The organism is Stenotrophomonas sp. YJH_SMC_16 (assembly GCF_059367875.1).
Genome location: NZ_JCAFRH010000004.1, coordinates 54,792 through 476,435, shown reverse-complemented (window position 1 = coordinate 476,435; position 421,644 = coordinate 54,792). Strand labels below are relative to the sequence as shown.

Sequence of the window (421,644 nt, the reverse complement as noted above, 5' to 3'; positions counted from 1 at the left end):
TGTGGAACCACCCGATCCCATCCCGAACTCGGAAGTGAAACGCAGCTGCGCCGATGGTAGTGTGGCTCAAGCCATGCGAGAGTAGGTCATCGCCAGGGTTTACACCCAAAACCCCGCTGCTCACGCAGCGGGGTTTTTCTTTGACCGCCGCGAGCGGCGGGGCCAACCACGGTTGGCGACTACCGATAGCAGAGGGATCAGCGGTAGATCCACGCCATGCGTGGATGCTCCCTGCAAGGAACCAAGGCGCCAACCAAGGTTGGCCGCTACACACAGCAGGCCAAGGTTGGCACCCACCAAGGGCGCAGCGCACAAAAAAAACGGCGCCCCGTGGGGCGCCGCTCTGCGCTCAACGATGTTCAGTCGAGCATGGCCCGACTTACTTGGCCGGGGCCTTGTCCTTCATCATCGCGTCGCGGGCCGCCTTGAACGGGTTGCCCTCGTACCAGTTCGGCCAACGATCGCCGCCGGCCAGTTCCTTGCCGACGCCGTACATCAGCTGCAGGTCCTCGACGGTGCCGTCCAGCTTCCAGGTGGCTGCATCGAACTCATCCTTCGGGCCGTGGTAGCGGTTGGCACCGTAGTCCGCCGCAGCCTTGCGGCCGGCGTCCACGCCACCCTCTCGCAGATCCTCGCCACCATCGGCGTACAGGGCCGGCACGCCGGCCTTGGCGAAGTTGAAGTGGTCCGAACGGAAGTAGAAGCCGCTCTGCACCGAGGTTTCACCATGCAGCGTGCGGTCCTGGGCCGCAGCCAGCGGCTTGAGGATGTCTTCCAGCTCCGAGCTGCCGAAGCCGGTGACGGTCACGTCCTTCGCGCGGCCGGCCACCGACATCGCGTCGATGTTGATCACACCGGCGATCTTGTCCAGCGGGAAGGTCGGATGGGCAACGTAGTACTTCGAGCCCAGCAGGCCGGATTCTTCCAGGGTCACCGCCAGGAACACCACCGAACGCTCCGGCTTCGGCTCCTGGTGGGCCATCGCTTCAGCCACCTCCAGGATGCCGGCCACGCCGGTCGCGTTGTCGACCGCCCCGTTGTAGATGTTGTCGCCGGTCTCACCCTCATGCTTGCCCAGGTGATCCCAGTGCGCCAGGTACAGCACGGCCTCGTCGGCACGCTTGCTGCCCGGCAGCACGCCCACCACGTTGCGCGACTGCTTCTGCGCGATCTGGCTCTTCAGGTCGACCGCGGCGGTGGCCTTCAGCGGTACCGGCTTGAAGCCGCGCTTGCTCGCATCCTTGTAAGCCTGCGCCAGGTCCAGGCCGGCACCGGCAAACAGCGCCTTGGCGGCGTCGGCGCTCAGCCAGCCCTGCACCGGAATACGGGCTTCCGGGTCATCCTTCGCCGGCAGGTCGTACTGCGGCCCGGCCCAGGAGTTCTTCACCACGTCCCAGCCATAGGAGGCACCGGCGGTGTCATGCACGATCAGCGCGGCAGCGGCGCCCTTGCGAGCGGCCTCCTCGAACTTGTACGTCCAGCGGCCGTAGTAGGTCATGCGCTTGCCGTCGAACAGCTTCGCGTCATCGACATGGAAGCCCGGGTCGTTGACGAACATGACGACCGTCTTGCCCTTCCAGTCCTGGCCGGCGTAGTCGTTCCACTTCTGCTCCGGCGCATCGACGCCGTAGCCGACGAACACCAGGTCGCTGGCATCGACCTTCACCTCGGCCTGGCCGGTACGGGTGCCGACCACCATGTCGGTACCGAACTTCAGCTCGGTGGTCTTGCCACCTTGGGTGATCTTCAACACGGTCGATGAGTCGGCCGTGGTCTCGGTCATCGGCACATCCTGGAACCAGCTGTCGCCGTTGCCGGGCTGCAGGCCGATGCGCTGCATCTGGTCGCGGATGTAGTTGACCGTCAGTTCCTCGCCCTTGCTGCCCGGGGCGCGGCCTTCGAATTCATCCGAAGCCAGCGTCTTGACCATCTCGGCGAAGTCGCCGGCGTTGATCTCCGGCGAGAACGCATGGGCCGCCGGCTTGGCAGCGGCGGTGTCGGTGGCCGGCGCGGGCGCCGGAGTGTCTTCGCCTTTGCAGGCACTGAGCGCGGCCGCAGCGGCCAGGCACAGGAGGAGTTTGCGGGGCATCGTCGATTCCTGGAAAACAAAGGGCGGCCGTACCTCGTGTACGACCGGTAACAGCGAGTATCACCGAACCGATGGGCGCGGTGTGCTCAGTCCGCCGGAGCGGTTTCGGTGTCGAACGGGATCGGCTCGGCGCCGGTGACCGGGCCGATGCGGGCCGTGCGGTGCACGTACAGCACCACCTCGCGCTCGAACTGCAACGGGCCGTCGACCACGGCATTCGGGCCGATGATGACGCGTGGCTTGCGGCTGGCGGTCAGCGAGACGCTGAAGTTCGGCTTGCGCACGTGCACACCGCCCTTGACCTGCGAACCGATGCCCACGGTGATGTCACCGTTGACGGTTTCCACGTCGTTGCCGACGCGGCTTTCGACCAGCCCGATGCCACCGTTCACGGTTTCAACGCCGCCTTCGATCTGGCTGCCGCGATCGCTGAAGATGCTGCCGTTGACGGTGCTGACGTTGCCATGGGCGATCACGTCGCGGCCCAGGCGCACACCGCCGTTGACCGTTTCGATCTTGCCGGTGCGCGCGCGATCGGCGACCTTCACCCCGCCGTTGACGGTGTCGATGCTGCCGGTCTCGACGCCTTCGCCGACGCGGATGCCGCCGTTGACGGTGTCCAGCTTGCCGTAGCGCTGGCCGGGTTCGGCGCTGATGCTGCCGTTGACCTTGCTGATGTTCTCCTGGGCGCAGACCGGTCCGGTGGCCAGCAGTACGCCCAACAGCAGCGGAATGGAGAGAGCTTTCATGGGGACCTCGATGGATGTGCGGCTGGCAGGCCGCGTGCGGAGATGTCACCATTCCCCGGTATCCCCCGCAACTGCCTGAAGTCACTGGAAAGCCCTTGCGCAACAACGTCTTCCCATCACGCCGACATCACATCGCCGCTGCCCGCGGCGGGCGCTGCCTGCTGTTGGGGCTGGCCTTGGCACTGGCGTTGCCGTTGCCGGGTGCCGCGCAGACCACGCGCGAGACCGAGCGCAAGCTGCAGAAACTGCGCAGTGAGCTGAAGGGCGTGGCGCAGGAGCGCCGGCAGATCGAAGGCCAGCGTGGCCAGGCCTCGCAGCAGCTGCGCGAGGCAGATGAGAAGGTGGCCCGCACCGGCCGTGCGCTTGCGCAGACGGAAACCGCGCTGCGCGAGCAGGGAAGGGCCCTGGCCGAGGCCGAACAACGCCGCAGCACGCTGCAGGCCAACCTCGCCCAGCAGCATCGCGAGCTGGCCGGCCTGCTGCGTGCAGCCTACCAGCTGGGCAACCACGCACCACTGAAGCTGCTGTTGTCGCAGGACACGGTAGCCGATGCCAATCGCGCCCTGGCCTACCATCGTTACCTGCAACGCGAGCGTGCGCAGCGGATCACCACGCTGACCGCCGACCTGAAGGAACTGGAAGCGCTGCAGGCGCAGATCGCCGAGCGCAAGCAGAAGCTGCAGGGTGCACAACAGGACCAGAAGCAGCAGGCGGCGGCGCTGGAAGCCGACCGTCGCGATCGCGCCAAGACCGTGGCCTCGCTGGACGAACGCTTCAAGGACCAGCGCGAGAAGGAACAGGCGCTGGGCCAGGACGCCAAGGCGCTGGAAACACTGCTGGCCAATCTGCGCGCGGCCGCCGCCCGCGCCGAGGCCGAGCGTCGCGCGGCTGCACGCCGAGCCGCCGCCGAAAAGGCCGCTGCCGAGCGGGCCGCACGCCAGGCCGCTGCGCAGGGCCGCCCGCCGCCGCCGACCAAGGTTCCGCCGGCGGTGGCGTCGGCACCGGCGCCGAAGGTCGGTGGCCTGGGCTGGCCCTTGTCCGGCAACCTGCTGGCCCGCTATGGCGGCAAGCTGCCTGATGGCCGCACCAGCAGCGGCGTGCTGATCGGTGCACCGGCCGGCAGCACCGTCACCGCGGTGGCCGATGGCACTGTGGTGTTCTCCGACTGGATGACCGGTTACGGCATGATCCTGATCGTCGACCACGGCAACGGCTACATGAGCCTGTACGCCCACAACGACACCCTGCTCAAGGACGCCGGTGCACGGGTCAGTCGTGGCGATGCGGTGGCCAAGGTCGGCAATTCCGGCGGCCAGGGTGTCACCGCGCTGTACTTCGAGCTGCGTCGTGGCGGGCAACCGGTGAATCCTGACAGCTGGCTGCAGCGGCGCTGAATCCAGCGCTTCCGCGTGCAGGGCGGATTCAACGGGAATTTAGCTGTGCTTCGCGCATAATCGGTGCATGTGCCTTGGGCACCATGCCACCGTCGACAGGAGTGATCCATGCGCGCAGCCCGTACCGCCACCCTCTTGCTGGCCCTGTTGCCAGCGCTGTCCTGGGCGCAGCAGACCGCGCCCGCCCCGAGCCAGGAAACCGGCGGGCAGGCAGCGAGCAGCGAGGAGGCGGTGACCTCGAAGGTGCCGCTGGAGGACATCCGCCGCTTCGTGGCCGTCTACAACGCAGTGCGGGCCGCCTACGTCGATCCGGTCGATGACAAGAAGCTGATGCAGGCCGCGGTGCGTGGCCTGCTGCTCGACCTCGACCCGCACAGCACCTACTTCAACAAGGAAGACGCGCAGGCGTTCGACGAACAGGCCAGCGGCGCCTACGAAGGCATCGGCGTGGAGCTGCAGCAGCAGCCCGACAATGCCAGCATGAAGGTGATTTCGCCGATCGACGACACGCCGGCGGCGAAGGCCGGCATCCTCGCCGGTGACCTGATCATCGCCATCGACGGCAAGCCGATCAGCGCGATCGATGCCAGCGAACCGCTGCGCGGCCCGGCCGGCAGCAAGGTCGTGCTGACCATCGTGCGCGAAGGCAAGCCCAAACCCTTCGATGTCAGCCTCACCCGGCAGACCATCCGCGTGACAAGTGTGCGCAGCCGCCTGCTGGAACCCGGCTATGGCTACATCCGCCTGAGCACGTTCCAGGCCGACACCGGTTCGGACTTCCAGAAGCACGTGCAGCAGCTGCAGAAGCAGTCCGGTGGCCAGCTCAAGGGCCTGGTGCTGGATCTGCGCAGCAACCCGGGTGGCCTGCTGACCGCTGCCGTGCAGGTGGCCGACGACCTGCTCGACAAGGGCAACATCGTCAGCACCCGCGGCCGCATCAGCATCAGCGATGCACGCTTCGATGCGACCCCGGGCGATCTGTTGAAGGGGGCACCGGTGGTGGTGCTGGTCGATGCGGGTTCGGCCAGTGCCTCGGAAGTGCTGGCCGGCGCACTGCGCGACAACAAGCGCGCCCGCGTGGTCGGCAGCCGCACCTTCGGCAAGGGCTCGGTGCAGACCGTGCTGCCGCTGGACAACGGTGATTCGGTGAAGCTGACCACCGCGCGTTATTACACGCCCAGCGGCAAGTCGATCCAGGCCACCGGCATCGTGCCGGAGGTCGAACTGAAGCCTGCGGCGCGCCCGGAAGACGAGGCGCTGCCGGCCAGCCTGAGCGATTACAGCGAAGCGACCCTGCCGGGCCATCTGCGCGGTGACGACGAAGGCACCGAGGGCTACCACGCCGGCGCCGTACTGCCGGGCGATGGCCCGATCAACGACGCGCTGGCCGAACTGAAGAATCCGGGTTCGGTGGCTGCACGCTTGAAGGCCGAAGCGGCGAAGGCAGATGCGGCGAAGGCCGTGAAGGCCGCAACTGCGAAGCCGGAAGCGAAGGCCGAACCGAAGCCGGAAGCAAAGCCGGAAGCAAAGCCGGAAGCAAAGCCGGAAGCAAAGCCGGAAGCAAAGCCGGAAGCAAAGCCCGCACCGGCTCCGGCCAAGCCCTGATTCTGTAGCGTCGAGCCGTGCTCGACTGATCTACGAACGAGCGGGTGAGCGTGACGCCGGCCAGCGGCCGGCACCCCAGGGGGTCAGAAGCCGTGCCGCTTGCGCAGGCGGCGTGCGATCGCGGCGCGCACGTACACGCCGTACAGCAGGCCGAACAAGAAGCCACCGATGTGCGCCCACCAAGCCACCATGCCGAAGCTGGGGCCGATATGGGCGAACACCACTTGCAGGGCGGCCCATACGCCGATCAGCAGGTAGGCCGGGGCGCGCACGAACTCCAGGAACAGGCCCAGCGGGATCACCACGCCCAGCCGGGCGCCCGGGAACAGGGCCAGATAGGCGCCGATCAGCGCTGACACCGCACCGCTGGCACCGATGATGATCTGGTCCGGGCTGCCCATGGTGTAGATGGCCACCAGATTGGACACCGCACCGCCGACCAGGAACAGCAGCAGCAGGCGCCACGGGCCCAGCACCCGTTCGGCGGGCAGGCCGAAGATCAGCAGGAACACCAGATTGCCCAGCAGGTGTGACCAGTCCGCGTGCAGGAACAGGGCGGTGAACAGGCGCAGCACGCTGCCGTCCTGCAGGGTCGCCCACCAGTCCAGCGGGTGGGTCAGGCCGGTGGACAGGGCGCCCCAGTCCAGCCAGAGGCTGCCCCGGGCGTCATCCGGACGCGAGATCGACCACAGGAACGCCAGCCACAGTGCCGCAAACAGCACGGGCGTGGCCCAGCGCAGGGCTGCCTTCTTGCGCGACGGGAGGGAGACGAACATGGGCACTAGCCTAGCGTGAGGGCGCTTACGGCGGGGATTGTCCTGTTCAGCTTTTGAGACGAAAAAAGCGCCTGCGCTGTTATTGTTTCATTAACAGGTCTGGGTAATACTCGCATACGGCGTCGTATGTCGGGAGGGGAATCCGGCGCGCTCCGAAGGGCCCCAAGGCCCGCCGGGCGCAGGCGCACTCAGAGCACCATCACCGCTTACCGGAGAGAGAGAACTACGATGCAAACCGCTTCCACCATTGCCCGATTGACCCTGCTGGCCGTCGGCGTTGCCGGTGCGCTGGCTGCTGCCGACGCCAATGCCGCTGCCTTCCAGCTGAAGGAAAACAGCGCCAAGGGCCTGGGCCGCGCGTTCGCCGGCTCCGGCAGCGCCGAAGGCGACGCCTCCATCATCGCCGTCAACCCGGCCGGCATGCGCCAGCTCGATGGCACCCTGGTCCAGGGCGACCTGAGCGCCATCAGCTTCAAGGCCGAGTTCAAGGGCCAGGGCCGCAATGCAGCAGGCCGTCCGCAGACCGGTGGTGACGGCGGCGACGCCGGCATGATCGCTCCGGTTCCGGCCGCGTACTTCCACATGCCGATCGGCGAGAAGGCCCACTTCGGTGTGTCGCTGACCGCACCGTTCGGCTTCAAGACCGAATACGACAACGGCTGGGTCGGTCGTTACAGCGGCCTGAAGACCGATCTGAAGGCCATCGACCTCGGCTTCGCCGCGTCGTATGACGTCAACCCGTACGTGTCCTTCGGCGCGTCGGTGTTCGTCGAACACCTGACCATCGAGCTGAGCAACGCCGTCGACTACGGCAGCATCCTGGCCGGTGCCGGCGCTCCGGGCTTCGCCCCGGGCAGCGCCGATGGCACCCTGAAGATCGAGGGTGACAACAATGCCGTGGGCTGGACCGTCGGTGGCCTGTTCTCGATCGACGAGAACACCCACATCGGCCTGAGCTACCGTTCGAAGGTCGAGCACAAGATCACCGGTGGTGATGCGACCTTCAGCGGCGCCGACCGCGCCCGTTCCCTGCTGACCAACTCGCCGCGTACCCGCGGTTGGTTCATGGACACCAGCGGCAAGGCCACGGTGACCATGCCGGCCTCGGCCACCCTGAGCGTGACCCACAAGGTCAACGACCGCTGGACCGTGATGGGCGACGTGACCCGCACCGCCTGGTCGACCGCCTTTGACAGCGTCACCGTCGACTACGCTTCGCCGCAGGCGGATTCGGTCCTGGAGTTCGGCTACCGTGACACCACCTTCGTGTCGCTGGGCGCCGACTACAAGCTGAGCGACACCGTCACCCTGCGCGGTGGTGTTGCGCTGGACCAGACCCCGACCACCGACGCCCACCGCGACGTCCGCGTGCCGGATACCAGCCGCAAGTGGCTGTCGCTGGGCGTGGGCTGGACCCCGTCGCAGAACACCGAGTGGAACTTTGGCTACACCCACCTGTTCACCAGCGATCCGAACGTGAACGTGCGTGCGACCACTGCCAACCAGGGCAACTCGCTGTCGGGCAAGTACAAGGTCCGTGGCGACGTGCTGGCTGCTTCGTTCCAGTACAAGTTCTGATCCAGGCCTCGGCCTGACGCAGTACACGGAAGGCCCCGCGCAAGCGGGGCCTTCTTTTTTGTGGAACGCTTTGGGGCATCCACGCAGGGTGTGGATCCAGCCGACTGCCTACGCAGCGCGTGGATCCACGACAATAGCGCGATGAACCTGTCCGATCCGAATTTCCAGCTGGAGCTGGCCGCCAACATCGCCGTCGCCGGCTCGATCCTGCTGGCGGGCCGCAACAACGTGCACACCTGGTGGCTGGGCATCGTCGGCTGCGCGCTGTTCGCGGCGGTGTTCGAGCGCTCTCACCTGTATGCAGACATGGTGCTGCAGTTCTTCTTCATCGCCATCAGCGTGCTGGGCTGGTGGCAGTGGCTGCGCGGCGACCACGGTGCACCCCTGCCGATCACCTCATTGCGACCGCGTGCCTGGGCGTGGCTGGCACCACTGGCGGTGGTGGCGACCTTCGGCTACGGCTGGATGCTGACCCGCCTGACCAACGCCTACGCGCCCTACATCGATTCGGCGGTGCTGGTGCTGAGCGTGATCGCCCAGATCCTGATGATGCGGCGCAAGCTGGAATCGTGGTGGGTGTGGCTGCTGGTGAATACCGTCGCGGTGCCGCTGTACTACAGCCGTGGCCTGCATCTGACCTCGATCCTGTACGTGGGCTTCTGGATCAACGCACTGGTGGCGTTGCGCCACTGGCGCAATCTGATGCGGGTGTAGAGCCGAGAACGGGCTCGGCTCTACAGGAAAAAAAGCACAAAAAACCCCGCTTTCGCGGGGTTTCTCGTTTGCCGCATCAACCGGGCGATCAGTCGCCCAGGGTCAGCAGCGAAGCGTTGCCGCCTGCGGCGGTGGTGTTCACCGTCACCGTCTTCTCGGTGGCGAAACGCAGCAGGTAGTGCGGGCCGCCGGCCTTCGGACCGGTGCCGGACAGGCCCTGGCCGCCGAACGGCTGCACGCCGACCACCGCACCGATCTGGTTGCGGTTGACGTAGACGTTGCCGACGTGGACGCCGTTGCTGATGCGATCAACGGTTTCGTCGATGCGCGAATGCACGCCCAGGGTCAGGCCGTAGCCGGTGGCGTTGATCTGGTCGATCACCGCGTCGAGCTGGTCGCCCTTCCAGCGGATGACGTGCAGCACCGGACCGAACACTTCCTTCTGCAGCTGGCCCAGGTCCTTCAGTTCGTACGCGCGCGGTGCGAAGAAGGTGCCATTGGCGGCTTCGGCGGACAGCTCGGCGGCAGCGATCAGGCGCGCTTCGCGGTCCATGCGTTCGGCGTGGTCCTGCAGGATCTTCAGTGCATCGGCGTCGATCACCGGGCCGACGTCGGTGGACAGCAGGCCGGGGTTGCCGACCTTCAGCTCCTTCATCGCACCGGCCAGCATGGTCATCACCTTGTCGGCGATGTCGTCCTGCACGAACAGCACGCGCGCGGCCGAGCAGCGCTGGCCGGCGGAGGTGAAGGCCGAACCGATCGCGTCCTTGACCAGCTGTTCCGGCAGCGCCGAGGAATCGGCGATGAAGGCATTCTGGCCGCCGGTCTCGGCAATCAGCACACCGATGGCGGCGTCACGTGCGGCCATCGCGCGGTTGATCGCACGGGCGGTGTCGGTGGAACCGGTGAAGGCCACGCCGGCCACGCGCGGGTCGGCGGTCAGCGCGGCACCGACGGTGGCACCGTCGCCCGGCAGGAACTGCACCACCTCGGCCGGCACGCCGGCGTCGTGCAGCAGCTTCACCGCGTAGTAGCCGATCAGGTTGGTCTGCTCGGCCGGCTTGGCGATCACGCTGTTGCCAGCGGCGAGTGCAGCGGCCACCTGGCCCAGGAAGATCGCCAGCGGGAAGTTCCACGGGCTGATGCAGACGAACACGCCGCGGCCGTGCAGCTGCAGCTCGTTGGATTCACCGGTCGGGCTCGGCAGCTTCTCGGCGTGGCTGAACTGCTCGCGTGCCTGCTTGGCGTAGTAGCGCAGGAAATCCACCGCTTCGCGCACTTCGGCGATGCTGTCGGGCAGGCTCTTGCCGGCTTCCTTCACGCACAGCGCCATGAACTCCGGCATGCGCGCTTCCAGCTGGTCGGCGGCGTGCTCGAGGATGGCGGCGCGGCTGGCGGCCGGGGTGCGGTTCCAGGCCGGCTGCGCGGCCACGGCATTGGCCAGGGCCTTCTGCACGGTGGCAGCGTCGGCGGCCAGCCACTGGCCGACCACTTCGCGGGTGTCGGCCGGGTTGGTCACCGGCAGCGCGGCGCCGGCCGGGTTCGCACCCGGTACCAGCGGCGCGGCCTGCCAGGGCTTCACAGCCGCGTTGATCTGCTCGGCCAGGGCGCGCAGTTCGTTGTCGTTGGCGAGATTGGCGCCCATGGAGTTCTTCCTGTCGTGGTTCTGGCTGCGCAGCAGGTCAACCGGCAGCGGGATCTTGGGATGCGGAATCGATTCGAACGAGGACACCATCTCGACCGGATCGCGGATCAGGTCGGCGATCGGCACGCGCTCGTCGGTGATGCGGTTGACGAAGCTGGAGTTGGCGCCGTTTTCCAGCAGGCGGCGCACCAGGTACGGCAGCAGGTCTTCATGTGAACCGACCGGGGCGTACACGCGGCAGGGCAGGTTCAAGCGATCGGCCGGCACCACTTCGGCGTACAGATCGTCACCCATGCCGTGCAGCTTCTGGTGCTCGTACACGCCGCCATTGGCGATGCTGCGCACTGCGGCGATGGTGTGCGCGTTGTGCGTGGCGAACATCGGGTAGATCGCATCGGCATGCGTGAACAGGCGCTTTGCGCAGGCCAGGTAGGACACGTCGGTGTTCTGCTTGCGGGTGAACACCGGGTAGCCCGGATAGCCTTCGATCTGCGCGCGCTTGATCTCGGCGTCCCAGTAGGCGCCCTTGACCAGGCGTACCTGCAGGCGGCGACCGGCGCGGCGTGCCATGTCGGCCAGGTGGTCGATCGTGTACGGCGTGCGCTTCTGGTAGGCCTGCACGACCACGCCGAAACCATCCCAGCCGGACAGCGAGGCATCGGAGAAGACCTGCTCGATGATGTCCAGCGACAGTTCCAGGCGGTCGGACTCTTCGGCGTCGACGGTGCAGCCGATGCCGTAGCTCTTGGCCAGCTGTGCCAGTTCCAGCACGCCCGGCACCAGGTCCTTCAGTACGCGCTCGCGCTTGGCGTGCTCGTAGCGCGGGTACAGCGCCGACAGTTTGATCGAGATGCCCGGGGCGTTGTTGACGTCGCCGTCCGGACGGCCGCCGCGTGCCTTGTGATCGCCGCCGATGGCGTGGATCGCACGACGGTAGTCTTCCAGGTAGCGCAGCGCGTCCTTCATGGTCAGCGCGCCTTCGCCCAGCATGTCGAAGGAGTAGCGGTAGTTCGCGTTGTCGCCCTTGTGCGAGCGCGACAGCGCTTCGCTGATGGTACGGCCCATGACGAACTGGTGGCCCATGATCTTCATCGCCTGGCGCACGGCCAGGCGCACCACCGGCTCACCCACGCGGCCGACCAGGCGCTTGAACGCGCTGGGCGCATCGGCGCGGGTGGCATCGTTCATCTGCACCAGCTTGCCGGTCAGCATCAGGCCCCAGGTGGAGGCGTTGACCAGCACCGAGTCGCTGCCGCCCAGGTGCTTTTCCCAGTCGGCATCGGCCAGCTTGTCGCGGATCAGCTTGTCGGCGGTGTCCTGGTCCGGAATGCGCAGCAGCGCCTCGGCCACGCACATCAGCAGCACGCCTTCCTCGCTGCCCAGGTCGTACTGGCGCATGAAGGCTTCGATGGCGCCCTGGTCCTTGGCACGCACGCGCACGCGGCCGACCAGGTCGGCGGCCAGCGCCTGCACCCTGGCCTGTTCCTCGGCGGGCAGGCGGGCCTGCGCCAGCAGCTCGCGCACATGGCTGGCCTCGTCCTTCAACCAGGCATCGGTGATGGCCTGGCGGAACGGGTTGGGGGGCGCCGGCAGTTCCGGCGACAGCAGCGCGCCGGGACGCGGAGCGTCGTGGGCGGCAGGGGAGGAGGAAGGTGCGTTCATGCCGGTCCGGCCAGTGGAAAACTTGGCGATTTTAATCATTTTTGCGGGTTCCGGAAGTGCCCCGCAGCCACCTTGATGAAGTGCTGATAGCCCCTAGCTGCGGTGGATTCAGCGTGTTCAGCAAGCTCGGAAGAATTTGTGCTGAATTCGTCATTTGTGTCGCCGACCTCATGCTGTGTTGCAGCATGGGAAAAAGTGTGAATGCACCCTTGCTACCGGCGAGAGGGCGGGGCTACCATCGAGACGTTTCCCGCGGCAGGAACGCGGTTGCGACATGATCGAGGTGCTTCCAGCTCCGGATGGGTCAGGTACGCAGCTGCGGCTGCGTCCCCCACGGGCGCTCGATGCCCGGCAGTTCGTCCTGTTGTTCACCGTGTTGTCGGGTGCGATGTGGCTGGTGTCCGCCCTCGGGTGGTTGGCCGGCAATGCATTCGCCCCCCTGTTCGCGCTGCTGTACAGCCTGGTGCTGGCGGCCGCGCTGCGTGCCTTGTGGCGCAGCGGTGAACGGCAGGAGGAGATCCGGGTAGTGCCGGCGTACGTGGAGGTCATTCCCGTACCCGGTGGATCGCCGGTGTTCCGGGCCCACCCCCACTGGGTGCGCCTGCTCACCGACGATGAGAGGGTCCGGCTGGCATCCAGCGGCCGGCAGGTGGAGGTGGGGAGTTTCCTCGCGCCGGCCGAACGTCAGACGCTTGCAGAGACACTTGAAAGCTTGCTCGCCGCCAGCGATGGCGGCAACCGACGACGCTAAGGGTCTAGGCAATGAAGCAAAGCAGCAGGTGGGGCACGAAGTGCGTGAACGCGGTTGCCGCAGTGCTGGCGACCGGGGGACTGATGCCGGCGTTGGCCTGGGCCCAGGCGGCCGATCCCAAGCCGTGGCAGCTGAACATGGGCAAGGGGGTGACCCAGACCTCGCGCCTGGCCTGGGAATCGAACAACCTGTCGTTGATCATCTGCACGGTGATCGGCGTCATCGTGTTCGGGGCGATGGCCTACGCCATGTTCAAGTTCCGCAAATCCAAGGGCGCGGTCGCCGCCACCTTCAGCCACAACACCAAGGCCGAGGTGATCTGGACGGTGATCCCGGTGATCATCCTGATCGTGATGGCCTGGCCGGCCACGGCCAACCTGATCAAGATGTACGACACCCGCGATGCCGAGATGACGGTGAAGGTCACCGGCTACCAGTGGATGTGGAAGTACGAATACCTCGGCGAGAACGTCACCTTCACCAGCCGCCTGGACCGCGAGTCCGACCGTGTGCGGCAGAGCGGCGTCGTGCCGACCCGCGAGAGCCATCCGCACTACCTGCTGGATGTCGACAACCGCCTGGTGCTGCCGGTCGATACCAAGGTGCGTTTCGTCATCACCTCCGACGACGTGATCCACGCCTGGTGGGTACCGGCGCTGGGCTGGAAGCAGGACGCCATCCCCGGCTTCATCAACGAAGCCTGGACCAGCATCGAGCAGCCCGGCGTGTACCGCGGGCAGTGCGCAGAGCTGTGCGGCAAGGACCACGGCTTCATGCCGATCGTGGTCGAGGCGGTGTCCAAGGAAGACTTCAAGCAGTGGCTGGCGCAGCGCAAGCCGGCGCCGCCAGCCGCGCCGGCGGCACCTGCGGCACCGGCCGAACCGACTGCACCGGCGGGCGAAGCACCGGCTGCGCCTGCTGCTGCAGAAGCGGGCAGCGCACCTGCCACCGCAGCCAGCGGCGCGTGATGTAAAGCCCGCGGCCGCTCGCGGCCGTGGTGACAACCGATTCTGAGAGGTGTTTTGCAATGGCGCACTCGGCAGTTGGGCACGACGATCACCATCACCACCAGAGCTTCTTCGAGCGTTGGTTCTTCTCGACCAACCACAAGGACATCGGCACGCTGTACCTCGGTTTCAGCTTCATCATGTTCATCATCGGTGCGGCGATGAGCGTGGTGATCCGCGCCGAGCTGGCGCAGCCGGGCCTGCAGTTCGTCAAGCCCGAGTTCTTCAACCAGATGACCACCGTGCATGCGCTGGTGATGATCTTCGGTGGCGTGATGCCGGCCTTCGTGGGCCTGGCCAACTGGATGATCCCGCTGCAGATCGGCGCGCCGGACATGGCGCTGCCGCGCATGAACAACTGGTCGTTCTGGTTGCTGCCGGTGGCCTTCAGCCTGCTGCTGCTGACCCTGTTCCTGCCCGGTGGTGCGCCGGCTGGTGGCTGGACGCTGTATCCGCCGCTGTCGCTGCAGGGCGGCTACAACGTGGCCTTCAGCGTGTTCGCGATCCACGTGGCCGGCATCAGTTCGATCATGGGTGCGATCAACATCATCGCCACCGTGCTGAACATGCGTGCGCCGGGCATCGACCTGCTGAAGATGCCGATCTTCTGCTGGGCCTGGCTGATCACCGCCTTCCTGCTGATTGCGGTAATGCCGGTGCTGGCCGGCGCGGTGACCATGCTGCTGACCGACAAGTTCTTCGGCACCAGCTTCTTCAATGCCGCCGGTGGCGGTGACCCGGTGATGTACCAGCACATCTTCTGGTTCTTCGGGCACCCCGAGGTCTACATCATGATCCTGCCCGCCTTCGGCGTGGTCAGCGAGATCATCCCGACCTTCAGCCGCAAGCCGCTGTTCGGCTACCAGGCGATGGTGTACGCCACCGCCGCCATCGCATTCCTGTCGTTCATCGTATGGGCCCACCACATGTTCACCGTGGGCATGCCGCTGGGTGGCGAGATCTACTTCATGTTCGCCACCATGCTGATCTCGATCCCGACCGGCGTGAAGGTGTTCAACTGGGTCAGCACCATGTGGCGCGGCTCGCTGACGTTCGAGGCGCCGATGCTGTGGTCGGTGGCCTTCGTCATCCTGTTCACCATCGGCGGCTTCTCCGGCCTGATGCTGGCGATCGTCGCCGCCGACTTCCAGTACCACGACACCTACTTCGTGGTCGCCCACTTCCACTACGTGCTGGTGACCGGCGCGGTGTTCGCGCTGATTGCCGCGGTGTACTACTGGTGGCCGAAGTGGACCGGGCGCATGTACAGCGAGAAGTGGGCCAAGGTGCACTTCTGGTGGTCGATCGTGTTCGTCAACCTGCTGTTCTTCCCGCAGCACTTCCTCGGCCTGGCCGGCATGCCGCGCCGCATTCCCGATTACAGCGTGGCCTTCGCCGACTGGAACCTGATCAGCTCGATCGGTGCGTTCGGCATGTTCGTCACGCCGTTCATGATGGCCGCGATCCTGCTGTCCTCGCTGCGCAACGGCGAGAAGGCCGAGGCCCGTTCCTGGGAAGGCGCACGTGGGCTGGAGTGGACGTTGCCGTCGCCGGCACCGGCGCACACCTTCACCACGCCGCCGACCATCCGCCCGGGGGATCTGGCGCATGACGACATCACGCACTGAGGTGGGGCATGCATAACGAGAGCCCGCTGCAGATCTGTAGAGTCGAGCCATGCTCGGCTGACGAAAAGCAGCCGAGCATGGCTCGGCTCTACAACAGCCCGGGCGAGGCCCCGGAAAACGGCATCGAACAGCAACGCCAGCGCGCCAAACGCACGGCGATGTGGGTCGGCGCCATCGCGGTGCTGGTCTACGTCGGCTTCATCCTCAGTGGGGTGATCGGCCGATGAGCGACGCACCGGCCACCGGGACCTCACGCAGTGCCGGGCTGCCGCGCCTGATCGGCGTGGCGGTGGCGGTGTTCCTGCTGACGTTCTCGCTGGTGCCGCTGTACCGCATCGCCTGCGAGAAGGTGTTCGGTGTGCGCCTGGAGCGCGGCCCCGGCAGCGAAGCCAGTGCGGGTGCGGCGTCCGGCAAGCGCACCGTACGCGTGGAATTCGATGGCGGCGTCAACTCGCGCCTGCCGTGGTCGTTCCACCCCGAGCAGCTGACCATGGACGTGGTGCCCGGCGAGCTCAACGAAGCGTTGTACTTCGCCCGCAACGACAGCCAGCAGGCGGTGGTGGGCAGTGCGGTGCCCTCGGTGGCACCGGCGCGTGCGTCGGGTTTCTTCAGCAAGACCGAATGTTTCTGTTTCACCGCGCAGACGCTGCAGGCCGGCGAGAAGCGCGACATGCCGGTGCGCTTCATCGTCGATCCGGATCTGCCGCCGGAAATCAGGACGATCACCTTGTCCTACACCTTCTACCGCAACGACGCACTCTCGGACCGGTTGGCCCCTGCGGCCACCTCCGAAGGCGCGCACGCCGCACCCTGACCCGGATACCGACATGGCCCAGACACCGACCGACGCCAACGTGTACTTCGTCCCGGCCCAGAGCAAATGGCCGTTCGTGGGTTCCATCGCGATGATGGTGACCATGGTCGGCGTGGCCAGCTGGCTCAACGATGCCAGCTGGGGACGCTGGACGTTCTACATCGGCATCGCGATGCTGGTGCTGACCCTGTTCTGGTGGTTCAGCGACGTGGTGCGTGAATCGCAGGCCGGCAACTACAACCACCAGGTCGATGGTTCGTTCCGGATGGGGATGATCTGGTTCATCTTCTCCGAGGTGATGTTCTTCGGCGCCTTCTTCGGCGCACTGTTCTATACCCGCAACCTGGGCCTGTCGTGGCTCAGTGGCGAAGGTCGCGGGGTGATGACCAACGAACTGCTCTGGCAGGGCTATTCGGCAGGATGGCCGACCAATGGCCCGGCGGCGATCGGCGGCGCGTTCCAGACCATCCCGGCCTGGGGCCTGCCGCTGATCAACACGCTGATCCTGCTCACCTCCGGCGTGACCCTGACCATCGCCCACCATGCACTGAAGGCCGGCAACCGCCGCCAGCTGCTGATCTGGCTGGGCCTGACCGTGGTGCTCGGCCTCGGCTTCCTGACCCTGCAGGCGGAGGAGTACATCCACGCCTACAAGGAACTGAACCTGACGCTCGGCTCGGGAATCTATGGTTCGACGTTCTTCATGCTGACCGGCTTCCACGGCGCGCACGTGCTGCTGGGCACGATCATGCTGATCGTGATGTGGCTGCGTTCGGCCAAGGGCCACTTCACCCGCGACAACCATTTCGGTTTCGAAGCCGCCGCGTGGTACTGGCACTTCGTCGACGTGGTGTGGCTGATGCTCTTCATGTTCGTCTACGTGCTTTGACCGCGCACGCATCGGTGGCCTCAGCCGCCGATGCCGTGCGGTTTGATCCAGCCCATGTAGATGCTCACGATCACCAGTACGATCAAGGCCACCGACACCCCGATGCGGCGTGTCAGTGCGTTGACCGTGCGCTTGGTCTGGCCGCGGTCGACCAGCAGGTAATACAGGCCGGCGCCCAGATTCCAGACAATGACGATCAGAAACGCGATTACCAGCAGGGTCTTCAGCGAATCACTCATGCGCGGCTCGAGGGCAGGGTGGATGGGCCTATCTGACCGCGTTTGCGCGGACTTGTCATGATGCGCCAGCACACGCGCGTTTTCGGATGGCTGCTGGCCGTGCTGGCAATGGCCGGTTTCACCGCATTGGGGCTGTGGCAGCTGCAGCGCATGCATGCCAAACAGGCAATGTTGGATGCACAAGGTCCAGCCGCAGCGCAGGTACTGTCGTTGGCGCAGGCGCTCGCAGCGCCCGGTGCGTTGCATGGCGTGGCCGACCACGGCCGCTTCCTTCCCGGCGTGGTGCTGCTGGACAATCAGACCCGGCACGGCCGCGCGGGCGTGAAGATCTACCGCCCGTTCCGCAGTGACGAGGGCAGCGTGCTGCTGGTCGATCTGGGATGGCGCGCGCTGCCGCCGGATCGCACCCTGCCGGATGTGCCGGCACCCCCTTCGCCGGTGGCCGTACGTGGGTTGCTGGCGCCGCCGCCGTCGGCCGGATTGGCACTCGGTCCCGCATTCTCCGCCACGGGGGAAGCGGGCCGCTGGCTGGCCAGCCGATTGCCGGCCGAAGGCCTGGCCCGCGCGCTGGGGGTGCAGTCACTTCCCGATCGTGTACTGCGCCTGGACCCGGCGCTGCCCTTCGGCGACGAACGTGATCTGGACCTGTTGCCGAACACGCTGCCACCGCAGCGTCACCTGGGCTACGCCGTGCAGTGGTTCGGCCTGGCCCTGACCGTGCTGGTGGTGGCGCTGGTGCTGGAATGGCGCAGGAGGCGCGCCGTGGCCCGACCGGCATCCCGTACCCAACCATGAGAAAATGCCCCGCATGAACACTGCTACGTCCCCGCAGGCGCGCGGCTCCGGCCGCCGGACCCTGGTGCTGCTGTTTGCCGTGTTCTTCGGGGCGATGGCACTGGCTGCCGTACTGCGCTTCTCCGGCTGGCAGCCCACCGGGCACCGCAATGCAGGCCAGCTGCTGAAGCCGCCGGTGGACCTGCGCCAGCAGGCGCCGACCCTGGCCAGCGGCCAGCCTTATCCGTGGAATCCCGAGGCCCGTACCTGGCGCCTGCTGGTGGCGCCGGCCGGAGTCTGCGACGCGCAGTGCGTCACTTTGTCGCAGGGACTGGGCAAGGTGTGGCAGCTGTTCGGCCATAACGCCGATAATGTCGAAATCCTGTGGCTGGGAACGCCACCGGCGTCGATCGCCTCGCTGCCCGCGCTGCGGCCGCTGGCACCGTCGCCAGCACTGCGCGCGGCCCTGCCCGGCGTCGACGATCCGGCTGGCCTGCCGGTCTACGTGATCGATCCGAACGGCTTCGTGATCATGCGCCATGCCCCCGGCAGTGACCTGGGTGGCCTGCGCAAGGACATGGCCACGTTGCTGAAACTGAAGTGAGTCCCGTTTGATGAGCCTTTCCGCGCGTCCGGCGCTGCACCGCAATTTCCACCGCCTGGCGTGGTTCGCCATGATCATGACCGCGAGCACGATCATGTTCGGCGCCTTCGTGCGCCTGTCCGATGCCGGCCTGAGCTGCCCGGACTGGCCGACCTGCTATGGACAGGCCACCTGGCCGCAGCACGTGGAAGAGACCATCGGCCATCCGGCGGCGGAGATCCGCCCGCTGGAAACCCACAAGGCCTGGCGTGAGCAGGTGCATCGCTTCCTGGCCGGCGCGCTGGGCATCGAGATCCTGACCCTGGCGCTGCTGGCCACGCGCAAGCGGCGATTCGGAAGCACGGCGGTGGTGACCGCCTGCGTACTGGTGGCCGCCGGCATACCGCTGTACATGATGGGCTGGCATGGCACCGCCAGCGCCTTGGCCCTGATAGGCGAGGCGATCCTGCTGATCGCGGCGCTGCGCTGGAGCAACATCGACCTGGCGCGCGCTGCCCTGCTGACCCTGGCGGTGGTGATCTTCCAGGCCCTGCTGGGCATGTGGACGGTGACCCTGCTGCTGAAACCCATCGTAGTGATGGGCCACCTGCTGGGCGGCATGCTGATGTTCGCGCTGCTGGTGTGGATGGCCTGGCGCGCAACGCACATGCCGATCACCCTGGCCGAAGCACCGAAGCTGAAGTGGATGCTGCGCATCGGCGTGGCGGTGCTGGTCACCCAGATCGCACTGGGGGGCTGGGTCAGTGCCAACTACGCGGCGCTGGCCTGCGGCGGCGGCAGCGCCTCGCTGGACAACTTCCCGCGTTGCGCCAACCAGTGGTGGCCGCAGCACAACTTCGTCGAAGGCTTCACCCTGTGGCGCGGCATCGGCGTGGACTACGAAGGCGGCGTGCTGGATGGCGCCTCGCGTATCGCCATCCAGATGGCGCACCGCCTGTTCGCGGTGGTGGTGGCCGTCTACCTGTTGTGGCTGGGCGTGCGCCTGTTCCGCCTGCCGAGCATGCGTGGCTGGGCCAGTGCGCTGATCGCGCTGCTGGTGCTGCAGGTCACCCTCGGCATCCTCAATGTGAAGCTGGCGCTGCCGCTGGAAGTGGCGGTGGCCCACAACGGCGTGGCCGTTGCCCTGTTGTTCGTGCTGGTCAGCCTGCTGGCCCGCCTGCGTGCCCCGGACTGATTCCATGTTTTCCAATTACCGCCAGTACTGGGACCTGACCAAACCCAAGGTCGTCGCCCTCATTGTCTTCACTGCCCTGGTCGGCATGGTCCTGGCCATCCCCGGCGTGCCCAGCTGGGGGCAGGTGCGCGCCGGCGTGCTCGGTTTCCTCGGCATCTGGCTGGCGGCCTCGGCCGCGGCCGCGATCAACCAGCTGCTGGATGCGCACATCGATGCGCAGATGGCGCGCACTTCGTGGCGTCCGCTGGTGGTGGGCAAGGTCAAGCCGTGGCAGGTGCTGGTGTTCGCCGGCGTGCTGATCGTGCTGTCGATGGTGATCCTGGTGCTGTGGGTGAACCTGATCACCGCGGTGCTGACCTTCGCCTCGCTGATCGGTTATGCGGTGATCTACACCGTGTACCTCAAGCGTGCGACCTCGCAGAACATCGTCATCGGTGGCCTGGCCGGCGCGATGCCACCGATGCTGGGCTGGGCCGCAGTGACCGGCATGCAGGGCTCGTCGGACTGGGCGTACTCGTCGCTGCTGGTGCTGATCATCTTCATCTGGACACCGCCGCACTTCTGGGCGCTGGCGATCTTCCGCCGCGAGGACTACGCCAAGGCGGAAATTCCGATGCTGCCGGTGACCCATGGCGTGGTGCACACCCGCAAGCAGATCATGGTCTATTCGGTGGTGCTGGCACTGGTCTGCCTGCTGCCGTACCTGGTGGGCATGAGCGGCGCGTTCTACCTGGGCGGCGCGATCGTGCTCAACGCCGTATTCCTCTGGTACGCCTGGCGCATGCTGAACCCGCCGGACGAACTGTTCTCGATGAAGATGTTCTATTACTCCATCGTCTACCTGATGGCGCTGTTCGCCTTCCTGCTGGTGGACCACTGGATCCTGCCCTGGTTGTGACCGGCTGCCCTTTGTAGAGTCGAGCCATGCTCGACTCAGGGTCAGATCCCCAGCGGGGCTCTGACCCGGTCTGATGGCAGGAGCATCCACGCATGGCGTGGATCCACTCCGGATCACAGGCATCAGCCGAGCATGGGCTCGGCTCTACAGTAGATCCACGCCATGCGTGGATGTCTCCCGGTCGGGTCAGGGCTTGCGCCGCGCATACCGTTGCGCGATCACACCGCAGACGATCAGCTGGATCTGGTGATAGATCATCACCGGCAGCACGATGGCACCGAGGCTGCCACCAGCGAACAGCACCTTGGCGATCGGCACACCCGTGGCCAGGCTCTTCTTCGAGCCGCAGAACACGATGGCGATCTCGTCCTCGCGGTTGAAGCGCAGGCGGCGGGCGATGAAGGTGATCAGCGGCATGGCGATACCCAGCAGCACCGCGGCCACCACTGCCACGGCCAGCAACGAGAGCAGCGGCGTCTTGCTCCACAGCCCTTCGGTCACTGCCTCGCCGAAGGCCGAGTACACCACCAGCAGGATGGTGGCCTGGTCGGTGTAGCGCAGCAGTGCACGCTGCTTCTCCACCCAGCCGGCAATCCACGGCCGCAGCAGGTGGCCGGCCACGAACGGCACCAGCAACTGCAGCATGATGCCGCCGATCGCATGCAGCGGATCGTGCACGCCGCCGGAGGTGCCGGCCAGCGCGGTCAGCAGCAGCGGGGTCAGGAACACGCCGAGGATGCTCGACAGCGAGGCACTGCACACCGCTGCCGGTACGTTGCCATGCGCCATCGAGGTGAACGCGATGGACGACTGCACGGTGGAGGGCAGGGTGCACAGGAACAGCACGCCCAGGTACAGCTCCGGGGTCAGCAGCCAGCCCGACAGCGGCTTGAACATCAGCCCCAGCAGCGGGAACAGGATGAAGGTGCAGGCCAGGATGGTCAGGTGCAGCCGCCAGTGCAGCATGCCGCCGATGATCGACTCGCGCGGCAGGCGCGCGCCGTGCAGGAAGAACAGCGCGGCGATGGCGACCGTGGTGACATCATCGAGGACGATGGCGGCGGCGCCCTTCATCGGCAGCAGGGAGGCCAGGCCGACGGTGCACAGCAGGGCGAGGGTGAAGTTGTCCGGTCGCAGGCGCGACCACCAGCGGGTCATGGTGGGCAGAGTCCTTGGTGCGGTGGAGTCAGGGCGAAATGGATGGCGTGGCCAGGCGCTGGCGGGTGGCGGCTTCCAGCGACTTCAGGCCGGCACGCTGGCCGAGCTGCAGGGCCTGTTCCGGGCTGGCGTGTTCGTAACGTGCATTGACCAAGCCGAGCACGGCCCCGGCACGGTTGCCGGACGCGCAGTGCAGCAGCACCGGTCCCTGGCTTTGCCGCAGGGCCTGATGCACGGCGCGCACATTGGCCGCATCCAACCCCTCTGCGCCGGCCACCGGAATGCGCACATAGCGCAGGCCCAGCGATTCGGCCACGTGGGTTTCATCGAAACCGCGGTCTTCGTCGGGCTGGCGCAGGTCGATCACCGTGCGCACACCCTGTGCAGCCAGTTCGCGCAGTTGTGCGGCACTGGGCTGGCCGCCGGCATACAGGCCGGGGCGGACTTCATTGAGCGGGGTATCCGCGGCCAGAACGGCCAGCGGCAGGCAGAGCGACAACAACAGCAGGCAGGTCAGGCGCAGCAGCATGGTCCTCTCCGTGAAAGCGTCTGCCCCTCTACAGGCGCAGCCCGGCGCGGGCCTTCAGCAGCTCGCGCAGTTCGTATTTGTCAGTATCGTCCAGACCCTGCTGGCGCTGTTTTGCCAACAACTCCTCCAGACGTTGCACCAGCAGCTGTTTTTCCAGCTGGGCCACCGCGTCATGCAGTTCCTGGGTCCAGCTGGCCTCGGTGCCGGGCAGCGTCTGTGCCGCCAGCGTATGCAACGAGGCCTGTTCCTCGCGGCCGTCGAAGTGTTCCAACAGGGCGCCGGTGCTGATGTCCGGGCGCTGTTCGACCAGCCCCAGCAGCTCCAGCAGCAGCTCCACGCCCGGCAGGCGCAGGCCCTGGAAGTGGTGCTTGCCGCCCAGGGTCAGCGCCAGCGACGGCTGCTGCAGCAGCACGGCGATCGCGCCGCGCACCAGGCTGCGCTTGGCCACCGGCTGGATCGTGCGCGAGGGCTGGCGCTGTGGCATCGGCGCGCGCGTGGCGGCAGCATTGCCACCACCCAGACCGGTCAGCTGGCCCAGCTGCTGCTTCATCAGGTCGCCGAAGGCACCGTCGGGAATCTGCGCCAGCATCGGCCTGGCCCGCTCGGCCAGGCGCGCCTTGCCGTCCAGCGTGCCCAGGTTGATCTCGCGGGTGAGCTCGTCGAAGAAGAACTGGGACAGCGGCGTGGCCTGCTTCAGGCGTTCGTTGAAGGCCTCGGCTCCTTCCTTGCGCACGATGGTGTCCGGGTCCTCGCCATCGGGCAGGAACAGGAAGAAGGCCTGGCGGCCATCCTTCATGCGCGGCAGCACCGACTCCAGCGCCTTCCAGCCAGCACGGCGGCCGGCGGCGTCGCCGTCGAAGCAGAAGAACACGTCCGGCGCGTTGCGGAACAACAGCTCGGCATGGTCCGGCGTGGTGGCCGTGCCCAGCGTGGCCACTGCCTGGGTGACGCCGAACTGGAACAGCGAGACCACGTCCATGTAGCCCTCGACCACGATCAGCCGCTCGATCTTCTGGTTGGCCTGGCGCACCTGCCACAGGCCGTACAGCTCGCGGCCCTTGTGGAACAGCGCGGTCTCGGGCGAGTTGAGGTACTTGGGGCCGTCGTCCTTCTCGAACACGCGGCCGCCGAAGGCGATCACCCGGCCACGACGGTCGAAGATCGGGAACATCACCCGGTCGCGGAACTTGTCGTAGACGTGGCCGCGGTCGTTCTTGGAGAACAGGCCGGCGCGGTCGAGCAGCTTCATGCGCCGCTCGTCCTTGCCGAGCGCATCGCGCAGGCCGCTGTAGCCATCCGGCGCGTAGCCGATCTGGAAGCGTGCGCGGTTCTCTTCGTCCACGCCACGCCCATCCAGGTAGCTGCGTGCCTTTTCGCTGCCCTGCAGGTTGCTCTGGAAGAACTTCGTGGCCGCCTCAAGCGCCGAATACAGCTCGCGGCTGTCGTCCTGCTGCTGGGGGCTGCGTGGGTTCTCGCTGCGCGGCACTTCCATGCCTGCGCGCTTGGCCAGTTCATCCACCGCGTCGAGGAACTCGAGGCGGTCGTAGTTCATCAGGAAGCTGATCGCGGTGCCGTGTGCGCCGCAACCGAAGCAGTGATAGAACTGCTTGGTGGGCGAGACCGTGAACGACGCCGAGCGCTCGTCATGGAACGGGCAGCGCGCTGCATATTCCTTGCCCTGTCGCTTCAACGGCACGCGGCTGCCCACCACCTCGACGATGTCGGAGCGGGCGAGCAGATCGTCGATGAAAGCGTCGGGGATACGGGCCATGGGCAACAGAACGGGGCGCGGCCGCCAGGGCGCGCAGCAGGGGCGGCAGGTTCCCCTAGTTTACTCGCTGGCGACGCCGGGACTGGCCTGTTCGGCCTCGACCCCGGCCTTGGCCAGCTGAGCCCGTGCATGCAGGCGCTCGTCGATCACCGCGGTCATCAGCGCGCCGACGAAGAACACGGCGGTGGCGTAGTAGATCCACACCAGTGCGATCACCAGCGCACCCATCGAGCCGTAAGCGCTGCCCGGGGCCACGGTGGCGATGTAGACGCCGATGCCATACCGGCCCAGGGTGAACAGCACCGAGGTGATGGCGCCGCCGATGAAGGCCTGGCGCCAGGCCACGCGGCGGTCCGGCAGGTAGTGGTAGAGGAAGGCGAAGGCCAGCGTGTAGAGCAGCAGCGAGGTCAGGTAGCCGATCGCCGGCAGCACCGAGGGCAGCTGCGCGAACACCACCTGCAGTGCAGTGGTGGCGGTCATCGAGAGGATCAGCAGGAAGCCCAGTGCCAGCACCACGCCGAACGAGAACACGCGCTTGCGCAGCCAGGCCTTGACGCCTTCCAGGCGCTGGCCGCTGGTGTGGAAGATCCGGTTCAGCGCGTTCTGCAGTTGGGCGAACACGGCGGTGGCGCCGATGAACAGCAGCAGTGTGCTCCACAGCCCGGCCAGCGAACCCACGCTGGGCTGGCTGTTGGCGTTGTGCAGCACGGTGTCGGCGACGCTGGCCACGCTGCTGCCGGCGACCGAGCCGATCTGGCTGATCAACGTCTGTTGTGCAGGCGGGTACAGCGAGGCGGTCAGCCACAACAGCAGCACCAGCAGCGGTGCCATCGACAGCAGGGCGTAGAAGGAGACCGAAGCGGCCTGGGTCAGCACATCGATTTCGACGAAGCGCTTGGCGACCGCCATCGGAAAGCTGTCCTGCAGGCGGTCAGCGTAGTGGCGAAGCCGTGCGGGGAAGCCGTGGGGACGCGAGCCGGTGGGGGCGTTGGATTGCTCGACCATGGGGATGTTGTAGCAGCCGGGGGTCGAAGGTGCGGTGAAGCGGATGCATCAATGGGGTCAGAGCCCTTCCGCGATGCGAAAGGGATCCGACCCCGGCAATGGCTTATGCCAGCAGTTGCTTGACCAGCTTGGACACCAGGCCCATGTCGGCCTGGCCGGCGAGCTTGGGCTTCAGTGCGCTCATCAGCTTGCCCATGTCGGCCGGGCCGGAGGCGCCGGTCTCGGCAATGGCGGCCTGGATGGCGGCCACGATCTCGGCCTCGCCCATCTTCGCCGGCAGGTAGGCTTCGATGACCACGATCTCGGCGCGCTCGATCTCGGCCAGGTCCTCGCGGTTGGCGGCCTCGTACTGGTTGACCGAGTCCTTGCGCTGCTTGACCATCTTGTCGAGCACGGCGATCACGGCGGTGTCATCCAGTTCAATGCGCTCGTCCACTTCGCGCTGCTTGATGGCGGCATTGATCAGGCGGATCACGCCCAGCTTGTGCTTCTCGCCCGCCTTCATGGCGGCCTTCATGTCTTCGGTGAGCTGCTGCTTCATGCTCATGAGGAACCTCGTGGTGGTAGGTGGGGCGGGGCGGATGCCCGAACCCGGAAACGCAAAAAGCCGGCGACGCTCGCGCGTGCCGGCTTCGGCTCCATCGCGACAGGCAAGCCCGCCGCAATGAAGATGCGTCCGATCAGTACAGGCGCTGACGCTTGGTGACGTCGCGCGACGAGCGGCGCAGCTGACGCTTCACAGCAGCGGCGGCCTTGCGCTTGCGCTCCTGGGTCGGCTTTTCGTAGAACTCGCGCTTGCGGGTTTCGGCCAGCACACCGGCCTTTTCGCAAGTGCGCTTGAAGCGGCGAAGAGCAAACTCGAAGGGCTCGTTCTCGCGGACTTTGACGCTGGGCATGGAATCTCCGGGACACAGTAGAACCGGGTCACGCCCGGCGAGCCGCACATTATAGCGGCGAATAGACAAACTGCAAGCGGCCAACCCTGAATACGGGCCGGAAGTTCGAAAGCAGTGAGATCTGCACATCCCCCGAGGGGGCGGCAGGGGCGTCATAATAGCAGGCATGCGAGTCCTTGGCATCGAATCTTCCTGTGATGAGACCGGCGTGGCGGTGTATGACACCGACCTGGCCGGCAGCGCGGCCCTGCGCGCCCACGCGGTCTACAGCCAGATCGCCCTGCATGCCGAGTACGGCGGTGTAGTGCCCGAGCTGGCCAGCCGCGACCACGTCCGCAAGCTGCTGCCGCTGGTGCGCCAGACCCTGGCCGACGCCGGTCTGGGCGTAGACGACATCGACGGGGTGGCCTATACGGCGGGTCCGGGCCTGGTCGGCGCGCTGCTGGTGGGCGCCGGCGTGGCCCGCTCGCTGGCCTGGGCGCTGGAGGTGCCGGCGGTAGGCGTACACCATATGGAAGGCCACCTGCTGGCCCCGCTGATGGAAGACGATCCGCCGGAGGCGCCGTTCGTGGCGCTGCTGGTGTCCGGCGGCCATACCCAGCTGGTGGCCGTGGACGCCATCGGCCAGTACCGCCTGCTGGGCGAGACCCTGGACGATGCGGCCGGCGAGGCCTTCGACAAGACCGCCAAGCTGATGGGCCTGCCGTACCCGGGTGGTCCCCAGCTGGCCAGGCTGGCCGAGCAGGGGACGCCGGGCGCGTACCGCTTCGCGCGGCCGATGACCGACCGCCCCGGGCTGGATTTCAGTTTCTCCGGCCTGAAGACCCAGGTGCTGATGGCCTGGCGTGACAGCGACCAGAGCGAACAGACCCGCGCCGACATCGCCCGTGGCTTTGAAGACGCGGTGGTCGAGACCCTGTCGATCAAGTGCGAGCGCGCGCTGGAAGCGGCCGGGACCAACGTGATCGTGGTGGCTGGCGGCGTGGGCGCCAACAAGCGCCTGCGCGCGCGCCTGCAGCAGATGGCCGAGCGCCTGGGCGGCCGCGCCTGTTTCCCGCGGCCTGCGCTGTGCACCGACAACGGCGCGATGATCGCCTTCGCTGGCGCGCTGCGCCTGCAGGCCGGCCAGCACAGCCCGCCGAAGGTGGACGTGACCCCGCGCTGGGACATGGCGACCCTGCCGGCGGTCTGATCCGGCAGCGCCGGGCCACGCCGGGCGGACGTATTACCGACGCCCTGCCAACGGCGACGCCGCCAACACGGTCGTCGCCCGCTCATGGCGCTGCAGCCAGCCCAGGGTGTGCGGGCAGCGGGCGTGGATCAGCCGCCCGATCGCGGCCAGGTCGGCACCGAGGTCGCGTTCCAGGATGGGTTCGTGGTGCGCGATCCGGTTGCGCAGGTGGCGGATGCGTCCAATGTCTGCGTGGATGGCTTTCCTGATGACACTGGGATGGGCCGAAGGCGCATGACGTAGAACCCCACCAAGCGCGGGTATCCACAGGGTGGAGTCGAAGCGACATGTAAAGAGCTGCTGCCAGAACACCATTGGCAGGTTGGCGACGATCTCAGGTGTATCGGTTGCGCGGCTGGCAAGTTGTTTCAGTGCCGTGCGTGGAGAAGTACTGGATGAAGTTGGCAGTCTGCGTCGGAAGGCATCATTCCACGGCCAACGCGGGCCGTGCTGTCGGGTAAGCACAGCTGCTGAGGCGTTGCGAATGACCACCTCGCACAGATGGACCGGCATCATCAGCGCACCGCACATCCGCATGTTCCAGAGATACAGGGAATCGGCAGTGACGTCAGGGCTGCAGGTCGATGCGATTCTCTCGTAAGTCGACAGGCGCTCCGCTGACAACGCGCGCCGCAGTACATCGTATGGAGCCATGGTCATGTGCGGTGGTGAAGGAAGGCTCAATGTTCGCGAGAGTGGGCGGCGACCACCATCAGGGAACGTAGTTGTCCGCGCGGCTGATTTCCTGCGTTTCGCCTCGGGCGAATACCTGACCTGCCCTGTCGGAATTGGCCTTGACCGGCGATCTGGTCCTTGCCTAATCTGCGTGCCTGCGCCACCGGGACTCGCGGCTGGATTCCAGCTCCCCCTGGGGACAAACGGTAGTATCAAAGGGCCCTGCTAGCGGGGCCCTTTGTCTTTTTCCGGGCCCGCCCCGTGCCGGCCACCCATCGCCCGTTCCGGGCAGCGTCACCGCCGTGCCGTTACCATGGTCCCCTGTATTCGGGCGGGTAAGCGCAATGGACAAGGTTTTCATCGAGGGGCTGACGATCGACGCCCTGATCGGTATCTACGATTGGGAGCGACGGATCCGCCAGGACCTGGTGTTCGACCTGGAAATGGGCTTCGACAACCGTCGCCCTGCGGCTACCGATGACATCGCCCACACCCTGAACTACAAGGCGGTGAGCAAGCGCCTGGAGCAGTTCGTGCGCGAGTCGGAATTCGGCCTGGTCGAGACCCTGGCCGAGCGCTGCGCGCAGATCGTACTGGACGAATTCGACGTGAAGTGGCTGCGCCTGAAGCTGAGCAAGCCGGGCGCGGTGCGCGGTGCGCGCGCGGTGGGCGTGATCATCGAGCGCACGCGGGACTGACCCGGTCATGCCGGCCACTGGCCGGAAACCTCAACAGCAATGAAGAAAGGAGACAACTGATGGTGGACGCGGTGGTGGCGGTACAGTGGCTGGAAAAGCTGCAGAACACACTGGAACCCTATCCCGGCGCCTACCTGGCGTTGATGATCTCGGCGCTGCTGATCGCAGCGGGCCTGGCCAACTGGGTGACCAAGCGCATCCTGGTGCGTGGCCTGCGGCGCCTGCTGCAGCGCCTGCCGGGTGCCGAGTCCGGGCGTGGCAGCCATTTGATGCGGGTCATTTCGCGCCTGTCCAACGTGGTGCCCAGCCAGGTGATCGCCTCGGGCATCACTCTGATCCCAGATCTGCCGCCCGGCCTGGTCAACGTCATCATCAAGCTGTGCATCGTGTGGGCGGTACTGACCGTGTCGATGGCGTTCTCGCATGCGCTGGACGCGGCCAACAGCCTGTACGAGCGCAAGCCCGACGCGCGCAACAAGCCGATCAAGGGCTACCTGCAGGTAGTCAAGATCGTGGTGTTCGTGGCCGCCGGCCTGTCGATCATCGCCACCCTGCTGGGGGTGAAGCTGGGGCCGCTGGTCACCGGCCTGGGCGCGGCCACGGCGGTGCTGATGCTGATCTTCCAGGACACCATCCTGTCGCTGGTGGCCAGCGTGCAGATCAGCGGCGATGGCCGCGTGCGCATCGGCGACTGGATCGAGATGCCCAGCCAGAACGCCGATGGTGATGTGATCGACATCGCCCTGCACACCATCACCGTGCAGAACTTCGACAAGACCATCACCACCATCCCGACCAAGAAGCTGGTGACCGAGTCGTTCAAGAACTGGCGCGGCATGCAGGAGGCCGGTGGCCGCCGCATCAAGCGCGCGCTGTACCTGGACCAGCACAGCGTCGGATTCCTGGACGAGGGCGACCTGGCCTTCCTCGGCCAGTTCGCGCTGCTGCGCGACTACCTGCAGGACAAGGAACAGGAGCTGGGGCAGTGGAACGGGCGCCTGCGCGAGCAGGGCGTGGCCGAGGTCAACAGCCGCCGGGTGACCAACCTGGGCACCTTCCGTGCCTATGTGGAGCGCTACCTGCGCAGCCATCCGGGCATCCACACCGACATGACCCTGCTGGTGCGGCAGCTGCAGCCGACCACCGAAGGCCTGCCGCTGGAGCTGTACTGCTTCACCCGCAGCACCGCCTGGGGCGAGTACGAGGCGGTGCAGTCGGACATCTTCGACCACCTGCTGGCGATCCTGCCGGCCTTCGGCCTGCGCGTGTTCCAAGCCTCCAGCGACGCCATGTTGATGGCCGGGCAGCGCCAGTTGGCCGGCTCGGAGTAAGCTGCGGTGCCCCCGGCGGGTCCATACGGTCCCCGCTGGTGGCTGAAACTGAATGAAGAAACCTCTCGCCAAACGGCTCGGGATCGCTAGAATGCCGGGCTTGTAAACGTTTTCATCAAGGACTGCCGGTGGCCTCCGATCGCATCGAATCCCTCATTGCCCAGATGACCGTCGAGGAAAAGGTCGGCCAGCTGGGTGTCTTCGCAGACATGGTCCGCCCATTCGCCCCGGACGTGAACCCGGAAGCCAACGTGCGCAATGCCGACCAGGTGCTGCAGCAGGTGCGCGAGGGCAAGGTCGGCTCGCTGTTCAATGGTGTCGGCGCCGAGCTGGGCCGCCGCATCCAGCAGGTCGCCACCGAGGAAAGCCGCCTGGGCATCCCGGTGATCCTGGCCGCCGACGTCATCCACGGCATGCGCACCGTGTTCCCGATTCCGCTGGGCGAGGCCGCCAGCTTCGAGCCGGACCTGGCCGAGCGCACCGCGCGTGCCACTGCCATCGAGGCCACCGCCGCCGGCCTGCACTGGACCTACGCACCGGCCGTGGATATCGCCCGCGACCAGCGCTGGGGCCGTGGCGCCGAAGGTGCCGGTGAGGACGTGGTGCTGGGCTGTGCGTTCGCCGCCGCCCGCGTGCGCGGCTTCCAGGGCGGCGATCTGCGTGCCGCCGATTCGCTGCTGGCCACGCCGAAGCACTTCGCCGCCTATGGCGCGGTGATGGCCGGCATGGAATACAACATGGTGGACATCTCGCCGCAGACCCTGCGCGACGTGCACCTGCCGCCGTTCAAGGCCGCCTTCGACGCCGGCGCGATCACCGTGATGTCTTCGTTCAACGACATCAACGGCGTGCCGGCCAGCGCCAATGCCGAACTGCTGACCGACATCCTGCGCGGCGAATGGAAGTTCCCGGGCGTGGTGATCTCCGATTACACCGCCGACATGGAACTGGTCGCGCACGGCTATGCCGCCGACGATCGCGATGCCACCGCCAAGGCATTCACCGCCGGCCTGGACCTGAGCATGCAGAGCGGCTTCTACGCCGAGCACCTGCCGGGCCTGGTCGAGAGCGGCGAGGTGCCAATGGCGGTGCTGGATGAGGGCGTGCGCCGCATCCTGTGGCTGAAGGAAACCATCGGCCTGTTCGACGACCCGTACCGTTCGCTGGACCCGGCGCGCGAAGCGGATACCTCGCACCTCGCCGCGCATGACGAACTGTCGCGCGACGCCGCGCGCCGTTCGATCGTGCTGCTGAACAACCGCGACAACGTGCTGCCGCTGCAGAAGACCGGGCAGAAGATCGCGCTTATCGGCCCGTTCGTGCAGGACCGCGAGAACATTGAAGGCTGCTGGACGCTGTTCGGTGACAAGCAGCGCTACGTGGATCTGGAAACCGGCGTCCGTGCCGCCATCGGCGACGAAGCGCTGCTGGAGATCGTGCCGGGCTGCGAACTGGAAACTGCCATTCCGGGCGGCACCGAAGCAGCCGTGGCTGCCGCTCTGCGCGCCGACGTGGTGGTGCTGGCGCTGGGCGAACCGCAGCGCTACAGCGGTGAAGCGCAGTCGCGCGTGGAGATCACCCTGCCGCCGGCCCAGCAGGCGCTGGCCGAGGCCGTGGCGATGACCGGCAAGCCGCTGGTGGTGCTGCTGCGCAATGGCCGCGCGCTGGCGCTGCAGGGCGCGGTGCGCAATGCACAGGCGGTGGCGGTGACCTGGTACCTGGGTACGCAGACCGGCCATGCCGTGGCCGATGTGCTGTTCGGCGACTACAGTCCGTCCGGCCGCCTGCCGGTCAGCTTCCCGCAGGTATCCGGCCAGCAGCCGTACTTCTACAACCACCCGCGCACCGGTCGCCCGGAACTGCCGACCATGTCGGAGTTCAAGGCCCGTTGGCGCGAGATTCCGAACGAACCGCTGTACCCGTTCGGCCATGGCATCGGCTACACCAGCTTCGCCTACGGCGTGCCGCAGCTCAGCGCGGCGCAGTTGGGCTGGGACGACACCCTGACCATCACCACCACGCTGACCAACAACGGTGATGTGGCCGGCGAGGAAGTGGTGCAGTTGTACATCCATGACCGCGTGGCCAGCCGCGTGCGTCCTGTGCGTGAGTTGAAGGACTTCCGCAAGGTGGCACTGCAGCCGGGCGAGTCGACCGAGGTGGTGTTCACCCTCACCCGCGAGCAGCTGTCGTTCACCGGCCGCGACGGCGTGCTGCGCGCCGAGCCGGGCGTGTTCGACGTGTGGGTATGCGCCTCGTCGGCGGCCGGTGAAGCGGTGCAGTTCGAGCTGCTGAAGGGCTGATTGCGCCCTCATCCACGCATGGCGTGGATCTACGGCAAGCGGTAGCGCCGGGCCACGCCCGGTGTTGCTGTGCTCACATTGCACGAACACGCCGGGCGTGGCCCGGCGCTACCATCGGGTTCCCTGTTTCGATGGAGCGCGCGCATGCGCCGGATGGCCTGTCTGATTCCCGCCCTGATGCTGGCCGCCTGTTCGCAGCCGGCGCCGCCGGCCGAGCCTGCGGCGGATGCTCCGCCGCCGATGGAGGCCAGTGCTGCAGCGACGCCTGCGGCACCCCCCGCTGAGCCCACCGCCGCCGCACCGGCCGCGTCCGAAGCGGAAGCGTCCGCCGAAGACGCACGCGCGCGCATCGAGTCGCTGCTTGGCGATGCGGCGCAGTACGAAAAGGTGTTCAACGCGTTCAAGACCGCGGTGGTCGGCGGTGATCGTGCTGCCGTGGTCGAGGAAGTGCACTTCCCGTTGAACATCAGCGGCGGAAAGAAGATCACCGGCCCCGGTGAGTTCCAGCGCAACTACGAGAAGATCATCACCCCGGCGGTGGTCAAGGCGGTGTCCGAACAGGACTTCGGCAAGGTCTTCGTCAACCAGCAGGGCGTGATGATTGGCGATGGACAGGTGTGGTTGAACGGGCAGTGCCTGGACCAGGCCTGCACGAAGACCGAGGTGAAGGTCATCACCATCCAGTAAACGGAAACGGCCCCGCATGCGGGGCCGTTCCGGGAAAAGGTGCCGATCAGGCCTTCGGCGTCAGCTTCAACAGGCGCGCCTTGCTGCCATCTTCCAGCAGCCACAGCGCGCCATCCGGACCCTGTTCCACTTCGCGGATGCGCTCGCCCATGTTGAAGCGTTCGGCCTCGCGCGCGCTGTCGCCGTCGAACGCCACACGCACCAGCGAGGTCGACGACAGCCCACCGATGAAGCCGCTGCCCTTCCACTGCGGGAACAGGCTGCCGCTGTAGATCACGAAGCCGGCCGGCGAGATCACCGGCGTCCAGGTCACCTTCGGGGCGGCGAATTCCGGACGCGTGTCGTGGTCAGGAATCGGTCGGCCGTCGTAATGGTCGCCGTTGGAGACGATCGGGTAACCGTAGTTGGCGCCGCGCACGATCAGGTTCAGTTCGTCGCCGCCGGCCGGGCCCATCTCGTGTGCCCACAGCTTGCCGTTGGCGTCGAAGGCCATGCCGAGGATGTTGCGGTGGCCCAGCGACCACACCTGCGCGGCCACGCCGCCCTGCGAGGCGAACGGGTTGTCGGCCGGCAGGCTGCCGTCATCGTTGAGGCGGATGATCTTGCCGAGGTTGCCGCCCATGTCCTGCGCCGGATCGAACTTCTGCCGCTCGCTGGAGCTGATCCACAGCTTGCCGTCCGGGCCGAAAGCGAGGCGGTGGCCGTAGTGGCCCTCACCGCTGACCTTGGGGCTCTGCCGCCAGATCACCTTCAGGTCCTTGAGCTGGCCGGCGCCGTTGGCGTCCAGCGCCAGCGTGGCACGGGCCACGGCAGCACCGCGGGTGTCCAGCGTGCCTTCCTCGGCGTAGCTGAGGTACACAACGTGATTACGGGCGAAATCGGGATGCAGGATGATGTCGCCGAAACCGCCCTGGCCACCGTAGGCGACCTTCGGAACGCCGGTGATCTCGTGCTTCTGGCCGCTGGCCAGATCCAGGTGCTGCAGCTTGCCGCGCTTCTCGGTGACCAGCAGGCTGCCGTCGGGCAGGAAGGTCATCGCCCACGGCTGGTCAAAACGGCTGACTTCGGTGGCGGTGAACGGGCGCTGGTCGGCGGCGGAGGAGGCTGCGGGCGCGCTGGTCTGGGCGCCGTTGGCGCCGGGGTCGGCGGCATTGCAGGCGGAGGTGGCGAGGATCGGCACCAGGCCGAGGGCGAGCAGCAGGGGCATGCGGGTCATGGGTATCTCCAGGGCGGGGATGCGGATGGCCGGGCTGTCCCTTGTATACCACTGGAGCGGTGACCGTCGTGGCCCGAAGGTCCTGCGCCCCCCCTGTGCGACGGCGGCGGGATCGTCTAGGGTGGGCACGCCCGGGCAACGCGTGCCCGACTGCCTGCCAAGGATCTGCAATGAACACTGCCATGCCCCACAAGCCGTCCACCGCCTTCATCGCCGCCTCGTGGGTGGCCCTGTTGCTGGGCGCGGCGGCCTACCTGATCGGCCTGTTCAACGCCGCCACGATGGCGCTCAACGAGAAGGGCTACTACCTGACCCTGCTGCTGTTCGGCCTGTTCGCGGCGGTGTCGCTGCAGAAGAGTGTGCGTGACCGCGTCGAGGGTATTCCGGTGAGTGGTTTGTACTACGCGCTGTGCTGGTTCGCGCTGCTGTCGGCGCTGATGCTGCTGCTGGTCGGCCTGTGGAATGCCACCCTGGCATCGAGCGAGAAGGGCTTCTATGGCATGGCCTACGCGCTGTCGCTGTTCGGTGCGGTGGCGGTGCAGAAGAACACCCGCGACCTGATCGCCGCCGGTGGCGGTGAGAGCAAGCGCAGCGCAGGCGTGCCGCCGCTGCCGGAACAGGAGTGATCGATCCGGTGTAGAGCCGAGCCATGCTCGGCTCAGTCGAGCATGGTTCGACTCTACAGACGTGGTGCGAGAGCCGAGCGTGGGCTCGGCTCTACAAAAGCATGGCGTTATCGCTTCAACCGCGGATCCGCCAGCTGTGCATCCTCCCAGCCACGACGCACCGCACCGCGCGCCTGCGCCCATTCCAGCCGGCTGCGGCCACGCTCGCTGGCCCAGCGTGATTCCAGTTCGCGCTCCACTTCCTCGTAGGCGCGGATCATGTCCTGTGCGCGAGCCGCATGTCCGATACGGTAGGCAGGCTCGTAGTCCTCGAAGAACAACTGGTCGTCGTAGTACGGCTCGGCCGTGTAGCGCTCGCGCCAGTAGTTGCTGACCGCATCGCGCGGGGTGCTGTCGTCCGGTACGCGGCCGGGGATCTGGTACTCGGTCATGGAAGGCTCCGTTGTGGACGAAGCCCGATCGTGCCTGCGTGGCGGTTAACGGCCCGGTCCGGCAGCGTGATAACCAGATCAATCCGCCGGGCATGCCGCGGCGTTACCGATCACCCGGCGTCGGCATCCTTGCGCGGCAGCTTGTAGATCACCGCGCCGATGGCAAACGCCACCAGTGCCGCGGCGATGTTCTGCCAGCTGGCACTGGCGAACAGCGCCAGGCACAGCAGCAGCGCCAGCACCGGAATAAGCGGGCCACCCGGCAGCTTCAGCGCACCTGGCCGGTCGGCGTAGCGCTTGGCCAGCACCAGCACCGCAGCGGCCGTTCCGATGTAGGCGAACAAGCGCGTGGTCATCGACAGCAGGGCCAGCTGCACGAACGAACCGGACAGGGCCAGGCCGAGCGCGATCAGGCCCTGGCAGAGGATCGAGGCGGCCGGGGTGTGGAAGCGTGGGTGTACCTGCGCCAGGATCTTCGGCCCGTAGCCATCGCGGGCCAGCGCGAACAGGAAGCGCGGGCCCATCATCATCGTGTTGCTGTTGGTGCCGAGGATGGAGATGGTGGCGCCGACCGTCAGGATCAGCGCAAGCGCTTCGCCACCGAAGCCGGCGGCGGCATCGGCCAGCGGCGTGGCCGAGCTGGACAGGCCGGCCAGCGTGCCCTGCGCCACCACCTGCACCGCGCCGTAGATGACGGTGACGGTGATGATCATGGTGATCAGCGCGAAAGGAATGTCGCGGCGCGGATTGCGGTACTCGCCGGCCGCGGCCGGGATGTTCTCGAAGCCCGCGTAGGCGTACAGCAACAGGAGCGCGGCTTCGCCCATGCGCTGCAGGTCATGCGGGTCCGGGCGCTGGCCGGAGAACGCAAGTTGCGGATCGATGTAGAACGCGCCGATGGCCACGAACAACAGCAGCGGCAGCATCTTGCCGATCACCAGCACCACGCCGGTACGCGCGGCCGAGCGCACGCCGATGATGTTGACGCCGGTGAGGAAGCCCAGCGACACCACGATCACCGCGATGCGACCCATGCCGGCGCCCGCCCACGGCCAGAAGCGCGCGACCGCATCGGCCAGTGCATTACTCAGTGCGGCCGCCGAACTGATGCGGGTCAACCAGATCATCCAGCCGATCTCGAACCCGGCGAATCGCCCGAACGCCTCGCGTGCATACAGGTAGCTGCCACCGGGTTCATCGAAGTAGCTGGCGGCCTGCGCGTAGCACAGCACCAGCAGCGCGACCACGATGCCGGCGGCGACCACGCCCCACAGGCTGAAGGGACCGAGCAGGGCGACGGTGGCGGCCGGCAGCAGGTAGATGCCGCTGCCGATCACATCGTTGATCGACAGGCCGACGATCTGCCAGCGGCTGACCGCGCGCTGCAGCTGCGGTTCGTCCTGCGCGCTCAACGGGCGTCTCCACTCAGTGCGGGCAGTTGCCACTGGGCCTGCAGGCGCGTGTACTCGGCACGCGGCAGCAGGACGAAGCGCGGCGCATCCTGCGGCCGTAGCCAGTTCAGCAGGGCCTGCATGCGCACCTGCGGCATGGCGGTGCAGCCGGCTGTGGCCTCGCCGGGCTGGCGCCACAGGTGGGCGAAGATGCAGCTGCCTTTGCCGGGCTGGTTGTCCGGGTTGTGGGCGATCACGAAGCCTTCCTGGTAACGCACGTCGCCCTTGTTGTGCAGGTCCAGCCGCATGGGCTCGGTGGAGCCCTTGACCGCTGCACTGCCGACCTTCTTCTCATCGACGATGCGGTTGTAGAACGGTGAACCGGGTACGTCCATGCAGTAGCTGCTGTCCAGCATCGGCTGGTAGGGCATTGCGGTACCCGGGCGGGTGACGGCATAGCCGAACGCACTGCCGAGCGCGAACACGCCCGCAGGGCTGCGGCCATCGCCTTCCTGTTTCTGCGGGCCGTCGGCCTGCGCCGGGTGCAGGCCCAGGCCCCAGGCACTGCCAGTGCGGCCGAGCGCCACCGGGAACGCCTGTCCATGCGCGTGCCAGCCCTTGCCATCGCGCACATAGGCCTGCAGCTGGCCCTGGGTGCTGTCCCAGCCATCGCTGGTGACCACGATCAGCTGGCGCGCACCCTCCAGCGGCGCGGCGTGGACGGACACCGCCGCAGCAAGCAGCAGCGCAGCGGTAGCGAGGCGAACCAGCGATTTCATCAACAGGTGCTCCGGTCAGGAATCCAGCAGGTGGTCGATCCGCTCCAGGTTCACCGCCAGCTGCTGCTGGCGATCCGGATTGGTGTGGCAGAGCAGCACGAACAGGAAATCGAGCAGGGCGTGCATGGCGCTACGGTACAGCAGCTGCGCGACCTGCGGCGTGCGATCGTGCGCACACACCACCAGCGCAGCATCAGCATGCGCGCGCAGCGGGTTGGCGGTGTGGCGGGTGATGGAAATCACCTTGCCACCCATGTCCTGGAACTGCCGTGACAGCTGCGAAAGCTGGGGCAGGTTGCCGAACTCGGAGAACATCAGCAGCGCATCGCCCGGGCGTGCGGCCGACAGATTGGCCAGCATCAGGATCGGGTCGGTATGCGGCACTACCAGCAGGCCGAGCAGTGACAGCCGCATGGCGAACTCGCGGGCGAACAGGCCATCGTCACCCAGGCCATGGACGAACAGCTTCGGTGCGCCGTCGAGCAGCTGCACGATGCGCTCGATTTCCTCGCGTGGGTTGGCCTGGCGGGTTTCCTCTTCGGCCTGCGCCTTGCTGCGGCGCAGGGCGTCGCCCAGGCGCAGGTAGTCATCGCCGCTGTCGGGTTCGCTGGGGGCCTGTTGTGGATTGGCACCGGCGCGAGCCACATCCTGGCCGATCGAGTACTTCAGGTCCGGGTAGCCCTTGAAGCCGAGCTTCTGGCTGAACTTCACCACGCTGGACTGGCTGATGCCCAACGCGCTGGCCAGCTGCTGGGACGAGTAGTCGCGCAGCAGGTGGGCGTTGTCGAGGATGAAGTCGGCGATACGGCGCTCGATGGCCGACATCTGCCCGCGCTCGGAACGGATCTTCAGCAGGGGCGGCATGCGGGGTGTCCGGGTGTCTGCAAAGGCGTTGCGGTTGACCGCGTAAAGCGAATTATGGGGTGGGTCGGGCGGGTGGGGATTGCGGGGGACGCCGCAAGTACGTCCGTGTAGGCTTGGCCGCCGCATCCATGCGGCGGACACCCCCGCAAGCCCCACCCGCCCGACCCCGGACACATCGCGCGCGCGCCAGCCGCGAAGGGGTTACGGGGTAGGGCAAAAACAAGCGCTTCCACGCGTGGTGTGGATCTAATAGGTGCAGCTGTTGCATTGGACGTTGAGTCCGCCTTCAAGCGAGCCGAGCACCGCAGGTCCGGCGAGGGCGAAGAGGCGCGGGTGTCTGAGCGTAGCGAGTTCCCGCGCCGTCCCTCGACGGGCCGAGGAGCGCAGGGAACCGGTGCATAGCACCGGCTCGCAGCCGGCGGAGCGTGTCTTCTGGTTGCTTTTCTTTTCGCGAAAAGAAAAGTAACGCCCGACCCAACGTCAGTGGCACGCCAGGCCAGCCGCAAGGCAGAAGTCACCCCAGCATCTCCAGCCCACGCACTTCGGTGATGCCCAACCCCGGCACGTCGCTGATGCTGATCTCCGATTCGTTGAAATGCACGCCGCCGCTGACCGGGTCGAACTGGCCCAGCGAGGGGCCGTCGAGGTCGACCTTGGTGATCACATCGCTCTTGGCCACCGCCAGGTGCACGGCGGCGGCGACGCTGATGCTGGATTCAATCATGCAGCCGATCATGCACGGCACGCCGTAGATGCCGGCGATGTCGGCAATGCGGATCGCGTTGGACAGGCCGCCGGTCTTCATCAGCTTGATGTTGATGATGTCGGCGGCGCGCTGCTGGATCAGATCCATCACCTGGCTGGGGCTGAACACGCTTTCGTCGGCCATCACCGGGGTGTTGACCCGGTCGGTGACGTACTTCAGGCCGCTGATGTCGGCGGCCTTGACCGGTTGCTCCAGCAGCTCCAGCACCACGCCGGCTTCTTCCAGCGTGCGCATCGCATGCACCGCCTGCTTGGCGGTCCAGCCCTGGTTGGCGTCCAGGCGCAGCAGGGCGCGGCCTTCCACCGCCGCATGGATCGCCTTGACCCGTTCGATGTCCAGGCCGATGTCCTTGCCGACTTTGATTTTCAGCGACTCGAAGCCGCGCTCGATCGCCGACAGCGAATCGGCCACCATCTTGTCGATGTAGTCCACGCTGATGGTGATGTCGGTGGTAATCACCGGGTCGCCGCCACCGAGCATCTGATATAGCGGCGCACCGTGCAGCTGCGCCCACAGGTCGTACAGCGCGATTTCCACCGCGGCCTTGGCGCTGGTGTTGCGCTCCATCGCGGTCTGCACCAGCGTGCACAGATGGTTGAGGTTGACCACGTCCTGGCCGATCAGACGCGGGGCGATGAAGTGGCGGATCGCTTCGATGATCGAGCCGTGCGTGTCACCGGTGATCACTGCGGTGGCGGGGGCTTCGCCGTAGCCGGTGTGGCCGGTGTCGGTGCGGATCAGCACCACCACGTCTTCCACGGTTTCCACCGTGCGCAGGGCAGTCTTGAACGGCGTCTTCAGCGGCACGCGCAGCATGCCCAGTTCGATGGCAGTGATCTTCATTCAGGAGTCTTGGCCCGCAGGCGCTGGATGTTGGTGATGCGGTCGATGTAGCGGACGGTATCGCTGGCCATCATCGGCTCCAGCGGCGTGACCGAAACACCATTGAGGTGGGCCTGCACGCGCGTGCCGTCGGTACCGAACCAGCTGCCGCCCGCCGTATCGTGGATCACCCAGGTGCGGCCGTCGACATGGCCGATGGCCATCATCACGTGCCCGGGAATGTAGACGAGGTCGCCCACCTGCAGGTCGGTGACGGCGCGGTCGCGTACCGCTTTGCCGTCCTTGCCGGTGAAGGGCAGGCGATCCAGCGCGGGGCTGACCGCCTGTGCACTGGTATTGCGCGGCAGCAGCACGCCGAAGCTGCGGTAGATCTCGGAAACGAACCCGCTGCAGTCGCGGGTGTCGTAGTCGTGGCCCCATCCGTAGCGTTCGCCCAGGAACTTGAAAGCCTGCTGCAGCAGCAGGCGCGGGGTCAGCGGCAGGTAGTCGGCGGCGGTGTCCTGCGAGCGCGGCAGCAGCGCCGGCACCAGCTTCAGGCGCCCGTTGGCCTCGCGCACCGGCAGCTGCACCACCCACGACGCGTGCGCCTGCTGGCCGTTCACGGGTTCTGAAGCGGGCCAGTCGGCCAGCACCGGCAGGCGCACGCCCATGTCCAGCTGCAGGCGCGAGACGCGCGGTTCCTCCGGGGTGTAGGCGGTCTGCGCGGTGGCGCCGGTGACGATGCGGTACGGGCCCTTCGTGCCATAGCCGAGCACCGTGGCCTTGTCGCCGCTGGCGATGGCATCGGCCTCGATCCATGCGCTGTAGCGCTCGCAGTGCACGAACAGCCAACGGCCATCGGTACTGCGATGGACCACCGCGACCTTGTCGCCGGGGAACAGTGCCGATTCCTGGAAGCGGTCGATGTCGGTGTCACCGGCAGTGCTGAAGACCCGCTCGCGGGTGGGGAAGGTACGCAGTGCCGCGCGCTTCACCACCAGCCCGTAGGCCGGTGCCACCTGGGCAGGAATCGCATCGAGGCCGAGGTTGGCTTCGATCGCGCTGCGCAGTGCGGTCGCGATCGCCTGGCCCTTGTCGTTGTAGAGGGCGCGGGTGGGCCAACTCGACAGCGCGGTGATGCTGGCACGCACCGTCGCTGCATCAAGCTGGGCGGGCAGTGCGGCGATGTCCTGGATGTGGCTGTCCTGTGCCCGCATCCGCGCGTTCTGTGCCTCGATCTGCGCGCGGTCCAGAATCGGCGCATCGGCGTTGCCCAGGCGCGCGGCCCAGTACTGCGGGGTCAGGTAGGCCTCGTGCAGGCCGATCACATAGGGCAGCGGTGCGCCGGGATCGGGTGCCACGGCAGGCTGTGCAAAGGCCGGGGCGGCCAGCAGGCACAGGGCCAGGGTCAACCGGCGCGGCCAACGCCGGCGCGGTTCGCGGGAAGCCAGGCTCATGCGGTGCACACCCTCCTCGAATGCCTGTTGGAATATTTATTCCTTTTGGCTTCGAAATCAAGAATAAATTATTGACCGGCATCCCGGCCCGTGTTACACAGCCGTTACCACCCGCGCTGGGGAAGTGTCGCTGTGGAGTCTGCCGTTCGCAAACCGTGTCTGCCTGCCGCCGCCGGTCTCTGTGCCGCGCTGCTGCTGTGGGCGTGGTCGGCGGGAGCGGAGCCGCCGCCCTCAGCCATCCAGTTTGCGCGCGTCGTGCAGATGATCGACGCGGGACGGTTCTTTGAAGCTCACAGCGAACTGAACACCTGGTCGGCTGCCGACGCGGCGGAGCCTGGCGTCAGTTTCGACGACATCGCGTTCCAGGAAGAACGCATGCGCCGCATCCGCCTGGATTTTTCCCTCGACGAAACCGCCGCCAAGTCCGCCGTGCGCCGCTGGATTCCCGACCTCACCGACGAGGAATTCGCGCGCTGGGACCAGCTCGGCCTGATTGAACACCTCGATATCGATGGCGCGCGCTGGTACTTCAAGCGCGCACCGTCGAACCTGTTCCTGCTCAGCGATGAGGCACGCGCACGCCGCCGCGCGGATGCACCGATGCCGGCGCCGGGCCCGAACGAGGTGCTCAATGCACACCACGCGCGCGTGCTTGCCGCGGCCGAACAGAGTGGCCAGGCGTCGGTACTGCCGCAGCGCATTGAATTCACCCAGTCGCTCACGGTGAAGGCCGACGCCGTACCGGCCGGCGAAACCGTGCGCGCCTGGATTCCGTACCCGCGCGAGATTCCGGGCCAGCAGGAGCAGGTGCAGTGGCTGGGCAGCACCCCGGGCAAGGCGCGGGTGGCGCCAGCCAGCACCCTGCAGCGCACGGCCTACCTGGAAGCCAAGGCCGTGGCCGGGCAGCCGACCCGCTTCGAGATCCGCTATGCGGTGACGATCTTCGCGCGGCATACCGCGATCGATCCCGCCAAGGTGCAGGCCACACCGAACGATCCCGCATTGAAGCCCTACCTGGCCGAACAGCTGCCGCATGTGCGCTTCACCCCCTCGCTGAAGCTGTTCTCCGACCAGGTGCTGCAGGGTGAGACGCGACCGTATGAAGTGGTGCGCAAGCTGTTCGCGGCGGTCGATCGCATTCCATGGGCGGGCGCGCGCGAATACTCCACGCTCAGCAACATCAGCGATTACGCCCTGCGCGCTGGCCATGCCGACTGCGGCCAGCAGACCCTGCTGCTGATCGCATTGCTACGCATGAACGGCATTCCCGCGCGCTGGCAGTCGGGGATGGTGTTCTCCGACGATGGCAGCGGCTACAACAACCTGCATGATTGGGGGCAGGTCTACCTGGCGCCGTACGGCTGGCTGCCGATGGACGTGACCACCGGCGCGCTGGCCAGCGATGTGCCTGCACTGCGCAATTTCTATCTGGGTGGCCTCGACGGCTACCGCATCGCCTTCAACGACGATTTCGGCCAGCCCTTTGTGCCGGCCAAGCAGCACTTCCGCTCGGAAACGGTCGACTCGCAGCGCGGCGAGGCCGAGTGGGCAGGCGGCAACCTGTACTTCGACCAATGGAGCTACGACTTCCAGTGGCGGGTACTGCCAGCCGGGCAACGCTAGCGCGACACATCGCAACTCACACCATTCAATTCTTGCAGGAGAGAGCAGGGGATGAAGGCTTACAGCATCAAGCGGGCGGCGTTGTGCGTCGCCCTCGGGGCGTGTCTGGGCGTGATCGCGCCCAGCGCATTCGCACAGGATGGTTCGGTGGTCGGCCGGTTGGTCAGCGATGCCGGCCAGGTGCCGGCCGGTGCCACGGTTACCGTACGCAACCCCGCCACGGGCTTTGTCCGATCGGTGCAGGCCGACGCCAATGGCAGCTACCGCATCCCGTTGCTGCCGGTCGGCACCTACGAGATGGACGTGAGCCTGCCGGGTGGAGCGGCCAGCCGTGTTGGCCAGGTCACCGTCAGCCTTGGCAGTGCGACGACGGTGAACGTGCCGCTGGGTGCGGTCAGCACGCTGGGTACGGTCGAGGTACGTGCACCGCAGGTGGTGTCGATGGTGGATGTCAAGTCCACCGAATCGGCCACGAACATCACCCGCGAAGAGCTTTCGCGCCTGCCGGTGGACCGTGACATCACCGCCGTGGCACTGCTCGCGCCCGGCGCGGTGAAGGGCAAGGGCTCGTTGGGCGGCCAGGGCATTTCCTTCGGAGGTTCGTCGGTGGCCGAGAACACCGTCTACATCAACGGCCTGAACGTTACCGACTTCTACAACCGGGTCGGCTTCTCGTCGGTGCCGTTCTCGTTCTACCAGGAATTCCAGGTCAAGACTGGCGGCTATTCGGTAGAGTTCGGGCGCAGTACCGGCGGTGTCATCAACGCAGTCACCCGGTCGGGCAGCAACGACTTCAAGGCCGGTGCCGAACTGGTGTTCGAACCGCGTGCCTGGCAGTCGCAGGCGCGCGACCGCTACGACGGCAGCGGCAGCCGCTACATCACAGCGAGCCGCGATGACTACAGTCGCAGTGCGCTGAACGTATTCGCGTCCGGTGCGCTGGTGAAGGACCGCTTGTTCTTCTTCGGCATGTATGAAGCTCGCGACTACCGCCCGACATCGACCAACGACGCTGGCACCCGCCTGAGCCAGGGCAAGGCCGATGATCCGTTCTGGGGCGGCAAGATCGACTGGCAGATCACCGACAACCAGATGCTGTCGCTGTTCGGATTCTCGGACAAGAGCAAGACGCTCACCGATGTCTACGATTACGACTACGCCACGGGACAGACTGTGGGTGAGCGCAGCAACCAGATCTACAACACGGTGGGCGGCAAGAACTGGTCCGGCACCTATAGCTGGCAGGTCAACAGCGACCTGACCATGAAGCTGATGTATGGCGAGAACAAGCGCAACCGCATGCAGAGCTCGTTGATGGACGAGAACTGCAACCGTGTGTTCGACAACCGAACGGCCAGCCAGGGCGTGCCACCCTCGCTGCAGGGTGACCGCAGCTGCACCAGCAGCTCGCAGCTGGAATCAGCATTGGATACCCGCAAGGCCGCCCGCGCCGATTTCGAATGGACACTGGGCAATCACCTGCTGCGCTTCGGCATGGACCGCGAGGAAAATACCTCCGACTACAGCCGTGCCTACCCCGGTCCGGGCGGCCTGCGCTACGACATCTATGCGCGTACTCCGGGAAGTTCACTCAACGGCGGCGTGGTGCCGGCCAGTGGCCTGGTGGCGCGTACGCGCCGCTATGAGGTGGAGGGTGCGTTTGAGACCATCAACTCGGCCTGGTACCTGGAAGACAACTGGCAGGTGACGCCGAACCTGCTGCTGAACATGGGCGTGCGCCTGGAAGCCTTCGACAACAAGGGCGGCGATGGCAGCAGCTACATCAAGATCGATGACATGGTGGCGCCACGTCTCGGCTTCTCGTGGGACGTGCGTGGCGATGGCACCACCAAGGTGTTTGGCAACCTGGGGCGCTACTTCCTGCCGGTGGCCAACGTCATCAACATCAAGCAGGCCGGTGGCTTCCTCGACGAACGCACCTGGTATGAGTTCCTGGGCTACAGCGGCGCGGCCAACAATGTGCCGGTGCTGGGCGCGCAGATCGGACCGGTGGACAATTCGCAGGGCGATGGCAGCGTGCCGGACCTGCGCGCTGAAGTGAACCGGGACATGGATCCGGTCTACCAGGATGAAGCGATCCTGGGCTTCCAGCAGATGATCAACGAGGCTTGGTCGGTTGGCGCCAGCGTGACTTACCGCCGCCTGCACAACGCCATCGATGACATGAACATCACCGCCACCGGCCAATGCGGTGCCATCGACGGGGTGTGGATCATGGGCAACCCGGGACGCACCAACACTGTCTGGGGCGACACCAACTGTGATGGCACCAATGATGGCTGGATCAACATCGACACATCCAGGGAAGGCTGGGCGCTGTACGACGATGATGGCAACTACGTGGGCCAGCGCGGCTGGGTAAAGCCCAAGCGCGACTACAAGGCGCTGGAACTGCAGGTCGACCGTGCGTGGGATGGCAAGTGGGGCTTCAACGCGTCCTATACCCTGGCCTATGGGCGCGGCAACGCCGAAGGCCCGGTCAACTCCGATACCGACTTCGCCGATGCCGGCCGCACCGAGAACTTCGACAACCCGTGGGTCAACTATCGCGGCTACGGCTACCTGGCCAACGATCGCCGCCACCAGTTCAAGTTCCGCGGCAGCTACGCGTTGACCGAGAACCTGAGCGTGGCCGCCACCCTGGGCGTACAGTCGGGCAGCCCGATCACGCGCTTCGGTGCCGGCAATCCTTTCGACGACACCGACTTCCACAGCTACTACGTGTGCGTGTCCAACTGCCAGGCGACCGTACCGTCCGAACGTGTGTTCGTGCATTCCCCGCGCGGTGGCGATGGGCGCACGCCGTGGACCTACGACCTGGACGTGAGTGTTTCGTACAAAGTGCCGATCCCCACCGACCTGCGCCTGAAGTTGGCGGTGTACAACGTTCTTAACCAGCAGCGCGTGGTGACCGTGGACCAGGATTACGAGCCGCAGGACAGCATCGGAACGCCGAACCCGATGTATGGTTATGGCACTGGATTCCAGTCACCGCGCTACGCACAGCTGACGGTGACCTGGAGCTATTGAGGACGCATCCATGCGCCGCCTTGCCGGGCGGCGCGGGTCTGTGATCGCCGGATATGATCCGGCACCGCCTGACGGAGACTGCCTTGCATCGTCTGTTGCTACTGGTCGCTGTACTGGCGAGCCCCGCTGCCCAAGCAGTGGATGGCGCACGACTGGATGCCGCCATCGCCTTTGTGGACCAGCACGAGCACCTGCCGGGGCTGGCGATGGCGGTGGTCGAGGATGGCCAGGTGGTCTATCGCCACACTGAAGGCGCGCGTGGTGACGGTGGCCGCATCGACGAGGACACGCTGTTCAAGATCGCCTCCAACAGCAAGGCGATGACCGCCGCGCTGCTGGCCACGCTGGTGCAGCAGGGCAAGCTGGGTTGGGCTGACCCGGTGCAGCGCCACCTGCCAGCGTTCCGCATGCATGACCCGTGGGTGGGCGAGCATCTGCAGGTACGCGATCTGCTGATCCACAACAGCGGCCTCGGCCTGGGTGCCGGCGACCTGATGCTGTGGCCTGAGCCCAATGCCTTCACCCGCAGCGACGTCATCGCCGGGCTGGCACACCTGAAACCGGTCACCAGTTTCCGCAGCGGCTATGCCTACGACAACCTGATGTACGTCGTTGCCGGTGAGGTGGCTGCGGCCGCCGGTGGCAAGCCCTATGACCAGCTGATGCGCGAGCGGGTGTTTGAGCCGCTGGGGATGACCCGCTGCCAGGTGGGCGCATGGTCGGTGAAGCAGATCGGCAATGTCGCCCAACCGCATGTGCGGCGCGATGGCCGCAACGTGGTGGTCGCTGGTGATGGAGCGCTCAGCCCCGATCTGACGTCGATGGCGGCCGGTGGCATCCGCTGTTCGCTGCGCGACATGACCCGCTGGATGCAGGTGCTGCTGGACCCGGCGCTGGTACCGGCGTGGTTGGGCGCCGAGCAGCGCCGCATGCTGTGGACGCTGCACATGCCAATGCCGCTGGGCGAGCGCCAACGCGACTGGGACAACACCCGTTTCTACGGCTATGGGTTGGGCTGGCGGGTGTCGGACATGGACGGGCACTGGAAAGTCGCCCATACCGGTACCCTGACAGGCATGTATTCCTCGCTGGCGCTGCTGCCGGACCGCAAGGTCGGTGTGGTGATACTGATCAACGGCGAGGCCGAAGACGCGCGTACCGCGCTGATGCAGTCGACGCTGAAACAGTTCACCGCGCCGGAAGACGCGCAGCATGTGGGGTACTACCTAGCGGAACTGGCGGCTGATCGGGCCGTGCGCGCCGCCACGGGGAGTCCTGTGCCCTCCACCAGGGGCGCACAACCGGCCGCCGTCACCGATCTGCAGCGCTGGCAGGGCCGCTACGCCGATCCCTGGCTGGGCCCGGCCTCGCTGTGCCCGGGCAAGGACGGCCTGCGCTTCAGCGTCGACAAGTCGCCAGAGCTGCAGGCGGCCGTGCTGAAGTTGCAGGGGCGCTGGCTGCTGCGCTGGGATACGCTTGGCGACGAAGCGCAGGCGTGGTTGCAGCCAGGCGAGGGCCCGGTACCGACGCTGGACCTGCGCGCCATCGATCCGGACATCGACTTCAGCTATGACTTCCAGGACCTGCATTTCACTCGTACTGGCGACTGCACTGGCGGCGACCACCAGCGCCGCTGAGCCACCGCGTGTTTCACCGGCCACCGACGCGGCCAGCGCTGGTTTGGTGGAGATCCGCACGTTGTCGTCAGGCATCGACATGGACATCCGCTACGCCGGCGCTAACAACTTCACCGGCGCGCGCGTGCCCGGCTACGAGGCGTCGTCCTGCTACCTGCTGGCGCCGGTGGCGAAAGCGCTGGCGCAGGTGGAACAGGATCTGCGCGCTCAGGGTTTCGGCCTGCGGCTCTACGATTGCTATCGGCCGGTGCGTTCGGTGCAGGCCTTCATGGCCTGGGTGAACGATCCGCGCGAGCTCTCGCGCAAGGCACAGCAGTATCCGGACCTGGACAAGCCGCGCCTGCTGGCCGACGGCTACATCGCCGAACGCTCCGGCCACAGCCGCGGTGCCACGGTGGATCTGGGCCTGCTGGATTGCCGCAGCAGAGCATGTACGCCGCTGGACATGGGCACCGACTTCGATTTCTTCGGGCCACGCGCGCATACGCAGACGAGCGGGCTGAGTGAGACGCAGCAGGCGAACCGGCGGCAACTGGTGCAGGCAATGGCACGGCGTGGTTTCGTGAACTATCCGCAGGAGTGGTGGCACTACACGTTCCAGCCCGAACCGGATCCCGGCACCGCGTACGACGTCCCAGTGCGGTAGGGGTATCGGCAGGGCTGCGCCCTGCACCTGCAGAGGCAACTGCAACGGCCGAAGCAACAGCTGGCATTCCGTGGGATGGCTGGGTGGGTCCGGTTGCGTGGGACGCTGCAAGTCCCCCTCCGGGGTCCGGCCCAGCCGCCGGCGGCTGTGCGTTCGGGCGCTTGCGAAGCAGTGCTTCGCAAGCAAAGCGCCCTCACCCATGTAAGCTCGGTCGCCGCTTGCTCGTGCGCGCAGTCCTGCACGCACGGCAAGGCCAGGGTTGGGCGTCCTGCCCAACCCGCCCGAGGCATGCCTCCGGCCCATGCGGCTCACGCCCCCGCAACCGGACCCACCCAGCCTTCGACAATTCCCCGCGCGGTCCGTTGTAGAGCCGAGCCCATGCTCGGCTGTTCTTTGTTCAATCGTCGAGATATTCGATTTCGAGAGATTCATCCACGCATGGCGTGGATCTACCGTGGCTGCCGGATTGGGTCCGGGGCAGATCCCTTACACTGGCCGCCTCTTCATCCCTGCCCACCCGATGAACCTTCCCCTGCACTTCGGCCTGCTCGGTACCCTGGAAGCGGGCGCCATCGCCCTGCTGGTCGGGCTGCTGGTGTACTTCCTGTGGTCGCAGCTGTGCCGGCTCCTGCACTGGACAGTCGGCCACGCGATCGGCTGGTCCTGCGTCATCGCCGTGATCATCTCCGCCGGCATCGATGCATGGAAGCTGTTCTACATGGGCATCGTGCGGCTGGAATCCCCACTGTACGCGCGCCTGTTCCTCGCCACCATCCATGATCCGAACGAACTCGGCAGCCGCGTGGTGCTGGAAATCGCCGGCGCGCTCGCCGGTGTTGCCCTCGGCTGGGTGTTGTTCAGTTCGCGGTCATTGGCACAGAACGTCGACTGACGCAGGTTTTTCGTTGGTTGCCGGTTAAATCCGGCAGCGCTGAATGCGCATCTTATGAGCTGCTCACTTGCTGCTAACCACCGCGCTAAAGCATGCGTGGAGGCGAGTGGTTAATCGTGCGTGTTGACGCCGGTCGCGGGGCAAAATCGATTCAGAAACGCGGTGGCAGGGTAGGTGCCGTGCGGAGACAACACGCCGCGCAACACCACCCAATCGGTAGGAGACACCCCTGATGACTATTCGCAACCGCAAGCCCCTGATCGCCCTGATCGTCGCCGCCGGCAGCGTGCTGGCCATTCCGGCGATGGCCCAGTCGGCCAAGCAGCAGGCCGCGCAGGCACAGAACGAAGCCGCGCAGGCGCAGCAGTCGGCGGCACAGGCAGGGCAGGCGGCTGACCAGGCGACCAATGCGGCCGCCGCGGCATCGGCGCAGGCCAATGGCGGTGGCCAGACCTGGGCCAGCATCGATACCGATGGCAACGGCACCATCAGCAAGACCGAGGCACAGGTGAACGCCGGCCTGGCCCAGGTGTTCGACCAGGCCGATACCAACAAGGACGGTGAACTGAGCGCCGATGAGTACAAGGCCTACGTGGCCGCGCAGCAGGCCGGTGCGGGTGCCGGCGCGGCCCAGGGCCGCTGATCCACACCTGATTCGGGAAGACCGGTGCATGGGGACCCGGGCGGCTGCGGCCGCCCGGGTTTTTCTCGTCATCGCCACCCCTGTATCCTTGGCCGATGAACACCTCCACGCCTGCGCCGTCGCGCGCCATCGGCCTGGTCGGTTTTGACGGTGACGATACGCTGTGGAAGAGCGAGGACTACTACCGCAAGGCCGAGCAGGATTACCTTGACCTGCTGTCGCGCTACGTCGACGTGCATGACACCCAGACCGCGCGCCACCTGCTGGAAGTGCAGCAGCGCCACCTGGGCACCTTCGGCTACGGCGTGAAGAGCATGACCCTGTCGATGATCGAAGCGGCCATCGACATCACCGGTCAGCGTATCGGGGCCAAGGACATCCAGCGCATTCTGGACATCGGTCACGACACCCTGCGCCATCCGGTCGAGCTGATCGACGGTGTGCGCGAAGCCGTGGCGGCCATCGCCGAGCACTACCCGGTGGTGCTGATCACCAAGGGCGACCTGTTCCACCAGGAAGCCAAGATCAAGGTCGCCAACCTGGGCGAGCTGTTCCCGCGCATCGAGATCGTCTCGGAGAAGGACCCGGAAACCTACGCCCGCGTGCTGGCCGAATTCGATCTGCCGATGCAGCGCTTCGTAATGGTCGGCAACTCGCTGCGTTCGGACATCGAGCCGGTGGTCACCCTCGGTGGCTGGGGCGTGCATACCCCGTATGCAGTGACCTGGGCACACGAGACCCAGCACGGCGTGGCCGACGATGAACCGCGCATGGTCACCGCCGATACCGCCCACGACTGGCCGGCCGCACTGGCGGCGATCGAAGCCAAGGCCGCTGCGGCCGCCTGACAGGGCCCGGCGGCTGCGGCAGAATCGGGGCATGAATTACCGACTGCGCGTGTTGCTGTTGTCCCTGCTGCTGGTGCCGGCCACCGTGCTGGCCCAGCAGACCGCCGAGCGTTCGGCAGCCTACGAGGTGGAGACCGGTGACAGCTGGGTCGATGCCCAGCTGCAGGACATCAACCATTACGCCGAACGCTACCCGGATGCCTTTCTCGATGAGGTCTCGCGCTATGCCGGCGTGCCGCGCGGCTATATCAGCGCGCTGTTCACCACCCATGGCTGGCAGGCCGGGGACATCTACTTCGCCTGTTTCTGGGCCAAGGCCAGTGGCCAGACCTGCCGCGACAGCGTGCGCGCCTTCAGCCAGGACCCGGAGGGCGGCTGGGAGGCGGTGGTGAAGCGCATGCCCACCACGCCGGACAACCTGCATTACCGCGCCGTGCGCCATGCCATCGTGGCCAGCTACCAGCACTGGGACCGGCCGATCACCCTGGATGCCACCCTGAAGCGCCAGCTCAAGCGGTAGTGCCGGCCGCTGGCCGGCAACTGCACCCTTCCAGGCATCCGGAGGTTGCCGGCCAGCGGCCGGCACTACCGATTTCTTTCATGTTGCTCTGCATATCGCCGCCGCCGCGCGCTCCGGCGACAATACGGGTTCGAGCTGTTCCCCGTTCCCGTAATCGAGTGACTGATGAGCGCCTCTTTCGTTTCGCCTGATGTGATCCGCCGCCTGTTCGCACAGGCCATGTCCCGCATGTACCGCACCGAAGTGCCGTTGTACGGCACGCTGGTGGAACTGGTGGAGCGGATCAACGCGCAGGTGCTTGCCCAGGACCCGGCGCTGGCTGCGCAGCTGCAGCGCAACGACGAGCGTGCGCGCCTGGACGAAGAGCGTCATGGCGCGATCCGGGTGGGCACCGTGCAGGAACTGGCCACGCTGCGCCGCCTGTTCGCGGTGATGGGCATGTATCCGGTCGGCTACTACGATTTGTCGGTGGCCGGCGTGCCGGTGCATTCCACCGCGTTCCGCCCGCTCACTGGCGCCGCGCTGGCGCAGAACCCGTTCCGCGTGTTCACCTCGCTGCTGCGCCTGGAGCTGATTGAAGACGAAGCGCTGCGTGCCGAATCGGCGAAGATCCTTGCGCGCCGCCGCATCTTCACCGACGGCGCGCTGGCCCTGATCGACCAGGCCGAGCGTGACGGTGGCCTGTCGCAGGCCGATGCCGAGCGCTTTGTCGACGAGGCACTGGAAACCTTCCGCTGGCATGGTGATGCCACCGTTGACCTGCCGACCTACCACGCGCTGCACAACGCGCATCGGCTGGTGGCCGACGTGGTCAGTTTCCGCGGCCCGCACATCAATCACCTGACCCCGCGCACGCTGGACATCGACGCTGCGCAGGCGGCGATGATCGAACACGGCATGGCGGCCAAGGCGGTGATCGAAGGCCCGCCGCGCCGCGCCTGCCCGATCCTGCTGCGCCAGACCAGCTTCAAGGCGCTGGAAGAGGCAGTGCATTTCCCGGACGCGGAAGGTGGCGATGCCGGCACCCATACCGCGCGCTTCGGCGAGATCGAACAGCGCGGCCTTGCGCTGACTCCGAAGGGCCGCGCGCTGTACGACCAGCTGTTGTCGCAGGCACGCGATGCCGGTGGCGAAGGCAGCACCGGCGGCGACTACGGCCAGCGCCTGCAGGCGGTGTTCGCCAGCTTCCCGGATGACCATGACACGCTGCGCCAGGAAGGACTGGGCTATTACCGCTACCAGCTGACCGACGCCGGCCGTGCCGCGCCCGAGCGCGTGGCGGATCTGCCGGCCGAAGTGCTGGTGGCCGCGGGCCTGGCGACAGCCGACCCGATCGTCTACGAGGATTTCCTGCCGGTCAGCGCCGCGGGCATCTTCCAGTCGAACCTGGGCGGTGAAGAGCAGCGCGCCTATGCCGCACACGCCAATCGCGAGGCCTTCGAGCAGGCGCTGGGCGTGGCGGTGAATGACGAGTTCGAGATCTACGAGCGGCTGCAGGCCGAGTCGCTGGCGGCGCTGCGCGGGTAAACGGCTTGCCGTGGAGCCGAGCGTGGGCTCGGCTCTACAGGGATTCTGTGGAGCGGGCCCTTGTAGAGCCGAGCCATGCTCGGCTGCACAGGGATGGGGAGTCGAGCATGGCTCGACTCTACAGACGCAGGCGTCAGCCCTTCATCGTGCCGGTATCCAGCCAACGCTGGTGCCACGACAGCGCTTCCGGCAGCAGGTGCGGGGTGTGCTTGCCGTAGCTCTCGCGGCTGGCACGGTCGAAGTAATCCTGCAGCTGCGGGCGGAAATCCGGATGCGCGCAGTTGTCGATCAGCACCTGCGCGCGCTTGCGCGGGGTCAGCCCGCGCAGATCGGCCAGGCCCTGTTCGGTCACGATCACCGACACATCGTGCTCGGTGTGGTCGACATGGCTGGCCATCGGCACGATCGCCGAGATGGTGCCGTTCTTGGCGGTGGACGGGCTCAGGAACGCCGACAGGAAACCGTTGCGGGCAAAGTCGCCGGAACCACCAATGCCATTCATGATCCGCGTGCCCATCACGTGCGTCGAATTGACGTTGCCGTAGATGTCCACCTCGATCATGCCGTTCATGCCGATGCAGCCGAGGCGACGCACCAGTTCCGGGTGGTTGGAGATTTCCTGCGTGCGCATGATGATGCGCTCGCGGTAGAAATCGATGTTTTCCTTGAACGTCTCGTTGGCCTGCGGGCTCAGCGCAAAACCCGTGCACGAGGCATAGCTCAGCACGCCGTCGCGCAGCAGGTCGAGCATGCCGTCCTGGATCACCTCGGTGAACGCAGCCAGGTCGCGGAAACCGCTCTTGGCCAGGCCGGCCAGCACCGCGTTGGGGATGTTGCCCACGCCCGACTGCAGCGGCAGCAGGTTGGCCGGCAGGCGGCCGCGCTTCACTTCGTGCTGGAGGAACTCGATCAGGTGCGAGGCGATCTGCTCGCTGGTCGCATCGATCGGGCTGAACGGGCTGTTGCGGTCCGGGCCGTTGGTACGCACCACGGCCACGATCTTGTCCGGGTCGCAGCGCAGCGCGGTATCGCCGATGCGGTCGTTGGCGTTCACCAGCGGAATCGGCTTGCGGTGCGGCGGCAGCGCAGTGCCGTAGTAGATGTCATGCATGCCGTCGACGCCGGCCGGCTGCCACTCGTTGACCTCGACGATCACTTTCTTGGCCAGGTCCAGCCAGGTCTTGTTGTTGCCGACCGAGGTGGAGGGCACCAGCGAACCGTCTTCACGGATGGCCGAGACTTCGATCACGGCGGTATCGATCTCGCCGTAGAAACCGAACCACACGTGCTGGGCCACGTGGCTGAGGTGGATGTCGATGTAATCCAGCTTGCCCTCGTTGATGCGGTTGCGTGCATCCGGGTCGCTCTGGAAGGGCATGCGCATGGCGATGCCATCGGCCTTGGCCAGCGCGCCATCGAGTTCCGGCGCGGTGGAGGCGCCGGTCATCAGCTTGATCTGGAAGGGATTGCCCTGGGCATGCACCGCTTCGATGCGGCGGGCCAGTTCGACGGGAACGGCCTTGGGATACCCGGAGCCGGTAAAGCCGCTCATGGCCACGGTTTCACCGGGCTGGATCAGCGCGGCTGCGGCCTCTGCGGAGACCACGCGGTCACGGAGACGCGCGTTGGCGATGCGATCAACAGACATGACGACACGTGTTGCTGGGGGGAATTCCGATTATCGGCCATCCTCATCCGTACGGGGGGTTCTACCTTCGTGGAATGGCTTTTCCCCGGGGGCTCACCCAAACCCACCGGTTTTGTTTTGCAGTGCAGCGTGCAAAGTGCTTTCGCAGCCCGCACGATGGCCCTGCATCCCGACGTGGGGGAGGGAGCAGAGCCCGCTGGCAGTTCGCTGCAAGCGGGCTTTTTTATTGCCTGTTGCCCAGTATGAATACGCGGTTCCCATTATTGGTAGTGCCGGCCGCTGGCCGGCAACCTGAGCAACCTTCGGCAGGATCATCGGATCTACCGGCCAGCGGTCGGCTCTACGGGGTCGATACAATCCGCTCATGACTCTCGCCCCCGCTGACCTGCCCGCCTCCCTGCAGCCTCTTGTCGACCGCGCCCTGGCGCGCCTGGCCCAGGTCCTGCCCGAGCCCGTCCCGGCCGACCTGCTGCCGTTGCTGACCCGGTTGGCGGTCACCAGCGACTTCGCCCTGGACACCCTGGTGCGGCAACCGGCGCTGCTGGCGCAGCTGGCCGCGCCCGGTTGCCCGCCGATCCCGGCGCCGGTGCTCGATCCGCTACAGCCCAGCGACTGGCCGGCGCAGATACGGCGCTGGCGCACCGCCATGTCCACGCGGCTGATCTGGCGCGACCTGGCCGGCCTCGACGACGTGCCGCAGACCCTCGCCGGCGCCACCGCTTTGGCCGAAGACTGCCTGCGGCTGGCGCTGGATGCCCTGCAGCAGGAGTTCGCCCAGCGCCACGGCGTGGTTCGCGATGGCGAAGGCGCTCCGCAGCAGCTGGTGGTGTTTGGCCTCGGCAAGCTGGGCGGCGGCGAGCTGAACTTCAGTTCCGATGTGGACCTGGTCTACGCCTACCCGCACGGCGGCGAATCCGATGGCCCGCGCGCGCTGGCCGCCGAAGAGTATTTCGCCCGCCTCGGCCAGCGCCTGGCCAAGCTGCTGGACGAAACCACGGTCGATGGCTTCAGCCACCGCGTCGACCTGCGCCTGCGCCCGTTCGGCAGCGCCGGCCGCGTGGCGCTGTCGTTCGCGGCGATGGACCAGTATTTCCAGCGCGAGGGCCGCGACTGGGAACGCTACGCATGGCTGAAGGCGCGCGCGGTGGCCGGTGATATCGAGGCTGGTGAAGCGTGGCTGCAGACCCTGCGCCCGTTCGTGTACCGCCGCTACCTGGATTTCACCGCGCTCGATGGCCTGCGCGAGATGAAGGCGGCCATCACCGCCGAAGTCGCGCGCCGCGAGCTGCACGAAGACATCAAGCGCGGCGCCGGTGGCATCCGCGAAATCGAGTTCCTGTGCCAGGCGCTGCAGCTGATCCGGGGTGGCCGTGAGCCGGCACTGCGCGAGCGCCGCCTGCTGGTGGCGCTGGACGCGCTGGTCGCCGCCGGACAGATCGCCCCCGAAGATGGGAGTGCGCTGCGCGAGGCCTACCTGTTCCTGCGCCGCCTGGAAAACCGCCTGCAGATGCTGCGTGATGCGCAGACGCATGTGCTGCCCAGCGATGCGCTGGACCGCGAGCGCATTGCCGTCGGCCTCGGCTACCTGGACTGGGACGTGCTGCGCGCGGCGTTGGCCGAACAGCAGCAGCGCGTCAGTACTGAATTCGCCGCGTTGCTGGCACCGCGCAAGGGCCAGGCCGCGCCCGATGCACTGGCCAACTATTGGCGCAGCCTGCCCGAAGGCAGCAATGCACCGCTGCTGGCCGAAGCCGGTTTCCTTGACGCCAACGGCGCCGACCAGTCGCTGCGTGATTTCGCCCAGGGCACTGGCGTGAAGTCGTTGTCTGATGCCGCACGTGCGCGACTGGACCGTGTGCTGCCCGCGTTGTTGCATGCCGCCACGCGTTCGCCGCAGCCGGATGCCGCGCTCAAGCGCGTGCTTGGCCTGCTGCAGGCGGTGCTGCGCCGGACCAGCTATCTCGCGCTGCTGGACGAACAACCGAGTGCGCTGGCGCGGCTGGTCGATGTGCTGGCGCGCAGCGCACTGCTGGCCGAGCGCCTGGCCGCGTATCCGCTGCTGCTGGATGAACTGCTGGACGTACGCGTGTCCGGACCGATGCCCGATGCCGCCGGGATGCTGGCCGAGTGCCAGCAGGTGCTGGCGGTGGAGGATCCCGAATCCGCACTGCGCTGGCTCAACGAGACGCGGTTGGCGCTGAGCTTCCGCATGGCGATGGCCACGCTGGACGGCCGCCAGGGCGCGGTGGACAGCACCCGGCAACTGGCCGAACTGGCGCAGGCGGTGGTGGTCACCGTGCTGGCAATGGCCGAGGCGGACATGCGCGCCGCACACGGTGAGATTCCCGGTGGCCGCTTCGCGATCATCGGCTACGGCAGCCTGGGTGGCCTGGAACTGGGCTTCGGCTCCGATCTGGACCTGGTGTTCCTGCACGACAATCCGGCCGGCGTGGACGCCAGCGACGGCGCGCGTCCGCTGGAGCCGGGGCGCTGGTATGCGCGCCTGGCGCAGAAGGTGATGGCGCTGCTCGGTGCGGTCACTGCTGCGGGCCGCCTGTACGACATCGACGTGCGCCTGCGCCCGGATGGCGGCAAGGGTTCGCTGGTGTCTTCGCTGGCCAGTTACACCGAGTACCAGCGCGAACGCGCATGGACCTGGGAACACCAGGCCCTGGTGCGCGCGCGTGGTGTGGCCGGCGATGCCAGCCTGCTGGCCGACTTCGAACAGGTGCGTGCGCAGACGCTGGGCCGCGAACGCGATCCGGCCACGCTGTATGCCGATGTGTTGAAGATGCGTGGCCGCATGCGCACCGAACTGGACCGTAGCGATGCCGCGCGGTTGGACCTGAAGCAGGGCGCGGGTGGTGTGGTGGACCTGGAGTTCCTGCTGCAGACCGGCGTGCTGGCGCGCAGTGCGCAGCATGCGGCGCTGCTGCAACCACGCGATACGCCGTCGTTGATCGATGCGTTGGCGGTTGCCGGTTTCCTGCCGGAAGACACCGCACAAGCGCTGCATGGAGCGCATGCCACGTTGCTGGAGGTGGGCCTGGTCTGCACGCTGGATCGACGTCCGCGACTGGCACCGACCACGCCCGCGATTGAAGAGGCGTGTGCGGCGATTACGGCGGCGTGCAGAGCTGCAGCGTTGCCGTTCGCCTGAATGGTTGCATCCGCCAGAGCAATGGCCCTGCGATGACCCGCTGTTGGTAGGTGCCGACCGTTGGTCGGCACAATCTGTCAGCAGCGATGAATTCTGATGGAGCGTGCCGACCAACGGTCGGCACCCACCGGATCAATGGCTCGGCGATGACCTGCCGGACCGATGATCTGGCCGTTGGCCTGCAGTTGGTAGGTGCCGACCGTTGGTCGGCACAATCTGTCAGCGGTGATGAACTCTGATGGAGCGTGCCGACCAACGGTCGGTACCTACCAGAGCATGTGCGTTCAGCTGGTGGCGCGCAGCGGCGCCATCTTCCACAACAGCGCGCGGAACGGCGCCAGCAGGCAGACGCCGATCGCCAGCTTCACCGCCAGGTCGCCCGCCGCCCAGCTCACCCACGGCAGGGCGGAACCGGCAAACGCGATCGACCAGAAAATGGTGGTATCCACCGTCGCGCTGCAGGTGGTGGCCACCATCGGCGCACGCCACCAGCTGCCACGACGCAGGCGGTCGAACACGGTGATGTCCAGCAGCTGCGCCACGATGAACGCCGAGCACGAGGCAATGGCGATGCGCGGCGTGGCCACCCAGATCGACAACAGCACCGCCACCGCGAAACCGATCCACGCCACGCGGCGGGCGGGGCCCGGGCCGAAACGGCGGTTGATCAGGTTGCTGACCAGAAACGCCACCGGATAACTGAAGGCACCCCAGGTCAGCCAGTCATTGATCGGGTACTGCACCAGTACATTGGACAGCAGCACCACTGCGCCCATCGCCAGCACCGCCAGCACCAGGGCGCGCGGGGTCAGCGGGGCAAACACAGGGGCAGGACGCACGGACATGGCGAGCCGGGAGGACAAAGGGGATCGCCCATTATCCGCCCGGCCCGCGGCAAAGCCAAAACCGATCGTTCAGCTTTACAGCGCTTCGCTCATCACATCGCCAGCGGCGTAGGCGGTTGGCACATAGGCCAGCGCCTGGCCCTGCGCGCTCTTCACGGTCCAGCCGGCACCGGCGTCGGTCGGGTCGAAGCGCACCTGCTGGCCAACCACGAAGCCGGCGACCGGGTCATCGCCTGCAGCCGCCGGCCATTGCAGCGTTGCGGTCTGGTCGGCCTTGCCAGGTACCTGCAGGTGCACCTGGCGATCACCGGCTGGCGTGGTGGCGACCTGCTTCACCTCCATCGGCGGTAGCGGAACCGCCGGTGTGCGTGCGGCGACCTTGCCGTTGCGCTCGCTGGCCTTGAACGGGGCCTTGGACAGTTCGGCCAATCCCATCGACGTGGCCAACGGAATCGACAGCACGATCAGCGACGTGACCAGCACGCTGGTCTGGCCGCTGTTCAACTGCGGCGCGGCGCCAGCATGGACGTTGGGCACCAGCAGTGCGGAGAGCAGCAGGGCGGAAGCAGGAACGCGCAGGCAACGGAACATGGAGACCTCCTGGTCAGGGTGGGGACGGCGGCTCAGCGCCGGGTATCGAAGATGTCGCGCGGGCCGGTGGCCTCGGGCAGGTATTCCAGCGGGCGGCCCTGGTTGTCCTTCAGCTGCCAGCCCTGGTCGTTGCCAGTGGGCTCGAAGTTCACGGTCTGGCCCACGGTGAACTGCACGGCCGGATCGCCGATGCCGCGCGGGTACTGCATCGACGCGGTGTTCTGCGGGTCGTTGGCATCACGCAGCAGCACTTCGCGGCGGCCGTCGACGGTGGTGGCGATGGCGCTCACCTGCATCTGCGGCAGCTTGATCTGCTGCGGGCGCGCCAGCGGCTGGCCAGCATCGGCGGCATCCTGGGCTTCCTTCGCCGCCGCCGCACGGGCCGAGGTCACCATCTGCGAGGACATCTCCAGGCTCGGCCCCTGCGGACCCGGGTCATGGATGATCACGATGCGGCGCTCTGCATGAGCGGCCGTGGACCAGGCCAGGCTCGCGACGATCAGCATCGGCATCAGGAAGGCAGGCAGGGTGCGCATGTCGTTCTCCTTGCTGGATTCAGGGCGTGGCGGCGGCAGCACCGGCCACCGGTACATGGGGGATCACCAGTTCCTGCTTCAGCTGGCTGCGCTGGTGCAGGAAATCGAACACCGATTCCACCGTCACCACCGAATAGTTGCCGGAGATGCGTTCGCCGGCGGGATGGTCGGTGGTGGTGGCATTGGCCACGAACAGGCGCGCACCCACGCGCTTGCCGAGGCCGATATGCAGCACGCTGGGCTGGTACTTCTGCTGGCGCAGCCACTGCTGTGCCTGTTCGCGCTTGACGATGGCCGGCGCGCCTTCGGTCTGCGCCATCGCTGCGGCCAGCACTTCCAGCACCCACTGGTTGGAGTTCTGGTAGTCGGTGGCGAACGGGTAGGCGACCACGTTGTACCTGGTTTCGTGCAGCGCCTTGGGCTGGATCGAGGGCGACACCAGCATCGCCTTCAACGCGGCACGCAGCGGCGCCGCCGGCACGCCGATGCGCAGGTCGGTATGGCCGCCGCTCTCGCCGACGAAGTTGCCCAGCCCTTCGTGGTACAGCTGCGAGCTGTCGGTCTTGCAGCGGTTGAGCAGGTGCATCGCCCGCCAGCGGCCATCGTCCTCGCGCAGCAGGAAGGCCAGGTGGCTGTGTCGCAGGCCGTATCGGCTCAGGTCCTGGCCACCGCGCGCGGCGACCACCACGTCCACATCGGGCAGCGCATCCAGGCGCTCGGCGGTAGTCCAGGCCACGTCCAGCATCGCTGCCTGTGAGGCGACGCTGGGGTAGCGTTCGCGGCATTCGGTGCTGTTGGCCCATGCGGGCGCGGTCGCCAGCAGGCTGGCGATCAGCAGGGCGGCGCGGGGCAGGCGGGAGAAACGATCCATGTCGATACCTTCAACGGCGGGCAGGCCCGCGCGCCGATCATACGCCGCTCAGCGCAGCGGGCGGTCCACGCCCTTGCGCTTGAGCTCGCGGTCGCAGGCCTCGCTGATCGGCGCGATCGGTAGCGGCAGGGGTTCATAACGCCCGTTCTCGTCGCGTGGATTGCGCAGGGTCGGCTGTTCGCGGTACGCGTCCAGCTGCTGCTGGCACTGGTAGGAAATCGGGTCCAGTTCGGTGGGTGCGGTGGAGCAGGCAGCGAGCAGGGCCAGCGGCAGCAGGAGCAGGGTGCGCATGAAGACGTTCAGCGTGATGGGGGAAGCTGGACTCTAACCGTGCAGCCGGATCGAAATGTTCAGAAATCGCTGCGTAATCGGGTCGTGCCGGGCGATGGCCGGGTCTTCGGCAATGCGTACAGCGTTGCCGGCCAGCGGCCGGCACTACCCCAGCGCGAGGCGCTGCTTCACTTCCGCCGCCACCCGCGCGGTCTCGCGCAGTGGCTCGATGCGGTCGTACTGCCAGTCCAGCCAGTGCGCCTGCAACCGCCCGCGCTCGCGCAGCTGCTGCTGGAAGCGCGCCAGGCGGCCCTGCGCGGTATCGGCCAGCGCCACCATCACCGGCATGCGCGTGGCACAGGCTTCAGAGAGCAGGTTCACCGAATCGGGCGAGACCACCACGCGGTTGGCCCAGCCGAGCAGGCCGCCATAGGGATTGGTGCCGTCGCCGCCGTCGCCCCAGATCACGTGCGGCAGGTCCGCGAAGGTCGCGCGCAGGATCTCGGCCAAGGCGGGCGGCGTGCGTCGCGAGGTGGTGGCCAGCAGGCTGCCGCCCTCGCTGTGGATCTGGTCGGCCAGCGCGCGGAACACACCGACCATCGACGTTTCATCCCACGGCGCCAGCGGCGTCGGTCCACCCACCAGCAGCGCGGTGCGCGGGCCGGGCAGGGTGCTGAAGCCGGCGAACGCGGCGCGGCCCCAGGCCAGCCAGTCATCGTCCACCGGGTTGAGGCTGCCGAGCAGGGTCAGCACGTTGCTGCCGCGCAGGGCGTCGTGTTCGGGCACCACCACCACATCCCAATGGCGAGCGTTGATGCGCGGGTCGAGGATCTGCACCACCTGGCTGCCACGGACACGCAGCACGCGCAGGGCACCCGCAGCCTGGCGGCCACAACCGATTGCCAGCGCCGGGGCATCGGCAGCCAGCGTCGCGAAGGCCTCGCCGTAGCCATTCACATCGCCGGGTAGGCGACGCGGCGACAGCCAGCGCCATGGCGCGCGGGGCTGCAGGACCAGCGGCCGATGGGTGCCCTGGCGCAGCGCCGAGGCCAGCGCAACCGCCTGGCGGACATTGCCTGCGCGGCCGTCCGTGACCGTCCAGGGCGCGCTCGATCGTTTCACCATTGGCATTAATTCGTTTCAGCCCTGCTGGGTGTTGCAACAGTCGCGACACTCTACACTGCGGCTCGTCGATTCGCCCCGCGCCGCCCGCGGGCACTGACTTCCTTTCGCCGCCCTGGAGATCCACCGATGTCCCACGCGCTCGACGCTGCTGCCCTCGATCAGCTGTTCCGTACTGCCCGTACCCAGAACGCCTTCCTCGACAAGCCGGTTCCTGAGAGCCTGTTGAAGGAACTGTACGACCTGGTGAAGTGGGGCCCGACCGCCGCCAACACCACGCCGGCCCGCTTCGTCTTCGTCACCTCGAAGGAAGCCAAGGACAAGCTGGCCCCGGCCCTGTCCGAAGGCAACCTGGCCAAGACCATGGCCGCCCCGGTCACCGTCATCATCGGCTTCGACCTGGACTTCCACGAGAAGCTGCCCTACCTGTTCCCGCACACCGATGCCAAGGCCTGGTTCGACGGCCCGCAGGAAGGCCGCCACGAAGCCGCCATCCGCAACGGCAGCCTGCAGGGTGCCTACCTGATCCTGGCCGCTCGCGCGCTGGGCCTGGATGCCGGCCCGATGTCGGGCTTCGATCCGGCCAAGGTGGACGAAGCGTTCTTCGCCGGCACCTCCATCAAGTCGAATTTCCTGGTCAACCTGGGTTACGGTGACTCGGCGGGCTTGTTCCCGCGTCTGCCGCGCCTGTCGTTCGACGAAGCGGCGCGCATCGCGTAAGTCGTTGTATCGGTTTCGGGCCCGCCGTCCCGCGGCGGGCTCTTGCTGCACCGTGTACCCACCCTACGATCCGGAGAGTTCCTGAGATGAGCGCCACCCGTAAACTGCTGCTGCCGCTGGCCCTGACCCTGGCCATCGCCGCCTGCTCCAAGCCGGCCGACACCGCTGCCCCGGCCGCCGATGCCGCCGCCCCGGCCACCACCGAGCAGGCTGCCACCCCGGCTGCCGATGCCGCTGCTGCCGCCCCGGCCGCCGAAGCGATCCAGATCGCCTCGGGCACCTACAAGCTGGACCCGACCCACACCGACGTGCTGGCCCAGTGGAGCCACTTCGGCTTCTCCAACCCGAGCGCGCACTTTGGCAATGTTGAAGGCACCCTGGTGTACAACGCCGAAGACGTGACCAAGTCCACCGTGGAAGTGAAGCTGCCGCTGAGCGGCCTGAACAGCTTCACCGCCAAGTTCGACGAGCACCTGAAGAGCGCCGACTTCTTCGACGCCGCCAAGTTCGCCGATGCCACCTTCAAGAGCACCAAGGTGGAAGCGGCCGGCACCAACAAGCTGACCGTCACCGGCGACCTGACCATCAAGGGCATCACCAAGCCGGTCACCCTGGACGTCACCGTGAACGGCGGCGGCGAGCACCCGATGGCCAAGGTTCCGGCCGCCGGCTTCGATGCCACCACCACCTTGAAGCGCAGCGATTTTGGCGTCGGCGCGTATGCCCCGAACGTCAGCGATGAAGTGAAGATCCGCATCACCACCGAAGCCACCGGCGAAAAGCCGGCGGCTTGATGCCCCCAACTCACTCGTCGTGAGAAGGCAGAAGGCCCGCTGAAAAGCGGGCCTTCTTTTTTGGAGCGCGGGTAGAGCCGGCCGCTGGCCGGCTGCATGCGAGGTGCCCGATGCCGATGGGGTTGCCGGCCAGCGGCCGGCACTACCCGGTAGACGCCAACCTGCATCTGGTGGGTGCGGACCTAGATCTGGTGGGTGCGGACCGTTGGTCCGCACGATCCCTCAGCGCAGCGCGCCCAACCATGCCACGCACGCTTCGCTCGGGCTCTGCTTGGCTTTCACCGCCAGCCCGCTCACGCGCACGAAGGTCTGCGCGGCCTGTGCCACCACCTGGCGTGCGATCAACGCGGCCTGCTTGGTCGCAGCCTGCTGCTTGCGCAACTGCACGATATGCACCGACGGGCGGCCCACCGGCGCGTACTTCTGGTCGCGGCGCAGCACGTCGGCCACCTGCGCCACTTCGAACTCGGCCTGCAGGTAGCGGTGCTGTGCCTCCACCAGCTCACGCAACGGCGTGCGCAGGGCGGCGGTGTCGGCGAAGGCGGCCAGTGCCGCATCGCAGGCGGCGTCATCGGTGAAGCGGGTACGCAGCGCATCCACGCTGGCCAGGGTCAGTTTGGCCATGTGGGCCTCGTTGCTGCAGGAAAGGAGTGCGATTGTCGCATTGCTTGGCGGCTGATGCGTTGAACCGGGCGGCGGAATACCTGTAGAGCCGAGCCTACGCTCGGCTCATCGCGCGCAGCGCGAGGGTTCGCCGATCGCGGAACGAAGAGCAGCCGAGCATGGGCTCGGCTCTACAATGGCCCGCTGTATCACCCACGGAAGGAAGACCCATGCAGGACGCGCAGTACTGGTTGAACGAATTCTGGTCGGGCCTGAGCCTGCTCGACCTGGTGGGCGGCAGCGTGCTTGGCACGCTGCTTGGCCTGGTGCTGGGCATCCTCGGCTGGCGCTGGCTGCACCGCCGCGGTTGGTTGCAGCGGCGCAAGCGCTGGCATCACTGGCTGCTGGCCAGCTACGTGGTGCTGCTGCCGCTGGTGACCGCCTTCTTCGGGCTGCAGCTGGGCTTCACTGCTGGTGCGCACCGCGCGCTGTTCAAGCAGCTCGATCACTTCCAGCCGCACCTGCAGACCCTGGTGGAAGGCTGGAGCGAAGGCTTCACCGATTCGCTGGACGACCCGCGCATGCGCGAGGCACTGCACAGCCAGGGCACGGTGGGCGATGTGGCCGACTCGATTGCTTCGGCCTATCTGAGCGAACACCCGCTGCCCGGCCTCGACCGTCTTGGCAACGGCCCGTTGGCACGCGGCACCGGCTGGGTGATCGGCAAGGTGCGCGAAGGCCTGCTGCGCGGCATGGTGGAAGACACGCTGGTGGACAAGGCCGGCACCCTCGGCCTGGAACCCAAGATGGTGCGCGAGGCGCTGACCATGCACGTGGATGAGCTGCTGCACACCCGTGGCGTGCTGCGGCTGGTGAAGGCGCAGATCAACGGCATGATGCCGGGCGTGTATTTCGGGCTGTTGTTGCCGTTGTTGATCATCGCGCTGCTGGTAGCGCTGGAGATCTGGGCCGCGCAGCGGTTCGGGTGGACGCGGCAGGTGGCCAAGCCGCCGGTCGCGGTCCCTCCTGTAGAGCCGAGCCCATGCTCGGCTCATCGCGCGTAGCGCGAGGGTGAATCGAAAAGCAGCCGAGCGTGGGCTCGGCTCTACATGGTCAAGGGCGTGCGGACCAACGGTCCGCACCCACCCAGGAAGGTGCGTCAAAGGCGTGCGGACCAACGGTCCGCACCCACCAAGCAGGGTCCGCACCCACCGGCTGCCCGGTCAATCGCCGTCGGTTTCGTCCGGGTGGGCCTTCCAGTAGCCGGTCGAGCGGATCCAGTCGCGTGGCACGCCCAGGTGGCCTTCGATGAACTTGCGCATCATCCGCGCGCGACGCGATTCGGTGGCGATCCAGTAGAAGACATCACCTTCCGGCGCCTCGAAGTCGGTCAGCATGTCTTCCAGCAGGGTGCTGGTCGCCGCCGGGAAGCCATTGCGCTCCAGCCAGTGGATGCGCACGTTCTCGTACTGCGGCAGGTCCTGGCGTTCAGCCTCATCGCGCACTTCGATGTACGCCTGCACCTCGGCACCTTCCGGCAGCACGTCCAGCCAGCGGGCGATGGCCGGCAGCGCGGTTTCATCGCCGATCAGCACATAGGCGTCGTAGGTGTCGGCCACCACGAACGAACCGCGCGGGCCACCGATTACCAGCACGTCGCCGGCCTGCGCCTGCTCGGCCCACGGCCCGGCCACGCCCTGGTCGTGCAGCACGAAGTCGATGGCCAGCTCGCCGGCTTCGTGGTCCCACCAGCGTGGGGTGTAGTCGCGGGCGGGCGAGGGCTCCTTGCCGTCCGGGTAGCTGCGGCCTTCGGCGGTCAGCACCGGCAGCACCATCTCGCCCGCAGCGTTGGGGAAGAACAGCTTGATGTGGTCGTCGGCGCCGGGCGAATCGAAGCCGGCCAGCGCGTCGCCACCCAGCACGATGCGGCGCATGTGCGGGGTGACCTCTTCAGTGCGCAGCACGGTCAATTCACGGAAGCGCACATCCAGGCGCAGGCGCGTGTTGTTATGTTCGGTCATGGGGTTACCTGTAAAGGTGTCGCGCGGGGGCGCGCGGCGTAGGGGAGACCTGGCTGGATTCAGTCTGGCTGGGTCGTTGAAAGCGGTGATGCCTCGCTACCGGCGGTACCGTTGAGCAGGGCAGACGCCCGCGTCAGCAGCGCCGCCACTTCGTCCGCCTCGCCCTCGGCCCAGCGGCCGTGGTGATGCACCAGCGCCCGCTTGAACTCGCGCAGGGCGCAGGCCAGCGGCGCCGGCAGCGAGGCCTTGGTGATCTCGCGGGCGCGGTCGAAGGCACGCCGCTGCGCCAGGCGCACCTGGGTGCGCTGCACCTTCAGCTCGAACTCGCCGGCGGCGGTGATGCGGAAGATCCGCTTGCCGTCCACTTCCTCGGCCTCGATCCAGCCGGCCTGCTCGAAGCTGGCCAGCAGCGGGTACATGGTGCCGGCGCTGGGCGTATAGGCCTGCATGAACTGGTTGCTGATCAGCTGCATCAGCTCGTAGCCATGGCGCGGCTGCTCGCCGATCAGGGCCAGCACCAGCAGGCGCAGGTCGCCGCGGCTCAGCACACGTGGCTGGCCGTTGCGGCGGGGCACCGCCGAATCGATGGAGCGGGCTCTGGGAGAGGGGCTTCGGCTCATTTCGATATATCGGTAAACGAGTGTGCAAACGATATATCGATATGTCGAAAGCGACAACACCCGATCCGGCCACAAGCAGGTGCGATTTGGGCCACGGCCAGCCCCACCCACACCAAAAGGGGCGCCCCTTGCGAGGCGCCCCGGCGATGCTGTGGAAGGGAGCAGGGCCACCGGGCCCATCACTCACGGGCCACCTTGGGCCCACGGCCAGCGGCAATCCAGAGGCAGGTGCGACACGTTGTCGCTGGCTCAGTGGCGAAGCCCGAACGGCGCTCGCCGTGGCCCCGGCGCTGCCCCACAACCGTCATCGGCAGCAGTAACACTGCGTCCTGCACATGGGCGCAGCGGCCCGCAAGCGACAGCCCGCGCAGCCGCCAAGGCCCGCCGCAGGGCCGTCAAGGGCGCTTGCAAGCCCCTTGCGGACACTGGCCGGTTGCATCCATACGCCTGCGTAGCCAAGTGACGAAAGCCCTTGGTGCGCTACACTTTGCGGTCTAGAAATCTATACAACAGTCGCGCGCGTGCGTGCGGTTATGGGAGCGCTAATGAACTGGTTGAACGAGGTGCTGAACAACGACCCGAATCCTGTGGAAACCCAGGAGTGGATCGAGTCGTTGAAGGCCGTTATTGATGTCGAGGGCTCCGAGCGCGCGCATCAGCTGCTGGAAGGCATGGTGGAACTGACCCGTCGTTCGGGCGCCTACCTGCCGTTCTCTCCCACCACCGAGTACGTCAACACCATCGAGCCGCAGCTCGAGGCCAAGAGCCCGGGCAATGCCGAGCTGGAATGGCGCATCCGTTCGATCATCCGCTGGAACGCGATGGCCACCGTGGTGCGCGCCAACCGCAAGCCGGGTGACCTGGGCGGCCACATCGCCTCGTTCGCCTCCGGCGCCACCCTGTACGACGTGGGCTTCAACCACTTCTGGCGCGCCCCGAGCGAAAACCACCCGGGCGACCTGCTGTTCATCCAGGGCCACAGCGCCCCGGGCATCTACGCGCGTTCCTTCCTGGAAGGCCGCATCAGCGAAGAGCAGCTGGACAAATTCCGCATGGAAGTGGACGGCGGTGGCCTGTCCTCGTACCCGCACCCGTGGCTGATGCCGGACTACTGGCAGACCCCGACCGTGTCGATGGGCCTGGGCCCGCTGGCCGCCATCTACCAGGCGCAGTTCATGCGCTACCTGGAAAACCGTGGCCTGATCGAGAAGTCCGACCGCAAGGTGTGGTGCTTCATCGGCGACGGCGAGAGCGACGAGCCGGAAACCCTGGGTGCCATCGCCCTGGCCGGCCGTGAAGGCCTGGACAACCTGATCTTCGTGGTGAACTGCAACCTGCAGCGCCTGGACGGTCCGGTGCGCGGCAACGGCAAGATCATCCAGGAACTGGAAGGCGTGTTCCGTGGCGGCGGCTGGAACGTGATCAAGCTGCTGTGGGGCGGTTACTGGGATGCCCTGCTGGCCAAGGACACCAACGGCGTCCTGAAGAAGCTGATGATGGAAACCGTCGACGGCGAATACCAGAACTGCAAGGCCTTCGGCGGCGCGTATACCCGCGAGCATTTCTTCGGCAAGTACCCGGAAACCGCTGCGATGGTTGCCGGGCTGAGCGACGACGACATCTGGCGCCTGAACCGTGGTGGCCACGACCCGCACAAGGTGTACGCCGCCTACCACCAGGCCGTGAACACCAAGGGCATGCCGACCGTCATCCTGGCCAAGACCGTGAAGGGTTACGGCATGGGCAGCGCCGGTGAGGCGCTGAACCCGACCCACCAGACCAAGAAGCTGGACGACGAAGCGGTGCGCCACTTCCGCGACCGTTTCAACATTCCGGTGACCGATGCGCAGCTGGCCGACGGCCAGGTGCCGTTCTACCACCCGGGCCCGGATTCGCCGGAAGTGCAGTACCTGCAGGAACGCCGTGCCGCGCTGGGCGGTTACCTGCCGCAGCGCCGCCGCAAGGCCGACAAGACCTTCGTGGCGCCGAAGCTGGAAGCGTACGAACGCCTGCTGAAGAGCAGCGGCGAGCGCAGCTACTCCACCACCATGGCCTTCGTGCAGAGCCTGAACATCACCCTGCGTGACAAGGAACTGGGCCCGCACATCGTGCCGATCGTGGCTGACGAAGCCCGTACCTTCGGTATGGAAGGCTTGTTCCGCCAGATCGGCATCTACGCGCCGTTCGGCCAGAAGTACAAGCCGGTCGACGCCGACCAGCTGATGTTCTACCGCGAAGACCAGAGCGGCCAGGTGCTGCAGCAGGGCATCAGCGAGCCGGGCGCGATCAGCTCGTGGATGGCCGCCGGTACCAGCTACTCGGTCAGCAACGTGCCGATGCTGCCGTTCTACATCTACTACTCGATGTTCGGCTTCCAGCGCGTGGGCGACATCGCCTGGCAGGCCGCCGACATGCGTACCCGCGGCTTCCTGCTGGGTGGCACCGCCGGCCGCACCACGCTGAACGGTGAAGGCCTGCAGCACGAAGATGGCTTCAGCCATCTGGTGGCCGGTGGCATCCCGAACGTGCGCAGCTACGACCCGACCTTCGGCTTCGAAGTGACGGTGATCCTGCAGCACGGCACCAAGCGCATGATGGAAGACCAGGTGGACGAGTATTACTACGTCACCCTGATGAACGAGAACTACACCCACCCGGAAATGCCGGAAGGCGCGGCCGAAGGTATCGTCAAGGGCATGTACCTGCTGACCGACGCCGGCAAGCCGAAGAAGGGCGAACTGCGCGTGCAGCTGCTGGGTTCGGGCACCATCCTGCGCGAAGCCATTGCCGCCGCCGAGCTGCTGGACAAGGACTTCGGCGTGACCGCCGACATCTGGAGCTGCCCGAGCTTCAACGAACTGCGTCGCGATGGTTTCGACGTGGAACGTGCCAACCGCCTGCATCCGGAAAGTGAGCAGCGCAAGGCCTACGTGACCGAGCTGCTGGAAGGCCGCCAGGGCCCGGCGATTGCCGCCACCGACTACGTGCGTGCGTATGCGGACCAGATCCGCGCGTTCGTGCCGATGTCTTACACGGTGCTGGGTACCGATGGGTTTGGTCGTTCGGATACGCGTGCGAACCTGCGCCGGTTCTTTGAGGTTGACCGGTACTACATCGCGCATGCCGCGATTGCGGCGCTGGCGAAGGAAGGGAAGATGACCGCGAAGGATGTGGCCCGGGCGATCAAGCAGTACAAGATTGATCCGGAGAAGGCTAATCCTGTTGGGGTTTGATTGAACTAAACGGGGCCGATCGGCCCCGTTTTTTTACACGATTGCTTGGCAGAGTTGAGCTTCTCAACCATCAGAAAATGATGCCGAGAATGGCCGTGGCAGTATTTTTGGTAAACATGAGGGAGGGCTGCCAAGCGGAATACTGGTCGCTTGGCAGCCGCACTCTTAGTGCTCACACTCTAAGGCTTAGCCATCGGCTAAATGCCTTGGAAAGTATCTCATACCTAATCTCGTGGCTGGATTTGTCGTTCACAGATCTGCTGGCGAGTTTGTATGCATTGATGGATTCGGTTGAAACAATCTGTTCCTTTGCTTTTCCCTTCGCGCTCCCTGCCTTTATGGCTTCCTGGAATTCCTCCAAGAAGTCTCGAATGTAAGGAATGCTCTCTTCGGACGCATTTCTGGTCAGCCAGTAGTAAACCGGAAGTGGTCCTTCTGATTGTAGGAGCGGGTCTCTGAATTGGAATGTCTCTGACATGAGATCTAGCGTTTCAAAGACAAGCGGAGCGGCAGCATCGGCCATCTTATGGCTTTCATTGGCCTGAGCAAAAAATTTATCAAGGCTGCTCTTCTTTGTTTCCTGTAGACCAGAAACTTCAAACATCAGAACTTTTGCGGCGGCATTCAGATTCTGACCCTTGTTCGTATTGAATCGAACAGTTGTTGAGAAGAATTGATGGTTGCCAATTCGCCTTATCATCTCGGTGATGGGGCTGGTTACAGCATTTCGTAGCTCCGCGCCGCTGAGCGGTTTGCTTCTATTCAATCGGACAAAAAGTTCTTCAATGAACTTCGTATCGTCACTAATGACGCCAACAACGTCTGGGTTGAAATTGTCAAACTCCTCGGCGATTGATGGGAACTCTCGCTTCAGTTCTGAATATCGCTTTCCTGAAATTTCTAGCTTTGGATCAGCTAGGAGCTTGAAATTGTTTGACAGGCCGAATCGGTCATCGAAAAAGTCGAATATCGCTTCCAGCCTCTGCTTGCCATCAATTACAGCATAGGATTTCTTCTTTTCGTTTAGCTTTGAGATGCTATAGGTAAAGTCAGCAAAGTAGAATTTTGGGACGTCGAATCCATTGATTATCGAGTCCACAAGATACTGCTTGTCGCTTGTTGACCACCTCCGCCCCTTACGCTGGTATGTTGGGTCGAAGTCAATTTTGTCCCTTCTGGAGCGCCACCAGCTTAGCGTCCTCTGGTCGAGCCGGTGAATCTTGAATAGGTTATGGTCGGTCATATATCAGAATCCATAGTTTCTTTTAAGTTCCGCCGCGAGGCCTTCCAGATCAGGATATATGGTGGACTCGGATATTCCTAGGGAGAAAATCTCGTTTCGTATGCTCTCTATCTTAAGTTTCGGTATTACGAACTTTCGAAGGCATTCGGTAGGGAAAACTCTCTTTGAATCCTTTTTCCAAAGATAGGTTGATTCAAGAGCTTCCGCTTGGGGGCCGAACACGGTGAAGTATCCCTGCTGAGCGACGATACGCGCGCTGTTGTGCACGCCGCGAATTGCCACTGGCGGCAACGCACCATTCACGGTATAGACCTCGGAGGGGCTGTATCTTTTGAGCCAGCTATCTTTCGCGGACAGAACGCCCCCGGAGAAGCCAGTGTCTGCATATGCCGCCTGATTCCAAGCATGAGGATCCAGCACCCACACTGCTGCGTCTGTCGTGGCCTTTCCATGTTTATCGGTTGCAACCGATGTTGCGGCGAAATGAAGTGACACCAGCGGACTGCCGGACCAATCTAGGAGTCGCGTGGGAATTCGAAAATGCTGCATGAAGAATAATTGCTCCCACTCATCCTTCGCCCAAGTTCTGGACTCTGTATAGGGGAGGCTGCGCATCTCAAAAGTTTCATTCAAATCAAGCTCGAGAGCCTTGAATCCCGCTTGACTTTTTATTGTCTTATGTCGGAATAGGGATGGTATCAGTTTGTGACTTGAGTCCCCGGTTCCGCGGTACCATAATTTCTTGGTTACATAATCAAGTTTGTTTAATTCAGATAGGAAGTCGGCAGCTGACTCGATAGCGGTTTCTACTACGGCGTCCTTAGCTTCCCCTAGGCCATCTCTTCTCTTCACCGGAATTTTTGCGGGTCTGTTGCCTACTTTCTTTTCGGCAGGTGTTGCCATGTCGTTCATGAAATCAGCTTCCGTTTGATTTTATATGAATGCTCAAGATTGTTCCGATTCGCATGGATTTATGAAGCGATGCTCACAGCCTCCTTGAGGCTAAGCTCTAAATCACCTCGCCATGGCTGTAATCTGATTTTTCTTTGTAAACTATTACATACCCTGGCAGCGCTGTTATCTGCCATTCAATAGGCAGTGAGCGAGATATGCATTTAAGAATTGAGCGTGCAGTATGTGCTGAGCCTTCAACGCGAACGTCGATGGACATGAGATCAGGATGAGGCTTTTTGGATCGAGTAGATGCGGTCAAAAATCGGACCGTGAAAGGAAGCTGCTCTTTAAGTAGGACCAGAAGTGACGCTGCTGTCAATTCTTCATTTGAATGAATCGTGACAGGATAATTAAGGTCGATTGGATAGAGGGCGTCAAAATGCCCGCTTTTAAGCGCGGAATGATCTCTATTTCGACCTGGGTCGTTTGAACCAAATCCGCTGTTGTTCCACGAAATTCCTGCCACAGCTTTGTAGTGCCGGATCAATGCGCTCTCTAAATCCATGGCAGTGAATACATATATTCTTACGGCCTTAAACGAGACCTCGTCCGCAATTAAGTTGAGTCGGGACCGTATCTTTTCGCAGTGGCGCAAGAGTCGTTTTCGCAGTCCGGCTTCGTTGTCTGTCTTCCCAATGTAAACCAACTTGTCGCGGTGAAAGAGTTGGTAGACACCTTGCCCATCGGCAAGCGGTAGTACGTTCTGCTCACTAAGAACTGCCGGTGCCATTTCCTCGAAGAGGACAATCAGTTCCCGTAGTAGGGCAGAAGGCAGATCAAATTCGAGGTCTCTGAAATGTGACATGTTCGAAGCTACGTGTATTGAAGACGCAGCATATCGTGTCTTGCGTGTCACTTACGACAAGTCAAATTTTTGGCGGAGAGCGTCTAGTCGCTCGACGCGTCGATAAACTTGTCCGAAAGGCAGCTCGGCAAAACACGAAGATAAGTCGCCGCATCCTCAGCCACTCTTTGCTGAGTCTCAGGTCGATCTGCCAAGCGATGCGCCCATTCCCGTCCCGGGTGGAGCACATCCCAACGAGGCCTCATGCCCGCATGTCGCCCCTTCCCCGGGTTGTGGTTTCCGAATCCGTCAATCAGCGAATTCCACACAGGTGTGAAACGGGAGATGATGAGCGACTCGCCGAGCGGGATCCAGATGTCATCGACAACCAGGAATCGGCAGAAAAAATCCTCAACGTTTAGGTTCGTCGCAGCCTTGATGCTGTCTGCGTGCTCCTTAAGCCTCTTAAAGAGAACCTTGCCAGGTGGAACATCGGTGCCCGCACCCATACGAGCGCCGGCGGGGACGGCCTTCCCGACATAGATGGGTAACATGAACTTGCCGTCGTTGTTGAGCCGAGTAATCCGTTCGTAAGCCTCGAAGTCGCCCGTGTAGTAGATGGCATAAATGCCCGCGCCATCGAACGGCGATAGCTCGCCGAGGGGGTGCACTTCCTTAGTCAGCAATGCCTCGGCGACGCTCGCACCAAGGTTCTTCTTATCCAGAGGATTGAACGGAATTACTTTGGCCGTCATGCGCGCTTTCTTTTGGTGTTTGCTTCATTCTTGGCGATTTGCGACAGTCCCGCAATTGCGAGCTGCTCCGCAACACTTGCCGCGACCCGCTGCCCCAGCAGTACGGGGACTGCATTCCCAAGCTGCCGCATGGTTTCCGACCAACTGCCATGGAACTGGAATCCATCGGGGAACGTCTGGATTCGAGCGCTCTCTCGAATGGTGAAGTAGCGTACCGAGCCGTCATCCTTCACTAGCATGTTCTCGCCGCCCGGCACGCCGTGGCCACCAGCCTTAAGCGTCTTCGCCGGCAAATCGAGTGGACTGCCAGTGTGACCCGGGTAAGAGCGTGCACCGGCCTGATAGACGTGATTTGCGAACTTCTTGGCTTCGCGGCTTTCGGGATCTGGCAGCCCCTGCAGCGCATCCCGAACCGTCCGCCATGCCTGCGTCGGCAGCATCGTACGGAACTGCTGCAACTTGGCGACCCGAGCTGCCAGTTTTGCAGGCATCTTGGGCTGACGTATGCCGTGACGCTTCCAGTAGACCCCGGTCACCCATTGATCATGCAGAAGAGCATCGTAGCTATGGGTTTCATGCGGGAACGACCATTCCACGCCCAGATCGTCTCTGAAGCCCACCAGGAACACGCGCTCACGCTTCTGGGGAACGCCGAAGTTCGCAGCGTTCACCAGCGTAGGAATGACGTTGTAGGTGTGACCCTTGCCCTTCCGCTTTCCCGAAGTCTTCTCTACTTGAAGGCGCGCAAGGTGATCTGACCAGTCCTCATCCTTTCGGGGAGGGACATCCGGGAACTCCAACTGCAGTTGAATGTAATGGAAGTAATTCGCGAACTTGGCGCGAGTCAGTCCCTTCACGTTCTCAACAATGAAGGCCTTCGGTCGCAGTTGCCTGATGATCTCGACAGTCGCCGGGAACATGTCCCGTCCGTCTTCATGCGCCTTGTGTTTGCCGCCAATGGAGAATGGCTGGCAGGGGGGGCCTCCAGCCAAAAGCTCAATGTCCTGCGGGATGGAGGACCAGTCGAATGATCGGACATCACCTTCATGAAGGGTCCAGCCACGAACAAGGGGATAGTCGCGCCGTTGATTCTCGCGGACCGTGTCACACGCCCACTTGTCCCATTCGACCACGGCCAAGTGCTCGAAACCGGCAATTTCGCATCCCATGGCCAAACCGCCGGCTCCTGCGAAAAGCTCAACCGATCTCATTCCAGTACTCCAGTGAATTTTGCTTGATTGGACCAACGGTCCACATAGATTTGGACGCGATCATCCTTCTTCCGAAATGAAGGATGGCGTCGTGCTGAGTGAGATTTCCATGCCCAAAGCCGACAACACTGCAATCAGCTTTCTGCTGCCGAGCTCAGAAAGGCGACCCCTTTCGAATCGTGAAAGCAGTTCAGCAGTTACGCCGCTGGTCTTCGCTACGTCGATCTGCTTCAAGCCCAGCTGCTTACGCCTAGCCGCTACCTGACAGCCTAGTTCTTGGAGGGTTGTCACGCCCGGCTTCCGTATTCGATACGCCCCAATTATTGATCTATACGTCAAGTGAGGCAAGTGAAATCCGGACGGGAAGGATCTCCCTCTGCTGTCTCAGGAGCTGAGACAACCAGGCGGGGGAGCCCTACGCCCAGGCACATTGTGATCGGTGCCAGGCTAGCGAGTCAGGGCTGGCCGAAAGTGTCGCTGATGCTGGAGACGCCAGTTCCTTGCCGACAAGGTCGCTATAGCTTGATTGGCGCAATGCAGGGGCCAAAGACACCTGCAGGGACACCGGGTCCACGGCGATAAGGTAGAGGTCAAAAAGGGTATGAACGTCTGCGCGCAACAGAAGACCGTTGCTGACCACGCTACTCGACTGGCCGGAATAGGGGCGGATGTGGGCCGCCTCAAGCGCATCGACCACATCGCACCCAGTCATCGCACACCGACCGCCGTATGCGTCCAGCAGTGCCTTGCGGAAGGCAGGCTGCCCGCGGCGCCGAACGATAGCTGCCAGCACACGCCGCCTCTCGTCCACCTCGTCTGTTGGGGAGAAACTGCCAGATGCCTCTGCCGCTTTGGCCTCCTGCTGCAACAGTCCTCTTGTAGGACCAGAGACCGACGTGAGCGTCTCACCGGAAAGCCCGAGGAGCTTGGCAAGTTTCGGCTCAACCTTTGCACCCACGTTCGATGCTGGAAGAAGCCCGGGTAGCCAGGGCTTGCCTGCCTGATCCAGAACGTGGGAGATGTTCTGCATGCGGTACTCCCAGGCCTTGGACGTACGCCCGTGGCGGGCGGCCAGTTCCCGATAGACCCTTGCCTTCTCAAGGGCTGATCCATTGGCAAGACGGGCCTCCATTTGGCGATACGCCTCAACGGCAGCAGCCAATTCGTCTTCAGTCCACCTACTCACAGCCTTCCCCTATCCGCGACCGCACGTGGCGTTCTGGGGAAAGTATGCCGTAAACGACACAATGAGCCGCTAATGGCTTGGCGCGGAAGAGCGTGGCGTGTCAGCGCAAACCGCAGACTGTTCAGGCCCGTCGGTAAGCCTCGCACGTGGAGTTCAGTTGCAGAGCCCTAGTTGGCCGGAGGTAGTCGGTTACTCCAGCGCTGGCGTAGAGGTTGAACGCAAGGCGTCTCACTGGCTCGGCCTATGAAGCCTAGGATGAGCAACTGTGATGAGGAGTTGTCCACCAGCAGAGCGGGCTCACCTCGGCAAGTGAGTTCGAAGTACCTTGCTTCAAAGCGTCCGGCGCCGAGCGTTGCATCTTCAGCCGCTAGGCTTAGGGCTTCCTCGCGCATGACTGCAAATTTGGTAGCCGAGACCTTGGGGTAAGTCTTCAGCTCCAAATCGCCTTTTGGCAAGTGGAAGTGGGCGAGCGCTGAACCAATCAGCGCTGCTAAGCACAGTACTGCGTACGTCAGAGACTTCATTGGAAGTCCTGCAGATCAGAGGCGAACGGATAATGGGGCCGCGACGATAGCCTGCAGCCCATTGCTTAAGGCTCAAGCCTTGGGCGCTACTCCCGCACGTGCAGCCGCTCTGCCACTTGCGCCGTCAACGCCACACACGCCATCTTCAACCCTTCCATCACCCGATCCCCCAGGTACTCCTCGGGCGCACCGTTCTGCCGAGTGCGCTCCGCAGCCAACATCAGCTCCGCCACCACGCGCAGCCCCGCCAACGCGCAATCCGCATCTGCCAACTGAAGGCACCGCCCAGGCAGTTGATGCCGCTCCGGCCACGGCTGGCCGTCCGCAGCCGCACCGGTTCCGATGCGGTGCAGCGTGGCGACGAAGGAGTTTGGATCGGGGGAGGGTTCGCGCTCGGTCTCGGCTGTATCCGGATTGTACTGCGCGTGCAGGGAACGGAAGTCCGATGTGTTCATGGCAATGCTCCGTACAGGACAGATAGCAGCGCCACCAATTAAAGGTGGCGGACGGTGCGGGCTCGAAAACCGGTATGTACCAGACCGGCGGATCCGAAGATCCCCACGCACCGTCCGCCATGGAACGCGAACGGATTGCCAGCCGGCGCCACACAAAAGGTGGCGCCGGCCGGCAAGCGCATACATCTGGTACATAGACGGGTTTTCGAGTCCCGCGCCACCCTTTTCCGGTGGCACGCCAAGAGATACCCGTACAGCTACCAAATGCCAAGAAACTGCAGAACCGGCGATTGCCAGTCCTGACGCTTTCGGCATTGTCGCACACGGTGTTAAGCCGGCAAGCGATTGCGCCGCAACGGTCTTGAAGGGCTTGGCGTTATTGGCCCCAAGTGCAGGAATGCCCGCAGTCAGGGCCATGGAGTAGGGTCAATCGCGACAGATTGGGCCGGCGGTTCAGCCGGGCGGCGCCTCGGCCGGAGGCACGAAGCTCAGACGCACCCGAACCCGCGCATGCCGTGCGACGCCCTCAACCACGACCGGATCAAAGCGCCACTGGTCCACTGCGGTAAAGGCCGCACGATCGATCTCCCGCAGTCCACTGGACCGCACCACCATCACGTTGGAAACGTGGCCCAGCTCATCCAGCTGAGCAACTAGCAGCACCTGCATGGGACCCTGCAGCAAGGTATCGGGCGGCGTGGCAGGGGTCGTTGAATAAACAACGGCAGGCGCCTGCTGCAGCTCGAAGGTGGGGTTGTCACCACGCTCTACGAACACTTCAGTGGAAACCTGCGGGTCTGCCGCCATGGCCATGGCAGGTGTAGTGCCCAGCAGCATCAGAACGAGGTTCAGTGCCAGGGCGGTGTTCAGGCGGGGCATACGTGGCTTCCATTCCGGTGCGCTGCCAGCATAGCGGTCATCCCCTGGCATCGCTTGCCTTGAATGCCGGCGTGCCGGACTGCTGCACCGCTCACACAGGTACGCCCGGCCGTGGCCACAGTGCATCGTCGCGCTCCAGGTCGTAGTCGCTGCCGAACGCCAGGGCAGCCTCGCGCGGTGGGAGGTCTGCGTAGCAGCCCAGCAGGTACTCGTCCATACCGGCGTCGCGGTGGTCGATGGCGAACAGGTGGAGGAGCTCGTTGTCGAAGGCTTCCAGCCATGTGGGGTCGATCTTGGTCATGGTCGTCCTCCAGAGGGGAGGGGAAGATGGCCTAGAGCTGTCTCAGCGGCTGTGTCGGTGCGGCCCCGCCCAACTTTGGCGGGGCCGCAACCGCCTCGCCTTCGGCCGTTGATCAACTCGTATGGCAAGCTGCAGCGCAAGTGGCACAGCCATTCGACTGCCGGTACCACCTCCGGGCTTCAGCCACAGCCGTCCTGCAGCTGGTGTGCAAGCCGAGGTCCTGTGTGGACTGGGCGCGAGCAAGCCAATAGCATCCCTGTCTATGCACCTCATGGTCTCCATTGGCCTGCGGCGTTCTGTTCACAAAGTAGCGGTCCATTTACTACCCCCTATGCGTGTACGTAAGCGCACCATTGCGCGTGGTCGACTTTGATCACTCCCAGTCGCAGGAGCCGCGACGCAGCGAACTTCGTCGCAGAATCATCTGCGGCCGGGGTGTATAAGTACGGGCGAAGGCGCCTTCAACGGCTTCGATGAGCCTTGGAAGAGGAAAAGCGATGTTTCGACAAGGAAGATGGTTGGTCTGCCTGGCCTTGATACTGTCAGGTTCCCTGCTGGGCGGCTGCCGAGCCAGCTCGGAGGCGGTACCCGGGCCGCGTGCTCCGGCAGAGAACGAGACCCTGGTGCCCTTCATCAGGCCGCTGCCGCTGGTAGCGATGACCACACCCATGGTGGTCGAGTTCACCCTACCGCCCCCAGGGAAAAGTTCCTCGCCAACCTTGTTTCTAGGAATCCGGGTGAGTGGAGAAGACGGGCTTAAATCACTGAATGCGGGCCGTGAGGTCCGCAGTATGGGCCTACCCGCCGAGGTGAAACTGGAGCGGCTGGAGGCGCAAAAGCGCATTCCTGTTCCGTTGGTGAGGGTGGAGTCGGTGGCAGGCACGCCCGCGCGTATTGAGCCCATCGGACCCACGGGCCGGGTGGAAGGCGGGTGGTTGGATGACGTCGATCATCAGTCTCTGCAGTCAGCAGGATTGGAGGCGCCTGACAGTCACCACACACAACTTGCCCTCGCTTGGGCTCAGGAACTGCAGCCTGGCCACTACAGGCTGAGTATGCAGATACTGAAGCCTGATGATCGATTGGCGGCCACGCAAGCCGAGTTGCTGGTGGCCTACGTAAACAAGTCGAAGTAGGAGTGCGTCATGGACGACAAGTACACAGTCACAATCTTCGTTGCCGCTCCCGGCACGCCGCTGCTGGCTGGAGGGACATCCAGCGCCGGCCACGTCTACTACAAAGTGGCGCATGGCAAGGACGAGGTGAGCTTTGGCTTTGCACCTATCGAGCATGGCGTCGTGACTGGGCCTGGAATGGTCTACAACAATGACGCCGAGCAGTACAAAGACCCGTACTACACGCGGACGATGGAAATCAGCCAGCGGCAGTACGACAAGCTGGTGGAATTTGGCACAAAGCCCGGCGAGCATGGATTCAATACCGAGTATCACGGGGTGGAAAACAGCTGTATCGACTACACGTGGGGCGCACTGAATCACGCCGGCCTTCATCGAACCAACCTTCTCTTCATGCAGGACAAGAGCTTCGAAGGTGGCCTGAAACCGCTCAGCAATGTGGAGTACATCCGCAGCATCCGCGCGCCCTTTCCAGATAGCGCGCTGAATAGCGAGCACTACAACAAAATGCCGGAGAGAACGTTGATGCAGCGAATCATCAGCGATGAGCAACTGCCGCGGGGCGATCGCGATATGCTCGATTCCATCCGCAAGGGAATAGCGGGCATTGATGAGGCGCATGGCCGCTCCTACGATGGGACCAGCGAGCGGATCTCAGTGGGCTTGTTGGCCACGGCCAAGGAGAGCGGGCTGGAGCATGTCGACCATGTGGTATTGGGCAATGCTCCAAGCGATGGTTCGCCGCAGCGACTGTTCGTCGTGCAGGGGGAGCTCAACGATCCTGCCCATGTGCGAGCTTCGATGACGGCGGAGGAGGCTGCGCGAACACCGGTGGAGCAGTCATTCGCCAAGGTCGAGCAGATTGCGCAGGCCCAGCAGGAGCGCGCCTCGTTGGCGCCGCAGGAGCCGGCCCTGGAACAAACCCGGGCGCCGCTGCAGATGGGCTGACTTCCAGCGACTGCACGGAAGATCACAGTTTCGAGCGCCTCGGCCTCGAAACTGCCTCCATCTCTACCTGTCCCCCATCCCACCTATGCCATCATCCGCCCAGGACCGCAGTACCCAACAAGGCTGAGCAGGCATGGAGCAGGCAACACGCTACACCGCAACGCTGTACCTGGCCGCCCCCGGCACACCACTTAAGAGCGGGGGTATCTCGCCGCGCGGCCACATGTACCTGCAGGTGGCAGCAGGCGACGAGGCCCACAGCTACGGCTTCGCACCGCCGCGCTACGCGCCGGGCGAAGCCCCCACGGGTGCGCAGTACGCGCAGGTGCGCCACGACGATGCCGACGAGCATCTGGACCCGTATTACAGCCGCACCCTGGAAATCACCGAGGAGCACTACGGCTGCCTGCGTGATTTCGCCGAGGAACCGGCCGAGTTCGAGTTCGATGTGGATCGCCCGGCCACCATCAACCGTTGCAGCGATTTCGTCTGGGCGGCGCTGCACTATGCGGGCCTGCATCCGCTGCCGGCGCCGCTGGATGGCGGCAGCAACCTGGGCGAGTTCGCGGTGCTGTTCAACCTGCCGGAAATCCAGTGCATTGCTGCGCCGTTCCCGGGCAGCGATCTGAATGCCGAAACCCACCACGCGATGCCCGAGCGCGAGGCCGAGCATCATCGCCAGGGCGACCGTGCCAGCGATGAGCCGCCGCCGACGCCGATTGAAGTGGCCGGCACGCTGCTGGACCCTTCGCATCCGGACCATCGCCTGTTCTCGCAGCTGATCCAGAAAGTGGCCGAGCTGGACGCTGCGCATGGCCGCCCGTTCGATGCGGCCAGCCAGCGCATCAGCGCCAGCCTCCTGGTCCTGGCCAAGCAGAACAATCTCTCGCGCGTGGACCACGTGCTGCTCAGCCAGCCAACGAAGAGCAGCCATGCGGCAGAGAGCATCTTCATCGTGCAGGGCGATCGTAATGACCCGGGGCACCGCCGCGCCAGCATCGCCACCGAAGTGGCGGCCAAGACCGATGTGGCCGATTCGCTGCGGTTGAAGGAGCAGTAACCCGCGCGCCTGCCATACGCGCGTCGGCGCACGCCACGCCCCCCCACCTGCTACCATTCCCCCGCAACCCCAGCCAGCCCACCCGCGCAGACAGATGCAGGTCGGGCCGTCGCAGTACGGCCCAGCGAGCCAGGACACCCTCCCGTGCCCATTCAAGGACGCTCGCATGTTCCGTAATCCTCTCTTCCGCTCGGCCGCCTTGGCCGTTGCCGTTTCGCTCAGCCTCGGCGCGCCCTCGGCGTTCGCCGACAACGCTCCCGCCGCCAGTGCCACCGCCGCTGTGCAGCGCCAGGCCGTGGCCAAGGGCCTGTACGAGCTGGCCTACAGCCCGAAGCAGAACGCCGTGTTCGTGGCCTCGTCCGGCGGCTTCGGCGATGACGCCGGCCCTGCCCAGGTTCTGCGCCTGAACCCGGCCACGCTGGCCGTGGAAACCCGCATCCCGCTGGAGCGCAAGGCGTTCGGCGTGGTGCTGGATGACGCCCACAACCGCCTCTACGTGGGCAACACCGTGGACCTGTCGGTGACGGTGGTCGACACCGCGCAGAACAAGGCCGTGGGCACCATCCAGTTGATGGAGAAGAAGACCGGCAAGGATGGCAAGGCCGCCTACACCCATGACCTGCGCGAGCTGGTGGTCGACAGCGCGGCCAACCGCCTGTACGTGACCGGCCACAGCAGCCAGCCGGACGTGAGCAGCGTGCTGTTCGTGATCGATACCACCACGCTGAAGGTGATCAACACCATTGATGGCCTGGGCAATGCCAAGGCACCGGGCCTGGCGCTGGATGCGGCCAACAAGCGCGTCTACACCAGCAACCTGCTGGCCAACCTTGTGGTGGTGGGCACCGATTCGAACAAGGTAGTGGCGCAGCACAGGATCGCCGCCGAGCAGCCGATGAACATCGCGCTGGATCCGGCCGGCAAGCGCCTGTTCGTGACCGACCAGGGCTCGGAATTCCTGCGTGGTTACCAGGCCAAGAGCAGCGGCCTGGTCAGCAAGCACCCGGGCCAGCGCGTGCTGGTGCTCGACCGCAGCACCGGCAAGGAACTGGCCAGCATTCCGACCGACGCCGGCCCGCTGGGCATCCTGCTGGATGCACCGCGCAAGCGCCTGTACGTGACCAACCGCGAAGCCGGTACGGTGACCGCGTACAACAGTGACAGCTACCAGAAGGTGGCCACCTACACCGTGCCGACCCACCCGAACAGCCTGGCGCTGGATGCGAAGAACAACGTGCTGTTCGTGAGCATCAAGAACGGCGAGAAGGATGACAAGGGCGCTGACGAGAGTGTGGCGCGGATTCAGTTGTAACCGGCTACGGGGCCGCCCGTGCGTCTGGCACGGGCGGCCCTGCTCGGATCAGGGCATCAGCTTCCTTATGTCCCGGGTGACTTCTCGGTGTCTGTTTCCCGCGGGCACGGGTTGAACTCGGTAACCTGGTCCATGGGGATACGATGGATGGTCCTGCTGTCGTCATCCTTCAAGCGTACAAGCAGCACGGAACTGGTCGAGTAGACAACGTTGACCGGATGGGTAGCGGTACCATCACCGATCAGGAGCTTGCGGGATGCGCTGTCACGCGATCGCAGATCCAGCGTCATGCAGCCGCGGGATTTTCCGCTTGGCGGGTTGACAACCTGCGAGGCCAGGTATGCACCGGTCGGAGGGAAGAGCATGGCCACGGTGACCATGATCGAGGCGAACGAGAGTGCAAGTACACCAACGCCGTATCGTCCACTCAGTTCATCGACCACTCTGATGACGATGGACTGGAATATGCCCAATGCTACTGCGGCCGTGAGCAGGCACATGCCAATCACCAGATCACTTTCCCTGGAGACCAGGCCGAGCATGAGCCGCATGATCGTGTTGATGGACAGCAGTTGCATGAGCCCCATGCCCAGCAGGAAGTAGCTATCCAAGGAAAGCCATTTCTGCTTCCTGTCATCGGGCTTCGCCCAGCGGGAAAGGAGAACGAAGATCAGCAGGCAGCCAATCGTACTGAACCACAGTGCTGCATCTGAAATCTCGGTGTAGAAGGATGCGACATAGATTCCGCTGAAATGCAGTACGCCCGGAGTGATCAGCGCAAGGCTCCAGCGCCAGAGCGTCCTGTTCCGGCTCGCCGGAGCGTCCGGCAGCAGTTTGATTCCCTGGCCTGGGATATACGAGAACCGATTGGGGGACAGTACGATGGGGGAAAGGAACATGACGGCCAGGGCAAGGACGCGCAGCCCGGTCACCGCAAGCATCATGGGGAGTGCGGAAACGGCATCGGACGAAAGCAGGCTGAGAGGCAGCTCTTCCCTGACGGCGTAGTAGAGGATGCCTGCGCTGGGCAGAAGTACGGCAATCGACGCAATAAGGACCGGATGGCGCTCGATCCAGGCCAGCACCGGGCGAAGTTCTGCGACGACATTGTCAATGAAGATCACGAGCTCGGAATGACGCTTGTTCATCAATCTCTCTTTTGGGGGTTCCATCATCCTGATCTGTGTTCCCTCGCTGTCCGGTGAGGGGATTGCCTGCTGTCGACCGCTGAGGTCGTCCGGGTCTCGACAGGAGTAAAGGTCTACCTCGTGTCACGTACTTCGTGGCTGTCACGTACCCAGCATCCCAGGCCATACAGCGCGAGCCCGTACACCACGGTTGCACCGATGATTCTGAACATGGCGTTCCTCGTCAGGTGATGGAAGGAAGGGAGGCCCAGCACCTGCGTGGCCTCCCCGGAGAGGAATATGCGGATTCCTCCGACAATCTGTGTCGCAGTGCGATGTGTCGTCGCAATCGGCCACGAAAAGTTCGCAATAGGCCTAAAGTTTTCGGAAGTGCTGTCGATGATCCGGGGGATCAGGCGTTACGACATGGTTTGTCGCTATGCACGCCGAAGATGGATCTCCCAGCCAAACCCGCCGGCGAAGCATGCCTGGGTATTGGCCCACAGCTGGATGCTTTGCGTCACGGAGGAAAACGCAATGGAACCCAATGCAAATGCAGATGACAGTGCCCGCGAAACGTCGGGCAGGCAGATCCTGGACGCAGCGACGACGATGTCAGCGCTGGAGACTGTCCAACGCTATGGCAATGCTAATGCCGAATACATCAAAGGGTATACCGGAAGAGACGAACTGACCGGTCAGACATTTACCCATGGCCTGAAGAAGATCTCCGGGTACAAGCTTGATCCGGTACGTCCGGAAAACAAAATTGCCCAGCAGGCCGGCTATGCGGCTGAGGTCGCAGCGACCAGTCGTGACAATTCCGAGGCCATCATCAGTGGGTCACCCGTTCGCACGGTGCGCAGTGATGACCATCCCCAGTACCGGCGGAACGATGATCGCGTTGACCGGGTAAGGGTGCTGGATGGCCAGATCATTGAAGGCAGCCAGTCACAGATGAAGTTCGTGGGCAACCGTGACCGGCTCCTTGAGAAGATCGCTGCGCCCGATGGAGAGTTCTCGCGCTATCGTGGGCTGAAGTTGGAGCTGCCCTCGGAGCAGTACGTCGATGCCGAGGCATATTGCCGGGCGCAGGCAGCAGATCTGCGCCGTCAGGCGGACGTGGTCGACGCGAGGGGCAAGCCTGAGGTCGCACTGCATCTTCGTGCGAAGGCAGACAACTATGAGCAGCTGGCCGGCAACCTTCTGGATACGGGGCTGACCAGTGACGATGCGAAGTTCTATCGTACCCATCCGCGGATGGCGACGGTGCGCGATATCGCGCATACCAGCCACAGGGCAGGTCTTGAAGGCGCGCGCGGGGCGTTCATGGTTGGCGCGGCGATCAGCATGGCGACCAATGCCTATGCGGTGGCAACCGAGCGCAGGGGGATGATTGATGCGGGCCGCGCAGTCCTGGTGGATGGTGCCGTCTCTGCCGGCATGGGCTACGCAACGGCTGCGTCCGGGGCCGCATTGACCGCAGTGATGCAGCAGTCAGGCCGACAGAGCCTGCAGGTCCTTTCCCGTACAGCCGCTCCGGCCATGGTGGTCGACGTCTGCGTGACCATGACCGGCTGCATACGCCGCTACGCCAGGGGTGAGATCGACGGCGTCCAGTTCCTGGATGAGATCGGTGAGAAGGGTTCCGGCATGATGGCTTCGGCCATGATGGCGGCATTGGGCCAGATCGCGATTCCGGTCCCGGTGGTTGGCGCCGCCATCGGCGGGATGATTGGCTGCACGCTTTCATCGATCTTCTATCGGGAAACGTTGGAGGCGGCCCGGAGTGCAGATCTGGCTGCCGAGAGGCTGGCCTTGGCAATCGAGCTCAATAAAGCTGCCCGTGAAGAAATTCTGGCGCAGCGCTTGGCGCTGGCGCAGTTCATTGCGGCCGAGCTTCCAGTGCTGAATGACGAGACGGCCCAGTTGCTGTGTGCACTCGATACCACCCAGCCGGAGATTGACGCCGATGGATTCGCGGCTGCAATCAACCGCTTTGCCCTTCTGCTGGGCAGCCGCCTGCAGTTTGCTTCGCTGCAGGAGTTTGATCTGTTCATGACGGGTGACGAGCCGCTTCGGCTTTGATCAATCGAACCCATTTCTGGTCGTGGCCTTCCGGGCAGGTTGGCCACGCCGGCTTCCGTGTGTGATCCCAGGACCTTGGAGATACGATGTTCCTTTATCTGCTTCCAGACACCGAGCAGGCAACCTTCCTGAAGGTTGCGCGCCTGCTGAGCGTGAGTGACAACCCGATGCTGTGGGACGGAAAGACCCACGAAGAAGTGACTGGCGATACCAACCTGAGCAAGGTTTCGCTGGATGAATCCGAACACGAACGTGCGATCTTCGACAGCTTTTCCCGTGAGTGCGGCAAGGTATATCGGTCCGACGGGGTGACGAAGGAACTGTTGACGCGCCTGCAGACGATGCCGCTGGTGCGCCAGAGCGACCCGGTGGAGCGGGCGCGGGTGGCGTGCGAGGTGCTCGACTCGCTGATCGACAAGGCCATGGTCGAAGCCGCGCAGCCGGCCGTACCGAAGGTGATGCTGTATGAGTTGATGCTGCTTGCACTGGCCGACGGTGAAGTGTCGAGTGTCGAGGAAGCACAGCTGCGTCGCCTGGCCGATATCTTCGGTATTGACGACTACATCTACAACGACCTGCTTGAGCGCGCGGAAAGTATCAATCGCGAGGCCAGCCGTACCGTTGCCATCATTCTTGAGTAAAAGGAGTTACCCATGATTCCAATCGTAGTCGGGGCCGCGATGGCGGCCAGCGCGCTGTATGGCATCTACAAGGGCGGCAAGGCCGTGGTCGATCACAAGGATGCCGGCATCGCCAACGCCGATGCAAAAGGGCTGATCGAGAAGGGCTCGTCGTTGCTGGAGACGCAGCGCAAGCGTACCAACACGGTGCTTGAGGACTATGGTGCACGCAAACTGCGTGCTTTCAATGGGGGGATCGCAGACTTCATCGATGCATTTGGCCAGCTCAAGAACGTTGAGGGGATCGGCTCACCCGAACTGGACAAGCTGGTGCAGGGCGATTTCACCACGGCGTCGCTGGAAGGCCTGAAGCGGGACTACCAGTTGCTGATGGACTCGGGCCTGGGCCTGGGCGCCGGGCTGGGAAGTGGCGCCGCGTTGGCATTTGGTGCGTACAACGGGACGATGCTGCTGGCCAGTGCCAGCACCGGCACTGCCATTTCGACCCTCAGCGGTGTTGCAGCAACCAACGCAACGCTGGCGTGGCTGGGCGGCGGTTCGTTGGCTGCGGGCGGATTCGGAATGGCTGGCGGCACCCTGGTGCTGGGTGGCCTAGTTGCCGGTCCGGCGCTGGCGATCTTTGGCTACGTGGTGGGCAGCAAGGCTGAAGCCGCGCTGGCCGATGCACGCCGTAACAAAGAGGTTGCTCGAACCCATTACGACGAGGCCGTGTTGGCCGCCGAACAGTTGGCAGCGGTCGAGACCGTTACAACGCTCGCCAACAGGACGTTCTCCAAGCTGTGCATGTCGCTGCGTCGTGGTGTAGCCGATATCCGTGATGTCATCCGGGAGCACGGCTGCGATTTCAGTAGTTTCCCCCAGCAGGCGCGGGAGCGGGTTTTCCGTGCCGTGAAGATTGCCCAGCTGATCAAGGTGATGATCGATACCCCGATCCTGGATGACGCAGGAGCGCTGGTGCTTTCGACCGAGAAGACCGTGGCCGATGTGGATGCGGCGATGGTGGTGATGAAGGGCGAGGAGCCCGCCAAGGCGGCTTGACGATGGGCAGAGCCCCACGCCGTTCTGGTGGGGCTCTTGTTGCCTGTCGGCTCTGGAAGGGAAGATTGATATGAAGATCCGTTCGAACGACACGTTGATGCGGCAGTGGGAGATGCTGCGCATGATCCCGCGCGCTCCGCGCAGGATATCCGTCAGGCAGATACTGGAGAATCTGGAGCCGCTGGGCTTCAGGACCAGCAGTCGCACCATTGAACGGGACCTCCAGAACCTGTCCACGCGGTTCCAGCTCATTGCCGACGACAGTGAAAAGCCCTTTGGCTGGAGTTGGTCCAGGGAAGCGAACTTCGCCTTCACGCCCAGGCTGTCGATTTCGCAGAGCGTTGCACTGCTGCTTTCGCATGCACATCTGCGTCAGCTGCTCCCGGCAACGGCCATGAATGAGCTGATGCCCGTGTTCGACATGGCGCGGGCGGAAGTCTCGACGTCGGGCTGGGGGGAGTGGGCCAGCAGGACCGCGATCCTGCCCATGGGCCCGAACCTGCTCGCCCCCGAGGTGGAAACGGCCGTACAGGTGGATGTCCACAGGGCATTGGCATCCCGACGCTGCCTGTCAGGCTGGTACCGCAGCAAAGGCAAGGACGAGCCGAAGGAGATGATCATGCATCCTCTGGGGCTGCTGATGCGCGGTTCTGCGCAGTACCTTGTCTGCATGCTGCGGGACTATACGGACATCCGCCACCTGGCGTTGCATCGCCTGAGTGGAACCCGGGTGCTGGAGATGGAGGCAAGGAGCCTGCCGGACTTCGACTTCCAGCGCTATGCGACGACCACCGCCACCGCGTTCCAGGGGCAAGGACGCATCGTGCTGGAGGCGCGCTTCCGGGCGCAGGCTGCGGAGCATCTCAGGGAGACGCCCCTGTCCGAAGATCAGACGATCAGTGATCTGGGTGATGGATGGATCCGGCTGCGCGCTACGGTGGAGGACGACCAGACCTTGCGTTGGTGGCTGATGGGCTTCGGGAGCAACGTACGGGTCGATTCCCCAACGCACCTGTGCGACGCCATCGGCGCGGGGTTGGCTCAGGCAGCAAGCTACTACGCCCGCGATCTGGAGGAGACCGTGGGCTGAATGGTCTTGGTCAGGGCGAGTGAACAGTCGCCGACGGGTTCATTTCGTTGCCGGCCGATGGTCATAGCTGATCACCCGTTCGGCCATCCAGCGCCCGTCCACGCGACGCCAGACCTGGATGAAGCGGGCCTGGCCCACCCAGCGCTCCACGCCGTCCTTGCCGCGTTCATGGAAGCGGTGGTCGCCGATCTCCAGCGCCCGCTCGTCGTGTAGCGGGAACACCTGCAACGAAGGCTCCACCCGTTCGCGGCGCAGGCTCCAGCCGCCCTTGCGCGCATTGCTGCACATGTGGGCCACGCTGCGGCGGAAGTCTTCGCGGCTGCTGGCCGACTTGCCGTCCTTGTCATGGAAGAACTCCATGTCCTCGGTGGTCATCGCGGCGGCCTTGTCGGCATCGCAGGCCTCGAAGGCGACGGCGAACAGCTGGGTGTCGGCCTGGCGGATCTGCTCGCGCAGGTCATCGGAGGGCGCGGGTGCGGCGGCAAGGCCGGCGGCCAGCAGGGGCAGGGTGAGCAGCAGCATGGCGAGTCTCCAGGGAGGGTTCACGCAGGCTCGCATGGCGTTTGGGGCGCTGCAGCCGGCGTCCGACGAAACGGCCCTTCCACGGAGTGAATGCCCGCATTGACGGCCCGGCTCCAGCGGCGTCGCCTGTGCAGGGGATGTCATGGCGGCCGGCAATTCCATCACGGTCGCGATAGGGGCCGGCCCATAGCCTGAAAGCCTCCCCTTCCACAGGAGCTCCCATGCCTGCTTCCCGCGTCCGCCTGCACGTTGAAGACACCGGTGGCGACGGCCGCCCGGTCATTCTGATTCACGGTTGGCCGCTGTCCGCCGATGCCTGGAAGACGCAGGTGTCGATCCTGCGCGACGCGCAGCACCGGGTGATCAGCTACGACCGCCGTGGCTTCGGGCGTTCTGACAAGCCGGCCGAGGGCTATGACTACGACACGCTGGCAGCGGACCTGGCCAGGTTGATCGAGGAGCGTGACCTGCGCGACGTCACCCTGGTCGGCTTCTCGATGGGCGGCGGTGAGGTGGCGCGCTATGTGGCCAATCACGGGCAGGAGCGCCTGCACAGCGTGGTGTTTGCAGCCGCCGTGCCGCCGTATCTGCTGCGCGGCGAGGACAATCCGGAAGGTCCGCTCACCCAGGAGAAGGCCGATGAAATGCGCAGCGGTCTGGATAAGGACCGCGAAGCCTTCTTCGATGGCTTCACCCGCGATTTCTTCAGTGCCAACGGCCAGCTGATGGTGACTGAAGAGACGCGTCAGGCGGCCATCGCGCTGTGCCACCAATCCGACCAGAACGCAGCGCTGGGGTGCATGAAGGCGTTCGCCACCACCGACTTCCGCGAAGACCTTAAGAAGATCACGGTACCAACCTTGATCCTGCACGGTGACAGCGATGCCATCGTGCCGTTTGAAGGCTCGGGCCAGCGCACGCACCAGGCCATTCCGGGCAGCGAAGTGGTGATCCTTGAAGGCGCGCCGCACGGCTGCAACACCAGCCATGCGGACCACTTCAATCTGGCGCTGCTGAACTTCCTGAAGCGGTAAGCTGCGGCCATGCGCCAGACCAAGACACCCCCGTGGAAGAAGCCCAACCCCAAGGGCCAGACCTCGCAGCCGTTGTCGCCTGCGCAGAAAGAGGCGGCGCGGCAGCGTGCGGAAGAGAACGGACGGCGTTATCCGAATCTGGTGGACAACATGTGGGCGGCGAAGCTGCCGCGCGGATCGTGATCTGTAGAGTTGAGCCATGCTCGACTCCGCTCTGCATCCATCCACGCATGGCGTGGATCTACTGCAAAAGCAGCCGAGCGTGGGCTCGGCTCTACAGGTTGGCCAGCGGCTTCCAGCCGGGTTCCAGCCAGGGCGCGATCTTGTTCTGGCGGACGGTGATGGCCTCAACCGGCAGCCCCGCCAAGCGCGCAAGCTCTGCACGCAACACATTGGTATCCACCGGCAAGGCCGCAGCCACCTGCAGCCGATCACCCTGATGCCTCACCTGTACCGGTAGCGTGGCGCGTGCCTCATGCTCGCCGCCGGTGCGCCCGATCGGGTAGCGCATCGCTACCGGCCGCGACAGCTGCGCCAGTGAGGGCTGCCACGCCTGCAGCACGAGAGGCTGCCCGGCAGCGGGAACATGTACTTCTGCAATCGTGGCCGGGTAGCCAGTGAGGCTCTCGACCATCACCTGGAAGCGCGCGCCATCCGGCATGACCAGCACGGTGGCGATCAACGCAGAGAACGAAACGAACACCGCCGCGAGGCTCCAGCTGCGCGGCGCGGTGGCCGGGCGCGTTGCGGTGCGCAGGCCCGGTCTGCGCCGCAGCTTGCGCGCGTAGATCCGCCGGTCCTTCCGGCGCGGGCTGCTGCTGTGCTCGGGCAGGTTCAAGGGAACCCGTGGAAGGCGCGCCACGCGGGCCTTGATCAGGCGTGACAGCAGCACCCACGCGATCACGAACGCCAGCAGCGGGAGCAGCGTTCGCACCCACAGATACAGCGTGACCATCCACAACACCTCTACATACGCCCATCCATGCTCATCCACATCCTACCGGGACCACGCGACGGTTGTCGTATCCGACAGCCGACAAGCACAGGGTGCTTGGTTAGGATGGTCCTTTGTTGTCATGGATGAACCGATGGCCTCTGCTGCTACCCGCTTCTGCCGTATCTGTGGCCCGGGCCCGATCCTGCTGGTTCTGCAGGTGGTGGCATTGCTGGCGGTAGCGCTTGCAGCCGGCTTCTTCCACTACCGCGTGGGACTGCTGCTGGAGCCGGTGGATGATGCATGCGGCGGGCCCGACCCGGTCGCGCGCATGCAGGTGGCCGAACAGCTGCTGGCGCGGTCCACTGCGCTTGCACCATGGCAACCGTTGCAGTGGATTCCGATGGCAGGCGTGGCACTGGCGCTGCTGGGCGCGATGTCGATCAGCGTCTACCGCCTGGGCCGCGTGTCGGAACGCCTGCGACGCGCCAACTGGGGATTGATGGCGCTGCACGCAGCGATCCTGGCACTGGCCGCCAGGGTATTGCACCTGTACGACATGGCATGGATCAGCGTGGCCAAACTGTCCCCAGCGGCGTGCCTGGTGGAACTGGGCGAGCAGGGCCGGCTGCCGCTGGCACAGGCGCAACAGGTGGTGTTTGGCATCCTCACCCGCGAGCACGCGCCGCTGCTGCGTAATCCCGATGACCTTGCCTTCGTGCTGGTCGCGTTGTTGCTGATGGCCATGGCCGCAGGATTCATGCTGTGGCGGGCGATCGTGCGCGAGCGTCAGGTGCAGTCGCGCAGCCCATAGCGGGTGCGTGGCCGACCATGCATCCACAATCGCGCTAAAGTCAGCACTTCGCTCCTGCAAGGATGTGCTGATGCGTTGGTTGCTGCGTGCTGTGCCATTGCTGCTGTGTTCGTTGGCGGTGCACGCCGCCGAAGTGGATCGCCGGATTGCGGTGACCATCGACGACCTGCCCTGGGCGCGGGTGGACCAGATCGTTCCGCCGGACCTGCAGTCGCGGCATGAAGCGCTGATGGCGCAGCTGCATCAGGCGGGTGTGCCGGTAGTCGGCTTCGTCAACGGGAACAAGCTTGAGATCGACGGGCAGGTGCAGCCGGCGCGGGCGCAGATGCTGCGCGACTGGCTGGACGCCGGTTATGTGCTCGGCAACCACACCTACTCGCACATGGACCTGAATGCCAAGGGCGTGCCTGCGTTCCAGCAGGATTTCCTGCGTGGCGAGACGGTGCTGCGGCCGCTGCTGGCCGAGCGTGGGCTGAAGCCGCAGTGGATGCGACACCCCTATCTGCGTGCAGGGCGCACGCCGGAAGAACGCGCGCAGATGGACGCGTTCTTCAGGCAGCATGGCTACCGCGTGGCACCGGTGACGGTCGACAACGGCGAGTGGGTGTGGGCGTTCGCCTATGCCAACGTGATGAACGAGCAGCCCGATTCCCCGGCGCGTGAGGCCACGCTCGCGCAGCTGCGCAAGGGCTACGTGCCGTACATGCTGAACAAGCTGGACTACTACGAGAAGCAGTCGCAGGCACTGCTGGGCTACGCGCTGCCACAGGTCTGGCTGATGCACGCCAACGAACTCAATGCGGCCACGTTCGCCGAACTGGTGGCGGCGACGAAGCGCCGCGGCTATCGCTTCATCTCACTGGATGAGGCGATGCGTGACCCGGCCTATGCACGCGGTGCCGAAGGCTACAGTGGCCGTTACGGCCCGAGCTGGCTGCACCGCTGGGCGATGGCGGAGAAGAAACCGAAGGACTTCTACGCCGGAGAACCGGAAGTGCCGACGTGGGTGATGAAGCTGGCCAAGGTGGATTCGGAGTGAGGCTCAGCGCTTGACGGCCAGCACACCGTCAAGCGCCAGCTCGGCCTTGAAGCCGGCCTTTTCCAGACGTTTGGCCACTTCACGTGGCACGTCGCGGCCGCTGGTCAGCTTGTTCGGCGCGCCGGTGTAATGGAACAGCCGGCCGCCCTTGCGGATGACGCGGGCGAGGTGGTCGTAGAACACCTGTGAATACAGTTCGCCGGCGATGCCAAAGCGCGGCGGGTCGTGCAGGATCGCGTCGACGCTGTTGCTGGCCACCTGTTCGATCTGCTGCGAGACATCGCCGTGGCTGAACTGCAGGCGGCCACCGGCCGCAGCCGAGTCCGGATCCGGCGACCACGGGTTGAGCGTGCGCAGCCACATCACGTCGGCATTCTTCTCGAATGAGCGGATCTGGCCGACGCCGGCCTCCAGCGCGCAGGCGGCGAAGTAGCCCAGGCCACCACAGGTATCGAGGATCACCTTGCCGGCCGGGGCGACCAGCTCGACCTTGCGGCGCGCATCCTCGAAGGGTGACAGCTTGGAGGTCGGCAGCATCTTGATGCCGTCGATCTCGAAGGTCGGTGCGCCCCATTCGGTCGGCACCAGCTTGATCAGCGAACCGCTGTAACGCGAGATCGGCGCGAATTCCTCGCCGTCCCAGTAGTACAGCGTGCGGCCCTTCAGCTTGCCCGACCACGGGTAGGGCTGGCCACGGAAGCGGAAGCCGTCGGCATCCAGCGCCACGCTGTCCTCGCTGCGGCCGAGGTCGAGCGAACCCTGCCAGTCGGCAGCGCCCTTGTCATGGGCACGGCGCAGGGTGTCAGCGCTGTCGCGGGTCAGCAGGGGGCCGGTGTAATGGGGCACGGCGGGTACCGGGGCGGTTCGGGGGAGGGCATGGTACCGCAGCTGTTGTAGAGCCAAGCCGATGTCAAAGTAGGTCCACGCCATGCGTGGATGCAGGCAGGGAGAAGTCGGGCGTGGGCCCGACGCTAGCGCTGGTGCAGCTGTAACCGTGTGTGGTCCCTTCCCCCGCGATCATGCCGACGCCACGCGACGGCTGCATGCCCTGCCGCGCGCACGATCGACGATGGGCCTCCTGGGTTTGCGGTGGCTGCCGATCGAAGTCGTAGCGCATGCGGCCGTCCTCCTGCAGCAGCCAGTGCACGATGACGCGCTCCTTCGTGCCATCGCCGAGGTCCCAATCCAGAGTGCGCATTATCAGGATCTGGCCATCGGGCAGCTGCCGGACTTCGTCATAGGCACCCTGGGTCTTCGGCGCGCTTACCGCAAGCAGCAGAAACAGCAGCATTGGCATCGCTCCTCAAAGAAGACAGGATGCGCCCATAGTGCCCTGAGCCGCCATCAGAATCATTGCGTCTTACGGGCACTTCACCGCATACACCGGCCCAGCACCGATCAGCATCAGCGCCATGTAGTCACTATCACTGGCCTTGCCCTTCAGCGTCGCGCCCTTGTTGAGGTGGAAGATGCCGAAGCCACCGGCCATGCGGATCAATGCGCTGTCGATCTGTTCGGCGTCATCGCGGAAGTAGCGGCTGATCTCGCTGCGGGTGGCCTTGTGCAGGGCATTCGGCTCGCGCTGCCACTGGTCGCCGCGGCTGAAGGAGACGAAGTACTGGCCGCCTTCCTTGTCGACGCGGAAGTCGGCCGGTTTGCGCGCGCCGGTGGCGAAGCAGCCCTGCAACGGGTCGGCGCTGAAAGGAAGCCCGGCATCACCACCGCAGGCGGTGAGCAGCAGGAGGGCACCGGGCAGCAGCAGGCGGAGCGTGCGCATGGGATGTCCCTACGGGGCAGGTGCGGCTAGTGTAGGCAGCATGCGGGCACGGCCCGTACAGAAATTCGGCAAGAACAAAGGGGTTTTCGGATGGCGCAGGGCAAGGCACCGTGGTGCGGCATGGCCAGTTGGCTGGGGATCGCTGTGGGTTGGGGCGCGGGCACGTTGGCTGCGCAGGCGGCGGTGGCCGCAGGCGGCAATGGCATAGCCGCCGGACTGGGCGTGGGCGTGCTGGGTGCGGCACTGGTGGGCGGCGGTCTGGCGGTGGCTTCGCGCGTGCGCGGTGAGCGTTGGCCGTGGATCGGCATCGGTGGTGCGGTGCTGAGTGCGCTGCCGCTGCTGATGTACCTGCTGCGGATGATGCTGAAGTTCTGACTGTAGAGCCGAGCCCGTGCTCGGCTGATGGCCTGCGACAGCCGAGCATGGCTCGGCGCTGCAAAGGCAACGGCAAGCCGAGCATGGGTTCGGCTCTACAGATTCGACCGCAGTCGCGCAGGATCAGCTGCGGTGGATCTCCACCGTTACATGCACCAGCTCCTCATGGATCGCCAGCGCGTTGCGCACGGTATCGGCATCCAGACCTGCGTCGCTGGTAACCACGCTGGCGCTGACCGCGTACTTGCCGCGACCGACCTGCCAGACGTGCAGGTCGGCCAGGCGCGCCGGCCAGGGACCCTGTTCGATCACTTCGCGAACTTCGGCCACCACCGGTGCGTCCATCTGCGCGTCGAGCAGGATGCGGCCGCTGTCGCGTAGCAGGCCTACAGCCCACACCGTGACCAGCGCGGCGCCGACCAGCCCCATCACCGGGTCCAGCCAGGTCAGGCCCAGCAGTTTGCCGCCGAGCAGGGCGACGATGGCCAGCACCGAGGTGGCGGCGTCGGCCAGCACGTGCACGTAGGCCGAGCGCAGATTGAGGTCGTGACCGTGCGCATGGCCGTGATCGTGGTGTTCGTGGTCATGCCCGTGATGATGGCCATGGTCATGCCCGTGGTGGTGATGCGCGTGGCCCGGGCTGTCGTGCAGCCACCATGCGCAGAGCAGGTTCACGCCCAGGCCTACCGCAGCGATGGCGATGGCTTCGTTGTAGTGGATCGGCGCCGGTACCCACAGCCGCTGCAGTGACTGCACGGCCATCAGCGCGGCGACGCCGAGCAGGGCGATGGCGCTGGTGTAGCCGGCCAGGATCTCGATCTTCCAGGTGCCGAAGGCGAAGCGCGGGTCGTGCGCGTAGCGGCGCGCGCAGCGGTAGGCGAACACCGAGAGGCCCAGCGCCAGCGCGTGCGAACTCATGTGCCAGCCATCGGCGAGCACGGCCATGGAGTTGAACCACCAGCCTCCTACGATCTCCACCAGCATCATGCCGACGGTGAGCCACAGGGCGCGGCGGGTATTGCGTTCGGCCAGCGGGTTGCCGTCGTCGAAGCGGTGTTCGTGGCGGCGGGCGGCGGCGAGGGCGTCCAGGTGCATGGGGGGACCAAGGGGGTGGAGTGGATACCCCCATAGGGTATATGATCCAGTCATGGCCCATGTACACAAGAATCGAAAGCAGCTGCTGACCCGGGTGCGCCGTATCGCGGGTCAGGTGGCGGCGTTGGAGCAGGCGCTGGACAAGCCCGAGGGCGAGGCGGGCGACTGCGCGGACGTGCTGGTGCAGGTCGCCGCCGTGCGCGGTGCAGCCCACAGCCTGTTGATGGAGCTGCTGCACGAGCACCTGCAGGAACATGTGGTGGCTGCCGACGACCCGCAGCAGCGGGCGGACGAGGCCGCGGTGCTGGTCGAGCTGCTGCGCCGCTACGGCAAATAGGCCGAGGGGCGGTAGAGTCGACTGTTAGTCGACTGCTCTTCGCCCAGGCGGCATGAGATCCCGCGCTTCGCGCGAGAGTCGACTAACAGTCGACTCTACCCCGCGTGCCGGTGCCGTGCGTTCCAGATGTGCGTGGCGGCCAGCAGCAGGCTGCCGGTGACGGTCATCGGCGTTTCCCAGTCATGCGAGGGCAGCGCCAGCGCGCCGGCCAGCAACAGGCCCAGACCGGCGCCGGCGGTGGCCCAGGCCAGCACCGGCAGCGGGTGACGGCGCTCGGCCCGCCACAGCGCGTAGCCGGTCAGCGGCAGGGCGATGGCCACGAACAGCAGATGCACCCATTCCGCTTCGGCCCAGGTGCCGAACAGGGGGAGCGCGGCGGCCAGCAGGGGCAGCGCCAGGCAGTGCAGCAGGCACAGGCTGGACAGGGCGACCGCGCCGGCATCGAGCAGGGCGGCAGAAGGCGACTTCATCGGGGGAGGCTCCTTGCGCAACAATTGTTATACAGTAACATTTCCGTTCCGCAGCCAACCCGCTCCGACATGAACACTGTTTCCCGCGCCGACCGTCGCCTTCCGGTCACCGTGCTGTCCGGCTTCCTGGGGGCCGGCAAGACCACCCTGCTCAACCAGATCCTGCGCAACCGCGAGGGTCTGCGCGTGGCGGTCATCGTCAACGACATGAGCGAGGTCAACATCGATGCGCAGCTGGTGCGCGAAGGTGGGGCCGAACTGCGCCGCACCGAAGAGACGCTGGTGGAGTTCAGCAACGGCTGCATCTGCTGCACGCTGCGCGATGACCTGCTGCAGGAAGTGCGGCGCCTGGCCGATGCGGGCCGCTATGACTATCTGCTGATCGAATCGACGGGCATCGGCGAACCGATGCCGGTGGCGGCCACCTTCGCGGTGCGCGACGAGCACGGCTTCAGCCTGAGTGACATCGCGCGGCTGGACACGATGGTGACGGTGGTCGACGGCAGCGCGTTCCTTGCCGACTTCGGCTCGACGTCGCGACTGGCCGAGCGCGGCCAGCAGGCCGGCCCGGAGGACGATCGCGGCGTGGTTGACCTGCTGTGCGAGCAGGTGGAGTTTGCCGACGTGATCGTGGTCAGCAAGGTGGACCAGGTGGATGACGAAGTGCTGCAGGACACGCTGGCCGTGCTGCGTGGCCTGAACCGCGACGCGAAGCTGCTGCTGTCCAGCTTCGGCAATGTGCCGCTGGCCGAGCTGCTGGATACCGGGCGCTTCGACATGGAGCGTGCGCAACGTGCGCCGGGCTGGGTGAAGGAACTGCGGGGCGAGCACACACCGGAAACCGAGGAGTACGGCATCGGCAGCTTCGTCTACCGCTCGCGACGTCCGTTCCATCCCGCGCGATTCGCACGCGCGCTGCAGTCGGGGATGCCTGGTGTGATCCGCAGCAAGGGCTGGTTCTGGCTGGCCAACCGCATGGACTGGGTGGGCGAGCTGAACACCGTGGGTGCCGCGACGCGGACGCAGGCGGCGGGCTTCTGGTACGCCGCGCGCGATCGCGTGCGTGCGGGCATCGAGGACACCACACCGCTGTTGCCGCCGACACCGCTGCCGTACAGCGACCTAGGATGGGCGCGCCAGCAGGCCGACTGCTGGAGCGCACCGTTGCCGGGACCGGAGGAGTTTCCGGACGCGGCCGCGCATTCGGCAATGCAGCGCCTGTGGCACCCGTTGTGGGGCGATCGGCGCCAGGAACTGGTGGTGATTGGCGTGCACATGGACGAGCGCGCCGTGCGCGCAGAGCTGGATGCCTGCCTGCTCAACGAACAGGAGCTGCGTGCGGGACCGCTGCTGTGGCAGCAGATGCCGCAGGCATTCCCGGTGTGGAAGCGCTGAGCTAACGGCTCCTGTAGATCCACGCCATGCGTGGATGGCGGTTCAACCGGTCTTTGCCCGCCTTGTAGAGCCGAGCCCACGCTCGGCTGGCGGATCATTCCATCCGCGCAGGGCGTGGATCTACAAGGCATCTCGCCACTGCCAACCCTCGGGGTTCACCTGCAGCACGTGGGTCGGTCGCAATGCCTGCAGCAGGTGCCGGTCGTGGCTGACCATCACCAGCGCGCCCGGCCACGCCGCAAGCAGTTCCTCCAGCGCCTGCAATGCGCTCAGATCCAGCGCATTACCGGGTTCGTCCAGCAGCAACAGTTGGGGCGCGGGATCGGCATACAGCACGCTGGCCAGCGCACCCTTCACCCGCTCGCCATCACTGAGGCTGTGGGCCGCCCGCTGGATGCGCTGTGCATCCAGCCCGAGCAGGGCCAGCCGCGTGCGCAGCTCGCCTGGGTCCGCGCGCGGGTTGGCGGCCTGCACGGTGTCAAGGATGCTGCGCGCGCCGGACAGCCCCAGCAACTGCTGGTCGAGCAGGGCCAGTGGTGCATGCCGTTGCACGGTGCCACTGCATGCAGGCAGCTGGCCGGCCAACACACGCAGCAGGGTCGATTTGCCGCTGCCGTTGTCACCGACCACGGCGATGCGCTGCCCCCGGCGGATCTCCAGCTGCAGCGGGGCGCTGCAGCCATGTGGCAGCACCAGCGCCTCGGCCTCCAGCAGACGCGCGCTGCCACGCTCGCCCGCACCGGCAAACAGCGCCAGTTCCGGCGCCGCATGCACCGCGGATGCCGCTGCGCGCAGCTGCTCTGCGCTGGCCTGCAGGCGCTCGGCCTGCACCTGCTGTGCGCGGCCGTGGCTGGCCTCGGCGCGCTGCTTCTGCCGGCCGAGCAGGATCGGGGCCTGGTTGGCCTGCTTCGCATCACGGTTGCCACGTGCCTGGCGCTGCTGCTGGCGTTCGTGTTGTTCGCGCGCGCTGCGTTGCTGCTGCCGGTGCTGTGCACGTGCATGGTCAAGCTGGGCGGCGGCGGCTTCACGTTCGGCGGCGCGCGCGTCGGCGTAGTGCTGCCACGGTCCGCCATAGCGATGCAGCCCGCGCGCGTCGAGCTCGACGATCTGCTGCATGTGCGCCAGCAGTTCGCGATCATGGCTGATCGCCAGCAGGCCGCCGCGCCACTGCTGCAACTGTTCATACAACTGTTGGCGATGGCGTGCGTCGAGGTGGTTGCTGGGTTCGTCCAGGATCAGCCAGTCGGCCCCGCTGGCCCAGGCACCGGACAGCGCCACCTGCATGGCCTGGCCACCACTGAGGCGCGCGGCCGGCTGGGCCGGATCGAGGTCGTCGGGTAGCTGCAGCGTACGCCATTGCTGCTGCAGGCGTTCGCGCAGATCCCAGCGGTCGCCGACGCGGGCGAAGTCGGCCTCGTCCACGCTGCCGGCTTCGATGCGTTGCAGTGCGGCCAGTTCCGCGCCGACACCGGCCAGTTCACCGACCGTGCCGGCGGGTGGATAGCCGGGCGTCGGCAACAGGAACACGCGGGCACTGCCGCGAACCTGGCCGTTGTCGGGCAGCAGCCGGCCGGCCAGCAGGCGTGCGAGCACGCTCTTGCCGGCGCCATTGGCACCGACGAGGCCGGTGGCGACCGGTTCGAAGGAAAACGTCAGATCGGAAAACAGCGGGCGGCCGTCGGCCAGCCGATACGACACGCGATCGAGCGTGAGGGAATGTGTGGTCATGCGACCTCCATGGATGCCGGGTTCTCCCCTGCGCGCAGGGGCGGGAAGAGTCAGGCCGTCTAGTGGGAAGACGGCGGCATCAATGGCGCATTGGTCGCGAGCCTCTGGGAGGAATGAGCGGCCAGTATAGCGGCAGTGGCTGAATGGTCAGGTGTGCGGCCGCCGGGCATGGCCCGGCGCTACCGATGGTCGGGCGGTTCTGTAGAGCCGAGCCGATGCTCGGCTTCCTTTCGCCGCGAGACGCATCCACGCATGACGTGGATCTACGGCACGGTACCCAGGCGGGCGCCGACGAAGTCGATGAACACCCGCAGCTTCGGCAGTACGTGTCGGCCCGACGGCCACAGCAGATGGAAGGTGCCGCAGGAATGCACGTGTTCGTCCAGCACCGTGACCAGGCGGCCGTCGGCCAGCGCATCGCGCACCGAGTGCACCGGCACGAAGGCCAGGCCGATATCGCGCAGTGCGAGCGCTACCCGCGCTTCGATGGTGTTGGCCACCATGTGCACCGGAAGCTCCTGCGGCGTTTCATCGTCGGGCCAGTGGATCGGCCACGGTTCCAGCTTGCCGGTGGTGGGGAAGCGATAGTGCAGCAGCGTGTGCTGCATCAAGCCTGCCGGCGTGCGCGGAACGCCGCAGCGCTGCAGGTAGCCCGGCGAGGCAACGACACGCCGCGGGAATACCCCCAGCCGGCGTGCGTTCATCCGCGAGTCGCTGGGTTCGCCGACGCGCAGCACCGCATCGAAGCCCTCCTCGATGACATCAACCAGGCGGTCACTGAAGTCCAGGTCCAGGCGGATATCCGGATACGCGGCCATGAACTCGGCCATCAACGGCAGGGTGAGGTCGCCCACCAGCGGCAGGCTGATGCGCAGCGTACCGCGGGGTGTGGCGTGCGGCTGTGCCAGCTCGGTGCGGGCGGCATCGCGCTCGTCGAGGATGCGCCGGCAACGCGCCAGGAACAGCTGACCCTCGGCGGTGAGCGTGATGCTGCGCGTGCTGCGGTGGAACAGGCGCACGCCCAGTGCGTGCTCCAGCCGCGCCACGCACTTGCCCGCTGCCGAGGCGGATATGCCCTGCAGGCGCCCGGTCTCGACGAAGCTGCGGGTATCGGCGGCATGCACGAAGGTCTGCAGGTTGGCGAGGTTGTCCAGGACTGACATGGGCGTGCGGGCAATGAAAGCGGCAGGGTAGGCCGGCGCGGCTGTAGCGGGCGGCTCCGCCATCGCAACACTGTGGTGCGGGGTGACGTGGGGACCGTTGCGGCCTTGCAGTTCCGGCCATCATGCCGATTGCGGACTGCACGGTCCATGATGCCCGGAGCGGCAACCGGCTTTTTGCGCTGCGCCGTGCTGCCTAACGTGGCGGGCCTCTCCCCACGGATTCCCGCGATGAATGCCGCTCCTTCCCTTGAACCCGCGCCGACGCTGCCTTCGGTGCAGCGGCTGCTGCAGCAGGTGCACCCGCAGCGCCTGGTCGGTGCGGTGGTGCTGGTGCGCGAGCACGGTGTGCTGCGCCACGCCAGCGCGACCGGGCTGGCCGATCGCGAGTCGGCCATGCCGATGCAACGCGATCAGCTGTTCCGGCTGGCCTCGGTGAGCAAGCCGCTGTTGACCACGGTGATCCTGCGCCTGGTGGCCGAGGGCGTGCTCGACCTGGATGCACCGGTGCAGCGCTGGCTGCCGGACTTCCGCCCGGCGCTGGCCGATGGCAGCACGCCGCCCATCAGCCTGCGCCAGCTGCTCAGCCACAGCAGTGGGCTGGGCTACCGCTTCCTCGAAGCCGATGCGAAGGGTCCCTACGCACGCGCTGGCGTCAGCGATGGCATGGACGCGAACCCGCTGACGCTGACCGAGAACGTGCGCCGCATCGGGCAAGCGCCACTGCTGTTCGCGCCGGGCAGCCAGTGGCTGTACTCGCTGGGCGTGGACGTTGCCGGTGCCGTGGCTGAAAAAGCGACCGGTGAATCCCTGCAGGCACTGTTCGAGCGCTTGCTGGCCGCACCCCTGGGCCTGCGGGACACCGCCTTCGCTGCGCGCAACGCGGCACGGCTGGCCACGCCCTATGTGAGCGACACACCGCAGCCGCACCGCCTGCGCGAAGGCGAGGTGGTCGCTCCGTTCGAGGGTACCGTCGGTATCGAGTACAGCCTCGCGCGTGCCACCGATGCCAGCCGTTTCCCCTCGGCCGGGGCAGGCCTGGTCGGTAGCGCCGATGAAGTGATGGCGGTGCTGGAAGCCTTGCGTGATGTGCAGCGTTCAGGCCTGTTGCCGCCCGCACTGGCAGCGGAGATGGCCAGCCCGCAGATGGGCGAACAGGGGCCGCCGGAACCGGCCGGCTGGGGCTTTGGCCTTGGCTTTGCGGTGCTGCGCGATGCGGCCGCCAGCGGTACGCCGCAGAGCGCAGGTACATGGCGTTGGGGCGGTGCCTACGGGCACAGCTGGTTTGTCGATCCTGCGCGCGGGCTGAGCGTGGTGGCGCTGACCAACACCCTGTACGAAGGCATGGACGGTGCCTTCGTCAATGAGCTGCGCGATGCGGTCTATGCCGATCTGGAGACCGCGCGATGAGCGGCCATGCCATCGATGCGGCTGGCCCGGCCGGTGAAGCCACGCGCCTGCCGTGGGCGGGACTGCTGGCGCTGGCCGGTGGCGGCTTCATCACTCTGCTGACCGAGACCCTGCCGGCCGGCGTCCTGCGGCCGATGGGCGAAAGCCTCGGTGTGAGCGACGCGGCGGTTGGCCAGCTGGTCAGCGTGTACGCGCTCGGCTCGGTGATGGCCGCACTGCCGATGACCGCACTGACCCAGCGCCTGCCGCGACGTCCCTTGCTGCTCGCCGCGATTGCCGGCTTCGTGGTGGTCAATACGCTGACCGCATTGAGCAGCAGCTACCCGCTGATCCTGGCCGCGCGCTTCCTGGCCGGCGTGTGTGGTGGCCTGCTGTGGTCGCTGGTGGCCGGCTACGCCGCGCGCATGGTGGTGCCCTCGCTGCAGGGCCGGGCAATCGCGGTGGCGATGGTCGGATCGCCGCTGGCACTGTCGCTGGGCGTACCGGCCGGCACGTTGCTGGGCCAGCAGATCGGCTGGCGCTGGGCATTCGCGCTGATGAGCGTGCTGGCAGTCGTGCTGCTGGCCTACGCGCGCTGGGCATTGCCCGCGTTGCCGGCGGCGGCGGCCGGTCAGCGTACGTCGTTGGCTACGGTGTGGCGCATGCCGGGCGTGCGCAGTGCGTTGGCGGTGATGGTGCTGTACGTGCTGGCGCACAACGTGCTCTACACCTACATCGAACCGCTGGCGGTGGAGGCCGGTGCCGGCCCGTGGCTGGACCGCCTGCTGCTGGCCTTCGGCCTGGCCGCCATCGCCGGCATCGTCATTGCCGGCTGGGGTGTGGACCGTCATCTGCGCACGCTGGTGTGGGCCGCGGTGATCGGCTTCATCGTGCCGGTGCTGACCCTGCTGTTGTGGCCGGGCGACGCGATCGCGCTGCTGCTGGCGACGATCCTGTGGGGCGTTGCCTTTGGCGCGGTACCTACGTTGTTCCAGACCGCATTGGCGCGGCGTGCCGGTGCCGCCGCGGATCTGGCGCAGTCGATGCTGGTGACCGGCTGGAACCTGGCCATTGCTGCCGGTGGCGTAGCAGGGGGTGTGCTGCTGCAGGCGGGCGGCCCGAACCAGTTGGGATGGCTGCCGTTGCTGCTGCTGTCGGTGAGCGTGGCGTGGTTGCTGGCACGGCCGAAGGCCTGGGCGTAGGCGGCGATCAGTGATGGCGCGGTGCCGGCCAGCGGCCGGCACTACCGTGGTCCACGCCATCCACGCATGGCGTGGATCCACCGAGCACAGCGACCCGCGTTTGCCTTTGCTTTTGCTTTCTTCTGTTGATTCCGTGGTGGGACGCCGCCGGAACCTGTCAGAGGCCGGGGCGGTCGGGTTCGCGGGGGTGTCCGCGGCATGGATGCCGCGGCCAAGCCCCCATGGACGGCTTTACGGCGTCCCCCGCGAACCCGACCGTCCCGGCCACCCCGGGGATAGCAGTACGCGACCCACCACGAGGGGCTCCGCCGTTCGCCGTCCTACTCCACTCCCTCACGCTCGATCGGCACGCTGCGCGGATTCTGCATGTGCTCCCGCGCCGCGCCATAGCGCTGCTGCCGCTTGTGATGGAACACCACGAACTCATCCCGTGGCAGCGGCCGCGAGAACAGCCAGCCCTGCGCGAACTCGACCTTGCGGGTATGCAGATACGCCAGCTGTGCCTCGGTTTCAACGCCCTCGGCCACCACCCACAGGCCCAGCTCCTTGGCCATGTCGATGATGTGCGGCGTCACCGGGCTGGTCGCACTCTCGGTGCCGATCGCATCGATGAACGACTTGTCGATCTTCAGCGCGTCCAGCGGCAGCTGTTCCAGGTACTGCAGGCTGGAGAAGCCGACGCCGAAATCGTCAATGGCCACGCTGTGCCCGGCCCGACGTGCCTGTGCCAGCATCGTGCGGGCGCGGTCCAGGTCGAGGAAGCCGCGCTCGGTGGCCTCCATCCAGATCTGCTGCGGCAGGATGCCGCTGCCGGCCATGTGCTTGGAGATCATCTTCAGCGCACGGCCGCTGCTGATGTCTTCGGCGGCCAGGTTGATCGCAATGTGCGCGCTGCGGTCGGCCACCAGCAGTTCGCGCATGTCGCGCACCACGTTCTCGATCACCAGATCGGTGACCGCGCCGATCATGCCGGCCTCTTCGGCCAGCGGAATGAACAGGTCCGGCCGCACCTGGGTGCCATCCGGGCGCTGCCAGCGCACCAGCGCTTCGGCGCCGACGCAGATGCCGGTATCCAGTTCGATGATGGGCTGGTAGTGCAGGTACAGCTCGCGGCGGCGGATCGCCGTGGCCAGCTCGCCGCGCAGCGACAGGCGGCGACGCGACAGCCAGATCACCAGGCCGGCACCGACAGCGGCCAGCAGAACGCCGATCGGCACGAACAGCCACGCCTGCTGGCGGAAGGTCGCGGCGAGCGCGGTACGCGGCGTGGTCGCGATCGCCAGCCACTCTTCGTTGCGGGCGGTGGCGTACAGGGTGTTGTGGTCCAGGCCTTCACCAGGCGCGCGCAGCAGGGTCTCCAGCAATGCCGGATCCATGCCGTCCTGCCTGGCCAGGAGGCGGCCGTCCGGGCTGGCCAGGGCAAGGCGCACGTTCGGGTCGGCGATGACATCGACGAAGCGGCGCGGATCGACCAGCACGTCGTAGTTGCCATACAGGATCGACAGGACCTGGCGCCGTCCGCTTGCCTCGGGGCGCACATCCACGGCGATGCCGGCACCATCACTGGTGACGTGGTCGGACTTGGGCTGGTTGACGTCGGACAGGAACGGCCCCCACGACGTACAGCGTAGCTTGCCACCCTCGAAGTAGCCCATCTGGTCGACCGACGGCGAGGTCATCACCAGCGTCTGCATGCGCCGGATATGGTCGGGCCCGCAGGCGTTGTGGGCGCCGACCTCGGCCGACTGCAGTGCCGCCAGTGCTTCCTGGTAGGACTGGTCGGCGCGGCGCAGGGCACGGCCGGCAATGTCGCGCAGGCGTTGCTGCTCGACGCTGACCGCACGGTCCCAGGTGGCATAGGCCATCACCGCGATCGGCACGGCCGCGGCCAGCAGCGCCAGTGCGGTGCCACCAATGATGACGCGCAGCCGGCTCATGGCCGGGGCTCCAGCGGGGCGGGCAGGGCAGGGCGCATGGTCGGGCCGATCCTTGGGCAGGTGCGGCTATCTGAGCATGGCGCCGGGCCGGGCGGAATGGGATGAATCCGGTATTTGGTCACATTGTGATGAAAGCGGCCAAGTTTGACGGGATTGGCTCATCCGGCGCTGGCGCTCCTGCCTGAGGAGGACTACCGTCGAACGCTTCGCCCGCCCTTTTGCCCGCGCCCATGACCGAGCCCGCAACGCCCCCCGAGCACCTGCGCCGCAGCCTGTCCAACCGCCACCTGCAGTTGATCGCCATTGGCGGTGCCATCGGCACCGGCCTGTTCATGGGGTCGGGCAAGACCATCAGCCTGGCCGGCCCGTCCATCGTCTTCGTCTACCTGATCATCGGCGCGATGCTGTTCTTCGTGATGCGCGCGATGGGCGAACTGTTGCTGTCCAACCTGCAGTACAAATCCTTCATCGATTTTTCCACCGATCTGCTCGGCCCCTGGGCCGGCTTCTTCTGTGGATGGACGTACTGGTTCTGCTGGATCGTCACCGCCATCGCCGATGTGATCGCGATCGCTGCCTACGCAAAATTCTGGTTCCCCGGGCTTGAAGCCTGGAAGCCGGCGCTGGCCTGCGTGATGCTGCTGCTGTCGTTGAACCTGGTGACGGTGAAGCTGTTTGGCGAGATGGAATTCTGGTTCGCGCTGATCAAGATCGTGGCGATCTGCGCGCTGATCATCACCGGTGCCGGATTGGTGGCGTGGGGCTTCACCTCGCCCAGTGGCCACACCGCCTCGCTGTCGAACCTGTGGAATGACGGCGGCATGTTCCCTATGGGCCTGGTCGGCTTCTTCGCCGGTTTCCAGATTGCGGTGTTCGCCTTCGTCGGCATCGAGCTGGTCGGCACCACGGCCGCCGAAACCGCCGACCCCGAGCGCAACCTGCCCAAGGCGATCAATTCGATTCCGGTGCGCATCATCATCTTCTACGTACTGGCGCTGATCGCGATCATGGCCGTCACCCCGTGGCGCCAGGTGGTCCCGGACAAGAGCCCGTTCGTGCAGCTGTTCGTGCTGGCCGGTATTCCGGCCGCGGCCAGCCTGATCAACTTCGTGGTGCTGACCTCTGCCACGTCCTCGGCCAACAGCGGCATCTTCTCCACCAGCCGCATGCTGTACGGCCTGGCTGAGGAAGGCCACGCACCGCGCGGGCTGTCGAAGTTGTCGCGCGCTGCAGTGCCGGCCCGCGGCCTGCTGTTCTCGTGCCTGTGCCTGCTCGGCGGCACGCTGCTGATCTACCTGATTCCGAACTTGGTGACCGCCTTCACCCTGGTAACGACGCTGGCCACGGTGCTGTTCATCTTCGTCTGGTCGCTGATCCTGGTGGCCTACATGGCCTATCGCCGTCGCTACCCGGAACGCCATGCTGCCTCGATCTTCAAGATGCCCGGCGGCGTCGCCATGTGCTGGGCCTGCCTTGTGTTCTTCGCCGCCGTGCTGGTGCTGCTGAGCCTGCAGGGCGACACCCGCCAGGCGCTGATCGCCAGCCCGGTGTGGTTCGTGCTGCTGGGCGTGGGGTATTGGGTGCGCCGCAGGACCGCGAAGTGATCCAGGTGTTCCGTCACATCGATTGATCCATCGTCTCCAGGCAGCTTCATCCACGCATGGCGTGGATCTACTGTCAGCCGCAGGAAACTGTCGAGGGCGGGTGGGTGTGGCCCGGCAGGACCGTTGGCGCCATGGATGGCGCCATCGAGCCCCCATGGATGGGTTTACGGCGTGTCCTGCCGGGCCACACCTATCCGACCAGCCCTCAACAGCCCAGCGCTGGCTGTTGACGTTGCCTCTGCAGGTGCAGGCCGCAGCCCTGCCGGCCCCCATTCACCCAACATTAGCGGGCGCGGCCGGATGATCCGGCCGCCATGTCCCGTCGCCCTCTCCTGCTCGCGCTGTTGCTGCTGCCCAGCCTGTGGCCCGGGCTGGCTGCCGCGCGCACCGTCTACCGCTGCGTGCAGGGCAACACCGTCAGCCTGGCCACCGCGCCGGAACCTGGTTCACGCTGCACCCCGAAGGAAATCGACGACAACGCCATCCAGACCCCGAACCTGTGGGGCAACATGGGCGTGTTCAGTGGCGTGCTGTACGAGCGCGAGCAGGATGGCGCGCTGGTCTACTCCACCCGCAACCTGCCCGGCTCGCGGGTGTTCCTGAAGTTCACAGTGGCCACGCCGCCAGGTGAACCTGCCCACGAAGGCCTGGGCAAGGTCGGCAAGCCGCAGTTGGCGCAGCACGCCAAGCAGTTCAAGGCTGCGGCCAAGGCTACGGGCGTCGATGACGCGTGGCTGCGCGCGATTGCCCATGCTGAAAGCAACTTCGATGCGCTGGCGGTGTCCAGCAAGGGCGCACAGGGCGTGATGCAGCTGATGCCGGACACCGCGCAGGAGTACGGCGTGAATGATCCGTTCTCGCCCCAGCAGTCGATCGATGGCGGCGCCCGCTACATGCGCGCGCTGCTGCGTCGCTACAACGGTGATCGGCCGCTGGCGGCGGCTGCGTACAACGCCGGCATCGGCGCGGTCACCCGCTACAAGGGCGTGCCGCCCTATGCCGAAACCCTGGCCTATGTGGACAAGGTGATGGCGCTGTACGCGCGCTATCGCGAGGCGATGGGCATCCGTACCGAGGTGCCGGCGCGCTAGGCCAGTGGCGCTGTACGCGCGGTGTAGAGCCGAGCCCATGCTCGGCTGCGCCAATTGCAGCCGAGCATGGGCTCGGCTCTACACAAAAGCTCCTCAGCGCGAGGTGGAGGTGCTGACCAGTTCGTAGCGTTCGATGCGGCCCAGGCGGGCAACCTCGGCCTGCACGTCGGCGCGTTGCTTCAGCGCACGCCAGGCCGCATCGATCTTCACGTCACCGGGCAGCGACGGATAGGTGCGCATGTCCTGCAGGGAGGCCAGTGTCTCGCCGCGCTCGACGGGTGAGCGCAGCTGTTCGATCAGCACGGCAGCGGCGCCGTCGAGATTGCCCTCGTCCAGCAGCATCTCGCGCTGGAACAGGCGCGCGTCATCGCCCTGGGCCAGGATCGCTGCACGCGCGGCCTGTTCGGCCTTCGCATCGCCACGTTCACGGGCGGCAACGAACTGCAGCAGTGCCTGGGCCGCCTTGCCGTAACCGGCCAGGCCCGGCATGTCATTCACCGCGGTGGCGGCATCCTGCATGCGGCCCAGCGAACTGAACACGAATCCGACGTTGAACTGGTGCTCGGCACCATCCGGGCCCAGTGCGCCGATGCGTGCGGCCAGTTTGGCTGCCGCCAGCGCATCATCGGTACGGCCCAACCGGCGCAGCGCCGTAAGCCGGCTGTTGAGCAGCCACGCCACCCATTCGGCTTCCGCCGCCGAGGGCGACTCGCCTTCGGCCGCCGCACTGGCCATGCCATCGGTCAGTGCCAGCACTTCCTCGTTGCGGTCCAGCATCAGCAGCGTGCTGCTGAACTCGGCCATGCGTGCATCCAGCGCCCGGTCGAGCAGGCCGGAAACCCGCAGTTCGTCGAGGTGCTTCTGTGCAGCCTGCACCGGATCGAAGCGGGCATCGGCGCGGTCGACATAGCGGTCAAACCGTTTGTCACTGCGCAGGCGGATGATTTCGGCGGGACCGGTGATGCGCGCCAGCGTGGCGGGAATATCGTCGCCACGGCCGTTGTCGGCCTGCAGCGTGGCCAGTGCCAGCCACATTCCGGTGGGTTCCAGGCCGCCGCTCTTCCAGCCGTTGTCGAACAGCGCCTGCAGCAGTTCCATGCGCTGCTGCGGCTGGTCCCGCAGGCGGAACTGCAGGTAGTTGATCGCGTGGCGGTCCACCGGCAACGGCGCGTCGGCATGCTTCAGTGCCTGCACCAGGTGCTTCGTGGCGGGCGCTGGTTGGTTCTCGGACAGTTCCACCGAGACCAGGGTCAGCAGGATCTGCGCATCGTCCGGCAGTGCTTCCTGAGCGCGCTGCAGGTAGCGGCGGGCCTGATCCGGCTTCTTCTGCACCATCGCGGTCCAGCCGGCCACCTGCGCGGCGCGGCCGCGATGTTCGGCATCGAAGTCATCCAGCATCGGATCTTCCATCAGCCGTTCCATCGCGATCAGCGCGCCCAGCGTGTTGCCACTGCGCGACTGCTGGATGGCCTCATCCCATCGCGTGGCATAGGCCTGGTGCATTGCATCGGCGGTGACGGACGGCTTCTGTGGCACCACCGTGATCGAGGCGGTGGCGGATGAACTGGCCAATGCGGCAATCAGCAGGGCGGCGAGGGGGAGGATGCGGGGCATGGAGGATCTCCATCCGTGGGAACCGCATTGAACCCGCTGCAGCCAGCGAGAACAAGCGCGATGGATGGAACTCTGGCGTTTGGCCGTACGATTGGCCATGGCGGATCGTGCGTTCAGCGTCTATTGTCGGTGCCTCTTCAGGCAGCAGGCAGGCAGCGCAGCACGATGGCACGGTGGCAATGGATGGCGGCAGGCGTAGCGTTGGCGACGGTAGTGGCATTGGCTGCGACCTGGTGGGAGACACCGCTGCATACGCTGGCTGAACCGGTGGGTCCGGTTCCAACGCCGCTGGCGTGGACCGCGCAGATCGAACCGCTGGCCGGCGATGGCCACCCGGGTAACCGCGACGGCGCCGCCGCGCAGGCACGTTTCGCCGATCCCTACGCGTTGCTGCGCAGTGCCGATGGCAGCGTCTATTTCACCGATGCCGGCGACAACAACCGGATCCGTCGCCGCCTTCCCGATGGCCGTGTTGAAACGGTGGCCGGGCAGGGCGAGGGGCGCGTCGATGGCCCGGCACTGCAGGCCAGTTTCAATACGCCCTCGGGCATTGCCGCCGACGCGCAGGGCAACCTGTATGTGGCCGACACCGGCAACCATGCGATCCGCCGGATCGGCACCGATGGGCAGGTGACCACGCTGGCGGGTGGTGAACAGGGCTATGCCGATGGGCCGGCCGCGCAGGCGCGCTTTGATGCGCCGATGGGCATCGCGGTGGACGCGCAGGGCCAGGTCTACGTGGCCGATACCTACAACGACCGCATCCGGGTGATCGGTACTGATGGCAACGTGCGCACCCTTGCCGGCGGTGAGCGCCCGGGAATGGCCGATGGCGTGGGCGCTGCGGCGCGCTTCGATACGCCGGTGGCACTGGCCTTCGATGCGCAGGGCGCGCTGCTGGTGGCCGATCTGTTCAACAACGCGGTACGCCGCATAGGCGCTGATGGCACGGTCAGCACCGTGGTCGCCGCCGGTGGCGTGATCAATGGGCCGCTGTCGCTGGCCACCACCCACGATGGCGTGCTGTACGTGGGCGACATGGATGGCCGCATCGTGCAGGTGACGCCGCAGGGCCACCAGATCGCGCTGGTCGGCAATGGTCGCCTGCCGCGCCTGGCCCGCCCCAGTGGCCTGGCGATGGATGCCGATGGCAGCGTGCTGGTGGCCGACGCCGCCAGCTACCGTCTGCATCGCCTGCGCCCACTGCCGGTAGGCGAGCTGCCCGCGCCGGCACTGGTCGGCCCGGCCGCCGATGCCGCCTTGCCCGATACCGGCGGGCGCTGGCCGTTGGCGCCGCAGGATGGCTGGCACGAAGTGGTCGGCACACTGGGTGAAGTGCGCGGCAACTTCACCGGCGAGAGTCGCCATCACCTGCACGGTGGATTCGACGTGCGCGGTGATGTGGGCCAGACCGTGCTGGCGATCGCCGATGGCAAGATCAGCAGCCCGATGGCGGCCTGGAGCCTGGGCGAGCAGGCCGAAGGCCTGGCGGTGGACCGCCTCAAGTACATCCACATGCGGGTGGGCCGCACCCCACGCAATGAACCGTTCGATGCGCGCTGGCAGGCGCTGTACGACGAGCAGGGCAGGCTGGAGCGGATGCGCGTGCGCCGCGGCATGCGTATCCACGTCGGCGATCGCCTGGGCAGCATCAACAACCAGGCGCATGTGCACCTGGCCGTGGGTACCGGTGGTTTCGAGACCAACGCCGTGGCGCTGGGCTTCAAGAACTACGCCGACCACTTCGCACCGCGCATCACCGATGTGGCGCTGCTGGACGACACCGACCAGCCCATGGCCGCCGGCAGCGACGGCGTGGTGATGGTGGCGCGGCAGGGGCGTGGCGTGCAGATCGTGATCGAGGCCTGGGACCAGGTTGACAACAATTTGCCGCGTCGACGCCTGGGCATGTACCAGGTGGGCTACCAGATCCTCGATGCGGCTGGGCAGCCGCTGCAGGGTTACGAGCAGCCGCGCTGGAACATCGTGTTCAACCGCATGCCGCCGCAGAAGGAAGCGGTGCGCGTGGCCTACGCCCCCGACAGTGGGATCACCGTGCATGGCAGCGCGGTGACCCGTTTCCGTTATCTGGCCACCAACACCGTGCGTGACGGCCTGATGGAAACCGGGCGTTGGCAGCCGTCGGCGCTGCCGCCGGGTGAGTACATCGTGCGCGCCAGCGTGCGCGACTACAGCGGCAACGAAGGCATCGGCCCGCGCGAGATCAGGGTACGGCTGCTGCCATAGCGGCAGCCGGGGCGCCGCAGCGTTCGCGCTCGGCGTCCATGTCTTCCAGCGGCCGCACTTCGATGCTGCCGAAGCGTGCCCACGGGAAGTCGCGGGCGATGCGCATGGCTTCGTCGCGGTCGCGGGCGACGATCAGGTTGAAGCCGGCCAGCAGTTCACGGGTTTCGGCGAACGGACCATCCAGTACGCGACTGTGGCCATCACGCACGCGCAGGGTCTGCGCGGTGTCGACCGGCTGCAGCTTCTGTGCGGCCAGCAGCGTGCCCTCGGCCTGCAGCTTGTCGGCGTGGGCGAGGCAGTCGCGCATCAGCGCGTTGAATTCTTCGATGGGCAGGGCCTGCAGCAGGGCAGGCTCGATGTAGATCAGAAGCAGGTACTGCTGCATGGCACGATCCTGGCGGGGGCGGGGTGCCCATGATGGCGCAGGTTTGCCTGCCGGCATGCTGCAGCGCGAAAAGCCGCCTGCGGCGGGCGATCGGCGAACGGCGGAGCCCCTCCGTGGTGGGGTGGGTTGGTCGCTGAAAGCGGGTTTCCTGAGGGTGGGCCGGGCGGGTGGGATTGGCGGGGACGCCGTGAACCCGTCCATGGGGGCTTAGCCGCGCCATCCATGGCGCGGATACCCCGCCAACCCCACCCGCCCGGCCCCAGACAGATTCCGGCGGCCGATCCACCACGGGAAATCAACAACAAGAGCAAAAGCGGGTCGCTTCGCTCGCAAAGCAGAGGCCGCCAGCCAACCGCCGTTGCTTTTGCTGTTGCTGTTGCTGTTGCTGTTGCTTTTGCTTTTGCCTTTTCTCTTGATCTTCCCGTGGTGGGTACCGGAGGCAAGAAACTGTCCAAGGCCGGGTGGGTAGGCGGGGCGGGGGTGTCCGCGGCATGGATGCCGCGGCCAAGCCCCCATGGATGGGTTTACGGCGTCCCCCGACCCGCCTACCCACCCGGCCAAACCCATGAACCCGAGCTTTCAGCGACCAACCCAAACCCGCCACGGAGGGGCTCCGCCGTTCGCCGCCTCCCGCCGAAGGCGTGCTTTCCACGCAGAAAAAAAATTTCCGGAAACGTGTCGATTCCGATGACCCTGGTTCGTTGTACCCAGTGAAGGGCACGCACCACGCGTCCCCACGGGAGACTGCAATGAAAGTGATGGTGATCGTGAAGGCCAACGCCGACTCTGAAGCCGGCCGCATGCCCAGCGAACAGGAACTGTCCGAAATGGGCGCCTTCAACGAACAACTGGTGGCCGCCGGCATCATGCTCGCCGGTGAAGGCCTGCACGCCACCCAGCGCGGTCGCCGCATTCACTTCGGCAGTGGCGCACCCAGGGTCGAGGCCGGTCCGTTCGGTCCCGCCAGCGAACAGATCGCCGGTTTCTGGCTGTGGGACGTGCGGTCGCTGGAGGAAGCTGTCGAGTGGGCCAGCCGCGCGCCGTTCGGCAGTGGCGGCACGCTGGAACTGCGCCCGCTGATCACCGCCGAAGACTTCGGTGAAGCCTTCACCCCCGACTTACAGCAGCAGGAACAGCGTCTGCGTGCACAGCTGGAAGGTTGACCCGATTCATCTCCCTGCCGGGCAGGACCCGGCACTACTGCCCTGAACCGCACAACGGAGTATTGCCATGAAACTGATTCCCTTCCTCGGCTTCAGCGGCCAGGCCCATGAGGCGATGGCGTTCTACGCCAAGGCACTCGGTGGCCAGGTCACGTCGGAAATGAAATACCGCGACATGCCGCCCTCCGATGGCTCGCCAGGCTGCAACGAGATGCCGCCGGAAACCCTCGACCACGTTGCGCACAGCCAGCTGGAAATCGGCAGCGCCATCGTGATGGCGGCCGATGGTCCCGGCGGTGGCGAGGGCGGCTCGACCACCATCAATGTCGACGTCGACAGCATCGAAGAAGCCGAACGCGTGTTCGCTGCGCTGGCCGAAGGTGGCCAGGTGCAGATGCCGATCGCCGAAACGTTCTGGGCGCACCGCTGGGGCATGCTGATTGATCGCTACGGCAAGCCGTGGATGGTCAATTGCATGAAGCAGCCCTGATCCCTCCCTCTTTCCTCTTCATCCACAAGGAGCGTTACCAATGAGTGCACCACAACCGCAGATGATCTTCGTCAACCTGCCCGTGCAGGATCTGGAGAAGTCCAAAGCGTTCTTCACCGCGCTGGGCTACAGCTTCAATCCAACCTATACCAATGACGATGCGGCTGGCATGGTCATCAGCGAGAGCATCTACGTGATGCTGCTGACCCAACCTTTTTTCCAGCAGTTCACCAACAAGCCGATTGCCGATGCGCGCACCCACACGGAAGTGATCAATGCGCTCTCGGCACCCAGTCGCGAGGCCGTTGATGTGCTGGTGGACAAGGCACTGGCCGCCGGCGCCAGCGAGCCGCAGCCGGCGCGCGACCTGGGCTTCATGTACCAGCGTGGCTTCCAGGACCTGGATGGCCATCTCTGGGAAATCGCACACATGGACGGCGAGCCGGGCTGACGGCCGCCGCAAGGGAGAACCCTCATGGCTTACGTGGATGCTTACGTGCTGCCGTGCCCGCAGGACAAGGTGGCGGCCTACCGCCGCCTTGCCCGCAAGGCCGGCGCGGTGTGGAAGGACCATGGCGCGCTGCAGTACATGGAGTGCGTGGCCGACGACGTGGAACCGGGCAAAAGCACGTCATTCCCGCGCGCGGTGAAAGCCAGGCCCGGTGAAACGGTGATCGTCGCCTTCGTGGTGTTCCGCTCGCGTGCGGCACGCGACCGCATCAACGCCAGGGTGATGGCCGACCCGCGGCTGGCGTCGCTGGGCCCGAAGGACATGCCGTTCGATACCAAGCGCATGTTCTGGGGCGGCTTCAAGCCCATCGTCGAAGCGTGAGCCATGGCGCTTGTGCGGGCCGGGCGTGCGTGCTGTGATCGGCGCATGCTCGATCCCGCACTGACGCAGCGTCTGGAAACCCTCTGGCGGATGGAGTCGCCGGTGTTGATCGCGCGCCTGGCGCGGCTGCTCGGGGGCGATGTCGGCCGCGCCGAGGAGCTGGCCCAGGACACCTGGCTGGCCGCGCTGGAGCGCTGGCCGGAGCAGGGCATCCCGGACAATCCCGGAGCCTGGCTGATGACCACTGCGCGCAACCGTGCCATCGATGTGCTGCGCCAGCACCAGCGCGTGGCGCAGCAGCATGCGCAATGGGGTGAGGAACTGCATCCGGCACCCCTGCCAGCGCCGGATGACAGCCAGGCGCTGGAAGATGACCTGGGGGACGACCTGCTGCGGCTGATGTTCGTGGCCTGCCATCCGGTGCTGCCGGCCGACGCGCGGGTGGCACTGACCCTGCGCCTGCTCGGTGGCCTGACCACGACCGAGATCGCCCGCGCCTTCCTGCAGCCCGAGCCGACCATCGCCCAACGCATCGTGCGCGCCAAACGCACCCTGGCGCAGAAGCAGGTGCCCTATGAAGTGCCGCGCGCGGAGGCGATGCCCGAGCGGCTGGCTTCAGTGCTGGAGGCGATCTACCTGGTCTTCAACGAAGGCTATGCGGCCAGTGCCGGTGACGACTGGATGCGTCCGGCGCTGTGCGACGAGGCACTGCGACTCGCGCGCATTCTGGCGCACCGGCTGCCGGTGCCGCCGGTGCTGGGCCTGCTGGCGCTGATGGAGCTGCAGGCCTCGCGTGCCGCAGCACGGACCGATGCGCAGGGCGTGCCGGTGCTGCTGGACCAACAGAACCGCGCTCGCTGGGACTGGCTGCAGATTGAACGCGGGCAGCAGGTGCTGGCGCGCGCGCTGGCCGCCGGTGGCGGCGACGATCCCTATGTGCTGCAGGCGCGCATCGCAGCGTGCCATGCGGCGGCGCGGCGTCCCGAAGATACCGACTGGCCGCGCATCGCAACGCTCTATACGCAGCTGTTGCAGGTGCAGCCCTCGCCAGTTGTCGCATTGAACCGCGTGGTGGCGATACTGCGCAGCGACGGTGCCTTCGTGGCCTGGGCGCAGCTGCAGCCGTTGCTGGTGGACGCGCGACTGCGCGAGTACGCGCCGCTGCAGGTGGTGCACGGGGAGCTACTACAGGCGTTGGGACGCGACTTGGACGCACGTCACGCTTTTGCGGAAGCCGCCAGACTCAGCCAGAACCAGGCAGAGCGCGGCCTGCTGCGGCAACGGGCTGGTCTGCCTCCCGCGGAGTGACCCCGACGAAGGCAGCACTTGTCGGCAGCCCCGTGAGCCGTTATGTTTCGCGCCCAGCGGACGCGTCAGCGTCCACTTTCCATGCGTATTGACCGAGGAGCGGTTGGATGTATTCAAGGACGAAGAGCGCATCGCGCGCTTTTGCGCGCCTGCTTGCCTGTGCCCTGTGCCTGGCCGTATGGCCGATGGCCGTGCAGGCGGCAGACAAATCACAGCAGGCCTATTGGGCCGGTTTTGCCTACACCGCTGATGCCGCCGCCGTGCAGGCGACCACGCCGCATGCGCATGCGGTGCTGGAACAGCGCGGCCTGATTCCGTTGAACCAGGCGCTGGCACAGTCGCTCAAGCGCCGCACCCCGGCCCACCTGCAGCTGATCGACCAGCCGGTGGCGATGCTCGACGGCACCACCAGCGCGACCGTGCTGGCCGCGGCACTGGACCGCGAACTGGTCTCGGTCGAGCCGATCGGTGACCAGTACAAGGTGCTGGTGGAAGTGGCGCTGCAGGCGCTGTTCTTCGACTTCCGCGAGCGCCAGGTGATCGCGTCCTATCCGCTGACCCTGCAGCGCATCGACGTGCAGGATTACCGGCCGGACAACGACGATATCGACGCGATCGTTGCCGATCTCCTGTACGGCAGTGCCGATACCAGCCTGTCGCAGGTGCTGGCCGCCAGCCTCGCCCAGGCCAAGCTGCCCGATGCCGCCGTGCGTCGCCTGCAGGTCGGTGGCGTAACCCTGTCCGACGCGGTCCGCGCCAAGCTGCCCGACCCGAGGTGGGACGCCCCGCTGCGTGCCACGCTGGCCCACGAACTGTCCAAGACGCTGTCGTCCAATACCGGCGTCGGCCTGTTGCCGCCGGCCTCGGGCCAGGCGATCGGTGGTGCGATGGCGGCGCGCTTTGCCGACGGCAAGGTCTACCAGCTGAAGATTCCCGAGCCGGACTACGTCATCAACCTGCAGGTGGATGCGTTGAAGAACGGCGTGATCGAAGAAACCCCGGCGATGAAGACGATGCTGTTCGGCGCGTTCTTCACCGCCAAGGTGACCGAGCCGTTCTCCGGCAAGGTCTATTTCGAACAGCCGCTGCGCAAGGGGGCCACCAAGGTGGTGCCGGTCACGCAGTGGCAGGTCGACCAGTGGTCGGCCAGCTACGAAACCCTGCTGGCGGGCCTCGATGCCTTCGCCGGCGCCGCCGCCAAGCGCGCCGATTCGCGCGGCTGGCTGGACGAACAGAAGCCGGGCGGCCGCCCGTTGCAGCAGCAGACCCAAGCCCTCCAGGAGTTGATCAAGTCATGTCGTTGATGCGTACCATCCTGCTCATCCTCATCGCCCTGGTGGTGGCCTCGCCGGTCGCTGCGCAGACCGCCAGTTCGCGCGGTACTGGTTCGGCCAGCTACGGCCTGCGCCTGAGTGCCGACACCCGTGCCCAGGCCCTGAACAAGGCCAAGGTCAATGCACTGGAGGCGTACATTGCCGAAACCGGTGCGGCCAAGCTGCGCCTGTTCGAAGCGCGCCGCGCCGAGTTCATCGGCGAGATCGACCGCTACGTGCTCAGTGCCGTGCAGCTGTCGGACACCGAAGACAAGAAGGCCAAGACCTACACCGTCACCGTCCGCGCCGAGATCAACACCACCCTGCTGCAGACCAAGCTGGATGCAGGTTCGGCCGTGGCCGGTGCCACCGCCGCCCAGCGCTCGCTGCTGACCTTCCTGTTCATGGCGCGCTCGCAGGACACCGTGCAGTCGTTCCAGGACAAGGAATACCGCCGCGTCGACGCCAGCAGCAGCTACAGCGAGAACACCCGTGAAGGCGACAGCTTCCGCGGCAACTCGGTCAGCACCAACGGCAGCATCAACCAGAACGGTTCGATGTCGGTCACCAGCGGTGGCAGCACCACCCAGCGCAGCGACAACATCAGCTGGAAGGTGGCCAACGCGGCCGAAGTGAACACCGCGATGACCGGTGCCTTCAGCGCCGCCGGCTACGAAGTGGTCGAAGCCGAATACGTGGAAGGCGAGTCGCGCGGCCTGCTCAGCATCGAGCGCATCCGCAAGGACTTCAGCACCGGCAACGACCTGGCTCCGGCCACCCTGCGTGATACCGCCAACGGCATTCGTGCGGCCAACATTCCGTACATCGCCGTCGGCACCCTCGACGTCGGCATGCGCGACCGCGATCCGGCCAGCGGCAACACCCGCGTGTTCGTCACCGTTACCGGCAAGGTGCTGGACGTGACCGGTCGTTTCCCGCGCACCGTGTCGTCGGTGGGCCCGGTGCAGTTCTCCGGTACCGGTCCGAACGAAACCGTCGCCCGTACCAACGCGCTGCAGCTGGCGGCTGAAAAGGCTGCCCAGCAGATGATCAACGAACTGAACGTCAAGGCGGTCCGCTGACGTTACCGCTGCGCTCGCCGGGCATGGCCCGGCGCTACCGGCTCTGGTGGGTGCCGAGCTTGCTCGGCACTGACTCGCTGCCATCCCCGATCTCGCGTGCCGCGCTGCGGCCGTCTCTCTCATAAAGGAAATCCCATGATCCGCACTACCGCTCTTGTCGTGGCCATCGCTGCCGCCACCCTGTCGATGCCGGCCCACGCTGGCCTGGGCAAGCTGAAGGACCTGGCCGGTGCCGCCACCGGCACCTCCAGCAGCAGCGCCTCCAGCGCCGCCGCTCCGGACGAAGCCGCGCAGGAAGCGCTGGTGCGTCGTTTCGTTACCTCGCAGTCGCACTCGCTGCAGGCCCAGACCTCGTTCGCCCGCGCCTTCGGCCTGGCCGAGCAGGTGCAGCTGCTGGAAGCCGAGCGTCAGGCGCTGTCGTCGGGTTCGGTCAGCGTCGATGCGATGAAGAAGTCGGTGTCGGTCAGCGAAGCGGCGCAGGCGGCGATCAACGAGCGCCAGGCCGCACAGCCGGAACTGAACGCTGAATCCAAGCAGCACTACGCCGAAGGCCTGGTCTCGCTGCTGTCCTCGGCGGCCGAAGCACAGAAGCTGGGCGGCGAAGCCAGCAACTTCACCGCCGGCATGAAGAACCTGGGCGCGACCCAGCTGGCCACCGTCGGCCGCAAGCTGGCGGCAGGTGCATGGGTGGCCAAGGAATCGCCGGGCTTCATCCAGGGCCTGTACGGCTCGACCAAGTCGGCCGTGACCTTCGCCAAGAAGAGCAAGGTGAAGGTGCCGTCCAACGCCGATTCGATGCTCGACAAGCTCTGATCCGAGGCGAATCTCCATGCGTATGACCTACCGTTTGATCGGCCTGGGCCTGGCTGCCACGCTGCTTGCAGCCTGTGGCAAGCAGGACACCCCGGCCGCCGCGCCCGCCAAGGACAAGGCAACCAGTGCACTGGCCAGCAATGCGCCCGTGGAAGCAGCGCCCCTGCGTGGCACGCCGGATTTCGGCGGCACCACCCAGGTCGCGCGCGAAGCCGACGGCATCGGCAGCACCCCGGAACTGGCGGTGCTGGCGGCATTGCAGTCGGCGGTGGCGCAGGTCAACGGCGTACGCGTGGCCAGCCAGATGCAGAGCCTGCGTGCAGGCCTGCATGTGGATGTGGATGACGAACACGTCGGCGATATCCGCGCCGACGCGTTCACCCAGCAGATGATCGCCGGCTCGCAGGGCGCGGTGCTGGGCTATGAAATCCTGTCGCAGGAAGAAGTGCGGCAGCTGGACGAGGAAACCATCGCCCGCGTGCGCGCCAGCGACGAAGGCTGGAGCTTCAAGGGCTCGGCGTCGGCCAGTGCGTCCGGCGAAGCCTCGGCCAAGGGCGGTTCGGCCTCGGCCAGTGTCAAGCAAAGCTACGACGAGAAGGTGAGTGTTGATGCCAAGCGTGGCGCCAGCTCCTACGATTCCGATGTGACCCATCGCAGCATGCGCAGCTACTGGAAGGTGCGCGTGCGCGCACAGATCGCCCAGTACCGTGCACCGGACGAGCAGGGCAAGCCGAAGATCGTGGTTGCACTGCCGCGCACCAAGGCCGGCAGCTACGCCGTGGGCGACGGCCGCGTGGACGCGGACGAAGTGGCCGACGCGATCCGCGCACGCCTGTCCGACACGCTGACCCAGACCCAGCGCTTTATCGTGCTGGACCGCGAGTTTGGTGACGAGCTGCAGGCCGAGATCGACCACATCAACAGCGGCAACGTGCGCCTGCAGGACACCGCACGCGTGGGCCAGCAGCTGGCGACCGACCTGATCCTGATCCCGACCATCGAACGTTTCGAATACCCGCGCAGCGTGCGCAACCTGCGCATGTCCGACCGCCAGGTGACCTCGTACTCCGGTGGCGGGCGCATCACTCTGCGCCTGATCAACGCCACCACCGGCCAGGTGGTGATGTCCGACAGCTTCGACCACCAGCTGGCCTCGACCGGCCCCAGCACCCTGCCGCGCGTGGTCAACGGTCGCAACATGGCGGCGGCGATGATGGAGTCGCTGTCCGGCCAGATCGGCACCACCATCGTCACCACGCTGTTCCCGGTGTCGGTGGTCTCGGTGGACGGCGACCAGGTGGTACTGAGCCAGGGCGGCGAAACGCTGCAGGCTGGCCAGCGCTGGCAGGCCGTGCGCCTGGGCGAAGAACTGAAGGACCCGCAGACCGGCCGCTCGCTGGGCCGCAGCGAACACCCGTGCTGCACCATCCGCATCGATCGCGTGGCTGCACAGACGTCCTACGGCACCATCGAAGACGGCGTCGACGCGATGCGCGGCGGCTTCCGCCCGGGCCAGATCGAACTGCGCCAGAAGCTGGGCAGCAAGCCGGCAACGGCCGCCGCAGGCGCGACCGCCTCGGCCGCTCCCGCCGCCGCCGCACGCCCGGCCGCCAAGCCGAAGCCCAAGGCCGCGGCGGCCCCGGCCGAAGACCCGAACTGGTAACAGGCTCAAGCAACACACAGATGGGGTCAGAGCCCTTTCCCGACGGGAAAGGGATCTGACCCCTTCGTGTTTCCGAGCGTGTCGACCAAGGTCGACACCTACCAACAGCAGCGGGAATCTGTCGAAGGCGGGGTGGGTCCGGTTGCGGGGGCGTGAGCCGCATGGATGCGGCGACCGAGCTTACATGGACGTACTTGCAGCGACCCCCGCAACCGGACCCACCCCGCCATCCCACGGAATGCCGCTGTTGCTTCGGCTGTTGCTGTTGCCCTGGCCTCTGCAGGTGCAGGGCGCAGCCCTGCCGAATCCCATTACACTCCAGAAGGATTTCCCTGCTGGAGAGAGCAATGAAGCGAGTAGCACTGGGCCTGCTGGCCCTGTCAGTGTCGAGCGCACTGATGGCCGCCACCCCGAAATTCGACGGCGCGCGGATCTCCGCCGACGTCAAGGAACTGGCCTCCGACGCCTACGAAGGCCGCTCCCCGGCCACCGCCGGCGAAGAGAAGACCATCGCCTTCCTCAGCAAGCAGTTCGCCGATGCCGGCCTGCAGCCGGGCGGTGCCCTCAAGGATGGCAAGCGCCTGTGGACCCAGGCCGTGCCGCTGCGCAAGGGCGACATCGTCGGCACACCGCAGCTGGCGCTGCATCAGGGCGGCAAGACCGTTGCGCTGGAGCAGGGCAAGCAGATCGCCGTGCGCGCCGCCATGAACGGCGCCAGCAACGTCGATATCAGCAAGGCGCCGCTGGTGTTCCTCGGCTACGGCGTGAAGGCCCCGGAGCGCAACTGGGACGACTTCAAGGGCGTGGACCTGAAGGGCAAGATCGCCGTCGTGCTGATCAACGACCCGGACTTCGAGACCGGCCAGGGCGACTTCGACGGCAAGGGCATGACCTACTACGGCCGTTGGACCTACAAGTACGAAGAAGGTGCCCGCCAGGGCGCGCTGGGCGTGCTGATCGTGCACGAGACCGCACCGGCGTCGTACGGCTGGGCCACCGTGGCCGGCTCCAACACCAACACCATGTTCGACGTGGTGCGTGACAACCCGGCCGACAGCCACCCGCTGCTGGAAGGCTGGATCCAGCGCGACCTGGCCGTGGAGCTGTTCCGCTCGGCCGGGCAGGACTTCGAAGCGCTGAAGAAGAAGGCGCAGCAGCGCGACTTCACCCCGGTGCCGCTGACCGGCGCCAGCCTGGACGCGAAGTACGCGGTGAAGACCGAAGTGATCACCTCGCACAACGTGGCCGCGCGCCTGGAAGGCAGCCGCCACCCGGACGAGACCATCGTCTACAGCGCGCACTGGGACCACATCGGCGTGGGCGAGCCGGACGCGCGTGGCGACCGGATCTTCAATGGCGCACTGGACAACGCCAGTGGCACCGCATCGCTGATCGAACTGGCGCGCGGCTTCGCCAAGGCCAAGCGCCCCGAGCGCTCGGTGCTGTTCCTGGCGGTCACCGCCGAGGAAAAGGGCTTGCTGGGTTCGGAGTACTACGCCACCCATCCGCTGTACCCGCTGGAAAAGACCGTGGCGGTGATCAACATGGATGGCATGGCACCGTTCGGGCCGTCGCGTGATTTCGGCATCTACGGCGCCGCGCGCTTCGAGCTGCTGGACCAGCTGAAGGACGTGGCCAAGGGCTGGGACATCCGCTACACGCCGGACCCGAAGCCGGAAGCCGGCCTGTTCTTCCGCTCCGATCACTTCCCGTTCGCCAAGCGTGGCGTGCCGGCGCTGTCCTGGTCGGCCGGCCAGGACTGGGTGGATGGCGGCGTGGCCGCGGGCAAGAAGGCCTCCGAGGACTACACCGCCAAGCGTTACCACCAGCAGGGCGACGAATGGCAACCGGACTGGGTGTTCGCCGGTGCCGCCCGCGACCTGGAAGTGCTGTACACGCTGGGTAACCAGCTGGCCAATTCGCGCAGCTGGCCGAACTGGAGCAGGGACGAGTCGTTCCGCGCCGTGCGTGACGCCAGCGCCGACCAGCGCAAATAACGGCGTTCGGTAGTGCCGGCCGCTGGCCGGCATTGCCCCCGCCCGGAAACGCCGGGCCATGCCCGGCGTTTCCGTAACGGCTTCCATCCCCGCTTTCGGGCCCTTCGTCGCAGCCCGCTTGTTTGCCCGGCGGGCCGCCCTATGCTCGGCTCACCCCCTTCCTCCAAGGCGCCGCCGTGTTTGCCAGCCTCTCTCTCCTGCTTCGTCACCTGCTGGCCTGGGCTGCGGCGCTGTTTGTCGCCGGCATGGTCTGGAGCGGCATCTTCAGCGGCATGAACGATGGCCCGGGCTGGATCTTCGGCCTGCTGGCGATGTTCCTGATGATTTCCGCGCTGGGCAGCGCGATTACCCATGTACGCCGCGTCTGGCTGGTCGCCGGCCGGCTGGATTCGACCACGCTCTCGGGCCGCCAGCGCCGCCAGGTGGAACTGCCGATGGACGCCGGCCAGGCATTCTCGGTGGTGGAAGCGGCCATCGCCGAACTGCCGCGCGTTGAAGACGTGGAAAGTTCGGCCGGCAGCCTGCAGGTACGGGCCTACGTGCGCCGCGTGGATGCCTGGAACGGCCGCCAGCCGTCGCGCTGGAATCTGCCGGCTCGGCTGGCGATCAAGCGCAACAGCGTGCTGGCGACGGTCACGCCGGGGCAGGGCACCAGTACCGTCACTCTGCTGTTTGAACCGGATGCCGGCTGGTGGGCCGACCTGCTGGCGCTGGATGAGGGCAGCAACTTCGAGAACGCCGAAGCGGTCACCCGCGCGATCAGCCGCCGTGTTGCCGACCAACGTCGCGACGAGCAGGCCGCAGCCGAGCAGACCCAGGTGGAAAAGGAACTGTCGGTGGCCCGGTTGAATCTGCTGCATGCGCAGGTGGAACCGCACTTCCTCTACAACACGCTGGCCAACGCGCAGGTGCTGACCCGCACCGACCCGGCACGTGCCGACCAGATGCTGGGCCACCTGATCCAGTACCTGCGCAGCTCGTTGCCACAGGTGGACGAATCGCTGTCCACGCTGGGCGTGGAGCTGGAGCGCACCCGTGCCTACCTGGAGATCCTGCGTATCCGCATGGGCGCACGGCTGGGGGTGGAGGTGCAGGTGCCGAACGAGCTGCACGGCGTGCAGCTGCCGGCGATGGCGCTGCAGACGCTGGTGGAGAACGCGATCAAGCATGGCCTGGAACCCAAGCCCGGCGGTGGCACGATCTGGATCCTGGCGCGTGGCTTCGATGACCATGTGACGGTGACGGTGGCCGATGATGGCCTCGGCTTCGGCCAGGGCACCAGCGGTACCGGCATCGGCCTGAAGAACCTGCGCGAGCGCCTGCGCCTGACCTGCGGTGAGCAGGCCGGCGTGGCGATCGTCGCCAACTTCCCCAGCGGCGTGGCCGCAACCATGACCCTGCCGCAGTCGAGCAAGGAGCGCAGCCATGCCGCTTGAGGCGCTCATTGCCGAAGACGAGGAACTGCTGCGGCAGTCGCTGGTCGAGCAGCTGGGCCGGTTGTGGCCGGACCTGAAGCTGGTGGCCGAGTGCGAGGATGGCGCCAGTGCACTGGAGCAGCTGGCCGAGAAGCAGCCGGACATCGCCTTCCTCGATATTCGCATGCCCGGCATCAGTGGCATTGAAGTAGCCCGTTCGCTGTCCGAGCTGAGCCCGCGCACCCAGGTGGTGTTCGTCACCGCCTACGACCAGTACGCCATCGACGCGTTCGAGCAGGGCGCGATGGATTACCTGCTGAAGCCGGTCAGCGACGAGCGCCTGCTGGCCACCCGCGAACGCATTCTGTCGCGGCTGCCATCAACGCGCCAGGACGATGCCGTACTCGAGCGCCTGCTGCGGCGCCTGGGGCCATCGCAGGGTGCGGCAGAGCGCCCGCCATTGGCCTGGATCACCGCCAGCAACGGCCGCGAGACGCAGCTGATCATGCTGGAAGACGTGGCCTACTTCCGTGCCGACAACAAGTACACCACCGTGGTGACCGCTGCCGGCGAGAGCCTGTTGCGCACGCCGCTGCGCGAACTGCTGGAAGTGCTCGACCCGCAGCATTTCCGCCAGATCCATCGCTCGACCATCGTCAACATGAAGGCGGTGGCGGCGGTCAGCCGCGACGATACCGGGCGCGGCGTGCTGCGCCTGCGTGGGCGCACGGAGACGCTGGTGGTCAGCCAACCTTTCATGAGCCTGTTCCGCGGCATGTAGCCGCATCCTGGAGGCACCATGCGCCTGTTCCTGTTTGCCTGCATCGCTGCGTTGTCGTTGGCCGGCTGCGAAAAATCCCGCAACACCTCGATCACCCGCACCCATGCCAACGGCGTGGACACGCTTTACAGCAAGGGCAGCGTGGTCGACGGCGAGGCACGGTTCCAGTGCATCGCCAGCAGTAGTGGCCAATGCCACTACCTGGTGCTGGACCCAGCGTGCAGTACCGACGCCGCGTGTGCGACGCCACCATTGCGCCGGTTTGCCGTGGCGGTGGGGAAGACCGAGGCGATGCGTGACCTGCCCAGCGGCTTCCACCAGTGCGTCAGCCAGGACCGGATAGAACACTGCCACCGTGAGTGATCACGGTGGCAGTGTGGGTCCCCCCGCTTCCCTGAAGGGTCAGTAGGCAGGCTGCAGTGTCAGGTCGTGGTGGTGCTCGTTCTCGCCCACATGGTTCAGGCGGCCGACCAGTTCGGAGTGCTGCTTCATGCGCCCGATCTCGGTCATGATGCGGATGTCCTCGTGGCGCAGCTCGCGCTTGGCGGTGACCGCCTGCTTGTAGTCCAGCACTTCCGGATAGTGCTCGGCCAGGTCAAGCGCCTCGGCCACGTGCTCGACGCTGTCGGCTTTGGAGCTGATGCGGGCGCGGCTGTTGAACGCCTTCATCCAGCGCTCGAAGCCGGCCTGCTGATCGAACATGTTGGCCATGAACCAGATCACGAACAGGATCGACACCCACGAGCCGAACACGATCACCACGCGGGTGAAGGTGATATGGAAGTCGTCGCGCCACAGGTAGTTGGCGATCAGGCCCAGGATCAGCAGCGAGGCCGCCTGCCAGCCGACGATCGAGGCGATCAGCCACTGGCACTTGGCCTGGGCCAGCACAGCCACTTCATCGCGGATCTGCTGCTCGCTGAGGTTGCGCCAGTGCGCCACCTGTTTGTCGAACGGGCTGCTGTAGAGCTCGTTGTCGCGAAGCAGAATTCCCAAACCCTTGAACAAGGCAATCATGGCTGGCTCCTTGTGGAACGTGCGTCGATCAGCATTGGACGGTGTGGCGGATCCAGTTCTAGCACTTCCAGCGAGCCGTGCAATGGGGGCAATGCCAAGCGGCGCAAGGGTTTGACCGGTGGGAGTGAAAATTGATGCGATGCATCATCGCAGTCACGGCCTGCGACAGGATGTCGCAGGGTGAAACGTGCTGCGACCGCACATGAAACCGTCGCTGAGCGGGGAGGCTCGCCGCCGGAGGCGTGATCGCCGAGAATCGGAGCCAACCGCGCAAGACGCGACTGTTCTTCCGCCTCTCCTGGACCTGTGATGCCGGCTTTGCTGCAGCGACTCTCCCGCCCCGTCACGGCGCCGATCCGACGCTGGGTACTGGACGCCTTCCCGCGCGGCCAGAGTGGTATCGACTACGACCATCCGCAGGGCGATCCGGGCTGGTTCGGCCCGGACAGCGTCACCTGGCGGCTGCACGCCGAATTTCCCTCGATGCTCGCCGGTGGCCTGTGCGCGCTGATGCTGCAGACCCTGCACCCACGCGCGCTGGCCGGGGTCTATGACCACTCCAATTTCCGCCAGGACCTGGTGGGTCGGCTGCGCCGCACCACGGCCTTCGTTGCCGGCACCAGCTATGCGCCCAGCGGCGAGGTGGAGGCGCTGGTGGCCAGGGTGCGCCGCATCCATGCGCAGATCCGCGGCCAGACCGCGCAGGGCGAGCCCTACGCCGCCGACGATCCGCAGTTGCTGACCTGGGTGCACGTGACCGAAGCCTTCGGTTTCCTGCAGGGGTTCCGACGCTACGGGCGCGAGGTGCCGGCGCACATCGCCGATCGCTATTACGACGAGTACCGTTGCGTGGCCGAGGCACTGGGCGCGGTGGATGTGCCGCGCAGCGAAGCGGAAGTGGCGGCGTACTTCTGTGCACGTCAGCCGGAGCTGCGTGTGGATGAGCGCTCGCGCGAGGTGCTGGAGGTGCTGTCCGGCGTGCGCCTGCCGGTACCGGTGCCGGGGCTGTCGCGCGAGGTGTTCCTCGGTGCGGGCGCGGCGCTGCTGCCGGACTGGGCCGAGGGCATGCTGGAACGCAGTGGCCGTCAGCGCGCCCAGGCTGCGGCGTCTGCGAAGCTGATGCAGGGTATGGCGCCGCTGTTCCGCCGTGCGCTGCCCGACGGCCTCGCCAGCCGCGCCTGTGCACGCATGGGCGCGCCGGTGGAGATCCTGCGCGAGTGGCCCGCGGTTGCCTGGTAGGTGCCAACCTTGGTTGGCACGCTTTTCGCGGTGCCGCGGAAGCGCCAACCAAGGTTGGCAGCTACCCGCAAGTGAAACGGGCGCCTTGTGGCGCCCGTTCCGGTCACATCACCACACCTTGACCCGCTTGTCCGGGGCCAGGTACAGCTTCTGGCCTTCCTTCACTTCAAACGCCGGGTACCAGGCGTCGATGTTGCGCACGGTCAGTGCGCGGAACTGGCCCGGTGCATGCACATCGGTCAGCAGCGAGTTGCGCAGCGCCTGCTCGCGGCTCTTGCTGCGCCACGCCTGGGCGAAGCCGAGGAAGAAGCGCTGGTCCGGGGTGAAGCCCTCCAGGGTCTGGCCCGGCTTGCCCTGCAGCGACAGCTGGTAGGCGTCGTAGGCGGTACCCAGGCCAGCCACGTCGGCGATGTTTTCGCCCAGGGTCAGCTTGCCGTTCACATGCACGCCCGGGAACGGCTCGTAGCTGCTGAACTGCGCGGCCAGCGCATCACCGGCGGCGTTGAACTGCTTCAGGTCCTCGGCGGTCCACCAGTTGTGCAGCTTGCCGTTTTCGTCGAACAGCGCGCCGGCGTTGTCGAAGCCGTGGCTGATCTCGTGGCCGATCACTGCGCCGATCGCACCGTAGTTCACCGCGTCGTCGGCGGCACCGTCGAAGAACGGCGGCTGCAGGATCGCGGCCGGGAACACCAGGCGGTTCTCCAGCGGCACGTTCATCGCGTTGATGGTCTGCGGCAGCATCGCCCACTCGCTGTGGTCGACTGCCTTGCCCAGCTTGGCGATGTTGCGCTGGTACTCGAACAGTTCGGCGCGCTGCGCATTGCCCAGCGCGTCATCACGGCGGATCTCCAGGCCAGTGTAATCACGCCACTTTTCCGGGTAGCCCATGCCCACGGTCAGGCCGGCCACCTTGGCCTTGGCGCTGGCCTTGGTCTGCGGCGACATCCACGCGAGCGCATCGATGCGCTTGGCGAAGGCGGCGATGATGTTCTTCGCCATCTCGTCCGCGCGTTCCTTGGTCCTGGCGTCGAAGTGCTTCTCGACGTAACGCTTGCCGATCGCTTCGCCGACGGCATGGTTGGCGTCGTCCACCGCACGCTTCCAGCGGTCGCTCTGCTGCGGCGTGCCGCTCAGCGCGGTGCCGTGGAAGGCGAAGCGGGCATCGGCGAACTTCTTCGGCAGGTAGGCAGCGGCGCGGTCCAGCGCGTGGAAGGCCAGGTAGTCCTTCCAGGCATCCAGCGGCTCGGTGGCGACCAGCTTGGACAGGCCGGCCACGGCCTTGGGCTGCCAGACGATGAAGTCCTGCTGCTTGCCCAGTGCGGCCGCGTCGAGGAAGGCGCTCCAGTCCATGCCCGGCGCCTTCGCATTGAAGTCGGCCTGGGTCCACGGATTGGCACCCTTGGTCACGTCATTGGTTTCTTCCTGGGTGGCGTGCGCCTGCGCGATCTTCGTTTCCAGCGCGAGAATGCGCTGTGCCTTGCCCGCCGGATCGGCGACGCCGGCCAGCTGCAGCATCTGTGCGATGTAGGCCTGGTACTGCTTGCGCAGCTCGGCCATGCGGCCACCGCCCAGGTAGAAGTCGCGGTCGGGCATGCCCAGGCCGCCCTGCACCAGGTACGGCGCGGTGCGGTCCGGCTGCAGCAGGTCCACCGACACCCACAGGCCGAACAGGCGGTCGGTGTAGAAGTTGGTGGCATTGAGCAGGTCGACGTCGGCGCGCAGGTCGCCGCCCAGGGCACGGGCCAGGCCGGCCTTGTCGGCGATCGCGTCGATCGCCTTCAGCTGCGGCTGTACCGGCGCAATGCCGTGCTGCTCGATGCCGGCCTCGTCCATGTAAGCAGCGTAGTAGTCGCCGATCAGCTTGTCGTCACCGCTGGCCTGGGTGTTGCCGGCGGCGCCCTCAAGAATGGCGCGGGTGTCGGCCAGGGTCTTCTCGGCGATGACGTTGAAGCTGCCGAAGCGCGAGCGGTCGGCCGGGATCTCGGTGTTCTTCACCCAGGTGCCGTTGGCGAAGCCGAAGAAGTCATCACCGGGGGCAATGCTGCGGTCCATGCCGCTGGCATCGAAGCCGAAGCTGCCCAGCATCGGCTTGGCCGCAGCGGGTGCAGCTTCGGCGGGCTTGGCGTTGCCAGCGGCCGGATCGGCCGGGCGGTCGCAGGCGGCCAGGGTCAGGCTGGCAACAATGGCCAGTGCCAGGGTGGGACGGCGCAGCTTGGACATGGACTTCTCTTGCAGCGGAAAACCCCAAGTCTAATCCGCTCCGCCCCGGCTGGCCCTCCCGTTGTGGCACCTGCCCTGTGCGGGATCTGGCTGAACGCGCGGAAGCGATCTTCACGCCGTCACCGGGGTGGTGCATGCTGGGCCCGGGAACCCTGCGCGGGCACGGGGAGGTGGCCATGCGGGGTGGGGTCAGGCGTCAAGAATGGCGTCCGCCGGCCGTTGAGGTCGGGGACGTGGAGGATTCGTTCGCGCATGAAGCCAGCCGACTGCACAAGGAACACCCGCCGATGCCCGCGCTGAAACGCGCGTTGGCCCGCCCGCTGCGCGCCATTACCTGGGGCGGAGTGCTGCTGGGCGTGCTGCTGGTAACCGGCCTGACCCTCATGCTGGTCAATGACTACCACCGCCGCCTGGAAGCGGCACAGCGGCAGAGCCGGGCGCTGGCGGTGGGCAGCGAGCGCCTGCTGGCGCTGGAACTGCGCAACCTGGAGCGGGCCATGTCCGGCATCGCCGCCGACGCCGCCGAGCTGTTCCGCAGCGTGCCCGCGCAGGCGCCGGCCTTGATGGATGCCTCCATCGGCGGGGTGCTGGGCCGGCATGCCGAACTGCACAGCATCGCCGTGCTCGACCGCCATGGCCGACCGTTGACGGCCGGCGAGGGCGACCTGCAGCTGCCGCTGTGGACCGACCCGCAGCGTCGTGGCCAGGGCAGCGCCCTGTACATCGGCCCGCCGCAGCGGGCCAGCGACGGCGGCTGGGTGGTGCCGCTGGCGCTGCCGATGGCCGGCGAACGCTGGCTGCTGGCACGGCTGCGCTGTGGCGAACTGCAGCGCATCGTCGGCGGCCTCGATGTCGGCCCCAACGGACTGGTCTCGATCAGCGATGCCGAGGGTTACATGCTGGCCCGCGTGCCTGATCCGCACGGCACGGTGGGTCGCCGCTACGGCCTGCCGCGCCGTGACCTGCTCGGCACGCAGGCGGTGGTCGAGCTGGGCAGCGTGCCGGGTGTGGTCGACGGCGTACCGCGCATCATGACCATCAGCACGCTGGAACACAGCCCGCTGGCGGTGCAGGTCGGCCTGGCCGACGAAGACGTACTGGCGCCGTGGTGGCCGTACCTGCAGGCGTCGGTGGCGATCGTACTGGCTTACATCGCGGTGTTGCTGGTGCTGCTGTACGCCGTGCGGCGCAGCACCCGCAGCCAGCAGGCGATGGCCGAGGAGCTGAAAACAGGCCACGCCGAGCTGCGTCTTGCGCACCAGGTCGGTCGTGTCTGTACCTGGTACGTGGATGAGGACGCCGCATTGCTGCGCTGGTCGCCGCTGGCGCGCGAGATCTTTGGCGTGCAGACCGATGCGCTGCCGGTGGCCGATTTCTTCGCACGCGTGCACCGCGACGATGCCGCGCGCCTGCAGCATGCCTTTGACCAGGCATTCGCCGGCGGCGCCGTGCTCGACCAGGTGTTCCGCCTGGTATTGCCCGGGGGCGAGGTGCGCTGGGTGGGCGCGCGTGGGCAGCGGGTGGAAGTGGCCGACAGCGAGCGGCGCATGATCGGCGCGCTGACCGACCTGAGCGAGCGTTACCAGGCGCGCGAGCAGGTGAGCGAAGTGGAACGGCGCTTCCGGCTGCTGTTCGACCGCAATCCTGCACCGTTCTGGGTGTTCGACCCGGATACGCTGCGCTTCATCGAGGTCAACGACGCTGCGGTGCGCCAGTACGGCTACAGCCGCGACGAGTTCCTGGCGATGAGCATCCTCGACATCCGCCCGCGCGAAGGCTGGGACGAAGTGCGTGGTGCCATCCAGCGCGCACAGGTGGGCGATCCTCCGGACGCGACCGTGCGCCTGCACCGGCGCAAGGATGGCAGCGTGTTCGAGGTGCGCGCACACCTGTCCAAACTCGATTTCGACGGACAGCCGGCGTGCCTCGTGCTGGCCGAGGATGTCAGCGAACGGCTGGCCTACGAGCGTGACCTGGCCTATCGGGCACGGCACAACCCGGCCACTGGCCTGCTGAACGTGCGCGCCCTGACCGAACAGCTGGATGAGCAGGAACAGAGTTACACCATCGCCTTCGTGCAGTTGCGTGGCCTGCAGCTGGTGGCCGATACGCTGGGCCGTGAGATCGGCGATGCGGTGCTGCAGTCGATGGCGACCCGGCTCGGTGGACTGGGCGCGCGTTGCGGCACGCTGGCATTCCAGCCGGCGGAAGACTTCGTGTTCGCGATCGGGGCCGAGCACGATACCCCGCGCGTGCTGGACGACCTGCTGCAGATCGTGTCGGCGCCGATGCGTGGCAAGGATTCGCTGCACCAGTTCGAACCGCGCATCGGTGTGGCCGTGCACACTGCCGGTGACGGCCACAGTGCCGAGCAGGTGATCGGCATGGCCGCGCAGGCCGCGCACGCGGCACGCGCCGAGGGCAACGTGGTGGTCTGGTTCGATGCGGCGGTGACCACACGGCTGGCCGACCGGCTGCGCCTGGCCGGGCGCATCCATGCCGCCATCGACAACGAATTCCAGCTCTATTTCCAGCCGATCCGGCATGCCAGCGATGGCACCCCGGCCGCCTTGGAGGCGCTGCTGCGCTGGCCGCAGGCCGACGGCAGCTTCATCCCGCCCAACGAGTTCATCCAGCTGTGCGAGGAGACCGGGCTGATCCTGGCGCTGGGCCGCTGGGTGATCCGCGCGGCGGCGAAAGCGCAGCGCCGGCTGGTCGAGGCCGGTTGGGGCGAGCTGCCGATCGCGGTCAATGTATCGGCGGTGCAGTTCTTCAACAGCGACCTGGTGGCCGAGTTCACCCGTGCGCAGCAGGACTTCGGCCTGGCCCGCGGTGCCCTGCACGTGGAGCTGACCGAGAGCAGCCTGATGCGCAAGCCGGCGCAGGCGATGCAGACCATGCAGCGCCTGCACGAGCAGGGCATCAGCGTGTCGCTGGATGATTTCGGCACCGGCTATTCCAGCATGTCCTACCTGCAGCACCTGCCGCTGGACATCCTGAAGATCGACCGCAGCTTCGTCGCCGACGTGGAAACCAATCCGCGCAATGCCTCGATCTGCCGCGCGCTGTTGTCGCTGGGCCACAGCATGGGCCTGACCATCATCGCCGAGGGCGTGGAAACGCCGGGGCAGCTGGACTGGCTGGCCGCGCACGGCTGCGACCAGGTGCAGGGTTACCTGCTGGGGCGGCCGGCACCGCTGGAACGGATCATCGATGCGCTGGACGAAGTCGCTGCCTGAGCGGATCTCGGATTTGCCGGTCGCTGGCCGGCAAACACCAGACTCGTCTACACCCCGCTTTCCACCAGATGATCGATGAAACTGCGCACCTTCGGTGCCAGGTGGCTGCGGCTGGTGTAGACCGCGAAGATGCCGATCGGCGAGGCCTCCCACTCCGGCAGGATGCGCACCAGGCGACCATCGGCCAGCGCGTCTTCCAGCAGGAAATCCGGCTGCAGGATCACGCCCATGCCAGCAATCGCGGCTTCGCGCAGCACGTCGCCGTTGTTGGCGTGCAGCAGGCTGTTCACCGCCACCTTCACCTCACCACCGGGCCCCTGCAGCGGCCAGTTGTTGCCGGCGGCCCAGTAGCTGTAGCCCAGGCACGCGTGTGCCTGCAGGTCCTGCGGGGTCTGCGGGGTGCCGCGTGCGGCCAGGTAGGCCGGCGCGGCGCACAGGCTCACCCGCGATTCGCCCAGGCGGCGGGCGATCAGGGTAGGGCCCGGCTCGCGGGTGATGCGGATGGCCACGTCGTAGCCTTCCTCGACCATGTCCACGAGGCGGTCGGACAGGGCCAGGTCCAGTTCCACCTGCGGGAAGCGTTCGCGGTAGCTGGCCAGCAGCGGGCCGAGACGGGCGATGCCCCAGCTGACCGGTGCGTTGATGCGCAGCGTGCCCGAGGGCTCCAGCGCCTGCGCACCGATGCTGGCCTCCAGTGCGTCGAACTCGGCCAGCAGGCGCACGCACTGGGCGTAGTAGGCGGCGCCGGCACTGGTCGGGCTGACCCGGCGCGTGGTGCGGTGGAGCAGGCGGGTCGACAGGCGCTTTTCCAGTGCCGCGACCTGGCGGGTGACGCCGGCGGTGGACATGTCCAGGGCCTGGGCGGCGGCACTGAAGCCGTTGCGCTCGACCACCGCCACGAACACGCGCATCGCCTCGAGGGTGTCCATTGTTGCGCCTTCTGAAATAAATACGGTCAAACGATCGTATTTATCGGCCCGTGAAGGCGCAATAACCTGTGCCCATTCCCTTCAAGGTGCTTTCCGATGCACGCCACGACCCCTCCTGTTTCGCCGCTGGCGCCGTATGGCGCCACCCTGCTGCGCCTGGCCTTGGGCGTGCTGTTCCTGGTCCATGCGCTGATCAAGTTGCTGGTGTTCACCCCGGCTGGCACGGCGGCATTCTTCGAGTCGCTGGGGCTGCCGGGCGTACTGGGCTACCTCACCATCGGTGTCGAGCTGGTGATCACCGTCGCGCTGCTGCTGGGCATCTACGCGCGCTGGGTGGGCCTGGTCGGCGTGCCGCTGCTGCTGGGCACCATCGTCACCGTGCACGGCGCCAACGGTTTCGGTTTCGCCAATGCCGGCGGCGGCTGGGAATACCCGGCGTTCTGGGCACTGGCGCTGGTGGTGCTGTTCCTGGTCGGCGATGGCAAGTGGACACTGCGTTCGCGCTGATCGCCGCCTGATCCTGCAACTGGAGCATTCCATGTCCCGCCTGCCTTCGCTGTACATCTCCCATGGTTCGCCGATGACTGCCCTGCATCCGGGCCAGGTCGGTGTGCGCCTGGCCGAGCTGGCGCGCGACCTGCCGACGCCGCGTGCCATCGTGATGGCCTCGGCGCACTGGCTGGGCCGGCAGCCGCTGGTCGGCGCGCATTCGCAGCCGCCGACGATCCATGACTTCGGCGGCTTCCCGCGCGCGCTGTTCGAACTGCAGTACCCGGCGCCGGGCGATCCGGCGCTGGCCGAAGAAGTGGCCGGCCGCATCGCCGCCGCCGGCCTGCCGGTGGCGCTCGACCCGCAGCGCGGCCTCGACCATGGCGCGTGGGTGCCGCTGCGGTTGCTGCGCCCGCAGGCCGACATTCCCGTGGTGCCGCTGTCGATCCAGCCGCTGCTCGGCCCCGAGCATCAGTTCGCGCTGGGCCGCGCGCTGGCGCCGCTGCGCGAACAGGGCGTGCTGCTGGTCGGCTCCGGCAGCATCACCCACAATCTGCACGACTGGGGCGACTACCAGGACGGCAAGGAAGCGCCTTACGTGCGGCCCTTCATCGAGTGGGTGGAGCAGCGCCTGGCCGCCGATGACCGCCAGGCCCTGCTCGATTACCGCCGGCAGGCGCCGTTCGCCGAACGCGCGCACCCGACCGACGAGCACCTGCTGCCGCTGTTCTTCGCGATGGGCGCGGCCGGCGAGGGCGGCTTCGGTGCACGCCGCATCGACGCCGGCATCGATGCCGGCTTCCTCGCCATGGATCTGTACCGCTTCGACGGGGCATGAGCCGGGGCTGACGCGCGGCGGCCCCGGCCATCGCGGTCGTGGCCGCATGTGGTAGTTTTTTCCGGGTTTCCGGCGCTGGCCTTCGAGCCTCCCCGCGCGCCGCTTCCTGGAAGAAGCATGCATACCATTGAAGTCGTCCTGGCGATGCTGGTGGCCGTTGTCGCCAGCGGCTACCTGGTTCGCGTCCTCCCGTTCTCGTTGCCGCTGCCGCTGGTGCAGATCGGCCTGGGCGCGGTGATCGCCGGGGTGTTCAACCGCGGCCACGCGCTGGAGCCGGAAGTGTTCTTCCTGCTGTTCCTGCCGCCGCTGCTGTTCCTGGATGGCTGGCGCATTCCCAAGCAGGGCCTGTTCCGCGACAAGGGCGCGATCCTCGAGCTGGCGTTCGGCCTGGTGGTGTTCACCGTCATCGGCGCAGGCTTCCTGATCCACTGGCTGATTCCGGTGATGCCGCTGGCGGTGTGCTTCGCGCTGGCGGCGATCGTGTCGCCGACCGATCCTGTGGCAGTGGGTGCGATCGCCTCCAAGGCGCCGATTCCCAAGCGCCTGATGCACATCCTGGAAGGCGAGTCGCTGCTCAACGATGCATCGGGCCTGGTCTGCTTCCGGTTCGCGGTGGCTGCGGTGATGACCGGCACGTTCTCGCTGGCCACGGCCTCGCTGACCTTCGTGTGGGTGGCCGTGGCCGGCCTTGCGGTGGGCGTGGCGGTCACCCTTGGTGTGTCGACCTTCCAGCGCTGGCTGTGGCGCCGCTTCGGCGAAGAGCCGGGCGCGGCGATGCTGGTCAACCTGCTCATTCCGTTCGCGGCCTACCTGCTGGCCGAAGAGATCCACGCCTCCGGCATCCTCGCCGCGGTCGCCGCAGGTATCGCGATGAGCTATGTCGAGCTGACCGGCCGCGTCTCCGGCAGCATGCGCGTGCAGCGTGCCGGGGTCTGGAACATGCTGCAGTTCAGCTTCAACGGCATCATGTTCGTGCTGCTGGGCGAGCAGCTGCCAGGCATCGTCGAACGCGCCACCACCACCATGAACGAGACCGGCCACCAGAGTGCGTGGTGGCTGCTGGTGTATGTGGTGGTGATCAATCTGGCGCTGGTCGTGCTGCGCCTGTTGTGGGTGTGGCTGTCGCTGCGCTGGAACCTGCTGCGCGCGCGCCGTCGCGGCCTGGAGCGGGGCGAGGCACCGAACTGGCGCATCGTGGTGGCGACCTCGGTGGCCGGTGTGCGCGGTGCGATCACCCTGGCCGGCGTGTTGACCCTGCCGCTGTTCCTGCCTGATGGCAGTGCGTTCCCGGCACGTGACCTGGTGATCTTCCTGGCCGCCTCGGTGATCCTGTTCTCGCTGCTCGGCGCCAGCATCGCGCTGCCGCAGCTGCTGAAGGGCCTGCAGCTGCCGGCCGATTCGGGTGAACGCAAGGAAGAGGACCTGGCGCGCCGGCTGTCGTCGAAGGCGGCGCTGGCCGGGGTCGAGCGCATGCGCCAGCAGCTGGTGATGAACCAGAACACCGAGAACGTGCAGCTGTACAACGACGCCGCGTCGCGGGTGAGCCTGCTGTACCAGCGCCACCTGGAGCGCGACAGCGAGGGGCCCGACGTGGACCCGGAGAAGGTGCGGCGCATGGAAATGGGCTACCGCCAGCTGCGCAGCGCCGGCCTCAATGCCGAACGCGAGGAGCTGTTCCGGCTGACCCGGCGCGGGGTGATCTCCGATGAGATCTCGCGGCGCCTGATCCGCAACCTGGACCTGCTGGAATCGCGCAAGCGCGAGTGACGCCTGGGACCGGGCGTTGCTGACGCTGACGCGGATTCCGCCCTGGCATGTAGAGCCGAGCCCATGCTCGGCTACGCTTGCTTCAGGCGTCATGAACCCGGAACGAAAAGCAGCCGAGCACAGGCTCGGCTCTACATGCCGGTGCCGGTTATTCCGGTTTCTGGTCCAGGAAATACACCTCGACCTTGCCCTTGACCTTGATCGTCATCGGGTTGCCGCGGCGGTCGCGGGCCTTGCCGGCCTGCACGCGGATCCAGCCTTCGCTGACCGAGTATTCCTCGACGTTGTCGCGCTCGACGTCGTTGAAACGCACGCCGACGCCGCGCTCCAGCGCCTGCGCATCATGGAAGGGGCTGGCCGGGTTGATCGCCAGGTGGTCGGGAGGGGTATCGCTCATCGCTTCATTCACAGTGACGGCCACCAAGGCCGGCTTCAGCGGCACAGGATAAACCGTAGAATGCCGGCCTGCCCCAGAGGAAGTTCCGCCATGCCCGACAACAGCGACTATTTCGACTTCGAGGAAGACATCCACGACTTCGACGAAGACGGCTTCGAGGCCCGGGTCTGGAACCTGCTGGTGCTGATCAACCCGGGCGACGAAGAGCTGGCCCTGCAGCAGTTCAACCGCTGGCGCGAGCACCTGGCCGAGGACGGGCAGCCGCTGGAAGCGGACAGTGACTGGGTGCCGGCACTGTTCACGGCCATCGCCTGGCAGTCCGGCTTCGAGGTCGAGCGCGATGACCTGGAATCGCTGCAGTCGGCGGTGAACGAGCTGTCGGCGCGCTTCAACCTGCAGCTGGACTGGGGCGGCGACCTGGATGACGAGGACTTCGCCGAAGGCCTGGACGGCGTGCAGCTGATGTCCACCGCCTTCGACCGCCTGCGCGAGCACAACTACACGCTGTGGAGCGTGGATGCCGGCAGCGACGGTTTCACCGGCGTGATGGCGCTGACCCGCGACGACGACGCGATGCTGGCGCTGTGCTCGCTGTTGAACGTCGAAATCCGCCTGGGCAGCGACCCGTTCTGATCGATGATCCGACCCGCCGGGCATGGCCCGGCGCTACCTGTTCCGCCAGCCCGTGGTAGCGCCGGGCCATGCCCGGCGAGCACACCACGCACTACGGCCGGTACTGCGCCCTGGCGTTGGCAATCACCGCTTTGACCAGGTCACGGTCGGCGTGCCGGGAAATCGCCCGCGCACCGAGCGCGATGGCCTGCGCGCGCAGCTCGGAAGTGACATCGTAGTGCGCACCGCTGGCCTTGTTCTGGAAGGCCCGCGGTGGAATGCCGAGCTGCGCCGCCATCGCGTGCAGCTCGGCCAGGGTGTCGGCCATCAGGTGCGCCCAGCGCTGTCCGCGCCAGGGATGCACCGCGTCATCGACGTAGACCGTCACCGCCGCGGCCGGTTCAGGCCTGCGGCTTGCTGTCGCTGTCAGCGGCCGGGGTGGCCTCGGCAGCAGCTTCAACCACTTCGCCTTCGGCGGCCTCAGCGGCTTCTTCGCCTTCTTCGGCTTCCACGGTCTCGAACTCGGCGACCAGCTTGTCCAGGTACTCGTCAGCGGTCTGCTCGGATTCGGCTGCCAGGGTGTCCAGCAGCTTCTGCAGCAGCTCGGAGTACTCCAGGTTGACCTTGCGGCCTTCCTTTTCCTGCACGTTGGACAGGTGCTTGAGCATGGCCAGCATCGGCACCGGGTTTTCGGCGTTGCCCATGGTCTGGCCGCCGATGGCCAGCAGCCACTCACGGCCCTGCAGGCCGATGGCCGCGACCACCTGGCCGTCTTCGTTGGTCAGCACGGCATGGTTCTGCACCTGCTGCTGGGCGTTCAGGCGCAGGAACGGACGCTTGGCCTGCTGCTTCTTGCGCTTGTCGCGCTTGGCCTTGGAGTTCTGGGACATGGGGTGGGATCACCTGGAAACGGAAAGACCGCCATTGTAGCGGCCGCACGCAGGTGGGGTCAGATCCCTTTCCAGGGGAAAGGGATCTGACCCCGGTTCAGTGCGCCTCACCCTGCGCGGCCTGCACATCCGGGTCGGCGGTCGGCGCCGACAGCCCCACCTGCGGGCCGGCACCGGCCAGGGCGGCCGCTTCGGCAGCCTGGGTCATCACCACGATGCTGATGCGGCGGTTGATCGGGTTCTGCGGGTCGGCCTTGTCGAACAGTACCGAGGAGGACAGGCCGACCACGCGGGTGATCTTGCCGTCGTCCAGGCCACCATCGATCAGCGCGCGGCGTGCGGCATTGGCACGGTCGGCGCTCAGTTCCCAGTTGCCATAGCCGCGAGCGGCGGAATAGGCGGTGATGTCGGTGTGACCGGTCAGGCTGATCCGGTTCGGCACATGGTTCAGGTACTCGGCCAGCTCGTGCAGGATCTGCTGCGTGTACGGCTTCAGCGTGGCGCTGCCAAGGTCGAACATCGGCCGGTTCTGCTTGTCCACGATCTGGATGCGCAGGCCCTCCGGGGTCAGGTCCAGCAGCAGCTGGTCCTTGAACGGTTCCAGCGCCTGGCTCCTGCTGATCGCTTCCTGCAGCTCCTTCATCAGCTGTTCCAGCTGCTGCTTGTCGCGCTGCTGCTGGTCAACCGGCTGCGGTACTGCTTCCTTCTGGTTCTGGAAGGGATCGTTGCTGTTGCCACGCGAAACGTCGGTGGCACCGCCCAGCTTGATCATCGAGGTGCTGGCGCCGCCCGGGCCGGCCATGCCGGGCGCAGGCGTGGCGTTCTGCCCGCTCAGCGGGCTGGGGTTGCGGAAGTACTCGGAAATGGCCGCACGATCGTTCTTGTTGGTGGTGGCCATCAGCCACAGCACCAGGAAGAAGGCCATCATCGCGGTCACGAAGTCGGCATAGGCCACCTTCCACGAACCGCCATGATGGGCGGCGTGGCCGGCCTTCTTGACCCGGCGGACGATGACGGTGGGCTTGGTCTCGGCCATGGCTTACTTGACCGTCTTCAGGTGCTGCTCGAAATCGGAGAAGGCCGGGCGCACGTTCGACGGCAGCGTCTTGCGGGCGAATTCCAGCGCGATCTTCGGGTTGTAGCCGCGCAGGCAGGCCAGCAGGGCGGTCTTGACCGATTCGTAGATGCGGCTGTCCTGCTCGGCGCGGGCCTCCATCGCGGCTGCCATCGGGCCGACGAAACCGTAGCCCAGCAGGATGCCGAGGAAGGTGCCGACCAGCGCACCGGCGACGTGGCCGCCGACCTCGACGATGTCGCCGCCGATCGAGCCCATGGTGATGACGATGCCCAGCACCGCCGCCACGATGCCGAAACCGGGCAGTCCGTCGGCCACCTTGGTCAGTACCTGCGACGGTGCCATCGCCTCGGCATGGTGCTTTTCCAGCTCCAGTTCCAGCAGCGGTTCCAGCTCGTGCGGCTCGATGTTGCTGCCGATCATCAGGCGCAGGCAGTCGGTGATGAAGTCGATCAGGTGGTGGTCGGCCTGCACCTTGGGGTAGTTGCCGAACAGCGCGCTCTCGGCCGGCCGCTCGACATGGTCTTCCAGCGCCATGAAGCCTTCGCGGCGGGCCTTGTTGAGCAGTTCATAGAGCAGGCTGAGGACATCGATGTAGTCCTGCTGCTTGTAGCGCGGGCCCTTGAACACGCCGACCATGGCCTGCAGGGTCTGCTTGACCGTCTTGGCCGGGGTACCGACCAGGAAGGCGCCGAGCGCGGCGCCGCCGATGATGACCAGCTCGTAGGGCTGCCAGAGGGCACCCAGGCGGCCGTGGGCACCGAGATAGCCCCCGATCACGCTGATGATGACGACCAGGAATCCAACGATGATGAGCATGGGGCGACGCAAGGAGAGGGGATATCTCCTTGTCGGCCCGTCGCCCGGTTTTCTGAAGAGGGAATTCTGTGAAACCGGTCAGCGGGGTGTTTCAGCCCGCCACGCCGCTTTCCGCGCCGCCACGCTGCAACGGGTCGGGCCAGGGCTCGCCATTGCCGGTGAACGAAAGTGAGACGGAGTTCAGGCAGTGGCGCTCGTAGGTGGGCGGCGGACCGTCCGGGAACACGTGGCCCAGATGGCTGCCGCAGCGCGCGCAGGTGATCTCGGTGCGCACCATGCCGTGGCTGGTATCGCGGATCTCGCGCACGTGCGCCGGGTCGAACGGGGCAAAGAAGCTGGGCCAGCCGGTGCCGGAATCGAACTTGGTGCTGGAGCGGAACAGCGGCAGTGCGCACAGACGGCAGCAGTAGACGCCCTCGCGCTTGTTGTCGAGGAATACGCCGCAGAACGGCGCCTCGGTGCCGTGCTGCAGCAGTACGCGGCGTTCTTCGCCGCTGAGGCCGGCGACCAGCGCCTCGGTCTGGGTGGCGGTGGGGGGCGTCAGGTCGAAGGCGGTCATGGCGGCGCTCCGTGGGGTCGATGGCCTGGGGATGCCGGAAAACGTGGGGGTGCCGGCGCGCGCTTGCAAGTGTGATGGCCGTTCATGGGCGGCACACAGGTGCAGGCGCAAGGTGAATGCGATCCACGCCGGAGCGTGACATGAAACCGAGCCTTCCCCTGCTGTTGATGGGCCTGCTGCCCCTGGTTGCGCAGGCCCAGGTACCGACGTCGTCGAGCCCGACCGCCACCCGCAGTGCCACCACCGTGGCACCGCAACCGGTGGCACCTCCGCCACAGGCTGCCCGCCCGCAGCCGCAGGTGCTGCCGTCGCCGCAGCCGGCACAGCCGATCAAGTCCACCGGCCCCGCCCGGATCGCGCCGGCGCCGGTACCGAAGCCGGCCGACAAGGTCTATGACCGCAATGGCCGCATCGTGCCTGGCGTGCGCCCGGCCGGCCCGAACCGCGTGTTCGACTCGCGTACAGGCCGCTATTACGACAGCGTGCCTGCCGGTGATGGCCAGCAGATCAAGCGCTGACCTATGGGCCAAGCAAGGTTGGCAGCTCCTGCGCGTCGTGCGGGCTGAACGCACGAAAACAGCCTCTTGGCGATCACTGCTTTTTCGCTTGCGATTAACCGTTTCGGGACCACCGTGGCCCTGCGCTGGCATTCCGCCGCCGCATGTCCTTCGTCCACTGGATCGCGATCATGAAAAAAGCAGCAGAACCGTCATCCCGGCAAGGAACCGCAGGGCCGCAACCCGCAGCAGCAACAGCAGCAACAGATGGACCCACAGCAGCCGCACAAGGGCGGCAAGCAGCAGGAACAGCGCTCGCAGAAGCATCCGCAGCAGCGCTGAGGGACTCCGGGGGTCGGATCCCGCACCGCGGGCTCTGACCCCATCCTGCGAGCGCCTCAATCCGGAATCGGCAGGCTCAGCGTTTCCTTCACTTCTTCCATCACGATGTAGCTCTTCGACTCACGTACATGCGGCAGCGTCAGCAACGTGCTGCCGAGCAGCTTGCGGTAGGAGGCCATTTCGCTGATCCGCGCCTTCAGCAGGTAATCGAAGTCGCCCGATACCAGGTGGCACTCCAGCACGTTGGGCAGCTTCAGCGCCGCGCGCCGGAACTCCTCGAAGATGTCGCCGGACTTGTAGGCCAGGCTGATCTCCACGAACACCAGCAGGCTGGCCTTCACCGCGGCCGGGTCGAGGTGGGCGTGGTAGCCGGTGATCACCCCTTCGCGCTCCAATCGACGCACGCGCTCAGTACAGGGCGTGGTCGACAGGCCGACCCGCTCGCCCAGTTCGGTGAAGGAGATACGGCCCTCGGCCTGCAGGATGCGCAGGATCTTGCGGTCGATCTTGTCCAGTTCGCGGGTACGGGTGGCCATGGCCGTCAACCTTGGGGAATGAATTGCAGGAGAACATCCTGCCGGTTGATTTCAAAACAGGCAAATCAACTGGGAATGGCTGTCTATACTTCCCCAATTATGGTCCCGGCACGCTCCAGTGTAGGGAATGATCGGGTTGGAGAAGTCCCATGCGAGTCCTAGTTCTCGGCAGCGGCGTGATCGGCACCACCAGTGCCTGGTACCTGCGACAGGCCGGGTTTGAAGTCACGGTCATCGACCGTCAGCCCGGCCCGGCGCTGGAAACCAGCTTCGCCAATGCCGGCCAGCTGTCGTTCGGCTACACCTCGCCGTGGGCGGCCCCGGGCGTGCCGAAGAAGGCCATCGGCTGGCTGTTCGAGAAGCACGCGCCGCTGGCGATCAAGCCGGGCATGGACCTGGCCCAGTACCGTTGGCTGTGGCAGATGCTGCGCAACTGCACCCATGAGCGCTACGCGATCAACAAGGCGCGCATGGTGCGCATGTCCGAGTACAGCCGCGACTGCCTGAACGAGCTGCGCGCGCAGATCGGCATCGAATTCGAAGGCCGCGACCTGGGCACCACCCAGTTGTTCCGCACCCAGCAGCAGCTGGATGCCTCGGCGCAGGACATCGAGATCCTGGCCCAGTACGGCGTGCCGTACGAGGTGCTGGACCGCGCCGGCATCATCCAGGCCGAACCGGCCCTGGCCCACGTCGATGGCCTGGTCGGCGCGCTGCGCCTGCCGCGTGACCAGACCGGCGACTGCCAGCTGTTCACCCGCCGCCTGGCGCAGATGTGCGTGGATGCCGGTGTCGAGTTCCGCTTCGACCAGGACATCACCGGCCTGGAGTTCGATGGCGACCGCATCACCGGCGTGCGCATCGACGGCAAGCTGGAAACCGCCGACCGCTTCGTGGTCGCGCTCGGCAGCTATTCGCCGGCGCTGGTCGCATCGCTGGGCATGCGCCTGCCGGTGTACCCGCTGAAGGGCTACTCACTGACCCTGCCGATCACCGACCCGGCGATGGCGCCGACCTCGACCATTCTCGACGAGAGCTACAAGGTGGCGGTGACCCGCTTCGACGACCGTATCCGCGTCGGTGGCATGGCCGAAGTGGCCGGCTTCGACCTGTCGCTGTCGCAGCGCCGCCGCGAAACCCTGGAGCTGGTGGTCAGCGATCTCTACCCGAAGGGCGGCGACCTGTCGCGTGCGCAGTTCTGGACCGGCCTGCGCCCGGCCACGCCGGACGGTACGCCGGTGATCGGCGCCACGCCGTTCCGCAACCTGTACCTCAACACCGGCCACGGCACGCTGGGCTGGACCATGGCCTGCGGCTCGGGTCGCTACCTGGCCGACCTGATGAGCGCGCGCCAGCCGCAGATCAGCACCGAAGGCCTGGATATTTTCCGCTACGGCCAGTACGGTCACGCGCCGCAACACGAGAACCGCACATGCGTCCTGCCCGCGCGTTGATCGATCTGGGCGCCCTGCGCAGCAACTACCGGCTCGCCCGTGAACTGGGCGGTGGCAAGGCCCTGGCGATCATCAAGGCCGATGCCTATGGGCATGGCGCGGTGCGCTGTGCGCAGGCGCTGGAAGACGAGGCCGATGGCTTCGGCGTGGCTACCATCGAAGAGGCACTGGAGCTGCGCCAGGCCGGCATCCGTGCGCCAATCCTGCTGCTGGAAGGCATCTTCGAGCCCAGCGACATGGCGCTGGTGGCCGAGCATGACTTCTGGTTCGCTGTCGGTTCGCCGTGGCAACTGGAGGCCGTTGCTGCCTTCGACAGCCCGCGCCCGTTGACGGTGTGGCTGAAGCTGGACAGTGGCATGCATCGCCTCGGCCTGGACGTGGACAGCTTCCGTGCCGCGCATGCACGCCTGTCGGCGCTGCCGCAGGTCGAGCGCATCGTGCTGATGACCCACCTGGCGCGCGCCGATGAGCTGGACAGCGAACGCACCCACGAACAGGCCGCGACCTTCGCGCGGGCCATCGACGGCCTGGGTGGCGAGACCAGCGTGTGCAACTCGCCGGCGCTGCTGGGCTGGCCGGATGTACGCAGCGACTGGGTGCGCCCGGGCCTGATGCTGTACGGCGCCAATCCGCTGCCGGACAACACGGCACTGACCGAGCGCCTGCGCCCGGTGATGACGATGCAGTCGAAGGTGATCGCCGAGCGCTGGATCGAGGCGGGTGAGCCGGTGGGCTATGGCGCACGCTTCGTGGCCAAGGCGCGCACCCGCGTGGGTGTGGTCGCGCTCGGCTATGCCGACGGTTATCCGCAGTTCGCCCCGAATGGCACCCCGGTGCTGATCGACGGCCAGCCCGGTGCGCTGATCGGGCGCGTGTCGATGGACATGCTGACGGTGGACCTGACCGCACATGCGCAGGCCGGCATCGGCAGCGTGGTGGAACTGTGGGGCAGCGCACCGACGCTGTCCGAACTGGCGCCGCGTTGCGGCGTGAGCGCGTACCAGCTGCCGTGCGCGGTCAAGCGCGTGGCCAAGGTATACGTGTAGAGCCGAGCCCACGCTCGGCTTCGGTAGCGGCCGACCTTGGTCGGCGCCGTCTAATGCGTGTCGACCAAGGTCGACACCTACCGGTGGGTCGCGTTGCCGGGCATTGCCGCGCAGCCCGGTGGGTCGCGTCGCCCGGCATTACCGCGCGGCGGTGGCCTGGCTGGCCAGCTGGCGCTTCACCCAGTCATCGATCAGGCGCTTCTCGTAGCGCAGCGGATCACTGTCGCTCTTCAGCCCCAGGTTGTGCAGGTAGCCGGTATCGCTGAGGCGCGCATCGCCCTCGCTGACGATACGGCCGCTGGCGTCCTTCAACGTGTACTGCAGGCTGATCCGCGGCGGGTAGATGTCGCGCATGATCCGGATGTCGCGGCCACGCGGGCCGTGCCACGGCTCGTAGTCACCGGCACGCTTGATGTCCACCAGGGTCACATCGAGGGTCTGCCCAGGCTGCAGCGGCTTGGCAGCGGTGGTCTGCAGGTAGCGGGCCAGCTGCTGTACCCAGTCACCGCGTTCGGCCTCGAAGCGGTTGGTGCTCTGGCGGATCTCGGTGAATTTGGCCGGATCCTCCCATTTCACGCTGACCGGGCCATCGGCCTGCAACGCGCGCGGCGCGTCCGCATCGGTCACGGTGCGCGGTGCAGCGTTGGCGCCGCCCGCCACCAGGGCGCCTGCCAGCAGGGCAATCGCGAGTGAGCGTTTCATGACGGTCTCCTGCGTCCCCGCGCTGGGGACGATGTTGATCACAGATCGAGTGTGATCCTGTGGCCGGGCCACCGCAATGGCCGATTGCGTCGTGCGCAAGGGTGGTTGCCGCCAATTCATCGACGTCAACCATGACTGACGGCGCTTGACGCTGTGAATACGCGCTTTGGAAGATGCTGTGCTTCCAATCCGGCCTGCACAGACGCCCCTTGTCCACACTGCCGCCCCTCGTGGAGCGCCCACCGATGATGGTGCCAGCGCCCGAACCCGACCTGCATCATGGCGTGCTTGAGCGCATCAACGCCGGTTTCTGCGTGATCCAGGTGCTGTTCGAGGGCGATCGCGCGGTGGACTACCGTTTCATCGAGGTCAACGATGCGTTCGAGCGCCACACCGGCCTGAAGGACGCGCGTGGCCAGCGCATGACGGCGCTGGAACCGGGCCACGAGCAGGACTGGTTCCGCATCTACGGCGAGGTCGCGCGCAGTGGCCGCCCCGCCCAGTTCGAGATGGAAGCGCGTGCGCTGGGCCGCTCGTTCGCGGTTGATGCGGTGCGCGTGGGCCGTCCGGGCGAAGACAAGGTCGGCATCCTGTTCTTCGACATCACCGCACGCAAGCAGATGGAAGTGGAGCTGGGCGAAAGCGAAGCCCGCTTCAGCGCACTGGCCGACGGCCTGCCGATGCCGGTGTGGGTGCTCGACGAGCGCGGCCATGCCCGTTTCGTCAACAGCGCTTTCAGTGAGTTCTTTGGCGGTGACGAAACACGCGTGCCGGAAGATGTCTGGCGCGGCCTGGTGCATCCGGACGATGCATCGGTGTTCGAGTACGAACTGCAGGAAGCACTGAAGGCGCAGCGGTCGATGCATGCGCTGGTGCGGGCCCGACGCGCCGATGGCGAGTGGCGTTGGCTGGAGATGAACGCACGCCCGCGTTTCTCACGGATGGGCCGCTTCATCGGCCTGGCCGGCAGCAGCCCGGACGTGACCGAACGCCGCGAGATCGAACTGGCCCGCGAGGAGCTGCTGCAGTCCGAGCGTGCCGCGCGCAGCGCCGCCGAGAACATGGCGCGGCTGAAGGACGAGTTCCTGGCCACGCTGTCGCACGAGCTGCGCACGCCGCTGACCACCATCCTCGGTTGGAGCGAGCTGCTGCTGCAGCGCGTGGACAACACCAGCCCGCTGTACAAGGGCCTGAATGTGATCGCCAACAGCGCCGGTGCGCAGAAGCGGCTGATCTCGGACATGCTCGACCTCAGCAGCATGCTGCTGGGCAAGGTGCAGCTGGAGGTGGAGATACTGGACCTGCGCGACCTGCTGGGCGAAGCCATCGGTGCGCAGGAACTGGTCGCCGAAGGCAAGGCGCTGGACGTGAGTCTGCTGCTGCCGGAGCAGCCCAGCCTGGTGCTGGGCGATGCCACCCGCCTGCAGCAGGTGTTCTGGAACCTGCTGTCGAACGCAATCAAGTTCACCCCGGCCGAAGGCCGCATCGACGTGCAGCTGCAGGCCGACGGCAACCACTGGGTGATCACGGTGCGCGATACCGGTGATGGCATCGCACCGGAGTTCCTCAACCATCTGTTCAGCCGCTTCCGCCAGGCCGATGGCACCACCACCCGACGCCATGGCGGCCTCGGCCTGGGCCTGGCGATCGTGCAGCAGCTGGTCGAACTGCATGGCGGTACCGTCACCGCCGCCAGCGAAGGCCATGGCCACGGCGCCACCTTCACCGTGCGACTGCCGCAGCACATTCCCGATGCCGAGCGACGCCCGCTGCGCGAAGTGATCAGCGGGCCGATCCTGGAGCCGGTGATCGTCGAACCGTACCCGCTGCGTGGCATGCATGTGCTGGCGGTGGAAGACCAGCCGGAAGTGCTGGAGTACCTGCGGCGCATGCTGGAAGAGCAGGGCGCGAGTGTGTCGGCCGCCAGCTCGGCCGGTGAAGCGCTGGCGTTGCTGGCCGATACCGGGCACCTGCAGTACCACGTGATGCTGACCGACATCGGCATGCCGGGCATGGATGGCTATGGTCTGGTGCGCACGCTGCGCGAGGACATGGGCGTGGATGCGATGACCCTGCCGGCGGTTGCCGTGACCGCGCTGGCACGCGCCGATGACCGGCGCCGAGCGCTGGCGTCAGGCTTCCAGGAACATGTCGCCAAACCGTACTCGGTGGCACAGCTGGTGGCTGCGGTACGCAAGGTGCAGGTGCCACGCGCGGACAGCGCGCTGCACTGAGCATTCACGGCCGATCGGCGACCCTGCACGCAGGAGGTCGCCGATGTCCCGTATAGCTCCCCGCATCCATACCGATCCGGCGCAGATCGCGCGCCTGGAAGCCCTGTTGCCGCAGCTGGAAGGCGAAACGCAGGTGCAACTGACCCTGCACGATGGTCGCCGCCTGCTCGGCACCGTGGCGGTGAAACCGACCGTGCAGCAGTACCGCAACGACGCCGGCGACGAAGGCAGCAACGGCCAGTTGCGCCTGGATGACTACGACACGCCGGTGCAGCAGCACCATGTGTGGCTGGACGAGATCGCCAGCGTCAACCGTCTGCCACCCAGGGCGCCTTGATCGGATGTAGAGCCGATCCCACGCTCGGCTGCGCCGTCGCCCGAGCGTGGGCTCGGGCGCTACCGGTGTGTCAGTGCTCGAACAAGGTCGGTGTCGCCTCGAACCGGCGCGCATAGGCGCGTTCTTCCGCCACCCGGGCCACCTCGTCATCGGCCAGGTCCGGTGCGCCGTACACCGCATAGGCCACGCTGCCGTCGGCGCCATGACCGACCTGGTGCAGCCGATAGCGCGAGTGGCCGCCGCCGGTGTCCTCGGGGTAATGCACGGGCGGATGGCTGCCTTCCAGGTCCATTTCACTGTTGTCGACCACGCCACCGACGAACAAGGCTCGCATGCAGGTTCTCCTGGGTTTCCGGGGGAGCCTCTACCCTGAACGTTTCAATGTTGCTGGCAGATCAAGGCCCCGTTCGGGTTTCGCAAAGCGGCATACCGGGGCCGGTCCGGCCAAGCCGGTACAATGGACGGCCCTCACGCTTGAAGTACCCGCGCCGATGGCCTCCAGCGACGACGCCCCCCTGCAGACCCTGTTCCTGCCGTTCTCCCAAGGCGCCCTGCGCTGGCCGGAGGGCCCGGTGGCCTTCCTGCGTGCCCGCGACGGCTGGCCGCTGCGTGAAGCGGCCGGCAGCCGCGAGGTCCACTGCGAGCAGAGCTTCGCCCCGTTCGCGCAGCCGCTGCAGCAGGCCGCCGGCTGGACCGTCAGTGGCCAGCTGGATGATGTGGCCGGCAAGGGCCGTTACCCGCTGGTGCTGGTGCTGCCGCCGCGCCAGCGTGAAGAAGCCCGCGCGCTGTTTGCCCGTGCGCTGGCGCTGGTCGCCGACGGCGGCCGCATCGTTGCCTGCCAGTCCAACAACGAAGGTGCACGCTCGGGCGAGGGCGACCTCAAGCAACTGACCGGCCTCGGCGGCAGCCTGACCAAGAACCACTGCCGCGTGTACTGGACCGCCCCGATGCAGGGCCAGCACGACGCCGACCTGGCCAAGCGCTGGTCGGCACTGGATGCGGTGCGGCCGATCGTCGGCGGCCGTTTCCTCAGCCGCCCGGGCGTGTTCGCCTGGGATCGCATCGATCCGGCCTCGGCGCTGTTGGCCGAGCACCTGCCGGCCGACCTGGCCGGCCGCGCCGCCGACCTCGGTGCCGGCTACGGCTACCTGTCGCGCGAGCTGCTGGAGCGCTGCCCGAAGATCACCGCGCTGGACCTGTACGAAGCGGAGCAGCGCGCGTTGGCACTGGCCGAGCTGAACCTGGCACCGCCGCCGCGTCCGCTGCCGCTGCGCTTCCTGTGGCAGGACGTCACCGCCGGCATCGAGCCGGGCTATGACGTCATCATCAGCAATCCGCCATTCCACACGCCCTCGCGCGCCGATCGCCCGGACATCGGCCAGCGCTTCATCGCCGTGGCCGCGCAGGCGCTGCGCCCGGGCGGACGCCTGTACGTGGTGGCCAACCGCCACCTGCCGTACGAGTACACGCTCAACGAGAGCTTTGGCGCGGTGCGCGTGATCGCCGAGCGTGATGGCTTCAAGCTGGTGGAAGCGGTGAAGGGGAAGGGCAAGTGAAGCTGGTCAAGCTCATCGCCAACCTGGGCTACGGCAGCCGCAAGCAGGTGCAGTGGATGTTCCGCGAAGGCCGCGTCACCGACGCCGACGGCGAGGTGCTGTATGCCGACGACCAGGTGCCGCACGAGGCGATCCGCGTCGACGGCGAGCCGCTGGACCCGCCGGTGGGCCTGTCGATCGCGCTGCACAAGCCGGCCGGCTACACCTGCTCGACCAAGGACACCGGCCGCCTGATCTACGACCTGCTGCCGCCGCGCTTCCGCGACCGCGATCCGGTGCTGTCTACAGTGGGCCGCCTCGACCGCGAGACCAGTGGCCTGCTGCTGCTGACCGACGACGGTGGCCTGCTGCACCGGATCATCTCGCCGAAGTCGAAGCTGCCGAAAGTCTATGAGGTCGAGTTGAGCGAGGACCTGCGCGGCGACGAGGTGGCGCTGTTCGCCAGCGGCACGCTGATGCTGGAGTCCGAGAAGACGCCCCTGCTGCCGGCTGAACTGGAAGTGGTGGATGCGCGTCGCGCGCGCCTGGTGCTGCATGAAGGCCGCTACCATCAGGTACGCCGCATGTTCGCCGCCACCGGCAACCACGTGCAGGCCCTGCACCGCAGCCGCGTCGGCGGGCTGGACCTGCAGGGGCTGGACGAAGGGCAATGGCGGCAGCTCACTTCCACCGACCTGGATACGCTGTTCGCTCCATGACCACCATCGCTGCGCTGCCGTTCCTCCCCGACGCCGTCATCTTCGACATGGACGGCCTGATGATCGACAGCGAGCGGGTCTCGCTGGCCTGTTGGAGCGAGGCCGCCGACGAATTCGGGCTGGGCCTGGACGAGGCGGTGTTCCTGCGCATGGTCGGCCTCGGTGACCGCGATACGCACGCGCTGCTGCGTGCGCAGGGCATCGAGGACAGCGTGATCGACGCCGTGGCGGCACGTTGCCATGAGCTGTACGAAGCACGCACGCAGACCGGTCTGCCGCTGCGGCCGGGCATCCTGGAGCTGCTGGAGCTGCTGAAGGCACATGCGATCCCGCGTGCGGTGGCAACCACCACGCGGCAGCCGCGGGCCAACCGCAAGCTGGCCGCTGCTGGCCTGCTGCCGTACTTCGATGCGGTGATCACCAGCGGCGACGTGGCGCGGCCGAAGCCGGCGCCGGATATCTACCTGCTGGCCGCGCAGCGGCTGGGCCAGGCGCCGGAGCGTTGCCTGGCGCTGGAAGACTCACCGGCCGGTACGCGCGCGGCGCTGGCGGCCGGCATGACCGTGATCCAGGTGCCGGACCTGGTGCATCCTGATGAAGAGCTGCGCGCACTGGGCCACCGCATCGTAGGGTCGCTGGTGGACGCGCGCGCATTGCTGGTGCCGTTGTTGCCGAGGTAACCGGTAGGTGCCGACCGTGGGTCGGCACGCCCCAATGCCCCCGGTGGGTGCCAACCTTGGTTGGCACTGAGCCGAGCATGGCTCGGCTCTACATCTATTTGGTGGGTGCCGACCGTTGGTCGGCACGCCTTCCCCATCACACCCGCCCGAACACCAGCGCGGCGTTGGTGCCACCGAAGCCGAAGCTGTTGGACATCACCGTATCCAGCTTCTGCTCGCGGCTTTCGCGCAGGATCGGGAAGCTCTCCACCTTCGGGTCCAGTTCGCCGATGTTGGCCGAACCGGCGACGAAGCCATCGCGCATCATCAGCAGGCAGTAGATCGCCTCGTGCACGCTGGCCGCACCCAGCGAATGGCCGGACAGCGCCTTGGTCGAGGACAGCGGCGGCACCGCATCGCCGAACACTTCGCGGATCGCATTGAGCTCGGTGACGTCGCCCAGCGGCGTGGAGGTGCCGTGGGTGTTGAGGTAGTCCAGCGGGCGATCGACGCCCTGCAGCGCCATCTTCATGCAGCGCACCGCGCCTTCGCCGGACGGGGCGACCATGTCGGCGCCGTCGGAGGTCACGCCATAGCCGATCAGCTCGGCATGGATGTGCGCGCCGCGCGCAACGGCGTGGTCGTAGTCCTCCAGCACCAGCATGCCGCCGCCGCCGGCGATGACGAAGCCGTCGCGGTCCTTGTCGTACGGACGCGAGGCGCTGGCCGGGGTCTCGTTGAAGCTGGTCGACAGCGCGCCCATCGCGTCGAACATCACGCTCATCGACCAGTGCAGATCTTCGCCGCCACCGGCGAACATGATGTCCTGCGCGCCATGGCGGATCATGTCCGCGGCAGCGCCGATGCAGTGCGCCGAGGTGGCGCAGGCGGCCGACAGCGAGTAGCTGACGCCCTTGATCTGGTAGGCCGTGGCCAGGCAGGCCGAGACGGTCGAGCACATCGTGCGCGGCACCATGTACGGGCCGACCTTGCGCACGCCACGTTCGCGCAGCAAGTCGACCGCGCCGATCTGCCACTCGCTGGAGCCGCCACCGGAACCGGCGATCAGGCCGGTACGCAGATTGCTGACCTGATCGGCGCTGAGCCCGGCATCGGCGATGGCATCGCGCATGGCCAGATAGGCGAAGGCCGCTGCATCGCTCATGAAGCGCTTCTGCTTGCGGTCGATCAGCGCGTCCAGGTCGAGGTCGACGCGGCCGCCGACCTGGCTGCGCAGGCCCGCTTCGGCGTGGTCGGCCAAGGCGGTGATGCCCGAGCGCCCTTCGCGCAGCGCAGCCGAAACGGTATCCAGATCATTGCCGAGGCAGGACGTGATGCCCATGCCGGTGATGACGACGCGACGCATCAGAAGCTCCCGGTTTCAGTGAACAGGCCGACGCGCAGGTCGCGCGCGCTGTAGATTTCGCGGTCATCCACGTACATGCGCGCGTCCGACTGGGCCATCACCAGCTTGCGGTTGATGACACGGCTGATATCGATCTCGTAGCGCACCAGCTTGGCCTCCGGCAGCACCTGGCCGGTGAACTTCACTTCGCCACAGCCCAGCGCGCGGCCCTTGCCGGGGGCGCCCAGCCAGGTCAGGAAGAAGCCGGTCAGCTGCCACATGGCGTCCAGGCCCAGGCAGCCGGGCATCACCGGGTCGCCGATGAAGTGGCAGCCGAAGAACCACAGGTCCGGGCGGATATCCAGTTCGGCGCGTACCATGCCTTTGCCATGCGGTCCGCCGTCCTCGCGGATGTCGGTGATGCGGTCGAACATCAGCATCGGATCGTTGGGCAAACGGCCGGCGGCGGTGCCGAACAGTTCACCGCGTGCGCTGGCCAGCAGCTGTTCGCGGTTGAACGCGTGGAGACGGGTCATGAAGCACAATCCTGGAAGCGGGGAAACAGGGAAACAAGCAAACAAGCGCTCGAGGATGCCCGTGGAAACTGCGCCGATCAAACATTTCAACCGTACGCAACCGTAGTGTTTTCAATGGAATACGCGCATCCTGTTGATGTGCAACGACCATACTTCGGCGTGTGGCCCGTCCGGCACGCCCCCGCCCTTTCCGCCTGACATGACCCGACTGCGCAAGATCATCCACGTCGACATGGACGCGTTCTACGCGTCGGTGGAGCAGCGCGACGATCTGTCACTGCGCGGCAAGCCGGTGGTTGTGGCATGGCGTGGCGCGCGTTCGGTGGTGTGCGCGGCCTCGTACGAGGCACGCGTGTTCGGCGTGCGTTCGGCGATGCCCGCCGTGCGTGCCGAGCGCCTGTGCCCGGATGCGATCTTCGTGCCGCCGGACTTCGCACGTTACAAGGCGGTGTCACAGCAGGTGCGCGCGATCTTCCTGCGGCATACCGACCTGGTCGAGCCGTTGTCGCTGGACGAGGCCTACCTCGATGTGACCGAGCCGAAGAGCGGCATCGAACTGGCCACCGACATCGCCCGCACCATCCGCGCGCAGATCCGCGAGGAAACGAACCTGACTGCTTCAGCTGGCATCGCGCCAAACAAGTTCCTGGCCAAGATCGCCTCGGACTGGCGCAAACCTGATGGCCAGTTCGTGATCCCCCCGCAGCGGGTGGACGCGTTCCTGCAGCCGTTGCCAGTGAACCGGGTGCCCGGCGTCGGCAAGGTGATGGAAGGAAAACTTGCCGCGCGCGGCATCGTCACCTGCGGCGATCTGCGGCAGTGGGCGTTGATCGACCTGGAAGAAGCATTCGGCAGCTTCGGCCGCAGCCTGTACAACCGTGCACGCGGCATCGACGAGCGGCCGGTGGAACCGGACCAGCAGGTGCAGTCGATTTCCTCGGAGGACACCTTCGCCGAAGACCTGCCGCTGGAAGACCTGGGCGAAGCGATCGTGCAGCTGGCGGAGAAGACCTGGAAGGCCACGCGCAAGACCGAACGCGTCGGCCACACCGTGGTGCTGAAACTGAAGACCGCGCAGTTCCGCATCCTCACCCGCAGCTTCACCCCGGAGCGCCCACCGGAATCGATGGAAGAACTGCGCGACATCGCACTGGCCCTGCGCGCCCGCGTCGACCTGCCGGCGGAGACCCGTTACCGTTTGGTCGGCGTCGGGCTCGGCGGCTTCCGCGAGAAGGAGCCGGTGGTGCAGGGGGAATTGTTCGAGCACGACATGAACAAACCCACAGATACCTAATCATCAAACAGTGGGGTCAGAGCCCGTTGCGCAGCAACGGGCTCTGACCCCGTGCCGACCAACGGTCGGCACCCACCATCAGCAGCAGGTTCCGACAGATAGCGGGAAACTGTCGAAGGCGGGGTGGGTCCGGTTGCGGGGGCGTGAGCCGCATGGATGCGGCGACCGAGCTTACATGGACGTACTTGCAGCGTCCCCCGCAACCGGACCCACCCCGCCAACCCTCAGGAGACCAGCTTTTGCTGTTGCTTCGGCTGTTGCCGTTGCATTGAGCAGGTGCAGGGCGCAGCCCTGCAAAAGAAAACTCCCTACCTCATGGCCACTGCATCTCGCCCTTGGCCACCTTCGCACTCAGCTCCAGCGATGCGACGCCATCCAGCTTCGGGTAGCGCGACTGCATTGCTTTCACCAGTGCCGCACTGTCCTTGGCCTTCGCCGCCTCGGCATCGAACGCGCGGATGTAATCTGCGGTGAAGCGCAGCGCACTCGAATCCAGTGCGGCACCCGGTGCGTAATGCCCCGGTACCACTACTTTCGGCTTCAACGCCTGCAACCGCTGCAGGGTCTGCAGCCAGTCGGTGTGCGACTTCGGCGTCTGCGTGTCGGCCATCCACACGTGCTCACCGGCCACCACCGGAATGCCACCGACGATCGCGCGCAGCGACGGCACCCACAGCACCGTGCGGTCCGGGGTCGGTCCGTCCAGGCCGATCAGCGGCAGGCGCTGGCCTTCCAGTTGCAGGGCATCGCCATCCAGCACCTGCGGTACCACAATGCGCGCGGGCACGTCGGCACCCATCTTCGGTCCCCAGTAGGCCAGCTTGCCGGCCTGGGTCTGCTGGATATGGGCGACGGTCTGCGCGGTGGCGACGATGCGTGCCTGCGGGAACGCGTCCTGCAGGGTGGCCAGGCCGAAGTAGTAATCCGGATCGCCGTGGCTGATGTAGATCGTGGTCAGCTGCCTGCCGCTGGCGCGGATCAGCTCGACCAGCTTGCGCGCGTCGCTGGCACCGAACTGCGCATTGACCAGGATCGCGTCGTGGCGGCCTTCGATCAGCACCGAGGACACCGAGAACATTGCCTGCGGGCCGGGATGGAAGGTCTGCAGGTGCAGCTGGGATTTCGTTGCCGCCGTCGGCGCCGTGGTGGCCGGGGCGGCCAGCAGCGGCGCACTGGTGAAGCTGGCGGCCAGGGCGAGGGGAAGCAGCAGGGCAGCGGTACGCATGGGAATTCCTTGTGTAGAGCCGGGCCAATGCCCGGCTGCATGTTCGCGTAGAGCCGAGCGCGGGCTTGGCTCTACATGGGACGTGCGTGGATCAATACGCTGCGGTGATGATCTGCTTCGGGTACTGGTGCGCTTCCAGCTCGGCGACGAACGCTGCACCGTAGTCGGCGTAGCTGATGCGGCTGTGGCCGCTGGTATCGGCCAGGAACGCTTTGGGCTGCACGCGGTACTGGCCGCGCTCTTCGCCCGGGCCGATTTCTGCGGCCGGCGAGAAGAAGGTCCAGTCCAGGTCGTCCACTGCCTGCAGGCGGTTGAACGCCTCGCGATGGGCCAGCGCGTACGGCTTGTAGGCCTCCGGGAAGTCGGGGGTATCGACCAGCTGCACGCCGGGCGCGACTTCCAGGCTGCCGGCACCACCGACCACCACCAGGCGCGGTACACCGGCCTTGCGTGCGGCGGCGGCCAGCTGCGCGGCGACCTCGCCCACACGGCCGATGTCATCGCCGGGGCGCGGGCCGTAGGCACTGGCCAGCACGTCGTGGCCGGCAATGGCGGCGACCAGCGCATCCAGGTCGTCCAGCGAGGCGACCACCGGATGCGCACCGGCCAGTTCAGCCGGAAGGTCCTGCGCGCTGCGCACGATGACAGTGAGTTCGTGGCCGCGGGCCAGCGCGTGGCGGGCGATCTGGCGGCCGATGTTGCCGGTGGAACCAACGAGGGCGATCTTCATGGCAGGACTCCGTGGGGCGGTGTGGGGTGGGAATGGGGTCACTCTAGGCTGCTGCAGTTGATCGAAAAACAGCGTATAACGCGTTTGTTTGTTGCAGGAATCGAGCAGATGGACCGACTGACCGCCATGACCGTGTTCGTCGAGGTGGCCGAGCGCGGCAGCCTCACCGCCGCCGCCGAGGTGCTGGACATGTCGCGGGCGATGGTCTCCCGCTACCTGGCCGAGGTTGAAGGGTGGCTGGGTGCGCGCCTGCTGCACCGGACCACGCGCCGGATCAGCCTGACCGGCCCCGGCGAGGCGGCGCTGGCGCGCTTCCGGCAGATGCTGGCGATCGGCGAAGAACTGCAGGGCGAGCTGGCCAGTGATGATCCCGAGCCGCACGGCACGCTGCGGGTGACCGCCAGCGTGTCGTTCGGGCAGAGCCACCTGGCACGGGCCGTGGCCGGCTTCGTTGCGCGCCATCCGGCGGCACGCATCGAGCTGCTGCTGGTCGACCGCACGGTGAACCTGGTGGAAGAGCGGGTGGACCTGGCCGTGCGCATCGCGCGCCAGATCGACCCCAGCCTGATCGCACGGCGCCTGGCCACCTGCCGCTCGGTGTTGTGCGCGACGCCGTCCTACCTGCAGGCGCGTGGCACGCCGACCGCCCCCGAGCACCTGGCCGCGCACAACTGCCTGACCCACCATTACGTCGGTAAAAGCCTGTGGCAGCTGCACCGCGATGGACGTTCGCTGTCGGTGGCGGTGGGCGGCAACATCAGCGCGAACGAGGCCTCGCTGCTGCTGGAGGCGGTGCGGGCCGGTGCCGGTATCGCCATGCTGCCGACCTACCAGGTGGCGCCGCTGCTGCGCAGTGGCGAGCTGATCGAACTGCTGCCCGAATTCAGCCTGGACGAACTCGGCATTCATGCGGTGTACGCGTCACGGCGCCAGCAGCCCGCTATCATGCGGCGATTCCTGGATTTCCTGGGCGAGTGTTTCGCCAGCCCGGCCTTCCAGGATCTGGATTGGCGCCCACCGGGCAAGGAGAACACATGAACCATGGACAGGCCTTGATCGACCACAACCGTGCTGCCTGGGACCGCCAGGCCAGCGAAGTGCGCGAATGGTCGCGCCCGGTGGAAAGTTCAACGATCGCCGCCGCGCGCGAAGGCCGCTGGCAGGTGCACCTGACGCCCCGCGCGCTGCCGCTGGACTGGATGGGTGATGTGCGCGGCCGTCGCATCCTGTGCCTGGCCTCGGGCGGTGGCCAGCAGGCACCGGTGCTGGCCGCTGCGGGCGCTGACGTCACCGTGTTCGACCTGTCCGACGGGCAGCTGGAACAGGACCGCAGGGTCGCTGCGCGCGATGGCCTGCAGCTGCGCACCGTGCAGGGTGACATGCGCGATCTGCACGTGTTCGCCAACGACAGTTTCGACGTGGTGTTCCACCCGATCTCGAACCTGTACGTGCCTGACGTGCGCCCGGTGTGGACCGAATGCCGCCGTGTGCTGGCACGCGATGGCATGCTGATGGCCAGCTTCTACAACCCGGTGCTGTTCGTCGGTGCGCGCGATCCGCAGCTGGATGCACAGGGCCTGATCCGGCCGCAGTACGCCATTCCCTATTCGGACCTGGAAGACCTGCCGCCAGCCGAGCGCGAGGCGAAGCTGGCACGGGGCGATGCACTGACCTTCGGCCACAGCCTGACCGAACTGATCGGTGGCCAGCTGGATGCCGGCTTCATCATCGATCGCTTCATGGAGGACTGGCAGCCGCAGCCGCGTTTCCTGATCGACCGTTACTTGCCCACGTTCCTGGCTACCCGCGCGCGCCGGATCGGCTGAGGCGGATCGGTGCAAAAACCAGCGGCGTACAATGGACGGCCCCACGTCATGCAGGTGCCGTCCCTTGTCGTATCCCTATCCACTGGTCGTGTTCGACCTTGATGGCACGCTGGTCGACAGCGCAGCTGATATCGCCGAAGCGCTGAACCGCACGCTGGAGGACATCGGTGTGGCACGCGTACCGGAAGCCACGGTGCTGGGCTGGATCGGCGACGGTGTGCGCCGCCTGGTCGAGCAGGCCGTGCATGCCGCGGGTCGTGAGGTCGACCTGGCCGAGGTCATGCCGGTGTTCATGGTGCACTACCGCGAATGCCTGCTGCGTAGCCCGCGCCTGTTCGATGGCGTGGGTGAAGCGCTGGCGCAACTGCGTGCACGCAACGTGCCGCTGGCGATCTGCACCAACAAGCCCGAAGCGCTGGTGCCACCGCTGCTGCAGCACCTGGGCATCGGTGATGCGTTCGCGCTGATACTGGGCGGCGATTCGCTGCCGCAGCGCAAGCCCAGTGGCGAACCGCTGCGGCACATCGCTGCGCACTTCGGGCTGCCGGTGGATGCCTGCCTGATGGTGGGTGATTCGTTGACCGACTACCGCGCCGCCGAAGATGCAGGCATGCCGATCGCGCTGGTGCGTTACGGCTACCCGCGCGGCCTGGACATGGCCACCGCGCATGCCGTGGCGGTGATCGACGATCTGCGTGAATTGCCGGGGTTGGCCGCCGGCGTCCCGGTGTAGAGCCGAGCCCATGCTCGGCTGCTTTGCTGCCTGAGCCGAGCATGGGCTCGGCTCTACAGAGAAAGCGCCGGGAATGCCCGGCGCGTTTCCTCATTTCGGCTGGTAACGCACGCTCAACTGGTACTCACGGCCCGGCTGGTTGAACCACGCCACCGTCTCATACCTGCGGTCGAAAACGTTGGCGGCACGCGCCAGCAGCGACCACTCCGGTGTCAGCGCGTACTCGGTGCGCAGGTCCAGCGTGCCGTAGCCGCCAACCTTCACCGAGTTGCTGGCGTTGTCAAAGCGCTTGCCCGCGCCCTGTACGGTCAGGCCGGCGCGGAAATCGCCGAAGCGACGGTCAATGTCCAGGCGCGCAGTCTGCTGTGCACGGCGCGGCAGCCAGTTGTCAAACTGGGTGCTGCCGTGGGTGCGGTTGCGCGGGTCGGTGTAGCTCAGCTGCGCGTTGATGTCGAAGCCGGCCAGCAGCACGCCACCGGTCAGCTCGGCACCACGGATGCGCGCCTTCTCCACCTGCTGCATTTTCATCGTGGACGCATCGTAGGTGATCAGGTCATCGATGCGGGTTTCGTACACATCCATGCCCCAGTGCCAGCCCTGGCCCTGCTGCGAAACGCCGAGGTTGGCGCTCTTGGACTTCTCCGGATTCAACGTCGGCACGCCGCTCCACGGGTCGTACAGGTCGCTGAAGGTCGGTGCCTTGAACGCGGTGCCGTAGCTGGCGTTGACGCGCAGGCCGTGGCCCAGTTCCATCGCCCAGCCAACGCTGCCGGTGGCGTGGTTGCCGAACTGCTGGTTGTCGTCGTTGCGGGCGCTGGCCTGCAGTTGGTGGCGGCCGAAGCGGCCCTGGTACTGCACGAACACGCCGGTGTTGCGGCGGCTGTCGACGAGATACCCGGCGCTGCTGCCGTCCAGATTGTCTTCGCTCCAGTCCACGCCGGCACTCAGCAGCTGGCCCTCGGCCACACCGAAGTCACCCTGCAGCGAGGCGCTGTCACGATGAGTCTGCGCGCTGCCAAACACCCCCGGTGCGCCGAAGTTGTCGGACTCATTGTCGCTGCGGCCGACGTTGGCGGTGAACGCCAGGCGCTCCGACGGGGTGTAGCGCACCTTGCCGGCCAGCACCTGCTGGCGGGTCTCGGAGTAGTTGTAGTAGCCGTCGTAATGGTTCTTGCCATCGGCGCGCAGTGCGCTGCCTTCCACGTTCCACTGGTCGTTGAAGCTGTAACCGCCGTGCAGGCTCTTGGACAGGTTGCGGTAGCCGTCGCGGTCGTGCTCGTCGGCAAAGCAGCCCGCGGTGAACACCGAGGAAGAACCGCGGCAGGCATCGATGCCGTCGGAATGCTGGTAGGCGATGTCGGCACCGAACCAGCCGCGCTCGGTGCCGCCACCAATGCCGCCGCTGGCTTCGCGCAGCCCGTTGCTGCCGCCACCGAGCTGGAAGTGCGGAGCGAAATCGCCCTGGTTGCGACGGGTGAAGATCTGGATCACGCCACCGATGGCGTCGGCACCGTACAGACTGGACTGCGGGCCGCGAACGATTTCGACGCGCTCGATCTGCGCCAGCGGCAGGTCCTGGTACATGGCCAGGCCGAGGTCGGCACTGTTGATGCGCACGCCGTCGACCAGCACCACGGTGTGGCCCGAGTTGGTGCCGCGCAGGAACAGCGAGCTCTGCTTGCCGAGGCCGCCGGCATTGGTCAGGTTGATGCCGGCGCGGCCGCGCAGCAGCTCCTGCAGCGAGGTGGCCTGGCTGGATTCGATCTGCGCGCGGTCGATCACCTGCGCCGGCGCGATACTGTCCTGCAGCGCGATCGGGGTGCGGGTGGCGGTGACCAGGATCTGGTCGAGCGCAGTGGTGTCATCGGCGGCCTGGGCCAGCGCGGGCAGGGTGGCCAGCACGGCCAGGGACAGCATTCGGGACTGCAGCTTCATGGGGGACTCCAGGTGCCACGCACGCCCGCGTGGCGAAGGGGAGGAGCCGCGAAGGCAGGCATGCGCCGACGCCGCAGCGCAGGCTGCGGTCATCCAGCGCCATGCCCACCGCATCGCGACCTGAGGCTTCCGGGCCGGTCTCCGGGCTTGCCGCCGGGTGGCCTGGGGCCACCGTCCAGGCGCCTTCCCATGCCTGCGGCACAGTGGCGGTGTTGCCTGGAACTGACGTGCTTACCGTTGCGGGGGCAGCGCCGGCCTGGCGTGGAATCACGCGTCACCGGCTTCCCGTTTCAACCTGCCGGCCACGGCCGCAGGTCACCTGGAAGTGCGCGCAGTCTACGGCATCGCAGGCGGCCCGTAGCGCCGCGCGTGCTCGACTGCCTTTGCCGTGCCTTTAGAATGGCCCCTTGATCCCGTGGTGCCGTTGCCGATGTCCGCCTGTTTTCCGCTGTTCCCGCGTCGCCTGTACAGGACGCGCGCATGATCCTCGACCTGGTCCGCCATGCCGGCAACGGTCGCGATGAGTTCCTCGATGGCCGCAACGATCCGCCGCAGCTGGCCCGCCTGCCGCAGGAACTGGTCGACGCCTACGCCGCGCAGCCCTGGGAGCGGGTGATCAGTTCGCCACGGCTGCGCTCGCTGCACACGGCGATGGCCCTGGCCACCCCGCGTGGGCTGGACGTGGAAGCGGACGAGGAATGGGAAGAGCTGGATTTCGGCGATTGGGACGGGCAGTCGCTGTTCGACCTGCCGGAGGATGCACTGGCGGCCTTCCACGCCGATCCGCATGCATTCCCGCCGCCCAACGGCGAAAGCTGGGGCCACTTTGAACGGCGCATCGCGCGCGCGCTCGATCGCCTGCTTGATGAGGACGATCCGGTGCCGACGCTGGTGGTCAGCCATGGTGGCCCGCTGCGCATGGTGCTGTCGCAGGTCTGCGGCCTGCCAATGTCGTTGTGCTGGGCCCTGCGCATCGACCACGGCACGCGGCTGCGGGTGTGGCTGGAACGCGGTGAGGTCGGGCTGGTGGGCGAGCTGCTGGAGCTGCAGCAGCCCTGATCTGCTCTTGTAGAGCCGAGCCATGCTCGGCTGCACTTCGATCAGAAAAGCCAGCCGAGCGTGGGCTCGGCGCTACAGAAGGGCGCGGCTCAATCCTCGTCCGCGCCCTCGGCAACGCTGTCTTCAGCGTCATCGTCGGCATCGAAGCGCTGCTCATGTACCGGGCCCGACGCCGGGCCGGCCGCCTTCAGCGGATGCGCGGCGATGCGTGCTTCGTAATCCTGCACCAGCGCCTCACGCTGCGGCTCGCTCAGTTCCTGCCAGTGGCAGTCCAGCAGCGCGCCTTCCAGCGAGTACAGCAGGTTCAGGCTGGGCTTGAAGCCCGCGCGCTTGACCTTGACGAAGGCGCCGACTGCGCCGGTCGCAACCAGGTCCTCGCGGCTGCGCAGGCCGACCTGGCGCAGCCACGCCGCACTTTTCGGGCCGATGTTGCGCAGCTTCGGTGCGCTCATCCCAGCGCCTCGACGAACACGCGGGCGATGGCTTCCAGGCCGGCCTGGTCGTCGGCATCGAAGCGTCCGACCTTCGGGCTGTCGATATCGAACACGCCGATCAGTTCATCACCGCGCAGCAGCGGCACCACCAGCTCCGAACGCGAGGCAGAATCGCAGGCGATGTGGCCGGGGAAGGCATCGACGTCGTCCACGCGCTGGGTCACGCGCTGGCTGGCGGCGGCACCACACACGCCCTTGTCCAGCGGAATGCGCACGCAGGCCGGCAGGCCCTGGAACGGGCCGACCACCAGCTCCTTGCCGTCGTACAGGTAGAAGCCCACCCAGTTCAGGTCGGGCAGGGCGTGGTAGACCAGTGCCGAGAGGTTGGCCGCGTTGGCGATGCGGTCGGACTCGGCGTAGACCAGGCCACGGGCCTGTTCCAGCAGCTGGGCGTATTGTTCCGGCTTGCTGCCGGTGAGCGAGGCATTGGCGAACATGCCTGCAGTCTAGCAAGCGCGCCGGGCCGGCGATAATGCACGCACTGTTGCCCTGTTGGAGCCCATCGATGCCGTTGCCCGCTACGCTGCCGCCCGCCCTGTTCGTTACCGGCACCGACACCGAAATCGGCAAGACCGCGGCCAGCACCGCGCTGCTGCATGCACTGCGCCAGCGTGGCCTGCGCGCGGTGGGCATGAAGCCCGTGGCCAGCGGCAGCGAGGATCTGGGGCAGGGCCTGCGCAACGAAGACGCATTGGCGCTGCAGGCGGCCAGCTGGCCGGTACCGGACTACGCGGATCTGAACCCGTACGCGCTGCGGCAGCCGCTGGCACCGGAGCTGGCTGCTGCCGAGGATGGTGTGCAGGTTGAACTGGCGCCGATCTTGGCTGCGTTCGAACGACTGCGTGCGCAGGCCGATGTGGTGGTGGTGGAGGGCGTGGGCGGTTGGCTGGCGCCGGTTTCGGCCACGCTGGATCAGCTCGATCTGGTGCGCGCACTGAAGTTGCCGGTGCTGCTGGTGGTGGGCATGCGGCTGGGCTGCGTGAACCACGCGCGGCTGACTGCGCAATCACTGCAGGCCAGCGGCGTGGACTGTCTGGGCTGGATCGGCAACCACATCGACCCGGCGATGCAGCGCCAGGTCGAGAACGTGGCCACGCTGCAGCAGCGCCTGCCGATGCCGTGCTGGGGGCGGCTGCCCAATCTTCCGGGGGCGGATGGCCAGATCCTGAGCACGCACCTGCTCGATTGACCTGCCTACTGTAGAGCCGAGCCCATGCTCGGCTCAGTGGGGGACCATTGGCGAAGGGCAGCCGAGCGTAGGCTCGGCTCTACAGGAGCTGGCGCGCCGCCAGCTCCCGCGCAATCGCACCCAGCCGCTCCACCGCGCCGATGAAGCGCGCATCCAGCGTCTGGCAGCACGACAGCCGCAGGCAATGCCGGTAGCGCGCGCCGCGCGAATACACCTGGCCGGGCATGAACGCGATATCCTCCTGCAGTGCACGCTCGAACAGCTCGCGCGTATCCACGCCCGGCAGTTCCAGCCACAGCAGGAATCCGCCCTGTGGTTCGGTGGCGCGGGTACCGGGCGGGAAATGTTCGGCCACCAGCTGGCGCAGCCGCCCCACCTGTTCGCGATACAGACGACGCATGCGATGCAGGTGGTGCTCGTAGCTGCCCGCTTCCAGATAGGCCGCCACCGCGTCGCCAAGCAGCTGCGGCTCGCCACCGGTGGACTGGAATTTCAGCAGCGCGATGCGCTCGGCGAAGCGGCCGCCATCCAGCCAGCCGATGCGGTAATCCGGCGCCAGCGTCTTGGAGAAACCACCGACCACCATCACCCAGCCGTCGCGATCAAAGGCCTTCAGCAAGGGTGCCGGCGGTTCGCAGAACTGCAGCTCGGCATACACCGCATCTTCGATCAGTGGCAGCTGGCGCGCGTTGACCAGTTCTGCCAGGCGTTGCTTGGCCACTGTCGGCATGGTGCAGCCCAGCGGGTTGTGCACGGTCGGCATCACCACCAGTGCGGCCAGCGGCGTGTGCTCGAGCAGCGCATCCAGCGCATCCACGTCGAGCCCGTGCTGCGGGTGTGTGGGCAGTTCGATGGCCTGCAGGCCCAGGTTGGCCAACAACGGGTAGAGGTTGAAGTAGGACGGCGCCTCGATGCCCACCGCATCACCTGGCTGGGTGACTGCACGCAACGCCAGCTGCAGCGCTTCCATTGCACCGTGGGTCAGCAGCAGGCGCTCGGCGTGGGTGTGCAGGCCCATGCGCGGACCACGGCGCACGATCTGCGCCAGCAGCCGCGGCGAACCATTCGGGCGCGCGTAGGTCTCCACCGTCTGCTGGCCATGGCGCAGTACCTGCGCGGTGTGCCTGGCCAACTGCGCGCCGGGGTAGAACTGGCGACCGCGCGGGCCGGCGAAGGCCAGGTCGATCACGCCCGGGCGGCGCTGTGCTTCCAGCACGCGGGCCATCAGTACCTGCTGCAGTGGTGCAGTGGGCGCGGACGGGGTATCGCGCAGCGAACGCTCCGGCACCGACAGTCGCGGCGCCACCTCGAAACCGGCCTTGGGCCGCGGAATCACCAGGCCGGCGTCCTCCAGCTGGCGATAGGCGGCAATAACCGTGTTCAGGCTGAGCCTGCGCTGCAGGGCCATCTGTCGCAGCGAGGGCAGGCGGCTGCCTACTGGAAGCCGGCCGCCGTGGATGGCCTCGGCCAGTTCGTCGGACAGCCGTTGGTAGCGGGGTGGGATCATCGCGCTCTGGTCATCTGTATCCATCGAATTTCCCGCCATCTGGTGCTGTACCCATGATGATGGCGAGACTAGCATGTCGTTGTCGGCCGGGCTTGATCGGGGCGCGGCCGATACTTCCCAAGCGCACGGCTGGATGGCCGTGCGTCTTTTTTTTTGTGTGTAGAGCCGAGCATCGATCAGCCCTAGGGGAAATGCCGTCAGCGCATCGGCACCAGCGCCGCATCGCGCCGGTACAACGCCGGGAACTGCTTGCCCAGCGCGGCCAGCTTCGGTGCGTCGTAGTAGCGGATGTAGGCCGCCTGCGGGTAGTTCGTCATGTAGTTCTGGTGGTAGCTCTCGGCCGGGTAGAAGTGCTGGCCGCTGACCAGCTGGGTGACGATCGGCGCACGGTAGCTGCCGGTCTGGCCGAGCTGGGCAATGTAGGCGCGGCTGGCAGCCTGCTGGCGTGCGTCGTCAGTGAAAATCGCCGATCGGTACTGGCTGCCGTGGTCCGGCCCCTGGCGGTTGAGCTGGGTCGGGTCGTGCACTACCGAGAAGAACACCTGCATCAGCTGCCCGTAGCTGACCTGGCGCGGGTCGTAGTCGATTTTCACCGCTTCTGCGTGACCGGTACGTCCGCTACTGACGCGCTCGTAGCGTGCATCGGCGCCGCTGCCACCGATGTAGCCGGACACCGCATTGCTCACGCCTTTGACGTGCTGGAACACACCCTGCACGCCCCAGAAGCAACCACCGGCGAACACCACGCTGGCGTGGGGGGCGTCATCGCGGAACGCGGCGTCGCCCGTGGGTGCCGGTAGCGCCTGGGTCTGCGCGCTGGCTTCGAGCGGTGCCGCGATGGCGCCGTGGTCAACGAGTAGCACACCGGCGATCAATGCCGTGGCCACCAGACCTGCAACACCGGCGGCGATGCCCTGTTCAAAGGAGAGTTTCATCGTGTCCTCCCGGTTCAACCGAAGGTGAAGGCATAGGCCTGCACGCCCGCGTCGAGGAACTCGATCTCGAAGCGGTGCGGGCCGACCGTGCCGCGTTGGCGCACCAGCTGGTACAGACGGTGCTCGTTGACCACACCGCTGCCATCGGCACCGACATCGCTGCCGGCATCGGCGGCAGGCAGTGGCTTGCCGTCCAACAACACGCGGAAGCGCACCGGCTTTCCTTCCTGGGTCGGCGCCAGCACCAGGTGCAGGTCGCGCGCATGGAACTGGAAGGCGATGCGGCCACCGGCCTGCTGCAACTGCGCAGCCTCGTCGGTGACGGTCCAGCGCCCCGACAGTCCCCACTGGTTCAACGCCAGGGTGGCCGGCAAGGTGTAGTCGAATGCCGCATCGTTGCGCTGCCCGCCGGGCGAGGCGAACTGCTCGGCGCGGGCGTGGCCCAGATAGGTTTCCGGTGAGCGCAGATTGCCCATGTCGGCCTGCGCGGCCACGCCCTTCAGGTCGGCGGCAGCGGGATCGGCCGGTGGTGGCAGATTCGTCTGTCCGGCTTCGGTCAGCAGTCGACGGATCATCTGTTCCGAGCGCGCGTAGTTGCCTTCGCCGAACTGGTGGCCGCGGATGTTGCCCTGCGCGTCGACGAAGTACTGCGCCGGCCAGTAGCGGTTGTTGAACGCACGCCAGATCGTGTACTGGTTGTCGAGCGCTACCGGGTACTCGACCTTGAGTTGCTGCACGGCCTTCATCACATTGCGCGGGTCACGTTCGAAGGCGAACTCCGGCGTGTGCACGCCGACCACCACCAGGCCGTGGTCACGGTAGCGGCGTTCCCATTCGTGCACGAACGGCATCGCGCGCAGGCAGTTGATGCAGGAGTACGTCCAGAAATCGACCAGTACCACCTTGCCGCGCAGCTGCTGGGCCGCCAGCGGTGGGCTGTTGAGCCAGCCGGTGGCGCCGTCCAGCGCGGGCAGGGTGCCTTCCACCGGCAGCGGTGCATCGGCTGCGGCGTTGGCACCGGCCATCATCATCATCGGCGGTGCCGCCGGCTGCGCGCCGGGTACCGCATCCAGCAGGCCCTGCTCGATGCGTGCGGTGCTGACCGTCGAAAGACGGGTGAGCAGGCCGGTATCCCAGCCCATGCCGATCGCCACCACCGCCAGCAGCGCGGCTACGCCCAGCACCTTGCGTAGTGCGTCGCCGAGGCCAAGCCGCGCCTGCAGCGCACGGAACACACGACCGCCCACCCACACCGCCAGTGCCAGCGCGGTGATCGCGCCCAGAGCATACGCCAGCAGCAGGGTGCTGGTGCCGACGCTGGCACCGTGCAGGGCGGCGCCGGTCAGCACCAGACCGAGGATCGGTCCGGCGCACGGTGCCCACAGCAGGCCAGTGGCGATGCCGATCAGCAGCGAGGTCCACGCGCCGCCACGCCCTGCGGCATCAGCCGCGTCGGCACGTGCGCTCAGGCGGGCACCCACGCGTTGGAATGGCGCCAGCAGATGGTCGGCCAGTCGTGGCCACAGCAGGGCGACTGCGAACAACGCCATCAGCAGCAGGGCGATCCAGCGTCCAACCTGGTTGGCCTGCGCCACCCATTGGCTGCCCACCGCGGCCAGGCTGGCGACCACGGTGAACGTGATTGCCATGCCCAGCAGCAGCGGCAGCGTGCTGCGCAGGAAGGGGCGGTCGGCACGTGCGAACACGAACGGCAGTACCGGCAGGATGCACGGGCTGAGCAGGGTCAGCGCGCCCCCCAGGTAGGCAAGCAGCAACAGCAGCATGGTCAGGCTCCGGAAGTGGTGGAAGAACCGACCGGCACGCGCCAGCCGTCAGCGGTGCCATCTCCGGCACCGGGAACGAACACCATGGCTGCACCGTTCATGCAGTAGCGCAGCCCGGTCGGGCGCGGGCCGTCGTTGAACACGTGGCCGAGATGGCCGCCGCAGCGGCGGCAGTGCACTTCCACCCGCAGCATCCCGAAGGTGACGTCGCGGTCTTCGCCGATGGCGTTGTGCAGCGGCGCCCAGAAGCTGGGCCAGCCGGTGCCGCTCTCGAACTTGGTGGAGGAGGAGAACAGGGGCAGCGCACAGCCGGCGCAGGCAAACGTGCCCTGGCGGTGTTCCTTGTTGAGCGGGCTGCTGTACGGGCGCTCGGTGGCTTGCTGGCGCAGCACCGCGTACTGCGCCGGGGTCAGGCGCTGGCGCCATTCGGCATCGCTGTGCATGACCTCGAACTGTCGTGCCGGACGTGCTTCAGCGGCGGCCGGGGCGGCACGGCTGCAGGCCCCCAGGCCGAGCAGGCCGGCGGCGGTGGCAACACCGCCCAGGCCCAGCAGGTGGCGGCGGGTGAGGGACATGGCGGACTCCGGGATGGGGCGACGGGGCCATGCTGCGCCCGCCCGGGTCAACGAATCCTCACGCAGGATTCAATTTTTCGTGAGGTATCGACGGCCGTCCCGCGCCACAATGCGGGCAGCCTCCCCACTGGCCCCGAGCTGCCGATGTCCACCAAACGCGTGCTGATCGTTGAAGACGACGCCCACATCGCCGACCTGCTGCGCATGCACCTGGGCGATGAGGGCTACGACGTCGCCCACGCCGCCAGCGGCGATGCCGGCCTGCGCCTGCTTGAGCAGGAAGGGCCATGGGATGCGCTGGTGCTGGACGTGATGCTGCCCGGCGTGGACGGCCTGCAGGTCTGCCAGCGTGCACGCGCGATGGCGCGTTATGTGCCGATCATCATCATCAGTGCGCGTGGCAGCGAAACGCAGCGCATCGTTGGCCTGGAACTGGGTGCGGATGACTACCTGGCGAAGCCCTTCTCGATGCCGGAACTGGTGGCCCGCGTGCGTGCGCTGCTGCGCCGGGCCGAGGCGATGGCGCAGAGCGCGCGCATCGATGCCGGTGCGATCGAGCTGGGCGGGCTGCAGCTGGACCCGGTCGCGCGCACCGCTTCGGTGGATGGCAACGCGCTGGAACTGACCCCGCGTGAGTTCGACCTGCTGTTGTTCTTTGCCCGTCATCCGGACCAGGTGTTCGCGCGCATGGAGCTGCTCAACCAGGTATGGGGCTACCAGCACGACGGTTACGAGCACACGGTCAATACCCACATCAATCGGCTGCGCAGCAAGATCGAGCCGGACCCGGCCAACCCGCGGCGGCTGCTGACGGTGTGGGGGCGCGGCTACAAGCTGGTCGATCCGGCCGGGGCGGCGGCATGATCAAGCCGAACCTGTGGCAGAAGCTGGCAGCGGTGATCGCCGCGCTGATGCTGATGTGCTGCATGGCGCTGCTGGCACTGCAGATGCGTGCCAACACCCGCCACGAGCAGGAGGTGGTGCAGCGGCTGTCGCTGGGCCTGGCCGAGCACATCGCCCAGCGCAGCGAGCTGATGGATACCAGCGGCATGCGCGATGCCGCGGTGCGCGCGCTGTTCGGCCAGTTGATGGCGGTCAACCCCAGCGTCGAGGTCTACCTGCTGGACGACCAGGGCCGCATCCTCGGCCACGATGCGCCCAGTGGGCACCTGGTGCGCAACCGGGTGGACGTGGCGCCACTGCGCCGCCTGCTGGCCGGTGCGCCGTTGCCGATCCTGGGCGATGACCCGCGCAGTGCGGATGGGCGCAAGGTGTTCAGTGCAGCACCGCTGATCGTGCAGGGCCGGCAGGCCGGCTATGTGTACGTGGTGCTGGTCGGCGAGCACCGGCAGATGCTGGCCGACGATCTTGCCGCCGGCAGCCAGTGGAACACCACCTGGTGGTCGGTGGTGCTGGTCGGCAGCCTGGGCCTGCTGGCCGGGCTGGTGGCGTTCTACTGGGTGACCCGCCCGCTGCGACGGCTGACCCGGCGCATCCAGGCGTTCGACATCGACGCACCCACGCCATTGCCGCCGCCGGAGCCGCTGCGCCCCGGCGAGCGCGACGAACTGGTGATCCTCGAACACGCGCACGCACAGATGGCGCAGCGGCTGGGAGAGCAATGGCAGCAGCTGCGCCAGCAGGACCTGCAGCGCCGCGAGCTGGTCGCCAACATCTCCCATGACCTGCGTACGCCGTTGTCGTCACTGCACGGCTATCTGGAAACGCTGGCATTGAAGGACGCCACGCTGTCGCCGGATGAGCGCCGCCGCTACCTCGGTATCGCGCTGGCGCAGAGTGCCAAGGTAGGTCGGCTTGCGCGTGCACTGTTCGAGCTGGCGCGGCTGGAACATGGCGAAGTGCGCCTGGAGTGGGAAGTGTTCGCGCTGCCGGAACTGCTGCAGGACGTACTGCAGAAGTTCGAGCTGGCCGCGCAGGCGCGCAACCAGCGCCTGCACGCCGGGTTCCCGCCGGGCCTGCCGCTGGTGCGTGCCGATCTGGGCCTGGTCGAGCGGGTGCTGACCAACCTGCTCGACAACGCGTTGCGGCATGCGCCGGAGGGTGGCCGGATCGAGGTGTGCCTGCGCGCGACGCCGGACAGCGTTGAGGTGAGTGTTGCCGACGACGGCCCCGGCGTAGCCCCCGCGCTGCGTGCGCAGCTGTTCCAGGCGCCGGCCGCGCTGGGCGCACGACGCGGTGACAACGGTGGCCTCGGCTTGCTGATCGTGCAGCGCATCGTGCAGCTGCATGGGCGCCGCATCGAACTGCGCGACAGCGAGCGGGGTGCGCTGTTCGTGTTTGCCTTGCCGCGCGCGGAACCGGCGGTCTAGCAGGTCGTCTCGCTCTCCACGGCACCGCCGCTTTCCAGTGGCAGGTGCAGGCGGATGCAGGCACCGCCCAGTTCGGAGTCGATCACTTCAACGTGGCCGCCATGCTTGTCGGCCACCACCTGCACCAGCGCCAGGCCGAGGCCGAAACCGGGGCTGCCCGGATCCAACCGCACATAGGGTTGCAGCACCTGGCCGCGCAGTTCGGGCGCGATGCCGGGGCCGTCGTCCTCCACCTGCAGGCACAGCCAGCCATCGTTGACGGTGCTGGCGATGCGGATCTGCCGCCGCGCGTAGCGCAGGGCATTGCCGAGCAGGTTGCGCAACGCCAGTTCCAGCATGTGCCGGTTGACGTTGACCAGCCCTGCCGGCGACAGCGCCTGCTGCACGGGCATCGGCAGCGGCGCGAACTGGGCCACCACGCCGCGCACCAGTGCCGCCAACTGCAGGCGCTGGCGGGTCAGCTGGTGACAGCGACCGAGTGCGGCGTACTCGACGCCGGCGTCGGTGAGGTGCTGCAGCCGATCGACATCGGTGCGCAGGCCGCCCAGCGCATCGCGCTGTATCTCGTCCAGCGCAGTGTCCTCCAGGTCGGCCAGGCCGAAGCGCATCCGTGCCAGCGGCGTGCGGACCTCGTGTGCCACCGCCTGGGCCAGCACGCGCTGGCTTTCCAGCAGCTGCTGCAGCTGCTCGGCCATGTGATTGAAGGCATTGGCCAGCGGCCGCACCAGCGCGGTGCCGGCGCGTGGCGCGCGCGTGTCCAGCTGGCCGTCGCGCATCTGCCGGGCGGCCTGGGCCAGCTGCGAGACGTCGCGCCACAGGCGGTAGACCATCACGTACATCGGCAGCGCCACGGCCACCATCAGGATCAGCAGCAGGATCGCCACGCCGGACACTTCGCTGTCCTGCCACCCCTCATCGGGCAGTGCTTCGTCCAGTGGCCCCAGCATCACGGCATAGTCGCTGTCACCGATCCGCTGCAGGCTGCGCATGTGTTCGAGGTCGATCTGCACCCGGCCGTTGTTGAGCGGCGGTCGCTGGCTGGCCGACAGCTCCTTTTCCGCCTCGGCCAGCGGCACCATCCGCAGGGCATAGGCGAAGTCGGCGTCGAGCCCGCGTGCCAGCGCCGGCCATTGCTCGCGCGGTGTTTCCGCGAAGCGTTGCTGCAGCAGCGCATGGGTGCCACGCATCTCGGCCAGCAGGCTGGCTTCGGTGCGGTCTTCCAGCAGCGCATCCCAGGCCCACAGGCCCAGCACGATCAGCAGCAGGTGGGCGACCAGGAAGCCGATGCCGTAGCGCAGGAAGTGGAAGGCGTGGCCGCGCATCGCCGAAGGCGTGCGCTTCATCCCCATGCCGAGCGGCTGAACAGGTAGCCGCGTCCACGCACGGTCTTGATCCGCTCCGGTTGTTCAGGGTTGTCGCCCAGCTTGCGGCGCAGGCGCGAGATGCGTGCATCGATCGAACGGTCCAGGCCATCAAAGGCGATGCCACGCAGGCCGCGCAGCAGTGCATCGCGGTCCAGGATCTGGCCGGCGTTGCTGGCCAGCAGGAACAGCAGGTCGAACTCGGCCGTGGTCAGCTCCAGCAGGCCGCCCTGCAGGTGCACATTGCGGGTGGACGGGTCGATGTTCAGCTCGCCGAAGCGCAGGCTGCCGTCGCGCGGTTCGACCCGGCGATGGCGGCGCAGGTGCGCACGCAGGCGGGCCAGCAGCACCCGCGGTTCGATGGGTTTGCCGATGTAGTCGTCGGCCCCCAGCTCCAGTCCCAGCACCTGGTCGATGTTATCGGTGCGGGCGGTCAGCACACAGATGATGCCGTCATAGTGGGGCCGGATCTGCCGACACACTTCGAAACCATCCTGGTCGGGCAGGCCGACATCGAGCAGGACCAGGGCCGGCTTCTCGGCCAGGATCCGGGCCACCGCGCGCTCACCACTGCGCTCATGGGCCACCTGGTAGCCATGCCGCTGCAGATAGTCGCTGACCATCGTACCCAGGCGGGCATCGTCTTCGACCAGTACGATATCCAGCATTTTCAAGGCCTCCGTGGGGCATACGTACCGCCACGGCACGAGCGCGGCGATGCTATCCCAGCCTTCGGGCCACCCGGGTCCAGGGGGCGGGCGCCATTCAGCCGGGGTTGCTGGCGCGCGGGCCGGGCCTCAGGCCTGGCAACAACTTGGCGTCCAGCATAGCTTGTTGCCGTTACAAAACGTTACCTTCGTGATACGTCTGGTGACCATCGCTGACAGCAAAGCGACTGACGCGGGGCAGGTGCGGCGCCGAGCATGGAGTCTCCTCCGCTCCGCGTGCCGTTCCCATGTCGCCCGCCGCCCCCTGCCTGCTGAACCCGTCCCGCCGCTGCCGCTGCGGAGGTGCCCGATGAGCGGCGTGGTCGGCGCCTGGCTGCCTGCCGCCGAGGACGAACAGCTGCTGCAGCAGCTGGCGCCGATGCTGCGCGCCCTGCAGCAGCGCGGCCGGGGCCGCATCGGCTACTGGACCGACGCCGAGGCCGGCCTCGCGCTGGGCCACTGCCGGGCACCCACCGATACGCCGTTGCAGCCGCTGAGCTCGGACTGCGGCCGTTACGTGCTGTGCCTGGACGGCCGGCTGTACAACCGTGGCGACCTGCAGGCGCAGCTGCGCGATCTGCCGCGCAGCTGCAGTGATGCCCGGCTGCTGCTGCAGGCGATCGTTGAATGGGGCGTGGAGCGCGCGCTGTCGCGTGTCGAAGGCGCCTTCGGTTTCAGCGTATGGGACCGTGAGTCGCGCGCGCTGTGGCTGGCACGTGACCCGGTCGGTGAGCGGCCGCTGTACTACGGCTGGTTCCAGGGCCAGTTCCTGTTCGCCTCGGAAATGAAGGCGCTGCAGGCCTTCGCCGGCTTCGCGCCGAGCATCGACCAGGATGCGCTGAGCCTGCTGCTGCGCCACGACTATGTGCCGGCGCCGCACACCATCTACCGGGGCATCCACAAGCTGGTGGCCGGCGCGGTGCTGCGCGTCGACCTCAGCGATCACGCGGCGGGTGGTTCCAGCCAGGCGGCGCAGGGTGGTTCGCGCTACTGGTGCGCGCGCGACGCGATGCAGAGCGCACTGCAGGAGCCGCTGCAGCCGACGCCGAGCCTGGAACAGGCCACCGACCAGCTGGAAGCCGTACTGCAAAAGGCCATTGCCGCACGCATGCATTCGCCATTGGCGTGTGGCGCGTTCCTGTCCGGCGGCACCGACTCGTCGCTGGTGACCGCGATGATGCAGGCCCAATCGACCTTGCCGATCGAGGCGTGGACGGTCGGTTTCGACGATCCCGGCCACGACGAAAGCGATTGGGCCTCGCAGGTCGCGCGCCATCTGGGCGTGCAGCATCATCTGCACCGGATGGATGCGCGGCAGGGCCTGGACCTGCTGCAGCGGCTGCCGCAGGTCTGGTGCGAGCCGTTCGCTGATGCCTCGCAGCTGCCGACCCTGCTGGCCAGTGAACTGCTGGGTGCGCGCAAGCCGGTGGCGCTGACCGGTGACGGCGGCGATGAGCTGTTCTTCGGTCACCCGAGCTATGGCCGCGCGCTGCGCAATGCACGCCTGTGCGGTGGCCTGCCGGACTGGGTGCGCGACCTGGCACGGCGCAGCGGCAACCGCATGAACGTGGAGCGTGGCCGCCTCGGCGGTTGGCGTGCGCTGGTGGCCGAGGTCGCTGCCAACGATGTGGAAGGGCATTACCTGCAGCGGGTCACCCGCTGGCGCCAGCCGGCGCAGGTGGTGCTGGGCGCGCGCGAACCGATCACGATCTTCCAGCAGCAGGACACTGCGCTGCCGGCCGAGGCGCGTATCCAGCTGCTGGATTTCCGCATGGACCTGGCCGAGGGCATTCTCGCCAAGGTCGATCGTGCCGGCATGGCAGCGGGCGTTGAAACGCGTGCGCCGCTGCTGGACATGGAGGTGGTGCGCTTGGCCTGGCGCCTGCCGCAGCATCTGAAGTACCACGACGGCGAGCACAAGCGGATTCTCAAGCACCTGCTGGCACGCTACCTGCCCGAGCCGCTGGTGTACCGCCCCAAGCGCGGTTTCGGTCCGCCGATGGCACGTTGGTTGGCAGGCCCGCTGCGCGATTGGGCGGAGGCGCTGCTGGATCCGCAGCTGCTGCGCAACCAGGGCTGCTTCGATGCGGCGCGCGTGCGCGGTATCTGGGAAGCGTTCCTGCGCGGCGAGCGCAAGTGGCACACGCACCTGTGGAACGTGCTGATGTTCCAGGCGTGGCACCAGCACTGGCACGGTGGTCGCGGGCGCTGAGGTTCCTTTGCGGTGTGTTCTGCGTGGCGTGTGGCGGATTCGTTCTGCGTGGCGCAGGGCGGAGACCCTTGCGTACGAATGTCCTCCGGCGCCGGCCGTTGGCCGTCACCTCCCCCTTTACTTCGTACGCAAGGGCCTCCGCCCTGCGTTCGGAGTTCGTCGGCGCCTCCTTGAAAGGCTGCCGCGCGCGCTGCGCTCTCCTCACCGCACGCCGAGCCTCGTCGGGGCGGGCAGGGGTTTGGGCAAAGTAAAGGAGGAGGTGACGGCCAACGGCCGGCGCCGGGGACATTTGCCCAGGCCCCTGCCTGTCCCGGCGGGGCCAATCAGTTCGCAGAAAAGTGAGACGAAGAAGTGCTCTGCAATCCGGACGCCAGGCAAAAAAAAGACCCGGCAGAGGGAGGGATCTGCCGGGTCCGGATTGCGTGGGGGGAGGGACCCACGCAATGAGCGTTGCGTCGCGTCAGTGGTTGTTCGCGTCCGCCGTTGATTCGTTGTAGCCCTGTGCCAGTTCGGACCAGGCCTTGCTGGCCTGCAGGCCGAGCCCGACCATGTCCTGCTGGGCCTGACCCAGCCGCTGCAGGTTGTCCTGCCACAGTTGCGCGCCCTTGGAGAGCGTACCGGCCGCGTCTTCACTGCGGGCCAGTTCGCCCAGCCAACCGCTGGTCGCGGTCAGGTTGCGCTCCATCACCTTCAGCTGCACGCCGAACATGCTTTCCGCGTTCTCCAACGCCAACCGGTTCGCGCGCGTTGCCGCGGCGGCGAGCTGGCGGGTGGCATCACTGAAGCGATCGCTGAAGGCGGCGGCCATGGGGCATCAGGAAGTGGCTTGATGCATTGCAGCATACGCCCTTGATGCCGCATTGCAACAAAAATAACAAAGGCGCCCAAGGCGCCTTTGAAAAACCTTTCAGATCAATGGGTTGATCAGATCTCGGGGCCGCGGTAGCGGCAGCCCGACGTGCAGGTTTCGTGCACGGTGATCTCGCTCAGCGCTGGCAGGCTGGGCTTGAGCTCGTTCCAGATCCACACCGCCAGGTTCTCGCTGGTCGGATTCTCCAGGCCGGGGATGTCATTGAGGTAGTGATGGTCCAGGCGGTCGTAGATCGGCTGGAAGGCCGCCTTCACGTCGCCGAAGTCCATGATCCAGCCGGTCTGCGCACCCGGCTCGCCCTCGACCTTCAGTTCCACCCGGAACGAGTGGCCGTGCAGGCGCGCGCACTTGTGCCCCGGCGGCACGTTGGGGAGGCGGTGCGCCGCCTCGAGCATGAAGACTTTGAAGATTTCCATGGCGCGATTGTACGCCGCAGGTGGCCGGCCATCCTGAGCGGATGTTGGCCTTTCGTGAAGTAACTCTTTCCATCCGGATGAAGAGATGATAGTTTCTCTTATATCCGTATGAAGAGATGTTATTGGCCGGACCCCGGCCAGGCATGGACTACTGCGGAACTTCGTCGTCCTTACCACCTCCCCACATCGTCATGCCCAAGCACACCCTGCTCGTGGCGGCCCTGGCCGTCGCTCTGGCCGCGCCTTTGCCTGCCGCCGCCGAAACCTCCGCCGACGCCAGTGGCGAAGCCAGCACCCTGGCCGCCGTGCGCGTCACCGGTTCCAACATCAAGCGTACCGATACCGAAGCCTCCAACCCGGTGCAGGTGATCGGCCGGCAGCAGCTGGAACAGACCGGCAAGGCCACCGTGGCCGATGTGCTGCGTTCGATCTCGGCCAACACCGGCAACGCCAGCAACGAAACCACCAACAACGGCTGGGCCTCCGGCTCGGCCGGCATCGGCCTGCGCGGCCTGTCGCAGAAGAACACGCTGGTGCTGCTCAACGGCCGCCGCCTGGCCAACTATGGCTTCCCGGCCGGCGGCCTGTCCGACACCTTCGTCGATCTCAACGCGCTGCCGCTGGTGGCCGTCGAGCGCATCGAAGTGCTCAAGGACGGCGCCTCGGCGGTGTACGGCTCCGATGCCGTGGCCGGCGTGGTCAACATCATCACCCGGCAGAACTTCGAAGGCGCCGAGATCGGCGGCAGCTTCGGCGGTGCCGACCAGGGCGGCCTGCACGAGCAGAACCTGAAGTTCGTCGGCGGCCTGGGTGATCTCGACACCGATGGCTACAACATCCTCTTCAGCCTGCAGGGGTACAACCGTGAGCGCCTGGACCAGGACGAACGCAACCTGACCAGGAGCGGCATCTACACCGACAAGCCGGGTGGCCGCTGGAACGGCTGGTCGGCCAAGGGTGCGCGCTACCTGGTCAACGGCGTGTCGGTACCGATGCTCGACGCCAACGGCAACTGCCCGGCCGGCACCACCCGCGTTGCCAGCGCGCCGATTGATGGCCTGTCCGGTGACACCTGCGGCTTCAACCAGGCGCCGTTCACCACGCTGATCCCCTCGACCAAGCGTTACCAGGCCTATGCCAACGGCACCTTCCGCCTGAACGACAACGTCGAAGCCTTCGGCGAAGTGCTGTACAGCCAGATCAAGAGCGCCGCGTGGTTCGGCAGTAGCCCGTTCTTCACCCTGGAGAGCGGCCGCTTCGCACTGAACGCCAACAGCGGCCTGGCCGAGCCGGTGTCGTCGCTGCTGCCGGCCAACAATCCGTACAACCCGTACGGCCGTGCGATCCCGATCGAGTACACGTTCTTCGACCTTGGCGGCACCATCAAGACCAACCGATCCACGGCCTATCGCGGCGTGTTCGGCCTGCGCGGCACCACCGCCAACTGGGACTGGGAAGTGGCTGCATTCGGTGCGCGCAGCAGCGAACGCGAGAGCGTGTCCGGCGGCTTCGCCAACCGCTGGGCGCTGGCCGATGCGCTGGCCACGGGCAGCTACAACCTGCTCAACCCGGCGGCGACGCCGCAGTCGGTGCGCGACTCGATCAACATCGCCACGCTGCGTCCGGCCGAATCCAAGCTGCAGGGCATCGATGCGAAGATTTCCGGCAGCCTGGGCCACACCTGGGCCGGCGAGATCGGCTTCGCTGCCGGTGCCGAGTGGCGCCGCGAGAAGCTTGATTCCAACAACCCATGGCAGATCGATGCCGGCCTGCAGGTGCGCCCGGCCATCGCCGAAGTGCACGGCAAGCGTCAGGTCAGTGCGGCCTATGCCGAAGTGAACGTGCCGCTGGCCTCGACGCTGGAGCTGTCCGCCGCCGCGCGTGCCGACCATTACGATGATTTCGGCGATGCCTTCTCGCCGAAGATTGGCCTGCGCTGGCAGCCGCTGGACTTCCTGCTGGTACGTGCATCGGCCTCGAAGGGCTTCCGTGCGCCGTCGCTGTCGGAGAACTCCAACAGCACCAGCATCGCCTACGGCAGCGTGGTCGACCCGCGTGATCCGGACGTGCCGGGCTCGCGGCAGAACCCGACCTTCTTCACCGTTGGCAACAACGCGCTGAAGCCCGAGCGCACCAGGAGCGTGAACTTCGGCGTGGTGCTGTCGCCGTGGGCCAACACCAACCTGAGCGTGGACTACTACCGCATCCAGCTGGACAACCTGGTCGGCACCAACAACACCCAGACCCTGGTCAACGACAACGTGGCCGGCGCGGTGCAGCGCGATGAGCGTGGCAAGCTGCAGGCGGTCTACAACCGCTACCAGAACCTGAGCGAGCTGAAGACCTCGGGCATCGACGTCGAGCTGCGCCAGCGCATCCCGACCGCAGCACTGGGTGACTTCACCGTGTCCTCGGCCTACACCCACGTGCGCGACTACCGCCGCCCGACCGTGGTCGGCGGCCCGCTGGTGGATTACGCCGGCAGCAACCTGGGCGCGACCCTGCCCAAGGACAAGGCCACCACCACGCTGGACTGGAAGTACGGTGATTTCAACGCCGCCGTGACCTGGTACTACACCAGCAGCTACCGCCAGGAAGCCAGCACCGCCGCCAAGGCCGTGCAGCAGCGCGTCGGCAGCTACAGCCAGTACGACCTGTACCTGGCCTACACCGGCATCGACAAGCTGACCGTGTACGCAAAAGTCCAGAACCTGGCCGACAAGACGCCGCCGTACGACGCCTCGTTCCCGGGCATCCGCGCGCCGTACGACTTCAGCCAGTACGACCTGCGTGGCCGCTACTTCACGCTGGGCTTCGATTACCGCTTCTGATCCATCCGCCGCGGCCGGTCACCTGAAGGGACCGGCCGCGCGACTGTCTGCCGTTGTGTTCCAGGGGAGTCACCGTGTCCTTGCATCGCCGTGCCGTTCTTCCGTTGCTGCTTGCCGCCGCCACCGCACTGTCCTCGCCGCAGCCGGTGCAGGCACAGAGCGCGTACTTCTTTCCGCAGGTCACCGACGCAGCGGCGTTCGATGCAGCGGTGCCCACGCCGGAGCAGTTCCTCGGCTACCCGATCGGCAGCCGTTACACCCGGCACGACCAGCTGGTGGCGTACTTCCAGGAACTGGCGAAGCGTTCCGACAAAATCAGCGTGCGCGAGATCGGTCGCAGCTATGAGGGCCGCCCGCTGCTGATCGCCACCGTCACTGCTGCAGGCAATCATGCGCGGCTGGAGCAGATCCGCCAGCAGCACGCGACCCTGGCCGATCCGGCGCAGCCGCGCAGCGCCGCCGGTGACAGCCCGGTGGTGGTGTGGCTGGGCTACAGCGTGCACGGCAATGAGACCTCCAGTGCCGAAGCGGCGATGCTGACCGCTTACTACCTGGTGGCCAACCGCAGCGCGGAAACCCAGCAGTGGCTGCAGCAGGCGGTGGTGCTGTTCGACCCGGCGCAGAACCCGGACGGCCGTGATCGTGCCGCCAACTGGCACAACGCCTGGGCCTCCGACCCGGCCTCGGCCGACCCGGCCGACAAGGAGCACGTCGAGCCGTTCCCGCAGGGCCGCACCAATCACTACTTCACCGATCTCAACCGCGACTGGCTGGCCCTGACCCAGCAGGACTCGCGGCCGAAGGTGGAGGTGTTCCACCAGTGGTACCCGAACGTGCAGATCGACTTCCACGAAATGGGCAAGGACAGCACCTACTACTTCGAGCCTTCGCCGAAGAGCATGCACAGCCCGCTGATTCCGGCGGCATCGTATGAATTCAACAAGACCCTGGCCAAGTACCACGCTCAGGCGCTGGATGCCTTGGGTTCGCTGTACTACACCGGCGAGAATTTCGACAATTTCTCGCCGGTGTACGGCTCCACCTACCCGGACTTCCATGGCGCTGTCGGCGTTACCGTCGAGCAGGCCAGCTCGCGCGGTCGCGTGCAGGAATCGGTGAATGGCCTGCTGACCTTCCCGTTCACCATCCGCAACCAGGTCGCCACCGGTCTGGGCACGGTGCGCGGCGCGGTGACCGAACGCAACGGCCTGTTCGACCTGCAGAAGCAGTTCTTCCAGAGCGCGTTGAAGCAGGCTGCGCAGCAGCCGGTGAAGAGCTTCGTGTTCGGCGACGCGCATGACCCGGCACTGACCCGTCGCCTGCTGGAGCTGTTGCTGTTGCATCGCATCGAGGTGCGCGCGCTGGATCGTGCAGTTACTGTCGATGGGCAGCGCTTCGATGCCGGCAGCGCCTACGTGGTGCCGGTGCAGCAGGCGCAGTTCCGCCTGGTGCATTCGATCTTTGCCGAAACGCCGCCGATCAAGGGGGATGTGTTCTACGGCAGCACCAGCTATGCGATCGCACCGGCCTACGGTGTGGCCTTCGCCGGCAGCCGCAGTCGTATCGAAGGTGGCGCCCGCGTGGCCGCGCTGCCGGAGGAGCAGGGCGCGGTCTTGGGTGGCCAGGCCGGCTTCGCCTATGTCATCGACTGGCGCGACTACAACGCCGGGCGTGCGCTGGCGGTGCTGCAGGCCAAAGGTTTGAGCACACGCGCAACGTTCCAGCCATTTACCGCTTCGACTGCACAGGGCGAGGCCGATTTCGCCGCTGGCAGCATCGTTGTTCCGGTGGCCGGGCAACCGCTGCAGGGCGCGGCGCTGCTGGATGCGGTGAGTGCTGCTGCACGCGATGCCGGCGTACGCGTACATGCGTTGTCCAGCGGCCGCAGCCGCGAAGGCATCGACCTCGGCAGTGATGGCGTCAAGGCGCTGCGCAAGCCAGCGGTGGCACTGGTGATGGGCGAGGGCGTGGCCGCCACCGAGATCGGCTCGGCCTGGTTCCTGCTCGACCAGCAGCTGCACCTGCCGGCCAGCAAGCTGGATCCGCAGCAGCTGGGCAAGGTGCCGCTGGACCGCTACACCACGATTGTGTTGTCCGGCGGTACCTATACGGGCGTCGATGCCACGGCAGTGGCTGCACTGAAGCGCTGGGTGCAGGCCGGTGGTTCGCTGGTGACCTACGGCAGTGCCTCGAAGTGGGCGATCGAACAGAAGCTGGCCGACGGCGAGAAGCTCGGCAAGGAAGAAGACGCTGCTGACGAAAGCCGCCGCGCGTTCGGCGACCAGCGCGACATCGCCGCGATCGAGCGGGTGAGCGGCAACATCCTCAGTGCCGATGTTGATACCAGCCATCCGCTGGCATTCGGCGTGCCGCGCCGGCAGCTGGCGATCAACAAGGAGAACACGGTGACGCTGCAGCCGAGCACGAATCCGTTCTCGACGGTGGTGCGCATTGATACGCCACCGCGGGTGAATGGTTACCTGTCCGAGCGCAACCGTACGCGGGTGGCGGGCAGTGCATGGTTGCTGGTGTCGGCGCAGGGGCAGGGTAACGTTGTGCTGTTTGCCGATGATCCGGCGCACCGCAAGTACTGGCACGGGACGGACCGGCTGCTGATCAACGCGATCTTCTTCGGGAATCTGGTGAATCCGAGTAAAGCGCGGGGTTGAGGCGTTTGGCGCCGAGTCGTTGTTGTGCTTGGGAGGCAGGGGGCCTCAGCCAGGACACGCCGTGAACCCATCCATGGGGGCTCGATGGCGCCATCCTTGGCGCCAACGGTCCTGGCTGAGGCCCCCTGCCTCCCATGACAGTTTCCTGCGGGCGCGGACGCATCAGACCCCAAGGCGGGAGCAAGGGCAAAAGCAAAGGCAAAGGCAAAGGCAAAGCTAGGAATTGCGGCTTCGGCTTTTGACTTTGAATTTGAATTTGAATTTGAATTTGATCTTTCTTCTCCCGGCTACCCGGCGGGAGAAGAAGGCGCGGGCAATGCTTGAAGCGGATGGGCGTGGGGCCAGCGCAAAACCGTGAGGCGCATGGATGCGCCGACCGAGCCCCCATGGATGGGTTTACGGCGTGTTTTGCGCTGGCCCCACGCCCATCCGCCCTCAGCGCAGCACACCGCCGGCTTCTACTCACGGTAGCCAGCAACAAAAAAGGACGGCGCGTCAGCGCCGTCCCTCGATAGCCCCCCGCGCAGCGGGAAGCACCCTCCATGTCAGCTGGGATCAGCCAGCGCGACCACCGCCGCCACCCTGGCCACGACCACGGCCACCACCATTGCCACCACCGCCACGGCGCTGGCCCTGGCCGGCACCGGCACGCTGCTGGCCATTGCCACCGCCCTCGCGACGGCCGCCTCCGGCCTTCTTCGGGCCGGCATGCGCATGGCGCGGCGCATCGCCGTGCGGACGGCGCGCGTGGCTCTTGCGCGGTGCGCGCTCGCCCGTATCGTGCTCGGCCTTGCCCGGTGCGCTGTTGCCCCAGCGGATCGGCGTCTGCAGCTCGAAGCCCGGCACGTCGCGGATGTCCATGTCGCGGCCCAGCAGGCGAGTGATCGCACGCAGCAGCTTCACTTCGTCCTGCGCCACCAGCGAGATCGCCTGGCCGGTGGCACCGTTACGGCCGGTACGGCCGATGCGGTGCACGTAGTCCTCGGCCACCATCGGCAGATCGAAGTTGATCACCTTCGGCAGCTCGTTGATGTCGATGCCGCGCGCGGCGATGTCGGTGGCCACCAGCACGGTCACGCGACCGGCCTTGAAGTCACCCAGTGCACGCAGGCGCTGGCCCTGGCTCTTGTTGCCGTGGATCGCCGCGGTCTTGATGCCGGACTTTTCCAGGAACGTGGCCAGCTTGTCGCTGCCGTGCTTGGTACGGGCGAAGACCAGGGTCTGCTCGCGGCTGTCCTGCGCCAGCAGGTGCAGCAGCAGGTCACGCTTGCGGCTGCCGTCGACCGGGTGCACGCGGTGGGTGATGGTCTCGGCCACGGTGTTCTTCGGCGTCACCTGGATCTGTTCCGGGTTGCGCATGAACTCCAGCGCCAGCTGGCGGATGTTGTCCTCGAAGGTGGCCGAGAACAGCAGGGTCTGGCGGTTCTGCTTCGGCAGCTTGGCCAGGATGCGCTTGATCGACGGCAGGAAGCCCATGTCGAGCATGCGGTCGGCTTCGTCCAGCACCAGCAGTTCAATGCCGGACAGGTCGATGCTGCGACGCTCCAGGTGGTCGATCAGGCGGCCCGGGCAGGCCACCAGCAGGTCCACGCCACGGCGCAGGATGTCCAGCTGGTTGCCCATGCCGACGCCGCCGTAGATGCAGGCGCTGGGGATGCGCAGGTACTTGCTGTAGCCGCGCAGGCTGTCGTGCACCTGGGTGGCCAGCTCGCGGGTCGGGGCCAGGATCAGCGCGCGCGGCTTGCGCGGGCCACTGCGCACTTCCTGCGAGGCGGTGCCCAGGTGCTGCAGCAGCGGCAGGCCGAAGGCGGCAGTCTTGCCGGTGCCGGTCTGTGCGCCGGCCAGCAGGTCGCGACCGGCCAGCGCCAGCGGGATCGCCTGCTGCTGGATCGGGGTCGGGTTTTCGTAGCCCTGCTCGGCAAGCGCACGCAGCAGGAAGGGCGCCAGGCCCAGCGATTCAAAAGACATTGAGATTGCTCCAAGTACAAGAAACGCCTGTCCAAACGGACAGACGGGGGCAGATCAAACTGATCGGCTGACTCGGAGCGTTCCCGTGAACCGCGCTGCGAGAATTGGGTGCAGCCGGCACGAAGCGCAGGCTGGAATGCGTGACGAACGGCGTCGGAGTGGGGGCGGGCGAAGAGGGCGGACCCTGGTCGCCGGCGATCCCGGAGGGAAACGGACGGCCGCTGCAGACCCCGCAAGTCTAAACGATGTTTGAGACTTCACGCAAAAAGGCCTGTTCAGGTAAGGGGCTCTCTGCAGGGCTGCGCCCTGCACCCGCAGACGCCCGAGCCAAGGCCAGAGCAACGTCAGAAGCCGGGTTCCTGCGGGTAGGCGGGGTGGGTCCGGTGGCAGGGGACGCTGCAAGTACGTCCATGTAAGCTCGGTCGCCGCATCCATGCGGCTCACGCCCCTGCAGCCGGACCCACCCCGCCTTCGACGGTTTTCCGCGATCTGTCGGATCTCATTCGATCAATTTCGATGTCTGAAGGATCTCGACGGTGAATGATGTGGATGTTCGATCCGTCATCGGGAAATTGTCGGGGGTGGGGCGGTGTGGGTGGGCAGGACCGTTGGCGCCATGGATGGCGCCATCGAGCCCCCAGGGACGGGTTTACGGCGTGTCCTGCCCACCCACACCGCCCCACCCAACTCACAGGAAACCAGAGCCGCTTTGGCATTTGACGTAGCCCTGGCTTGACGCAGGTGCAGGGCTGCAAGCCCTGCCGACCCCCCACTACGGTAGGGTGGACCGATGCCGCGCTGCAGCTTGGCGCCGCCGCAGATTTGATTACACTTGAAACTTGTTTGCCCACGACTCCGGACACCCACCCATGAAGCTTGGTTCTTTGAAGGAAGGCGGCCGCGACGGCACCCTGATCGTCGTCTCGCGCGACCTGCGCCACGGCGTGCGCGCCACCGGCATTGCCGCCACCCTGCAGCAGGCCCTGGAAGACTGGAGCCACATCGCGCCGCGCCTGAACGCCCTGTACGAATCGCTCAACGCCGGCGACGCCGATGGCGTGTTCGACCTTGACCCGCAGGCGCTGGCCGCGCCGATGCCGCGCGCCTATGAGTTCGTCGATGGCAGCGCGTACCTGCCGCACGTCGAACGCGTGCGCCGTGCCCGTGGCGCCGAGGTGCCGGAGAGCTTCTACACCGATCCGCTGATGTACCAGGCCACCAGTGCCGGCTTCCACGGCCCGCGCGATGCGGTCAAGGTGGTCAGCGAGGACTACGGCATCGACCTGGAAGCGGAGATCGTGGTGATCACCGACGACGTGCCGATGGCCGCCACCCCGGAGCAGGCGGCGGGCCATATCCAGCTGGTCGGCCTGGTCAACGATGTCTCGCTGCGCAACCTGATCCCGGGCGAGCTGGCCAAGGGCTTCGGCTTCCTGCAGTCCAAGCCGCGTTCGGCGCTGTCGCCGGTGTTCGTCACCCCGGATGAGCTGGGTGCGGCCTGGCAGGACAGCAAGGTGCACCTGCCGCTGCTGACCCACATCAACGGTAAGTGGTTCGGTGCGCCGGAAGCGGGCGTGGACATGCAGTTCAACTTCGCCGAGCTGGTCGCGCATGCGGCCAAGACCCGTCCGCTGGGCGCCGGCACCATCGTCGGCTCGGGCACCATCGCCAACGAAGACACCAGCAAGGGTGCATCGTGCTTCGCCGAGCAGCGCGTGGTGGAAACCCTGCGCGACGGCAAGCCGAGCACACCGTTCATGTCCTTCGGCGACGTGGTCCGCATCGAGATGCTTGATGCCGCGGGCAACAGCATCTTCGGCGCGATCGAGCAGCGCATCGAACAGGCGGCCAAGCCCTGAGCATGGAGGCGGCGATGGAGATCCTGGTTGACGACGGCCCGGTCGACGACGGCATCGTGCTGTACACCTACTGGCGATCCAGCGCCGCCTACCGCGTGCGCATCGGCCTGGAGCTGAAGGGCCTGGCCTGGGAGGCGCGGCCGGTGCACCTGGTGCGCGAGGGTGGCGAGCAGCACCTGGACGCCTATCGCACGCTCAATCCGCAGCAGCTGGTGCCGACGCTGCTGCATGACGGTCAAGTGCTGACCCAGTCACTGGCGATCGTGGAATATCTGGATGAGCGCTTCCCGCAGGTACCGCTGCTGCCGGCCGACGCCGCCGGCCGCGCGCGGGTGCGGGCGCTGGCCCAGCTGGTGGCCTGCGATATCCATCCGATCAACAACCTGCGGGTGATGCAGTACCTGGAGCGCGACCTGCAGCTGCCGGCCGACGCCCGCGCGCAGTGGACCCTGCACTGGATGGCCGAAGGCTTCCAGGCCATGGAAACGCTGCTGGCCAACAGCGGTGACACAGGCACGTTCTGCCACGGTGATCGTCCGGGCCTGGCCGACCTCTGCCTGCTGCCGCAGCTCTACAACGCACACCGCTTCGGCCTGGACCTGACGCCGTACCCGACCCTGCGCCGCATCGAAGCGGCCTGCCAGGCGCTGGACGCCTTCGACCGCGCCCGCCCGGAAAACCAGCCCGACGCCGCCTGAACCCAAAAAAGGGGCGGAGTGGATTACGTCGTAAATGCATATACGACTTAATCCCCTCCGTCCCCTTCTTGCAGAAGTTGCGCGAGATCATCGCGGAACAGCGCATAGGCCTGTTCGCGGCGGGCGCCATCGCCCTGCCGCAGCACCCACGCCGGATGCACGGTGGCGTAGCCGCGGGTGCCGTCCTCCAGCGTGTGCCAGCGTCCACGGTCGCGTGACAGATTGACATCACGGCCAAATACCGAGGCTGCCGCGGTTGCGCCGAGGCAGACGATGACCTGCGGCCGCACCCGCGCGATCTCGCCCATCAGCCATGGCCGGCAGGCCTGGATGTGGCGGCTTTCCGGACGCTTGTGCAGCCGGATCTTGCCGCGGCGCTCATGGTGGAAGTGCTTCACCGCATTGGTCAGGTACAGTGCCGCGCGATCGATTCCCAGTTCAGCCAGCGCACGGTCCAGCAACTGGCCGGCCGGGCCGGCGAATGGCTGGCCGCGCAGATCCTCGACGTCGCCCGGCTGCTCGCCGACCACCATGATCGGGGCATCGGCCGGGCCTTCACCGAACACCCCCTGCGTGGCCGCTTCCCACAGCGGGCACTGGCGGCAGGCCAGCGCCTGTTGGCGCAGTGTCTGCAATCCCTTGGCGTCGGCGGCGGGCATTGGCGCCAGCGCCCGCGCAGGTATCTTCCGTTGCGGTGCCTGCGCGGGCCGGTCATGCATTTCCTGCACGCGATCGCCCGCATCGCGCACCAGGCGCGGCAGCAGCTGCGCCTCGGGCAGGTGGCGCCAGTACTTGGCCGGCATCTCCTGCATCATCATCCGGGTATTGAGCCGCGCCGGATTGAAGATGCTGGCGTAATAGGTCTGCCACAGCGCCTCCCGTGCATCCTCTGCCGGGGCGTCCTCGCGCCGTGCGCCGGGGCCGAAGGCCAGCGCTTGTCCATCCCATGCCACGCTGCGTGACGGCGTCAGGATGGCCCAGTGCATGCCGGTGAAGCGGCGCGCGGAAAACGGCGCCACCCGATCGACGATGTGGTGCTGTGGCTCGAACCACGCGATGAACGCCTCGGGCTGGCCGGGCACCTCGCGGAAGCGCACGAACGCCTTCATCTTGTGGGTATCGCGGCGAACGGCCTGGGCGAGCGCGGTTGCGCGCAGCACGTCGGCATCGGCGGGATTCGACAGCACCGAGCGCTCGCCATGGGTGATGCGCCACAGCAGCCGGTACAACAGGGCCATGCGCTGCATATCGCGGTGGCACAGGCAGGTGGCCGCCAGTTCAAGGAAGTCGCGCGGTACGTTCGGCACGCCGGCATCGGCCAGCACGGGCGCGGAGCTGACCGCTGGCGCATCCAGCAGTGATGCGTCGCTGCCCTCCAGCCAGTCCAGCTGTTCCGGTGCGATGCCGCGCAACAGGGCATCGCGCGCACCGTTGCGCCAGGCCTCCAGCGACCACGGCGGCTCCACCCGCAGCGACCAGCGCTGTGCGTCAGGCTGGCGGTGGGGCATCGAACAGCGATCCCTGACGGGGCGGTGGGGCCAATTGGGCGCGCAGCGCCGCCGGATCGTCCAGCGCCCTGCGCGGGTGGTGGTCGGCCAGCAGCACGAATGGCAGCAGTTTGCTCATCGGCGCCTTCAGGCGTGCCACATCGGCAACCCGCAGGCGACCGTGGCGGCGCGCCATCAGCACCCGCTTCACATTGCGCACGCCCAGCCCGGGTACGCGCAGCAGCATTTCCTTCGGCGCTCGGTTGAGATCCACGGGGAAGCGTTCGGGGTGGCGGATCGCCCAGGCCATCTTCGGGTCGATGTCCAGATCGAGCATGCCGGCCTGGGTGGTATCGGTGATTTCATCCACGCCATAGCCGTAGAAGCGCAGCAGCCAGTCGGCCTGGTAGAGGCGGTGCTCGCGCTGCAGGGGCGGCGGCTGCAGCGGCAGCTGGCGGCTGGCATCCGGAATCGGGCTGAAGGCGGAGTAGTACACCCGGCGCATCCGGTAGTTGCCGTACAACGCATCGGCGCTGGCGAGGATCTGCCGGTCGTTGGCGCCGTCGGCGCCGACGATCATCTGCGTGCTCTGCCCGGCCGGTGCGAAACGGGGAGGGCGTGGGCGTGCGCTGCGGGTGGACACCGGCGCGACCACCGCTGGCGCCTTGCGCGCTTCCTTGGCTTCCTCGATGCGCCAGCGCAGCTCGCCCATCGCACCGCGGATGGACTGTACGGTCTTCTCCGGTGCCAGCGCGCTCAGCCCGGCTTCGGTGGGCAGCTCCACGTTGATCGACAGCCGGTCGGCGTAACGCCCGGCGCTGGCCAGCAGTTCCGGCGACGCTTCGGGAATGGTCTTGAGGTGGATGTAACCGGCGTAGCGGTGTTCCTCGCGCAGTTGCCGCGCTACTTCCACCATCTGCTCCATGGTGTAGTCCGCATTGCGGATGATGCCGCTGGAAAGGAACAGGCCCTCGATGTAGTTGCGCTTGTAGAAGTCCAGCGTTAGCGCGACCACCTCGTCCACGCTGAAGCGCGCGCGGGGCACATTGCTGGACACGCGGTTCACGCAGTACGCGCAGTCGTAGACGCAGAAGTTGGTCAGCAGGATCTTCAGCAACGAAACGCAACGGCCATCCGGCGTATAGCTGTGGCAGATGCCCATGCCTTCGGTGCTGCCGATGCCGCCGCTGGCGCGTGAGTCGCGCTTGCCCGAGCCGCTGGAGGCGCAGGAGGCATCGTATTTGGCGGCGTCAGCCAGGATGGCAAGCTTGCGGATGGTTTCCATTGCGGAAACCTACGGATCGGCGGTCTCATTGGATGAGACCGCCCCTGAACCCTTCAGGTCAGAACCCGTGGGTGATGCTCGGCGCGCCGGCCGAGAAATCCGCGTACGGGTCGTGTTCGCCGCTGCTGCCTTCGGACAGGCGGAACTTCAGCGCCAGGCCATCGCGCGAGTCGGCCGCGCGCAGGGCTTCCTCCTGCTCGATGGTGCCAGCCTTGGCCAACCGGAACAGGCACTGGTCGAAACTCTCCATGCCTTCCTCCAGCGAGCCTTCCATTGCCGCCTTGATCTCGTGCACCTGGCCGCGGCGCAGCAGGTCGCGGATCATCGGCGTGTTGATCAGCACCTCGGTGGCCGGCAGGCGACGGCCTTCCTTGTTCTTCACCAGGCGCTGGCTGATCACTGCACGCAGGTTCAGCGCCAAGTTCATCAGCACGTTCTTGTGCGCGCTTTCCGGGAAGAAGTTGAGGATGCGCTCGATGGTCTGGTCGGCGTTGTTGGAGTGCAGGGTGGCCAGGCACAGGTGGCCGGTCTCGGCGAAGGCGATGGCGGCCTCCATCGTTTCCGCGTCCAGGATCTCGCCGATCAGGATCACGTCCGGCGCTTCACGCATCGCGTTCTTCAGCGCGTTGTGGAAGGCATGGGTGTCCAGCCCGACCTCGCGCTGGTTGACGATCGACATCTTGTGCTTGTGCAGGTACTCGATCGGGTCCTCGATGGTGAGGATGTGACCGGTGGTGGTGCTGTTGCGGTGGTCGATCATCGACGCCAGCGAGGTGGACTTGCCGGAGCCGGTGGACCCCACCACCAGCACCAGCCCGCGCGGGGTCATGATGACGTCCTTCAGGACCTGCGGCAGGTTCAGCTCCTCGATGCTCGGGATGCGGCTGCGGATGGCGCGGATGACCATGCCGACCTCGCCCCGCTGCTTGAACACGTTGACGCGGAAGCGCCCGGCATCGGGCAGGGCGATGGCCATGTTGAGCTCCAGCTCGCGCTCGAACTGCGGCACCTGGCCTTCGTCCATCAGCGAGTAGGCGATCTTCTTGACCATGCCCGGCGGCAGGCCGGTGTTGCCCAGCGGATAAAGCTTCCCCTCGATCTTGATGTAGACCGGTGCTCCGGTGGTCAGGAACATGTCCGAAGCGTTCTTTTCGGTCATCAGCTTCAGGAAGTAGCCGATATCCATTGCGAATTTTCCCCAACGAAACGGCCGACGCCCGTTGCCAGCACGGTGTCGGCTTGACGACAATGGCCGTGAACCGACAACCGGTACGGCCTCCCCAATGAAACGACTTAGCTTCGCACGAATGCGCCATGGCCTGTATGTGATGGCGTTTGCATTCGCACTGTCTGCCCCCGCCTGGGCGCAGGACGGCGCACTGGAACTGGCCCAGGCCCGGCAGGCGGTCGACAAGGCCACCCAGGCCGACGCCGACCAGTACGCCCCGGACCTGATCGGGCTGGCCCGGCAGGGGCTGGAGCAGGCCCAGCGTGCTGCCGGCGACCGCCGCGAGCGCAAGAACGCCCCGGCGATCGCCCTGCGCGCCGCCGCCGATGCCGACCTGGCCCGCGTCCGCAGCGAGGAAGCCACCGTGACTGCCCAGCTGCAGCTGCGCCGCAACGAGGTCAACCAGCTGCAACGCCAGCTGTCGACCGGGGAGGACCGCCGGTGAAGCCGATGACTGCCGCAACCCTGGCCGCGCTGCTGGCGCTGCCGCCCCTGGCCGTGGCCGCCGACAACCCGATGGTGGCGCAGCTGAGCCAGCGCCTGATGGCCATCCAGGCCAATCCCGACACCGCTGAGCTGGGCGCCTTCGAGCGCATGCAGGCCCAGCAGGCCATCGCCACCTTGGACAAGGCCAAGCGCCGCGACCAGGAGCTGGCCACCTACCTGGCCGAGCGCCGGGTGGAGATTGCCGAGACCGCCGTGCGTACCGCACTGGCCGCGCGTGAGGTCGATCGCCTTGATCGCACCCGCAGTGACCTGCTGATCGAGGCCAGCCGCCGCGATGCCGCCCGTGCCCGCCAGGAGGCCGAGCAGCTGCGCATGCAGGCACAGATGCAGGCCGAGGAGGCCGAGCGCCTGCGCCAGGCCGCCGAGGCCGAAACCCTGGCCCGCCAGGACGCCGAGAACGCCTTGACCAGCGTGGCTGGCAAGCAGCAGCAGCGCCTCAGCGCCGCCCAGCAGAACGCCGCCAAGCTGGCCCGCGAGGAAGCCGAGCTGGTGTCCGGTCAGAAACTGCCGGCCTCGAAGTTCGATGGTCGCGGCGAGGTCTTCACCTTCCGTGGTGACGCGTTCACCGCCGGCGCCTCCAGCCTGTCCGGCGGGGCCCGCAACCAGGCCAAGGCGTTGGCCGAATACCTGAACATCGGCAAGAAGGGCCGCCTGCGCATCGAGGCCTACGACAACGCGAACGGCGTAGGCCAGAAGCGTGCCGAAGCGCTGCGCGATGCCCTGGTCGCGGCCGGTGTCGCCAGCAACCGGATCCAGCTCGCCGGCAAGAAGGCGGCCTCCACCCAGGCGCGCTCGGCCGAGGTCATTATTGCCCCGTAATTGATTGATATTGTTTGTTTTTCGTTGTGATGAGCATTCAGCCTGAACCCCGCCCCGGCGGGGTTCGGTCTTTTTGCCGCAGGGGTCTTGTACCCCGCCTTGAGCAGGCGTAGGGTCAATCGTCCGGGACGCAATGCCGCGGACCGGACGATGGGAGGGCCGGGCCGATGCAAACAGGGCGCGAACCGCAGCGAATCGACGTGCGCAGGCCAGTGCCGCAGGTCGTTGCAGGCGTCCAGGTGGCCATCGACCGGCGCTCCTCCATGAACAACGCCCCGTGCCTTGCGGCCGGGGCGTTCGTGTATCTGTCGAAGGAGGTCCATCATGTTTGAAGATCAGCCCCAGAGCGAGATCGACGCCCGCCGCGCGCGTGATCCGGAGTTCAGGGCACTCCATGACCAGCACCGCAAGTTGAACAAGAAGTGCATGGACGCGGAGTTGGGTGTACTCCCGATCGATGATGTCACCCTGGGTCGCATGAAGCGCGAGAAGCTGCTGGCCAAGCAACGACTTCTGCGAATGTACGAAACACCGCTCCCAACGACGTCCCCCACGCTTTGACGCACCCCGTCACGCCCGGAACGGCGTGACCCGGCCATCGATGGCCCCGCCGGGCGCTTCTGCCCCGGCATCGCGGCACCGCCGATGAGGCGGCCGCGCCAAGGCACCACAAGCGGTGGTGCCTTGGCCTGCAGGCACAACTCACCGGTGCGGGCGGTACCGGTCTCCTCGTCGATCCGGGGCCGTCCGCATCTCTTTTTTACGGCGGGCACGCCGCTGCCGCAGCGACCTGACTTTCATCGCCATCCGTCGGATAATCATCGGTCCGGCCCTGCGTGGCGCGAACCGAAAGTCCTCCGAATGCCCATCCATTCTTCCGTCCTCGAACTCATCGGCCAGACCCCGATCGTCAAGGCCCAGCGCCTGGACACCGGCGTCTGCGAGCTCTACCTGAAGCTGGAGAGCGCCAACCCGGGCGGATCGATCAAGGATCGCATCGGCCTGTCGATGATCGAAGCGGCGGAGAAGCGCGGCGACCTGAAGCCTGGCGCGACCCTGGTCGAGGGCACCGCTGGCAACACCGGCCTGGGCCTGGCCCTGGTGGCCCAGCAGAAGGGCTATAAGCTCATTCTGGTCGTTCCCGACAAGATGAGCCGGGAAAAGATCTTCAACCTGAAGGCGATGGGCGCTGAAGTGCGTCTGACCCGCTCGGACGTGGCCAAGGGCCACCCCGAGTACTACCAGGATCTGGCCAAGACCATCGCCGAGCAGACCCCGGGCGCGTACTTCATCAACCAGTTCGGCAACCCGGACAACCCGGCCGCGCATGAATTCGGTACCGGCCCGGAGATCCTGGAGCAGATGGGCGGCGACCTCGATGCCATCGTGTTCGGCTGTGGCAGCTCCGGCACCATGACCGGCCTGTCGCGCGCCTTCGCCAAGCTGTCGCCGAAGACCGAGCTGGTGCTGGCCGATCCGGTCGGCTCGATCCTGGCCGAGTACATCAACGACGGCAATCTGAACGACAAGTCGGGCAGCTGGCTGGTGGAGGGCATCGGCGAGGACTTCCTGCCGTCGATCTCCGACTTCAGCCGCGTCAAGAAGGCCTATGCCATCAGCGACGCCGAGAGCTTCCACACCGCGCGCGAGCTGCTGGGCAAGGAAGGCATCCTGGGCGGTTCGTCCACCGGCACCCTGCTGGCGGCGGCCCTGAAGTACTGCAAGGAACAGACCACGCCGAAGAAGGTGCTGGTGCTGGTGTGCGACACCGGCAACAAGTACCTGTCGAAGATGTACAACGACTACTGGATGCTGGACAACGGCTTCCTGGAACGCCCGCAGCACGGCGACCTGCGCGACCTGATCCTGCGCCCGTACGGCCAGCGCGACACTGTCGTGATCGGCCCGAACGACCTGCTGACCACCGCGTACCAGCGCATGAAGCTGTATGACGTGTCGCAGCTGCCGGTGATGGACGGCGACCAGCTGGTCGGCATCGTCGACGAAAGCGACGTGCTGCTGCATGTGTATGGCGATGAGGCACGTTTCCGCGACACCGTCGCCACCGCCATGGTCAGCAAGCTGGACCGGCTGGACGTGAAGTCGCCGATCGAGGCCCTGCTGCCGGTGTTCGACCGCGGGCAGGTGGCGATCGTGATGGACGGTGATGCCTTCCTGGGCCTGATCACCCGTATCGACCTGCTGAACTATCTGCGCCGTCGCGTGCAGTAAGCCGCTGATCGCTGCAGATCACCACTGAATTCCGGTTTATTTGCGTCAAAGCTCGTTAAGGCTGCGCTGATAGACTCCCGATCCTTTGACGGCGCCGCACGTCGGCGCCATTCAGGAAACGACATGTCCAACTCCTCTTCGCCCGACCGCGCGCTGGCCCTGGCTACCCTGGCCATTCACGGCGGTCAGTCGCCCGACCCCAGCACCGGCGCGGTGATGCCACCGATCTACGCCACCTCGACCTATGCGCAGTCCAGCCCGGGCGAGCACCAGGGCTTCGAGTACTCGCGTACCCACAACCCGACCCGCTTTGCCTATGAGCGGTGCGTGGCGTCGCTGGAATGCGGTACCCGTGGCTTCGCCTTCGCTTCGGGCATGGCGGCCAGCTCGACCGTGATCGAACTGCTGGACGCCGGCAGCCACGTGGTGGCGATGGACGACATCTACGGCGGCAGCTTCCGCCTGTTCGAGCGTGTGCGTCGCCGCACCGCCGGGCTGGACTTCAGCTTCGTCGACCTGACCGACTTGGCCGCGTTCGAGGGAGCCATCACGCCAAAGACGAAGATGGTCTGGATCGAGACCCCGACCAATCCGATGCTGAAGATCGTGGACATCGCTGCGGTGGCCGCCATCGCCAAGCGCCACGGCCTGATCGTGGTGGTCGACAACACCTTCGCCTCGCCGATGCTGCAGCGCCCGCTGGAGCTGGGCGCGGACCTGGTGCTGCACTCGGCCACCAAGTACCTCAATGGCCACTCGGACATGGTCGGTGGCATGGTCGTGGTCGGCGACAACGCCGAACTGGCCGAGCAGATGGCCTTCCTGCAGAACTCGGTGGGGGGCGTGCAGGGCCCGTTCGACAGCTTCCTGGCCCTGCGTGGCCTGAAGACCCTGCCGCTGCGCATGAAGGCGCACTGCGCCAACGCGCTGGCCCTGGCCCAGTGGCTGGAAAAGCATCCGGCGGTGGAAAAGGTGATCTACCCGGGCCTGCCGTCGCACCCGCAGCATGAGCTGGCGACCCGCCAGATGGGCGGCTACGGCGGCATCGTCTCGATCGTCCTCAAGGGCGGTTTCGAGGCGGCCAAGCGCTTCTGCGAGAAGACCGAGCTGTTCACCCTGGCCGAGTCGCTGGGTGGCGTGGAAAGCCTGGTCAACCACCCGGCGGTGATGACGCATGCCTCGATTCCGGTCGCGCGGCGGGAACAGCTGGGCATCAGCGATGCGCTGGTGCGGCTGAGCGTGGGCGTGGAGGATCTGGGGGATCTGCAGGTGGATCTGGAACGGGCGCTGGGTTGACTCGATGAGCACTGTCGACGGACGTGGTCCGCTGCGCGATCTCTGGAATCATCGTGCGCTGTTGGGACGGATGGTCAAGCGAGATGTCCGGGGCCGATACCAGGGATCGATCTTCGGCACGCTGTGGTCATTCGCTACCCCCCTGCTGCTGCTGTGTGCCTACTGGTTTTTCCTCGGTGTCGTGCTGCAGGCGCGTTTTGGCGCAACGCCGCAGGTCGCCTTTCCCGTTGTCCTGTTCTCTGGATTGATCACTCATCTGTTTTTTGCTGAAGTTCTGGGGCGGGCCTCGGGGTTGATCTTTGAACATGCTACTTATGTGAAAAAGGTGGTCTTCCCGCTCACGGTACTGCCGTGGATGACACTGGCAACCGCTTCGTTCCATCTATGCGTGAACCTGTCCATTCTGCTGATCGGCCAGTTCCTCATTGTAGGTAGCATCCCTCCGACCTGGCCGTTGATCTTCCTGGTGATGTTGCCGGCGCTGCCCCTGCTGCTGGGGCTGTCCTGGATGCTCTCCGCATTCGCAGTATTCCTGCGTGATATCCAGCAGGTCGTGCCGTTGATTCTTACCCTGATGATGTTTGCCAGTCCCATTTTCTTCCCCATGGAGATGGTTCCTGAGCAGTATCGACCGTTCCTGGTCCTCAATCCCACGACCGTGATCATCGAGCAGGTGCGTGCGGTTGCCATTCACGGCGAGCTCCCTGATTTCCGGGTGCTGGGCATTTATTCGATCGTGGCTTTGGTGGTGATGAGTCTCGGCTACGGGGCATTTGTGCGCACACGCAAGGGGTTTGCCGATGTGCTCTGACCAATTGATTGTCGATGTCGATCATGTCGACAAGAGCTTCCTGCTGTACGACAAACCTTCGCATCGTCTTTGGCAGATGCTGCTGGGGAGTCGGCGTACCTTCTACCGGGAGCATCGTGTCCTCAAAGACATTGATTTCAAGGTGCCGCGAGGGCAGACGCTTGGCCTGGTAGGTCGCAACGGTGCAGGCAAGTCTACTCTGCTCAGCATACTGTGCGGAACGCTGGCGCCGAGTGCCGGTTTTGCGCGAGTGTATGGCCGGGTGGCGGCGCTACTCGAGCTGGGCGCAGGCTTCAATCCGGAGTTGACGGGTCGCGAGAACATCGACCTCTGTGCACAGATCTATGGCCTCTCCGAGGAGCAGATTCGTGAGCGGCGAGATTCGATCATTGAGTTCGCCGACATTGGTGATTACATTGATCGTCCGGTGAAAACCTACTCAAGCGGCATGTTCACCCGCTTGGGGTTCTCGGTGGTCGCGCACGTCGACGCGGACGTGCTTATCGTGGATGAGGCTCTGGCGGTAGGAGATGCCTTCTTCGTGCAGAAGTGCATGCGCTTCCTCCACGCATTCCGCGACAAGGGCGGTACGTTGGTGTTCGTCAGTCATGATATGGGTGCAGTGACCGCGCTGTGTGACCGGGTCATCTGGTTGAAGGATGGCTGCGTGTTCATGGATGCACCGCCGAAGCAGGTGGCGGCCGCCTATCTGGCAGATCTATACGAGGTAGAGCCTGTAGCAGACCTCCCTGGCCTGGATCAGTTTGTCCTAGACGATTCTGAGGAAAAGGAGGAAGAGGTGGATGGTCGCCTTTCCTGGTTGAATCACACCCAGTTTCGCAATGACATCCGGCTCGGAGCATTCAATGCCTCGCACGACTTCGGGGTGCGGGGCGCCGAGTTCATCAATGGCGGGTTCTATGATCGCCAGGGACGCCGGCTTACCTGGGTAGTCGGCGGGGAGTGGGTCGAGCTCCGGTTGCGCGTGCGTGCCATGGCGCCGATTCGGTCATTGATCGTTGGTTTTGTTGTAAAGGATCGACAGGGGCAGCCTCTATTTGGAGACAACAGCTATCTGACCCATCGTGATGATCCAGTCAGTATCAAGGCAGGCGATGCGGTCGAGTTTTACTTCCGGTTCCGGATGCCGGTGCTGCCCGCTGGGGACTATGCGGTCAGTGCTGCCATCAGCGATGGTGTGCAGGAAGATCACGTCATGCACCAGTGGGTGCATGATGCTTTGATTCTCAGTAGTCGTGCCAGTAGTGTCGCGACGGGACTGATCGGAATTCCAATGCTCGAGATTGGTCATTCGAGGATGGCAACAACAGGGGCGTGCAATGACGCGGGAAAATAACTTTGATGCAATGCGCATTATTGCGGCATTGGTGGTGATCTTCGGGCACGCGCATCCGCTTTCTGCGCAGCCCGATCCGACGCTGCTTGGCAATGCCGTGCAAAGCGTAGCAGTCAAGATCTTCTTTGTTGTGAGTGGTTTCCTGGTCGCAAAGAGCTGGTGGTCCGACCCGCATTTCGGGCGCTTCCTGATCCGACGCGGGCTTCGCCTGTTCCCGGCACTGTTCGTGCTGCTCGCGTTGACCGTCCTTGCGCTGGGGCCGTTGTTCACGACTCTTCCGATTCATGAGTATCTTGTCAACGAGGGCACCATCCGCTACTTCGTCTACAATATTGTCCTCTATCCGGTGTATGCGTTGCCGGGGGTATTCGCGGGCAATACGTATCCCGGGGCGGTCAATGGATCCTTGTGGAGTCTGCCGGTAGAAGTATCGATGTATCTGCTTCTCCCGGTGCTTGCGACCATTGCGGCGATTGCCAGAAGCCGTATCGTGTTTGTCGCGATCTCGCTCATAGGGATCGCGCTGAGCCTCTACTATCTGATGATTGTTCCGGCAGAGAGCCAGATTGTTTGGTGGGGAACGGGTTCCCGCTCAGTGGCGGATGTCGGCCCCTACTTCTTCCTCGGTGCGATTATCGCAGTCACGCCGATGGAGCGCATGCTTAACCCAGGGATTGCACTCTTTCTGGTCGCCATTGCTGCGTTGTTTCAGTTGCCGCACTACTGGATGCAACAGCTGGTGCTGATGGTGGTGCTGCCCTACGTGGTCCTGTCATTCTCTACGATTGCCACGCCCATGATTTCGCGGGCCGGTCGATTCGGTGATCCTTCCTACGGCATCTACCTCTATGGGTTTCCGGTGCAGCAGGCCTTGTTTGCCGTTGGGGGCAATAGCATGGGGCCATTGGAGAACACTGCTTTTGCAGTGCCCATTGTCGTCGCACTGGCGTATTTGTCGTGGCACTCGGTCGAAAAGCGTGCCTTGTCGTTCAAGCCGGGCAAGCGCATCTCTGGCCGAACCGTAAACTCGAAGGAAATCCCCTCATCATGAAAGATTGCATCCTGATTACCGGTGGAGCTGGCTTCATCGGTAGTGCTCTATCTCATCTCCTTCGCGCTGAAGATCAGCGTCCCATCGTTGCCATCGACAATCTACATCCGCAAGTTCATCCTAAGCGGTTGCGCCCGGCGGACCTGCATCGGGACGTTGAGCTTGTGGTGGCCGATGTCTGTGAGCCAGACACCTGGGAGGCCTTCATGGCTCACTGGAGGCCTTCGCTTGTTGTGCATCTCGCTGCAGAGACGGGAACTGGCCAGTCCCTCAGTGAGGCATCCAGGCACACGCATGTGAATGTCACTGGCACGGCACGCATGCTCGATGCGTTCGCCGCGGTGGGTCATGTTCCGGATCGAATCGTGTTGACCAGTAGCCGGGCCGTGTACGGAGAGGGACTTTGGGAAAAGGCGACGGGGGAGCGCTTCCAGCCCGGTCAGCGTTCCAAGCGTATGCTTGATGATGCGCAGTGGGATTTCCCCGGCGCGACGGCAATTCCTTTCCGTGCTGACGTCACGCCGGCGAATCCGACCAGTGTCTATGGCGCCACCAAACTTGCCCAGGAACACATCATCAGTGCTTGGGCGCTCAGCTTCGGCACTGATGTTGCCATCCTGCGATTGCAGAATGTCTACGGTGCCGGACAGTCCCTCCACAACCCCTACACCGGGATCGTCTCACTGTTCTCCCGCCTCGCTAAAGCTAAGCAAAGCATTCCACTGTACGAAGACGGATTGATGCGTCGGGACTTTGTGTATATCAGCGACGTGGCGCGCGCCGTGCTCGCTGCGACGAAGGAGGCCGCAGCGGTCGGCCGGGTTTACGACATCGGATACGGATTGCCCTCGACGATCAAAGACCTTGCTGACGAGGTCGCACGCCATTATGGGGCACCTGCGCCTCATGTCTGCGGCAAGTACCGGAATGGTGACGTTCGCCACGCGGGCTGCGACGTGTCCCGGTCTCTTGAACTTGGTTGGTCGCCAGAGGTCACTATGTCGCAAGGAGTCGCCCATCTCTGCGATTGGATTGATGTTCGTCTCTCGGGGGAGGGCGGATGATGACAAAGGATAATCTGCCACGCCTGGGCCGCCTTAGAGTTCACTCGATCCTTTACGGTAATGAACCTCATCGAATCAGCCAGGCGGTCGCTCATCTGGAACGTGCAGCTCACGTGGCCTTGGAGCAGGGCGTCTTTGACAGTGTCGAGCTGGCCTACGGGGACTGCTCGCCCGGCGATGAGTTGCGCGGTACCGTGCTTGCACAGGCGCGTGAGAACTCTGCGCTGGCCGGGGTCGAGTATCATTTCTTCGATGCCAACCTAGGTTCTGCGCACGGGCACAATCGACTGCTCAACATCGGTAATTCCGAGTTCGTGATCATCATGAACCCTGACATTATGATGGCGCCGAATGCGATCGTTGAGCTTGCCCGAGTTTTTTCTGACGAGAAGGTCGGAATGGCTGAGGCAAAACAGCTGCCAATCGAGCATCCGAAACAGTACGACGTAGCAACCGGCGATACCTCCTGGGCGGCGACTGCCTGTACCCTCATTTCGAGAGAGGTGCTCAGGGTGCTCGAAGGCTTCGATCACCAGACGTTCTTCCTGTACTGCGATGATGTGGACTTCTCGTGGCGAGTTAAGCTTGCAGGCTACCGTGTTCTCTATTGTCCTGCCGCCGCGGCGTTTCATGACAAACGACTTGGTGACGGTGGTGAATGGAATGTTGGTTGGGCGGAGAAATACTACTCGGCCGAAGCTGCCATGCTGCTCGCCTACAAGTACAGCAGGCAGGATCTGGCGGAAGAGATCTATTCTTACTTCAAGAACAGTGGCGATGCTGTCTGGCTGAAGGCTGCTGACGAATACGCCCGGCGAAAGGTCGCCGGCGAGCTTCCTGCACAGCTTGATCCCGCGCACAAGGTTGCTGTTTTCACCAATGGCGCGTATGCCAACCATAGGTTCGGAATGTGATGGAAATCTACGACAACAGTTTTTCAGACCATAACGTCTATGGCCACATCGCCAGTCTTTTCGCCCGCTTCGAGCCAGCCGCGGGAAGCTATTTCCTCGATTTCGGCTGCGGTTTTGGGCGCCTCGCTGAGGTCGTGGAAGAGCGCTTCGGTGTCAAATACGTAGGTTTTGATATCAATGAGCCCGGCTTGGAGTCTCTTCGTGCGCGCGGATTTTCCGCGCACTATGCTGATCTTGGAGATGACGAAGCTGCGTTTGAGTTGGTGCGGCGCGTGCTTCCTGAAGGTGCTGCAATCGCTGCGCTATGCACGATTGACACGCTCGAACATCTTCCTGATCCACTTGCTGCGCTTAGGCTCTACGCTCGCATCGGGCGCGGGCATTCAGTTCCGCTTCTTGTGTCGGTGCCCAACGTCGCGCACACTGACATTGGCGCAAAGCTAACGGTCGGTCGCTTCGATTACACCGAAGCCGGCCTGCTTGACCATACTCACATGCAGTACTTCACCAGCGACCGATTCACCTCGTTGATGAAAGACGGTGGATGGCATGAGGTTCATCGTCACGATGTGTCGCTGATTCGCAGCGACCAGCATTTCCCCGCTCAGTTGCCTGTCCTTGCCCCGAAAGCACCGCTGGCTGAGCTACTTGCCGGAATTCGTCAGCAGGCCGACGGTTATGGGTACGTTAATCAGTTCGTACGTGCTTACCTGCCGGGGCCGGAAACTGGCAAGGTACACGTGCCTTACGTTGCTGCGCGTGAGCGTGAAGATGCTCCGTTCCTATCCGTCGTTATTCGCACTGTGGGGCGACGGATCGAAACCCTGCGCGAGTCATTGCTCTGCTTGACCGCGCAAACGTGCCAAGACTTCGAGATTGTTGTCGTCGGCCATAATCTGGATGTCCAGCGCCAGATCGCGGTGGAGCAGCTGATCGCTGAGCTTCTGGAGAGCGTCCGTCTTCGGACCCGGCTGGTCACAGTAGACGGAGGTGGGCGCTCCGCACCACTGAACGTTGGCTTTTTGTCAGCCGAAGGCCGTTATGTTGTTGCGTTCGATGATGATGACCTTGTGTTCGGTAACTGGGTCGAAACCTTCAAGGGACTGGAAGAGGGCAACTCTGGTCAGCTGCTGAGGGTAACGGCGGCCGCTCAGGATTGGGAGCGCATCAGGCGGGGCGACGCGGTGGCTTCTCGTGCGACCAGTGGGATGCGCATGCTCTATCCAGACAAATTTGAGTTGATTGCCCACCTGGCGGAAAACAGAACTCCTCTGCATTCCATCGCGTTCCCGCGAGTACTATTCTCTAATCTAGGTTATCGATTCGATCCGGAGCTGAGCACGGCAGAGGATTGGGATTTGATCATCCGAGTTGCTCCGTTGTCGGGTGTGGCCTCATCCAAGGTGGTTACAGCGCTGTATCGCCTCTGGAAGAGTGGTGATAATTCCACTTCTGCCCATGATCAGTTCGAATGGCAAAGCAACTATTTCAAGACACTCAAGAAGATCAATGCTGTTCCGCTTCTTCTGCCAGCAGGCTCGGTTGTCAAACTCCGGAAGATGTATCTGACGTTGGAGCGATTGCAGGGGCATGTCGAGGTTGATGTCGACAGTGCAATTGTGGTTGATCCGCAGATTGAAGACGATGCAAGGATCGAGCAACTTCGTCTGCGATATCATGAGTTGATAAATTCACTCTCGTGGCAGATGACCGGACCCCTGAGGCAGATCCGTCGAATCTTGCGGCGGCAGCCTCGATCCCGGAATCCTAGGATTTGGACAATGAATGAGCAGGATTTGGAGTTCCACATCCGTCAGATCCTTAACTCATCTTCCTGGCGCCTGACGAGAGTCCTGCGATCGCTTCGACGTAAGTAGCGGAAAGTTACTGCGCGATAGCCGATGGGCTATCGCGCGCCGTTTTCGCGCGAGGGGCCGAACGTCGATGATGATGATCTCGGAAGTGTAGCGTGCGGCTTCGCAAATAGATTCAATTGGCATCTGAACGCCTCACAATGAACTACGTCTTGTGGGTGGCCGTCCGACGGGAATCGGAAATGGGGTCATCTGCGTATCTCCTCCCCCGATGAAGTCGATTGGGCACAAGCAGGCGCTTAAGGGCCAAGTCGGGCATGCCGCGCTTGTAGTCGCGCCGGGCCCCGCACTCAATCAACGTGACGCCGTCATTCCACGATTGCTTGTCGGGGAGATAAGGAGCGGTAATCCCCCCCGCTTTTAGCAGTCGCCAAAAGTGAAACTATGCTGCCAGTGCAAGTCTCTGCATTGGCGTGATGCCGCCGAGCGCCATGTTCGGCCGCTCATGGTTGTAAGCCCATAGCCAACGAGTGGCGATGTCCTGGCAAGCCAAGCGTAACGCACGGTCCGGTTATAGCGCTCAATGTAGGCGTTCTGCTGAGGATTGCCTGGCTGGATGTAGAGCAGCACGATATCGTGCCGCTCGGCCCATGCTTGCAGGGCTCCGCTGATCTACTCGGGCCCGTTGTCGCAGCTTATGGCGCGGGGCTCTCCGCGTCATTGAATGACCTGTTCCAAGCTGCGGATGACGCGCACCGCAGGCAAGGAGATGTCGACCTCCATCACTAGTCCTTCGCGGTTGAAGTCATCCAATACGTTGAGCATCCGGAAGCTGCGCCCATCAGCCAGCTGATCATGCATGAAATCCATCGACCAGGTCTCGTTGGCCGCCTCAGGCACCGCCAAAGGCGCCGGCACTTCCCGGACGATGCGCTTGCGCGGCTTGATGCGCAGATTCAGCTCCAACTCGCGATAGATCCGATACACGCGCTTGTGGTTCCAAGCGAAGCCCTTCACGTTGCGCAGGTGCAGGAAGGACAGCCCAAAGCCCCAATCGCGGTAGGCGCTGGTCAGCCTGAGCAACCAGTCGGCGATCATCGCGTTCTCCTGGCTGGCCTTGGCCTGATAGCGGTAGCAGGTCTGACTCACCTCGAACGTCCTGCACGCATGAACGATGCTGGTGATGCCTGCCTGGACCGCCTGCCTGGCCATCTCGCGCCGTTGAGATGGCATCTCCATTTTTTGAGAGCGCTTCCTTCAGCAGCTCGGCGCTAAGCTGCGCATCGGCGTACATCTTCTTCAGCCGCCGGTTCTCGTCCTGCAGCTCTTTGAGCTGGGACACCATGGACACATCCATGCCGCCGAACTTGCCGCGCCATTTGTAGAACGTCGCTGAGCTGATGCCATGCTGCCGGCAAAGGTCAGGGACAGGCGTGCCGGCCTCGGCCTGCTTGAGTACGGCGATGATCTGGCTGTCGGTGAATCGTGACTTCTTCATGGGATCTCCTCGGGTTAGGTTACGAGAAAATTCCACTTCTGGCTGCGGCTAATCTGTGGGGGGGGTACCAAGGCACAGCAGTGCCACTATGGCCAAAGGATGAATTCCGCCAATCTGAGCCTCATTGGCTACGATGCTCGGTCCATCGAGCTGCGATCGTGCGCCCGTGCGCGCGTAGCGGCACTTCAATGAATCTGAAGTTGGCTTCGGCCAATAGCAGGGCTGTCCCCAGCGCTGCACATACGTAAACGACATGGCTGACTGGAGACGAATGCGCTCCGACGCCGGCCCACTCGGAAACTGGCTTGGCGAGATAGTAGACGGGCACATGGGTGAGATAAAGGGCGTAGGACCTGCTCCCGATGTAGGCAACAGGTCGTCCGGCACGTCCGCTGATGCCCAGGTAGGAGTTGCCGTAGGAGGCTGCCCATACCAGCACGGCCGCCACTAACATGATGCAGGTCGTATGGAGCTGGATCACATGCGACTTTGCTGCAAGCATGCCGATGGACAGGATGCACAAGGCAAAGAAGGTGAGACCGAGTGGCCTCCACCCGAGGAATTTTGGCTCTATCTTCTTCAGAAGCCCTCTGTCCGCTGCCAGCGCGATCAGGACGCCAGCTGCAAGCGCGTCGGTTCTGACGAACCAGAGAAGTGAAAGGATGGGGCGATACAAGAGTGCCTGGGCTGCAATGATGAGGACCAGGGCAACGGGTAGCCTTTTCCAGCCAAGCGTATAGACCAGTACCGGTAATAACAGATAGCACTGCTCTTCAAGCGACAGGCTCCAGTACACCTGGTTGATTCCGCAGCCTTGACTCTCGCCCGCATAGCAGGACCAGAAATGGACATTGGCGACATAGAGTGTGGCGGAGGCCAGATCCATCAGGTTCTGGCTCACACTTCGCAGGTGTCCATCATTGATGGGGAGTGCGCTCATGAGGACCACCACCAGCAGCCAGAAAATGGCAGACGGCGTCAGACGCCAAAATCGTCGGATCCAGAACGGAATGGCCAGCTTGGAAAATGATGGGATTCGGGGGTGTTCACGAAGCAGGCTGGCGGTAATCACATAACCTGAGATGCAGAAGAAGATGTCAACGCCACCCCAGAAAAAGACGACGTCGGTGATCTTTCTGAAGGCAGGGCTCTGCCAATACAGGAGGATCTCCAAGTGCGCAAATAGGGTCAAGCCCACCGCAGCTGCGCGAAGGATCTCAATGTCGAGGTTGTGGGGTTGGCATTCGCAATGCGACTTCTCTGAATACCTGCACGGTAGTGTTGTCTTTCAGCGGGCGGCCGTGCTCACAGGCCTACGGGTCCGCGGCAATACCTGCGTCCAAGCGGTCGTACCAGTCCGATTCACCTGAGACGTCGCTTTCTATTATGAGCAATGAGGTCCTACGCCAGATATTCCTGGCGTCGCCGCATAGGGGGCTCATTCCCTTCAGGATGCGCCTGCTTCGGGTTGACGCAGGACACCCGGTTTTCGGCGTCCTCCATTTGCAAACTGAATGGCTACAAAAGCTGGAGTCAACATGATGTACGGCGCCATGTGCTTTTCGAATTCGTAGTACCCGTCGCCCAGGACTACAAAAAGCGGAGCAATCAATCCAAAGCAGATAAGGGCGAAGAATGAAGTCGCCGTTCGGCGGACTGCAACAATGACTACCAGCAGAAGGGCGCCAAGCTGAAACGCCCACCCAGACAATCCAACTGCATTGAATCCGCGGTCTGCGATGGTTTTGTCCGAACGTAGATGGCTAAGGGAATAGTCCGACTTCCACGCTGTTGCCACTGTGTTCCGAAGCAGCGCCCATGCCAAAGCGGGTTGGCTGGCCACTCTCATCACGTACATGTGGGGTTTGCCTGCGTCAAATGCATTCTGGATCTGTACCGCACGGGTAGCGGCAGTCGCAGGGGACCATCGCTCGGTCGAAATCTCGGCTCCCGTTGGCCAATAGCTGGTCCCAAGCAGAGGGAGGCTCGGATCAGGTTCGTAGATTGAACTTCGAGCCTGCATGTCCAGCCGATTCTCGCTGAAGTAATGCAGACGCTGCTCGAAGGTCTTGGCAGGCCAGTCGGCAGATCGCTGTAATGCCCATCCGATACCATTGTAGGTTCTGTTGTAATTGTTGACCGCACTCATCTCGCCGAAATGAGCGAGATACGCTTGGTATGAGAATCCGCAAACTGTCAGGAAAAGACAGGTGGCCAGTTTTTGGCGGTAGCGGCCTCCCCGCGGATCCATCCAGAGCACCGTTACTAGCAACACCGGCAGCATCAGTATCATCTGTGCTTTGCATACAAGGATTGCTGCCGAGCTGAGTGTGAAAAGTCGATACTTGCCTTCCTGGGTGAGGGCGATGATCCCTGCTGCAAGCGTTGGGGCGAGCGCGAGAACCATTGCTTCTTCATAAAGTGATCTGAAATAGACTGCGTAAATCCCAGCGAACACAGAAAGCGAGGCCACGGTTACCGTGATCGTTCGACGGAGCTGAGGGCTGGCCAGTCCCATTCGTACTAGGATGAAGGTCCCTGACAGGAAGACGGCAAGAAGCACGCTGGAGACCGTCCACATCGGCATGGATTTGGGGCTGCCGACTCGACTTGCAAGGCCTGTCAGTTGGGCGACACCAGCCATGAGAGAGTCTGGGGAAACCTGCTGCTCATTGCGGTAGGCGTACTCTTCCTTCAAGGGCTCCCATCCTTTGGTGAGGATCGGCATCGACTGGTGGACGCGAAGGAAGTCGCCATTGTTGATCATTCCCTTACCTGGGAATGTCAATCCGAGCGTCATAAGCAGAACAGTTGCCGCGACGAACAGGGCGGCGGGGCGGCCTGATGTTTTCCAGAATCGCATTACTTGAACACCAGTCGTTTATCGAGGTGGTACTTGATGATGTAGCCGGCTATGAGCCCTATCACACCGCCGACATATCTCATTGAATCTGAGTCGAATGCAAGTTCGAATGCGTACTCCGTAGCCCAGAAGACAGCTGTTGTTGCGAGTCCCATGACGCTATACAGCAGGAATGTCTTTGCTTCCTGGTTGGCGCTCTCGCTTGCGTAAAGAAAGATGAACTTCTTATCGAGGACGTACTTGGTGACTAGGCCGACGGCGGTCCCAATCAGCATGGAAATGGCAATTGAGGACGGTCCGGTGTAAACATATATGGCAGCCGCCTGCGCCCCGATATTTACTGCGATCGAGATGGCTGCAAATGCCATGTACAGGATTACAAGACGTTGAACTCTCACAGTCGAATCCTGCGGAATACGAATTCCGGGATGTTAACGATGATCTTCATGATCACGTACCAGAAAGAAGGCAGGTAGGCCATCGAGCGCCGCTTGTCGATGGCAGTGAGAATTCCTGCAGCGACCTGGTCGGGCGTGGCCCACATTGCGCCCTTCTTGAAGCTCGCCGTCATAGGGGTATCAACGAAGCCTGGCTTGATCGTCAGCACATTGATCCCGGCCTTGAACAGCCGCTGGCTTAGCCCGCTGAGATAGGCTGAGACTGCGGCTTTGGCGCTTCCATAGAGATAGTTGCTCGCGCGACCACGGTCTCCCGCCACGGACGAAATGACCGCCAGTGTTGACCCGGGCGTCAGCATGGGCGCCAAGCGATTACTCAGTGCGATCGTGGCGGTGCCATTGATGTGGAACTCTTGAAGCGCGTAGGCAGTATCCGTGTCGCATGTTGCCTGGGCCGGGAGTGTTCCGTGTGCAATGAGAACGATGTCCAGTCCGCCGAGATTCCTGGTGGCGGTTTCAATCATCGCCTCATGCGCGGACAGATCCGCAACGTTGAGCACGCTTATTGTCACCGCATGGGCTCCACGGACGCTGAGATCTGCCGCTAAGTCCATCAGGCGCTCTTCACTGCGGCCAACCAGGTGGAAAGCGGCCGCGCGAGCGGAGAGGCGGCGAGCAACGGCTACGGCAATGGCCGACGTCGCACCAATGATCAGTACTTTCTTCATCTTTACTCCATCACGCGTCGCCAGAAATCAGACGATATTCGAGGGTCGATATGTTCCTGGAAGGCCTGCAACGCTGCTCCATATCCCTGCATGAATAGCGATGGCGCCATGCGTGCATCCTTGGCGGGGTACAGCGTGCCCCCTGCTTCGGCGACGATAAGATCGAGGCGCCGTAACAGTTGGAAAACCGATGGGCCGGTATTGGGAAAGTCCAGGGCAAGTGTTGTACCAGGGCGTGCAAAGGACAGCATCCCGGGCGAGGGGCGATCGCCAAATTCCTTCAACACAGCGAGGAAAGAGCCTTGGCCGCTGTATGAGATTTGCCTAAGCAGGGCGGGGACGGCGTCCTGTGCCGCGCCTGCTGGCAGCACGCACTGGTGCTGCAGGAAGCCGCGCGGACCGTACATCCTGTTCCAGTGACCGATCCCGTCCAAGGGATAGAAATAGCTTTGATAATGCTGTTGGCTGCGTACCTGTCTTGCACTCTGTCGCCAGTAGTACAGCGTATTGAAAGGACGCAACGTCAGGCGGTTGACAAGCGACACCGGTGGCGTCACGGGGAATGTCAGCCTTTGACCATTGCCGGGCACCGGGACGGATGAGTCCCCGGTGGCGTGGTTGCTGCGGATGAAGTGACCTCGTCCTAGGGCTTTCCCTTTGGCCAGACAATCGATCCATGCCACGGTGTACTCATGGCTCGCCGCGGATGTGGCTGATAGCCGGAAAAAATCTGAAAGCGAGTCAAAGCGGATGCTCTCGGTTTCCAGCCATGGGCCAGGAACACGCTTAAGCTGGATTTCGCACCAGGTAATCAGGCCGGTAAGCCCAAGGCCGCCGATCGTAGCCGCCAAACGAGCCGACGGTGCCTCCTTGCTCAGGACCTCTCGCGTGCCGTCAGAGCGCAGCAGTTCCAGCGCGCGAACATGGTGGCCGAAGGTGCCGGCGACATGGTGATTCTTTCCGTGCACGTCATTGCTGATGGCACCCCCAAGCGTCGCCCATCGTGTTCCAGGTGTCACCGGCAGGAACCAGCCCTTTGGCAGGGTCAGGGCAATGACCTGCGCGAGGGTCACTCCAGCTTCGGCGCGTAGGATGCCGCTGACTGGATCGAAGCTAATGAATCGGTCCAGCGGTCGGGTGCACAGCAGCGTGCCAGCCGAGTTCAAGCAACTGTCGCCGTAGCTGCGTCCATTACCCCGTGGCAGCGCCTTGCCCTCAAAGTCGGGCAGAGCGGCGCGCCGGCTGTCAACCATGACCAGCCGCTGGTCCCGGGCTTCGGGGTATCTCCCCCAAGACGCGCCGTCCACTGTTAGATGGCCCCCAGCACGACCAGAACTCCCACGGCTCCTACGATCTGGCTGGCGCGGTCCGTCACGGCGAACACTATTGGATCGTCATGCATATGACCGCGGTGCGCAACCAACCAGACCCTGCTGATCCAGTACAGCAGCACGGGGCAGAGAAGCCAAAGAACTTGGGGGTGGTGGTAGAGCACTAGACTGGCGGGACTATTGATATAGAGTGCGAGGACCATGACTGCGATGTAACCAGCGCTTGTGCCGAGGGACTGGATGAGAGACAGGTCGCTGACGTTATAACCCCGGCCGATGGCGGTCTGCTTCCCGCTGAGCTTGGCCGACTCGAGCTCGGCAAAGCGCTTCAACAGTGCCAGGCTGAGGAAGATGAACATCGAGAACGCAAGCAGCCAGAACGACATTTCCGCGCCGATCGCCACGCTTCCGCCGATGATCCGGACCGTGTACAGCGCCGCGAGCAGAATTACGTCGATCATGACGATTCGCTTGAGCTTCAATGAATAGCTCAACGTCATGGTGTAGTAGCCCGCCAGCACCGCCGCGAACTGCCAACTGCAGGCAAATGCAATTGCCAAGCCGCCGATTGTCAGCAAGGGAGCTGCCAACAAGCCGTGCAGAATGGGTATGCGGCCCGCTGCAAACGGTCGATTCCGCTTGCGTGGGTGCATGCGGTCGGGGGTGAGGTCCAAGAGATCGTTAAGTACGTACACTCCGGAAGCGCAAAGACCGAAGGCAAGGAATGCAATGATGGCTTGCGCGCCGGCCTCTGGATCCAGGATGCGATGGGCCGTGAACAAGGGGACCAGCACCAGGAGATTCTTCATCCACTGGTATATGCGCAGTGCCTTGACCCACGTGCGCAGGCCGGCCGTGGCTGGGGGAAGAACGTCTGTTACTTCAACAACGTCACGAGCACGTCGTGACAGCGCTGCCGGACCATTGACCACCATCGCAGAGGCGGCATGGCGCCAGACATCAAGATCGACGGAGCCATTGCCGAGATAGTCGAAGCCTTTTTCGCCGAAGCGCGCTACGAGTGCCTCGGCCTTGCGATGCCCGGCTAGGTTCTGTCGCCCGTTGCTACACATCACTTCTTCGAACAGGCCCAGATGCTCTGCAATGGGCGCCACCAGCAGTTCGTCGGAAGCGGTGCATAAAACGCGCGGGCGTTGGGAGGTCGTCCGCAGTATCTGCAGCACGCGCTCATCGTAGGGGAGTGATTCGGGAGGAAGCGCCACTCTCTGAGCGAGCTCGCGCTTCAGGGCTGCTTTTCCCTTCAAAAGCCAGAAAGGAATAAGGAGCACGTAGAGAGGATTCTTGGCAAGAAGCGCTAGGAACGACTCGTAAAGCACGTCTGTACGCAGTAGCGTACCGTCCAGGTCGACGCACAGCGCGCGTTTTTCGAGGCTCACGTGATGAGACCTCGACTCGACTGGAACACGTTCAAGTACATTCAGGCCACTCCGCGGGCAATGGTTGGCAAGTATAGCGACTGGAGGTAGCAATGGCCCCGGCGACAGTTGCCGGGGCCAGCTATTGGCAATCGTCCGAAGGTCGGTTACAGCGCCTTTTCCAGCGCCGGCAGGATCGCAAACAGATCTCCCACCAGACCGATATCGGCAATCTCGAAGATCGGCGCATCGCCGTCCTTGTTGATCGCGACAATCGTGCCGGCATCCTTGATGCCGGTCAGGTGCTGGATGGCACCGCTGATACCCACGGCCACGTACAGCTCCGGCGCGATGATCTTGCCGGTCTGGCCGACCTGCAGGTCGCTGGGCACGTAGCCGGCGTCGACCGCGGCACGCGAGGCACCCACGGCGGCACCGAGCTTGTCGGCCAGCTGGAAGATGACCTTGAAGTTCTCTTCCGAACCGACGCCGCGGCCACCGGAGACCACGCGCTTGGCGCTCTGCAGGTCCGGGCGGTCGCTGGCACCGGCGGCCAGGCCGATGAAGCGGGTGTGGCTCGGCAGGGCAGCATCGACGCTGGCCGCTTCAATGGTGGCACTGCCGCCCTGGGCGGCTTCCGGCCACGACGCGGCGCGTACGGTGGCGACCACGATCTGGTCGGCGGGGGCTTCCACGGTGATGATCGCGTTGCCGGCGTAGATCGGGCGCTTGAAGGTGTGGCTGCCTTCGACGGTCATCAGGTCGGAGACCTGGTTGACGCCCAGCAGGGCGGCCACGCAGGGCATCAGGTCCTTGCCGAAGGTGGTGGACGGGCCGAACACGTGGGTGTAGCCCTTGGCCAGCTGCGCGATCTGCGGCGCCAGCACCTGGGCGATGGCCTGCGCGTTGGCAGCGTTGGCCACGGTCAGAACCTTGGCGACGCCAGCGATCTTCGCGGCCTCAGCGGCAACGGCGGCCGGGTCGGCGGCCAGCACCAGCACGTCGATGCTGGCACCGCTGATGGCGGCAGCAGCGCTTACGGTCTTGGCGGTGGCGGCGTTGAGCTTGCCGTCGTGGTGTTCGGCGATGACGAGAATCCTGCTCATTACAGCAACCCCTTCTGCTTGAGTGCGGCCACCAGTTCAGCCGCGTCCTTGACCATCACACCCTTGCTGCGCTTGGACGGCGCGGCATACTGGGTGGTCTTGAAGGTATCGGCGGCTTCAACGCCCAGATCGGCCAGCTGCAGGGTCTCCAGCGGCTTGGCCTTGGCCTTCATGATGTCCGGCAGCTTGATGAAGCGCGGCTCGTTCAGGCGCAGATCGGTGGTGACCACCGCCGGCAGGTCCACTTCCAGCGTTTCCAGGCCGGCGTCGACTTCGCGGGTCACCGTGGCCTTGCCATCAGCAATCTCCAGCTTGCTGGCGAAGGTCGCCTGCGGGCGGCCCCACAGCGTGGCCAGCATCTGGCCAGTCTGGTTGGCGTCGTCGTCAATGGCCTGCTTGCCGAGGATCACCAGATCCGGTTGTTCCTTCTCGATCAGCTTGAGCAGGGTGCGCGACGCGGTCAGCGGCTGGATGGCCTGGTCGGTGACGACATGGATGGCGCGGTTGGCGCCCATGGCCAGGCCGTTGCGCAGGTGCGCCTGGGCGTCGGCCGGGGCGATGGTGGCAACCACGACTTCGCTGGCGATGCCCTTGTCGCGCAGGCGCAAGGCTTCTTCCAGAGCGATTTCATCGAAGGGGTTGGGGGACAGCTTGACGCCGTCGGTGACCACGCCGGAACCGTCCGGCTTGACCTGAATGCGGACGTTGTAGTCCACCACGCGCTTGTACGCGACGAGGATTTTCATCTGGTACGGGATCCTTCAGTAACAGGGAGAACGTCCGGTCCTGGAACAGCAACCGGTTCGGGGGTGGGACCCCGATTCTAGCTGGCTTGGGGTGACCATGCGAATGCGTATGGTTATGTTGCGGCGCGGCAAAAATGCACCTCCGCGAGCTCGTGTTCACGTCACGCAGGCGGTCGTGAAGGCCATCGGGATGTATCCTGTCACGCTGCACTGGGGCGCCCGTGGGCGCTCCTTGGATGAATTTCGATCAGGAGAACAGGTAGTGCCCACATGGCTTGTCACCGGCGGCGCCGGATTCATTGGCGGTAACTTCGTTCTCGAGGCCGTCGCGCGCGGCGTCAAGGTCATCAACCTCGATGTGCTGACCTACGCCGGCAACCTGAAGACCCTGTCCAGCCTGGACGGCAACCCCAACCACCTGTTCGTGCAGGGCGATATCGGCGACCAGGCCCTTGTCGCGAACCTGCTGGCCGAACACCGGCCGGATGCCGTGGTGAACTTCGCCGCCGAAAGCCACGTTGACCGCTCCATCGACGGTCCCGGTGCCTTCATCCAGACCAATGTGGTGGGCACCCTGGGCCTGCTGGAAGCGGTCCGTGACTATTGGAAGGCGCTGCCGGCCGAACAGGGCGCGGCCTTCCGCTTCCTGCACGTGTCCACCGACGAGGTGTACGGCACCCTGGGCGAGACCGGCAAGTTCAGCGAAACCACCCCGTACGCCCCGAATTCGCCGTACTCGGCGTCGAAGGCCGCTTCGGACCACCTGGTCCGTGCCTTCCACCACACCTACGGGCTGCCGGTACTGACCACCAACTGCTCCAACAACTACGGCCCGTACCACTTCCCCGAGAAGCTGATCCCGCTGGTGATCGCTAAGGCGCTGGCCGGCGAGCCGCTGCCGGTGTACGGCGATGGCAAGCAGGTGCGCGACTGGCTGTTCGTGTCCGACCACTGCGAAGCGATCCGCACGGTGCTGGCCAAGGGCCAGGTCGGCGAGACCTACAACGTCGGCGGGAATTCGGAAAAGCAGAACATCGAAGTGGTGCAGGCCATCTGTGCGCTGCTGGACCAGCGCCGCCCGCGTGCGGACGGCCAGCCGCGCAGCAGCCAGATCACCTACGTCACCGACCGCCCCGGCCATGACCGCCGTTACGCGATCGATGCCTCCAAGCTGAAGAATGATCTGGGCTGGGAACCGGCCTACACCTTCGAACAGGGCATCACCTTCACCGTCGACTGGTACCTGGACAACCAGGCATGGGTCAACGGCGTGCTCGACGGCAGCTACCGCCTGCAGCGCATCGGCACCGCGGCCTGAACCAAGGACACGACATGACCCAACGCAAGGGCATCATCCTCGCCGGTGGCTCCGGCACCCGGCTGTATCCGATCACCAAGGGTGTCAGCAAGCAGCTGCTGCCGGTGTACGACAAGCCGATGATCTACTACCCGCTCAGCGTGCTGATGCTGGCGGGCATCCGTGAAGTGCTGATCATCAATACCCCGCACGAACAGGCGTTGTTCCAGCAGTTGCTGGGCGACGGTTCGCAATGGGGCATGGAGATCCAGTACGCGGTGCAGCCGAGTCCCGATGGCCTGGCCCAGGCCTACCTGATCGGCCGCGACTTCGTTGCCGGCAAGCCGAGCTGCCTGGTGCTGGGCGACAACATCTTCCACGGCCACGGCCTGCGCGAGGTGCTCAAGCGTGCAGACGAACGCGTGGATGGCTCGACCGTGTTCGGCTACTGGGTCAATGATCCGGAACGTTACGGTGTGGCCGAGTTCGACACCAGCGGCAAGGTCATCGACCTGGTGGAGAAGCCGGAGAACCCGCGCTCCAACTACGCCGTGACCGGCCTGTACTTCTACGACGGCAACGCCAGTGCGCATGCTGCCGAACTGCAGCCGTCGCCGCGTGGTGAGCTGGAGATCACCGATCTCAACAAGCGCTACCTGGAAGAAGGCAATCTTCACCTGGAAGCGCTCGGCCGTGGCTACGCCTGGCTCGATACCGGCACCCACCAGTCGCTGCTGGAGGCATCCAACTTCATCGAGACCATCCAGACCCGCCAGGGCCTGCAGGTCTGCTGCCCGGAAGAAATCGCATTCGGCCAAGGCTGGATCACCGCCGAGCAGCTGGAAGCATTGGCTGCACCGCTGATCAAGAATGGCTACGGCCAGTACCTGCACACGCTCGCCCTGCGAGGAGTTGTTCCGTGAAAGTGATTGAAACCAAGTTGCCCGGTTGCGTGGTGATCGAACCGGCCGTGTTCGGCGATGCCCGTGGCTATTTCTTCGAGACCTGGAACGCCGAGCGCTTTGCTGCACTGGGCCTGCCGGATCGCTTCGTGCAGAGCAACGTGTCCACCTCGGCACAGGGCGTGCTGCGTGGCCTGCATTACCAGTGGCCGCGCCCGCAGGGCAAGCTGGTGAGCGTGCTGGAAGGCGAGGTCTACGACGTGGCCGTCGACATCCGCCGCGGCTCGCCGACTTTCGGTCAATGGGAAGCGGTGGTGCTGAGTGCGGAAAACAAGAAGCAGTTCTGGATTCCGGAGGGTTTCGCGCATGGCTTTGCCGTGCTCTCCGAGCGCGCGGTGTTCAGTTATCTGTGCACCGAGGTCTACCTGAAGGACTTCGACGCCGGTGTGCGCTGGAATGATGCCGACATCGCGGTCGATTGGCCGGTCAGTGCACCGACGCTGTCGGCCAAGGATGAGAGCGCGCCGTTCCTGAAGGACATCGCCGAAGATCGCCTGCCGGTCTACGTGCCATGACTGTTCTGGTGTTCGGCGGCAACGGCCAGGTCGGCCAGGAGCTGCTGCGCGCGCTGGTGCCACTCGGTGAGGTGATTGCCACCACCCGCAGCGGGCAGCTGCCCGACGGCAGTGCCTGCGAGGTGGCGGATTTCGGCCAGCCCGACAGCCTGCCGGCGCTGCTGGATCGCCTGCAGCCATCGGTGGTGGTCAACGCGGCCGCCTACACGGCGGTGGACCGTGCCGAGCAGGAGGTCGATGCGGCCTTCGCCGCCAACGCGCAGGCGCCGGGCGTGATCGCGCGCTGGTGCGCGGCCCATGGCGTGCCCTTGGTGCATTACTCCACCGACTATGTGTTCGACGGCCAGGGCCGTGCGCCCTACCGCGAGGATGAGCCAACCGCGCCGCTGGGCGTCTATGGCACCAGCAAGCGGGATGGCGAAGACGCCGTGCGCGCCGCCGGTGGCCGCCACCTGATATTGCGCACGGCGTGGGTGTATGCCTCACATGGCGCCAATTTCCTGCGCACGATGCTGCGAGTGGGCGCCGAGCGCGATCAGCTGCGGGTGGTCGCCGACCAGATCGGCACGCCCACTCCGGCGGCGCTGATCGCCGATGTCACCGCGCAGGCGCTGCAGCACCCGGGCCACTTGTCGGGAACCTGGCATCTGACGGCCAGTGGCCAGACCAGCTGGCATGGGTTTGCCGAGGCGATCTTCGCCGAAGCGCTGGCTATCGGTGTGCTGGCGAAGGTGCCGGCCGTCGAGGCGATTCCCAGTTCCGAGTATCCGACGCCGGCCAAGCGCCCGGCCTGGTCGGTGCTGGACAACCGCAAGCTGCAGCAGGATTTCGGCATCGTGCTGCCAGCGTGGCAGGACGGGTTGAAGCGGGTGATGGCTGAAATTGCCTGACCGGGTAGGCGACCACCGTTGGTGGTCGCGTGCATCCACAGTGTGCCGACCAACGGTCGGCACCCACCCCGACCAACGGTCGGCACTCGCTGCAGGGCGTCGGCTCAACTGCGCCCGTACGTGTCCTCGAACCGCACGATGTCATCCTCGCCCAGGTAGCTGCCCGACTGTACTTCGATCAGTTCCAGCGGCAGTTTTCCGGGGTTGCGCAGGCGATGCGTCACGCCCAGCGGGATGTAGGTGCTCTGGTTCTCGCTGAGCAGGATCACTTCGTCGCCGCGGGTCACTTCAGCGGTGCCGCTGACCACGATCCAGTGCTCGGCGCGATGGTGATGCATCTGCAGGCTGAGCGTGCCGCCGGGCTTGACCGTGATGCGCTTGACCTGGAAACGCTCGCCGTTATCGATTGAATCGTAGGCGCCCCACGGGCGGTAGACCTTGCGATGCCAGGTGGCCTCGCTGCGGCCTTCGGCTTTCAGCTGCGCCACCACGGTCTTGACCTCCTGCATGCGATCGGCCTTGCCGACCAGCACTGCATCGTCCGTCTCGACCACGATCACATCGTCCAGGCCGACCAGTGCTACCAGACGCTGTGCATAGGCATAGGTGTTGCGGCAGTCGATGGCGATCACATCACCCTGATGCGCATTGCCATCACCGTCCTGCTGCGAGACATCGCGCAGGGCTGTCCACGAGCCGACATCGTTCCAGCCGGCGTCCAGCGGAATCACCACGGCGTCTGCGGTTTTTTCCATCACCGCGTAGTCGATGGAGTCGGAAGGAACCGCAGCGAAGGCGTCCTTGTCCAGACGGGTGAAATCCGAATCGCGACGGGCCTGCTGCCAGGCCTGGCGGCTGCCGGCCAGCATGTCGGGCTGGAAGTGCTTCAGTTCCTGCAGGTAGCGCGAGGCCTTGAACAGGAACATGCCGCTGTTCCAGTAATACTGGCCGCTGCTGACGTAACCGGTGGCGGTCTCAAGGTCGGGCTTTTCGACAAAGCGCTCGACCGCACGCAGGCCCTGGCCATCGGCGGCCTTGATATAGCCGTAGCCGGTTTCCGGACCGCTCGGCACGATGCCGAAGGTCACCAGCTTGCCGGCCTCGGCAGCGCTGGCTGCAGCCTGCACGACTGCGCGGAATGCGGCCTCATCGGTGATCACATGGTCCGAGGGCAGCACCAGCAGCAGCGCATCGGCGCCGTCGCGGGTGGCCTCCAGGGCTGCGACCGCGATCGCCGGCGCCGTATTGCGGCCCACCGGCTCCAGGATGATGGCAGCCGGCTCGGCGCCGACCTGCTGCAGCTGCTCGGCAGCGACGAAGCGGTGCTCCTCGTTGGCGATCACCAGCGGGCCATGCGCGGCGATGGGAGCGACGCGCTGCCAGGTGGCCTGCAGCATCGTCAGCTCGCTGGCCAACGGCAGGAACTGCTTCGGATACGCCTCGCGCGACAGTGGCCAAAGGCGAGTGCCGGAACCACCGGACAGGATGACGGGCTGGATGTTGCTCATGATCTTCCTTGATTACTGCAGGATGAGGCGGGAGATTTCGTCGGTGCGGGCCTGCATCAGCGCTGCGTCGCCGCGGGCTTCTACGTTCAGGCGCAGTAGCGGCTCGGTGTTGGAGCTGCGCAGGTTGAAGCGCCAGTCGCCGAAGTCGGCACTGATGCCGTCGGTGTGGTCCAGTACCGGCGCTTGTGCCGCGAAGTGCGCCATGACGCGGGCCACAGCAGCCTTGGCATCGGCCACCTTGAAGTTGATCTCGCCACTGCACGGATAGGCCGCCATGCGGTCTTCGACCCAGTCGGCCAGCGAGCGGCCGCTTTCGGAAATCAGCTGGGCGATCAGCAGCCACGGGATCATGCCGGAGTCGGCATAGGCGAATTCGCGGAAGTAGTGGTGGGCGCTCATCTCACCGCCGTACACCGCATCCTCGGCGCGCATCTTTTCCTTGATGAAGGCATGGCCGCTCTTGCACAGCACCGGTACGCCGCCCGCCTGCTCCACCATCTCCACGGTGTTCCAGACCAGGCGCGGGTCATGCACGACCTTGCCGCCGGGATTGCGCGCGAGGATGGCCTTGGCCAGCAGGCCGACCAGGTAATAGCCCTCGATGAAGCGGCCGGTGTGATCGAAGAAGAAGCAGCGATCAAAGTCGCCGTCCCAGGCGATGCCGAAGTCAGCACCGTGCTCGCGCACGGCGTCGGCAGTGGCGGCACGGTTTTCCGGCAGCAGCGGGTTGGGAATGCCGTTGGGGAAGTTGCCGTCGGGTTCGTGGCAGATGCGGATGAACTCGAACGGCAGGTGCGGTGCCAGCAGGTCGACGATGGCGCCCGCGCCGCCGTTGCCGGCATTCACCACCAGCTTCAGCGGCGTGAGCTTGCTGGCATCGACATAGCTGAGCAGGTGCTGGATGTAGGCGCTCTTGTCATGCTGGGCGGTCTGCCCGGCGCGCGGCGGCTGGGCCTCGGACATATCGACGGCGACCGCGTCGGAAATCGCGAACAGGCCGGTATCGGAGCTGATCGGACGGGCATTCTCCTTGACCAGCTTCATCCCGTTGTAGTCCATCGGGTTGTGGCTGGCGGTCACCATCACGCCGCCGGCCGCACCGAGGTGATCGGTCTGGAAGTAGACCTCTTCGGTGCCGCACAGGCCGATGTCGATCACCTCGCGGCCGGTACCACGCAGGCCTGCGGCCAGCGCATCCTGCAGCGCCGGGCTGGTCAGGCGCACATCGTGGCCGAGGACCACCGGACCGGGAGCGAGCTGTGCGGCCAGGGCGACGCCGATGCGGCGGGCCAGGTCTTCGTTCAGTTCTTCCGGCACACGGCCGCGGATATCGTAGGCCTTGAAGGCGGGCAGGGGCATCGATCAGATCCTTTGTGAGCTCAGCCTCCAATTGTAGTCCCAGTCCCGTATGGGAATCGTTTCCATCGGGGAACGCCACCTGACTGGCGTTCGGGGGTCAGGCTCGCGTCGACCGTTTGCCCGCTTTACGGGAACGTTTGCCGGGCAGGCCCGGCAACGGCGCCAGCAGCGCCTGCACGTCTTCCTCGCTGAAGCGTGGCCACGTAGCGCCGCCGCCTTCGAGAATCGAGTCGGCCAGCGTGGCCTTGCGTTCCTGCAGCTCGGCGATCCGTTCTTCAATGCTGCCTGCGGCGATCAGCCGGTAAACGAACACCGGCTGCTGCTGGCCGATGCGATGGGCGCGGTCACTGGCCTGGTTTTCGGCCGCCGGGTTCCACCAGGGGTCGAAGTGGATGACGGTGTCGGCGGCGGTCAGGTTCAACCCGACGCCACCTGCCTTCAGGCTGATCAGGAACACCGGCACCTCGCCCTGCATGAAGCGCTGCACCGGCGTAGCCCGGTCCTGGGTGTCGCCGGTCAGGGTCACATGGGCGAGCCCGAGTTCCTCCAGCGCCTGCGCGATCAGTGCCAGCATGCCGGTGAACTGCGAGAACACCAGGACCCGCCGGCCTTCCTCGACCATCGACGGCAGCATGTCGCGCAGCAGCTCCAGCTTGGCCGAGCCGGCATTGCGTGCCGGGGTGTCGCCCGGCAGCAGGCGCGGATCGCAGCAGACCTGGCGCAGCTTCAGCAGGGCATCCAGCACCACGATATGGCTGCGCGCCAGCCCGCTGCCGCTGATGGCCTCGCGCACCTGCTTTTCCATCGCTGCACGCACGGTTTCATAGAGATCACGCTGGCCGCCTTCCATGTCCACCGCGCGGGTAATGAGGGTCTTGGGCGGAAGCTCTGACGCGACCTGTTCCTTGCGCCGGCGCAGGATGAAGGGACGCAGGCGCTGCGCCAGCAACGTGGCGCGACGGTGGTCGCTGCCACGTTCGATCGGATGGCGCCAATGCTGGTTGAACTGCTTCTCGCTGCCGAGCAGGCCGGGCAGCAGGAAGTCGAACTGCGTCCACAGCTCGCCCAGATGGTTCTCCAGTGGCGTGCCGGTCAGGCACAGGCGATGGCGGGCCTGCAGCGTGCGCAGGGTGATGGCCGCGCGAGACTTCGGATTCTTCACCTGCTGGGCTTCATCCAGAATCAGCAGATGGTAGGCATGTGCCTGCAGCGCCTGCTCGTCGCGCCACAGCAGGGGATACGTGGTCAGCACAAGATCATGCTCGGGAATCGCCTCGAACAGTGCTTCGCGCGTCGGTCCGTGCAGGGTCAGCACCCGCAGGCCAGGGGTGAAGCGTGCCGCTTCGCTCTGCCAGTTGTGCAGCAGCGAGGTCGGCACCACCAGCAGCGCCGGCTGGTCCAGGCGGCCACTTTCCTTTTCGACCAGCAGATGCGCCAGCGTCTGCAGGGTCTTGCCCAGCCCCATGTCATCGGCCAGCACGCCGCCCAGACCCTGCTGGCGCAGGTACTGCAGCCACGACAGGCCTTCACGCTGATAGGGACGCAGCGTCGCCACCAGCCCCGCCGGTGGCGGCACTTCACCCAGTGCGGGTGCCTGCATCAGGCGCTGCACCAGCGCCTGGGTATCCTTGCGCCCCCGGAACTGCAGGCGCGCCGTATCCCGCAGCGCCTGCAGGCGGCCACGGTCAAGCGCTGACAAGCGCAGCGGCGCGCCACGCTGGGCGAACAGGTCCGCCAACAGCGCCATGATCGGCTTCAATCGAGCGGCCCGCAGTGCCAGGCGGGTGCTGTCGCCTGCCATCAACAGGATGTTCTCGTCATCGCCGATGGCGTCCAGCTGGCCACGCATCCAGCGGGGATCGGACTGCAGCACCTGCTGCAGCAGCGGAACCATCGACACGTTGCGGCCTTCCACCTGGATGTCCAGGCCCAGGTTGAACCAGCCCGCATCCGCCGGGTCGGTCTGGATGTCCAGGCCGATCTCATCCACGCGGGTGATGCGATGGCGGAAATCGTCGTCCGTCTCCACTTTCCAGCCCAGGGCTTCCAGGCGCGGCACGTCGTCCAGCAGGAACCGTGTCCAGTCATGGGTGCGCAGCTGGAACTGCGGGCCTGCGCCGTCCAATGGCGCCCGTGGCTCCGTGTCGCGATGCAGTCCCACCGTGCGCAGCTCGGCCTCGCGCCGTGACTCCTCAACCAGGTCGCGGGGCAGCAGGGCGAGCTGGCCCTCCGGATCGTGTGCGAACAGGCTCGGATCATCCAGGAACCGCACGTGCTCGTCGTATTCGAAGGCCACGGTCGCGATATCGGCCCATTGCGAAGGGTCGCGGGGGCCGAGCCACGGCGGACGGAACTCGACCGTGTGCAGGCGCAGGACGGGCGTCATCGAACGGATCAGCAGCGTTGGCAGCGTGCTGCTGTCGTCGGGCATGGGGGGCGTATGGTCGATCTGCTGCAGCATCTGCGCCAGCACAGCCGCCACGTGCATGCAGTCGTGGCCGAGCAGGCAGGAACACCGGTTGCGCAGCAGGCTGCGCGGATGGCGAAGGCTGGCGGCCAGGTCGATCTCCACCCGGTAGGAGTACTTGGCCGGGATCTTTACCTCAGCGACCAGAATGTCACCGAACAGACGCATGCTGTGGACTTCCGACAGGCCATGGTCACTCATTTCCAGCGTCCGGCCTTCCATCCAGCGGAGCAGGTCTTCTTCGGTGTAGGTATGGGCCATCAACGAGGGTGGGGCGGGCACGGGGCCGGCCATTGGCAGGGGAACCCGGCATTCTACGGAACCCTGTGCGATGCCCGTGCAATGCTGCGGCGCATCCAGGCCCTTCGCCGCCCTCCAGCTAGAATGCGGTCATCCTCAACGTGCAGGGTAGTACAGCAATGCAGCAATCGACTTCCACCGGCAAGCGCAGCAAGCGCTTCGCCAGTGCGGCGGAGGCCCTGCAAGGGGTGGTCGCCGATGGCCAGACGCTGGCCGTGGGCGGCTTCGGCCTGTGTGGCATTCCCGAGGCATTGATCGCCGCGCTGCGCGACAGTGGCGTCAAGGGCCTGACCGTGATCTCCAACAATGCCGGCGTTGATGGTTTCGGACTGGGCCAGCTGCTGGAAACCCGGCAGATCAAGAAGATGATTTCGTCCTACGTGGGCGAGAACAAGGAATTCGAGCGACAGTTCCTGGCCGGCGAGCTCGAGCTGGAATTCAACCCGCAGGGCACCCTGGCCGAGCGCCTGCGTGCCGGCGGTGCAGGCATTCCGGCGTTCTTCACCGCCACCGGCTACGGCACGGTGGTGGCTGAAGGAAAGGAAACCCGCGAATTCGACGGCAAGCACTACGTAATGGAAACCGCGCTGCGCGCCGACGTGGCGCTGGTCAAGGCGTGGAAGGCCGACGAAGCGGGCAACCTGGTGTTCCGCAAGACCGCGCGCAACTTCAATCCGGCCTGCGCGATGGCCGGCAAGGTCTGCATCGTGGAAGTGGAGGAGGTGGTGCCGGTCGGCGCGATTGATCCGGACCAGGTGCACCTGCCGGGCATCTACGTACACCGCATCGTGCACAACCCGCATCCTGAAAAGCGTATCGAACAGCGCACCATCCGCGCGGAGGGCAACTGACATGGCGTGGACCCGCGATGAGATGGCGGCACGTGCCGCCCGCGAACTGACCGATGGTGCGTACGTGAACCTGGGCATCGGCCTGCCGACCCTGGTTGCCAACCACATCCCCGAAGGGGTGGACGTGTGGCTGCAGTCGGAAAACGGCCTGCTCGGCATCGGTCCGTTCCCGACCGACGCCGAAGTGGACGCCGACCTGATCAATGCCGGCAAGCAGACCGTCACCGCGCGTGCCGGTGCCAGCTATTTCGGCAGCCACGACAGCTTCGCGATGATCCGCGGTGGCCATGTGAACCTGGCTATCCTCGGCGCCATGCAGGTCACCGACAAGGGTGACCTGGCCAACTGGATGGTGCCCGGCAAGATGGTCAAGGGCATGGGCGGTGCGATGGACCTGGTGGCCGGCGTGCAGCGCGTGGTGGTGCTGATGGAGCACACCGCCAAGAACGGCGAGCACAAGATCCTGACCGAATGCACGCTGCCGCTGACCGGCGTGGGTGTGGTCGACCGCATCATCACCGATCTGGCCGTGTTCGACGTGACCGATGCCGGTCTGCAGCTGGTGGAGGCGGCGCCGGGTGTCAGTGATGAGGAGCTGAAGGAAAAGACTGGCGTCGCGTTCCGTCAGTAAGGCCTGCTCACGGCTACGCTGCCACGGCCACTGAAGTCATCTTCGGTAGCCAAATCCTGCAGCCAGGCGCCTGCCTGCCAGCTTCCCTCGGCAAGCAGGCGCAGTGGTTCCAGCACACTGCGTTTATCGAGGGTGATGCTGGCAACGTCCGTGTCGACCGCCGAGCAGACATCAGTGATGAATGCGAGCGCGCCAGCCTGCACTGCGGCGAGAGCTTCCAGTCCACGCTCCCCCAACGTCTGTTCGCCAAATTCGCCGTGCACTATTCCATTCTTGTCGCGGAAATAGCCGTTGAACTGACCGTGCGGGGCACTTAGCAGTGCTTCCAGCAAGAGGTCGTGCTGAAGGATCAAGGATGAGCCTGAGGGATCCTGGCGGCCGTCGAAGTAGCGCGCTTCAGCCCAGCCCAATCCGTCTAGCTGCTTGGCCGTTTCCCGCAAGGCGAAGTACTGGCCGCCAATCGGTTCGCCGCTAAGGCGGATCAGATTGCGCTGGATGGTTCCTGCATAACCCAGATCCACGACCATGGCTGGCTCTCCGCCAGTGGCCTCTGACAGGCGCGCTTGCCAGATTTGTCGGCTCTGCTCGGCCAACTCAAGGAGGGCGGGAAGTGCAGGTTGCAACCACAGCGAGACCGTGTCTGCCATTTCAGGCAAAAAGACGTCGCGCTCCAGCAGCGTAGAGTCAACTTGGGCAATGACGTCCATGGCCTGCGTGCCAAGGCGTGCCACAAGAAGTTGCCGCATGTTGCCGTTGAAGCTACCGGCCAGCACAGCGGATAGATCTGCATCCGCTGCCAGCGCCGGCAAGGCGGTGGAGCGGCGCGATGCAAGAAAATACTCTGTGCGCAGTGCTCGCATCCCAGGATGGACCCTGGCCAACAGTGTCCAAGCCTGCTCCAGCAGATAGCCCTCACGAGCGAGCAGCAGGATTGAACCGATATCCCGCCGCCGCGCGGTAGCAGCGGTCGTCAACAGGAAATCAAGCAGGATGGGGCCCAACACGCAGTAGCCCGCGTCATCCGCTGCAAGTTGTGGCGTCGGGTACACGCGATTTGGAGCAGTGTCGGCCAAGTACGTCAAACGATTGGCCAGCAAACCACGCCATAGCTGCTCAGGCCAAGGTGCCTGCGCTGTTGAACGATGGCGCAAGGTGCGCAGAGCGGGGACCATGTCGAACAGTGCGACAGGACGTAGGACATGGACCGGATTGATCAGGCCGGCGCGTTGCGGCAACTGGATATCCGAATGTTCGTTGTCGCCCACATGCAGCCAATGATCCGGAGCTGTTGCCAGCTGCTCCGCCCATCGCGCCCAGCTGGCGTCGGCATCCTTACGTTGCCCGGTTTCACAGGAGATCCACCAGGTGTCGGTAACGGCTTCCACCTCTGGCGGCAGTATACTGCGTAGTACAGTTGCGGGCAGGTACATGTCCGACAGAGCGATCAGCCGTTTGCCGGCCAACACCGGTAGTGCTTCCAGAAGCCCCTGGCGCGGGCGCAACAGCTCCTGCTCTGTCTGCACTTCCAGTGCCAGCAGACGTTGGGCCATGGCGCCGTCAAGGTGCCCGACGCGTCTCACCTGCTGGTAGATTTCGGCCAGTTCCGGATCGCGGCCCAGGCGCTGCCGTTCTGCGATCTCCGCGTCCTCGCGAATCTCGGCGAACGCGGTCAATCCCGATATGCGTTCAGCACGAAGTGCCAGCAGTTGGCGCGCGCCATTTGGCGTCGTGAAGGGGCGCAGAACCATGGTGTCGAATACATCCAGCGTCACCGCCCTGGCTTCGATGACCGCCATCCGTAGTTGCTCTGCCAGCGGATACCTAAAGGCAGCACCGGCATTGCGCTCACCTTCTGTGGCCATGTGGCGACTGCCATCGGCCGGCAGTACGCCGATTCGATAGCCGCGATCGCGAGCGATCAATGCGAAAAGACGTTCGATCGCATGCTGCAGAGTGCCATCGATCTGGCCCTGCTCTGCCGGAAACTCATCCCACGAAAGTCTCAGCTCGAACAGGGGCCGCAGGGCATCCACTCGCGCCCAGAACATCGAGCCTGCGGGGTAATCGAAGTAGCCGGTGCCGTCCCACCCCAGACCAAGGCGAGCGCTCAAAGTGCGACCTATTGAAGCGTTGGAAAGCCATGTATGTGCCCACGGCGGTAGCGACGCATGGGTTTCTGGATAGACCAGCCCCAGATCCGGGGCCGCTTGCAGCACGCCGAACAACCAAGCCAAGCGATCGCGGTCACCAAATAGCGATGCCAGTAGATAGCGCCGCCACTGCTCCTGGGTGCTACCGGTGTAAAGCGATTTCTTGGTATGTACGTGGCCCACCACGTCCAGCTCACGGATGCTGGCTTCAAATGCGAGGATCAGTGGCGCGATGTCACGGCCACGGTTGGCTACCTTCGCTATCTGCAGGTCGATCAGCAGGGGAAGCTGCCCAAACCGTGCACGAACCTGTTCTGCAGCGACGTCATCCACCACCGAGACCATAAGCCGATAGGGAACGGGCATCTGTTCCAGCGACAAGGCCAACTCTTCAATCAGGTCCGGATAGAAGACATGCGCCATCACTCCGACCTTCAATGAAATCCGCTCCAGTGGTACTGGCGCCGGCAATGGTGTGTCGCATACTGGTGGAGTACCCACGTGATGAGTTGCGCCGGAAGTGCGCACGCGGCGCAGCAGTCCACCAATACCCATGACACGTGCAATCTTCAGCGCGCGACGGACCACCGACCAGAGCCCCGGAAGTCCGCCTCCGTGGCGCTGAACCGAGCGTTGGATTGCATCAAGGTAACGACGGAGCTTCACCGTTCACTCCGTTGGTCAGATGCAGAGCTGGACTGGCTGGGTTTAAGGCGCGGCATCAGTTGAATTGGAAGGATATGTCGAGATAGAGCATTGTCCCGCCTGTGACTGAACCGGGCAAATCGGGCAAGCTGGGGGCTGACTTCATCTGAGGGCATAGCGCCATGCTGTTCCCCCACGACCTGCCCGATGCCGACGTCCAGCACCTGCCGGGCTGGCTGGCCGCAGCCGATTCCGACCGGCTCCTGCCCGCCCTGCAGGCCGAAGTCCGCTGGGAGGTCCATCGCATCCGCATGTTCGGCAACTGGGTGGATTCGCCGCGGCTGAGTTGCTGGATCGGCGATCCGCTGGCGCGCTACCGCTATTCCGGGGCTGAATTCGTGCCGCACCCTTGGCCACCCGCGTTGCAGGCCATGCGCGGGCGCCTGCAGGCGGAGGGCATCGGCCGCTTCAACAGCGTGCTGCTGAACCGCTATCGCGGCGGTGGCGACTACATGGGCTGGCACAGCGATGACGAGCCAGAGCTGGGGCCGACCCCGGTGATTGCTTCGCTGAGCCTGGGCGCGGCGCGCCGCTTCCTGCTGCGCCGGCGCGATGACCCGGCGCGGAAGGCCGAGTACCTGCTCGGCCATGGCGATCTGCTGGTGATGGCGGGGCAGACACAGCGGTTCTACCAGCACGCGCTGCCGAAGATGGCACGGGTGCAGGGCGAACGGATCAACCTGACGTTCCGCTGGATTACGCCACGCTGACGGTCAGCGCGCGACGGTCGGCTGGTCGGCCTGTCCGCTTGTCAGCGTCCAGCCCACCATCTCCTGTGCCAGCTGCTGCAGGCCGCGCTCGAACGCAGCGGCAACCGCCGGCACGTCGGTACTGCCGACCGGCTGCGCCTGGCGGAAGGTACGGTCGGCGACCACGCGCTGGTCGGCCACATGGATCAGCTTGGCGTTGACCTCGATCACCACGGTCGGCGTGGCCTGGCCCAGGTAGTCCGATTCAAAGCGGCGCACGTCGGTGGACAGCTTGTAGTCGGCACGGATGCCGGCACTGCTGCGCGCCACGCCACGGATGCGGCCGGAGTCCTCAAAGCCACGCAGCAGGGTGTCCTCGATCATGTCGGTGGCCGGCTGTGCCCAGCTGGCCCCCTTGTAGATCTCCATCTGCGACGGCGTCGGCCGCACGTTGATACGCGGGCTGTCGACCATGCGCGCGGCGCTGGGCTTGGCCAGCACCAGCTGCCAGCCCACCTGTGGCCACGCCGGGTCGGCCTTCACCTGCACGGACGGCGAGTACAGCGTCACTGCGGTTTTCTCGCTGCTGCCAAGGATGGAGCAGCCGCCCAGCAGGGTGACCATCGAAGCGGCCAGCAGCAGGCGCGGAAGGGCGGTCGGGCTCATTTGGGTTCGAACTCCTTCGGTGCGTCGCGGCCCAGCAGGTAGCGCGCGGGGTTGTTCTCGAGGCGGTCGCTGACCCGGCGCAGATCGCGGATCAGGCCGCGCAGTTCGGTCAGCGTCGGGCCGAGCTGGCCGAGGCCATCGTTGGCGAAGCTGTTGATCGCGGCACGGTTCTCGCCAAGGATCGAGTCGGCGTTGCCAGCGGCCGAATCAAGCTTGGCCAGGGTGGCGTCGAGCTTGTCGATGATGCCCGGCAGCTGCTGCACCAGGTTCTTGTCCAGGCGCTCGATGGTGCCATTGGTGGTCTTCAGCGTGGTGTCCAGGCTGCGGGCGGCATCGCGCGCGCTGAGCAGCAGCGCCTGCGTGCCCTGGTCGCGGTCGGCCAGGCCGCCGCTGATCGTTTCCAGGTTGGCCAGCGTCGCGTTGATCGAGGCCACGTTGCGGTCGCTGAGGATCTGGTCCATGCGCTCGACGATGCGGTTGGCAACGTCGGTGATGTTCTGCAGCGCCGACGGCGTGGTTGGAATGATCGGCGCCGGGTCCTTGTTGACCGTGGTCAGTGCCGGCGACTGCGGCGTACCACCGCTGAGCTGGATGATCGACGGGCCGGTCAGGCTGGTGATCGCCAGCTTTGCACGGGTATCGGTCTTGACCGGGGTGGTCGAGTTCAGGCGGATGCGTGCGACCACCTGGCGCGGGTCGTCCGGAACCAGGTTCAGTTCGATGATCGAACCCACCGCGATGCCGTTGTACTGCACCGGGCTGCCCACCGACAGGCCGGTTACTGCCTCGCGGAACACCACGCGGTATTCCTGCCAGGTACGGTCGGAGGAGTACTTGGCCGCCCACAGGCCGAAGGCCAGCAGGGCCAGGCCGGTGATCAGGGTGAACGCGCCGATCAGCACGTAGTTGGCTTTGGTTTCCATGGCTCAGGCACTCTCGATCTGTTCGCCGCGCGCGGCACGCGCACGCGGTCCGTGGAAGTATTCCTGGATCCACGGATGATCCAGTTTCTCGATGTCCGGCAGTGGCGCGTTGGCCACCACTTTGCGGTCGGCGATCACCGCCACCCGGTCGCAGATCGCATACAGCGTGTCCAGGTCGTGGGTGATCAGGAACACGGTCAACCCCAGTGCTTCCTGCAGGGTCTTGATCAGTCGGTCGAAGGCGGCCGCGCCGATCGGGTCGAGTCCGGCGGTCGGTTCATCCAGGAACAGCAGCGGCGGGTCCAGTGCCAACGCGCGGGCCAGGCCGGCGCGCTTGCGCATGCCGCCGGACAGCTGCGAGGGCAGTTTGTTGATCGCATCGGCGGGCAGGCCGGCCAGCTTCACCTTCAGCAGCGCCAGTTCGTAATGCCAGCGCTCGGGCAGTTCGCGGTGGTGCTCCTTCAACGGTACCTGCACGTTCTCGCCTACGGTCAGCGACGAGAACAACGCACCGTCCTGGAACAGCACGCCGGTGTTGCGCTCGATGTGCAGGCGGCTCTCGGCATCGTCGGCACGCGCGTCGCGGCCCAGCACCTCGATCCGGCCTTCGTCGGGCGTGCGCAGGCCGAGGATGGAGCGCATCAGCACCGACTTGCCGGTACCCGAACCACCCACCACGCCGAGAATTTCGCCGCGGCGCACGTCCAGGTCCAGGTCCTCGTGCACGGTCTGGCTGCCGAAGCGGTTGACCAGCCCGCGCACGCGGATGGCCAGGTCGTGGCCATCGTCGTCCTGCATGGGAATGTCGTCGGGCGTCGGATGCGTGCTCATGTCACCAGTCCATGTGCATGAACCACAACGCCGCGAAGGCGTCGATGATGATCACCAGCGAGATGGTCTGCACCACGCTGGAGGTGGTGCGTTCGCCCACCGACTGCGCCGTGCCTTCCACCTTCAGGCCTTCCAGGCAGCCGATCAGGCCGATCACCAGCGCGAACACCGGCGCCTTCGACAGGCCGACCAGCATGTGCCGCACTTCCATCGTCTCGTGCATGCGCGCGATGTACATCTGCGGCGGGATGTCGAGGTCGAACGCACCGACGGTGATGCCGCCGGCCAGGCCGGCGACCATCGCAATGAAGGTCAGCAGCGGCAGGGTGACCAGCAGCGCCAGCAGCCGTGGCAGCACCAGCAGGTCGATCGGATCCAGGCCCAGGGTGCGCATCGCATCGATTTCCTCGCGCGCTTTCATCGCACCGATCTGTGCGGTGAAGGCGCTGGCGGTGCGGCCGGCCAGCACGATGGCGGTCAGCAGCACCGCGAACTCGCGCAGGAAGGCGATGTTGACCAACTCGACCACGTAGATCTCGGCGCCGAAGTCGCGAAGGATGGTCGAGCCGAGGAAGGCGATCACCGCGCCCACCAGGTAGGACAGCAGCGCCACCAGCGGTACCGCGTCCAGCCCGACCTGCTCCATCTGGTGCACGGTGGCGGTCAGGCGGAAGCGACGGGGTTCCTTGACCAGGCGAGCTCCCTTGACCAGGTTCTCGCCGAGGAAACTGCACAGCGCCTTGATGTTGTGGCCGGTGGCATGGACGCTGACACCCAGCCGTTCCAGCGCCGCCAGCACGCCGAAGTCGCGCTTGGGCTTGGGCCGGTCGTCGGCCACTTCCTCGATGGTGCACACCAGTGCCTGGTGATCCGGGCGGAACTTCAGTGCGTCCTCGCCGAGGTCGGCGCGATGGGCTACGCGCAGCACCTGCAGCACGCCGGCCGAATCCATTTTCTCGATGGCGGTGGCATCGATGCCGGTCAGCGTGTCGGGAACGCCGCGCAGGACTTCGGCCGCGGCCAGCGCGGTCTTCAAGGTCCAGGTGCCGGACAGGCGGATCACGCCCGGGTCATGGGCATCCTGTTCGAGCTGGGGGGCGTGGTTCGGGGTCACTTGGGCCATTCGGGTCGCAGCATAACCGTTCTGTATTGGGCTTCGCGTCGAACTCGGATGAATTTCTCCGGTAAGGCCCAGCCTAGGTAATACTACGGCGCATGTCCGCAGACGCTCACACGATCCCCACGCCCCAGGCCAGCTACGCACAGCGCGTGGCCTTCGTTTCCGAGATCGCCGGACGCCTGCACAGCTATGGCACAACGGCCCAGCGCCTGGAAACAGCGGTGGTGGCACTGGCCCGCCAGCTCGATCTGGATTGTGAACCGTGGTCGAATCCCACCGGTATCATCCTCAGCTTCAGCGACCCGGCGCAGGCGATCGGCTCCAGTGACATCACCCGCGTGATCCGCTTGGCGCCCGGCGAGAACGACCTGCACAAGCTCAGCGTCGCCGACCATATCGCCGAGGAAGTGGCCAATGGGCGGATGAGCATCGCCCAGGGCCACACCGCATTGCGCCAGCTGGACAAGGATCCGGGCCGGCGCGGCAAGCTGCGCACCATCCTTTCGTTCACCCTCGGCGCGGCCGGCGTGGCCGGCATGTGGAAGCTGCCGTGGCTGGACATCGCCACCGCCGGTGTCATCGGCCTGATGATCGGCCTGCTCGGCATGGTCACCGACCGTCGCCCGGCCACCCGCGAAGCAGCCGAGGCACTGGCCGCGCTGCTGGCCGGCCTGGTCGCCACGCTGGTCGCGTCCTTCATCGGCGCGCTCAACCTCAACACAGTGATCATCGCCTCGCTGGTGGTGCTGCTGCCGGGCATGTCGCTGACCAATGCGGTCAATGAACTGGCCAGCCAGCACTGGGTGTCGGGGACCGCGCGCTTCGCCGGTGCGCTGACCACCATCATGAAACTCAGTGTGGGCGCGATGATCGCGGTGACCTTGGCCGACGTGCTCGGCCTCGACCCGGTGATCCGCGCGGCGCGGCCGCAGGGGCCCTGGGTGGAGTGGGGCTCGCTGCTGACCGCGGCGTTCGCCTTCGCGATGCTGTTCAAGGCCAACCGCCGCGATTACCCGTGGGTGATCGCCGCCTCGGTGGCCGGCTATGCGATCTCCAAGTTCGGTGGCCACGCCTGGGGCGCGCCTGCCGGCATCTTCCTGTCGGCGATGCTGCTGACCGCCGGTGGCAATCTGTTCGGCCGTCTCGTTGGCCGCCCGGGTGCGATCATCCGCCTGCCTGGCATCATCATGATGGTGCCAGGCAGCACCAGCCTGCGCGGCGTGCTGACCCTGGTCCAGCAGCAGGACGTGGGTGCCGGCCAGAGCGTGTTCCTCACCGTGCTCAACGTGGTGATGGCCCTGGTCGCCGGCCTGCTGTTCGGCAACCTGCTGATGCCGGCGCGCAAGACTCTGTAGAGCCGAGCCCATGCTCGGCTTCGGATATGGATAGCCGAGCGTGGGCTCGGCTCTACAAGCAAAAAACGCCGGCTTTCGCCGGCGTTTTTCATTGCATCCCGATCCGGCCTCAGGCCTTCTTGATCAGGAAATCTTCCGGCTTCTTGTTGCCCTTGGCGGTCAGCTCGGCCATCCAGCGCGGCTGCTTGCCACGACCGGTCCAGGTTTCCTTGGGGTTGGCCGGGTTGCGGTACTTCGGAGCAACCTTGCCCAGCTTGCGGCCAGCGGTCTTCGACGGTGCCTTGGCGGCCTTGGCCACCTTGCGCGCGCGCGGGGCCGGGGCGTCGCCGAACAGTTCCTCGATGGTGTAACCCTCGGTCTTGGCCAGCTTGGTCAGCTGTGCCCGGACCTTGGTGATCGGCCGGCGCTTGGCGACGATGGTCTGCTGTTTCTTGGCGGTACGGATCAGGGCGCCCAGCTCGCGTGCCGACAGGCCGGTCAGGTCAATGCTCATTTACGGTTACTCCGGAAACTAATAAGTGGACGGGACGAGCCAGTCCATGGCGTCGCGGGACAGAATAAAGATGAATTAATCCCAGCACAAATGCAGGCGGGTCATGGCCTGGCAGCATCCCGGCTGCATTGCGTCTATTTTGACCGGATTATGTCCGCTGCAATATTGCTCAAATGGGCGTCAGCTAGAAAAAGACCGGGGCATGCCCCGGTCTTTTCCTGATCAGTCCTGCAGACGCTGCAGCAGGGTGGCCTTGTCCAGGTTCTCGGCTTCGCTGGCGCGGCGCGAGCGGTACTCGTAGGTACCGGCGGCCAGGCCACGTTCGCTGACCACCACGCGGTGCGGGATGCCGATCAGTTCCATGTCGGCGAACATCGCGCCCGGGCGCAGGCCACGGTCATCCAGCGCGGCATCGAGGCCGGCGTCGCGAAGTTCCTGCAGCAGGTTGGACGCTGCATCGGCGACGGCAGCGTCGCCCTTCGGGTTGATCACGCACACCACCACCTGCCACGGCGCCATCGCGTCCGGCCAGATGATGCCGGCATCGTCATGGTTCTGTTCGATCGCGGCAGCCACCACGCGCGAGATGCCGATGCCATAGCAGCCCATCGCCATCACCGCCGCCTTGCCGTTCTCGTCCAGCACCGTGGCATCCAGCGCTTCGGCGTACTTGCGGCCCAGCTGGAACACGTGGCCGACTTCGATGCCACGGGCGATCTTCAGTTCGCCGCCGTCCAGCGCGCGGTCACCGGCACGCACGTTGCGGATGTCGGCCACTTCCGGTTCCGGCAGGTCGCGGCCCCAGTTGACGCCGGCCAGGTGGAAACCGGCTTCGTTGGCGCCGACGACGAAGTCGGACATCGCCGCCACTTCGCGATCAGCCACCACCCGGATGGCCTTGGCCGGGGCGACCGGGCCGAGGAAGCCCGGCACGGCGCCCAGATGGTCGGCGATTTCCGCTTCGCTGGCGAAGCGCTGTTCGTCCAGGCCGGCAACCTTGGCCAGCTTGATCTCGTTGACCTCATGGTCGCCGCGGACCAGCACCAGCACGAACTGCTGTGCCTTGCCTTCGCCAGCGATCAGCGCCACCGACTTCACCGTGCGCTGCAGGGCGATGCCGAGCAGGGCCGCGACGTCCTCGCAGGTCTTCTGGGTGGGGGTGTCGACCTTGCGCATGGCTTCGCTGGCGGCGGCACGCGGTGCCGGATCGGCGGCAATCGCCGCTTCCATGTTGGCCGCGTAGTCCGAACCGGTGGAGAACACCAGCGCGTCCTCGCCGGAATCGGCGATCACGTGGAATTCCTGCGACGCATCGCCGCCGATCGCACCGGAGTCGGCCTGCACCATGCGGAAGTCCAGGCCGAGGCGGGTGAAGATGCGGCTATAGGCCGACTTCATGTTCTCGTATTCGCGCACCAGGCACTCATCGTGCAGGTGGAACGAATAGGCGTCCTTCATCAGGAACTCGCGCGAACGCATCACGCCGAAGCGCGGACGGATCTCGTCGCGGAACTTGGTCTGCACCTGGTAGAAATTGACCGGCAGCTGCTTGTAGCTGGACAGCTCGCTGCGCGCGAAGTCGCAGGCGGCTTCTTCGGCGGTCGGGCTGTAGCAGAACACCTGGTCCTTGCGGTCCTTGATCTTCAGCAGCTGCGGGCCGAACTTCTGCCAGCGGCCGGTCTGCTCCCATAGTTCCTTCGGCTGGATGGTCGGGATCTGGAATTCCACGGCACCGGCGCGGTCCATTTCCTCGCGCACGATGCGCTCGACCTTGCGCAGCACGCGCAGGCCCAGCGGCGACCAGGTGTACAGGCCCGATGCCAGCTTGCGGATCATGCCCGCGCGCAGCATCAGCCGGTGGCTGGTGAGCTCGGCGTCGCTGGGGGTTTCCTTGGTGGTGTGCAGGTGGAACTGGGAGAGGCGCATCGTCGGCTTCGGATAACGGCAGAGACGCCTATTCTGCCAGCCCGGCCGGGGGGAGGGGTATCGGCAGGGCTGCGCCCTGCACCCGCCTCAAGCAACGTCAACTGCAACTGCCGAAGCAACGGCAAAGGCGAGTTTACTGGGGGTTTACGGCGTCCCCGCAAACCCACAGTGCCCCGCCATCCCTCAGGAAGCCGCTTTGGCGTTTGACGTTGCCGTTGCTTGAAGCAGGTGCAGGGCTGCAAGCCCTGCCGATACCCTCACTCCGCCGGGCAGTAAGCCTTGATCGCCGCTTCAGCCAACCCCTTCTGCGCACTGCGCTGCTCCGGAGCCAACGGGGTATCGGCCTTGCCATCGCCATCGGTGTCCTGCATCACCTGGCCGCCACCGTCCAGCAGGGCCAGGTTGGCCCGGGCCGTGCTGCACTGCTCAGGCACCGGTGCGGCGGGGGTCTCGGCGCTGGCCGCAGCCTGTGGGCTGCGCGCCTGCGCACGGGTCTCGAATTTCCTGCCCGCCGGAGGGGTCTCCGAATACTGGGTCACGCCATTGGCGTCCTTCCATTTATAGACCGGGCCGGCCACGACGTTGGCACTGGCCAACAGCAGCAGGCATCCAAGGCAGGACAGGGCACGCATGGCAAACTCCACGGAATGGGCGTAGAACGCCGATTGCAGCATTGGCGCCGAGCACTGGCAAGTCGATTAAACTGGATTCCATGGACCCGATCACACCGCCGCCGCGTTCGCGCACGATTTACCTGCTGCCCAACCTGTTCACCACCGCCGGCCTGTTTGCCGGCTTCTACGCGATCATCGCCGCGGCCAACGGGGACTTCGTCAACGCCAGCATCGCCGTGTTCGTGGCAGCGGTGATGGATGGCCTGGATGGGCGCGTGGCGCGCCTGACCGGCACCAGCAGTGAATTCGGCGTGCAGTACGACTCGCTGGCCGATCTGGTCAGCTTCGGCATGGCCCCGGCGCTGGTGATGTACCACTGGTCGCTGTCATGGCTGAAGTTCGATGATCCGCTGCTCGGCCGCGTCGGCTGGGCCGTGGCCTTCCTGTATGCGGCCTGCGCGGCACTGCGCCTGGCCCGCTTCAACACCCAGGTGGCGGTGGTCGACAAGCGCTGGTTCGTTGGCCTGGCCAGCCCGGCCGCAGCGGGCCTGATGATGTCCTTCGTCTGGGCGTTTGCCGATGGCAACCTGGGCTGGGACGGCAACCAGCTGCGCTACGTGGCGCTGGCGGTGACGATCATCGCGGCGCTGCTGATGGTCAGCCGTATCCGCTTCTGGAGCTTCAAGGGCGGCGCTGCCAAGGGCACCCGTTCGGATCGCGTGCCGTTCCTGGTGCTCGCCCTGGTGCCGGTGGCCATCGCCATCGCGGTGATCGACCTGCCGCGCGTGCTGTTCGCGGTGGGCATCCTGTACGCCTTGTCCGGCCCGGTGATGTGGGCCGTGCAGCGCCTGCGCAAGAAGCCCGAGGCCGCGTGAGCCAGGACCTGCCCGTGCTGTGGTCACCGGCCCAGCAGGCCTGGCTGCAGGCCATGGGCTACACCGTCTACCACGACGGCCAGTTGGCCGCGGAACTGGATGCCGCGCTGCAGCTGAGCGTGGCCCAAGCCGAGACGGCTGCCGCGCCAGCGGCGGAGCAGGCGCGGGCATCCACCGCACCCGCGCGTGAGCCTCTGGCTGCGGCCACACCCGTTTCCCGCCAGGAGCGTCCGGCACCCCCGCGTCGCGAGACCCCGGTCAGCGCACCGGACACCGCGCCCGCCGCTGCCCGCCCGCTGCCCGGCGGCAATGCCCGGCAGCCGGTGGTGCGGCTGCCGGATCGCCTGCAGATCGCCTTGCTGCGCGCGTCCGGCTGCAACCCCAACGATCCGGCCACGCAGGCGCTGATGGACAGCTGGCCGCTGGACCAGTTGCGCCAGGACCCGGCCGCCAAGCGCGCGCTGTGGCCGCAGCTGCGCACCCTGCGCAAGCGGGGCACGCCATGAGTGCGGTCAGCCAGCCCGGTCCGGTCAGCCTGCGTGCGCTGCGCGAGAGCGACCTCAACGCGGTGATGGCGATTGAAGTACGCGGCTATCCGTTTCCCTGGACCCGCGGCATCTTCGTTGACTGCCTGCGTGCCGGTTATCCCGGCCTGGCGATGGAGCGCGATGGCCAGCTGATCGGCTACGGCGTGCTCAGCATCGCCGCCGACGAGGCCCATGTGCTGAACATCTGCATCGACCCGTTCACGCAGTCGCGTGGCCTCGGGCGGCAACTGCTGCGGGCGCTGGTGCAGCTGGCCGGCGACCGTGGCGCGCAGCGGGTGTTCCTGGAAGTGCGTCCGTCCAACACGCCGGCGCTGGCGCTGTACCACAGCGAAGGCTTCAACGAGATCGGCCGCCGCCCGCGTTACTACCCGGCCGCACAGGGCCGCGAAGACGCGGTGGTGATGGCGATCGAACTGGTCGACGGCGACCTGCAGGCGATGCCGCCGCTGTAACCGGGAAGGGTTGGCGGCCAGACCTGCCGTGGTAGGTGCCAACCTTGGTTGGCACGCATTGCTCACGCCAACCGCAGTGCCAATACACCGCCTACGATGAGCGCCGCCGCCAGCCAGCGCGCACGCGGAATGCGCTCGCGCAGCAGGAACACCGAGATCAGCAGCGCGAACAGGATCGAAGACTCACGCAGCGCGGAGACCATCGCCACCGGCGCCTGGGTCATCGCCCACAACGCCATCGCATAGGACGCCGTGGTGCCGACGCCGCCGGCCAGACCGAGAGGCCAATGCTGCCGCGCATAGTCCAGCACCGCGCCGCGCCGGGTGTACAGCGCCCACAATGGCAGGGGAATGCCCGACAGCAGGAACAGCCACAGCGTGTAGCTGAGCGCACTGCCGGACTGGCGCGCACCCTGCGCGTCGACCAGGGTGTAGGTGGCGATCATCGCCGCGGTCAGCAGTGGCAAGCGCAGTTGGCCGCCACGCGCACCCAGTGCCATGCACAGGATGCCGGTGCTCACCAGCACCACGCCCAGCCACGCGGCAGCTGGCAATTGTTCGCCCAGCAGGGTGCCGGCCAGCGCAACCAGGATCGGCGCGCTGCCACGCATCAGGGGATAGGCCAGGCTCATGTCGACCTGCTGGTAGCAGCGTGCGACCAGGCTGTAGTACGTCACCTGCAACAGCACCGACGCACCCAGCCACGGCAAGCAGTGCGCGGCCGGGAACGGCAGGAAGGGCAGGGCGGCCGCCGACAGCAGTGCGGCGCTGCCCGTGACCAGCACGGTGCCGAGGAATTTGTCTGGTCCGCGCTTGACGATCGCATTCCAGCTGGCATGCAGGGCCGCGGCCGCGAGGACCAGCAGGAAAATGGGCAGAGGCATCGGGCGATGATGCCATGTCGGGAAAATGTTCCGGGTTTGGTGGGTGCCAACCTTGGTTGGCACATCGCTCAGTGCGGACCGAGGTCCGCACCCACCAGCATGGTGCTTACAGCTTCGCGCGCTGCTCGCGCAGGCCGGCCAGCTGGGTGTTCCAGTCGACCAGGCGCACGCGTTCCTGCTCGACCACCGCCGGTGGCACCTTGTCGGTGAACCTGGCCAGCTTGGTCTCGCTCTTTTCCTTTTCGGCTTCGACGCGGGCGATTTCCTTGTCCAGGCGCACGCGCTCGGCGTCGAGATCGACCAGGCCTTCCAGCGGCACCAGCAGCTTCAGCTCGCCCACGATCGCAGCGGCAGCCGGCGGTGCGCTTTCGCCTTCGGCCAGCCACTGGATGCTGTCCAGCTTCAGCAGGAACGACAGCGAAGCGCTGAAGCGTTCGATGCGCACGCGGTCCTGTTCCAGGCCGGCCTGCAGGCGCAGCGGCACCAGCTTGGACGGGGCGACGTTCAATTCGCTGCGCACGCGACGCACCGCACTGATCACCGCCTTCAGCCATTCCACGTCGGCCTCGGCCTGGGCAAAATCGCCCTCGAACTCGGCCGCGGTCGGGTACGGGCGCAGCGACAGCGTGGTTTCGGCCAGGCCCAGGCGCGGGGCCAGCTGCTGCCACAGCTGTTCGGTGATGAACGGCGTGAGCGGGTGCAGCAGGCGCAGCAGCGCTTCCAGCACGTACAGCAGGGTGTGGCGGGTGCTTTCGGCATCGGCGCCGTCGGCACCGTTCAGGGCCGGCTTGCTCAGTTCCAGGAACCAGTCGCAGAACGCGTTCCAGGCGAACTCGTACAGGCACTGTGCCAGCAGATCGAAGCGGTAGGCGGCGAAATGGCCCTGCGCTTCGGCAGTGGTGGCGGCCAGGCGCGCGAGGATCCAGCGCTCGGCATCGGTGCGCGGCTTGGGCACGCCGGTGAACGCGGCACCTTCAGTGTTCATCAGCGCGAAGCGGCTGGCATTCCACAGCTTGTTGCAGAAGTTCTTGTAGCCCTCGGCGCGGTTCATGTCGAACTTGATGTCGCGGCCGTGGGTGGCCAGCGCGGCGATGGTGAAGCGCAGCGCATCGGCACCGTGGGCAGCAATGCCGTCCGGGAATTCCTTGCGGGTGGCCTTTTCGATCTTCTCCACCATCTTCGGCTGCATCAGGCCGCCGGTACGCTTGGCGACCAGGTCGTCGATGGTGATGCCGTCGATGATGTCCAGCGGGTCGAGCACGTTGCCCTTGCTCTTGGACATCTTCTGGCCCTGGCCGTCGCGGATCAGGCCGGTGAAGTAGACGTCCTTGAACGGGATCTTCCCGACCAGGTTGTCGGTGGCCATGATCATGCGCGCCACCCAGAAGAAGATGATGTCGAAGCCGGTGATCAGCACCGACGACGGCAGGTAGCGGTCGAAGCCGCGCTCGGCCATCGCCTGTTCGTTCGGCCAGCCCAGGGTGGAGAATGGCCACAGCTGCGAGGAGAACCAGGTCTCCAGCACGTCGCTTTCCTGGTTCAGCACCACGTCGCTGCCGAGGTTGTTCTTCGCGCGCACTTCGTCTTCGCTGCGACCGACGTAGCAGTTGCCGGTGGCGGCGTCGAACCACGCCGGAATGCGGTGGCCCCACCACAGCTGGCGGCTGATGCACCAGTCCTGGATGTTGTTCATCCAGTGGCGGTAAGTGTTGATCCAGTTCGGCGGAACGAAGGCGATGCTTCCGTCCTCGACCAGTTCCAGGCCACGCTTGGCCAGGTCGTCCATCTTCACGAACCACTGGTCGGTCAGGTACGGCTCGATCACCTGGCCGGTGCGATCACCGCGCGGCACCTGCAGCTTGTGCGCCTTGGTCTCGACCAGGATGCCCAGGTCTTCCAGCTCGGCCAGCACGGCCTTGCGCGCGGCGTAGCGGTCCAGGCCCTGGAAGCGTTCGGGTGCGTTTTCATTCAGCGCCGCCACCGGGGTGAACAGGTTGATCATCGGCAGGCTGTGGCGCACGCCCACTTCATAGTCGTTGAAATCATGCGCCGGCGTGACCTTGACCACGCCGGTGCCGAACGCACGGTCCACGTAATCGTCGGCGATCACCGGCACGCGGCGGCCGGTCAACGGCAGCACCACCTGCTTGCCGATCAGGTGCGCATAGCGCTTGTCTTCCGGATGCACCATCACCGCCGTATCACCCAGCAGGGTTTCCGGGCGCGTGGTGGCGACCACCAGGTAGTCGCGGGTTTCGCGCAGGGTTTCCACGCCGTCGGCATCGCGCTCGACGTGCTCGTAGCTCAGGCCTTCATCCAGCGTGTAGGCGATCGACCACAGGAAGCCGTCTTCCTCGGCGCTCTCCACTTCCAGGTCGGAAATGGCGGTCTTCAGCACCGGGTCCCAGTTGACCAGGCGCTGGCCACGGTAGATCAGGCCCTGCTCGTACCAGCGCACGAAGGCTTCGTTGACGGCGGCCGACGGCTGCGGGTCCATGGTGAAGGTGCTGCGCGACCAGTCGGCGGAGGTGCCGAGGCGGCGCATCTGGCGCTCGATGGTGTCGCCGGACTGCTGCTTCCACTCCCAGACCTTGCCGATGAAGCCCTCGCGGCCCAGCGAATCGCGGGTCTCGCCCTTGCCTTCCAGCGCCAGGTTGCGGCTGACCACCATTTCGGTGGCAATGCCGGCATGGTCGGTACCGACCTGCCACAGCGTGTCGTAGCCACGCATGCGGTGGTAGCGCACCAGCGCATCCATCAGGGTCTGCTGGAACGCATGGCCCATGTGCAGGGTGCCGGTTACGTTCGGCGGCGGCAGCAGGATGGTGTACGGCTCGCCCGTGCCGGACGGCTTGAAGTGGCCGGCCTTCTCCCAGGCCTCGTAGAGGTCGGTCTCGAAGGACTTCGGGTCGTAGCTGGAGGCGAGTTGGGTCATGCGGGGGAACCAGGAGGTAATCGTTGAAGGATCAGGGCGCGGCGGCGGCCCATCAAGGGGGCCGGGGCGCGCTTACATGTCGTGCTTGTTCAGGTCGTAACCGGCGGCCTTGTACTGGCGCCAGCGTTCGCGCAGCGGTTCGCGTGCTTCCGGGTCGGCCGGAACCACTTCCAGCACGCGCTCGCACTCGCCCAGCCAGGGCTCATCACGCAGGTTGATCACCAGCGGACGCGCCGGTGCCCCGGTGCCGGGTACGGCGATCAGCACCAGCGCCTCTTCCTCGTCCATGTCCTCGCCGGCGATCTGGTGCGGGATGTAGGCATCGTTGTCGAACGCCCACAGCAGCTCGTCCAGCTCCTCGGCCTGGGCCTGGTCGCGGGCCAGTACCAGGGTGAACAACCCGGCGTCGTTGGCCTTGCGCGCCAGTTCGCAGACCAGGCGCAACGGCTCGGTCAGGAAACGGGGCTTGGCGATCAGGTAGAAGTCGGCGCGGGGCATGGCAGGGTCCGGGTCAGGCAGGGTTCCGGCGGTGCCGGGCGAGGCCCCGGCCGGCGGGCGCCAGCCAGGGTCGGGTACGGCATCAGGCGCGGGCGGCCTGGTCCAGCAGCCACTGGCTCAGCAGGCCGACCGGGCGGCCGGTGGCCATGCCACGCTTGCCTTCATCGCTGGCCACGCCGGCGATGTCCAGGTGGGCCCAGCGCTGGCCTTCGGTGAAGCGCGACAGGAAGCAGCCAGCGGTGATCGCGCCGGCCCAGCGGCCGCCGATGTTGTAGACGTCGGCGAAGGTCGAATCCAGCATCGGCTGGTACTCGTCCCACAGCGGCAGGCGCCAGGCGCGGTCGAACACGTGCTCGCCGGCGGCCAGCAGCTCGTTGGCCAGGTCGTCGTGCTTGCTCATCAGGCCGGCGGTCTGGTGGCCCAGGGCGACCATGCAGGCACCGGTCAGGGTGGCCACGTCGACCAGCGCGGCCGGCTCGAAGCGCTGCGCGTAAGTCAGCGCGTCGCACAGGATCAGGCGGCCTTCGGCGTCGGTGTTGCCCACTTCGATGGTCTTGCCCGACATCGAGGTGATCACGTCGGACGGACGGTAGGCGTTGCCGTCGATGGCGTTTTCCACCGCCGGCACCACCACCACCAGGTTCAGCGGCAGCTTGGCCTTGACCGCAGCGACGAAGGTGCCGATGACGTTGGCGCCACCGCACATGTCGTACTTCATTTCTTCGATGCCGCCCTGGGTCTTCAGGTTGACGCCACCGGTATCGAAGGTGATGCCCTTGCCGACCAGTACATAGGGCTTGGCGTCGCCAGCACCGGTCCACTTCAGCACCACCAGGCGCGGGCGGTTGGCCGAACCACGGGCCACGGCCAGCAGCGAACCCATGCCCAGCGCTTCCATCTGGTGCTCGTCGAGGATCTCGGCTTCGGCACCGTCATGCTCGCCGGCGAACTTCACGCCCACCTCGGCCAGGTAGGCCGGGGTGCAGTAGTTCGGCGGCAGGTTGCCCAGCTCGCGGGCGAACTCGACACCGGCGGCGATGGCCTGGCCCTGGGCCAGGGCCTGCGCGTCGTCACCGGCGATGGCCAGCTGGGCCAGGCCGGCGTCGTCGGCCTTCTTCTTGCCCAGGGTGGCGGTGTAGCGGTAGGCGGCGTGATCGGCGGCGATCACCGCCTGGCGGATCGCCCAGGCCGCGTCGCGGTCCTTGATGGCCACTTCGGACAGGGTGAACAGTGCGCTGCGGGCAGCACCGGCCTTCAGCGCGCGCACGGCGTCGCCGACGGCCTTCAGGTACTGCGGCACGCCGAAACGGGCGACTTCGCCCAGGCCGACCACCAGCACGCGCGGGGCGGTCACGCCCGGCAGGTCATGCAGCAGGGTGGTGGCGCCGGTCTTGCCGGACAGGTCGCCGCGCTGGGCCAGGGCGGCCAGGCGGCCACCGCTGGCGGCGTCCAGGGCCTGTGCGGCCGGGGTCAGGGTATGGTCGGCATACGCGCCGACCACCAGGCAATCAACGGTGGCGGCGGCCGGAGCAACGTGGTTCAGGGTGAATTCGAGGGCCATTGAGCAGATTCCATTGGCGAGTCCGTACAATCGCAGGCCGTTTACGCCCAGACAGTAGACTGGGCGGCACCGCGAACGAACCCCAGAGTTTAAACCACCGCCCCATGCTGAAGCTCGACCGATACCTGCTGGGCGATTTCGTCCAGAGTTTCCTGGCTACCCTGATCGTCCTGCTGGTGGTCAGCGTGGGCGGCGTGCTGGTGGACATCCTCGGCAACATCGCCGACGGGCGGCTGCCGGCCAAGCTGCTGTTCTCGCAGCTGGGCCTGCAGTTCATCGCCTACCTGCCGCTGATCCTGCCGCTGGCACTGATGCTGGGCCTGCTGCTGGCCATCGCCCGCCTGTACCGCGATTCGGAAATGGCGGTCATCACCGCCATTGGCGTGGGCCCCAAGCGCCTGCTGCGGCCGCTGTTGATGCTGGTGGTGCCGGTGGTGGTGCTGGTCGGCACCTGCTCGCTGTGGCTGGGCCCCTGGGCCGGCCGGGTGGCCGAGCAGATGATCATCGAGGCCAACCGCAGCGTGCTGATGGCCGGCCTGGAGCCGGGCCGCTTCACCCCGCTGCCCAATGGCGGCGTGGTCTACCTGTCCTCGATCTCGCCCGATGGCACCCAGCTGGGCAAAGTGTTTCTGCAGCGCCAGAAGGATGACCGCCTGGAGGTGGTGTCGGCCAATGGCGGTCGCATGTTCTTCGAGGGTACCCGCCAGCGCTTCCTGGAGCTGGATGACGGCCACCAGGTGGAAGGGCCGGTGGCCGGTGCGCTGGACTACCGCCTGGCGACCTTCGCCCGCAATGACGTGGCCCTGCCCGATGGCGCGCAGACCCGCACCGAGGATGACCCGGAACTGATGCCGACCCTGCAGCTGATCGGCGATGAGCGTCCGCAGGCACAGGCGCAGCTGCACCGCCGCCTGGCCCCGCCGCTGATCGCGCTGGCGTTCGCCCTGCTGACCGTGCCGCTGGGCCGCAGCTCGCCGCGCCAGCAGCGCTACGGCCGCATGATGCTGGCGCTGATGGCCTACATGGTCGGCACCAACCTGATGTTCATCGGCAGCGGCTGGATCGCCAACGGCAAGATCCCCGCTGCGCTCGGCCTGTGGTGGTTGACCCTGCCGCTGCTGGCGCTGGCCATCTGGATGTATGCACGTGATGGCCGCCTGGGCCGCCCGAAGGGAGCCCGCGCATGAGGCTGCGCCCGATGCGTTTCGACCTGTACCTGGGCCGGTCGGTGTTCACCACCGTGTTGCTGACGTGGGCCGTACTGGTCGGTCTGGACGTGGTGATGGCGTTCTCCGGCGAGTTCAAGGACATCGGCAAGAACGGCTACACCCTGGGCCATGCCGCCGCCTGGGTGCTGTATACGGTGCCACGCCGCGCCTACACCATGTTCCCCACCGCCGCGGTGATCGGCGCACTGATGGGCCTGGGCCAGCTGGCGGCGACCTCGGAGCTGACCGCGCTGCGTGCACTGGGGCTGTCGCGCAAGCGCCTGAGCGTTTCAGTGGCGATCGCGCTGTCGCTGCTGACCGCGGTGATGGTGCTCAGCGCCGAGACCCTGGGCCCCTGGGGCCAGGACCGTGCCGATGCGTTGAAGTCCAGTGCCAAGTGGGGGCGGGATATCGCCACCAGCCGTTATTCGGGCCTGTGGGCACGCGAGGGCGATACCTTCCTCAATGCGCAGAGTGGCGAGGAGCAGCTGGTTGGCGACAAGGGCACGCGCCTGATCCTGCGCGACGTGCGCCTGTATCACATCGCTGAAGACGGCCGGATCGCCTCGCTGACCCATGCTGCCACCGTCGAGCATGACAAGGATGGCTGGGTATTGACGGGCGTGCGCCGGGACACCTTTGGTGAACGCTCGGCCACGCGTGAGGAAGTGGCGCGCGAAGCGTGGAATTCTTCGCTGGATCCGGCGGCGCTGGCCACCGGCATCGCCAAGCCGCGCAACCTCAGCGTGGCCGAACTGAGTACCAGCATCGCCTATCGCCAGCGCAACGGGCTGGATGCGCGCGACTTCGAGGATGTGTACTGGAGCCGCTGGTTCTACCCGGTGAACGTGCTGGCGCTATGCCTGGCGGCGGTGCCGTTCGCGTTCGGTTCGCTGCGCAGCGGCGGCATGGGCAAGCGCCTGTTCCTGGGCATCCTGTTCGCGCTGGGCTTCTGGCTGCTGCAGCTGTTCTTCGGGCGCATGGCCGGCGCGTTGAAGTTCGATTACCGCATTGCCTATGCGCTGCCGCCGATCGTGATGCTGGCGGTGTCAGGACTGCTGTTCCGGCGCAAGTCGGGCTGATTCTGGTTGTTGTAGAGCCGAGCCTGTGCTCTCGGCTGTCACGTACAGTGCGGAAAGCAGCCGAGCACGGGCTCGGCTCTACAGACAGCGCCTTACCGTTTCGGCATCCGCACCAGGCGGGTACCGCTGGCGCGGTCATGCCAGGTCAGGCGTCCGCGATCGACCCACGCCCACCAGAATCCCAGTCCACCCAGCAGCAGGGACAGCGTGCCCACGGCGAAGCGCAGCCACAGCTGGCTGCGCCGCAGCGGCGCGCCATCGCTGGCGTGCAGTTTCAGCCGCCACGGCCGCATGCCCAGCGTCTGCCCGCCGCGGCGCCAGCTTGCCGTCGCGTACCACCCCGTGATCGCCCAGCACACCGCCCACAGCAGCCACTGCCAAGCACTGAACGGCGCGATGTTCTCGCGCTGGGCATGGCCGCTGAAGGTGTAGGCAAGGGTGAACAGGGTGCCGGCCAGCATCCACAGCGCCAGCACCGGCAGCGCGTCGTAGACCATCGCCAGCGCGCGCCACAGCAGCAATGCGCGCGGGCGGGGCAGCTCTGTAGCAGCCGCAGGGGCCGTATCAATGACGGGGCGGGACATGCGCCGAGCATACGCAATGCTGGCCGCATCCGCAGTGGCCCTCGTATCCTGCACGCATGGCCTCTGTTTCCACCCCCGCCGAGCGCCGCCAGCTGGTGCAGCAACTGCCCGAGCTGCGCGCCGATGACAGCGTGCGCATCCAGCGCTTCCTCGATGCGATCTGGGCCGAGAACGGCCTGGCCCGCGCCACCCTCGACAGCTACCGGCGCGACCTGGAAGGGCTGGCACGCTGGATGGACGGGCGCGATGGTGGCCTGGCCGGCATCGAGCGTCCCGGCCTGTTCGACTATCTGGCTTGGCGTACCCGCCATGGCTGGTCACCGCGCAGCAATGCGCGGTTGCTGTCGGCGCTGCGGGCGTTCTTCGCCGATGGCGTGCGCCGCGGCGAACGCAGCGAGGATCCCAGCGCGCTGCTGGATCCGCCCAAGCTGCCACGATTGCTGCCCAAGGCGCTGGCCGAGAGCCAGATCGACGCGCTGTTGGCAGCACCGGATGTCGACAGCCCGCTGGGCCTGCGCGATCGGGCCATGCTGGAGCTGATGTATGCCGCCGGCCTGCGCGTGAGCGAGCTGGTGCTGCTGCCCGCCACCGCGGTCAACCTGCGCCAGGGCGTGCTGCGGGTGACCGGCAAGGGCAGCAAGGAACGGCTGGTGCCGCTGGGTGAGGAGTCGCAGCACTGGCTGGAGCGTTACCTGCAGCAGTCGCGCCCGCTGCTGGTCGGCAAGGGCAAGGTGCACGCGTTGGCAGACGGGCAGACACCGTTGTTCGTCGAGCCGACGCTGCATGCGCTGACCCGCCAGGCGTTCTGGCATCTGGTCAAGCGCCACGCCCAGGTGGCCGGCATCGATCCGGCGCGGATCAGCCCGCATGGCCTGCGGCACAGCTTTGCCACGCATCTGCTCAACCGCGGTGCCGACCTGCGCGCGCTGCAGATGCTGCTCGGCCACAGCTCGCTGTCGACCACCCAGATCTACACCCTGGTGGCCCGCGAACACCTGCAGAAGCTGCACGCACGCCACCATCCGCGCGGCTGAGCGCAGGCCTGAACCCCGGCCTCAAGCGTCGGGCGGTGTCGCGGCCCGGTCGCGGCAGCTGTGTCAGAATCCGGGGTCTTCTTCTGCCGCGGACCGCTCCATGCTCCGATTTGCCATCGCCGCCGTGTTCGGTGCGCTCAGCCTGACCGCCTGCGCCCAGCCGGCCCCGCCAGCTGCCAAGGCACCCGCCACCGCTGCGGCCAAGGCCAGCCCGGCCGCCAACGCGTCGGCCGATCAGGCCGTGCGCGCCGCGCTGACCGCGCTGAACCCCGGTTTCCAGGTGGACTACATCGGTGCTGCACCGTTCCCCGGCTTCCGTGAGGTCGTCGTGTCCGGCCAGCTGCTGTACGTGTCCGATGATGGCCGCTACCTGTTCCAGTCGCAGCCCTACGACACCCGCGCCAAGGGCCCGGCCAACAGCGAAGGCCTGCTCGGCTACCGCCGCGATCTGCTGGCCAAGGCCAACCATGGCGACCGCATCGTGTTCGCCGCGCCGAATGCCAAGTACACCATCAGCGTGTTCACCGACATCGAGTGTGGCTACTGCCGCAAGCTGCACCAGGACATCGCCGAGCTCAACCGCAACGGCATCACCGTCGAGTACCTGGCGTTCCCGCGCATGGGGCTGGGCAGCAAGGACTACACCGACATGATCTCGGTCTGGTGTGCAGCGGATCGCCGCCAGGCGCTGACCAATGCCAAGCGCGGTGGCAATGTGCCGGCCAAGAACTGCACCAACCCGGTGGCGATGCAGTACGCACTGGGCCAGCAGCTGGGCGTGAACGGGACGCCGGCGATCTTCGCGCCGGACGGTACCCAGCTGGGCGGTTACCTGCCGCCGGCGCAGCTGCGCGCGGCGCTGGAAAAGCTGTCGGCCAAGCGCTGATCGTCGCATGTCATTCGCTGTAGAGCCGAGCCCGTGCTCGGCTCCGGCAACATCAGCCGAGCATGGGCTCGGCTCTACAGGTCAGGGGCCGGGGACGCGTTGCGCCCCCGGCTTTTTTCTTATTTCAGGCCATCACTGACCGCCTTGGTCAGCGTGCCCTGTGCATCGTCACCACTGAACTCCCAGACGAACGCGCCGCCCAGGCCCTGGGTCTTCACGTAGCCCATCTTGCGGGTGATGTTGGCCGGGGTGTCGAAGCTCCACAGCGTGCTGCCGTTGTAGATCCAGGTGGCACCGGCGGTATTGTCGGTGTAGCCCTGCCACGCCAGGTTCTTCAGCACCTTCCAGTCTTCGATGCCGGCTTCATACGTGCCGGGCGCCGCACCGGTGGCGCTCTGGTACAGGCCGTTGTTGGCGTTGGCCACACCGGTCCAGCCGCGCCCGTAGTAGCCGATGCCCAGGTTGAGCTTGGCGGCGGGAACGCCTCGGCTGATGAAGGCCTCGATGGCGTCGTTGCTGTTGTACAGCTTCTGGTCGCCGGTGGACGGATCATTCGGCGAATCAAACAGCGCCGACTGGTGATTGGTCTTCGCATCCCACGCACCGTGGAAGTCGTAGGTCATCACGTTGATGTAGTCCAGGTACGGGTGGTACGCGGCCGGATCGGTGACGCGGATCTTGTCGATGCCGGCGCCCACCGCCACCGTCAGCAACAGGCCCGGACGCACCGCATCGAGCTGGCGGCGGAACTCGGCCATCAGTGCGGTGAAGTTGGCGTTGTCTTCCGGCTTGCCGCATTCGATGCCGCAGGCCACCGGGTATTCCCAGTCGATGTCGATGCCGTCGAACACGCCCAGCGCGGCACCGGCGCCACCGGCACCGTCGGTTACCGGCAGGTTGCCCTTGATGTAGGCGTCGATGCACGAGGCGACAAAGGCCTGGCGGTTTTCCGGGCGCGCCGCGCTGGAGAAGCCGCGCGACCAGGTCCAGCCACCCAGCGAGATCAGCACCTTCATGCCCGGGTACTTGGCCTTGAGCTGCTTGAGCTGGTTCCAGTTGCCGCGCAGCGGCTGGTCCCAGGTATCGGCGCTGCCGCTGACACTCTCGGCGGCACTGAAGGCCTTGGTGTAGTCGGCGAAGGCGTCGCCACCGGCACCGCTGTTCGGATCCGACGGCTGGGTGATGCCCACTTCGCAGCGGTTGTTGCGCACGTTGCCGAACGCGTAGTTGATGTGGGTCAGGCGTGCGGCCGAGCCGCTGCTGTCGATGTTCTTGACCCGGTAGTTGCGGCCGTAGATGCCCCACTGGGTGAAGTAGCCGATGACCCGCTTGACGGTGGTGCCACCGTCACCGGCCAGCGTGGTGGCGCTGATCTCGGTGCCCTGTGCCGACGCGTTGCCGGCGTTGTCGCGGGCGCGCACGCGGTAGCGGTAGGTGGTGGAGGCAGTCAGCCCGCCGTCGACATAGCTGGCACTGGACGGTGAACCGACCAGGCTGCCGTTGCGGTACACGTCGTAGCCGGCCACGCCGCTGCCGCCGGTGTTGTCGGTGGACGGGCTCCAGCTGAGCGCGATGCTGTTGGCGGTGCGCGTACCGACCGCCAGCCCGCCCGGCACGCTCGGTGCGGTGGTATCGCCACCGGCGGCGTTGACGGTGATGGTGATGGTCGCGGTGCTGCTGGTGGCGTTGTTGTTATCAGTGGCCACCGCGCGCAGGGTGTGGCTGCCGGCGCTGGCATTGGCCCAGCTGGCCGCGTACGGCGCACTGGTGGCCACGCCCAGCGTGCTGCCATCGCGGAAGAACTCGACCTTGGCGACGCTGCCGTCCGGATCACTGGCGTTGGCAGTCACGTTGACCGTGCTGCCGGCACTGAAGGTGGCGCCGTTGGCCGGCGAGGTCAGGCTGACCACCGGCGGCTGGTTGGCGCCGCTGCCATCGCAGGCGCCGAGGTTGGTGTAGTAGGGCGCACCGGCCGGATGGTCCGGCGGCGCGTTCCAGATGTCCTGGTTCGCCCGATAGAGGACGCCTCCTTTCTGCAGGGTATCGCCGGCCCGGTAGATCTTGGCCTGGTCCCATTGGGCCACCCCGGCACAACTGGCGGCCTGCGCCAGGCCGGGCAGGGCGGCGGCACCGGCGGCCAGGGCAAGCAGCCAGGCCAGGCGGTGGGGACGACAGCTTCGGGTCGCACGTTCGGCACTGCGCACAATCGGGTCGTACATGGGTAAGTCTCCGATCAAAGGGCGCGCGGGCCCCGATGGCGCCGCGCGTGACGCAGGTCCGGGCGTCGCCCGGGAAGGCGACGGAGGGGCCGGACGGAAGTACCTGGGAGGCCGGGGAGAGAGTCCGGCGCCAGGTAGGGACAACGTTGTCATCAATCGTGTGGTCAATCCGTGAGCAAGCGCATGGTTCCGGGAATCGGGCGGAGAGCGGCGCTGCGCGCGGCCGGCGGCCATCGGCGGAGCCCCTCGTGGTTGGTCGGCACGCGAATTCAAGGGTTTGGCCGGGCGGGTGGGCATCGCGGGGGACGCCGTAAACCCGTCCATGGGGGCTTGGCCGCGGCATCCATGCCGCGGACACCCCCGCGATGCCCACCCGCCCGACCCCTGACAGGTTCCTGCGCGGCCCAGCCACGAAAGACAGAACAGAAAATCAAAATCAAAAGCCGGTCGCTTCGCTCTTCAATGCCTGATTTCTGACTTCCTCTGGTTGCCGGCCAGCGGCCGGCACTACCGGGAACATCCACGCTTGGCGTGGATCTACCGCAGATCGCAGAAATCTGTCGAAGGCGGGGTGGGTCCGGTGGCGGGGGTGTCCGCGGCATGGATGCCGCGGCCAAGCCCCCATGGACGGGTTTACGGCGTCCCCCGCCACCGGACCCACCCCGCCATCCCACGGGAAGCCAGCTTTTGCTCTGGCCGTTGCCGTTGCCCTGGCCTCGGCGGGTGCCGGGCGCCGCCCGGCAGAGCCCTTCCCCCGCTTCCGGTACAATGTCGGGCCCGTTTCCCAACTACGGTTCCCCGGACATGATGGTCCTCGAGGGCGCGCCCGCCCTGTCGCCGTTCCGCCGCGAACGTCTTGAATCCCGCCTGCAGTCCATCGCTCCCTCCCTGCGCATCAGCGGTGCCTGGCACGTCTACTTCGTGCAGCCCGAAGGCAGCGCCGCCCCCGACCTGACCACGCTGTGCCGCATCCTCGAAGCGGCGCCGCAGGCCGAGGCCCTGGCCGAAGGCGCGGTCAGCCGCATCGTGGTGCCGCGCCTGGGCACGCTGTCGCCGTGGTCGAGCAAGGCCACCGAGCTGGTCCGTGGTGCCGGGCAGCCGGTGAGCCGGGTCGAGCGCGGCCTGCGCATCGACGTGCAGGGCTGGCCGGCCGATGCCGCCGCCCAGCAGGCGCTGGTCAAGGCGCTGCACGACCCGATGACGCAGTCGGTGCTGGAGACCGTGGAGCAGGGCCAGGCGCTGTTCTCGGCGCCGGCCCGTGGCGAACTGGAACGCGTGCCGGTGGACCAGCTGGAGGCCGCCAACCAGCGCCTCGGCCTGGCCATGGCCCAGGACGAGATCGACTACCTGCGCGAACGCTTCACCGCGCTGGGCCGCGCGCCGTCCGACGTCGAACTGATGATGTTCGCGCAGGCCAATTCCGAGCACTGCCGCCACAAGATCTTCAACGCCAGCTGGACCATCGACGGCCAGGAGCAGGACCGCTCGCTGTTCCGGATGATCAAGAACACCCACCAGCAGACCCCGCAGCACACGCTCAGCGCGTACAGCGACAATGCGGCGGTGATTGAAGGCCATCCGGCCTCGCGTTACCGCCCGGACCCGGCCAGTGGCGAATACCGCCGCGAAGCACAGGTGCCCAGCGCGTTCCAGATCAAGGTGGAAACGCACAACCACCCGACCGCGATCGCACCGTTCCCGGGCGCATCGACCGGCAACGGTGGCGAGATCCGCGACGAAGGCGCAACCGGCCGCGGCGGCAAGCCGAAGGCAGGCCTGTCCGGTTTCTCGGTCTCGCACCTGCGCATCCCGGAGCTGCCGCAGCCGTGGGAAGCACCGCGCGCGCTGAACCCGCGCATGGCGCCGGCGCTGGAAATCATGACTGACGGCCCGCTGGGCGGCGCTGCGTTCAACAACGAATTCGGCCGCCCGAACCTGCTCGGCTACTTCCGCAGCTTCGAGCTGCCGGAAGGCGCCGATCTGGTCCGCGCCTACGACAAGCCGATCATGCTGGCCGGTGGCCTCGGCGCGATCGATCGCGTACAGGTTGACAAGATCCCGCTGCAGGCCGGTGATGCGGTCATCGTGCTCGGTGGCCCGGCGATGCTGATCGGCCTGGGCGGCGGCGCCGCCAGTTCGGTGGCCTCCGGTGAAAGCGCCGAGGACCTGGACTTCGCCAGCGTGCAGCGCGACAACCCGGAAATGGAGCGTCGCTGCCAGGAGGTCATCGACCGCTGCGTGGCAATGGGTGCCAACAACCCGATCAAGTTCTTCCATGACGTCGGTGCAGGTGGCCTGTCCAATGCCATCCCCGAACTGCTGCACGACTCGAACGTCGGTGGTGTCATCGACCTGGGCAAGGTGCCCACCGATGACCCGTCGCTGTCGCCGATGCAGCTGTGGTGCAACGAATCGCAGGAACGCTACGTGCTCGGCGTGGCCCAGGAGCGCCTGGCCGAGTTCGCCGCGCTGTGCGCGCGCGAGCGCTGCCCGTTCGCTGCCGTTGGCGTGGCCACCGCTGAAGAGCACCTGGTGGTCGCCTACGGCGCCGTGCCGGGCCACACCCCGGCCGATGCGCCGATCGACCTGCCGATGGACGTGCTGTTCGGCAAGCCGCCGAAGATGCACCGCGACACCGCGCACCCGCCGGCACCGCGCTGGCCGGCGCTGAAGACCGGCGGCCTGGACCTGCAGGACGCCGGCCTGCGCGTGCTCGCGCACCCGACGGTCGCTTCGAAGAACTTCCTGGTCACCATCGGTGACCGCAGCGTCGGTGGCCTGACCGCGCGCGAACAGATGGTCGGCCCGTGGCAGCTGCCGGTGGCCGACGTGGCGATCACCCTGGCCGACTTCGACGGCGTGGCCGGCGAAGCGATGTCGATCGGCGAGCGCACCCCGCTGGCCCTGCTCGATGCGGCTGCTTCGGCACGCATGGCGGTGGGCGAAGCGCTGACCAACCTGTGCGCGGCCCCGGTCGATGCGCTGGATGAGATCAAGCTGTCGGCGAACTGGATGGCCGCGGCCGGCCACCCCGGCGAAGACGCGCTGCTGTACGACGCGGTGAAGGCGGTGGGCATGGAACTGTGCCCGCAGCTGGACATCAGCATCCCGGTCGGCAAGGACTCGCTGTCGATGCAGGCGCAGTGGCACGACCAGGGCGAAGCGCACAAGAGCGTGTCGCCGGTGTCGCTGGTGATCTCGGCGTTCGCGCCGGTGGCCGACGTGCGCCAGCAGCTGACCCCGCTGCTCGATCGTGATGTGGACAGCGAGCTGTGGTTGATCGGCCTCGGCGCCGGCAAGCAGCGCCTGGGCGGTTCGATCCTGGCGCAGGTGCATGCCGACCACGGCGACCTGCCGGCCTTCGCCGGCGCCGCACCGGACCTGGATGACCCGCAGCGCCTGCGTGGCTTCTTCGAGCTGATCCGCGATGCGCGCCAGGCCGGCCTGCTGCTGGCTTACCACGACCGCAGCGACGGCGGCGCCTTCGCCGCGCTGTGCGAAATGGCCTTCACCTCGCGGCTGGGCCTGGACATCACCCTCGATGCCTGGGGCGACGATCCGTTCCGCAGCCTGTTCAATGAAGAGCTGGGCGCGGTGGTGCAGATCGCCCGCGAAGACCGCGCCGCCTTTGCCGACCTGGTCGAGCGCCATGCACTGATCGAGTGTGCACAGCGCATCGCCAAGCCGACCACCGCACCGGTGGTGCGCGTGTCGCTGGCCGGCGAGAACCTGGCCGAATGGCGCTGGGAAGCGCTGTTCGACGCCTGGTGGTCGGTCACCCACGCGATGCAGAAGCGCCGCGACAACCCGGCCAATGCCGATGCCGAGCGCGAGATCGCCCGTGCCTTCACTGCGCCGGGCCTGAAGCCCAAGCTCAGCTTCGACCTCAATGAAGATGTGGCCGCCCCGTTCATCAGCACCGGCGCGCGTCCGCGCGTGGCGGTACTGCGCGAGCAGGGCGTCAACGGCCAGATCGAAATGGCCAACGCCTTCGAACGTGCCGGCTTCCGCGCCTTCGACGTGCATATGAGCGACCTGATCGAAGGCCGCGTGGCATTGCAGGACTTCACCGGCCTGGTCGCCTGCGGTGGCTTCAGCTACGGCGACGTGCTGGGTGCCGGCCGCGGCTGGGCCACCTCGATCCTGGAGCGCAGTGCGCTGCGTGATGCCTTTGCCGCGTTCTTCGCGCGCGAGGACAGCTTCGCGCTGGGCGTGTGCAACGGTTGCCAGATGATGAGCCAGCTCAAGGGCATCATTCCGGGGGCCGAGCACTGGCCGCAGTTCCGCCGCAACGCCAGTGAGCAGTTCGAAGCCCGTACCGCGCTGCTGGAAGTGGTGGAGTCGCCGTCGATCCTGCTGCGTGGCATGGCTGGTTCGCGCCTGCAGGTGGCGGTGGCGCATGGTGAAGGCCAGGCCCTGTTCGACAATGCCGTCGACCAGGCAGCCGCTCGCGTTTCGCTGCGCTACATCGATGGCAACGGCAACGTGGCCAGCCAGTACCCGCTGAACCCGAACGGTTCGCCGGACGGCATCACCGGCCTGACCAGCAGCGACGGCCGCGTCACCATCATGATGCCGCACCCGGAACGCACGCCGCGCGCGCTCAACATGAGCTGGGCGCCGGCCGAGTGGCAGGGTGACTCGCCGTGGATGCGCATGTTCCGCAACGCGCGGGTATGGTGCGGCTGATCGCATCGTTCTGCGCAGGCCGCAATGCCGCTGCGTACGGAAAAACCCGCCGTTGATCGGCGGGTTTTTCTATGCGCGCGTGAAACTCCTGTCCCGACCGCTAGTTACATCGATTTTCATGCGGCGGAACTTCGTCACGCTTGCCTAACAAAACACTTTCATAAACAGGTGAAAGGGTGAACTGCTTCACGGCAATAGGATTTGTCGTGTCAAAGTCTTGACGATTTGGAAAGTTGCCGTTAACACTTGAACCCCGTTTCAGAATCATTCATTTCGCAGTAACCGGTTGGCGCACGCGCTCGGTTTTCTGTCGCTGCGCGCCGTTCGGCAATACCCCGCAGTAAATCACGCGAATAAACGCCCCCAGGGGACGTTGGGCCGGAAAGCCCAGCGGTGGCGTTGCTTTGCCCAAAACCAGTCCAATCAGGAGCCGTACCGATGAATCGGATTTATCGCAAGGTCTGGAACAAAGCATTGGGTCAGTTGGTGGTGGCCTCGGAACTGGCTTCCTCCGACAGCAGCAGTGGCGGGGTCGTCGACCAGCGCCGCGATGCGACGCAGGCCACGCCCGCACTGCTGGCGGTGGCACTGGGCCTGGTATTGGGGTTGGGCATGAGCGGCACCGCCGCAGCACAGTCGGTGCAGATCGGCGGCAGCGCCACCTGCGTGGCATTCAGCGGCAAGCTGCTCGAAAAGTGCCTGATCGAGGGCTCGGCCAGTGCCAAGGGCAGCAACGCGGTGGCGATCGGCAGCAACAGCAGCGCCACTGCCGCCAACAGCGTAGCGCTGGGCGCCGGCTCCAAGGCCACGCGGGCCAACACGGTGTCCGTGGGTGATACCGGCAAGGAACGCCAGATCACCAATGTTGCCGCAGGCACCCAGGCCACCGATGCGGTAAACAAGTCACAGCTGGATGCGCAGGCGCGCGCCACGCAGGCCGCGCTGGCCGATGTCGCCGCAGATGGAAACCGCTATTTCAAGGCCGACGGCGCAGGTGATGACAGCGACGCGGCGAAGATCGACGGACAGGGCGCGGTTGCGGCGGGTGCGGGTGCACAGTCGCTGGCCAACGCCACCACCGCCATCGGTACCCAGGCCATTGCCGCGGGCCTGGGCGCAAGCGCGTTCGGCCAGGGCGCATTGGCGATCGGTGACGCCAGCGTGGTGGTCGGGCAGAGTGCTGCCGCGTTCGGTCTTGGTGACACCGCCGTCGGCGCCAGTGCCTATGCCGCAAGCGAGAATGGCGCGGCCACCGCACTGGGTGCCTTGTCCGAAGCCACCGCCGATGGCGCGACCGCTGTCGGCGGCGGTGCCGTGGCGATGGGCCCGGGCAGCACCGCATTGGGCCGCGGCGCCACCGCCGCCAACGAAGCATCGATCGCAGTCGGTGCGTTCAGCACTGCTGTCGGTGAATACAGCACCGCGCTGGGTTCGAATTCCGCTGCGGTTGCCACCGGCAGCGTGGCGCTGGGCGCGGGTTCGCTGGCCGACCGCGTCGATACCGTGTCAGTCGGTGCCGCCGAATACGGCCTGACCCGGCAGATCACCAGCGTTGCCGCAGGCACCGAAGACAACGATGCAGTCAATGTCGGCCAGCTGAAGGACGTGGCCGCCGTGGCCGATGCCACCGCCAAGCGCTTCCAGGCCACCGGCAGCAGCAACAGCGATGCCGGTGCACTGGCCGAAGGTGACGATGCACTGGCGGCCGGCGAGGCCGCCAATGCCCTCGGCAACGGCACCACGGCCGTCGGTGCAGGGGCAGCGGCCGTCGCGCAGAACGCGACCGCCGTGGGCAACAACGCACTGGCCTCGGGCCAGAACAGTGCCGCGTTCGGCAACAACGCGCAGGCCAACGGTCCAGGCAGCGTTGCCGTGGGTGGTGCTGCGGTGGATGCCGACGGCAACCCGCTGATCACCAGTGGCGGCGTACCGGTGGAAACCGGCGCGACCAGCGCAGGCGTCGGTGGCACCGCGGTGGGCGCCAGTGCCGAAGCCAGCGGATTTGCGGCGTCGTCCTACGGTGTGGGTGCCTATGCGGCCGGCGCGCAGGCATCCGCGTTCGGTGCGGTGGCCAATGCCATCGGCGACTATTCCACCGCACTGGGTACCCAGAGCAATGCGACCGGCACCAGCAGCGTCGCCATCGGTGGCCCGGCCGACCTGATTCCCGGCCTGGGCTTCTTCGTGCAGACCCAGGCCAGCGGCGAAGCCGCGACCGCCGTCGGTGCCGGCGCCATCGCCAGTGGCGATCGTGCGGTGGCCAACGGCAGCCTGAGCGAAGCCTCCGGTGCTGAAGCCACCGCTGTTGGCTACTTCGCCTATGCACCGGGTGAGAACGCCAGTGCGCTGGGCGCGCAGACCTGGGCCAGCGGTGCGCAGAGCACTGCAGTGGGTTACTACGCCACCGCACGCGGCACCAACAGCGTCGCGCTTGGCGCGAACTCCGAAGCAGTGCGTGCCAACAGCGTGGCCGTTGGCAGTGCAGGCAACGAGCGGCAGATCACCAGCGTTGCTGCGGGCAGCGAAGCCACCGATGCCGTGAACAAGGCGCAGCTCGATGCCGTGGCCAGCACCGCCGACAGCACCGCGCGCTTCTTCCAGGCACAGCCGGAAGCCGACAGCGATGCCGGCGCGCTGGCCGAGGGCGAGGGCGCCGTCGCCGCCGGTTCGTCGAGCAATGCGATCGGCGCCGGCGCAGTAGCCCATGGCGCGGCTGCGTCGGCCATCGGCGATGACAGCGTGGCCGTGGGCCGCAACAGCGCAGCCACCGGCAATGGCGGTGTCGCCATCGGTGGCCTCGGCCAGGCCCACGACGAGTTCAACCAGCCGATCATCGGTGCCGATGGCACGGCACAGCAGGTGGGCACCACTGCCGTCGCCGATGCCACTGCGGTGGGCAGTGGCGCGCAGGCCACCGGGGCTGCCAGCAGCGCCTTCGGCAACGCGGCCAAGGCCAGTGGTGACAACAGCTTCGCCGCCGGCGGCAAGTCGCGCGCCACCGGCAGCTATGCGGTCGCGGTCGGCGACAGCGCCTTCGCCAGCAGCGATGACAGCACCGCAGTAGGCGGCTACAGCTGGGCCACTGCCAGTGGTGCAGCAGCATTCGGTTCGGGGGCGTGGGCCACCGCCACCAACGCCGCGGCGTTCGGTAATGCGGCGTGGGCCAGTGGCAGCGGCGCCACGTCCATCGGTTACAACAGCTGGGCCAACGGCGCCAGTTCCACGGCGGTCGGCCGCGGTGCCTTCGGCTATGGCGACAACAGCGTGGCACTGGGCTTCCAGGCGCTGGGCAACAGCATCAACAGCATCGCCATCGGCACCAATACAGTGGCCGGTGGTGAAAGCGCGATCGCGCTTGGCGCCGGCAGCAACGCCAGCGCCAGCAACGCTGTCGCGCTCGGTGCCGGTTCGGTTGCCAGTCGTGCACGTACGGTATCTGTGGGTAGCAGCGGCAACGAACGCCAGGTCACCAACGTCGCCGCGGGTACCCAGGCCACCGACGCAGTGAACAAGGCACAGCTGGATGCGGTTGCGACCACCGCCACCACCACCAGCCGCTTCTTCCAGGCCAGCGGCAACGGCGACGACGTAGCCGGTGCACTGGTGGAGGGTGACAACGCACTGGCGGCCGGTGATGCCGCCAACGCCATCGGCAATGGCGCCACCGCACTGGGCAGCGGCGCCAACGCGCTGGGCAGCAACGCACAGGCGCTGGGTTTCAACGCATTGGCAACTGCGGCCAACGCCAGCGCGGTCGGTGCCAACGCACAGGCCACGGGCGAGTACGCAACTGCGCATGGTGCGGAAAGCGAAGCCAGCGGCGAGCAGAGCGCGGCGTTCGGTGCGGCCAGCATCGCCAGCGGCGCCGGTAGCACTGCCAATGGCGTGCTGTCCGAAGCGTCCGGCGAAGAAGCCGTGGCCGTGGGCTACTTCAGCAATGCCAGCGGCGACGCGGCCACCGCTGTCGGCAGCGAGAGCGTGGCCAGTGGTACGGCGTCGGCGGCCTTCGGTATCGGTGCCGAAGCCAGCGGCGGTTACAGCACTGCCATCGGTGGCTATGCACAGGCCTCGGCCTTCAATGCCACCGCGTTCGGCAACTTCGCCAATGCCTCCGGTTCCAACAGTGTGGCGGTGGGTGGCGATTCGGAAGCCTCCGGCGCCTACAGCACCGCCACCGGCCAGGGCAGCCTGGCGACCGGCACCAACAGCGTCGCCGTGGGTGGTTCGTTGTTCGGCGTGCTGGCCACCGAGGCCTCGGGCAACTACTCCACCGCGGTGGGTGGTGGTGCCTGGTCGGGCGGCATCAACAGCACCGCGCTGGGCAATGCCGCCGAATCGCGCGGCGCCAACAGCGTGGCGCTGGGTGCCGATTCGATCGCCGATCGCGACAACACCGTGTCGGTGGGCGGCGGTGGCAACACCCGCCAGATCACCAATGTGGCCGATGGCACGCAGGGCAATGATGCGGTCAACAAGAACCAGCTCGACGCCGTCGCCGCGGCAGCGGAAAAGACCCGCCGGCAGTTCCAGGCCAGTGGCAACGCCGACGGTGAAACCGGCGCGTTGGTGGAGGGTGACAACGCGCTGGCGGCCGGTGATGCGGCCAACGCGATCGGCAACGGTGCCACCGCGCTCGGCAGCGGTGCCAATGCGCTGGCCGCCAACGCCACCGCCGTGGGCATCGATGCGCTGGCCACCGGCAGCAACGCGGCTGCCCTGGGCAGCACGGCACAGGCCACCGGCGAGGACAGCCTGGCCCTGGGCAGCGGTGCCGGCGCCAGCGAGGTTGGTGCAAGCGCGGTGGGGGCGCGTGCACAGGCCAGCGGCGCCTACAGCACGGCCACAGGTACAGAAGCCAATGCCAGCGGCGGGCAGGCGCTCGCCAGCGGTTTCCGCAGCGCGGCTTCGGCTGATGGCACCACCGCAGTGGGTGGCTACGCCGAAGCCAGCGGCCGCCTCGGCACCGCCCTGGGCTATGGCTCGGCGGCCAGCGCTGCCAACACCACTGCAGTCGGCTTCGGTGCCGCGGCGGCCGGTACCGGTGCCGTTGCCGTAGGTCAGTCCAGCGAGGCCAGTGGCGAGGAGAGCGTGGCCATCGGCGGCAGCACCTTCTTCGGCCTGATCCCGTCGCGTGCCAGTGGGACCGGTGCGGCGGCGTTCGGCGCCGGTGCATGGGCCACCGAAGACTACGCGACCGCGATTGGCTGGAACTCGTGGGCGGCAGGCAGCAGCGCCACCGCGCTGGGGGCCAACGCCACCGCCAATGGCAGCAACAGCGTCGCGCTCGGTGCTGGCTCCAAGGCTGACCGTGACAACACCGTAGCCGTCGGCAAGGCCGGCGGTGAGCGCCAGGTGACCCACGTCGCGGCGGGCACTGAAGCCACCGATGCGGTGAACAAGGGCCAACTGGATGCGGTCGCCAGCGTCGCCGACAAGACCAGCCGGCAGTTCCAGGCCAGCGGCAATGCCGATGGCGAAGCCGGTGCACTGGTCGACGGCGACAACGCACTGGCAGCCGGCAATGCGGCCAATGCCATCGGCAACGGCGCCACCGCGCTGGGCAGCGGCGCCAATGCCATGGCCGCCAATGCCACTGCCGTGGGCTTCGATGCGCTGGCCACCGGCAACAATGCGGCGGCGCTCGGCAACGCGGCGCAGGCCGGAGGTGTCGACAGCGTAGCCGTGGGCAGTGGCGCCAGCGCCAGCGAACTCGGCGCCAGTGCTACCGGCGCCGGTGCCCAGGCCAAGGGTGCCTACAGTACCGCCAGCGGTGCGCAGGCCACGGCCAGCGGCACCCAGTCGCAGGCCAGTGGTTTCCGCGCCAATGCCTCGGCCGATGGTGCGTCTGCGCTGGGCAGCTATGCCGAGGCCAGCGGTCGCCTGGGTACCGCGGCCGGCTACGGCAGCAAGGCAACCGGCGCCAATGCCACGGCGGTAGGTGTGAGTGCCACCGCCAGTGCCGCAGGCAGCGTGGCGCTGGGCGCGGGCTCGGTCGCCGACCGTGCCAACACTGTGTCGGTCGGCAGCGCGAGCAGTGATCGTCAGATCACCCGTGTCGCTGCCGGTACCGAGCGCACCGATGCGGTCAATCGTGGCCAGCTCGATGCGGTCGCGGCGACCGCCGACGGCACGGCCCGCTACGTCAAGGCCACCGGCGCAGGTACCGCCAGTGCCAACGGCAGCGATGCCGCCGCGATCGGTTCGGCAGCCACTGCCAGCGGCGCACGCAGCAATGCCCTGGGTGCCAATGCGATGGCCATCGGCAACGGTGCCCTGGCACTGGGCACCAGCGCCGGCGCATCGGGCGCGAACTCGGTGGCGCTGGGTGCCGGTTCGCGTGCACTCGATGCCAACGTGGTGTCGGTCGGCGGTGGCAATGGCACCGATGGTCCGGCCACGCGCCGCATCGTCAATGTGGCCGATGGCCGCATCGCCGCCGGCAGCAGCGATGCCATCACCGGTTCGCAGCTCAACGTCACCAACCAGCGGGTGGGCGCGGTGGAAACCCGCGTCGGTGATTTCGATTCGCGCATCGCCACCGTGGAAACCACGGCGGCCAGCGCGGTCAGCTATGACGACGCCAGCCGTGACCGCCTGACACTGTCCGGTTTCCAGGGCACCACCATCGACAACGTCGGTGCCGGCAGCATCGCTGCGGGCAGTCGCCAGGCGATCAACGGCGGCCAGCTGTTCCAGTCGCTCAGTGATGCCGCCAGCTTCCTCGGCGGTGGTGCCAGCGTTGGCATGCAGGGTGTGTTCGTGGCGCCGAACTATGTGATCCAGGGCGCCACCTACAGCAATGTCGGCGATGCGCTCGGCGCGCTGGACCGCAAGGTCAGCGAGATCGACCGCCGCACCGCCGGTGGCACGCGTGCCGGGACTGCCAGCCTGCGCGCAATGAGTACCCCGCTGGATGACAGCCCGCTGGCCAGCGCCGCCGATGCACCTGCAACGGCCGACGCGGCACCGGCCAGCACCGCGCGCGTGCAGGGCACGCCGACCGCTGCCGCCGCCGGTGCCGGGATTCCGGTCGGCACTCCCGCGACGGGCTTCAATGCCGTCGCCATGGGCGAGGGCGCGGTCGCCAGCGGTGCTTCGTCCACCGCCATCGGCCAGGGCGCCAATGCCACCGCGGCGAACGCGGTGGCACTGGGCCAGGGCTCGGTTGCCGATCGTGCCAACACGGTCTCGGTGGGCAGTGAAGGCAACGAGCGCCAGGTCACCAACGTGGCGGCCGGTACCACGGCCACCGATGCGGTCAACAAGGGCCAGCTCGACCGTGGCATGGCCACGGCCAACAGCTACACCGACAGCCGCGTCCAGGCCGTCGCCGACAGCTTCGATGTGTTCAAGGGCGAAATCGACGGACGCCTGCGCCACATGGATCGCCGCATCGACCGCCAGGGGGCGATGAGCGCGGCGATGCTCAACATGGCCACCAGTGCCGCCGGTATCCGCACCCAGAACCGGGTCGGCGTCGGCATTGGCTTCCAGGGCGGCGAGTCGGCGTTGTCGCTGGGCTACCAGCGTGCGATCAGCGATCGCGCCACGGTGACCTTCGGTGGTGCCTTCAGCAGCGACGACAGCTCGGTTGGCGTCGGTGCCGGCTTCGGCTGGTAAGCCACTCCATCGCGCCGGCGGCCACCCACGCCGGCGCAGCACCTGCAATGAGGGCCTGGGGGGAGGTCACGGCAATCCCGGCTGGGCCGGCCGGGAGTCGTCAAGGAATGATGGCCGCAGTGTTGGTTCGATCCATGACCCAGAAGAGGAATTCGACGTGATCAAGAAGCAGAACCTTCGCATCAATGTGCTTGCCGCCGCCGTGCTGTCGATGACGGCTGTCGGTGCCGTCCACGCCGCTGGACTGCCGACCCGTGAACCGGTGCGCCAGGCCAGCACCGCCCAGCCGGGAACCGAGCGCATCATCGTCAAGTACCGGGCCGGTGCTGCTGCCGCCACTGACCGCTCGGCGAAGCTGTCCACCGTGCAGTCCGCACTGACCCGTGCCAGCCTCTCCGGCGGCACATCCCGCGCCAGCACGCTCGGCCCGCAGGTGGTCCGCAAGCTGTCTACCGGGGCGGACCTCATCCGTGTGCAGGGCCGCCTGGCCCCGGCCGAACTGCAGCGCGTACTGAAAGAGCTGAAGGCCGACCCGTCGGTGCAGTACGCCGAAGCCGACGTGAAGCTGCGCCGCACCGAACTGCGTGCCGGCAACGTACAGCCGGCGCTGGTGCCGAACGATCCCTTCTACCAGCAGAACCAGTGGCATCTGCACAATGCGGTCGGCGGCATCAACGCACCGGCGGCATGGGATGTCTCGCAGGGCGAGGGCATCGTGGTGGCGGTGATCGATACCGGCATCCTGCCGCAGCATCCGGACCTGGTCGGCAACCTGCTGGAGGGTTATGACTTCATCAGCGACGCGGAGACCTCGCGGCGCCCGACCAACGATCGCGTGCCGGGTGCGCAGGACTACGGTGATTGGGTCGAGAATGACAACGAGTGCTATGACGGTTCGCTGGCCGAGGACAGTTCCTGGCACGGCACCCACGTCGCCGGCACCGTGGCCGAGCAGACCAACAACGGCGTCGGCATGGCCGGTGTCGCCTACAAGGCCAAGGTACTGCCGGTGCGCGTGCTCGGTAAGTGCGGTGGCTACCTGTCCGACATCGCCGATGCGGTGGTCTGGGCATCGGGTGGCACGGTGGCCGGCATTCCGGCCAACACCAATCCGGCCGAGATCATCAACATGAGCCTGGGTGGCGGTGGCGCCTGCGCCAGCACCTACCAGGACGCGATCAACGGCGCGATCTCGCGCGGTACCACCGTGGTGGTGGCGGCCGGCAATGAAGCCGACAACGCGTCCAAGTACCAGCCGGCCAGCTGCGAAGGCGTGGTGACCGTGGGTGCCACCCGCATCACCGGTGGCATCACCTACTACTCCAACTACGGCACCCGCGTGGACCTGTCCGGTCCGGGTGGCGGTGGCAGTGTGGACGGCAACCCGGGCGGCTACATCTGGCAGACCGGCTCCAATGCGGCCACCACGCCGGAATCGGGCACGCCGGGCTACATGGGCATGGGCGGTACCTCGATGGCCTCGCCGCATGTGGCCGCCGTTGCCGCGCTGGTGCAGAGCGCGCTGATCGCCAAGGGCAAGGATCCGTTGACCCCGGCCGCGATGCGTACCCTGTTGAAGGAAACCGCACGTCCGTTCCCGGTCACCATTCCGGCGGCGACCCCGATCGGTACCGGTATTCTCGATGCCAAGGCCGCGCTGGCCAAGGCACTGGAAGAACCGTGCACCGAGAACTGCGGGCCGGTGGCCACGCCGCTGACCAACAAGGCCGCCGTCGGTGGCCTGAACGGTGCCGCCGCCAGCAGCCGCCTGTACAGCTTCGAAGCCGTCGCCGGCAAGCAGCTCAGCGTGATCACCTACGGTGGCACCGGCAATGTCTCGGTCTACATCGCGCAGGGGCGTGAACCGAGCGCCAGCGACAACGACGCCAAGTCGACCCGTCCGGGCACGTCCGAGACGGTGCGGGTGAACAAGCCGGTGGCCGGTACCTACTACATCAAGGTAGTCGGCGAAGCGGCCTACAACGGCGTGAGCATCCTTGCCACGCAGTAAGCTGGAACTGTCGTAATTGAATGGCCGAAGCCCGTCATCCCGTGTGACGGGCTTCGTCTTTTTACGAAAGGTGGTGGAGGGGCGGCGGAAATCATGGCTTAACTGTTAAAGTCGAGCCGATTGACAGGAGAGTCATGTGAACGCGCTTGCTGCTACCGCCGCTGCCGACAACGCTGAAGGCCGCATCCTGGATGCGCTGCTGGCGCGCGGCCGGCTGAAGGAAGGCGATCTGGCACGTGCGCGGCCGCTGCACGCAGAGGCCGGCGGCAGCCTGCTGGGCCTGCTGGTGCGGCTGGGGCTGGTGTCCGAGCGTGACCAGGCACAGGCCAGCGCCGAAGTGCTGGGCCTGCCACTGCTGGAAGGCAAGCAGCTGCCGGAAGCACCGCCACAAGGGCTGGCGGAAGGCCTGCCGTTGTCACTGCGCTTCCTCAAACAGTTCCACGTCTGCCCGCTGGCCCTGGATGAACAGGGCGTACGGCTGTGGCTGGCCGACGCCCATGATCCCTACCCGCAGCAGGCGGTGCAGCTGGCACTGGGCGTGCCGGTGACGCCGGTGCTGGGCATGCGTGCGGAGATCGATGACCTGGTCGAGCGCTGGTTCGGCCAGGGCCGCAGCGCGATGGGCGCGATCGTCGAAACCGCCGATGGCGAGGGCGGTGCGGTCGATGACATCGAGCACCTGCGCGACCTCGCCTCGGAAGCGCCGGTGATCCGCCTGGTCAACCTGGTGATCCAGCGTGCAGTGGAGCTGCGCGCTTCGGACATCCATGTCGAACCATTCGAGAGCCGGCTGAAGGTGCGCTACCGCGTCGACGGTGTACTGGTGGAGGGCGAAAGCCCGCCGGCCAACCTCACCGCGGCGGTGATCAGCCGCATCAAGATCATGGCCCGGCTCAACATCGCAGAGCGCCGCCTGCCGCAGGATGGCCGCATCATGCTGCGCGTGCAGGGCAAGGAGCTGGACCTGCGCGTGAGCACGGTCCCGACCGCGCACGGCGAAAGCGTGGTGATGCGATTGCTGGACCGCGAAACGGTGGTGTTCGATTTCCACCGCCTCGGCTTCACCGATGCGTTCCTGCCGCAGTTCCGCAAGGTGCTGGAGCAGCCGCATGGCATCCTGCTGGTGACCGGCCCCACCGGCTCGGGCAAGACCACCACGCTGTATACCGCGCTGAGCCAGCTCAATACCGCCGACGTCAAGATCATCACGGTCGAAGACCCGGTGGAATACCAGATCGAGGGCATCAACCAGATCCAGGCCAAGCCGCAGATCGGCCTGGACTTCGCCAACGCCCTGCGCAGCATCGTGCGCCAGGATCCGGACATCATCATGATCGGCGAAATGCGCGACCTGGAAACCGCGCGCATTGCGATCCAGTCGGCGTTGACCGGCCACCTGGTGCTGTCCACCCTGCATACCAACAACGCAGCGGGTGGCATCACCCGCCTGCTCGACATGGGCGTGGAAGACTACCTGCTCACGTCCACCATCAACGGCATCCTCGCCCAGCGCCTGGTGCGCCAGCTGGAACCGACCCACGCCGAGCGCTATGAGGCCTCGCCGGAGGAAATCGAACGATTCGAGCTGCGCCGCCTGCAGCCGGAAGGGCCGATCCACCTGTATCGCCCGAAGCCCTCCGCGCTGGCGCCGACCGGTTATCTCGGCCGCACCACCATCATGGAATTCCTGGTGATGAACGATGCGCTGCGGCGCGCGGTGATGCGCCGCGATGGCATGGGCGAGATCGAACGCATCGCCCGCGAAGCGGGCATGCGCACGATGTACGAAGATGGCCTGTCCAAGGCCCTCAGTGGCCAGACGACCATCGAGGAAGTCCTGCGTGTCACCGAGGAAAGCTGATGCGCGCAGGACGCCGGGGCTGACATGCCGACCTACCGTTACAAGGCACTGAATCCGCACGGCGAGATCTTCGACGGGCAGATGGAAGCGGCCAGCGAGGCCGAACTGGTCGCGCGCCTGCAGGACCAGGGTCATCTGCCGATGGAGACCCAGCTGGCCGATGGCGGTGCGATCGGTGGCAGCAATTGGCGCAACCTGTTCCGCCAACGGCCGCTGCAGGGTGCGGCATTGCTGCAGTTCACCCAGCAGCTGGCGACACTGCTCGGTGCAGGCCAGCCGCTGGATCGCGCGCTGTCGATCCTGCTCGGCCTGCCGGAAGACGAACGCTCGCGCCGCGCGATCACCGACATCCGCGATGTGGTGCGCGGTGGTGCGCCGCTGTCGACCGCACTGGAGCGCCAGCATGGGTTGTTCTCGCGCCTGTACGTGAACATGGTGCGTGCCGGTGAGGCCGGCGGCAGCCTGCACGAAACCCTGCAGCGCCTGGCCGACTACCTCGAACGCAGCCGGTCCCTGCAGGGCAAGGTGATCAACGCGCTGGTGTACCCGGCCATCCTGCTGGTGGTGGTGGGCGGTGCGCTGCTGTTCCTGCTCGGCTACGTGGTGCCGCAGTTCGCGCAGATGTACGAGAGCCTGGATGTTGCGCTGCCGTGGTTCACCAACGCGGTATTGCAGCTGGGCCTGTTCGTGCGTGACTGGTGGGTGTTGCTGCTGGTGGTGCCGGCGGTGCTGGCGCTGTTCTTCGAACGCAAGGCACGGCAACCCGCCTTCCGGCTGGCGCTGGATGGCTGGCTGCTGCAGCGTCGCAGCATCGGCCGCCTGCTGGGTGAACTGGAAACCGCGCGGCTGGCCCGCACGCTGGGCACCCTGCTGCGCAATGGGGTGCCGCTGCTGGGTGCCCTGGGCATCGCCCGCAACGTACTGGGCAACCGCGCGCTGGCCGCCGATGTGGAAGCTGCCGCGGATGAAGTGAAGAATGGTACCGGCCTGTCGCTGGCACTGTCGCGCGGCAAGCGTTTCCCGCGCCTGGCGCTGCAGATGATCCAGGTCGGCGAGGAATCCGGTGCACTCGATACCATGCTGCTGAAAGCGGCCGATACCTTCGAACAGGACAGCGCCCGGCGCATCGACCGCCTGCTGGCGGCGATGGTGCCGGCGATCACCCTCGTACTGGCCTCGGTGGTCGGCGCGGTGATCGTCGCCGTGCTGGTGCCGCTGTACGACCTGACCAATGCCATCGGTTGACGATGGATCCCTACGCAACCCCGACACTCCGCAACTGAAAGGACCGACCATGATTGCTTCCCGTCGACCGATCCGCCTTTCCTTCACCGCCGCGCGCAACCAGTCGGGCATGAGCCTGCTGGAGATCATCATCGTCATCGTGCTGATCGGCGCAGTGCTGACCCTGGTCGCCAGCCGCGTGCTGGGTGGCGCCGACCGCGGCAAGGCCAACATCGCCAAGGCACAGGTGCAGACCGTCGCATCCAAGGTCGACAACTACCAGATCGATACCGGCAAGCTGCCCGGCTCGCTCAACGATCTGGTGACTGCACCGGCTGGCGTCGGTGGCTGGTTGGGCCCGTATGCCAAGCCGGCCGATCTGAACGATCCGTGGGGCCATGCGCTGGAATACCGCACGCCGGGCGAAGGCCAGCCGTATGAGCTGATCAGCCTGGGCAAGGACGGCAAGGCCGGCGGCAGCAGCGTCGACGCTGACATCCGCTACCAGCCGTAACCGGGCATGTCGCATTTCCTGCCGCGCCGGTTGCTACGCCCGCGCCTGCACGGCAGGCGCGCAGCGGGCCTTTCGCTGCTGGAAATGCTGCTGGTGATCGCGCTGATCGCCGCGATCGGCCTGATCACCGCTGCCGGCCTGTCGCGCGGTTTCGCCGGCATGCAGCTGCGCAGCGCCGGCAAGGACATCGCCAACCAGCTGCGCGTGGTGCGCGCGCAGGCGATCGCCCGGGGCGAACCGCAGCGCTTTGTCATCGAGCCGGCCAAGCGGCGCTGGGAAGGCGCCAACCAGCGCCACGGCGACGTGCCGGCACAGCTGCAGGTGCAGTTCGAAGGCGCCGCGCAGCTGGCCACCGCGCCAGGGCAGGGCGTGATCGAGTTCCATCCCGACGGCGGCTCCAGCGGCGGTCGCATCCGGCTGCAGCGTGATGATGCCGAATGGCGCATCGACGTGGGCTGGCTGACCGGTGAGGTCCGCTCCGGCCCCTGGCGGGCGCAATGAAGCGGCGCGCCCGCGGTTTCACCCTGCTGGAAGTGATCATCGCCTTTGCCCTGCTCGGGCTGGCGCTGACCCTGCTGCTGGGCAGCCTGTCCGGGGGGGCCAGGCAGGTGCGTGAGGCCGAACTGCGCACGCGCGCGATACTGCATGCGCAGTCGTTGCTGGCCGAAACCGGCGTCGCCACGCCGCTGCAGGTGGGCAGCCAGCAGGGCGACTGGGAACAGGGACGCTACCACTGGGAACTGCAGGTGCAGCCGTGGGTGGAGCCACGTGCAGGCAGCGTCGTGCAGTCACCGTCGGCCGGTGCCCCCTGGCTGGCCGAACTGCAGCTGCAGGTGCGTTGGGGTGACAGCGAACGCGAGCAGCTGCGCTGGCGCAGCCTGCGCCTGCTGCCGCCGGATCTGGAGCGTGCGCGATGACGCGCCGTGCTGCAGGTTTCACGCTGGTTGAAGTGATGCTGGCCACGGTGCTGTTGGCCGGTGGCCTGGCGCTGGCGTTCGCCAGCGTGCGCTCGGCGATGGCGGTCAGCCAGCGTGGCGAGCAGATTGCGGCCGAGAGTGAGCGCATGCGCGCGGTGCAGGCCCTGTTGCGGCGGCAGCTGGCCGGTGCGCTGCGCACGCCGCTGGAAGTCCCCGATCCCACCCGCGAACCGATCTTCTTCCAGGGCGAAGAACAGCGCATGATGTTCGCCGCTGATCTCCCGGGTTACCTCGGCCGTGGCGGAGCCTACCTGCACGCGCTGCAGGTGGACGGCCGCGATGGCCAGCAGCGCCTGCTGCTGGACCTGGTGCTGCTGCAGGAAGGCGAGCGCATCGCCGAAAATCCGCCGCGCCCACCGGAAGTGCTGGTGGAGAACCTGAAGTCGGTGCAGCTGCGCTATCGCGGCATCGATGCCAGTACCGGCCAGATGAGCGACTGGATGCCGCGCTGGGACGATACCCGTCGCCTGCCGATGCTGGTGGAGATCCAGATCGTGCCCGCCAAGGGGGCGCCCTGGCCCACGCTGGTGGTGGCACCGCGCGCTGGCGGCAGCGGAGGCGCGCGATGAACCGGCAACACGGTGCGGCACTGGTCCTGGTGCTGTGGTTGATCGCATTGATGACCGCGCTGGTCGGTGCGTTCGCGCTGAGCGCACGGGTCGAGCATCTGCAGCAGCGGGTGCTGGATGACGACGCACGCGGCCAGGAACGGGCGCGCGCCGGCCTGGAGTACGCGCTGCTGCGGCTGTCCGCCGATCCGCTGCGGGCGCCCTGGCGTGCCGATGGCCGCACCTACCGCTGGCAGTTCGATGACGCCAGCATCGAGATCAAGGTGCTGGACGAGAACGGCAAGATCAACCTGAACCTGGCCGACGTGACCCTGCTGACCGCGTTCCTCAAGGCGCTCGGCGAAGACGAAGGGGCGGCCCGGCAGATGGCCGGCGCCATTGTCGACTGGCGTGATGAAGACAGCCTGCTGCAGCCGGGTGGTGGCGCCGAAGCGCCGGACTATGCGGCGGCCGGGTTGCCGTATGGCCCGCGCAACAAGCGTTTCGAGACGCTCGGCGAACTGCAGCGGGTACTGGGGATGCGCGGTCCGCTGTACAAGGCCATGCTGCCGCACCTGACCCTGTACAGCCGCCAGGCGCGCCCGGATCCCCAGTTCGCCAGCGCGCCGGTGCTGACCGCACTGGGCCTGGATGCGGATACCGTGCTGGCGCAGCGCGCGCAGCAGGAGCGTGACGCAGATACCGCTGGCGGTGCGACAACGCTTGCCAGCAGCAGCGGCACCTATAGTATCGAGTCTCGTGCAACCGATGGCAGTGGACGCCGGTCGGTGTTGCAGGCAGTGGTACGCAATGGCTCGGGCGGGGTTCCCGGGCGGTCCTACACAGTGCTTCGCTGGGAGCAGGGAATGACAGCAAGATGACGGCATGGCAGGACAGTGTGCGGCAGGTGCAGGGCCGGATCGGCCCTGGCGCCGGCCGTTTCCTGCGCTGGTGGCGGCAATCGCTGCTGGCCTGGGTGCCGGCGCGTTGGCAGTGGGCACTGGGCTGGGCACAGGCGCGCCTGCTGCTGCAGCGCCAGGGTGACCAGCTGCAGGTCTGGCGAGAGGCCGGTGAGCGCCGCGAAGCGGTGGCCAGCGTGCCGTGGCCGCTGTCGCCGGCCGAACTGGACCGCGTGCTGGAACCGCGACTGCGCAGCCTGCCGCGGGCGTGGCTGCTGCCGGCCAGCGAAGTACTGCGTCGTCATCTGCGCCTGCCTGCGGCTGCGGCCGACCGCCTGCGCGCCGTGGTCGGTTTCGAGATCGACCGCCAGACGCCGTTCGAATCCAGCCAGGTCAGCTATGACGTGCGTGAACTCGGGAGCGCGGCCGAAGGCCAGCTGCAGGTCGAACTGGTTGCCTGGCCATTGCGCCAGCTTGAAGCGTGGCGCGCCAGCGTGGGCGAGTGGGCCGATGCGCTGGCCGGTGTCGATGCCATCGACGCCCACGGTGACCCCCTGCAGGTGAATCTGTTGCCGCCGGGGCAGCGCCAGCTGCGGGTGGATCCGACGCGGCGCTGGAATGTGCTGCTGGCCGTGGCCGCGCTGGTGATGCTGGTGCTGGCGGCCCTGCAGCTGCTCGACAACCGCCGTGCCGCCGCCGATGAGCTGCGTGCGCAGGTTGAACGCAGTGCGCGCAGTGCGCGTGGTGTCGCCAGCGAACGCGCGCAGCTGCAGGCACTGATCGATGGTGCCGCATTCCTGGAAAAGCAGCGCAGCCAGCGCGCCGGAACGGTGGAAATCTGGAATGAACTGACCCGGCGCCTGCCGGAGGGCACCTACCTGGAAAAGCTGGCCATCGAGAACAACAACCTGCAGCTGATCGGCCTGAGCCGCGAGGCCTCGCAGCTGGTGCAGCTGCTGCAGGATGCGCCGCAGTGGCGCAAGGTCAATCTGACCGGCGTACTGCAGGCCGATGGCGCCGCCAGTGGCCGTGACCGCTTCACCATGACCGCCGAACTGCAGCCGTTGCCGGCTGCGGCCCCGACCCGGGAGGCGGCCGATGCCGATGCCAAGCGCACGCCGTGACCGCTGGCTGGCACTGGCGCTGCTGCTGGCAGTGCTGGGCCTGGCCTACCTGCTGCTGGTGCACCCCTGGTTCACCCAGCCGCTGCGCGAAATCGATGCCGACGTGGCCGCCCTGCGCGAGCGCGAACAGCGCGTGCAGGCGCAGCTGCAGCAGCAGCCGCAGATCGAACAACGCCTGCGCGCCACCCGCGAGGCACTGCAGCAGCGGCCGGGCTTCCTGCGTGAAGCCACCGCCGAAGCGGCAGCCGCTGCGCTCGGCGCGAAGCTGCAGGATGCGGTGGCGATGGCCAGCCCGGGCAACCGCAGCTGCACCATCAGCAACCGCACGCCACTGACCGACAACCGTCGTGACGCCGAGTTCGTGCGCGTTGCCATGCAGGTGCGCCTGCGTTGCGGTGTGGCCGAACTGGCCACGGTGCTGCACAGCCTGGAAACCGGCAGCCCGCGCCTGTTCGTCGACAACCTCAACCTGATCGCGCAGCGCTTTCAGCAGTCGCCGAATGAATCCGGGCTGGGCCTGGACGTGTCGTTCGAACTGGCCGGCTACCTGCTGCCCGGCGCCGCTGCCGATGGCGCTGCGCCGGCACCTGCAGCCGAGCCGGGCGCGGCGCCGCAACCGCCTTCGGCTGCACCGGCACCCTCACCGGCTGTGCCGGAAGAGGGGCAGGAGGTGGCCGATGAAGCTTGAGCAGATCAGCCTGCGCACCGGTTTCCTGCTGGCACTGGCCGGCTGGGCGGCAGCGGTCTGGCTGGCCACCGGCTTCGGCCTGGGCAGCCAGCTGCCAGGTGCGGATGGCGATGCCGATGCAGTGCCTTCGTTGCCGGTGCTGCCGCCGTTGGCCGCAGAACGCATGGCCAGCGCCGACAGCTACAGTGCCATCGGCGAGCGACCGCTGTTCGCCGAGGACCGCAGGCCGAAGCCCTACCTGCTCGGTGGCAGCGAGCCTGCCGCCAGCGCCGCGCTGCGCCTGACCGGCGTGCTGCTGACCGGCGACTTCGGCATGGCCACCTTCACCACCGAACAGAACCGTTCGTTGCGCCTGCGCCTCAACGGTGAAGCCGTCGACGGCTGGCAGCTGGTGGCACTGCAGCCGCGCCAGGCCACCGTGATCGGCCCCGGTGGCAACCAGGTGCTGGAACTGGCGGTCTTCAACGGCCAGGGCGGTGAGCCGCCGACCGTGCTGCGCGGCGCCAACGGTGTGCCGCCGGCAGGTGCGATCGTTGTGCCGCCCCCGGCAGGTGCTCCGCCGACACCGCCGCCGGCTGCGGCAACTCCATCGCCGTCGCCTGCTGCCAGTACGCCCGCGCCCTCGGCTGCGGCGGCCGCCACACCGCCTGCCACCAACAACGGCCCCAGCGAAGCGCAGATGCAGGCCATCCGCGAACGCATCCAGGCCCGTCGCCGCCAGCTGCAGCAACAACAACAGCAGCAACAACCGTCGCCGCCCCCGGGCGATGGCACCAACCGATAGAGTGAATGCATGAACCTGCGTTTCCTTCCCTGGTCCTTTGCCCTCGCGCTGCTGGTCGGCTGCAGCACCGTGTCCGCGCCGCACGTGCAGCGCAAGGGCAATCTGTCGCCCACTGCCGAGGCCGGCCAGGCGGCCAACGTCGCCGCGGATGCTGCCCGTGACGCCCAGGGCGCTCCGCAGGCAGTGATCCGCCGTGGCACCGGCACCATGATCAACCGCGAAGCAGCACGCGCACCGGCACCGGCACTGCATGGCGCCAGCACCGGTGAAGCAACCTTCAATTTCGAAGGCGAATCGGTGCATGCGGTGGTCAAGGCCATCCTCGGTGACATGCTGGGCCAGAACTACGTGATCGCACCGGGGGTGCAGGGCACGGTCACCCTGGCCACGCCCAAGCCGGTGTCGCCGGCGCAGGCGTTGAACCTGCTGGAGATGGTGCTGGGCTGGAACAACGCACGCATGGTCTACAGCGGTGGCCGCTACAACATCGTCGCCGCCGACCAGGCGCTGGCCGGTACGGTCGCGCCGAGCACGGCGCCCGCTGCCAGTGCGCGAGGCTTCGAGGTACGGGTCATCCCGCTGCAGTTCATCTCCGCCACCGAAATGAAGAAGGTACTGGAGCCGTATGCGCGGCCCAATGCCATCGTCAACGTCGACAGCGGCCGCAACGTGATCACCCTGGGTGGTACCCGCGCCGAACTGGAAAACTACATGCGCACCGTCGAGATCTTCGACGTCGACTGGCTGTCGGGCATGTCGGTGGGCGTGTTCCCGATCCAGTCGGGCAAGGCCGAACAGGTGGCTGCCGACCTGGAGAAAGTGTTCGGCGAGGAGAGCAAGACGCCCAGCGCCGGCATGTTCCGCTTCCTGCCCCTGGAAAACGCCAACGCGGTGCTGGTGATCACCCCGCAGGTGCGCTACCTGGACCAGATCCAGCAGTGGCTGGACCGCATTGATACGGCCGGTGGCAGTGCCCGCCTGTTCTCCTACGAGCTGCGCTACATCAAGGCGCGTGACCTGGCCGAACGGCTCAGTGAAGCCTTCGCCAGCAGCGGCAACCGTGGCGGTTCCAGCCCGGCCTCGCTGGCCCCGGGTGCGATGCCGTCGCAGCTGGGCAGCGACGGCGACCGTGGCATGGACAGCAACAACAACAGCAGTTTCGGCTCGACCCCGGGCAGCGGTTCCAGTGGTGCCGGCAACGGCAGCATGAACCTGCCGCAGCGCCAGTCCGGCAACGTCAGCGTCAGCCTGGAAGTGGAGGGCGATCGCGTGGGCGTGTCGGCGGTGGAGGAAACCAATACCCTGCTGGTGCGCTCGACCCCGCAGGCCTGGCGCTCGATCCGCGAGGTGATCGAGAAGCTGGACGTGATGCCGCTGCAGGTGCACATCGAAGCGCAGGTGGCCGAAGTCTCGCTGGACGGTGACCTGAAGTACGGCGTGAACTGGTTCTTCGACAATGCCGTGGCCGGGCGTGCACTGACGGGAGCCCTGGGCGGCGTGACCCTGCCGGCAGCAGCGGGTGGCTCCTGGAGCAGCTTCGCCGGTGCCGCGACCGGTGGCGAAGGCCTGGGCTGGGCGTTCACCGGCCACAATGGTGCGGCGGTGGTGAGCGCGCTGGACAAGGTCACCGATGTACGCCTGCTGCAGACCCCTTCGGTGTTCGTGCGCAACAACGCCGAGGCCACGCTCAACGTGGGCGACAAGGTGCCGATCAACACCACCACGGTGAACACCGGCCTGGGCACCGGCACCTACAGTTCGGTGCAGTACATCGACACCGGCGTGATCCTGAAGGTGCGCCCGCGCGTGACCCGCGATGGCACGGTGTTCCTCGACATCGTGCAGGAAGTGAGCAGCGCCTCGAACGTACCTGACAACTGCAATCCGACCGAGCGTAACTGCAACCCGAGAATTTCCACCAAGAAGCTCTCGACCGAAGCAGCGGTGCAGAGCGGCGACACCATCATGCTGGCCGGCCTGATCACCGATTCGGCCACTGATGGCAGCAGCGGCATTCCCGGCCTGAGCCGGATTCCGGTGGTGGGCGCGCTGTTCGGGCAGAAGAGCCGCACCAGCCGCCGTTCCGAAGTGATCGTGCTGCTGACCCCGAGCATCGTGCGCAACAGCCAAGAAGCACGCAATCTGACCGACGAGTACAGCCAGCGCTTCCGCGCGATGGAACCGCTGAACCAGCCGCGCGCAAAGAAGTAAGGGGTTACGGCCGGGCTGCGCCCGGCACCCGCAGAGGCCAGAGCTGGAGCCGGAGCAACAGCGACAGCGACAGCGGGTCTACTGAGGGATGGCGGGGCACTGTGGGTTTGCGGGGACGCCGTAAACCCGTCCATGGGGGCTTGGTCGCCGCATCCATGCGGCTCACACCCCGCAAACCCACAGTGCCCCGCCTTCGACAGTTTCCTGCTGCTGTTGGTAGGTGTCGACCTTGGTCGACACGATCCACGCCATGCGTGGATGACTCTCCATCGAAATCGAATATTTCGATATCTGTGAGATCTGAGCCGAGCATGGCTCGGCTCTACAGAAGAGCAGGCAGGTCGCGGAAATCTGTCGAAGGCGGGGTGGGTCCGGTTGCGGGGGCGTGAGCCGCATGGATGCGGCGACCGAGCTTACATGGACGTACTTGCAGCGTCCCCCGCAACCGGACCCACCCCGCCAACCCCCAGGAACCCAGCTTTTGCTTCGGCTGTTGCTGTTGCCCTGGCCTGAGGCGGGTGCCGGGTGCAACCCGGCCGATACCCTCCCAGTGCTAGGCTGTGGCTACCGACAACCACGGAGGCGGGATGGGGGCGATCGTGTTGTTGCCGCTGTGCGTGGACGATGCCGCGCTCGACCGCTGCCTGGCCGCACTGGATGCGGGCACCGCGCCGGGCACCGCGGTCTGGCTGGCCGACGATGCACAGACCGGGCCACGTGCGCAGGCGGTGGTGGAACACTGGTTGGCGCACACGCCACTGCAGGCCGAGTACACCCGGCGTGCACGGCCACTGGGTGAAGTCGCCCACCTGGACGAGATGCTGCGCGCCTGCGATGGCATGGACGTGGCGGTGCTGGCACCGGACAGCGTGCCCGCACCGGGCTGGCTGCAGCAGCTGCAGGACGCCTTCGCCCGCGATGCCGCCATCGCGACCGCAACCCCATGGTGCAATGCCGGCGAAACCGCTGCGTGGCCCCGGCTGGGCGAGATCAATCCGGAACCCGACGATGCCGCGCTGCTGGCGCAGACCTGTGCCGGCCTGCCAGCGCTGCACCCGGAGCTGCCGTCGGCGGTCACCCACGCGGTGCTGGTGCGGGGCAACGCGCGCCGGCGTGCCGGCGGCCTGGACGTGGACAGCTATGCCGGCTGGAACGCGGCGCTGGTGGACCTGAGCCTGCGCATGGCCGGCCTGGGATGGCGCAACGTGTTGTGCGAGACCGCCTTCGTCAGCCGGGCAGGGGAGGCGGTCAGCCGTGATGGCGATCTCGAGGCCCTGGCCGCGCGCTGGCCGGGCTGGGTGCCTCGGCTGGCTGACTTCCTGATGCATGATCCACTGCACGGGCTGCGTGCCGACCTGCAGCAGCGCATGCGGCAGGCGATAATGCCGAAGGAACAGGGGGACCTGTTCGTCCCGTCTTCCGCGCCGGAGCCTCCTGCTTGAATGTTGCCATTGCCGCCATCGTCGTCACCTACCAGAGTGGCAGCACCATCGATGCCTGCCTCTCGCGCCTGCGCCAGGCGCAGGACGTGGCCGAGATCCGGGTGATCGACAATGGCTCGATGGATGGCACGCTGGATATCGTGCAGCGCCATGCCAGCCACGACAAGCGCGTGCGTTTCGTCGGCAATCCGGACAATCCCGGCTTTGCCGCCGCCAACAACCAGGGCGTGGCCGATTCGCACAGCCCATGGCTGGCCTTCATCAACCCGGACCTGATGGTTGAACCGGAAACACTGGCCGCACTGCGCGCCCGTGCCGAAGCGTTGGGCGACTGCCTGCTCGGCGTCGAACAGGTCGACGAGCAGGGCCATGCCGACGAGGCCGTGCGCCGCCGCGATCCGGACTTCCTGATGATGCTGCGCTCGCCAGGCAAGGGCTCGAAGCTGGCGGTGCCGCGTGACCCGCAGCAGGTGCTGCAGCGGGTGCCGGCGTTGTCTGGCGCGCTGCTGATGATGCCGCGTGCATTGTTCGACTGCATCGGAGGCTGGGACGCGGGCTATCGTCTGCACGCCGAAGACCTGGACCTGTGCCGGCGCGCGCGCGAAGCCGGGGCGGTGGTGGCGATCGCCAATGACCTGCAGGTCACCCACGTTCGTGGCGTCTCCAGCCGCTCGCGGCCGTTCTTCGTTGAATGGCACAAGCACAAGGGCCTGTGGCGCTATTTCCAGAAGTTCGAGGCCAGGCAGCGTTCGCTGCCGGTACGGGTGGCGGTGTGGGGCGCGATCTGGGCGCACGCCCTGATGCTGGTGCCGCGCCTGCTGCGCAGGTCGTTGTAGAGCCGAGCCCACGCTCGGCTCAGGCAACAATCCGGCCGGGCGTGGGCCCGGCTCTACGGAAGGCGGGCGCGCCCACGGTTCACTCCGCCGGGCGCATAATCCGCCCCATGCCTATCATCCAGTCCCTGCTCGACACCGATCTGTACAAGTTCACCATGATGCAGGCGGTGCTCCACCAGCACCCCGGTGCCCAGGTGCAGTACCGGTTCAAGTGCCGCACGCCCGGCGTCGACCTGGCCCACTACATCGACCAGATCGACGAAGAGATCGACCACCTGTGCAGCCTGCGCTTCAGCGACGCGGAGCTGGACTACATGCGTGGCCTGCGCTTCGTGAAGCCGGATTTCGCCGATTTCCTCGGCCTGTTCCACCTCGACCGCAAGTACATCCAGCTACGCGCGTCGAAGACCGTGCCCGGTGAGATCGAACTGGACATCACCGGCCCGTGGCTGCACACCATCCTGTTCGAAGTGCCGCTGCTGGCGATCATCAACGAAGTCTGGTTCCGCAACACCACCACCGCCGACTTCGCCGAGGGTGAGCGCCGCCTGCAGGCCAAGGCTGCGCTGCTACGCGATACCCCTGGTTTCGAGCAGTGCCGCATTGCCGACTACGGCAGCCGCCGCCGCTACTCGCGTGACTGGCACGCCCGTCTGCTGCCGCTGCTGCGCGACGCGCTCGGCCCGCAGCTGGTCGGCACCAGCAACGTGCACTTCGCCCGCCTGTACGGCATGACCCCGCACGGCACCATGGCCCATGAGTATCTGCAGGCCTTCCAGGCGCTGGGCCCGCGCCTGCGCGATTCGCAGGTGGCGGCACTGGAATCGTGGGCACGCGAGTACCGCGGCGATCTGGGCATCGCGCTGTCCGACGTGGTCGGCCTGGATGCGTTCCTGCGCGACTTCGATATGTACTTCTGCAAGCTGTTCGACGGTGTCCGCCACGATTCGGGCGATCCGTTCGACTGGGGCGACCGCATGCTGGCGCACTTCCAGCAGCGCCGGGTGGATGCACGCAGCAAGGTGCTGGTGTTCAGCGATGGGCTCGACATCGCCAAGGTGATGCGCCTGTACGACTACTTCCGTGGTCGCTGCCAGGTCGCCTTCGGCGTCGGCACCCACCTGACCAATGATCTGGGGCCAAAGCCGCTCAACATCGTCATCAAGATGGTCCGCTGCAACGGCCAGCCGGTGGCCAAGCTCAGCGATTCGCCGGGCAAGAGCATGTGCGACGACCCGGGCTACCTGGCCTATCTGCGCCAGGTCTTCGAGCTGCCGCCGGCGTAAACGCGTCGGCTTGCAGCACGCCGGCTTACAGGTAGTCGACCACCACCAGGTAGGCTCCCTGCAGCGGCTGCTGCTTCGAAGCCTGCACGCTGTAACGCTCGGAGAAGGCGATATCGCCGGCGCGCATCGCGCTGGCCGACACCGACAGCTTCTGGCCCTGGCGCTTGCCGTCGCGCAGCGTGGCGGCCTGGCCATCGGCAAGGGCCGTCACGGCAACCGTCGAGCCCTTGGCCGACGGCGGGCAGGCGGCCAGGCTCAGCTCACCCTGGGACAGGGCCGTCGTGCAGCCCGGCTCGGCGATGCGGCCGCTGAAACGGATGCTGCCGCTGCTGGCCTGGGCCAGTGCGCTGACGGACATCAGGGCCACGCACAGCAGAATGGAGTTCCTCATGACACGTTCTCTGGTTCGGTGTGTCCTAGTTAGCGACAGGTTCGATCCGTCTTTAATAGGACAAATCCGAATCTGCTAGGGCCATCACCAAGAAAGAGTGATGCGCATCAAATAAGGCGATTTCCACTTGAAAAAAGCCTGTTTCCGCGCATGCCGAACGCGTCACCAGGAGCGTCATGCAGGGTCGTTTGTGACCTGATCCGGCCACCGTCACGTTCCCCGCGCTCCCTGAATCTCAATTTTGCCTATCACGTCACATTTAAAGCGTCAATGAATTGGCGTTCAGAAAAATAATGAGACTTTCATCACAGTTGTGCCTATACTTGCGTCACGGATTCAGGGGAAGGTATGTCCGAGTCCGGCCACAGGTGAGACGCAAGGATGGGTCTTGATAGCCCGGCAGTGCTCCTTGCTTCCTCCTCTACTTCTCATCTCTTCAGTAGGGTTAGGTAAAAGCGAATGCACAAGATCAATATCATCGCCGCTCTGATGCTGGCCGCCGCTCCGCTGGCCGCCAACGCCGCCGACGGCACCATCACCTTCAACGGCAAGGTGACCGACAAGACCTGCACCATCTCGACCCCGGGCGGCAAGGACTTCGCCGTCAACCTGCCGACCGTGTCCAAGAACACCCTGGCCACCGCCGGTGCCGTTGCGGGCCGTACCCCGTTCGCCATCAACCTGAGCAAGTGCAGCGCCGGCAACGTCGCCACCTACTTCGAGCCGGGTTCCACCGTTGACTTCAACAGCGGCCGCCTGGTCAACCAGGCTTCGGCCAACGCTGCCACCAACGTGCAGCTGCAGCTGCTGGGCTCGAACAACACGTTCCTACCGATCAAGGCGGCTGGCACCGGCCTGGCCCAGGACAACTCGCAGTGGGTGACCGTGGCCGGCGACGGCACCGCCAACCTGAACTACTACGCTGAGTACTACGCCACTGCCGCCGCCACCCCGGGCGACGTCACCAGCAGCGTCAAGTACACGATCATCTACAACTGATCGTAGTCGTACCCGCACTGGCCGGCGTACGCGCCGGCCAGTGCATCGCGGCCCCAGGCCACATACCTCGAGCGTAGTACTTCCGATGAAAGCAATCTTTCCCCGGGCGCTGCTGCTGGCAGCGTTCACGCTGCCCTTCTGCCAGAACGCTCTGGCCGGCGTGGTGGTCAATGGCACGCGAGTGATCTATCCGGCGCAGGCGCGCGAAGTCACCGTGCAGGTCGACAACGTGGGCGATTCGCCGGCGCTGGTGCAGGCCTGGATCGACAGCGGCGACGCCAACCAGACCGCCGATACCAGCGATGCCCCGTTCGTGCTGACGCCGCCGATCGCGCGCGTCGAACCGGGCCGCAGCCAGGCGCTTCGCCTGATCTTCTCCGGCGCGCAGCTGCCGACCGACCGTGAGTCGGTGTTCTGGCTCAACGTGCTGGATGTTCCGCCGTCTCCGGACAACGCCGACAGCGGCGAACAGAATTACCTGCAGGTCGCGTTCCGTTCGCGCCTGAAGCTTTTCTACCGGCCGCAGGGCCTGAAGGGCGTCGCCAACGACGCGCCCGCAGCGCTGCGCTGGACCCGCACCGGCGACCGCCTGCGGGTGGAAAACCCGAGCCCCTTCCACGTCACTCTGGCCGAAGTACATGCCGTGACCGGCAGCAGTGAAAAGGCCGTCGAGGACAAGGGCGCGATGGTCGCGCCGAAGCAGAGCCTGGAGTTCGCCGCACCGGCGGGCACTGACCAGGTCCGCTTCATCACCATCAACGACTACGGCGGCCGGGTGGAACACACCATCCGCCTCGGCAGCACCGGGGGCTGAACGCGCCGCGCTGGCCCTTGGCCTGCGCATCCCGCCACCGCCGCTGTGCGGCGAATTGAAGGAATGTCAGTGTGATCGGAAACAGATTGACATTGTCGATCCATCAGGCGCTTTGCCTGCTGGTTGCTGGCGTGGCCTGCCCAGGATGGGCGCTGGCTGCCCCGGCCAATCTCGGCGAACAGGCGCTGATGGCGCAGAGTGGTGCGGCCAATGCGCGCGCACCGGAGTCGGCCCAGTTCAATTCCAGCTTCCTGTCTGGCCAGGCCAAGCAGGTCGACCTGGCGGCCTTCAGCAACGGCAACCCGATGGTGGCCGGCAACTATCGTGTCGACGTCTACGTCAACGGTGCCTGGCAGGGCCGTCGCGATCTGCAGTTCAAGGCCGATGCGCAGGGCCGTGTCGACGCCTGCCTGCCGCTGCCGATGCTGGAAGAAATGGGCGTGGACAGCGAAGCCGTGCTGCTGCAGCAGGATCCGTCCGTGCCGACCGACAAGACCAGCTGCGTGCCGGTCCAGCAGCGCATGGCCAATGCCTATGGTGTCTATGACAGCGGCAACCTGCGCTACGACCTGAGCATCCCGCAGGTGTTCCTGCGCCGTGAGGCACGCGGCTACGTCAACCCGGCGCTGTGGGACCGCGGCATCAATGCCGGCTTCGTCGGCTACAGCTTCAATGCCATCGACAGCGACAGCCGTGTCGAAGGTGGCCAGCGCAACCGCAGTGCCTACCTCGGCCTCAACGCCGGCATGAACCTGGGTGGCTGGCAGTTCCGCCACGACTCCAACCTGACCTGGACCGAGGGTGACGGCCGCCATTGGCAGAGCATCGCCACCTATGCGCAGCGCGGCATCCCGCAGGTGCGCGGCATGCTCACCATCGGTGAGGCCTACACCACCGGTGAACTGTTCGACTCGATCGGTTACCGCGGTGCCAGCCTGGCCAGCGACGACCGCATGCTGCCCGATTCGCTGCGCGGCTACGCGCCGGTCGTGCGCGGCATCGCCGAGACCAATGCACGCATCGAAGTGCGCCAGAACGAGCAGCTGATCTACTCCTCCACCGTGTCGCCGGGCAGCTTCGTCATCGACGACCTGTACCCGACCGGCTACGGCGGCGATCTGGAAGTGAGCGTGATCGAGGCCGATGGCCGCCGCCGCGAATTCAAGGTGCCGTTCGGTTCGGTGCCTCAGATGCTGCGCGAAGGCGTGTCGCGTTACTCGCTGACCGCCGGCCAGGTGCGCAACAAGCTGCTGGCCGATGAGCCGTGGCTGGTGCAGGGCACCTACCAGCGCGGTATCGGCAACCAGCTGACGCTGTACGGCGGGAGTGCACTGAGCGACGGCTACCTGTCGCTGCTGTACGGCGTCGGCCTGTCCACGCCGGTTGGCGCGTTCGCCGCCGACGTCACCCACGCACGTACGACGTTCGACCACTACGGCAACCACACCGGTGCCAGCGTGCGCTTGAGCTACAGCAACATGATCGGCGAGACCGGGACCAACCTGACCCTGGCCGCCTACCGCTATTCGACCGAAGGCTTCTACAGCCTGCAGGATGCGCTGTACGGCCGTGATTCGGACAAGCGCGGCATCGATCCGACCACCCGTGGCCGCCAGCGCAGCCAGTTCCAGGTGACCCTGAACCAGCCGTTGGGCCGTCGTGGCGGCGCGCTGTACGTGACCGGCTCGGTGCGCGACTTCTACGACCGTTCCGGCACCTCCAAGCAGTACCAGGTCGGCTACAACAACGCCTGGCGTTCGGTGAACTACGGCTTCTCGGCGCTGCGCACCGAAGAGGGCGTACTCGGCCGCTCGGATACCCAGTACCTGCTGTCGATGAGCGTGCCGCTGGGCCGTGGTACCCACCCGGTGTCGTTCAGTGCTGATCTCGGCGTGCGCGACCGCGGGGGCTACGACAACAGCCGCGTTGGCATCACCGGTTCGGCCGGTGTCGACAACAACTTCAGCTATGGCGCGGCCCTGTCCGATTCCCGCGAGGGCAGCACCACCGCGATCGGCAACGTCGAATACCGCAGCCGCTATTCCGCATTGAACGCCAGCTACAGCCACTCGCGTGACTTCCGTCAGGCTTCGGTGGGTGCCAATGGCAGCGTGGTCGTGCATCCGGGTGGTTTCACCTTCACCCCGCAGCGTGGCGATACCATGGTGCTGGTGGAAGCACCGGGCGCGCGCGATGCGATCGTCAGCAACGCCCCGGGCCTGCGCGTCGATGGCCGCGGCTACGCCGTGGTGCCGTACGTGTCGCCGTACCGCCTCAACACCGTCACCCTCGACCCGCAGGGCATGGCCCACGACGTCGAGCTGGAAAGCACCAGCCAGTCGATCGCGCCGTTCGCCGGTGCCATCAGCTACCTGCGCTTCGATACCCGCAAGGGCAACGCGCTGCTGATCCAGGTGCGCAACCCGGATGGCCGCACCATGCCGTTCGGTGCGCAGGTCAAGGACGAGCAGGGCCAGCCGGTGGGCATGGTCAGCCAGGGCGGCCGCCTGTACGTGCGCAGTGAAAAGAACCAGGGCCACCTGCTGGTGGAATGGGGCGCAGGCGCCGACCAGCGCTGCACCGTCGATTACCAGGTTCCGGCGGGCGCCGATGCGTCCAAGACCGGCTTCATCCCGCTGGAGGCAGCATGCCGATGATTTCTTCCCGAGGCCGCAAGGCGCTGGCTGCCGTGGCCGTGCTCGGTGGTGTGTTGCTGGCGCAGCAGGCCAGTGCGTCGTGCCGCATCCAGTCCAGCTGGTTCACCGCGCAGGACGTGACCATGGACATGGGCCAGATCGTGATCCTGCCCAGCACGCCGGTCGGTGGCGTGATCAAGGAAATCAGCGAATCGATCACCCAGCAGAACAGCGTCGCGCGCTGCGACTGGTCCGGTGGCCGTTCCATCGGCGAGTACGTCAACGCAGCGCAGCGTCGGCCGGTCGCCGGGTTCTCCAATGTGTATGAAACCGACGTTGCGGGCGTGGGCATCCGCCTGTTCCGCGATTCCGGCGCCATCCAGACCTACTATCCGCACTCCATCAACTTTGCCGGCAACGCCACCATCTCGCTGATCGGCGGCACCTTCCGCATCCAGCTGATCAAGACCGCCGCGCAGACCGGCTCGGGCGTGATCGCGCCGAACGGTCGCTTCACCACCTATTACTTCGACGGTGATGGCGCCAGTCGTCCGGTGCTGACCTCGACCTTCAAGGGCTCGGGCACCACCGTGGTCAGCCCGACCTGCGAAGTGCAGGCCGGCAGCCGGAACATTGCCGTCGACTTCGGCAGTGTGCCCAACACCAGCTTCACCGGTGTCGGTTCCAAGGCGGTCAATCGTGACTTCGAGATCCGCCTGAACTGCCAGGGCAGCAATGTTGCGGCCTACCAGAGCAAGATCGGCATCCGCCTGGATGCCGACCAGGACAGCTCGAACATGCCGGGCGTGCTGAAGCTGAGCGCCGCCAGCAACAGCGCCACCCGCATCGGCATCCAGATGGTCCAGCGTGACGGCACCACCGAGCGCGAAGTCCGCTTCGGCCAGACCATCAACGTCGGCACCACCGCGCCGGGCACCAGCGTCATGGCGCTGCCGCTGCGCGCGCGCTATGTGCAGACCCAGGCCGGCACGGTCGGCGCCGGTGTCGCGAACGGCCAGGCCACGTTCACCATCCAGTACGAGTAAGGCGGTCCCAAGCTGCGGCCACTGCTGCGTTTCACTGCAACGTCGCCCGTTCCGCGGGCGGCGTTGACTGCGTCTTGATCTTCCAACGATGAAGATCAATGCCACGACGCGCGTACCATCATTCGAATGTGATGTACGTCGCGATTTTGGAGTTTCCTCATGAGGTGACCGTCTCCTGCCTGCGGGTGTTGGACGGGAACGCCGAAAGGATCCAGACGTGGCTACAGCTCCTGGCATTTCCTCGCGCCGTCCGTCCGGAGCGCTGCGGTGAAGGTCCTGTCGGTGTTCGGCACGCGACCGGAAGCGATCAAGATGGGGCCGCTGGTGCGTGCCCTGGGCGAGGCTGCGGATATCGAATCGGTGGTCTGCATCACCGGCCAGCACCGGGCAATGCTGGACCAGGTGATGTCGCTGTTCGAGATCACCGCCGACCATGACCTCGATGTCATGGTCCCCAACCAGACCCTCAATGGCTTGTGCGCGAAGCTGTTCGAGCGGCTTGACGCGCTGTACACGCAGGTCCGTCCGGACCGGGTGCTGGTGCACGGCGATACCACCACGGCGATGACCGCCGCGCTGGCCGCGTTCCACCACCGCATTCCGATCGGTCATGTCGAGGCCGGACTGCGCACCGGTGACATCAACCGGCCGTGGCCGGAGGAAATGAACCGGCGGGTGATCGATGTGGTCGGCCACCAGCTGTACGCGCCCACGCCCAGCTCGCGCGCCAACCTGGCCGGTGAACACCTCGGCGGGCAGATCCTGGTCACCGGCAACACCGTCATCGATGCGCTGCAGCAGACCGTGGAGCGCCTGGATGCCGACCCGGCGCTGCGTGCGCGGGCTGACGAACCCTTCCACATGCTTGATCCCGATCGTCGCCTGCTGCTGGTCACTGGCCACCGCCGTGAGAGCTTCGGCCAGGGCTTCGAGGACATCTGCCGCGCGCTGGCCGAGCTGGCCCGGCGGCCGGACCTGCAGGTGCTGTACCCGGTGCATCTCAACCCGAACGTGCAGGGCCCGGTCAACGCCCACCTCGGCCATCTCGACAACGTGCACCTGGTGCCGCCGCAGGACTACCTGCGCTTCGTGCGCCTGATGCAGCGCGCCGACGTCATCCTCACCGACTCCGGTGGCGTGCAGGAAGAAGCGCCGGCGCTGGCCAAGCCCGTGCTGGTCATGCGCGACGTCACCGAACGCCCGGAGGCGGTCGAGGCCGGTGTGGTGACGCTGGTCGGCACCACGCCTTCGCGCATTGTCGAGGCGGTCAATGCGGCACTGGCACAACCACCGCACCCGACCCACTTCGATCCCGATGCCAGCCCTTACGGCGATGGCCGTGCCGCCGCGCGCATCGTCGCCGCGCTGCGTGGCACGCCCCTTCCCGAATTCTCGCCCGGCCTCCGCAGCGGCGGTGCCGCCCACTCCCATCCACGCGAAGTGACGCCATGACCCAGACCGGCCGCTCTCCCCTGTTTGCATCCGCCGCCGCGTTCGTCCTGTCGGGGGTGGTTGGCAGTGCCCATGCCGCCGACAGCGTCGCCGGCCAGTTCGCCGAATGGAGCGGCGACAGCACGGTCAGCCGGCAGATGACCCTGCGCGAACTCGGTTTCCGCCAACCGCTGGTGCTCAGCGGGCAGGAGAGCCAGCGTGAGGTCTATCTGCCGGTGCCGGCTGGCGTTGCCACCCGCGATGCACAGCTGCAGCTCGATGGGCGCTATGTACGCGGGCACGCTGGGCGTACCTCGGGCTTGTGGTCGGTGGATGGCGATCCAATCGCCGCGCGCTCGATCACCGATGCCCAGGGCGATGCCAGCCAGCTGCTGGCCATCGATGGCGAACCCCGCCAGAACGGCTTCGTGCGGATCGGCGTCGGCTGGTGGTCAATCGTGTCCGACTACCAATGTGCCGACCAGAGCGCGCCGGCCAACGTGCTGCGGCTGTCGCCGGACTCGCGTTTCAGCTACCGCTTCGACGGCCGCGCCGTGGATACCGTGGCCAAGGCGTGGGGCGCGCTGCCCCCGCAGGTGCGCCTGCTGGTGGATGGCAAGGCACTGCAGGCGCCTGCCTACGATGCGGCCTGGCGCATCGGTACCGCAATGCAGGCCGGTGGCAAGCAGGTGCAGGTGGTGGCGCTGCCCAAGGTTGGTGACCGTGTCGACCTGACCGGCATCAGCATCCCGGCCAGCCTGCAGGGCGTGCCGGCCTATGCCGCGCTGGCCGCGGGCGAGCGGGCATACGCGATCAAGGATCTGGCCGAAGTCGGTGCGCTGCTGTCGCTGCGGGACAGCGGGCCGTTGGCCGCCGATGTGATGATCGGCAGTGATGCGCTGCGGGCCGGCGTGCGCGCGGCGCTGGATGCGCTGGCCGCACAGGTTGCCACCACTGGCGCCGAGGCGGGCACGGCGTTCGCCGCGTGGCGCGGTACCGACATGGGTGGCCTGGAAAAGCCCGCGACCAGCGCCTCGGTCAGCGTGGTGGCCGTTGCCGGCCGTCCCACGCTGGTGGTCGATCCGGCGGCGGCGGGCAAGGTCGCCGGGCTGCTCGCCGAGCAGTGGCGCAGCTATGCGCTGGGCCGCAGCCTGCAGGTCAGCGCAGCGGGCACGCCGAAGCTGGACGGTGACCAGGTGCTGCTGAGTCGGCTCGGCAACATCGCCGGCACGGTGGATGTCGTCACCCGCGCGGACCGCAGTGCCACCTTCGACCTCGGCGCGCTGTCGGCCGATGGGCGCCTGCCCGAAGAGGTGGTGATCGACGTCTCGGCGGCCCCCAACGCGGCCGGGCAGGGCGCGGTGGCCACCATCCATTTCAACGATTACCTGCTGGGGGGCAAGGTGTTGTCGGCCAACGGCCAGCCGCAGCGGCTGGTGGCCAAGGTGCCGGCCTATGCGCTGTCGGCGCGCAACGAGATCCGGGTCAGCTTCCTGCGCCAGCCGGCACGCCCCTATTGCCACGATCCGGCCACCGCCTATCCGGTATCGATCCTGCCCAGCAGTCACCTGACCCTGGCCAAGCGTTCGCTGGGCAGTGATTTCGTCGGTGCCAGCAGCCAGCTGTCACGCGGCAACCAGGTGTTCGTGCCCGCCACGTGGCTGCAGGATGCGCCGGCATCGCTGCGCAAGGTGATCGCGGTGGCCAGTGCAGTGGGCGCCTCGCCGGAGGCGTCGGCGCTGAAGGTGGTCGATGCCGGTGCGGCGGTCAGCCCGGGTACGCCGTGGCTGGCCTTCGGTGTGGCGCCGTCGGGTGTTGATGTGGCCGGCCTGAAGGACGGCCACCTGCTGATCGGCGGGAAGCCGCAGCCGCTGCTGGATGTCGGCGGCCTGGATCGCGCTGCGGTGGTGCAGGTCGGCACCTCCGGCGGCCAGCTCGGCGTGCTGTACAGCGACCTGGGCGCACAGGCACCGTCGTTCGGCGCACCGTTCCGGCTGCTGCGCGGTGATCTTGCGGTGCTCGACGGCAGTGATGCCGTGCGCGAGTTCGATCGCCAGGATCCTTACGGAAGCCGCGTTGCCCAGGATGGCAATCCGCAATCGAAGTGGGAACGGCACATGGTCTGGTTGCTGCTGCTGGTCGGCGTGATCGTGTTCGCGCTGCTGGCCGCCCGCGTCACCCAGGTGCGCCGCCGCAAGTCCGCCAACACAGGGCACTGATCCACCGTGGACGGTCTGTTCTGGAACATCCAGCTGGCCAACTATTACGCCGCCCTGGAAACCACGGCGGCGGCGGTGGCCGTGCTGATCCTGATCTCCAGCCTCGATGACCTGTTCATCGATGTCTGGTACTGGGTTCGCGAGAGCTGGCGCGCGCTCACCATCAAGCGTCGCGAAGCGTACCGGCCGCTGACCCAGGAAGACCTGATGCAGCGGCCGCAACAGCCGCTGGCGATCATGGTGCCGGCGTGGATGGAATACGACGTCATCGCGCAGATGGTGGAGAACATGATCAACGTGCTCGACTACCGCGAGTACGTCGTGTTCGTCGGCACCTATCCCAACGACCAGCAGACCATCGACGAAGTGGAGCGCATGCGCCGCCGCTACAAGCGCCTGCGCCGCGTGGAGGTGCCGCACGACGGGCCGACCAGCAAGGCCGATTGCCTGAACTGGTTGATCCTGGCCATCTTCGATTACGAGAAGCGCCACGACATCGAATTCGCCGGGGTGATCCTGCACGACAGCGAGGACGTGCTGCACCCGATGGAACTGCGCTTCTACAACTACCTGCTGCCACGCAAGGACATGATCCAGTTGCCGGTGACCTCGCTGGACCGCGAGTGGTACGAACTGGTGGCCGGCGTCTACATGGACGAGTTCGCCGAATGGCACGCAAAGGATCTGGTGGTGCGCGAGAGCGTGTCCGGCATGGTGCCCTCCGCGGGCGTGGGTACCTGCTTCTCGCGGCGCGCGCTGCTGGCGCTGAGCGCACAGACCGACAACCAGCCCTTCAATACCGACAGCCTCACCGAGGATTACGACGTCGGTGCGCGGCTGGCGGCGATGGGCATGCAGTCGATCTTCGCCCGCTTCCCGGTGCAGTTCCGCGTGCGCCGTCCGTCATGGTTCGGCTGGGGGCCGGTGCGCGAGCGTACCCAGCAGATGGCGCTGTGCGTGCGCGAGTACTTCCCCGACAACTTCCGTGCCTCGTACCGGCAGAAGGCGCGGTGGGTGCTGGGCATCGGCCTGCAGAGCTGGGAGTCGCTGGGCTGGCGTGGATCACTGGCCACCAAGTACCTGCTGGCGCGCGACCGCAAGGGCATCATCACCTCGTTCGTCAGCATCATCGCCTACATCATCTTCCTGCAGCTGCTGCTGTTCTGGCTGTTGAAGATGACCGGGCTGTGGACGATGCAGTTTCCCAGCGTGTTCCAGGCCGGTACCTGGCAGATGAATGTCGCGCTGCTGACCACCGCAGCGCTGGCGACCCGGGTCGTGCAGCGCTTCTATTTCGTCAACCGGTTGTACGGCTGGGAGCATGCGTTGATGTCGATCCCGCGCATGGTGGTCGGCAACATGATCAATTTCATGGCCACCGCCCGTGCCTGGAAGGTGTTCCTGGCCTACCTGCTGTTCGGCAAGCGCATGGTCTGGGACAAGACAATGCACGACTTCCCCGATGCGGCGCAGCTGGTGCAGACCCGCAAGCAACTGGGTGAGCTGTTGACCACCTGGCAGGCGGTGGAACCCGAGCGCCTGCAGCAGGCGCTGGACCAGCAGCAGGCAGGCCGCCAGCAACCGCTGGGCCGCATCCTGCTCACCCAGGGCTGGCTGGATGACGAGACCCTGGCCGAGGCCATCGCGTTCCAGGGTGACCTGCCACGCGCGGTGATCGACGTGGATTACCTGCGTGCCTGCCAGTTCCCGGTCAGTGCCGATGCCTGCGTGCAATGGCGCATGCTGCCGCTGCCGCCGCGCCAGGAAGGCACCCTGCGACTGGCCGTGGCCAGTCCGCTGCCCGAGGACGCCGTGGCATTGCTGAAGCAGGAGACGCGCAGCGAGCACATCGAACAGAGCATCGCCCGCGAAAGCGAGATCAACGCGGGCCTGCGCCTGATCGGTGGCGAACGGCAGTGGCACCTGGACAACGTGCCCCTGCTGGGCGACCTGCTGGTGGAAATGCGCCTGATCGATCACGCACGCTTCGAGATCGCAATGGACGACTACATGCCGCAGCGCGACGGCCGCATCGGCGACTACCTGGTCAAGCAGGGCATCACCACCGAAGAGGCCGTGGCCCAGGCCATGCAGGAGCAGCGCCGGCGTGCGGCCACGCTGCAGTCGCCGCCGCCCGGAGCCTTGCCGGCATGAAGACCACGCTGCTGTCCACCGTCATTGCCGTGGCACTGGCCACGGCCGCCGCGCCGGTGCTGGCGCAGGCCGATGCTGCACTGCCGCTGTCCGGTGCGGCCTACCGCATCGCCGAGCAGGCGTTTGCTGCCTATGAACGTGGCGATTACCCCACGGCCTACCGGCAGTCCAGCGAAGCGATCCGGCTGCGCCCGGACGTGGTGCGGCTGCGCCTGCTGCAGATCTATGCGCTGCAGAAGCTTGGTCGTGGCGAAGAAGCACAGCAGCAGGCGCGCCGTGCGCTGGACGCGGGGATGAGGGATCCGGCCTTGCCTGCGCTGGCCGCCGCGCCCAGGACGACCACAGGTGCAGCGCGTGGCACAGCGGTGCCGCGTGCACCCGCAACGGTGGCCGGCCACAACAACCGGCAGGCCTACATGTTGGCAACCGAAGCCTATGCGGCCTACGACGCCGGGCAGATGGGCATCGCCGCCAGCAAGGCCGAACAGGCGTTCCGGCAGCAGCCGGAACAGGGCGCATGGGCCCTGCTGTGGGTGGCGGCGCTGGAGGCACAGCAACAGCCCGAACAGGCCGACGCCGCCATCGGCACCGCGCTGCAGCTGGGCGCACCGAATGTCGAAGCGCTGCGCGCGCGGCGCGTGACACTGGGCCGCCAACGCGCGCTGCTGCAGGCACAGCAGGCCTATCAATTGCTGTCCGCAGGCGAGGATGCCGCCGCCATTGAGCAGGCGCACGCCGCCGTGGAACTGGCACCCGACGTTGCTTCATACCGGTTGCTGCTGATCACCGCGCAGCTGCAGGGCGATCAGCTGGCCGACGCTGAGCACAGTGCTGATCAGGCATTGCAGGTGGACGCCAACGATCTCAATGCCCGGGTGATGCGTGGCTACCTGCGCCAGCGCCAGGGCAGTACGCTGCGGGCCAATGAGGATTTCGATGCCGCGCTCGCCACGCCGGGATCAACCGCGCAGCAGCGCAACGTGCGCCTGCTGGCGGTGGATGCGGCGCTGGCCGCAGGTGATCGGGTACGCGCAGCTGCACTGCTGGCACCGTTGCAGGCGGCGCTGCCGGCAGGTGAAGGCGATGCACGGTCACGGCAGCTTCTGCAGCAGGGCATCGCGCAACGCAGCCGGGCGATCCGTTCCAGTCGCGACCTTCCCCGCATCAGCGCCGAAGCCTACCCGCCACCGGTCCAGCACTGCCCGTCCGGGGACAGCGGCAACGTCTGCGAACTGGTGCCGGCCGATCTGCAGGGGGATGGCGGTGCCGCACAGCGTGCCTACGCTGCCTACGCGCGCCAGGATTACGCCGATGCCATCGGTGAGGCGCGGCAGGCCGTGCAACTCGCACCGGACGACGCGAACCTGCAAGGCCTGCTGACCACCACGCTGGCGGCGGGCAACCGTGCCCAGCAGGACGAAGCGCGGCAGCGCCTGGATACGGCACTGGCACAGCGTCCTGATGACGCGGGTGCACTGATGCAGCGCGGCTACCTCAACCAGAGGGCCCACGAACCGGCGCGCGCACTGGCCGACTTCCGTGCCGCCGAGGCCACCGGAAAGGCACCGAAAATCGTAGTGCTCGACCAGGCCTACGCCAGCGCAGCCAACGGCGACCATCCGCAGGCGGTGATGCTGCTGCGCAGCGCCATTGATCGCGCCGATGCCGGTGAGCTGCCACTGGATGCGCACCAGCGCTACAACGTACGCAATGCTATCGCCAACTATTCGCGCGAGTGGGGCGTGATCGCCTCGGCGGGTTTCCGAGGTGCGCGCCAGGCGGCGACCAATGTCGGCGGCGCTGCGATCAGCACGCCCGGCGATTCGGTGTTCAGCACGCTGGAAGCGTTCTGGCGGCCCCCGGCCTTCAACGACCAGCATGGCACGCTGGAACTCTACGCACGCCTGCTCAACACGCTGTACGACGAGGGCGGCACCTACGAATCGATCCGCGCGGTGGACCCGTGCAACGGCGAATCAACGCCGGATGCGCGTGCACGCGCCGAGCGCCTCAGCCACTCGCGTTCCACTACCGGCTGGCCCTCCACAATCGCGTCCTTCGGCATGCGCTACGCGTTTGGCCAGACCGGTCTGAGTGCTGGCATCGAGCGCCGACAGTTCCTCGGCAGTGCAACCCGCCAGGGCGAGGTCTACCCCGAATCGGCCGCAGTGCAGTGCCGCCTGCAGCTGGCCCTGAACCGGCCACTGGAAGCCAGCACGCTGGCGCGCTACCGGCTGGCCAGTGGTTCCGGTGGCTGGATGTCCTACCTGACCTATGGCTACTACCATGGCACCGATCTGCGCACCGATGTGAACCAGTGGTGGATGGTCAGTGGCTACGCGCAGGGGGGATACACCTGGGACGACAACGGTGCCACCTTCACCCTCGACGCGCTTGATGCCAACGGCACGCCGGTGCGGCGCCTGGGTGAGGCCAATGGGCGCCTGCATCGCGAACAGTGGTTCGCTGCCGGTGAACTGCGCGCCGGGCGCAGTTTCCGCTTCGGTGCAGGGCAGACGCATTGGGTGGTCACACCCTATGTCGTGGTTGGTGCCGATTGGCTGGACCAGCGCTCGCGCGTGCGCGACATCCGTTATCCGCCGTTCCCGGCGCAGTCGTTCGCGCTCAACGATACGCAGCGCAGCTGGTCACTTGGCGCAGGGCCGGGCGTGGGCGTGCGTTACGGGTTCCGCGAGGACCACTACAACACGCCGCGTTCCTACCTGGACCTGACCGTGCAGTACCGCTTCGCGATCGGTGGCGGTGATACACAGCGCGCCAAGGGCCTGTTCGCTACCGCCATCCTCTACTATTGACGCAGGCCCCAGCGTCGCCGCAGCGCTGCGGCCTGCGGCGTGTCCTGGGTCAGCCATGGCTCCAGTGCATAGACCAGCACGTGCTGTGCGCCGCTGTCGCGTGCCCATGCCAACTGCCGCTGGATACGTGCGGCATCGGCGGTTTCGCCCTTGAATCCGCTGCCGTCGGCAGGGCCGCCGGGCAGTTCGCGGAACAGTTCGACGATCACATCGAAACCGATGCCGTGTGCATGGAAATGATCGAGCAACGGCTGGAGCTGCTGCACGTTGCCGGCACCGGCCACCCCCACGCCATCCTGCACCATCGGCCGTAGCGTGGCCTGTGCCAGCACCGCCTGCCACAGCGTGACCAGGTTGCCATCGGTCTGCAGGCGGCTGAAGTAACAGGAGATCGCACAGTCACCGCCGCGCGTGCTGGCGGCCTGCACCAGCCCGTGCAGCCACTGCGCCAGCCATTGCTGGCGGGCCAGATCGGCCCAGTGGTACTGCTCCAGTTCGTAGGGCAGGTACCAGCCCCCGAAGGCCGGCTGCTGCGCCCAGGGTGCCTGTGCCAACCAGCTGCGTGCGTACGCCAGGCTCTCGGCCAGGAAGGCCTTCAGCGTGGCGTCGTCCGCGGCGATGGCCTGCCACCAGCGTTGCTGGAAGGGCAGGCCGACGCGGATGCGGATGCCGTTCTCGCCGGCGGCGGTGAACAGCTGCTGCAGGCTGCCGTCGGGCAGTGACCAGTCGCCGTCGCTGCCACCGACGATGCCGGTCCATTGCAGCACCAGCTGACGGCAGCCCAGGGTATGCGCAAGCTTCAAGGATCGCTGCCAGTCGGCCAGGCCCCATTGCAGGTGGCTGCGCCACGGCTGCAGGAAGGTGCCATCAACCTGCACCGGCAGCGAGCAGCCGGGCAGGGTGGCGAGCGTAGCGGCCAACGGCGCCAGCACTGCCGCGCGCAGCAAGCGACGGCGCAACGGCGAAGAAGGATCCGCGGGAAGGTCGGGCCGAACCATGCCCGCATCATCCCAGAGCGCCGTGCGTGGCGGGTGAACCCCGCGTCCGGTAGTCCCGGTCGCGGGCCGAAGCGTGCTCTGGTAGCGCCGGCCGCTGGCCGGCATCGCCTACCGCTTATTCCAGCGCGTAGCGCAGGGTAAACAGCACCGCCACCAGCCACACGGCCGGATGCACTTCGCGCCAGCGCCCGGTACCGGCCTTCAGCGCGGCATAGGCAATGAAGCCGAACGCCAGGCCGTTGGCGATCGAGTAGGTGAACGGCATCGCCAGCGCACAGAGTGCGGCTGGCACCGATTCGGTCAGGTCGCTCCAGTCCACTTCCACCAGCTCACGCAGCATCAGGCCAGCCACGAACAGCAGTGCCGGCGCGGTGGCATAGCTGGGCACCATTGCCGCAAGCGGCGAGAACAGCAGCGCCGCCAGGAACAGCGCCGACACCACCAGCGCGGTCAGGCCGGTGCGGCCGCCCACCTGCACGCCCGAGGCGCTTTCGGCAAAGGCCGTGGTGCTGCTGGTGCCAAGCATCGAACCGGCCACGATCGCGGTGCTGTCGGCCAGCAGCGCACGGCCGAAACGCTTCTGCGCGCCCGGCAGCTTCAGCAGGCCGGCGCGACCGACCACGCCGTACAGCGTGCCGGTGGCATCGAACACTTCCACCAGCACGAACACCAGCACCACCTGCAGCAGCACTGCGATCGGTGCGCCGCCGTCATGGTGCAGCAGGCCCGGCAGGTCCAGCTGCAGGAAGGTGGGTGCGAGGCTCGGCGGCAGCGAGACCAGGCCCTGGTACTGCACGTCGCCCAACGCCCAGCCCGCGCCGGTCACCGCCAGGATGCCGATCAGGATCGCACCGCGGATGCGGCGTGCTTCCAGCACCGCGATCAGCAGGAAGCCGGCCAGTGCCAGCAGCGGCGGCGCCGTGTTCAACGGGCCCAGCGCCACCAGCGTGTCTTCATTGCCGACGATCACGCCGGACTTCTGCAGCGCGATGATCGCCAGGAACAGGCCGATGCCGGCCACGATGGCCGAGCGCAGCGACGAGGGGATGCCGGACACCAGCCACGCACGCACGCCGGTCAGCGACAGCACCAGGAACACCAGGCCGGAGATGAACACCGCACCCAGCGCCTGCTGCCACGGCAGGCCAGCGGCACCGACCACGGTGAAGGCGAAGAACGCGTTCAGGCCCATGCCCGGTGCCATGCCCACGGGGAAGTTGGCGGCCAGCGCCATCACCGCCGAACCCAGCGCCGCAGCCAGGCAGGTGGCCACGAACACCGCGCCCGCGTCCATGCCGGTGGTGCCGAGGATCTCGGGGTTCACGAAGACGATGTAGGACATCGTCAGGAAGGTGGTGACACCGGCCAGCAGCTCGGTACGCACGGTGGTGCCGTGCTGCTGCAGCTGGAACAGGCGCTCGAACAGGGACATGGGGAATCTCGACCCGTTGGTGGTGGGTACCGACCGTTGGTCGGTACGCCTTGAAGCGTCACCACCAACGGTGGTGACCTACCGAAAGGAGAAAGGCCGCGCGAGCGCGGCCTTTCCGGTTGCCTTATTTCAGCGCCTTGAAGCGCAGGCGCTTCGGCGCAGCGTCGTCGCCCATGCGGCGGCGCTTGTCTTCTTCGTACTCGCGGTAGTTGCCCTGGAAGAACTCCACGTGCGAGTCGCCTTCGAACGCCAGGATGTGGGTCGCGATGCGATCCAGGAACCAGCGGTCATGCGAGATGACGAAGGTGTTGCCCGGGAACTCCAGCAGCGCATCTTCCAGTGCACGCAGGGTTTCGATGTCCAGGTCGTTGGACGGTTCGTCGAGCAGCAGCACGTTGCCACCCTGCAGCAGGGTCTTGGCCATGTGCAGGCGGCCACGCTCACCACCGGACAGCGAACCGACCATCTTCTGCTGGTCCTGGCCCTTGAAGTTGAAGCGGCCGATGTAGGCGCGCGACTGGATCTCGATGCCGTTGATGTTGAGGATGTCCAGGCCGCCGGCGATTTCCTGGAAGACGTTGTGGTTGCCTTCCAGCGCGTCGCGGCTCTGGTCCACGTAGGACAGCTTCACGGTCGGGCCGACCACGATCTCGCCGGTGTCCGGCTTTTCCTGGCCGGTGATCATCTTGAACAGGGTCGACTTACCGGCACCGTTCGGGCCGATGATGCCGACGATGGCGCCGGCCGGCACCAGGAAGCTCAGGTTGTCGAACAGCAGGCGGTCGCCGAACTTCTTGGAGACGTTCTTGAACTCCATCACCGCATTGCCCAGGCGCTCGCCCGGCGGGATGAAGATTTCATTGGTCTCGTTGCGCTTCTGGTAATCGACCGACTGCAGCTCTTCCAGGCGGGCCAGACGGGCCTTGCCCTTGGTGCGGCCGCCCTTGGCGTTCTGGCGCGACCACTCCAGTTCCTTCTGGATCGCCTTCTGGCGGGCCTTTTCCTGGTTGTCTTCCTGCTTCAGGCGCTCGTCCTTCTGGGTCAGCCAGTCGGTGTAGTTGCCCTTCCACGGAATGCCGCGGCCGCGGTCCAGTTCCAGGATCCATTCGGCGGCGTTGTCCAGGAAGTAGCGATCGTGGGTGACCGCCACCACGGTGCCGGTGTAGCGCGCCAGGAACTGTTCCAGCCATTCCACCGACTCGGCGTCGAGGTGGTTGGTCGGTTCGTCGAGCAGCAGCATGTCCGGCTTCTGCAGCAGCAGGCGGCACAGGGCCACGCGGCGCTTTTCACCACCGGACAGCTTGCCGACCACGGCATCCCACGGCGGCAGGCGCAGCGCATCGGCGGCCACGTCCAGCTGGTTTTCCAGGGTGTGTGCGTCGCCAGCGGCCAGGATCGCCTCCAGGCGCTCCTGTTCCTTGGCCAGCGCGTCGAAGTCGGCGCCTTCCTCGGCGTAGGCGGCGTACACCGCTTCCAGCGCGGCCTGGGCCTGCAGCACTTCGCCCACGCCTTCCTCCACCGCTTCACGCACGGTCTTGGTCGGGTCCAGCTCCGGTTCCTGCGCCAGGTAGCCGACCTTGATGCCCGGCTGCGGGCGGGCTTCGCCCTCGAAATCGGTGTCCACGCCGGCCATGATCTTCAGCACGGTGGACTTGCCGGCGCCGTTCAGGCCCAGCAGGCCGATCTTCGCGCCCGGGAAGAAGGACAGCGAGATGTCCTTGATGATCTGCCGCTTGGGCGGGACCACCTTGGACACGCGGTTCATGGTGTAGATGTATTGCGAGGACATGCGGTCTCCGTAGGCGCGGCCCTGCGCCCGGTCCGTCACGGGAAGATCCCGTTGCGGCAGCGGGCACAGACTGAAATGGAATACCGCCAATTATAGCCGGAACCGGTTCCGGGCCGCGCCCGGGAAGGGGGCGCCGGGCTGGCCGCCGCCTGAATACTGCGTCACAGTCCTGCAACGGGAAGCGTTTCCAGCCGGAAACGGTTCAGATCGGTTGCGCAATATGGGCTCACCACCCACCCGAGCAGAGGTCTGACATGCGCATCAATCGAGTAATGGCCAGTGCCGTGGCCTCTGTGCTGGCGCTGGGCGCCGTGGCCCCGGCGTTCGCCGACAACGATCATCGCCGCAACCACGACCGCCGCGAATGGCGCGAGGATCGCCGTGAGTGGCGCCACGACCGCCGTGACTGGGAGCGCGACCGCCGCGAGGCCCGGCGCGACTACCGCCAGGATCGCCGCGAGTGGCACCGCGACCATGACCGCTACTACCGCCCGGCGCCGCCGCGTGTGGTGTACCGCCCGGCCTATGGCCCGGGCTATGGCTGGAAGGTCGGCCATCGCTACCGCGACTACTACCGCGGCCCGATCTATGTGGTGAACGACTACCCGCGCTATCACCTGCGTCGCCCGCCCTACGGGCACCACTGGATCCGCGATGACCGCGGCAACATGCTGCTGGTTGCCATCGCCACCGGTGTGATCGCCCAGTACGTGCTCAGCAACCGCTGAGGATCGTGGCCGGGGTCGGATCCCTTTCCAACGGAAAGGGCTCTGACCCCACATCAATCGAAACCATACGGGGCCGGATTCCTTCGGGGATGCCGGCCCCGTCCGTTTCGGCCCCAGCAGGCCGGTGCGGGGCTACAATCGGGGGCTGAGCCGTACCCCCTTTTCCCTGCCTGCTGGAGTACCCGATGTTCCCGCGTGACGTCCGCATCGAATCCTACGATCCCGAACTGGCCAAGGCCATCGCCGCTGAAACCCAGCGCCAGGAAGACCACGTCGAGCTGATCGCCAGCGAGAACTACACCAGCCCGGCGGTGATGGAAGCGCAGGGCAGCCAGCTGACCAACAAGTACGCCGAAGGCTACCCGGGCAAGCGCTACTACGGTGGCTGCGAATACGTGGACATCGCCGAGCAGCTGGCGATCGACCGCCTCAAGCAGCTGTTCGGGGCCGACTACGCCAACGTGCAGCCGCACAGCGGTTCGCAGGCCAATCAGGCCGTGTACTTCGCCCTGCTGCAGCCAGGTGACACCATCCTCGGCATGAGCCTGGCCCACGGCGGCCACCTCACCCACGGTGCCAAGGTGAATGCCTCGGGCAAGCTGTTCAACGCCGTGCAGTACGGCGTGAACGATCAGGGCCTGATCGATTACGACGAAGTCGAGCGCCTGGCCCTGGAGCACAAGCCGAAGATGGTCGTGGCCGGCTTCTCGGCCTACTCGCAGGTGATCGACTGGGCACGCTTCCGCGCCATCGCCGACAAGGTCGGTGCCTACCTGTTCGTGGACATGGCCCACGTTGCCGGCCTGGTCGCCGCAGGCGTGTACCCCAGCCCGCTGGAGCACGCCCACGTGGTCACTTCCACCACCCACAAGACCCTGCGCGGCCCGCGCGGCGGCATCATCGTCGCCAAGGGCGCCGACGAAGACCTGGTCAAGAAGCTGCAGTCGATCGTGTTCCCGGGCATCCAGGGTGGTCCGCTGATGCACGTCATCGCCGGCAAGGCCGTCGCCTTCAAGGAAGCGCTGGAACCGGGCTTCAAGGCCTACCAGCAGCAGGTGGTGAAGAACGCCCAGGCGATGGCCAACACGCTGATCGCGCGCGGCTACAAGATCGTCTCCGGTGGCACCCAGAACCACCTGATGCTGGTCGACATGATCGGCAAGGACGTGTCCGGCAAGGACGCGGAAGCGGCGCTGGGCAAGGCGCACATCACCGTCAACAAGAACTCGGTGCCGAACGACCCGCGTTCGCCGTTCGTGACCTCGGGCCTGCGCCTGGGTACCCCGGCGGTGACCACCCGTGGTTACGTTGAACAGGACTGCGTGGACCTGGCCAACTGGATCGCCGACGTGCTCGACGCGCCGAACGATGACGCCGTGATCGCCCGCGTGCGCGACGCCGTCAGCGCGCAGTGCCGCAAGTACCCGGTCTACGGCTGACCGGGGAGTGGGGTCGGATCCCTTCCCGCAGGGAAGGGCTCTGACCCCAGCATTGGAGTAACCGCGCATGGATGAGCGCCACCTCAAGTATCTGTACACCGCCCTGGCGGTGCTGCTTGGCCTGCCCAGCCTGGTGATGGGCGGCGCGGCAGCGACCATGCTGCTGCTGATGGGGCTGGGCCAGTTCGGTCACGGCACGCTGGCCTCGGTGACGGTGATGCCGCTGTGGGGCCTGGCCGGCATTGCCGGCTGCCTGGCCTGGTTGTGGCTCAGTGCGGGTTTTCTGATGCAGGGGCGTGCCGGGCTGCACGTGCACCGTCTCTGGTGGTGGATGCTGCTGGCGGGCGGTCTCGCCGCCTTGCCCCCGCTGGGGCTGGCGCTGTGGTGGGGCGTCACCGTGCACGCCGAAGGCATCACCCTGTTGCTGCTGGGCCCGTCGATGCTGGTGCCGGCTGCGATGCTGGTGTGGATCAAACGCTGCGCATGACGTGGCCCATGGAAGGACATCGAACGCATGGATGAGCGTCTGCACAAACGCTGGATGGCGATCGCCGGCCTGCTGGCAGGCCTGCCCACCGTGGCGGCAGGCGGCACGGGTGCCGTGCTGGGGCTGATGGTCGTATGGGATGGCAAGTACCTGACAGGCGACGAGCACACACTGTTGCTGCTGTGGTCGACGGCTGGAATCATCGGCCTGCTGTCGTGGTTGTGGCTGAGCGGCCTGTTCCTGAGGCGTGGCCTTGTCGGCCTGCGCGATTCCCCGGTTGTCGCCTGGGTGGGGTTGGCGCTGGGGGGGCTGGCCGCATTGGCCGTGGTTGCCGCCACGCTGTACTTCACCTTCAAGCACGGGGAGATCTCGACATTGGCCTTCCTCGGCTTTGGCCCACCGTTGCTGGTGATGGCCGGGCACCTGGTGTGGCTGCGCTGGGCACGCGCAGCCTCGGTGCCGCCGGCACCCGGTTGAGCGCACAGCGCTGACCGCGCTGGAGGCTCTGTTCGGCCGAAATGCAGGCACTTCCGCGCAGACAGCATTTGCTGCGGGGCCCTTTCTCAGGTACCTTTGCGACGCTGCCATGACCGTGGCAATAGGTACTTCCCTGAGCCAGGCGTTCCATGCATTGCCCCTTCTGCCAACATGCCGATACCCGGGTCATCGACTCGCGCGTCTCCGAAGACGGCGCGACGATCCGTCGTCGGCGTGAATGCGAAGCCTGTGGCGAGCGCTTCAGCACCCTGGAAACGGTTGAGCTGAAGCTGCCGGCCATCGTCAAGAGCGATGGCACCCGCGAGGCGTTCGACCAGCGCAAGGTCCGCGCTGGCTTCGACCGCGCGCTGCAGAAGCGTGCGGTGGCCGAAGACAAGATCGAGGCGGCCGTGCGTGCGGTGGTTCACCAGCTGCGCATCAGCGGCGAGCGCGAAGTGCCTTCGATCAAGGTCGGCGAGTTCGTCATGAACGAACTGCGCAAGCTCGACCACGTCGGCTATGTGCGTTTTGCTTCGGTCTACCGCAGCTTCGAGGACGTGGCCGATTTCCGCGAGGAGATCGAAAAGCTGGAACGCGACCTGCCGTCCAGTACCGAACAGCTGCAGCTGCTGGGTGACGTGATTGCCCTGACCAAGAAGAAGAAGGGCTGACCGCCTCTGCCCCGGTAGATGCCAACCTTGGTTGGCACCAATGGCATGGATGCACACCGGCGGCGTTACCATGGCCGCATGACCACCCCGTTCTCCGTCCTCGACCACCTGCACATGGCCAACGCACTGCGCCTGGCCGAGCGTGCCGCCTACACCACCCGCCCCAACCCGATGGTCGGCTGCGTGATCGCCCATGGCGAACGCGTGGTCGGGCAGGGCTGGCACCAGCGCGCCGGTGGCCCGCATGCTGAAGTGTTCGCGCTGCGCGAGGCCGGCAGCGACGCCCGTGGCGCCACCGCCTACGTCACCCTGGAACCCTGCGCGCACTACGGGCGCACGCCACCGTGTGCACTGGCACTGATCGAAGCGGGCGTGTCGCGTGTGGTCGCGGCGATGCGCGATCCGTTCCCGAAGGTCGATGGCGGTGGCTTCGATCTGCTGCGCAATGCCGGCATCGACGTCGCCGAAGGGCTGATGGCGGCACAGGCGCGCGAGCTCAACAAGGGTTACCTGTCGCGCGTGGAGCGCAACCGCCCGTGGCTGCGGGTGAAGCTGGCCACCAGTCTGGATGGCCGCACCGCGATGGCTGATGGCAGCTCCAAGTGGATCACCGGCCCGGCCGCGCGCGAAGACGTGCAGCACTGGCGCGCACGTGCGGGTGCGATCCTGACCGGCGCCGACACCGTGATTGCCGACGACCCGATGCTGACCGTGCGCCTGGCCGATACCGAGGTGATGCCACCGCTGCGCGTGGTGCTTGATTCACGCCTGCGCTCGCTGGAGTGCAGCCGCGTGCGCGAGGGTGGGGCGCCGACGTTGTACCTGCATGACGCAGCAGTAAGCGCACCGGATGCGGCCGACGCCGAATTTGCCAGCGTCCCGGGCAGTGGTGGCAGGTTGGATCTTGGTGCGGTGCTGGCCCTGCTGGCCGAGCGTGGCATCAACGAAGTGCATACCGAAGCCGGCGCGACGCTGGCCGGTGCCTTGCTGCGCGGCGGCTGGGTGGACGAGCTGCTGCTGTATCAGGCGCCCACGCTGCTGGGCGATAACGGTCGTCCGCTGCTGGCCGGCCTCGGCATCGAGGCGATGGACCAGCAGCGGCGGCTGCACGTGGTGGATCAGCGGCAGGTGGGTGAGGACATCCGCTTGTTGCTGCGGTCGTAGCGCAATGACATGCGCCGGGCATTGTCCGGCGCATGTCGTGGGATGGAACCGCCGGGCATGGCCCGGCGCTACCGCTTACCACCTCACGCGCATTCGTCGGTCCACATCATCTCGGCGATCGGGCGCAGTGCCTTGCACTCCTGCGTCATCTCCTCGGCCGACTGCACCTGCGCCTTGGCCTTCAGTTCCTCGGCCATCGCATCCACGCCGCTGATCTGCTCCGGCGCGATCTTCGCCACGCAGGCGCGGTGCTGCTGCAGCAGCAGGTCGCAGCCCGGTACGCCGGTTACTTTCGGCGCGCTGGCGGCCTGTGCATCCTGCATCCAGTCCTCGAACGGCGCCAGCGCACCGGCTACGGTGCCCACCAGATCATCGAAATTACCGCTGTACCAGTAGCCGTTGTCCTTGGCCGGGTACAGGGTGAAGGTGCCGCTGACCGGCACGCGCACGCCACTCTGCAGTGCCTGGGTGTAGGCATCGGTGAACTGCTTGCGCGCGGCCGGGCTGGCATCAGACGCGAGACTGGCGGCAAACAGCGGGCGGACCTTGCCCAGGTCGGGCAGCTGGCAGCTGTAGGTGATCCGCGCCAGCTTCTGGTCTTCGACGTATTCGTTGTCTTCGACCACGCTCTTGGTCGCGCGGCACTTCGAATCACGCAGCGCCTTGGCATACAGCACTTCGGTGGCCGCAGCGTCGGACTTGTCACCGGCGCTGGCCAGCACGGTCTGCCACGGCTCGGCCAATGCCTTGGCCAGCGCACCCGGGTTGGGGGTCACGGCGTCCTGGCCTTCGAACGCCGGCTTCAGTGCGTCGTTGAGCGTGCGCGTGGCGGCCGCGTCGTCTTCCAGCAGCACGCGTGCGTACAGGTCGAAGGCCTGCTCGGGCGTCAGCTGGGCCGGTGCAGCGCTGGCAATCAGCGGGGCGCACAGCAGCACGCTGGCCAGAAGGGTACGGGTGGGGGTCTTCATGACGGTGTTTTCCTGTTCCAGAGGCGCGCAAGCCTAGCGCATCCAGCGCTACTTTCGATGGCGGCCAGAGGTCACATGGCGGTGTACCCCGGCCAAAAAAACGGGCCCCTTGCGGGGCCCGTTCGATCGCACGACGAGGAGCGATCGTTGGATCAGAAGCTGGCGCGCACGCCGGCCGAGTACTGGGTGACGTCACGGTAGCCGGAGATCTCGCCCACCAGACCCCAGGTCCTGGTGAAGTTGATCTGGCCGCCGACGGTGCCGACCCAGGTGCCCTTGAAGTTGTTGCCGCCGTCCATGTAGCCGGCCTTGGCCCAGGCTTCGGTCATGCGCGACGGCTTGCCGCGGATGCCCAGGGTGGCGCGGCCCAGGTTGGTGTGGTCCTTGTAGCGGTCGCTGTAGCCGTCGTAACGGTCGGTCAGTTCAGCGCTCTGGCGCACCCAGGCGATATCGGCGGTGAAGTCCAGGCGGTCGGTCCACGGCATGTGGTAGCCGATGCCCAGCTCCGGCTGATTCAGTTCCAGCTTCAGCGAGCCGTCGCTGTAATGGTAGGTCTTGCTGGTGCGCGACCAGCCACCGAACACGTAGACCTGTTCGGCGATGGCCACAGAGCCACGCAGGTAGCCGCCGTCGACCTTCGGGTCGTCCAGTGCGTTGTCGTCAACCTTGACCTGCGTCCAACCACCTTCGACGTAGGTGTAGCTCAGGGCGTCGGCCGAAGCCGAGAGCGGGGCGGCGGCCAGCAGGGCGGCCACGATCAGCATCTTGCGCATGGGAATTCCTGTGAATTTCAGTCCTTTGGCGGGCCTGCCCCAGCGGGCTGCCCGTGGCGACCTCATGTCGTCCGGGGTGGAATTTTAATGAAAGTTTTACAAATTGCGAGCGACGGCCGTCACAGCTGTGGCATCCGACCCCGTTCAGCCCGGGCTGGTACACTAGCCACGCCGGTTCGCCGGTACACAAACGTCTTCAGGGCGGGGTGCAATTCCCCACCGGCGGTAGGTGCGCAAGCACGAGCCCGCGAGCGCCCCGGCCTACGGCCGGGGGTCAGCAGATCCGGTCCAATGCCGGAGCCGACGGTCATAGTCCGGATGAAAGAAGACGGTGCCACAGGGCTCATGCCCTGCGCGTGCCTGTTTGCCTTGCGGCGTTTTTCGCTCACTTTTCGCGGAGAACGTTTCTTGTTTACTGGAATCATCGAAGGCGTCGGCCGTCTGGCCGCACGCGAATCCATCGGCGGCGATGTCCGCTTCACCTTCAATGTCGGGAATCTGCCGTTCGACAACGTGCAGATGGGCGAGAGCATTGCCATCAACGGCGTCTGCCTCACCGTCATCGCATTCGACGCCAGCAGCTTCCAGGCCGATGCCTCCACCGAGACCCTGGGCCTGACCACGCTGGGCCAGCTGGGCGAAGGGGCGGTCATCAATCTCGAACGTGCCATGCGCCCGACCGACCGCCTCGGCGGCCATCTGGTCAGCGGACACGTCGACGGCCTCGGCCAGGTGCTGTCCATCCACGAAGACGCGCGTGCCCAGCGTTGGCGTTTCGCCGCGCCGGCCTCGCTGCGCCGCTACATCGCCAAGAAGGGCTCGATCTGCGTGGATGGCGTCAGCCTCACGGTCAACGAAGTGGACGATGAAGGGTTTGACGTCGCCCTGATCCCGCACACGGTGGCCAACACTGCCTTCTCCGCCGCAGGCGTAGGCAGCGCGGTCAATCTTGAAATCGATCTGGTCGCCCGTTATGTGGAGCGCCTGATCAGTGTGCCGACCAACGGTCAGCACCCACAGGGAGATGCCGCATGAATTTCGCCCCGATTCCGGACATCCTGGAAGACATCCGTCTGGGCCGCATGGTCGTCATCGTCGATGACGAAGACCGCGAGAACGAAGGCGACCTGATCATGGCCGCCGAGCTGGTCAAGGCCAGCGACATCAACTTCATGGTCACCCATGGCCGTGGCCTGGTCTGCCTGCCGTTGAACCGCACCCGCGCCGCCGATCTCGGCCTGGCGCCGATGGTGCAGGCCAATACCGCGCAGTTCCAGACCAACTTCACGGTCAGTATCGAAGCCGCCGAGGGCGTCACCACCGGTATCTCGGCGCACGACCGCGCCCACACCATCCGCACTGCGGTGAAACCCAACGCCAAACCGTCGGACCTGCACCAGCCTGGCCACATCTTCCCGCTGATCGCCCAGCCGGGCGGCGTGCTGACCCGCGCCGGCCACACCGAAGCCGCCGTGGACATGGCCATGCTGGCCGGGCTGGAACCGGCCGGCGTGCTGGTGGAGATCCTGAACCCGGATGGCAGCATGGCGCGCCGCCCGGAGCTGGAAGTGTTCGCCCGCGAGCACGGCCTGAAGATGGGTTCCATCGCCGACCTGATCGCCTACCGCCTGGCCACCGAAAAGACCGTCGAACGCGTGGACGAGCGCGAGATCGAGACCGAATTCGGCCCGTTCAAGCTGGTCACCTACCGCGACCGCATCGCCCACGACCTGCATTTCGCCCTGGTCCGTGGCACGCCGGATGCCGACACCCCCACCCTGGTGCGGGTGCAGGTGGAAAACCCGCTGGCCGACCTGCTGCACTGGCGCCGCGACGATTTCGGCGTGGCCGCCACCGATGCCCTGCGTGCGATTGATGCTGAAGGCAGTGGCGTGATGGTGGTGCTGCAGGCCCCGCGTGATGGCGAAGCCTTGCTGGCCCGCCTGCGCCAGCAGCCGGCGCCGGTGGTGCCGGGCAAGGACAAGGACGTGAGCCAGTGGCGCCGCAACGGTGCCGGCGCGCAGATCCTGTCCGACCTGGGCCTGGGCAAGCTGCGCGTGCTGGGCACCCCACGCCGCCAGATCGGCCTGGCCGGGTACGGCCTGGAAGTGGTGGAGACGGTGGCCCCGTAACGCGCCCGCTGCGCTCGCCGGGCATGGCCCGGCGCTACCCCGGCGCCCCCTAATCCGGTAGCGCCGGGCCATGCCCGGCGGGTTCCCCAGGCCCCCGCCAGCCACGGCCGGGGCCCATCCACGCTAGAATTACCCCCTTATCGAGTCCCCCAAGCCGCATATGAGCCACTACGAAGGCGATCTTCGCACTCCCGAATCGGCGCGCTTCGCCATCCTGGCCAGCCGCTGGAACGCCCGCATCACCGATACGCTGGTCGCTGGCGCCCGCCAGAGCCTGGCCGGCAACGGCATCACCGAAGCCAACATCGACGTGATCCGCGTGCCGGGTGCCTGGGAGCTGCCGCTGGTGGCCGCGCGCCTGGCTGCCGCCCATGAACACGCCGCCATCCTTACCCTGGGCTGCGTGATCCGTGGCGATACCCGCCACTACGAACACGTGGCCGACCGCTGCGCCGAAGGCCTGATGCGCGTGCAGCTGGACTTCGGCGTGCCGGTGCTGAACGGCGTGCTGGCGGTGGAACGCGTTGAAGACGCCGAGGCCCGCGCAGGCGGCAGCCACGGCAACAAGGGCGAGGAAGTCGCACTCGCCGCATTGGAAATGGTCAATCTTCTGGAGCAGCTGCCATGAACAAGAACACCCAGGGCAAGCCCTCCGGTAAACCCGTCCGCCGCGATGGCGTCGATCCGGTGCTGCGCTCGCGCGCCCGCCGTCGTGCCGTGCAGGCCATCTACGCCTGGCAGATCTCCGGCGGCAACGCCCAGTCGCTGATCGCCCAGTTCGCCCACGAGCAGGCCCGTGAAATCGCCGATCTGGCGTATTTCGAGGCACTGCTGCACGGCGTGCTCGACAACCGCCGTGACATCGACGAAGCCCTCGGCCCGTACCTGGACCGCGGCATCGAAGAAGTGGACGCGATCGAACGCGCGGTGCTGCGCCTGGCCGCCTACGAGCTGCGCTACCGCCTGGATGTGCCCTACCGCGTAGTGATCAACGAAGCCATCGAATCGGCCAAGCGCTTCGGTTCCGAACACGGCCACACCTACGTCAACGGCGTGCTGGATCGTGCCGCCGTGGAATGGCGCAAGGTCGAATCGGGTCACTGACCCGGTTCTGCTCGTCCTGGACGGGCCGTGACCTGCTGGGTCGATACCGGCCCTGACTCCGCTTCTGGTGGGTGCCAACCCTGGTTGGCACCGATCCCCGATATCGCCGCCACCCCCACGGGAACGCCCCATGTCCCTGGCTGAATTCGCCCTCATCGACCGCATCCGCGCCCGCACCGCCGAGCGCGACGACATCGTGCTCGGTATTGGCGACGACGCCGCACTGCTGCAGCCACGCCCGAACGAACAGCTGGTGGTCACCGCCGATACGCTCAACAGCGGCGTGCACTTCCCGGCCGAAACACCGGCGTTCGACATCGGCTGGAAGACGTTGGCCGTGAATCTCTCCGACCTCGCCGCGATGGGCGCGCGCCCGGCGTGGTGCACGCTGGCGCTGTCGTTGCCGGAAGCCAGCGAAGACTGGATCGAGGCCTTCGCCGACGGTTTCTTCGCACTGGCCGACCAGCACGATATCGCCTTGATTGGTGGCGACACCACGCGTGGCCCGCTGTCGCTGTCGGTCACTGCGATGGGGCAGGTGTCGCGCGGCCAGGCGCTGCGTCGTGATCGCGCACAGATTGGCGATGACATCTGGGTCAGCGGCACCCTCGGCGACGCTGCCGGTGCGCTGCGGCTATGGCAGCAGGGTGCGCTGAACGTGGCCACCGCCACGCTGCTGGCCGACTACGAAACCCTGCGCCTGCGTCTGCTGCGGCCGACCCCGCGCGTCACCCTCGGCCTGCGCCTGCGTGCGTTCGCGCATGCGGCCGTGGATATCTCCGATGGGTTGCTGGCCGACCTTGGTCACATCGCGGCACGCAGCGGTGTGCGCGCCGAAGTCGATGCCGATGCGTTGCCGATGTCAGCGGCGCTGCGCGAACTGCTGGGCCGCGATGCTGCCCGTGAGTGCGCGCTGCGCGGCGGCGACGATTACGAACTGTGCTTCACCGCCGCCGCCGACCAGCGCGACGCGTTGCACTTCGTTGCCGAATCGCTGGATCTGCCGATCACCCGCATCGGCCGCATCATGGAAGGGCAGGGCGTGCATACCGAAGGCCACGACGGCCCCAGCGGGTACGAGCACTTCGCCGGCTGAGCACGCAGGTCATGCCTGCTGCTGCGCGGCAACCTGACGTTCGATGCTCGCCGCGATCAACGCGATAGCCTCAATGACGATCGCCTTCGACGCCGCATCTGTCGCGCCGGTGCTGCGCAGGGCCTGTTCGGCCTGTTGGCAGCTGCGCGCTGCCTGGGCTTCTCCCAGAAATACCAGCGCGCCGGCGAAGCTGTGCAGCTGATCGATCATGGCCGGTGCGTCGGCACTGTCCAGCGCCTGGGTCAGCGCCGCGTAGTCGCGATGCGCGGTCTGCAGGAACGCCTCGCGCATCTGCCGCTGAACCGCCTCGCTCACCACCGGAGGTAAGGGTGCCTGTGCCGAGCGATCGAGGTCGAATCCATGCAGCGCGGCCTGCAGCGACGCCAGGTCGAGCGGCTTCAGCAACAGCGTGGACATGCCGGCCTCGCGTACGCGCTGCGCGTCCTCGGGCATCGCATTGGCGGTGAGCGCGACGATGGGGATGGAGGAGTCATCCGCACGCAGTTTCCGGGCCAGCCCGTATCCGTCCAGGCGCGGCATGTTCAGATCGGTCAGCACGATGTCGAACCGGCCCGCGCGCCAGCGGTGCCACGCCTCCTCGCCGTCGGCCGCGAGGGTGACCTGCCAACCGAGCGCATGCAGTTGCCCCAGCGTCACGTCGCGGCTGATCACGCTGTCATCCACCAACAACGCGTGGCCGCGCGAGGGATGCGCGCGCTCGACAGGCGCCGGCCGTGGCGGCGTGCCTGCCACGGCGGTGGTCCGGCGTGCCGGAATGTCCAGGTGGAAAACGCTGCCGGCACCCGGGGTGCTGCGCACGCCGAGCGTGCCGCCGAGCAGTTCGGCGAAGCGTTGGCACAAGGCCAGCCCCAGGCCGCTGCCGCCGTGCTGCCGTGCCGAACCGGCACCGACCTGCACGAACGGCTTGAACAACACGGCCTGCGCCTCCGCATCGATGCCCGGGCCGGTATCGCGCACTTCCACGTGCAGCCACTCGCTGCCATCGGGCCGCAGCGAGGCATCAACGCTGACCGCCACCATTCCCGATGCCGTGAACTTCACCGCATTGCCCACCAGGTTGTTGATCACCTGCGCCACGCGGCCTGCGTCGGCCACGTAGGCCGGCCCCAGTGCATCGCCGATGTGCAGCTCCAGGCGCAGGCCCTTCGCGGTGGCCTGTGGCTCGAACAGTGTCGCGGTCTGCTGCAGCAGCGCACGCGGATCGAAGGGCGCCGGTTCCAGCGTCATCAGCCCGGCTTCGATGCGGGAAAGATCCAGGGTGTCGTTTACCAGCCCCTGCAGCACATCGGCCGCGCTGCGCGCGCGCGTGACATGCGCGTGCGCCGCCGCCGGCATGGTCTGGCGGGCAAGCAGTTCAAGGTGGCCGAGCACGCCGCTCAAAGGGGTACGTATTTCATGGCTGATCATTGCCACGAAGGCGGTCTTGGCCTGGTCCGCGGCCTCGGCATCGTGCTGGGCCTGTTCGGCATGACGCCGTGCATCCAGCAGGCGCTGCTGGGTTTCCGTCTGTGCGGTCACATCGGTCACCGCGCAGACCCAGATCGCCCGCCGCTGGTAGCGCGCGGCGGCCACGATGGATTGCAGGTAGCGCGATGGACCGTGCTCGTCCGCGGACGGCGCCTCGAACAGCTGCCCGTGTACCTGGCCGTCAACGCGTTGCACCAGGCGGCCGACCAGTGCGTCCAACAGGTTGCCGGTGGTGTCGCCGATCAGCTGCTCCAGTGCCTGGTTGTGCAGGATCACCTGCCCGCTCTGCTGGTCGAGCAGGCACAGGCCGACCGGCGACGTTTCGATCAGCGTGCGGCTCAACGCTTCGCTTTCATGCACCCGTGCGGCTTCTTCCAGCGCCGGCCGCAGCACGCGCCGGTCCACCAGCAGCAACAGCGTCCACAGTGCGGCCAGCAGGGCGGCCAGGGCCAGCCCACCGCCGAGCAGATAGGTCCGCTGCGCCGCCCAGATGTCGGTCCAGCGGTAGAGCCGCAGCAGCGTCCAGTCGATGCCCTGCAAGGGTGCGGACATCACGAAGGCACGGCCGGCAGGCAGTGCCAATAGCGTAGGCCGGGGCGATGGCGCGGCGCGCAGCGCAGGCCCGGAAATCGCAGCGTCCGCAGCGCTGCGCAGAACATCGTTTCGCTGCCGGTCCAGCACCACCCACATCCCCGGGCTGGCCTCCTCCAACCGCTCGCGCAGGCCTTGAAGCGGTTCAAACGTCAGCCGGTTGATGAAGGGGACGCCATTGCTGCGCAGGCGCATCTGGGTGACCAGTGCATCCTCGCCGGTGAACGGATTGCGGCCGAAGTAGGCGCGCAGCTGGCCGCTGGCCAGTTGAAGCTCGGACTCCGCACCCGCTGACTGCCAGCCGGCATCGGCGGTCTGTGCCAGCGCGGCCAGTGCCTGTTCACGGGTAGGCACCTTCATGAGTTGCAGCAGCTGCGCTTCATCATGCAGCCCGGCGATCGCAAACAGGCGCCCTTCCGGTTCGAAGGCGAAGGAGATCAAGGAAGTGGGCGAATCCTGCGCGGCCACGGTTGCGGCCATGTATGCCGAATAGGTCTGCACCATGCCCAGGTAAGCCGCCTCCGCCTGTGGCGGAAGACGGCCTTCGCGCGGGGACAGCGCCAGCCAGGGGACCGACAGGACGCCGGGTGCCACCACACCGGCCTGGCCATCCTGCGCTGAGAAGCGGGCAACAACAGGCGTGCCACCGGCCACCAGTGCGGTCTGCTGGGTAGCCCACAGCGTGGCGTTGGTGTTCAAGCTGGCCACGTAGGCCCGCCTGCGCTCGCCAATGTAGCGATCCACCGTCTGCTGGCCGCGCTGCAGCGCCTCGCGCTCGTTGAGGTGCACCGTTTCCAGCCGCAGCCACAGCGCCGCGCAGCCGGCGGCCAGGAGAAGCAGGGTCAAGATGGCACCGCCGCCGAACAGCAGCCGGCGCTGCAGGCCTTGCAGGGTGGCAAGCACGGAGCCCGGGGGTGACGCCATGGTGCGAACCTGGGTTGTGAGGCTGTGGCGTGCAGCGTGACGCGTATGCCATCCTCAGTGCAAGTCATTGCCGGAGCACTGCGGAAGCCCGATCTACGTTTACCGATCAACGCGCGCCTCGGCCTCACGGGGCGTGCCGTAATCATCCAGCCATTTGAACGCCACCGTTGCGGGCATCGCTGCACCTTTCGGCAGCGCATAGCGTACCTGTGCCCCCGGCGCGATCATATCCACGTCCACGCTGCGGCCATCGGCCAGCGTCAATGAACTCAACGACACGTGGTACGCGCTCGGGTTGCGTACCTGCAGCGCATCACCATCGGCAGTCCACTGCAGCGTGGCTGCTGCGTCGCGTGCATTGCCCGGCAGCCCGGCGGGTCGATGAAACAGCTTCACCCGCGTACGCACCGCGAACTGCAGCAGGTTCTTGCCACTGGCATCGCTGGGCTTGGGTGGAATATCCAGCAGGTTGAAATAGAACACCGATTCGCGATCGGTCGGCAGCGGCGCCTCCGACGGGCGCGGTGCGTAGGTGACGCGATATGCCTGGCCCTGCTTCGGCTGCAGCAGCCTTGGCTCGGCCGGTGTCAGCCGGAAGGGCGTGCCTACATTCTCTGGGCGCGACTGGCTGTCGCCGTCATCGATCCACACCTGGGTCATCGCCGGCAGTTCACCCACGTTGCTCGCCCTGACTGTCACGTCGCGGCCCTTGCTGGAATCGTGAACGATGCGTGTGCCCTGCAGCGTCACCGCAGCCGATGCCGGCAGCGCCGCCGACACGGCCAGCAGCGCGCATATCCACGTATTTTCGCGGAGTTTCATGGTCAACCTCATTGCAAAGTGCAGGCCAGCACAGCGTGGTGCTGGCCTGCCGGAAGCGGATTACTTGTAGAGCACCACGAAGTCGCCCGAAGCATTGGCGGTGCCAGCGGTAGCGTTGGTTGCCGGCGAGGCGTACCACGCGCTGTAGTCCAGCTGGCCGCTGCCGCCGGCGGCAATGGTCACCCACACGGCCGGGTCCTCACCGATCTTCTGCTGGTTACCGGCCGCGTCGTACAGCGCAACGCCCACGTTGGTGGCGGTCGATGCGGCGGTCAATGCGAGGTTGCCGGTACTGCCGTCGGGCGTGCCGCCGAAGCGCACACCCACATCCTGCGACGCACCCGAACCCGAGCAGTCCAGGGCGATGGTGAAGTTCTTCTGGCCGGCACGGGCGCTGGCGTTGACCGAGGCCAGGTCCACCTTGCCCATCGGCACGGTGATGGTGCCGCCGCTAGAACCCACCGAACAGGTGGAGGTCATCAGTTCACCGGTGATTTCCAGCGATTCGGCGGATACCGAGGGCGCCGTAACGGCGACGATGGACAGGGACAGCAGGCGGAGCGTCAGGGACATGATGGTTCTCGTTAGTGGAATGAAGACACGCAATGACCGCCCATGGCAGGCAGTGCGGCCAGTTTCGACGCGTGCTTCCAGCTGCAGAATGGAATTAGTTGCAAATGCGTGATGAAGCTCGCTCACTACAGATCCGGAAGACGGCATCCCTGCGGCTGATGCGAGATGACAACCGGCGCTTTGGCATCGAACGAATTGCAATACAGCGGTGCCTGGGCCGATCTGCAACTTTTTGGATGGGGAGCATGTGCCGCAGCCTCTAGCCTGCGGTTCCCCTTCCTCATGCCGCTGCTTCGGCACCGGCTATCGTCCTCGATGAAGTTGCCCCCCGCGAATCCAGCAGCGCCCCGCCGTGCCACGTTCCGCACCCACTGTCTTGCCCAGGCAATCACCTTCGCCCTGCTGGCCAGCACGCCTGCCCTGGCAACGGCAACGCCCGCGGGTCCCATGCAGTTCAGCGAAGGCTTCCTGATCGGCGGCGAAGCCATCGACATGGCGCGTTACGCCAACGGCAATCCGTTGCCGGCTGGCGACTACGCGGTGGACCTGCACGTGAACGGCGAGTTCTTGCGCAGCCAGGACATCCGCTTCGTCATCGAAGACGATCCGCAGATTGCCGTGGCGTGCCTGTCACCGGCGCTGGTACGCGGGCTGCCGTTGAAGCCTGCGTTCCTGGAGGCACTGCCCGCCGAAGACAGCACCTGCGTGAATCTGCCAGCGCTGGTGGAGGGCGCCAACAGCACCTTTGACAGTGGCGAGCTGAAGTTGTCCCTCAGCATTCCGCAGGCGGCACAGGCTATCGCCGCACGTGGCTTCGTGGCACCCGAACTGCGCGACGACGGCATCACCGCTGCCTTCATCGATTACAGCGCCAACCACTACCGCAGCCAGGGCAGCGACAGCAGCTACCTCGGCCTTCAGGCGGGCCTGAACCTGGGCGCATGGCGCCTGCGCCACCGCGCGTCGTTCACCCATGGCAGCCAAGGCACCCGCCACGAGGTCATCAGCAGCCATCTACAGCGCGACATTCCGCGCTGGAACAGCCAGCTGCTGCTGGGCCAGGGCAACACCGGTGGCGAGCTGTTCGAAAGCGTGCCGTTTACTGGCGTGCGCGTGGCCAGCGACGAACGCATGCTGCCCGATTCGCTGCGCGGCTATGCGCCGGTGGTGCAGGGCATTGCCGAAGGCAATGCGGTGGTCACCATCCGCCAGAACGGCAGCATCATTCACGAAAGCAATGTGGCGCCGGGCCCGTTCACCATCGAGGATCTGTATCCCACCAACTTCGGCGGCGATCTGGACGTCAGCGTTACCGAAGCCGATGGCCGCGTGCAACGCTTCAGCGTCAACTTCTCCGCTGTACCGCAGGCGCTGCGCGCTGGGTCGTCGCGCTTCGCAGTCACCGCCGGCGAGCTGCGCGACACCGGCAACACGCTGCAGGCGCTGCGCTTCACCGAGGGCACCTACGCGCGCGGCCTGAACAACCGGCTTACCGTGCTGGGTGGCGCGCAGCTGGGTGAGGACTATCGCGCCCTGCTCGCCGGTGCTGCGGTCAACACGGCCATCGGTGCATTCGGTGCCGATGTCACCCATTCGCGCGCCCGCCTGCGCGGCAACGACACCGCCACCGGCAACAGCTTCCGCGTGAATTACCAACGTTACGTGGCGCGCACCGGTACCAACTTCGGCCTGGCCGCGTATCGCTACAGTACGCGCGGCTTCCTCAGCCTCAACGATGTGGCACGCACGCAGAGCGACGACTGGGGTTACGGCCAGCGCGCCCGCCAGCGCTACCAGGTGAATTTCTCGCAGCGGGTGGGCCAGCGCAGCAACCTGTATCTCAGCGGCGGCCATGTGTCTTATTGGGACAGCGCCCGACGCCGCAACGAGTTCCAGCTCGGCTTCCAGAGCACGCTGGGGCGGGTCAACTACGGCGTGTCCGCGCTGCGCTTCCGCGTGGGCGATGGCCGCCAGGACACGCGCTACGCGTTCACTCTCAGCGTGCCGCTGGGCCGCAGTGCCAACGCACCGCGTGCCAGCACCCAGCTCAGCCAGGCCGACAGCGGGCGGCAGTCACAGCTGGGCATTACCGGCAGCCTGGGCGAGTCGCGCGCGCTCAACTACAGCCTGTCCGGGGCACAGGGCAACGGCCAGAGCAGCCATAGCGCGTATGCCGCATGGCAGGGCAGCCGTGGCAACCTCAACGCCGGCTACAGCCGCAGCGGTGACTACCGCAGCCTGTCGCTGGGTGCGTCGGGCAGCGTGGTGCTGCATGGCGGTGGCCTGAACCTGGGCGCTCCCGTGGGCGAGGGCTTCGCGCTGGTGCAGGCGCCGGGTGCGCAGGGCGCACGCATCGGCAGCAGCACTGAGCTGCACGTGGCGCGCAACGGCTACGCGCTGCTGCCGCACATCAGCCCCTATCGCTGGAACACCATCGACCTGGATCCCTCCGGCCTGCCGATCGAGGTGGAGCTGCTGCAGACCTCGCAGCGTGTGGCACCCACCGCCGGTGGCATCGTGCGCGTGCCGTTCCAGGTGCGCCGCGAGCGCACGCTGTTCATCGACGCCACCGACGCGCTGGGCCAGCCGTTGCCATTTGCGGCGGTGGTGCAGACCGAAGACGGCACGCCGGCCGGTGCAGTCGGGCAGGGCGGGGTGATCCAGCTGCGCGGTGCGCAGGACAGCGGCGCGTTGATCGTCGACCCCGATGGCAAGCGGCGCTGCCGCATCGACTACCGCATGCCCGAGGCGCCGGATGCGTACGGGTTGTCGTGGAGCCAAGCCGTGTGCGTGCCGCAGCCGCTGCCGCCGGAGGGTCTGCAGGTGGCCACGCCAGAAGCGGTCGAGAACACGGCCCCGTAATTCCCGTTGTCCCTTTCATCGCTCACAGGAGCTTCCGCATGTCCCGTTCCTTCCTTCAGCTGGCAACCGCCGCCGCGCTATGCCTGAGTGCTTCGGCCGCATTCGCTGACCAGGCCACACTGACAATCACCGGCCGTGTGCTGCCGGGTACCTGCACCCTGGCGGCGCCTGCTATTGACTTGGACCCGATCAAGGCCGATGAACTGGTGCAGGGCGACAACAAGCTCAAAGCTGGCACCTTGGACTTCACTGGCTGTGTGGGCGTGGGCAAGGCCACGCTGTCCTTCGCCGGTACTGCAGCCGATGGCGATGCCGATCGCTGGAAGAACACCGCCGCCACTGATGCGGCCGATGGCGTATCGGTCGCATTGCTGGCCGGTTCCACAGGAAACACGTATCTGAAGAACGGTGACACCGGCATAGAGGTGGTGGTGAGTGGTGCGACAGCTAGCTACCCACTGCGAGCCGGCTACTACCTGCCGGCTGTGGCAGGGGTGAGCGCAGGTGCCGTGCAGGCTGAAATCGTGGTGACGGCGGATTACGAGTGATGCGGAACAGATCAGCTAAAAGAGGCCTCGGCGTGCTTGCAGGAGGAGTCGCGCTGATGGTTGCAGGCGCCGGGACTGCCCGGGCCTGCACATCGTCTGAGTACCGGGCGATGAACCACGACAGCGTGCATCAAACCTATCCATCATGGCCCGGCCAGGAGATTGCAAAAGAGGTCGCCATCCACCACATCCGCGGTTGTACTGTGCCGGATGAAGACCTTGCGATGGACGTGCGCGTCGAATTCCCGGGATTGCGCCCCGCAGGAACCATCTACTGGCAAGGAGAGACATTTCCTGCCTACGAAGCGGCACCCGACTCGCCACTGATCATTTTCTACTGGATCCAGGCCCTACCCCTGTATCCGCCGCTCACACCGCTGGAGGTGGGGGCGGCAATGCCAATCGTCAGGACATCCACGGGAACCCTGCCGGCGAACGTGCAATTCAATTCGGGCGTTGCCTTCTTCACACGGTCGGACGACCGTCGATTGCGATCGTTTGAGATTGGTGGAGGGAGCATGCATGTCAATGCGGGTGCTTACCCATCCGTCAGTGGCACGTTTCCGCTTCATCTGAAGATGGTCTTTCCTGCCACGACCTGCCCTCTGGATGATGCGGCTGAGACGCTGCAGGATGTGCAGGTTGCCGAACTGACCACGCCGGGAAGTACTGCGAAGGAGAAAGTCGTGGCACTCCGCATGAACTGCGGGGTTGATGCGCCGCGAGCAAGAATGATGCTGTCGGATGCAGCAGATGCGTCCAACACGGGCAGTCTGCTCACCCCAAGCGCCGGATCAGACGCGAAGGGCGTGCGGGTGCAGATGTTGCGCAATGGCAGTGAAGTCCAGTTTGGGCAGCAATGGGATTTCGATCCCGGCACTGGCGGTGTGCACGACCATGCATTCACTGCGCGCTACTTCCGCACTGGTGATGCGTTGCAGCCTGGCTTGATCAGGGGCGAGGCGGTATTGAACGTGGACTACTGGTAAGGGAAGGCGGCTGATCTGCGGCTGCAGCACCGAACCGCATGCTCGGCTGCATGCATGGCTCGCCGGCATTCCAGAGGCCATGACGAAGAGCAGCCGAGCATGGCTCGGCGCTACACGGCTTCCCGCAACTGCACATCCACATGCTCGGCCAGCCCGCGGCAGGCCAGCAGCAGTCCCTCACGCACGTCATCGCCCGCCTGCTGACCCTCATCGCCGTCTACGCGCACACGTTCGATGGCATGCAGTAGTTCCAGCAGCAGCGTCAGCCCGGCGTTGGCGCGGTCGAGGCGTGCCATCGCGATGCCATGACCCTGGGTGCGGGTTTTCCAGGGCCACGCTCGCCCGTCGGCGGCCTCCACGTGGCGAATGCGCTGCTGGCAGCCGAGCAGGGTAATGCCCTCGTCGGCGTGGGCGCCCATCGTGCTGCCCAGCGTGGTTTCCAGCGCTTTGGCCAGGTCATCCGGCAGGCGTTCAACGGCATCGCCCAGTGTGGCGAACAGATAGGGATAGAGCGAAGAAGTCATGGCGGCATCCTTGTGCTGATGGCAAAGGGCCGCCCTCGCGCTGGGTGAGGGCGGCGGACGGTGCGTGGTTGCAATACCGGGGACCAACGCGTGTTAGCCGGCGGGCACAAGGCCCCCACGCACCGCCCGCCATAAGGCGCGGACGGATTGCCTGCCGACGCCGCCCAACAAGGAGAGAGCGACGCCGACAGGCAAGCGTAAACAACGCGATAGTCCAACGGGATTGCAAGCCCATGCCACCCGTTGTCGGTGGCGATCCATGATGTGCACGGAAGTGCCGCTGCACCAATCAGATAATTTTCAAATTCAAAATTATTGCAATCTGCATGCACGCGTTGCGTGGTCATGCGGAGTGAGGCGATTGCGTCAGAGTTCGCACGGATTCCCTGTAGAGCCGAGCCTATGCTCGGCTCACCGCGCGAAGCGCGGCGTTCTTCGTGATCTGACCGGAGAGTAGCCAAGCGTGGGCTCGGCTCTACAGAAAGCGCATCGTGCACAGTGGAACGGCGCCGGATTGCTCCGGCGCCGTTCTTGTTTCATTACCAGCTGTACGCCACCGACAGGTTGGCAGTTGCTTCGCGATACCCGCTGTCACCACGCATGACGCCAAACCCACCCCAAGCGCTGAACCCGGAGCGGAACTCCACCCGTGCACCTGCACTCAGTTCATAGCGGTTGCGCGGAATGCCGGCCTTCAGCACTTCGTCATCGAAGGCGATGCCATTGCCGGCGCCATCGCGATACCAGTTTGCCGCCAGGTACGGGCTGACCGAGGCGCCCGCGGCCGAGCGCGATTCACCCTGCAGACGCAGGCCTGCACGGCCGGACAGGCCGCTGTTGCCCTGCGCACGCACCACGGTTCCGTTGGTTTCGGTATGCACGTCGGTCTTCGCGTCGGTGTACACCAGCTGCAGTTCCGGCTGCAGGCTCAGTGCGGTGCTGCCGATCTGGCCGATGCCGAAGCGATAACCGGCTTCGACGGACGACTGCCAGATATCCGAGTCATAACGCTCTTCGGCCAGGCCATCACCCTGCACACGGTTGCGGAACTGGCCGCGCTGCACGCTGGCATCCACGTACATCGCGTCGTTGGCCCAGTTGCCGTACACGCCCAGCGCACCACCTTCCACCTTGCCGCGTGCACTGAAGCCGGTCACGTCCGAACGCGAGGTGGCGCTGCTGCGTGCAGCGGTACCCATCACGCCGACGCGGCCACGGCCGTCATCGAACACGCCGATGTCCGCACCCAGCTGCAGGCGCGAACGGTCCACGCGCAGGTCGAGCTGGTCATCCACCGCACCCAGCTTGCTCTGTGTGGCGTCAACGCGGGCCCAGCCACGGATGCCATCCGCCGCAGCGGCGCCGCCCTGGCGGTCGCGGTAGCTGTGGCGCAGCATCTGGTCCAGCGCGAACTGGTTGGCCAGATAGGCGCCGGTCTCCGGGCGCAGGATCGGCGGCGGCGGAATCACCGGGTCCACCGGATCGATCGGCTTGCACTCCGGCAGGGTCGGGTCGACCAGGCACGGATCCGGCGCACCGCCCAGCTCCGAACGCAGGTACCAGTTGCCGTTGGCATCCTTCACCAGGAAGTACTCGTACTGGCCACCCACGGCGCGGCCGACCAGATCGAACTGCGCATTGGACGCACCGCCGATGTCGATCAGCTCGATGCCGCGATCGGTCTTGGCACCGGCACCACCGGCATTGAGTACGCGCACGTTGGCCTGGCCGTTCGCATCGCCGGCAATCACCAGCTTGTCGGTCAGCGAGGTGTCGTCGCCCAGCTGCGTGTTGAACAGCAGGGTTCCGCCATTGCCGGTGAACTCATCCAGGCTGAGCGTATTGAAGCTGCTGCCGTTGCCCAGCGCCACGGTGCCGCCGGCGCCCAGGGTGAGATGGCCGACAGTGCTGTCGCCGGTCATCAGCCAGGTGGCATCGCTGTCGATGCTGGCGGTGGTGACGTTGATGAAGCGGCCGTCGATCTGGGCCTTGTTGCGCAGGATCACGTCCAGCGTGCCATTGGTGACCGTGGTCGGGTCGAAGGTCACGTTGCCGGCCAGCCTGGAATCATCAACGGTGAAGTTGACGTCGGTGCGCGCAGCGAGAGGGCCGAATTCACTCCTGACCAGCAGCAGGTTGCCATCAGCGCCCGACAGCTTGGCGTCGTTGCGGATCGTGATGTTGTAGTCGTTGTCTTCCAGCGGCATGACCTGGATGGCCGCACTGCGCTGGGACACCAACGTGGAGTCATCAACGTTGAGCGTCACCGCACCCGCCGGATTGAGCTCGCCCCACAGCATCGCGCCCACGTTGGCACCGGTCACATGCGATCCGTTGAGGATGTCCATCGTGCCGAACTGCAGGCGAACGCCCAGGCCGCTGTTGTAGGGCTGGGTTGCCGACGGGTGGTCCTCCACCAGAATCTGCATGGCATCGAGCACTGCATGTGGGTTCCGAGTCCCCGCGCTGACGAACCCGCTCGCAAGATCGACGCCGACGGGTCGGCCGCCGAAGGCGGTCATGTCGGCTGCGGTCACGATGATGGAGCCGCCGGTGAGACGGGCCACGGTATTGCCGCCGGTCAGGTGGATGCCGCTGCCGCGGAAATGGGTGCCAACTGCGGTCAGGGTGGCATCACCTACCAGCGTGACGGAAGTATTGCTGGACGGGCCCGTTGTCACCGTACCGCCTTGCAGCGTGATGGTAGAACTGTCTTCGGCGTAGATCGAGTTCATCGCCGCATCGCGACCGACCAGCGTCGAGCCATTCTTCAGTGTCCAGGACTCCACCGGATCACCCGCGACGACCTCGGCGGACTGGCCATCGAGATCGCCCGCCAATGCGACGCCAGTGGAGAGCGTGGAAAGCGCCAGCAGCAGGCTGCGGGCCAACGGGCACAGCGACAGGGGACGGGCAGGATGAAGGTGCATGGTCTTGTCCTTTGCAGAGAGAAACGAGCGGGACACTGCATGACAACCGGAAACCCCTGTTCAGCGGGGTGACGTATAAGCCTGCAACTCGTGAAGAAAACGTGAGGCAGGTGGTTGTTTGCGAATGCGCATGTCTGGAATGGCCGCGAGTGTCCTCTCGCCGCAGGAGGGTTCCCATGCAATTAGTTGCAAAGCGCGCTTGGCGGGCTAATCCGCTATGGGAGCCGTTAAGGCGCGGATATGGGGCCCAGCGATCTGCGACATTCGGACGCAGCCGTGATTGCAACGGATTCGATGGCGGCGCGTTGGTCGCGCCGCGAGCATGTCGGCCACCTCCCGGAGACCTCGAATGCGCACTGCTTCCCCGCATCACCATCCCCTCGCAATCGCCCTGGCGGGCGCGCTGTTCGTCTCACCTGCCGTCCAGGCTCAGCAGGTGGTGGCTGATGGCACCCATGAGAATCCCGCGGGCGGCAGCTATTCCACCACCGGTGTCGACGCGCACGCGTTCCATGTACTCAACGGCGGCCGCATCGCGGCCAACGATGCGGTCGTGCTGGCCACCGAGGGAAATGGGGCTGCTGGCATCCGCGTGGAAGGCACCGGCAGCAGCCTGCATGTTGCCGATGCCACCATCACCACTCGTGGCGACAATGCAGCAGGCGTGTCCATTTCCGGCGCTGACGGTGCGATCCAGATCGCCAGGGTCAGCATCGAGACACAGGGTTCAGCCAGTCACGGCATGAACGTTGTGGGTTCCGCTGCCAGCGTTGGCCACGCAGACATTCTCACCCGTGGCAATGGCGCGCACGGCGTGATGGTCAGTGGCGGCGGTGTTTTGGAGTTGGGCGGCGGTGCGATCACCGTGGAAGGAAGCAATGCCAACGCGGTGATGGTCAGTGGTGCGGGCAGTACGGCACGGATCGCAGGGAGCACCCTGGTCAGCCGCGGCGCGGGGAACTACGTCGCCCTGGCCAACTCGGGCGCCGCCCTGCACCTGCAGGACACACAGGTTGTCCATGAGGGTGCAGGTCTTGGCGTCGCCATCCACGCAGGCAGTACCGGCGAGCTGCGCAATGTGCACATCACGGTGCAGGGCTTGGGGACCGGTCTGGCAGGTGGCGGCGACGTCGCCTTGCTTGGAGGTTCCGTTACCGCAGTTGCAGCAGGGAGCACGGCCGTCGAAGCCCACGGTGGGAGCATGCGACTGGAATCGGTGGATGTTCGCGGTGACCATGGCATCAGCGCGATTGGTGGTGCGCGGCTGGAGCTGACGGGCAGTCGTGTGCATGCGGCGAACGGAGCGCTGCGGCTCTCAGGGCTGGGGACGACCGCCCATGTCGAGGGATCCGAACTGCTGGGCGATGGAGGGGCGGCCACGGTTGCAGTTTACGACTCGGCAACGTTGGAACTCCTGCGCAGTGTGGTCCGTAGCGAAGGTGACAATCGGGTTGGCATCGACAATCGCGGCGGTGCGGTGACGCTGGACGGCGCGGAGGTCCACACCACGGGCGCGTCCAGCCATGCGCTGTACGCGGAACTCAGCGGCGCGGTGCGCCCCCGCTTCGATGTCCGTGGCTCGTTGCTGAGCACCACCGGCAACAACGCGATAGGGGCTGTTGCGCGAAAGGGCGGCAGCATCGATCTGGTGGACAGCACCGTGCTGACCACCGGTGAGGGCGCGCATGGTGTGCTCTCCGGTGGCGTGGGCGAAATGACGCTGGCCAATACCCACGTGCGCACCGAAGGTGAAGGTGCCTGGGCGGCGGTGATCAACGACAACGGCCAGATGAGCATCGACGGCGGCTCGCTGGTGAGTGCGCAGCACGGTGGCATCTGGTTGCGCAGCAGCCGCGATCCGGCGCTGACGTTGAGTAACGGCGTGGTGGTGTCTGGTGGCAATGGCATCGGCCTGGCGCTGGATGCTGCCGTGGCCGGCCGCTTCGACGTGGCGCTGGAAGGGGGCTCTCAGCTGCACGGCGATATCGTCATCACGCCCGAGGACGAAGACGCCGGACTGGCGCCGCAGTCCGATGTACACGTGCGCCTGGCGGATGGCGCGCTGTGGCAGGGGTCTTCCAATCTGGTGCAGACGCTTGCGCTTGAAAGCGGCAGCCAATGGACGTTGACCGGCGATGCGACGGTGGGTGATCTGCAGGTGCGCGACAGCGCGCTGGCACTGTCCAACGGCAGCGGCCGCTTCAATACGCTCACGGTGGAAGGTGACCTGCACAGCGAAGGCGCCACGTTCCTGTTCCAGGGCGCGCTAGCCGGTGATGATTCGGCCATCGACCGCCTGCACGTGCGCGGTGATACCTCCGGTGATGCCTTGATTGCGGTGAGGAACATCGGCGGTGTGGGTGCCCCCACCGTTGATGGCATCCAGCTGATCGAAGTGGACGGCGCATCGCTGGCCAGCTATGCGTTGACCGGGCGTGCGGTGGGTGGTTCGTACGAGTACTTCCTGTTCCAGGGCGGTCTGGCCGATCCCACCGATGGCCACTGGTACCTGCGTTCGCAGTGGTTTGATGTCTGCGAAGACAACCCGGGTGCGCCGGGTTGCGTGGGGAACCCGGGCCCGGACCCGATCGAGGGCGGCGAGGGTGAGGACGGTGGCGGCATCGTGGATCCGATCCGGCCGCCGCCGATACTGCGCCCGGAAGCCGGTGCCTATCTGGCGAACCAGTCGGCCGCGGTGAACATGTTCGCGCATCGTATGCATGATCGCACCGGCACCCTCACGGGTGAGCGCACTGCATGGGCACGCGTGGGTCGCAGCAATGCGGACTTCACTGCAGTGGGGGGGGCAGCTGTCGGTGGATGGCAACACCTCGGTGCTGCAGATCGGCAGTGATCTGCTGCGTCGTGGCAACGCCGCGTTCGGTGTGATGCTGGGCAACGGGCGCGCTGACAGCAGTGCGCTATCCGAGCTGACCGGCTACAGCGCCAAGGGGCGTGTGCGTGGCACTGCGTTGGGCGTGTACGGCACCTGGCTGCAGGATGCAGAAGGAACCGGCGGTGCCTACGTGGACGCAGCCATGCAGTTTGGCCGCTTCGACAACCGTGTGCAGGGTATCGGCCTGGAGCCGGAGCACTATGATTCGCGTGTGGCCACTGCGTCACTGGAGATGGGCCATACCTTCAATGTGTGGCAGGGTGCTGGCAGTTCGCTCTACGTGCAGCCGCAGCTGCAGCTGACGTATGCGGACTACCGTGCGGATCGCCACGTGGAGACGAATGGCACGGTGATCGACCACGCCGATGCCGGCGGCCTGAGCGGGCGCCTGGGCGTGCGCGTGTTCGGCCATGGCATTGCGGGTGGCAACACCGTGCAGCCGTACCTGGGCGTGAACTGGCTGCGCGGCAGCGGTACCAGCACGTTGCAGTTCAACGATGACACGCTGGGCGCGGATGTGCCGCGCAATCGTTATGAAGTGCAGGCCGGTGCCGAGTTGAAGCTGGGCCAGCGTTGGGGCGCTTGGGGCGGCCTGAGCGTGCAGCGCGGCGACCATGGCTACCGCAACGTGGGTGGCCAGGTGGGTGTGCGCATGGCCTGGTAAGCGGGCGTGTGGGGGGTCGGAGCCCATTGCTTGGCAATGGGATCCGACCCCAACCGTTTCGGCACGCGGACTCTGTAGAGCCGAGCCCACGCTCGGCTCACCGCGCGAAGCGCGGGTGCATCGTGATCTGAACGAAGAGCAGCCGAGCGTGGGCTCGGCTCTACAGGTGCACGCCTTGGTAGCGCCGGTTCATGCCCGGCCAGCATCACACCGGCGGCAGCACCTTGCCCGGGTTGAGAATTCCATCCGGGTCCAGCGCGGTCTTGATCGCGCGCATCGTCACCAGCGTGGCCGGGCTGAACGCCTGCGCCATGAAATCGCGCTTGGCCAGACCAATGCCATGCTCACCGGACAACGTGCCGCCCAGGGACAGCGTCAGTTCGAAGATCTTCGGCAGCGCGGCATGCGCGCGTGCGTTCTCGTCGGCATCGTCCGGGTGGTAAAGAATGTTGACGTGCAGGTTGCCGTTGCCGGCATGACCGAAGGTGACGATGGTCAGCGTGTACTCGCGTGCCAATGCCTGCACGCCGGCCACCAGTTCCGGAATGCGCGACACCGGTACCACCACGTCTTCATTGATCTTGCCGGGCGCGACGGTGCGCAGTGCGGGTGACAGCGCCTTGCGTGCGGCCCACAACTGGTCGCGTGCGCGGCCTTCCATTGCCACGTCCAGTTCGATCATGCCGTCGCCTTCGGCGGCGCTGGCCAGTGCCTGCAACAGGTAGGGCAGGGTATCGTGGTCACCATCGGCTTCGACCAGCAGCATCGCGCCCGCCTCGGGTACCTCGGCACCATTGAGGCGCAGCAGCTCCAGGCTGCGGGCGTCCATGAATTCCAGGCGCGTGGGCACCACCGGCTGCGACATCAGGCGTGACACCGCAGCGGCCGCCGCATCGGCGTCGCGGTACAGCACGCGCAGGCCGGCCTGGCTGACCGGCAGTGGGGTCAGCTTGAGGGTGGCTTCCACGATCAGCGCCAGCGTGCCTTCGCTGCCCACCAGCAGGTGGGTGAGGTCGTAGCCTGTGGAGTCCTTGGTGTAGGCGCCACCGCAGCGGATCACCTCGCCGGTGCCGGTGACCGCGACCAGGCCCAGCACGTTGTCGCGGCTGGTGCCGTACTTCACCGCGCGCGGGCCACCGGCGTTGCAGGCCAGGTTGCCACCCACGCTGCAGATCTCCGCGCTGGATGGGTCCGGCGCCCAGAACAGGCCATGTGGCGCCAGCGCCTGCTGCAGCGTTCCATTGAGCACGCCGGGCTGCACCACGGCGCAGCGATCACCAGCACGGATCTCCACGATGCGGTCCATGCGGGTGAACGACAGCACGATGCTGCCCGGCAACGGCACGGCTGCACCGGTGGTGCCGGTGCCCGCGCCGCGCGCGACCAGCGCGACGTGATGTGCACGGCAGGCGCGCACCAGTGCCTGCACCTGTTCGACGCTGGCGGGCAGCGCGACGGCAGCGGGGCGCTGGTGGCGCCACGAGTTGTCCTGCGCGTTCGCCTCCAGCGCGTTGTCATCCATGCGCCAGCCCTCCGCTCCCAGCAGGGCAGACAGTTCGGCAATCAATGCGGCGGGCAGGGCAGTACTCATGACAGATCTCTTGGGGCAGCAGGAGCGGGTTGGATCAGTTTCCAGGCAACAACGGCGCCGGCCAGCGGCAGCCAGACCCAGCGCAGTTCCGAGAGCAGGGTGGCGATGCCGCGCGCGCTGAAGAACTGCGGCGCAAACGGTGAAACGCGGATCGGCCGCCACGGGGCAAAGAAGCGCTGTTCGCTCCACGGCCAGGCGAGGGCAACGCCGAGGCCACCGGAGGTCATTGCGTCGAGCAGGGGATGGCTGGCGGCGCAGATGAAGACGAACACCGCCGCCTGTACGGTGGACACCAACGTTGGCCCTCGCTGGGTAGGTGCCAACCTTGGTTGGCGCGAAACCGCCGACCAAGGTCGGCGACTACCGGAGCTGTGTGGTGCCGACCAAGGTCGGCCGCTACCAAAGAACGCCCACACCGCGGCCAACGCGGCCAGCACGCAGGCAAACGACAACGAATGGCTGGCACCGCGATGGCCGAACGCATCGGCATAGGGAATGTGCAGGGCAAAGGCCAGCACGTCGGCATCGGGCAGCATCGCGGCGACCACACCGGCAGCCAGCAGCCATGCCGGAATGCGGCCACGATCCGCGGCGCACCACAGCGCCAAAGGCACAGCGGCATGGGTGATGATCGAAGGCATCAGTCACGCACCATGGTCGTGCCGGCCAGGCTGCGCGCTGGTAGGTGCCAACCTTGGTTGGCACAGAAGCGCCGACCAAGGTCGGCCTCTACCAGAGCGGACGGTACACATCAGCAATCATCCAGCCGGAACGCATCGCGCAGCCAGTTCAACTGCGGCGGTTCACCCGTGGCTTCCACCACATCGAAACGGCAGGGCGCATCGGCAAGCGCGGGATGGTCCTGCAGGTACAACAACGCGGCATGCGCCAGGCGTCGACACTTGCGCACATCCACTGAGGCCGCACCGCCACCGAAATCGGATCGCGCGCGGTAACGCACTTCCACGAACACCACGGTGCCGGCGTCGTCCATCACCAGGTCCAGTTCACCGCCGCGATAACGCACGTTGCGCGCACGCGGCTGCAGTCCGGCCTGTTGCAGATGCTGCTCGGCGGCCGCTTCCACCGCCGAGCCCCGTTGGCTGCGCTCAGCGACCACCGACGATCGGCATCGGCCGGCCGCCATTGAAGGTGGACCAGGCCGGCTGGCGCAGGATGTTGCCGTTGCTGTCCAGGAACAGGGTGCCGGTGGCGCCGTCCAGGCCGCCTTCGTTGGACAGCTTGTCCAGGTAGGCGGTGATCTTCCAGGCATCGGCGCCGAAGGCGAACAGGCGGCCGGCGGCACCGCGTGCGCTGGGCAGGGTGCTGGCGACCTGGCTGGCTGAGGGCAGGCCGGACACGCTGCGCACGTTCCAGGCTTCGTTCGGGTAGACGATGCCGTCCAGCGCCACGTCTTCTTCCACCTTGCCGCTGCCGACGGTCAGCTGCGAGGTGCCCACGCGGGTGGCGCCACCGGCACCGGCCAGCGCCAGCTGCGGCGCCAGCAGGCGGGCCTGCGGCGCGCGCACGGCGAGGAACACGGCATCGACCTGGCCGGCATTGCGCACCTGCGCGCCGACATCGCCAACCGCGTCGCTGACGCCGACGGTGGCCACCACCTGGCCACCACGCTGGGCGAAGCGCTGGGCGAAGGCGGCGGCGGCACGGCGGCCGGTATCGTCGGCGCTGTTGATCACCAACGCCTTGCCGCGCTCGCGGCCACGCAGGTATTCGGCGGCGACGATGCCGTCGTCTTCCGGCGCCAGCGAGAAGCCGGCGCTGCCGGCTGGCGGCGCGTCCTTGCCACGGTTCAGGGCCAGCACCGGTACCTGCAGCTGCTGGCGGCCATAGACCGCATCCACTTCGTCACGGCCCAGCGGGCCGACCACGAAGTCGGCGCCGGAGGCGACGGCCTTGTCATAGGCGGCCAGCGCACCGGCCGGGGTACCGGCGGTGTCGATGAAGTTGATGTCAGGGCGGCGGCGGGTCTCGCCGTAGTACGCGGCCAGCAGGCCATCGCGCACCGGCTGCGCGGCGGTGGCCAGGCGGCCGCTGAGCGGCAGCAGCACGGCCAGCTTGGCCGGCGGACGGTAGCCGTCGCTCATGGCCGGCGGGCGCTTGCTGGTATCGAACTGGGCGGTGCCATCGCGGTCGAACGGGCGCGGCAGCGGCAGGCCACGCGCGATCAGCGCACGGCCGGCGAAGTTGTACAGCGGGTCGTTGGCCGGCAGCGCGGCGGCACGGCTGCGCAGGGTGGCGTCGTCAAGCGTACCGAGCAGACCGGCGATGGCGGCCTGGTTCTCGCTGCGTGCGCTGCCGGTCAGGCTGGCGTGGGCGCGGGCGCGCTCGGTGGCGGCACCGAAGGCATCGCCGGTGCCCTGCAGCGCGTTGGCGCGGGCTACGTGCCAGCGCGTGCGCAGTGCGGGGAAGACGTTGTCGCCCTGTTCCTTCAGCAGGGCCAGGGCCTGCGCCGGCTGCTTGTCGGCCAGTGCCAGCTCGGCGCCGGTCAGCTGGTAGCGCTGCAGGCTGGCGCCGGACAGCTGGCGGGCGGTGAGCTGGCCGAGCAGGCTGCGCGCGCGGGCACTGTCGCCGGCCAGGTGCCAGGCCCAGGCGGCATCGGCCAGGGCGTTGCTGCGGGCGCCACCTTTCAGGGTTGCGGCCAGCGCTTCCAGCTGCAGGGCGGCGTCGCGCGGTTTGCCTTGTTCGATCAGCGCCAGCGCCTGGCTCTGGGCCGGCGATTCGGGCGCGCTGGTCAGGCTGGTGGTGGCACAGCCGGCCAGCAGCATCAGCGACAGCGACAGGGCGGAGATCCGTGCGGCGGGCTTGTTCATGATCGGGTCCATGCGATGAGGGCAGCGGCCTTGGCCGGGTACACGCTACGATTCTACCCTTGCCCCGTGAGTACCGCTGAAATGAGTGTCCCAACCCTGTACGTCGTCGCCACCCCGATCGGCAACCTGGCCGATCTGAGCCCGCGCGCGCAGGAGGTGCTGCGTTCGGTGGCGGCCATCTGTGCCGAGGACACCCGCCGCAGCGGCCAGTTGCTGTCCCATTTCGGCATCCAGCAGCCGCTGGTGGCCCTGCATGAACACAATGAAGAGGCCCTGGCGCAGCGCTTGGTGTCGCGCCTGCAGGCCGGTGAGTCGCTGGCGCTGGTCAGCGATGCCGGCACCCCGCTGGTCAGTGACCCCGGTTTCCGCCTGGTGCGTGCCGCGCGCGCGGCCGGCATCAAGGTCAGCCCGATCCCGGGGGCCTGTGCCGCCATCGCCGCGCTGAGCGTGGCCGGCCTGCCCAGCGACCGCTTCAGCTTCGAAGGTTTCCTGCCGGCCAAGGCCAGCGGCCGCCGCGACCGGCTGCAGGCGCTGGCGGGTGAAGTGCGCACGATGGTGTTCTACGAATCCTCGCACCGCATCGCCGAGTCGCTGGCCGACATGGCCGCGATCTTCGGCGGCGAGCGCCCGGCGGTGCTGGCGCGCGAGCTGACCAAGCTGTTCGAGACCGTGCTCGATGGCGATCTGGCGGGGCTGCTGGCCAAAGTGGAAGCCGACGAGAACCAGCGCAAGGGCGAGTTCGTGGTGATGGTGCAGGGTGCCGGCGACGATGAGGAAGCGCAGTTGGCGCATGGCCGCCGTGTCTACGCCAAGCTGAGCGAGCATCTGCCGCCGTCGACCGCGGCGAAACTGGCTGCCGAGCTGACCGGCGCGCCGCGCAAGGCGTTGTACGGGAGTTGATGGATCGTGCGGACCAAGGTCCGCACCCATCAGAGCGGAGATGGCAATAGATCCACGCCATGCGTGGATGGATGAACCGGATGCCGCGATCAGCACGGCAGGAAGGACGTGCGTAGGCTAGAATGTGCGCTGGCGGAGTCGGCCAGACAGTCGCGTCATCCCTTCGGGGGTGCCGAGGAAAGTCCGGGCTCCATAGGGCAAGGTGCCAGGTAACGCCTGGGCGGCGCAAGCCGACGGAAAGTGCAACAGAAAGATACCGCCTACGTCTTCTTCGGAAGGCCGGTAAGGGTGAAATGGTGCGGTAAGAGCGCACCGCGAGTCTGGTAACAGACCGGCACGGCAAACCCCACCTGGAGCAAGACCAAATAGGGATCCTTTGGCGCGGCCCGCGTTGGATCCGGGTAGGTTGCTTGAGCGTTGCGGTGACGTAACGCCTAGAGGAATGACTGTCCACGACAGAACCCGGCTTATCGGCCGGCTCCGCCTCTTTCTTACGGTAGGCCGAGCATGGCTCGGCTCTACAGTAGAGCTGAGTCATGCTCGGCTGCTCTCCGCCCAGATGCTTGGGATGTTGTTCAACCCGGCGTGCGGTACTGCCCGGCGGAAATGAACTGCTCGAACCGTTCGCACCACACCACTACGGTGGTGTAATCGTCCACGTTGACGCTTTCAGGCACGTCCACCAGGAAACGGTTGAAGGTCTTCACCTCGCCGATGCGCTGGGCCTGTGCCTTGATCTTCAGGAAATCGGCCTTGTTGTCGACGAAGTCGCGCACGAGGTAGACCTTGTAGTCCGGCCCCGGGCCCATCTTGCCGTCGAACGCGACCTGGCGCGGGCTGACGCTGACCTTGCCGTCGGCCCAGTGCACGGCGTCGCTGCCCTTGAGGTCGCGACGGAAGGTGGTGTGGTAACGGGCGTCGCCCATCGCCGCCTGTACCTGCGCGACCGGCGGGTCGTCGGGAGCGATCAGGATCGGCAGCAGGTAGATGCCAAGGCCGAAGCCGAGGCCGAGGGCGAGCAGGTGGGTGACGACAAGTACGAGAACACGGCGCATCGATGACTCCCTGTGGATCGGTGAGGCGCGCGGCAGAACCGCGCCGGGTCATCGTGTGGCGTGCGTGCAGACATTTATAGACACAGAAAACAGGTACAGGGTCAGAAATCGACCTGGCTCTGGCCGAGGGCGACACCCTGCGGGCCGAAGCGACGCTCGTGGATCTGCCCGTGCCCTTCGGCATCGATCAGCAGCACCGTGCTGGCGCGGGTGCCATAGTCGTCGCCGCGGATGAAGGCCGGGCTCAGCCAGCGCTCGCGTTCCAGTCCGATGCCGGTGTCGGGCAGGTCGCTGTCGGCGGGGCGATGTTCGTCCGCCAGGGCGGCCCAGAGCGGGGTCAGGTCCTCATCGCCGGCCTCGAACCAGGCTTCAAGCGCAGCCATCAGCCGCCGGGTCTTCGGCCAGGGCGCGTCCAGCGCGCCGTTGGACATGCCATGCACGCCCGGGCCCAGGCGCTGGCGCTCGGCAGGGTGGTTGCCCAGGAACTCCAGGCTGTGGCCGTCGGCCAGCAGCAGGTTGAATGGGGCGTAGGCGCCGGCCACCGTTGCCAGTCGGTCGATATGCACGGCGGCGGGGTCGCGGCCGCGCAGGAAGTCGGCCACCAGCGCACCCCGTGAAGGACCGGTCTGGGCGGCCAGCGGGTCGCGGACATTGGTGACCACGGCCATGCGTCCATCGGCACCGACGCCGGCCCAGCCGCCGCCGGAGCGCAGGTCGCGCCCCCCGATGACGGAGGTCTCATCTTGCCAGGGGGCCAGCGCCGCTGTCGGGCGGGCGTGGAACTCATCACGGTTGCCGGTCATCACCAGCCGCCAGCGCGGGTGGTGCATCCAGCCAAGAGCGAGCAGGCACATGGCTTCATTGTGCACGGTTTGCGCAGTCTGGCGCCGCTTCCTGCCCGTCCCGGATGAATGCGCGAGCGATGTTTCACGCTCTGTCCACACCCCTGAACTTCCGTTCAATCTCAAAAATTGAGACGGATCAGCAACTTGTGGATAAGCCTTGAACAATTCTCTAAAGGTTGTTGCAAGCCATTGATGCGGCTGGCGATTTCCCCGCTGAAAAGTTGTTGACAACCCTTCGGCCGCTGCTAAGGTGGGCATCAGAGGGAAATCCGGGTGTTTTGTGGGTTTTCGTGGTTCAATGTTTCACCGGGCGAAGGATAGGTGCACGCGTCGTGTTCCAGGGCGAGACGGCCATCACAGTTGACGATAAAGGGCGCATGGCGGTTCCCACCGCTTACCGCGACCTCGTCGCGCGCGCCAGCAACAACCGTCTCGTGCTGACCTACAACCCGTTCGAAGCCGGCTGCCTGTGGCTGTATGCAGAGTCGGAATGGGAGCGGGTCCGCGACGACGTCATGTCCAAGCCCAACACCCAGCGCGTCGTGCGCCTGTTGCAGCAGAAGCTGGTCGGCTCGGCCGCCCATCTGGAGCTCGACGGCAACGGTCGCATCAGCATCCCCGCCAGCCACCGCGGTGCGGTGGGCATTGAGAAGAAGGCGGTATTGCTCGGTATGGGCGACAAGTTCGAATTGTGGAGCGAGCAGGCGCATCGGGCCCTGATCCAGCAGACGTTGTCTGACGAGGATCTGGGTGATGGGTTGCTCGACCTGAAGTTGTGAGCCGGGGTGCCCGGATGCGCCCAGAAGCGCAGGCCGGTCACCTTCCGGTGTCGCAGTCGCCGGCGGTGCACCTGCCGGTCCTGTACACCCAGGTCATCGAAGGCCTGAGGGTGATCGAAAACGGACGTTATCTGGATGGCACGTTCGGTCGTGGCGGTCATGCACGTGGCGTGCTCACCCAGCTTGGTCCCGAGGGGCGCCTGCTGGTCATGGACAAGGATCCGGAAGCCATTGCCGTTGCCGAGCGCGATTTCGCGCCGGACCCGCGCGTGTCCATCTTCCGTGGCAGCTTCGCCCAGCTGCTGCAGTGGGATGCGACGGCCGAAGGCCTGGACGGCGTGCTGTTCGACCTGGGCGTGTCGTCGCCGCAGCTGGACGTGGCCGAACGTGGCTTCAGCTTCGGCAAGGACGGCCCGCTGGACATGCGCATGGATCCGGACAGCGGCGAAAGCGCCGCGCAGTGGATCAACCGCGTCGAAGACCGCGAGATTGCCGACGTGCTGTGGACCTACGGCGAAGAGCGGCAGAGCCGCCGCATCGCCCGTGCCATCGTGGCCCGCCGCGAGAAGCAGCCGTTCACCCGCACCGCCGAACTGGCCGAGCTGATCGCCTCGGTGATGCCGCGTGGCAAGGACAAGATCCACCCGGCCACGCGCAGCTTCCAGGCCATCCGCATCCACATCAACCGCGAGCTGGCCGATCTGGAAGCCGGGCTCGATGCGGCGGTGGAACGGCTCAAGCCCGGTGGCCGCCTGGCGGTGATCAGCTTCCATTCGCTGGAAGACCGCATCGTCAAGCAGTACATGAACCGCCTGGCCAAGGCGCCGCCGGCCAACCGCCGCCTGCCCGAGGCGGTCGCGTTCGTGCCGACGCTGGACCTGATCGGCGGTGCCATCAAGGCCACCGACGAAGAGCTGGCCGCCAACCCGCGCGCCCGCAGCGCCGTGCTGCGCGTGGCCCAGAAGCGGGAGGCCGATGCATGAGCCGGCTGCTGCTGATCATCCTGCTGGCTTCCACCGTGGCCTCGGCGATCGGCGTCGTGTTCGTGCGTCACCGTCACCGGCAGACGTTCATCGAGTTGTCGCGCGCCGAGCGCAAGCGCGATGACATCAATCTGGAATTCGGCCGCCTGCAGCTGGAGCAGGCGACCCTGGCCGAAGCCAACCGTGTCGATCGCATCGCCCGCGAGAAGCTCGGCATGAAGTTCCCCGAGGCCGCCGACATCGTGGTGGTGCGGCCATGAGCAAGACCGGCCGCAACCGCCCGCGCAACGCCTTCAACCTGCGCCAGCGCCTGCGCTGGGTCGCGCTGGCGCTCGGCCTGTGCTCGGTGTCGCTGGTCGGTCGTGCCGCCTACGTGCAGATCGTCAACAGCGATTTCTACCAGCGCCAGGGCGAGGCCCGCTACCTGCGCGAACTGCCGATCAAGACCTCGCGCGGCATGATCACCGACCGCAACGGCGAGCCGCTGGCGGTATCCACCCCGGTCGCCTCGATCTGGGTCAACCCGCAGGACCTGCTGCGCTCGCCCGAGCGCATTCCGGAGCTGGCCCAGGCGGTCGGCATGTCGGTGGACGAGCTGAGCAGCCGCCTGTCGCAGAAGTCGGACAAGGAATTCATGTACCTGCGCCGCCGGATCAATCCGGACGAGGCAGAAAAGGTGGTCGCGCTGAAGATTCCGGGCGTGGCCGCGCAGCGCGAGTTCCGCCGCTTCTACCCGCAGGGTGAGGCGATGGCGCACGTGCTGGGCTTCACCAACATCGACGACCGCGGCCAGGAAGGCCTGGAGCTGGCGTTCGACGAATGGCTGCGCGGCAAGGCCGGTGCCAAGCGGGTGATCCGCAACCGCAAGGGCGAGACCGTCGAAAGCGATCTGCTGCGCGCCGCCGAACCGGGCAAGGACCTGACCCTCAGCATCGATCGCCGCATCCAGTACCTGGCGTTCAAGGAACTGCGCAACGCGCTGGTGGCCAACAAGGCGGCCGGCGGTTCGATGGTGATCATGGACGTGACCACCGGCGAGATCCTGGCCATGGTCAACCTGCCGACCTACAACCCGAATTCGCTGACCGGCGCGCTGCCCGATGCGCGCCGCAACCGTGCGGTGACCGACCTGGTCGAGCCGGGTTCGACGATGAAGCCGCTGACCATCGCCACCGCGCTGCAGGCCGGTGTGGTGACCAAGGACACCATCATCGATACCAACCCGGGTTACATGACCCTGGGTCGCTTCACCATCCGCGACGTGCCGCGCAACAACGGCGTGCTGAACGTGACCGGCGTGATCACCCGCAGTTCGAACGTGGGCGCGGCCAAGGTTGCGGCGAAGATGCCGGACCAGGTGTTCTACGACGGCGTGCGCCGCTTCGGCTATGGCTCGGTGCCGCATAGCGGTTTCCCCGGTGAATCCGGCGGCGTGGTGCTGCGCCCGGCGCGCTGGTCGGGCACCACCAAGACCACGATGTCCTACGGCTACGGCCTGAACGTCACCCCGCTGCAGATCGCTACGGCTTATTCGGCACTGGCGAACGGCGGTCGTCTGATCGCGCCGACCTTCGTCAAGGGCCAGCGCAATGAAGGTCAGCAGATCATCGACGAGAATGTCGCCAAGCAGGTGGTGGCGATGATGGAAACGGTGGTCACCCAGGGCGGCGCCAAGCAGGCGGCGGTGCTGGGTTACCGCGTGGCCGGCAAGACCGGTACCGCGCGAAAGGCCGGTCCGGGCGGCTACGAGCGCGGCCACTACAACGCGCTGTTCGCCGGCGTGGTGCCGGCCACCAACCCGCGCTTCGCCACCGTCATCGTCATCAACGACCCGCAGGCCGGCAAGTTCTACGGTGGCCTGGTGTCGGCGCCGGTCTACCACAACGTGATGGAAGGCACTCTGCGCCTGATGGACGTGCCGCTGGACGACCTGCAGTCGTGGCTGGCCGCACAGCAGTCCGGCAAGGTCGGCCACTCGGCCTCGATCCTGCCTGCGCCGCCCGCAGAGGCTGCGCTGCCGGTGGATGCCGCCGCTGAATTCGACGCTGCGCTGCCCAGCGCGCAAGCCCAGACGCCGCCCGCTACGGGAGGCACGCAATGAGTCCTTCGATGTTGCTTTCGCAGTTACTTCCGGACGTGGCCCTGGCGGGCCATGATCCCGTTCTGACCGGCCTGGTGCTGGACAGCCGCGCCGTGCGCCCCGGCAATGCCTTCGTCGCCATCGCCGGTTTCGGCGCGCATGGCCTGGGCTTTGTCGAGCAGGCCCGCGCGGCGGGCGCTGGCGCCATCCTGTTCGAACCGCCGGCCCCTGCCGAGTTGCCGGCCCCGGCCGATGCGATCGCGGTGCCGGGCCTGCGTGCGCGCATGGGGGCGATGGCCGACCAGTTCCATGGCGCACCGTCGCGGGCGATGGCGATGGTGGGCGTGACCGGCACCAACGGCAAGACCTCCACCGTGCAGCTGCTGGCCCAGGCCTGGCACCTGCTCGGCACGCCCAGTGGCAGTATCGGCACGCTGGGCGCCGGACTTTATGGTGCGGTTGAACCGACCGGTTTCACTACGCCGCTGGTGCTGCAGATGCACGCGCTGCTGGCGCAGCTGCGCGACGCCGGTGCGCGCGCGGTAGCGATGGAAGTCAGCTCGCACGCGCTGGACCAGGGCCGCGTCGATGCCGTGCATTACGACGTGGCGGTGTTCACCAACCTCACCCGCGATCATCTGGATTACCACGGCGACATGGCCAGCTACGGCGCGGCCAAGGCGCGGCTGTTCCATCGTCCGGGCCTGAAGGCCGCGGTGATCAATCTTGACGACGCCTTCGGCCGCCAGCTGTTTGCCGGCCTGCCGGCGGGCGTGCAGCCGATCGGACTGAGCTCGCGTGGTGCCAGCGATGCCAGCGTGCGCGCTGAAGCGCTGCAGCTGGATGGCCGAGGCATTGCGTTCGAACTGGTCATCGACGGCCAACGTGCCGCGGTGCAGTCGCCGCTGCTGGGCCGGTTCAACGTGGACAACCTGCTGGCCGTGGCCGGTACTCTGCATGCACAGGGCCAGCCGCTGCCACGCATCGCTGAAGTGCTGTCGGCGCTGCAGCCGATCCGCGGCCGCATGAACCGCCTCGGCGGCGAAGACGGCCTGCCGACCGTGGTGGTCGATTACGCACATACCCCGGACGCGCTGGAACAGGCATTGGACAGCCTGCACGGCCACCTGCACGGCGCGCTGTTCTGCGTGTTCGGCTGCGGTGGCGAGCGCGATACCGGCAAGCGTCCTCAGATGGCCGCGATCGCCGAGCGCCTGGCCAACCAGGTCATCGTCACCGACGACAACCCGCGTGGCGAGGATGGCGACGTGATCGTGGCCGACATCCTGGCGGGCTTCCAGAATGCCGATGCCGTGACCGTGCAGCGCAGCCGCGCGCGTGCGATCGGCCTGGCGGTGAAGCGCGCCGGTGCCGGCGACATCATCCTGATTGCCGGCAAGGGCCACGAGCCATACCAGGAAGTAAATGGCGTACGCCATGACTTCGACGACACCGAAGTGGCCGCCGCTGCGTTGGCTGCCAAGGCCGGTGTTCTGAGCTCGCAGGCCGGGGAGGGCATCGCATGAAGCGCACCCTGCTTTCGCTGATCGCACACTGGGCCGGCGGCGAGATCCACGGCGACGACGTGGCCATCGATGCGGTCAGCCATGACACCCGCAGCCTCGGTCCGGGCAGCCTGTATGTGGCGCTGCGCGGCGAGCGTTTTGACGGCCATGATTTCGCCGCCGACGCACAGGCGCGCGGTGCCAGTGCGCTGCTGGTCGAGCGCCTGCTGCCGATCGAGCTGCCGCAGGTGCTGGTGGCCGACAGTGAACTGGCGCTGGCGAAGATCGCCACCGGCATGCAGCGTGACCGCGGCACCGAGGTGTTCGCGATCACCGGCAGCAACGGCAAGACCAGCGTGAAGAGCCTGCTGCTGTCGATCCTGCAGCAGATGGCACAGCACGCCCACAAGGTGGTCTACGCCAACCCGGGCAACCGCAACAACGAGATCGGCCTGCCGCTGGCGGTGATCGATGCACCGGAAGATGCCGACTACGCCGTCTACGAGATGGGCGCCGGCAAGCCGGGCGACATTGCCTACCTGACCGACATCGCCCGCCCGCGCTATGCGCTGGTCAACAACATTGCCCCGGCGCACCTGGAACGCATGGGCAGCCTGCTCGGCGTGGCGGTGACCAAGGGCGCGATCTATGCCGCATTGCCGGCCGATGGTGTGGCGGTGATCAACGCCGACGATGCCTACGGCCGCTGGTTCGAACAGCATTTCGTCGGCACTCCGCCGCGCTGCCGCGTACTGCGCTATGGCCTGGAACATACCGCCGACGTGACCGCGCGCGACATCCGCGCCGGTGCGCAGGGCAGCCAGTTCACCCTGGTTTCGCCGGCCGGCGAAGCGCGCGTGGTGCTCGGCCTGCCGGGTCGCCACAACGTCAGCAATGCACTGGCCGCGGCCAGCCTGGCGCTGGCCGCCGGTGTCGATCTCGCGCTGATTGCCGCCGGTCTGGCCGAGGCACAGCCGGTGCCGGGTCGGCAGATCGCCCATCAGCTGCGCAACGGCGCGGTGCTGGTGGATGACAGCTACAACGCCAATCCCGGCTCCTTGGCTGCGGCCATCGATGCCCTCGCCGCAGCCCCGGAAGAGGGCTGGCTGGTGCTGGGCGACATGCGCGAGCTGGGGCCGGACGCTGAAGCGCTGCATGCGCAGGCGGGGCTCCGCGCGCGCGCGGCTGGCCTCAAGCGCCTGTATGCGCTGGGCCCGCTCAGCGCCGCTGCCGCCACCGCCTTCGGTGAAGGCGGCCGTCATTTCGCCACCCATGACGCGCTGTCGCAGGCGCTGAAGGACGAGCTGCACGCCGGCGTGCGCTGCCTGGTCAAGGGTTCCCGTGGCAGCGCCATGGACACGATTGTCAAAGCGCTGCTGGCGCAAGGAGAGGAATCCCCGCATGTTGTATGAACTGGCTCGATGGTTGCAGCAGTTGGAGAGCCTGTTCGGGCTGTTCAACTACCAGACGTTCCGCGCCATCCTTGCCGCGCTGACGGCTCTGTTCCTGTCGCTGTGGCTTGGCCCGGCGATGATCCGCAAGCTTGCCCAGTTCAAGGGCGGCCAGCCGATCCGCAAGGACGGTCCGCAGACCCATTTCTCCAAGGCCGGTACGCCGACCATGGGCGGTTCGCTGATCCTGCTCACCATCACCCTGTCGGTGCTGATGTGGGCCGACCTGCGCAACCGCTACGTGTGGCTGGTGCTGGCGGTGATGCTGTGCTTCGGCGCCATCGGCTGGTACGACGACTGGATCAAGATCGTCCGTCGTGACCCGAACGGCCTGAAGTCGCGCTGGAAGTACCTGCTGCAGTCGATCTTCGGCCTGGCCGCGGGCCTGTTCCTGTTCTACACGGCCGACGTGCCGGCGGCGCTGACCTTCTACATCCCGATGTTCAAGTCGATCGCGCTGCCGCTGGCCGGCATCGGCTTCGTGGCCATCGCCTACTTCTGGATCGTCGGCTTCTCCAACGCGGTGAACCTGACCGACGGCCTGGACGGACTGGCGATCATGCCGACCGTGCTGGTGGCCTGCGCGCTGGGTGTGTTCGCCTACGCCTCGGGCAACGTGGTGTTCGCCAACTACCTGCAGATCCCGCAGATCCCGGGCGCCGGCGAGCTGGTCATCATCTGCGCGGCCATCGCCGGTGCGGGCCTGGGCTTCCTGTGGTTCAACACCTATCCGGCCATGGTGTTCATGGGCGACATCGGTGCACTGGCGCTGGGTGCGGTGCTGGGCACGATTGCGGTGATCACCCGCCAGGAACTGGTGCTGGTGATCATGGGCGGTGTGTTCGTCATCGAAACGCTGTCGGTGATGATCCAGGTCGCCTCGTTCAAGCTGACCGGCAAGCGCGTGTTCCGCATGGCGCCGATCCACCACCACTTCGAACTGAAGGGCTGGCCGGAGCCGCGCGTGATCGTGCGCTTCTGGATCATCTCCGTCGTGCTCGTGCTGATCGGCCTGGCCACGTTGAAGGTGCGCTGAGATGAACGACCTGTCCCGCCAGGCAACACGCCTTGAAGCCATCGAAGGCAGCTACGACAAGTGGCTGCTGGGCGCGATCATCGCGCTCACGGGCATTGGCGTGGTGATGGTGGCGTCCAGTTCGATCGCGCTGATGAGCAGCCCGTTCTACTACCTCAACCGCCACCTGATCTTCCTGGCGGTGGGCATCGTGCTGGCGGTCGTTGCCGCCCGCACTGAACTGAAGTCCATCGAGCAGTACAACCAGATGCTGCTGCTGGGCTGCTTCGTGCTGCTGCTGGCGGTGTTCGCACCGGGCCTGGGCAGCACGGTCAACGGTGCACGCCGCTGGATCAACCTGGGCATCTCCAAGTTCCAGACGGTGGAAGCGGTGAAGGTACTCTACATCGTCTGGCTGTCCAGCTACCTGGTGCGCTTCCGCGACGAGGTCAACGCGACCTGGCCGGCGATGCTCAAGCCGCTGGGCGTGGCCGGTGCGCTGGTGCTGTTGCTGCTGCTGCAGCCGGACTTCGGTTCGTCCACCCTGTTGCTGGCGATCACCGCCGGCATGCTGGTGCTGGGCGGTGTGAACATGCCGCGCATGTCGATGCCGGTGATCATCGGCCTGGTCGGCATGAGCGCGCTGGCGATCATCGAGCCGTACCGCATGCGCCGCATCACCTCCTTCCTGGACCCGTGGGCCGACCAGCAGGGCGACGGCTACCAGTTGTCCAACGCGCTGATGGCGGTGGGCCGTGGCGAGTGGACCGGCGTCGGCCTGGGCAACTCGGTGCAGAAGCTGTACTACCTGCCCGAGGCGCACACCGACTTCATCTTCTCGGTCACCGCCGAGGAATTCGGCTTCCTGGGCACCTGCGTGATCGTGGCGCTGTATGCGCTGCTGGTCGGCCGCACCTTCTGGCTGGGCATGCGCTGCGTGGAAATGAAGCGCCACTTCTCCGGCTATATCGCCTTCGGCATCGGCCTGTGGATCAGCATGCAGACCTTCGTCTCGATCGGCGTGAACCTGGGCATCCTGCCGACCAAGGGCCTGACCCTGCCGCTGATCTCCTCCGGCGGTTCGTCGGTGCTGATGACCTGCGTGGCGATGGGCCTGCTGCTGCGCGTGTCCTATGAACTCAAGCGCGCCGAGCGTCGCCAGGCGGTGCGCATCGGCGGCGCCGAAGACGCCGCTACCGAGCCGATGGACGGGCCCGCCGCGCCGGTGGCCGCCAGCGTGCCGATGAGCGCCGAGCCGGTGGCTGCCGCTGCGCCGAACGCTGCGCGTGGCACCAGCCGCCTGCAGTCGCGCATCGAACCGACCTTCGGGAGGCTGTCATGAACGCAGCCACCGACAACGTGCGCCCGGTGATGATCCTGGCCGGTGGTACCGGCGGTCACATCTTCCCCGGCCTGGCCGTGGCCCGCGTGCTGCGCGAGCGAGGCGTGCCGGTCACCTGGATGGGCGCCGACGGTGCGATGGAAACTCGCCTGGTGCCGCAGCACGACATCGCCATCGACACGCTGGCCATCACCGGCCTGCGCGGCAAGGGCAAGCTGGCCCTGCTGGGTGCGCCGTGGCGGTTGATGCGCGCGCTGCGCGCGGCCGGCATGATCATCCGCAAGCGCCAGCCGCGTGCGGTGGTGGCCTTCGGCGGCTTTGCCTCCGGCCCCGGCGGCATGGCCACGCGCCTGCACGGCCTGCCGCTGCTGGTGCACGAACAGAATCGCGCGCCCGGCATGACCAACCGCATCCTGTCGCGCTATGCGCGCCGGTTGCTGACCGGCTTCCCCGGTACCTTCGCCGCGCGCGAGGAGTTCGTCGGCAACCCGGTGCGTGCGGAGATCGCCGCCATCGCGCCGCCGGAACAGCGCTTCGCCGACCGCCACGGCCCGCTGCGCGTGCTGGTGGTCGGCGGCAGCCAGGGGGCGCGTGCGCTCAACACCGGCGTGCCGCAGGCGATTGCCGCGCTGGGCACGGGTGTGCCGGTGCAGGTGCGCCACCAGAGTGGCGAGAAGCTGCATGCCGAAGCGGTCGAGGCGTATGCCAAGGCCGGCGTGCAGGCTGAAATCACCCCGTTCATCGCGGACATGGCCGAAGCCTTTGCATGGGCCGACCTGGTCGTGTGCCGTGCAGGCGCGTCGACGCTGGCCGAGCTGTGTGCGGTCGGTGTCGGCAGCGTGCTGGTGCCATTCCCTGCCGCCGTCGACGATCACCAGACCCGCAATGCGGAGTACCTGGTCGAGCGTGGCGCGGCGGTGTTGCTGAAGCAGGACGGAACGCTGGCCGACGGCATTGCCGCACTGCTGCGCGATCTGTCCGAAAATCCCGCCCGCCGCATGCAGATGGCGCAAGCCGCGCGTGCCCTGGCCAAGGTCGATGCCGCCGAGCGCATCGCCGATATCATTCTTGAGGAAGCTGTATGAAGAAGGCATGCCACCGCGCCTGCCCTGCGCGAGGCCGCGCATGATCCGTCGCCTGCACGACACCAACGACCTGGTGCGCGCATTCCCGCGCGTGCATTTCGTCGGCATCGGCGGCACCGGCATGAGCGGTATCGCCGAAGTGATGCTGACGCTGGGCTATGAAGTGTCCGGCTCGGACAACGCCGACAACGTGGCGACCCGCCGCCTGGCCAGCCTGGGTGCGCGCATCATGCGCGGCCACTCCGCGGCCAACGTGCTGGGCACCGACTGCGTGGTGGTCTCCAGCGCCATCCGCGAAGACAACCCGGAACTGATGGAAGCGCGCAGCCAGCGCATTCCGATCATGCCGCGCGCAGCGATGCTGGCCGAACTGATGCGTTTCCGCCGTGGCATCGCCGTGGCCGGCACCCATGGCAAGACCACCACCACCAGCCTCACCGCTGCGGTGCTGAGCGAAGGTGGCCTGGACCCGACGTTCGTGATCGGTGGTCAGCTGCTGGCCGCCGGCGCCAACGCCAAGCTGGGCGGTGGCCAGTGGCTGGTGGCCGAGGCCGACGAAAGCGATGGCAGCTTCCTGCGCCTGAACCCGCTGATGTCGATCATCACCAACATCGATGCCGATCATCTGGAGAACTACGGCAACGACTTCGCCCGCGTGCAGGCGGCGTTCGCCGAGTTCCTGCAGCGCCTGCCGTTCTACGGCCTGGCGGTGCTGTGCATCGACGACCCGGAAGTGGCTGCACTGGCCGCCAAGACCCCGCGCCACGTGATGAGCTACGGCATGAGCCCGCAGGCCGACGTGCGCGCCGAGAACGTGGTGCAGGAAGGCTCGCGCATGCGCTTCACCCTGCGCCTGCCGCAGGGCACCAGCCAGGAAGTGGTGCTGGCGCTGCCCGGCAAGCATAACGTGCTGAATGCGCTGGCCGCCGCTGCAGTGGGCTGGCAGCTGGGCGTGGCCCCGGATGCCATCGCACGCGCGCTGGAAGCCTTTGCCGGTGTCGGCCGTCGCTTCAACGATCTGGGCGAAGTGACCACCGCCAGCGGTGCCAAGGTCCGCATCATCGACGACTACGGTCATCACCCGAGCGAGCTGGAAGCCGTGTTCGCTGCCGCCCGCGGTGGCTGGGCCGACAAGCGCCTGGTGGTGGCCTTCCAGCCGCACCGCTACAGCCGTACCCGCGACCAGTTCGACAAGTTTGCGGCCGTGCTGTCCAGCGTCGACGCGCTGGTGCTGAGCGAGGTCTACCCGGCCGGTGAAGAGCCGATTGCCGGTGCCGACTCGCACGCGCTGGCCCGTGCCATCCGTGCGCGCGGCCGCAGCGAGCCGGTGGTGGTGGGCAAGGCCGCCGAACTGGCCAGCGTGCTGCCGGACGTACTGCAGGACGGTGACCTGCTGCTGATGATGGGGGCGGGCGACATCGGCGCCGTGGCCACCCACATCGCGGTGGAAGGCTTCAAGGGGGAGGGCGAGGCGTGAGCACGCTGACCTTCCCGCCGCTGCACGTGACCGACCCGGCTCGCTTCGGCCGCGTCGCCGTGCTGCTCGGTGGCACCTCCAGCGAACGCGAGGTATCTCTGGATTCCGGCCGCAACGTGCTCGAAGCCCTGCAGTCACGCGGCGTCGATGCGTTTGCCGTGGACGGCATCCCGGCGCTGGCCAAGGCGCTGGCCGCCGGTGGCATCGATCGCGTGTTCAACATCCTGCATGGCCACAACGGTGGTGGTGAGGACGGCATCGTGCAGGGCCTGATGGACGCCTTCGGCGTGCCGTACACCGGCTCGGACGTGTTGGGTTCGGCGCTGAGCATGGACAAGATCCGCACCAAGCAGGTGTGGCTGTCGCTGGGCCTGCCGACCCCGCAGTACAGGAAGGTCGACGCGTCGAACGTACATGCGCTGGCGGCCGAACTGGGCCTGCCGGTGGTGGTGAAGCCGGCCAACGAAGGTTCCAGCGTGGGCATCAGCCGGGTGACCGATGATGCGGGCCTGGATGAGGCCGTGGCGCTGGCCGCGCGCTACGACGGACAGCTGCTGATGGAGCAGATGGTGGTCGGCGACGAACTGACCGTGGCCATCCTTGGCGACGTCGCGCTGCCGTCGATCCGCATCGTGCCCAAGGGCCAGTGGTACGACTACAACGCCAAGTACATCGCCGAAGACACCCAGTATCTGTGCCCGGGCCTGGACGGTGACGACGAAGAAGAAATCCGGCGCATCGCGCTGGCCGCATTCCGTGCCGCCGGTTGCCGTGGCTGGGGGCGCGTGGACGTGATGCGCGATCGCAGCAGCGGCCGCTTCTTCCTGCTGGAAGTGAACACCGCGCCGGGCATGACCAGCCATTCGCTGGTGCCCAAGGCCGCAGGCCAGGCCGGCATCAGCTTCGAAGAGCTGGTGTGGCGCGTGCTGGAACAGACCCTGGAGGCCTCGCACGCATGAACGCGGTGCTGCGCATCTTCGTCTGGCTGTTGGCGCTGTCGGTGGTTGCACTGCCGGTGGTGGCCGTGGTCAATGGCTGGGTCGGCGCCGAGCGCTGGCCGCTGGCGAAGCTGCGCGTGCATGGTGAGTTCAAGCGGGTGCCGGCCGAACAGCTGCAGCAGGTGCTGCTGCCGTACGCACGCGCCGGCTTCTTCGCGGTCAAGCTGCAGGACGCGCAGGACGCGCTGGAACAGCTGCCGTGGGTGGAAAGCGCGCAGGTGCGCAAGCAGTGGCCGGACGTGCTGGAAGTGACCCTGGTCGAGCACAAGCCGTTCGCGCGCTGGGGCAGCGACCGCCTGGTTTCCGAGCAGGGCAAGTTGTTCCCCACGCCGAAGAAGCTGGCCGACCTGGCGCTGCCCGAACTGGATGGCCCGGACAGCCAGACAGAAGAAGTGATGAAGCTGTACAGCGACTCGCGTGCATTGTTTGCACCGGCCGGCGTCGACGTGCGCCGGGTGACGATGGATGCACGCGGCAGCTGGTCGCTGGTGCTGAGCAACGGCACCGAAGTGGTGGTGGGCCGTGACGACGCGCGCTCGCGCATGCAGCGCTTCGTCAAGGTGCTGCCGCAGCTGAACCGTCAGGACGCGCCGATCGAGCGCGCCGACCTCCGTTACACCAATGGTTTCACGCTGAGCTGGGGTACCCCGGCCACGCCGGCGAAAACGCCGGCGACCCCAGCCAGCAGGACGCAGGAAAGGACATGAATCGCAAGGGTGACAAATCGCTGATCGTTGGCCTGGACATCGGCACCTCCAAGGTGGTGGCGCTGGTGGGCGAGTATTCGCCGGGCAACCCGATCGAAGTGATCGGCATCGGCTCGCACGAGTCGCGCGGTTTGAAGCGCGGCGTGGTGGTGGACATCGAATCGACCGTGCAGTCGATCCAGCGCGCGGTGGAAGAAGCCGAGCTGATGGCCGGCTGCGAGATCCGCTCGGTGTACGCCTCGATCTCCGGCAACCACGTGCAGTGCAAGAATTCGCCGGGCATCGTGCCGATCCGCGATGGCGAGGTGACCTGGGGCGACCTGGATCGCGTGCTCGACGCGGCCAAGGCGGTGGCGATTCCGGCCGACCAGAAGATCCTGCACGCGATCCCGCGCGAGTACGTGCTGGACGACTCGCAGGAAGGCATCCGCAACCCGGTCGGCATGACCGGCGTGCGCCTGGAGGTGCACGCGCACCTGGTGGTGTGCGCGCAGTCGGCCGCGGCCAACATCAGCAAGTGCGTGCAGCGCTGCGGCCTGCAGGTGGATGACCTGGTGCTGTCCTCGCTGGCCTCCAGCGTGGCGGTGCTGACTGCTGACGAGCGCGAGCTGGGCGTGGTGCTGGTCGACATGGGCGCCGGCACCACCGACATCGCGGTGTTCGTGCAGGGCGCGATCTGCCACACCGCCTCGCTGCCGATCGCCGGCGACCACGTCACCAACGACATCGCGCACATGCTGCGCACGCCGACCCCGGAAGCCGAGCAGATCAAGGTGCGTTACGCCTGCGCCCTGGCCCAGCTGGCCACCGCCGAGGAGAGCATCCAGGTGCCGTCGGTGGGTGACCGCCCGCCGCGTCGCATGCCGCGCCACTCGCTGGCGCAGGCGGTGCAGGGTCGTTACGAGGAAATCTTCGAGATGGTGCAGGCCGAACTGCGCCGCTCCGGCTTCGAGGAACTGGTACGCGCCGGCATGGTGCTGACCGGTGGTGCGTCGAAGATGGAAGGCGTGGTCGAGCTGGCCGAGGAAATGCTGCAGATGCCGGTGCGCGTGGGCATCCCGCAGCACGTCACCGGGCTGGGCGAAGTGGTGGGCAACCCGGTGCACGCCACCGGCGTGGGCCTGCTGCTGATGGGCAGCCAGATCGAGCATCCGCGCCGGCCTTCGCTGCCGACCGGGCGCGCTGGAAGCATGTTCAAGAAACTCAAGACCTGGTTCCGCGGCGAGTTCTGACGCGGAATCCGCAAACCTGGGCATCGCCCAGGCGCAACACCCGCAGTACCCGCATCACAAGGCAACACCGGCAACACACAACCCACACAGCCGCAACGTCGGCATGCAGCAGGACGGCAGGACGCCCGAATGCCCATGCCAGCCAAAGCGGATACAACGAGGACACGGACATGGCGCATTTTGAACTGATCGAAAAGATGGCACCCAATGCGGTGATCAAGGTGGTTGGCGTGGGCGGCGGCGGCGGCAATGCCGTGGCGCACATGGTCAACTCGGCGGTGGATGGCGTGGAATTCATCACCGCCAACACCGACTCGCAGGCCATCAAGAATTGTGGTGCCAAGCTGCAGCTGCAGCTGGGTACCAACGTGACCAAGGGCCTGGGCGCAGGCGCGAATCCGGAAGTCGGCCGCCAGGCCGCGCTGGAAGACCGTGAGCGCATCATGGACGCGCTGCAGGGCGCGGACATGGTCTTCATCACCGCCGGCATGGGCGGTGGCACCGGCACCGGCGCGGCACCGGTGGTGGCACAGCTGGCCAAGGAAATGGGCATCCTGACCGTGGCCGTGGTCACCAAGCCGTTCCCGTTCGAAGGCCGTCGCCGCATGCAGGTGGCGCTGAAGGGCATCGAGGAACTGAGCCAGCACTGCGACTCGCTGATCACCATCCCGAACGAGAAGCTGATCACCGTGCTGGGCCGCAACGCGACCATGATCCAGGCCTTCCGTGCCGCCAACGACGTGCTGCAGGGCGCCGTGCAGGGCATTGCCGACCTGATCGTGCGTCCGGGCCTGATCAACGTCGACTTCGCCGACGTGCGCACCGTGATGTCCGAAATGGGCCTGGCGATGATGGGTACCGGCACCGCCCGTGGCGATGACCGCGCCCAGGCCGCTGCCGAAGCCGCGATCCAGAACCCGCTGCTGGACGATGTGAACCTGGCCGGTGCCAACGGCATCCTGGTCAACATCACCGCCGGCGCCGACTTCACCATGGCCGAGTTCGACGAGATCGGCCGCACCATCGATGGCTTCGCTTCCGAAGACGCCACCGTGGTGGTCGGTACCGTGCTGGATCCGGACATGCAGGACGAAGTGCGCGTGACCGTGGTCGCTACCGGCCTGAACCGCGTGTCGGCCAGCAAGACCCAGCGTCCGGGCGAGCGTGCGCCGATCAAGCTGGTCCGCAATGCCACCACCGGCCAGCCGGAATTCGGTGACTTCGACAACGGCGGCGACGCTGTGTCCAAGGCCGTCGGTGGCATGGGCCTGGGCCTGCGTCGTGCCAGCAGCGATACCGCGGCGGCTTCGGCCCCGTCGGCCCCGGCGGCTTCGGCCCCGGCTGCGGCGGAACTGCCGAACGACTACCTGGACATCCCGGCGTTCCTGCGCCGCCAGGCGGACTGAGCGGGGCGGCCCGGGGTTGTCCTCCCCGGGTTGCGCCACCATGTCCTGAAAATGCGGGCGCCGGGCCAGGATGGGCCCGGCCGCCCTGCTTCATGTGCGTCCCATTGGCGCGCCGGTGCGTCCTGCCTGCTTTCAGCCGGGGTAGGGGACCTTGCGTGTTAATCTAATGTGTCACTTCCGGTCCATCCCCCATGATCCAGCAACGCACCCTCAAGAACACGATCCGCGCCACCGGCGTTGGCCTGCACAGCGGTGACAAGGTCTACATGACCCTGCGCCCGGCACCGGTCAACCATGGCATCGTGTTCCGCCGCGTGGACCTGGACCCGGTGGTGGAAGTGCCGGCCAAGGCCGAGCTGGTCACCGAAGTGACCCTGTGCACCGGCCTGACCTGCAACGACGCCAAGATCCAGACCGTCGAACACCTGATGTCGGCGCTGGCCGGCCTGGGTGTGGACAACATCATCGTCGAACTGTCCTCGGCCGAGCTGCCGATCATGGACGGTTCGGCCGGCCCCTTCGTGTTCCTGCTGCAGTCGGCGGGCATCGTGGAACAGGATGCGCCCAAGCGCTTCATCCGCGTGCTGAAGACCGTGGAAGTGACCGAGGGCGACAAGGTGGCCCGCTTCAGCCCGTACGAGGGCTACAAGCTGGGCTTCACCATCCAGTTCGACCACCCGATGATCCCGGCCAAGCAGTCGCGCCAGGAAATCGAGTTCTCGACGCTGGCCTACACCAAGGAAATCTCCCGCGCGCGCACCTTCGGCTTCATGCGCGACCTGGAATACATGCGCGAGCGCAACCTGGGCCTGGGCGGTTCGATGGACAACGCCATCGTGCTGGACGAGTTCCGCGTGCTCAACGAAGACGGCCTGCGCTACGCCGACGAATTCGTGCGCCACAAGATCCTCGACGCGATCGGCGACCTTTATCTGGCCGGTGGCCAGGTGCTGGGTGCCTACGAGGGCTTCAAGTCGGGTCACGCGCTCAACAACAAGCTGGTGCGCGCGCTGATGGCCGATGCCACCGCCTGGGAATGGGTCAGCTTCGACTCGCCGGCCACGCCGGATCCGGTCGAATATGCCACTCCGGCCTACGCCTGATTTCTGCAGGTTGTTGAATTGAAAGACAAAAACGCCGCCTTCCAGGGCGGCGTTGTCGTTTCAGGTATCGTCGTCGCATTCAGCATGCTTGACGCGCATCAAGGCCGGTTCGAGGTCACGGTTTTGTGAACCTGTTGGATCTGAAGCCTGAATTTAACGTAGTTTTAACAACAATCTAACGACAGGCCCCCGGATGGCAGCTAGGATGCGACCCGGCCCCCGAAATGTTTCACGCCGTGGTGACACGTGCGACGGGGAGCGGAGCCGGATGCTCCGTTGTCGTCAGGACCGCTTCTTCGGCTTCGAAGGAACGTCCTGCAGGCAAGCCAAGGCGTCGCGTAGCCCTTTGTGCGTGGCGGCTGAAACTGCGTGGGGTCCATTCCGGTTGTCGAGCGCTGGGGAGCGCGTGGGAGTGGGAGACGCAGTCTTGATGGTCACCTTGGTGGCCTTCAGCCCGATGGAACGGGCCGCGTCGAGCAACTGGGCTTCGGCAAGCCGCAACTTGGCATGCCAGACCGGGGACTCGACGAGAAAAACGAGGTGTTCCCCGTCCACATTGGCCAGCCGGCAACGGCTGCGCAGAGGTGGCGGCAACTGGGGGCGCAACTGACGGTCCAGCGCGTCGAGCCACAAGGCACGCCGCAGCGGGTTCCCGCTTTTGTCCGCCATCACCGCATCCAGCGCCGGCTTCGGCACTGACGCGGGGCGAACGCTGGATTTCGGCTCAGACATGAAAACTCACTGATGGCATTCAAAAAGATCGTAATCAAAACGCGTGAAGGACAGGCCAAATCGTCGCCCATCGCGCGTTTGCGGTTCTATTTCGAGGACCGCCCCCGCGCCCTGCTGGGCAGCGTGCTCGGGGTAGGCTGCATTATCGGCCTTGCCGGTGGCATTGGCGCCAGCGCGCTGAATGACTCCCGCCTGCAGGCCAAGGTCGAGCGCCAGGATGCGGAGCTGGCCAAGGTCAAGCGCGATGCGCAGACCCAGGTCAACGCGCTGGCGGCCCGCCTCGGCGAGCTGCAGGCCCAGGCCACACGCCTCAACGCCCTCGGCGAACGGCTGACCCAGATGGGCAAGCTGGAAGACGGCGAGTTCGACTTCAACGAGACCCCCGGCCTCGGTGACGGTGACGCCGGCGGCCCGACCAGCGACATCCCGGTCAAGGACGTCAACGCCGACTTACAGGTGCTGGAGCAGCGCTTCGCTGCTTCAGGCCGCCAGTTGTCGGTGATGGAATCGCTGATGTTCGACCACCAGCTGCAGCAGAACGCCGTGCCCTCGCGCATGCCGATCCGCAACAGCTATGTGACCTCCGGTTTCGGCACCCGTGCCGACCCGTTCGGCCGCGGTGCCGCCACCCACAAGGGCATGGACTTCCACGCCAAGGTCGGTGACCCGGTGATGGCCGTGGCCGAAGGCGTGGTCAGCTTCTCCGGCGTCAAGGGCGGCTACGGCAACGTGGTCGACGTCGACCACGGTAACGGCTACGTCACCCGCTACGCGCACAATTCGCGCCTGGTGGTGAAGGTCGGCGACCTGGTCCGTGCCGGGCAGGAAGTGGCCAAGGCCGGTTCCACCGGTCGTTCGACCGGCGCCCACGTGCACTTCGAGGTGTGGGAGAACGGCAACGTGGTCAACCCGCGCAAGTTCCTCGGCGACGGCGGCAACACGCCGGTCGGCCGCGTCAGCCGCGGTTGAACCCAACGCCGGGCATGGCCCGGCGCTACCGGCACGCCGTCGGATCCCGGCGGTAGCGCGGGGCCATGCCCCGCGAGCGCAAAGCGCGTCCGCCAGGACCCCGGTCCCGGCCGCCTGGACGACCGCAAAGGGTTGAAACCCCTCACGGCCGTCCCAAGCTACAATGGGTGTTGCCATCGACAGGGCGCCAGGCGCCCTGTTTCGTTTGCGGCGGACGGATCCCAAGGGGGAGGCCGGGCGTCGTGTCCATCCAACCCGGTTCCTTCAATGATCAACAGCCTGCTTACCCGCGTATTTGGCAGTCGTAACGAACGACAGCTGCGCCAGCTCAACCGCATCGTCGCCAAGATCAATGCGCTGGAACCGGAGATCGAGAAGCTTTCCGACGAGCAGCTTCAGGCCAAGACGCCGGAGTTCAAGCAGCGCATCGCCAATGGTGAAGCCCTGGACAAGGTGCTGCCGGAAGCGTTCGCGGTCTGCCGCGAGGCCGGCCGCCGCGTGCTGGGCATGCGCCACTACGACGTGCAGCTGATCGGCGGCATGGTGCTTCACCTGGGCAAGATCGCAGAAATGCGCACCGGTGAAGGCAAGACCCTGGTGGCGACCCTGCCGGTGTACCTCAACGCGCTGGAAGGCAAGGGCGTGCACGTGGTCACCGTGAACGACTACCTGGCGCGCCGTGACGCCGCGCAGATGGGCAAGCTGTACAACTGGCTGGGCCTGAGCGTGGGCGTGGTCTACCCGGGCATGCCGCACAGCGACAAGCGCGAAGCCTACGCCTCGGACATCACCTACGGCACCAACAACGAATTCGGTTTCGACTACCTGCGCGACAACATGGCGCTGTCCAAGGCCGACCGCTACCAGCGCGGCCTGCACTACGCCATCGTCGACGAAGTCGACTCCATCCTGATCGACGAAGCGCGTACCCCGCTGATCATCTCCGGCCCGGCCGATGATTCCCCGGAGCTGTACATCCGCGTCAACCGCGTCGTGCCGAACCTGGTCAAGCAGGAAGTGGAAGACGGCGAAGGCGACTTCTGGGTCGACGAGAAGGGCAAGCAGGTGCACCTGTCCGAAGCGGGCATGGAGCACGCCGAGCAGCTGCTGGTCGAGGCCGGCATCCTCGACGGCGAGACCGAAGGCCTGTACGCGCCGCAGAACCTGACCGTGGTCCACCACCTCAACGCCGCACTGCGCGCGCACGCGATCTACCAGCGTGACGTGGACTACATCGTGCGCGATGGCGAAGTGGTCATCGTCGATGAGTTCACCGGCCGCACCCTGTCCGGCCGTCGCTGGTCCGATGGCCTGCACCAGGCGGTGGAAGCGAAGGAAGGCGTGCCGGTCCAGCGCGAGAACCAGACGCTGGCGAGCATCACCTTCCAGAACCTGTTCCGCATGTACAAGAAGCTGTCCGGCATGACCGGTACGGCCGATACCGAAGCCTTCGAGTTCCAGAGCATCTACGGCCTGGAAGTGGTGGTGATTCCGACCAACCGCCCGACCATCCGCAAGGACAGCCCGGACCAGGTGTTCCTCAACCGCAAGGGCAAGTTCAATGCGGTGCTGGCCGACATCGAAGAGTGCGCCAAGCGCGGCCAGCCGGTGCTGGTGGGTACCACCTCGATCGAAACCTCGGAAATGCTGTCCGAGCACCTGCGCAAGGCGGGCGTGAAGCACGAAGTGCTAAACGCCAAGCAGCATGACCGCGAAGCGACCATCGTCGCCAATGCCGGCCGTCCGGCGGCCGTGACCATTGCCACCAACATGGCCGGCCGTGGTACCGACATCGTGCTGGGCGGTTCGCTGGAAGCGGAAATCCACGAGCTGGGCGAAGGTGCCACCGACGAGCAGAAGGCCGCGGTCAAGGCCGAATGGCAGAAGCGCCACGAGGCCGTCAAGGCTGCCGGCGGCCTGCACATCGTCGGTACCGAACGCCATGAATCGCGCCGTATCGACAACCAGCTGCGTGGCCGTTCGGGCCGCCAGGGTGACCCGGGTTCGTCCCGCTTCTACCTGTCGCTGGAAGACAACCTGATGCGCATCTTCGCCTCCGACTGGGTGCAGAAGGCCATGCGCATGATGGGCATGAAGGAAGATGACGTCATCGAGGACCGCCTGGTCAGCCGCCAGATCGAGAAGGCGCAGCGCAAGGTCGAGGCCCACAACTTCGATATCCGCAAGAACCTGCTGGACTTCGACGACGTCAACAACGACCAGCGCAAGGTGATCTACGCCCAGCGCGACGAACTGCTGGACGCCGAGTCGGTGAAGGACAACGTCGACGGCATCCGCGACGACGTGATCTTCGACGTGGTGGCCCGCTTCGTGCCGCCGAACTCGATCGACGAGCAGTGGGACCTGCGCGGCCTGGAAGCGACCCTGGAGTCGGACTTCGGCCTGCAGATGTCGCTGACCGACCTGGTCAAGTCGCACGAAGAGCTGGACGCCGAAGCCATCGCTGCCAAGGTGCAGGAACGCGTCAACCAGCACTTCGCCGAGAAGGAAGCCGGCGTGGGCGAAGAGACCATGCGCGCGCTGGAGAAGCACGTGATGCTGACCGTGCTGGACCAGAGCTGGAAGGAGCACCTGGCCCGCATGGATTACCTGCGCCAGGGCATCTACCTGCGTGGTTACGCGCAGAAGCAGCCGAAGCAGGAGTACAAGAAGGAAGCCTTCGAACTGTTCTCGGACATGCTGGAGAACGTCAAGCGCGAAGTGGTGACCCTGCTGTCGCGCGTGCGCATCCGCAGCGACGAGGAAGTGCAGGCGCTGGAAGCGGCCGAACGCCAGCAGGCCGAAGCCCGCCTGAGCCAGTCGCAGTTCCAGCACCAGGACGTGGGCGGCTACAGCGCCGACGAGGAAGCTGCGCAGGTGCAGGCTGCCCAGCAGGGCAACGCACAGGTGCAGCGCGACGAGCCGAAGATCGGCCGCAACGATCCATGCCCGTGCGGCAGTGGCAAGAAGTACAAGCACTGCCACGGCCAGCTGAGCTGACCCCGAAGAGCCCCGCGAAAGCGGGGTTCTTCTTTTATGGCGGCTGTTTCGCAGGGCTGATCCGGCCGGATCCGAGATTGCACGGGCCGCCCTGTTCTGGGCATGCTTCCTCCATGCCTTCCCCCACCCGATCGATCCACGTTGTGGCCGCCGTCATCACCGACGCCCGTGGCCGCGTGCTGCTCAACCGCCGTACCGAGAACCGCGACATGGCTGGCCTGTGGGAATTCCCCGGCGGCAAGCGCGAATCCGGCGAGACCTCCGAGCAGGCCCTGGTGCGCGAGCTGCGCGAGGAACTGGGCATCGAGGCCGATGTCGGCGAGTGGCTGATGGACGTGCCGCAGCGCTATCCGGACAAGCACCTGACCCTGGAAGTGCGCCACGTGCGCAGCTGGAAGGGAACCCCCCGCGGCCGTGAAGGGCAGGCGATCACCTGGGTGGCGCCGGACAAGCTGGGCCGCTATTCAATGCCGCCGGCAGACCTGCCGGTGGTGGCCGCCCTGCGCCAGCCCGACAGCTACCTGATCACCCCGGCGCCGGCCGATGATGAGGGTGGCATGCAGCATTGGCACGAACAGCTGCAGCGCGCGGTGGCCGCGGGCCAGCAGCGCATCCAGCTGCGCTTGCCGACGGCGCATCCGCAGCGCCAGGCGATGGTCGAGCAGGCCCTGCGCGCGCATCGTCGCAGCGGCGTGCAGTGGCTGCTCAACCGCGATATCGAGCTGGCACGCGCACTGGGCGTGGGCGTACATCTGGGCAGCGAACAGCTGCTGGAGCTGTCGCAGCGTCCGCTGCCCGAAGGCCAGCTGGTGGCCGCGTCCTGCCATGACCTGCAGCAGCTGCAGGCCGCACAGCAGTTGGGCTGCGACTTCGCCGTGCTGGGTCCGGTGCAGGCCACGGCCAGCCATCCCGATGCCGTGCCGCTGGGCTGGGATGCCTTCGCCGAGCTGCGTGCGCAGGTGTCACTGCCGATCTACGCGCTGGGTGGCATGGGCAGTGGCCACATCAGTGAGGCGCGTCGCCATGGTGGGCAGGGCATCGCCGCCATTCGCGCGCTGTGGCCGGCGTGATGTCAGGGTCGGATCATCGCAACGCGGGGCCCTGACCCTCCCGATCACAACGTGATCCAGAAACACCCGTACTGCCGCCGCAACCCCAGCACCGTCGAAGCGCGCGACACGCTGCCGGGCAAGGTCTGTTCCAGGCGCAGGCCGATCGGATGCCGCGCCACAGAGACCACAGAGTCGGATCCCTGCGCAGCAGGGCTCTGGCCCTCATCCTGCGATTGCGGCAGCGCCTGCGAGGGATACACCGGCACCACGTCCACCAATGGCCGCCGCGCCAACGATTCCAGTTGGCCGAGGATGCGCTGCGCACCCGCATCAGAGACCGCGCCCCACAGGTACAGCGAGGACAGCCGGTTCACATCGTTGCTGAGGATGCCAGTACGCAGCGCATCCACCAGTTCGCTCAGTCGCCGCGGGCAGCGTGCCCCCAGGGTGTCGCGCTGCAGGGTGTTGCCGGCGGGCGCAGGCGGCGGCAGCCGCGACTGCGCACCCAGGCTGTCGCAGGGACGGTCGGTATACACGCTCTGGCCCTGGGCATCGGTACAGCGGTTCAGGCGCGTGGACTGCGCCTGGGCGACGCTCGACAGCACGCACAGCGGCAGCAGCAACAGCAGGAAGGAAAGCCGGATCATTCCTGCAGGGTAGCGCCGATCACGCTTGCGCGTCGTGCTCTCAGCCCTGCAGCAGCTTCAGCACCGAGGTGGTCGGCTTGGCCAGGTTCAGGGTGTAGAAGTGCAGGCCGGGTGCGCCGCCCTCGATCAGGCGCTGGCACAGCCGGGCCACCACTTCAGTGCCGAATGCACGCACGGACTCCGCGTCATCGCCATAGGCCTGCATCTTGCGGCTGATCCAACGCGGAATCTCCGCACCACATTGTTCGGAGAAGCGACGCAGCTGGCTGAAGTTGGCAATCGGCATGATGCCGGGGGTGATCGGTACCTGCACGCCCAGCCGCCGTACTTCGTCGACGAAATGGAAGTACGCGTCCGGGTTGAAGAAGTACTGGGTGATCGCCGCATCGGCACCGGCATCGATCTTGGCCTTGAAGTGCTTCAGGTCGGCCAGTGCGTCGGAGGCCTGCGGATGCGTTTCTGGGTACGCGCCTACTTCGATATGGAACGCATCGCCGTGCTCGGCGCGGATGAAGTCGATCAGTTCGGCGGCATAGCGCATGTCGCCGGGAAAGCCCATGCCCGACGGCAGGTCGCCGCGCAGCGCGACCAGGCGGCGGCAGCCGATGGCGCGATACAGCTTGAGCAGCTCGCGGATTTCCTGGCGGGTGCCGCCCACGCACGACAGGTGCGGCGCGGCATCGAAACCGTGGTGCTGGTTGAGATGGCGCACGGTTTCGGAGGTGTAGCTCAGGGTCGAGCCACCAGCGCCGAAGGTACACGACACGTACTCGGGACCGTAGTCCTTCAGCTTGGCCGCGGCGCGGTCCAGCTGGCTGCGCTGTTCGTCGGTCTTGGGCGGATAGAACTCGAAGCTGATGGCAGTCATGGCACGGGCGGTGGCGGCGGGTGCGGGCCAGTATATCGCTTCATCAAGATGGATGTCTGACGGCTGCGTGAGGGCAGGCCATCCGTGGCACGCGACCGTTCGCCCAGGTGTCCGGCCGTTGCTCCGAAATCGTAACCGGGGGCACTGGCCCGGCGGCACGCTGTTCCCATCCCGGCACCACCCACCCGACGAAGGAGCAGACGATGAAGATCTTCCTGGCACTGTGGTACGCAATGAAGGCCTTGGCCCGGCTGGCGATGATCGGCATGGCGATGGCCGTGCTTGGCTCCGGTCCGGCCCATGCGGCGGCCGCCACAGGCACCGGCAAGGTGCAGGTCGAGGTGGTCGGCAAGGGCCGTCCGCTGCTGATGATCCCCGGTCTCAACAGCAGCGCCGAGGTCTGGCGCGAGACCTGCCTGGCGCTGAAGGACGTGCAGTGCCATCTGGTGCAGCTGCCCGGCTTTGCCGGCGCCGCAGCCGCTGATCCGCGCCCGGCCGACTTCCTGCCGGCCATGCGCGGGCAGCTGCTGGCCTACCTGCATGACCGGCACCTGGGCCCGGTGGTGGTGATCGGACACAGCCTGGGTGGCCTGCTGGGCCTGCAGATGGCGCAGGCCGAGCCGGCGGCGGTCAGCGCCCTGATGGTGGTCGATGCACTGCCGTTTCTGCCAGCCGCGCGTGACCCGAAGGCCACCGCAGACAGCGTGCGGCCGATGGCCGACCAGCTGCGCAAGGGCATGCTCGCTGCCGACGCCGCGCAATGGCAGGCGCAGTTGCAGGCGGGCCTTCCGGGCATGACCCGTGATCCGCAGCGCCAGGCCGAGCTGGGCCGCTGGGGCGAAGGCAGTGACCGCCAGACCACCGCCGATGCCATGCATGCGGTGATGACCACCGACCTGCGCGACAGCATCGCCTCGATCAGCGCACCGACGCTGGTGCTGGGCAGCTGGGCCGGTTACCAGCCGATGGGCGGCACCGAGGCCAGCACGCGCGCGGTGTTCCAGGCCCAGTACGCGAAGCTTCAGGGCGTGCAGATCGCGATGAGCGCGCAGGGGTTCCACTTCCTGATGTGGGATGATCCGCGCTGGCTGCAGGAGCAGGTGCAGCGTTTCCTCGCCGCGCACCCCTGACCCTTGTCCTCGCCGAGAGCCCGCATGGACGCCACTACCTCATCCCGCCGCTTCTGGACGCTCAATGCACTGGCATGGGCGGGTTATGCGATGTACGGGCTGTGGGCGGGGATGCGGATCGGCGGCGGCGTGGTGTTCAGCGGCATCGTGTTGATCACCGTCAGCGTGGCCGCCTGCCTGTGGCTGTGCAGTGGCATGCTGCGCGCGGTGGCGCTGCGCCAGCGCTGGTGGGAGGGGAGCCTGGGCAGCCTGGTGTTGAAACTGGCCGCCGGTGTGGTGGCCGGTGCCAGCGTCGCACAGGCGATGACGGCGGCGCTGCTGCTGCCGGCGCTGGCACTGGGCTGGGTGCAGCTGCCCGGTGGCCACGCGGATTACCGATGGTCTTCGCTGCTGGTGTACTGGATGAACACCGCGCTGTTCCTGCTGATGTGGACCGGCCTGTGGGCCGGCCTGCACGGTCTGCGCCGGGCGCGCCACAGTGAACTGGCCCGGCTGCGAGCCGAAGCCGAACGCAGCGCACTGGAGCGCGATGCACTGCGCGCACGGCTCAACCCGCACTTCATGTTCAATGCGCTGAACAACCTGCGCGCGCTGATCCTGGAAGATCCCGAGCGTGCGCGTGACATGGTCACCCGCCTGTCGCGCACACTGCGCCAAGCGCTGGCGCACAACCGCAGTGAGCAGGTCACGCTGGCCGAAGAACTGGCGGTGGTGGACGACTATCTGGCGATCGAGGCCATCCACTTCGAGCAGCGCCTGCAGGTAGCTCGGCGCATCGATGCTGACGCCCTGCAGGCACAGTTGCCGGCGATGGCGTTGCAGTTGCTGGTGGAAAATGCGATCAAGCACGGCATCGCCAGTCGTCCCGGTGGTGGCGGGATAGAGATCCGGGCCACGTTGGACAACGACGTGTTGCGCCTTCAGGTGGACAACCCGCTGGGCAATGCCAGCGAGCCCACCCACGGGCATGGTGTGGGTCTGGCCTACCTGCGTGCGCAGCTCGGTTCGCGCGGGCGTTTCACCCTGCAGCCGGTCGGCGATCGCATGCAGGCCCTGCTGGAGATTCCACAATGAGTGCCACGCTGCGTGTGTTGATCGTTGATGATGCGCGGCTGGCGCGGCAGGAGCTGCGCACGCTGTTGTCGGCGCTGCCCTGGGTGCAGTGCGTGGGTGAGGCCGACGATGTGCCTGCCGCGCGCGAGGCGATCGCCACGCTGGCGCCGGACCTGGTACTGCTGGATGTGCAGATGCCTTCCGGCAGTGGGTTCGATGTGCTGGACGGCCTGGAGACGGTGCCGGCGGTGGTCTTCGTTACTGCCTACGACACCTACGCGGTGCGCGCATTCCAGGCCAACGCGCTGGACTATCTGATGAAGCCGGTGGAAGCGCCCCGGTTGCTGGAGGCGCTGGAGCGGGCACGCCAGCGCGAAGTGGCTTCAGCCGAAGCGCCAGAGATGCGTGGCACGCTGGGCGCGCAGGACCAGGTGTTCGTGCGCGAGGGCGAACGCTGCTGGTTCGTGGCGGTCTCCGAGATCCGCCGGCTGGTGGTGGATGGCAACTACACCCGGTTGTGGTTCCGCGACCAGAACGCCTTGCTGACCCGCAGCCTGAGCGCACTGGAAACACGCCTGCCGCCGGATCTGTTCTTCCGTGCCAACCGCAATACCCTGGTCAACCTGCGCCGCATCCGCGGCGTGACGCCCAGCATCGGCGATGGTTACGACCTGACGCTGGATGACGGCAGCGAGGTGGAGGTGTCGCGCCGGCAGGCGCGTGAACTGCGTGAACGGATGGCGTTGTAGGGGCCGCTACAGCTCGGCACTGACGGGGCTGGACCGCCGGAGGCGCTTCATGCCTCGGCTGGCTGCCCCCTCAAGCGGGCCATCACCCCGCCACCGCCTTGCTGGATGACCAGTTCGAGCCCGTAGTGGCTGCACAGTCGCCGCATGATATCCAGGCCCAGGCCGTTTCCCTCGCTGCCATCACGCTTGTCGAATGGTCGCGGCTCGGGCCAGTTGCCAAGGAGGGGTGAAGTACCTGCCGTGTTGTGCACCAGCAGCTGAGCGTCCTGCCATGCAATCAGGACCTGGCCCTGCGTGGTATGCGCGAACGCATTGCCGACCAGATTGGCCAGGACTACGCGCAGGGCCGCCTCGGGCGCGCGCAGCGTGGCCCCTTCGGGCACGGTCAGCTGTACCTCGACTGGCCTTGCAGCCAGCAACGGAGACTGCTCGATGATCACCCGTTCCAGCAGCGGCACAAGTATGACCGGCGGAGCGCCGTGGCTGGCGGTTTCCTCGCGAGCCAGCGCCAGCAGCGCCGCAATGGCCTGCTGCAGCTGCAGTGCCGAAAGACGGATATGCTGCACATGCTGGCGGCCACGCTCGGACAGGCCCGACTCGCTGGCCAACTGGCCCGCCGCACTGGAGATGACGCTCAAGGGGGTGCGCAGTTCGTGGCTGGCATCGCGCGTGAACGCGTGTTCGCGGGCAACGAAGGCAGCGACGCGTGCGGACAATCCATCCAGAGCGCGCGCGAGCACGCCAATCTCGTCATCATCGAAACGTGCTGCCAGGCGCACGCCGGGGCCTGGTTCCGGCTTCAGCGCTTCAACCTCTTCGACCAGCGCGTAGAGCGAGCGTGTGCTGCGATGGGCGAGCCAGATGCCGAGGACAATCGCCGCCATCAGGACCAGCAGTGCTGTGCCGGCGAGCAGCATTACGACCCGATCGCGGATCGGCCGGACCACCAGTTGCGCACTGACCTCCGACACAAGCCAAGCAGGGCGGGCGCCGGCCGGGGGATCGATCCGCTTGAGATGGTAGTGCCGCCCATCGACACCCGCGAACTCCGAGCGCCACGGTTCCTTTACGAACCCGCTGCGCAGATCGTCGGGGAAGGTAGAGGGTGAACGATGCAGCTGGATTGCGGCATCGGCAGGTGTGCGCCAGTCCCCTTCGTGCGCGTACCGGGCGAGCTGAGTCCGTGCTTCACGGTCCAGTTGGGCGTTGAAGATGCTGTCTTCCACCACATACATGAACACCAGCGAGTAGGTGCCGAACACCATGGCGGTGAACAGCGCGAAGGCTGTGAATGTGATCAGCAGTCGACGGCGCAGGTGCTGGGTGGGCCGCGGTTTCATGGCGAAGCTTCCAGACGGAAGCCGACACCGTGGACGGTGCGCAGCATCTCGCCTTCGAACGGCCTGTCCAGTACCTGCCGCAACAGGTACAGATGCGAGCGCAGCGGATCGGAAGGAGGTGCTTCATCCCCCCACAGGCGTTGAACGAGCTCGCTGCGGGTGACGGTTCGCGGCCAGGCCTCGGCCAGTACGAGCAGGATGCGCTGCGGAACCTGTGCCAGCTCCAGCAGCAATCCCGCGCGCCAGGCCTGGCCGCTGCGGCGGTCGATGCTCAACGGTCCAATCTGCAGGAGGTTCGGTTGGCCCACGCGATGGCGGCGGGCGAGGGCGAGACAGCGGGCGAGCAGCTCGGCATCGTCGAAGGGCTTGACCAGATAGTCATCCGCACCCGCAGCGAAGCCCTGCAGCTTGTCGTCGATCGCATCGCGTGCGGTCAGCATCAGGACGGGGACGTGCCGATCACTGCACTCGCGCAACCGACGGCAGACCGTCGTACCATCGGTGCCCGGCAACCCGATATCGAGCAGCAGCACATCCGGCGGTGACGCCAGCGCCAACTGCAGCCCGACGTGTCCGTCAGCGGCGAAATCGACCAGATGGCCATGCACCTGCAGCATGTCGATGATGGCCGAGGCCAACGGCAGGTTGTCTTCAATCAACAGCAGGCGCAGGCGCTCGGCGTCCATGGTCAGGGCTGCATGCGGGCCAGGAGAGCGTTAGCTTCGTCCAGACCGGGCTGCTTTTCCAGCACAGCCAGTACCTGCGAACGGGCCAGATCGGTCCGGCCCAGGCGCCAGTGCGCTTCTGCCATCGCAACCTGCAGCCTCGGCTCGTCCATATGCGGGCTGGCCAACTGCATGATGGACAGCGCGTCGGCGGTCGCAGTGGCGTCCTTTGCCGCTTTCAGCTGGTAGAAACCCAGCATGCCGATCAGCTCGACGTGATGGTCGGACGGGCGCTGCGCCAGTATCTGCGCCGCCTGCCCATCGCGCTGCTGCAGGTGCTGCTCCACCAGCGCCATGCTGCGTTCATCGCGCCATGCCTGCCGTGCCAGTGGCACACGCCCGCTGGCGCGCACGAAGGCGTCAGCCAGTGCGGCGGTCGAGAACGGGTTCTGACCGGTCAGCAGGCGTCCATCGACTACGACCTTGGGCATCATCAGCGGTGCCTCCTGCCAGCGTGCGCCCAGCTCGCGCATGCGCGGTTCAAGCTGGAACGCGAATTCCTTCGCCCAACGTTTGCCGAACAGTGCTTCTTCCTCTTCCGTGAATCCGGTCATGGCGCGGCCTTCCACCATGGCCCGGCCATCGGGAAGGCGAACACCTGCCAGTGCGGCCGGACCATGGCATACCGCCGCGACCAGTCCACCCTGCTGCCAGATTCCGGCAATCGTGGCATGCAGGGCCTTGTCGGCCGGAAGGTCGAACATGGCACCCTTGCCGCCGATCACCAGGACGCCCTGGTAGTCGCTGGCGCGCAGTTGTGCAGTGGGCAGCGTCGCGGCAAGCTTGCCCATTGCCTGGGAATCGGCAAGGACGGCTGAGTTGAAGGCCTCGGTGGGGTTGTACTTGTCAGCCTCGACGGCGCCGCCACGCGGACTTGCCACGTCGATGTCGAAGCCGTTCTGCTTGAGGATGAGCCAGGCCTGGGCGAATTCGTCCATCTCGAAGCCCGGGCGGGTCTTCCCTTGGTCCCGGCCTTCGCTGCTGACAACGAGCAGCACCCGCGATGCTGCGGCAGACGCGGAAGATGGGGTCATGGCAGGGAGGAGAAGGACGGCCAGGCCGGACAGCAGGGGGGAGCGGAAGCGGTTCATGCAGGATTCTCCGGGAGATGTACGCGCACTGTGGCCGGCAAATGTGAAGCAGACTTCAAGCGCATCGACCGTTACCCTGAGGGCCTGTTCCCGCTCGTGCATGCCATGTCCATCGTCCTCACCGATTTCGCCCGTCCCCGTCTGTTTCCGCGCGTGCCGCGCGGCAACACCATCCAGGACTGCACTGCCGAGCAGTTCGAGGCACACCTCAACGCGCATGCGCCGCTGAAGGTGCTCGACGGCTACGCCCCGTTCTGCAAGTTGTTCGTCTACGAGAACTGGACCAGCACGCGCTGCCTGACGGTGCCGGTCACCGAGGCCAACCGCCATCTGCTGCGCAGCGGCTACGAAGCGCGCAACCGTGAGGAACTGCCGGTACTGGTGCGCTGGTTCGAGGGTGTGGAGTCCCCGCGCGCGAACTACCTGGTGGTGATCCTGTACAGCGCCGGGCAGCTGGCGAGGGAAGGTTCACCGATCGAGGCCGACTGGGGCATCGTCGGCTGCATCTACACCGCCGAACCGGAAGAGGTGCCGATGGCGCCGATCACGATGATGCGCAATGCGCTGGGCGTGGAGGAGGGCGGTTCCGGTGTACCGCTGGACCGGGAGGCCTACCGGCGCTCGGTGGAGTTCTGGGAGAACAACGCCAACTGGCGGCCCTGAGCCCACGCTGTGGCCGGACAGCCGGCATGTGAACAGGGTGACGGCAGTGGAGCGCTACCATGGCGGTGAATCAACGCAGGGAGCACAGGGATGGATGTTCGACGTTGGATGCCGTTTGCATGGGTCGCCGCAGGCCTGTTGGCCGCAAGTGAAAGCTCGGCAGCAAAGTACGATGCAGGCGCTGCCTGTGGGGCCCTGTCCGACGTGACGCAGATCCGCGACGCGGGCGTGGGGTCACTGCAGGCTCAGGCAACCTCGGGGCGTTGCACGTTCCATGTGGAAGCGGATGACGCAGCAGCGCTTTCGCGTCAGCAGTCATTGCTCCAGAGCGTGTCGGCGATTGCCTGTGGTGGGCCAGCCACCACCCGGCCTTCGCAAGGGGCTGCGGGCTTCGACCTGCAGATGCCTGCCCGTTGCCCGCTCTCTTCCAGCATGCCGTTGATTGCCCGGGAAGGAGGCTGGCACCAGCGGCGGCTCTCGTCGGTCCCGGCGTATCCCGCGGCCGCCATGCGCGAAGCCCAGCAGGGCGGTGTCGAGCTGATGCTGCTGCTGGATGCACAAGGCAAGACCCAGGCGATCATCCTGTCCCGGTCCAGTGGGTACCCACTGCTCGATGCGGCGGCGCTCAAGCACGCGCGCGACTGGCGTTATGAGCGTGAAGCGGCGGGCAAGGCGCCAGACATGAGCCTGATACGCGGAACGGTCACGTTCAAGCTCAACTAGGGCATCTGCAGGGCGGGCTCGGCCTTCCACTCCCACCAGCGGTAGTGGTACTCGCGCTCGGTCGCGCTCCATTGCCGCGCGCAGCAGGTGCACGTCAGCCGGTAGCATTCGCCCCAGCCATCCTCCGCTTCGCCCCGTGCACGCAGCTGCACGTGACCTTGTTCCAGCAGCGGCTCGGGGCTGAAGAACACATAGGAAGGGTAGAGCGCACACAGGCAGCCTTCGCGCGCCTGCCAGTAGCGCAGTCGTTGCAGGGCCGCCTTGAGGTGAGCCTGGTTGCTGATCAGCATGCCGCCAAGGGCGACGCCCTGGCAGCTGCGTTCAATCGTATCCACATGCGCGCTCAACGCCTCCAGGGATGCGGGAGTGAACAATCGGGCGACGGTGCGTGCGGCATCGGTGATGCGCGTTGCGTCGCGCGACAACAGGTCCTGCAGCAGCACGTCGGCCTGTGCATCGTCGAGCCGGGGAATCGGTGCTGCAGACCACGGCCAGCGCATCAGCGTGACTTGCCGATGGCAGCGTAGTGGCCGGCGGTGAGGCGCAGCAGGTCAGCCGGCGCCAGTTCCACTTCCAGGCCGCGGCGACCGGCGCTGACATGCAGCGCGGGCAATGCCTGCGCGCTGGCGTCCAGGAAGGTGCGCAGGCGCTTCTTCTGCCCGAGCGGGCTGATGCCACCGACCAGGTAACCCGTCGCGCGCTGTGCGGCGTCGGCGGCGGCCATCTCGCACTTCTTGCAGCCGGCCGCTTCGGCCAATGCCTTCAAGTCCAGCTGGCCGGCCACCGGCACGATCGCCACCAGCAGTTCGTGTGCCTCGGTGCTGGCCAGCAGGGTCTTGAACACCTGGGCCGGGTCGAGGCCGAGCTTGTCGACGGCTTCGCCGCCATACGATTCGGCATGGGCGTCGTGCACGTAGCTGCGCACGGTGTGGGCGATCTTCTCGCGCTTGAGCAGGTTGATGGCCGGGGTCATGGGGACATCGTAGCGTGGGGCGGGGGTGTTGCCTTGACCGAGGCTATTGCCTGGCGCTGGCGGATGCGGTGCCGGACAAGCCCGGCATCCACCAGAAGCCAGGATCGGTGGACCAACGCAGAACGGGCGCCCGAAGGCGCCCGTTCCGTGTGCATCCGTTGCTGGAGTCAGAGCCCTTTCCTGCGGAAAGGGATCCGACCCCGGCACGATCAGTAGCGGTAGTGGTCCGGCTTGAACGGGCCTTCCACCGGCACGCCGATGTAGTCGGCCTGTTCCTGGCTCAGGGTGGTCAGCTTCACGCCGATCTTTTCCAGGTGCAGGCGGGCCACTTCTTCGTCCAGCTTCTTCGGCAGCAGGTAGACCTTCTTCTCGTAGCTGTCCTTGTTCGCCCACAGGTCGATCTGTGCCAGGGTCTGGTTGGCGAAGCTGTTGGACATCACGAAGCTCGGGTGGCCGGTGGCGCAGCCCAGGTTCACCAGGCGGCCTTCGGCCAGCAGGAAGATCGCGTTGCCGTTCGGGAAGATGTACTTGTCCACCTGCGGCTTGATGTTGACGTGCTTGATGCCGGCGAACGACACCAGCGCATCGACCTGGATCTCGTTGTCGAAGTGGCCGATGTTGCAGACGATGGCCTGGTCCTTCATCGCGCTCAGGTGCTCGATGCGGATGATGTCCTTGTTGCCGGTGGTGGTGACGTACAGGTCGGCACGGCCCAGGGTCGATTCGATGGTGTTGACCTCATAGCCTTCCATCGCCGCCTGCAGGGCGCAGATCGGGTCGATCTCGGTGACGATCACGCGCGCGCCATAGGCACGCAGCGAGGCGGCGCAGCCCTTGCCCACGTCACCGTAGCCGCAGACCACGGCCACCTTGCCGGCCAGCATCACGTCCATCGCGCGCTTCAGGCCATCGGCCAGCGACTCGCGGCAGCCGTACAGGTTGTCGAACTTGCTCTTGGTGACCGAGTCGTTGACGTTGATCGCCGGAATCAGCAGGGTGCCGGCCTGGGCCAGCTGGTACAGGCGGTGCACGCCGGTAGTGGTCTCCTCGGAGACGCCCTTCCAGTCCTTGACCACGCGGCCCCAGTAACCCGGGCGCTCCTTGGCGACGCGCTTGAGCAGGTTCTTGATGACCTGTTCTTCGTGCGAGGAGGACGCGGTGTTGACCCAGTCGCTGCCGTTTTCCAGCTCGTAGCCCTTGTGGATCAGCAGGGTCACGTCACCGCCGTCGTCCACCACCAGCTCCGGGCCGGTCAGGGTGCCGTCGGCCAGGGTGAAGGTCAGCGCGTCCAGAGTGCAGTCCCAGTACTCTTCCAGGGTCTCGCCCTTCCACGCGAACACCGGGGTGCCGGTGGCGGCGATGGCCGCGGCAGCGTGGTCCTGGGTCGAGAAGATGTTGCACGAGGCCCAACGCACGTCGGCGCCGATGTCCTTCAGGGTCTCGATCAGCACCGCGGTCTGGATGGTCATGTGCAGCGAGCCGGTCACGCGCACGCCCTTCAGCGGCAGGCTGGCGGCATGCTTGCGACGGATCGACATCAGGCCCGGCATTTCGTGCTCGGCGATGTCCAGTTCCTTGCGGCCCCAGTCGGCCAGCGTGATATCGCGGATCTTGTAATCACCTTCGGTGGAGAAGGTCTTGGCAACAGCGTTCATTCGTGTGCTCCGGTTGTGGACGAGCGGGTGCTCGCATCTAGCCGGGCGCCGTTGTTACAAAGCCACCTTACCGAGCCTGGCCGGGCCTCGTGGGATCCGGTCGCAGCGCCCCTCGGCAGGGGAGAACCCCCATTATATCGCGGCCCCGCCATGACATCGGAACGACCCAACCATCGGCAGATGGGATCGCGTGCACAGACTGTTAAGGTCGGTGTTTTCACGCATCACACAGGTGGAACGATGAGCATGCACGCGCGCCGCACACGGCGCTGGACCGGCCTGGTCCTGTCGATGGGACTGCTGGCGGTGGCCCCGCTGGCCTGGGCGGCAGCGCCGCAGCCTGCGGCCGCACAGGCCCAGGGCGTCAACGGCTATGAACTGCCGTCGGCCGCGCTGCAGGCGGTGGTGGACGCGCCCCGTGCGCCCTCGTTGTACCTGTCGCCACGCCGCGACGTGGCCGCGATGATGCAGATGCCGTCGCTGCCGTCGATCCAGGTGGTGGCGCAGCCGGAACTGAAGCTGGCCGGCCTGCGTATCAACCCGCGCACGTTCTCCGACAGCCGCTTCAGCTTCGGCGAGAAGCTGTGGCTGATGAACGTTGCCGACGGCAAGGAACGGCAGATCAGCGGCCTGCCGGCCAAGCTGTCGATCGCCAGTGTGATGTGGTCGCCGGACCAGAAGTGGCTGGCCTTCAACCAGGTCGATGCCGCCAGTGGCGCCAATGAACTGTGGCTGGTGGACGTGGCCGGTGGCAGTGCCCGCCGTCTGGTTGCCGGCCTGAACACGGTGATCGGCAGCGGCTACCAGTGGCTGCCGGACAGTCGCGGCCTGGTGGTGTTCACCCGCCCTGCCAGCCTCGGTGCGGCCCCGGCCGCCGACGGCATTCCGACCGGCCCGGCCGTGCAGCAGACCAGCCAGGGCGGCGGCGTGGTGTCGATCCGTACCTACCAGGACCTGCTGAAGAACGAGGCCGACGCCCGCCAGTTCGATTACTACGCCACCACCCAGCCGATGGAAGTCAGCCTGGATGGCAGCACCCGCGCGATCGGCGCGGCCGGCATCTTCATGGGCTTTGCAGTGTCGCCGGATGGCCGCTTCGTGCTGCGCCAGCCGGTGCAGCGGCCGTACTCCTACGTGGTGCCGGTGAGCAGTTTCCCGCGCCGCATCGAAGTGATCGACCGTGCCAGCGGCAAGCTGGTGCACACCGTGGCCGTGCGTCCGCTGGTGGAAGGCCTGCCGACCGGCAACGACGCCGAAGTGACCGGCGTGCGCGACATCAGCTGGCGCGGTGATGCCGATGCCACCCTGGTCTGGGCCGAGGCACAGGACGGTGGTGATCCGAACCGGGAGGCCAAGGTGCGCGATGCGGTGCTGATGCAGGCCGCGCCGTTCGACAAGCCGCCGGTGACCCTGGCCCAGCTCGGCAGCCGTCTGGTGGGTATCAACTGGGGCCGTGGCGACCTGGCCCTGCTGACCGAGTCGTGGTGGAAGACGCGCAAGACCAGGACCTGGCTGATTGCCCCGGACAATGCCGGTGCCGAGCCGCGCCTGCTGTGGGATCGTGACGCGCAGGACCGCTATTCCGATCCGGGCCGTCCGCTGTTGTCCAGCGACGACCGCGGCCGCTCGCTGCTGCAGACCACCGCCGATGGCGGCAGCCTGTATCTGGCCGGTGCCGGTGCTTCGCCGGAGGGCGACCGCCCGTTCGTGGACCGCTTCGACATTGCCAGTGGCAAGGCTACCCGCCTGTTCCACTCGCAGGCGCCCAGCTACGCCGCGCCGGTGGCGCTGCTGGACGACCAGGGCAGCTCGCTGCTGCTGAGCCGTGAAAGCCCGGATGAGCCGGCCAACTTCTACGTGCAGTCGCTGGCCGATGCCGGTGCCGCACCGCGCGCGCTGACCCATTTCGCCCATCCGCTGCCGCAGCTGAAGGGCGTGCAGAAGGAGCAGATCCGCTACAAGCGCAAGGATGGCGTCGACCTGACCGCGACCCTGCTGCTGCCGCCGGGCTACGACCCGAAGCGCGACGGCCCGCGGCCGCTGCTGATGTGGGCCTACCCGGGCGAGTTCAAGAGCGCGGCCGCGGCCAGCCAGGTGACCGATTCGCCGTACCGCTTCAATGCGGTCAGCTACTGGGGCCCGCAGGCGTTCCTGGCCAAGGGCTATGTGGTGCTGGCCAGTCCGTCGATGCCGATCATCGGTGAGGGCGACAAGGAGCCGAACGACACCTACATCGAGCAGCTGGTGGCCAACGCGCAGGCCGCGGTGGATGAGGTGGTGCGTCGTGGCGTGACCGATCGCGAGCACATCGCCATCGGTGGCCATTCCTACGGTGCGTTCATGACCGCCAACCTGCTGGCGCACACCCGCCTGTTCAAGGCCGGCATCGCGCGCAGCGGTGCCTACAACCGCACGCTCACCCCGTTCGGTTTCCAGGCCGAGGAACGCAACTACTGGCAGGCGCAGGACGTCTACCAGAAGATGGCGCCGTTCAATTATGCCGACAAGATCAAGGACCCGATCCTGTTCATCCACGGCGTGGACGACAACAACTCTGGCACCTTCCCGATCCAGAGCGAGCGCATGTTCGCCGCGGTGAAGGGCCTGGGTGGCACCGCGCGGCTGGTGATGCTGCCGAACGAATCGCACGCCTACCGCGCACGCGAATCGATCATGACCATGCTGGCCGAGAGCGAGCGCTGGCTGGAACAGACCATCGGCCCGGCCGAGCAGGGCAAGGCGAAGAAGAAGCGCTGATACCTGCATGAGGGCGGCCCCTGCAACAGGGGCCGCCTGTGCGGCTGCGCCGCCGCCCGAGCATGGGCTCGGGCGCTACACGGTGTCACGCGCCACGACGCTTGTAGAGCCGAGCCCATGCTCGGCTGCGTCCGTCATGGATGCGTGCAGATGAAACCATTTTTGCATCGCAGCACGACGCCCGTTCTGGTTTAGGCTTGGGGCCTGGATCCGTTGACCGAGGCCTGTGCGTCGCCGATGAACGAGTACCGCAGCAGCATCGAGTTTGCTTCTCCCGATCTTCCGCTTCGCGATGACGTGCGCCGGCTCGGCGCGCTGGTCGGTGACCTGCTGGTTGAACAGGTGTCCGCCGCGTTTCTCGACGACGTCGAAGACGTGCGCACCCGCGCCATCGCCCGCCGCGAGAATCAAGCTCCATTGTCGGAGCTGGCCGATGGCCTGGCCGGGCGCACGCCGCAGCAGGCCGAAACTATGGTGCGTGCGTTCAGCACGTACTTCCAGGTGGTCAACATCGCCGAGCGCGTGCATCGCATCCGCCGTCGCCGTGACTATCAGCGCGCCGGTACCGCAGGTGCACAGCCTGATGGCCTGCAGGACGCGCTGCAGCACCTGAAGGCGCAGGGCGTGGGCCTGGACGAACTCGCGCAGTGGCTCCCGCGCATCGACATCGAACCGGTGTTCACCGCGCACCCGACCGAGGCGGTGCGCCGCGCGCTGCTGGAAAAAGAGCAGCTGATGGTGGCCAGCCTGGTCGACAACCTCGACGGCCAGCGCACACCAGGTGAGGCCGCGGCCGACGCCGCGCGCTTCCGCATGGCGCTGACGGCCTCGTGGCAGACCACCGACTCCTCGCCGGTGCGGCCCACCGTGGATGACGAGCGCGAACATGTCGGCTTCTATCTGGTGCAGGTGTTGTACCGGGTGATTCCGGTGCTGTACGAATCGCTGCAGCAGGCGCTGCGCGATACCTACGGTGAAGAACTGCCGTTGCCGCGCCTGCTGCGTTTCGGCACGTGGGTAGGCGGCGACATGGATGGCAACCCGAACGTGGATGCGACCACCATCCGCAACACGCTGGATGCGCAGCGGCAGGCGGTGCTCGGGCGCTACCAGAAGGAACTGCTGCAGCTGGCCAGCCTGCTCAGCCAGTCTACCGAGCGGGTGGGTGTGAGTGATTCGCTGCAGGCACGCGTGGCGCAGTACCAGCAGCTGCTGCCGCAGGTGCAGTCGCGCCCGCGTCATGCCGACATGCCGTACCGCCTGCTCAATGACCGCATGCGCGCACGCCTGCAGGCGACGCTGGATGATGGCAGGGGCGCCTACGCCGGCCCCGCCGAACTGATCGACGACCTGCAGCTGATCCTCGACAGCCTGCGCGCCAATCGCGGCGAACATGCAGGCGGCTTCGCCGTGCAGCGCCTGCTGTGGCGGGTGAAGACCTTCGGCTTCCATCTGGCGCGGTTGGATGTGCGCCAGGAATCGAGCGTGCATGCGCGCGCACTGGCTGCGGTGCTGGGCGGCGAAGAAAGCTGGCAGGCGCTGGATGCGCTGGGCCGTGCGCGCCTGCTGGGCCGGCATGCCAGCGGGGAAGACACGCTGCCCAATGGCGATGACGAGGGCAACCAGCGGCTGGATGCGGTGTTCGCTGCACTGGCCGATGCGCGCGCGCGGCATGGCAGCGATGCACTGGGCAGCTACATCATCTCGATGGCACACGACCGCAGCGATGTGCTGGCGGTGCTGGCGCTGGCACGCCGTGGCGGTTTGGTAGAGGAGGGCGGTGCGGTGCCGCTCGACATCGCGCCACTGTTCGAGACCGTGGATGACCTCAAGCGCGGCACCGCGACCCTGCGTGACCTGCTGGCCGACCCGGTCTACCGCGCCCATCTGCGTGCGCGCGACGACGTGCAGATGGTGATGCTGGGCTATTCGGACAGCAGCAAGGACGGTGGCATCGCCGCTTCGCGCTGGGGCCTGCAGCGTGCGCAGGTGGAACTGCTGGAGGTGGCGGCCGAGGCCGGCATCCGCCTGACCTTCTTCCATGGCCGTGGCGGTTCGATCAGCCGTGGCGGTGGCAAGACCACGCACGCGGTCGATGCGTCGCCGCGCGGCAGCATCGATGGCCGCCTGCGGGTGACCGAGCAGGGCGAGGTGATCCATCGCAAATACGGCATCCGCGCGCTGGCCCTGCGCTCGCTGGAACAGGCCACCGGTGCAGTGCTGTGCGCCAGCCTGCGCCCGCGTGCCGCCGAGCCGCGCGAGGATGAGTGGCGGCCGGTGATGGACGCGGTGGCCTCGGCCAGCAGCGAGGTGTATCGCGCGTTCGTTGGCCAGGCCGGCTTCATGGACTACTTCCGTACCGCCACACCCATCGACGTGATCGAGCGGATGACGCTGGGATCGCGTCCTTCGCGTCGGCTCGGCCAGGACGCGGCACTGGGCAACCTGCGCGCGATTCCCTGGGTGTTCGCCTGGAGCCAGGCACGCGCGGTCATCCCCGGCTGGTACGGCGTGGGCAGTGGCCTGCAGGCGGCGGTCGATGCCGGCCACGAACAGACCCTGCGCGATATGGCGCGTGACTGGCCGTTCTTCCGCACCTTCCTGGACGACATCGCGATGGTGCTGTCCAAGGGCGATATCACCATCGCCGAGCAGTTCTCGCTGTTGTCGGGCGACCTGCATGGGCGTTTCTTCCCGCAGGTGCAGCGTGAACTGGAACTCACCCGGCACTGGCTGCTGGCGTTGATGGACCAGCAGACGCTGCTGGACCACGATGCGCGGCTGGCGCTGTCGATCCGCCTGCGCAATCCCTACGTCGATCCGATCAGCGTGCTGCAGGTGGATCTGCTGCAGCGTTGGCGGGCCAGCGGACGCGAGGATGACGAACTGCTGCGCGCGCTCGTGGCGTGCGTGAACGGTGTTTCGCAGGGCGTGCAGAACACCGGGTGATGCGTATCCGCCGGGCATGGCCCGGCGCTACCTGCCTCGGTGGGTGCGGGGCGTGCCCCGCACGCCCTCACTCCTCCGGCGACGGCGGATTCGACGCCAGCAGTTCCAGGTGCCGCTGTTCCATTTCCTGGCGCAGCTGGCGGCGGATCTGTGCGGCGGCCTGGCGGCGCTTCTCGTCGGACGTCGCCGGCTGCAGGGGCGGGACGGGCGTCGGCCGGCCTTCCTCGTCCACCGCCACCATCGTGAAGAAGCAGCTGTTGGCGTGGCGCACGCTGCGCTTGAGGATGTCCTCGGCCACCACCTTGATGCCGATTTCCATCGACGAGGTACCGGTATGGTTCACCGAGGCCAGGAAGGTGACCAGCTCGCCCACCGCGATCGGCTGGCGGAACATCACCTGGTCGACCGACAGGGTGACCACGTAGCTGCCCGCGTAGCGGCTGGCACAGGCATAGGCGACCTGGTCGAGCAGCCGCAGGATCGCGCCACCGTGGACCTTGCCGGAGAAATTGGCCATCTCCGGCGACATCAGCACGGTCATGGACAGCTGGTGGGTTTTCAGTTCGGTCGACATGGGGCGATTGTATCGGCGTGGCGTAGCTCTTGTAGAGCCGAGCCCATGCTCGGCTGCTCTTGTCGCAGGAAAAAGAAAGCCGAGCATGGGCTCGGCTCTACAGAAAGCAGAAGGGCCGCGTGAGCGGCCCTTCGTGTTTCTTACTTCAGCTTCGCATCGGCGCGCAGGGCGGCGGCGCGATCGGTCTTCTCCCAGGAGAAGGCCGTGGCGTTGACGGTCTCGCCTTCGCCGTTGAGGTAGCTGAACTCCTTCGGCTTGCGGCCGAAGTGACCATAGGCCGCGGTCTGCTGGTACATCGGGTGCACCAGGTCCAGCATCTTGATGATGCCGTACGGGCGCAGGTCGAAGTGCTTGCGGATCAGCTTCTCGATCTTGTCGTCGCTGATCTTGCCGGTGCCGAAGGTGGTGACCGAGATCGAGGTCGGCTCAGCCACGCCGATGGCGTAGGAGACCTGCACTTCGCAACGGTCGGCCAGGCCGGCGGCAACCACGTTCTTGGCGACGTAGCGGGCCGCATAGGCTGCCGAACGGTCGACCTTGGACGGGTCCTTGCCGGAGAAGGCGCCACCACCGTGACGGGCCCAGCCGCCGTAGGTGTCGACGATGATCTTGCGGCCGGTCAGGCCGCAGTCGCCCACCGGGCCACCGATCTCGAACTTGCCGGTCGGGTTGATGTGGAACTTGGTGCCCTTGTGCAGCCACTTGGCCGGCAGCACCGGCTTGATGATTTCTTCGCGGACGGCCTCGATGAGGTCCTTCTGCTTGATGCCCGGGGCATGCTGGGTCGACAGGACCACGGCGTCGATGGCCGAGACCACGCCGTTTTCATAGCGCAGGGTGACCTGGCTCTTGGCGTCCGGGCGCAGCCACGACAGCGGCGAGTTCTTCTTCTTGCGGATCTTGGCCTGCTGCTCGACCAGGCGGTGCGACAGGTGGATCGCGGCCGGCATGTAGCTGTCGGTCTCGTTGGTGGCATAGCCGAACATCAGGCCCTGGTCGCCAGCGCCCATTTCTTCCGGCTTCTTGCGATCCACGCCCTGGGCGATGTGCGGCGACTGCTTGCCGATCAGGTTCAGCACGCCGCAGGTGGCGCCGTCGAAGCCGACGTCGGAGCTGTCGTAGCCGATGTCCGTGATGACCTTGCGGGTCAGTGCTTCCAGGTCGATCCAGGCGCTGGTGGTGATTTCACCGGCCACGATGGCAACACCGGTCTTGACCATGGTCTCGCAGGCCACGCGGGCGCGCTGGTCCTGGGTCAGGATCGCGTCCAGCACCGCATCGGAGATCTGGTCGGCAACCTTGTCCGGATGGCCTTCGGAGACCGACTCGGAGGTGAAGAGATAGCTGGACATCAGGCGTAATATCCCTTGATTCGGATGGAAAGATGGGCGCGAATGATACACGGGGTGCGCCGCCTGTGCATTGTGAACCGGTACCGGTTGCCGGTGGTTAAGCCCGCGTAGGCCTGGCAAGGGCCGTCGTGACGGGATTGGGTCCGGCCTCGAGGCCCAGTGTTCCACCAGCGTGACGACGGACGGGGCTGTCCAACCCCGGACCGCGCAGGCCGCGACCCTGCCAGGCCGGCCGTCATCGTTCTGCCCCGAAACCGCCATCTGGCTGCCGCCTGCCGGGCGCAGGCTGTCGGCCAATCCGGCCGCCGGGCATGAGTGGATCCGCCATGCAGGAACTCGAACAGCGTCTCCAGCAACGCTTCCCCGATTGGTTCCACGGCCGCCGGGGCCAACTGGCGCGGCCGTTGTTGCGCAGCGTCGGCCGCTGGTCGCGGTTGGACCAGATCGAAGCGTTCCTGCAGCGCAGTGCGGGATTGCGCGGATTCGGCTTCGTCGCCGCCGCCCTGGAGTTCATCGATGGCCAGTACCAGGTGGATCCGGCCGCGCTGGCGAAGATTCCCGCCAACGGCCGCCTGCTGATCGTCGCCAACCACCCCTCGGGGGCGCTGGACGCCCTCGCACTGCTGGACGCGGTCGGCCGCATCCGTCGTGACGTGCGGATCGTGGCCAACGATCTGTTGGGGGCCATCGCGCCACTGCAGGACCTGCTGTTGCCGGTGCGCATCCTTGGCGGCAAGGCCCAGCGCGGCAGTCTGCACGCGGTGGAGGAGGCGCTGGCCGCCGAGCAGTGCGTGATCGTGTTCCCGGCGGGTGAGGTCTCGCGCCTGTCGCTGCGCGGCATCCGCGATGGCCGCTGGCAGCGCGGGTTCGTCCGCTTTGCCCGTGCCGCCGGTGCGCCGGTGCTGCCGGTGCGCGTGGAAGCACGCAATTCGGCACTGTTCTACGGCGCCTCGACCCTGTTCAAGCCGGCTGGCACCGCGCTGCTGGCGCGCGAGATGTTCACCCGCCGTGGCCGCCCGCTGCGCCTGAGCATCGGCGAGCCAATGCAGCTGGGCAAAGGCGGCGACCCGGGCGCACAGCTGCTGGCGGTACGCCGCGCGCTCTATGCGCTGGGCCGCAATGGCGCAGCCGGTAATGCCGCTGCCTGCGCAGGTCCGGAGCCGCTGGCTGCCCCGGTGCCGCCCTCGCAGGTCGCCGCAGGGATTGCCGCAGCGACCCAGCTGGGCCAGACCGCCGATGGCAAGCAGATCCTGCTGGCCACCTGTACCGCTGATTCACCGCTGCTGCTGGAGCTGGGCCGCCTGCGCGAACTGACGTTCCGCCAGGTGGGCGAGGGCACCGGGCGCAGCCGCGACCTGGACGACTACGACCTGCGGTACGAGCACATCGTGATCTGGGACGCGGCCGCGCAGCGCATCGCCGGCGCGTACCGGATCATGCGCGGCGCCCATGCGCTGGCCCGGCACGGCCTGTCCGGGCTCTACAGCGCGTCGCTGTTCCGCTATTCCGACGATGCCATCACCCACATCGCCGAGGGCCTGGAACTGGGCCGCAGCTTCGTGGTGCCCGACTACTGGGGCAGCCGCAGCCTGGACTACCTGTGGCAGGGCATCGGTGCCTACCTGCAGTGCCGGCCGGGTATCCGCTACCTGTTCGGCGCGGTGTCGATCAGCGCGGCGCTGCCACGCGATGCGCGCGAGCAGCTGGTGGCCTACTACCAGCGCTACTACAGCGGTACCGCCGGGCTGGCCGAATCGAACCGGCCGTTCCAGTACTTCGCTGCACCGCCGAGTTTCGGCGAGCTGGATGCCGGTGCCGCGTTCGATGTGCTCAAGGCCAACCTGGCCGCACTCGGCACGGGGGTGCCGACGCTGTACCGCCAGTACACCGATCTGTGCGAACCCGGTGGTGCCCGCTTCCTCGCCTTCGGTGTCGACCCGGACTTCAGTGATTCGATCGACGGCCTGATCGAAGTAGACCTGTGTGCGATCCGGCCGAACAAGCGCAAACGCTACCTGCGCGACGCGGGGACGCCGGCATGAGCGCGCTGGCGAACCTGTCGCCGCACCGGCGCGCAGTGTTCGTCTCCGATGTACATCTGGGTTCACGTCACTGCCATGCCACCGAGCTGGCACGGTTCCTCTCGCAGCTGCGCTGCGAACGGTTGTATCTGGTCGGCGACATCATCGACCTGTGGTGGATGGCGCACCGCCGGGCCAACTGGCGGCAGTCACACAGCGAAGTCATCCAGGCCCTGCACGCGTTGCGCCGTGCCGGGACCGAGATCGTCTACATCCCCGGCAACCACGATGCTTCGCTGCGCCAGGTCTGCGGGTTGATGCTGCCGGCGATGCAGGTGCGCCGCCGCGCCATCCACGTGACCGCCGATGGCCGCCGGCTGCTGGTCGCGCATGGGGACGAGTACGACGGCGTGACCCACTTCGGCGGACTGCAGGAGAAATTCGGCGATTGGCTGTACTACCGCATCCTGACCGGCAACCAGGCGTTGAACGCGGTGCGGCGGCTGTTGGGAATGCGCTACTGGTCGTTGTCTGAATTCCTGAAGAAGCGCAGCGGCGCCGCCGAACGCTACATCGAACGCTTCGTGCAGGCCGGGCTGGACGATGTCCGCCGCCGCGGACTGGATGGCATCATCTGTGGCCACATCCACCGCGCTGCGTTGATTGAACGCGATGGCCTGGTCTACGCGAACGACGGCGACTGGGTGGAAAGCCTGACCGCGCTGGCCGAAGACCACGATGGCGCGCTGCGCCTGCTGGACCACAACGGCCAGACGCTGGTGGAGCTGCCGGGCGCGCGCCTGTCGCAGGCGGCGTAACCCGCGTCTGTCCCCTTGTAGAGCCGAGCCCATGCTCGGCTGCTCTTCATTGCGTGTAACGGCAGCCGAGCATGGGCTCGGCTCTACATGCACCGCCCGCAAGCCGCTAGCATCGGTCCATGGATTCCCTGACCCAGATCGTGCTCGGCGGCGCCGTCGCCGCTGCCATCGCTCCGCCCGGCCAGCGCCGCGCGGCCCTGTTGGCCGGTGCCGCGCTCGGCACCCTGCCGGACCTCGATGCCCTGTGGCTTGGCTTCACCGCCGCCGACCCCGTGGCGAACATGATCGAGCACCGCAGCTTCAGCCATTCGCTGCTGGTGCTGCCCTGGGTGGCAGCGCTGATCTGGTGGCTGTTCAAGCGCTTCGGCAACGGCCGGGTTGCGCAGTCACCGGTGCGCTGGTTCTGGGCGATCCAGCTGGCGCTGGTCACCCATCCGCTGTTGGATGCATTCACCGTTTACGGCACCCAGTTGTGGTGGCCGTTGCGGCCACACCCGACCATGGGCTCCAGCGTCTTCATCATCGATCCCGGCTACACGGTGTGGCTGCTGCTGGGCTGCGTGCTGGCCTGGTTTGGCCGCGCCCGCCCCTGGGCTGGCAAGGTGCTGGGTGTGGCGTTGCTGGCCAGCAGTGCCTATCTGGGCTGGGGCCTGATCGCCAAGGCCCAGGTCGACCGTGCTGCCCAGCAGAGCCTGGCGGCGATGGGCCTGGGCGATGCCCCGCGCTTCTCGGTGCCGATGCCGTTCAACACCCTGCTGTGGCGGGTGGTGGCGATGACGCCGAACGGCTACGTGGTGGGCGACCGCTCGCTGGTGGCCGACCATGGGCCGATGCAGTTCGAAGGCCACGCGTCCAACGTGCAGGCACTGCGCGAAGCAGGGGGCATCCCGGCGGTGCAGCAGCTGACCTGGTTCAACCGTGGCTTCATGCGTGCGCAGGTGATGGACGGCCGGCTGGTGCTGAGCGACCTGCGCATGGGCCTGGAGCCGGACTACACCTTCAACTTCGTCGTAGCCGAGCAGGTCGACGGGCAGTGGCGGCCAATCACGCCCGAGCAGCTGCGGGCGGATTACAGCAGTCCCGCCGCGCGCGCTGATGCCGGGCGCCGGCTGGCGGCGATGTGGCAGCGGATCTGGCATGCGCCCGTAGTCGGCGCTGTCGAGTAGATCCACGCCATGCGTGGATGCGGGAGCATTGGTGCCGCGTCGGCTCAATACACCGTGGCGCGGCCCTGCACGAACGAATAGAAGAACACCGCATTCGGGTCGTTCTGCACCAGGCGGAACTCGCGACGCATGCCTTCCACGGTTTCCTCGTCCACCGAGCCGGCCTGCAGCAGCTGGTCGGCCGCCGACAGCAGCAGCTGCTCCCAGAACGCGATCATCGTCTTGCGGCGCGCCGGTTCGCGGTTGTCCAGGTGGATGGTCTTGATCTCGGTGTGCACGTCGCGGAAGCCGCCGGCCAGCAGCAGGTTGCCCAGCTTGGCGCCAACGAACGGATCGCCCCCGTGGTCGTACTGGAAATCGTTGAACGCCATCCAGTAACGCCAGATGTGCGGCGAATACGGGTCGAGCAGGAACGAGGCATTCATCACCTCGGTGATGTAGACCGGCGAACCCGGTGCCAGCACCCGGCGCACCTCGCTCAGCACGCGCGCCGGTGACGGCACATGCTCCAGTACCCAGCACAGGAACGCCGAGTCGAAGCTGCGTGCCTCGAACGGGAGCTCGCCGGCGTCAGCCTGCTGCAGGGTGTAGCGATCGCTGCACCACGGCGTGCGCGCCAGGTTCTCGCGCGCGGTGGCCAGCTGGGTCTCGCTCAGGTCCACACCGGTCACGTGCAGCTCGGGGAAGCGGCGCAGCAGGATCTCGGTCTGCGCACCCACGCCGCTGCCGACTTCCAGCAGGCGCCGCGCGCCGCTGTAGTCGATCTGGCCGAAGATGCTCGATTCCAGCAGGCGCGCCTGGGTCATCAGGCGCTGCTGCTCGGTGCCGGAGAACCCGTGCAGGTAGGTCGGGGAGGAGATCGGCGGGGTCATGGGGCGGGCTCTTGTAGCGTCGAGCAGGCTCGACTGTCCGGAAACGCAGGATTGGCGGCTCAGGCCGCCGAAGACAACGCCGGTTCCCCGGCGATCAGGCGGTCGAAGTACTCGGTCGTCAGCGCGACCTGGCTCTGCGGGTCTTCGGCGCGGTTGACCACGGCGCGGAAGGCCGCATTCTCCGGCCGGTCCTTGGCATACCAGCCCAGGTGCTTGCGCGCGATGCGCACGCCCTGCGGCTCGCCATAGAACGCATGCAGTGCGTGCAGGTGGCCGAGCAGGATGTCGCGCACTTCCGCCAACGACGGTGGTGGCAGTTCCTCGCCGGTGGCCAGAAAGTGCGCCACTTCGCGGAAGATCCACGGCCGGCCCTGTGCCGAGCGGCCGATCATCACCGCGTCCACGCCGGTCTGCTGCAGCACGTATGCCGCCTTCTGCGGCGAATCGATATCGCCGTTGGCGATCACCGGAATGCGCAGCGCGGCCTTGATCTCGCCGATCGTGGCGTACTCGGCCTGGCCGGTGTAATGCTGGTCGCGGGTGCGGCCATGCACCGCCAGCGCGGCGATGCCGCTGTCCTCGGCGATGCGGGCGATCACCGGGCCATTGCGATGGTCGCAGTCCCACCCGGTGCGGATCTTCAGCGTGACCGGAACGTCCACCGCGTTGACCACGGCCTCGAGGATGCGCGCCACCAGCTGCTCGTCACGCATCAGCGCCGAGCCGGCCCAGGCGTTGCACACCTTCTTGGCCGGGCAGCCCATGTTGATGTCGATGATCTGCGCGCCGTGGTCGACGTTGTAGCGTGCGGCCTCGGCCAGCTGCTGCGGCTCGGTGCCGGCGATCTGCACGCTGATCGGGGCCGGCTCGCCATCATGATCCATGCGGTGGATCGACTTGCGCGTGTTCCAGAAACGCGGGTCACTGATGGTCATTTCCGAGGCGGCCAGCCCCGCGCCCAGCCGTTTGCACAGCAGGCGGAAGGGCTTGTCGGTGACGCCGGCCATGGGCGCCAGCACGACGTTGGGGGCAATGGTGTACGGGCCGATCTGCATGCGCCCATTGTAGGGCGCGGGCGGCGGTACGGCCGTGTCGGACGCGGTCCGGTTCAGGCCGATCGGCACCGACCTCATGCCGTACCGGCATCAGCAGATGCTTGACGGTTGCTTCCGCCGCCCCCAAGGGCGGGCGATGGTAGGCGGCTACCCCAGGCTCTGCCAGGCCTGGCGGGTACCCAGCGCGAAGGCCAGCCCCAGGCTGAGGCACACCAGTGAACTGACCACCCAGAAGCGCCGGCCGTTGTCGCCGGGCCGGAGCAGGGCCAGCCCGAAGCCCATCGCCGCGCGCAGCAGCAACAGCAGGGCGATGCCCGACAGGACCAGACGGCTGGCCGGCAGCGGCGAATGCCAGCCCGCTGCGGCCAGTGCGTACAGGGTCCAGGCCACCAGCACGGCCGTAATGCCGGCGGTCATCAGCGGCGGCCACCAATGCCCGGCCTGTGCCAGCCGGACCATGCGCGGGCCAGCACCGAAGTACCTGTACCACGCGGCGCCGAAGGCAATACAGCCGATATGCAGCAGGGCCGCAATGGCACTACCGGCGGCGGCAACCAGCAACCAAGGGAATCCGTCCATGTCCTGCCCACGCTGAAACGCTGCGCGGATGGTGGGTGAGGGGCGGGATGCGGGCAATGCGACCGGCAGTCGCAGCCGTCCGATGCGACCACAGGTGATAGCGCTGCGCTCAGCGCGGCGGATCGATCTGCAACCCGGCGCCGAGACGGTCCAGGGCCACGTCCACGCGTGGCAGCCGCTGCCGGCCTTGCGGCCACAACAGGCGCAGCGGCAGGCCGCGGCAGTCCAGCGACGGCAGGATCGAGACCAGGCTGCCGCGCGCCAGCGCGTCATCGACCAGCCAGGTGGCCAGCTGCGCGATGCCGAAGCCGGCCTCGACCGCCGCCACCTGGGCCTCGGCGCTGCCAACCACCAGGCGCGCGCGGGCCTGCAGCGGTGTACTGCGCTGCCCGCCATCGGCCACCTGCCACGGCCCGATGCTGCCGTCCGCGCGTCCGAACAGCACACCGTCATGCCCAGCCAGCTCGGCGGCCGAGCGGGGCTGGCCATGCCGGAGCAGGTAGGCCGGGGAGGCGCAGAAGCGCAGGCATTCGTAACCGAGCTGGCGGCTGCCCAGCGTGGCGGGCAGCGGCTCGGGACCGCCGATGCGTACGGCGAGGTCGACGCCGTCCTCGGCGAGGTCGCTGAAGCGGTCGCTGAAGTTCACCTGCGGATGCAGCTGTGGAAACTCGGCGGCCAGCTGCAGCAGCAACGGCCAGACTTTGAGGCGCCCGAAGGTGGCCGGCGCATCCACCCGCAGGCGGCCCACGGGCGCGTCTGCGTGCGAGACCAGCACTGACTCGGCATCGGCCAGTTCGCCCAGCACCCGCACGCAGGTGCGGTAGAAGCCCTCACCGGCCTCGGTCAGGCGAAGGCGGCGCGTGCTGCGTTCGAACAACCGCGCTCCCAGCCGCGCCTCCAGCCGCGCGATGGTCTTGCCCACCGCCGAACTGGTCAGGTGCAGGCGTTCGGCGGCGGCAGTGAAACTGCCGGCATCGGCGGTGGCGACGAAGGCCTCTATGCCGCGCAGGCGCTCGGTGGGAAGCATGGGGAGAAATTCTGTCCGGAATCAATGGAAAACATAGCAGCAATCGGAACTCACGGAGGAAATAGGCTGGCGACCCCTGTTCTGATGCCCGCCCATGTCCTCCCTTGATTCCGCCGTGACCGCTGTCCACGCAAACGCTCGCGCACGTCTTTCAGTCGTCCTGCTGGCGGTGTCCGCCTTCGTCATCGTCACCACCGAGTTCCTGATCGTCGGCCTGTTGCCCGCGCTGGCGCGCGACCTTGGCCTGGGCATCGCCCGAGCGGGGCAGCTGGTCACCTTGTTCGCGTTCACCGTGATGCTGGCCGGGCCACCCTTGACCGCGCTGCTGTCACACGTCGGCCGGCGCCGCCTGTTCGTGGTCATCCTGCTGTTGTTCGCGGCTTCCAACGCGCTGGCCGCGATGGCCACGCAGCCGTGGCTGCTGGCGCTGGCGCGGGTGCTGCCGGCACTGGCCCTGCCGGTGTTCTGGGGCACCGCCAGCGAGACTGCTGTGCAGCTGGCTCCTGCAGGGCAGGGAGGCCGTGCGGTCGCGCGGGTCTACCTGGGTATCACCGCCGCAATGCTGTTCGGTATCCCACTGGGGACGTTGGCCGCCGACGCCCTCGGTTGGCGCGGCAGCTTCTGGCTGTTGGCGGCCCTGTCGCTGTTGATGGCGGGCGCGCTGGCGTTGTGGATGCCGGACACCGTGGCCGGGCCGCGGCGCGCGCTGGGCGAGCAGGCACGTGTGCTGCGCCAGCCGCAGTTGCTGGGCCATGTGCTGCTGTCGGTGCTGGTGTTCACCGCGATGTTTGCTGCCTACACCTACCTGGCCGATGTACTGGAGCGGCTGATGCGGGTACCGGGGGCACAGGTGGGCTGGTGGTTGATGGGCTTCGGCGCCGTGGGACTGCTCGGCAATGCACTGGGTGGGCGCTGGGTCGATCGTGCGCCCCTGGGCGCGACCCTGGTGTTCTGCGCGGTGCTGGCGCTGGGCATGCTGGCCAGTGTCGGGCTGGCCGGCCACGGCGCATTCGTGCTCATCGCATTGGTCCTGTGGGGTGTGGCGCATACCGCATTGTTCCCGCTGTGCCAGGTGCGGGTGATGCGTGCAGCGCCCCAGGCACAGGCGCTGGCCGGAACCTTGAATGTGTCTGCGGCCAACGCCGGCATCGGCCTGGGTGCGCTGCTGGGAGGTGGGGCCATCGAACGCTTCGGCCTGGCATCGCTGGGCGCGGTGGGCGCGGCCGTCGCGTTGCTGGCGATTGCCGCTGGCCTGTTGCTGGGATGGCTTGCGCGGTCTCGTTCATCCACGCATGGTGTGGATCTGCCTCATTGAAAAGCAAACAGAAAAGCCCGGGTGTCTGCACACCCGGGCTTCTTCATCCACGCATGGCGTGGAATTACTTTGCTTCGGCGTCGGCCGGGGTGAAACGCGGCATTGCCGCAGCGGCACCTTCCTTCTCGGTTGAACGACCGGCGAACTGGTTGGCGAAGCGCACGTGACGGGCGAACGGGGCGTCGGCCACCTGTGCCAGCGATGCGGCCAGCGCACCGTTGAAGGCGTCGCCGGCGCCGGTGGTGTCGATCGCCTGCACCTGTTCGGCACCCACGCGGTAGTACGGCTGGGTATCGCCGCGCAGGTTCTCGTCGGCATGCGACACGAACACGCCCACCGAACCCAGGGTCACCACCACCGTGCCGTTGCCGACCAGCTTGCGGCACAGCGCGTGCAGGCTGGCGCCATCCAGCGCGGCGACGTCGTTGGCATCCACGCGCTCACCGACATGACGGCCGAGCAGGGCGGCGAACTCGGTCTCGTTCGGGGTGATCACATCGGCCAGCTTGAGCAGGCCGATGGTGGAGGGGGCATCGGCCGGTGCGGTGTTGAGCACGGTGGTGACGCCGGCCTCGCGGGCCGTGGCCAGTGCCGCTTCGATGGTCTGCACCGGCGATTCCAGCTGCACCAGCACCACCTTGGCGCCGGTCAGCAGCGCCTGCTGCTGTTGCAGGAAGTCGGTGCTCAGCGCGGCGTTGGCACCCGGGCCGATCACGATGGTGTTGCGGCCGCGCGCGTCCACATAGATGCCGGCGGTGCCGGTCGGTTCGCTGCTGGCTTCGGCGATCAGACCGAAGCCGTCCTGCGCGGCCAGCTCACGGGCGGTGGCGCCACCGGCGTCGTCGCCCAGCGCGCACACGAAGTGGGTGTCGGCACCGGCGCGGCAGGCCGCCACGGCCTGGTTGAAGCCCTTGCCACCGGGGCCGGTGCTGTAACGGCCGGCAATGGTCGCACCCGGTGCCGGCAGCGACTCGCACCGCCACACGTGATCGACATTGAAGGAACCGACGACAACGACACTGCTGCTCATAGGGAATCTTTTCTCAACCAAGGGTTCAACTGAAGTGCGTCAGCACGCCGGCGATGGTCGCCGTCATGAAGGTGGCAATGGTACCGCCCAGCACGGCGCGCAGGCCGAACTTGGCCAGGTCGTGGCGACGTTCCGGGGCCAGCCCGCCGATGCCGCCGATCTGGATCGCGATCGAGCTGAAGTTGGCGAAGCCGCACAGCGCGTAGGTAGCGATCAGGCGACCTTCCTCGGACAGGCTCACGCCGGCGATCTGGCCGTTCACGATCTGCGACAGCTCGGTGTAGGCCACGAACTCGTTGATCACGACCTTCTGGCCGATCAGCGAACCGACGGTGGTGGCATCGGCCCACGGGGTGCCGATCACCCAGGCGATCGGGGCCAGTACGTAACCGAAGATGGTCGACAGGTTGGTCGGCTTGCCGATGGCAGCGGCCAGGCCGGTCACATCGCCAATCCAGGTAAGCGGTGCGTTCAACAGCGCGATCAGAGCGATGAAGGCCAGCAGCATCGCACCGATGTTCAGCGCCAGCTTCAGGCCGTCACCGGCGCCGGCAGCGGCCGCGTCGATGATGTTGCTGGAGGTCTTTTCGACTTCCATCTTCACCGTGCCGCGGGTCAGCGGGGTGCCGGTTTCCGGGATCAGCAGCTTGGCCACGACCAGGGTGGCCGGGGCCGCCATGATGCTGGCCGCCAGCAGGTGCTTGGCATAGAAGGCCTGCTGCGCCGGATCACCGCCGCCGAGCATGCCCACGTAGGCCGCCAGCACGCCACCGGCGATGTGTGCCATGCCGCCGATCATCATGGTCAGCAGCTCGGACTGGGTCATCCTGGCGATGTACGGGCGCACGGTCAGCGGCGCCTCGGTCTGGCCGATGAAGACGCTGGCGCAGACGCTGGTGGTTTCCGCACCCGACACGCGCATCACCTTGGTGATCGACCAGGCCATCACGCGCACGATGCCCTGCATGATGTTGAGGTGGTACATCACCCCCATCAGTGCAGAGAAGAAGATGATGGTCGGCAACACCTGGAAGGCGAAGATGAAGCCGTAATTCTTGGTGTCCATCAACGAGCCGAAGATGAAGCCCGAGCCCTCGTTGACGTAGCTGAGGATCTTGACGAAGCCCTTGCCCAGCGCGTCGAACACGTCGCGCCCGCCCGGCACCAGGATCACCAGCGCCGCAAAGGCGATCTGCAGGGTGATACCGGTGGCAACCAGCTTCCAGTCAACCGCGCGCTTGTTATTGGAAAACAACCAGGTGATGCCGATCAGCACCGCCAACCCGAACAGGCCGAAGCCGATCCTGCCCAAACCTTCGACCATGTGAGTGACTCCCCTGGGGCGTCGCGAAAAACGGGAAGCCTAGTGCAGGGCAGGGGCCGGGGCAAGAAAAAGCAGCGTGTGCGCGGCCATCGGTGCCGATCAGGCCAGCAACGGCAAGGGCTTGCGGCTGGCGGCGGCAGGTAGAATGGGGTTTGATCCCGGCCCGGATGCGGGCCCGCAGCAGGAGATTCGCATGCAATACCGTCGCCTGGGCTCCACCGGCCTGCCGATTTCCGCCTTGTCCTTCGGCGCCTGGGTGACCTTCGGCGATCAGGTTCCGCGCGATGAGGCCCGCAACCTGGTGGCCGCCGCCTGGGATCATGGCGTCAACTTCTTCGACAACGCCGAGGGCTATGCCAACGGCCGTGCCGAACAGGTCATGGGGGACGTGATCACCGACCTGCGCCTGCCGCGCGACGGCTTCTGCGTGTCCAGCAAGGTGTTCTTCGGCAGCGCCAAGGACCCGCGACCGACCCAGCGCGGACTGTCGCGCAAGCACGTGACCGACGCCTGCCACGCTGCACTCAAGCGCCTGCGGGTGGACTACCTGGACCTTTATTACTGCCACCGCCCGGATCCGGACGCGCCGATCGCCGAGACCGTGCACGCCATGGATACCCTGGTACGGCAGGGCAAGATCCTTTACTGGGGCACCTCGGAGTGGTCGGCGGCGCAGATCCAGCAGGCGCTGGACATCGCCGAGGCGCGCAACCTGCAGGGCCCGTCGATGGAGCAGCCGCAGTACAACCTGCTGCACCGCGAGCGGGTCGAGGTCGAGTACGCGCCGCTGTATGCCGGTGCCGGCCTGGGCACCACCATCTTCTCGCCGCTGGCCTCGGGCCTGCTCACCGGCAAGTACGACCAGGGCATCCCGGCCGATGCAAGGCTGGGGCGCGAAGGCATGGAGTGGTTGCAGGACCTGGTGCTGGGGGCCGACGCCGGGGCCCGCCTGGGTCAGGTGCGCCGTTTCAGCGAAGTCGCGCGCGCGCTGGGCCAGGCCCCGGCCACGCTGGCGATTGCCTGGTGCCTGCGCAACCCGAATGTCTCCAGCGTGATCCTCGGCGCCAGCCGGGTCAGCCAGCTGCTGCAGAACCTGCAGGCACTGGACGTGCTGGAGCAGGTCGACGCCGCCGGCTGGGCCCAGGTCGAAGCCGTCTTCGCCTGACAGCCCTTTGCGGAGTCGAGCCATGCTCGACTCCGCGCGCAGCGCGGGCGTTTCCTGGCGACGGCGCCAGGAGCAGTCGAGCGTGGCTCGAATCTACAAAGGTGTCGCACTCAATCTTTTGATTGATGGTGTTTATCGAATTTCCGAATTCGATCATTAATCTCATCAATGAAATTGAGAATGGTTGTTGATTGTCAACTGAGAATCATTATCATTTAACTCGTCCCTCGCACGAGTCCAGATGCTCATGAATGCTCAACCTGTACTGCTGCGCCCCGAAACGCTGACGCTCCGCGATCGACCGGTCCGCGTCGTTCCGCCGGAAGAGGTCATCGACAGCGAAGCCCTGCTCAAGGGCCGTCGTGAAATCCTGATCCAGCACGGCGACCGCTTCTATCGCCTGCGGCACACCAGCAACGACAAGCTGATCCTGACCAAGTAATCGCGGCCTGGTCGCCCGCCTCCCTCCCTCCTGCCGGCAGCGCCGACAGGGTGGGCGACCCGTCCGCTCCTGCTCTCTCCCCCTCGGTCTACCGCGTGCACCTTCCGGGTGTGCCGGTAACCGGGGGTTCCCCTGCCTGACCGACCGAACCCGATGACCCGCCATACCGCCCTTTGCCTTGCTGTCTGGATGGCGCTGCCGCTGTCCGCCCACGCTGCTGCCACTGCCGCACCCGATGCGCGCGAATTCGATCGGGTGCAGGTCACCGCCACCCGCACCGAGCGGGCCGTGAGCGACGTGGCGGCCACCGTGGACGTCATCGACCGTGAGCAGATGGACCGGCACCTGGTGCAGGACATCAAGGATCTGGTGCGCTACGAACCGGGCCTGTCGGTCACCCGCAGCGCGACCCGCTTCGGCCTGGATGGTTTCCGCATCCGTGGCCTGGACGGCAACCGCGTGCGCATCCAGACCGACGGCATCGTCATGCCGACCCGGTTCGACATCGGTTCGTTCGCCAGTTCCAACCGCAACTTCACCGACCTTGATACGCTCAAGCGCGTCGAGATCGTGCGTGGCCCGGCCAGCTCGCTGTACGGCTCCGATGCACTCGGCGGCGTGGTCGCGTTCGTGACCAAGGACCCGGCCGACTACCTCAAGGACGGCAAGAACAGCTACTTCGGCCTGAAGTTCGGCTACGACGGTGAGTGGAAGGGCCTGCTTGGCGGTGCCACGGCGGCCTTTGGTGGTGACCGTTGGAGCGGCCTGGTCAACGTCAACCACCACCAGGGTCAGGAAACCGACAACAAGGGCACGGTGCGCAGCGACAACGACACCCGCACGGCGTCCAATCCGCAGGATCGCGACGGCCGCAGCCTGCTCAGCAAGCTGGTCTACGCACCGAGCGAGGACCAGCGCTTCCGCCTGACCGTGGAAGGCAACGAAGACACCACCGATACCAATGTGCTGTCGGCGATCGCCAGTGTTGCGCCGCGTCCCGGCGCGATGGCTGCCGCAACTGGCATGAAGTCCCACGACACCCAGAAGCGCAACCGCGTGTCCTTCGCCCACGAAATGGATGCGCTGGACCAGCCGTTCGCCGACAGCCTGCACTGGCAGGTGTACGCGCAGAACAGCGAAACCCGGCAGCAGACCGACGAAACGCGCACCGACGGCACCCGCCGCCACCGCGTGTTCTCCTTCGACCAGCATGCCTATGGCCTGCAGGCGCAGTTCAACAAGGCGTTCACCACCGGCAGCGTCGAGCACGCAGTGACCTACGGTTTCGAAGGCACCCGTACCGAGATCCGCCAGAAGCGCGACGGCTACCAGGTCAGCAAGGCGGGCGTGGTCAGCAACACGGTGTTGCCGGACACCTTCCCGGTGCGTGACTTCCCGATCAGCAAGACCACCGAGCTGGGCCTGTATGCACAGGATGAGATGCGCTTTGCCGATGGCAGGCTGTCGCTGGTGCCGGGCGTGCGCGTGGACCGCTACGAGCTGAAGCCGGAAGTGGACAGCATCTTCGCCGAAGACAACCCGACCACGGCCGTGGCGCAGCTGAAGAAGACCAGCGTGTCGCCGAAGCTGGGCATGGTCTGGCGCTTCACCGACCAGTGGTCGTTGTTCGCCGGTTATGCGCGTGGCTTCCGATCGCCGCCGTACAACGACGTCAACATCGGCCTGACCAATGTCGCCTTCCGCTATACCGCCATCGCCAATCCGGACCTGAAGCCCGAAACCAGCGACGGCTACGAACTGGGCCTGCGCTTCATCGCGCCGGCGGCGTACGTCAGCGTCAGCGGCTACTACAACGACTACAAGGATTTCATCCAGTCCAACGTCGATACCGGCCGCAACGCACAGGGTTTGACCGTGTTCCAGTCGCAGAACATCGCCGAAGCACGCATCTATGGCGCGGAAATGAAGGCCGGCATCGAGTTCGGCGAGCTCAGCCCGGCGCTGAAGGGCTGGGCGCTGCGCAGTGCGTTGGCATGGTCGCGTGGTGACAACCGGACCGATGACGAGCCGCTGGCCTCGGTCGATCCGCTTCGCGGCACGCTGGGCCTGATGTACGACACCGATACCTGGGGCGTCGAACTGGCCGGCACCTTCGTACAGCGCAAGAAGCGCCTGCCGCCGCCTGCTGCGCAGACCAATCCGAACGCACCGGCACCCTTCGTCTACCAGCCGGCCGGCTACGGCGTGCTCGACCTGATGGCGCACTGGAACTTCGCACCGGGTGCCACCTTCAATGTCGGCGTGTTCAACCTGGCCGACAAGCGCTACATCGAATGGTCGTCGATCACCCCGAGCCTGATCACCAATCGCGCACTGAGCGATCGTTTCAGCAGCCCGGGCCGCACCTTCTCCGCCAGCCTTGCCGTTTCCTGGTGACCTCATGAGCCGAGCACTGTCCGCACGCAGGAATGACGCCATCGCCGCGCCGCACAGCGGGGCCTGGCCGACCCCGGCACAGCTGGCCACGCTCGGCACCGTGTTGTGCCTGTACCACGCTGACGGCAACGAGCTGGGTGGCTGGCGCCAGGCCGTACGCGTGCACGCCTGCCAGGGCGTGGACAGCGAGGGCCTGCGCGAAAGCCTGTGCTTCCTCGATGGCCGCGGCCGCTGCGTGTGGCGTCTGTACCTGCTACCGGACAGCGATTTCCTGGCCTGGGACCGGCTGGTGGCCGCGTTGCCGCCGGGACCGGAACACGACAGCGATGGCAGCGTCGGCGAACGACTGTGGCGGCGCCTGGCCGGCCATCTCGGCGGCCAGCGCTGGCGCCTGTGCGCGCTGCGCCTGCACGCCGCCGACGACGGGCGCACCCTGGCGGCCAGCCTGTCGACCCTGTCCTCGCTGGGCGCGGCCACCGCCCGCCGCATCGCACGCCTGGAAGGTGCTGAAGGCGAACTGGTGATCGACGACTGTTGTTGTGCCGACGCCGCCCGGCGCCCGGCGCCACGGATTCCCGGCGACCTGCCGCTGATCCGCCTGTGACCCTCTCCTGATGGAACGCCCGTTGGCCACGGATGGCCCCTCAATGAATCTGCACCCTCGAAGGAAGACCCCGATGAAGCTCCAGACAGCCAGCGCCATGCTGCTGCTCGCCGCCAGCGGCGTGGCCAGCGCGCAGCCCTCCGATATCGCCCGCGACCACGACAGCATCCTTGCCATGCAGGGTGAGTACACCGTGGACTTCGCGTTCGACGAGACCGTGCTGCTGAAGCCGGGCTACGAGCGTGCACCGGCGATGCGCAGCGGTGGCAGCGAAGTGGTCATCGTGGTCGAGGACACGCCGAAGCGCATCGTGCTGCAGCACCTGCTGCTGGATGAGAAGAGCGGCCACATCACCAAGCACTGGCGCCAGGACTGGGTGTATGAGGCACCGAACCGTTTCGAGTTCAGTGCCGACCAGACCTGGAAGGTGCGCAGCATTCCGGCGGCGGTGAACCAGGGCGCCTGGACCCAGTGCGTGTACGAAGTGAGCGACGCACCGCGCTACTGCGGCACCGGCACCTGGACCTACACCAACAACGTGCCGAGCTGGACCAGCGACCTGAGCTGGCGCCCGCTGCCGCGCCGTGAGTACACCAAGCGCAGCGACTACAACGCGCTGGCCGTGATCAACCGCCACACGCTGACCCCGAACGGCTGGACCCACGAACAGTTCAACACCAAGGTGCAGCGCAACGCCGACGGCAGCCAGGTGGAGATCGCACGCGAGTTCGGCTTCAACGACTACGTGAAGACCACCGAGATCGACTTCACCCCGGCGCGCAACTACTGGAAGGCCACCGCTGGGTACTGGGCCAAGGTGCGCCAGCGCTGGGACGGCTTCCTCGGCCAGGCCCCGGGCGTGCACCTGAAGACCAGGATCGACGGCATGGCGATGATCATCCCGCTGTTCACCCAGGCCGAAGAGATCCAGGCCGGCAAGAAGGTGAAGGACACGCAGATCGACGACGTGTTCGCCAAGTACGTGGAAAAAGCCCAGTAGATCCACGCCATGCGTGGATGTGCTTGTTCCTCGAACACTGGCAACGCCGTCATGTGCTCTTGGTAGGTGCCGAGCTTGCTCGGCACGCGCCCCGGTCCGGCGCCGCCTCAGGCCTCGCGCAGGGCCAGTGCCGGTGGCGTATGCAGGATCGCCCGCGTACCCCACCAGCCCGCCAGCAGGCTCAACCCGATACCGGCCACGCCGCCGATCAGCAGGCCCGGCCACGGCGGCAGCAACGGCAGCTCGAACACCTTCTGCGAGACCGCCACACCGATGGCGGCCGCCGCCCCCACCGCCAGCAACGCGGCCAGGGTGCCCAGCGCGCCGAATTCCACCAGCACCGCGCCGCGCAGCTGCCGCCGGGTCGCGCCCAGCGTGCGCAGCACCGCGCTGTCGTAGCGACGCTCGCCCGCCGTGGCCTGCAGCGCGGCCAGCAGCACCAGTACGCCGGCCAGCAGGCTGAACACCATCACCAGCTGCACCGCCTGTGCAACCCGTTCCATCACATCGCGCACCTGCGAGATCACCGCATCCACGTCCAGCAGCGACAGGTTGGGCTGCGCGCGTACCAGCTCGCCCAGTCCGGCTGCCTTGCCGGCCGGCAGATGGAACGCCGACAGCAGGTTGTGCGGGGTGTCACCAACGGCGTTGGGGTTCAACAGCACGAAGAAGTTGGGCCGGAAGGTGTTCCAGTCCGCCTTGCGCACGCTGGTGACGGTGAACTCGCGCTCCTGTTCGCCCACGGCAATGGCGATGCGGTCGCCCGGATGCACGCCGTAGCGCCTGGCCCAGCCGATTTCCACCGATGCTTGCGGCGCCGTGCTGTCGGCCTTCCAGAACGTGCCGTTCAGCAGCGTGTTGGCCGGCGGGAAGCTGCTGCGCCAGCTGAAGTTCAACGGCCGGTTTTCATCATCGTCGTCCCGCTGTGCTTCGCCTGACGCTGGCTGCCCGCTCTGTTCCGGCGAGCGGTCCACGCGCAGCGGCGGCTTGCCGTTGATGGCGATCAGGCGCCCGGTGGCCATCGGTTCGATGCTGGCGTCGTGGGCGCCCAGTCCACGCAGCGCGGCCAACACACTGTCGCGCTGCTCGGGCTGGATGTTGATCAGGAAGTAGTTCGGCGTATCCGCCGGTAGCCGCTCGCGCCACTGCTGCAGCAGACCGGGGCCGGTCACCGCCAGCAGCAACAGCGCGCACAGCGACAGTGACAAGCCCACCAGCTGCATCACCGCCAGCATCCGGCGCCGGGTCAGCGCCGCCAGGCCCAACCGCCAGTGGCCGTGCAGGCGGTGCTGCAGGCCGCGCAGCAGCTGCAGCAGCACGAAGCCGAGCACGCCGGCTGCCACCGCCAGCGCGGCCAACCCGCCCAGCACCCACAGCGCCAGCTTGAGATCACCGGTGACCTGCACCGCCAGCAGCAGACTGGCGGCCAAGGCAGCCACGTAGGCCAGCAGCGAGGCCGGTGGCAGCGTGGCGAAGGAACGGTTGAGTACGCGCATTGGCGGCACCCCGCGCAGGCGCAGCAGCGGTGGCAGGCCGAAGCCGAACAGCAGCAACAGGCCGATGCCGGCACCGGTCAGCGCCGGCATTGCCTCCGGCAGTGGCAGGCGCTGCGGCACCAGGCTGCCCAGCACCTGTACCAGCCCTTCCTGGGCGGCCATGCCCAGGCCGATGCCAAGCGCACAGGCCGGTACTGCCAGCATCAGCAGCTGCAGTGCCAGGCCGAGCAGGATGTCGCGCTGGCGCGCACCGAGGCAGCGCAGGATCGCCACCTGGTCGATGCGGCGCAGGGCGAAGCGGTTGGCCGCCAATGCGGTGGCCACGCCCGCCAGCAGCACCGCCAGCAGCGCGCTCAGGCCGAGGAAGCGGCCGGCCAGGTCGAAGGCCTGGCGCACGCCGCGCTGGGTGTCATCCACGCTCAGCAGGCGCAGGCCCTTCACCTGTGGCAGCAGCCACTCGCGCAGGGACGCGATCTGCCCCGCCGGTCCCGCAAACATCAGCCGGTAGTTGATGCGGCTGCCGGGGCCGAGCAGGCCGGTGCCCTCCACGTCAGCACGGTTGACCAGCAGGGTGGGGGATAGGGTCAACAGGTCGCCACCGGCATCCGGCTCGGCCTCGATGATGCCGGCGATACGCAGCGTGCCGGCGCCGAATTCGAGGTCATCGCCGGCCTTCAGCCCCAGCCCCTGCAGCAGGCGCGGGTCGGCATAGGCCTGGCCCTTGGGGGGCATGCCGGCCTCGGCGATCAGCGCGCCACCGGGCGTGCTGCGCACCCGCAGCGTGCCGCGCAGTGGATAGCCCGCCTGCACCGCCTTGATGCTGGCCATCTGGCTGGCATCACCGTTGAACAGCACGCTGCCGAAGCTGGCGATACGGGTGAAGGCCAGTCCACGCCGCTGCGCCTCGTCGGCGAACGCCTGCGGCGGGTCATCGCGCCCGGCAATGCCGAGGTCACCGCCGAGCATTTCCGCTGCGCTGCCGGTCAGTGCCAGATTGACCCGGTTCACCAGCGTGCCGACCGCGGTCATCACTGCCACGCCCAGCACCAGTGCGGCGAACACGGTCAGCAGGTCGCCGGCCAGCGCCTCGCGGCGCAGCGCGCGCCACGCGTGCCGCAGCAGGTTCATGCCTGCGCCCCACGCTCGACCGGCAGCAGGCGGCCATTGTCGATGCGGTGGATGTACTGGCAACGCTGGGCCAGGCGCAGGTCGTGGGTGACCAGCACCAGCGTGGTGCCGCTGCTCGCGTTGAGTTCGAACAGCAGGTCGCTGATGTGCTGGCCGGTGGCGTGGTCCAGCGAGCCGGTCGGTTCGTCGGCGAACAGGATGCGTGGGCGGGTGACGAAGGCGCGCGCCAGTGCCACGCGCTGCTGCTCGCCGCCGGACAGCTGGCGCGGGTAGTGGCGGGCGCGATGGGCCAGGCCGACCTGGGCCAGCACTTCATCGACCCGTACGCGGTCCTCGCGCCCGGCCAGCTCCAGTGGCAGCGCCACGTTCTCGGCGGCGGTCAGCGCCGGCAGCAGGTGGAAGCTCTGGAACACGAAACCGACCTCGCGTGCGCGCAGCTGGGCACGTGCTTCCTCATCCAGTGCCGCCAGATCCTGCCCGGCCAGGCCTATGCGGCCGCGGCTGGGCAGGTCCAGCCCGGCCAGCAGGCCGAGCAGGGTGGTCTTGCCGGAACCGGAGGCGCCGACGATGGCCGCGCTGGTGCCTTCATGGACGGTCAGGGTGATGTTGTCCAGTATGTGGACTTCACCCTCCGGGCCCTGCACGGATTTGCCGACCTGGTCGACGGCGATGGCAACGGACGCGCTGCGGGGGGACAGGCTGTCGATGAGGAGACTCCAATGCGCAAGACGGGATGGAGCCGGCGAGCCGGCGTGATGATGGTGCTGCTGCTAGGGTTCCTGCTGCTGCCCGGGCTGGCCTGTGCCAAAGGTCCGGCCGGCACCGTGCTGGTCCTGGGCGACAGCCTCAGTGCAGCCCACAATATCCCCGTCGACGCCGGCTGGGTCAGCCTGCTGCAGCAGCGGGTCAGGCAGCAGTCGAAAACCCCGGCACGCATCGTCAACGCCAGCATGAGCGGGGAAACCACCGCCGGCGCGCTGACCCGCCTGCCGGGCCTGCTGGCGAAGGAAAAACCGACCGTGGTGGTGATTGCCCTCGGCGGCAATGACGCGCTGCGCGGACTGACCCCGGCGCAGGTGCAGGGCAACCTGGAAAAGATGGTGCAGGCCAGCCAGAAGGCCGGGGCCAAGGTGCTGCTGCTGGGCATCGATGTTCCGCCCAACTACGGCCCGGCCTACCGCCAGCGCCTGGCCGCGGCCTACAAGGCGCTGGCCACGCAGTACAAGGTGCCGCTGCTGCCGTTCCTGCTGGAGGGCGTGGCCCTGCAGCCGGGCATGATGCAGGCCGATGGCCTGCACCCGACCGCACAGGCGCAGCCGAAGGTGCTGGACAACGTCTGGCCGCTGCTGCGCCCTATGCTCTGAACGATTTACTTCCCTCTTGACGGAACTTCACATCGCGTCCACCGTCGATCCGGCATGTTTCACAAAGCTGAAGTTAGAGGGAATCACATGCGTCAGACGAAGGAGACCTCCGGCTTGGTGCTGGTGGTCGAAGACAACCGCAACATCTCCGAGATGATCGGGGAATACCTGGAAGGTCGCGGCTTTGAAGTCGACTATGCACAGGACGGCCTGGATGGCTACCGCCTTGCGGCGGAAAACAGCTATGACGTCGTGGTGCTCGACTTGATGTTGCCGCGCCTGGATGGCATCGAAGTGTGCCGTCGCCTGCGCAACGATGCGCGCAAGTCCACCCCGGTGCTGATGCTCACGGCACGCGACACGCTGGACGACAAGCTCACCGGCCTCGGTTTCGGCGCCGATGACTACCTGACCAAGCCGTTCGCGATCCAGGAGCTGGAAGCCCGCCTGCGCGCGCTGATCCGCCGCGAACGTCGCCAGGTGGGGTCGGAAGTGCTCAAGGTCGCCGACCTGGTGCTCGATCCGGTCAGCATGCGTGCCACCCGTGCCGGTACCGAGCTGCAGCTGTCGCCGATCGGCCTGCGCCTGCTGACCATCCTGATGCGCGAATCGCCGCGCGTGGTCACCCGCCAGGAGATCGAACGCGAGATCTGGGGCAACGGCCTGCCGGATTCGGACACCCTGCGCAGCCATCTGTACAACCTGCGCAAGATCATCGACAAGCCGTTCGACCGTCCGCTGCTGCATACCGTGCAGAGTGCCGGCTACCGCATTGCCGACATCGCCCAGCCGATGGCCTGAGCAGGCCCGCGCCGGTGCAGCCGCAGGCCGGGCCGGGCTGCGGCCCGGCACAAGGGCAGGGGATGATCGTCCGGCAGTGCCGCCGGTCATCGCCCGTGCATCCCAACGGCGCGGTGCGCTGCCTATAATCGCAGCGCTCTGACCGGGACTCCGCAATGCCGCACGGCCTGCCGCGCAAGATCCGTATCGCTTTCATCCTGCAGGCAGTGCTGGCCAGCCTGGGCATCCTGCTCGGTGCGTGGCTGGTTTCGCTGGTGATCAAGCACAGCCTGGTCGGCGCCGCCCTGCGCGAGGAGGCGGCGTACTTCTGGACGCTGCACGAGGCCTCGCCGGTACAGCCTCCACCCAACACCCAGAACATCCGTGGCTACCTGCTGGAAAGCGGGCAGTCGGCCCTGTCGCTGCCGGCCAACCTGCGCAATCTGGAACCCGGCTTCCACGAACTGCCCAAGGACGACCAGCTGGTGCTGGTCGATGTGCGCCCGGCCGGCCGCCTGTACCTGGTGTTCCTGCGTTCGCGCGCGGAGATGCTGGCGTTCTGGTTCGGCATCGTGCCGGTGCTGCTGACCCTGCTGGCGGTGTATGGCGCCAGCTGGGTGACCTATCGGGCCTCCAAGCGCCTGGTGTCGCCGGTGAACTGGCTGGCGCGGCGCGTCTCACGCTGGGATCCGGGCCACCCGGAGGCAGCCGACCTGGAACCGAACAAGCTGCCGGCGGACATGCAGGGCGAGACCCGGCAGCTGGCGGCCGCACTGCATTCGCTGGCCAACCGGGTCAGCGCGCATGTGGCGCGCGAGCGCAATTTCACCCGCGACGCCAGCCATGAACTGCGCACACCGCTGACCGTCATCCGCGTGGCCAGCGACATGGCACTGGGCGATGACAGCCTGGAGCCGCGCCTGCGCCGCAGCCTGCAGCGCATCCAGCGTGCCGGCCGTGACATGGAGGCGGTGATCGATGCCTTCCTGATCCTGGCACGCGAGGCCGACGTCGAGCCTCAGGTCGAGCTGTTCGACGTCAACGACATCGTCCGCTATGAAGTGGACAACGCCAACGAACTGCTGGGTACGCGCCCGGTGTCGGTGCACCTGCACAGCGATGGCCCGGTGCAGCTGCATGCGCCGCCGCGGGTGCTGCAGGTGGTGGTCAGCAACCTGGTGCGCAACGCCTGCAGCTACACCGACGAAGGGCGCATCGACGTGCATGTGCACAACGACCGGGTAGTGGTGCGCGATACCGGCATCGGCATGTCGGCCGACGCGCTGTCGCGGGCCTTCGAGCCGTTCTACCGTGCCGAGCCGAGCCGTCCGCAGGGCACTGGCCTGGGCCTGTCGATCGTGCGCCGGCTGTGCGACCGCTTCGGCTGGAAGGTCAGCCTGGCCAGCGAGCCGGGCCAGGGCACCCAGGCCACGGTAATCTTCCGCTGAGGCGGCACCTGCTGCCTCGGTAGATGCCGACCAAGGTTGGCATCTACCGGAAGGCGTGCGCGTGGCGCCTCTGCGGCGTCCGCAGTCCCTCAGTTGCAGTTGACCTTCGGCGCCAGCGCCCTGGTCCAGATCGCATAGCCGGCCGGGGTCATGTGCAGCATGTCCTCGCGGAACAGCGACGCATCCGGCTGGCCATCGGTGCCGAGCATGGGTGTGTAGACGTCGGTGAAACCGGTATTGGGCAGCTTGGCCAGGGCGGCCTTGATCAGCGCGTTGGCTTCGTTGATCGCCGGCAGCAGATGCGCACGCGACGGGCTCGGCTTGATCGACAGGTACTCGACCCTGGTCTTCGGCAGGTCGCGATGCACGCGCTGCACGAAGGCAACCACATCGTCGCGCACCTGCACGGCGCTGCGGCCGCTGTTGAGGTCGTTGTCACCGGCGTAGAAGAACACCTTGCACGGCGCATACGGCACCACGATGCGGTCGGCATACCAGGTGCTGTCGCGCACTTCCGAACCGCCGAAGCCGCGGTTGAACACCGGCTGGCCGGGGAAGTCGGCTGCCAGGCCTTCCCACATGCGGATCGAGGAGCTGCCGATGAACTCGATGCCGCCCCGTGGCGGCGGGTTGGCCTGGTCGGCGCTGGCGAAGCGGGCCATGTCGCCGGCCCAGGCCACGTTGGAGACCTGCTCGGGCACGCGCGGCGGCTTGGCCGGGCTCAGCGCCTGGGCCAGGGGGGCGACGGTCAGCAGGCCCAGCATCAGCAGGCGGGTACGGTGACGGGACATCAGGCGCTCCAGCAGGGAAGGGGAAAGCCATCATAGAAGCTGGGGCGGGCCGGGGCTTGCCCTAGGCAGTCCATTCACCGGGCCGGTGCCGGGATGCGGCTGGCGGCCTTGTGGCAAAATGGCGGCCATCTGCCTATCCCTGTGCACCCATGATTCCCTGCCGTGCGTCTGAGCGGTCGCTGCGCCGCGCCCCTGTTGCTGGATGTTCCACCCGTGGCTGATCAGTTCGGCCATCTGCCCCGCGGCCCGCGCCGCATCGTCCAGGCCGCCCGCTGGTCCTGGCAGGGCCTGCGCGCCGCCTGGCTGCACGAGTCCTCGTTCCGGCTGGAGGTCTACCTGCTGATTCTGCTGACCCCGGTCGCGATCTGGCTGGGCCAGACCCCGGTCGAGCGCGCGCTGCTGATCGGCTCGATGCTGCTGGTGCTGGCGATGGAACTGGCCAACTCGGCCATCGAAGCGGTGATCGAACGTTACGGCAGCGAGATCCATGAGCTGGCCGGCCGCGCCAAGGACATGGGCTCGGCGGCGGTCTTCGTGCTGATGATGAACGTGCTTCTGTGCTGGGCGCTGGTCGTGGTCCCGCATGCAATGGCCGGCAATTACGGCTGATCCCTCATTCCCCCTTGTTGAAGACTTCCCATGTCCCTTGAGTTTCTTGCCGATCCGAATGTCTGGTTGACCCTGTTCACGTTGAGCGCGCTGGAAATCGTGCTCGGCATCGACAACCTGGTGTTCATCTCCATCGCCGTCAGCAAGCTGCCAGAGCACCGCCGCCCGTTCGCGCGTCGGCTCGGCATCGCGGTGGCCTGTATTACCCGTATCTGCCTGCTGGTATCGCTGGCGTACCTGGCGCACATGCAGGCGAACCTGTTCACCGTGGCCGGCATGGGCATTTCCATCCGAGATCTGGTGCTGATCGTTGGTGGCCTGTTCCTGATCATCAAGGGTTGGATGGAGATCAAGGAAATGATCACCGGTGGCGAGGATGAAGATCCGAGCACGACCAAGACCTCGGCCGTGTTCGGCTACGTGATCGCGCAGATCGCGGTCATCGACATCGTGTTCTCGCTGGACTCGGTGATCACCGCGGTCGGCATCGCTGACCACGTGCCGGTGATGGTCGCCGCGATCCTGCTGTCGGTGGCGGTGATGCTGCTGGCTGCCAACCCGCTGGGCCGCTTCATCGATGCCAACCCGACCGTGAAGATGCTGGCGCTGGCCTTCATCCTGCTGATCGGTGCGGTGCTGATCCTGGATGGCCTGGATGTGCACATTCCCAAGCCCTACATCTACGCTGCCATGGGCTTCTCGGTGCTGGTGGAGTGGCTGAACCTGCTGATGCGCCGCCGCGCCCGCGAACACAATGTGCCGGGCGCCGGTAACTGGTAAGCGCGCCGCTGGCGTGTGCGTCCCTCAGAACCCCCGGCCTGGCCGGGGGTTCTGCGTTGTGGGGCCCGGTTCTACACCGGCGCTGCGGTTTTTGCATCTGCAGCAGGGTTGCTGCCGCCACTTGTGAACCAGGATCAACAGTGTTTTCCCGGGGCGAGGCTTAATCCGGAACAGCAGAGCGCGCAGGCTACGCACTCCCGATTCCCGCCCCCAGGAAAACCTCCCATGAATTCCAGAGCCGCCTTGCTGGCGCTTGCCGTCGGCGCCTTCGCCATCGGAACCACCGAGTTTGCGCCGATGGGCCTGTTGCCAGTCATCGCCGACGGCGTGGGTGTGGGCATTCCCACCGCCGGCATGCTGATCACCGCCTACGCCGTGGGCGTGATGCTGGGCGCGCCGGTGATGACCCTGCTGATGGGCCGTTTCGGCAAGCGCACCGCGCTGATGCTGCTGATGTCGATCTTCGTTGTGGGCAACCTGCTCTCGGCACTGGCCCCGAACTACGGCCTGCTGCTGCTGTCGCGTCTGGTCACCAGTCTCAATCACGGTGCCTTCTTCGGCATCGGTGCGGTGGTCGCCGCCAGCCTTGTGCCGAAGGACAAGCAGGCTGCTGCCGTGGCCACCATGTTCATGGGCCTGACCATCGCCAACATCGGTGGCGTGCCGCTGGCCACCTGGGTGGGCCAGCAGCTGGGCTGGCGCCTGTCCTTCGCCGGGACTGCGGTGCTGGGCCTGGTCGCGATCACCGCGCTCGGCTTCGCGCTGCCGGCGTCTGCGCCGGGTCCGCGCCCGGACGTGCGCCGCGAACTGAAGGCGATCCTGCAGCCGCAGGTGTTGCTGGCGATGGGCACCACGGTCCTCGGCGCGGGCGCGATGTTCACCCTCTACACCTACGTGGCGCCGGTGCTGACCGAGTTGACCGGTGCCTCCAATACCTTCATCGCGATGTCGCTGGCGCTGATCGGTATCGGCTTCACCTTCGGCAACGGCATCGGCGGGCGCATGGCTGACTGGTCGCTGGATGGCGCCACGCGCATCCTGCTGGCGGTCCTGGCCGTGCTGATGTTCGTGCTGCCGTTGGCCTTCATGCACCACGCTACTGCGGCGCTGGGCGTGCTGCTGTTCGGCGCGGCAACCTTTGCGATCGTGCCGCCGCTGCAGATCCGGGTGATGCAGGCGGCCAGCGAGGCGCCGGGCCTGGCGTCGTCGATCAACGTGGGTGCGTTCAACCTGGGCAATGCCGTGGGTGCCGCGCTGGGCGGTGCGGTGATCAGTTCGGGCCTGGGCTACGCGGCAATTCCGGTGGCCGGTGGCCTGCTGGCGGCATCCGGTTTGGTGCTGGCATGGCTGGGGCGTCCTCGCACTGCGGTGGCTGAGGCCTGCTGAGGGGGGGAGAGTTTCCGGCAGGGCTGCGCCCTGCACCCGCCGAGGCAACGTCAACGTCAAAAACGGGCTATCCGTGGGATGGCGGGGTGGGTCAGTTTGCGGGGGACGCCGCAAGTACGTCCGTGTAGGCTCGGTCGCGCCATCCATGGCGCTCACGCCCCCGCAAACTGACCCACCCCGCCTTCGACAGTTTTCCGCGATCTGTCGGAACGGCGTCCCGCTCTGGTAGGTGTCGACCTTGGTCGACACGAATGCCTGAAGAACCGCGTTTTGCTTTTGATTTTTCTTTTGATCTTCCCGCGGTGGGCAGGAAACCGTATGAGGCCGGGCGGGTGGGCGTGGCGGGGGTATCCGCGCCATGGATGGCGCGGCTAAGCCTCCAGGGACGGATTCACGGCGTCCCCCGCCATGCCCACCCGCCCGGACTACTCACGCGATCCATGAGCATGGCCACCGCGGAGGGGGCGGCGCCCGATGGCCGGTCTTTCACCCGAACCATGGCATGCTCGGCGCCAAGCCCACCCGGAACCTCCGCCATGCGCCTGTTCACCCGTGTCCTGCCCCTGATGCTGCTGGCCTCCCTGCTCTCCGGCTGTGGCTACAACGCCATCCAGCAGAAGGATGAAGCGGTCAAGGCCAGCTGGTCGGAGGTCATCAACCAGTACAAGCGCCGCGCCGACCTGGTGCCCAACCTGGTGCAGACCGTGAAGGGCTTCGCCAGCCAGGAAGAGCGCGTGCTGACCGAAGTGACCAACGCCCGCTCGCGTGTCGGCCAGATCAATGTCAACGCCGATGACGAAGCCTCGCTCAAGCAGTTCCAACAGGCCCAGGGCGAACTGGGCAGCGCGCTGTCGCGGCTGCTGGTGGTCACCGAGAACTATCCGCAGCTGAAGTCCGACCAGAACTTCCGCGACCTGCAGGCCCAGCTGGAAGGCACCGAGAACCGGGTCACCGTCGCGCGTGGCCGTTACATCCAGCAGGTGCAGGACTACAACACCTACATCCGCTCGTTCCCGCAGGTGATCACCGCCAAGCTCTTCGGCTACAAGACCAAGCCGAACTTCACCGTGGACAACGAAGCGCAGATCTCCAACGCGCCGGCGGTCGATTTCGGCAACGCGCCGCAGCAGCCGGCGCCGCAGCCGGGCCACTGACCGATGCGCCTGGCCACTGCGCTGCTGGCTCTGCTGCTGTGGCTGCCGCTGGCGTCGCAGGCGCAGCAGCTGGCGCCGATTCCGGCGCTGGATTCGCCCGTGGTCGATACCACCGGCACGCTGGACGCCACGCAGAAGCAGGCGCTGGTACAGCAGGCGATTGAACTGCAGCAGCGCAAGGGCAGCCAGCTGCAGGTGCTGGTGGTGCCCACCACCCAGCCGGAAGACATCGCGCAGTACACCACGCGCGTCTTCGACCAGTGGCAGATTGGCCGCAAGGGCGTGGATGACGGCGTGCTGCTGGTAGTGGCCAAGGACGACCGGCGCGTGCGCATCGAGCCGGGCTACGGCCTGGAAGGTGCGATTCCCGATGCCATCGCCAACCGGGTCATCCAGGAATACCTGGTGCCGCGCTTCCGCAGCGGCGACTACGCCGGTGGCATCACCGATGCCACGGCGGTGCTGGTCAAGCTGATCGATGGCGAAACGCTGCCGGCACCGGTCAGCGGCCATCGTGGGCGGGAACCCGGCGGTGGCGGCGATACTTGGTTCCTGGCGCTGTTCATCGGCGTGTTCGCTGGCAGCATCCTGCGCGGCGTGTTCTCGCGCGTGCCGCGCCCGCTGCGTGGCCTGCTCGGCGGTGCCGGTGCGGCGCTGGCGGCGTTCCTGTTCACGTCCACGCTGCTGGCCAGTGGCCTGGCGGGCATCGTGGGCCTGATCGTGGCCATGCTCTCAGGCCACCCGGGCCGCTTTGCCGGTGGCGGTGGCTGGGGCGGTGGCAGCTGGGGCGGCGGAGGCGGCTTTGGCGGGGGCGGTGGATTCGGTGGTGGCGGCGGCTGGGGCGGTGGTGGTGGCCGCTCCGGCGGTGGCGGTGCTTCGGGGGGCTGGTGATGATCCAACGACTGTGTCGTCATGTGTTTTCGCCGTCGGTACGGCGCGCGTTCCCGCCGGACACCCTGCAGGCGATCACCGAGGCCATCGCGGCCGGTGAGCAGCGCCACGGCGGGCAGGTGATGTTCGCGGTGGAAGCGGACCTGCCGCTGGCCGCGCTGTGGCACAGGGTCACCCCACGCCAGGCCGCCGAGCATGCCTTCGCGCGCCTGCGCACTTGGGATACCGCCCACAACAATGGCGTGCTGATCTACCTGCTGCTGGCCGACCACGCCATCGAGATCGTCGCCGACCGTGGCCTGCACGGCCGGGTCAGCCCGGCGCAGTGGCAGCGGGTCTGCACCCACCTGCGCGAGGGCCTGCGTGGTTCCCATCCGGTGGAAGCGCTGCAGGATGCCATCGACGAGGTCTCCAGCCTGATCGAAGGGCACTTTCCGGCCTCGACGCGGTCGAACGATGACGCGTTGCCGAACTCGCCCCAGCTCCTTGGTTGAGCCGGGGCGGCACTGGCCCGAGAATAGGCGTTCAACCGCAAGGCACCTTCCATGATCTATTTCCACGACATCGACCCCATCGCCCTCTCGCTGGGGCCGATCAAGGTGCACTGGTACGGCATCATGTACCTGTTCGGCTTCACCGCGGCCTGGCTGCTGGGCCGCAAGCGCATCGCCGCCGGTCGCCTGCCGGGCGTCGATGCCAACGGCTTCTCCGACCTGCTGTTCTACGCCATGCTCGGCGTGGTGCTGGGCGGACGCATCGGCTACATGCTGTTCTACGCGCTGGGCGATTTCCTGCACAACCCGCTGCTGCTGTTCAAGGTCTGGGATGGCGGCATGAGCTTCCACGGCGGCCTGCTCGGCGTACTCGGTGCCTGCTGGTGGTGGTCGCGCAAGCACGCGCTGCACTTCTTCGACACCATGGATTTCATGGCGCCGCTGGTGCCGCTGGGCCTGGGCTTCGGCCGCATCGGCAACTTCATCGGCGCCGAGCTGTGGGGCAAGTACACCGACGGCACGTGGGGCGTGGTGTTCCCGTCCGGCCTGCCGGCGCCGCTGAACCAGCTGGACCACGCGACCCTGCAGACGCAGTTCGCGACCGGTGCGCTGAACCAGTTCGCACGGCATCCCTCGCAGCTGTATGAAGCGTTCCTGGAAGGCCTGGTGATGTTCGTGGTGCTGTGGGCCGTGTCGGCCAAGCCGCGCCACCGTTACCTGGTGGGTGGCCTGTTCGCGCTGCTGTACGGACTGTTCCGCTTCGCGGTGGAGTTCGTGCGCATGCCCGACAACGGTGTCTACGTGGCCTTCGACTGGCTGACCCGCGGCCAGATCCTCAGCCTGCCGCTGATCGCCTTCGGCCTGGTGCTGCTGGTGATGTCGCGCCGCGCGCCGGTACTGCAGCCGCAGCTGCCGGTGGCTGCCGAGGGCAAGGCATGAAGGCTTACCTGGACCTGCTCTCGCACGTGCTCGAGCACGGCGCCGAGAAGAGCGACCGCACCGGCACCGGTACCCGCAGCGTGTTCGGCTGGCAGATGCGTTTCAACCTGGCCGAAGGCTTCCCGCTGGTCACCACCAAGAAACTGCACCTGCGCTCGATCATCCATGAGCTGCTGTGGTTCCTGAAGGGCGACACCAACATCGGCTACCTGAAGGACAACCAGGTGCGGATCTGGGACGAGTGGGCCGATGCGAACGGCGACCTCGGCCCGGTCTACGGCAAGCAGTGGCGCAGCTGGGCCACCGCCGATGGTGGCGAGATCGACCAGATGCAGTGGCTGGTGGACGAGATCAAGCGCAACCCCGATTCGCGCCGGCTGGTGGTCAGCGCCTGGAACGTAGGCGAGCTATCGCAGATGGCGCTGATGCCGTGCCACAACCTGTTCCAGTTCTATGTGGTGGACGGCAAGCTCAGCTGCCAGCTCTACCAGCGCAGCGGCGACATCTTCCTCGGCGTGCCGTTCAACATCGCCAGCTACGCGCTGCTGACCCACATGGTGGCGCAGGCCACCGGCCTGGGCGTGGGTGATTTCGTGCATACGCTGGGCGATGCGCACCTGTATTCGAACCACTTCGAGCAGGCGCGCGAGCAGCTGTCGCGTGAACCGCGCGCGCTGCCGAAGCTGTGGTTGAACCCGGAGGTGACCGACCTGTTCGGCTTCCAGTTCGACGACATCCGCATCGACGGCTACGATCCGCACCCGGCGATCAAGGCGCCGGTAGCGGTATGAGTTCCCGATTGATTTCCGGGGGCCTGCTGGCGCTGGGCGGCATGCTGCCGCTGGCCATGGTGCAGGCCGGACCGGCCGATGCGCTGTCGTTGGCCCGGCAGGTCAATGAGCAGATCGTGCACAAACACATGCGCGAGGAAGTGCAGGCGTTCGCTGGGGCGTTCAACGGCAGCACGATGATGCCCCAGGATGTGCCGGAAGGCTGCCGGGCGCAGATGCGTGAGGCGGTAACCGGCATGTACACGGCGATGACCGAGCACCTGAAGGCGGGTGTCGAGGATCCGGCCTATCAGCGCACGCTCGAGCAGCAGCTTGCCACCGTCTATTCCAGTGACCAGTTGCAGGCGTTTCTGGCACGTCGTGCCAGCACCGACACTGCTGCGTTGTCGGCAGACATCCTGTCCGGACCGGGCCTGAAGGATATCGAAGAGGCGCAGAAGCAGAAGATCCTCGATGGCCTGGATGACCAGTCCACGTCTAGTCCTGCGCTGGCGGCGGCGCTGCAGGCCGCCAGTGCCGCCAACGCTGCCTGCGAACGCCTGCAGATCGACGCCAGCTGAGGAGGTGGTAGCAATGAAGCTGTCGATGATCGTGGCGTTGGATCGCAACCGTGGCATCGGCCAGGGCAATGCCATGCCCTGGCACCTGCCAGATGATTTCAAGCACTTCAAGGCGCTCACCCTGGGCAAGCCGATCCTGATGGGGCGCAAGACGGCCGAGTCGATCGGCCGCGTGCTGCCGGGGCGGACCAACCTGGTGCTGACCCGCAGCGGCCAGGTGCCGTTCGAGGGCATGCGCGCGGTAGCGTCGCTGGATGAGGCGAAGGCGATTGCCGAACGCGAGGGCGCCAGCGAGTTGTGCATCATCGGCGGCGGCGAGATCTTCCACCAGCTGCTGGACCAGGCCAGTGACCTGTACCTGACCTGGGTGGATGCCGAAGTCCCCGCCGATACCCATTTCCCCGAGGTGGATGCGCAGGACTGGCGGGAAGTGAGCAGCGAGCCGCACCCGGCCGACGAACGCCATGCCCACGCGTTCCGCTTCGTGCACTACGTGCGCCGCTGAAGATGGTTTCCTGTAGAGCCGAGCCATGCTCGGCTGCTGTTGCCGGACACATCCCTTAGCCGAGCATGGCTCGGCTCTACAGGATTGCCTACGGCATCCGGTAATGCCCGATGATGGCGTGCTGGAACAGCAGATTCTCTTCGCGTGTGCCGCGCGCGATGTTGTGCAGTACCAGCGGCGTGCCGTTGGCCAGCTTGCGGTCGGAGACGATGCCCACGTGCAGCAGGCCGTTGCCGTTGAGCTTCCAGGCGACGATGTCGCCGGCCGCGTAGTCGGCGGCGAGGGCCGTGATCGGCTGCTGCCAGCCCAGCCGTTCGAACCAGCGCATCAGGTTCGGTACGCGGCGATGATCGATGTTGCGATCCGGTCGTGACAGGCCCCATATCGTGGGATAGGCGCTGAAGTTGCCGCGCATGTCTTCATGCACGCGGGCCTGCAGGTCCACGTCCAGACTGCGCAGCGCGCGCACCACCACGTCGGTGCACACGCCGCGATCAACCGGGACGTCGCCGCCGGGATAGGCCAGCACCTGATAGGCAGGGTCGTAGCGGGTGGTGACGCCGATCTGCGCGCGCGCTGCAGCCACCAGCGGCGGCGAAGGCGCCTGCGGCTGCGATGGCGTGTGGCCGACGTTTCCGCCGCCGGTGGGGGCCGGGGCCGAAGTGGGCTGGCAGCCGCTGGCCAGGGCCAGCGTCAGCAGCACCATCCATGGTGCCCAGCCGCGCCGCGTCATGCCTGCGGCGGAGGACTGTTGTTGCCGGGGCCCGCGGAGCCACCACCACCGCCACCACGGCGACGACGACGGCGCGGGCCGCGATTGCCCGGGGTGGCGGCCGGAGCGTTACCGCCGCCCTGTTCCTTGCCCTGCGCCGACGCAGCCGGGCGCTCGTGCGCCGGGCGTGCTGGCGGGCGGGCGTTGGGCACGGGGGCGGGTACATCGCGGCCTGGCACCTGCACCACGCGCAGTTCATCGGTATCGAGCTGGATCGCGGTGAGCTTGCCGCCCCAGACCGCGCCGGTGTCGATGGCGTGCACGCCCTGGGTGATGGTCAGGCCCAGCGCCGACCAGTGGCCGCAGACCACCTTCAGGTCGCGCTCGACCCGGCCCGGCACTTCGAACCAAGGATACAACCCCTGTTCCTGCGTGCCCGGCGTGCCCTTGTCCTCGATGCCGATGCGCCCGCGTGGGGTGCAGTAGCGCATGCGGGTGAGCACATTGATGATCGCGCGCGAGCGGTCGTAGCCGGACAGGTTGGGGGCCCAGCTCGGCTTGTCGCCATACATGTTGCGGAACAGCTTGCGGTAGCCGGCGCCGTGCAGCTGCACCTCGACCTCGGCGGCATGCTTTTCGGCCATCTGTGTGGTCCACTTCGGCGCCAGGCCGGCATGCACCATCATCCAGCCCAGCTCGCGGTCCACGTGCACCAGCTTCTGCAGGCGCAGCCAGTCCAGCAGTTCGTCGCGGTCCTCGGCCTGCACGATGCGCAGCAGGTCCGGGTTGACCTTGCGCTGTTCCTCTTCGGTGCGTGCACCGACGGCCAGCAGCGAAAGGTCATGGTTGCCCAGCACCACCACGCTGTGCTCGCGCAGCGAATGCACCAGCCGCAGCGTTTCCAGCGACTGGCCCCCCCGGTTCACCAGGTCGCCGCAGAACCACAGGGTGTCCTGCGCCGGGTCGAAACGGATCTTTTCCAGCAGTCGCTGGGTGACGTCATAGCAGCCCTGCAGGTCGCCGATCGCCCACACACTCATCGTTCGGCCTCCGTGTCAGTGCAGGGTACGCGGGATGGCCAGCACGAAAGGTGCGACCGGCGCGGCAAATTCGGTGCCGTCGTCGGCGACCATGTCGTAGTGGCCCTGCATGGTCCCGTGATCGGTCCCCAGCATGACACCGGACGTGTAATGGAAGTCTTCACCGGGACGCAGGCGCGGCTGCTCGCCGATCACCCCGTCGCCGTCGACATGCTCGACGCGGCCGTTGGCATCGGTGATGCGCCAGTGGCGTGCGACCAGGCGCGCGGCAACACGTCCCTGGTTGTGGATGCGGATCGTGTAGGCGAACGCATAGCGCCCGTCTTCCGGCGCGGATTGATCGTCGAGGAAGCGCGGTGCGACTTCGACGGAGATGGCATAAACGTCAGCGTCTTCCATACCGGCAGTGTAATCAGGAGGCATTGGCCAAGGCGATGAATTCGGCCACGTCTAGCTGTTCGGCGCGGGCATCGGGACGCACGCCGGCGGCAACGAACTGTTCGGCGGACACCACGTTGTTCAGGGCGTTGCGCAGGGTCTTGCGGCGCTGCCCGAAGGCGGCCTTGACCACCTCGGCGAAACGCTTGTGGTCGTTGATGTTGATTGTGGCCGGGTCACGCGGCACCAGCCGCACCACGGCCGAATCGACCTTCGGCGGCGGCCGGAACGCGCCCGGCGGCACCACGAACAGCGAGGTCACCTGGCAGTAGGCCTGCAGCATCACGCTGAGCCGGCCGTACACCTTGCTGCCGGGGCCGGCGGCCATGCGGTCGACCACTTCCTTCTGCAGCATGAAGTGCATGTCGCGGATCACCGCGGCATGTTCCAGTGCATGGAACAGGATCGGCGAGGAGATGTTGTAGGGCAGGTTGCCGACCAGGCGGATCGGCTGGCCGGCAGCCAGCTCGGTGAAGTCCACGCGCAGCACGTCGCGGTGGACGATGGTCAGCTCGCCCAGCGGCTCGGCGGCGGCGGTCAGCGGCGCGATCAGGTCGCGGTCGAACTCGATCACCGTCAGTTTCGGATGCACGCGCAGCAGCGGCAGGGTGATCGCGCCCTGGCCGGGACCGATCTCGACCAGGCGGTCACCGTCTTTCGGGTTGACCGCCATCACGATCTTGTCGATCTGTAGTGGCGGTCGGCCAGGAAATGCTGGCCAAGCTGCTTCTTGGCCGGGGCGGTGAACACCGGGCCGGAGGGGGAATGCGGGGAATTCATGCGCTCAGTGTACGTTGCCGCGCAAGCTGCGCACACAACGTCGTTGCCGCCTGCAGGCTGGAAGGATCGGCAATGCCGCGCCCGGCCATATCCAGTGCCGTGCCATGGTCTACCGCCACGCGCGGGTAGGGCAGGCCCAGGGTCAGGTTCACCGCCTGCTCGAAGCCCGAATACTTCAGCACCGGCAGGCCCTGGTCGTGGTACATCGCCAGCACGGTGTCGACGCCCGCCAGCTTGGCCGGCAGGAAGGCGGTATCGGCCGGCAGCGGCCCGATCAGGTCCATGCCCTCGGCGCGCAGACGCTGCAGCAGCGGGATGATCAGGTCCAGCTCCTCACGACCCAGATGTCCGTCTTCGCCGGCGTGCGGATTCAGGCCGAGCACGGCGATGCGCGGCGCAGGCAGGCCGAACTCGCGGCGCAGGGCGGCATGCACGGTGCGCAGGGTGTGTTCCAGGCGGGGCGCGGTGATCGCGTCGGCCACCTCGCGCAGTGGCAGGTGGGTAGTGGCCAGGGCCACGCGGACGATGTGGTTGGCCAGCATCATCACCACCTTCACCCCGGCCTGGTCGGCCAGCAGTTCGGTGGTCCCACTGTAGGCGATGCCGCCTTCGTTGATGACCGCCTTGTGCACCGGGCCGGTGACCACGCCGTGCAGTTCGCCGGACAGGCAGGCCTGGCCAGCACCGAGCAGGGCACCGATGACGGCGCCGGCATTGGCTGGGTTGGCCTGGCCGAAGTGGCTGGGCACGGTATTGGCCACAACGCGCACACGCAGATCGCCGGGGACTCGTGCTTCGGCGTCCTCGGGTAGCAGCTGCAGCGGCAGGTTCAGCGCGGCGGCGGCCGCGCGCAGGGTATCCGGGTCGGCGAAGGCCAGCAGCCGGCAATCTTCACGCGGCTGCTGGACGAGGCGGACACACAGCTCCGGGCCGATCCCGGCGGGCTCGCCCGGTACCAGAGCGAGCTCGGGACGCATCGGTCAGGACTGCGGCGGCGTGGCGGTGTTTTCCGCGCGGTCGCCGCTGCGGAAGCTGACATAGGCTTCGCCGCGCAGTTCCTGCAGGAAGCGGTTGTACTCGTCTTCCAGCTTGCGGCGGCCGATGGTCTCGCGGATCTGGGCGCGCTGGTTGTCGTTGGTCACGTCGGTCTGGCGGGTGGCCACGCGCTGCACGATGTGCCAACCGGCATCGGTGCGGAACGGCTGGCTGACGCCGCCGTCCTGGATGCCGGCCACCTGTTGGCCGAACGCCGGACCGAACGCATCGACCGGGAACCAGCCCAGATCGCCGCCCTGGCCCTTGCTGTTGTTGTCCTCGGAGGATTCCTTGGCCACGGTTTCGAAATCCGCGCCGCCGGCGATGCGGGCGCGCAGGGTATCGATCTTGGCCTTGGCGGCAGCGTCGGTCTGGTGATCGTCCACGCGCACCAGGATGTGGCGGCCGTGGTATTCGGTGACCGTGTGCGCGCCACCGCTGGCGGCGCTGGCATCACGCACTTCCACCAGCTTCAGCAACTGGAAGCCGCTGGGGCCGCGGATCGGGCCGACCACTTCGCCGGGTTTCATCTTTTCCATCAGCTGGGCAAAGGCCTGCGGGATTTCATCCAGGCTGCGCCAGCCCAGATCGCCGCCTTCCAGCGCGTTCGGGCTGTCCGAATAACGCACGGCGGCCGCGTTGAAGTCCAGCTCACCCTTGTCCAGCAGGGCCTTCACGCCCTCGGCCTTCTTCTGGCCGGTGGCGATCTGGTCGGCGTTGGAGCCGTCGGGCAGGGCGATCAGGATGTGCGCCAGGTGGTACTGGTTGCCCACCGTGGCCTGCTGCTTCAGCGCGGCGTCCACTTCACCCTCGCTGACGCTGATGCGGCTCTGCGCGAAGCTCTGGCGCAGGCGCTGCACGGTGATTTCATCGCGCACCGAAGCACGGAAATCGTTGAAATCGATGCCGTCGTGGGCCAGGCGCTGGCGCAGTGCATCCAGGTCCGAGCCGTTCTGCTGGGCGATGGCATTCATCGCCTGGTTCAGCTCCTGGTCGCTGACGCGGATGCCGCTGCCCTGGGCGCGGGCCACCTGCAGCTTGACCAGCACCAGGCGCTCGAGCACCTGGCGGCTGAGCACGTCTTCCGGCGGCAGCTGGTTTTCACGGCCGGCGTACTGCGCCTTGATGTTGGCGATCGCACGCTGGAGCTCGCTCTGCAGGATCACGTCCTCGTCGACGACGGCGGCGATGCGGTCCAACGGCTGCGCCTCCTGCGCGAGCACCTGCAGGGGGGCGGACACGCTGGACACCGCCAGCAGGGAGGCGAGAAGAACGGGGAAGCGCTTGGTCATGGGATCTGATTCGGATCGTAGTCATCCCGGGTCGCCCCGGTGTTGCTGGGCGGCACGAGATAGAGGTCGTCGCGGTTGTAGCCGAGGATAGCACGGCGCAGCGTACGGTCCGTGTCCTGGCCGATGGAGCTGAGGCCCTTGAGCACGAATTCCAGCTGGAAGGAATTGTTCATGTCGCCTTCGCGGTTGCGTACGTAGCGGCGGGCCACCGCACGGACCGCCAGGCAGCAGCTGTCCCACTGCACGCCGGCGATGATCTCCAGCGGTTCCTTGTCCTGCAGCGAGTAGTAATACCGGCCCACCAGGCTCCAGCGCGCATTCAGCGGGTACAGGAACGACAGGTCGGCCTGCTCCAGCAGGGTCCGGTCATGCTTGTTGGCGGTCGCCGGGGCGCCGGCGTTGATGCGGTAGCGGTAGCTGAGGTTGATCACGCCATCGTTGGGCATCAGATAGCGGGCGCGGACGCTGGCCAGATCCTCGCGCTTGTACTTCGGGTCCCACTGGTAGGTGGCGCCCAGGGTCCAGCGGTCGTTGATCATGTAGTTGCCGTCGGCGATCCAGGCCGACTTGCCCTTCTCCACCGGTGCGCCGCCCGGCGTGGTGCTGACCCGCGATTCGTCGAAGTACTGGATCTGGCCGATCGCGGCCGAGAAGCGTTCCTTGCCGGTGGTCTGGTCGATGAAGCGGGTGCCCAGTGCCAGGGTCAGCTGGTTGGCATCGTTCTGGCGGTCGGCGCCGGTATAGCGCGAGTCGCGGAACAGCTGGCCCCAGCTGAAGGTGAAGTCACGGGTGTCGAAGATCGGCAGCTCGTCCTGGTTGCGATAGGGCGTGCGCAGGTAGAACAGGCGCGGCTCCAGGGTCTGCAGGAATGACTTGCCACCGATCGACGTCTCGCGATCGAAGAACAGGCCGGCATCAAGGCTGCCGATCGGCAGGCTGCGGCTGGGCGAGGTATTGCCGCGCAGTTGTTCCGGGGTGGCCGTGGCCGGGTCGATGCCCTGCGAGCGCAGGATCTGGGCCTGGATGCCGTTGACGCCGTCGACCAGGCCGCGGTCCAGCTGGTAGGCCGTATAGCGGTAGGCCAGGGTCGGGGTGATGTACCAGGCCGCGCCACTGATCGGGAACGACACGTACGGCTTCACGTCCAGGCGCGAGCCACCGCTGATGCCAAGACCGGATGTCTGCTGGATGCCGTTCCGCGTGTACTGCAGATCCGTGCCCCGGTCCGGTCCGTACTTGAAGTTGACGTCGTCGTGGGTGAAGCGCACCGCTTCGGTGTAGATGCCGGTTTCCAGCCACGGCAGCACCGGCTTGTTCCAGTTGAAGAACAGGCGTGGCTCGCGGTTGTAGGGCAGGGCGCGCTCGTCGAGGGTGTAGTCGGTCAGCTGCCAGCGGTCGGCCATGATGCCGGCCGTCCAGTTCTGGCCGGTGCCGTACAGGCCGATGGTGCTCTGCAGGTTGGAGGCGGTCACGCCCACCAGGCGGTTGGCGAAGTCCTCGACATAACGCTCGTCGCTCACCCAGGCCAGGTTGGCGCGGGCCTGCCAGTGGCTGTTCACGTTGTGGTAGCCGTCGAACATCACCCGGCCGCGGTCGCGGTCGCGCAGCTTGTCGCTGGGCATGTAGCTGGTCAGCACCTCGCCACGGCCGCCGTTGTAGAGGTAGCGGAACTCGTTGTCGAGCAGCAGGCCGCGCCGGCTCATGTAGCGCGGGGTCAGGGTGTCATCGTAGTTCGGCGCCAGATTGAAGTAGATCGGCTGCGCGTAGTCGAAACCGTTGCGGCCGGACATGCCCAGCTGCGGGAACAGCAGGCCGGTCTTGCGGCGGTCATCGATCGGGAACTTGAAGTAGGGCGCCCACAGCACCGGCACCTTGCCGATGCGCAGCACCGCGTTGCGGGCCGTGCCGAAGCCTTCGTCGTTGTCCACTTCGATCTGCGGCGCCGACAGCTTCCATACCGGCTGCGACGGGTCGCAGGTGGTGTAGGTGGAGCGGTGCATCTGGCCGACCGCGCCCTGCAGGTCGACCGACTCGGCATCGCCGTTGCCCCGGCGCGACACCAGCTGGTACTTGATGTCGGAGATCTTGTGGGTGTCGCTTTCCTGGTTGCCTTCGGCGCGCTTGGCGACCATCCGGATCGACCCGTCCTGGTAGCGGACATTGCCGTCGGCGATGTAGTTGCCGGTCTCGGTGTCGAAGCTGAGCTTGTCGGTGCCGACGAACTGGTCACCCCGGCGCAGTGCCACGTTGCCCTCGTACTGCGGCACGGTGGTGGTGCCCAGCAGCTGGTCACCTTCGATGTCGGTCGGCTGGTTCTCGCGGGCGGCCGCGGCGGCAGCCTTGTCCTGGGCCGGGACCGGGGTGGGGGCGTCGGTGAACGCGGGAATGACGTCGGTGGCCGGGCACAGGCCCCAGTTGAGCGGCTTATCATCGGCCATCGCCGGCAGGCTGATGGCGATGCTCAGAGGCAGGGGAAGCAGGCGGAGGGCTCGGCGCACGCGGTTCGGATTCGGGCGAAAACGGACGGTAGCTTGCCCCATCCCTTGCATAGGGGCAATGAAGGGCGCCAAAGCCTGCCGGTTCGGGTTCATCCGGCGGAGCCACCCGCAGAGGGTGTGATCAGGGCCTGGACATGGGCCACGCTGCATTCGGCCAGGGCCTGCAGGTCGTAGCCTCCCTCCAGCATCGAGACCACCCGGCCGGCCGCGTGACGGCGTGCCAGCGCGTGCAGTTCACGGGTGATCCAGGCGAAATCGTCGGTCTCCAGCATCAGGTCCGCCTGCGGATCACGCAGGTGGGCGTCGAAGCCGGCCGAGATCAGCAGCAACTGCGGGCGGAAGTCGTCGATGGCCGGCAGCATCTCGTCGGCCCAGACGTTGCGGAAGCGGAAGCCGCCGCTGCCCGGCGGCAGCAGGATGTTCATCAGGTTGCCGGCACCGCGGTCGCGGCGCAGGCCGGAATTGGGAAACAGCCCGGCCTGGTGGGTGCTGTAGTACGAGACCCGGGCATCGTGCTGGAAGATGTCCTGGGTGCCATTGCCGTGGTGCACGTCGAAATCGACCACCGCGATCCGCTCCAGGCCATGGCGGTCGCGGGCATAGGCGGCGGCGATGGCGATGTTGTTCAACAGGCAGAAGCCCATCGCCGTGCTGCTGGTGGCGTGGTGGCCCGGCGGGCGCACCGCGCAGAAGGCCAGCGGGTCCTCGCCCAGCATCACCGCATCGACTGCGGCCACACCGGCACCGGCGGCGTGCACGGCGGCGCTGGCCGAGCCGGGCGAGGTCCAGGTGTCCATGTCCAGCTGGCGCAGCGGCGCGGTCTGCGGCTGCAGCACGAAGTCGAGCAGGGCGCTGTCGTGGACCCGGGTCAGTTCGCCGAACTTGGCCGGCGGCGCTTCGCGCCAGTCCAGCTGGCCGGGGAAGGCCGCGTGCAGCGCGTCCAGCACATGCTGCAGGCGTTGCGGGCATTCGGGATGGCCGGGACCGGGGTCATGCAGCAGGCAGGACGGGTGGGTATAGACCAGCATCGTGCCGACTCAGCGCTGGCGCTGCTGCGGTTGCCACAGCGCTTCGCCCTGGCCATCGGCGCGGGCCAGCACCCGGGCCAGCACGAACAGCAGGTCCGACAGCCGGTTGAGGTACTGCAGCGCCTCGCTGCGCACGGCTTCGTGGCGGGCCAGGGTGACCGTTTCGCGCTCGGCGCGGCGGACGATGGTGCGGGCCAGATGGCAGCGTGCGGCGGCTTCGCCACCGGCTGGCAGGATGAATTCCTTCAGCATCGGCAGGTCGGCGTTGTAATGGTCCAGCTGCTGTTCCAGGGCCGAAACGTCGGCGGCATGGATCGCGGCGTGGCCGGGGATGCACAATTCGGCGCCCAGGTCGAACAGCTGGTGCTGCAGATGCACCACCAGCGCGCGCACATCCTCGGGCAGGGGTGCGGCCAGCAGCAGGCCGAGCGCGGCGTTGGCCTCGTCGACGGTGCCGAAGGACGCCACGCGGGCGTCATCCTTGGCCACGCGCTGGCCGTCGCCAAGGCCGGTACTGCCGTCGTCGCCGGTGCGGGTGTAGATGCGCGAGAGGCGATGACCCATGGCGCGGCTCAGTGGCGGATGTCGCGGCGGGCCTGCTGGAGCTTCAACACCTGCTCCACGGCCAGCTGCAGGGCGGCGGCCAGCGCCACATAGATCGCCGTGGTGCGCAGGTAGGGCCCGAACCACTGCGCGTAGTTCTGCGCCCAGCCGGCCAGGGTCGGCTCGGCCACGTTGCGGCTGGACCAGTAGAAGCCGCCCTGAGCCAGCAGGTGGCAGACCGCCACCGAGGCGACCAGCAGCAGTGCGCCCTTGGCCAGTACCGGCCAGCGCGCGCTCTGGTAGTTGCGGCCCAGCAGCATGCCGCCGGCCCACAAAGAGAAGTAGGCCGGCAGCAGCAGCCAGTAGCCCGGCGACACGCAGTAGTGCTGCCAGAAATCCAGTCCGCTGCTGCGGATCACGATCCAGTCGACCAGCACGGCGAACACCATCAGCAGCGGGAACGCCCAGCGCGTCCAGCGGGCCAGGTAGAAGCCACCGATGAAGAACACGGCCCAGGAGGCATCCGGAATGGCCGCGAAGTGGTTGACCCGGGTCGCCGCCAGCAGCAGTACGAGTACGGACAGGACGAAGGCGCGGTTGGCGGTATCGGACATGGCGGGGGCCCGGAGCGGATTCAGGTTTCATTCTAGCCCGCCGCGCAGGTTGGCGCAGGTGCCGCCCGTTCGGCGTACAGTCGGGACGAGCGCGTATCATGAACACATGAGTGAACGACATGACGTGCTGATCGTCGGTGGTGGCCTGGTCGGTGCCAGCTTGGCCATTGCCCTGGACCGCCTGGGCCGCGACGTGGGCCTGCTCGAGGCCAGCCCGGCCGGCGAGCTGCCCGCGGTGTTCGACCAGCGCAATCTCAGTTTCGCCGCTGCCACCGTCAATGCGCTGACCGCGCTGGGGGTGATGCAGAAGCTGGCGATGGCACCGGGCCCGATCCGGCGCATCCATGTCAGTCGTGCCGGCGATTTCGGCCGTGTGCAGCTCGAAGCGGCCGATTACGACCGGCCGTGGTTCGGCCAGGTGGTGGTCGCGCGCGATTTCGGCCAGGCGCTGGAAGCGCGGCTTCAGGAGCTGCCGCGCCTGCGCCGTTACCGGCCGATGCGGTTCCTGGGACTGGGCGAGGTGGTGGACGGCTACCGCCAGGTGCGGGTGGCTGACGAGGCGGGTGAACGCGTGCTGCTGGCACGTCTGGTGGTGGGGGCCGATGGCACCACCAGCGGCGTGCGTGGCGCGCTGGGCATCGAGGTCGACCGCCATGATTTCCAGCAGACCCTGTTCGTGGCCCGCGTGCGCAGCCAGCGCGCGCCGGACGGCACGGCCTGGGAGCGGTTCACCGATACCGGCCCGACTGCCCTGCTGCCGCGTGGCGATCGTCACTTCGGCACTGTGCATGGCGTAGCGCGCGACCACGCCGATGCGGTGATGGCGCTGGACGATGCGGCGTGGCTGCAACGCCTGCAGAACGCGATCGGCTGGCGTGCCGGCCGCCTGCTCGAATCTGGTCCACGCAGTGCTTATCCGCTCATCCAGGTACTGGCGCGCGCGCTGGCCGGTGAACGCACGGTACTGCTGGGCAATGCCGCGCAGACCATTCATCCGCTGGGTGCACAGGGCTTCAACCTGGGCCTGCGCGATGCGCTGACCCTGGCCGAGCTGCTGGAGGATGCGCATGAGGATGCCGGCAGTGATGCACTGCTGCAGGCCTATGTCGCGCGCCGCGAGGAAGACCGCCGGCAGACGGTGGCGTTCTCCGGCGGCCTGGCGCGCCTGACCAGCAACCCGGCGCCGCTGATGCGGCCGCTGCGCAGCCTCGGCCTGGTGGCCGCGCAACGCGCGTCGGTGCAGTCGATGCTGGTCGGTGGCGCGATGGGCTTCCGTGGCGACGTGCCGCGCCTGTGCCGTGGAGAAGCCGCATGAGCCGGCGCACGCGTCTTGATGTGGCCATCGTCGGTGGTGGCGTGGTCGGTGCCGCGTGTGCGCTGGCGCTGGCCGATGCCGGCCTGTCGGTTGCGCTGGTGGAAGGCCGTGAACCGGCGCCGTGGCAGGCCGCACAGCCTGACCTGCGCGTGTTCGCCTTTGCCGCCGACAACGTGCAGCTGTTGAACCGCCTGGGCGTGTGGCCGGCGATCGCGCAGGCCCGCGCCTGGCCCTACCGGCGCATGCAGGTGTGGGACGCGGCCGGTGGCGAGGATCTGCTGTTCGACGCTGATCGTTTCGGCCGGCGCGAACTGGGCTACATCGTCGAGAACGGCCTGCTGCAGGACCGCCTGTGGGCGGCGCTGCCGGCGGCGGGCGTGCAGCTGCACTGCCCGGCACGGGTGGAAGCACTGGAGCAGGACGAGGATGGCGTGCGCCTGCGCCTGGATGACGGTCGCCGCCTGGAAGCGGCGTTGGCGGTGGCCGCCGACGGTGCCGAATCGACCCTGCGCCAGCTGGCCGGGATCGAGGTTGAAAAGCATGACTACCACCAGCGTGGCGTGGTGGCCTACGTGGACAGCGATCTTCCCAACCAGGCCACGGCCTGGCAGCGTTTCCTGCCGAGCGGTCCACTGGCGCTGCTGCCGGTGGCCGAGCGCCGCAGCTCCATCGTCTGGACCCTGCCCGAGGATGAAGCGGCTCGCGTGCTGGCGTTGGACGAGGACAGCTTCAACCGCGAACTGACCCGCGCCTTCGCTGCACGCCTGGGCGAACTGCGTCTGGCCTCGCCGCGTGCGGCGTTCCCGCTGCGCCGCCAGCTGGCCCGTCACTATGTGGCCGGCCGCGTGCTGGCGCTGGGCGATGCCGCACATGTGGTGCATCCGCTGGCCGGGCAGGGCGTGAACCTGGGGCTGCGCGATGTCGCCGCCCTGCAGCAGTGGCTGGCGCCGTCCGCCGAGCGTCGGGGCCAGCCGCGGCTGTCGCCGCAGCGCCTGCAGCGCTGGGCGCGCGAACGGCGCAGCGACAACCACATCGCCGCCTACAGCTTCGATGCGATCAACCGCCTGTTCTCCAATGACGAAATGCACCTGACCCTGACCCGCGGTCGTGCGCTGGGCTGTGTCGGCAAATGGCCGCCGCTGGTGCAGGCGTTCTGGAAGCGCGCCGCTGGGGTGTAAGCGGAATACATGCCGCACGACGCTTCCGGCATCAGTGAACAAAAAAGGGGACGGAGGGGATCAAGTCGTTTGTGCCACAAACGACTTGATCCCCTCCGTCCCTTTTTTCAGTCGACCAGCCAACCGGCCAGGTCTGCACGATCCAGCTTGCCGCGACGCTTCACGTCCAATGCATTGAACTCATCGGCCAGCGCCGGATTGGCCTGCGCTTCCTCGCGGCTGATGAAACCATCGCCGTTCACATCCAGCGCGGCGAAGTGGATGCGGTACTGGCCGACCACGCTGCTCGGTTCCAGCGAACGCACGGTCACCTGTGCCTCGCCGGCCGGCTGTGCAATCTCGACGCTGCCGCTGACCCGGCCAGCATCCAGCGGTTGCTGGCGGATCGCGCCGCCGGTGGGGCCCAGCGGCTGGCTCTGCGCCGGGGTGTGCGGCAGGTGCTGGGCCATGGCCGGTGCGGCTGACAGCAAAGTGATCAGCAGGGTGAGCGAGTGGTAGCGCATGGTTCCGTTCCCCGGTAGCGCCGGGCCATGCCCGGCGGATGCAATGGGTTCAGCGCAGCGGCGAGGCCAGCACCGTGATTTCTTCCCGATCGTGATACAGCTGCTTGGCGCGCACCACCAGCGGCTTGCCGGCCTGGTCCTGGAACAGGTCCAGGCACAAGCGGGTTTCGTCCCAGCGCTTCTTCATCGGCAGCTTCAGATTGAAGATCGCGTGCCGGCACCAGCCTTCGCGGAACCAGGTGGCCATGCGCTCGGCCACACGCCGCGGCTGCTCGACCATGTCGCAGACCATCCAGTCCAGCGGCTGCTCTGGATGCCAGTGGAAGCCATCGGCGCGCAGGTGCTCGACCAGGCCGGTGTCCAGCACGTGCTGGCGCAGCGGACCGTTGTCGATGCTCAGTACGTGCATGTGCTGGCGGGTCAGCACCCAGGTCCAGCCGCCCGGTGCGGCGCCCAGGTCGGCCGCACGCATGCCGGGCTTGGCCAGCGCTTCGCGCTCTTCCGGCGTCAGCAGGGTCAGCAGCGCTTCGTCCAGCTTCAGCGCCGAACGCGAAGGCGCTTCGGGCAGCAGCTTCAGGCGCGGGATGCCCAGTGCCCACGGCGCGCTGTCGGCCGGGTCGGCCACGCAGACGAAGGCGTGGGTACCGTCGACGAACACCACGTGCAGGCGCGGCAGGCGCGTATTGGGCTTTTCGGTCAGCTTGCCGGCCTTGCGCAGCGCCGGGCGCAGCGCATTGCCGAAGGCACGGGCCAACCCGGACAGCGGCTTGCCAGCGTCCGAATCGGGGTGCTCCACCCACAGGTCGCCAAAGCGCGGCGCATCGGCCAGCACCTCCAGCATCGGGGTGATGCGATCGCTCGCGTCCAACTGCGGCAGCTCGGCCAGTACCAGCAGCTTCTGCCGCGCGAAGATCAGCTCGCGCCAGCGCAGGCGCGGTGCCAGCGCAGCCGCCTCGTCGCACATGAACAGCACGTAGCCGTCATTGCGCTGGGTGCGCGCGTAGCCGGCGAAACCGGCTTCACCGGCGCGGAACTGCAGCTCGCCGGCCAGCTCGGGCTCGAAGCCCTGCCGGCACAGGCACAGCAGGCCGATGCCGGTTTCAGTAACGGGCGCCATCGCTTTCCCCATAGGCACGCAGCACGCTGCGCGCGGCGTCGCGGTTCAGGCCCTGCACGACTTCGATGCCGCGCTTGTTGAGCTCACCCACCCAGTCGGCCGGCAGCGGGCCTTCGTCGAACGGGGTCAGTTCCTCGACGTCGGCCGAGTTGGCACCGATCAGCAGGCGGTCGATGCCGGCCCACACGGTGGCGCCATAGCACTGGCAGCACGGCTGCGAACTGGTGGCCAGGGTGACCGGCGACAGCACCGCGTTCAGGCGCGGGGTCTGCAGGCGCTGCTGGGCCAGCATGTAGGCCATGTTCTCGGCATGCGCCAGCGAGGTCGCATGCGGCATCACCCGGTTCACGCCGGCGGCGATGACCTTGTCATCCGGGCCGAACACCACGGCACCGAACGGGCCGCCACTGGCGTGTTCGACGTTCAGCCGCGACAGCTCGATCGCCAGCGCGACCTTGGCCTCATCGCCCGGATATCGACGATCCAGGTCGATCTGGTCGTGGATCCAGGCGGGAAGGGTCAGGTGGACTTGCGCGTACAGCATCGCGGGGGTGCCTCGTAGTGGGATGGAAGAAAGTGCGGTTGCTTGGGAAACCGGCGCGCAGTGTAGCTGCACCGGCCTGTATCGGGTGTGGCGGCGGATCAGCCCGGTGAACCGGTGCGGATCACCACGTACTGCTTGCGGAATTCCAGCCCGGCCGGCGGCCAGCTGGCCGCGTAGGCGCGCAGCAGGGGAAGGGCGCCGGCGAAGTCGTGGCCGTTGACCCGGCAATCGGCCTCGCACAGGCCATCGGCATCGCGCGAGGCGAACAGGCGGATGGCAAGGAACTGGCGCGCCTTCAGCAGGTCGTCGAAGGCGTCCATGCTCTTGGTGAACAGACAGCAGGGGCAGGAACCGTGGTCGTCCTCGCTGCAGGTGGAGGCATCCACCTCCTGCGCGCGGTAGTGCGCCAACGGCCCCAGCACCACGGTGCGTTCGTGTTCCTCGCCGTCGTCGCTGGCCGGATAGGTCAGGCCCAGCATCGGCAGGCCCTGTGCATCTTCGGCGCCGATCGCGGTCTGCAGGGTCGCCAGGTCCACCCGCACCCAGGTCTGGAAGCCGGACAGCAGCGACGCCTGCTCATCGGCACCGTTGGCGTGCTGGTACTCGAACAGGCCATCGGCGAACAGCACGGGGTGCTCGATCTCGATGACCGTGGAGGTCTGCCAGCCGCCGTTGTCGCGTGCGTTTGCCGCCATCGCATGCGGTGTCAGGCGCAGGCCGCAGTCCAGCAGCAGCGCGTTGCCGTCGACGCGGCTGGCGGTGTCGGCGTCCTGCAGGACCTGCTGCAGCAGCGGGAGGAGTGGAGAAGCACTGTCGGTCATAAAGGCAGGTTGGTAAGAGGAATGCCGCCAATAGGCATGGCCTGGTGTCTCAAAAATGCATGAAGTGCCGGTCCAGCCCGAACTAACCAAGGTAGCTTGTTCCGGGAGTCGCTTTGTCTTGCTTGACAAGCTTCACCTTCAGCTCCCAGCCCCCGTCGCACGGTTGTCTGCCGCTGAACAGATAAAGAACCTCACCTGCCGAAGCGTTGTTCCTCATTGTCGCGTTGTCTTCAAGATCTATCTGGCTGACAAAGACCATGGGGTTGTCATCAATGAAGCGCCAGCTGGGTTCACGTACCCAACGAGGTGCTTTGTCCATCGAGAGGAAGTACCTGTCGATCGTTTCGATCATCCATGCTTGGATTGCGCCAGGGACAGAGTCGATCCACTTGATGTCGGGTTTTGGATGTGAAGTCGAGAGATATTCGCTGTACACCTTCAGCATGAAGGGCTCCGACTCGCTTCCTTGTATGCCGACACACTTCTTTCCTTCAGCGATCCCTGAGAACGCGGCGCAGAAAATCATGAAATCGCGATCAATCTTCATGCGTGATTCCTCTCAACCGACCTGTCAATCGGATTCTCGTAACGTAAGAAGCAACCCCAGCTTCACAGGGCGTCGAGT

Annotated in this window: 368 protein-coding genes, 1 rRNA gene, 1 other RNA gene, 6 pseudogenes and 3 riboswitches (1 of these 379 cut by a window edge); of the genes and pseudogenes, 214 read left to right on the top strand and 162 right to left on the bottom strand. The window is 66.6% G+C overall.

Annotated elements, in window-relative coordinates; genetic code table 11:
• Positions 1-98, top strand: a 5S ribosomal RNA gene (gene rrf / locus AC5P6E_RS12005); the annotation flags it as partial.
• Positions 99-379: 281 nt separating this feature from the next.
• Here the strand turns inward: rrf and AC5P6E_RS12000 are convergent.
• Positions 380-2,089 (bottom strand): M20/M25/M40 family metallo-hydrolase, encoded by a 1,710-nt coding sequence (locus tag AC5P6E_RS12000; RefSeq protein ID WP_019338881.1) that lies wholly within the window; start codon positions 2,087-2,089, stop codon positions 380-382.
• An 86-nt stretch (positions 2,090-2,175) separates the two neighbouring features.
• A complete protein-coding gene (locus AC5P6E_RS11995) occupies positions 2,176-2,838 on the bottom strand; it encodes a DUF4097 family beta strand repeat-containing protein (RefSeq protein WP_019338882.1) in 663 nt (220 codons plus the stop codon).
• A gap of 95 nt (positions 2,839-2,933) precedes the next feature.
• Here AC5P6E_RS11995 and AC5P6E_RS11990 point away from each other — a divergent pair, with 95 nt between their 5' ends.
• Positions 2,934-4,232 (top strand): murein hydrolase activator EnvC family protein, encoded by a 1,299-nt coding sequence (locus AC5P6E_RS11990; protein WP_197654676.1) that lies wholly within the window; start codon positions 2,934-2,936, stop codon positions 4,230-4,232.
• Between the two features lie 108 nt (positions 4,233-4,340).
• Positions 4,341-5,837 (top strand): S41 family peptidase, encoded by a 1,497-nt coding sequence (locus AC5P6E_RS11985; RefSeq protein ID WP_495230984.1) that lies wholly within the window; start codon positions 4,341-4,343, stop codon positions 5,835-5,837.
• An 83-nt stretch (positions 5,838-5,920) separates the two neighbouring features.
• Here the strand turns inward: AC5P6E_RS11985 and AC5P6E_RS11980 are convergent, their stop codons facing one another.
• The gene (locus AC5P6E_RS11980; RefSeq protein WP_010484241.1) at positions 5,921-6,613 is read right to left on the bottom strand and encodes a rhomboid family intramembrane serine protease; all 693 of its coding nucleotides are present in this window, start codon (positions 6,611-6,613) and stop codon (positions 5,921-5,923) included.
• Positions 6,614-6,841: 228 nt separating this feature from the next.
• Here AC5P6E_RS11980 and AC5P6E_RS11975 point away from each other — a divergent pair, with 228 nt between their 5' ends.
• Positions 6,842-8,191, top strand: coding sequence for an outer membrane protein transport protein (locus AC5P6E_RS11975; protein ID WP_010484240.1), 1,350 nt, complete (start codon positions 6,842-6,844; stop codon positions 8,189-8,191).
• Positions 8,192-8,332: 141 nt separating this feature from the next.
• Positions 8,333-8,905, top strand: a complete 573-nt coding sequence (gene pnuC, locus AC5P6E_RS11970) for a nicotinamide riboside transporter PnuC (RefSeq protein ID WP_019338979.1) — start codon at positions 8,333-8,335, stop codon at positions 8,903-8,905.
• Positions 8,906-8,993: 88 nt separating this feature from the next.
• On the opposite strand, the gene putA is transcribed toward pnuC, so the two are convergent.
• Positions 8,994-12,212, bottom strand: a complete 3,219-nt coding sequence (putA, locus tag AC5P6E_RS11965; RefSeq protein ID WP_019338980.1) for a bifunctional proline dehydrogenase/L-glutamate gamma-semialdehyde dehydrogenase PutA — start codon at positions 12,210-12,212, stop codon at positions 8,994-8,996.
• Between the two features lie 274 nt (positions 12,213-12,486).
• Between putA and AC5P6E_RS11960 the strand changes: the two genes are divergently transcribed.
• Genes AC5P6E_RS11960 through AC5P6E_RS11935 form a run of 6 tightly spaced genes read left to right on the top strand, consistent with a single transcriptional unit; the run spans position 12,487 to position 17,301 of the window.
• Positions 12,487-12,963, top strand: a complete 477-nt coding sequence (locus AC5P6E_RS11960) for a DUF2244 domain-containing protein (RefSeq protein WP_004153894.1) — start codon at positions 12,487-12,489, stop codon at positions 12,961-12,963.
• A gap of 11 nt (positions 12,964-12,974) precedes the next feature.
• Positions 12,975-13,931 carry a cytochrome c oxidase subunit II gene (coxB, locus tag AC5P6E_RS11955; RefSeq protein WP_143994163.1) on the top strand — a complete coding sequence of 319 codons (957 nt, stop codon included), beginning with the start codon at positions 12,975-12,977 and terminating at the stop codon, positions 13,929-13,931.
• Positions 13,932-13,990: 59 nt separating this feature from the next.
• The gene (ctaD, locus tag AC5P6E_RS11950) at positions 13,991-15,598 is read left to right on the top strand and encodes a cytochrome c oxidase subunit I (protein WP_005407790.1); all 1,608 of its coding nucleotides are present in this window, start codon (positions 13,991-13,993) and stop codon (positions 15,596-15,598) included.
• An 8-nt stretch (positions 15,599-15,606) separates the two neighbouring features.
• The gene (locus AC5P6E_RS11945) at positions 15,607-15,825 is read left to right on the top strand and encodes a hypothetical protein (protein WP_495230983.1); all 219 of its coding nucleotides are present in this window, start codon (positions 15,607-15,609) and stop codon (positions 15,823-15,825) included.
• A complete protein-coding gene (locus AC5P6E_RS11940) occupies positions 15,822-16,412 on the top strand; it encodes a cytochrome c oxidase assembly protein (protein WP_049435044.1) in 591 nt (196 codons plus the stop codon). Before AC5P6E_RS11945 ends, AC5P6E_RS11940 begins: the two co-directional genes overlap by 4 nt.
• Positions 16,413-16,425: 13 nt before the next feature.
• Positions 16,426-17,301: a cytochrome c oxidase subunit 3 gene (locus AC5P6E_RS11935; RefSeq protein ID WP_005412024.1), complete on the top strand. Its 876-nt coding sequence runs from the start codon at positions 16,426-16,428 to the stop codon at positions 17,299-17,301.
• Positions 17,302-17,321: 20 nt separating this feature from the next.
• On the opposite strand, the gene AC5P6E_RS11930 is transcribed toward AC5P6E_RS11935, so the two are convergent.
• Positions 17,322-17,540 carry a twin transmembrane helix small protein gene (locus tag AC5P6E_RS11930; protein WP_010484233.1) on the bottom strand — a complete coding sequence of 73 codons (219 nt, stop codon included), beginning with the start codon at positions 17,538-17,540 and terminating at the stop codon, positions 17,322-17,324.
• A gap of 57 nt (positions 17,541-17,597) precedes the next feature.
• On the opposite strand from AC5P6E_RS11930, the gene AC5P6E_RS11925 reads away from it, so the two are divergent.
• From AC5P6E_RS11925 to cyoE, 4 genes are read left to right on the top strand one after another with little or no spacing between them, the layout of a single operon-like run.
• Entirely contained in the window at positions 17,598-18,335 is a 738-nt protein-coding gene (locus AC5P6E_RS11925) for an SURF1 family protein (RefSeq protein WP_049435045.1), read from the top strand.
• Positions 18,336-18,348: 13 nt separating this feature from the next.
• Positions 18,349-18,918: a redox-active disulfide-containing membrane protein gene (locus AC5P6E_RS11920; protein ID WP_026347289.1), complete on the top strand. Its 570-nt coding sequence runs from the start codon at positions 18,349-18,351 to the stop codon at positions 18,916-18,918.
• A gap of 10 nt (positions 18,919-18,928) precedes the next feature.
• Entirely contained in the window at positions 18,929-20,092 is a 1,164-nt protein-coding gene (locus AC5P6E_RS11915; RefSeq protein ID WP_019336365.1) for a COX15/CtaA family protein, read from the top strand.
• Between the two features lie 4 nt (positions 20,093-20,096).
• Positions 20,097-20,990 carry a heme o synthase gene (cyoE, locus tag AC5P6E_RS11910; protein WP_019336364.1) on the top strand — a complete coding sequence of 298 codons (894 nt, stop codon included), beginning with the start codon at positions 20,097-20,099 and terminating at the stop codon, positions 20,988-20,990.
• 186 nt (positions 20,991-21,176) lie between these two features.
• Here cyoE and AC5P6E_RS11905 read toward each other — a convergent pair whose 3' ends face one another.
• The 6 genes from AC5P6E_RS11905 to rpsU all read right to left on the bottom strand — a co-directional run bounded on the left by AC5P6E_RS11905 (position 21,177) and on the right by rpsU (position 26,349).
• Entirely contained in the window at positions 21,177-22,148 is a 972-nt protein-coding gene (locus tag AC5P6E_RS11905; protein ID WP_043400036.1) for a bile acid:sodium symporter family protein, read from the bottom strand.
• 28 nt (positions 22,149-22,176) lie between these two features.
• Positions 22,177-22,677, bottom strand: coding sequence for a protein tyrosine phosphatase family protein (locus tag AC5P6E_RS11900; RefSeq protein WP_010484227.1), 501 nt, complete (start codon positions 22,675-22,677; stop codon positions 22,177-22,179).
• A gap of 28 nt (positions 22,678-22,705) precedes the next feature.
• Positions 22,706-24,448 (bottom strand): DNA primase, encoded by a 1,743-nt coding sequence (gene dnaG / locus AC5P6E_RS11895; RefSeq protein ID WP_010484226.1) that lies wholly within the window; start codon positions 24,446-24,448, stop codon positions 22,706-22,708.
• A gap of 60 nt (positions 24,449-24,508) precedes the next feature.
• The gene (locus AC5P6E_RS11890; RefSeq protein WP_019336363.1) at positions 24,509-25,453 is read right to left on the bottom strand and encodes a YihY/virulence factor BrkB family protein; all 945 of its coding nucleotides are present in this window, start codon (positions 25,451-25,453) and stop codon (positions 24,509-24,511) included.
• Between the two features lie 103 nt (positions 25,454-25,556).
• Positions 25,557-26,000, bottom strand: a complete 444-nt coding sequence (locus AC5P6E_RS11885) for a GatB/YqeY domain-containing protein (protein WP_010484224.1) — start codon at positions 25,998-26,000, stop codon at positions 25,557-25,559.
• A 133-nt stretch (positions 26,001-26,133) separates the two neighbouring features.
• Positions 26,134-26,349, bottom strand: a complete 216-nt coding sequence (rpsU, locus tag AC5P6E_RS11880; protein WP_002808376.1) for a 30S ribosomal protein S21 — start codon at positions 26,347-26,349, stop codon at positions 26,134-26,136.
• A gap of 166 nt (positions 26,350-26,515) precedes the next feature.
• On the opposite strand from rpsU, the gene tsaD reads away from it, so the two are divergent.
• Positions 26,516-27,541: a tRNA (adenosine(37)-N6)-threonylcarbamoyltransferase complex transferase subunit TsaD gene (tsaD, locus tag AC5P6E_RS11875; RefSeq protein ID WP_010484223.1), complete on the top strand. Its 1,026-nt coding sequence runs from the start codon at positions 26,516-26,518 to the stop codon at positions 27,539-27,541.
• Between the two features lie 33 nt (positions 27,542-27,574).
• Here the strand turns inward: tsaD and AC5P6E_RS11870 are convergent, their stop codons facing one another.
• A complete protein-coding gene (locus tag AC5P6E_RS11870; protein WP_495230982.1) occupies positions 27,575-28,240 on the bottom strand; it encodes a hypothetical protein in 666 nt (221 codons plus the stop codon).
• 359 nt (positions 28,241-28,599) lie between these two features.
• Here AC5P6E_RS11870 and folB point away from each other — a divergent pair, with 359 nt between their 5' ends.
• The 4 genes from folB to AC5P6E_RS11850 all read left to right on the top strand — a co-directional run bounded on the left by folB (position 28,600) and on the right by AC5P6E_RS11850 (position 33,274).
• A complete protein-coding gene (gene folB / locus AC5P6E_RS11865; RefSeq protein ID WP_005407807.1) occupies positions 28,600-28,953 on the top strand; it encodes a dihydroneopterin aldolase in 354 nt (117 codons plus the stop codon).
• Positions 28,954-29,012: 59 nt separating this feature from the next.
• Positions 29,013-30,284 (top strand): mechanosensitive ion channel family protein, encoded by a 1,272-nt coding sequence (locus AC5P6E_RS11860; protein WP_049454520.1) that lies wholly within the window; start codon positions 29,013-29,015, stop codon positions 30,282-30,284.
• A gap of 128 nt (positions 30,285-30,412) precedes the next feature.
• Positions 30,413-32,587, top strand: coding sequence for a glycoside hydrolase family 3 N-terminal domain-containing protein (locus AC5P6E_RS11855; protein WP_313208607.1), 2,175 nt, complete (start codon positions 30,413-30,415; stop codon positions 32,585-32,587).
• Positions 32,588-32,731: 144 nt separating this feature from the next.
• Positions 32,732-33,274, top strand: coding sequence for a hypothetical protein (locus AC5P6E_RS11850; protein ID WP_313208606.1), 543 nt, complete (start codon positions 32,732-32,734; stop codon positions 33,272-33,274).
• Positions 33,275-33,320: 46 nt separating this feature from the next.
• Here the strand turns inward: AC5P6E_RS11850 and AC5P6E_RS11845 are convergent, their stop codons facing one another.
• The gene (locus tag AC5P6E_RS11845) at positions 33,321-34,490 is read right to left on the bottom strand and encodes a PQQ-dependent sugar dehydrogenase (protein ID WP_019336754.1); all 1,170 of its coding nucleotides are present in this window, start codon (positions 34,488-34,490) and stop codon (positions 33,321-33,323) included.
• 170 nt (positions 34,491-34,660) lie between these two features.
• On the opposite strand from AC5P6E_RS11845, the gene yiaA reads away from it, so the two are divergent.
• Complete coding sequence (gene yiaA / locus AC5P6E_RS11840; RefSeq protein WP_010484216.1) at positions 34,661-35,116, top strand: inner membrane protein YiaA; 456 nt, start codon at positions 34,661-34,663, stop codon at positions 35,114-35,116.
• A 107-nt stretch (positions 35,117-35,223) separates the two neighbouring features.
• Here yiaA and AC5P6E_RS11835 read toward each other — a convergent pair whose 3' ends face one another.
• From AC5P6E_RS11835 to AC5P6E_RS11810, 6 genes are all read right to left on the bottom strand, one after another.
• Entirely contained in the window at positions 35,224-35,547 is a 324-nt protein-coding gene (locus tag AC5P6E_RS11835; RefSeq protein WP_019336755.1) for a hypothetical protein, read from the bottom strand.
• 110 nt (positions 35,548-35,657) lie between these two features.
• Complete coding sequence (locus AC5P6E_RS11830; protein WP_010484214.1) at positions 35,658-36,959, bottom strand: APC family permease; 1,302 nt, start codon at positions 36,957-36,959, stop codon at positions 35,658-35,660.
• Entirely contained in the window at positions 36,956-37,717 is a 762-nt protein-coding gene (locus tag AC5P6E_RS11825; protein WP_019336757.1) for a L,D-transpeptidase family protein, read from the bottom strand. Before AC5P6E_RS11825 ends, AC5P6E_RS11830 begins: the two co-directional genes overlap by 4 nt.
• 15 nt (positions 37,718-37,732) lie before the next feature.
• Positions 37,733-38,581, bottom strand: a complete 849-nt coding sequence (locus tag AC5P6E_RS11820) for a MurR/RpiR family transcriptional regulator (protein ID WP_010484212.1) — start codon at positions 38,579-38,581, stop codon at positions 37,733-37,735.
• A 514-nt stretch (positions 38,582-39,095) separates the two neighbouring features.
• Positions 39,096-40,190, bottom strand: a complete 1,095-nt coding sequence (locus AC5P6E_RS11815; protein WP_012478950.1) for a dipeptide epimerase — start codon at positions 40,188-40,190, stop codon at positions 39,096-39,098.
• Complete coding sequence (locus tag AC5P6E_RS11810; protein ID WP_329835752.1) at positions 40,187-41,626, bottom strand: SH3 domain-containing protein; 1,440 nt, start codon at positions 41,624-41,626, stop codon at positions 40,187-40,189. The genes AC5P6E_RS11815 and AC5P6E_RS11810 overlap by 4 nt, the downstream gene beginning before the upstream one ends.
• Before the next feature lie 132 nt (positions 41,627-41,758).
• Here AC5P6E_RS11810 and AC5P6E_RS11805 point away from each other — a divergent pair, with 132 nt between their 5' ends.
• The 9 genes from AC5P6E_RS11805 (at position 41,759) to hglS (ending at position 53,013) form a co-directional block, all read left to right on the top strand.
• Positions 41,759-43,249, top strand: coding sequence for a transglutaminase-like domain-containing protein (locus tag AC5P6E_RS11805; RefSeq protein ID WP_329835754.1), 1,491 nt, complete (start codon positions 41,759-41,761; stop codon positions 43,247-43,249).
• Positions 43,250-43,300: 51 nt separating this feature from the next.
• A complete protein-coding gene (locus AC5P6E_RS11800) occupies positions 43,301-46,300 on the top strand; it encodes a TonB-dependent receptor domain-containing protein (RefSeq protein WP_164194467.1) in 3,000 nt (999 codons plus the stop codon).
• Between the two features lie 83 nt (positions 46,301-46,383).
• Complete coding sequence (locus AC5P6E_RS11795) at positions 46,384-47,937, top strand: serine hydrolase domain-containing protein (RefSeq protein WP_329835757.1); 1,554 nt, start codon at positions 46,384-46,386, stop codon at positions 47,935-47,937.
• The gene (locus AC5P6E_RS11790) at positions 47,870-48,583 is read left to right on the top strand and encodes a M15 family metallopeptidase (RefSeq protein ID WP_329835758.1); all 714 of its coding nucleotides are present in this window, start codon (positions 47,870-47,872) and stop codon (positions 48,581-48,583) included. Before AC5P6E_RS11795 ends, AC5P6E_RS11790 begins: the two co-directional genes overlap by 68 nt.
• 520 nt (positions 48,584-49,103) lie before the next feature.
• Positions 49,104-49,475: a hypothetical protein gene (locus AC5P6E_RS11785; protein ID WP_099560566.1), complete on the top strand. Its 372-nt coding sequence runs from the start codon at positions 49,104-49,106 to the stop codon at positions 49,473-49,475.
• Between the two features lie 232 nt (positions 49,476-49,707).
• The gene (locus tag AC5P6E_RS11780; protein WP_004139214.1) at positions 49,708-50,118 is read left to right on the top strand and encodes an EF-hand domain-containing protein; all 411 of its coding nucleotides are present in this window, start codon (positions 49,708-49,710) and stop codon (positions 50,116-50,118) included.
• Positions 50,119-50,213: 95 nt separating this feature from the next.
• Entirely contained in the window at positions 50,214-50,966 is a 753-nt protein-coding gene (locus tag AC5P6E_RS11775) for an HAD family hydrolase (protein WP_197602005.1), read from the top strand.
• A 31-nt stretch (positions 50,967-50,997) separates the two neighbouring features.
• The gene (locus tag AC5P6E_RS11770; protein WP_049412260.1) at positions 50,998-51,486 is read left to right on the top strand and encodes a hypothetical protein; all 489 of its coding nucleotides are present in this window, start codon (positions 50,998-51,000) and stop codon (positions 51,484-51,486) included.
• A 165-nt stretch (positions 51,487-51,651) separates the two neighbouring features.
• Positions 51,652-53,013, top strand: a complete 1,362-nt coding sequence (gene hglS / locus AC5P6E_RS11765; protein ID WP_111201280.1) for a 2-oxoadipate dioxygenase/decarboxylase HglS — start codon at positions 51,652-51,654, stop codon at positions 53,011-53,013.
• A 133-nt stretch (positions 53,014-53,146) separates the two neighbouring features.
• Here the strand turns inward: hglS and scpC are convergent, their stop codons facing one another.
• Positions 53,147-54,661, bottom strand: a complete 1,515-nt coding sequence (gene scpC, locus AC5P6E_RS11760; protein WP_495230981.1) for a succinyl-CoA:acetate CoA-transferase ScpC — start codon at positions 54,659-54,661, stop codon at positions 53,147-53,149.
• 364 nt (positions 54,662-55,025) lie between these two features.
• Between scpC and glnE the strand changes: the two genes are divergently transcribed.
• Entirely contained in the window at positions 55,026-57,821 is a 2,796-nt protein-coding gene (gene glnE, locus AC5P6E_RS11755) for a bifunctional [glutamate--ammonia ligase]-adenylyl-L-tyrosine phosphorylase/[glutamate--ammonia-ligase] adenylyltransferase (RefSeq protein WP_495230980.1), read from the top strand.
• A gap of 284 nt (positions 57,822-58,105) precedes the next feature.
• On the opposite strand, the gene AC5P6E_RS11750 is transcribed toward glnE, so the two are convergent.
• The 6 genes from AC5P6E_RS11750 to AC5P6E_RS11725 form a co-directional block, all read right to left on the bottom strand.
• On the bottom strand, positions 58,106-58,666 hold the full coding sequence (locus AC5P6E_RS11750; RefSeq protein WP_010484198.1) for a queuosine precursor transporter: 561 nt from the start codon (positions 58,664-58,666) through the stop codon (positions 58,106-58,108).
• Between the two features lie 75 nt (positions 58,667-58,741).
• The gene (locus AC5P6E_RS11745; protein ID WP_313302706.1) at positions 58,742-59,257 is read right to left on the bottom strand and encodes a hypothetical protein; all 516 of its coding nucleotides are present in this window, start codon (positions 59,255-59,257) and stop codon (positions 58,742-58,744) included.
• Between the two features lie 32 nt (positions 59,258-59,289).
• The gene (locus AC5P6E_RS11740; RefSeq protein WP_181390002.1) at positions 59,290-59,793 is read right to left on the bottom strand and encodes a hypothetical protein; all 504 of its coding nucleotides are present in this window, start codon (positions 59,791-59,793) and stop codon (positions 59,290-59,292) included.
• 19 nt (positions 59,794-59,812) lie between these two features.
• On the bottom strand, positions 59,813-60,664 hold the full coding sequence (locus AC5P6E_RS11735; RefSeq protein WP_495230979.1) for a DUF2145 domain-containing protein: 852 nt from the start codon (positions 60,662-60,664) through the stop codon (positions 59,813-59,815).
• A 48-nt stretch (positions 60,665-60,712) separates the two neighbouring features.
• The gene (locus AC5P6E_RS11730; protein ID WP_191863666.1) at positions 60,713-60,955 is read right to left on the bottom strand and encodes a hypothetical protein; all 243 of its coding nucleotides are present in this window, start codon (positions 60,953-60,955) and stop codon (positions 60,713-60,715) included.
• A gap of 144 nt (positions 60,956-61,099) precedes the next feature.
• Positions 61,100-62,059, bottom strand: coding sequence for a mitochondrial fission ELM1 family protein (locus tag AC5P6E_RS11725; protein ID WP_191863665.1), 960 nt, complete (start codon positions 62,057-62,059; stop codon positions 61,100-61,102).
• A gap of 126 nt (positions 62,060-62,185) precedes the next feature.
• On the opposite strand from AC5P6E_RS11725, the gene AC5P6E_RS11720 reads away from it, so the two are divergent.
• On the top strand, positions 62,186-62,776 hold the full coding sequence (locus AC5P6E_RS11720; protein ID WP_010484192.1) for a malonic semialdehyde reductase: 591 nt from the start codon (positions 62,186-62,188) through the stop codon (positions 62,774-62,776).
• 86 nt (positions 62,777-62,862) lie between these two features.
• Complete coding sequence (locus AC5P6E_RS11715; protein WP_012509871.1) at positions 62,863-63,570, top strand: YceI family protein; 708 nt, start codon at positions 62,863-62,865, stop codon at positions 63,568-63,570.
• 222 nt (positions 63,571-63,792) lie between these two features.
• Here AC5P6E_RS11715 and AC5P6E_RS11710 read toward each other — a convergent pair whose 3' ends face one another.
• Entirely contained in the window at positions 63,793-64,194 is a 402-nt protein-coding gene (locus tag AC5P6E_RS11710) for a hypothetical protein (RefSeq protein ID WP_087803619.1), read from the bottom strand.
• A gap of 209 nt (positions 64,195-64,403) precedes the next feature.
• On the opposite strand from AC5P6E_RS11710, the gene AC5P6E_RS11705 reads away from it, so the two are divergent.
• Positions 64,404-65,237 carry a hypothetical protein gene (locus AC5P6E_RS11705; protein WP_495230978.1) on the top strand — a complete coding sequence of 278 codons (834 nt, stop codon included), beginning with the start codon at positions 64,404-64,406 and terminating at the stop codon, positions 65,235-65,237.
• A 159-nt stretch (positions 65,238-65,396) separates the two neighbouring features.
• Here AC5P6E_RS11705 and AC5P6E_RS11700 read toward each other — a convergent pair whose 3' ends face one another.
• Both AC5P6E_RS11700 and AC5P6E_RS11695 read right to left on the bottom strand, forming a co-directional pair.
• Complete coding sequence (locus tag AC5P6E_RS11700; RefSeq protein ID WP_418081982.1) at positions 65,397-66,194, bottom strand: siderophore-interacting protein; 798 nt, start codon at positions 66,192-66,194, stop codon at positions 65,397-65,399.
• Between the two features lie 59 nt (positions 66,195-66,253).
• A complete protein-coding gene (locus AC5P6E_RS11695) occupies positions 66,254-66,814 on the bottom strand; it encodes a PadR family transcriptional regulator (RefSeq protein WP_126560607.1) in 561 nt (186 codons plus the stop codon).
• Positions 66,815-67,359: 545 nt separating this feature from the next.
• Between AC5P6E_RS11695 and aceE the strand changes: the two genes are divergently transcribed.
• Positions 67,360-70,047, top strand: a complete 2,688-nt coding sequence (gene aceE / locus AC5P6E_RS11690) for a pyruvate dehydrogenase (acetyl-transferring), homodimeric type (RefSeq protein WP_495230977.1) — start codon at positions 67,360-67,362, stop codon at positions 70,045-70,047.
• A 172-nt stretch (positions 70,048-70,219) separates the two neighbouring features.
• Here the strand turns inward: aceE and AC5P6E_RS11685 are convergent, their stop codons facing one another.
• The 10 genes from AC5P6E_RS11685 to AC5P6E_RS11640 form a co-directional block, all read right to left on the bottom strand.
• Positions 70,220-71,290, bottom strand: a complete 1,071-nt coding sequence (locus tag AC5P6E_RS11685) for a DUF262 domain-containing protein (RefSeq protein ID WP_495230976.1) — start codon at positions 71,288-71,290, stop codon at positions 70,220-70,222.
• Positions 71,291-71,293: 3 nt separating this feature from the next.
• The gene (locus tag AC5P6E_RS11680) at positions 71,294-72,202 is read right to left on the bottom strand and encodes an FRG domain-containing protein (RefSeq protein WP_495230975.1); all 909 of its coding nucleotides are present in this window, start codon (positions 72,200-72,202) and stop codon (positions 71,294-71,296) included.
• Positions 72,203-72,299: 97 nt separating this feature from the next.
• A complete protein-coding gene (locus AC5P6E_RS11675; protein ID WP_495230974.1) occupies positions 72,300-73,049 on the bottom strand; it encodes a GIY-YIG nuclease family protein in 750 nt (249 codons plus the stop codon).
• A gap of 83 nt (positions 73,050-73,132) precedes the next feature.
• Positions 73,133-73,783, bottom strand: a complete 651-nt coding sequence (locus AC5P6E_RS11670) for an Eco29kI family restriction endonuclease (protein ID WP_495230973.1) — start codon at positions 73,781-73,783, stop codon at positions 73,133-73,135.
• Positions 73,780-74,994: a DNA cytosine methyltransferase gene (locus tag AC5P6E_RS11665; RefSeq protein WP_495230972.1), complete on the bottom strand. Its 1,215-nt coding sequence runs from the start codon at positions 74,992-74,994 to the stop codon at positions 73,780-73,782. Before AC5P6E_RS11665 ends, AC5P6E_RS11670 begins: the two co-directional genes overlap by 4 nt.
• 60 nt (positions 74,995-75,054) lie before the next feature.
• Positions 75,055-75,285 (bottom strand): helix-turn-helix domain-containing protein, encoded by a 231-nt coding sequence (locus AC5P6E_RS11660; RefSeq protein ID WP_227838124.1) that lies wholly within the window; start codon positions 75,283-75,285, stop codon positions 75,055-75,057.
• A 124-nt stretch (positions 75,286-75,409) separates the two neighbouring features.
• Complete coding sequence (locus AC5P6E_RS11655; protein ID WP_495230971.1) at positions 75,410-76,024, bottom strand: HNH endonuclease; 615 nt, start codon at positions 76,022-76,024, stop codon at positions 75,410-75,412.
• A gap of 766 nt (positions 76,025-76,790) precedes the next feature.
• On the bottom strand, positions 76,791-77,159 hold the full coding sequence (locus AC5P6E_RS11650; RefSeq protein ID WP_495230970.1) for a hypothetical protein: 369 nt from the start codon (positions 77,157-77,159) through the stop codon (positions 76,791-76,793).
• A 453-nt stretch (positions 77,160-77,612) separates the two neighbouring features.
• Entirely contained in the window at positions 77,613-78,038 is a 426-nt protein-coding gene (locus AC5P6E_RS11645) for a TonB family protein (RefSeq protein ID WP_188249990.1), read from the bottom strand.
• Between the two features lie 91 nt (positions 78,039-78,129).
• Entirely contained in the window at positions 78,130-78,339 is a 210-nt protein-coding gene (locus tag AC5P6E_RS11640) for a hypothetical protein (protein ID WP_049428634.1), read from the bottom strand.
• Between the two features lie 623 nt (positions 78,340-78,962).
• Here AC5P6E_RS11640 and AC5P6E_RS11635 point away from each other — a divergent pair.
• From AC5P6E_RS11635 to AC5P6E_RS11620, 4 genes are all read left to right on the top strand, one after another.
• The gene (locus AC5P6E_RS11635) at positions 78,963-79,475 is read left to right on the top strand and encodes a hypothetical protein (RefSeq protein WP_241883129.1); all 513 of its coding nucleotides are present in this window, start codon (positions 78,963-78,965) and stop codon (positions 79,473-79,475) included.
• 9 nt (positions 79,476-79,484) lie between these two features.
• Positions 79,485-80,423 carry an XVIPCD domain-containing protein gene (locus AC5P6E_RS11630; RefSeq protein WP_049453048.1) on the top strand — a complete coding sequence of 313 codons (939 nt, stop codon included), beginning with the start codon at positions 79,485-79,487 and terminating at the stop codon, positions 80,421-80,423.
• A 133-nt stretch (positions 80,424-80,556) separates the two neighbouring features.
• Positions 80,557-81,483: an XVIPCD domain-containing protein gene (locus AC5P6E_RS11625; protein WP_241883127.1), complete on the top strand. Its 927-nt coding sequence runs from the start codon at positions 80,557-80,559 to the stop codon at positions 81,481-81,483.
• Between the two features lie 166 nt (positions 81,484-81,649).
• Positions 81,650-82,795, top strand: coding sequence for a YncE family protein (locus tag AC5P6E_RS11620; RefSeq protein WP_241883125.1), 1,146 nt, complete (start codon positions 81,650-81,652; stop codon positions 82,793-82,795).
• A 65-nt stretch (positions 82,796-82,860) separates the two neighbouring features.
• On the opposite strand, the gene AC5P6E_RS11615 is transcribed toward AC5P6E_RS11620, so the two are convergent.
• Positions 82,861-83,943, bottom strand: a complete 1,083-nt coding sequence (locus AC5P6E_RS11615; RefSeq protein ID WP_191850551.1) for a hypothetical protein — start codon at positions 83,941-83,943, stop codon at positions 82,861-82,863.
• A gap of 516 nt (positions 83,944-84,459) precedes the next feature.
• Between AC5P6E_RS11615 and AC5P6E_RS11610 the strand changes: the two genes are divergently transcribed.
• The 4 genes from AC5P6E_RS11610 (at position 84,460) to AC5P6E_RS11595 (ending at position 88,779) form a co-directional block, all read left to right on the top strand.
• The gene (locus tag AC5P6E_RS11610; protein WP_495230969.1) at positions 84,460-86,010 is read left to right on the top strand and encodes a hypothetical protein; all 1,551 of its coding nucleotides are present in this window, start codon (positions 84,460-84,462) and stop codon (positions 86,008-86,010) included.
• A gap of 86 nt (positions 86,011-86,096) precedes the next feature.
• Positions 86,097-86,651, top strand: a complete 555-nt coding sequence (locus AC5P6E_RS11605) for a tellurite resistance TerB family protein (protein WP_033833675.1) — start codon at positions 86,097-86,099, stop codon at positions 86,649-86,651.
• A gap of 12 nt (positions 86,652-86,663) precedes the next feature.
• Complete coding sequence (locus AC5P6E_RS11600) at positions 86,664-87,689, top strand: hypothetical protein (RefSeq protein ID WP_043033961.1); 1,026 nt, start codon at positions 86,664-86,666, stop codon at positions 87,687-87,689.
• A 70-nt stretch (positions 87,690-87,759) separates the two neighbouring features.
• Positions 87,760-88,779, top strand: a complete 1,020-nt coding sequence (locus AC5P6E_RS11595) for a helix-turn-helix transcriptional regulator (protein ID WP_495230968.1) — start codon at positions 87,760-87,762, stop codon at positions 88,777-88,779.
• A gap of 39 nt (positions 88,780-88,818) precedes the next feature.
• Here the strand turns inward: AC5P6E_RS11595 and AC5P6E_RS11590 are convergent, their stop codons facing one another.
• On the bottom strand, positions 88,819-89,301 hold the full coding sequence (locus AC5P6E_RS11590) for a nuclear transport factor 2 family protein (protein WP_191850557.1): 483 nt from the start codon (positions 89,299-89,301) through the stop codon (positions 88,819-88,821).
• 221 nt (positions 89,302-89,522) lie between these two features.
• Here AC5P6E_RS11590 and AC5P6E_RS11585 point away from each other — a divergent pair, with 221 nt between their 5' ends.
• The gene (locus AC5P6E_RS11585; RefSeq protein ID WP_495230967.1) at positions 89,523-90,335 is read left to right on the top strand and encodes an alpha/beta fold hydrolase; all 813 of its coding nucleotides are present in this window, start codon (positions 89,523-89,525) and stop codon (positions 90,333-90,335) included.
• Between the two features lie 9 nt (positions 90,336-90,344).
• On the top strand, positions 90,345-90,518 hold the full coding sequence (locus tag AC5P6E_RS11580) for a hypothetical protein (RefSeq protein WP_005412082.1): 174 nt from the start codon (positions 90,345-90,347) through the stop codon (positions 90,516-90,518).
• 91 nt (positions 90,519-90,609) lie between these two features.
• Here the strand turns inward: AC5P6E_RS11580 and AC5P6E_RS11575 are convergent, their stop codons facing one another.
• A complete protein-coding gene (locus AC5P6E_RS11575) occupies positions 90,610-91,290 on the bottom strand; it encodes a hypothetical protein (protein ID WP_495230966.1) in 681 nt (226 codons plus the stop codon).
• 133 nt (positions 91,291-91,423) lie between these two features.
• Between AC5P6E_RS11575 and AC5P6E_RS11570 the strand changes: the two genes are divergently transcribed.
• Both AC5P6E_RS11570 and AC5P6E_RS11565 read left to right on the top strand, forming a co-directional pair.
• Complete coding sequence (locus AC5P6E_RS11570; RefSeq protein ID WP_495230965.1) at positions 91,424-92,083, top strand: hypothetical protein; 660 nt, start codon at positions 91,424-91,426, stop codon at positions 92,081-92,083.
• A 70-nt stretch (positions 92,084-92,153) separates the two neighbouring features.
• On the top strand, positions 92,154-93,122 hold the full coding sequence (locus AC5P6E_RS11565; protein ID WP_043399891.1) for a polysaccharide deacetylase family protein: 969 nt from the start codon (positions 92,154-92,156) through the stop codon (positions 93,120-93,122).
• Positions 93,123-93,125: 3 nt separating this feature from the next.
• Here AC5P6E_RS11565 and AC5P6E_RS11560 read toward each other — a convergent pair whose 3' ends face one another.
• The 3 genes from AC5P6E_RS11560 to AC5P6E_RS11550 form a co-directional block, all read right to left on the bottom strand.
• Positions 93,126-94,052 (bottom strand): class I SAM-dependent methyltransferase, encoded by a 927-nt coding sequence (locus AC5P6E_RS11560; RefSeq protein WP_425518237.1) that lies wholly within the window; start codon positions 94,050-94,052, stop codon positions 93,126-93,128.
• Entirely contained in the window at positions 94,033-94,413 is a 381-nt protein-coding gene (locus AC5P6E_RS11555) for a hypothetical protein (RefSeq protein ID WP_171953766.1), read from the bottom strand. The genes AC5P6E_RS11560 and AC5P6E_RS11555 overlap by 20 nt, the downstream gene beginning before the upstream one ends.
• Before the next feature lie 69 nt (positions 94,414-94,482).
• The gene (locus AC5P6E_RS11550; RefSeq protein WP_197654798.1) at positions 94,483-94,899 is read right to left on the bottom strand and encodes a hypothetical protein; all 417 of its coding nucleotides are present in this window, start codon (positions 94,897-94,899) and stop codon (positions 94,483-94,485) included.
• Positions 94,900-94,989: 90 nt separating this feature from the next.
• Between AC5P6E_RS11550 and AC5P6E_RS11545 the strand changes: the two genes are divergently transcribed.
• A complete protein-coding gene (locus AC5P6E_RS11545) occupies positions 94,990-95,274 on the top strand; it encodes a hypothetical protein (protein WP_329835793.1) in 285 nt (94 codons plus the stop codon).
• Positions 95,275-95,397: 123 nt separating this feature from the next.
• On the opposite strand, the gene dmeF is transcribed toward AC5P6E_RS11545, so the two are convergent.
• Positions 95,398-96,369 carry a CDF family Co(II)/Ni(II) efflux transporter DmeF gene (dmeF, locus tag AC5P6E_RS11540; RefSeq protein ID WP_329766219.1) on the bottom strand — a complete coding sequence of 324 codons (972 nt, stop codon included), beginning with the start codon at positions 96,367-96,369 and terminating at the stop codon, positions 95,398-95,400.
• A gap of 52 nt (positions 96,370-96,421) precedes the next feature.
• On the opposite strand from dmeF, the gene AC5P6E_RS11535 reads away from it, so the two are divergent.
• Positions 96,422-96,706, top strand: a complete 285-nt coding sequence (locus AC5P6E_RS11535; RefSeq protein ID WP_010484160.1) for a metal-sensing transcriptional repressor — start codon at positions 96,422-96,424, stop codon at positions 96,704-96,706.
• Positions 96,707-96,801: 95 nt separating this feature from the next.
• On the opposite strand, the gene AC5P6E_RS11530 is transcribed toward AC5P6E_RS11535, so the two are convergent.
• A complete protein-coding gene (locus tag AC5P6E_RS11530; protein WP_010484159.1) occupies positions 96,802-97,176 on the bottom strand; it encodes a MerC domain-containing protein in 375 nt (124 codons plus the stop codon).
• A gap of 69 nt (positions 97,177-97,245) precedes the next feature.
• On the opposite strand from AC5P6E_RS11530, the gene AC5P6E_RS11525 reads away from it, so the two are divergent.
• A complete protein-coding gene (locus AC5P6E_RS11525) occupies positions 97,246-98,571 on the top strand; it encodes a GTP-binding protein (protein ID WP_019337975.1) in 1,326 nt (441 codons plus the stop codon).
• Positions 98,572-98,691: 120 nt separating this feature from the next.
• On the opposite strand, the gene AC5P6E_RS11520 is transcribed toward AC5P6E_RS11525, so the two are convergent.
• Positions 98,692-100,299 carry an ATP-binding cassette domain-containing protein gene (locus AC5P6E_RS11520; protein WP_329835795.1) on the bottom strand — a complete coding sequence of 536 codons (1,608 nt, stop codon included), beginning with the start codon at positions 100,297-100,299 and terminating at the stop codon, positions 98,692-98,694.
• Positions 100,300-100,562: 263 nt separating this feature from the next.
• Complete coding sequence (locus AC5P6E_RS11515) at positions 100,563-101,462, bottom strand: LysR family transcriptional regulator (RefSeq protein ID WP_019337977.1); 900 nt, start codon at positions 101,460-101,462, stop codon at positions 100,563-100,565.
• 228 nt (positions 101,463-101,690) lie between these two features.
• On the opposite strand from AC5P6E_RS11515, the gene AC5P6E_RS11510 reads away from it, so the two are divergent.
• Complete coding sequence (locus AC5P6E_RS11510; protein WP_329835797.1) at positions 101,691-102,869, top strand: serine hydrolase domain-containing protein; 1,179 nt, start codon at positions 101,691-101,693, stop codon at positions 102,867-102,869.
• Complete coding sequence (locus AC5P6E_RS11505) at positions 102,866-104,050, top strand: MFS transporter (protein ID WP_010484154.1); 1,185 nt, start codon at positions 102,866-102,868, stop codon at positions 104,048-104,050. Before AC5P6E_RS11510 ends, AC5P6E_RS11505 begins: the two co-directional genes overlap by 4 nt.
• 320 nt (positions 104,051-104,370) lie before the next feature.
• Here AC5P6E_RS11505 and AC5P6E_RS11500 read toward each other — a convergent pair whose 3' ends face one another.
• The gene (locus tag AC5P6E_RS11500; RefSeq protein ID WP_010484153.1) at positions 104,371-105,987 is read right to left on the bottom strand and encodes an EAL domain-containing protein; all 1,617 of its coding nucleotides are present in this window, start codon (positions 105,985-105,987) and stop codon (positions 104,371-104,373) included.
• 230 nt (positions 105,988-106,217) lie between these two features.
• On the opposite strand from AC5P6E_RS11500, the gene cycA reads away from it, so the two are divergent.
• Together cycA and AC5P6E_RS11490 are read left to right on the top strand one after the other, a co-directional pair.
• Complete coding sequence (gene cycA, locus AC5P6E_RS11495) at positions 106,218-107,591, top strand: D-serine/D-alanine/glycine transporter (protein ID WP_495230964.1); 1,374 nt, start codon at positions 106,218-106,220, stop codon at positions 107,589-107,591.
• Positions 107,592-107,905: 314 nt separating this feature from the next.
• Complete coding sequence (locus tag AC5P6E_RS11490) at positions 107,906-108,682, top strand: lytic transglycosylase domain-containing protein (RefSeq protein WP_201118046.1); 777 nt, start codon at positions 107,906-107,908, stop codon at positions 108,680-108,682.
• Between the two features lie 93 nt (positions 108,683-108,775).
• Here the strand turns inward: AC5P6E_RS11490 and AC5P6E_RS11485 are convergent, their stop codons facing one another.
• A complete protein-coding gene (locus AC5P6E_RS11485; RefSeq protein WP_010484150.1) occupies positions 108,776-110,296 on the bottom strand; it encodes a tetratricopeptide repeat protein in 1,521 nt (506 codons plus the stop codon).
• A gap of 165 nt (positions 110,297-110,461) precedes the next feature.
• Between AC5P6E_RS11485 and AC5P6E_RS11480 the strand changes: the two genes are divergently transcribed.
• Positions 110,462-112,543 carry a gluconolaconase gene (locus AC5P6E_RS11480; RefSeq protein ID WP_495230963.1) on the top strand — a complete coding sequence of 694 codons (2,082 nt, stop codon included), beginning with the start codon at positions 110,462-110,464 and terminating at the stop codon, positions 112,541-112,543.
• Here the strand turns inward: AC5P6E_RS11480 and AC5P6E_RS11475 are convergent.
• Complete coding sequence (locus tag AC5P6E_RS11475; protein WP_010484148.1) at positions 112,521-112,928, bottom strand: YciI family protein; 408 nt, start codon at positions 112,926-112,928, stop codon at positions 112,521-112,523. The two genes, AC5P6E_RS11480 and AC5P6E_RS11475, sit on opposite strands and share 23 nt — an antisense overlap.
• A gap of 749 nt (positions 112,929-113,677) precedes the next feature.
• On the opposite strand from AC5P6E_RS11475, the gene AC5P6E_RS11470 reads away from it, so the two are divergent.
• The 13 genes from AC5P6E_RS11470 (at position 113,678) to AC5P6E_RS11410 (ending at position 126,148) form a co-directional block, all read left to right on the top strand.
• A complete protein-coding gene (locus AC5P6E_RS11470; RefSeq protein ID WP_043403334.1) occupies positions 113,678-114,091 on the top strand; it encodes a YciI family protein in 414 nt (137 codons plus the stop codon).
• A gap of 67 nt (positions 114,092-114,158) precedes the next feature.
• Positions 114,159-114,581: a VOC family protein gene (locus AC5P6E_RS11465; RefSeq protein WP_005407887.1), complete on the top strand. Its 423-nt coding sequence runs from the start codon at positions 114,159-114,161 to the stop codon at positions 114,579-114,581.
• 40 nt (positions 114,582-114,621) lie between these two features.
• Positions 114,622-115,032: a VOC family protein gene (locus AC5P6E_RS11460; RefSeq protein WP_010484146.1), complete on the top strand. Its 411-nt coding sequence runs from the start codon at positions 114,622-114,624 to the stop codon at positions 115,030-115,032.
• A 24-nt stretch (positions 115,033-115,056) separates the two neighbouring features.
• Positions 115,057-115,413, top strand: a complete 357-nt coding sequence (locus AC5P6E_RS11455) for a DUF1428 domain-containing protein (RefSeq protein WP_019660895.1) — start codon at positions 115,057-115,059, stop codon at positions 115,411-115,413.
• 45 nt (positions 115,414-115,458) lie between these two features.
• The gene (locus AC5P6E_RS11450) at positions 115,459-116,721 is read left to right on the top strand and encodes an RNA polymerase sigma factor (protein ID WP_191863866.1); all 1,263 of its coding nucleotides are present in this window, start codon (positions 115,459-115,461) and stop codon (positions 116,719-116,721) included.
• Positions 116,722-116,828: 107 nt separating this feature from the next.
• On the top strand, positions 116,829-118,025 hold the full coding sequence (locus tag AC5P6E_RS11445) for a hypothetical protein (protein WP_191863865.1): 1,197 nt from the start codon (positions 116,829-116,831) through the stop codon (positions 118,023-118,025).
• Positions 118,016-119,116, top strand: coding sequence for a hypothetical protein (locus tag AC5P6E_RS11440; protein WP_019337987.1), 1,101 nt, complete (start codon positions 118,016-118,018; stop codon positions 119,114-119,116). Before AC5P6E_RS11445 ends, AC5P6E_RS11440 begins: the two co-directional genes overlap by 10 nt.
• Positions 119,117-119,251: 135 nt before the next feature.
• Positions 119,252-119,929, top strand: coding sequence for a hypothetical protein (locus tag AC5P6E_RS11435; protein WP_019337988.1), 678 nt, complete (start codon positions 119,252-119,254; stop codon positions 119,927-119,929).
• A 16-nt stretch (positions 119,930-119,945) separates the two neighbouring features.
• Positions 119,946-121,592, top strand: a complete 1,647-nt coding sequence (locus tag AC5P6E_RS11430; RefSeq protein ID WP_100447564.1) for a CsgG/HfaB family protein — start codon at positions 119,946-119,948, stop codon at positions 121,590-121,592.
• A 347-nt stretch (positions 121,593-121,939) separates the two neighbouring features.
• Entirely contained in the window at positions 121,940-123,589 is a 1,650-nt protein-coding gene (locus AC5P6E_RS11425; RefSeq protein ID WP_495230962.1) for a M28 family metallopeptidase, read from the top strand.
• 176 nt (positions 123,590-123,765) lie between these two features.
• Positions 123,766-125,025: a sensor histidine kinase gene (locus AC5P6E_RS11420; RefSeq protein ID WP_010484138.1), complete on the top strand. Its 1,260-nt coding sequence runs from the start codon at positions 123,766-123,768 to the stop codon at positions 125,023-125,025.
• Positions 125,015-125,785: a LytR/AlgR family response regulator transcription factor gene (locus AC5P6E_RS11415; RefSeq protein WP_010484137.1), complete on the top strand. Its 771-nt coding sequence runs from the start codon at positions 125,015-125,017 to the stop codon at positions 125,783-125,785. The genes AC5P6E_RS11420 and AC5P6E_RS11415 overlap by 11 nt, the downstream gene beginning before the upstream one ends.
• An 18-nt stretch (positions 125,786-125,803) precedes the next feature.
• Positions 125,804-126,148 (top strand): hypothetical protein, encoded by a 345-nt coding sequence (locus AC5P6E_RS11410; RefSeq protein ID WP_019336400.1) that lies wholly within the window; start codon positions 125,804-125,806, stop codon positions 126,146-126,148.
• A 39-nt stretch (positions 126,149-126,187) separates the two neighbouring features.
• Here the strand turns inward: AC5P6E_RS11410 and AC5P6E_RS11405 are convergent, their stop codons facing one another.
• Positions 126,188-126,802 (bottom strand): hypothetical protein, encoded by a 615-nt coding sequence (locus tag AC5P6E_RS11405; protein ID WP_010484135.1) that lies wholly within the window; start codon positions 126,800-126,802, stop codon positions 126,188-126,190.
• 309 nt (positions 126,803-127,111) lie between these two features.
• Here AC5P6E_RS11405 and AC5P6E_RS11400 point away from each other — a divergent pair, with 309 nt between their 5' ends.
• A complete protein-coding gene (locus AC5P6E_RS11400) occupies positions 127,112-128,041 on the top strand; it encodes an oxygenase MpaB family protein (RefSeq protein ID WP_019336401.1) in 930 nt (309 codons plus the stop codon).
• A gap of 108 nt (positions 128,042-128,149) precedes the next feature.
• Here AC5P6E_RS11400 and AC5P6E_RS11395 read toward each other — a convergent pair whose 3' ends face one another.
• Complete coding sequence (locus tag AC5P6E_RS11395; RefSeq protein WP_019336402.1) at positions 128,150-130,261, bottom strand: M13-type metalloendopeptidase; 2,112 nt, start codon at positions 130,259-130,261, stop codon at positions 128,150-128,152.
• 176 nt (positions 130,262-130,437) lie between these two features.
• Here AC5P6E_RS11395 and AC5P6E_RS11390 point away from each other — a divergent pair, with 176 nt between their 5' ends.
• Positions 130,438-133,500: a bifunctional diguanylate cyclase/phosphodiesterase gene (locus AC5P6E_RS11390; protein WP_043451339.1), complete on the top strand. Its 3,063-nt coding sequence runs from the start codon at positions 130,438-130,440 to the stop codon at positions 133,498-133,500.
• Positions 133,501-133,547: 47 nt separating this feature from the next.
• On the opposite strand, the gene AC5P6E_RS11385 is transcribed toward AC5P6E_RS11390, so the two are convergent.
• Positions 133,548-134,429 (bottom strand): LysR family transcriptional regulator, encoded by an 882-nt coding sequence (locus tag AC5P6E_RS11385; RefSeq protein ID WP_019336404.1) that lies wholly within the window; start codon positions 134,427-134,429, stop codon positions 133,548-133,550.
• Between the two features lie 96 nt (positions 134,430-134,525).
• On the opposite strand from AC5P6E_RS11385, the gene AC5P6E_RS11380 reads away from it, so the two are divergent.
• The 3 genes from AC5P6E_RS11380 to AC5P6E_RS11370 all read left to right on the top strand — a co-directional run bounded on the left by AC5P6E_RS11380 (position 134,526) and on the right by AC5P6E_RS11370 (position 137,523).
• Complete coding sequence (locus tag AC5P6E_RS11380; protein ID WP_019336405.1) at positions 134,526-134,936, top strand: DoxX family protein; 411 nt, start codon at positions 134,526-134,528, stop codon at positions 134,934-134,936.
• 31 nt (positions 134,937-134,967) lie between these two features.
• Positions 134,968-135,756: a DODA-type extradiol aromatic ring-opening family dioxygenase gene (locus tag AC5P6E_RS11375; RefSeq protein WP_227200279.1), complete on the top strand. Its 789-nt coding sequence runs from the start codon at positions 134,968-134,970 to the stop codon at positions 135,754-135,756.
• Positions 135,757-135,873: 117 nt separating this feature from the next.
• Positions 135,874-137,523 (top strand): Na+/H+ antiporter, encoded by a 1,650-nt coding sequence (locus AC5P6E_RS11370; protein ID WP_010484128.1) that lies wholly within the window; start codon positions 135,874-135,876, stop codon positions 137,521-137,523.
• 148 nt (positions 137,524-137,671) lie between these two features.
• Here AC5P6E_RS11370 and AC5P6E_RS11365 read toward each other — a convergent pair whose 3' ends face one another.
• On the bottom strand, positions 137,672-137,920 hold the full coding sequence (locus tag AC5P6E_RS11365) for a DUF3297 family protein (protein WP_005415112.1): 249 nt from the start codon (positions 137,918-137,920) through the stop codon (positions 137,672-137,674).
• Positions 137,921-138,010: 90 nt separating this feature from the next.
• Between AC5P6E_RS11365 and AC5P6E_RS11360 the strand changes: the two genes are divergently transcribed.
• Positions 138,011-138,553: a DUF6630 family protein gene (locus AC5P6E_RS11360; RefSeq protein WP_281056113.1), complete on the top strand. Its 543-nt coding sequence runs from the start codon at positions 138,011-138,013 to the stop codon at positions 138,551-138,553.
• Between the two features lie 91 nt (positions 138,554-138,644).
• On the opposite strand, the gene AC5P6E_RS11355 is transcribed toward AC5P6E_RS11360, so the two are convergent.
• The 5 genes from AC5P6E_RS11355 to msrB (AC5P6E_RS11335) form a co-directional block, all read right to left on the bottom strand.
• A complete protein-coding gene (locus AC5P6E_RS11355) occupies positions 138,645-138,920 on the bottom strand; it encodes a DUF4031 domain-containing protein (RefSeq protein ID WP_010484125.1) in 276 nt (91 codons plus the stop codon).
• A gap of 13 nt (positions 138,921-138,933) precedes the next feature.
• A complete protein-coding gene (locus tag AC5P6E_RS11350; RefSeq protein WP_010484124.1) occupies positions 138,934-139,422 on the bottom strand; it encodes a hypothetical protein in 489 nt (162 codons plus the stop codon).
• Positions 139,423-139,519: 97 nt separating this feature from the next.
• The gene (gene motB, locus AC5P6E_RS11345) at positions 139,520-140,458 is read right to left on the bottom strand and encodes a flagellar motor protein MotB (RefSeq protein WP_019337990.1); all 939 of its coding nucleotides are present in this window, start codon (positions 140,456-140,458) and stop codon (positions 139,520-139,522) included.
• Positions 140,459-140,461: 3 nt separating this feature from the next.
• On the bottom strand, positions 140,462-141,316 hold the full coding sequence (motA, locus tag AC5P6E_RS11340; protein WP_005407915.1) for a flagellar motor stator protein MotA: 855 nt from the start codon (positions 141,314-141,316) through the stop codon (positions 140,462-140,464).
• 91 nt (positions 141,317-141,407) lie between these two features.
• Entirely contained in the window at positions 141,408-141,875 is a 468-nt protein-coding gene (gene msrB / locus AC5P6E_RS11335) for a peptide-methionine (R)-S-oxide reductase MsrB (protein WP_010484122.1), read from the bottom strand.
• Positions 141,876-142,015: 140 nt separating this feature from the next.
• Here msrB (AC5P6E_RS11335) and AC5P6E_RS11330 point away from each other — a divergent pair, with 140 nt between their 5' ends.
• The gene (locus AC5P6E_RS11330; RefSeq protein WP_019337991.1) at positions 142,016-142,393 is read left to right on the top strand and encodes a hypothetical protein; all 378 of its coding nucleotides are present in this window, start codon (positions 142,016-142,018) and stop codon (positions 142,391-142,393) included.
• A gap of 143 nt (positions 142,394-142,536) precedes the next feature.
• Positions 142,537-142,714, top strand: a pseudogene (locus AC5P6E_RS11325) (lana protein).
• Positions 142,715-142,770: 56 nt separating this feature from the next.
• On the opposite strand, the gene AC5P6E_RS11320 reads toward AC5P6E_RS11325, so the two are convergent.
• A complete protein-coding gene (locus AC5P6E_RS11320) occupies positions 142,771-143,250 on the bottom strand; it encodes an Lrp/AsnC ligand binding domain-containing protein (RefSeq protein ID WP_005407919.1) in 480 nt (159 codons plus the stop codon).
• Between the two features lie 149 nt (positions 143,251-143,399).
• Here AC5P6E_RS11320 and AC5P6E_RS11315 point away from each other — a divergent pair, with 149 nt between their 5' ends.
• Both AC5P6E_RS11315 and alr read left to right on the top strand, forming a co-directional pair.
• Positions 143,400-144,704 carry a D-amino acid dehydrogenase gene (locus AC5P6E_RS11315; protein WP_019337992.1) on the top strand — a complete coding sequence of 435 codons (1,305 nt, stop codon included), beginning with the start codon at positions 143,400-143,402 and terminating at the stop codon, positions 144,702-144,704.
• A complete protein-coding gene (alr, locus tag AC5P6E_RS11310) occupies positions 144,683-145,750 on the top strand; it encodes an alanine racemase (protein WP_019337993.1) in 1,068 nt (355 codons plus the stop codon). The genes AC5P6E_RS11315 and alr overlap by 22 nt, the downstream gene beginning before the upstream one ends.
• Positions 145,751-145,888: 138 nt before the next feature.
• Here alr and AC5P6E_RS11305 read toward each other — a convergent pair whose 3' ends face one another.
• Complete coding sequence (locus tag AC5P6E_RS11305) at positions 145,889-146,452, bottom strand: DUF3016 domain-containing protein (protein ID WP_010484117.1); 564 nt, start codon at positions 146,450-146,452, stop codon at positions 145,889-145,891.
• A gap of 245 nt (positions 146,453-146,697) precedes the next feature.
• Between AC5P6E_RS11305 and AC5P6E_RS11300 the strand changes: the two genes are divergently transcribed.
• Both AC5P6E_RS11300 and AC5P6E_RS11295 read left to right on the top strand, forming a co-directional pair.
• Positions 146,698-148,686, top strand: a complete 1,989-nt coding sequence (locus tag AC5P6E_RS11300; protein WP_043398895.1) for a hybrid sensor histidine kinase/response regulator — start codon at positions 146,698-146,700, stop codon at positions 148,684-148,686.
• 43 nt (positions 148,687-148,729) lie between these two features.
• Positions 148,730-149,023, top strand: a complete 294-nt coding sequence (locus AC5P6E_RS11295; protein ID WP_010484115.1) for a DUF3247 family protein — start codon at positions 148,730-148,732, stop codon at positions 149,021-149,023.
• 70 nt (positions 149,024-149,093) lie between these two features.
• On the opposite strand, the gene AC5P6E_RS11290 is transcribed toward AC5P6E_RS11295, so the two are convergent.
• Positions 149,094-149,357, bottom strand: a complete 264-nt coding sequence (locus AC5P6E_RS11290; protein ID WP_005407925.1) for a hypothetical protein — start codon at positions 149,355-149,357, stop codon at positions 149,094-149,096.
• A gap of 157 nt (positions 149,358-149,514) precedes the next feature.
• Between AC5P6E_RS11290 and AC5P6E_RS11285 the strand changes: the two genes are divergently transcribed.
• From AC5P6E_RS11285 to AC5P6E_RS11275, 3 genes are read left to right on the top strand one after another with little or no spacing between them, the layout of a single operon-like run.
• Positions 149,515-150,579 carry a class I SAM-dependent methyltransferase gene (locus tag AC5P6E_RS11285; protein ID WP_010484114.1) on the top strand — a complete coding sequence of 355 codons (1,065 nt, stop codon included), beginning with the start codon at positions 149,515-149,517 and terminating at the stop codon, positions 150,577-150,579.
• Entirely contained in the window at positions 150,576-151,277 is a 702-nt protein-coding gene (locus AC5P6E_RS11280) for a pseudouridine synthase (RefSeq protein ID WP_010484113.1), read from the top strand. The genes AC5P6E_RS11285 and AC5P6E_RS11280 overlap by 4 nt, the downstream gene beginning before the upstream one ends.
• The gene (locus tag AC5P6E_RS11275) at positions 151,274-151,957 is read left to right on the top strand and encodes an HAD family hydrolase (protein WP_053442469.1); all 684 of its coding nucleotides are present in this window, start codon (positions 151,274-151,276) and stop codon (positions 151,955-151,957) included. Before AC5P6E_RS11280 ends, AC5P6E_RS11275 begins: the two co-directional genes overlap by 4 nt.
• 136 nt (positions 151,958-152,093) lie before the next feature.
• On the opposite strand, the gene fabB is transcribed toward AC5P6E_RS11275, so the two are convergent.
• Together fabB and fabA are read right to left on the bottom strand one after the other, a co-directional pair.
• Positions 152,094-153,302 carry a beta-ketoacyl-ACP synthase I gene (fabB, locus tag AC5P6E_RS11270; RefSeq protein WP_043398887.1) on the bottom strand — a complete coding sequence of 403 codons (1,209 nt, stop codon included), beginning with the start codon at positions 153,300-153,302 and terminating at the stop codon, positions 152,094-152,096.
• Positions 153,302-153,817 (bottom strand): 3-hydroxyacyl-[acyl-carrier-protein] dehydratase FabA, encoded by a 516-nt coding sequence (gene fabA / locus AC5P6E_RS11265; RefSeq protein WP_005407930.1) that lies wholly within the window; start codon positions 153,815-153,817, stop codon positions 153,302-153,304. The genes fabB and fabA overlap by 1 nt, the downstream gene beginning before the upstream one ends.
• A gap of 199 nt (positions 153,818-154,016) precedes the next feature.
• On the opposite strand from fabA, the gene dinB reads away from it, so the two are divergent.
• Positions 154,017-155,111 carry a DNA polymerase IV gene (gene dinB, locus AC5P6E_RS11260; protein WP_329836093.1) on the top strand — a complete coding sequence of 365 codons (1,095 nt, stop codon included), beginning with the start codon at positions 154,017-154,019 and terminating at the stop codon, positions 155,109-155,111.
• A gap of 313 nt (positions 155,112-155,424) precedes the next feature.
• On the opposite strand, the gene AC5P6E_RS11255 is transcribed toward dinB, so the two are convergent.
• Positions 155,425-156,336, bottom strand: a complete 912-nt coding sequence (locus tag AC5P6E_RS11255) for an MBL fold metallo-hydrolase (RefSeq protein ID WP_019337998.1) — start codon at positions 156,334-156,336, stop codon at positions 155,425-155,427.
• 91 nt (positions 156,337-156,427) lie between these two features.
• Positions 156,428-157,066 carry an NAD(P)-dependent oxidoreductase gene (locus tag AC5P6E_RS11250; protein ID WP_019337999.1) on the bottom strand — a complete coding sequence of 213 codons (639 nt, stop codon included), beginning with the start codon at positions 157,064-157,066 and terminating at the stop codon, positions 156,428-156,430.
• A gap of 108 nt (positions 157,067-157,174) precedes the next feature.
• On the opposite strand from AC5P6E_RS11250, the gene AC5P6E_RS11245 reads away from it, so the two are divergent.
• The 3 genes from AC5P6E_RS11245 to gph all read left to right on the top strand — a co-directional run bounded on the left by AC5P6E_RS11245 (position 157,175) and on the right by gph (position 159,625).
• A complete protein-coding gene (locus AC5P6E_RS11245) occupies positions 157,175-158,104 on the top strand; it encodes a LysR family transcriptional regulator (protein ID WP_019338000.1) in 930 nt (309 codons plus the stop codon).
• The gene (locus tag AC5P6E_RS11240; RefSeq protein ID WP_019338001.1) at positions 158,101-158,892 is read left to right on the top strand and encodes a class I SAM-dependent methyltransferase; all 792 of its coding nucleotides are present in this window, start codon (positions 158,101-158,103) and stop codon (positions 158,890-158,892) included. The genes AC5P6E_RS11245 and AC5P6E_RS11240 overlap by 4 nt, the downstream gene beginning before the upstream one ends.
• A gap of 64 nt (positions 158,893-158,956) precedes the next feature.
• The gene (gene gph / locus AC5P6E_RS11235; protein WP_019338002.1) at positions 158,957-159,625 is read left to right on the top strand and encodes a phosphoglycolate phosphatase; all 669 of its coding nucleotides are present in this window, start codon (positions 158,957-158,959) and stop codon (positions 159,623-159,625) included.
• Between the two features lie 90 nt (positions 159,626-159,715).
• Here the strand turns inward: gph and btuB are convergent, their stop codons facing one another.
• Positions 159,716-161,560: a TonB-dependent vitamin B12 receptor gene (gene btuB, locus AC5P6E_RS11230; RefSeq protein WP_019338723.1), complete on the bottom strand. Its 1,845-nt coding sequence runs from the start codon at positions 161,558-161,560 to the stop codon at positions 159,716-159,718.
• A gap of 115 nt (positions 161,561-161,675) precedes the next feature.
• A riboswitch (cobalamin riboswitch) is annotated at positions 161,676-161,898 on the bottom strand.
• 142 nt (positions 161,899-162,040) lie between these two features.
• Here btuB and AC5P6E_RS11225 point away from each other — a divergent pair.
• Positions 162,041-162,619: a histidine phosphatase family protein gene (locus tag AC5P6E_RS11225; protein ID WP_010484101.1), complete on the top strand. Its 579-nt coding sequence runs from the start codon at positions 162,041-162,043 to the stop codon at positions 162,617-162,619.
• 89 nt (positions 162,620-162,708) lie between these two features.
• On the opposite strand, the gene AC5P6E_RS11220 is transcribed toward AC5P6E_RS11225, so the two are convergent.
• Both AC5P6E_RS11220 and AC5P6E_RS11215 read right to left on the bottom strand, forming a co-directional pair.
• Positions 162,709-163,071, bottom strand: a complete 363-nt coding sequence (locus AC5P6E_RS11220; RefSeq protein ID WP_010484100.1) for a TfoX/Sxy family protein — start codon at positions 163,069-163,071, stop codon at positions 162,709-162,711.
• Entirely contained in the window at positions 163,068-163,550 is a 483-nt protein-coding gene (locus tag AC5P6E_RS11215) for a GAF domain-containing protein (protein ID WP_004140850.1), read from the bottom strand. Before AC5P6E_RS11215 ends, AC5P6E_RS11220 begins: the two co-directional genes overlap by 4 nt.
• A 68-nt stretch (positions 163,551-163,618) precedes the next feature.
• On the opposite strand from AC5P6E_RS11215, the gene bioD reads away from it, so the two are divergent.
• Positions 163,619-164,302 carry a dethiobiotin synthase gene (gene bioD, locus AC5P6E_RS11210; protein ID WP_495230961.1) on the top strand — a complete coding sequence of 228 codons (684 nt, stop codon included), beginning with the start codon at positions 163,619-163,621 and terminating at the stop codon, positions 164,300-164,302.
• A gap of 79 nt (positions 164,303-164,381) precedes the next feature.
• Here bioD and AC5P6E_RS11205 read toward each other — a convergent pair whose 3' ends face one another.
• The 4 genes from AC5P6E_RS11205 to msrB (AC5P6E_RS11190) form a co-directional block, all read right to left on the bottom strand.
• A complete protein-coding gene (locus AC5P6E_RS11205) occupies positions 164,382-165,833 on the bottom strand; it encodes an aminotransferase-like domain-containing protein (RefSeq protein WP_019338725.1) in 1,452 nt (483 codons plus the stop codon).
• A 173-nt stretch (positions 165,834-166,006) separates the two neighbouring features.
• A complete protein-coding gene (gene msrA, locus AC5P6E_RS11200; protein WP_010484097.1) occupies positions 166,007-166,744 on the bottom strand; it encodes a peptide-methionine (S)-S-oxide reductase MsrA in 738 nt (245 codons plus the stop codon).
• A gap of 14 nt (positions 166,745-166,758) precedes the next feature.
• Positions 166,759-168,528 (bottom strand): redoxin family protein, encoded by a 1,770-nt coding sequence (locus AC5P6E_RS11195; protein ID WP_019338003.1) that lies wholly within the window; start codon positions 168,526-168,528, stop codon positions 166,759-166,761.
• 2 nt (positions 168,529-168,530) lie between these two features.
• On the bottom strand, positions 168,531-169,103 hold the full coding sequence (gene msrB, locus AC5P6E_RS11190; protein WP_010484095.1) for a peptide-methionine (R)-S-oxide reductase MsrB: 573 nt from the start codon (positions 169,101-169,103) through the stop codon (positions 168,531-168,533).
• A gap of 144 nt (positions 169,104-169,247) precedes the next feature.
• Between msrB (AC5P6E_RS11190) and AC5P6E_RS11185 the strand changes: the two genes are divergently transcribed.
• Positions 169,248-169,967 carry a response regulator transcription factor gene (locus tag AC5P6E_RS11185; RefSeq protein WP_005407947.1) on the top strand — a complete coding sequence of 240 codons (720 nt, stop codon included), beginning with the start codon at positions 169,248-169,250 and terminating at the stop codon, positions 169,965-169,967.
• Entirely contained in the window at positions 169,964-171,433 is a 1,470-nt protein-coding gene (locus AC5P6E_RS11180; RefSeq protein WP_019338004.1) for a sensor histidine kinase, read from the top strand. Before AC5P6E_RS11185 ends, AC5P6E_RS11180 begins: the two co-directional genes overlap by 4 nt.
• On the opposite strand, the gene AC5P6E_RS11175 is transcribed toward AC5P6E_RS11180, so the two are convergent.
• A complete protein-coding gene (locus tag AC5P6E_RS11175; protein WP_019338005.1) occupies positions 171,430-172,776 on the bottom strand; it encodes an ATP-binding protein in 1,347 nt (448 codons plus the stop codon). The two genes, AC5P6E_RS11180 and AC5P6E_RS11175, sit on opposite strands and share 4 nt — an antisense overlap.
• Positions 172,773-173,462 (bottom strand): winged helix-turn-helix domain-containing protein, encoded by a 690-nt coding sequence (locus tag AC5P6E_RS11170; protein ID WP_010484092.1) that lies wholly within the window; start codon positions 173,460-173,462, stop codon positions 172,773-172,775. Before AC5P6E_RS11170 ends, AC5P6E_RS11175 begins: the two co-directional genes overlap by 4 nt.
• 349 nt (positions 173,463-173,811) lie before the next feature.
• Between AC5P6E_RS11170 and asnB the strand changes: the two genes are divergently transcribed.
• Positions 173,812-175,713, top strand: coding sequence for an asparagine synthase (glutamine-hydrolyzing) (gene asnB, locus AC5P6E_RS11165; RefSeq protein WP_495230960.1), 1,902 nt, complete (start codon positions 173,812-173,814; stop codon positions 175,711-175,713).
• Between the two features lie 460 nt (positions 175,714-176,173).
• On the opposite strand, the gene AC5P6E_RS11160 is transcribed toward asnB, so the two are convergent.
• Positions 176,174-176,521, bottom strand: coding sequence for a phasin family protein (locus tag AC5P6E_RS11160; RefSeq protein WP_019338007.1), 348 nt, complete (start codon positions 176,519-176,521; stop codon positions 176,174-176,176).
• 116 nt (positions 176,522-176,637) lie between these two features.
• Complete coding sequence (queD, locus tag AC5P6E_RS11155; protein ID WP_010484089.1) at positions 176,638-177,000, bottom strand: 6-carboxytetrahydropterin synthase QueD; 363 nt, start codon at positions 176,998-177,000, stop codon at positions 176,638-176,640.
• A 191-nt stretch (positions 177,001-177,191) separates the two neighbouring features.
• Between queD and AC5P6E_RS11150 the strand changes: the two genes are divergently transcribed.
• Together AC5P6E_RS11150 and AC5P6E_RS11145 are read left to right on the top strand one after the other, a co-directional pair.
• Positions 177,192-179,831, top strand: coding sequence for a TonB-dependent receptor (locus tag AC5P6E_RS11150; RefSeq protein WP_099560182.1), 2,640 nt, complete (start codon positions 177,192-177,194; stop codon positions 179,829-179,831).
• A gap of 74 nt (positions 179,832-179,905) precedes the next feature.
• The gene (locus AC5P6E_RS11145) at positions 179,906-182,500 is read left to right on the top strand and encodes a M14 family zinc carboxypeptidase (protein WP_043398820.1); all 2,595 of its coding nucleotides are present in this window, start codon (positions 179,906-179,908) and stop codon (positions 182,498-182,500) included.
• A 555-nt stretch (positions 182,501-183,055) separates the two neighbouring features.
• Here the strand turns inward: AC5P6E_RS11145 and AC5P6E_RS11140 are convergent.
• Positions 183,056-184,468, bottom strand: a complete 1,413-nt coding sequence (locus AC5P6E_RS11140; protein WP_049410488.1) for a DEAD/DEAH box helicase — start codon at positions 184,466-184,468, stop codon at positions 183,056-183,058.
• Positions 184,469-185,337: 869 nt separating this feature from the next.
• Here AC5P6E_RS11140 and AC5P6E_RS11135 point away from each other — a divergent pair.
• Both AC5P6E_RS11135 and maiA read left to right on the top strand, forming a co-directional pair.
• Positions 185,338-186,327, top strand: a complete 990-nt coding sequence (locus AC5P6E_RS11135) for a fumarylacetoacetate hydrolase family protein (RefSeq protein WP_043398812.1) — start codon at positions 185,338-185,340, stop codon at positions 186,325-186,327.
• 14 nt (positions 186,328-186,341) lie between these two features.
• Positions 186,342-187,025, top strand: a complete 684-nt coding sequence (gene maiA / locus AC5P6E_RS11130; RefSeq protein WP_010480627.1) for a maleylacetoacetate isomerase — start codon at positions 186,342-186,344, stop codon at positions 187,023-187,025.
• A gap of 47 nt (positions 187,026-187,072) precedes the next feature.
• Here the strand turns inward: maiA and AC5P6E_RS11125 are convergent, their stop codons facing one another.
• From AC5P6E_RS11125 to AC5P6E_RS11115, 3 genes are read right to left on the bottom strand one after another with little or no spacing between them, the layout of a single operon-like run.
• Complete coding sequence (locus tag AC5P6E_RS11125; RefSeq protein ID WP_495230959.1) at positions 187,073-188,533, bottom strand: UdgX family uracil-DNA binding protein; 1,461 nt, start codon at positions 188,531-188,533, stop codon at positions 187,073-187,075.
• A complete protein-coding gene (locus AC5P6E_RS11120; RefSeq protein WP_279914830.1) occupies positions 188,514-189,797 on the bottom strand; it encodes a putative DNA modification/repair radical SAM protein in 1,284 nt (427 codons plus the stop codon). The genes AC5P6E_RS11125 and AC5P6E_RS11120 overlap by 20 nt, the downstream gene beginning before the upstream one ends.
• A 58-nt stretch (positions 189,798-189,855) precedes the next feature.
• Entirely contained in the window at positions 189,856-190,983 is a 1,128-nt protein-coding gene (locus tag AC5P6E_RS11115; RefSeq protein WP_043398800.1) for a PilT/PilU family type 4a pilus ATPase, read from the bottom strand.
• Positions 190,984-191,104: 121 nt separating this feature from the next.
• Between AC5P6E_RS11115 and AC5P6E_RS11110 the strand changes: the two genes are divergently transcribed.
• The 11 genes from AC5P6E_RS11110 (at position 191,105) to AC5P6E_RS11060 (ending at position 202,953) form a co-directional block, all read left to right on the top strand.
• Positions 191,105-191,470, top strand: a complete 366-nt coding sequence (locus tag AC5P6E_RS11110; RefSeq protein WP_010480631.1) for a DUF4398 domain-containing protein — start codon at positions 191,105-191,107, stop codon at positions 191,468-191,470.
• A complete protein-coding gene (locus tag AC5P6E_RS11105) occupies positions 191,467-192,351 on the top strand; it encodes an OmpA family protein (RefSeq protein ID WP_100050049.1) in 885 nt (294 codons plus the stop codon). Before AC5P6E_RS11110 ends, AC5P6E_RS11105 begins: the two co-directional genes overlap by 4 nt.
• Positions 192,352-192,675: 324 nt before the next feature.
• The gene (locus tag AC5P6E_RS11100; RefSeq protein WP_005407964.1) at positions 192,676-192,912 is read left to right on the top strand and encodes an HP1242/YdcH family protein; all 237 of its coding nucleotides are present in this window, start codon (positions 192,676-192,678) and stop codon (positions 192,910-192,912) included.
• A 300-nt stretch (positions 192,913-193,212) separates the two neighbouring features.
• Positions 193,213-194,583 (top strand): pyridoxal-phosphate dependent enzyme, encoded by a 1,371-nt coding sequence (locus tag AC5P6E_RS11095; RefSeq protein ID WP_054170948.1) that lies wholly within the window; start codon positions 193,213-193,215, stop codon positions 194,581-194,583.
• Between the two features lie 123 nt (positions 194,584-194,706).
• The gene (locus AC5P6E_RS11090) at positions 194,707-195,879 is read left to right on the top strand and encodes a cystathionine gamma-synthase (protein ID WP_495230958.1); all 1,173 of its coding nucleotides are present in this window, start codon (positions 194,707-194,709) and stop codon (positions 195,877-195,879) included.
• A 4-nt stretch (positions 195,880-195,883) separates the two neighbouring features.
• Positions 195,884-196,690, top strand: coding sequence for an ABC transporter permease (locus tag AC5P6E_RS11085; RefSeq protein ID WP_100447601.1), 807 nt, complete (start codon positions 195,884-195,886; stop codon positions 196,688-196,690).
• Positions 196,680-198,047, top strand: coding sequence for an ABC transporter ATP-binding protein (locus tag AC5P6E_RS11080; RefSeq protein WP_100447603.1), 1,368 nt, complete (start codon positions 196,680-196,682; stop codon positions 198,045-198,047). The genes AC5P6E_RS11085 and AC5P6E_RS11080 overlap by 11 nt, the downstream gene beginning before the upstream one ends.
• Positions 198,031-199,098 carry an acyltransferase family protein gene (locus AC5P6E_RS11075; protein ID WP_071306571.1) on the top strand — a complete coding sequence of 356 codons (1,068 nt, stop codon included), beginning with the start codon at positions 198,031-198,033 and terminating at the stop codon, positions 199,096-199,098. Before AC5P6E_RS11080 ends, AC5P6E_RS11075 begins: the two co-directional genes overlap by 17 nt.
• On the top strand, positions 199,095-200,162 hold the full coding sequence (locus AC5P6E_RS11070; RefSeq protein WP_100447605.1) for an NAD-dependent epimerase/dehydratase family protein: 1,068 nt from the start codon (positions 199,095-199,097) through the stop codon (positions 200,160-200,162). Before AC5P6E_RS11075 ends, AC5P6E_RS11070 begins: the two co-directional genes overlap by 4 nt.
• On the top strand, positions 200,162-201,076 hold the full coding sequence (locus AC5P6E_RS11065) for a glycosyltransferase family 2 protein (protein WP_071306598.1): 915 nt from the start codon (positions 200,162-200,164) through the stop codon (positions 201,074-201,076). Before AC5P6E_RS11070 ends, AC5P6E_RS11065 begins: the two co-directional genes overlap by 1 nt.
• Entirely contained in the window at positions 201,076-202,953 is a 1,878-nt protein-coding gene (locus AC5P6E_RS11060; RefSeq protein WP_100447609.1) for a methyltransferase domain-containing protein, read from the top strand. Before AC5P6E_RS11065 ends, AC5P6E_RS11060 begins: the two co-directional genes overlap by 1 nt.
• A gap of 379 nt (positions 202,954-203,332) precedes the next feature.
• On the opposite strand, the pseudogene AC5P6E_RS11055 reads toward AC5P6E_RS11060, so the two are convergent.
• The 9 genes and pseudogenes from AC5P6E_RS11055 to AC5P6E_RS11015 all read right to left on the bottom strand — a co-directional run bounded on the left by AC5P6E_RS11055 (position 203,333) and on the right by AC5P6E_RS11015 (position 212,936).
• Positions 203,333-204,388, bottom strand: a pseudogene (locus AC5P6E_RS11055) (IS3 family transposase).
• 121 nt (positions 204,389-204,509) lie between these two features.
• On the bottom strand, positions 204,510-205,604 hold the full coding sequence (locus tag AC5P6E_RS11050) for an acyltransferase family protein (RefSeq protein WP_495230986.1): 1,095 nt from the start codon (positions 205,602-205,604) through the stop codon (positions 204,510-204,512).
• 231 nt (positions 205,605-205,835) lie between these two features.
• The gene (locus AC5P6E_RS11045) at positions 205,836-207,251 is read right to left on the bottom strand and encodes a YfdI family membrane protein (protein WP_125438140.1); all 1,416 of its coding nucleotides are present in this window, start codon (positions 207,249-207,251) and stop codon (positions 205,836-205,838) included.
• Positions 207,251-207,649 carry a GtrA family protein gene (locus AC5P6E_RS11040; protein WP_197597784.1) on the bottom strand — a complete coding sequence of 133 codons (399 nt, stop codon included), beginning with the start codon at positions 207,647-207,649 and terminating at the stop codon, positions 207,251-207,253. The genes AC5P6E_RS11045 and AC5P6E_RS11040 overlap by 1 nt, the downstream gene beginning before the upstream one ends.
• Positions 207,646-208,377 carry an SDR family oxidoreductase gene (locus AC5P6E_RS11035; RefSeq protein WP_071306578.1) on the bottom strand — a complete coding sequence of 244 codons (732 nt, stop codon included), beginning with the start codon at positions 208,375-208,377 and terminating at the stop codon, positions 207,646-207,648. The genes AC5P6E_RS11040 and AC5P6E_RS11035 overlap by 4 nt, the downstream gene beginning before the upstream one ends.
• A 2-nt stretch (positions 208,378-208,379) precedes the next feature.
• Complete coding sequence (locus AC5P6E_RS11030; RefSeq protein WP_071306600.1) at positions 208,380-209,630, bottom strand: FAD-binding oxidoreductase; 1,251 nt, start codon at positions 209,628-209,630, stop codon at positions 208,380-208,382.
• Between the two features lie 56 nt (positions 209,631-209,686).
• The gene (locus AC5P6E_RS11025) at positions 209,687-211,105 is read right to left on the bottom strand and encodes a UbiA family prenyltransferase (protein ID WP_100053265.1); all 1,419 of its coding nucleotides are present in this window, start codon (positions 211,103-211,105) and stop codon (positions 209,687-209,689) included.
• Between the two features lie 146 nt (positions 211,106-211,251).
• The gene (locus AC5P6E_RS11020) at positions 211,252-212,190 is read right to left on the bottom strand and encodes an electron transfer flavoprotein subunit alpha/FixB family protein (protein ID WP_495230957.1); all 939 of its coding nucleotides are present in this window, start codon (positions 212,188-212,190) and stop codon (positions 211,252-211,254) included.
• Complete coding sequence (locus tag AC5P6E_RS11015) at positions 212,190-212,936, bottom strand: electron transfer flavoprotein subunit beta/FixA family protein (RefSeq protein WP_012509979.1); 747 nt, start codon at positions 212,934-212,936, stop codon at positions 212,190-212,192. The genes AC5P6E_RS11020 and AC5P6E_RS11015 overlap by 1 nt, the downstream gene beginning before the upstream one ends.
• Positions 212,937-213,198: 262 nt before the next feature.
• Here AC5P6E_RS11015 and rfbB point away from each other — a divergent pair, with 262 nt between their 5' ends.
• Genes rfbB through rfbD form a run of 4 tightly spaced genes read left to right on the top strand, consistent with a single transcriptional unit; the run spans position 213,199 to position 216,600 of the window.
• Positions 213,199-214,254, top strand: coding sequence for a dTDP-glucose 4,6-dehydratase (gene rfbB, locus AC5P6E_RS11010; protein ID WP_100447616.1), 1,056 nt, complete (start codon positions 213,199-213,201; stop codon positions 214,252-214,254).
• Positions 214,255-214,268: 14 nt separating this feature from the next.
• A complete protein-coding gene (gene rfbA, locus AC5P6E_RS11005; RefSeq protein ID WP_100447618.1) occupies positions 214,269-215,156 on the top strand; it encodes a glucose-1-phosphate thymidylyltransferase RfbA in 888 nt (295 codons plus the stop codon).
• Positions 215,153-215,710 carry a dTDP-4-dehydrorhamnose 3,5-epimerase gene (gene rfbC, locus AC5P6E_RS11000; protein WP_049434959.1) on the top strand — a complete coding sequence of 186 codons (558 nt, stop codon included), beginning with the start codon at positions 215,153-215,155 and terminating at the stop codon, positions 215,708-215,710. Before rfbA ends, rfbC begins: the two co-directional genes overlap by 4 nt.
• Positions 215,707-216,600, top strand: a complete 894-nt coding sequence (gene rfbD, locus AC5P6E_RS10995) for a dTDP-4-dehydrorhamnose reductase (RefSeq protein ID WP_100447620.1) — start codon at positions 215,707-215,709, stop codon at positions 216,598-216,600. The genes rfbC and rfbD overlap by 4 nt, the downstream gene beginning before the upstream one ends.
• A gap of 104 nt (positions 216,601-216,704) precedes the next feature.
• Here the strand turns inward: rfbD and AC5P6E_RS10990 are convergent, their stop codons facing one another.
• The 3 genes from AC5P6E_RS10990 to AC5P6E_RS10980 form a co-directional block, all read right to left on the bottom strand.
• Positions 216,705-218,108: a mannose-1-phosphate guanylyltransferase/mannose-6-phosphate isomerase gene (locus AC5P6E_RS10990; protein ID WP_495230956.1), complete on the bottom strand. Its 1,404-nt coding sequence runs from the start codon at positions 218,106-218,108 to the stop codon at positions 216,705-216,707.
• 12 nt (positions 218,109-218,120) lie between these two features.
• Positions 218,121-219,467, bottom strand: a complete 1,347-nt coding sequence (locus AC5P6E_RS10985; protein ID WP_495230955.1) for a phosphohexomutase domain-containing protein — start codon at positions 219,465-219,467, stop codon at positions 218,121-218,123.
• A 97-nt stretch (positions 219,468-219,564) separates the two neighbouring features.
• Complete coding sequence (locus tag AC5P6E_RS10980; RefSeq protein WP_495230985.1) at positions 219,565-222,195, bottom strand: DEAD/DEAH box helicase; 2,631 nt, start codon at positions 222,193-222,195, stop codon at positions 219,565-219,567.
• A gap of 158 nt (positions 222,196-222,353) precedes the next feature.
• Between AC5P6E_RS10980 and AC5P6E_RS10975 the strand changes: the two genes are divergently transcribed.
• Both AC5P6E_RS10975 and AC5P6E_RS10970 read left to right on the top strand, forming a co-directional pair.
• Positions 222,354-223,085: a CoA transferase subunit A gene (locus AC5P6E_RS10975; RefSeq protein ID WP_021202697.1), complete on the top strand. Its 732-nt coding sequence runs from the start codon at positions 222,354-222,356 to the stop codon at positions 223,083-223,085.
• Between the two features lies 1 nt (position 223,086).
• A complete protein-coding gene (locus AC5P6E_RS10970; protein ID WP_071306587.1) occupies positions 223,087-223,716 on the top strand; it encodes a CoA transferase subunit B in 630 nt (209 codons plus the stop codon).
• Here the strand turns inward: AC5P6E_RS10970 and AC5P6E_RS10965 are convergent.
• Positions 223,710-226,532, bottom strand: coding sequence for a rhamnan synthesis F family protein (locus tag AC5P6E_RS10965; protein ID WP_495230954.1), 2,823 nt, complete (start codon positions 226,530-226,532; stop codon positions 223,710-223,712). The two genes, AC5P6E_RS10970 and AC5P6E_RS10965, sit on opposite strands and share 7 nt — an antisense overlap.
• A 161-nt stretch (positions 226,533-226,693) precedes the next feature.
• Between AC5P6E_RS10965 and AC5P6E_RS10960 the strand changes: the two genes are divergently transcribed.
• Positions 226,694-227,281: an alpha-ketoglutarate-dependent dioxygenase AlkB family protein gene (locus tag AC5P6E_RS10960; RefSeq protein ID WP_495230953.1), complete on the top strand. Its 588-nt coding sequence runs from the start codon at positions 226,694-226,696 to the stop codon at positions 227,279-227,281.
• Between the two features lie 3 nt (positions 227,282-227,284).
• On the opposite strand, the gene AC5P6E_RS10955 is transcribed toward AC5P6E_RS10960, so the two are convergent.
• From AC5P6E_RS10955 to AC5P6E_RS10940, 4 genes are read right to left on the bottom strand one after another with little or no spacing between them, the layout of a single operon-like run.
• On the bottom strand, positions 227,285-227,926 hold the full coding sequence (locus AC5P6E_RS10955) for an ABC-type transport auxiliary lipoprotein family protein (RefSeq protein WP_049455356.1): 642 nt from the start codon (positions 227,924-227,926) through the stop codon (positions 227,285-227,287).
• Positions 227,923-228,849 carry an MlaD family protein gene (locus tag AC5P6E_RS10950; RefSeq protein ID WP_010480691.1) on the bottom strand — a complete coding sequence of 309 codons (927 nt, stop codon included), beginning with the start codon at positions 228,847-228,849 and terminating at the stop codon, positions 227,923-227,925. The genes AC5P6E_RS10955 and AC5P6E_RS10950 overlap by 4 nt, the downstream gene beginning before the upstream one ends.
• Before the next feature lie 3 nt (positions 228,850-228,852).
• On the bottom strand, positions 228,853-229,680 hold the full coding sequence (locus tag AC5P6E_RS10945) for an ABC transporter ATP-binding protein (protein WP_010480693.1): 828 nt from the start codon (positions 229,678-229,680) through the stop codon (positions 228,853-228,855).
• A 1-nt stretch (position 229,681) separates the two neighbouring features.
• Complete coding sequence (locus tag AC5P6E_RS10940; RefSeq protein ID WP_010480695.1) at positions 229,682-230,803, bottom strand: ABC transporter permease; 1,122 nt, start codon at positions 230,801-230,803, stop codon at positions 229,682-229,684.
• Between the two features lie 92 nt (positions 230,804-230,895).
• Here AC5P6E_RS10940 and AC5P6E_RS10935 point away from each other — a divergent pair, with 92 nt between their 5' ends.
• Complete coding sequence (locus tag AC5P6E_RS10935; protein WP_010480697.1) at positions 230,896-232,155, top strand: threonine/serine exporter family protein; 1,260 nt, start codon at positions 230,896-230,898, stop codon at positions 232,153-232,155.
• Between the two features lie 109 nt (positions 232,156-232,264).
• On the opposite strand, the gene AC5P6E_RS10930 is transcribed toward AC5P6E_RS10935, so the two are convergent.
• The 3 genes from AC5P6E_RS10930 to AC5P6E_RS10920 form a co-directional block, all read right to left on the bottom strand.
• A complete protein-coding gene (locus tag AC5P6E_RS10930) occupies positions 232,265-232,648 on the bottom strand; it encodes an H-NS histone family protein (RefSeq protein ID WP_049398421.1) in 384 nt (127 codons plus the stop codon).
• Between the two features lie 222 nt (positions 232,649-232,870).
• Positions 232,871-234,574: a proline--tRNA ligase gene (locus AC5P6E_RS10925; protein ID WP_019338434.1), complete on the bottom strand. Its 1,704-nt coding sequence runs from the start codon at positions 234,572-234,574 to the stop codon at positions 232,871-232,873.
• Positions 234,575-234,831: 257 nt separating this feature from the next.
• On the bottom strand, positions 234,832-235,206 hold the full coding sequence (locus tag AC5P6E_RS10920; protein WP_029379706.1) for a DUF4124 domain-containing protein: 375 nt from the start codon (positions 235,204-235,206) through the stop codon (positions 234,832-234,834).
• A gap of 80 nt (positions 235,207-235,286) precedes the next feature.
• Between AC5P6E_RS10920 and pssA the strand changes: the two genes are divergently transcribed.
• Genes pssA through rimI form a run of 3 tightly spaced genes read left to right on the top strand, consistent with a single transcriptional unit; the run spans position 235,287 to position 237,063 of the window.
• A complete protein-coding gene (pssA, locus tag AC5P6E_RS10915; RefSeq protein ID WP_005415206.1) occupies positions 235,287-236,063 on the top strand; it encodes a CDP-diacylglycerol--serine O-phosphatidyltransferase in 777 nt (258 codons plus the stop codon).
• On the top strand, positions 236,060-236,569 hold the full coding sequence (locus AC5P6E_RS10910) for a hypothetical protein (protein WP_495230951.1): 510 nt from the start codon (positions 236,060-236,062) through the stop codon (positions 236,567-236,569). The genes pssA and AC5P6E_RS10910 overlap by 4 nt, the downstream gene beginning before the upstream one ends.
• Positions 236,566-237,063: a ribosomal protein S18-alanine N-acetyltransferase gene (rimI, locus tag AC5P6E_RS10905; protein WP_010480714.1), complete on the top strand. Its 498-nt coding sequence runs from the start codon at positions 236,566-236,568 to the stop codon at positions 237,061-237,063. Before AC5P6E_RS10910 ends, rimI begins: the two co-directional genes overlap by 4 nt.
• Positions 237,064-237,125: 62 nt before the next feature.
• Here rimI and AC5P6E_RS10900 read toward each other — a convergent pair whose 3' ends face one another.
• From AC5P6E_RS10900 to AC5P6E_RS10885, 4 genes are all read right to left on the bottom strand, one after another.
• The gene (locus tag AC5P6E_RS10900) at positions 237,126-237,947 is read right to left on the bottom strand and encodes an EamA family transporter (protein WP_071306593.1); all 822 of its coding nucleotides are present in this window, start codon (positions 237,945-237,947) and stop codon (positions 237,126-237,128) included.
• Positions 237,948-238,053: 106 nt separating this feature from the next.
• A complete protein-coding gene (locus tag AC5P6E_RS10895; protein ID WP_495230950.1) occupies positions 238,054-240,882 on the bottom strand; it encodes a valine--tRNA ligase in 2,829 nt (942 codons plus the stop codon).
• Positions 240,883-240,954: 72 nt separating this feature from the next.
• The gene (locus tag AC5P6E_RS10890) at positions 240,955-241,380 is read right to left on the bottom strand and encodes a DNA polymerase III subunit chi (protein ID WP_010480719.1); all 426 of its coding nucleotides are present in this window, start codon (positions 241,378-241,380) and stop codon (positions 240,955-240,957) included.
• Positions 241,381-241,462: 82 nt separating this feature from the next.
• Positions 241,463-242,941, bottom strand: coding sequence for a leucyl aminopeptidase (locus AC5P6E_RS10885; protein WP_053442497.1), 1,479 nt, complete (start codon positions 242,939-242,941; stop codon positions 241,463-241,465).
• Positions 242,942-243,045: 104 nt separating this feature from the next.
• Here AC5P6E_RS10885 and lptF point away from each other — a divergent pair, with 104 nt between their 5' ends.
• Entirely contained in the window at positions 243,046-244,128 is a 1,083-nt protein-coding gene (gene lptF / locus AC5P6E_RS10880; protein WP_019338018.1) for an LPS export ABC transporter permease LptF, read from the top strand.
• Positions 244,125-245,231: an LPS export ABC transporter permease LptG gene (gene lptG / locus AC5P6E_RS10875; RefSeq protein ID WP_043403322.1), complete on the top strand. Its 1,107-nt coding sequence runs from the start codon at positions 244,125-244,127 to the stop codon at positions 245,229-245,231. The genes lptF and lptG overlap by 4 nt, the downstream gene beginning before the upstream one ends.
• Positions 245,232-245,323: 92 nt before the next feature.
• Here the strand turns inward: lptG and AC5P6E_RS10870 are convergent, their stop codons facing one another.
• Positions 245,324-245,815, bottom strand: coding sequence for an RDD family protein (locus tag AC5P6E_RS10870; protein WP_019338020.1), 492 nt, complete (start codon positions 245,813-245,815; stop codon positions 245,324-245,326).
• Between the two features lie 56 nt (positions 245,816-245,871).
• On the opposite strand from AC5P6E_RS10870, the gene xerD reads away from it, so the two are divergent.
• Both xerD and AC5P6E_RS10860 read left to right on the top strand, forming a co-directional pair.
• The gene (gene xerD / locus AC5P6E_RS10865; protein WP_010480724.1) at positions 245,872-246,849 is read left to right on the top strand and encodes a site-specific tyrosine recombinase XerD; all 978 of its coding nucleotides are present in this window, start codon (positions 245,872-245,874) and stop codon (positions 246,847-246,849) included.
• Between the two features lie 100 nt (positions 246,850-246,949).
• Positions 246,950-247,735, top strand: coding sequence for a thioredoxin fold domain-containing protein (locus AC5P6E_RS10860; RefSeq protein ID WP_010480725.1), 786 nt, complete (start codon positions 246,950-246,952; stop codon positions 247,733-247,735).
• A 119-nt stretch (positions 247,736-247,854) separates the two neighbouring features.
• On the opposite strand, the gene AC5P6E_RS10855 is transcribed toward AC5P6E_RS10860, so the two are convergent.
• Complete coding sequence (locus AC5P6E_RS10855; protein ID WP_483698376.1) at positions 247,855-249,954, bottom strand: glycosyl hydrolase family 18 protein; 2,100 nt, start codon at positions 249,952-249,954, stop codon at positions 247,855-247,857.
• 804 nt (positions 249,955-250,758) lie between these two features.
• On the opposite strand from AC5P6E_RS10855, the gene purL reads away from it, so the two are divergent.
• The 17 genes from purL to pncB all read left to right on the top strand — a co-directional run bounded on the left by purL (position 250,759) and on the right by pncB (position 278,668).
• Positions 250,759-254,643 carry a phosphoribosylformylglycinamidine synthase gene (purL, locus tag AC5P6E_RS10850; protein ID WP_192810350.1) on the top strand — a complete coding sequence of 1,295 codons (3,885 nt, stop codon included), beginning with the start codon at positions 250,759-250,761 and terminating at the stop codon, positions 254,641-254,643.
• A 438-nt stretch (positions 254,644-255,081) separates the two neighbouring features.
• A complete protein-coding gene (locus tag AC5P6E_RS10845) occupies positions 255,082-262,263 on the top strand; it encodes an ESPR-type extended signal peptide-containing protein (RefSeq protein WP_483698373.1) in 7,182 nt (2,393 codons plus the stop codon).
• A 157-nt stretch (positions 262,264-262,420) separates the two neighbouring features.
• Positions 262,421-264,274: a S8 family peptidase gene (locus AC5P6E_RS10840; protein ID WP_019338022.1), complete on the top strand. Its 1,854-nt coding sequence runs from the start codon at positions 262,421-262,423 to the stop codon at positions 264,272-264,274.
• Positions 264,275-264,410: 136 nt separating this feature from the next.
• Positions 264,411-266,135, top strand: a complete 1,725-nt coding sequence (gspE, locus tag AC5P6E_RS10835; RefSeq protein WP_019338023.1) for a type II secretion system ATPase GspE — start codon at positions 264,411-264,413, stop codon at positions 266,133-266,135.
• Between the two features lie 24 nt (positions 266,136-266,159).
• Positions 266,160-267,380, top strand: coding sequence for a type II secretion system protein XpsF (gene xpsF / locus AC5P6E_RS10830; protein WP_019338024.1), 1,221 nt, complete (start codon positions 266,160-266,162; stop codon positions 267,378-267,380).
• A gap of 49 nt (positions 267,381-267,429) precedes the next feature.
• Entirely contained in the window at positions 267,430-267,873 is a 444-nt protein-coding gene (gene gspG, locus AC5P6E_RS10825; RefSeq protein WP_010482031.1) for a type II secretion system major pseudopilin GspG, read from the top strand.
• 6 nt (positions 267,874-267,879) lie between these two features.
• The gene (gene xpsH / locus AC5P6E_RS10820; RefSeq protein ID WP_019338025.1) at positions 267,880-268,374 is read left to right on the top strand and encodes a type II secretion system protein XpsH; all 495 of its coding nucleotides are present in this window, start codon (positions 267,880-267,882) and stop codon (positions 268,372-268,374) included.
• Positions 268,371-268,790, top strand: a complete 420-nt coding sequence (xpsI, locus tag AC5P6E_RS10815; protein ID WP_019338026.1) for a type II secretion system protein XpsI — start codon at positions 268,371-268,373, stop codon at positions 268,788-268,790. Before xpsH ends, xpsI begins: the two co-directional genes overlap by 4 nt.
• Complete coding sequence (locus AC5P6E_RS10810) at positions 268,787-269,419, top strand: type II secretion system protein J (RefSeq protein WP_010482024.1); 633 nt, start codon at positions 268,787-268,789, stop codon at positions 269,417-269,419. The genes xpsI and AC5P6E_RS10810 overlap by 4 nt, the downstream gene beginning before the upstream one ends.
• Positions 269,416-270,279, top strand: coding sequence for a type II secretion system minor pseudopilin (locus AC5P6E_RS10805; RefSeq protein WP_010482023.1), 864 nt, complete (start codon positions 269,416-269,418; stop codon positions 270,277-270,279). Before AC5P6E_RS10810 ends, AC5P6E_RS10805 begins: the two co-directional genes overlap by 4 nt.
• Positions 270,276-271,421 carry a PilN domain-containing protein gene (locus AC5P6E_RS10800; RefSeq protein ID WP_019338027.1) on the top strand — a complete coding sequence of 382 codons (1,146 nt, stop codon included), beginning with the start codon at positions 270,276-270,278 and terminating at the stop codon, positions 271,419-271,421. The genes AC5P6E_RS10805 and AC5P6E_RS10800 overlap by 4 nt, the downstream gene beginning before the upstream one ends.
• Entirely contained in the window at positions 271,396-272,109 is a 714-nt protein-coding gene (gene gspM, locus AC5P6E_RS10795; protein ID WP_010482015.1) for a type II secretion system protein GspM, read from the top strand. Before AC5P6E_RS10800 ends, gspM begins: the two co-directional genes overlap by 26 nt.
• Entirely contained in the window at positions 272,099-272,893 is a 795-nt protein-coding gene (locus tag AC5P6E_RS10790) for a type II secretion system protein, XpsN-like (protein WP_241877372.1), read from the top strand. Before gspM ends, AC5P6E_RS10790 begins: the two co-directional genes overlap by 11 nt.
• 9 nt (positions 272,894-272,902) lie before the next feature.
• Positions 272,903-275,104 (top strand): type II secretion system secretin GspD, encoded by a 2,202-nt coding sequence (gene gspD, locus AC5P6E_RS10785; protein ID WP_019338030.1) that lies wholly within the window; start codon positions 272,903-272,905, stop codon positions 275,102-275,104.
• A 587-nt stretch (positions 275,105-275,691) separates the two neighbouring features.
• On the top strand, positions 275,692-276,546 hold the full coding sequence (locus AC5P6E_RS10780) for a glycosyltransferase family 2 protein (RefSeq protein WP_019338031.1): 855 nt from the start codon (positions 275,692-275,694) through the stop codon (positions 276,544-276,546).
• Positions 276,543-277,382: a glycosyltransferase family 2 protein gene (locus tag AC5P6E_RS10775; RefSeq protein WP_495230949.1), complete on the top strand. Its 840-nt coding sequence runs from the start codon at positions 276,543-276,545 to the stop codon at positions 277,380-277,382. The genes AC5P6E_RS10780 and AC5P6E_RS10775 overlap by 4 nt, the downstream gene beginning before the upstream one ends.
• 107 nt (positions 277,383-277,489) lie before the next feature.
• Positions 277,490-278,668 carry a nicotinate phosphoribosyltransferase gene (gene pncB, locus AC5P6E_RS10770; RefSeq protein WP_019338032.1) on the top strand — a complete coding sequence of 393 codons (1,179 nt, stop codon included), beginning with the start codon at positions 277,490-277,492 and terminating at the stop codon, positions 278,666-278,668.
• Positions 278,669-278,693: 25 nt separating this feature from the next.
• On the opposite strand, the gene AC5P6E_RS10765 is transcribed toward pncB, so the two are convergent.
• A complete protein-coding gene (locus AC5P6E_RS10765; RefSeq protein WP_010482007.1) occupies positions 278,694-279,059 on the bottom strand; it encodes a hypothetical protein in 366 nt (121 codons plus the stop codon).
• A 459-nt stretch (positions 279,060-279,518) separates the two neighbouring features.
• Here AC5P6E_RS10765 and AC5P6E_RS10760 point away from each other — a divergent pair, with 459 nt between their 5' ends.
• The 8 genes from AC5P6E_RS10760 to AC5P6E_RS10725 all read left to right on the top strand — a co-directional run bounded on the left by AC5P6E_RS10760 (position 279,519) and on the right by AC5P6E_RS10725 (position 293,174).
• Entirely contained in the window at positions 279,519-280,058 is a 540-nt protein-coding gene (locus AC5P6E_RS10760) for a fimbrial protein (RefSeq protein WP_010482005.1), read from the top strand.
• A gap of 85 nt (positions 280,059-280,143) precedes the next feature.
• Positions 280,144-280,872 carry a fimbrial biogenesis chaperone gene (locus tag AC5P6E_RS10755; RefSeq protein ID WP_049411192.1) on the top strand — a complete coding sequence of 243 codons (729 nt, stop codon included), beginning with the start codon at positions 280,144-280,146 and terminating at the stop codon, positions 280,870-280,872.
• 92 nt (positions 280,873-280,964) lie between these two features.
• On the top strand, positions 280,965-283,529 hold the full coding sequence (locus AC5P6E_RS10750; RefSeq protein WP_483698443.1) for a fimbria/pilus outer membrane usher protein: 2,565 nt from the start codon (positions 280,965-280,967) through the stop codon (positions 283,527-283,529).
• Entirely contained in the window at positions 283,520-284,554 is a 1,035-nt protein-coding gene (locus AC5P6E_RS10745; protein WP_043397861.1) for a fimbrial protein, read from the top strand. Before AC5P6E_RS10750 ends, AC5P6E_RS10745 begins: the two co-directional genes overlap by 10 nt.
• Positions 284,555-284,821: 267 nt before the next feature.
• Positions 284,822-286,006, top strand: a complete 1,185-nt coding sequence (wecB, locus tag AC5P6E_RS10740) for a non-hydrolyzing UDP-N-acetylglucosamine 2-epimerase (protein WP_053442503.1) — start codon at positions 284,822-284,824, stop codon at positions 286,004-286,006.
• Positions 286,003-288,204, top strand: a complete 2,202-nt coding sequence (locus AC5P6E_RS10735; RefSeq protein WP_483698365.1) for a hypothetical protein — start codon at positions 286,003-286,005, stop codon at positions 288,202-288,204. The genes wecB and AC5P6E_RS10735 overlap by 4 nt, the downstream gene beginning before the upstream one ends.
• Before the next feature lie 6 nt (positions 288,205-288,210).
• Positions 288,211-290,358, top strand: a complete 2,148-nt coding sequence (locus AC5P6E_RS10730) for a glycosyl transferase family protein (protein WP_495230947.1) — start codon at positions 288,211-288,213, stop codon at positions 290,356-290,358.
• Positions 290,355-293,174 (top strand): NfrA family protein, encoded by a 2,820-nt coding sequence (locus AC5P6E_RS10725; protein ID WP_495230946.1) that lies wholly within the window; start codon positions 290,355-290,357, stop codon positions 293,172-293,174. The genes AC5P6E_RS10730 and AC5P6E_RS10725 overlap by 4 nt, the downstream gene beginning before the upstream one ends.
• Here AC5P6E_RS10725 and AC5P6E_RS10720 read toward each other — a convergent pair.
• The 3 genes from AC5P6E_RS10720 to ettA form a co-directional block, all read right to left on the bottom strand.
• The gene (locus AC5P6E_RS10720) at positions 293,168-294,133 is read right to left on the bottom strand and encodes a DUF4434 domain-containing protein (RefSeq protein ID WP_483698361.1); all 966 of its coding nucleotides are present in this window, start codon (positions 294,131-294,133) and stop codon (positions 293,168-293,170) included. The genes AC5P6E_RS10725 and AC5P6E_RS10720 overlap by 7 nt on opposite strands.
• 154 nt (positions 294,134-294,287) lie before the next feature.
• Positions 294,288-295,604 carry an NCS2 family permease gene (locus tag AC5P6E_RS10715; RefSeq protein ID WP_005408048.1) on the bottom strand — a complete coding sequence of 439 codons (1,317 nt, stop codon included), beginning with the start codon at positions 295,602-295,604 and terminating at the stop codon, positions 294,288-294,290.
• Between the two features lie 124 nt (positions 295,605-295,728).
• Complete coding sequence (gene ettA / locus AC5P6E_RS10710; protein WP_010481992.1) at positions 295,729-297,393, bottom strand: energy-dependent translational throttle protein EttA; 1,665 nt, start codon at positions 297,391-297,393, stop codon at positions 295,729-295,731.
• Between the two features lie 254 nt (positions 297,394-297,647).
• Between ettA and AC5P6E_RS10705 the strand changes: the two genes are divergently transcribed.
• The 6 genes from AC5P6E_RS10705 (at position 297,648) to ribD (ending at position 302,359) form a co-directional block, all read left to right on the top strand.
• A complete protein-coding gene (locus AC5P6E_RS10705; protein WP_019338039.1) occupies positions 297,648-298,121 on the top strand; it encodes an RcnB family protein in 474 nt (157 codons plus the stop codon).
• 185 nt (positions 298,122-298,306) lie between these two features.
• On the top strand, positions 298,307-299,560 hold the full coding sequence (gene glyA / locus AC5P6E_RS10700) for a serine hydroxymethyltransferase (protein WP_010481990.1): 1,254 nt from the start codon (positions 298,307-298,309) through the stop codon (positions 299,558-299,560).
• A gap of 67 nt (positions 299,561-299,627) precedes the next feature.
• Positions 299,628-300,047 carry a hypothetical protein gene (locus AC5P6E_RS10695; RefSeq protein ID WP_061478417.1) on the top strand — a complete coding sequence of 140 codons (420 nt, stop codon included), beginning with the start codon at positions 299,628-299,630 and terminating at the stop codon, positions 300,045-300,047.
• Between the two features lie 27 nt (positions 300,048-300,074).
• On the top strand, positions 300,075-300,524 hold the full coding sequence (locus tag AC5P6E_RS10690; RefSeq protein ID WP_262102794.1) for a hypothetical protein: 450 nt from the start codon (positions 300,075-300,077) through the stop codon (positions 300,522-300,524).
• A gap of 149 nt (positions 300,525-300,673) precedes the next feature.
• Entirely contained in the window at positions 300,674-301,195 is a 522-nt protein-coding gene (gene nrdR, locus AC5P6E_RS10685) for a transcriptional regulator NrdR (protein WP_010481984.1), read from the top strand.
• Between the two features lie 78 nt (positions 301,196-301,273).
• On the top strand, positions 301,274-302,359 hold the full coding sequence (ribD, locus tag AC5P6E_RS10680) for a bifunctional diaminohydroxyphosphoribosylaminopyrimidine deaminase/5-amino-6-(5-phosphoribosylamino)uracil reductase RibD (protein WP_197654989.1): 1,086 nt from the start codon (positions 301,274-301,276) through the stop codon (positions 302,357-302,359).
• Between the two features lie 83 nt (positions 302,360-302,442).
• Here ribD and AC5P6E_RS10675 read toward each other — a convergent pair whose 3' ends face one another.
• Both AC5P6E_RS10675 and AC5P6E_RS10670 read right to left on the bottom strand, forming a co-directional pair.
• Entirely contained in the window at positions 302,443-303,327 is an 885-nt protein-coding gene (locus tag AC5P6E_RS10675) for a hypothetical protein (protein WP_495230945.1), read from the bottom strand.
• 152 nt (positions 303,328-303,479) lie between these two features.
• Positions 303,480-304,100 (bottom strand): hypothetical protein, encoded by a 621-nt coding sequence (locus AC5P6E_RS10670; RefSeq protein ID WP_010481980.1) that lies wholly within the window; start codon positions 304,098-304,100, stop codon positions 303,480-303,482.
• A gap of 188 nt (positions 304,101-304,288) precedes the next feature.
• Positions 304,289-304,434, top strand: a riboswitch (FMN riboswitch).
• A 74-nt stretch (positions 304,435-304,508) separates the two neighbouring features.
• Here AC5P6E_RS10670 and AC5P6E_RS10665 point away from each other — a divergent pair.
• From AC5P6E_RS10665 to thiL, 5 genes are all read left to right on the top strand, one after another.
• Positions 304,509-305,135: a riboflavin synthase gene (locus AC5P6E_RS10665; RefSeq protein ID WP_049482085.1), complete on the top strand. Its 627-nt coding sequence runs from the start codon at positions 304,509-304,511 to the stop codon at positions 305,133-305,135.
• Complete coding sequence (ribB, locus tag AC5P6E_RS10660) at positions 305,132-306,232, top strand: 3,4-dihydroxy-2-butanone-4-phosphate synthase (protein WP_197654990.1); 1,101 nt, start codon at positions 305,132-305,134, stop codon at positions 306,230-306,232. The genes AC5P6E_RS10665 and ribB overlap by 4 nt, the downstream gene beginning before the upstream one ends.
• Positions 306,233-306,392: 160 nt before the next feature.
• Positions 306,393-306,860 (top strand): 6,7-dimethyl-8-ribityllumazine synthase, encoded by a 468-nt coding sequence (gene ribH, locus AC5P6E_RS10655; RefSeq protein WP_010481977.1) that lies wholly within the window; start codon positions 306,393-306,395, stop codon positions 306,858-306,860.
• On the top strand, positions 306,857-307,336 hold the full coding sequence (nusB, locus tag AC5P6E_RS10650; RefSeq protein WP_005408062.1) for a transcription antitermination factor NusB: 480 nt from the start codon (positions 306,857-306,859) through the stop codon (positions 307,334-307,336). Before ribH ends, nusB begins: the two co-directional genes overlap by 4 nt.
• 130 nt (positions 307,337-307,466) lie before the next feature.
• Positions 307,467-308,432, top strand: a complete 966-nt coding sequence (gene thiL / locus AC5P6E_RS10645; protein ID WP_495230944.1) for a thiamine-phosphate kinase — start codon at positions 307,467-307,469, stop codon at positions 308,430-308,432.
• A gap of 9 nt (positions 308,433-308,441) precedes the next feature.
• Here thiL and AC5P6E_RS10640 read toward each other — a convergent pair whose 3' ends face one another.
• The 3 genes from AC5P6E_RS10640 to AC5P6E_RS10630 form a co-directional block, all read right to left on the bottom strand.
• The gene (locus AC5P6E_RS10640) at positions 308,442-311,435 is read right to left on the bottom strand and encodes an ATP-binding protein (RefSeq protein WP_495230943.1); all 2,994 of its coding nucleotides are present in this window, start codon (positions 311,433-311,435) and stop codon (positions 308,442-308,444) included.
• A gap of 99 nt (positions 311,436-311,534) precedes the next feature.
• Positions 311,535-312,257 (bottom strand): fimbrial biogenesis chaperone, encoded by a 723-nt coding sequence (locus AC5P6E_RS10635; RefSeq protein WP_495230942.1) that lies wholly within the window; start codon positions 312,255-312,257, stop codon positions 311,535-311,537.
• Positions 312,258-312,317: 60 nt separating this feature from the next.
• Entirely contained in the window at positions 312,318-312,830 is a 513-nt protein-coding gene (locus AC5P6E_RS10630; RefSeq protein ID WP_495230941.1) for a fimbrial protein, read from the bottom strand.
• Between the two features lie 315 nt (positions 312,831-313,145).
• On the opposite strand from AC5P6E_RS10630, the gene AC5P6E_RS10625 reads away from it, so the two are divergent.
• The 3 genes from AC5P6E_RS10625 (at position 313,146) to AC5P6E_RS10615 (ending at position 317,229) form a co-directional block, all read left to right on the top strand.
• The gene (locus AC5P6E_RS10625; protein WP_495230940.1) at positions 313,146-315,692 is read left to right on the top strand and encodes a fimbria/pilus outer membrane usher protein; all 2,547 of its coding nucleotides are present in this window, start codon (positions 313,146-313,148) and stop codon (positions 315,690-315,692) included.
• 38 nt (positions 315,693-315,730) lie between these two features.
• The gene (locus tag AC5P6E_RS10620) at positions 315,731-316,240 is read left to right on the top strand and encodes a fimbrial protein (protein WP_191862986.1); all 510 of its coding nucleotides are present in this window, start codon (positions 315,731-315,733) and stop codon (positions 316,238-316,240) included.
• A gap of 110 nt (positions 316,241-316,350) precedes the next feature.
• Positions 316,351-317,229 carry a fimbrial protein gene (locus tag AC5P6E_RS10615; protein ID WP_312662490.1) on the top strand — a complete coding sequence of 293 codons (879 nt, stop codon included), beginning with the start codon at positions 316,351-316,353 and terminating at the stop codon, positions 317,227-317,229.
• A gap of 110 nt (positions 317,230-317,339) precedes the next feature.
• Here the strand turns inward: AC5P6E_RS10615 and AC5P6E_RS10610 are convergent, their stop codons facing one another.
• Together AC5P6E_RS10610 and AC5P6E_RS10605 are read right to left on the bottom strand one after the other, a co-directional pair.
• A complete protein-coding gene (locus tag AC5P6E_RS10610; protein ID WP_495230939.1) occupies positions 317,340-317,753 on the bottom strand; it encodes a hypothetical protein in 414 nt (137 codons plus the stop codon).
• Between the two features lie 539 nt (positions 317,754-318,292).
• Positions 318,293-320,683 (bottom strand): autotransporter family protein, encoded by a 2,391-nt coding sequence (locus tag AC5P6E_RS10605; protein WP_495230938.1) that lies wholly within the window; start codon positions 320,681-320,683, stop codon positions 318,293-318,295.
• Positions 320,684-321,032: 349 nt separating this feature from the next.
• Between AC5P6E_RS10605 and AC5P6E_RS10600 the strand changes: the two are divergent.
• Positions 321,033-324,243, top strand: a pseudogene (locus AC5P6E_RS10600) (autotransporter family protein).
• A 205-nt stretch (positions 324,244-324,448) separates the two neighbouring features.
• Here AC5P6E_RS10600 and AC5P6E_RS10595 read toward each other — a convergent pair.
• The 4 genes from AC5P6E_RS10595 to AC5P6E_RS10580 all read right to left on the bottom strand — a co-directional run bounded on the left by AC5P6E_RS10595 (position 324,449) and on the right by AC5P6E_RS10580 (position 328,665).
• Entirely contained in the window at positions 324,449-325,834 is a 1,386-nt protein-coding gene (locus AC5P6E_RS10595; protein WP_495230937.1) for an FAD-binding oxidoreductase, read from the bottom strand.
• On the bottom strand, positions 325,831-326,475 hold the full coding sequence (locus AC5P6E_RS10590) for a metal-dependent hydrolase (RefSeq protein ID WP_241873286.1): 645 nt from the start codon (positions 326,473-326,475) through the stop codon (positions 325,831-325,833). Before AC5P6E_RS10590 ends, AC5P6E_RS10595 begins: the two co-directional genes overlap by 4 nt.
• 110 nt (positions 326,476-326,585) lie before the next feature.
• Positions 326,586-326,954 carry a YraN family protein gene (locus tag AC5P6E_RS10585; RefSeq protein ID WP_029379788.1) on the bottom strand — a complete coding sequence of 123 codons (369 nt, stop codon included), beginning with the start codon at positions 326,952-326,954 and terminating at the stop codon, positions 326,586-326,588.
• Positions 326,944-328,665, bottom strand: a complete 1,722-nt coding sequence (locus AC5P6E_RS10580) for a penicillin-binding protein activator (protein WP_395136304.1) — start codon at positions 328,663-328,665, stop codon at positions 326,944-326,946. Before AC5P6E_RS10580 ends, AC5P6E_RS10585 begins: the two co-directional genes overlap by 11 nt.
• Positions 328,666-328,746: 81 nt before the next feature.
• On the opposite strand from AC5P6E_RS10580, the gene rsmI reads away from it, so the two are divergent.
• Together rsmI and rnpB are read left to right on the top strand one after the other, a co-directional pair.
• A complete protein-coding gene (rsmI, locus tag AC5P6E_RS10575; protein ID WP_005412235.1) occupies positions 328,747-329,565 on the top strand; it encodes a 16S rRNA (cytidine(1402)-2'-O)-methyltransferase in 819 nt (272 codons plus the stop codon).
• Between the two features lie 134 nt (positions 329,566-329,699).
• Positions 329,700-330,051, top strand: an RNA gene (rnpB, locus tag AC5P6E_RS10570) — RNase P RNA component class A.
• A gap of 89 nt (positions 330,052-330,140) precedes the next feature.
• Here the strand turns inward: rnpB and AC5P6E_RS10565 are convergent.
• Positions 330,141-330,620, bottom strand: a complete 480-nt coding sequence (locus AC5P6E_RS10565; RefSeq protein ID WP_010481944.1) for a DM13 domain-containing protein — start codon at positions 330,618-330,620, stop codon at positions 330,141-330,143.
• A gap of 101 nt (positions 330,621-330,721) precedes the next feature.
• The gene (locus AC5P6E_RS10560) at positions 330,722-331,474 is read right to left on the bottom strand and encodes an NRDE family protein (protein ID WP_197654289.1); all 753 of its coding nucleotides are present in this window, start codon (positions 331,472-331,474) and stop codon (positions 330,722-330,724) included.
• A gap of 323 nt (positions 331,475-331,797) precedes the next feature.
• Between AC5P6E_RS10560 and mraZ the strand changes: the two genes are divergently transcribed.
• The 15 genes and pseudogenes from mraZ (at position 331,798) to lpxC (ending at position 348,628) form a co-directional block, all read left to right on the top strand.
• The gene (gene mraZ / locus AC5P6E_RS10555) at positions 331,798-332,244 is read left to right on the top strand and encodes a division/cell wall cluster transcriptional repressor MraZ (protein ID WP_004143635.1); all 447 of its coding nucleotides are present in this window, start codon (positions 331,798-331,800) and stop codon (positions 332,242-332,244) included.
• 14 nt (positions 332,245-332,258) lie between these two features.
• Complete coding sequence (rsmH, locus tag AC5P6E_RS10550) at positions 332,259-333,227, top strand: 16S rRNA (cytosine(1402)-N(4))-methyltransferase RsmH (RefSeq protein WP_010481940.1); 969 nt, start codon at positions 332,259-332,261, stop codon at positions 333,225-333,227.
• Positions 333,224-333,487: a cell division protein FtsL gene (gene ftsL / locus AC5P6E_RS10545; RefSeq protein ID WP_005412242.1), complete on the top strand. Its 264-nt coding sequence runs from the start codon at positions 333,224-333,226 to the stop codon at positions 333,485-333,487. The genes rsmH and ftsL overlap by 4 nt, the downstream gene beginning before the upstream one ends.
• On the top strand, positions 333,484-335,328 hold the full coding sequence (locus AC5P6E_RS10540; protein ID WP_495230936.1) for a peptidoglycan D,D-transpeptidase FtsI family protein: 1,845 nt from the start codon (positions 333,484-333,486) through the stop codon (positions 335,326-335,328). Before ftsL ends, AC5P6E_RS10540 begins: the two co-directional genes overlap by 4 nt.
• A complete protein-coding gene (locus AC5P6E_RS10535; RefSeq protein ID WP_029379787.1) occupies positions 335,325-336,833 on the top strand; it encodes a UDP-N-acetylmuramoyl-L-alanyl-D-glutamate--2,6-diaminopimelate ligase in 1,509 nt (502 codons plus the stop codon). The genes AC5P6E_RS10540 and AC5P6E_RS10535 overlap by 4 nt, the downstream gene beginning before the upstream one ends.
• Positions 336,830-338,224 carry a UDP-N-acetylmuramoyl-tripeptide--D-alanyl-D-alanine ligase gene (locus AC5P6E_RS10530; RefSeq protein WP_495230935.1) on the top strand — a complete coding sequence of 465 codons (1,395 nt, stop codon included), beginning with the start codon at positions 336,830-336,832 and terminating at the stop codon, positions 338,222-338,224. Before AC5P6E_RS10535 ends, AC5P6E_RS10530 begins: the two co-directional genes overlap by 4 nt.
• Positions 338,214-339,299 carry a phospho-N-acetylmuramoyl-pentapeptide-transferase gene (gene mraY / locus AC5P6E_RS10525; protein WP_010481929.1) on the top strand — a complete coding sequence of 362 codons (1,086 nt, stop codon included), beginning with the start codon at positions 338,214-338,216 and terminating at the stop codon, positions 339,297-339,299. The genes AC5P6E_RS10530 and mraY overlap by 11 nt, the downstream gene beginning before the upstream one ends.
• Before the next feature lies 1 nt (position 339,300).
• Positions 339,301-340,620, top strand: a complete 1,320-nt coding sequence (ftsW, locus tag AC5P6E_RS10520) for a putative lipid II flippase FtsW (RefSeq protein ID WP_262102817.1) — start codon at positions 339,301-339,303, stop codon at positions 340,618-340,620.
• Complete coding sequence (murG, locus tag AC5P6E_RS10515; RefSeq protein WP_495230933.1) at positions 340,617-341,705, top strand: undecaprenyldiphospho-muramoylpentapeptide beta-N-acetylglucosaminyltransferase; 1,089 nt, start codon at positions 340,617-340,619, stop codon at positions 341,703-341,705. The genes ftsW and murG overlap by 4 nt, the downstream gene beginning before the upstream one ends.
• A gap of 40 nt (positions 341,706-341,745) precedes the next feature.
• Positions 341,746-343,182 (top strand): UDP-N-acetylmuramate--L-alanine ligase, encoded by a 1,437-nt coding sequence (gene murC, locus AC5P6E_RS10510; protein ID WP_010481926.1) that lies wholly within the window; start codon positions 341,746-341,748, stop codon positions 343,180-343,182.
• Complete coding sequence (locus AC5P6E_RS10505; protein ID WP_010481924.1) at positions 343,179-344,141, top strand: D-alanine--D-alanine ligase; 963 nt, start codon at positions 343,179-343,181, stop codon at positions 344,139-344,141. Before murC ends, AC5P6E_RS10505 begins: the two co-directional genes overlap by 4 nt.
• A pseudogene (locus AC5P6E_RS10500) lies at positions 344,138-344,815 on the top strand (cell division protein FtsQ/DivIB); the annotation flags it as partial. The gene AC5P6E_RS10505 and the pseudogene AC5P6E_RS10500, both read left to right, overlap by 4 nt.
• A 68-nt stretch (positions 344,816-344,883) precedes the next feature.
• On the top strand, positions 344,884-346,119 hold the full coding sequence (gene ftsA / locus AC5P6E_RS10495; RefSeq protein WP_005408083.1) for a cell division protein FtsA: 1,236 nt from the start codon (positions 344,884-344,886) through the stop codon (positions 346,117-346,119).
• Between the two features lie 170 nt (positions 346,120-346,289).
• A complete protein-coding gene (ftsZ, locus tag AC5P6E_RS10490) occupies positions 346,290-347,525 on the top strand; it encodes a cell division protein FtsZ (RefSeq protein WP_043397963.1) in 1,236 nt (411 codons plus the stop codon).
• 191 nt (positions 347,526-347,716) lie between these two features.
• Positions 347,717-348,628 carry a UDP-3-O-acyl-N-acetylglucosamine deacetylase gene (gene lpxC, locus AC5P6E_RS10485; RefSeq protein WP_005408085.1) on the top strand — a complete coding sequence of 304 codons (912 nt, stop codon included), beginning with the start codon at positions 347,717-347,719 and terminating at the stop codon, positions 348,626-348,628.
• A 282-nt stretch (positions 348,629-348,910) separates the two neighbouring features.
• On the opposite strand, the gene AC5P6E_RS10480 is transcribed toward lpxC, so the two are convergent.
• Positions 348,911-349,360: a DciA family protein gene (locus AC5P6E_RS10480; protein ID WP_029379786.1), complete on the bottom strand. Its 450-nt coding sequence runs from the start codon at positions 349,358-349,360 to the stop codon at positions 348,911-348,913.
• Between the two features lie 12 nt (positions 349,361-349,372).
• Here AC5P6E_RS10480 and AC5P6E_RS10475 point away from each other — a divergent pair, with 12 nt between their 5' ends.
• The 3 genes from AC5P6E_RS10475 (at position 349,373) to AC5P6E_RS10465 (ending at position 354,399) form a co-directional block, all read left to right on the top strand.
• Complete coding sequence (locus tag AC5P6E_RS10475) at positions 349,373-350,329, top strand: M23 family metallopeptidase (RefSeq protein WP_049435611.1); 957 nt, start codon at positions 349,373-349,375, stop codon at positions 350,327-350,329.
• A gap of 267 nt (positions 350,330-350,596) precedes the next feature.
• Positions 350,597-353,329 carry a preprotein translocase subunit SecA gene (gene secA / locus AC5P6E_RS10470; protein WP_049411268.1) on the top strand — a complete coding sequence of 911 codons (2,733 nt, stop codon included), beginning with the start codon at positions 350,597-350,599 and terminating at the stop codon, positions 353,327-353,329.
• 113 nt (positions 353,330-353,442) lie between these two features.
• Positions 353,443-354,399, top strand: coding sequence for a Nudix family hydrolase (locus AC5P6E_RS10465; RefSeq protein WP_010481915.1), 957 nt, complete (start codon positions 353,443-353,445; stop codon positions 354,397-354,399).
• 44 nt (positions 354,400-354,443) lie between these two features.
• On the opposite strand, the gene AC5P6E_RS10460 is transcribed toward AC5P6E_RS10465, so the two are convergent.
• Positions 354,444-355,028, bottom strand: a complete 585-nt coding sequence (locus tag AC5P6E_RS10460) for a DUF4124 domain-containing protein (protein ID WP_043397970.1) — start codon at positions 355,026-355,028, stop codon at positions 354,444-354,446.
• Positions 355,029-355,068: 40 nt separating this feature from the next.
• Complete coding sequence (gene metF / locus AC5P6E_RS10455) at positions 355,069-355,896, bottom strand: methylenetetrahydrofolate reductase [NAD(P)H] (RefSeq protein WP_004143823.1); 828 nt, start codon at positions 355,894-355,896, stop codon at positions 355,069-355,071.
• Positions 355,897-356,099: 203 nt separating this feature from the next.
• Here metF and AC5P6E_RS10450 point away from each other — a divergent pair, with 203 nt between their 5' ends.
• From AC5P6E_RS10450 to AC5P6E_RS10440, 3 genes are read left to right on the top strand one after another with little or no spacing between them, the layout of a single operon-like run.
• A complete protein-coding gene (locus AC5P6E_RS10450) occupies positions 356,100-357,026 on the top strand; it encodes an alpha/beta fold hydrolase (RefSeq protein WP_053442522.1) in 927 nt (308 codons plus the stop codon).
• 24 nt (positions 357,027-357,050) lie between these two features.
• On the top strand, positions 357,051-358,100 hold the full coding sequence (locus AC5P6E_RS10445) for a sensor histidine kinase (protein WP_159359806.1): 1,050 nt from the start codon (positions 357,051-357,053) through the stop codon (positions 358,098-358,100).
• Positions 358,097-358,828: a LytR/AlgR family response regulator transcription factor gene (locus tag AC5P6E_RS10440; protein WP_191862974.1), complete on the top strand. Its 732-nt coding sequence runs from the start codon at positions 358,097-358,099 to the stop codon at positions 358,826-358,828. Before AC5P6E_RS10445 ends, AC5P6E_RS10440 begins: the two co-directional genes overlap by 4 nt.
• 47 nt (positions 358,829-358,875) lie before the next feature.
• Here the strand turns inward: AC5P6E_RS10440 and AC5P6E_RS10435 are convergent, their stop codons facing one another.
• From AC5P6E_RS10435 to AC5P6E_RS10425, 3 genes are read right to left on the bottom strand one after another with little or no spacing between them, the layout of a single operon-like run.
• Positions 358,876-360,168 carry a sensor histidine kinase gene (locus AC5P6E_RS10435; protein WP_197578270.1) on the bottom strand — a complete coding sequence of 431 codons (1,293 nt, stop codon included), beginning with the start codon at positions 360,166-360,168 and terminating at the stop codon, positions 358,876-358,878.
• Positions 360,165-360,854, bottom strand: coding sequence for a response regulator transcription factor (locus AC5P6E_RS10430; RefSeq protein WP_460131138.1), 690 nt, complete (start codon positions 360,852-360,854; stop codon positions 360,165-360,167). The genes AC5P6E_RS10435 and AC5P6E_RS10430 overlap by 4 nt, the downstream gene beginning before the upstream one ends.
• A 2-nt stretch (positions 360,855-360,856) precedes the next feature.
• Entirely contained in the window at positions 360,857-362,203 is a 1,347-nt protein-coding gene (locus tag AC5P6E_RS10425) for a type 1 glutamine amidotransferase domain-containing protein (protein WP_495230931.1), read from the bottom strand.
• Here AC5P6E_RS10425 and AC5P6E_RS10420 point away from each other — a divergent pair.
• Together AC5P6E_RS10420 and AC5P6E_RS10415 are read left to right on the top strand one after the other, a co-directional pair.
• Positions 362,090-362,647, top strand: coding sequence for a DUF3228 family protein (locus AC5P6E_RS10420; protein WP_043397983.1), 558 nt, complete (start codon positions 362,090-362,092; stop codon positions 362,645-362,647). The genes AC5P6E_RS10425 and AC5P6E_RS10420 overlap by 114 nt on opposite strands.
• A 90-nt stretch (positions 362,648-362,737) precedes the next feature.
• On the top strand, positions 362,738-363,370 hold the full coding sequence (locus AC5P6E_RS10415; RefSeq protein ID WP_100053235.1) for an energy transducer TonB: 633 nt from the start codon (positions 362,738-362,740) through the stop codon (positions 363,368-363,370).
• Here AC5P6E_RS10415 and AC5P6E_RS10410 read toward each other — a convergent pair.
• From AC5P6E_RS10410 to ahcY, 3 genes are all read right to left on the bottom strand, one after another.
• Complete coding sequence (locus AC5P6E_RS10410; RefSeq protein ID WP_049448953.1) at positions 363,367-363,870, bottom strand: hypothetical protein; 504 nt, start codon at positions 363,868-363,870, stop codon at positions 363,367-363,369. The two genes, AC5P6E_RS10415 and AC5P6E_RS10410, sit on opposite strands and share 4 nt — an antisense overlap.
• On the bottom strand, positions 363,870-364,343 hold the full coding sequence (gene ybaK, locus AC5P6E_RS10405; RefSeq protein WP_019338083.1) for a Cys-tRNA(Pro) deacylase: 474 nt from the start codon (positions 364,341-364,343) through the stop codon (positions 363,870-363,872). Before ybaK ends, AC5P6E_RS10410 begins: the two co-directional genes overlap by 1 nt.
• A gap of 209 nt (positions 364,344-364,552) precedes the next feature.
• Positions 364,553-365,998: an adenosylhomocysteinase gene (gene ahcY / locus AC5P6E_RS10400; RefSeq protein WP_049451423.1), complete on the bottom strand. Its 1,446-nt coding sequence runs from the start codon at positions 365,996-365,998 to the stop codon at positions 364,553-364,555.
• A 36-nt stretch (positions 365,999-366,034) separates the two neighbouring features.
• Positions 366,035-366,118, bottom strand: a riboswitch (S-adenosyl-L-homocysteine riboswitch).
• A 120-nt stretch (positions 366,119-366,238) separates the two neighbouring features.
• On the opposite strand from ahcY, the gene AC5P6E_RS10395 reads away from it, so the two are divergent.
• Together AC5P6E_RS10395 and ppc are read left to right on the top strand one after the other, a co-directional pair.
• Positions 366,239-368,755: a S9 family peptidase gene (locus tag AC5P6E_RS10395; RefSeq protein WP_495230930.1), complete on the top strand. Its 2,517-nt coding sequence runs from the start codon at positions 366,239-366,241 to the stop codon at positions 368,753-368,755.
• A 237-nt stretch (positions 368,756-368,992) separates the two neighbouring features.
• Entirely contained in the window at positions 368,993-371,704 is a 2,712-nt protein-coding gene (gene ppc / locus AC5P6E_RS10390) for a phosphoenolpyruvate carboxylase (protein ID WP_495230929.1), read from the top strand.
• A 67-nt stretch (positions 371,705-371,771) separates the two neighbouring features.
• Here ppc and AC5P6E_RS10385 read toward each other — a convergent pair whose 3' ends face one another.
• Both AC5P6E_RS10385 and metK read right to left on the bottom strand, forming a co-directional pair.
• Positions 371,772-372,278, bottom strand: a complete 507-nt coding sequence (locus AC5P6E_RS10385) for an acyl-CoA thioesterase (RefSeq protein ID WP_010481883.1) — start codon at positions 372,276-372,278, stop codon at positions 371,772-371,774.
• A 140-nt stretch (positions 372,279-372,418) separates the two neighbouring features.
• Complete coding sequence (gene metK, locus AC5P6E_RS10380) at positions 372,419-373,630, bottom strand: methionine adenosyltransferase (RefSeq protein WP_010481882.1); 1,212 nt, start codon at positions 373,628-373,630, stop codon at positions 372,419-372,421.
• A 326-nt stretch (positions 373,631-373,956) separates the two neighbouring features.
• Between metK and olsF the strand changes: the two genes are divergently transcribed.
• From olsF to AC5P6E_RS10365, 3 genes are all read left to right on the top strand, one after another.
• The gene (gene olsF, locus AC5P6E_RS10375) at positions 373,957-375,672 is read left to right on the top strand and encodes a bifunctional ornithine lipid synthase OlsF (RefSeq protein WP_495230928.1); all 1,716 of its coding nucleotides are present in this window, start codon (positions 373,957-373,959) and stop codon (positions 375,670-375,672) included.
• Positions 375,669-376,469, top strand: a complete 801-nt coding sequence (locus tag AC5P6E_RS10370) for a UDP-2,3-diacylglucosamine diphosphatase (RefSeq protein WP_019338088.1) — start codon at positions 375,669-375,671, stop codon at positions 376,467-376,469. Before olsF ends, AC5P6E_RS10370 begins: the two co-directional genes overlap by 4 nt.
• 119 nt (positions 376,470-376,588) lie before the next feature.
• Complete coding sequence (locus AC5P6E_RS10365) at positions 376,589-377,635, top strand: metal-dependent hydrolase (RefSeq protein WP_019338089.1); 1,047 nt, start codon at positions 376,589-376,591, stop codon at positions 377,633-377,635.
• Between the two features lie 44 nt (positions 377,636-377,679).
• On the opposite strand, the gene AC5P6E_RS10360 is transcribed toward AC5P6E_RS10365, so the two are convergent.
• From AC5P6E_RS10360 to AC5P6E_RS10345, 4 genes are all read right to left on the bottom strand, one after another.
• A complete protein-coding gene (locus tag AC5P6E_RS10360; protein ID WP_005415318.1) occupies positions 377,680-378,507 on the bottom strand; it encodes a class I SAM-dependent methyltransferase in 828 nt (275 codons plus the stop codon).
• Positions 378,508-378,566: 59 nt separating this feature from the next.
• Positions 378,567-379,562, bottom strand: coding sequence for a tRNA dihydrouridine synthase DusB (gene dusB / locus AC5P6E_RS10355; RefSeq protein WP_049453467.1), 996 nt, complete (start codon positions 379,560-379,562; stop codon positions 378,567-378,569).
• 147 nt (positions 379,563-379,709) lie between these two features.
• Positions 379,710-380,141, bottom strand: a complete 432-nt coding sequence (locus tag AC5P6E_RS10350; RefSeq protein WP_019338090.1) for a hypothetical protein — start codon at positions 380,139-380,141, stop codon at positions 379,710-379,712.
• 109 nt (positions 380,142-380,250) lie between these two features.
• Complete coding sequence (locus AC5P6E_RS10345; RefSeq protein WP_329835173.1) at positions 380,251-381,168, bottom strand: LysR family transcriptional regulator; 918 nt, start codon at positions 381,166-381,168, stop codon at positions 380,251-380,253.
• Between the two features lie 94 nt (positions 381,169-381,262).
• On the opposite strand from AC5P6E_RS10345, the gene AC5P6E_RS10340 reads away from it, so the two are divergent.
• Positions 381,263-382,483, top strand: coding sequence for an MFS transporter (locus AC5P6E_RS10340; RefSeq protein ID WP_019338092.1), 1,221 nt, complete (start codon positions 381,263-381,265; stop codon positions 382,481-382,483).
• 64 nt (positions 382,484-382,547) lie between these two features.
• Here AC5P6E_RS10340 and AC5P6E_RS10335 read toward each other — a convergent pair whose 3' ends face one another.
• Together AC5P6E_RS10335 and AC5P6E_RS10330 are read right to left on the bottom strand one after the other, a co-directional pair.
• Complete coding sequence (locus tag AC5P6E_RS10335; protein WP_010481872.1) at positions 382,548-383,513, bottom strand: ribokinase; 966 nt, start codon at positions 383,511-383,513, stop codon at positions 382,548-382,550.
• A gap of 25 nt (positions 383,514-383,538) precedes the next feature.
• On the bottom strand, positions 383,539-384,837 hold the full coding sequence (locus AC5P6E_RS10330) for a NupC/NupG family nucleoside CNT transporter (protein ID WP_010481870.1): 1,299 nt from the start codon (positions 384,835-384,837) through the stop codon (positions 383,539-383,541).
• A 193-nt stretch (positions 384,838-385,030) separates the two neighbouring features.
• On the opposite strand from AC5P6E_RS10330, the gene AC5P6E_RS10325 reads away from it, so the two are divergent.
• From AC5P6E_RS10325 to AC5P6E_RS10300, 6 genes are all read left to right on the top strand, one after another.
• Positions 385,031-386,002 (top strand): aldo/keto reductase, encoded by a 972-nt coding sequence (locus tag AC5P6E_RS10325; RefSeq protein ID WP_010481868.1) that lies wholly within the window; start codon positions 385,031-385,033, stop codon positions 386,000-386,002.
• 22 nt (positions 386,003-386,024) lie between these two features.
• Positions 386,025-386,162 (top strand): hypothetical protein, encoded by a 138-nt coding sequence (locus AC5P6E_RS10320; RefSeq protein ID WP_157999905.1) that lies wholly within the window; start codon positions 386,025-386,027, stop codon positions 386,160-386,162.
• Between the two features lie 87 nt (positions 386,163-386,249).
• Positions 386,250-386,444 carry a hemin uptake protein HemP gene (gene hemP, locus AC5P6E_RS10315; protein ID WP_005412278.1) on the top strand — a complete coding sequence of 65 codons (195 nt, stop codon included), beginning with the start codon at positions 386,250-386,252 and terminating at the stop codon, positions 386,442-386,444.
• A 153-nt stretch (positions 386,445-386,597) separates the two neighbouring features.
• Entirely contained in the window at positions 386,598-388,841 is a 2,244-nt protein-coding gene (locus AC5P6E_RS10310; RefSeq protein WP_425518232.1) for a TonB-dependent hemoglobin/transferrin/lactoferrin family receptor, read from the top strand.
• Positions 388,842-388,845: 4 nt separating this feature from the next.
• Positions 388,846-389,445, top strand: a complete 600-nt coding sequence (locus AC5P6E_RS10305) for a hypothetical protein (protein WP_019338095.1) — start codon at positions 388,846-388,848, stop codon at positions 389,443-389,445.
• Between the two features lie 73 nt (positions 389,446-389,518).
• A complete protein-coding gene (locus AC5P6E_RS10300; RefSeq protein WP_019338096.1) occupies positions 389,519-390,445 on the top strand; it encodes a DUF6607 family protein in 927 nt (308 codons plus the stop codon).
• Positions 390,446-390,552: 107 nt separating this feature from the next.
• Here AC5P6E_RS10300 and AC5P6E_RS10295 read toward each other — a convergent pair whose 3' ends face one another.
• Both AC5P6E_RS10295 and AC5P6E_RS10290 read right to left on the bottom strand, forming a co-directional pair.
• On the bottom strand, positions 390,553-393,069 hold the full coding sequence (locus tag AC5P6E_RS10295; RefSeq protein WP_329835178.1) for an ABC transporter permease: 2,517 nt from the start codon (positions 393,067-393,069) through the stop codon (positions 390,553-390,555).
• Positions 393,066-393,713 (bottom strand): ABC transporter ATP-binding protein, encoded by a 648-nt coding sequence (locus AC5P6E_RS10290; RefSeq protein WP_010481858.1) that lies wholly within the window; start codon positions 393,711-393,713, stop codon positions 393,066-393,068. Before AC5P6E_RS10290 ends, AC5P6E_RS10295 begins: the two co-directional genes overlap by 4 nt.
• A gap of 75 nt (positions 393,714-393,788) precedes the next feature.
• On the opposite strand from AC5P6E_RS10290, the gene AC5P6E_RS10285 reads away from it, so the two are divergent.
• From AC5P6E_RS10285 to AC5P6E_RS10275, 3 genes are all read left to right on the top strand, one after another.
• Entirely contained in the window at positions 393,789-394,433 is a 645-nt protein-coding gene (locus AC5P6E_RS10285) for an arylesterase (RefSeq protein WP_019338098.1), read from the top strand.
• Positions 394,434-394,520: 87 nt separating this feature from the next.
• Entirely contained in the window at positions 394,521-395,234 is a 714-nt protein-coding gene (locus tag AC5P6E_RS10280; RefSeq protein ID WP_002811889.1) for a response regulator transcription factor, read from the top strand.
• 155 nt (positions 395,235-395,389) lie between these two features.
• Positions 395,390-396,661, top strand: coding sequence for a sensor histidine kinase (locus AC5P6E_RS10275; RefSeq protein ID WP_010481856.1), 1,272 nt, complete (start codon positions 395,390-395,392; stop codon positions 396,659-396,661).
• 89 nt (positions 396,662-396,750) lie between these two features.
• Here AC5P6E_RS10275 and AC5P6E_RS10270 read toward each other — a convergent pair whose 3' ends face one another.
• Positions 396,751-397,452 (bottom strand): SGNH/GDSL hydrolase family protein, encoded by a 702-nt coding sequence (locus AC5P6E_RS10270; RefSeq protein WP_010481855.1) that lies wholly within the window; start codon positions 397,450-397,452, stop codon positions 396,751-396,753.
• Between the two features lie 213 nt (positions 397,453-397,665).
• On the opposite strand from AC5P6E_RS10270, the gene AC5P6E_RS10265 reads away from it, so the two are divergent.
• The 10 genes from AC5P6E_RS10265 to AC5P6E_RS10220 all read left to right on the top strand — a co-directional run bounded on the left by AC5P6E_RS10265 (position 397,666) and on the right by AC5P6E_RS10220 (position 405,561).
• Positions 397,666-398,061 carry a diacylglycerol kinase gene (locus AC5P6E_RS10265; RefSeq protein ID WP_010481854.1) on the top strand — a complete coding sequence of 132 codons (396 nt, stop codon included), beginning with the start codon at positions 397,666-397,668 and terminating at the stop codon, positions 398,059-398,061.
• Between the two features lie 30 nt (positions 398,062-398,091).
• Positions 398,092-398,841 carry a TerC family protein gene (locus tag AC5P6E_RS10260; RefSeq protein ID WP_010481853.1) on the top strand — a complete coding sequence of 250 codons (750 nt, stop codon included), beginning with the start codon at positions 398,092-398,094 and terminating at the stop codon, positions 398,839-398,841.
• A gap of 225 nt (positions 398,842-399,066) precedes the next feature.
• Positions 399,067-400,227 carry an MFS transporter gene (locus AC5P6E_RS10255; RefSeq protein WP_019338099.1) on the top strand — a complete coding sequence of 387 codons (1,161 nt, stop codon included), beginning with the start codon at positions 399,067-399,069 and terminating at the stop codon, positions 400,225-400,227.
• 536 nt (positions 400,228-400,763) lie between these two features.
• On the top strand, positions 400,764-401,381 hold the full coding sequence (locus tag AC5P6E_RS10250; RefSeq protein WP_019336335.1) for a LemA family protein: 618 nt from the start codon (positions 400,764-400,766) through the stop codon (positions 401,379-401,381).
• 3 nt (positions 401,382-401,384) lie between these two features.
• Positions 401,385-402,272: a TPM domain-containing protein gene (locus tag AC5P6E_RS10245; RefSeq protein WP_019336334.1), complete on the top strand. Its 888-nt coding sequence runs from the start codon at positions 401,385-401,387 to the stop codon at positions 402,270-402,272.
• Positions 402,272-402,766: a TPM domain-containing protein gene (locus AC5P6E_RS10240; protein ID WP_019336333.1), complete on the top strand. Its 495-nt coding sequence runs from the start codon at positions 402,272-402,274 to the stop codon at positions 402,764-402,766. The genes AC5P6E_RS10245 and AC5P6E_RS10240 overlap by 1 nt, the downstream gene beginning before the upstream one ends.
• Positions 402,767-402,817: 51 nt before the next feature.
• Complete coding sequence (lgt, locus tag AC5P6E_RS10235; RefSeq protein ID WP_019336332.1) at positions 402,818-403,705, top strand: prolipoprotein diacylglyceryl transferase; 888 nt, start codon at positions 402,818-402,820, stop codon at positions 403,703-403,705.
• Positions 403,702-404,496 (top strand): thymidylate synthase, encoded by a 795-nt coding sequence (locus AC5P6E_RS10230; protein WP_019336331.1) that lies wholly within the window; start codon positions 403,702-403,704, stop codon positions 404,494-404,496. The genes lgt and AC5P6E_RS10230 overlap by 4 nt, the downstream gene beginning before the upstream one ends.
• Complete coding sequence (locus AC5P6E_RS10225; protein WP_237706978.1) at positions 404,493-405,056, top strand: hypothetical protein; 564 nt, start codon at positions 404,493-404,495, stop codon at positions 405,054-405,056. Before AC5P6E_RS10230 ends, AC5P6E_RS10225 begins: the two co-directional genes overlap by 4 nt.
• Positions 405,057-405,069: 13 nt before the next feature.
• Positions 405,070-405,561 carry a dihydrofolate reductase gene (locus AC5P6E_RS10220; protein ID WP_010481838.1) on the top strand — a complete coding sequence of 164 codons (492 nt, stop codon included), beginning with the start codon at positions 405,070-405,072 and terminating at the stop codon, positions 405,559-405,561.
• 88 nt (positions 405,562-405,649) lie between these two features.
• On the opposite strand, the gene AC5P6E_RS10215 is transcribed toward AC5P6E_RS10220, so the two are convergent.
• The 10 genes and pseudogenes from AC5P6E_RS10215 to AC5P6E_RS10170 form a co-directional block, all read right to left on the bottom strand.
• On the bottom strand, positions 405,650-406,294 hold the full coding sequence (locus AC5P6E_RS10215; RefSeq protein ID WP_191863289.1) for a DUF1287 domain-containing protein: 645 nt from the start codon (positions 406,292-406,294) through the stop codon (positions 405,650-405,652).
• On the bottom strand, positions 406,291-407,313 hold the full coding sequence (locus AC5P6E_RS10210; RefSeq protein WP_053442541.1) for a symmetrical bis(5'-nucleosyl)-tetraphosphatase: 1,023 nt from the start codon (positions 407,311-407,313) through the stop codon (positions 406,291-406,293). Before AC5P6E_RS10210 ends, AC5P6E_RS10215 begins: the two co-directional genes overlap by 4 nt.
• Positions 407,314-407,328: 15 nt before the next feature.
• Positions 407,329-407,712: a Co2+/Mg2+ efflux facilitator ApaG/CorD gene (gene apaG / locus AC5P6E_RS10205; protein WP_005412297.1), complete on the bottom strand. Its 384-nt coding sequence runs from the start codon at positions 407,710-407,712 to the stop codon at positions 407,329-407,331.
• A gap of 13 nt (positions 407,713-407,725) precedes the next feature.
• Positions 407,726-408,531: pseudogene (gene rsmA / locus AC5P6E_RS10200) on the bottom strand (16S rRNA (adenine(1518)-N(6)/adenine(1519)-N(6))-dimethyltransferase RsmA).
• Positions 408,528-409,508, bottom strand: a complete 981-nt coding sequence (pdxA, locus tag AC5P6E_RS10195) for a 4-hydroxythreonine-4-phosphate dehydrogenase PdxA (protein ID WP_100447732.1) — start codon at positions 409,506-409,508, stop codon at positions 408,528-408,530. The pseudogene rsmA and the gene pdxA overlap by 4 nt, the downstream one beginning before the upstream one ends.
• 18 nt (positions 409,509-409,526) lie before the next feature.
• Positions 409,527-410,858: pseudogene (locus tag AC5P6E_RS10190) on the bottom strand (peptidylprolyl isomerase); the annotation flags it as partial.
• Entirely contained in the window at positions 410,855-413,356 is a 2,502-nt protein-coding gene (gene lptD, locus AC5P6E_RS10185) for an LPS-assembly protein LptD (RefSeq protein ID WP_010481829.1), read from the bottom strand. The gene lptD and the pseudogene AC5P6E_RS10190, both read right to left, overlap by 4 nt.
• 89 nt (positions 413,357-413,445) lie before the next feature.
• Complete coding sequence (locus tag AC5P6E_RS10180; protein ID WP_019338104.1) at positions 413,446-414,384, bottom strand: histone deacetylase family protein; 939 nt, start codon at positions 414,382-414,384, stop codon at positions 413,446-413,448.
• Between the two features lie 9 nt (positions 414,385-414,393).
• Positions 414,394-414,948 (bottom strand): cob(I)yrinic acid a,c-diamide adenosyltransferase, encoded by a 555-nt coding sequence (locus AC5P6E_RS10175; protein ID WP_043398096.1) that lies wholly within the window; start codon positions 414,946-414,948, stop codon positions 414,394-414,396.
• 8 nt (positions 414,949-414,956) lie between these two features.
• Positions 414,957-415,541 (bottom strand): hypothetical protein, encoded by a 585-nt coding sequence (locus AC5P6E_RS10170; RefSeq protein WP_019338105.1) that lies wholly within the window; start codon positions 415,539-415,541, stop codon positions 414,957-414,959.
• A 106-nt stretch (positions 415,542-415,647) separates the two neighbouring features.
• Between AC5P6E_RS10170 and ubiH the strand changes: the two genes are divergently transcribed.
• Together ubiH and AC5P6E_RS10160 are read left to right on the top strand one after the other, a co-directional pair.
• Positions 415,648-416,856, top strand: a complete 1,209-nt coding sequence (ubiH, locus tag AC5P6E_RS10165; RefSeq protein ID WP_019338106.1) for a 2-octaprenyl-6-methoxyphenyl hydroxylase — start codon at positions 415,648-415,650, stop codon at positions 416,854-416,856.
• A complete protein-coding gene (locus tag AC5P6E_RS10160; RefSeq protein ID WP_329835187.1) occupies positions 416,853-418,034 on the top strand; it encodes a UbiH/UbiF family hydroxylase in 1,182 nt (393 codons plus the stop codon). The genes ubiH and AC5P6E_RS10160 overlap by 4 nt, the downstream gene beginning before the upstream one ends.
• 107 nt (positions 418,035-418,141) lie before the next feature.
• On the opposite strand, the gene AC5P6E_RS10155 is transcribed toward AC5P6E_RS10160, so the two are convergent.
• The 6 genes from AC5P6E_RS10155 to AC5P6E_RS10130 all read right to left on the bottom strand — a co-directional run.
• Entirely contained in the window at positions 418,142-418,537 is a 396-nt protein-coding gene (locus AC5P6E_RS10155) for an EF-hand domain-containing protein (protein ID WP_019337027.1), read from the bottom strand.
• A 49-nt stretch (positions 418,538-418,586) separates the two neighbouring features.
• Positions 418,587-419,654: a 23S rRNA (cytidine(2498)-2'-O)-methyltransferase RlmM gene (rlmM, locus tag AC5P6E_RS10150; protein WP_019337028.1), complete on the bottom strand. Its 1,068-nt coding sequence runs from the start codon at positions 419,652-419,654 to the stop codon at positions 418,587-418,589.
• Positions 419,638-420,198: a nucleoside deaminase gene (locus AC5P6E_RS10145; protein ID WP_004154307.1), complete on the bottom strand. Its 561-nt coding sequence runs from the start codon at positions 420,196-420,198 to the stop codon at positions 419,638-419,640. Before AC5P6E_RS10145 ends, rlmM begins: the two co-directional genes overlap by 17 nt.
• 98 nt (positions 420,199-420,296) lie before the next feature.
• Positions 420,297-421,019 carry a DUF6348 family protein gene (locus AC5P6E_RS10140; protein ID WP_019337029.1) on the bottom strand — a complete coding sequence of 241 codons (723 nt, stop codon included), beginning with the start codon at positions 421,017-421,019 and terminating at the stop codon, positions 420,297-420,299.
• A gap of 82 nt (positions 421,020-421,101) precedes the next feature.
• Positions 421,102-421,566 (bottom strand): hypothetical protein, encoded by a 465-nt coding sequence (locus AC5P6E_RS10135; RefSeq protein ID WP_019337030.1) that lies wholly within the window; start codon positions 421,564-421,566, stop codon positions 421,102-421,104.
• Positions 421,567-421,628: 62 nt separating this feature from the next.
• A protein-coding gene (locus AC5P6E_RS10130; protein ID WP_019337031.1) for a membrane protein crosses the window boundary here: on the bottom strand, positions 421,629-421,644 show its 3' end. Its footprint extends 632 nt past the window's final position; 16 of the gene's 648 nt are visible here — the last part of the coding sequence; its start codon lies off the right edge, out of view; the stop codon is at positions 421,629-421,631.

What these genes read in the sequence shown, in the direction of transcription:
- AC5P6E_RS12000 (WP_019338881.1), bottom strand. Translation starts at nt 2,089, where the DNA reads ATGCCCCGCAAACTCCTCCTGTGCCTGGCCGCTGCGGCCGCGCTCAGT.
- AC5P6E_RS11995 (WP_019338882.1), bottom strand. Translation starts at nt 2,838, where the DNA reads ATGAAAGCTCTCTCCATTCCGCTGCTGTTGGGCGTACTGCTGGCCACC.
- AC5P6E_RS11985 (WP_495230984.1), top strand. Translation starts at nt 4,341, where the DNA reads ATGCGCGCAGCCCGTACCGCCACCCTCTTGCTGGCCCTGTTGCCAGCG.
- AC5P6E_RS11980 (WP_010484241.1), bottom strand. Translation starts at nt 6,613, where the DNA reads ATGTTCGTCTCCCTCCCGTCGCGCAAGAAGGCAGCCCTGCGCTGGGCC.
- AC5P6E_RS11975 (WP_010484240.1), top strand. Translation starts at nt 6,842, where the DNA reads ATGCAAACCGCTTCCACCATTGCCCGATTGACCCTGCTGGCCGTCGGC.
- pnuC (WP_019338979.1), top strand. Translation starts at nt 8,333, where the DNA reads ATGAACCTGTCCGATCCGAATTTCCAGCTGGAGCTGGCCGCCAACATC.
- putA (WP_019338980.1), bottom strand. Translation starts at nt 12,212, where the DNA reads ATGAACGCACCTTCCTCCTCCCCTGCCGCCCACGACGCTCCGCGTCCC.
- AC5P6E_RS11960 (WP_004153894.1), top strand. Translation starts at nt 12,487, where the DNA reads ATGATCGAGGTGCTTCCAGCTCCGGATGGGTCAGGTACGCAGCTGCGG.
- coxB (WP_143994163.1), top strand. Translation starts at nt 12,975, where the DNA reads ATGAAGCAAAGCAGCAGGTGGGGCACGAAGTGCGTGAACGCGGTTGCC.
- ctaD (WP_005407790.1), top strand. Translation starts at nt 13,991, where the DNA reads ATGGCGCACTCGGCAGTTGGGCACGACGATCACCATCACCACCAGAGC.
- AC5P6E_RS11945 (WP_495230983.1), top strand. Translation starts at nt 15,607, where the DNA reads ATGCATAACGAGAGCCCGCTGCAGATCTGTAGAGTCGAGCCATGCTCG.
- AC5P6E_RS11940 (WP_049435044.1), top strand. Translation starts at nt 15,822, where the DNA reads ATGAGCGACGCACCGGCCACCGGGACCTCACGCAGTGCCGGGCTGCCG.
- AC5P6E_RS11935 (WP_005412024.1), top strand. Translation starts at nt 16,426, where the DNA reads ATGGCCCAGACACCGACCGACGCCAACGTGTACTTCGTCCCGGCCCAG.
- AC5P6E_RS11930 (WP_010484233.1), bottom strand. Translation starts at nt 17,540, where the DNA reads ATGAGTGATTCGCTGAAGACCCTGCTGGTAATCGCGTTTCTGATCGTC.
- AC5P6E_RS11925 (WP_049435045.1), top strand. Translation starts at nt 17,598, where the DNA reads ATGATGCGCCAGCACACGCGCGTTTTCGGATGGCTGCTGGCCGTGCTG.
- AC5P6E_RS11920 (WP_026347289.1), top strand. Translation starts at nt 18,349, where the DNA reads ATGAACACTGCTACGTCCCCGCAGGCGCGCGGCTCCGGCCGCCGGACC.
- AC5P6E_RS11915 (WP_019336365.1), top strand. Translation starts at nt 18,929, where the DNA reads ATGAGCCTTTCCGCGCGTCCGGCGCTGCACCGCAATTTCCACCGCCTG.
- cyoE (WP_019336364.1), top strand. Translation starts at nt 20,097, where the DNA reads ATGTTTTCCAATTACCGCCAGTACTGGGACCTGACCAAACCCAAGGTC.
- AC5P6E_RS11905 (WP_043400036.1), bottom strand. Translation starts at nt 22,148, where the DNA reads ATGACCCGCTGGTGGTCGCGCCTGCGACCGGACAACTTCACCCTCGCC.
- AC5P6E_RS11900 (WP_010484227.1), bottom strand. Translation starts at nt 22,677, where the DNA reads ATGCTGCTGCGCCTGACCTGCCTGCTGTTGTTGTCGCTCTGCCTGCCG.
- dnaG (WP_010484226.1), bottom strand. Translation starts at nt 24,448, where the DNA reads ATGGCCCGTATCCCCGACGCTTTCATCGACGATCTGCTCGCCCGCTCC.
- AC5P6E_RS11890 (WP_019336363.1), bottom strand. Translation starts at nt 25,453, where the DNA reads ATGGTCGAGCAATCCAACGCCCCCACCGGCTCGCGTCCCCACGGCTTC.
- AC5P6E_RS11885 (WP_010484224.1), bottom strand. Translation starts at nt 26,000, where the DNA reads ATGAGCATGAAGCAGCAGCTCACCGAAGACATGAAGGCCGCCATGAAG.
- rpsU (WP_002808376.1), bottom strand. Translation starts at nt 26,349, where the DNA reads ATGCCCAGCGTCAAAGTCCGCGAGAACGAGCCCTTCGAGTTTGCTCTT.
- tsaD (WP_010484223.1), top strand. Translation starts at nt 26,516, where the DNA reads ATGCGAGTCCTTGGCATCGAATCTTCCTGTGATGAGACCGGCGTGGCG.
- AC5P6E_RS11870 (WP_495230982.1), bottom strand. Translation starts at nt 28,240, where the DNA reads ATGACCATGGCTCCATACGATGTACTGCGGCGCGCGTTGTCAGCGGAG.
- folB (WP_005407807.1), top strand. Translation starts at nt 28,600, where the DNA reads ATGGACAAGGTTTTCATCGAGGGGCTGACGATCGACGCCCTGATCGGT.
- AC5P6E_RS11860 (WP_049454520.1), top strand. Translation starts at nt 29,013, where the DNA reads ATGGTGGACGCGGTGGTGGCGGTACAGTGGCTGGAAAAGCTGCAGAAC.
- AC5P6E_RS11850 (WP_313208606.1), top strand. Translation starts at nt 32,732, where the DNA reads ATGCGCCGGATGGCCTGTCTGATTCCCGCCCTGATGCTGGCCGCCTGT.
- AC5P6E_RS11845 (WP_019336754.1), bottom strand. Translation starts at nt 34,490, where the DNA reads ATGACCCGCATGCCCCTGCTGCTCGCCCTCGGCCTGGTGCCGATCCTC.
- yiaA (WP_010484216.1), top strand. Translation starts at nt 34,661, where the DNA reads ATGAACACTGCCATGCCCCACAAGCCGTCCACCGCCTTCATCGCCGCC.
- AC5P6E_RS11835 (WP_019336755.1), bottom strand. Translation starts at nt 35,547, where the DNA reads ATGACCGAGTACCAGATCCCCGGCCGCGTACCGGACGACAGCACCCCG.
- AC5P6E_RS11825 (WP_019336757.1), bottom strand. Translation starts at nt 37,717, where the DNA reads ATGAAATCGCTGGTTCGCCTCGCTACCGCTGCGCTGCTGCTTGCTGCG.
- AC5P6E_RS11820 (WP_010484212.1), bottom strand. Translation starts at nt 38,581, where the DNA reads ATGCCGCCCCTGCTGAAGATCCGTTCCGAGCGCGGGCAGATGTCGGCC.
- AC5P6E_RS11815 (WP_012478950.1), bottom strand. Translation starts at nt 40,190, where the DNA reads ATGAAGATCACTGCCATCGAACTGGGCATGCTGCGCGTGCCGCTGAAG.
- AC5P6E_RS11810 (WP_329835752.1), bottom strand. Translation starts at nt 41,626, where the DNA reads ATGAGCCTGGCTTCCCGCGAACCGCGCCGGCGTTGGCCGCGCCGGTTG.
- AC5P6E_RS11800 (WP_164194467.1), top strand. Translation starts at nt 43,301, where the DNA reads ATGAAGGCTTACAGCATCAAGCGGGCGGCGTTGTGCGTCGCCCTCGGG.
- AC5P6E_RS11790 (WP_329835758.1), top strand. Translation starts at nt 47,870, where the DNA reads ATGACTTCCAGGACCTGCATTTCACTCGTACTGGCGACTGCACTGGCG.
- AC5P6E_RS11785 (WP_099560566.1), top strand. Translation starts at nt 49,104, where the DNA reads ATGAACCTTCCCCTGCACTTCGGCCTGCTCGGTACCCTGGAAGCGGGC.
- AC5P6E_RS11780 (WP_004139214.1), top strand. Translation starts at nt 49,708, where the DNA reads ATGACTATTCGCAACCGCAAGCCCCTGATCGCCCTGATCGTCGCCGCC.
- AC5P6E_RS11775 (WP_197602005.1), top strand. Translation starts at nt 50,214, where the DNA reads ATGAACACCTCCACGCCTGCGCCGTCGCGCGCCATCGGCCTGGTCGGT.
- AC5P6E_RS11770 (WP_049412260.1), top strand. Translation starts at nt 50,998, where the DNA reads ATGAATTACCGACTGCGCGTGTTGCTGTTGTCCCTGCTGCTGGTGCCG.
- hglS (WP_111201280.1), top strand. Translation starts at nt 51,652, where the DNA reads ATGAGCGCCTCTTTCGTTTCGCCTGATGTGATCCGCCGCCTGTTCGCA.
- scpC (WP_495230981.1), bottom strand. Translation starts at nt 54,661, where the DNA reads ATGTCTGTTGATCGCATCGCCAACGCGCGTCTCCGTGACCGCGTGGTC.
- glnE (WP_495230980.1), top strand. Translation starts at nt 55,026, where the DNA reads ATGACTCTCGCCCCCGCTGACCTGCCCGCCTCCCTGCAGCCTCTTGTC.
- AC5P6E_RS11750 (WP_010484198.1), bottom strand. Translation starts at nt 58,666, where the DNA reads ATGTCCGTGCGTCCTGCCCCTGTGTTTGCCCCGCTGACCCCGCGCGCC.
- AC5P6E_RS11745 (WP_313302706.1), bottom strand. Translation starts at nt 59,257, where the DNA reads ATGTTCCGTTGCCTGCGCGTTCCTGCTTCCGCCCTGCTGCTCTCCGCA.
- AC5P6E_RS11740 (WP_181390002.1), bottom strand. Translation starts at nt 59,793, where the DNA reads ATGCGCACCCTGCCTGCCTTCCTGATGCCGATGCTGATCGTCGCGAGC.
- AC5P6E_RS11735 (WP_495230979.1), bottom strand. Translation starts at nt 60,664, where the DNA reads ATGGATCGTTTCTCCCGCCTGCCCCGCGCCGCCCTGCTGATCGCCAGC.
- AC5P6E_RS11730 (WP_191863666.1), bottom strand. Translation starts at nt 60,955, where the DNA reads ATGCGCACCCTGCTCCTGCTGCCGCTGGCCCTGCTCGCTGCCTGCTCC.
- AC5P6E_RS11725 (WP_191863665.1), bottom strand. Translation starts at nt 62,059, where the DNA reads ATGGTGAAACGATCGAGCGCGCCCTGGACGGTCACGGACGGCCGCGCA.
- AC5P6E_RS11720 (WP_010484192.1), top strand. Translation starts at nt 62,186, where the DNA reads ATGTCCCACGCGCTCGACGCTGCTGCCCTCGATCAGCTGTTCCGTACT.
- AC5P6E_RS11715 (WP_012509871.1), top strand. Translation starts at nt 62,863, where the DNA reads ATGAGCGCCACCCGTAAACTGCTGCTGCCGCTGGCCCTGACCCTGGCC.
- AC5P6E_RS11710 (WP_087803619.1), bottom strand. Translation starts at nt 64,194, where the DNA reads ATGGCCAAACTGACCCTGGCCAGCGTGGATGCGCTGCGTACCCGCTTC.
- AC5P6E_RS11705 (WP_495230978.1), top strand. Translation starts at nt 64,404, where the DNA reads ATGCAGGACGCGCAGTACTGGTTGAACGAATTCTGGTCGGGCCTGAGC.
- AC5P6E_RS11700 (WP_418081982.1), bottom strand. Translation starts at nt 66,194, where the DNA reads ATGACCGAACATAACAACACGCGCCTGCGCCTGGATGTGCGCTTCCGT.
- AC5P6E_RS11695 (WP_126560607.1), bottom strand. Translation starts at nt 66,814, where the DNA reads ATGAGCCGAAGCCCCTCTCCCAGAGCCCGCTCCATCGATTCGGCGGTG.
- aceE (WP_495230977.1), top strand. Translation starts at nt 67,360, where the DNA reads ATGAACTGGTTGAACGAGGTGCTGAACAACGACCCGAATCCTGTGGAA.
- AC5P6E_RS11685 (WP_495230976.1), bottom strand. Translation starts at nt 71,290, where the DNA reads ATGACCGACCATAACCTATTCAAGATTCACCGGCTCGACCAGAGGACG.
- AC5P6E_RS11680 (WP_495230975.1), bottom strand. Translation starts at nt 72,202, where the DNA reads ATGAACGACATGGCAACACCTGCCGAAAAGAAAGTAGGCAACAGACCC.
- AC5P6E_RS11675 (WP_495230974.1), bottom strand. Translation starts at nt 73,049, where the DNA reads ATGTCACATTTCAGAGACCTCGAATTTGATCTGCCTTCTGCCCTACTA.
- AC5P6E_RS11670 (WP_495230973.1), bottom strand. Translation starts at nt 73,783, where the DNA reads ATGACGGCCAAAGTAATTCCGTTCAATCCTCTGGATAAGAAGAACCTT.
- AC5P6E_RS11665 (WP_495230972.1), bottom strand. Translation starts at nt 74,994, where the DNA reads ATGAGATCGGTTGAGCTTTTCGCAGGAGCCGGCGGTTTGGCCATGGGA.
- AC5P6E_RS11655 (WP_495230971.1), bottom strand. Translation starts at nt 76,024, where the DNA reads ATGCAGAACATCTCCCACGTTCTGGATCAGGCAGGCAAGCCCTGGCTA.
- AC5P6E_RS11650 (WP_495230970.1), bottom strand. Translation starts at nt 77,159, where the DNA reads ATGAACACATCGGACTTCCGTTCCCTGCACGCGCAGTACAATCCGGAT.
- AC5P6E_RS11645 (WP_188249990.1), bottom strand. Translation starts at nt 78,038, where the DNA reads ATGCCCCGCCTGAACACCGCCCTGGCACTGAACCTCGTTCTGATGCTG.
- AC5P6E_RS11640 (WP_049428634.1), bottom strand. Translation starts at nt 78,339, where the DNA reads ATGACCAAGATCGACCCCACATGGCTGGAAGCCTTCGACAACGAGCTC.
- AC5P6E_RS11630 (WP_049453048.1), top strand. Translation starts at nt 79,485, where the DNA reads ATGGACGACAAGTACACAGTCACAATCTTCGTTGCCGCTCCCGGCACG.
- AC5P6E_RS11625 (WP_241883127.1), top strand. Translation starts at nt 80,557, where the DNA reads ATGGAGCAGGCAACACGCTACACCGCAACGCTGTACCTGGCCGCCCCC.
- AC5P6E_RS11620 (WP_241883125.1), top strand. Translation starts at nt 81,650, where the DNA reads ATGTTCCGTAATCCTCTCTTCCGCTCGGCCGCCTTGGCCGTTGCCGTT.
- AC5P6E_RS11615 (WP_191850551.1), bottom strand. Translation starts at nt 83,943, where the DNA reads ATGAACAAGCGTCATTCCGAGCTCGTGATCTTCATTGACAATGTCGTC.
- AC5P6E_RS11610 (WP_495230969.1), top strand. Translation starts at nt 84,460, where the DNA reads ATGGAACCCAATGCAAATGCAGATGACAGTGCCCGCGAAACGTCGGGC.
- AC5P6E_RS11605 (WP_033833675.1), top strand. Translation starts at nt 86,097, where the DNA reads ATGTTCCTTTATCTGCTTCCAGACACCGAGCAGGCAACCTTCCTGAAG.
- AC5P6E_RS11600 (WP_043033961.1), top strand. Translation starts at nt 86,664, where the DNA reads ATGATTCCAATCGTAGTCGGGGCCGCGATGGCGGCCAGCGCGCTGTAT.
- AC5P6E_RS11595 (WP_495230968.1), top strand. Translation starts at nt 87,760, where the DNA reads ATGAAGATCCGTTCGAACGACACGTTGATGCGGCAGTGGGAGATGCTG.
- AC5P6E_RS11590 (WP_191850557.1), bottom strand. Translation starts at nt 89,301, where the DNA reads ATGCTGCTGCTCACCCTGCCCCTGCTGGCCGCCGGCCTTGCCGCCGCA.
- AC5P6E_RS11585 (WP_495230967.1), top strand. Translation starts at nt 89,523, where the DNA reads ATGCCTGCTTCCCGCGTCCGCCTGCACGTTGAAGACACCGGTGGCGAC.
- AC5P6E_RS11580 (WP_005412082.1), top strand. Translation starts at nt 90,345, where the DNA reads ATGCGCCAGACCAAGACACCCCCGTGGAAGAAGCCCAACCCCAAGGGC.
- AC5P6E_RS11575 (WP_495230966.1), bottom strand. Translation starts at nt 91,290, where the DNA reads ATGGTCACGCTGTATCTGTGGGTGCGAACGCTGCTCCCGCTGCTGGCG.
- AC5P6E_RS11570 (WP_495230965.1), top strand. Translation starts at nt 91,424, where the DNA reads ATGGCCTCTGCTGCTACCCGCTTCTGCCGTATCTGTGGCCCGGGCCCG.
- AC5P6E_RS11565 (WP_043399891.1), top strand. Translation starts at nt 92,154, where the DNA reads ATGCGTTGGTTGCTGCGTGCTGTGCCATTGCTGCTGTGTTCGTTGGCG.
- AC5P6E_RS11560 (WP_425518237.1), bottom strand. Translation starts at nt 94,052, where the DNA reads ATGGCGTGGACCTACTTTGACATCGGCTTGGCTCTACAACAGCTGCGG.
- AC5P6E_RS11555 (WP_171953766.1), bottom strand. Translation starts at nt 94,413, where the DNA reads ATGCTGCTGTTTCTGCTGCTTGCGGTAAGCGCGCCGAAGACCCAGGGT.
- AC5P6E_RS11550 (WP_197654798.1), bottom strand. Translation starts at nt 94,899, where the DNA reads ATGCGCACGCTCCGCCTGCTGCTGCCCGGTGCCCTCCTGCTGCTCACC.
- AC5P6E_RS11545 (WP_329835793.1), top strand. Translation starts at nt 94,990, where the DNA reads ATGGCGCAGGGCAAGGCACCGTGGTGCGGCATGGCCAGTTGGCTGGGG.
- dmeF (WP_329766219.1), bottom strand. Translation starts at nt 96,369, where the DNA reads ATGCACCTGGACGCCCTCGCCGCCGCCCGCCGCCACGAACACCGCTTC.
- AC5P6E_RS11535 (WP_010484160.1), top strand. Translation starts at nt 96,422, where the DNA reads ATGGCCCATGTACACAAGAATCGAAAGCAGCTGCTGACCCGGGTGCGC.
- AC5P6E_RS11530 (WP_010484159.1), bottom strand. Translation starts at nt 97,176, where the DNA reads ATGAAGTCGCCTTCTGCCGCCCTGCTCGATGCCGGCGCGGTCGCCCTG.
- AC5P6E_RS11525 (WP_019337975.1), top strand. Translation starts at nt 97,246, where the DNA reads ATGAACACTGTTTCCCGCGCCGACCGTCGCCTTCCGGTCACCGTGCTG.
- AC5P6E_RS11520 (WP_329835795.1), bottom strand. Translation starts at nt 100,299, where the DNA reads ATGACCACACATTCCCTCACGCTCGATCGCGTGTCGTATCGGCTGGCC.
- AC5P6E_RS11515 (WP_019337977.1), bottom strand. Translation starts at nt 101,462, where the DNA reads ATGTCAGTCCTGGACAACCTCGCCAACCTGCAGACCTTCGTGCATGCC.
- AC5P6E_RS11510 (WP_329835797.1), top strand. Translation starts at nt 101,691, where the DNA reads ATGAATGCCGCTCCTTCCCTTGAACCCGCGCCGACGCTGCCTTCGGTG.
- AC5P6E_RS11505 (WP_010484154.1), top strand. Translation starts at nt 102,866, where the DNA reads ATGAGCGGCCATGCCATCGATGCGGCTGGCCCGGCCGGTGAAGCCACG.
- AC5P6E_RS11500 (WP_010484153.1), bottom strand. Translation starts at nt 105,987, where the DNA reads ATGAGCCGGCTGCGCGTCATCATTGGTGGCACCGCACTGGCGCTGCTG.
- cycA (WP_495230964.1), top strand. Translation starts at nt 106,218, where the DNA reads ATGACCGAGCCCGCAACGCCCCCCGAGCACCTGCGCCGCAGCCTGTCC.
- AC5P6E_RS11490 (WP_201118046.1), top strand. Translation starts at nt 107,906, where the DNA reads ATGTCCCGTCGCCCTCTCCTGCTCGCGCTGTTGCTGCTGCCCAGCCTG.
- AC5P6E_RS11485 (WP_010484150.1), bottom strand. Translation starts at nt 110,296, where the DNA reads ATGCCCCGCATCCTCCCCCTCGCCGCCCTGCTGATTGCCGCATTGGCC.
- AC5P6E_RS11480 (WP_495230963.1), top strand. Translation starts at nt 110,462, where the DNA reads ATGGCACGGTGGCAATGGATGGCGGCAGGCGTAGCGTTGGCGACGGTA.
- AC5P6E_RS11475 (WP_010484148.1), bottom strand. Translation starts at nt 112,928, where the DNA reads ATGCAGCAGTACCTGCTTCTGATCTACATCGAGCCTGCCCTGCTGCAG.
- AC5P6E_RS11470 (WP_043403334.1), top strand. Translation starts at nt 113,678, where the DNA reads ATGAAAGTGATGGTGATCGTGAAGGCCAACGCCGACTCTGAAGCCGGC.
- AC5P6E_RS11465 (WP_005407887.1), top strand. Translation starts at nt 114,159, where the DNA reads ATGAAACTGATTCCCTTCCTCGGCTTCAGCGGCCAGGCCCATGAGGCG.
- AC5P6E_RS11460 (WP_010484146.1), top strand. Translation starts at nt 114,622, where the DNA reads ATGAGTGCACCACAACCGCAGATGATCTTCGTCAACCTGCCCGTGCAG.
- AC5P6E_RS11455 (WP_019660895.1), top strand. Translation starts at nt 115,057, where the DNA reads ATGGCTTACGTGGATGCTTACGTGCTGCCGTGCCCGCAGGACAAGGTG.
- AC5P6E_RS11450 (WP_191863866.1), top strand. Translation starts at nt 115,459, where the DNA reads ATGCTCGATCCCGCACTGACGCAGCGTCTGGAAACCCTCTGGCGGATG.
- AC5P6E_RS11445 (WP_191863865.1), top strand. Translation starts at nt 116,829, where the DNA reads ATGTATTCAAGGACGAAGAGCGCATCGCGCGCTTTTGCGCGCCTGCTT.
- AC5P6E_RS11440 (WP_019337987.1), top strand. Translation starts at nt 118,016, where the DNA reads ATGTCGTTGATGCGTACCATCCTGCTCATCCTCATCGCCCTGGTGGTG.
- AC5P6E_RS11435 (WP_019337988.1), top strand. Translation starts at nt 119,252, where the DNA reads ATGATCCGCACTACCGCTCTTGTCGTGGCCATCGCTGCCGCCACCCTG.
- AC5P6E_RS11430 (WP_100447564.1), top strand. Translation starts at nt 119,946, where the DNA reads ATGCGTATGACCTACCGTTTGATCGGCCTGGGCCTGGCTGCCACGCTG.
- AC5P6E_RS11425 (WP_495230962.1), top strand. Translation starts at nt 121,940, where the DNA reads ATGAAGCGAGTAGCACTGGGCCTGCTGGCCCTGTCAGTGTCGAGCGCA.
- AC5P6E_RS11415 (WP_010484137.1), top strand. Translation starts at nt 125,015, where the DNA reads ATGCCGCTTGAGGCGCTCATTGCCGAAGACGAGGAACTGCTGCGGCAG.
- AC5P6E_RS11410 (WP_019336400.1), top strand. Translation starts at nt 125,804, where the DNA reads ATGCGCCTGTTCCTGTTTGCCTGCATCGCTGCGTTGTCGTTGGCCGGC.
- AC5P6E_RS11405 (WP_010484135.1), bottom strand. Translation starts at nt 126,802, where the DNA reads ATGATTGCCTTGTTCAAGGGTTTGGGAATTCTGCTTCGCGACAACGAG.
- AC5P6E_RS11400 (WP_019336401.1), top strand. Translation starts at nt 127,112, where the DNA reads ATGCCGGCTTTGCTGCAGCGACTCTCCCGCCCCGTCACGGCGCCGATC.
- AC5P6E_RS11395 (WP_019336402.1), bottom strand. Translation starts at nt 130,261, where the DNA reads ATGTCCAAGCTGCGCCGTCCCACCCTGGCACTGGCCATTGTTGCCAGC.
- AC5P6E_RS11390 (WP_043451339.1), top strand. Translation starts at nt 130,438, where the DNA reads ATGCGGGGTGGGGTCAGGCGTCAAGAATGGCGTCCGCCGGCCGTTGAG.
- AC5P6E_RS11385 (WP_019336404.1), bottom strand. Translation starts at nt 134,429, where the DNA reads ATGGACACCCTCGAGGCGATGCGCGTGTTCGTGGCGGTGGTCGAGCGC.
- AC5P6E_RS11380 (WP_019336405.1), top strand. Translation starts at nt 134,526, where the DNA reads ATGCACGCCACGACCCCTCCTGTTTCGCCGCTGGCGCCGTATGGCGCC.
- AC5P6E_RS11375 (WP_227200279.1), top strand. Translation starts at nt 134,968, where the DNA reads ATGTCCCGCCTGCCTTCGCTGTACATCTCCCATGGTTCGCCGATGACT.
- AC5P6E_RS11370 (WP_010484128.1), top strand. Translation starts at nt 135,874, where the DNA reads ATGCATACCATTGAAGTCGTCCTGGCGATGCTGGTGGCCGTTGTCGCC.
- AC5P6E_RS11365 (WP_005415112.1), bottom strand. Translation starts at nt 137,920, where the DNA reads ATGAGCGATACCCCTCCCGACCACCTGGCGATCAACCCGGCCAGCCCC.
- AC5P6E_RS11360 (WP_281056113.1), top strand. Translation starts at nt 138,011, where the DNA reads ATGCCCGACAACAGCGACTATTTCGACTTCGAGGAAGACATCCACGAC.
- AC5P6E_RS11350 (WP_010484124.1), bottom strand. Translation starts at nt 139,422, where the DNA reads ATGTCCCAGAACTCCAAGGCCAAGCGCGACAAGCGCAAGAAGCAGCAG.
- motB (WP_019337990.1), bottom strand. Translation starts at nt 140,458, where the DNA reads ATGGCCGAGACCAAGCCCACCGTCATCGTCCGCCGGGTCAAGAAGGCC.
- motA (WP_005407915.1), bottom strand. Translation starts at nt 141,316, where the DNA reads ATGCTCATCATCGTTGGATTCCTGGTCGTCATCATCAGCGTGATCGGG.
- msrB (WP_010484122.1), bottom strand. Translation starts at nt 141,875, where the DNA reads ATGACCGCCTTCGACCTGACGCCCCCCACCGCCACCCAGACCGAGGCG.
- AC5P6E_RS11330 (WP_019337991.1), top strand. Translation starts at nt 142,016, where the DNA reads ATGAAACCGAGCCTTCCCCTGCTGTTGATGGGCCTGCTGCCCCTGGTT.
- AC5P6E_RS11320 (WP_005407919.1), bottom strand. Translation starts at nt 143,250, where the DNA reads ATGGCCACCCGTACCCGCGAACTGGACAAGATCGACCGCAAGATCCTG.
- AC5P6E_RS11315 (WP_019337992.1), top strand. Translation starts at nt 143,400, where the DNA reads ATGCGAGTCCTAGTTCTCGGCAGCGGCGTGATCGGCACCACCAGTGCC.
- alr (WP_019337993.1), top strand. Translation starts at nt 144,683, where the DNA reads ATGCGTCCTGCCCGCGCGTTGATCGATCTGGGCGCCCTGCGCAGCAAC.
- AC5P6E_RS11305 (WP_010484117.1), bottom strand. Translation starts at nt 146,452, where the DNA reads ATGAAACGCTCACTCGCGATTGCCCTGCTGGCAGGCGCCCTGGTGGCG.
- AC5P6E_RS11300 (WP_043398895.1), top strand. Translation starts at nt 146,698, where the DNA reads ATGATGGTGCCAGCGCCCGAACCCGACCTGCATCATGGCGTGCTTGAG.
- AC5P6E_RS11295 (WP_010484115.1), top strand. Translation starts at nt 148,730, where the DNA reads ATGTCCCGTATAGCTCCCCGCATCCATACCGATCCGGCGCAGATCGCG.
- AC5P6E_RS11290 (WP_005407925.1), bottom strand. Translation starts at nt 149,357, where the DNA reads ATGCGAGCCTTGTTCGTCGGTGGCGTGGTCGACAACAGTGAAATGGAC.
- AC5P6E_RS11285 (WP_010484114.1), top strand. Translation starts at nt 149,515, where the DNA reads ATGGCCTCCAGCGACGACGCCCCCCTGCAGACCCTGTTCCTGCCGTTC.
- AC5P6E_RS11275 (WP_053442469.1), top strand. Translation starts at nt 151,274, where the DNA reads ATGACCACCATCGCTGCGCTGCCGTTCCTCCCCGACGCCGTCATCTTC.
- fabB (WP_043398887.1), bottom strand. Translation starts at nt 153,302, where the DNA reads ATGCGTCGCGTCGTCATCACCGGCATGGGCATCACGTCCTGCCTCGGC.
- fabA (WP_005407930.1), bottom strand. Translation starts at nt 153,817, where the DNA reads ATGACCCGTCTCCACGCGTTCAACCGCGAACAGCTGCTGGCCAGCGCA.
- dinB (WP_329836093.1), top strand. Translation starts at nt 154,017, where the DNA reads ATGACCCGACTGCGCAAGATCATCCACGTCGACATGGACGCGTTCTAC.
- AC5P6E_RS11255 (WP_019337998.1), bottom strand. Translation starts at nt 156,336, where the DNA reads ATGCGTACCGCTGCCCTGCTGCTTCCCCTCGCCCTGGCCGCCAGCTTC.
- AC5P6E_RS11250 (WP_019337999.1), bottom strand. Translation starts at nt 157,066, where the DNA reads ATGAAGATCGCCCTCGTTGGTTCCACCGGCAACATCGGCCGCCAGATC.
- AC5P6E_RS11245 (WP_019338000.1), top strand. Translation starts at nt 157,175, where the DNA reads ATGGACCGACTGACCGCCATGACCGTGTTCGTCGAGGTGGCCGAGCGC.
- AC5P6E_RS11240 (WP_019338001.1), top strand. Translation starts at nt 158,101, where the DNA reads ATGAACCATGGACAGGCCTTGATCGACCACAACCGTGCTGCCTGGGAC.
- btuB (WP_019338723.1), bottom strand. Translation starts at nt 161,560, where the DNA reads ATGAAGCTGCAGTCCCGAATGCTGTCCCTGGCCGTGCTGGCCACCCTG.
- AC5P6E_RS11225 (WP_010484101.1), top strand. Translation starts at nt 162,041, where the DNA reads ATGATCCTCGACCTGGTCCGCCATGCCGGCAACGGTCGCGATGAGTTC.
- AC5P6E_RS11220 (WP_010484100.1), bottom strand. Translation starts at nt 163,071, where the DNA reads ATGAGCGCACCGAAGCTGCGCAACATCGGCCCGAAAAGTGCGGCGTGG.
- AC5P6E_RS11215 (WP_004140850.1), bottom strand. Translation starts at nt 163,550, where the DNA reads ATGTTCGCCAATGCCTCGCTCACCGGCAGCAAGCCGGAACAATACGCC.
- bioD (WP_495230961.1), top strand. Translation starts at nt 163,619, where the DNA reads ATGCCGTTGCCCGCTACGCTGCCGCCCGCCCTGTTCGTTACCGGCACC.
- AC5P6E_RS11205 (WP_019338725.1), bottom strand. Translation starts at nt 165,833, where the DNA reads ATGGATACAGATGACCAGAGCGCGATGATCCCACCCCGCTACCAACGG.
- msrA (WP_010484097.1), bottom strand. Translation starts at nt 166,744, where the DNA reads ATGAAACTCTCCTTTGAACAGGGCATCGCCGCCGGTGTTGCAGGTCTG.
- AC5P6E_RS11195 (WP_019338003.1), bottom strand. Translation starts at nt 168,528, where the DNA reads ATGCTGCTGTTGCTGCTTGCCTACCTGGGGGGCGCGCTGACCCTGCTC.
- msrB (WP_010484095.1), bottom strand. Translation starts at nt 169,103, where the DNA reads ATGTCCCTCACCCGCCGCCACCTGCTGGGCCTGGGCGGTGTTGCCACC.
- AC5P6E_RS11185 (WP_005407947.1), top strand. Translation starts at nt 169,248, where the DNA reads ATGTCCACCAAACGCGTGCTGATCGTTGAAGACGACGCCCACATCGCC.
- AC5P6E_RS11180 (WP_019338004.1), top strand. Translation starts at nt 169,964, where the DNA reads ATGATCAAGCCGAACCTGTGGCAGAAGCTGGCAGCGGTGATCGCCGCG.
- AC5P6E_RS11175 (WP_019338005.1), bottom strand. Translation starts at nt 172,776, where the DNA reads ATGAAGCGCACGCCTTCGGCGATGCGCGGCCACGCCTTCCACTTCCTG.
- AC5P6E_RS11170 (WP_010484092.1), bottom strand. Translation starts at nt 173,462, where the DNA reads ATGCTGGATATCGTACTGGTCGAAGACGATGCCCGCCTGGGTACGATG.
- asnB (WP_495230960.1), top strand. Translation starts at nt 173,812, where the DNA reads ATGAGCGGCGTGGTCGGCGCCTGGCTGCCTGCCGCCGAGGACGAACAG.
- AC5P6E_RS11160 (WP_019338007.1), bottom strand. Translation starts at nt 176,521, where the DNA reads ATGGCCGCCGCCTTCAGCGATCGCTTCAGTGATGCCACCCGCCAGCTC.
- queD (WP_010484089.1), bottom strand. Translation starts at nt 177,000, where the DNA reads ATGGAAATCTTCAAAGTCTTCATGCTCGAGGCGGCGCACCGCCTCCCC.
- AC5P6E_RS11150 (WP_099560182.1), top strand. Translation starts at nt 177,192, where the DNA reads ATGCCCAAGCACACCCTGCTCGTGGCGGCCCTGGCCGTCGCTCTGGCC.
- AC5P6E_RS11140 (WP_049410488.1), bottom strand. Translation starts at nt 184,468, where the DNA reads ATGTCTTTTGAATCGCTGGGCCTGGCGCCCTTCCTGCTGCGTGCGCTT.
- AC5P6E_RS11135 (WP_043398812.1), top strand. Translation starts at nt 185,338, where the DNA reads ATGAAGCTTGGTTCTTTGAAGGAAGGCGGCCGCGACGGCACCCTGATC.
- maiA (WP_010480627.1), top strand. Translation starts at nt 186,342, where the DNA reads ATGGAGATCCTGGTTGACGACGGCCCGGTCGACGACGGCATCGTGCTG.
- AC5P6E_RS11125 (WP_495230959.1), bottom strand. Translation starts at nt 188,533, where the DNA reads ATGCCCCACCGCCAGCCTGACGCACAGCGCTGGTCGCTGCGGGTGGAG.
- AC5P6E_RS11120 (WP_279914830.1), bottom strand. Translation starts at nt 189,797, where the DNA reads ATGGAAACCATCCGCAAGCTTGCCATCCTGGCTGACGCCGCCAAATAC.
- AC5P6E_RS11115 (WP_043398800.1), bottom strand. Translation starts at nt 190,983, where the DNA reads ATGGATATCGGCTACTTCCTGAAGCTGATGACCGAAAAGAACGCTTCG.
- AC5P6E_RS11110 (WP_010480631.1), top strand. Translation starts at nt 191,105, where the DNA reads ATGCGCCATGGCCTGTATGTGATGGCGTTTGCATTCGCACTGTCTGCC.
- AC5P6E_RS11100 (WP_005407964.1), top strand. Translation starts at nt 192,676, where the DNA reads ATGTTTGAAGATCAGCCCCAGAGCGAGATCGACGCCCGCCGCGCGCGT.
- AC5P6E_RS11095 (WP_054170948.1), top strand. Translation starts at nt 193,213, where the DNA reads ATGCCCATCCATTCTTCCGTCCTCGAACTCATCGGCCAGACCCCGATC.
- AC5P6E_RS11090 (WP_495230958.1), top strand. Translation starts at nt 194,707, where the DNA reads ATGTCCAACTCCTCTTCGCCCGACCGCGCGCTGGCCCTGGCTACCCTG.
- AC5P6E_RS11085 (WP_100447601.1), top strand. Translation starts at nt 195,884, where the DNA reads ATGAGCACTGTCGACGGACGTGGTCCGCTGCGCGATCTCTGGAATCAT.
- AC5P6E_RS11080 (WP_100447603.1), top strand. Translation starts at nt 196,680, where the DNA reads ATGTGCTCTGACCAATTGATTGTCGATGTCGATCATGTCGACAAGAGC.
- AC5P6E_RS11075 (WP_071306571.1), top strand. Translation starts at nt 198,031, where the DNA reads ATGACGCGGGAAAATAACTTTGATGCAATGCGCATTATTGCGGCATTG.
- AC5P6E_RS11070 (WP_100447605.1), top strand. Translation starts at nt 199,095, where the DNA reads ATGAAAGATTGCATCCTGATTACCGGTGGAGCTGGCTTCATCGGTAGT.
- AC5P6E_RS11065 (WP_071306598.1), top strand. Translation starts at nt 200,162, where the DNA reads ATGACAAAGGATAATCTGCCACGCCTGGGCCGCCTTAGAGTTCACTCG.
- AC5P6E_RS11060 (WP_100447609.1), top strand. Translation starts at nt 201,076, where the DNA reads ATGGAAATCTACGACAACAGTTTTTCAGACCATAACGTCTATGGCCAC.
- AC5P6E_RS11045 (WP_125438140.1), bottom strand. Translation starts at nt 207,251, where the DNA reads ATGCGATTCTGGAAAACATCAGGCCGCCCCGCCGCCCTGTTCGTCGCG.
- AC5P6E_RS11035 (WP_071306578.1), bottom strand. Translation starts at nt 208,377, where the DNA reads ATGAAGAAAGTACTGATCATTGGTGCGACGTCGGCCATTGCCGTAGCC.
- AC5P6E_RS11030 (WP_071306600.1), bottom strand. Translation starts at nt 209,630, where the DNA reads ATGGTTGACAGCCGGCGCGCCGCTCTGCCCGACTTTGAGGGCAAGGCG.
- AC5P6E_RS11020 (WP_495230957.1), bottom strand. Translation starts at nt 212,190, where the DNA reads ATGAGCAGGATTCTCGTCATCGCCGAACACCACGACGGCAAGCTCAAC.
- AC5P6E_RS11015 (WP_012509979.1), bottom strand. Translation starts at nt 212,936, where the DNA reads ATGAAAATCCTCGTCGCGTACAAGCGCGTGGTGGACTACAACGTCCGC.
- rfbA (WP_100447618.1), top strand. Translation starts at nt 214,269, where the DNA reads ATGACCCAACGCAAGGGCATCATCCTCGCCGGTGGCTCCGGCACCCGG.
- rfbD (WP_100447620.1), top strand. Translation starts at nt 215,707, where the DNA reads ATGACTGTTCTGGTGTTCGGCGGCAACGGCCAGGTCGGCCAGGAGCTG.
- AC5P6E_RS10990 (WP_495230956.1), bottom strand. Translation starts at nt 218,108, where the DNA reads ATGAGCAACATCCAGCCCGTCATCCTGTCCGGTGGTTCCGGCACTCGC.
- AC5P6E_RS10985 (WP_495230955.1), bottom strand. Translation starts at nt 219,467, where the DNA reads ATGCCCCTGCCCGCCTTCAAGGCCTACGATATCCGCGGCCGTGTGCCG.
- AC5P6E_RS10980 (WP_495230985.1), bottom strand. Translation starts at nt 222,195, where the DNA reads ATGGCCCATACCTACACCGAAGAAGACCTGCTCCGCTGGATGGAAGGC.
- AC5P6E_RS10975 (WP_021202697.1), top strand. Translation starts at nt 222,354, where the DNA reads ATGCAGCAATCGACTTCCACCGGCAAGCGCAGCAAGCGCTTCGCCAGT.
- AC5P6E_RS10970 (WP_071306587.1), top strand. Translation starts at nt 223,087, where the DNA reads ATGGCGTGGACCCGCGATGAGATGGCGGCACGTGCCGCCCGCGAACTG.
- AC5P6E_RS10960 (WP_495230953.1), top strand. Translation starts at nt 226,694, where the DNA reads ATGCTGTTCCCCCACGACCTGCCCGATGCCGACGTCCAGCACCTGCCG.
- AC5P6E_RS10955 (WP_049455356.1), bottom strand. Translation starts at nt 227,926, where the DNA reads ATGAGCCCGACCGCCCTTCCGCGCCTGCTGCTGGCCGCTTCGATGGTC.
- AC5P6E_RS10950 (WP_010480691.1), bottom strand. Translation starts at nt 228,849, where the DNA reads ATGGAAACCAAAGCCAACTACGTGCTGATCGGCGCGTTCACCCTGATC.
- AC5P6E_RS10945 (WP_010480693.1), bottom strand. Translation starts at nt 229,680, where the DNA reads ATGAGCACGCATCCGACGCCCGACGACATTCCCATGCAGGACGACGAT.
- AC5P6E_RS10940 (WP_010480695.1), bottom strand. Translation starts at nt 230,803, where the DNA reads ATGGCCCAAGTGACCCCGAACCACGCCCCCCAGCTCGAACAGGATGCC.
- AC5P6E_RS10935 (WP_010480697.1), top strand. Translation starts at nt 230,896, where the DNA reads ATGTCCGCAGACGCTCACACGATCCCCACGCCCCAGGCCAGCTACGCA.
- AC5P6E_RS10930 (WP_049398421.1), bottom strand. Translation starts at nt 232,648, where the DNA reads ATGAGCATTGACCTGACCGGCCTGTCGGCACGCGAGCTGGGCGCCCTG.
- AC5P6E_RS10925 (WP_019338434.1), bottom strand. Translation starts at nt 234,574, where the DNA reads ATGCGCCTCTCCCAGTTCCACCTGCACACCACCAAGGAAACCCCCAGC.
- AC5P6E_RS10920 (WP_029379706.1), bottom strand. Translation starts at nt 235,206, where the DNA reads ATGCGTGCCCTGTCCTGCCTTGGATGCCTGCTGCTGTTGGCCAGTGCC.
- pssA (WP_005415206.1), top strand. Translation starts at nt 235,287, where the DNA reads ATGGACCCGATCACACCGCCGCCGCGTTCGCGCACGATTTACCTGCTG.
- rimI (WP_010480714.1), top strand. Translation starts at nt 236,566, where the DNA reads ATGAGTGCGGTCAGCCAGCCCGGTCCGGTCAGCCTGCGTGCGCTGCGC.
- AC5P6E_RS10900 (WP_071306593.1), bottom strand. Translation starts at nt 237,947, where the DNA reads ATGCCTCTGCCCATTTTCCTGCTGGTCCTCGCGGCCGCGGCCCTGCAT.
- AC5P6E_RS10895 (WP_495230950.1), bottom strand. Translation starts at nt 240,882, where the DNA reads ATGACCCAACTCGCCTCCAGCTACGACCCGAAGTCCTTCGAGACCGAC.
- AC5P6E_RS10890 (WP_010480719.1), bottom strand. Translation starts at nt 241,380, where the DNA reads ATGCCCCGCGCCGACTTCTACCTGATCGCCAAGCCCCGTTTCCTGACC.
- AC5P6E_RS10885 (WP_053442497.1), bottom strand. Translation starts at nt 242,941, where the DNA reads ATGGCCCTCGAATTCACCCTGAACCACGTTGCTCCGGCCGCCGCCACC.
- lptF (WP_019338018.1), top strand. Translation starts at nt 243,046, where the DNA reads ATGCTGAAGCTCGACCGATACCTGCTGGGCGATTTCGTCCAGAGTTTC.
- lptG (WP_043403322.1), top strand. Translation starts at nt 244,125, where the DNA reads ATGAGGCTGCGCCCGATGCGTTTCGACCTGTACCTGGGCCGGTCGGTG.
- AC5P6E_RS10870 (WP_019338020.1), bottom strand. Translation starts at nt 245,815, where the DNA reads ATGTCCCGCCCCGTCATTGATACGGCCCCTGCGGCTGCTACAGAGCTG.
- xerD (WP_010480724.1), top strand. Translation starts at nt 245,872, where the DNA reads ATGGCCTCTGTTTCCACCCCCGCCGAGCGCCGCCAGCTGGTGCAGCAA.
- AC5P6E_RS10860 (WP_010480725.1), top strand. Translation starts at nt 246,950, where the DNA reads ATGCTCCGATTTGCCATCGCCGCCGTGTTCGGTGCGCTCAGCCTGACC.
- AC5P6E_RS10855 (WP_483698376.1), bottom strand. Translation starts at nt 249,954, where the DNA reads ATGTACGACCCGATTGTGCGCAGTGCCGAACGTGCGACCCGAAGCTGT.
- purL (WP_192810350.1), top strand. Translation starts at nt 250,759, where the DNA reads ATGATGGTCCTCGAGGGCGCGCCCGCCCTGTCGCCGTTCCGCCGCGAA.
- AC5P6E_RS10845 (WP_483698373.1), top strand. Translation starts at nt 255,082, where the DNA reads ATGAATCGGATTTATCGCAAGGTCTGGAACAAAGCATTGGGTCAGTTG.
- xpsF (WP_019338024.1), top strand. Translation starts at nt 266,160, where the DNA reads ATGCCGACCTACCGTTACAAGGCACTGAATCCGCACGGCGAGATCTTC.
- gspG (WP_010482031.1), top strand. Translation starts at nt 267,430, where the DNA reads ATGATTGCTTCCCGTCGACCGATCCGCCTTTCCTTCACCGCCGCGCGC.
- xpsH (WP_019338025.1), top strand. Translation starts at nt 267,880, where the DNA reads ATGTCGCATTTCCTGCCGCGCCGGTTGCTACGCCCGCGCCTGCACGGC.
- xpsI (WP_019338026.1), top strand. Translation starts at nt 268,371, where the DNA reads ATGAAGCGGCGCGCCCGCGGTTTCACCCTGCTGGAAGTGATCATCGCC.
- AC5P6E_RS10810 (WP_010482024.1), top strand. Translation starts at nt 268,787, where the DNA reads ATGACGCGCCGTGCTGCAGGTTTCACGCTGGTTGAAGTGATGCTGGCC.
- AC5P6E_RS10805 (WP_010482023.1), top strand. Translation starts at nt 269,416, where the DNA reads ATGAACCGGCAACACGGTGCGGCACTGGTCCTGGTGCTGTGGTTGATC.
- AC5P6E_RS10800 (WP_019338027.1), top strand. Translation starts at nt 270,276, where the DNA reads ATGACGGCATGGCAGGACAGTGTGCGGCAGGTGCAGGGCCGGATCGGC.
- gspM (WP_010482015.1), top strand. Translation starts at nt 271,396, where the DNA reads ATGCCGATGCCAAGCGCACGCCGTGACCGCTGGCTGGCACTGGCGCTG.
- AC5P6E_RS10790 (WP_241877372.1), top strand. Translation starts at nt 272,099, where the DNA reads ATGAAGCTTGAGCAGATCAGCCTGCGCACCGGTTTCCTGCTGGCACTG.
- gspD (WP_019338030.1), top strand. Translation starts at nt 272,903, where the DNA reads ATGAACCTGCGTTTCCTTCCCTGGTCCTTTGCCCTCGCGCTGCTGGTC.
- AC5P6E_RS10780 (WP_019338031.1), top strand. Translation starts at nt 275,692, where the DNA reads ATGGGGGCGATCGTGTTGTTGCCGCTGTGCGTGGACGATGCCGCGCTC.
- pncB (WP_019338032.1), top strand. Translation starts at nt 277,490, where the DNA reads ATGCCTATCATCCAGTCCCTGCTCGACACCGATCTGTACAAGTTCACC.
- AC5P6E_RS10765 (WP_010482007.1), bottom strand. Translation starts at nt 279,059, where the DNA reads ATGAGGAACTCCATTCTGCTGTGCGTGGCCCTGATGTCCGTCAGCGCA.
- AC5P6E_RS10760 (WP_010482005.1), top strand. Translation starts at nt 279,519, where the DNA reads ATGCACAAGATCAATATCATCGCCGCTCTGATGCTGGCCGCCGCTCCG.
- AC5P6E_RS10755 (WP_049411192.1), top strand. Translation starts at nt 280,144, where the DNA reads ATGAAAGCAATCTTTCCCCGGGCGCTGCTGCTGGCAGCGTTCACGCTG.
- AC5P6E_RS10745 (WP_043397861.1), top strand. Translation starts at nt 283,520, where the DNA reads ATGCCGATGATTTCTTCCCGAGGCCGCAAGGCGCTGGCTGCCGTGGCC.
- AC5P6E_RS10735 (WP_483698365.1), top strand. Translation starts at nt 286,003, where the DNA reads ATGACCCAGACCGGCCGCTCTCCCCTGTTTGCATCCGCCGCCGCGTTC.
- AC5P6E_RS10725 (WP_495230946.1), top strand. Translation starts at nt 290,355, where the DNA reads ATGAAGACCACGCTGCTGTCCACCGTCATTGCCGTGGCACTGGCCACG.
- AC5P6E_RS10715 (WP_005408048.1), bottom strand. Translation starts at nt 295,604, where the DNA reads ATGTCCCTGTTCGAGCGCCTGTTCCAGCTGCAGCAGCACGGCACCACC.
- ettA (WP_010481992.1), bottom strand. Translation starts at nt 297,393, where the DNA reads ATGTCCTCGCAATACATCTACACCATGAACCGCGTGTCCAAGGTGGTC.
- AC5P6E_RS10705 (WP_019338039.1), top strand. Translation starts at nt 297,648, where the DNA reads ATGCGCATCAATCGAGTAATGGCCAGTGCCGTGGCCTCTGTGCTGGCG.
- glyA (WP_010481990.1), top strand. Translation starts at nt 298,307, where the DNA reads ATGTTCCCGCGTGACGTCCGCATCGAATCCTACGATCCCGAACTGGCC.
- AC5P6E_RS10695 (WP_061478417.1), top strand. Translation starts at nt 299,628, where the DNA reads ATGGATGAGCGCCACCTCAAGTATCTGTACACCGCCCTGGCGGTGCTG.
- AC5P6E_RS10690 (WP_262102794.1), top strand. Translation starts at nt 300,075, where the DNA reads ATGGATGAGCGTCTGCACAAACGCTGGATGGCGATCGCCGGCCTGCTG.
- nrdR (WP_010481984.1), top strand. Translation starts at nt 300,674, where the DNA reads ATGCATTGCCCCTTCTGCCAACATGCCGATACCCGGGTCATCGACTCG.
- ribD (WP_197654989.1), top strand. Translation starts at nt 301,274, where the DNA reads ATGACCACCCCGTTCTCCGTCCTCGACCACCTGCACATGGCCAACGCA.
- AC5P6E_RS10675 (WP_495230945.1), bottom strand. Translation starts at nt 303,327, where the DNA reads ATGAAGACCCCCACCCGTACCCTTCTGGCCAGCGTGCTGCTGTGCGCC.
- AC5P6E_RS10670 (WP_010481980.1), bottom strand. Translation starts at nt 304,100, where the DNA reads ATGCGCAAGATGCTGATCGTGGCCGCCCTGCTGGCCGCCGCCCCGCTC.
- ribB (WP_197654990.1), top strand. Translation starts at nt 305,132, where the DNA reads ATGAATTTCGCCCCGATTCCGGACATCCTGGAAGACATCCGTCTGGGC.
- ribH (WP_010481977.1), top strand. Translation starts at nt 306,393, where the DNA reads ATGAGCCACTACGAAGGCGATCTTCGCACTCCCGAATCGGCGCGCTTC.
- nusB (WP_005408062.1), top strand. Translation starts at nt 306,857, where the DNA reads ATGAACAAGAACACCCAGGGCAAGCCCTCCGGTAAACCCGTCCGCCGC.
- thiL (WP_495230944.1), top strand. Translation starts at nt 307,467, where the DNA reads ATGTCCCTGGCTGAATTCGCCCTCATCGACCGCATCCGCGCCCGCACC.
- AC5P6E_RS10640 (WP_495230943.1), bottom strand. Translation starts at nt 311,435, where the DNA reads ATGGCGTCACCCCCGGGCTCCGTGCTTGCCACCCTGCAAGGCCTGCAG.
- AC5P6E_RS10635 (WP_495230942.1), bottom strand. Translation starts at nt 312,257, where the DNA reads ATGAAACTCCGCGAAAATACGTGGATATGCGCGCTGCTGGCCGTGTCG.
- AC5P6E_RS10630 (WP_495230941.1), bottom strand. Translation starts at nt 312,830, where the DNA reads ATGTCCCTGACGCTCCGCCTGCTGTCCCTGTCCATCGTCGCCGTTACG.
- AC5P6E_RS10625 (WP_495230940.1), top strand. Translation starts at nt 313,146, where the DNA reads ATGAAGTTGCCCCCCGCGAATCCAGCAGCGCCCCGCCGTGCCACGTTC.
- AC5P6E_RS10620 (WP_191862986.1), top strand. Translation starts at nt 315,731, where the DNA reads ATGTCCCGTTCCTTCCTTCAGCTGGCAACCGCCGCCGCGCTATGCCTG.
- AC5P6E_RS10615 (WP_312662490.1), top strand. Translation starts at nt 316,351, where the DNA reads ATGAACCACGACAGCGTGCATCAAACCTATCCATCATGGCCCGGCCAG.
- AC5P6E_RS10610 (WP_495230939.1), bottom strand. Translation starts at nt 317,753, where the DNA reads ATGACTTCTTCGCTCTATCCCTATCTGTTCGCCACACTGGGCGATGCC.
- AC5P6E_RS10605 (WP_495230938.1), bottom strand. Translation starts at nt 320,683, where the DNA reads ATGCACCTTCATCCTGCCCGTCCCCTGTCGCTGTGCCCGTTGGCCCGC.
- AC5P6E_RS10595 (WP_495230937.1), bottom strand. Translation starts at nt 325,834, where the DNA reads ATGAGTACTGCCCTGCCCGCCGCATTGATTGCCGAACTGTCTGCCCTG.
- AC5P6E_RS10590 (WP_241873286.1), bottom strand. Translation starts at nt 326,475, where the DNA reads ATGCCTTCGATCATCACCCATGCCGCTGTGCCTTTGGCGCTGTGGTGC.
- AC5P6E_RS10580 (WP_395136304.1), bottom strand. Translation starts at nt 328,665, where the DNA reads ATGAACAAGCCCGCCGCACGGATCTCCGCCCTGTCGCTGTCGCTGATG.
- rsmI (WP_005412235.1), top strand. Translation starts at nt 328,747, where the DNA reads ATGAGTGTCCCAACCCTGTACGTCGTCGCCACCCCGATCGGCAACCTG.
- AC5P6E_RS10565 (WP_010481944.1), bottom strand. Translation starts at nt 330,620, where the DNA reads ATGCGCCGTGTTCTCGTACTTGTCGTCACCCACCTGCTCGCCCTCGGC.
- AC5P6E_RS10560 (WP_197654289.1), bottom strand. Translation starts at nt 331,474, where the DNA reads ATGTGCCTGCTCGCTCTTGGCTGGATGCACCACCCGCGCTGGCGGCTG.
- rsmH (WP_010481940.1), top strand. Translation starts at nt 332,259, where the DNA reads ATGCGCCCAGAAGCGCAGGCCGGTCACCTTCCGGTGTCGCAGTCGCCG.
- ftsL (WP_005412242.1), top strand. Translation starts at nt 333,224, where the DNA reads ATGAGCCGGCTGCTGCTGATCATCCTGCTGGCTTCCACCGTGGCCTCG.
- AC5P6E_RS10540 (WP_495230936.1), top strand. Translation starts at nt 333,484, where the DNA reads ATGAGCAAGACCGGCCGCAACCGCCCGCGCAACGCCTTCAACCTGCGC.
- AC5P6E_RS10535 (WP_029379787.1), top strand. Translation starts at nt 335,325, where the DNA reads ATGAGTCCTTCGATGTTGCTTTCGCAGTTACTTCCGGACGTGGCCCTG.
- AC5P6E_RS10530 (WP_495230935.1), top strand. Translation starts at nt 336,830, where the DNA reads ATGAAGCGCACCCTGCTTTCGCTGATCGCACACTGGGCCGGCGGCGAG.
- mraY (WP_010481929.1), top strand. Translation starts at nt 338,214, where the DNA reads ATGTTGTATGAACTGGCTCGATGGTTGCAGCAGTTGGAGAGCCTGTTC.
- ftsW (WP_262102817.1), top strand. Translation starts at nt 339,301, where the DNA reads ATGAACGACCTGTCCCGCCAGGCAACACGCCTTGAAGCCATCGAAGGC.
- murG (WP_495230933.1), top strand. Translation starts at nt 340,617, where the DNA reads ATGAACGCAGCCACCGACAACGTGCGCCCGGTGATGATCCTGGCCGGT.
- murC (WP_010481926.1), top strand. Translation starts at nt 341,746, where the DNA reads ATGATCCGTCGCCTGCACGACACCAACGACCTGGTGCGCGCATTCCCG.
- ftsA (WP_005408083.1), top strand. Translation starts at nt 344,884, where the DNA reads ATGAATCGCAAGGGTGACAAATCGCTGATCGTTGGCCTGGACATCGGC.
- ftsZ (WP_043397963.1), top strand. Translation starts at nt 346,290, where the DNA reads ATGGCGCATTTTGAACTGATCGAAAAGATGGCACCCAATGCGGTGATC.
- lpxC (WP_005408085.1), top strand. Translation starts at nt 347,717, where the DNA reads ATGATCCAGCAACGCACCCTCAAGAACACGATCCGCGCCACCGGCGTT.
- AC5P6E_RS10480 (WP_029379786.1), bottom strand. Translation starts at nt 349,360, where the DNA reads ATGTCTGAGCCGAAATCCAGCGTTCGCCCCGCGTCAGTGCCGAAGCCG.
- AC5P6E_RS10475 (WP_049435611.1), top strand. Translation starts at nt 349,373, where the DNA reads ATGGCATTCAAAAAGATCGTAATCAAAACGCGTGAAGGACAGGCCAAA.
- secA (WP_049411268.1), top strand. Translation starts at nt 350,597, where the DNA reads ATGATCAACAGCCTGCTTACCCGCGTATTTGGCAGTCGTAACGAACGA.
- AC5P6E_RS10465 (WP_010481915.1), top strand. Translation starts at nt 353,443, where the DNA reads ATGCCTTCCCCCACCCGATCGATCCACGTTGTGGCCGCCGTCATCACC.
- AC5P6E_RS10460 (WP_043397970.1), bottom strand. Translation starts at nt 355,028, where the DNA reads ATGATCCGGCTTTCCTTCCTGCTGTTGCTGCTGCCGCTGTGCGTGCTG.
- metF (WP_004143823.1), bottom strand. Translation starts at nt 355,896, where the DNA reads ATGACTGCCATCAGCTTCGAGTTCTATCCGCCCAAGACCGACGAACAG.
- AC5P6E_RS10450 (WP_053442522.1), top strand. Translation starts at nt 356,100, where the DNA reads ATGAAGATCTTCCTGGCACTGTGGTACGCAATGAAGGCCTTGGCCCGG.
- AC5P6E_RS10445 (WP_159359806.1), top strand. Translation starts at nt 357,051, where the DNA reads ATGGACGCCACTACCTCATCCCGCCGCTTCTGGACGCTCAATGCACTG.
- AC5P6E_RS10440 (WP_191862974.1), top strand. Translation starts at nt 358,097, where the DNA reads ATGAGTGCCACGCTGCGTGTGTTGATCGTTGATGATGCGCGGCTGGCG.
- AC5P6E_RS10435 (WP_197578270.1), bottom strand. Translation starts at nt 360,168, where the DNA reads ATGAAACCGCGGCCCACCCAGCACCTGCGCCGTCGACTGCTGATCACA.
- AC5P6E_RS10430 (WP_460131138.1), bottom strand. Translation starts at nt 360,854, where the DNA reads ATGGACGCCGAGCGCCTGCGCCTGCTGTTGATTGAAGACAACCTGCCG.
- AC5P6E_RS10420 (WP_043397983.1), top strand. Translation starts at nt 362,090, where the DNA reads ATGTCCATCGTCCTCACCGATTTCGCCCGTCCCCGTCTGTTTCCGCGC.
- AC5P6E_RS10425 (WP_495230931.1), bottom strand. Translation starts at nt 362,203, where the DNA reads ATGCGCGTTGAGGTGTGCCTCGAACTGCTCGGCAGTGCAGTCCTGGAT.
- AC5P6E_RS10415 (WP_100053235.1), top strand. Translation starts at nt 362,738, where the DNA reads ATGGATGTTCGACGTTGGATGCCGTTTGCATGGGTCGCCGCAGGCCTG.
- AC5P6E_RS10410 (WP_049448953.1), bottom strand. Translation starts at nt 363,870, where the DNA reads ATGCGCTGGCCGTGGTCTGCAGCACCGATTCCCCGGCTCGACGATGCA.
- ybaK (WP_019338083.1), bottom strand. Translation starts at nt 364,343, where the DNA reads ATGACCCCGGCCATCAACCTGCTCAAGCGCGAGAAGATCGCCCACACC.
- ahcY (WP_049451423.1), bottom strand. Translation starts at nt 365,998, where the DNA reads ATGAACGCTGTTGCCAAGACCTTCTCCACCGAAGGTGATTACAAGATC.
- AC5P6E_RS10395 (WP_495230930.1), top strand. Translation starts at nt 366,239, where the DNA reads ATGAGCATGCACGCGCGCCGCACACGGCGCTGGACCGGCCTGGTCCTG.
- ppc (WP_495230929.1), top strand. Translation starts at nt 368,993, where the DNA reads ATGAACGAGTACCGCAGCAGCATCGAGTTTGCTTCTCCCGATCTTCCG.
- AC5P6E_RS10385 (WP_010481883.1), bottom strand. Translation starts at nt 372,278, where the DNA reads ATGTCGACCGAACTGAAAACCCACCAGCTGTCCATGACCGTGCTGATG.
- metK (WP_010481882.1), bottom strand. Translation starts at nt 373,630, where the DNA reads ATGTCCAGCTATCTCTTCACCTCCGAGTCGGTCTCCGAAGGCCATCCG.
- olsF (WP_495230928.1), top strand. Translation starts at nt 373,957, where the DNA reads ATGCAGGAACTCGAACAGCGTCTCCAGCAACGCTTCCCCGATTGGTTC.
- AC5P6E_RS10370 (WP_019338088.1), top strand. Translation starts at nt 375,669, where the DNA reads ATGAGCGCGCTGGCGAACCTGTCGCCGCACCGGCGCGCAGTGTTCGTC.
- AC5P6E_RS10365 (WP_019338089.1), top strand. Translation starts at nt 376,589, where the DNA reads ATGGATTCCCTGACCCAGATCGTGCTCGGCGGCGCCGTCGCCGCTGCC.
- AC5P6E_RS10360 (WP_005415318.1), bottom strand. Translation starts at nt 378,507, where the DNA reads ATGACCCCGCCGATCTCCTCCCCGACCTACCTGCACGGGTTCTCCGGC.
- dusB (WP_049453467.1), bottom strand. Translation starts at nt 379,562, where the DNA reads ATGCAGATCGGCCCGTACACCATTGCCCCCAACGTCGTGCTGGCGCCC.
- AC5P6E_RS10350 (WP_019338090.1), bottom strand. Translation starts at nt 380,141, where the DNA reads ATGGACGGATTCCCTTGGTTGCTGGTTGCCGCCGCCGGTAGTGCCATT.
- AC5P6E_RS10345 (WP_329835173.1), bottom strand. Translation starts at nt 381,168, where the DNA reads ATGCTTCCCACCGAGCGCCTGCGCGGCATAGAGGCCTTCGTCGCCACC.
- AC5P6E_RS10340 (WP_019338092.1), top strand. Translation starts at nt 381,263, where the DNA reads ATGTCCTCCCTTGATTCCGCCGTGACCGCTGTCCACGCAAACGCTCGC.
- AC5P6E_RS10335 (WP_010481872.1), bottom strand. Translation starts at nt 383,513, where the DNA reads ATGAGCAGCAGTGTCGTTGTCGTCGGTTCCTTCAATGTCGATCACGTG.
- AC5P6E_RS10330 (WP_010481870.1), bottom strand. Translation starts at nt 384,837, where the DNA reads ATGGTCGAAGGTTTGGGCAGGATCGGCTTCGGCCTGTTCGGGTTGGCG.
- AC5P6E_RS10325 (WP_010481868.1), top strand. Translation starts at nt 385,031, where the DNA reads ATGCAATACCGTCGCCTGGGCTCCACCGGCCTGCCGATTTCCGCCTTG.
- AC5P6E_RS10320 (WP_157999905.1), top strand. Translation starts at nt 386,025, where the DNA reads ATGCTCGACTCCGCGCGCAGCGCGGGCGTTTCCTGGCGACGGCGCCAG.
- hemP (WP_005412278.1), top strand. Translation starts at nt 386,250, where the DNA reads ATGAATGCTCAACCTGTACTGCTGCGCCCCGAAACGCTGACGCTCCGC.
- AC5P6E_RS10310 (WP_425518232.1), top strand. Translation starts at nt 386,598, where the DNA reads ATGACCCGCCATACCGCCCTTTGCCTTGCTGTCTGGATGGCGCTGCCG.
- AC5P6E_RS10305 (WP_019338095.1), top strand. Translation starts at nt 388,846, where the DNA reads ATGAGCCGAGCACTGTCCGCACGCAGGAATGACGCCATCGCCGCGCCG.
- AC5P6E_RS10300 (WP_019338096.1), top strand. Translation starts at nt 389,519, where the DNA reads ATGAAGCTCCAGACAGCCAGCGCCATGCTGCTGCTCGCCGCCAGCGGC.
- AC5P6E_RS10295 (WP_329835178.1), bottom strand. Translation starts at nt 393,069, where the DNA reads ATGAACCTGCTGCGGCACGCGTGGCGCGCGCTGCGCCGCGAGGCGCTG.
- AC5P6E_RS10285 (WP_019338098.1), top strand. Translation starts at nt 393,789, where the DNA reads ATGCGCAAGACGGGATGGAGCCGGCGAGCCGGCGTGATGATGGTGCTG.
- AC5P6E_RS10280 (WP_002811889.1), top strand. Translation starts at nt 394,521, where the DNA reads ATGCGTCAGACGAAGGAGACCTCCGGCTTGGTGCTGGTGGTCGAAGAC.
- AC5P6E_RS10275 (WP_010481856.1), top strand. Translation starts at nt 395,390, where the DNA reads ATGCCGCACGGCCTGCCGCGCAAGATCCGTATCGCTTTCATCCTGCAG.
- AC5P6E_RS10270 (WP_010481855.1), bottom strand. Translation starts at nt 397,452, where the DNA reads ATGTCCCGTCACCGTACCCGCCTGCTGATGCTGGGCCTGCTGACCGTC.
- AC5P6E_RS10260 (WP_010481853.1), top strand. Translation starts at nt 398,092, where the DNA reads ATGTCCCTTGAGTTTCTTGCCGATCCGAATGTCTGGTTGACCCTGTTC.
- AC5P6E_RS10255 (WP_019338099.1), top strand. Translation starts at nt 399,067, where the DNA reads ATGAATTCCAGAGCCGCCTTGCTGGCGCTTGCCGTCGGCGCCTTCGCC.
- AC5P6E_RS10250 (WP_019336335.1), top strand. Translation starts at nt 400,764, where the DNA reads ATGCGCCTGTTCACCCGTGTCCTGCCCCTGATGCTGCTGGCCTCCCTG.
- AC5P6E_RS10245 (WP_019336334.1), top strand. Translation starts at nt 401,385, where the DNA reads ATGCGCCTGGCCACTGCGCTGCTGGCTCTGCTGCTGTGGCTGCCGCTG.
- AC5P6E_RS10240 (WP_019336333.1), top strand. Translation starts at nt 402,272, where the DNA reads ATGATCCAACGACTGTGTCGTCATGTGTTTTCGCCGTCGGTACGGCGC.
- lgt (WP_019336332.1), top strand. Translation starts at nt 402,818, where the DNA reads ATGATCTATTTCCACGACATCGACCCCATCGCCCTCTCGCTGGGGCCG.
- AC5P6E_RS10230 (WP_019336331.1), top strand. Translation starts at nt 403,702, where the DNA reads ATGAAGGCTTACCTGGACCTGCTCTCGCACGTGCTCGAGCACGGCGCC.
- AC5P6E_RS10225 (WP_237706978.1), top strand. Translation starts at nt 404,493, where the DNA reads ATGAGTTCCCGATTGATTTCCGGGGGCCTGCTGGCGCTGGGCGGCATG.
- AC5P6E_RS10220 (WP_010481838.1), top strand. Translation starts at nt 405,070, where the DNA reads ATGAAGCTGTCGATGATCGTGGCGTTGGATCGCAACCGTGGCATCGGC.
- AC5P6E_RS10215 (WP_191863289.1), bottom strand. Translation starts at nt 406,294, where the DNA reads ATGACGCGGCGCGGCTGGGCACCATGGATGGTGCTGCTGACGCTGGCC.
- AC5P6E_RS10210 (WP_053442541.1), bottom strand. Translation starts at nt 407,313, where the DNA reads ATGAGTGTGTGGGCGATCGGCGACCTGCAGGGCTGCTATGACGTCACC.
- apaG (WP_005412297.1), bottom strand. Translation starts at nt 407,712, where the DNA reads ATGGAAGACGCTGACGTTTATGCCATCTCCGTCGAAGTCGCACCGCGC.
- pdxA (WP_100447732.1), bottom strand. Translation starts at nt 409,508, where the DNA reads ATGCGTCCCGAGCTCGCTCTGGTACCGGGCGAGCCCGCCGGGATCGGC.
- AC5P6E_RS10180 (WP_019338104.1), bottom strand. Translation starts at nt 414,384, where the DNA reads ATGCTGGTCTATACCCACCCGTCCTGCCTGCTGCATGACCCCGGTCCC.
- AC5P6E_RS10175 (WP_043398096.1), bottom strand. Translation starts at nt 414,948, where the DNA reads ATGGGTCATCGCCTCTCGCGCATCTACACCCGCACCGGCGACGACGGC.
- AC5P6E_RS10170 (WP_019338105.1), bottom strand. Translation starts at nt 415,541, where the DNA reads ATGTCCGATACCGCCAACCGCGCCTTCGTCCTGTCCGTACTCGTACTG.
- ubiH (WP_019338106.1), top strand. Translation starts at nt 415,648, where the DNA reads ATGAGTGAACGACATGACGTGCTGATCGTCGGTGGTGGCCTGGTCGGT.
- AC5P6E_RS10160 (WP_329835187.1), top strand. Translation starts at nt 416,853, where the DNA reads ATGAGCCGGCGCACGCGTCTTGATGTGGCCATCGTCGGTGGTGGCGTG.
- AC5P6E_RS10155 (WP_019337027.1), bottom strand. Translation starts at nt 418,537, where the DNA reads ATGCGCTACCACTCGCTCACCCTGCTGATCACTTTGCTGTCAGCCGCA.
- rlmM (WP_019337028.1), bottom strand. Translation starts at nt 419,654, where the DNA reads ATGGCGCCCGTTACTGAAACCGGCATCGGCCTGCTGTGCCTGTGCCGG.
- AC5P6E_RS10145 (WP_004154307.1), bottom strand. Translation starts at nt 420,198, where the DNA reads ATGCTGTACGCGCAAGTCCACCTGACCCTTCCCGCCTGGATCCACGAC.
- AC5P6E_RS10140 (WP_019337029.1), bottom strand. Translation starts at nt 421,019, where the DNA reads ATGACCGACAGTGCTTCTCCACTCCTCCCGCTGCTGCAGCAGGTCCTG.
- AC5P6E_RS10135 (WP_019337030.1), bottom strand. Translation starts at nt 421,566, where the DNA reads ATGAAGATTGATCGCGATTTCATGATTTTCTGCGCCGCGTTCTCAGGG.